The 461,373-nt window shown below is 70.8% G+C and carries 355 protein-coding genes, 1 tRNA gene, 6 pseudogenes and 1 riboswitch (1 of these 363 only partly in view); of the genes and pseudogenes, 217 read left to right on the top strand and 145 right to left on the bottom strand.

The window, feature by feature from the left end:
• From WME89_RS01810 to WME89_RS01795, 4 genes are all read left to right on the top strand, one after another.
• Nucleotides 1–7 carry the 3' portion of a YceI family protein gene (locus WME89_RS01810; protein WP_438007563.1) on the top strand. The gene continues 650 nt to the left of window position 1, outside the view, so 7 of the gene's 657 nt are visible here — the last part of the coding sequence; its start codon lies off the left edge, out of view; the stop codon is at nucleotides 5–7.
• A 289-nt stretch (nucleotides 8–296) separates the two neighbouring features.
• Nucleotides 297–1,004 (top strand): RNA polymerase sigma factor, encoded by a 708-nt coding sequence (locus tag WME89_RS01805; protein WP_438007562.1) that lies wholly within the window; start codon nucleotides 297–299, stop codon nucleotides 1,002–1,004.
• On the top strand, nucleotides 1,001–1,942 hold the full coding sequence (locus WME89_RS01800) for a hypothetical protein (RefSeq protein ID WP_438007561.1): 942 nt from the start codon (nucleotides 1,001–1,003) through the stop codon (nucleotides 1,940–1,942). Before WME89_RS01805 ends, WME89_RS01800 begins: the two co-directional genes overlap by 4 nt.
• Before the next feature lie 201 nt (nucleotides 1,943–2,143).
• Entirely contained in the window at nucleotides 2,144–2,641 is a 498-nt protein-coding gene (locus WME89_RS01795) for a hypothetical protein (protein WP_438007560.1), read from the top strand.
• An 81-nt stretch (nucleotides 2,642–2,722) separates the two neighbouring features.
• Here WME89_RS01795 and WME89_RS01790 read toward each other — a convergent pair whose 3' ends face one another.
• A complete protein-coding gene (locus WME89_RS01790) occupies nucleotides 2,723–3,097 on the bottom strand; it encodes a hypothetical protein (protein WP_438007559.1) in 375 nt (124 codons plus the stop codon).
• 655 nt (nucleotides 3,098–3,752) lie between these two features.
• On the opposite strand from WME89_RS01790, the gene WME89_RS01785 reads away from it, so the two are divergent.
• A complete protein-coding gene (locus WME89_RS01785; RefSeq protein ID WP_438007558.1) occupies nucleotides 3,753–6,275 on the top strand; it encodes a penicillin acylase family protein in 2,523 nt (840 codons plus the stop codon).
• Nucleotides 6,276–6,395: 120 nt separating this feature from the next.
• Here the strand turns inward: WME89_RS01785 and WME89_RS01780 are convergent, their stop codons facing one another.
• The gene (locus tag WME89_RS01780) at nucleotides 6,396–6,845 is read right to left on the bottom strand and encodes an SRPBCC domain-containing protein (protein ID WP_438007557.1); all 450 of its coding nucleotides are present in this window, start codon (nucleotides 6,843–6,845) and stop codon (nucleotides 6,396–6,398) included.
• A 442-nt stretch (nucleotides 6,846–7,287) separates the two neighbouring features.
• Between WME89_RS01780 and WME89_RS01775 the strand changes: the two genes are divergently transcribed.
• Nucleotides 7,288–9,171 (top strand): B12-binding domain-containing radical SAM protein, encoded by a 1,884-nt coding sequence (locus WME89_RS01775; protein WP_438007556.1) that lies wholly within the window; start codon nucleotides 7,288–7,290, stop codon nucleotides 9,169–9,171.
• A gap of 277 nt (nucleotides 9,172–9,448) precedes the next feature.
• Here the strand turns inward: WME89_RS01775 and WME89_RS01770 are convergent, their stop codons facing one another.
• Complete coding sequence (locus WME89_RS01770) at nucleotides 9,449–9,844, bottom strand: VOC family protein (protein ID WP_438007555.1); 396 nt, start codon at nucleotides 9,842–9,844, stop codon at nucleotides 9,449–9,451.
• A 460-nt stretch (nucleotides 9,845–10,304) separates the two neighbouring features.
• Between WME89_RS01770 and WME89_RS01765 the strand changes: the two genes are divergently transcribed.
• A complete protein-coding gene (locus WME89_RS01765; protein ID WP_438007554.1) occupies nucleotides 10,305–10,856 on the top strand; it encodes a DUF1993 domain-containing protein in 552 nt (183 codons plus the stop codon).
• 46 nt (nucleotides 10,857–10,902) lie between these two features.
• Here WME89_RS01765 and WME89_RS01760 read toward each other — a convergent pair whose 3' ends face one another.
• The 5 genes from WME89_RS01760 to WME89_RS01740 all read right to left on the bottom strand — a co-directional run bounded on the left by WME89_RS01760 (nucleotide 10,903) and on the right by WME89_RS01740 (nucleotide 17,744).
• Nucleotides 10,903–11,844 carry a DUF7277 domain-containing protein gene (locus tag WME89_RS01760; RefSeq protein WP_438007553.1) on the bottom strand — a complete coding sequence of 314 codons (942 nt, stop codon included), beginning with the start codon at nucleotides 11,842–11,844 and terminating at the stop codon, nucleotides 10,903–10,905.
• A 10-nt stretch (nucleotides 11,845–11,854) separates the two neighbouring features.
• Nucleotides 11,855–12,742 (bottom strand): hypothetical protein, encoded by an 888-nt coding sequence (locus WME89_RS01755; RefSeq protein ID WP_438007552.1) that lies wholly within the window; start codon nucleotides 12,740–12,742, stop codon nucleotides 11,855–11,857.
• A gap of 303 nt (nucleotides 12,743–13,045) precedes the next feature.
• Nucleotides 13,046–14,839: a hypothetical protein gene (locus WME89_RS01750; RefSeq protein ID WP_438007551.1), complete on the bottom strand. Its 1,794-nt coding sequence runs from the start codon at nucleotides 14,837–14,839 to the stop codon at nucleotides 13,046–13,048.
• A 384-nt stretch (nucleotides 14,840–15,223) separates the two neighbouring features.
• Nucleotides 15,224–16,066, bottom strand: a complete 843-nt coding sequence (locus WME89_RS01745; protein ID WP_438007550.1) for a dienelactone hydrolase family protein — start codon at nucleotides 16,064–16,066, stop codon at nucleotides 15,224–15,226.
• 109 nt (nucleotides 16,067–16,175) lie between these two features.
• A complete protein-coding gene (locus WME89_RS01740) occupies nucleotides 16,176–17,744 on the bottom strand; it encodes a glycosyl hydrolase family 18 protein (RefSeq protein WP_438007549.1) in 1,569 nt (522 codons plus the stop codon).
• Between the two features lie 429 nt (nucleotides 17,745–18,173).
• On the opposite strand from WME89_RS01740, the gene ptsP reads away from it, so the two are divergent.
• The 6 genes from ptsP to WME89_RS01710 all read left to right on the top strand — a co-directional run bounded on the left by ptsP (nucleotide 18,174) and on the right by WME89_RS01710 (nucleotide 28,603).
• Nucleotides 18,174–20,765 carry a phosphoenolpyruvate--protein phosphotransferase gene (gene ptsP, locus WME89_RS01735; protein ID WP_438007548.1) on the top strand — a complete coding sequence of 864 codons (2,592 nt, stop codon included), beginning with the start codon at nucleotides 18,174–18,176 and terminating at the stop codon, nucleotides 20,763–20,765.
• A 91-nt stretch (nucleotides 20,766–20,856) separates the two neighbouring features.
• Nucleotides 20,857–22,566 (top strand): N-acetylglucosamine-specific PTS transporter subunit IIBC, encoded by a 1,710-nt coding sequence (gene nagE, locus WME89_RS01730; RefSeq protein WP_438007547.1) that lies wholly within the window; start codon nucleotides 20,857–20,859, stop codon nucleotides 22,564–22,566.
• A 4-nt stretch (nucleotides 22,567–22,570) separates the two neighbouring features.
• Nucleotides 22,571–23,662, top strand: coding sequence for an N-acetylglucosamine-6-phosphate deacetylase (gene nagA / locus WME89_RS01725; RefSeq protein WP_438007546.1), 1,092 nt, complete (start codon nucleotides 22,571–22,573; stop codon nucleotides 23,660–23,662).
• A gap of 16 nt (nucleotides 23,663–23,678) precedes the next feature.
• Complete coding sequence (locus WME89_RS01720; protein ID WP_438011879.1) at nucleotides 23,679–24,689, top strand: SIS domain-containing protein; 1,011 nt, start codon at nucleotides 23,679–23,681, stop codon at nucleotides 24,687–24,689.
• A 9-nt stretch (nucleotides 24,690–24,698) separates the two neighbouring features.
• A complete protein-coding gene (locus tag WME89_RS01715) occupies nucleotides 24,699–27,503 on the top strand; it encodes a family 20 glycosylhydrolase (RefSeq protein ID WP_438007545.1) in 2,805 nt (934 codons plus the stop codon).
• Nucleotides 27,500–28,603, top strand: a complete 1,104-nt coding sequence (locus tag WME89_RS01710; protein WP_438007544.1) for a hypothetical protein — start codon at nucleotides 27,500–27,502, stop codon at nucleotides 28,601–28,603. The genes WME89_RS01715 and WME89_RS01710 overlap by 4 nt, the downstream gene beginning before the upstream one ends.
• Before the next feature lie 19 nt (nucleotides 28,604–28,622).
• Here WME89_RS01710 and WME89_RS01705 read toward each other — a convergent pair whose 3' ends face one another.
• The gene (locus WME89_RS01705) at nucleotides 28,623–29,393 is read right to left on the bottom strand and encodes an SDR family NAD(P)-dependent oxidoreductase (protein ID WP_438007543.1); all 771 of its coding nucleotides are present in this window, start codon (nucleotides 29,391–29,393) and stop codon (nucleotides 28,623–28,625) included.
• 118 nt (nucleotides 29,394–29,511) lie between these two features.
• Here WME89_RS01705 and WME89_RS01700 point away from each other — a divergent pair, with 118 nt between their 5' ends.
• The 4 genes and pseudogenes from WME89_RS01700 (at nucleotide 29,512) to WME89_RS01685 (ending at nucleotide 31,767) form a co-directional block, all read left to right on the top strand.
• Nucleotides 29,512–30,441: a LysR family transcriptional regulator gene (locus WME89_RS01700; RefSeq protein WP_438007542.1), complete on the top strand. Its 930-nt coding sequence runs from the start codon at nucleotides 29,512–29,514 to the stop codon at nucleotides 30,439–30,441.
• Nucleotides 30,442–30,486: 45 nt separating this feature from the next.
• Nucleotides 30,487–30,624, top strand: a pseudogene (locus WME89_RS01695) (L-histidine N(alpha)-methyltransferase); the annotation flags it as partial.
• Nucleotides 30,625–30,655: 31 nt separating this feature from the next.
• The gene (locus WME89_RS01690; RefSeq protein ID WP_438007541.1) at nucleotides 30,656–30,937 is read left to right on the top strand and encodes a DUF427 domain-containing protein; all 282 of its coding nucleotides are present in this window, start codon (nucleotides 30,656–30,658) and stop codon (nucleotides 30,935–30,937) included.
• A gap of 101 nt (nucleotides 30,938–31,038) precedes the next feature.
• On the top strand, nucleotides 31,039–31,767 hold the full coding sequence (locus tag WME89_RS01685; RefSeq protein WP_438007540.1) for a 2OG-Fe dioxygenase family protein: 729 nt from the start codon (nucleotides 31,039–31,041) through the stop codon (nucleotides 31,765–31,767).
• Between the two features lie 57 nt (nucleotides 31,768–31,824).
• Here WME89_RS01685 and WME89_RS01680 read toward each other — a convergent pair whose 3' ends face one another.
• Entirely contained in the window at nucleotides 31,825–35,013 is a 3,189-nt protein-coding gene (locus WME89_RS01680; protein WP_438007539.1) for a hypothetical protein, read from the bottom strand.
• Between the two features lie 770 nt (nucleotides 35,014–35,783).
• Between WME89_RS01680 and WME89_RS01675 the strand changes: the two genes are divergently transcribed.
• The 3 genes from WME89_RS01675 (at nucleotide 35,784) to WME89_RS01665 (ending at nucleotide 39,494) form a co-directional block, all read left to right on the top strand.
• Nucleotides 35,784–36,245, top strand: coding sequence for a hypothetical protein (locus tag WME89_RS01675; RefSeq protein WP_438007538.1), 462 nt, complete (start codon nucleotides 35,784–35,786; stop codon nucleotides 36,243–36,245).
• A gap of 734 nt (nucleotides 36,246–36,979) precedes the next feature.
• Nucleotides 36,980–38,284, top strand: coding sequence for an ABC transporter substrate-binding protein (locus WME89_RS01670; RefSeq protein ID WP_438007537.1), 1,305 nt, complete (start codon nucleotides 36,980–36,982; stop codon nucleotides 38,282–38,284).
• A 73-nt stretch (nucleotides 38,285–38,357) separates the two neighbouring features.
• Complete coding sequence (locus tag WME89_RS01665; protein ID WP_438007536.1) at nucleotides 38,358–39,494, top strand: substrate-binding domain-containing protein; 1,137 nt, start codon at nucleotides 38,358–38,360, stop codon at nucleotides 39,492–39,494.
• A gap of 149 nt (nucleotides 39,495–39,643) precedes the next feature.
• Here WME89_RS01665 and WME89_RS01660 read toward each other — a convergent pair whose 3' ends face one another.
• The 6 genes from WME89_RS01660 to WME89_RS01635 all read right to left on the bottom strand — a co-directional run bounded on the left by WME89_RS01660 (nucleotide 39,644) and on the right by WME89_RS01635 (nucleotide 48,214).
• Nucleotides 39,644–40,816, bottom strand: a complete 1,173-nt coding sequence (locus WME89_RS01660) for a cellulase family glycosylhydrolase (protein WP_438007535.1) — start codon at nucleotides 40,814–40,816, stop codon at nucleotides 39,644–39,646.
• Between the two features lie 442 nt (nucleotides 40,817–41,258).
• Nucleotides 41,259–42,983 (bottom strand): ABC transporter substrate-binding protein, encoded by a 1,725-nt coding sequence (locus WME89_RS01655; protein ID WP_438007534.1) that lies wholly within the window; start codon nucleotides 42,981–42,983, stop codon nucleotides 41,259–41,261.
• Nucleotides 42,984–43,277: 294 nt separating this feature from the next.
• Nucleotides 43,278–44,087, bottom strand: coding sequence for an AAC(3) family N-acetyltransferase (locus tag WME89_RS01650; RefSeq protein WP_438007533.1), 810 nt, complete (start codon nucleotides 44,085–44,087; stop codon nucleotides 43,278–43,280).
• Nucleotides 44,088–44,184: 97 nt separating this feature from the next.
• Entirely contained in the window at nucleotides 44,185–44,685 is a 501-nt protein-coding gene (locus WME89_RS01645; protein ID WP_438007532.1) for a VOC family protein, read from the bottom strand.
• A 73-nt stretch (nucleotides 44,686–44,758) separates the two neighbouring features.
• Nucleotides 44,759–46,465, bottom strand: coding sequence for a GH3 auxin-responsive promoter family protein (locus tag WME89_RS01640; protein WP_438007531.1), 1,707 nt, complete (start codon nucleotides 46,463–46,465; stop codon nucleotides 44,759–44,761).
• A gap of 291 nt (nucleotides 46,466–46,756) precedes the next feature.
• Nucleotides 46,757–48,214 (bottom strand): glycosyl hydrolase family 8, encoded by a 1,458-nt coding sequence (locus WME89_RS01635; protein WP_438007530.1) that lies wholly within the window; start codon nucleotides 48,212–48,214, stop codon nucleotides 46,757–46,759.
• A gap of 1,268 nt (nucleotides 48,215–49,482) precedes the next feature.
• On the opposite strand from WME89_RS01635, the gene WME89_RS01630 reads away from it, so the two are divergent.
• From WME89_RS01630 to WME89_RS01610, 5 genes are all read left to right on the top strand, one after another.
• Nucleotides 49,483–50,856 (top strand): serine hydrolase domain-containing protein, encoded by a 1,374-nt coding sequence (locus WME89_RS01630; RefSeq protein ID WP_438007529.1) that lies wholly within the window; start codon nucleotides 49,483–49,485, stop codon nucleotides 50,854–50,856.
• 507 nt (nucleotides 50,857–51,363) lie between these two features.
• A complete protein-coding gene (locus WME89_RS01625) occupies nucleotides 51,364–52,086 on the top strand; it encodes a hypothetical protein (protein ID WP_438007528.1) in 723 nt (240 codons plus the stop codon).
• 22 nt (nucleotides 52,087–52,108) lie between these two features.
• Nucleotides 52,109–52,624 carry a hypothetical protein gene (locus tag WME89_RS01620; RefSeq protein WP_438007527.1) on the top strand — a complete coding sequence of 172 codons (516 nt, stop codon included), beginning with the start codon at nucleotides 52,109–52,111 and terminating at the stop codon, nucleotides 52,622–52,624.
• Between the two features lie 4 nt (nucleotides 52,625–52,628).
• A complete protein-coding gene (locus WME89_RS01615) occupies nucleotides 52,629–53,126 on the top strand; it encodes a hypothetical protein (RefSeq protein ID WP_438007526.1) in 498 nt (165 codons plus the stop codon).
• A gap of 527 nt (nucleotides 53,127–53,653) precedes the next feature.
• Entirely contained in the window at nucleotides 53,654–56,284 is a 2,631-nt protein-coding gene (locus tag WME89_RS01610; RefSeq protein WP_438007525.1) for a transglutaminase-like domain-containing protein, read from the top strand.
• A gap of 89 nt (nucleotides 56,285–56,373) precedes the next feature.
• Here the strand turns inward: WME89_RS01610 and WME89_RS01605 are convergent, their stop codons facing one another.
• The 5 genes from WME89_RS01605 to WME89_RS01585 form a co-directional block, all read right to left on the bottom strand.
• A complete protein-coding gene (locus WME89_RS01605; RefSeq protein WP_438007524.1) occupies nucleotides 56,374–57,564 on the bottom strand; it encodes a kelch repeat-containing protein in 1,191 nt (396 codons plus the stop codon).
• A 163-nt stretch (nucleotides 57,565–57,727) separates the two neighbouring features.
• Nucleotides 57,728–57,853, bottom strand: a complete 126-nt coding sequence (locus WME89_RS01600; RefSeq protein ID WP_438007523.1) for a hypothetical protein — start codon at nucleotides 57,851–57,853, stop codon at nucleotides 57,728–57,730.
• A 55-nt stretch (nucleotides 57,854–57,908) separates the two neighbouring features.
• Nucleotides 57,909–58,574, bottom strand: coding sequence for a hypothetical protein (locus WME89_RS01595; protein WP_438007522.1), 666 nt, complete (start codon nucleotides 58,572–58,574; stop codon nucleotides 57,909–57,911).
• A gap of 341 nt (nucleotides 58,575–58,915) precedes the next feature.
• Complete coding sequence (locus WME89_RS01590; protein WP_438007521.1) at nucleotides 58,916–59,833, bottom strand: alpha/beta fold hydrolase; 918 nt, start codon at nucleotides 59,831–59,833, stop codon at nucleotides 58,916–58,918.
• Nucleotides 59,834–59,940: 107 nt separating this feature from the next.
• The gene (locus tag WME89_RS01585) at nucleotides 59,941–60,729 is read right to left on the bottom strand and encodes an SDR family oxidoreductase (protein ID WP_438007520.1); all 789 of its coding nucleotides are present in this window, start codon (nucleotides 60,727–60,729) and stop codon (nucleotides 59,941–59,943) included.
• A gap of 118 nt (nucleotides 60,730–60,847) precedes the next feature.
• Here WME89_RS01585 and WME89_RS01580 point away from each other — a divergent pair, with 118 nt between their 5' ends.
• Both WME89_RS01580 and WME89_RS01575 read left to right on the top strand, forming a co-directional pair.
• A complete protein-coding gene (locus WME89_RS01580) occupies nucleotides 60,848–61,834 on the top strand; it encodes a LysR family transcriptional regulator (RefSeq protein WP_438007519.1) in 987 nt (328 codons plus the stop codon).
• 244 nt (nucleotides 61,835–62,078) lie between these two features.
• Nucleotides 62,079–63,278 carry a glycosyltransferase gene (locus WME89_RS01575; protein WP_438007518.1) on the top strand — a complete coding sequence of 400 codons (1,200 nt, stop codon included), beginning with the start codon at nucleotides 62,079–62,081 and terminating at the stop codon, nucleotides 63,276–63,278.
• 29 nt (nucleotides 63,279–63,307) lie between these two features.
• On the opposite strand, the gene WME89_RS01570 is transcribed toward WME89_RS01575, so the two are convergent.
• Nucleotides 63,308–63,976, bottom strand: coding sequence for a hypothetical protein (locus tag WME89_RS01570; protein WP_438007517.1), 669 nt, complete (start codon nucleotides 63,974–63,976; stop codon nucleotides 63,308–63,310).
• A gap of 29 nt (nucleotides 63,977–64,005) precedes the next feature.
• Here WME89_RS01570 and WME89_RS01565 point away from each other — a divergent pair, with 29 nt between their 5' ends.
• Nucleotides 64,006–64,365: a hypothetical protein gene (locus tag WME89_RS01565; RefSeq protein WP_438007516.1), complete on the top strand. Its 360-nt coding sequence runs from the start codon at nucleotides 64,006–64,008 to the stop codon at nucleotides 64,363–64,365.
• A gap of 8 nt (nucleotides 64,366–64,373) precedes the next feature.
• Here WME89_RS01565 and WME89_RS01560 read toward each other — a convergent pair whose 3' ends face one another.
• Nucleotides 64,374–64,790 carry a peptidase inhibitor family I36 protein gene (locus tag WME89_RS01560; RefSeq protein ID WP_438007515.1) on the bottom strand — a complete coding sequence of 139 codons (417 nt, stop codon included), beginning with the start codon at nucleotides 64,788–64,790 and terminating at the stop codon, nucleotides 64,374–64,376.
• Nucleotides 64,791–65,222: 432 nt separating this feature from the next.
• Here WME89_RS01560 and WME89_RS01555 point away from each other — a divergent pair, with 432 nt between their 5' ends.
• The 3 genes from WME89_RS01555 (at nucleotide 65,223) to WME89_RS01545 (ending at nucleotide 66,565) form a co-directional block, all read left to right on the top strand.
• Nucleotides 65,223–65,357, top strand: a complete 135-nt coding sequence (locus WME89_RS01555; RefSeq protein WP_438007514.1) for a hypothetical protein — start codon at nucleotides 65,223–65,225, stop codon at nucleotides 65,355–65,357.
• Nucleotides 65,358–65,724: 367 nt separating this feature from the next.
• Nucleotides 65,725–65,883, top strand: a complete 159-nt coding sequence (locus tag WME89_RS01550; protein WP_438007513.1) for a hypothetical protein — start codon at nucleotides 65,725–65,727, stop codon at nucleotides 65,881–65,883.
• 448 nt (nucleotides 65,884–66,331) lie between these two features.
• Complete coding sequence (locus WME89_RS01545) at nucleotides 66,332–66,565, top strand: hypothetical protein (protein ID WP_438007512.1); 234 nt, start codon at nucleotides 66,332–66,334, stop codon at nucleotides 66,563–66,565.
• A gap of 451 nt (nucleotides 66,566–67,016) precedes the next feature.
• Here the strand turns inward: WME89_RS01545 and WME89_RS01540 are convergent, their stop codons facing one another.
• From WME89_RS01540 to WME89_RS01530, 3 genes are all read right to left on the bottom strand, one after another.
• Nucleotides 67,017–67,256, bottom strand: coding sequence for a hypothetical protein (locus WME89_RS01540; protein ID WP_438007511.1), 240 nt, complete (start codon nucleotides 67,254–67,256; stop codon nucleotides 67,017–67,019).
• A 19-nt stretch (nucleotides 67,257–67,275) separates the two neighbouring features.
• Nucleotides 67,276–67,911 carry an RNA polymerase sigma factor gene (locus WME89_RS01535; RefSeq protein ID WP_438007510.1) on the bottom strand — a complete coding sequence of 212 codons (636 nt, stop codon included), beginning with the start codon at nucleotides 67,909–67,911 and terminating at the stop codon, nucleotides 67,276–67,278.
• Between the two features lie 102 nt (nucleotides 67,912–68,013).
• Nucleotides 68,014–68,550: a DUF417 family protein gene (locus tag WME89_RS01530; RefSeq protein WP_438007509.1), complete on the bottom strand. Its 537-nt coding sequence runs from the start codon at nucleotides 68,548–68,550 to the stop codon at nucleotides 68,014–68,016.
• A 401-nt stretch (nucleotides 68,551–68,951) separates the two neighbouring features.
• Between WME89_RS01530 and WME89_RS01525 the strand changes: the two genes are divergently transcribed.
• The 5 genes and pseudogenes from WME89_RS01525 to WME89_RS01505 all read left to right on the top strand — a co-directional run bounded on the left by WME89_RS01525 (nucleotide 68,952) and on the right by WME89_RS01505 (nucleotide 75,564).
• Entirely contained in the window at nucleotides 68,952–69,530 is a 579-nt protein-coding gene (locus WME89_RS01525; protein WP_438007508.1) for a hypothetical protein, read from the top strand.
• A 122-nt stretch (nucleotides 69,531–69,652) separates the two neighbouring features.
• Nucleotides 69,653–70,045, top strand: a pseudogene (locus WME89_RS01520) (VOC family protein); the annotation flags it as partial.
• A 999-nt stretch (nucleotides 70,046–71,044) separates the two neighbouring features.
• Nucleotides 71,045–72,802 (top strand): DUF1592 domain-containing protein, encoded by a 1,758-nt coding sequence (locus tag WME89_RS01515; protein ID WP_438007507.1) that lies wholly within the window; start codon nucleotides 71,045–71,047, stop codon nucleotides 72,800–72,802.
• 71 nt (nucleotides 72,803–72,873) lie between these two features.
• Entirely contained in the window at nucleotides 72,874–74,163 is a 1,290-nt protein-coding gene (locus WME89_RS01510) for a DUF1552 domain-containing protein (protein ID WP_438007506.1), read from the top strand.
• Between the two features lie 204 nt (nucleotides 74,164–74,367).
• Complete coding sequence (locus WME89_RS01505; protein ID WP_438007505.1) at nucleotides 74,368–75,564, top strand: FAD-dependent monooxygenase; 1,197 nt, start codon at nucleotides 74,368–74,370, stop codon at nucleotides 75,562–75,564.
• Nucleotides 75,565–75,680: 116 nt separating this feature from the next.
• On the opposite strand, the gene WME89_RS01500 is transcribed toward WME89_RS01505, so the two are convergent.
• The 4 genes from WME89_RS01500 to WME89_RS01485 all read right to left on the bottom strand — a co-directional run bounded on the left by WME89_RS01500 (nucleotide 75,681) and on the right by WME89_RS01485 (nucleotide 81,130).
• Nucleotides 75,681–77,204: a hybrid sensor histidine kinase/response regulator gene (locus WME89_RS01500; protein ID WP_438007504.1), complete on the bottom strand. Its 1,524-nt coding sequence runs from the start codon at nucleotides 77,202–77,204 to the stop codon at nucleotides 75,681–75,683.
• Between the two features lie 22 nt (nucleotides 77,205–77,226).
• On the bottom strand, nucleotides 77,227–78,738 hold the full coding sequence (locus WME89_RS01495; protein ID WP_438007503.1) for an ATPase domain-containing protein: 1,512 nt from the start codon (nucleotides 78,736–78,738) through the stop codon (nucleotides 77,227–77,229).
• Between the two features lie 130 nt (nucleotides 78,739–78,868).
• Nucleotides 78,869–80,113, bottom strand: coding sequence for a CmlA/FloR family chloramphenicol efflux MFS transporter (gene cml / locus WME89_RS01490; RefSeq protein ID WP_438011878.1), 1,245 nt, complete (start codon nucleotides 80,111–80,113; stop codon nucleotides 78,869–78,871).
• A 456-nt stretch (nucleotides 80,114–80,569) separates the two neighbouring features.
• A complete protein-coding gene (locus WME89_RS01485) occupies nucleotides 80,570–81,130 on the bottom strand; it encodes a hypothetical protein (protein WP_438007502.1) in 561 nt (186 codons plus the stop codon).
• Between the two features lie 969 nt (nucleotides 81,131–82,099).
• On the opposite strand from WME89_RS01485, the gene WME89_RS01480 reads away from it, so the two are divergent.
• The 3 genes from WME89_RS01480 (at nucleotide 82,100) to rpsD (ending at nucleotide 84,369) form a co-directional block, all read left to right on the top strand.
• Entirely contained in the window at nucleotides 82,100–82,696 is a 597-nt protein-coding gene (locus tag WME89_RS01480) for a DUF4291 domain-containing protein (RefSeq protein ID WP_438007501.1), read from the top strand.
• A 148-nt stretch (nucleotides 82,697–82,844) separates the two neighbouring features.
• Nucleotides 82,845–83,627: a class I SAM-dependent methyltransferase gene (locus tag WME89_RS01475; protein ID WP_438007500.1), complete on the top strand. Its 783-nt coding sequence runs from the start codon at nucleotides 82,845–82,847 to the stop codon at nucleotides 83,625–83,627.
• A gap of 130 nt (nucleotides 83,628–83,757) precedes the next feature.
• Nucleotides 83,758–84,369 carry a 30S ribosomal protein S4 gene (gene rpsD / locus WME89_RS01470; RefSeq protein WP_438007499.1) on the top strand — a complete coding sequence of 204 codons (612 nt, stop codon included), beginning with the start codon at nucleotides 83,758–83,760 and terminating at the stop codon, nucleotides 84,367–84,369.
• Between the two features lie 30 nt (nucleotides 84,370–84,399).
• On the opposite strand, the gene WME89_RS01465 is transcribed toward rpsD, so the two are convergent.
• Complete coding sequence (locus WME89_RS01465) at nucleotides 84,400–85,050, bottom strand: pectate lyase (protein ID WP_438011877.1); 651 nt, start codon at nucleotides 85,048–85,050, stop codon at nucleotides 84,400–84,402.
• Nucleotides 85,051–86,014: 964 nt separating this feature from the next.
• Between WME89_RS01465 and WME89_RS01460 the strand changes: the two genes are divergently transcribed.
• The 4 genes from WME89_RS01460 to WME89_RS01445 all read left to right on the top strand — a co-directional run bounded on the left by WME89_RS01460 (nucleotide 86,015) and on the right by WME89_RS01445 (nucleotide 91,455).
• Nucleotides 86,015–86,668 (top strand): DUF4291 domain-containing protein, encoded by a 654-nt coding sequence (locus tag WME89_RS01460; protein ID WP_438007498.1) that lies wholly within the window; start codon nucleotides 86,015–86,017, stop codon nucleotides 86,666–86,668.
• Nucleotides 86,669–86,741: 73 nt separating this feature from the next.
• On the top strand, nucleotides 86,742–87,473 hold the full coding sequence (locus tag WME89_RS01455; protein ID WP_438007497.1) for an SDR family oxidoreductase: 732 nt from the start codon (nucleotides 86,742–86,744) through the stop codon (nucleotides 87,471–87,473).
• Between the two features lie 181 nt (nucleotides 87,474–87,654).
• A complete protein-coding gene (locus WME89_RS01450; protein ID WP_438007496.1) occupies nucleotides 87,655–88,911 on the top strand; it encodes a PAS domain-containing protein in 1,257 nt (418 codons plus the stop codon).
• 261 nt (nucleotides 88,912–89,172) lie between these two features.
• Nucleotides 89,173–91,455, top strand: coding sequence for a substrate-binding domain-containing protein (locus WME89_RS01445; protein WP_438011876.1), 2,283 nt, complete (start codon nucleotides 89,173–89,175; stop codon nucleotides 91,453–91,455).
• 114 nt (nucleotides 91,456–91,569) lie between these two features.
• Here the strand turns inward: WME89_RS01445 and WME89_RS01440 are convergent, their stop codons facing one another.
• Entirely contained in the window at nucleotides 91,570–92,262 is a 693-nt protein-coding gene (locus WME89_RS01440) for a TetR/AcrR family transcriptional regulator (protein WP_438007495.1), read from the bottom strand.
• Nucleotides 92,263–92,382: 120 nt separating this feature from the next.
• On the opposite strand from WME89_RS01440, the gene WME89_RS01435 reads away from it, so the two are divergent.
• Nucleotides 92,383–93,153 (top strand): SDR family NAD(P)-dependent oxidoreductase, encoded by a 771-nt coding sequence (locus WME89_RS01435; protein ID WP_438007494.1) that lies wholly within the window; start codon nucleotides 92,383–92,385, stop codon nucleotides 93,151–93,153.
• 62 nt (nucleotides 93,154–93,215) lie between these two features.
• Here WME89_RS01435 and WME89_RS01430 read toward each other — a convergent pair whose 3' ends face one another.
• From WME89_RS01430 to WME89_RS01410, 5 genes are all read right to left on the bottom strand, one after another.
• Nucleotides 93,216–94,019 (bottom strand): SDR family NAD(P)-dependent oxidoreductase, encoded by an 804-nt coding sequence (locus WME89_RS01430; protein WP_438007493.1) that lies wholly within the window; start codon nucleotides 94,017–94,019, stop codon nucleotides 93,216–93,218.
• A 248-nt stretch (nucleotides 94,020–94,267) separates the two neighbouring features.
• On the bottom strand, nucleotides 94,268–94,768 hold the full coding sequence (locus tag WME89_RS01425) for a hypothetical protein (RefSeq protein ID WP_438007492.1): 501 nt from the start codon (nucleotides 94,766–94,768) through the stop codon (nucleotides 94,268–94,270).
• Nucleotides 94,743–95,546, bottom strand: coding sequence for a hypothetical protein (locus WME89_RS01420; RefSeq protein WP_438007491.1), 804 nt, complete (start codon nucleotides 95,544–95,546; stop codon nucleotides 94,743–94,745). The genes WME89_RS01425 and WME89_RS01420 overlap by 26 nt, the downstream gene beginning before the upstream one ends.
• Nucleotides 95,547–95,557: 11 nt before the next feature.
• Entirely contained in the window at nucleotides 95,558–96,277 is a 720-nt protein-coding gene (locus WME89_RS01415) for a hypothetical protein (protein WP_438007490.1), read from the bottom strand.
• A 630-nt stretch (nucleotides 96,278–96,907) separates the two neighbouring features.
• The gene (locus WME89_RS01410) at nucleotides 96,908–97,468 is read right to left on the bottom strand and encodes a GNAT family N-acetyltransferase (RefSeq protein ID WP_438007489.1); all 561 of its coding nucleotides are present in this window, start codon (nucleotides 97,466–97,468) and stop codon (nucleotides 96,908–96,910) included.
• A 666-nt stretch (nucleotides 97,469–98,134) separates the two neighbouring features.
• Between WME89_RS01410 and WME89_RS01405 the strand changes: the two genes are divergently transcribed.
• From WME89_RS01405 to WME89_RS01385, 5 genes are all read left to right on the top strand, one after another.
• A complete protein-coding gene (locus tag WME89_RS01405; RefSeq protein ID WP_438007488.1) occupies nucleotides 98,135–98,335 on the top strand; it encodes a DUF6289 family protein in 201 nt (66 codons plus the stop codon).
• 179 nt (nucleotides 98,336–98,514) lie between these two features.
• Nucleotides 98,515–99,720, top strand: a complete 1,206-nt coding sequence (locus tag WME89_RS01400) for an endo-1,4-beta-xylanase (RefSeq protein WP_438007487.1) — start codon at nucleotides 98,515–98,517, stop codon at nucleotides 99,718–99,720.
• 9 nt (nucleotides 99,721–99,729) lie between these two features.
• Nucleotides 99,730–100,551, top strand: a complete 822-nt coding sequence (locus WME89_RS01395; protein WP_438007486.1) for an alpha/beta fold hydrolase — start codon at nucleotides 99,730–99,732, stop codon at nucleotides 100,549–100,551.
• Nucleotides 100,484–101,188, top strand: a complete 705-nt coding sequence (locus tag WME89_RS01390; protein ID WP_438011875.1) for a substrate binding domain-containing protein — start codon at nucleotides 100,484–100,486, stop codon at nucleotides 101,186–101,188. The genes WME89_RS01395 and WME89_RS01390 overlap by 68 nt, the downstream gene beginning before the upstream one ends.
• A 26-nt stretch (nucleotides 101,189–101,214) precedes the next feature.
• On the top strand, nucleotides 101,215–101,853 hold the full coding sequence (locus WME89_RS01385) for a YdeI/OmpD-associated family protein (RefSeq protein WP_438007485.1): 639 nt from the start codon (nucleotides 101,215–101,217) through the stop codon (nucleotides 101,851–101,853).
• Nucleotides 101,854–101,930: 77 nt separating this feature from the next.
• Here the strand turns inward: WME89_RS01385 and WME89_RS01380 are convergent, their stop codons facing one another.
• From WME89_RS01380 to WME89_RS01355, 6 genes are all read right to left on the bottom strand, one after another.
• Nucleotides 101,931–103,871 (bottom strand): protein kinase domain-containing protein, encoded by a 1,941-nt coding sequence (locus tag WME89_RS01380; protein WP_438007484.1) that lies wholly within the window; start codon nucleotides 103,869–103,871, stop codon nucleotides 101,931–101,933.
• A 210-nt stretch (nucleotides 103,872–104,081) separates the two neighbouring features.
• A complete protein-coding gene (locus tag WME89_RS01375) occupies nucleotides 104,082–109,439 on the bottom strand; it encodes a trifunctional serine/threonine-protein kinase/ATP-binding protein/sensor histidine kinase (protein ID WP_438007483.1) in 5,358 nt (1,785 codons plus the stop codon).
• A gap of 23 nt (nucleotides 109,440–109,462) precedes the next feature.
• Complete coding sequence (locus WME89_RS01370; protein WP_438007482.1) at nucleotides 109,463–110,644, bottom strand: hypothetical protein; 1,182 nt, start codon at nucleotides 110,642–110,644, stop codon at nucleotides 109,463–109,465.
• Nucleotides 110,645–110,822: 178 nt separating this feature from the next.
• Complete coding sequence (locus WME89_RS01365; RefSeq protein WP_438007481.1) at nucleotides 110,823–111,866, bottom strand: hypothetical protein; 1,044 nt, start codon at nucleotides 111,864–111,866, stop codon at nucleotides 110,823–110,825.
• Nucleotides 111,867–111,899: 33 nt separating this feature from the next.
• The gene (locus WME89_RS01360; RefSeq protein ID WP_438007480.1) at nucleotides 111,900–112,184 is read right to left on the bottom strand and encodes a hypothetical protein; all 285 of its coding nucleotides are present in this window, start codon (nucleotides 112,182–112,184) and stop codon (nucleotides 111,900–111,902) included.
• Nucleotides 112,185–112,604: 420 nt separating this feature from the next.
• Nucleotides 112,605–114,491, bottom strand: coding sequence for a sigma 54-interacting transcriptional regulator (locus tag WME89_RS01355; protein WP_438007479.1), 1,887 nt, complete (start codon nucleotides 114,489–114,491; stop codon nucleotides 112,605–112,607).
• Nucleotides 114,492–114,613: 122 nt separating this feature from the next.
• Here WME89_RS01355 and WME89_RS01350 point away from each other — a divergent pair, with 122 nt between their 5' ends.
• The gene (locus WME89_RS01350; RefSeq protein WP_438007478.1) at nucleotides 114,614–116,596 is read left to right on the top strand and encodes a protein kinase domain-containing protein; all 1,983 of its coding nucleotides are present in this window, start codon (nucleotides 114,614–114,616) and stop codon (nucleotides 116,594–116,596) included.
• Nucleotides 116,597–116,764: 168 nt separating this feature from the next.
• Here the strand turns inward: WME89_RS01350 and WME89_RS01345 are convergent, their stop codons facing one another.
• Genes WME89_RS01345 through WME89_RS01335 form a run of 3 tightly spaced genes read right to left on the bottom strand, consistent with a single transcriptional unit; the run spans nucleotide 116,765 to nucleotide 120,787 of the window.
• Complete coding sequence (locus WME89_RS01345) at nucleotides 116,765–117,679, bottom strand: hypothetical protein (protein WP_438007477.1); 915 nt, start codon at nucleotides 117,677–117,679, stop codon at nucleotides 116,765–116,767.
• Between the two features lie 10 nt (nucleotides 117,680–117,689).
• Nucleotides 117,690–119,195 (bottom strand): serine/threonine-protein kinase, encoded by a 1,506-nt coding sequence (locus WME89_RS01340; RefSeq protein ID WP_438007476.1) that lies wholly within the window; start codon nucleotides 119,193–119,195, stop codon nucleotides 117,690–117,692.
• A 44-nt stretch (nucleotides 119,196–119,239) separates the two neighbouring features.
• Nucleotides 119,240–120,787, bottom strand: coding sequence for a sigma 54-interacting transcriptional regulator (locus WME89_RS01335; RefSeq protein ID WP_438007475.1), 1,548 nt, complete (start codon nucleotides 120,785–120,787; stop codon nucleotides 119,240–119,242).
• Between the two features lie 121 nt (nucleotides 120,788–120,908).
• Here WME89_RS01335 and WME89_RS01330 point away from each other — a divergent pair, with 121 nt between their 5' ends.
• The 3 genes from WME89_RS01330 (at nucleotide 120,909) to WME89_RS01320 (ending at nucleotide 125,334) form a co-directional block, all read left to right on the top strand.
• Nucleotides 120,909–121,700 carry a TetR/AcrR family transcriptional regulator gene (locus WME89_RS01330; RefSeq protein ID WP_438007474.1) on the top strand — a complete coding sequence of 264 codons (792 nt, stop codon included), beginning with the start codon at nucleotides 120,909–120,911 and terminating at the stop codon, nucleotides 121,698–121,700.
• A 225-nt stretch (nucleotides 121,701–121,925) separates the two neighbouring features.
• A complete protein-coding gene (locus WME89_RS01325) occupies nucleotides 121,926–123,107 on the top strand; it encodes an FAD-dependent oxidoreductase (protein WP_438007473.1) in 1,182 nt (393 codons plus the stop codon).
• Between the two features lie 238 nt (nucleotides 123,108–123,345).
• Entirely contained in the window at nucleotides 123,346–125,334 is a 1,989-nt protein-coding gene (locus tag WME89_RS01320) for a hybrid sensor histidine kinase/response regulator (RefSeq protein ID WP_438007472.1), read from the top strand.
• A gap of 16 nt (nucleotides 125,335–125,350) precedes the next feature.
• On the opposite strand, the gene WME89_RS01315 is transcribed toward WME89_RS01320, so the two are convergent.
• Nucleotides 125,351–126,658 (bottom strand): sensor histidine kinase, encoded by a 1,308-nt coding sequence (locus WME89_RS01315; RefSeq protein ID WP_438007471.1) that lies wholly within the window; start codon nucleotides 126,656–126,658, stop codon nucleotides 125,351–125,353.
• A 662-nt stretch (nucleotides 126,659–127,320) separates the two neighbouring features.
• Between WME89_RS01315 and WME89_RS01310 the strand changes: the two genes are divergently transcribed.
• Entirely contained in the window at nucleotides 127,321–128,958 is a 1,638-nt protein-coding gene (locus WME89_RS01310) for a hypothetical protein (protein WP_438007470.1), read from the top strand.
• Here the strand turns inward: WME89_RS01310 and WME89_RS01305 are convergent.
• Complete coding sequence (locus WME89_RS01305; protein ID WP_438007469.1) at nucleotides 128,946–129,554, bottom strand: YybH family protein; 609 nt, start codon at nucleotides 129,552–129,554, stop codon at nucleotides 128,946–128,948. The two genes, WME89_RS01310 and WME89_RS01305, sit on opposite strands and share 13 nt — an antisense overlap.
• 149 nt (nucleotides 129,555–129,703) lie before the next feature.
• Here WME89_RS01305 and WME89_RS01300 point away from each other — a divergent pair, with 149 nt between their 5' ends.
• Nucleotides 129,704–131,938 (top strand): ATP-binding cassette domain-containing protein, encoded by a 2,235-nt coding sequence (locus tag WME89_RS01300; protein WP_438007468.1) that lies wholly within the window; start codon nucleotides 129,704–129,706, stop codon nucleotides 131,936–131,938.
• Between the two features lie 18 nt (nucleotides 131,939–131,956).
• Here WME89_RS01300 and WME89_RS01295 read toward each other — a convergent pair whose 3' ends face one another.
• Both WME89_RS01295 and WME89_RS01290 read right to left on the bottom strand, forming a co-directional pair.
• Complete coding sequence (locus WME89_RS01295; protein WP_438007467.1) at nucleotides 131,957–133,462, bottom strand: trypsin-like peptidase domain-containing protein; 1,506 nt, start codon at nucleotides 133,460–133,462, stop codon at nucleotides 131,957–131,959.
• Nucleotides 133,463–134,246: 784 nt separating this feature from the next.
• The gene (locus WME89_RS01290) at nucleotides 134,247–135,362 is read right to left on the bottom strand and encodes a hypothetical protein (RefSeq protein WP_438007466.1); all 1,116 of its coding nucleotides are present in this window, start codon (nucleotides 135,360–135,362) and stop codon (nucleotides 134,247–134,249) included.
• 220 nt (nucleotides 135,363–135,582) lie between these two features.
• Here WME89_RS01290 and WME89_RS01285 point away from each other — a divergent pair, with 220 nt between their 5' ends.
• The 3 genes from WME89_RS01285 to WME89_RS01275 all read left to right on the top strand — a co-directional run bounded on the left by WME89_RS01285 (nucleotide 135,583) and on the right by WME89_RS01275 (nucleotide 141,488).
• Complete coding sequence (locus tag WME89_RS01285) at nucleotides 135,583–136,605, top strand: hypothetical protein (protein WP_438007465.1); 1,023 nt, start codon at nucleotides 135,583–135,585, stop codon at nucleotides 136,603–136,605.
• Between the two features lie 210 nt (nucleotides 136,606–136,815).
• Nucleotides 136,816–139,434 carry a rifamycin-inactivating phosphotransferase gene (rph, locus tag WME89_RS01280; protein ID WP_438007464.1) on the top strand — a complete coding sequence of 873 codons (2,619 nt, stop codon included), beginning with the start codon at nucleotides 136,816–136,818 and terminating at the stop codon, nucleotides 139,432–139,434.
• Nucleotides 139,435–139,991: 557 nt separating this feature from the next.
• Nucleotides 139,992–141,488, top strand: a complete 1,497-nt coding sequence (locus tag WME89_RS01275; RefSeq protein WP_438007463.1) for a serine/threonine-protein kinase — start codon at nucleotides 139,992–139,994, stop codon at nucleotides 141,486–141,488.
• Nucleotides 141,489–141,555: 67 nt separating this feature from the next.
• Here WME89_RS01275 and WME89_RS01270 read toward each other — a convergent pair whose 3' ends face one another.
• Nucleotides 141,556–142,497 (bottom strand): PEGA domain-containing protein, encoded by a 942-nt coding sequence (locus WME89_RS01270; RefSeq protein ID WP_438007462.1) that lies wholly within the window; start codon nucleotides 142,495–142,497, stop codon nucleotides 141,556–141,558.
• A gap of 275 nt (nucleotides 142,498–142,772) precedes the next feature.
• Here WME89_RS01270 and WME89_RS01265 point away from each other — a divergent pair, with 275 nt between their 5' ends.
• Complete coding sequence (locus WME89_RS01265; RefSeq protein WP_438007461.1) at nucleotides 142,773–145,613, top strand: hypothetical protein; 2,841 nt, start codon at nucleotides 142,773–142,775, stop codon at nucleotides 145,611–145,613.
• A gap of 642 nt (nucleotides 145,614–146,255) precedes the next feature.
• On the top strand, nucleotides 146,256–147,770 hold the full coding sequence (ilvA, locus tag WME89_RS01260; protein ID WP_438011874.1) for a threonine ammonia-lyase, biosynthetic: 1,515 nt from the start codon (nucleotides 146,256–146,258) through the stop codon (nucleotides 147,768–147,770).
• Here the strand turns inward: ilvA and WME89_RS01255 are convergent.
• Nucleotides 147,756–148,739, bottom strand: a complete 984-nt coding sequence (locus tag WME89_RS01255; protein WP_438007460.1) for a helix-turn-helix transcriptional regulator — start codon at nucleotides 148,737–148,739, stop codon at nucleotides 147,756–147,758. The genes ilvA and WME89_RS01255 overlap by 15 nt on opposite strands.
• Nucleotides 148,740–148,867: 128 nt before the next feature.
• Between WME89_RS01255 and WME89_RS01250 the strand changes: the two genes are divergently transcribed.
• Nucleotides 148,868–149,323, top strand: coding sequence for a GFA family protein (locus WME89_RS01250; RefSeq protein ID WP_438007459.1), 456 nt, complete (start codon nucleotides 148,868–148,870; stop codon nucleotides 149,321–149,323).
• Between the two features lie 210 nt (nucleotides 149,324–149,533).
• On the opposite strand, the gene WME89_RS01245 is transcribed toward WME89_RS01250, so the two are convergent.
• Nucleotides 149,534–149,953 (bottom strand): hypothetical protein, encoded by a 420-nt coding sequence (locus tag WME89_RS01245; RefSeq protein ID WP_438007458.1) that lies wholly within the window; start codon nucleotides 149,951–149,953, stop codon nucleotides 149,534–149,536.
• Nucleotides 149,954–150,138: 185 nt separating this feature from the next.
• Here WME89_RS01245 and WME89_RS01240 point away from each other — a divergent pair, with 185 nt between their 5' ends.
• Complete coding sequence (locus tag WME89_RS01240) at nucleotides 150,139–151,155, top strand: aldo/keto reductase (protein ID WP_438007457.1); 1,017 nt, start codon at nucleotides 150,139–150,141, stop codon at nucleotides 151,153–151,155.
• 53 nt (nucleotides 151,156–151,208) lie between these two features.
• Nucleotides 151,209–152,018: a helix-turn-helix domain-containing protein gene (locus tag WME89_RS01235; protein ID WP_438007456.1), complete on the top strand. Its 810-nt coding sequence runs from the start codon at nucleotides 151,209–151,211 to the stop codon at nucleotides 152,016–152,018.
• On the opposite strand, the gene WME89_RS01230 is transcribed toward WME89_RS01235, so the two are convergent.
• A complete protein-coding gene (locus WME89_RS01230) occupies nucleotides 151,987–152,466 on the bottom strand; it encodes a LysR family substrate-binding domain-containing protein (RefSeq protein ID WP_438007455.1) in 480 nt (159 codons plus the stop codon). The genes WME89_RS01235 and WME89_RS01230 overlap by 32 nt on opposite strands.
• Here WME89_RS01230 and WME89_RS01225 point away from each other — a divergent pair.
• Entirely contained in the window at nucleotides 152,376–152,948 is a 573-nt protein-coding gene (locus WME89_RS01225; protein WP_438011873.1) for an O-methyltransferase, read from the top strand. The two genes, WME89_RS01230 and WME89_RS01225, sit on opposite strands and share 91 nt — an antisense overlap.
• 84 nt (nucleotides 152,949–153,032) lie before the next feature.
• On the opposite strand, the gene WME89_RS01220 is transcribed toward WME89_RS01225, so the two are convergent.
• From WME89_RS01220 to WME89_RS01205, 4 genes are all read right to left on the bottom strand, one after another.
• Nucleotides 153,033–154,043 carry a hypothetical protein gene (locus WME89_RS01220; protein ID WP_438007454.1) on the bottom strand — a complete coding sequence of 337 codons (1,011 nt, stop codon included), beginning with the start codon at nucleotides 154,041–154,043 and terminating at the stop codon, nucleotides 153,033–153,035.
• Nucleotides 154,044–154,062: 19 nt separating this feature from the next.
• The gene (locus tag WME89_RS01215) at nucleotides 154,063–155,472 is read right to left on the bottom strand and encodes a DUF4150 domain-containing protein (RefSeq protein WP_438007453.1); all 1,410 of its coding nucleotides are present in this window, start codon (nucleotides 155,470–155,472) and stop codon (nucleotides 154,063–154,065) included.
• On the bottom strand, nucleotides 155,469–156,542 hold the full coding sequence (locus WME89_RS01210) for a DUF2169 family type VI secretion system accessory protein (RefSeq protein ID WP_438007452.1): 1,074 nt from the start codon (nucleotides 156,540–156,542) through the stop codon (nucleotides 155,469–155,471). The genes WME89_RS01215 and WME89_RS01210 overlap by 4 nt, the downstream gene beginning before the upstream one ends.
• 138 nt (nucleotides 156,543–156,680) lie before the next feature.
• Nucleotides 156,681–158,573, bottom strand: a complete 1,893-nt coding sequence (locus WME89_RS01205; RefSeq protein WP_438007451.1) for a type VI secretion system Vgr family protein — start codon at nucleotides 158,571–158,573, stop codon at nucleotides 156,681–156,683.
• 77 nt (nucleotides 158,574–158,650) lie between these two features.
• Between WME89_RS01205 and WME89_RS01200 the strand changes: the two genes are divergently transcribed.
• The 3 genes from WME89_RS01200 to WME89_RS01190 all read left to right on the top strand — a co-directional run bounded on the left by WME89_RS01200 (nucleotide 158,651) and on the right by WME89_RS01190 (nucleotide 164,345).
• Nucleotides 158,651–160,939 carry a DUF2169 family type VI secretion system accessory protein gene (locus WME89_RS01200; RefSeq protein ID WP_438007450.1) on the top strand — a complete coding sequence of 763 codons (2,289 nt, stop codon included), beginning with the start codon at nucleotides 158,651–158,653 and terminating at the stop codon, nucleotides 160,937–160,939.
• A gap of 458 nt (nucleotides 160,940–161,397) precedes the next feature.
• On the top strand, nucleotides 161,398–162,666 hold the full coding sequence (locus WME89_RS01195) for an alpha/beta hydrolase family protein (RefSeq protein ID WP_438007449.1): 1,269 nt from the start codon (nucleotides 161,398–161,400) through the stop codon (nucleotides 162,664–162,666).
• 254 nt (nucleotides 162,667–162,920) lie between these two features.
• Nucleotides 162,921–164,345, top strand: a complete 1,425-nt coding sequence (locus WME89_RS01190) for a M20 family metallopeptidase (RefSeq protein ID WP_438007448.1) — start codon at nucleotides 162,921–162,923, stop codon at nucleotides 164,343–164,345.
• Nucleotides 164,346–164,424: 79 nt separating this feature from the next.
• Here the strand turns inward: WME89_RS01190 and WME89_RS01185 are convergent, their stop codons facing one another.
• Entirely contained in the window at nucleotides 164,425–167,058 is a 2,634-nt protein-coding gene (locus WME89_RS01185) for an ATP-binding protein (RefSeq protein ID WP_438007447.1), read from the bottom strand.
• Between the two features lie 236 nt (nucleotides 167,059–167,294).
• Here WME89_RS01185 and WME89_RS01180 point away from each other — a divergent pair.
• A pseudogene (locus tag WME89_RS01180) lies at nucleotides 167,295–167,630 on the top strand (ABC transporter substrate-binding protein); the annotation flags it as partial.
• Nucleotides 167,631–167,905: 275 nt separating this feature from the next.
• Here WME89_RS01180 and WME89_RS01175 read toward each other — a convergent pair.
• Nucleotides 167,906–169,762, bottom strand: coding sequence for a vanadium-dependent haloperoxidase (locus WME89_RS01175; RefSeq protein ID WP_438007446.1), 1,857 nt, complete (start codon nucleotides 169,760–169,762; stop codon nucleotides 167,906–167,908).
• 355 nt (nucleotides 169,763–170,117) lie between these two features.
• On the opposite strand from WME89_RS01175, the gene WME89_RS01170 reads away from it, so the two are divergent.
• Nucleotides 170,118–170,579 carry a GNAT family N-acetyltransferase gene (locus WME89_RS01170; protein WP_438007445.1) on the top strand — a complete coding sequence of 154 codons (462 nt, stop codon included), beginning with the start codon at nucleotides 170,118–170,120 and terminating at the stop codon, nucleotides 170,577–170,579.
• Between the two features lie 69 nt (nucleotides 170,580–170,648).
• Here WME89_RS01170 and WME89_RS01165 read toward each other — a convergent pair whose 3' ends face one another.
• Nucleotides 170,649–171,053: a serpin family protein gene (locus tag WME89_RS01165; protein WP_438007444.1), complete on the bottom strand. Its 405-nt coding sequence runs from the start codon at nucleotides 171,051–171,053 to the stop codon at nucleotides 170,649–170,651.
• A 108-nt stretch (nucleotides 171,054–171,161) separates the two neighbouring features.
• Between WME89_RS01165 and WME89_RS01160 the strand changes: the two genes are divergently transcribed.
• Both WME89_RS01160 and WME89_RS01155 read left to right on the top strand, forming a co-directional pair.
• Nucleotides 171,162–171,983, top strand: coding sequence for an alpha/beta fold hydrolase (locus WME89_RS01160; protein ID WP_438007443.1), 822 nt, complete (start codon nucleotides 171,162–171,164; stop codon nucleotides 171,981–171,983).
• Nucleotides 171,984–172,193: 210 nt separating this feature from the next.
• Nucleotides 172,194–172,538 carry a hypothetical protein gene (locus WME89_RS01155; protein WP_438007442.1) on the top strand — a complete coding sequence of 115 codons (345 nt, stop codon included), beginning with the start codon at nucleotides 172,194–172,196 and terminating at the stop codon, nucleotides 172,536–172,538.
• A 154-nt stretch (nucleotides 172,539–172,692) separates the two neighbouring features.
• On the opposite strand, the gene WME89_RS01150 is transcribed toward WME89_RS01155, so the two are convergent.
• Together WME89_RS01150 and WME89_RS01145 are read right to left on the bottom strand one after the other, a co-directional pair.
• Complete coding sequence (locus WME89_RS01150) at nucleotides 172,693–173,046, bottom strand: hypothetical protein (protein ID WP_438007441.1); 354 nt, start codon at nucleotides 173,044–173,046, stop codon at nucleotides 172,693–172,695.
• Nucleotides 173,047–173,062: 16 nt separating this feature from the next.
• Nucleotides 173,063–173,272, bottom strand: a complete 210-nt coding sequence (locus tag WME89_RS01145; RefSeq protein ID WP_438007440.1) for a hypothetical protein — start codon at nucleotides 173,270–173,272, stop codon at nucleotides 173,063–173,065.
• A gap of 143 nt (nucleotides 173,273–173,415) precedes the next feature.
• Here WME89_RS01145 and nhaR point away from each other — a divergent pair, with 143 nt between their 5' ends.
• The 10 genes and pseudogenes from nhaR (at nucleotide 173,416) to WME89_RS01095 (ending at nucleotide 184,459) form a co-directional block, all read left to right on the top strand.
• Nucleotides 173,416–174,324, top strand: coding sequence for a transcriptional activator NhaR (gene nhaR / locus WME89_RS01140; protein WP_438007439.1), 909 nt, complete (start codon nucleotides 173,416–173,418; stop codon nucleotides 174,322–174,324).
• 253 nt (nucleotides 174,325–174,577) lie between these two features.
• Nucleotides 174,578–174,850, top strand: coding sequence for a hypothetical protein (locus WME89_RS01135; RefSeq protein WP_438007438.1), 273 nt, complete (start codon nucleotides 174,578–174,580; stop codon nucleotides 174,848–174,850).
• Nucleotides 174,851–174,861: 11 nt separating this feature from the next.
• Entirely contained in the window at nucleotides 174,862–175,401 is a 540-nt protein-coding gene (locus WME89_RS01130; protein ID WP_438007437.1) for a hypothetical protein, read from the top strand.
• 271 nt (nucleotides 175,402–175,672) lie between these two features.
• Nucleotides 175,673–176,011: a hypothetical protein gene (locus tag WME89_RS01125; protein WP_438007436.1), complete on the top strand. Its 339-nt coding sequence runs from the start codon at nucleotides 175,673–175,675 to the stop codon at nucleotides 176,009–176,011.
• A gap of 416 nt (nucleotides 176,012–176,427) precedes the next feature.
• Nucleotides 176,428–177,810, top strand: a complete 1,383-nt coding sequence (locus WME89_RS01120; RefSeq protein ID WP_438007435.1) for a Kelch repeat-containing protein — start codon at nucleotides 176,428–176,430, stop codon at nucleotides 177,808–177,810.
• A gap of 23 nt (nucleotides 177,811–177,833) precedes the next feature.
• Nucleotides 177,834–178,145: a DNRLRE domain-containing protein gene (locus WME89_RS01115; protein WP_438007434.1), complete on the top strand. Its 312-nt coding sequence runs from the start codon at nucleotides 177,834–177,836 to the stop codon at nucleotides 178,143–178,145.
• 200 nt (nucleotides 178,146–178,345) lie between these two features.
• Nucleotides 178,346–181,627, top strand: a complete 3,282-nt coding sequence (locus tag WME89_RS01110; protein WP_438007433.1) for a hypothetical protein — start codon at nucleotides 178,346–178,348, stop codon at nucleotides 181,625–181,627.
• Nucleotides 181,628–181,774: 147 nt separating this feature from the next.
• Nucleotides 181,775–182,254, top strand: a pseudogene (locus WME89_RS01105) (Kelch repeat-containing protein); the annotation flags it as partial.
• Nucleotides 182,255–182,901: 647 nt separating this feature from the next.
• Nucleotides 182,902–183,030, top strand: a complete 129-nt coding sequence (locus WME89_RS01100; RefSeq protein WP_438012099.1) for a hypothetical protein — start codon at nucleotides 182,902–182,904, stop codon at nucleotides 183,028–183,030.
• Between the two features lie 280 nt (nucleotides 183,031–183,310).
• Complete coding sequence (locus tag WME89_RS01095; RefSeq protein WP_438007432.1) at nucleotides 183,311–184,459, top strand: ATP-binding protein; 1,149 nt, start codon at nucleotides 183,311–183,313, stop codon at nucleotides 184,457–184,459.
• Between the two features lie 50 nt (nucleotides 184,460–184,509).
• Here the strand turns inward: WME89_RS01095 and WME89_RS01090 are convergent, their stop codons facing one another.
• Nucleotides 184,510–184,803 (bottom strand): hypothetical protein, encoded by a 294-nt coding sequence (locus WME89_RS01090; protein ID WP_438007431.1) that lies wholly within the window; start codon nucleotides 184,801–184,803, stop codon nucleotides 184,510–184,512.
• 107 nt (nucleotides 184,804–184,910) lie between these two features.
• On the opposite strand from WME89_RS01090, the gene WME89_RS01085 reads away from it, so the two are divergent.
• From WME89_RS01085 to WME89_RS01035, 11 genes and pseudogenes are all read left to right on the top strand, one after another.
• Nucleotides 184,911–188,138 carry a kelch repeat-containing protein gene (locus WME89_RS01085; RefSeq protein WP_438007430.1) on the top strand — a complete coding sequence of 1,076 codons (3,228 nt, stop codon included), beginning with the start codon at nucleotides 184,911–184,913 and terminating at the stop codon, nucleotides 188,136–188,138.
• A gap of 127 nt (nucleotides 188,139–188,265) precedes the next feature.
• The gene (locus tag WME89_RS01080) at nucleotides 188,266–188,511 is read left to right on the top strand and encodes a hypothetical protein (RefSeq protein ID WP_438007429.1); all 246 of its coding nucleotides are present in this window, start codon (nucleotides 188,266–188,268) and stop codon (nucleotides 188,509–188,511) included.
• A 150-nt stretch (nucleotides 188,512–188,661) separates the two neighbouring features.
• On the top strand, nucleotides 188,662–189,570 hold the full coding sequence (locus WME89_RS01075; protein ID WP_438007428.1) for an alpha/beta fold hydrolase: 909 nt from the start codon (nucleotides 188,662–188,664) through the stop codon (nucleotides 189,568–189,570).
• A gap of 233 nt (nucleotides 189,571–189,803) precedes the next feature.
• On the top strand, nucleotides 189,804–190,262 hold the full coding sequence (locus WME89_RS01070; RefSeq protein WP_438007427.1) for a hypothetical protein: 459 nt from the start codon (nucleotides 189,804–189,806) through the stop codon (nucleotides 190,260–190,262).
• A gap of 230 nt (nucleotides 190,263–190,492) precedes the next feature.
• Nucleotides 190,493–192,619, top strand: coding sequence for a methionine--tRNA ligase (gene metG / locus WME89_RS01065; RefSeq protein ID WP_438007426.1), 2,127 nt, complete (start codon nucleotides 190,493–190,495; stop codon nucleotides 192,617–192,619).
• Between the two features lie 209 nt (nucleotides 192,620–192,828).
• The gene (locus tag WME89_RS01060; RefSeq protein ID WP_438007425.1) at nucleotides 192,829–194,190 is read left to right on the top strand and encodes an ABC transporter substrate-binding protein; all 1,362 of its coding nucleotides are present in this window, start codon (nucleotides 192,829–192,831) and stop codon (nucleotides 194,188–194,190) included.
• 85 nt (nucleotides 194,191–194,275) lie between these two features.
• Nucleotides 194,276–195,133 (top strand): branched-chain amino acid ABC transporter permease, encoded by an 858-nt coding sequence (locus WME89_RS01055; RefSeq protein ID WP_438007424.1) that lies wholly within the window; start codon nucleotides 194,276–194,278, stop codon nucleotides 195,131–195,133.
• Nucleotides 195,130–196,152 carry a branched-chain amino acid ABC transporter permease gene (locus WME89_RS01050; protein WP_438007423.1) on the top strand — a complete coding sequence of 341 codons (1,023 nt, stop codon included), beginning with the start codon at nucleotides 195,130–195,132 and terminating at the stop codon, nucleotides 196,150–196,152. Before WME89_RS01055 ends, WME89_RS01050 begins: the two co-directional genes overlap by 4 nt.
• An 83-nt stretch (nucleotides 196,153–196,235) precedes the next feature.
• Nucleotides 196,236–196,913, top strand: a pseudogene (locus WME89_RS01045) (ABC transporter ATP-binding protein); the annotation flags it as partial.
• Nucleotides 196,906–197,643 carry an ABC transporter ATP-binding protein gene (locus WME89_RS01040; protein WP_438007422.1) on the top strand — a complete coding sequence of 246 codons (738 nt, stop codon included), beginning with the start codon at nucleotides 196,906–196,908 and terminating at the stop codon, nucleotides 197,641–197,643. The pseudogene WME89_RS01045 and the gene WME89_RS01040, both read left to right, overlap by 8 nt.
• 208 nt (nucleotides 197,644–197,851) lie before the next feature.
• A complete protein-coding gene (locus tag WME89_RS01035; RefSeq protein ID WP_438007421.1) occupies nucleotides 197,852–199,228 on the top strand; it encodes a serpin family protein in 1,377 nt (458 codons plus the stop codon).
• A 165-nt stretch (nucleotides 199,229–199,393) separates the two neighbouring features.
• On the opposite strand, the gene WME89_RS01030 is transcribed toward WME89_RS01035, so the two are convergent.
• Nucleotides 199,394–199,735 (bottom strand): BP74-related protein, encoded by a 342-nt coding sequence (locus tag WME89_RS01030; RefSeq protein WP_438007420.1) that lies wholly within the window; start codon nucleotides 199,733–199,735, stop codon nucleotides 199,394–199,396.
• A gap of 131 nt (nucleotides 199,736–199,866) precedes the next feature.
• Here WME89_RS01030 and WME89_RS01025 point away from each other — a divergent pair, with 131 nt between their 5' ends.
• Together WME89_RS01025 and WME89_RS01020 are read left to right on the top strand one after the other, a co-directional pair.
• Complete coding sequence (locus WME89_RS01025) at nucleotides 199,867–200,046, top strand: hypothetical protein (protein WP_438007419.1); 180 nt, start codon at nucleotides 199,867–199,869, stop codon at nucleotides 200,044–200,046.
• A 452-nt stretch (nucleotides 200,047–200,498) separates the two neighbouring features.
• Nucleotides 200,499–201,626 carry a substrate-binding domain-containing protein gene (locus WME89_RS01020; protein WP_438007418.1) on the top strand — a complete coding sequence of 376 codons (1,128 nt, stop codon included), beginning with the start codon at nucleotides 200,499–200,501 and terminating at the stop codon, nucleotides 201,624–201,626.
• Between the two features lie 333 nt (nucleotides 201,627–201,959).
• Here the strand turns inward: WME89_RS01020 and WME89_RS01015 are convergent, their stop codons facing one another.
• Nucleotides 201,960–203,258: a ferritin-like domain-containing protein gene (locus WME89_RS01015; RefSeq protein ID WP_438007417.1), complete on the bottom strand. Its 1,299-nt coding sequence runs from the start codon at nucleotides 203,256–203,258 to the stop codon at nucleotides 201,960–201,962.
• 215 nt (nucleotides 203,259–203,473) lie between these two features.
• On the opposite strand from WME89_RS01015, the gene WME89_RS01010 reads away from it, so the two are divergent.
• The 7 genes from WME89_RS01010 to WME89_RS00980 all read left to right on the top strand — a co-directional run bounded on the left by WME89_RS01010 (nucleotide 203,474) and on the right by WME89_RS00980 (nucleotide 211,539).
• The gene (locus WME89_RS01010) at nucleotides 203,474–203,845 is read left to right on the top strand and encodes a VOC family protein (protein ID WP_438007416.1); all 372 of its coding nucleotides are present in this window, start codon (nucleotides 203,474–203,476) and stop codon (nucleotides 203,843–203,845) included.
• 205 nt (nucleotides 203,846–204,050) lie between these two features.
• A complete protein-coding gene (locus WME89_RS01005; RefSeq protein ID WP_438007415.1) occupies nucleotides 204,051–205,217 on the top strand; it encodes an efflux RND transporter periplasmic adaptor subunit in 1,167 nt (388 codons plus the stop codon).
• Nucleotides 205,218–205,234: 17 nt separating this feature from the next.
• Nucleotides 205,235–208,330 (top strand): multidrug efflux RND transporter permease subunit, encoded by a 3,096-nt coding sequence (locus tag WME89_RS01000; protein ID WP_438007414.1) that lies wholly within the window; start codon nucleotides 205,235–205,237, stop codon nucleotides 208,328–208,330.
• The gene (locus WME89_RS00995) at nucleotides 208,327–208,845 is read left to right on the top strand and encodes a hypothetical protein (RefSeq protein WP_438007413.1); all 519 of its coding nucleotides are present in this window, start codon (nucleotides 208,327–208,329) and stop codon (nucleotides 208,843–208,845) included. Before WME89_RS01000 ends, WME89_RS00995 begins: the two co-directional genes overlap by 4 nt.
• Nucleotides 208,846–209,050: 205 nt before the next feature.
• Nucleotides 209,051–209,428, top strand: a complete 378-nt coding sequence (locus tag WME89_RS00990; RefSeq protein ID WP_438007412.1) for a hypothetical protein — start codon at nucleotides 209,051–209,053, stop codon at nucleotides 209,426–209,428.
• A 325-nt stretch (nucleotides 209,429–209,753) separates the two neighbouring features.
• Nucleotides 209,754–210,314: a hypothetical protein gene (locus WME89_RS00985; RefSeq protein ID WP_438007411.1), complete on the top strand. Its 561-nt coding sequence runs from the start codon at nucleotides 209,754–209,756 to the stop codon at nucleotides 210,312–210,314.
• 1 nt (nucleotide 210,315) lies between these two features.
• Nucleotides 210,316–211,539, top strand: a complete 1,224-nt coding sequence (locus WME89_RS00980) for a matrixin family metalloprotease (protein ID WP_438007410.1) — start codon at nucleotides 210,316–210,318, stop codon at nucleotides 211,537–211,539.
• A gap of 64 nt (nucleotides 211,540–211,603) precedes the next feature.
• On the opposite strand, the gene WME89_RS00975 is transcribed toward WME89_RS00980, so the two are convergent.
• Nucleotides 211,604–211,753, bottom strand: coding sequence for a hypothetical protein (locus WME89_RS00975; protein WP_438007409.1), 150 nt, complete (start codon nucleotides 211,751–211,753; stop codon nucleotides 211,604–211,606).
• A 63-nt stretch (nucleotides 211,754–211,816) separates the two neighbouring features.
• Between WME89_RS00975 and WME89_RS00970 the strand changes: the two genes are divergently transcribed.
• Complete coding sequence (locus WME89_RS00970) at nucleotides 211,817–212,407, top strand: 50S ribosomal protein L11 methyltransferase (RefSeq protein WP_438007408.1); 591 nt, start codon at nucleotides 211,817–211,819, stop codon at nucleotides 212,405–212,407.
• 564 nt (nucleotides 212,408–212,971) lie between these two features.
• Here WME89_RS00970 and WME89_RS00965 read toward each other — a convergent pair.
• Genes WME89_RS00965 through WME89_RS00955 form a run of 3 tightly spaced genes read right to left on the bottom strand, consistent with a single transcriptional unit; the run spans nucleotide 212,972 to nucleotide 215,993 of the window.
• Nucleotides 212,972–214,978 carry a tetratricopeptide repeat protein gene (locus WME89_RS00965; RefSeq protein ID WP_438007407.1) on the bottom strand — a complete coding sequence of 669 codons (2,007 nt, stop codon included), beginning with the start codon at nucleotides 214,976–214,978 and terminating at the stop codon, nucleotides 212,972–212,974.
• Nucleotides 214,979–215,035: 57 nt separating this feature from the next.
• Entirely contained in the window at nucleotides 215,036–215,620 is a 585-nt protein-coding gene (locus WME89_RS00960) for a hypothetical protein (RefSeq protein ID WP_438007406.1), read from the bottom strand.
• The gene (locus WME89_RS00955) at nucleotides 215,541–215,993 is read right to left on the bottom strand and encodes a hypothetical protein (protein WP_438007405.1); all 453 of its coding nucleotides are present in this window, start codon (nucleotides 215,991–215,993) and stop codon (nucleotides 215,541–215,543) included. The genes WME89_RS00960 and WME89_RS00955 overlap by 80 nt, the downstream gene beginning before the upstream one ends.
• 252 nt (nucleotides 215,994–216,245) lie before the next feature.
• Between WME89_RS00955 and WME89_RS00950 the strand changes: the two genes are divergently transcribed.
• Nucleotides 216,246–216,857 carry a DUF2867 domain-containing protein gene (locus tag WME89_RS00950; protein ID WP_438007404.1) on the top strand — a complete coding sequence of 204 codons (612 nt, stop codon included), beginning with the start codon at nucleotides 216,246–216,248 and terminating at the stop codon, nucleotides 216,855–216,857.
• A 14-nt stretch (nucleotides 216,858–216,871) separates the two neighbouring features.
• Entirely contained in the window at nucleotides 216,872–217,789 is a 918-nt protein-coding gene (locus WME89_RS00945) for a LysR family transcriptional regulator (RefSeq protein WP_438007403.1), read from the top strand.
• A gap of 13 nt (nucleotides 217,790–217,802) precedes the next feature.
• Here the strand turns inward: WME89_RS00945 and WME89_RS00940 are convergent, their stop codons facing one another.
• On the bottom strand, nucleotides 217,803–218,870 hold the full coding sequence (locus WME89_RS00940) for a zinc-binding dehydrogenase (RefSeq protein ID WP_438007402.1): 1,068 nt from the start codon (nucleotides 218,868–218,870) through the stop codon (nucleotides 217,803–217,805).
• 184 nt (nucleotides 218,871–219,054) lie between these two features.
• Nucleotides 219,055–219,915, bottom strand: a complete 861-nt coding sequence (locus tag WME89_RS00935; RefSeq protein ID WP_438007401.1) for a polysaccharide deacetylase family protein — start codon at nucleotides 219,913–219,915, stop codon at nucleotides 219,055–219,057.
• 153 nt (nucleotides 219,916–220,068) lie between these two features.
• Here WME89_RS00935 and WME89_RS00930 point away from each other — a divergent pair, with 153 nt between their 5' ends.
• From WME89_RS00930 to WME89_RS00915, 4 genes are all read left to right on the top strand, one after another.
• A complete protein-coding gene (locus tag WME89_RS00930) occupies nucleotides 220,069–220,767 on the top strand; it encodes a helix-turn-helix transcriptional regulator (RefSeq protein ID WP_438007400.1) in 699 nt (232 codons plus the stop codon).
• 159 nt (nucleotides 220,768–220,926) lie between these two features.
• Nucleotides 220,927–221,295, top strand: coding sequence for a VOC family protein (locus WME89_RS00925; RefSeq protein ID WP_438011872.1), 369 nt, complete (start codon nucleotides 220,927–220,929; stop codon nucleotides 221,293–221,295).
• Nucleotides 221,292–221,735: an EVE domain-containing protein gene (locus WME89_RS00920; RefSeq protein WP_438007399.1), complete on the top strand. Its 444-nt coding sequence runs from the start codon at nucleotides 221,292–221,294 to the stop codon at nucleotides 221,733–221,735. Before WME89_RS00925 ends, WME89_RS00920 begins: the two co-directional genes overlap by 4 nt.
• 285 nt (nucleotides 221,736–222,020) lie before the next feature.
• A complete protein-coding gene (locus WME89_RS00915) occupies nucleotides 222,021–223,385 on the top strand; it encodes a hypothetical protein (RefSeq protein ID WP_438007398.1) in 1,365 nt (454 codons plus the stop codon).
• 438 nt (nucleotides 223,386–223,823) lie between these two features.
• Here the strand turns inward: WME89_RS00915 and WME89_RS00910 are convergent, their stop codons facing one another.
• Nucleotides 223,824–224,618, bottom strand: a complete 795-nt coding sequence (locus WME89_RS00910) for a DUF6585 family protein (RefSeq protein ID WP_438007397.1) — start codon at nucleotides 224,616–224,618, stop codon at nucleotides 223,824–223,826.
• A gap of 456 nt (nucleotides 224,619–225,074) precedes the next feature.
• Here WME89_RS00910 and WME89_RS00905 point away from each other — a divergent pair, with 456 nt between their 5' ends.
• The 3 genes from WME89_RS00905 (at nucleotide 225,075) to WME89_RS00895 (ending at nucleotide 231,714) form a co-directional block, all read left to right on the top strand.
• Nucleotides 225,075–226,931, top strand: a complete 1,857-nt coding sequence (locus WME89_RS00905) for an OmpA family protein (RefSeq protein ID WP_438007396.1) — start codon at nucleotides 225,075–225,077, stop codon at nucleotides 226,929–226,931.
• A gap of 86 nt (nucleotides 226,932–227,017) precedes the next feature.
• Nucleotides 227,018–231,049, top strand: a complete 4,032-nt coding sequence (locus tag WME89_RS00900; protein WP_438007395.1) for a hypothetical protein — start codon at nucleotides 227,018–227,020, stop codon at nucleotides 231,047–231,049.
• A 251-nt stretch (nucleotides 231,050–231,300) separates the two neighbouring features.
• Nucleotides 231,301–231,714: a PilZ domain-containing protein gene (locus WME89_RS00895; RefSeq protein WP_437307089.1), complete on the top strand. Its 414-nt coding sequence runs from the start codon at nucleotides 231,301–231,303 to the stop codon at nucleotides 231,712–231,714.
• A 165-nt stretch (nucleotides 231,715–231,879) separates the two neighbouring features.
• Here the strand turns inward: WME89_RS00895 and WME89_RS00890 are convergent, their stop codons facing one another.
• Nucleotides 231,880–233,127: a sigma-54 interaction domain-containing protein gene (locus WME89_RS00890; RefSeq protein ID WP_438007394.1), complete on the bottom strand. Its 1,248-nt coding sequence runs from the start codon at nucleotides 233,125–233,127 to the stop codon at nucleotides 231,880–231,882.
• Between the two features lie 338 nt (nucleotides 233,128–233,465).
• Between WME89_RS00890 and WME89_RS00885 the strand changes: the two genes are divergently transcribed.
• The 6 genes from WME89_RS00885 to WME89_RS00860 all read left to right on the top strand — a co-directional run bounded on the left by WME89_RS00885 (nucleotide 233,466) and on the right by WME89_RS00860 (nucleotide 240,957).
• Complete coding sequence (locus WME89_RS00885; RefSeq protein WP_438007393.1) at nucleotides 233,466–234,986, top strand: hypothetical protein; 1,521 nt, start codon at nucleotides 233,466–233,468, stop codon at nucleotides 234,984–234,986.
• Between the two features lie 13 nt (nucleotides 234,987–234,999).
• Entirely contained in the window at nucleotides 235,000–236,019 is a 1,020-nt protein-coding gene (locus tag WME89_RS00880) for a hypothetical protein (protein ID WP_438007392.1), read from the top strand.
• Between the two features lie 545 nt (nucleotides 236,020–236,564).
• Nucleotides 236,565–238,163, top strand: a complete 1,599-nt coding sequence (gene asnB, locus WME89_RS00875; RefSeq protein ID WP_438007391.1) for an asparagine synthase B — start codon at nucleotides 236,565–236,567, stop codon at nucleotides 238,161–238,163.
• 104 nt (nucleotides 238,164–238,267) lie between these two features.
• On the top strand, nucleotides 238,268–239,806 hold the full coding sequence (locus WME89_RS00870; RefSeq protein WP_438007390.1) for a PqqD family protein: 1,539 nt from the start codon (nucleotides 238,268–238,270) through the stop codon (nucleotides 239,804–239,806).
• Between the two features lie 67 nt (nucleotides 239,807–239,873).
• Nucleotides 239,874–240,032, top strand: a complete 159-nt coding sequence (locus tag WME89_RS00865) for a hypothetical protein (protein ID WP_438007389.1) — start codon at nucleotides 239,874–239,876, stop codon at nucleotides 240,030–240,032.
• Between the two features lies 1 nt (nucleotide 240,033).
• The gene (locus WME89_RS00860) at nucleotides 240,034–240,957 is read left to right on the top strand and encodes an EamA family transporter (protein WP_438007388.1); all 924 of its coding nucleotides are present in this window, start codon (nucleotides 240,034–240,036) and stop codon (nucleotides 240,955–240,957) included.
• 172 nt (nucleotides 240,958–241,129) lie between these two features.
• On the opposite strand, the gene WME89_RS00855 is transcribed toward WME89_RS00860, so the two are convergent.
• From WME89_RS00855 to WME89_RS00845, 3 genes are all read right to left on the bottom strand, one after another.
• Nucleotides 241,130–242,086: a ribonucleotide-diphosphate reductase subunit beta gene (locus WME89_RS00855; RefSeq protein ID WP_438011871.1), complete on the bottom strand. Its 957-nt coding sequence runs from the start codon at nucleotides 242,084–242,086 to the stop codon at nucleotides 241,130–241,132.
• Between the two features lie 59 nt (nucleotides 242,087–242,145).
• Complete coding sequence (locus WME89_RS00850; protein WP_438007387.1) at nucleotides 242,146–244,644, bottom strand: ribonucleoside-diphosphate reductase subunit alpha; 2,499 nt, start codon at nucleotides 244,642–244,644, stop codon at nucleotides 242,146–242,148.
• 256 nt (nucleotides 244,645–244,900) lie between these two features.
• Nucleotides 244,901–245,108: riboswitch (cobalamin riboswitch) on the bottom strand.
• A gap of 121 nt (nucleotides 245,109–245,229) precedes the next feature.
• On the bottom strand, nucleotides 245,230–245,763 hold the full coding sequence (locus WME89_RS00845; protein ID WP_438007386.1) for a cytochrome c-type biogenesis protein CcmH: 534 nt from the start codon (nucleotides 245,761–245,763) through the stop codon (nucleotides 245,230–245,232).
• A gap of 247 nt (nucleotides 245,764–246,010) precedes the next feature.
• On the opposite strand from WME89_RS00845, the gene WME89_RS00840 reads away from it, so the two are divergent.
• The 4 genes from WME89_RS00840 to WME89_RS00825 all read left to right on the top strand — a co-directional run bounded on the left by WME89_RS00840 (nucleotide 246,011) and on the right by WME89_RS00825 (nucleotide 249,414).
• The gene (locus tag WME89_RS00840) at nucleotides 246,011–246,718 is read left to right on the top strand and encodes an SCO family protein (protein ID WP_438007385.1); all 708 of its coding nucleotides are present in this window, start codon (nucleotides 246,011–246,013) and stop codon (nucleotides 246,716–246,718) included.
• On the top strand, nucleotides 246,715–247,071 hold the full coding sequence (locus WME89_RS00835) for a copper-binding protein (protein ID WP_438007384.1): 357 nt from the start codon (nucleotides 246,715–246,717) through the stop codon (nucleotides 247,069–247,071). The genes WME89_RS00840 and WME89_RS00835 overlap by 4 nt, the downstream gene beginning before the upstream one ends.
• A 25-nt stretch (nucleotides 247,072–247,096) precedes the next feature.
• Nucleotides 247,097–247,576, top strand: coding sequence for a hypothetical protein (locus WME89_RS00830; RefSeq protein WP_438007383.1), 480 nt, complete (start codon nucleotides 247,097–247,099; stop codon nucleotides 247,574–247,576).
• A gap of 434 nt (nucleotides 247,577–248,010) precedes the next feature.
• Entirely contained in the window at nucleotides 248,011–249,414 is a 1,404-nt protein-coding gene (locus WME89_RS00825; protein ID WP_438007382.1) for a formylglycine-generating enzyme family protein, read from the top strand.
• 115 nt (nucleotides 249,415–249,529) lie between these two features.
• Here WME89_RS00825 and WME89_RS00820 read toward each other — a convergent pair whose 3' ends face one another.
• The gene (locus WME89_RS00820) at nucleotides 249,530–250,681 is read right to left on the bottom strand and encodes a hypothetical protein (RefSeq protein WP_438007381.1); all 1,152 of its coding nucleotides are present in this window, start codon (nucleotides 250,679–250,681) and stop codon (nucleotides 249,530–249,532) included.
• A gap of 171 nt (nucleotides 250,682–250,852) precedes the next feature.
• Here WME89_RS00820 and WME89_RS00815 point away from each other — a divergent pair, with 171 nt between their 5' ends.
• The 8 genes from WME89_RS00815 to WME89_RS00780 all read left to right on the top strand — a co-directional run bounded on the left by WME89_RS00815 (nucleotide 250,853) and on the right by WME89_RS00780 (nucleotide 259,067).
• On the top strand, nucleotides 250,853–251,167 hold the full coding sequence (locus WME89_RS00815; protein WP_438007380.1) for an ATP-binding protein: 315 nt from the start codon (nucleotides 250,853–250,855) through the stop codon (nucleotides 251,165–251,167).
• Between the two features lie 366 nt (nucleotides 251,168–251,533).
• Nucleotides 251,534–252,142 carry a hypothetical protein gene (locus tag WME89_RS00810; RefSeq protein WP_438003644.1) on the top strand — a complete coding sequence of 203 codons (609 nt, stop codon included), beginning with the start codon at nucleotides 251,534–251,536 and terminating at the stop codon, nucleotides 252,140–252,142.
• 126 nt (nucleotides 252,143–252,268) lie between these two features.
• The gene (locus WME89_RS00805; RefSeq protein ID WP_438003645.1) at nucleotides 252,269–253,618 is read left to right on the top strand and encodes a helix-turn-helix domain-containing protein; all 1,350 of its coding nucleotides are present in this window, start codon (nucleotides 252,269–252,271) and stop codon (nucleotides 253,616–253,618) included.
• Entirely contained in the window at nucleotides 253,615–254,430 is an 816-nt protein-coding gene (locus tag WME89_RS00800; RefSeq protein WP_438003646.1) for an ExeA family protein, read from the top strand. Before WME89_RS00805 ends, WME89_RS00800 begins: the two co-directional genes overlap by 4 nt.
• Nucleotides 254,427–254,684 carry a hypothetical protein gene (locus tag WME89_RS00795; RefSeq protein ID WP_438003647.1) on the top strand — a complete coding sequence of 86 codons (258 nt, stop codon included), beginning with the start codon at nucleotides 254,427–254,429 and terminating at the stop codon, nucleotides 254,682–254,684. Before WME89_RS00800 ends, WME89_RS00795 begins: the two co-directional genes overlap by 4 nt.
• 1,042 nt (nucleotides 254,685–255,726) lie before the next feature.
• Complete coding sequence (locus tag WME89_RS00790; RefSeq protein WP_438007379.1) at nucleotides 255,727–256,593, top strand: hypothetical protein; 867 nt, start codon at nucleotides 255,727–255,729, stop codon at nucleotides 256,591–256,593.
• Entirely contained in the window at nucleotides 256,587–258,149 is a 1,563-nt protein-coding gene (locus WME89_RS00785; RefSeq protein ID WP_438007378.1) for a serine/threonine protein kinase, read from the top strand. The genes WME89_RS00790 and WME89_RS00785 overlap by 7 nt, the downstream gene beginning before the upstream one ends.
• Nucleotides 258,150–258,857: 708 nt before the next feature.
• A complete protein-coding gene (locus tag WME89_RS00780; RefSeq protein WP_438007377.1) occupies nucleotides 258,858–259,067 on the top strand; it encodes a hypothetical protein in 210 nt (69 codons plus the stop codon).
• A gap of 992 nt (nucleotides 259,068–260,059) precedes the next feature.
• Here the strand turns inward: WME89_RS00780 and WME89_RS00775 are convergent.
• From WME89_RS00775 to WME89_RS00765, 3 genes are read right to left on the bottom strand one after another with little or no spacing between them, the layout of a single operon-like run.
• Nucleotides 260,060–261,166: a hypothetical protein gene (locus WME89_RS00775; protein ID WP_438007376.1), complete on the bottom strand. Its 1,107-nt coding sequence runs from the start codon at nucleotides 261,164–261,166 to the stop codon at nucleotides 260,060–260,062.
• Nucleotides 261,163–261,864, bottom strand: a complete 702-nt coding sequence (locus WME89_RS00770; RefSeq protein ID WP_438007375.1) for a hypothetical protein — start codon at nucleotides 261,862–261,864, stop codon at nucleotides 261,163–261,165. The genes WME89_RS00775 and WME89_RS00770 overlap by 4 nt, the downstream gene beginning before the upstream one ends.
• Complete coding sequence (locus WME89_RS00765; RefSeq protein ID WP_438007374.1) at nucleotides 261,861–262,271, bottom strand: hypothetical protein; 411 nt, start codon at nucleotides 262,269–262,271, stop codon at nucleotides 261,861–261,863. Before WME89_RS00765 ends, WME89_RS00770 begins: the two co-directional genes overlap by 4 nt.
• Nucleotides 262,272–263,080: 809 nt before the next feature.
• Between WME89_RS00765 and WME89_RS00760 the strand changes: the two genes are divergently transcribed.
• Nucleotides 263,081–263,314: a hypothetical protein gene (locus WME89_RS00760; RefSeq protein ID WP_438007373.1), complete on the top strand. Its 234-nt coding sequence runs from the start codon at nucleotides 263,081–263,083 to the stop codon at nucleotides 263,312–263,314.
• Between the two features lie 560 nt (nucleotides 263,315–263,874).
• Here the strand turns inward: WME89_RS00760 and WME89_RS00755 are convergent.
• From WME89_RS00755 to WME89_RS00740, 4 genes are all read right to left on the bottom strand, one after another.
• Nucleotides 263,875–264,171 carry a hypothetical protein gene (locus tag WME89_RS00755; RefSeq protein WP_438005929.1) on the bottom strand — a complete coding sequence of 99 codons (297 nt, stop codon included), beginning with the start codon at nucleotides 264,169–264,171 and terminating at the stop codon, nucleotides 263,875–263,877.
• Between the two features lie 16 nt (nucleotides 264,172–264,187).
• Complete coding sequence (locus tag WME89_RS00750) at nucleotides 264,188–265,285, bottom strand: IS630 family transposase (protein WP_438005928.1); 1,098 nt, start codon at nucleotides 265,283–265,285, stop codon at nucleotides 264,188–264,190.
• A gap of 682 nt (nucleotides 265,286–265,967) precedes the next feature.
• Nucleotides 265,968–267,575: an RICIN domain-containing protein gene (locus WME89_RS00745; RefSeq protein WP_438007372.1), complete on the bottom strand. Its 1,608-nt coding sequence runs from the start codon at nucleotides 267,573–267,575 to the stop codon at nucleotides 265,968–265,970.
• A gap of 473 nt (nucleotides 267,576–268,048) precedes the next feature.
• Nucleotides 268,049–268,222, bottom strand: a complete 174-nt coding sequence (locus WME89_RS00740; RefSeq protein ID WP_438007371.1) for a hypothetical protein — start codon at nucleotides 268,220–268,222, stop codon at nucleotides 268,049–268,051.
• 360 nt (nucleotides 268,223–268,582) lie between these two features.
• Here WME89_RS00740 and WME89_RS00735 point away from each other — a divergent pair, with 360 nt between their 5' ends.
• The 5 genes from WME89_RS00735 (at nucleotide 268,583) to WME89_RS00715 (ending at nucleotide 275,430) form a co-directional block, all read left to right on the top strand.
• Nucleotides 268,583–269,443, top strand: coding sequence for a class I SAM-dependent methyltransferase (locus WME89_RS00735; RefSeq protein ID WP_438007370.1), 861 nt, complete (start codon nucleotides 268,583–268,585; stop codon nucleotides 269,441–269,443).
• A 265-nt stretch (nucleotides 269,444–269,708) separates the two neighbouring features.
• Nucleotides 269,709–270,506, top strand: a complete 798-nt coding sequence (locus WME89_RS00730; RefSeq protein WP_438007369.1) for a GNAT family N-acetyltransferase — start codon at nucleotides 269,709–269,711, stop codon at nucleotides 270,504–270,506.
• A gap of 33 nt (nucleotides 270,507–270,539) precedes the next feature.
• Nucleotides 270,540–271,313 carry an iron-containing redox enzyme family protein gene (locus WME89_RS00725; RefSeq protein WP_438007368.1) on the top strand — a complete coding sequence of 258 codons (774 nt, stop codon included), beginning with the start codon at nucleotides 270,540–270,542 and terminating at the stop codon, nucleotides 271,311–271,313.
• 53 nt (nucleotides 271,314–271,366) lie between these two features.
• A complete protein-coding gene (locus WME89_RS00720; RefSeq protein WP_438007367.1) occupies nucleotides 271,367–273,745 on the top strand; it encodes a protein kinase domain-containing protein in 2,379 nt (792 codons plus the stop codon).
• The gene (locus WME89_RS00715) at nucleotides 273,742–275,430 is read left to right on the top strand and encodes a protein kinase domain-containing protein (protein ID WP_438007366.1); all 1,689 of its coding nucleotides are present in this window, start codon (nucleotides 273,742–273,744) and stop codon (nucleotides 275,428–275,430) included. Before WME89_RS00720 ends, WME89_RS00715 begins: the two co-directional genes overlap by 4 nt.
• A gap of 8 nt (nucleotides 275,431–275,438) precedes the next feature.
• Here the strand turns inward: WME89_RS00715 and WME89_RS00710 are convergent, their stop codons facing one another.
• The 3 genes from WME89_RS00710 to WME89_RS00700 all read right to left on the bottom strand — a co-directional run bounded on the left by WME89_RS00710 (nucleotide 275,439) and on the right by WME89_RS00700 (nucleotide 279,154).
• Nucleotides 275,439–276,515, bottom strand: coding sequence for a helix-turn-helix transcriptional regulator (locus WME89_RS00710; RefSeq protein ID WP_438007365.1), 1,077 nt, complete (start codon nucleotides 276,513–276,515; stop codon nucleotides 275,439–275,441).
• 131 nt (nucleotides 276,516–276,646) lie between these two features.
• Nucleotides 276,647–277,513 (bottom strand): LamG-like jellyroll fold domain-containing protein, encoded by an 867-nt coding sequence (locus WME89_RS00705; RefSeq protein WP_438007364.1) that lies wholly within the window; start codon nucleotides 277,511–277,513, stop codon nucleotides 276,647–276,649.
• Nucleotides 277,514–277,795: 282 nt separating this feature from the next.
• Nucleotides 277,796–279,154 carry a sigma 54-interacting transcriptional regulator gene (locus WME89_RS00700; protein WP_438007363.1) on the bottom strand — a complete coding sequence of 453 codons (1,359 nt, stop codon included), beginning with the start codon at nucleotides 279,152–279,154 and terminating at the stop codon, nucleotides 277,796–277,798.
• A gap of 180 nt (nucleotides 279,155–279,334) precedes the next feature.
• Here WME89_RS00700 and WME89_RS00695 point away from each other — a divergent pair, with 180 nt between their 5' ends.
• The 3 genes from WME89_RS00695 to WME89_RS00685 all read left to right on the top strand — a co-directional run bounded on the left by WME89_RS00695 (nucleotide 279,335) and on the right by WME89_RS00685 (nucleotide 284,455).
• Entirely contained in the window at nucleotides 279,335–280,870 is a 1,536-nt protein-coding gene (locus WME89_RS00695; RefSeq protein WP_438007362.1) for a hypothetical protein, read from the top strand.
• A gap of 383 nt (nucleotides 280,871–281,253) precedes the next feature.
• Complete coding sequence (locus WME89_RS00690; RefSeq protein ID WP_438007361.1) at nucleotides 281,254–282,978, top strand: DUF1592 domain-containing protein; 1,725 nt, start codon at nucleotides 281,254–281,256, stop codon at nucleotides 282,976–282,978.
• 67 nt (nucleotides 282,979–283,045) lie between these two features.
• Complete coding sequence (locus WME89_RS00685; protein ID WP_438007360.1) at nucleotides 283,046–284,455, top strand: DUF1552 domain-containing protein; 1,410 nt, start codon at nucleotides 283,046–283,048, stop codon at nucleotides 284,453–284,455.
• A 666-nt stretch (nucleotides 284,456–285,121) separates the two neighbouring features.
• On the opposite strand, the gene WME89_RS00680 is transcribed toward WME89_RS00685, so the two are convergent.
• From WME89_RS00680 to WME89_RS00670, 3 genes are all read right to left on the bottom strand, one after another.
• On the bottom strand, nucleotides 285,122–285,814 hold the full coding sequence (locus WME89_RS00680) for a DUF899 family protein (RefSeq protein ID WP_438007359.1): 693 nt from the start codon (nucleotides 285,812–285,814) through the stop codon (nucleotides 285,122–285,124).
• A 575-nt stretch (nucleotides 285,815–286,389) separates the two neighbouring features.
• Nucleotides 286,390–286,725: a hypothetical protein gene (locus WME89_RS00675; RefSeq protein WP_438007358.1), complete on the bottom strand. Its 336-nt coding sequence runs from the start codon at nucleotides 286,723–286,725 to the stop codon at nucleotides 286,390–286,392.
• Between the two features lie 6 nt (nucleotides 286,726–286,731).
• Nucleotides 286,732–288,405 carry an alpha/beta fold hydrolase gene (locus WME89_RS00670; protein WP_438007357.1) on the bottom strand — a complete coding sequence of 558 codons (1,674 nt, stop codon included), beginning with the start codon at nucleotides 288,403–288,405 and terminating at the stop codon, nucleotides 286,732–286,734.
• 638 nt (nucleotides 288,406–289,043) lie between these two features.
• Here WME89_RS00670 and WME89_RS00665 point away from each other — a divergent pair.
• A complete protein-coding gene (locus WME89_RS00665) occupies nucleotides 289,044–289,802 on the top strand; it encodes a hypothetical protein (protein ID WP_438007356.1) in 759 nt (252 codons plus the stop codon).
• A 156-nt stretch (nucleotides 289,803–289,958) separates the two neighbouring features.
• Here the strand turns inward: WME89_RS00665 and WME89_RS00660 are convergent, their stop codons facing one another.
• The 5 genes from WME89_RS00660 to WME89_RS00640 form a co-directional block, all read right to left on the bottom strand.
• Nucleotides 289,959–290,837, bottom strand: coding sequence for a PAS domain-containing protein (locus WME89_RS00660; RefSeq protein ID WP_438007355.1), 879 nt, complete (start codon nucleotides 290,835–290,837; stop codon nucleotides 289,959–289,961).
• A gap of 324 nt (nucleotides 290,838–291,161) precedes the next feature.
• Nucleotides 291,162–292,046, bottom strand: coding sequence for an NAD(P)-dependent oxidoreductase (locus WME89_RS00655; RefSeq protein ID WP_438007354.1), 885 nt, complete (start codon nucleotides 292,044–292,046; stop codon nucleotides 291,162–291,164).
• A gap of 258 nt (nucleotides 292,047–292,304) precedes the next feature.
• Nucleotides 292,305–292,601, bottom strand: coding sequence for a hypothetical protein (locus WME89_RS00650; RefSeq protein WP_438005929.1), 297 nt, complete (start codon nucleotides 292,599–292,601; stop codon nucleotides 292,305–292,307).
• A gap of 16 nt (nucleotides 292,602–292,617) precedes the next feature.
• The gene (locus WME89_RS00645) at nucleotides 292,618–293,715 is read right to left on the bottom strand and encodes an IS630 family transposase (protein WP_438005928.1); all 1,098 of its coding nucleotides are present in this window, start codon (nucleotides 293,713–293,715) and stop codon (nucleotides 292,618–292,620) included.
• 185 nt (nucleotides 293,716–293,900) lie between these two features.
• Nucleotides 293,901–294,827, bottom strand: coding sequence for a LysR family transcriptional regulator (locus WME89_RS00640; protein WP_438007353.1), 927 nt, complete (start codon nucleotides 294,825–294,827; stop codon nucleotides 293,901–293,903).
• Nucleotides 294,828–294,964: 137 nt separating this feature from the next.
• Here WME89_RS00640 and WME89_RS00635 point away from each other — a divergent pair, with 137 nt between their 5' ends.
• The 3 genes from WME89_RS00635 to WME89_RS00625 are packed head-to-tail and all read left to right on the top strand — an operon-like array spanning nucleotide 294,965 to nucleotide 298,850.
• Nucleotides 294,965–295,654 (top strand): (2Fe-2S)-binding protein, encoded by a 690-nt coding sequence (locus WME89_RS00635; protein WP_438007352.1) that lies wholly within the window; start codon nucleotides 294,965–294,967, stop codon nucleotides 295,652–295,654.
• Nucleotides 295,655–295,656: 2 nt separating this feature from the next.
• On the top strand, nucleotides 295,657–296,661 hold the full coding sequence (locus WME89_RS00630; RefSeq protein WP_438007351.1) for an FAD binding domain-containing protein: 1,005 nt from the start codon (nucleotides 295,657–295,659) through the stop codon (nucleotides 296,659–296,661).
• On the top strand, nucleotides 296,658–298,850 hold the full coding sequence (locus WME89_RS00625) for a xanthine dehydrogenase family protein molybdopterin-binding subunit (protein ID WP_438007350.1): 2,193 nt from the start codon (nucleotides 296,658–296,660) through the stop codon (nucleotides 298,848–298,850). Before WME89_RS00630 ends, WME89_RS00625 begins: the two co-directional genes overlap by 4 nt.
• Before the next feature lie 166 nt (nucleotides 298,851–299,016).
• Here WME89_RS00625 and WME89_RS00620 read toward each other — a convergent pair whose 3' ends face one another.
• Nucleotides 299,017–299,409, bottom strand: coding sequence for a hypothetical protein (locus WME89_RS00620; RefSeq protein WP_438007349.1), 393 nt, complete (start codon nucleotides 299,407–299,409; stop codon nucleotides 299,017–299,019).
• A gap of 110 nt (nucleotides 299,410–299,519) precedes the next feature.
• Between WME89_RS00620 and WME89_RS00615 the strand changes: the two genes are divergently transcribed.
• The 7 genes from WME89_RS00615 (at nucleotide 299,520) to WME89_RS00585 (ending at nucleotide 310,881) form a co-directional block, all read left to right on the top strand.
• Complete coding sequence (locus WME89_RS00615; RefSeq protein WP_438007348.1) at nucleotides 299,520–299,663, top strand: hypothetical protein; 144 nt, start codon at nucleotides 299,520–299,522, stop codon at nucleotides 299,661–299,663.
• A gap of 229 nt (nucleotides 299,664–299,892) precedes the next feature.
• The gene (locus WME89_RS00610; RefSeq protein ID WP_438007347.1) at nucleotides 299,893–300,135 is read left to right on the top strand and encodes a hypothetical protein; all 243 of its coding nucleotides are present in this window, start codon (nucleotides 299,893–299,895) and stop codon (nucleotides 300,133–300,135) included.
• A 276-nt stretch (nucleotides 300,136–300,411) separates the two neighbouring features.
• Nucleotides 300,412–302,628, top strand: coding sequence for a hypothetical protein (locus WME89_RS00605; RefSeq protein ID WP_438007346.1), 2,217 nt, complete (start codon nucleotides 300,412–300,414; stop codon nucleotides 302,626–302,628).
• A 148-nt stretch (nucleotides 302,629–302,776) separates the two neighbouring features.
• Complete coding sequence (locus tag WME89_RS00600) at nucleotides 302,777–303,604, top strand: SDR family oxidoreductase (RefSeq protein WP_438007345.1); 828 nt, start codon at nucleotides 302,777–302,779, stop codon at nucleotides 303,602–303,604.
• A 739-nt stretch (nucleotides 303,605–304,343) separates the two neighbouring features.
• Nucleotides 304,344–307,289 (top strand): sugar-binding protein, encoded by a 2,946-nt coding sequence (locus WME89_RS00595; protein ID WP_438007344.1) that lies wholly within the window; start codon nucleotides 304,344–304,346, stop codon nucleotides 307,287–307,289.
• Nucleotides 307,290–307,369: 80 nt separating this feature from the next.
• Complete coding sequence (locus WME89_RS00590; RefSeq protein WP_438007343.1) at nucleotides 307,370–308,626, top strand: extracellular catalytic domain type 1 short-chain-length polyhydroxyalkanoate depolymerase; 1,257 nt, start codon at nucleotides 307,370–307,372, stop codon at nucleotides 308,624–308,626.
• 275 nt (nucleotides 308,627–308,901) lie between these two features.
• On the top strand, nucleotides 308,902–310,881 hold the full coding sequence (locus WME89_RS00585; protein ID WP_438007342.1) for a hypothetical protein: 1,980 nt from the start codon (nucleotides 308,902–308,904) through the stop codon (nucleotides 310,879–310,881).
• 200 nt (nucleotides 310,882–311,081) lie between these two features.
• Here WME89_RS00585 and WME89_RS00580 read toward each other — a convergent pair whose 3' ends face one another.
• Nucleotides 311,082–311,261 carry a hypothetical protein gene (locus WME89_RS00580; protein WP_438007341.1) on the bottom strand — a complete coding sequence of 60 codons (180 nt, stop codon included), beginning with the start codon at nucleotides 311,259–311,261 and terminating at the stop codon, nucleotides 311,082–311,084.
• 354 nt (nucleotides 311,262–311,615) lie between these two features.
• On the opposite strand from WME89_RS00580, the gene WME89_RS00575 reads away from it, so the two are divergent.
• From WME89_RS00575 to WME89_RS00550, 6 genes are all read left to right on the top strand, one after another.
• Nucleotides 311,616–313,799, top strand: a complete 2,184-nt coding sequence (locus tag WME89_RS00575) for a DUF2169 domain-containing protein (protein WP_438007340.1) — start codon at nucleotides 311,616–311,618, stop codon at nucleotides 313,797–313,799.
• 728 nt (nucleotides 313,800–314,527) lie between these two features.
• A complete protein-coding gene (locus tag WME89_RS00570; protein WP_438007339.1) occupies nucleotides 314,528–314,659 on the top strand; it encodes a hypothetical protein in 132 nt (43 codons plus the stop codon).
• 87 nt (nucleotides 314,660–314,746) lie between these two features.
• On the top strand, nucleotides 314,747–315,730 hold the full coding sequence (locus WME89_RS00565) for a TauD/TfdA dioxygenase family protein (RefSeq protein ID WP_438007338.1): 984 nt from the start codon (nucleotides 314,747–314,749) through the stop codon (nucleotides 315,728–315,730).
• Entirely contained in the window at nucleotides 315,727–316,578 is an 852-nt protein-coding gene (locus tag WME89_RS00560) for a dienelactone hydrolase family protein (protein ID WP_438007337.1), read from the top strand. Before WME89_RS00565 ends, WME89_RS00560 begins: the two co-directional genes overlap by 4 nt.
• A 208-nt stretch (nucleotides 316,579–316,786) precedes the next feature.
• Nucleotides 316,787–317,599 (top strand): dienelactone hydrolase family protein, encoded by an 813-nt coding sequence (locus WME89_RS00555; RefSeq protein ID WP_438007336.1) that lies wholly within the window; start codon nucleotides 316,787–316,789, stop codon nucleotides 317,597–317,599.
• Nucleotides 317,600–317,802: 203 nt separating this feature from the next.
• Nucleotides 317,803–318,663 carry an alpha/beta fold hydrolase gene (locus WME89_RS00550; protein ID WP_438007335.1) on the top strand — a complete coding sequence of 287 codons (861 nt, stop codon included), beginning with the start codon at nucleotides 317,803–317,805 and terminating at the stop codon, nucleotides 318,661–318,663.
• Nucleotides 318,664–318,705: 42 nt separating this feature from the next.
• On the opposite strand, the gene WME89_RS00545 is transcribed toward WME89_RS00550, so the two are convergent.
• The 3 genes from WME89_RS00545 to WME89_RS00535 all read right to left on the bottom strand — a co-directional run bounded on the left by WME89_RS00545 (nucleotide 318,706) and on the right by WME89_RS00535 (nucleotide 321,227).
• On the bottom strand, nucleotides 318,706–319,182 hold the full coding sequence (locus tag WME89_RS00545; RefSeq protein ID WP_438007334.1) for a DUF2059 domain-containing protein: 477 nt from the start codon (nucleotides 319,180–319,182) through the stop codon (nucleotides 318,706–318,708).
• Between the two features lie 136 nt (nucleotides 319,183–319,318).
• A complete protein-coding gene (locus WME89_RS00540) occupies nucleotides 319,319–320,137 on the bottom strand; it encodes an MOSC domain-containing protein (protein WP_438007333.1) in 819 nt (272 codons plus the stop codon).
• A gap of 106 nt (nucleotides 320,138–320,243) precedes the next feature.
• Nucleotides 320,244–321,227 carry a hypothetical protein gene (locus WME89_RS00535; protein ID WP_438007332.1) on the bottom strand — a complete coding sequence of 328 codons (984 nt, stop codon included), beginning with the start codon at nucleotides 321,225–321,227 and terminating at the stop codon, nucleotides 320,244–320,246.
• An 81-nt stretch (nucleotides 321,228–321,308) separates the two neighbouring features.
• On the opposite strand from WME89_RS00535, the gene WME89_RS00530 reads away from it, so the two are divergent.
• The 3 genes from WME89_RS00530 to WME89_RS00520 all read left to right on the top strand — a co-directional run bounded on the left by WME89_RS00530 (nucleotide 321,309) and on the right by WME89_RS00520 (nucleotide 324,162).
• Nucleotides 321,309–321,965 (top strand): ferritin-like domain-containing protein, encoded by a 657-nt coding sequence (locus tag WME89_RS00530; RefSeq protein WP_438007331.1) that lies wholly within the window; start codon nucleotides 321,309–321,311, stop codon nucleotides 321,963–321,965.
• Nucleotides 321,966–322,575: 610 nt separating this feature from the next.
• On the top strand, nucleotides 322,576–322,914 hold the full coding sequence (locus WME89_RS00525; RefSeq protein WP_438007330.1) for a four-helix bundle copper-binding protein: 339 nt from the start codon (nucleotides 322,576–322,578) through the stop codon (nucleotides 322,912–322,914).
• Nucleotides 322,915–323,037: 123 nt separating this feature from the next.
• On the top strand, nucleotides 323,038–324,162 hold the full coding sequence (locus WME89_RS00520; RefSeq protein WP_438007329.1) for a DUF4185 domain-containing protein: 1,125 nt from the start codon (nucleotides 323,038–323,040) through the stop codon (nucleotides 324,160–324,162).
• A 93-nt stretch (nucleotides 324,163–324,255) separates the two neighbouring features.
• Here the strand turns inward: WME89_RS00520 and WME89_RS00515 are convergent, their stop codons facing one another.
• The 6 genes from WME89_RS00515 to WME89_RS00490 all read right to left on the bottom strand — a co-directional run bounded on the left by WME89_RS00515 (nucleotide 324,256) and on the right by WME89_RS00490 (nucleotide 330,646).
• On the bottom strand, nucleotides 324,256–325,188 hold the full coding sequence (locus tag WME89_RS00515; protein WP_438007328.1) for a trypsin-like serine protease: 933 nt from the start codon (nucleotides 325,186–325,188) through the stop codon (nucleotides 324,256–324,258).
• A 401-nt stretch (nucleotides 325,189–325,589) separates the two neighbouring features.
• Complete coding sequence (locus WME89_RS00510) at nucleotides 325,590–326,921, bottom strand: hypothetical protein (RefSeq protein ID WP_438007327.1); 1,332 nt, start codon at nucleotides 326,919–326,921, stop codon at nucleotides 325,590–325,592.
• Between the two features lie 197 nt (nucleotides 326,922–327,118).
• Nucleotides 327,119–327,277 carry a hypothetical protein gene (locus tag WME89_RS00505; protein ID WP_438007326.1) on the bottom strand — a complete coding sequence of 53 codons (159 nt, stop codon included), beginning with the start codon at nucleotides 327,275–327,277 and terminating at the stop codon, nucleotides 327,119–327,121.
• 573 nt (nucleotides 327,278–327,850) lie between these two features.
• Nucleotides 327,851–328,477 carry a hypothetical protein gene (locus WME89_RS00500; RefSeq protein ID WP_438007325.1) on the bottom strand — a complete coding sequence of 209 codons (627 nt, stop codon included), beginning with the start codon at nucleotides 328,475–328,477 and terminating at the stop codon, nucleotides 327,851–327,853.
• A 145-nt stretch (nucleotides 328,478–328,622) separates the two neighbouring features.
• On the bottom strand, nucleotides 328,623–329,480 hold the full coding sequence (locus tag WME89_RS00495) for a fibro-slime domain-containing protein (RefSeq protein WP_438012086.1): 858 nt from the start codon (nucleotides 329,478–329,480) through the stop codon (nucleotides 328,623–328,625).
• A gap of 254 nt (nucleotides 329,481–329,734) precedes the next feature.
• Complete coding sequence (locus tag WME89_RS00490; RefSeq protein WP_437622877.1) at nucleotides 329,735–330,646, bottom strand: LysR family transcriptional regulator; 912 nt, start codon at nucleotides 330,644–330,646, stop codon at nucleotides 329,735–329,737.
• Between the two features lie 210 nt (nucleotides 330,647–330,856).
• Here WME89_RS00490 and leuC point away from each other — a divergent pair, with 210 nt between their 5' ends.
• From leuC to WME89_RS00470, 4 genes are all read left to right on the top strand, one after another.
• Nucleotides 330,857–332,266 carry a 3-isopropylmalate dehydratase large subunit gene (gene leuC, locus WME89_RS00485; protein ID WP_438007324.1) on the top strand — a complete coding sequence of 470 codons (1,410 nt, stop codon included), beginning with the start codon at nucleotides 330,857–330,859 and terminating at the stop codon, nucleotides 332,264–332,266.
• A gap of 27 nt (nucleotides 332,267–332,293) precedes the next feature.
• Nucleotides 332,294–332,911 (top strand): 3-isopropylmalate dehydratase small subunit, encoded by a 618-nt coding sequence (leuD, locus tag WME89_RS00480; protein ID WP_437622875.1) that lies wholly within the window; start codon nucleotides 332,294–332,296, stop codon nucleotides 332,909–332,911.
• A gap of 785 nt (nucleotides 332,912–333,696) precedes the next feature.
• Nucleotides 333,697–335,316 carry a hypothetical protein gene (locus WME89_RS00475; protein WP_438007323.1) on the top strand — a complete coding sequence of 540 codons (1,620 nt, stop codon included), beginning with the start codon at nucleotides 333,697–333,699 and terminating at the stop codon, nucleotides 335,314–335,316.
• 359 nt (nucleotides 335,317–335,675) lie between these two features.
• Nucleotides 335,676–336,599 carry a fibro-slime domain-containing protein gene (locus tag WME89_RS00470; RefSeq protein ID WP_438007322.1) on the top strand — a complete coding sequence of 308 codons (924 nt, stop codon included), beginning with the start codon at nucleotides 335,676–335,678 and terminating at the stop codon, nucleotides 336,597–336,599.
• 33 nt (nucleotides 336,600–336,632) lie between these two features.
• Here WME89_RS00470 and WME89_RS00465 read toward each other — a convergent pair whose 3' ends face one another.
• Genes WME89_RS00465 through WME89_RS00450 form a run of 4 tightly spaced genes read right to left on the bottom strand, consistent with a single transcriptional unit; the run spans nucleotide 336,633 to nucleotide 340,009 of the window.
• Nucleotides 336,633–337,391 carry a lycopene cyclase domain-containing protein gene (locus tag WME89_RS00465; protein WP_438007321.1) on the bottom strand — a complete coding sequence of 253 codons (759 nt, stop codon included), beginning with the start codon at nucleotides 337,389–337,391 and terminating at the stop codon, nucleotides 336,633–336,635.
• A 13-nt stretch (nucleotides 337,392–337,404) separates the two neighbouring features.
• Complete coding sequence (locus tag WME89_RS00460; RefSeq protein WP_438007320.1) at nucleotides 337,405–338,322, bottom strand: prenyltransferase; 918 nt, start codon at nucleotides 338,320–338,322, stop codon at nucleotides 337,405–337,407.
• A complete protein-coding gene (locus WME89_RS00455; RefSeq protein ID WP_437654913.1) occupies nucleotides 338,319–339,053 on the bottom strand; it encodes a ferrochelatase in 735 nt (244 codons plus the stop codon). Before WME89_RS00455 ends, WME89_RS00460 begins: the two co-directional genes overlap by 4 nt.
• Complete coding sequence (locus WME89_RS00450) at nucleotides 339,050–340,009, bottom strand: UbiA family prenyltransferase (RefSeq protein WP_438007319.1); 960 nt, start codon at nucleotides 340,007–340,009, stop codon at nucleotides 339,050–339,052. Before WME89_RS00450 ends, WME89_RS00455 begins: the two co-directional genes overlap by 4 nt.
• A 307-nt stretch (nucleotides 340,010–340,316) precedes the next feature.
• Here WME89_RS00450 and WME89_RS00445 point away from each other — a divergent pair, with 307 nt between their 5' ends.
• From WME89_RS00445 to WME89_RS00430, 4 genes are all read left to right on the top strand, one after another.
• Entirely contained in the window at nucleotides 340,317–344,066 is a 3,750-nt protein-coding gene (locus WME89_RS00445; RefSeq protein WP_438007318.1) for a UvrD-helicase domain-containing protein, read from the top strand.
• An 80-nt stretch (nucleotides 344,067–344,146) separates the two neighbouring features.
• Entirely contained in the window at nucleotides 344,147–344,770 is a 624-nt protein-coding gene (locus WME89_RS00440; protein ID WP_438007317.1) for a Uma2 family endonuclease, read from the top strand.
• Nucleotides 344,771–345,073: 303 nt separating this feature from the next.
• Nucleotides 345,074–345,715 (top strand): hypothetical protein, encoded by a 642-nt coding sequence (locus WME89_RS00435; protein ID WP_438007316.1) that lies wholly within the window; start codon nucleotides 345,074–345,076, stop codon nucleotides 345,713–345,715.
• 141 nt (nucleotides 345,716–345,856) lie between these two features.
• Complete coding sequence (locus WME89_RS00430) at nucleotides 345,857–346,690, top strand: GNAT family N-acetyltransferase (RefSeq protein ID WP_438007315.1); 834 nt, start codon at nucleotides 345,857–345,859, stop codon at nucleotides 346,688–346,690.
• Nucleotides 346,691–346,891: 201 nt separating this feature from the next.
• On the opposite strand, the gene WME89_RS00425 is transcribed toward WME89_RS00430, so the two are convergent.
• Entirely contained in the window at nucleotides 346,892–347,203 is a 312-nt protein-coding gene (locus WME89_RS00425; protein WP_438007314.1) for a hypothetical protein, read from the bottom strand.
• Nucleotides 347,204–347,728: 525 nt separating this feature from the next.
• Nucleotides 347,729–347,893: a hypothetical protein gene (locus WME89_RS00420; protein ID WP_438007313.1), complete on the bottom strand. Its 165-nt coding sequence runs from the start codon at nucleotides 347,891–347,893 to the stop codon at nucleotides 347,729–347,731.
• 63 nt (nucleotides 347,894–347,956) lie between these two features.
• Between WME89_RS00420 and WME89_RS00415 the strand changes: the two genes are divergently transcribed.
• Both WME89_RS00415 and WME89_RS00410 read left to right on the top strand, forming a co-directional pair.
• Nucleotides 347,957–348,958: an N-acetylornithine carbamoyltransferase gene (locus WME89_RS00415; RefSeq protein ID WP_438007312.1), complete on the top strand. Its 1,002-nt coding sequence runs from the start codon at nucleotides 347,957–347,959 to the stop codon at nucleotides 348,956–348,958.
• 5 nt (nucleotides 348,959–348,963) lie between these two features.
• Nucleotides 348,964–350,304, top strand: a complete 1,341-nt coding sequence (locus WME89_RS00410; protein ID WP_438007311.1) for an acetylglutamate kinase — start codon at nucleotides 348,964–348,966, stop codon at nucleotides 350,302–350,304.
• A gap of 76 nt (nucleotides 350,305–350,380) precedes the next feature.
• On the opposite strand, the gene WME89_RS00405 is transcribed toward WME89_RS00410, so the two are convergent.
• Complete coding sequence (locus WME89_RS00405; protein ID WP_438007310.1) at nucleotides 350,381–351,157, bottom strand: GNAT family N-acetyltransferase; 777 nt, start codon at nucleotides 351,155–351,157, stop codon at nucleotides 350,381–350,383.
• Between the two features lie 333 nt (nucleotides 351,158–351,490).
• Nucleotides 351,491–352,099 carry a superoxide dismutase gene (locus tag WME89_RS00400; RefSeq protein ID WP_438007309.1) on the bottom strand — a complete coding sequence of 203 codons (609 nt, stop codon included), beginning with the start codon at nucleotides 352,097–352,099 and terminating at the stop codon, nucleotides 351,491–351,493.
• Nucleotides 352,100–352,595: 496 nt separating this feature from the next.
• Here WME89_RS00400 and WME89_RS00395 point away from each other — a divergent pair, with 496 nt between their 5' ends.
• The 3 genes from WME89_RS00395 to WME89_RS00385 all read left to right on the top strand — a co-directional run bounded on the left by WME89_RS00395 (nucleotide 352,596) and on the right by WME89_RS00385 (nucleotide 359,901).
• Entirely contained in the window at nucleotides 352,596–354,422 is a 1,827-nt protein-coding gene (locus tag WME89_RS00395; RefSeq protein ID WP_438007308.1) for an OmpA family protein, read from the top strand.
• A 14-nt stretch (nucleotides 354,423–354,436) separates the two neighbouring features.
• Nucleotides 354,437–358,696, top strand: a complete 4,260-nt coding sequence (locus tag WME89_RS00390) for a hypothetical protein (protein WP_438007307.1) — start codon at nucleotides 354,437–354,439, stop codon at nucleotides 358,694–358,696.
• Nucleotides 358,697–359,034: 338 nt separating this feature from the next.
• The gene (locus WME89_RS00385; RefSeq protein WP_438007306.1) at nucleotides 359,035–359,901 is read left to right on the top strand and encodes an Hsp33 family molecular chaperone HslO; all 867 of its coding nucleotides are present in this window, start codon (nucleotides 359,035–359,037) and stop codon (nucleotides 359,899–359,901) included.
• A 73-nt stretch (nucleotides 359,902–359,974) separates the two neighbouring features.
• On the opposite strand, the gene WME89_RS00380 is transcribed toward WME89_RS00385, so the two are convergent.
• Together WME89_RS00380 and WME89_RS00375 are read right to left on the bottom strand one after the other, a co-directional pair.
• Nucleotides 359,975–360,613 (bottom strand): TetR/AcrR family transcriptional regulator, encoded by a 639-nt coding sequence (locus WME89_RS00380; protein WP_437654942.1) that lies wholly within the window; start codon nucleotides 360,611–360,613, stop codon nucleotides 359,975–359,977.
• A gap of 172 nt (nucleotides 360,614–360,785) precedes the next feature.
• Nucleotides 360,786–362,411: an FAD-dependent monooxygenase gene (locus tag WME89_RS00375; protein WP_438007305.1), complete on the bottom strand. Its 1,626-nt coding sequence runs from the start codon at nucleotides 362,409–362,411 to the stop codon at nucleotides 360,786–360,788.
• A 322-nt stretch (nucleotides 362,412–362,733) separates the two neighbouring features.
• On the opposite strand from WME89_RS00375, the gene WME89_RS00370 reads away from it, so the two are divergent.
• Nucleotides 362,734–363,198: an SRPBCC family protein gene (locus tag WME89_RS00370; protein ID WP_438007304.1), complete on the top strand. Its 465-nt coding sequence runs from the start codon at nucleotides 362,734–362,736 to the stop codon at nucleotides 363,196–363,198.
• Nucleotides 363,199–363,223: 25 nt separating this feature from the next.
• On the opposite strand, the gene WME89_RS00365 is transcribed toward WME89_RS00370, so the two are convergent.
• The 4 genes from WME89_RS00365 to WME89_RS00350 all read right to left on the bottom strand — a co-directional run bounded on the left by WME89_RS00365 (nucleotide 363,224) and on the right by WME89_RS00350 (nucleotide 367,615).
• Complete coding sequence (locus WME89_RS00365; protein WP_438007303.1) at nucleotides 363,224–364,444, bottom strand: sugar ABC transporter permease; 1,221 nt, start codon at nucleotides 364,442–364,444, stop codon at nucleotides 363,224–363,226.
• A complete protein-coding gene (locus WME89_RS00360) occupies nucleotides 364,441–365,211 on the bottom strand; it encodes an ATP-binding cassette domain-containing protein (RefSeq protein ID WP_438007302.1) in 771 nt (256 codons plus the stop codon). Before WME89_RS00360 ends, WME89_RS00365 begins: the two co-directional genes overlap by 4 nt.
• A gap of 23 nt (nucleotides 365,212–365,234) precedes the next feature.
• The gene (locus tag WME89_RS00355) at nucleotides 365,235–366,395 is read right to left on the bottom strand and encodes a sugar ABC transporter substrate-binding protein (RefSeq protein ID WP_438007301.1); all 1,161 of its coding nucleotides are present in this window, start codon (nucleotides 366,393–366,395) and stop codon (nucleotides 365,235–365,237) included.
• An 881-nt stretch (nucleotides 366,396–367,276) separates the two neighbouring features.
• Nucleotides 367,277–367,615 carry a hypothetical protein gene (locus WME89_RS00350; RefSeq protein WP_438007300.1) on the bottom strand — a complete coding sequence of 113 codons (339 nt, stop codon included), beginning with the start codon at nucleotides 367,613–367,615 and terminating at the stop codon, nucleotides 367,277–367,279.
• Here WME89_RS00350 and WME89_RS00345 point away from each other — a divergent pair.
• The 3 genes from WME89_RS00345 (at nucleotide 367,605) to WME89_RS00335 (ending at nucleotide 370,909) form a co-directional block, all read left to right on the top strand.
• On the top strand, nucleotides 367,605–368,147 hold the full coding sequence (locus WME89_RS00345; protein ID WP_438007299.1) for a cellulose binding domain-containing protein: 543 nt from the start codon (nucleotides 367,605–367,607) through the stop codon (nucleotides 368,145–368,147). The two genes, WME89_RS00350 and WME89_RS00345, sit on opposite strands and share 11 nt — an antisense overlap.
• A 669-nt stretch (nucleotides 368,148–368,816) precedes the next feature.
• Nucleotides 368,817–369,881, top strand: a complete 1,065-nt coding sequence (locus WME89_RS00340) for a PLP-dependent aminotransferase family protein (RefSeq protein WP_438007298.1) — start codon at nucleotides 368,817–368,819, stop codon at nucleotides 369,879–369,881.
• A 200-nt stretch (nucleotides 369,882–370,081) separates the two neighbouring features.
• Entirely contained in the window at nucleotides 370,082–370,909 is an 828-nt protein-coding gene (locus WME89_RS00335) for a hypothetical protein (RefSeq protein ID WP_438007297.1), read from the top strand.
• A gap of 37 nt (nucleotides 370,910–370,946) precedes the next feature.
• Here the strand turns inward: WME89_RS00335 and WME89_RS00330 are convergent, their stop codons facing one another.
• Nucleotides 370,947–371,732 (bottom strand): hypothetical protein, encoded by a 786-nt coding sequence (locus tag WME89_RS00330; RefSeq protein WP_438007296.1) that lies wholly within the window; start codon nucleotides 371,730–371,732, stop codon nucleotides 370,947–370,949.
• A 399-nt stretch (nucleotides 371,733–372,131) separates the two neighbouring features.
• Here WME89_RS00330 and WME89_RS00325 point away from each other — a divergent pair, with 399 nt between their 5' ends.
• From WME89_RS00325 to WME89_RS00300, 6 genes are all read left to right on the top strand, one after another.
• Nucleotides 372,132–372,806 (top strand): dienelactone hydrolase family protein, encoded by a 675-nt coding sequence (locus tag WME89_RS00325; RefSeq protein ID WP_438007295.1) that lies wholly within the window; start codon nucleotides 372,132–372,134, stop codon nucleotides 372,804–372,806.
• Nucleotides 372,807–372,884: 78 nt separating this feature from the next.
• Nucleotides 372,885–374,240 carry a cyclic nucleotide-binding domain-containing protein gene (locus WME89_RS00320; protein WP_438007294.1) on the top strand — a complete coding sequence of 452 codons (1,356 nt, stop codon included), beginning with the start codon at nucleotides 372,885–372,887 and terminating at the stop codon, nucleotides 374,238–374,240.
• 272 nt (nucleotides 374,241–374,512) lie between these two features.
• Complete coding sequence (locus tag WME89_RS00315) at nucleotides 374,513–376,081, top strand: protein kinase domain-containing protein (protein ID WP_438007293.1); 1,569 nt, start codon at nucleotides 374,513–374,515, stop codon at nucleotides 376,079–376,081.
• A gap of 8 nt (nucleotides 376,082–376,089) precedes the next feature.
• Nucleotides 376,090–377,073 (top strand): tetratricopeptide repeat protein, encoded by a 984-nt coding sequence (locus tag WME89_RS00310; RefSeq protein WP_438007292.1) that lies wholly within the window; start codon nucleotides 376,090–376,092, stop codon nucleotides 377,071–377,073.
• Nucleotides 377,073–378,749 (top strand): SBBP repeat-containing protein, encoded by a 1,677-nt coding sequence (locus WME89_RS00305; protein ID WP_438007291.1) that lies wholly within the window; start codon nucleotides 377,073–377,075, stop codon nucleotides 378,747–378,749. The genes WME89_RS00310 and WME89_RS00305 overlap by 1 nt, the downstream gene beginning before the upstream one ends.
• A gap of 543 nt (nucleotides 378,750–379,292) precedes the next feature.
• Nucleotides 379,293–379,961: a hypothetical protein gene (locus WME89_RS00300; protein ID WP_438007290.1), complete on the top strand. Its 669-nt coding sequence runs from the start codon at nucleotides 379,293–379,295 to the stop codon at nucleotides 379,959–379,961.
• A 214-nt stretch (nucleotides 379,962–380,175) separates the two neighbouring features.
• Here the strand turns inward: WME89_RS00300 and WME89_RS00295 are convergent, their stop codons facing one another.
• Nucleotides 380,176–384,066, bottom strand: coding sequence for a lamin tail domain-containing protein (locus WME89_RS00295; protein ID WP_438007289.1), 3,891 nt, complete (start codon nucleotides 384,064–384,066; stop codon nucleotides 380,176–380,178).
• 60 nt (nucleotides 384,067–384,126) lie between these two features.
• A complete protein-coding gene (locus WME89_RS00290; RefSeq protein WP_438007288.1) occupies nucleotides 384,127–385,458 on the bottom strand; it encodes a hypothetical protein in 1,332 nt (443 codons plus the stop codon).
• A gap of 80 nt (nucleotides 385,459–385,538) precedes the next feature.
• Here WME89_RS00290 and WME89_RS00285 point away from each other — a divergent pair, with 80 nt between their 5' ends.
• From WME89_RS00285 to WME89_RS00270, 4 genes are all read left to right on the top strand, one after another.
• Nucleotides 385,539–387,302: a hypothetical protein gene (locus WME89_RS00285; RefSeq protein WP_438007287.1), complete on the top strand. Its 1,764-nt coding sequence runs from the start codon at nucleotides 385,539–385,541 to the stop codon at nucleotides 387,300–387,302.
• Between the two features lie 197 nt (nucleotides 387,303–387,499).
• Nucleotides 387,500–388,363 (top strand): hypothetical protein, encoded by an 864-nt coding sequence (locus tag WME89_RS00280; protein ID WP_438007286.1) that lies wholly within the window; start codon nucleotides 387,500–387,502, stop codon nucleotides 388,361–388,363.
• Between the two features lie 231 nt (nucleotides 388,364–388,594).
• A complete protein-coding gene (locus WME89_RS00275) occupies nucleotides 388,595–389,491 on the top strand; it encodes a hypothetical protein (protein WP_438007285.1) in 897 nt (298 codons plus the stop codon).
• 178 nt (nucleotides 389,492–389,669) lie between these two features.
• A complete protein-coding gene (locus tag WME89_RS00270) occupies nucleotides 389,670–391,613 on the top strand; it encodes a CBS domain-containing protein (RefSeq protein ID WP_438007284.1) in 1,944 nt (647 codons plus the stop codon).
• Nucleotides 391,614–391,849: 236 nt separating this feature from the next.
• On the opposite strand, the gene WME89_RS00265 is transcribed toward WME89_RS00270, so the two are convergent.
• Both WME89_RS00265 and WME89_RS00260 read right to left on the bottom strand, forming a co-directional pair.
• A complete protein-coding gene (locus tag WME89_RS00265) occupies nucleotides 391,850–392,056 on the bottom strand; it encodes a hypothetical protein (protein ID WP_437507037.1) in 207 nt (68 codons plus the stop codon).
• Nucleotides 392,053–392,262 (bottom strand): hypothetical protein, encoded by a 210-nt coding sequence (locus WME89_RS00260; protein ID WP_438007283.1) that lies wholly within the window; start codon nucleotides 392,260–392,262, stop codon nucleotides 392,053–392,055. Before WME89_RS00260 ends, WME89_RS00265 begins: the two co-directional genes overlap by 4 nt.
• A 254-nt stretch (nucleotides 392,263–392,516) precedes the next feature.
• Between WME89_RS00260 and fadI the strand changes: the two genes are divergently transcribed.
• The 10 genes from fadI to WME89_RS00210 all read left to right on the top strand — a co-directional run bounded on the left by fadI (nucleotide 392,517) and on the right by WME89_RS00210 (nucleotide 404,436).
• Entirely contained in the window at nucleotides 392,517–393,830 is a 1,314-nt protein-coding gene (gene fadI, locus WME89_RS00255) for an acetyl-CoA C-acyltransferase FadI (RefSeq protein ID WP_438007282.1), read from the top strand.
• A complete protein-coding gene (gene fadJ, locus WME89_RS00250; RefSeq protein ID WP_438007281.1) occupies nucleotides 393,827–396,055 on the top strand; it encodes a fatty acid oxidation complex subunit alpha FadJ in 2,229 nt (742 codons plus the stop codon). Before fadI ends, fadJ begins: the two co-directional genes overlap by 4 nt.
• A gap of 286 nt (nucleotides 396,056–396,341) precedes the next feature.
• Entirely contained in the window at nucleotides 396,342–397,322 is a 981-nt protein-coding gene (locus WME89_RS00245; protein WP_438007280.1) for an SDR family oxidoreductase, read from the top strand.
• Between the two features lie 163 nt (nucleotides 397,323–397,485).
• The gene (locus WME89_RS00240) at nucleotides 397,486–398,046 is read left to right on the top strand and encodes a GNAT family N-acetyltransferase (protein ID WP_438007279.1); all 561 of its coding nucleotides are present in this window, start codon (nucleotides 397,486–397,488) and stop codon (nucleotides 398,044–398,046) included.
• 12 nt (nucleotides 398,047–398,058) lie between these two features.
• Nucleotides 398,059–398,838: a lysophospholipid acyltransferase family protein gene (locus tag WME89_RS00235; RefSeq protein WP_438007278.1), complete on the top strand. Its 780-nt coding sequence runs from the start codon at nucleotides 398,059–398,061 to the stop codon at nucleotides 398,836–398,838.
• An 8-nt stretch (nucleotides 398,839–398,846) separates the two neighbouring features.
• Nucleotides 398,847–399,821 (top strand): agmatinase, encoded by a 975-nt coding sequence (gene speB / locus WME89_RS00230; RefSeq protein ID WP_438007277.1) that lies wholly within the window; start codon nucleotides 398,847–398,849, stop codon nucleotides 399,819–399,821.
• A gap of 153 nt (nucleotides 399,822–399,974) precedes the next feature.
• A complete protein-coding gene (locus WME89_RS00225; protein WP_438007276.1) occupies nucleotides 399,975–400,970 on the top strand; it encodes a M14 family metallopeptidase in 996 nt (331 codons plus the stop codon).
• Nucleotides 400,971–401,118: 148 nt separating this feature from the next.
• Nucleotides 401,119–402,516, top strand: a complete 1,398-nt coding sequence (locus WME89_RS00220) for a serine/threonine-protein kinase (protein ID WP_438007275.1) — start codon at nucleotides 401,119–401,121, stop codon at nucleotides 402,514–402,516.
• Nucleotides 402,503–403,510: a tetratricopeptide repeat protein gene (locus WME89_RS00215; RefSeq protein ID WP_438007274.1), complete on the top strand. Its 1,008-nt coding sequence runs from the start codon at nucleotides 402,503–402,505 to the stop codon at nucleotides 403,508–403,510. Before WME89_RS00220 ends, WME89_RS00215 begins: the two co-directional genes overlap by 14 nt.
• Nucleotides 403,511–403,728: 218 nt before the next feature.
• Nucleotides 403,729–404,436 (top strand): hypothetical protein, encoded by a 708-nt coding sequence (locus WME89_RS00210; protein WP_438007273.1) that lies wholly within the window; start codon nucleotides 403,729–403,731, stop codon nucleotides 404,434–404,436.
• Between the two features lie 180 nt (nucleotides 404,437–404,616).
• Here WME89_RS00210 and WME89_RS00205 read toward each other — a convergent pair whose 3' ends face one another.
• Complete coding sequence (locus WME89_RS00205) at nucleotides 404,617–407,436, bottom strand: PBP1A family penicillin-binding protein (RefSeq protein WP_438007272.1); 2,820 nt, start codon at nucleotides 407,434–407,436, stop codon at nucleotides 404,617–404,619.
• A gap of 81 nt (nucleotides 407,437–407,517) precedes the next feature.
• A complete protein-coding gene (locus WME89_RS00200) occupies nucleotides 407,518–408,702 on the bottom strand; it encodes a serine/threonine-protein kinase (RefSeq protein WP_437622812.1) in 1,185 nt (394 codons plus the stop codon).
• Between the two features lie 87 nt (nucleotides 408,703–408,789).
• Between WME89_RS00200 and pgeF the strand changes: the two genes are divergently transcribed.
• Complete coding sequence (gene pgeF / locus WME89_RS00195) at nucleotides 408,790–409,602, top strand: peptidoglycan editing factor PgeF (RefSeq protein WP_438007271.1); 813 nt, start codon at nucleotides 408,790–408,792, stop codon at nucleotides 409,600–409,602.
• 9 nt (nucleotides 409,603–409,611) lie between these two features.
• Entirely contained in the window at nucleotides 409,612–410,874 is a 1,263-nt protein-coding gene (locus WME89_RS00190) for a bifunctional nucleoside/nucleotide kinase/histidine phosphatase family protein (RefSeq protein WP_437655010.1), read from the top strand.
• A 132-nt stretch (nucleotides 410,875–411,006) separates the two neighbouring features.
• Here WME89_RS00190 and WME89_RS00185 read toward each other — a convergent pair whose 3' ends face one another.
• From WME89_RS00185 to rpoN, 3 genes are all read right to left on the bottom strand, one after another.
• Nucleotides 411,007–412,005 carry a hypothetical protein gene (locus WME89_RS00185; protein WP_438007270.1) on the bottom strand — a complete coding sequence of 333 codons (999 nt, stop codon included), beginning with the start codon at nucleotides 412,003–412,005 and terminating at the stop codon, nucleotides 411,007–411,009.
• A gap of 69 nt (nucleotides 412,006–412,074) precedes the next feature.
• A complete protein-coding gene (locus WME89_RS00180; RefSeq protein WP_438007269.1) occupies nucleotides 412,075–413,085 on the bottom strand; it encodes a hypothetical protein in 1,011 nt (336 codons plus the stop codon).
• 37 nt (nucleotides 413,086–413,122) lie between these two features.
• Nucleotides 413,123–414,643: an RNA polymerase factor sigma-54 gene (gene rpoN / locus WME89_RS00175; RefSeq protein WP_437622807.1), complete on the bottom strand. Its 1,521-nt coding sequence runs from the start codon at nucleotides 414,641–414,643 to the stop codon at nucleotides 413,123–413,125.
• Nucleotides 414,644–414,988: 345 nt separating this feature from the next.
• On the opposite strand from rpoN, the gene WME89_RS00170 reads away from it, so the two are divergent.
• Nucleotides 414,989–415,726, top strand: a complete 738-nt coding sequence (locus tag WME89_RS00170; protein WP_438007268.1) for a Crp/Fnr family transcriptional regulator — start codon at nucleotides 414,989–414,991, stop codon at nucleotides 415,724–415,726.
• Here the strand turns inward: WME89_RS00170 and WME89_RS00165 are convergent.
• The gene (locus tag WME89_RS00165) at nucleotides 415,680–416,336 is read right to left on the bottom strand and encodes a response regulator (protein WP_438007267.1); all 657 of its coding nucleotides are present in this window, start codon (nucleotides 416,334–416,336) and stop codon (nucleotides 415,680–415,682) included. The genes WME89_RS00170 and WME89_RS00165 overlap by 47 nt on opposite strands.
• Before the next feature lie 547 nt (nucleotides 416,337–416,883).
• On the opposite strand from WME89_RS00165, the gene WME89_RS00160 reads away from it, so the two are divergent.
• From WME89_RS00160 to WME89_RS00140, 5 genes are all read left to right on the top strand, one after another.
• Nucleotides 416,884–416,968, top strand: a tRNA-Leu gene (locus WME89_RS00160).
• A gap of 338 nt (nucleotides 416,969–417,306) precedes the next feature.
• Nucleotides 417,307–420,345 (top strand): preprotein translocase subunit SecA, encoded by a 3,039-nt coding sequence (gene secA / locus WME89_RS00155; RefSeq protein ID WP_438007266.1) that lies wholly within the window; start codon nucleotides 417,307–417,309, stop codon nucleotides 420,343–420,345.
• A gap of 136 nt (nucleotides 420,346–420,481) precedes the next feature.
• A complete protein-coding gene (fsa, locus tag WME89_RS00150) occupies nucleotides 420,482–421,132 on the top strand; it encodes a fructose-6-phosphate aldolase (RefSeq protein WP_438007265.1) in 651 nt (216 codons plus the stop codon).
• 8 nt (nucleotides 421,133–421,140) lie between these two features.
• Nucleotides 421,141–421,749, top strand: a complete 609-nt coding sequence (ybeY, locus tag WME89_RS00145) for an rRNA maturation RNase YbeY (protein ID WP_438007264.1) — start codon at nucleotides 421,141–421,143, stop codon at nucleotides 421,747–421,749.
• Between the two features lie 64 nt (nucleotides 421,750–421,813).
• The gene (locus WME89_RS00140; RefSeq protein ID WP_061617084.1) at nucleotides 421,814–422,122 is read left to right on the top strand and encodes an HU family DNA-binding protein; all 309 of its coding nucleotides are present in this window, start codon (nucleotides 421,814–421,816) and stop codon (nucleotides 422,120–422,122) included.
• Here WME89_RS00140 and lnt read toward each other — a convergent pair.
• Together lnt and WME89_RS00130 are read right to left on the bottom strand one after the other, a co-directional pair.
• Nucleotides 422,109–423,881 carry an apolipoprotein N-acyltransferase gene (gene lnt / locus WME89_RS00135; RefSeq protein ID WP_438007263.1) on the bottom strand — a complete coding sequence of 591 codons (1,773 nt, stop codon included), beginning with the start codon at nucleotides 423,879–423,881 and terminating at the stop codon, nucleotides 422,109–422,111. The genes WME89_RS00140 and lnt overlap by 14 nt on opposite strands.
• A gap of 114 nt (nucleotides 423,882–423,995) precedes the next feature.
• Nucleotides 423,996–424,931: a hypothetical protein gene (locus tag WME89_RS00130; protein WP_438007262.1), complete on the bottom strand. Its 936-nt coding sequence runs from the start codon at nucleotides 424,929–424,931 to the stop codon at nucleotides 423,996–423,998.
• A gap of 236 nt (nucleotides 424,932–425,167) precedes the next feature.
• Here WME89_RS00130 and WME89_RS00125 point away from each other — a divergent pair, with 236 nt between their 5' ends.
• The 3 genes from WME89_RS00125 to WME89_RS00115 all read left to right on the top strand — a co-directional run bounded on the left by WME89_RS00125 (nucleotide 425,168) and on the right by WME89_RS00115 (nucleotide 429,300).
• A complete protein-coding gene (locus WME89_RS00125; protein WP_438007261.1) occupies nucleotides 425,168–426,367 on the top strand; it encodes a class I SAM-dependent rRNA methyltransferase in 1,200 nt (399 codons plus the stop codon).
• Between the two features lie 9 nt (nucleotides 426,368–426,376).
• Nucleotides 426,377–427,225, top strand: a complete 849-nt coding sequence (locus tag WME89_RS00120; protein WP_438007260.1) for an HAD hydrolase family protein — start codon at nucleotides 426,377–426,379, stop codon at nucleotides 427,223–427,225.
• A 182-nt stretch (nucleotides 427,226–427,407) separates the two neighbouring features.
• Nucleotides 427,408–429,300: a serine/threonine-protein kinase gene (locus WME89_RS00115; protein WP_438007259.1), complete on the top strand. Its 1,893-nt coding sequence runs from the start codon at nucleotides 427,408–427,410 to the stop codon at nucleotides 429,298–429,300.
• A gap of 106 nt (nucleotides 429,301–429,406) precedes the next feature.
• Here the strand turns inward: WME89_RS00115 and WME89_RS00110 are convergent, their stop codons facing one another.
• Nucleotides 429,407–429,754 carry a CxxC-x17-CxxC domain-containing protein gene (locus WME89_RS00110; protein WP_438012085.1) on the bottom strand — a complete coding sequence of 116 codons (348 nt, stop codon included), beginning with the start codon at nucleotides 429,752–429,754 and terminating at the stop codon, nucleotides 429,407–429,409.
• 123 nt (nucleotides 429,755–429,877) lie between these two features.
• Nucleotides 429,878–430,018, bottom strand: a pseudogene (locus WME89_RS00105) (zinc-ribbon domain containing protein); the annotation flags it as partial.
• Between the two features lie 369 nt (nucleotides 430,019–430,387).
• On the opposite strand from WME89_RS00105, the gene nusG reads away from it, so the two are divergent.
• Genes nusG through WME89_RS00090 form a run of 3 tightly spaced genes read left to right on the top strand, consistent with a single transcriptional unit; the run spans nucleotide 430,388 to nucleotide 435,569 of the window.
• Entirely contained in the window at nucleotides 430,388–431,800 is a 1,413-nt protein-coding gene (gene nusG, locus WME89_RS00100; protein WP_438007258.1) for a transcription termination/antitermination protein NusG, read from the top strand.
• A 26-nt stretch (nucleotides 431,801–431,826) separates the two neighbouring features.
• The gene (locus WME89_RS00095; RefSeq protein WP_438007257.1) at nucleotides 431,827–433,620 is read left to right on the top strand and encodes an ABC transporter ATP-binding protein; all 1,794 of its coding nucleotides are present in this window, start codon (nucleotides 431,827–431,829) and stop codon (nucleotides 433,618–433,620) included.
• Nucleotides 433,621–433,649: 29 nt separating this feature from the next.
• Nucleotides 433,650–435,569 carry an ABC transporter ATP-binding protein gene (locus WME89_RS00090; protein WP_438007256.1) on the top strand — a complete coding sequence of 640 codons (1,920 nt, stop codon included), beginning with the start codon at nucleotides 433,650–433,652 and terminating at the stop codon, nucleotides 435,567–435,569.
• Nucleotides 435,570–435,641: 72 nt separating this feature from the next.
• Here WME89_RS00090 and WME89_RS00085 read toward each other — a convergent pair whose 3' ends face one another.
• From WME89_RS00085 to WME89_RS00075, 3 genes are all read right to left on the bottom strand, one after another.
• Nucleotides 435,642–436,202, bottom strand: coding sequence for a hypothetical protein (locus WME89_RS00085; protein ID WP_438007255.1), 561 nt, complete (start codon nucleotides 436,200–436,202; stop codon nucleotides 435,642–435,644).
• A gap of 3 nt (nucleotides 436,203–436,205) precedes the next feature.
• Nucleotides 436,206–437,207 carry a porphobilinogen synthase gene (hemB, locus tag WME89_RS00080; RefSeq protein ID WP_437667672.1) on the bottom strand — a complete coding sequence of 334 codons (1,002 nt, stop codon included), beginning with the start codon at nucleotides 437,205–437,207 and terminating at the stop codon, nucleotides 436,206–436,208.
• A gap of 186 nt (nucleotides 437,208–437,393) precedes the next feature.
• Nucleotides 437,394–437,756: a DUF4339 domain-containing protein gene (locus tag WME89_RS00075; RefSeq protein ID WP_438007254.1), complete on the bottom strand. Its 363-nt coding sequence runs from the start codon at nucleotides 437,754–437,756 to the stop codon at nucleotides 437,394–437,396.
• A gap of 143 nt (nucleotides 437,757–437,899) precedes the next feature.
• On the opposite strand from WME89_RS00075, the gene cobA reads away from it, so the two are divergent.
• Nucleotides 437,900–439,558 carry a uroporphyrinogen-III C-methyltransferase gene (gene cobA / locus WME89_RS00070; RefSeq protein WP_438012084.1) on the top strand — a complete coding sequence of 553 codons (1,659 nt, stop codon included), beginning with the start codon at nucleotides 437,900–437,902 and terminating at the stop codon, nucleotides 439,556–439,558.
• A 332-nt stretch (nucleotides 439,559–439,890) separates the two neighbouring features.
• Here cobA and WME89_RS00065 read toward each other — a convergent pair whose 3' ends face one another.
• Both WME89_RS00065 and WME89_RS00060 read right to left on the bottom strand, forming a co-directional pair.
• Nucleotides 439,891–442,803: an ArnT family glycosyltransferase gene (locus WME89_RS00065; RefSeq protein WP_438007253.1), complete on the bottom strand. Its 2,913-nt coding sequence runs from the start codon at nucleotides 442,801–442,803 to the stop codon at nucleotides 439,891–439,893.
• 274 nt (nucleotides 442,804–443,077) lie between these two features.
• Nucleotides 443,078–443,950 (bottom strand): response regulator transcription factor, encoded by an 873-nt coding sequence (locus WME89_RS00060; protein ID WP_438007252.1) that lies wholly within the window; start codon nucleotides 443,948–443,950, stop codon nucleotides 443,078–443,080.
• A gap of 184 nt (nucleotides 443,951–444,134) precedes the next feature.
• Here WME89_RS00060 and WME89_RS00055 point away from each other — a divergent pair, with 184 nt between their 5' ends.
• Nucleotides 444,135–445,199: an RluA family pseudouridine synthase gene (locus WME89_RS00055; RefSeq protein WP_438007251.1), complete on the top strand. Its 1,065-nt coding sequence runs from the start codon at nucleotides 444,135–444,137 to the stop codon at nucleotides 445,197–445,199.
• Here WME89_RS00055 and hrcA read toward each other — a convergent pair.
• Nucleotides 445,192–446,235, bottom strand: a complete 1,044-nt coding sequence (gene hrcA / locus WME89_RS00050) for a heat-inducible transcriptional repressor HrcA (RefSeq protein ID WP_438007250.1) — start codon at nucleotides 446,233–446,235, stop codon at nucleotides 445,192–445,194. The two genes, WME89_RS00055 and hrcA, sit on opposite strands and share 8 nt — an antisense overlap.
• Before the next feature lie 324 nt (nucleotides 446,236–446,559).
• On the opposite strand from hrcA, the gene WME89_RS00045 reads away from it, so the two are divergent.
• From WME89_RS00045 to WME89_RS00035, 3 genes are all read left to right on the top strand, one after another.
• Complete coding sequence (locus WME89_RS00045) at nucleotides 446,560–447,351, top strand: extensin family protein (RefSeq protein WP_438007249.1); 792 nt, start codon at nucleotides 446,560–446,562, stop codon at nucleotides 447,349–447,351.
• A gap of 70 nt (nucleotides 447,352–447,421) precedes the next feature.
• Complete coding sequence (locus tag WME89_RS00040) at nucleotides 447,422–448,492, top strand: hypothetical protein (protein ID WP_438007248.1); 1,071 nt, start codon at nucleotides 447,422–447,424, stop codon at nucleotides 448,490–448,492.
• Nucleotides 448,493–448,598: 106 nt separating this feature from the next.
• Nucleotides 448,599–449,120 carry a Fur family transcriptional regulator gene (locus WME89_RS00035; protein WP_438007247.1) on the top strand — a complete coding sequence of 174 codons (522 nt, stop codon included), beginning with the start codon at nucleotides 448,599–448,601 and terminating at the stop codon, nucleotides 449,118–449,120.
• Between the two features lie 62 nt (nucleotides 449,121–449,182).
• Here WME89_RS00035 and WME89_RS00030 read toward each other — a convergent pair whose 3' ends face one another.
• Nucleotides 449,183–451,600: an HAD-IC family P-type ATPase gene (locus WME89_RS00030; protein ID WP_438007246.1), complete on the bottom strand. Its 2,418-nt coding sequence runs from the start codon at nucleotides 451,598–451,600 to the stop codon at nucleotides 449,183–449,185.
• 1 nt (nucleotide 451,601) lies between these two features.
• Nucleotides 451,602–452,864, bottom strand: coding sequence for an aspartate aminotransferase family protein (locus WME89_RS00025; protein ID WP_438007245.1), 1,263 nt, complete (start codon nucleotides 452,862–452,864; stop codon nucleotides 451,602–451,604).
• 230 nt (nucleotides 452,865–453,094) lie between these two features.
• Here WME89_RS00025 and grpE point away from each other — a divergent pair, with 230 nt between their 5' ends.
• From grpE to WME89_RS00010, 3 genes are all read left to right on the top strand, one after another.
• Entirely contained in the window at nucleotides 453,095–453,679 is a 585-nt protein-coding gene (grpE, locus tag WME89_RS00020; RefSeq protein ID WP_438007244.1) for a nucleotide exchange factor GrpE, read from the top strand.
• Between the two features lie 187 nt (nucleotides 453,680–453,866).
• Nucleotides 453,867–455,729 carry a molecular chaperone DnaK gene (gene dnaK, locus WME89_RS00015; RefSeq protein ID WP_438007243.1) on the top strand — a complete coding sequence of 621 codons (1,863 nt, stop codon included), beginning with the start codon at nucleotides 453,867–453,869 and terminating at the stop codon, nucleotides 455,727–455,729.
• A gap of 129 nt (nucleotides 455,730–455,858) precedes the next feature.
• Nucleotides 455,859–459,782: a protein kinase domain-containing protein gene (locus tag WME89_RS00010; protein ID WP_438007242.1), complete on the top strand. Its 3,924-nt coding sequence runs from the start codon at nucleotides 455,859–455,861 to the stop codon at nucleotides 459,780–459,782.
• Between the two features lie 175 nt (nucleotides 459,783–459,957).
• Here the strand turns inward: WME89_RS00010 and dnaA are convergent, their stop codons facing one another.
• Nucleotides 459,958–461,373, bottom strand: coding sequence for a chromosomal replication initiator protein DnaA (gene dnaA / locus WME89_RS00005; protein WP_438007241.1), 1,416 nt, complete (start codon nucleotides 461,371–461,373; stop codon nucleotides 459,958–459,960).

Here is a 461,373-nt window from a genome sequence, read left to right as displayed (position 1 = left end):
GGGTTGAGCGCCGGCCCGCGCGGAGGGCGCCCCAGGGTCGTCGCCGCGTCGATTTCTTGTCAGACCGCGCGGGGCCGCTGCGTAACGATCTACCGAGAGGGCCGCGCGCCCCCCGGAGTCGTATGCGCAGCCTACGCAGCGGATTGAGCCTGTCCTTGTTCGCGGCGGTCGCCGTCTCGTCCGTGCCGCGCACGGGCCTCGGCTTGACGGGTGGTTGGGGCGCGGCTACTTGTGCGCCGATGGCGACAGGGGCTCCTGGACCGGCGCACCCGTCGAGGGGCGCAAAGGCGGTCGCGGTGGAGCCCGAGGACGCGCTGGAGCCCGATGATGCACCGGAGCCCGCGCCAGAGGCCGCGCTCATCGCGCGGGCGATGGCCGGGGAGCGCTCGGCGCTCCGCGAGCTCGTGGACCTGCTCACGCCCACCATCCAGGAGCGGGCGGTGCGGGCGCTCTTCCGGCGGCGCCGGGCGGCGGGCGATCGCGACGTGCGCCAGGAGGTCGAGGACATGACCCAGACAGTGTTCATGTCCCTCTTCGCGGACGGGGGGCGGACGCTCCGGCAGTGGGACGGCGCCCGGGGCCTGTCGCTGCCGGGCTTCGTGGGGCTCGTCGCCGAGCGCGAGGTCGCGTCCATCCTGCGCAGCCGCCGCCGCAACCCGTGGACCGAGGCGCCGACCGAGGACGACACCCTCGACCTGGACGCCAGCGACGCCGCCGGGCCGGAGCCCGCGATGATCTCGCGCGACACGTTCGAGGCGATCGCGCGCCGGCTCCGCGAGCGGCTGAGCGAGCGCGGGCTCGAGCTGTTCTACCTGCTGCTCGTCGATGAGCGCTCCACGGAGGACGTCTGCGCGATCACCGGGATGACCGCGGACGCTGTCTATGCCTGGCGCAGCCGCCTCGCGCGGCAGGTCCGCGCGATCGCCGCCGAGCTCGCGACCGAGGCGGAGGCCGCGGCGCGCACGTCCCCGCCGGGGACATCGACCCCGAGGCGCGCCCGATGAACGACGACGAGCTGCTCAAGGCAGTGGCAGCGGCCGCGCGCGCCGAGGACCGCGCGAGCGATCCGCGCTGGTCGGCGCGGGTCCGGGGGACGCTCGACGAGCGCGAGCTGCCGGCGCTCGAGGAGCTCGCGCGGCGCGATCCGGAGGGCCGCGACGCATGGGAGGCGTCACGCCCTCTGGACGGCGAGGCGCGATCGCGGATCGTGGATGGAATCCTCGCCGGAATGCAGGCGCCGGAGGCCCCGGTGCAGGCGCCAGAGGCCCCGGTGCAGGCGCCGCAGGCCGCGGCCGCCCCGTCTCCGACCGCGCCAGGCGCGCAGGTCGCGGGCGAGGTGCGCCCCCTGCCGGTGAAGCGCCGCGCCCCCGCGGCAACGAAGCGCCGCGCCCCCGCGGTGCTCGCCGCGACGGGCGCCCTGGCCGCGGCGGCCGCGCTGCTGCTCCTCTTCCGGCTCGCGCCGCCCCGGAGCCAGGACCAGGGCAGCGGCCCGGCCGCGCCGCCGGGCGCGCAGTCCTTCCCGCCGGTGCCGGCCTACGCGGTCGCGGTCTCGGGCGGCGACCAGACGCTGCGCTCGGCGCCCGGCGCCGCGCCGGAGAACGGCCTGGCGACGAGCGTCGGCCCCGGATCGAGGCTCGAGATCTCGCTCCGGCCGGCGACGCGGGTCGAAGGCCCGCTCGAGGTGCGCGCCTTTCTGATCCGCGACGGGGAGGCGCACCCCTGGGACGTGAAGATCGAGCTGTCGCGCCAGGGCGCGGCGCGCATCGCAGGAGACAGGGAGGCGCTCTTTCAGGGAGTGCCCGCGGGCCGCTTCCAGATCGCGCTCGCGATCGGGCGGCCCGGGTCGCTGCCGACCGGCCCCGAGGACGTCCTGCGCGCGCTGAAGCTCCGAGAGACGCCGGGCGTCCGGCTGCTGCAGTGGGAGATACGGCTTTACGAGTAGAGCGAGCTTCTCGCATGTTGCTCCCGCGAAGGTCGCATTGAACACCTGTGCGCAGCGCGGGCTCGCGTGGCCTCGTTGCCTGTCCGCGGCGCTCGCGGCCCGCGTCCGGGCGCTGGTCCCCTGCAGCGCACGAAACCTGCGTCAGAAGCGCCGCGGCACCGGCGTAGAAGAGAGTGATCCCGCAGAACAACGGAGAAGCTGATGGTGCATCGCCTCGTGTCAGGTCTTGGTTCTCTCCTCCTCGTCGCGCTCGGTGTGTCGGCCGGCGCGAGCCACGCGGCGGCCGCGCTGGATGTGCCCGACGAGACGCTGCCGGCCGATACGCCGATCGTGCTCGCCGGGGACACCGGCGGGGACGACGACGAGGACCCGGACCCTTCCGACCCCCAGTGCGGCGCGTGCGGCTCGTACATCCTGAAAGAGCAGAGGCTCTACGCCCTCATCCAGAACCAGGGCGCGCCGGCTTACGTGCGCCTGGATCTTTACGCGCAGGACGGCGCGCTCGTCGGTACCTACGCGATCAAGCTGACCGCAGTCCAGGCCGGCGGGAGGGTGATCTACGCTGTCCCCGGGGGCCCCGTGCAACACGTGGCGGAGTGGGGTGTCATGCGCTGGAACGACCAGAACGGCGCGCAGCAACAGGCCTGGGTCGACATCCAGGGCACGTGGATGGGCTGGACCTCCGTCGGAATCCAGTAGACGCCGTCGCCCGCGGCGGTACGCGGGGCCCCGCCGCCCGACCGATCGCGCCTGAAGACCACCTGCCAGACGCGAGCGGCGTCAGCGCGTGCCGCGCCGCTGCCCGATGCGCTGCATCCACTCCTTCACGGCCTGCCGCTCCTCGTCCGAGAGGGTCGCCCACGCATTGCCAGTGCCCCCGTGGTCGTTGTACGGGAAGCAGAAGGCCCAGTTCTCGTACCGCGTCTCGACATTGTAATGCGGGCCCTTGACCGGATCGAAATCGAGCCGGATGCGTCCGCGCTTGCCCCACTCGACGCCGACCTCGGCCCCGGCGAGCGGCGAATCGCCGCCCATGTTCTTCGCGACCACGATCTTCACATGAGGACCGAGGTTCCCCCCGGTGAGCTCGTCGAGCTTGCTCACCGCGAGGTTTCGCGCGTCCTCCATGCTGTGGCAATCGATCTCGTACTCCAAGCTCTCCTCCTCCGGCGGATGGGAGCGCAAGCATCGACCATACCCCTGATCGTGTCAAGAACGCCGGCCATGCACCATCGAGCTGGCTCAATGGTACGTCGGCTCGCGCCCTCCTGAGAGCGCCGCCTGGTCCCCCGGCGTGCGGCACGTCGGCGAGGCTCGATGTCCACCGCGCTCGCGGAGGTGGACTCTCATGGTGCCTCGCGGCGCCAGCTCGATGAGGTGTCCCGGAAGGCCGTGTGGGCAAAGGTCTCTTCCAGAGTGACCTCATGGGCTGATGGCGCTGCCTTCAGGCGAGCGACGCTGCGCATGGGACCTTTCAGCGGTGGCGACGTCCTTGCAGCACACGCCCGACACGCGAGTACGGGAAGCGCTGTACGCGAGGTCCACGCGAGGTCAATGCGAGGTCAATGACCAGTGTGGCAGACTTCCTCGAAGAACCTGGCTCGTCATGGGTGCGGCGCGTGGCGCGCATGCAGGCGCAGTGCTAAGTTACGACTCTTAACAGCTGCCCGCACATCCGGGCGGCAGGACTGCAATGTCAGCCCGACTCCGCGCATGAGCGCTGGAGTGGGCTCGACAGCGCAGCGAGAGCACGGCGCAAGTAATTCGCGGGGCACGGCCCTCGCGAGCGTTTCAGGAGGAGATCCGCACGATGAGGCGAATGACCGGCGTGGCATTCCTGTTGTCGGCTGCTGCGTGCAGCGTCGTCCAGGATGGTGGGAAGGTGGATGAGCCGACGGGTGAAGGGCAGATCGCCCTGGAGCTCAGCGGGCACGGGGTGACCCTCCAGGTCGACGATCGGGGAATGTCGCACGTCACCTCAGGGGACGAGGTCTCCGGGTACGGCGGCCTTTGCTACGCGATGGCGCGCGACCGGCTCTTCCAGATGGACGTGGTGCGGCGGAGCGCTCAGGGGCGCCTCGCGGAGATCTACGGGCCCGGCGAGGGCGACAGCATCCTCGGCCAGGATCTCCTCGCCCGCGCGCAGAATTTGCCGGCGTTCGCGGCGGCGCGCTACGCGGCGGCGGCCTCGCGGACGAAGCGCATCCTGCAGGGCTGCGCCGCCGGCGTGAACCAGTACATCTCCGACGCGAAGGCGTCGACGAGCGGTCTGCCGCTCGAGTTCCAGACCCTCGGTTACCAGCCGGCCCCGTGGACGCCCGAGGACAGCGTCCTCGCCTACATCTACGTGGGCGTCACCTTCGACACCCTGACGTGGTTCACCAAGCTCGAGCGCGCGGCGGTCGCCTCCATCGCGGGGACCGATGTCGCGACGACGCTGATCAAGGAGGCCCCGGACGACGTGTCGATGTTCGACGCGCAGGGCAACCTGAACCCGATCTCGCAGTTCCTCGTGCCACCCGGCCCGACCGCGCCGTCGGCGACCATCGTCAACCCGCCGCCGCCGACCTGCCTGGATGGCGCGCGTCGGCTCACGGAGCAGGCCCGGCGCATGACGCCCGCGAGCGGGCGCGCGAGCAACGCCTGGGCGGTCGACGGCCACCTCACCTCCACCGGCAAGCCGCTCCTGGCGAGCGACCCGCACTTCCCTCACTCGACACCTTCCGCCGTCTACGTGGCGCACCTCAAGGTGAACGGGCTCTACGACGTGGCAGGCTGGATGGTGCCCGGCTTCCCCGGGTTCATCAGCGGGCATACCGATCGCATCGCCTGGGTGCCCACCTACTCGCTCTTCGACAGCGTCGACCTGTACGTGGAGACGCTCCGCGGCGCGAGCGGCGGTGGCCAGGAGGCGCTCGTCAACGGCCAGTGGAAGCCGGTCACCCGGCGCGTGGAGACGATCCGCGTGAAGGGGCAGGCGGACGTGCAGCGGACGTTCCGCGCGACGCCCCACGGGCCGATCCTCAACGACGGCCTCGATGGGCTGGAGTCGTTCGGCACCCTCGCGCTCAAGTCGACCGCGGGCCAGCCGGAGTGGAAGGTCGACGGCTACTTCGAGATGCCGGCGGCGCTGAACTGGACGCAGTTCAGGACGGCGGCGCAGAAGCAGAGCATCGGCTGGAACTTCATCTTCGCGGACTACGCGGGCGAGCACGGCCACATCGGCTATCAGAACTCGGGGCTCGCGCCGCAGCGCCAGAGCCCGCTCAACGCGCTCTATCCGGTGCCGGGCTCGGGAGGACACGAGTGGACCGGGTACGCGACCAGCGCCGAGCTGCCCTCGGTCTACGATCCGCCCTCGCACATCCTGATGACGGCGAACCACCGGATCGTCCCGCGGAGCTACGCGCCGCAGGGGCGGCCGGTCCACCTCGCCAACTACTGGGACATGCCGTGGCGCGCGCAGCGGATCGCGACCCGCCTCACCACGGCGACGGGGCCGATCACGCCGCAGGACATGGCGTCGATCCAGCTCGACACGCAGACCACCATCGGGCTGCCGCTGCGCGACAGCTACCTGGCCGCGCTCGGGCGCGCCGGGCTGCCGGCGGACGACCCGAGCGCCGCCGCGGCCGCAGCGGCCCTGGCGGCCTGGGACGGGAACGCGGCGGCGAGCAGCCAGGGCGCTGCGGTCTACGAGATGCTCACCCTGATCCTGCTGCGCAACACGGTGAGGGACGTGATCGGCCCCGACGAGTACGGGCTCTTCGCGCCCAACGTGTTCCTCACGAACCAGCTCAACGGCCTCATCGACGTGCTCGCGAACCCGCGCGCCCCGTACTTCGGTATCGTCCCCGGGGTCGACCCGGGGGCCGCGCGGGACCAGGCCGTGCGCGCCGCCCTCGCTCAGGCGGACGCGATGCTCCGCGACGCCCTCGGCGGGGACGTGAGCGCCTGGACCTGGGGCGGGATCCACGAGCTGAAGTACAACCACCCGCTCGCGGGCGAGGACGCGCGCTTCGATATCGGCACCTTCCCCGCGACAGGCGACGTCGAGACGGTGAACATCGGCGGGTGGTTCGCGAAGATCGGGATCCTGGACCTGCCGCCGGGCGACTTCGAGGCCGCAGGCGGGGTGCGCGGCGCGCTCGATCAGGACTCGCTCAGCGCGACGCGGCTGATCTGGAACCTCGCGCCGCTCGACGGCTCGCTCGGGGTGATGAGCACCGGCGTGAGCGGGGACCCGCGCACGTGCCACTACGCGGATCACGCGGAGGCGTGGAGGGCCGGGCAGACCTTCCCGATACCGTTCACGTCCGCGGCGATCCCGTGAGTCGCGACGCCCCCTGAGCGCGAGGCGCCGGCGCCGCCGCCCGGCATCACCGAGGCGGCGCGCCGGCCGGGGCTGCCGGCGGCCCGAGGTCAAGGCCCGGCATCCGCGGCCGAGGCGTCCTCAGGGGCCGCCACCTCGCTCGACGAGGCGGGCCAGATTGCTCAACGACGACTCGGAGCCACGCTCGTTGTCCTCGACCGAGATCGTCTCCGGGATGCCCTCGTGACGAAGCGTGATCCGCGTGCCATCCGCTTCATCCTGGAGCGTGAAGGTGAGCTGCATCTCGCTCCCCATCACGGGATCGTCGCTCACGAAGGAGCCTCTCCACACGACGGCCTCGTCGGGCCGCAGCTCCGCGAAAACAAGGTCGAATAGACGGGTGCCGTCAGGTCCGGGCGCGTGGGTGATCTCCATGCGCAGGTGCCCGCCGACCTCAGGGACGCACTCGTGCAACCTGGAGGTGGCGCCCTCGGGGCAAAGCCACGTGGCGATGGCCTCGGCGTCCACGAGCGCGGAGTACACCCTCGAGCGCGGCGCCTCGATCCATCGGGTTGTCGTCGATTCGGCCATTGGATTGCCCCGTGGGCAAGTCAATGAAATCCATACGGGGCTGTCAAGGGCGAACCGCCCTGCTCGCCGCAGGCGCCAGAGAGCTCCTCTGCGTCCGCGCGGCCGCCGGCCCCAGGCGCGCACGACGGCGGATAATTCAACCTCGGTCGGACCGCCGGCCTTGCGGGGACGACCTCTGCACCTCGGGTGCGCCTCTCGAGCCCACCCCGCAGCCGCCCAGGCGGGCCATCGCCCAGACGGCCATCCCCGGGCGCCGGGTGGTCGCGAGCGGGTACCGCCCGGGCGGTGAATGGTCTGCCGCCTCCATGCAACAGAGGGGGCTGGGAGACGCGCCAGGTGAGGCTCGCCGCGCCATGCGGCTGGCCCCATGGCGTCATCCATCCTCGAGGATCGGTGTCATGGGCGCATGAGCGTCGCGCGAAGAGCGCGTGAGGAGCCTGTCATGAACAGTGGACGAGCATCGAGCGGGCACGCGCCCGAGCAGGACAAGGACCATCACCATCCGCCGGAGGTCGCCCCGGACGCAACCCTGCTGACGCTGACGAACCGCCACCGGAAGCCGCGCAAGGTCGTCGACAATCCGCGCGTGATGCTGATGCGGCCACCTCAGCTGTTCTACTTCGGGGTGTGGCCGCGCGGCCCGCGGCTGAGCATGCCGATCGGCCTGCTCAGCATCGGCAGCTTCCTGAAGCGCAATGGCGTCGACGTCGTCGTGTACGACTGCTTCGTCGAAGGCGACACCTTCGCCGACGACAGGGAGCTGGCCCGCAGCTTCCGCAGCACGGGCTCCCTCGTGTCCCGCTGGATCCGGACCTTCGAGGACGGCGCGATCTCCGGCAAGGACGCCGAGCACCGAGAACTTCATCACTTCGGCGCCAGCTGGGACCAGCTCGAGCGCGACCTGCTCCGCATCAGGCCGGACGTCGTCGGCATCACCAACCTGTTCCGCGAGAACACGGAAGAGACGCTGACCGCCACGCGGCTCATACGCAAGGTCCTCCCCGACTGCGTGATCGTCGTCGGGGGCCCGAACGCCAACGCGCTCCCCGACTACATGCTCGAGAAGTCGGAGGCGATCGACCTGATCGGCTTCGGCGACGGCGAGAAGACGATGCTGGAGGTCGTCGAGTGGGTGCGCGGGCGCAGGAACCTGCTGGACATCGGCGGGCTCTTGTTCCGCTCCCCCACGGGCGCGCCGGTGCGCACGCCCGCCAGCGCGTACGTCAACGACCTCGATACGCTGGGGCAGCTCGACTACAGCTTGCTCAAGACCGAGCGCTATTTCACCTACGAGCGCAACGGCATCATGGCGAGGAACAAGTTCTCGTACGACGGGGCCGAGCGCTCGGTGTCGCTGGTCACCTCGCGCGGCTGCCCGTACAAGTGCAGCTTCTGCTCCATCCACATCCACGCGGGGCGCAGGTACCGGCGCTACTCGGTGGAGCACACGCTCGACCATATCGAGACCCTCGTCAACCGCCTCGGCGTGAGGCACATCCACTTCGAGGACGACAACCTCACGCTCGACAGGGATCGATTCCATCGCCTGATGGACGGCGTGCTCGAGCGCAAGCTCCGCTTCACCTGGGACACGCCGAACGGCGTCTTCGCCAACACCCTCGATCTCGAGATGATGCAGAAGATGAAGGCCACCGGCTGCACCTACCTGGTGGTGGGCGTCGAGTCGGGAGACCAGTGGGTCCTCGACAACGTCATCATGAAGCAGCCGCTCACCCTGGAGCACGTGCTGAACGCCTTCCGCCTCGGAAAGCAGGTCGGCATCGACATGCAGGCGTTCTACATCATCGGGTTCCCGCGCGAGTCGCTGGCGCAGATCCGGGAGACGTTGAAGTTCGCCCTCGACTGTCTTCGCGACCACGACGTCATCCCGCACATGGCGCTGGCCCGCGCCGACCCTGGCACCGCCCTCTTCCAGGAGGCGAGCGAGACGGGCACGCTGCGCACGGACTACGCGATCACCAACGCCGGCGGAGCGCACGCCGACGCGTTCCAGCGTCACACGATCAGCACCAAGGAGTTCACCCCCGAGCTGCTCGAGCAGCTGAACAGCGAGTTCCACCGCGAGGCCATGCGCATCATCGCCACGAAGACGGCCGCTTTCCTGGCGCGCCACCCGAGCGTCGCGCTGACCAACGGCGCCTATTTCGCGAGGTCCGTGGTCCACGACAACAACCCGCTCAAGGACAGCGTGGTCAAGCTCTTCTTCTGCCGGCTGTTTTACCGGAACTGCCTGCTGTCCGAGGCCCAGGGCCCGGCCGCTCCGGTGCCGTCGGCGCACCGGCGCGCCGGCGCGTCGGCCCACTGAGCGCCGCCGCGCGCTAGGGCGCCCGCTCCCGCGCGGGATGGCAAGCGCGCCAGAGGCGTGGCGAGCGGCCGTCCCGTGAGCTCGTGCGCTCGAGCGTATGCTGCCACACACCGGGTGATATCCGGAACCACGTCGGCGCCACCCGCGTTCCGCACACTCGCGCGGCTGCATCCCGGACACCCCGTTCCACTGGAGCGATGGGGAGCACCCGCTGGCGGCTCGGCTCGGAGCCGCGCAAGGGGTCGAATCCGTTCTCCTCCGCCGAGCTGCGTGCGGCTTACTGCGCGGCCTTTGGATCCATCCAGAGCACCTCCCAGTGGTGCCCGTCGAGGTCCTCGAAGCTCCGCCCGTACATGAACCCGTGGTCCTGCGGCGGCCCCGCCTCCTTGCCGCCGCCGGCGACCGCCTTCGCCACCATCGCGTCCACCTCGGCGCGGCTCTCGCACGAGAGCCCGAAGGCCCCCTCCACGTGCGTCGCGGTGTCGCAGAGCTCCTTCTTGGTGAACGTCCTGAAGAACGGCTCGACGAGCAGCATCGCGTAGGCGTGCTCGCCGATGAGCATGCAGGCGGCCTTCTCGTCCGTGAACTTGAACGTGAAGCCGAGGGCCGTGAAGAAGGCCATGGTGCGATCGAGGTTCTTGATGGGCAGGCTGACGAAGAGCTTGTGGGACATGAGGTTGTCCTCCTTTTGCTCCATGGACCCCACGCCCGCGGAGAAATCATCGGCCGCTCGAAAAAAATCTTCGCGCCCTGCTCCGGCAGCTCCATGGGCGCCTCGTCGCCATCGACGAGACAACGGCCCCGCTCACGGCCGCGGTGCCCCTCGCCGCCCACGGGAGCTACACGGCCGTCGACGTCTGGCAGCTCACGTCCGCGTCTGGCAGCTCACGTCCGCCAAGGCCGATCTCGTGGCAGCGGATCCGGTCACGCCGAGCGCCACGAACGCGTTCGCGTACGCGATGCCGGCCCACGGCGCCTCGGTGCTGGTGCCGCGCCAGTGGCCGCCGGCGGCGAGGCTGCCGCGCGCGAATCATCGCGCGACAGCCTCGCGGTCGGCGCGGTTCCGAGGTAGTCGTCGCCGCTCAGGGCGGCTCCGCGCTCGAGCGAAGACGCCCCCATCCCTGGAGGATCTCATGAGTGCTCCGATGCACGCGATGGCGGTCGATTCGTTCGTGATGATGCTGCGCAACCTGCTCGGCATCCTGGACAAAGGGGAGGCGCACGCGCGCGCGAAGGGCCTCGACCCTGCGGTGCTCGTGAGCGCGCGCCTCGCGCCGGACATGTTCCCGCTCTCGAAGCAGGTGCAGTTCGTCTGCCACCAAGCCGCGGAGTGCGCGGCGCGCCTGACGGGCAAGGAGGCGCCGTACTTCGACGCCGGCGAGGAGACGCTCGAGGCGCTGAGGGAGCGGATCAAGCGGACGATCGCGCTCGTCGAGGACGCGCCCGCGACCGCGTTCGAGGGCGCGGAGGACCGGGAGATCTCCGTCCCGCTGCGCGACGAGCTGGTGCTGGAGCTCAAGGGGCTCGCCTACCTGAAGGACTGGGCAATCCCGCAGTTCTATTTTCACCTGGTCACCGCGTACGCCATCCTTCGCCACAACGGGGTCGACATCGGCAAGCCGGACTACGTGGCAGGGCTCGCCAGCGCGATCCGCAAGAGGGGTGGCGGAGCGACGCAGGCGTAGCCCGTGGCCGGCGCGCGGGGCGGCTCCGTCGCGCCGGGGGACCGGGTCAGCGTGGGGCCTTCTCTGCGTCGCAGAGGCTGCCGCCGGCGCCGGGGCTCGCGCAGGCGGGACGCAGGTGTTCCAGGTCCTTGATCGCGGACATCCAGCCGCGCGGAATGCGCGCGGCGATCTCCCGGTAGTAGTTCACGCCGAAGTAACGGAGGTTCTCCGGCATCGAGCTCGTGATGAGCGCGCGCAGGGCCCAGCGCGTCAGCTCGGCCTCGGGGTGGAGATCCCCCTCGATCGCGGGCGAGAGGAGGCGCCGCTCGGCGGCGATCACCATCCCTTCCTCGGCGAACAGATCGATCATCCGCTCGCGGCGGGATGGCGCGGGTCGCTCCGGGAACCCATCCCACGCGCGGGGCTCGAGGGAAGCGGCGATATCTCCGAGCCGGAGGCGATCGTGCAGCTCCCGGTGGAGGCGTGGATCGCGGGGCCCCGGCGCCGCGGGGTGGCATGGCTCCGCGTCGCGGGCGCCGCGTCGGTGCCCCTCCGCGAACATCCGCCGCGAATCGTCCAGCGTGTGAGGGAGCAGCGCCGCCACATGCTCCGGGATGGATGGGATCCGATCGCGCAGGAAGTACAGATCTTCGAGGTTCTTGTGCCAGTGGACCACTCGGTAGATCAGGCCGCACTGCTTGGTGAGGAGGAGGAACCCGGGGGGAGGGATCCGCAGCGGACCCAGGACCGGCGCCTCGATCGTGGGCGCGTTCGCGAAGGCGGCGCACACCATGGCCCAGTAGGGAATGACGGATGCATTGGCGACCTCGACCGATACGCCATCGAGCCGATAGTGCGCCTTGTCGCGCCGCTGCGCGTGTCGCTCGCTCCTCGGCAGCGCTCGATCGAGCCGCGCTATGTCCTCATCGTCCCCGATGAGGTCCCAATCCCGGGGCTTCCGGAACTCCGGGAAGTGATACGCGATGGCCCGGCTGCCGATCAACAGCATGAGCGGCCGGTCACGCGAAGGAGATGCCCACGGCGAGGTCGAGCACGTCGCGCGTCGGGAGCCCCGGCGCTGCCGGTGTGCCTGGCACATCGCGGAGGAGCGGCGGCACGTTGAGCGGCACGTTAAAATCGATGTCTCGCGGGTGAAACATGCCGACGCAGGTGCCCGACTCCGCGTTGCAGGCCTGGTCGGAGCTGCACGAGGTCCAGCTAGACTCCCAGGAGCCGGTGTCGAGGCACTTGATGACGACCGGCGTTCCCTGCACGGAGCCGCACTTGAACGTGCCGGGGCGGCACTGCGTACAGGCGCCGTTGAAGCAGGCGGGGAGATCGCCACCGCACATGCTCTCGGTCGTCCACTGCCCGTCGGCGCACACCTGCAGCGTGTTGCCCGCGCACTGGCGAGGCGGCGGCTCCGGCGCAGCGCACCGGAGCGCGGAGTCGCCGAGGCACTGGAACACGCCGCAGGAGCCGCAGGGATCACCGACCTTGCCGCCCAGCGACTTGTTGCAGCCGCCGCACTCGTTCACGACGAAGGCGCCGTCTCCGTCGTCGCAGTCGCGCCCGGCAGCGGCCTCGCAGAGCCGCGTGCCTTCCCCGTCGTGGTCGACATCGCGGGCCACCACCTTGCCGCCGGCGCACTCGCAATCGGGGTCTCGGGTCTCGCACGACACCCCGCCGCCGCTCCCGGTCGCGCCGGAGCCGCCGCCGCCGCTTCCGGTCGCGCCGGAGCCGCCGCCGCCGCTCCCGGTCGCCTCGGAGCCGCCGCCGGTGGTGAACTGGCGCTCCTGCTGCCCGCAGGCGACGAGGACCAGCAGAGAGCAGACGCCCGGACCGACAAGGTGAACCGGGCTGTGGAAATGGAAGAGCTTCTCCTGGATGGCGGCTCGGCTCGGCATGCGCGGACCTTCCTCGAGACCTGTCTAGCACGAAACGCGTGTGCCGGGTTCGAGGACCCAATCGCACATCGGCCGCTGTCGCGCTGGCGGAGCAGCGCGATGACGCTGCTCGCGCGGTAGCTCCGGCGCGTGCCCCGGCAACGCGCGCGTCGTGACCCAGGTCACCACGCGCGCGTTTCACCTGAGGGAGCTCCACGATGCCGGCCTGTCACAGAGAAGCGGCTCAGCGGGAGACGCCATGAGGTCGTGTGTCAGCGCGCGCAGCGCCGCCGAGCACACGACCTGAAGGTGCCAGTGCCGATGTCAGATCCCTGAGCCACCGCCCGCGCTGGCGCCGCCCTCACCGCCAGCGCCCGGGCCTCCACCGCCGACACCGACTTCGCCCGCGCCGCCAGCGCCCGCGTCTCCGCCGCCCGCGCCGACTTCGCCCGCGCCGCCAGCGCCCGCGTCTCCGCCGCCCGCGCCGACCTCGCCCGCGCCGCCAGCGCCCGCGTCTCCGCCGCCGGCGCCGAACCCGCCCGCGCCGACCGCGCCCGCTCCCGCGCCCATCCAGCAGTCCTGGGGATACCCGCAGTAGCCACCGCAATCGATCTGGGGAGGAGCGCAGGGCTGCGGCTCATCACGGTTCCTCTCCAGCTCCACCGGCAGGACCTCGAGCTGCTGGGTGATCCAGGCGTCCAGGCTCTCGTAGCGCGCCTCGTCGCCCGCGCGGAGCATGCCATGGTCCGACAGCTCGTCGTAGATCCCCTTCAGCACCGCGTTGGGGTCCAGCGCCGCGAAGTCCTCGATCACGTCCTCGCACATCGCGATCGTGTCGGCCCAGCAGGCCGGGTCGCTCTGGCACCCGCGCGCCAGCGAGTTCGTGCCGGCCAGCGCGACCACCGGATACCACTCCTGCCCCAGGCTGATGTCGATCGAGTACGGCAAGTACTGGAACAGACCATCGTTCCGCTCGACCAGCACGACGTTGTTGCTGTTGTGAAGCGCGTCGTCTCCGGTGGCGAGCACCCACGAGAGGCACTGGAACCGATGGAAGGCAGGCCAGTCGATCCAGCTCGCGAGCGCGGCCTTGAAGCCCTCGCCCGCCGGCGTCTCGACGATCGCCTCCTCGAGCTCCTTCGCGCGGGTGTTTTCACACTTCTTGAGCTGGCAGCTCCCTGGATCGTCGAAGACGCTGGCGCCGATCGGCACCACGTCGATCGGGCGCGGGCCCCCGCCCCCCGGCATGTTGCCGGCGAAGTCTCCGACGAACTCCCACATGTTGGCGCACCCGCCGCCGAGCTTGCCCTCGACGCGCTCGCAGAACGCCTTCTTGTAGCGCTCGACCACGATGTAGGGGATGGACACCTCCGCACCCCAGACATTGCTCGATACCCAGGCGTAGTTGGCCAGGGGGGCCGGATAATCGAGGCGCGCGTAGAGCTCGAGCGTGAGGCGCTCGCGGAAGATGCTGCCGACCTGGCCGTTGTTGAAGCGCACATGCTCGAAGCCGCCGAGCCGTTGCTGGTCGACGAACTCGTCCGCGTCGATGTTGAGGTTGGGGATGGCGCGCTTCGTCCAGGGCCGCATCGTCGACTGTCCGACGACGCCGACCTGGACCTTGCCGTAGTCGGCCGTCTTGCCGTCGTCGCCGGCCGTCGTCACCCACAGATGATCCACGAAGGTCGCGTCTTCACCGGTCGGTGAGTAGATGTCCCCGAAGCCCACATCTCGGATGGGGATCCCGACGCCGCCCACCGACTCGTTCATGAGCTCGAGCTGCTCTTCCGAGACAGCGAACCAGTAGCGGTTGCCGACGGCGCCGAAGACGTCGAGCGCATGCTCGGTCACCTCGGTGTCCGCGACGGGCGCTCCCGGGTACTCGCCCGCGGGCGCGCCGCCGGTCCCGCCGACCCCGCCGGCGCCGCCGGCCTCACCGGCGCCCCCGGCCCCGCCCTGCCCGATCGTGTAATAGTAGTTGTAGTAGTTGTCCGGCTCATCGGCGCAGCCTGCCAGGAAGGCGGCAGACGGGATGGCGAGGAGGGCGAGCAGGGAGATCGCTCGCGTGCGGGACGACAGTGACCGAACAGAGGGAGATGACGGTAGCTGATGGGACATGCGCGCAACCTTTCGGCGACACGCCCATTGCAAAAGTTGTACCGTCCACAGAGAAAAATTTCGCGAGGGCCCCGACGTCGCTGCCGTGGGCCTGTCGGCCGCGCAGGCCCGGTGAGGCCGTTGAGGAGCGCATCCCTCTCGCCCGCAGGCGTGGACGCGCGGGCGGCGCCGCCTCATGACACGAGGATCAGATCCTGGCACACCGCCCCGGATCAGCGGCCGTCTGTGCCAACGTCGGGATGCGACACCGAGCCAGCTGGTCTCTGGTCTGCGCTCACGCTCACACCCTGGTCGGGCGCATCAAACTGCCTGGACAGCGATCACCAAGGCAAGTCTATGCGATAGCGTGTAACGGAAACGACCTCCAAGACTGCGCCGGCGACGCTACGCGGCCAGCAGCTTGTCGCGGAAGAGCTGGAGGACCCTGTCGAGCGCGGCGCGCGTCGGCTCGCCCGGCGCATCGATCAGCCCGCCCGTCAGCACCGAGTGGTGCTTCTTGAGCGGCTCCCTGGGGTGCCCGTCGGCTTGCTCCAGCTCCACGGCGACGAACCCGTCCCCGAGGCGCTCGCGGAGGAACTGGAACCGCTCCTCGGGCACCAGGGGATCGCCCTTGAAGCGGAGCCCCAGCACCCGGAGGCCCTCGCTGTCGCAGCGCTGCGCCACCGCGTCGAGGGTCGCAGCGTCGCAGTCGACGGCCCGCCGCCGGCTCTCCGTGAGGGGCATCGGGAGCGACGGCTGCGACAGGACGGGCGCCAGCACCCGGGCGTCCGCCGCCATCGCGAGCGCGAACCCTCCGGTGAAGCACATCCCCACGACACCCACGCCTGGCCCGCCGCAGCGCCGGTGCTCCGACGCGGCGAGGGCCCGCAGCCAGTCGACCACCGGCGAGGAGCGCCCCGTCGCGAGCACGGTGAACTCCTTGCTGATGCACGCCCTGGCCATCGACGAGACAGCGTAGAGGATGCCCGGGACCCTCGGTCGCAAGGGGTCGCGGCCGGCGGTCCCGAACAGGCTGGGCAACACGGCCGTGCAGCCGAGCGCCACCACCCGGTCGGCGAACCCGAGCACCTGGGGCGAGATGCCCGGCATCTCGGTGATCACGAGGACCGCGGGGCCCTTCCCTTTACGATAGACATCGTGGGCGGCCCCGCCGTGCGTGAAGCGCTCGCGCTCGAAGGTGGCGAGATCGCCCTCGGGCGCTTTGGGTCTGTGGTGTGCAGTCACCACGGCACTGCACCACAAGAGGTGCGCGCGGTAAAGCTCCCTCCGGCCGCGCCCGGGCGGCGCGCCGGTCCGTCCAGGGCAACGGCGCGGCCGCTCGGCCCGGCGACGGCCGTCACCGCAGGCCGTTCTTCACCGCGGCGACGAGCTCGCCGTTCGCCGTGTCGCCGCTCAGCTCCCAGAACATCGCGCCGCCGAGCCCCTTCGACTTGATGTAGCTCATCTTGACCCCGAGCGAGGCCGGGTTGTCGTAGCTCCAGAACTCCGTCCCGTTGAAGGTGAAGAAGGCCTTCGTGTCCGGGTGGGTGTAGCCGGGGTGGCCCTTGGCCTTCAGGACCTTGTAGTCCTCGATGCCCGCCTCGTACGTGCCCGGCGCGGCGCCGGCGGCCGACTGCCACACCCCCTGATTCGCGCCGGCGACGCCGGTCCACCCGCGACCGTAGAAGGGCACCCCGACGACGAGCTTGCTCGCCGGCGTCCCGCCGTTCAGCCAGGCAGTGACCGCCTCGTCGGTGCTGTACCTCAGCGCCTTCGCGGGGTTCGAGGCGGAGTTGTAGAGCGGAGCGTGGAAGTTCGTCGTGGCCTCCCAGGCGCCGTGCATGTCGTACGTCATCAGGTTGATGAAATCGAGGTGCCGGTGGATCTCGCCGACCTGGATCTTCTCGATCTTGTCGAGGCCGGCGGGCGCCGCGATGGTGAGCAGCAGCCCGGAGCGCGCCGCGTTGAGCTGGCGGCGGAACTCGGCGAGCAGCGCCGTGAAGTTCTGGGTGTCCTCGGGGCGCTGGTTGCAGGTGCTGCCGCAGGCGGCCGGGTACTCCCAGTCGATGTCGATGCCGTCGAACACGCCGGCCCAGCGGGGATCCTTGATGAAGAGATCCACACAGGAAGAGACGAACGACGCGCGGTTCGCGGGCAGCGCCGCCTCGGAGAAGCCGGCCGACCACGTCCAGCCGCCGAGCGAGATCAGCACCTTGAGGTGCGGGTGCTTGCGCTTCAGCTTGCGAAGCTGGTTGAAGCTGCCGCGGAGCGCGCCGGCGTCCCAGGTGTCGGCGACGCCGTCGACGCTGTCGGCGGCGCTGTAGGCCTTGTCGTAATCGGCGTAGGTGTCGCCGAGCTGGCATCGGTTGCCCGTCACGTTGCCAAAGGCGTAGTTGATGTGCGTGAGCTTGGCGGCCGACCCGCTCGTGTCGATGTTCTTGACGTGGTAATTGCGGCCGTAGACGCCCCACTCCGCGAAGTAGCCGATCACCTTCTTGCCGCCGCCGTCGCCGCCGCCCGAGCCGCCGCTGCCTCCCGAGCCGCCGCTGCCTCCGCTTCCGCCTGAGCCGCCGCTGCCGCCGCCTCCGCCCGAGCCGCCGCTGCCTCCCGCGCCAGCGCTGGTCGTGCTCGTCGTGCTGGTGCTCGTGCCACCACTGACCACCTTCCAGAGCGCCGGGACGATCGGCGGCTCCCACCCCGGAAGCGAGGTGTGCGCCTGGACGCAGCTATAGGTGACGCCGCCGTAGGTCACCTGGGAGTTGACCGCATACGCGGTGTACGGCGCCCAGGCGGCGACGGCGGCTTGCTCCGTCGCGTCGATCTCGGCTCCCTCGGGGCCGAGGCCATCTCCGCCATCGAGTCCGCCGCAGGCGGCCAGGGCCATGACAGCAAAGATCGGCAATGTCGTGAGTGCGGAAAGCTTCATGGCTGTTCTCCTTCGATGTGCCGGTGTCCCGGTCTCCGGTCGTTGCAGGACCGATGAGCAACCGCCGTACCGGTCGCGGCGACGACCTGGAGGGCCGGTGTCAGACAGCCCCGTCAGGGCCCGGTTTGAGCTCCAACAAGAGGGAGATGCCCCGCGATCGCGCCCGGCAACCCCGGCGAGCAAGGGGGGCGATCGGAGAGATCACCCCGGCGATCCCCCCGATCGCGGGAGAGCTCCCGGATCACCCCCGCGATCCGCGCGATCGCCCCGCGACGGCCCGGCGCAGCGCGCTTCTTCGCTCATTCCTCCAGCAGCACGCGATCGCGGTTCAGGGCACGACGCTTGCTCTTGTCTCGATTCGTGGATGGAACCATCGAGCACGTCACCCAGGAACCCGCCGGGGCACATCGGAGTAGGATCGCCGTCGAAATGCACCCCGGCGACACGCTGACGCTCCTCGCACCGCTGTCCGGTCCCATCGTGCCGATCGAGTCCGTCCCCGACCCTGTCTTCGCCGACAAGGTCGTTGGCGACGGCATCTCGATCGATCCGACGAGCCAGACGCTGCTCGCCCCCTGCGACGCGACGGTGACGCAGCTCCACGCGGCGCGGCACGCGATCACCCTGAGCGCCGCGGGCGGCGTCGAGATCCTGATCCACGTGGGGATCGACACGGTCGGCCTGAAGGGCGAGGGCTTCACGGCGCGGGTGAAGCAAGGAGACAGGGTCTCCGCGGGCCAGGCGCTCATCGAGTTCGACGCCGATCGCCTCCTGCGCAAGGCGCCCAGCCTGCTCACGCAGGTCATCCTCCTGAGCGGCGACACGAGCGCCATCGTCGAGCGCGCGAGCGGCGCGGCCAGCGCCGGCGTGAGCCGCCTCATGACGGTGAGCTCCAGGCGCAAGGCCGGGGATGACCCGGCGCAGGTGTCGGGCGCTGCGGAGGCCGGCGCGCCGAGGCCGCCGCGGGCCACGGTCGGGGTCACCTCCGCGCTCGTGACGGTGCCCAACCCGCACGGGCTGCACGCGCGGCCGGCCGCGGTGCTCGCCAGCGAGGCCAGGTCGTTCGCGGCCGACATCAGCGTGGAGCTCGCCGGCCGCAACGCGAACGCGAAGAGCGTCGTCGGGCTGCTGAACCTGGGCGCCGGCCCGGGCGCCGAGCTGCGCCTCGTCGCGAGCGGCAGCGAGGCGGCGCGCGCGGTGGCGCGCCTCGTCGAGCTCATCCGGAGCGGGCTCGGCGAGGACCTGTCCGCCGCGCCCGCCGCGCCCGGGCCCGCCGCGCCCTCCCCCACCCCGGCGCCGCGCGCGGCGACGGCCGACGACGCCCGGCGCCTCCACGGCGTGAGCGCCGCGCCGGGCCTCGCCATCGGCCCGGTCTGCAAGATCGATCCGCTCGCCGCCCCGGTGGAGGAGCGCGGGCTCGACACCGAGGTGGAGCTCGCGCGCCTGCACCGGGCGCTGACGCACACCCGGCACGAGCTGAAGCAGCTCGTCGCCGCGTCGGGCAAGCGCGTCGAGCAGGCCCAGATCTTCAGCGCGCACCTCTCGATGCTCGACGATCCGGAGGTGATCACCCGCACCGAGGTCGCCATCGTGGAGGGCAAGTCGGCCCCGTTCGCGTGGCGCGAGGCGGTGATGTCGTCGTACAGGGAGCTCGCGCGCCAGTCGAACCCCCTGCTCGCCGCGCGCGCCAACGACCTGCGGGACGTGGGCGGCCGCGCGCTGCGGCACCTCGTCGGCGCCGACGACGCGCAGGCCGTGCCGGCCGGCAGCATCGTCGTCGCGGAGACCCTGACGCCCTCCGAGGTCGTGCGGCTCGCCGACCAGGGGGCCGCGGGCTTCGTCAGCGTGCTCGGCGGCACCACCTCGCACGCGGCGATCCTGGCGCGCTCGCTCGGCGTGCCGTACCTCGTCGACGCCTCGGCGGCGCTGCTCGCCGCCGAGGCGGGCGGGACGGCCGTGCTCGACGCGCTCAACGCGCCCAACGTTGGAGAGGCCGTGCTGCTGCTCCGCCCGACCGAGGCCGAGCTCGACGGCTACCGCGCCCGGCTCGGGGCGCGCCAGGTGCTGCGCGAGCGGCAGGAAGCGGCGGCGGCGGAGCGCGCGGTGACCCGCGACGGGGTCCGCGTCGCGGTGCTGGCCAACATCGCGAGCGCCGACGACGCGCGCAAGGCCGTCCGGCTCGGGGCCGAGGGCGTGGGCCTCCTGCGCACCGAGCTGATGTTCTTCGATCGCGCCGCCGCGCCGACCGAGGCCGAGCAGACCGCCGCGTACCAGGAGATCGCCGACGCGCTGGGCGAGCGCCCCCTCGTCATCCGCACGCTCGACGTCGGCGGCGACAAGCCGCTCTCCTACATGCCCCTGCCCGCCGAGGACAACCCGCTCCTCGGCATCCGCGGCCTGCGCGTCGGCGCGCTCCACCCGACGATCCTGCGCAGCCAGCTCCGCGCGATCCTGTCGACCCGGGTCGCCGGCGGGCACCGCGTCCTCCTGCCGATGGTCGCGGGCATCGAGGAGCTCCGGGAGGCGAAGCAGGTGCTCGAGGAGGAGCGCCGGCGCGCCGGCTCGCCCCCGGTGGAGCTCGGGGTGATGGTCGAGGTGCCGTCGGTCGCGATCCAGGCCGATCGGTTCGCGGCCGAGGTCGATTTCTTCTCGATCGGCACGAACGACCTCACCCAGTACACGCTGGCCATGGACCGCACCCACCCGCGGCTCGCCGCCCGGCAGGACGCGCTGCACCCGGCGGTGCTCCGGCTCATCGCCGCGACCGTGCAGGCCGCGCGCAAGCACGAGCGCCACGTAGGGATCTGCGGCGCGGTGGCGAGCGATCCCGACGCCGTGGCCGTGCTGCTCGGCCTCGGCGTGACCGAGCTCAGCGTCAGCGTCCAGGCGATGCCGGAGGTGAAGGCAAGGATCCGCGAGCTCGACGCCGAGAAGTGCCGCGAGCTCGCCAGGGCCGCGGTCGATCTGGGGACCGCGGCCGAGGTGCGGGCGCTGCTCTCGCCGGGGCCGCGGCCCGGCTGACGCTCCGGCCGCGACACGCGCGACACGTAGACCCGGGGGCTGCCGCGAGAGCGACGCGAGCGACGCCCCGCCCACTGGAAAGGAGCTTCGCATGAGGGGATTCAACGAGCTGCAGCGGGTCGGCAAGGCGCTGATGCTGCCCATCGCGGTGCTGCCCGTCGCGGGCCTGCTGCTCCGGCTGGGGCAGCCCGACGTGTTCAACATCGCGTTCATCGCCCAGGCCGGCGGCGCCATCTTCGACAACCTGGCGCTCATCTTCGCGGTGGGCATCGCTGTCGGCCTCGCGCGCGAGACGAACGGCGTGGCCGGGCTCTCCGGGATGATCGCCTACCTGGTGATCACGAACGGGGTGAAGAGCATCGACGAGAAGATCAAGATGGGCGTCCTCGCCGGCATCCTCGCCGGCATCCTCGCGGGGGCGATGTACAACCGCTTCCGCGACACCAAGCTGCCCGCCTTCCTCGGCTTCTTCGGCGGCAGCCGCTTCGTGCCCATCGTCACCGGCGGCGTGAGCCTCGCCCTCGCGCTCGTCCTCGGCTTCGTCTGGCCGCCCCTCCAGGCCGGCATCGACGCGCTGGGCGGCTGGATCGTCGCCTCGGGGCCGATCGGCGCCTTCAGCTTCGGCCTGCTGAACCGCCTGCTCATCCCGACCGGGCTGCACCACATCCTGAACAACATCGCGTGGTTCGTGGTCGGCTCGTTCCAGGGCGCGAAGGGGGCGGTCACCGGCGATCTGAACCGCTACTTCGCCGGCGACCCCTCGGCGGGCGTGTTCATGGCCGGCTTCTACCCGGTGATGATGTTCGGCCTGCCCGCGGCGTGCCTCGCGATCTACCGCACCGCGCGCCCGGAGAACCGCAAGGCCATCGGCGGCGTGATGTTCTCGGCCGCGCTGACCGCCTTCCTGACGGGCATCACCGAGCCCATCGAGTTCGCCTTCATGTTCCTCGCGCCGGCGCTCTACGCGGTCCACGCCGTGCTGACCGGCGTCTCGCTGGCGCTGCTCGACGTGCTCGGCGTCAAGCACGGCTTCAGCTTCTCGGCCGGGTTCATCGACTACGCGCTGAACTACGGGCTCTCGACCAAGGGCTGGATGATCGTGCCGATCGGCCTCGCCTACGCGGTCGTCTATTACGGGCTCTTCGTCGTCTGCATCGAGCGGCTCAACCTGGCCACGCCGGGCCGCGAGCCCGCGGCGGCGGCGGCCGAGGGCGCGCCGCGCGCCGAGCCCGCCGCCGACGCCGGCGGGCTCGCCGGGCAGCTCCTGCGCGCGCTGGGGGGCCACGAGAACATCCGCGAGATCGACGCGTGCATCACCCGCCTGCGCCTGGTCATGGTCGACCGCGACCGCGTGAAGGACGCGGAGCTCAAGGCGCTCGGCGCTCAGGGCGTGGCGCGCCCGGGGACCGACAGCCTGCAGGTGATCCTCGGGCCGAGGGCCGAGTCGATCGCCAAGGAGATGAAGGAGCTCAAGGTCGACGCGCTGGCCACGCCGGAGGCCGCGCCGGCCAAGCGCAAGGAGGCGAGCGCCTCGCGGGGGAGCGCGTCCGCCGCGCTCTCGGCGCGGGTCGAGCGCTGGCTCGCCGCGCTCGGCGGCGCCGCCAACGTCCGGTCCGTGGAGGGGTTCTCGAGCGGGCGCGTGCGCGTCGAGCTCGCCGGCGACGCCCCGATCGACGAGGCGGCGCTCGAGGCCGCGAGCGTGAAGGGCGTGATGCTCCTGCCGGACCGGGTGGTCCACCTGCTCGTCGGCCCCGAGGCGCCGCGGTACGCCGCCGCGCTCGAGCAGAAGCTCAAGGGGTGAGGCCGTGGATCTGGAAGGCAACATCCTCACGCCGGAAGGCTGGCTCCGGGGGCGCCTGCGCTGCGGCGCGCGGGTCCAGGAGATCGAGGGTGCGCCGGCCCCCGGCCCCGCCGCCGGGCCGCGGATCCTGCCCGGCTTCATCGATCTGCACGTCCATGGCGGCGGCGGCCGGGACGTCATGGAGGGCGGCGACGCGCCCCGGGTGATGGCCCGCGCGCACGCGGCGACCGGGACCACGAGCCTGCTCGCCACCACGATGACCGCGCCCACGGCGGAGATCACCGCCGCGCTGCGCGCGATCCGGGCCGCCATGGATGCGCGTCGCCGCGGCGAGGCGCGCGTCCTCGGCGTCCACCTCGAGGGCCCGTTCCTCAACCCGGGTCGGCTGGGCGCGCAGCCGCCGTGCGTGGCGACAGGGGACCTCGACGCCGCGCTCGCGCTCCACGCCGTGGCCCCGATCCGCGTGCTCACGCTCGCGCCGGAGCTCGCCGGCCACCTGGAGCTCGTCCGCGGCCTGTCCGGCCTGGGGGTGCGGGTCCAGATCGGGCACACGCTGGCCAGCTACGAGGAGGTCGCGGCGGCGCTCGCGGCGGGGGCGAGCGGCTTCACCCACCTCTTCAACGCGATGAACGGGCTGCACCACCGCGAGCCCGGCGCGGTGGGCGCGGCGCTGGCCCACGGCGACTTCGCCGAGCTGATCCCGGATCTCGTCCACGTGCACCCGGGCGCCATCCGGGCCGCCCTGCGGTGCATCCCGCGGCTCTACGCCGTGACCGACGGCACCGCCGCCTCGGGGATGCCGGACGGCCCGTACCAGCTCGGCGCGCGCGCGGTCACGAAGTGCCAGAACAGCGTGCGGCTCCCCGACGGCACCCTGGCGGGCAGCTGCCTGACCATGCACCAGGCGTTCAAGAACCTCGTCGGCCTCGGGCTCTCCGTGGCGGAGGCGTCGCGCCGCTGCAGCCTGTTCCCGGCCGAGCACCTCGGCCTGGCGGATCGCGGGCGGGTCGCGCCGGGCTGCTTCGCCGACCTGCTGGTCCTGGACGAGGATCTCGCCCTGCAGCAGGTCCTCGTGGAAGGAGAGCCCCTTGAGTGACCGATCGCGCTCGCTGATGGCAGAAGAGGCCCGCTCCGCCGCGGAGGTCGTGGCGCAGCAGCTCACCCAGGACGAGCCCGCCTACCGCGAGCTCGGCGCTCGCCTGCGCGCGGCGCCGCCGCCGTCCGTCGTCACGATCGCCCGCGGCAGCTCGGATCACGCCGCGGGCTACCTCGCCTACCTCGTGATGACGCAGCTCGGCTGTCCTGTCGCGAGCCTGCCTCCCTCGGTGGTGACCCTCTACCGCGCGCCGCTGCGGCTCCCGGGCGGCCTGGCGGTCGCCGTGTCGCAGTCGGGGCAGAGCCCCGACGTGGTGAGCACGCTGGAGGCCTGCGGCGCCGCGGGCGCGGTGACGGCGGCCCTGGTGAACCAGCCCGGCTCACCGCTCGCCCGGGTGGCCGCGTCGACGCTCCCGCTGCGCGCCGGCCCCGAGCGGAGCGTCGCGGCCACGAAGAGCTTCATCGCGAGCCTGAGCGCCATGGCCAGGGTGGTCGGGAGCTGGCGCGAGGACGCCGCCCTGCTCGACGCGCTGGCCGCGCTGCCGGACGCCCTGACCGCCGCGAGCGGGGCCGACGTGGGCCCGCTCGTCGGCGCGCTGGCCGGCGAGGAGCGCCTGCTCGTGCTCGGGCGAGGCCCGGGCTTCTCCATCGCGCTGGAGGCGGCCCTCAAGTTCAAGGAGACGTGCGGCGTCCACGCCGAGGCGTTCACCGTCGCCGAGGTGCAGCACGGGCCCATGGCCCTGATCGACGAGCGGTTCCCTCTCCTGATCTTCGCCCCGCGCGGCCCGGCCCAGGCCGGCCTCGTCCGCGTGGCGGAGGAGTTCCGGAGCCAGGGAGCGAAGGTGATCCTGGTGGGCGCCGCCGGGCTGCCGGGGGTGCAGCTCGTTGTGCCGGAGTCCCCTCACGAGCTGCTCGACCCGCTCTGTCAGGTCCAGGCGTTCTATCTGGCGGCCGCTGCCCTGGCCGAGGCCCGGGGTCTCGACCCCGACGCGCCGAGGCGGCTCAAGAAGGTCACGAAAACACTGTAGGAGTGCGCCATGCGAAAGGCTGTTTTCCGAGGGGGGCTGCTCGTCGCGGCCCTGTTTGTGGCAGGGTGCGCCGACGACGAGACGTCCTCGTCCACCGGGAGCACCACGATGAGCACCAGCACGGGCGGTGATGGCGGCAACACCGGCGGCAGCGGCGGCAACACAGGCGGTGATGCGGGCGGCGGTGGCGCGGGCGGCGACTCGGCGCAGCAGCGCCCGTCAGGCGCTGATCTCGCCGTGAGCTGGGAGGTGCTGGACAACACGAAGAACCCCGCGGTGAGCTTCGGCTCGGCGCTGACGATCACCAACCATGGAACTGCCGCGCTCGGGAGCAGCGGCTGGACGCTCTATTTCAACTTCGTCCGCACGATCGTGCCCGAGAGCCTGCCGGCGGGGGTGACGGTCACCCAGATCAACGGCGACTTCTTCAAGATGGAGCCGACCGAGGCGTTCGAGCCGGTGCAGCCGGGGCAAAGCGTGGTCATCCCCTTCGACGCGGCGTACTGGGCGATCAAGGAGACGGACGCGCCCGCGGGCTATTACTTCGTGTTCACGGACGTCGAGGGCGTGGCCTCTGCGCCGGAGCCGGTCGGCTCGGAGAGCGTCGCGCCGTTCGTGGAGGAGAAGCAGACCGACCGGTTCCCCGGCGATATAACGCCCGTGCCGACGACGGCGTCTCGCCATGACGAGAACCAGGCTGTCCGCCTGCTCGCGCCGGGCGAGGTGGACAGGATCGTGCCCTCTCCGGTGCTCCTCGAAGCGGGCGCCGGAGAGCTCGTGTTGTCGGCTGCGGTGCCCATCTACCACGCCGCGGGGCTCCAGGGCGAGGCGGCCTTCCTGGCGGAGGCGCTGGAGGTGCTCCTCGGCGGCGCGCCGGAGGTCCGCGAGGGCGCGCCGCCTGCGGGGACGGCGGCGATCTCGCTGGCGACGGGCGCGCTCGACGTCGGCGGCCGGCCGCGGCAGGCGGGCGACGAGGCCTATCGGCTCACGGTCACCGCAGATGGCGTCGAGATCGTGGGCAGCGACGCGGCCGGGGTCTTCTACGGGATCCAGAGCCTTCGCGCCCTCGCGCCCGTGGAGGCGTACCGGAGCGCCCGGCCGGAGCTCGCGATCGGCGCGGTGACGGTGGAGGACGCCCCGCGCTTCGCCTACCGCGGCATGCACCTCGACGTCGCGCGCAACTTCCAGCGCAAGGAGGCCGTGCTGAAGCTGCTCGACGTCATGGCCTTTTACAAGCTGAACAAGTTCCATTTCCACCTCACCGACGACGAGGGGTTCCGCTTCGAGGTGAGCGGCCTGCCCGAGCTCACCGAGGTGGGCGCCCGGCGCGGCCATACCCTCGACGACGGGGACCATCTCGTCCCCTCGTTCGGCTCCGGTCCGGACCCGGACTCACCGGCTTCGAGCGGCAGCGGCCATTACACCCGCGCCGAGCTCGTGGAGATCCTCCGTCACGCGAAGGCGCGCCACATCGAGGTGATCCCCGAGATCGACATGCCGGGCCACGCCCGCGCCGCGGTCAAGGCGATGGAGGCGCGTCACGCGAGGCTCGCGGCCGAGGGCGACCTCCAGAAGGCCGAGGAGTTCCTGCTCAGCGACCTGGAGGACGCATCCCAGTACATGTCCGTGCAGATGTGGCACGACAACGTGCTGAACCCCTGCCGGGAGTCCACCTACAGGTTCGTGAAGGTGGTCGTGGACGACCTCGTGACGATGTACGCCGAGGCTGGCGCGACGCTCACCACCCTTCACACGGGCGGCGACGAGGTGCCGGAGGGCGTCTGGGAGCAGTCCCCCTCGTGCCAGGCGCTCCTCGACGAGGAGGCGGGCGACGGGCTCGACTCAGCGGCCGACGTGACGAGCTATTTCCTCAGCAAGATCAACGAGATCGTGGCGTCTCACGGCCTCGTGACAGGCGGCTGGGAGGAGATCGCCCTGAAGAAGGTGCCGGCGGGCGGCGGCTTCGACAAGGAGGCCAACCCCGCGTTCCTGAACAGCAACTTCAGGCCCTATGTCTGGAACAACGTCTGGGGCTGGGGGGACGAGGACAACGGCTACAAGCTCGCCAACGCGGGCTATCCGGTGGTCCTCTCCAACGCCACCAACCTGTATTTCGATCTCGCCTACGACAAGGACCCGTCGGAGCCCGGCTATTACTGGGCCGGGTTCGTGGACACGCGAAAGCCCTACGAGTTCGTGCCGCTCGACTTCTACAAGAGCGCGCATGCCGACCGCATGGGCAATCCGATCGATCAGGCCGAGATGTTCCGGGATCACGTGCGGCTGACCGACGCTGGCCGGGCGAACATCCTCGGCATCCAGGGGCAGCTCTGGGGCGAGAACGCCAAGGGGCAGCAGGCGATGGAGTACCTGATCTTCCCGAAGCTCGTCAGCCTCGCGGAGCGGGCCTGGGCGCCGGACCCGGCGTGGGCGGCGGAGGAGGACGCGGCGGCGCGCGCGAGCCTGCTCGCGGAGGCGTGGAACCGCTTCGCCAACAGCCTGGGGCAGCGCGAGCTGCCGCGGCTCGACCACCTGGGCGGCGGCGTGGGCTACCGGCTCCCGCTGCCGGGCGCGCGCGTCGACGATGGCCAGCTCGTCGCGAGCGTCGCCTTCCCGGGGCTCGAGATCCGCTACACGACCGACGGCACGGAGCCCGACGCCACCTCGGCCGTCTACAGCGGGCCGGTGGCGGTGAGCGGGGTGGTGAAGCTCCGGACGTTCGACACGCGCGGCCGCGGCAGCCGCACCTCGGTCGTCGATCCGAACGCGCCGGGGGCGTCGGATGCGCCGGAGGGAGGGCGGGCGGCGCGGTGAGGGTCCGGGCGACGATCGCCGCGCCGAGGGGGGCCGCGCTGGCCCTCCTCGCGCTGCTCCCTGGCTGTTACATCGACCTCGACGGCCTGACCGGCGGGGCCGAGGACACCCTCGACCCGGGCGATCCGGGCCGGTGCGCGCCTGGAGACTGCAGCGTCCAGTGCGTCGTCGCCGCGGCCGAGGCGGCCGGCGGTCCTGCAGCGATCGCCGCGGTCGGGCCCGATCTGGTGTGGACGAGCCGCGAGGGCGATCGCGTCCGCCGCCTCGATCCAGCGACGGATGCGGTGGAGGACCTCGTGTCGTTCACGCCGGCGCCGGGCCTGCTCGCGGCCGCCGAGGGGCTCGTCGTGTGGGTCGCCGGCGACGGGCTCTGGCATTGCCCGGCCGACGGCTGCGCGGCGGGCGCGACCTCGCTCATCGCCTTCGGTCCGGGCGAGGCCGAGGCGGTGCGCGGCCTGGCGACGGACGGGCGCGACGTGTACTGGACGCGCGACGAGCCGAGCGGCACCGCCGGAGAGCTGCTGCGCTGCCCCGTCGCCGAGGGCTGCGGGGCGGCGCCGGAGCTGCTCGCGCTGAGCCAGTCGCACCCGCGCGGGGTGGCGGTCACCCCGGGCGGCGCGGGCGACGTCGTCTGGGTCCAGCGCGGCACGGGCGCCGAGTTCGGCCGGGTGCTCCGCCTGGACAAGGGGGCGTCGCCGCCCGTCGCGCCCGCGCAGCTCGCGGTGCGGCTCGATTTTCCGGACCGGATCGCGCTCGGCGGCGCCGAGGTGCTCTGGACCTGGGCCGACCCGGGCGGGGCGGCGGGCGGCGTCTCCCGCTGCGACCTCGTGGAAGGGTGCGCCGAGGAGGCGCTCGCGCCGCAGACCGAGCCGGCGCGGCCGCTGCGCGAGCCCGCGGCGATCGCGATCGAGGGCGCGGATGCCTACTGGGTGAACCGCGGCGGGGGCACGGTGATGCGCTGCCCGACCGCGGGCTGCCCGGGCTACCCCGAGGTGCTCGCCGAGGGCCTGACGCGCCCCGCGGGCGTGGCGGTGCGGGGCGCCTGCGTCTATGCGATCGACGAGGCCGACGGCGGCCGGGTGGTGCGCGCGCCGCGGTGATGCGGTGATGGCGAGCGCCTCACAGCATCTGGCCGCCTGACGCCTCGATCCGCTGGCCGGTGATCCAGTGGCTCTCGGGCGAGAGGAGCATCGCGACCGCGCCGCCGATATCGTCCGGCAGGCCCACCCGGCCGAGGGCCGTCTGGGCGGCGATCATCTTGTTCAGCTCGGCGTTGTCGCGCACGGCGCCGCCCCCGAAGTCGGTCTCGATCGCGCCCGGCGCGAGCACGTTGACCGAGATCTTCCGCGGCCCGAGCTCCTTCGCCAGGTAGCGGGTGAGCACCTCCACGCCGCCCTTCATCGCGGCGTAAGCGGCATACCCGGGGAGGGTGAGCCGCGCGAGCCCCGACGAGATGTTGAGGATCCGCCCTCCGTCGGCGATCAGCGGCAGGAGCTTCTGCGTGAGGAAGAACGTCCCCTTCAGGTGGACGTTAACGAGCGCGTCGAACTGCTCCTCCGTCGTCTCGACGAAGCTCGCGTGGGCGCCGATACCGGCGTTGTTCACCAGGAAATCGAGGCGATCGCGCCCGAACTTGCCGCCGAGCTCCGCCCTCACCGCCTCGACGAACGCGTCGAAGCCGCGCGTACTGGCGACGTCGAGCGCGAGGGCCGCTGCCTTGCCCCCCTTGGCCTCGATCTCCTTCACCACCTCCGCCGCCTCGGCCGCGTTGCCGCGGTAAGTGATGATGACGCCCACGCCGCGCTCCGCGAGGTGGAGGGCCATGCTCTTCCCCAGCCCGCGGTTTCCGCCGGTGACGAGGGCGACGGTGCTGCGCTTCGATGTGCTCATGGTCGGGTCCTTTCGATGGCGACGCGGCCCCTCGCCGCTGTCTGCGATAGTGAATAGCCCTCCGATCCCGGTTGAGAAAGGCCCGGGGTTCGGACACACTGTTTCGACAATCGAAACAATGAGCATCGACCTGGAATCGCTCAAGATCTTCGTGAAGGTGGCCGAGCTCGGGAGCTTCACGAGGGCTGGCGAGCACCTCGGCATGCCCAAGGCGCGCGTCTCGCTGCGGCTGAAGGCGCTCGAGGCGGAGCTCGGCACCCGGCTCCTCCAGCGCTCCACCCGCGTCGTGCGCCTCACGCCGGACGGGGAGGAGCTCCTCCCGCGGGCGCGCCGCCTCGCGCTCGAGGCCGACGATATAGGCGCGATGTTCCAGGCGGCCAGGGCCCTGCGCGGGCGCGTGCGGATCGATCTGCCGGTGAACTTCGCGCGCGACGTCATCATCCCGCGCCTGCCCGAGCTGCTCGCGCGTTACCCCGCGCTCGAGGTGCTCCTCAGCACGACCGATCGGCGCGTCGAGCCGCTCCGCGAGGGCTTCGACTGCGTCCTGCGCATCGGCGCCCCCGGCGACCCGGGGCTCGTCGGGCGCAGGCTCGGCGCCCTGCGGATGATCAACTGCGCGAGCCCATCCTACCTGCGCGAGCACGGCACGCCGCGCCGGCTCGAGGATCTCGATCGGCACCTCCTCGTGCATTACTCGCTGACGCTCGGCGCCGACGCGCCGTCGTTCGAGTACCCCCACGAAGGCGGCTACCGCGAGCGGCCGATGCGCAGCGTGGTGACGGTCAACAGCGCCGACTCCTACCGCGCGGCGTGCCTGGCCGGCCTCGGCATCATCCAGGTGCCGCGGGCAGGGATGCTCGCCAGCATCACCGCGGGCGCGCTCGTCGAGGTCCTGCCCGGCCTCACCTGCGCGCCCATGCCGGTCTCGCTCCTCCACACGCACGGCAGGAGCGTCCCGCGCCGCGTCCGCGCGGTGATGACCTGGATCGCCGAGGTGCTCTCTCCGCACCTCGACGCGATCGACGCGATCGACGCGATAAACCGCTGACCCGCAGGCCGGCTCGTCCGGTCGCGCGCGGCCGCCGGCCGCGCCCTCGAGGTCGGCGAGGGCGAGCGCCTGCACACGGCAAATTCGACCCGGTTCACCGTCGAGGGGTTGCGGCGCCTCGCCCAGCGCGCCAGCTTCCAGGCGAGTCCCGTGTGGACCGACGCGGTAAAGACGTTCATCGTGCGCTGGCTGCGCGCGCCCGAGCGAGGAATCGATGAAAGCCATCTGGAAAGACAAGGTCATCGCCGAGAGCGACGACACCGTGCTGGTGGAAGGCAACCACTACTTCCCCGCGAGCTCGCTCAAGCGCGACTACGTGACCGCCAGCGACCACCACACCGTCTGCTCGTGGAAGGGCACGGCCAGCTACTACTCGCTGCTCGTGGACGGTGAGCTCAACCCCGAGGCGGTCTGGTACTACCCCGACCCCAAGCCCGACGCCGCGATGGTGCGCGACCGCGTCGCGTTCTGGAAGGGCGTGAAGGTCATCGACTGACGCGGCGGCTCGCGCGCTGATCGCGGTCAGACCGGCGGCGCATGGCGCAGGCGGGAAGCCGCTTGCTCGCAGCCGCCGGCTGCGGGTTAAGCTTGAGGCCGATGGAGCTCACGCCCGCCTTCACCTATCCCGCGCAGGTGCCCGTGCTGCTGCGCCAGCAGGGCTATGCGGTGCTCAGCCCGCAGGGCGTCGCCGAGCTCACGGGCTGCGCCCTGCGCGAGCTGCATGCGCTGCGGCCCTCCTGGGACGACCTGCCGCAGGACCGCTACCTCAAGGACGGCGGGCACTATCGCAGCCGGCGGCATTCGTGCTTCGTGGTCGAAGGCGGCGCGGTCCGCCAGGCGCCGCATCGCGCGCACTGGCAGCCCGTCGAGTACAACGCGCTCCACGGCGGCATGCAGCGGTGGTTCGAGCCGATCCAGCCGGAGGTGGTGAGCCAGCCCGCCTGGGCAGGCCTGCTGCGTGGGCTCGGGCAGGTCGCTTCCGGCCTCAAGGGCGAGCAGCCCTGGTTCGTCGAGGCGCACCAGTTCCGCATCGACACGGAAGGGGGCATTGGCCGCCCCACGCCGGAAGGCGCGCACCGCGACGGCGTGGATCTCGTGGCGGTGTTCCTCGTCGGGCGCGCGGGCATCAAGGGCGGTGAGACGCGTGTTTTCCAGGCGGACGGGCCCGCGGGCCAGCGATTCACGCTCACCGAGCCGTGGAGCCTGCTGCTGCTGGACGACGAGCGCGTGATCCACGAGACGACGCCGATCCAGCCCGCGGGCGAGCCCGGCCACCGCGACACGCTGGTGATGACGTGCCGCGCGGGCGGCTTCCAGGGCGCCTGAAGCGTCGGGGCTGGCCCCCGATCTGGACGGCGCGGCAGCGCGTCGCGCGGCGTCCGCTCAGCCGCCCGGCGTCTGCGCCTTGAGCAGGTACAGGCGCGTGAGGGTCCCCTTGACGAGCGCGCTGCCCTCGAGCTCCTCGGCCGCGCGGATCTCCGCGTTGATGTCGTTCACCGTGGTGAGCAGCCGATCGGAGCGCTCCCTCGACAGCGACACGATCGCCGGCAGGACGTTGTTCACCGGGAGCTCGTCGGACTGGCTCATGAAGAGATAGATGTTGCGGACGCTGTTCATGAAGCCGGGGTCGCCGCCGGCGCCGGTGAGCAGCGACTCGCCGCCGTAGAGGAGCGAGCGCAGGGTGTCGTTCTGCTCGAGCGAGAGCGGGAAGCCGAGGGCCACGTACGATTCCCAGAGCGCCTTCGAGCCGGTGAGCTGGCTCCCGGCGACCTGGATCGGATCGCCGAGCTGCGCGAGCTTGGTCGCCACGTGGCCGTAGAACCCGCGCTGCAGATCGTCCAGCTTCCGCTCCACCCCGGTGCGGGCCTGGTCGAGGAGGGCCGAGGTGGCCAGGAGGCGGCGCGAGGAGAGGGCGCGCTGGTTCCAGACCGCCTCGGTCATGTAGTACTCGGGCGACCAGGCGGCGTCGGGATCGAAGGGCGGATCGTAGCTCCTGATGAGCCGGGTCTGACGCGTGCTCGTCGTGAACCAGATCTCGTGGACCGCCGTCGCGCCGTAGCTCACCCGGACCGCGAAATCGAGCCGGAAGGTCCAGAGCCGGCCCCAGGGGACCTCCGCCGACTTCTCCCACGTCCAGCTGGCGTGGATGCACGGCTTCAGGTCGGAGAGCCCGCCCAGGTTGTCCGCGATGAGGAACGGCGCGAGCGGCGCGTAATCGGCGGCGAAGGGGGCGAGATCGAGCTCGAACGACTCCCGGCCGTCCTTGAAGGTCTTGTTCCGGCACGACCGGAGCGGCTTCTGCCCGGCGAGGTCGTGCGTGGTCGGGACCTGGTCGGCGCCGCTCCACAGGTCGACGCCGTGGAGCTTGCGGCTCGGGGCGGCCTCGAACGTCTCCTCGTAGCTCGAGATGGCGTCGCGCAGCGCGGTCACCTTGCCGCGGTAGTGGTCCGCCAGCCTCCGCATCAGCGCGGGTGAGGCGATCCGGTCGAGGCCCGCCGCCAGGTCCTCCCCCGCGTCGATGACGCGCTCCAGCCGATCCGAGTCGATCTGGCCCGCGTGCTCGGGCCACTCCTCGCCGAGCTGCGCATAGCTCTCCGCCGCCGTCATCCAGGTGAGCGGGTTGGCCAGCCGCTCCGACGACAGCCGCGAGAGGCCGAATTTGAGGGCGGAGAGCTCGCTCAGGTAATTGATGTTGGTCGCGAGCGGGTAATTGCCGAGCTCGGTCGCGATCTGCGCGTCGTCGAAGCTCCGGCTGGCCGGGCCCGCCTGGATGGCGTCCTTCGACGTGAAGTAGCTCCAGGTGTAGAAGCGGTTCTCGCCGTCGAGGTAGGTCGGGCTGTACGCCATCTCGAGCCCTGTACGCTGCTGGTAGTCGAGGAAGCCGGCGATGCCCTCCACGAGCGGCTGCCGCTCCGCCGCGTCGAGGAACGCGTAGATATTGCGATCCAGCCGGTTGAGGTCGGCCTGCAGGGTGAACAGGGCGAGCTGCACCTCCTCGAGGTCCACCTCGAGCTCGCCGAGCTCGAAGTTGATGTGCTCGAACTGCTCCATCACCGCGTCGTAGATGCCGTTGAGCTTCCGATCGAGGCGATCGAAGCGCGCGTGCATCTCGGTGCGGACGTCGACGACGAGCTCGCGGATATCGCGCAGGTTCTGGAGGATCTTCTGGTTGATCGACGGCTTGTCTTCCCTGTTGAACAGCGAGACGATCTGGAAGACAGCCCCGATCAGGTCGCCGGTGAGCACGGCGGCGCCGATGACCTTGAAGCCGGTCTCGCCCAGGTTCAGCAGGCCGACGAGCTTCGACGCCGTCTCGATCGCGCCCTTCGATTGCTTCGAGAAGGTGTCGAGGAGGATGGAGGTCGTCTTGCTCAGGAGCTCGATGTCGCTCGCGAAGTCGGGGTCGTTGGACATCGACGCAAGCTTCGCGGCGAGCCCCAGGGCGCCGGTGGCGCCCGACTTCACGCTGTCGAGCTTGTCGGCGAGCTGCTTCTGCTTCTTCGTGGCGTCCTCGATCGCCTTCTTCAGCTTGGCCTCGGCGTCGCCTGCGGCGGCCGGGTCGCCCGCGGCGAGCGCGGACGGGCCGGCGCTGGCCGCGCCCACCGCCGGCCTGGAGCTCAGGTACTGCTGCTCGGCGGCGTCGATGGCGAAGAGGTTGTCCGCGTAGGCCCGGGTCTGCGCGAGCGCCGCGCTGCCGGCCGCCTCGATGAGGGTCTCCACCGCGCTCTGGCTGGCGGTGAGGCTGCCGTCCGCCTGGACGTTGGCGAGCACGAAGCTCCGCAGCGGCTCGACCGGGTGGACGCCGAGGATGAGGCTCGCCGCGTCGCTGGTCCGCACGGCGAGGCGCTGCTGGACGACGCTGCCGTCGACGGCGGCGGCGAGGGCGGCGCTCGCCCGCGCCGCGGCGTGGAGCCGCGCCCAGCACCCCTCGCGGAACTGCTGGGCCGCCCCGTGCTGGTCGTGGAGCGAGTCGAGGGGCGACACCTTGCGGACCTCGTCGAGATCGCTGCGCAAGGCGGACATGTAGCTCCGCGCCGTCTCGCGCAGCGCGTCCGCGGGGGCGCCGCTGCCGAGCCGGGGCACCATGCGGGCGATCGTCCGGCTGATGAAGCGCATCTCCTGGCCGCTCAGGTCGTGCAGCGCGTTCGGCTGGCTCGCCGCGAGGATCGTCCACATCGCGGCGATGGCGCTCTGGTACTCGGCCGCCGAGAGCCCCGGGTGGCGCGCCGCGAGCCGGCTCGTGGCGTCGGCCAGGAGGTCGAGCCCTGGGTCGTTGACCTTCGCGGCGGCGGCCGCGTATGCGACCCGATCGAGCTCCGCCGCGGGGAGGGCCGCGGCGGTCGTCACGAGGGCCGACCGCGCCCGGCCCGTGTTGCCGAGGCTCTCGGCGTCGGTCGCCCGCGAGGCGACGGCATCGCCCGCCTCGGCGTCGAGGTCGCCGGTGTCGTGGGGCGGGGCGCACGAAACGCCGGCCGCGACGAGGAGCGCCGCGAGGGACGTCGAGCGGCGCGCCGGCAGGCGGCGGAGGGAAAACGTGGGGCTCTGGGGAATACGGTCGATACGAGGGCTCATGTCGATTCACCTCTTCCGGCGTGGGGCCGGAGAGAACGGAGGGTTGTCTCGGTCGTTTCGACCCGCGATCGCGGGCTTGTGCATGTCTGTGGGAGGATCTCGGCGTGAACGACGCAGCTTCCGTGCGTTGTTCACGCCGGGCTCCTCGCTCGGCGCGTCCGGCGCGCGCTGCCCGCTGCGGGGAGGGAGCAGCGGGCGCGAAGCGTCGGGAGCGCCGAGCGCTGACGAGCTCAGGTCGGTTGCGCGACGTCGTTGCGCGACGTCGTTGCGCGACGTCGTTGCGCAAGGTGATTGCACGCCCCGTTCCAGCTCGCTCGGGGCGGTGTCCACGGCGCCTTGACCCGCCCCGTCACGCGGACCGCCGCGTGTCGCGGCGCTGGCGTGCGTTCTCCGGGCCGATGGGGTCGAGCGGGGGTGTTGCGCAGCGCCGTGCGCGATGAGCGAGCGCTTGCTCAATCAGCGCAGCGGGACCGCCGTGCTCTGCTGCGACCGTGGACGCCGTCCCGCGCCTCGGAGGACTCGGCAAGTCGCTGAACGGCTGGACCGTTCCAGGGCTTCTTCGTCGGCGCGGACGGATGAGCGTCGAGGGCTTGCTCGCGCCTGCGTCCGGTGTGGAGCCCGCCGGCGCCTACGCTGGCCGAATCGACACCGCGCCGAGGATGACCGTTGCGCTGCGCGTCGGTGCCGAGCGACACTCCCCGTCGCCGGAGGCAGGCGATGTTGCTCGCCGAGCTCCAGGGCAAGCGCTTGGGCGCGAGGCACCGGAGGGTATGGACGTGCGAGTGGCTGTCATTCGAGTCTCGGGTCGGCGCTTCGAGGTCGACGCCTATCTGCGCCGTCACGGGTTTGCGCCTGACGCGGTCTGGCACGCCGGTGACCGCACCGGGAGGGGTCAAACTCTAGAAAAGTCCGGTTTCAGCCTCTGCATCGGTGACGCGGCTTCTGCGGATGCTCTGGTCCAGGAATTTCGTGCGTGGGTTCGGTCGAATCGATCTGCCCTGCTCGAGCTGAGACAGCACGGTGCCGCGGCCGAAGTGGACGTGGCAATGACGGTGGGCTCCTCCGCGCAGTTCACGGCGAGCATCGCTCTCGCGCCGGAGGATCTGGCGCTGTTGGCCGAGGTTGGCCTCTCCTACCGGATCAGCGCATATCCGTGCGACGACTCTGACGACGAGGACACGGACGAGGAGACCACGAAGGCGGGGACCTCCGAGGGAGGCCCGCTCGAGTGAGGATCGCGGCCTTCCGACGACCAGCTGGCATTGGCAACGAGCTCCTCGGGTGACGGCGCTCCGGTGACCGGCCTATGAGCCGTTGCTCTCGGCCTGGTTGACGTTGTCGGGGAGGGTGCCTTGATCTCTCATGCGTGCAACATGGGCTGCGCGCGCGCGGCCAAGCTGTACGCCGTCGGCGCCAACCCGATCGTCGTTCGACCCGAGCGGGCGCGCTCGGAGCACTGCGATGTTGCTGAACCGTGCTGGAGGTTGGCCGGGCTTGCTCCGGGGCTGACCCCGCAGGCTTCGACGGCTGGCGTGACGCGCATTGGCTCTCGGGCTCGGCAGCTCAGCAACCGTTGGAGACCGGGGTCCCTGTACGTGCTTCGCGGCTCATCAGCCGAGAGGTGAGCACGGTCGCGAGCGGACAGGCCCTCCTCTGCGCGGGGCGGCGTCACGCACGGGCGCTGGCACGAGCGCGCCGCCTCCGGCAGCTCGAGCGTCACCGGCGTGGCCACTACCGATCACGTGAGCCCGGACACGGCGACGACCTATGAGCGTTCTCCGTGTATCGACTGCATCGCGGCGTGAGCTTCCATTACAGATCTGCGTAGTTGTGTTGCAAGCCACCTTGACAGGCTGGTCGTCGATGTGATGGCGTATTACGAAGGTCGCGCATGTATCCGAGGCTTCCTGCCGCGTCGCGTCGCACCCGTGGAGTCGGCACGGGGTACGCCTGTCGCAGCGAACGCATGCGTTGCACCCGGATCGGTCTGCTCGTGGGGCTCGCCTCCCTGCTCTCGGGCTCATGCTCGCCGGCAGCGCCCGAGCACCCCGAGGGTGCGGTCGTCATCGGGGCCCTCCTGCCCTTCTCCGGTAGCGAGTCGGCCATCGGCCGCAACCTCGAGGAGGCCATGTTGCTCGCGGTCCACGACCTGAACGCGACGGGCGGGCTCGACGGGAAGCCGTTCGACCTCGTGCTCAGAGACAGCCACTCGAGCCCGGAGCGCGGGTCCGATCAGCTGCTCGAGCTGATCTACACCGACCGCGTCGCCTACCTGGTGGGGCCCGAAGAGAACCAGCTCGCCCTCGCGATCGCGCCGCACGTGAAGGCGCGCGATGTGTTCCACATGATGCCCGGTTATGCCGCGCCCTTCGGTGCGCGCAGCGACCCGAGGGGCGGCTCGATGCGGCTCGCCCCTTCCCCTTTCGCTGTCGGCTGCGTGCTGGCGAGATCCGCCGTTCGCGCGGGCGTCCAGACAGTGAATAGCCTCGCCGCGCAGGACGACTACAACTCCAGCGTCAGCAGCGAGTTCACGACCATCTTCTCGTCGCTCGGGCGCAGGGTCCTCCCCTCGGTCTCGTTCACGTCTGGCGAGCAGACCTATACGGACAAGATCGACTCCGCCTTCGCAGCGCACGCCGACCGCACGCTCCTGGCCGCCTATCCCGCCACCGCCTCGACCATCGTGACCGAATGGGCCGTCGCCGGTCGCCCGGGCACCTGGCTCCTCGGCCCTGCGCTGCGCACCGAGGTGCTCCTCGCCAACATCCCCACAGGCACCCTCGATGGACATCTGGGGGTCTCGCCTTCGCTCAGCCTGCGGAGCGAGTGCCGCGTCATCGACGAGGACCAGGAGACGGTCGACTGCACGACCGGGAACGCCGAGGCTTTCATCGGGCACTTCTCCCGCAGGTGGGGCGAAGCGCCGCTCCCTGCAGCCCACTTCTATTACGACGGCGTCGTCCTCATCGCGATGGGCCTCGCGTACGCCCAGGCGACCAGCGGGGCCCTCCCTTCATCCGCGTACGAGCTGAAGAACATCCTCCGCGAGCTGAGCAGCCCCGACCACGAAGCGGCCTCGTGGCGAGACCTGGGGGCGGCGATGGCCAAGCTCCGCGCGGGGAGCCCTGTCCGATACGTCGGGGCAGCCGCCGAATACGAGTTCGACGAGTACGGGGCGAACCAGCACGATTTCATGCAGACGTGGACAGTCGACGGCGACGCCTTCGTCGATCTCGCCCCCGTCCCCGTCCCATGCGAGCCCGGGCGATGATCTCGCCCCGAGATCGAACTGCACGCAGGGCTACCGCGCGCGACCGAACGAACAACATAGTAGGAGGGGTCTCATGACCGTGACTGGACGAACCTGGACGGCGGCCTTCGGCCTCACGCTGATGACCGCGGCCTGCGGCGCGAACGACACGACCGAGGTGGGGCCGGAAGCCAGGCCGATCGAGCGGGAGCCGGTTCCCCAGAACGAGTTCACTCCGGTGGAGGTCGAGGCGACCATCGACAATCTCGTCGCCGAGATCAACGAGAACTCGATCCAGCCGATGCAGATGACGGTGTTGATGAAGTCCCTCCGCGGCTTCTTCGCGCCGATCGCCACGGGCGCGAAGCGCGCCATGGGGGAGCTCGGGGCCGCAGGGAGGGTCACGGGGAACGTGCTCGGGCCCACCGAGTACTCGGGCGATCAGCAGAAGGACATGGAGCTCCAGACTCTACAGATAGAGCAGGTGGTGGCGGAGGGCGCCGAGGGGATCGCCATCTCGCCCTTCGGCGAAGGCAACGTGCCCTCTCTCGACGAGGCCGCCACGAACGGGATCCCCGTGGTGACGCTCGAGACCGACCTGGCGAGCTCGAAGCGCTCGATCTACGTCGGGATCGACAACGATTCTGCCGGGGCCACGGCAGGGAGGACGCTGCTCGCACTGCTGCCCGAGGCCCCGGGTACGGTGATGATCCACGGCACCGACGACCCGACCTGGATCGATGGCGTCGCTCGAACCCAGGCTGCCCAGCGCGTGTTCGAGGAAGCCGGCTACGACGTGCTCGTACACCCGATCAACTTCATGGACGAAGCCGAGGACATCGCGTCGATGGGCGCCGAGATCGAGGCCGCGGACCCGCCCGTCGTGGGCCTGATCGGCCTGTTCGCCGTCTCGTACCGGTGCCCGGCGGCCGCAGACGCCGCGGGCGCGACGGACCTCCCCATCGTCGGCTTCGACTTCGAGCCGCAGACCGTGGGCCACATGCGCGAGGGTCGCATCAAGGCCACGCACGTCCAGCGGCAGTACTACACGGGGTACCTCGGGCCCTATATCGTCTACGGCATCAAGAACATCGGACTCGACGCGACCAGGGCGGTCCTCGCGCCGCAGCTGGTCGGAGAGGGCCGGTTCGACCTCGGCGTCGACGTGGTCCCGGCGGAGAAGGTCAACGCCTTCAACGACTTCCTCGACTCGATCGGCGCGGAGCAGTAGCGGTGTCGTGGCTCGGGGGAGACTCGCGCGCCGCGCGGCGTCAGCGTCGCGCGAGCGCTAGCGCGGGCCCGCCGTGCGGTCGCGTCGGGCCGCACGGCGGGCAGATCGCGGTGCGCGCTGCCGGCGGCGGATGACCCGCCGGCGTCGCGCTACCTGCACGAGCCGGTCTCGATGGAGTGCGGGCGCACCGAGGTCTTCTGGATGCTGTTCGGGTCCGTCACCGCGACCTCGCGGCCCCAGCCGGTGAGCCCCGCGAAGGTCCCGTCGGTCGTCATGTCGAACGGCCCGTCTTCCTTGCAGTCGCCGTTCTCGACAGCGCCCCACGACCAGGCGAGCCACCCCACCTCGAGCTCGACGCTCTTGGCGAGGAGGGTCTTGTAATCGAACGGGTGCTGGCCGCACTCGTACACGGCGTGCTGCGCGAACTCGCCGACCATCAACGGCAGGTTCAGCGCCACGGACTCCTCGAGCTCCTTCGTGATCGTGGCCCCGCTCCCGTCGACCCACCACATGTGGACGCTGAGCAGGATGTTGGGGTCGTGCGCGACGAGCGCGGGGCCGACGGCCTGGAGCTGGTCGATGTTCTGCCCCCACTTGGAGGCGTCGATGATGAGCGGCACCGTGATGCCGGCCTCGCGCATCCGGGTGATGGCCTGTTTGTAGCCCGCCTCCCACGCCGCGTTGTCCACCTGGTCCCCGACCTCGTTGCCGATGTTCACGAGCAGGTTCTGCTCGTGCTTCTTGATCACAGCGACGACGTCCGAGCGCGTCCAGTAGTCGACCAGGGTCGGCAGGAGCTCCCATTTCCCCGTGGCGTCGTGCAGCTCGACGATGGGGATGAGCTTCTGCGAGAGCGCGTTCGTGATGGCCTGATCGAGCCCCGCCGAGGACTCCGTGGCGAGCCAGACGATCCGCACCGTGTTGGCGCCGGTCTTCGCGATCTCCTCGAACTCCGGCAGGCCGTCGGGCCCCGACGACAGCCACACGACCATCTCGTTGACGCCCCGGAGCAGCACCTTCTCGCCGCAGCGGTCGTGGAGGAAGCGGCCGCGCACCGAGAACCCTGTCGACTCCTCGACCTCCCCGCCCCCGGCGCCCGTGCCCGTCGTGGCGCCCGTGCCCGTCGTGGCGCCCGTGCCCGTCGTGGCGCCCGTGCCCGTCGTGGCGCCGCTGCCCGAGGTCTCGCCCCCGGAGCCGGACGTGGCGCCGGTGGCCCCGCCGCCGGTGCCCGACGCGTCCCCGCCCGCTCCGGTCGTCTCCTGCCCCGAGCCCTGCTGGTCGTCCGAGTCGTCTCCGCAGCCCACGGAGAGGCCCAACGCCAAGAGGGCTGCACCGGCCCAACCAGCTACCGATCCATGAAGAACGCGCATCGTGATCTCCTTTGCCTCTCTCCTGATTGCACCTGCCGACGTACGGACTCCATCGTGCGTGACCTCACGGCGACTCCTGCTGCTCCTGCAGGTGGACAGGAGCCCTCGTACGCCGCGCCGCGCCGCGTCGCGGCGCGCGCGCAGATCACCCTCGACAGGGCCAGGCCTGAGAGGGACGCACGGCGAGGAGAGAACCCATTCCCTCCGCGGGTCGACAAGAAACCAAGAACCGCGCACCCGGTCGCGCATCCGCGCGCGAGCTACCGCTACGACGTGATCCGAGGTGCGAGGGAAGTGCCCCAAGGAGAGCACTTAAACGGTTCAGAGTCCAGGGCTTTGAAGGGGGTACCCGCCATCAGAGTCACGGCAATTTTACCGCCGGACTCCACTCGAGTCATTTCGGCCTGAGCTCGGTCAGGACGAGCAGGTACTCCGGCGGGTTGTTCGGCGACAGCTTGGCGTACGGGTTCTCCCTGGTAGGGAAGCCGGTGAAGCGCTTCGTGTTGTACTCGCCCCAGGACGGGTTCTTGAAGAGCGGCAGCACCGGCGCGTTCTGCGCGTAGAGCATCTGCACCTCGTCGAGGATGCGCTTCTGCTCCGCGAACTCCGTCGCCGACTCGAACTGCTGGAGCAGCTTGTCGGCCTCCTTGTCGCCGTAGCGGTGCCAGTTGCGCGCGCTCGACTCGCCGACGGGCTTCACGAGCTCGGCGGACATGAGCTCGCGGTAGTAGTTGTACGGGGTGGGCTCGACGATCGTCCACCCCATCGACATGTCGAACGTGCCCTTCTGGAGCGCCTCGAAGAACGCGCTGAAGTCGTACGTCTTGAGCGAGGCGTCGATGCCGAGCTGCTTCAGGTTCTGCGTGATGATCTGGACCGCTCGCACCCAGTCGGACCAGCCGGTGACGACGTTGATCTCGAAGCGCATCGGCTTGCCGTCCTTCACCCGGATCCCGTCCGGGCCCGCGGCGTACCCGGCCTCGTCGAGGAGCTGCTTCGCCTTCGCCACGTCGAGCTTCACCCAGTCGCCCGCGGCCACGGCCTTCGGGTTGCGCCAGCGCTCGTAGGAGTCGTCGAGCCCGGTCGCGTCCGCCGGCTGGGTGTAGTTGTTGGCCGCGATCTTCACGATCTGCTCCCGATCGATGCCCATGCTGATCGCCTTGCGCACGCGCACGTCGTCGAACGGCTTCTTCGTGGTGTTCGCGTACAGCGTGGCCATGCCGCCGACGAGCGGGAACCAGTAATGATGGTTCGCCGGATCCTTGGCGACGTAGACCTTCTCGATCTCGGGGACGAACGCGCCTGCCCAGTCGACCTCGCCGTTGATGATCGCGAGGCTGATCTGGTCGTTGCCCGGGTACGCCGGGAAGCGGAGCCCGTCGACGGCCGGCTTCCCTGCCTGCCAGTAGTTCGGGTTCTTGCCGAGCTCGTACACCTGGTTCTGGAAGACCTTCACCTCGGTGAACGGCCCTGTCGCCACGGGATTCTCGTTCGAGAACGTGACCGGGTCGGCGACGTCCTTCCACTTGTGCTCCGGCACGATGGGCTGGTGGCCGATGTAGCTGAGCCCCGGGACGTAGGGCCGCTTCAGCGCGAACTCGACGGTCGCGTCGTCCGCCGCCTTCACCGACTCGACGAACTTCCATACGCCCGAGAGGTCGAGCGCGGGGTGCTTCTTCAGGAGCTCGAACGTGAACGCCACGTCCTTCGCCGAGAACGCCTGTCCATCCGACCACTTGACGCCGGGGCGGGTCGTGAAGGTGAGCTTCTTGTTCCCGTCGCTCCACGCATACTTCGTCGCGAGCCACGGCGTGTACTCGCCCTTCATCGTGTTGAAGATGAGCATCGGCTCGTAGATGCCGGCGAGCGTCGGGAAGCGCACGCTCCCCTCGGACAGCAGCGGGTTGAAGTTGCGCACCCAGGAGGCCTGCTGCTCCCTCGAGATGGTGACCATCGCGGGGCCCTTCGCCGGAGGCTGCGACGCGGGCGCCGCCGACCCCTCTGGAGCGCCACGGGCTGCCTCGGCTCCTTCCTTGGAAGAGCAGCCCGCTGCGGCGCTGGCGGAAAGCACCAGCGCCGACAGGAAGAAGATGCGACGCGGCATCAGTCCAGTCTTCATGACAAGCCTCTCCGCGCGGGCGACCTCCGGTCCCCGCGACGCTCCGTTTCCGTGACAGCACGCGGCGCCGTGGCCCCGCATACAAAGAACGAGGGACGACTGCGCGATGTCCCCCGCGCCATGCTCGACATTGCCATTTCGCTTTATCGGTTAAGCTGAGCGATGTCAACGCACAGGCCTGGCTGTCCCCGTCGTCCGGCCCGGGGCGCCTGGAGCGAGCCGACCGAGGTCGGCGTAGCCGGTGCGTGCCGGTGCCGGCGACAGGAAGGGCGGCAGCGGCGCGCGCTCTGCCCTTCATTCACGCGTCCCCGACCTCCGTCCACCGGCTCCTTCCGCCGGCACGCTGGCGCGCGCCATGTCGCACTCCTCGCAGCCCTCGCCGGGCGGACAGAGGAACACCAGCGGGCTCACCGCCAGGTGCTGGACCGCCACCGCCACGAGATCGCGCGCAGCGCACAGGCGAGCGTGGGCGTTGCCCACCCTCCCTTCCCGCTGTAGCCCCCGTTCGCGCAGCCAGCCCTCGGCGAGCGTGAAGCGCCGGCAGCAGTGATCCGTCTCGTGGATCATCTCGATCCGGGCCGCGCCGTCGACCTCGATCACGCACGGGTGCGCGACCGAGTAGGGGACCCGCGCGATGGCCTCGGCGACGTGGAGCGTCGTGCTCTCGGCGTGCGTGACGCCGAGCAGCAGCACCTGACCTCCGAGCTCGTGTACGCGGCCCGGCGGGCTGTCCGGCCCGTGCGGCGGAGAGAGCGGCTGCGGCGCGCAGATGCGCTCGGCGTGCTGGCCGATGGCGGCGAAGGAGCCGCCGGGATGGCCGCTGCGCACCACGCCGGGCTGACGCCAGAACGTCTCGGCGGTGATCCCCATGTCGCAGCTCGGCGTGGACCGGGGATCGAACACGCTCTGTCCGTCGGTCATCGTCGGCATCACGAGCGTGCCGTCGTCCCCGACCGCCGCGCGCAGGGCGCGGATCAGCCCCAGCGGCCCGCCCTCGATCGGCCGCACCGCCCTGAACGACGTGTGGACGAGGAGGACGCCGCCCGGCCTCACGCCGAGCGCGCGCAGCTCGGCGACCACCTGGCTGACGCTCGGCTCGTGCATGGTCCAGGCCTACCATCACGGGCTGCTCCGCGGCCAGGGTCGCCCTGCGGCCGCGGGGTCCTGTCGCAGCGTCGTCGTGGCGAGGCCGCGGGCCTTCTCACTCTTGCTCCGGCACGCCCCCCTGGAAGCGCGCGGGCAACGGGAGCTTGACGCCTTCGGACAGGTTGCCCTTGCCGGGGACGTGGTTGATCTCGAGCCGGATGCCGTCCGGATCCTCGAACAGGATCGAGTAGTAGCCGGCCGCCCACCCGCCATCCTGCGGCGCGTGCACGAGCTTGCCGCCGAGCGCGGCCAGCGTGCGCTCGAAGAACCCGTGGAACGCGTCGATGTCCTCGCGGCTGCGGGCGCGGAAGCACAGGTGGTGCAGGCCGGGCTTGTACTGGTGAAAGCGAGCGCCGGCGTGCTCCGGGTTCACGGGGCGGATCGACAGGCCGGTCTTGCCGCCAATATAGTAGAGCGAGGGCCGTTCGCCCTCGCTGCCCGGATCGTCGTACTGGCACTGCATCTCGAAGTGCTCGCACAGCGCGCGATAGAACGCGCGGCTGCGCGGGAAGTCGGTGACCGAGAGCTGGATATGGGCGATTCCGGCGAGGTTCATGGGATCACCGTGGCGTGGGTTCGACAGGTGGAGGGGCCTGGCCTGCGGGGTAAGGGTGCTTCTTCGCGCTGGTTCATTCCGGTAAACCGGGCCGGCCCGCGGGCTCCGACGCGACGTCGCGGCGCGCCATCAGGAGCTCTGCCAGCGGCCCCTCGGTCACCACGCGCGGCACCTTCGCCTGGCTGGGCGAGGCGCCGCGGCGGATCATGAGCGCGCGGAGCTCACGAAACGTCCCCGGCTGCACGAGGCGGAGCGAGAGCGGAGCGAGGCGCCCCCGGAGGGTGGCGTAATAGGGGTTGGCCTCGCCGAGCGCGTCGTCGAGCCGCGCGGCGAGCCGCTCGACGGACGCAGGCCGGCTGTCCTCGGTGAGCTCGACGAAGATCACGTAGCGCTTGGGCGCGGATTCGGCGTCTTCCATCGTCGAGAAGTCCACGAGCTCGAGGCCCTCCTTCGACAGCGCCTGGTCCAGGGCGTGATGGAGCGCATGCTCGGACGTCTTCTCTCCGGCGATGTTGAGCAGGCTCCCTCGCCGGTAGACGAACGCCACCACCGGCGCGCGACGGTGGTGGCGCGCGACCTCGATCACGTCGCCCATCCGGTAGCGGTACAGGCCGCCGTGGGTCGTGACGACGAGCTCGTACCGCTTCCCCTCGGCGAGCTCGTCGATGCGCCGGACCGATGGGCGCTCGGCGTCGAGCTCGTCGGCGGGGATGAACTCGTAGAAGGCGGAGCTCGGCAGGAGGGCATAGACGGGCTCGCCCGCGCCCGGGTTGACGCCGATCATCGCCTCCGAGGACACATAGATGGGCGAGTAGATGGGGAGCCCATCGACGTAGCGCGCGAGCTTCTCGGCGTAGAGCCGGAAGCTGCCGCCCGTGATGCCCGAGAGGTGGGAGAGGCCTGGCCAGAGCCGCGGCGCGATGCCGTCCAGACCACGCTCGAGCTCCCTCGCCACCGCCCTCGCCCGCTCGGGGTGAGGCCGCAGCCTGGCGCGGATCGACCGCTCGACCTCGGGCGGGATCGCGATGTCGCCGCGCAGCGAGCCGCGGCCGAGGTCCTCCACCAGCGCGGGCCCGCGCGCCCCAAGGATCTGGAAGAAATCGAGGAGGCCGGAGGCGAACGGCGCGGCTATCGCTCCGAGCGCGGGCTCGGCCAGCGCGAACAGGAGGTGCACGTAGAACGCGTCGGCCTGCGTCGGGACGAGGAAGGCCTCCGGCGGGGAGGTCCACGGTCCGGAGCGACGCTGGAGCAGGGAGCGCATCATGATCGTGGAGACCGAGGCGGTCGGAAACCCGCCCTCGGTCCGGCCCGTCAGGAGCGCGCTCATCAACGCCACCGCGGGCCTCGCCTCGCGGGCGGCGGGGATCGCCGCGAGCAGGGCGCCGCGGCTGACGAGGAGGTCTTGCAGGAGCCTGCGCTCCGTGAACGCGGTGAACGGGACGAGCTTCTGGGTGCCCGTCGTGCCCGAGGTCAGCGCGAACGCGGTGACCGGATCCGCGGTGAGCACGTTCCGCTCCCCGCGGGCGACGCGCTCGATATCGGCGCGGAAGGCGTCGTAGGTCCCGAGGGGCACCGCCCGCTGGAAGTCGCTCGCGCTCCGGATCGCGCTGAAGCGGTGCCGTCGTCCGAACTCGGTGTGCTGGTGACGCTCGAGGATGCGCTGGAGCAGGCGTTCGTTCACCGCGCCCGCCCGGCGGGCCTGCACCTCGAAGCGCATCCTGGCAAGCCGGCCGGCGCCGACGGAGGCCGAGTGGAGCAACCTGGACAGGATCGAGCGCATCCGGGGATCTCCTGCGAGCCACGCCGGGACAACGCGGCGAGAGGGCCGCACGGTGCCAGACCGAGTTGGAGAAATAAAGGGACAACATGCGGTCCAGCCAGCGGCCACGCCCCTGAGGGAGCGCAGGGCGTCGATCATGTCCCTGCGGCAGGACGAGATCGGGAAACCGAGCTGTCGCGGTCACAGGAGGCGGCGGCGTGAGGGCGATCCGGTCGAGCCGCTCGTCGCTGGGCGCCCGCGATCACAGGAGTGATCCGAGCGCCCACGCAGCGCCGCCCACACGCCTGCGAGCTAGCGCTTGCCTGCAGCAGCAGACGCCGCGGGCTGCGCCGGCGGCATGATGACGCGGAATTTCCCGCTCAAGTGCAGCAAGGACATCGTGTAGAGCATGCCGTCATAGTACCGCCATTTGCCGGTAGGCGCCTCGCGCTGATACACGTCCTCGACGAAGTTCCAGGCCCGCGGATGGGTAGCGGCCAGCGCCGCGACGCCGTTCATCGACACGAGCCCGAGCGAGTCGTGCTCGACGATGGGCTTACCCTCGAGGGTGAAGTTGGCCTTGTACTTGGGCCCCTGGGACTCGAAGAACGCGAGGATCCGGTCGCTCAGCTCGGTCTCCCGCGGGTCCTTCGCCCACCATGCCGCGTCCACCGACCAGTTCATCGCGGTGCGGAACGCGTCGTAACGGAAGTTGGCGGTCCCTGCGTCCCAGGAAGCAGCCTTGGGGGTGCCGTCGAAGTTGGCGTAATCCGGAGCAAGCCCGGTCTTCGGGTGGGTCGTCTTGACGAAGTAATCGCGGCTCACCTTGGCCGCTTCGGCCCAGAACGCACGATCCGCCTCGGGGCCCCACAGCGCCCAGAGCTCGTAGAACGCGGGCAGGTGATACGACGGATCGGTATGATCGCCGTTCTTCGCGAAGTTATCCGAATCCGGCGTGAACCGCACCATCTTGTGCTCGGCGTTGAAGAGCGAGAGCAACGTGGCCTTGCGCTTGCCTGCATTGACGGTCCCGGTGATCGACTTGCGGTTCTTCATCGCGCCGAGCAGGTTCGAGGCCTCCTTCCGGTAGTCGTAGATCCCCTTGCCGTTCCCCCAGCGGTGGGACGCGAACAGCAGCGCCGTGGCGAAGTACTCCTCCGCGTCGGGAGCAGGGTTCTCGTCGATGGCCGTGCCATCCGGGCGCATCTGCCAGGAGAAGTAGCCGAAGCCGGGGTGACGCGGCTCGGCGTGATACATGTGAGACTTGGCCCAGTTCCACAGAGCATCGAAGTCGTCTTTTCGATCGACCTGCACGGCGATCATCATGCCGTACGACATCCCTTCGGAGCGGACGTCGCCGTTCCCGATGTCCATGATGTACGCCTTGGGACCGTCCGCGTTCTTCCCCGCCGCAAACAGGACGGCTTGTTCCTTGGGGTCGCCGTGGAACAGCTGTTCGTAGGCCTTCGCGATCTTGGCGTCGATGTCGGCGGGCTTGTGTCCCAGCTCGGCGAACAGATTGCGGTACTCACCCGTGGAGTATGCGCCCTTCGCGGCAGGCCGGAGCGGTGGCCGCTGGGGCGCAGGCTCCGCCGCCGGGGGCGCCTGCGCCGTGCCGCTCTGGCTCGAGGTGTCGGGCTGAGCGACGCTGCTGGCTGGGCTGACAGCACTCGCCTGACCGGGAGAGCCGACCTGGTTGCCTTGGTTGCTGGGCGCGCAGGCGATCACCGTGAAAGCAAACCATGACGATACGACCGGAAACGTTAGCATTCGCAAGTTCATCACTGCCCTCGTTGGCGAGCTCGCATCCTGTCGGAGACGCGCTCGGCGTGAACATCGTTGACGAGTTCACGTCTGTTACGCTCGCAAATTTCGGTGACGCGCCGGATCACCAAGCTCGAGCTGATTCGAAAAATCCTGACACGCTGGCCCGGGCGCTGCTGGTCGTGAGCGTCCTATAAACCAGTGGCATTCTCGATTCGTGCAAAAAATGACGTCTCTCGTGGGTCTACCGGTCATTCTTGCTCGGGCTGACGGTCCCGAGCTGGGGCGCCGCAGAGCGCCGCGATCTGGGTGGCGCTGCCGGGGGAGGAGGAAATCCAGACGCTTCGGAGACGTCAAGCCCCAACTGCGGGACCGGCCCCGGGTCGACAGGACCTCCGTCCATGCGATCCGGCCCCCTGGAAAAGCTATACATTTCAACAGCTTATCCATGCATCCAGGGGAGGGGCCGCCTTCGCATCACGGCCTGCGGGAGCTCCGAGCGCAGCGCGCCGGCGCGGTACCGGGTATGGCTGCACCGGGGCTTGCGCGCGCCAACTCCAGGAGACGAACGTCCCCCCAGAGGCTCCCGGCGCATCCTCGGATCCCGGCGCGGCCAGCGCCGCGCCGCGCGGGCTCCCCGAGGTCCTCATGTGACCCGTATTACATCATCAAGGTCGCATGCTTTTGTCGGCGCGGTGGTTCCCAAGGCGGCCCCGGGTGCCTGAGCGAGTGCAGGGCGTCGGTCATGTCCCTGCGGGTGGGCGTCTCCGGCACGACCGGGATCGGGTCCTGGCTGTGACCGGCGTGTCGTGCGGCCGGAGGCTCATCCTTGAATCCGTGATCTCGTTAGCTCGGACCGACTGATTCCTTCGCATCGAAGGTGAGTCCGGCGCCAGCGCACGGTGACGCGCTCTTTCCCGCAGGATCGTCCCGTAGATACAGGATCTCGTCGCAGGTGCAGCCCGCTCACGGCGCGCGGGGCGAGCGTCGTCCGTGCTCTGCTCGCACAGCCGGCGTCGGACCTCGCCTGCCCAGGCGATTGCCGTCGGGCGCTGAGCTCTCTACATTTATCACGAGCAAAGTGCAGCGGTCGAAGGACCACGCCTCGCTGCGCTCGAGAGCTCGCGGGCGCCGGGTCTCGACCACGGGGCGGCGCGGCGCCAGGGTAAGCAGCGACAGGGGCACGATCGCGCCGGGGCCGTGCTCCTCGATGGAAGGATCTCACTCCGAACGATCACGGCAGGTGTGAGCCTGCAACCAGCTGAGGACCAAGTATGGATTCCATGAAGGCCTCGATTCGGAGCACCACCCGGCAGCGGCGCGGTGGTCAAACGCGCCTCGCGCTCGGCTGGCTACTCTCGACCAGCATCCTGCTCGGAGCGTGCGCCACGGCGCCGTCACGGGGCGGGATCGACCCTCCCTCTGCATCCGAGCTCGGGGTTTCGCGCGAGCGGCTCGAGCGCCTGCACTCGGTGATGCAAGGCTACGTGGACCGCGGCGAGATCGCCGGCGCTGTCACGCTCCTGGCGCGGGACGGGAAAATCGTCGATTTCGGTGCCTATGGTGCGCAGGATCGGGACCGACGCGCTCCGATGCGTACGAACAGCATCTTCCGGATCGCCTCGATGAGCAAGGCGATCACCAGCGTCGGGGTGATGATCCTCCACGAGGAGGGCCGTCTCCTGTTGACCGACCCTCTCTCGAAGCACCTGCCCTCGTTCAGGCATATGCAGGTTGTACCCAGCGCTCCGGGCGAAGAGGGCCAGACGCCACAGCCGGTCCCGGCTGCACGTGAAATCACGATCGCGGACCTCCTCACGCATCGCTCGGGTATCACCTATGGATTCATGGACGCCGGGCCGGTCGGGGACGCATACCGGAAGGCAGGCGTGTCGGACGGATTATCCTGGACCGAGGGGACGCTTGCCGAAAACGTAGAGAAGCTGTCGAAGATGCCGCTCGCGAGCCAGCCCGGGGCCGAGTTCCGCTACGGTCTCTCCGCGGACGTGCTGGGCCGCGTCATCGAGGTCGTCTCCGGGCAATCTCTCGATGTATTCTTCCAGGAGAGGATCTTCCGACCGCTCCAGATGAAGGACACGGGGTTCGCGGTCCCTGACGACGAGTGGCATCGCATGACGACGGCGTACGCATACGTCGAGGGAGCGGGGATCCGACCGATGAAGGACCCTGAAGCGTTCGGTCTTCTCGTCTTCTCGCCAGAGGCGTACTACCGCACGCCGAAGAGGTACTTCTCCGGTGGGGCCGGGCTGGTGTCCACAGCGGGGGACTACGGTCGCTTCCTTCAGATGCTGCTGAACCGCGGCGAGCTCGACGGCGTGCGGCTGCTGAGCCCGAAGACCGTGGAGATCATGACGATAAGCCATACGTCGGACTTGCCGCGCGACGCGACGGGAGAGGGACAGGGCATCGACTTCGGTCTCGGGTTCGCGATTGTCACCGACCTCGCTGCGTCGAAGATCCTCGGCTCTCGTGGGAGATACGCTTGGGGCAGCATTTACGGGAGCTCCTTCTGGGTCGACCCGGCCGAGAGGCTGGTCGCGGTCCTGCTCGTGCAGCGCTACCCGAACGTCGACATCACCCTGCGCGAGCAGTTCCAGGTCCTCGTGTATCAGTCGCTCGTTCGGTGAGGTATTGCCCACGAACAACGGGATGATCCGGGCGCTACGGTCGACGTGCGGCCCACGGCCCGCGGCCCGCCACCATCCCATCGCCCAGGTCCTGCGGTTCATGCTTGCCGCCGCGATCGCCTGGGCGCTTTGCGCCGTGCCGCTGAAGCGCTGGCCCGATCCGCTTCGGGGAAGCGCGGCGCACCGCGATCGCGCTGGCCGGGGCGATGCTTCTGCTGCCGCTGCTCCGCTGGGAGCTGGCCAGCCGCGGTGGCACAGCTCCAGGGTCATCGCTTTCGTCCTCGCGGGTCCGCGTCGGGTCCCCGCCGGGTGGTCACGGGCGAGGACGAAGGGAGGACGGCCATGTCCGTGCGCTGACGCGCCGCGCCCCTCCAGGATCCTGCGCGACGCCCCTCACTTCGCGTGTTCTCGTGGTTACGTTCCCCTGGGGGCGACCTCGGGCTCCCGGCGCCGGGCTCAGCGCCTGCTTGACAGAGCCCTCCCACGGCCCCAGACAAGAACATCCAGATGATGACGAAGACCACCCTGCCCGTCGTGCTCTTGACAGCCCTCGCCGTCGCGACCGTCGGCTGCGACAACACCGGCAACGGCGGACCGTCCAAGGACCGGTGGGCGACCACCGAGAACACCACCGTCGAGCTCGACTTCGACAAGGTCAACGAAGCCTACAAGACGGCCGAGGGGCCCGAGGACTTCGAGCGGCGTGTCAACGAGATCTACCAGGGGAGCGAGGTCATCAGCGTGGCCGTGCAGGACCTGGACGCCAAGACGCAGGTCGTCACCGGGTTCTTCGACAAGAACGGCGACGGCGGCGTGCAGGACCCCGAGAAGGTGTTCACGATCCGCCGTGACGTCTCGGGCGAAGGCGCCGCGCAGATGCAGACGGCCGGGTACGGCGCCTTCGGGTATTACCACTCGCCGGTGATGGGCCTGGCGTCGGGCATGCTCCTCGGCGCCATGGTGTCGTCGGCGCTGCGCCCGAACTACATGCCGGTGTACACGCAGCCGTACACCACGCCGCCCAACCGCGCGACGGATCTGCGATCCCACCGCGACTCGTACCGCGCGTCGAACCCGTCCAGCGTCAACAACAGCAAGTCGTCGCAGACCGGGCGGCGCTACAACAACGCCGGCGGCAGCCGCTTCGGGAGCGGCAGGTCCGGCGCCGGCTCGCGCTTCGGCGTCCACCGCGGCGAACGCGGCCGCAGGCCCGAGCGCCTCGTCGCGTAGCTGCGCGCCGCCGCCCGCCGCGATGCAGCCCCTGCGAAGCATCTCCGAGCTCCCGTTCCGCTGCCGTCCCCCGCTGGAGCTGCTCAACCTCGAGCAGCACCGCGACGAGCCGGACGTGGAGTCCACGCAGTTCGGCTGGTGCCGGGTGGCCGACCTGTTGCTGGACGGCCGCGCGGCTCGGGAGCCGCTCCGGGTGACCGACGCGCTCGTCGTGGCGGTGCACGCCGCGGAGGAGCCGGAGGTGCTGCCCGACGACGTGGAGCTCGAGTTCTTCGTCGAGGAGGTCGCCAAGGACTACTCGGTGACCGTGCTCCTGTCGGCGTTCCTCGAGCGCTGGCTGCCGGCCGCGTTCTCCGGCGAGCGCGCCATCGTGCTCGCCATGTGCAACCCCCACGCCGCGCGCATCCGGCGGCCGGAGGCGGCGGGGCGCACCCCCGTGTACTACGCCGACGGCGACGTCGACGCGTGGCTCGACACCGACGCAGACGGTCGCCGGCACATCCGCCTCGAGGCGGAGGCCTGGCGCATCGCGGAGTGAGACGATGTTCGACGGACGCAAGCAGCCGATCGTGTCGCGCGAGCAGAAGCTGGTCTATGCCGGCATCTACGTGCTGAAGAAGATGGACCTGAAGCCCGCCGACGGTGGCATGGAGATGCCCCTCGTGCTGCCGTCCGAGCTGAGCCCGCTGCAGGATGTCCTGCAGGAGCTCGTGAACGCGGATCTCGTCGAGGTCAACCGCCGCAAGGCGCGGTTCGAGCTCACCAAGAAGGGGCTGGCCTACCTCGGCGAGATCATCGACGAGGCAGAGGCGCTGGTCGACGAGTTCGACGACGAGTCGCTCGAGGAAGCGGTGGCCGAGCTCCGCCAGCGGAACGTGGACGTGCTGCGTGCCCGGTTCCTGTGGGGCTGGTACGACGGCGAGCTGGACGATCTGGTGCTCTTCCAGCAGCGCCGGGGCGCGACGCCGGTCGAGCCTTGGTGGGCAGATTACCTCCTGAGCGACGCGTTCTACGAGGCGCTGCGCAGCGACTACGAATGAGCGTCGGGGCGGCCGCCTCGCCGCGCGAGGCAGCGGCAGGTGACCGCAGCTGCTCTCGCGCCGGGACCCGCCGGACCAAGCACTCACAGGCCTGACGACCTGGGCTTCCGCAGCAGGAAGGTGCGTCGCGCGCCCCCTTCGTGCCGCCCCCCGCGCCTCGCGATGAGGTAGCGAATCCGACGCCCACCCCGTCGTGTCAAGGAGACCGAGGCAGGAGCGTGAGGGCTCCGCACCGGAGGACGGCGCGGGCGGTCTCGCACGTCTCCGAGCGCGCGAGAGCGCGGCGGACCGCACGCCAGCGCCGCGGCGCTCACGCCCGCGCGACGTCGAGGTGACGAGATGCACAGGGTGCATGACGGACATGCAGCATTCGATTTGGAAAATCTATTTACAATGATCCACATGTCCGTCGAATCCACGCTGGGCGCCGCGTGCCCGCGGGCGGGCTGGCTCGCGCGATGGGCCTCTCACGCCGTACGCCCGCCCTCCGCGCGCGCGTGGGGCCCAGCAACTCCGAGAAAGGCAGTATGTTGGACAACAGCATCTCGTCGACGCACGTCACGTCTCGTCGCGCCCGGCGCGCCGCCCGCCACGGCGACGCGCTGGCCCTCTTGCTCCTCGGGGCCCTCGGCCCGGTCGTCGGGTGCTCCGACGACGAGCTCGCGCTCGAGACCCCGGTCGAGACGTCTGCTCAGGAGCTCACGAGCATCCCCACCATCCCGGACGAAGCTCTCCAGAAGACCCTGGCGCCCCTCCGGGCCCTGGAGGTCCCTGGCAGGGTCTACATGAAATCTGTCGAGGAGACGTTCTCCGGCTCGGGGACCTTCTCGCAGGTCGTCCACGTCTATCAACCCGACGCGAACGGAGAGAGGATCCGGTTCGAGCTCGCCGCGAAGACATCGACGGGACAGGTGGACACGAGCCACAGGTTCGAGTCCGTCAAGGTCACCTCGCGCCCGGGAGAGCCGGACCAGACCCAGCAGACGCTGTGGAACAGCAGCGGCCAGCAGGTATACGAGCTCTCCACCTCACGCCAGGGCTGGTATCGCTTCGAGTTCAGCTACGTCGCCCCGAACGCGGGCCGCACTCAGAGCTTCAAGGCCACGGACGTCTCCGGGAACTCCCTGAAGATCGTGTGGGTCGACCCAGCGAGCGCCGCCGTGCAGGTCCGCGCCAAGGTCGCCGTGGACAGCTCGGCGTCCCAGGTGTTCCTCAAGGGAGGCGCCTACCGGAACACCGATCCCAGCCAGTTCGCCTATGCCGACAGCGTGAAGCTGAACGGCAACCTGCTCTACCGCCGCGGGTTCGATCAGGGCCGCTACAACTTCCCGCTCGGGCAGCTGAACGCGGCGGAGCACACGCTCGAGTTCTCGCTGGCCGCGAGCGCCTACAACCCTGCCAAGTTCTGGTTCGGCGTCAGCGAGAAGAGCTTCGCGCCGGCGGGCACCAAGACGAGCTGGGACCGGGTCCAGTTCCTCTACCAGGGCGCGATGCGCACGGGCGACTATGACGCCTGGAGCGAGGGTGTCGCGTTCGCGCAGGGCGCCACCGTCGTGAACGGGGTCCGCCCGCCGCCCGTCCGCCGCGGCACGACGTTCTCGGTGGCCGTCGAGGACTCGAGCCTGAACGGCACCACGCAGAACGCGACGCTGCGGGTCATCTCGAACGCCACGGGCGCCGAGGTGTCCTGGGGGAAGTCTCTGCCAGCCGAGGGCGACTACCAGGGAGGGATCTTCACGAGCGGCGCGTTCTCCAGCCGGAGCCGCGAGCACTGGCGGATCACCGTGCCGGGCGACGCGCCCATCGGACGCTACCTGGTGCGCGCCTTCGCCCCGTCGGGCGCCCGGATCGGTCAGGACGTCGTGTTCTACGTGATCCACAACCCCTATCCGCTCGTCGCCAGCGGCGCCATCTCCAAGGCAGAGCTCGAGACGTACGGCTACGACGAGGACGAGGACGGCGTCAACCTGAACGGCGGGTACGGCAGCGATCAGGACAACATCCGTGACCACTTCACGGTGCTCTACGAGTGGTCGCCGCCGTACTCCGTGTACCCGAAGCTCACCGCGGCGTTCCGCCGGACGACGGACGAGTCGAAGTTCTCGTTCCTGGATCACGCCGTGGCGGCAGCGCAGGGGACCACGAGCGAGCTCGAGACGATGCGCCGGCTGTATCGCCTGGTCACGCAGCGGTACCGGTACACTCAGCCGACCAACCTGGGCGATGTGTCGTCCATCTTCCTGAGCGATGGCCTGGATCCCGCTGAATCGCTCCAGTACGGGAAGCCGGGCACGCAGCTCGGCTGGGACGACGACGTGATGGGCGCCCAGTGCTACGACTACGCTCCGGTCCTGGCGGCCATCGCCCGCAGCGCGGGTGTCCTTTCCCGGGTCGTCTCCAGCGAGGGCTTCCTCGGCGGCTGGGGGAACCATTTCTTCACGGAGGCGTACACCCCGGGCGTGCCCCATCACGGCGGCAAGCAGCAGAACAGCAGCTCGAGCCCGAACAGCGACACGAGTCCCTGGTACGTGTTCGATGCGACCAATCCGGATGCCTCCGGCAGCACCCCGTATCAGTATCTCTGGGAGCGCTACTCGGAGGGGATCGCGCCGCAGGCGCAGTACGGCAAGGCGACGTTCGTGCTCTCGGGGTACAAGCCTCTCGGCACGACGACGAACACCGTCACCTGGGATCCGCTGGGCCCCACGGACGATATAGGCGCTGACGACGTCCTGTCCCTGCAGGCCCAGTACGAGTCTGGACCGGACTTCTGGCTGACGCAGAGCGGCGTCACGGGCTTCCTCGGGCGCGGCGAGAAGGACGTCTATCGCATCAGCAAGGCGACCACGGGGGCAAGGGCGGTCTCCGTCAGGACGGCGCCGGGCGGCGGGAACACGCTGCAGCCCGTGCTCTGCGTGGGGCCCTACGTCGATCCCAACGGCCCGCCCGTCGAGAGCGAGCCCGGCGTGGCGCCCAGGTGGGCCGCCTCCGTGCCGGTGCGTTGCGCGGATCGGGCGACGACCTATCCCCTTCCCGAGGGGGAGTCGTACGTGGTCGTCTTCCACGACCATGGCCAGCCGGATGACGCCTACCCCAACCCGGACGACAGGCTCAAGCTGGGAGACTCCGTCCAGTACATCCTGGATCTCCAGTACTGATCCTGCCGAGACCCCTCCCGCCATGGCGACGCGCCCTGGCGGGAGGGTGGCTTGCCCCCCTCGCTCGGGCGGGGCGAGGGCGCCAGCGCTCAGGGCGGGCCGAACAGGTGCGTGTCTGCGGTGGGGGTCTCGACGAAATTCTCGCCGCCAAACTGCACGATCCCGCCCGTGCCCGGGTCATGAGCGGCTGCCTGGTCGCTGCGGAAAGCGTCTTTCAAGAACCAGTCCGGCCGGTTTTGCCAGGCGTCACCGTCCCACGTCCAGACGGACAAGGCTTCCGGAGTGTTGAGCTGGCCCACCGTCTGCGTGGCGGGATAGCTGAATCCGCCGAACAGGACTGCCTTCTGGATCGCAGGATGCCAGGCGAAGATGGCCTGTCGTCGACCCCAGGGTAGCGTGTCACCTGGCGAGCCGCCCGCGTTCGCCTGATGCCACCCGCTGTCGTCGAGCATCCATACGTCGTTGGGATACCCGTCGAACCCGGCGGAATATTCGGACGAACCACCGAAGAGCCACATGACGTCACGAACGGGATCGTAGACGAGCTGCGAGCCCACGCGGCCGTCGGGGTGCTCGGCGCTGTCGATGTGGTGCCAGAAATCGTCGATCAGCTCGTAGGAATCGGCTCGCACGGAGATGGAGACGTCGTTGAGGGCGGTGCCGACCCCGGAGAAGGCAACGAGGTGGCCTCGGCCTTTGTGGAACGCGAGCGCGTGGTCTTTTCGGCCGGCGGGGCAACCGAAATTGCAGTATGCAATGATCTCCTCCCAGGTGGAGCCGTCCCAGCCCATCATGGCGCCTCCACCGTGGAGGATCACCTGTCCTCGCAGGGGATCGTACGCCATGGCGTGGCCGCTGCGGGGACCAGGCCATACGCCGGCCTCGGCTATTTGCGTCCACGTGGAGCCATCCCACTCCCACAGATCCTCGAGATCGTTTTCTATCGTGCAATCAGGGAAGTTTGCGCACTCGAGGCCTCCGAAGAGGACGACCACCTTGCGCTTCTCGTCGTACGCCATCGCGGAGGCGGTCCGGGCGGACGGGCCGGCCGCGTCTTGTTTCTTCCAGGCGAGATCCTCCGCCGGAGGGGCACCGCCGGTGCCGCCGGTGCCGCCGGTGCCGCCGGTCCCGCCGGTCTCGCCGGTCCCGCCGGTCCCGCCGGTCCCGCCGGTGCCGCCGACGCTCGAGCTCCCCCCGGCGCCGGCGGCGCCGCCGCTGGCCTCCGCCGAGGTATCCGCCGGGGAGCTGCCGCACGCGGCGAGGAGAACGGATAATGCCAACAAACGAGAACGGTCGTTACGCATGGACGCTCGACGGGGCGCGGCGCGCCAGCATGCATGAGAGCACCGTCGGAAACATGCTGGACGTGCCCGAACGGCACGCAGGCACTGCCGAAGAGGCAGCGCGATCGGCGCGCGGACGCACGTCGTCGTCGCAGCGGCGTCACGGGCAGCGCGGCGCGGTGTACTCTCCGCTCGGATTGCCGACCATGGACCGTTCGTCGACGGTCAGGCGGAACCGCACCTCGACGCTACGGGTCGCGAGGATCTCGAGCGTGCCCGATTGCATGAGCGTGCCGCCGCCGTTCGGGCAATCGCCCGGCGCTGGAGAGCAGGGCGCGATGTCAGGTCCAGCCGCAGAACGCGAGCGAATCCATGTCCGAGGTGGCCTGGACCTCCACTTCCGCGCAGTCGACCGGCTCGAAGGAGTCGAACCCGCCATCCGTCGCGGCGACGCACTTGCCGCAGCCGTACCCGTCCGGGAAGCTCCCGGACCAGCTCAGGCCCGGCTTGGAGGCGTCGCGCCAGATGATCGCGTGTTGCGGGCTCGCGGCGAGCACCGCTGTCTTGAACCGATCGGGGTCGAACTCGCCGTCGGGCACCTCGGTGCCCGGCTCAAGGAGCGCGACGAAGCCGACGCCAACGCCATGGCTGTTGATCGCAGCGCGCGGTGGCGTCGAACCGAAGCCGACGGTGAACGTCGCGCCCGAGACGCTCCCCTCGCCTAGATTGAAGAAGTAGTCGGGGTCACCTGAGCTCACCACCCAGATGACGATCACCCCGGCTTCCTCCGAAACCGCATCCCCGGAGATCGGTCCGGTGATCGAGAAGCCCTCTGACCCCTCCCCGCGGCCGCCTTCACCTGTGCCTCCGGACTTGTCGTTGGAGCATGCGGGCAAGGCCAGCATCATCCCAAGAAATCCCGTTACCAACCAGCGTGTACTTTGCATGACCATGCGTGAAGTATACCCCACCCGACCACGTAAGTCGGAATCTCGCACGATGATCATCTATTATTTTTCTGGCACCTGAGCCTGTATCCGGGTGTCCCAGGCATAAGGCCATGTTCACTCGGAGCTCCGAGTGAGGCGATGGCGCCACATGTCCTGACAGAAGGATGACTCCCGCCTTTTGCGCCAGAACACGCGCTATTCGACGCCGCCGGGGATGCCGGCGAGATGAGCGACCGCTCTGAAGGGCGACGGTCCTCCGCGCTCGTCAGCGGTTCCGAGGCCGGCGGCGGACGCGAGCGTGACCCGGAAGCGGGCAAGCCGAGCTGCCTCTGTCCCCCTGTACTCAGACAGGCGACGCCGCACATAGCTCGCGAGCGCGGTCTCTCGCGGACGCGCGCTCAGGCGCGATCTTCCCTGAAAAACCTGCGCAGCGAGTGCGCGACGACCTCGGGGCTCCCTCCCCGATCGGCGTTCCACGGAGCCTCGTGACCGACGCCTTCGAGCTCCGTCCGCTGGACCTTGGGGAGGATCGTCTCCAGGGCATCGAGGGCGTTCTTCAGGTACCTCGGGCTCTTCGTGCCTCCGAGCAGCAGGATCTCGGCGTCGACGGCCTTGAACGACGCGATACTTTCCCCCCTGTCGACGACCATCTTGAAATCGAAGCGCATCGCCGGGAGCAGCTCGCGCACCGGCGCGTACTGCCCTGAGCCCCTCCTCCCGTCCAGGCGGAGAAACCCGCTCGTCGCCAGCCGGAGCAGCGGGCGGGGTACCGCGGCGAGGAGCCCCGGGGCGAGGTGCACGATGTCGTTGACGGTGACGAGCGCCGACGCCAGGTCCCCGCGGCGGATCTCGTCGTTGAAGCGAGCGATCAGATCGAGCGGGACTCCCTCGAGGTAAAACGGGGGCTCGTAGACTGCCGCCTTGCGGATGGAAGGCAAGGCGCGCGTGGCCTCGAGCGTGATGATCGCTCCCGAGCTGAGCCCGAACACGAGCTCTGCGCCGCTTCGCGAGAGGAGGACCTCGAGATCCTCGACCTCTCTCTCGATGGAGTGCGCAGCGTCGTACGCTCGCGGGCTCATGCCTCGCCCCCGCCGGTCAGGGAGGTAGACCGTGAAGCCTCTGGCCAGGGCCCTCGCGAGCTGGTCGAAGTTGGCGGTGGTCCCCATCGCTCCTTGCACCAGGACGACGCCGGGGCCTCGTCCGATCTGGCGGTAGCCGATCGTGGTGCCGTCCCTGGAGGTCACGGCGCCCACCGCGTAGGGTTCTATCGAGGTCGAAGGGTGGCCCTCTCGACCGCTTCGTGCTTCCGTCATCATGGCGTGCTCCTTCCCGCCCCGCGCGGCACGACGTCCGACGGGCTTGCGCAGCGGGGGCAAGGGCTCCTCATCCCGCCTACCCCCGCGTGGCGTCTATCCATGGGTCTCTAGCTGCTCAGTTGCTTCATCTGCGCGAGCATCTGATCCACCGGCTTGCTGAGCTGCTTCAGGATGAAGCCCGGCGCGACGCGGCTCAGGAGCTTCGAGACGTTCGCGAAGCCGACGCGGATCTCCGGGCGGTCTCTCTCGAGCCCCTTCACGGCCTCATCGACGAGCTTCGTGACGCTCATGAGCGGCGCGCCCCGGAGCGCCTCGGCGAACGTGTGGTTCAGGGGCGTGTCCACCGCCGGAGGCGCCAGCTCGAAGACCTTGACGTTCGTCTGCTTGAGCTGGACGCGCAGCGACTGCGTGAACGAGTGGATCCCCGCCTTCGTGGCGCCGTAGATCGGGGCGATCGGGTAGGGGTTGAAGGCGAGCCCCGACGACACGTTGATGATCGCCGCGTGGGCCTGGGCCTTGAGGTGCGGGAGAAACTGCATCACCATCCGGATCGAGCCGCTCAGGTTGATCTCGATCTCCTCCGTGATGCCCTGGAGATCAGCGCCGAAGGTCTGCAGGTTGATCTTGCGCATGATCCCTGCGTTGTTGACGAGGACGTTCATCGCGGGGAAGTCCGTCATCACGCGCTCGTGGAGGGCCGCGATCGCCTGCGGGTCTCGCACGTCGCTCTGGATGGTCCGGAGCCCAGACAGCCTCCGCCGCGCGGCGTCGAGCGCGCCCTGATCACGGCCTGTGACGATGACCGTGTTGCCGAGAGAGAGGAGCCGCGACGCGAGCTCGAGGCCGATGCCGCCGCTTCCGCCGGTGATGAGGATGGTGTTGCCCTGGAGTTTCATCGTTGGACCCCTGTTTCGAGCTCCGAAGGAGCGTTCACTCGTTCGACGCCTCCGCCGGCGCCGCGATCCACGGAAAGGAGTACGGTGGCGCAGACAGAAATGCTAATGGATAGTCCTGATGGGGAACATAAACGAGGGTTATGGTCGCGATCTCGATCTGAACCTGCTCCGCGTGTTCGTGGTGGTCGCGGAGGAAGGGAGCCTCACGCGCGCTGCCTCGCGCCTCTACGTCACCCAGCCCGCCGTGAGCGCCTCGATGCGGAGGCTCGCGACCTTCGTCGGCGCCGAGCTCATCACCCGTCAAGGTCGCGGCGTCGCGCTGACGACGCGCGGCGCCGAGCTGCTCGCGGCGGCGCGCGCGCACCTTCAGCCGCTCATCGCCGCCGCGACGGAGGCGCCGCGCTTCGATCCGAGGCTCTCGACCGCCACGATCCGGTTCGGGCTCGCCGACGGGCTCGAGTCCGTGATCCTCCCGAAGCTGGTGGCCCAGCTCCGCGCCGAGGCCCCGCGCATGCAGTTCATCGTGCTGCCCGTGCAGTTCCGGACCGTCGAGGAGAGCCTGCTCTCGAGCAAGATCGACTTCGCCGTCACCGTGGCGGACGAGCTGCCGAAATCCATCCTCCGCCAGCCTCTCACCGCCCACCAGAGCGGGCCGAGGGCGTTTGTTTGCCTGTACGACGCGCGGTTCACCAGGCTCCCACGCCCGCTCACCGAGCGCGCGTACTTCGCCCGCGAGCATGTCGTCGTCTCGTACGCCGGCGACACGCGAGGCATCGTGGAAGACGCTCTCGGCAAAGCCAGGACAGTCCGCGTCTCCGTGCACTCGTTCGGCCACGTCGCCGACCTCGTCGAGGGCTCTTCCCTCGTGGCCACGGTGCCATCCTTGCTCGCTGGCCATCTCATCCGGGCGCGGTCGCATCTGCATGCGGTCCCCGTGCCGTTCTCCCTCGAGGGCGCGAGGCTCGAGCTCTTGTGGTCGCGCGCCGCCGACGACGATCCGGCGGGGCGGTTCGTCCGCGGCGTCGTGGCGAACGTCGTCGGATCGCTGGAGGGGAAGAGCGTAAAGCCGCTCACCCGCTCCGGCGCGGTGAGGCGCACGCGGTGAAAGAGCGTCGCTCGCCTGCAGGCTGGCTGTGCGTGGAGGTCCGGCCGTGGAGAGGCTGGTTCAGGATGCCGGCCCCCCGGCCGTCTCGGGCTGAACGGATGATGCGTGGTATGGGCGCCCTCGCCCCGCCTCCCGCTCCAGCATGTATATCGGAACTCGGGCGTTGATACGATGAAAAAACGCATCGGCGGTGCCATCGTCGCCTCCGTCATCCACGCGGCGCGCGTGGTGGAAGGGAGAGACGATGCGGGCATTGCTGACAGCAGTGGGGACGCGCGGTGACGTGCAACCTGTAGTGGCCCTGGCCGTCGAGATGCGGCGTCGGGGGCACGACGCGAGGTTGTGCGTTCCGCCGAACTTCATCGACTGGGTAGGCGGACTGGGCTTCACGGCGACCCCGATCGGAATCGCGATGCGTCAACCCAGCGGGGCCGCCGCTGCGCAGGCCTCCACGCCGACGCCGGAGCAGATCCGCGCGCTGGTCGCGCACCTCGCGAGAGACCAGTTCGACGCCACCGCGTCGGCCGCCGAGGGGTGCGACGTGATCGTGGCCGGCGGAGCACACCAGTACGCCGCACGGTCCATCGCGGAGCGGCTGCGCATCCCGTCCATGGTCGCCGTGTACGCGCCGGTGGCCCTGCCGTCGCCGGATCATGCGCCCAGCGGGGAGCCCGGGGGCGACCCGGAGTCCAACCTACGGCGCTGGCAGGGCGAATCGCAGAGCTGGAACGAGCGCCTCCTCGAGCGGCTCAACGACAATCGGGAGCGACTGGGCCTCGGTCCGGTGGGCGATGTCCTCCGCCACATCCTGGGCGAGGACGCGTGGCTCGCGGCGGATCCGGTCCTCGGGCCGCCGCCGGCGACGCCCGGCCTGCGGGTCACGCAGACGGGAGCCTGGCTCCTTCCCGACCAGACGCCGCTCGTACCCGAGCTGGAAGCCTTCCTCGCCGCCGGCGAGCCGCCCGTCTACGTCGGCTTTGGCAGCATGCCTGCGGACCAGCAGACCGGCCGCACCGTCATCGAGGCCGTGCGGGCGGCGGGGCGCCGCGTCGTCCTGTCGCAGGGGTGGGCCGAGCTCGGCAGGGTCGACGACGCGCCCGACTGCATCGCGATCGGCGACGTCAACCATCAGGCGCTGTTCCCGAGGGTCGCGGCCGTGGTGCACCACGGCGGGGCGGGGACGATCACGACCGCGGCGCGCGCGGGCATCCCGCAGGTGATCGTCCCGATGTTCTCCGATCAGCCCTACTGGGCCGCGCGCGTCCGGGCGCTCGGGATCGGGACGTCCGTGGCTCGTGGAGCGCTGAGCGCGGAGCCCCTCCTCGCCGCATTGAAGGGCGCCCTCGACCAGGGAGTCGCTGCTCGCGCGACAGCGATCGCCAGCACCGTGGCGGTGGACGGCCCGGCCGTCGCCGCCGACCTCATCGAGCAGGTCGCCGCGTAGCCTCGGGTGCGCCGGGCGCGCGGCAGCGGTCAGCGCTCGTGGCGCCTCTCCTCGACGTGGTGTCGCCGATGCTCCGCGCGACGCTTCTTCGCCGGCTTCGCCGGGGTCGCCGGCCTCGCCGCCGCCCCCGCCCTGACCGTCGCGCCCGCCTTCACCGTCGCCCCTGCCCTGACGGTGACCGCAGGCCGAGCCGGGGTCGCCGGCCGGGCCGCGGGCGCGCGGCGCACGTGGTCGCGCTGCACGTGGTCGCGGCGCACGTGGTCGTGGTGCACGTGACCGCGCTGCACGTGGTCGTGGTGCACGTGACCGCGCTGCACGTGGTGATGGGCTCGACGCTGGTCGAAGTCGACGCGGTAGTGGACCAGCGCACGCGGCTCGTCGCGGTAGTAGACCCAGCCGTGGCGCGATGGATAGTACCAGCGGCCGTCCACGTAGTAGACGTAGGTCCCGCGGTAGTACACGCGCGGGTAGGTCTCGACGTAGACCGGCGCCGCTGCGACGTGAACGACTGGCTCCTCGTAGACCGCGACCTCCTGGTACGTCACGGTCGCAGGGGCGGCGGCCCTGGTATGGACTTCCGCCGCGCACCCGGTCGCGCCGAAGAGCGCGAACGCGACGAGCGCGGCCAGAACGGCGAGCCTGCTGCGCTGCGGCGCATGCGCGGTGGCTCCGGGGGACAAGTTATCGAGGACCGGCACGTTCATCTCCATGGGGTTCACAGGAGCAATTGCGGTGCCACCCGGCGGCCCGGGGGCCGGCGCCTGCGCCTGGCAGCGCGCCTGCTCATGGTATAGCGCTTGCCGACCCTTCGCGCATCGACGCGACAGCGCTGGGCTTCCCGACAGCGCCGGGCCTGGAGCGCGGCCTCACCATCGACGATCTCTCCGGAGGGTGCCATGACGTCGAGGTCTGGCTCGAGGTCTTCGGCGGACAGGCGACGAGCCCTACCGCGCGCGTCAACGACGTCGGCGTGCTCGACGGTCTGGACACGCTCGTGGAGGTCAACTTCCTCTCGAGCGAGATCGATCCAAGACGTGCCGTCGGGCACGTCAGGCGATGGCCGAGATGCCCATCGCCTGACGCCTGATCATCGCGTCAGAAGACGTAGACGCTCTTGGGAACGAACGGCAGCGGGCTCAGGCCGCTCTCCCCGAAGACGGGGTACGGGTAGCCGATGCAGTTCTCGTTCTGGAAGATCGCGGCGCCGACGCCGTTGGTGTTGTAAGCAGAGTGTGCCCTTCCCTCCCAGCCGTGCTCCGGAAGGTTGACGCACGTGCCCACCTGCGGGTTCAGCGCCCGGACGTTGAAGATTTCCCCGCCGTAGCCCTCCTCCTCGAAGAGGCAGAGGACGTTGTCGAACGGGCAGGGAATGGGGTCCTCCTGCGCCGAGGCCACCTCGGGAAGCAGCAGGCCTGCCCCCGCGAGGAGGCCGACGCCCACCAGGGCACGCAGGCCCACGGAGCGGGACGGAGTGAAACGACGGAGCTTCTGAGCGTGCTGGAGCAAGTGCATGTGGTTTCCTCCTCCTGCCCACCCATGGGCAGGTACTGCGGAGGCACCTAGCACCGGAGGCTATTCACGCATCCCGGCCTTCGGCTGTTATTAACATGATTTAACATGAAACAGCACGCGGGCTCGCATGTCCCTGGAAAACTTTCATCCTCCCGGATGGCGGCTTCATCGACAGGAAGTTCCTGTGGCGCCTGCCTTGAGCTCGTTGCATGGGCGTCACGCCAGGCACACGCTCGCGAGCGAGGTCGGCACGCCCCGGCGCGCTCCTGGACGCGAGCGGCGTTCTGAGGCGTTCGCTCCTCGGCGAGACCCATCGAGGCGACCGCCACGCGACGCGGCGGTCCATGCAGCGTGGCGGGTGAAGGTCCGCGGTCCCGAGAGGTAATGAATGACATGCGCCAGCTCGCACTTGGCAAGTAGTATCATCAAGCGATGTTCCTCTGCGCGCTCGGCCTCGGTACGAGCGTGCTCGTCGCCTGGGGGCACCGGGCGCATCCGCTCCACGATCGCGCCGTCGTCTGGATCGACGCGGTGGCCGAGGGACGGGGAAGCAGCCTGGCCACCTGACACGCCCTCGGAGAGCGAAGCGGTGTCGGCACGCCTCCTGCAATCACGAGATTCAAGGTCGGCCTGTCCGGATTCAAACGACTCCGAGGAGCACCGACAAGGACCGCACCGCCTGCGCTTCACGCGCCACGCTCCTTGCTCGCGCAGCGTTTTCCACCGAGAGCGGCCGACCGGCTGCGCACGATTTCCCGAAGGATCACGGCGCGCTCCACATTCAGGTTGAAAAGGGTGATCTCCGATGAGCCGTGTCCTTCCTGCAGCGCGCAAACCCGGGTTGCCCACGAGCTCCGCCAGCAAGGTAAAATTCCAGCTGCCGATGCCGCCCGCGGGCTTCGGCCCGCGGACGGCAAGTCACCGAGGAGCGAGCGTGAAAGAATACGTCTTCCTGGGGATCTTCGCTCTCCTCCACTGCTGGGCGCTGGGTGCCTACTCCGAGGGCGGCTCGAAGGAGTCGCTCGACCCCGGGAAGCCTCGTGCCGCTGCCTCGCCGGCCAGCGCGGGCGAGGCCGTGGGCTCCTCTGGATGAGCCGCGCGCGGAGGCACGCCGACGCCGCGACGGGCACACCTGGAGGCAGTGGTCTCGACCTGGTCTCGACCTGACCCGGGTTGGCTCTCGGGGGGACCTGACCCGGCGCCGCACCGAGCGCGCCGCGCTTTGCGCTGGCCCGCGGCCGCTCTCGCGGCCTGGGCCGGCATCTGCATGGCAAGCGTTGCCCTCATGGCAAAGATTGCCAGCCGTGGGGGGCAAACGTTGCCATCGCGAGCTCTCAGGGCCCAGCCGCCGGGACCTGGGGCCTGGCCAGCTCGCGCTGACCAGGTGCCCTGCTGGATCGGACGAAAGCGTGCTCGCCGGTGGACGACCTGGATGGGGATGGCAACCATCGCTGGATCAACCCCGGGCCGGTGGCAACCCGGGTAGGCTCGACAGGCCGAGTAGGTCGGAGAGGCCTTCCCCTTGAGCGCAAGGAGTCCGTATGCCGGGAGATGGTCTATTTTCTGCGGGATGGTGGCTCAGGCTGTTCTTCCAGCTCGCGGCGGTCGGTCTGCTGCTCGTGCTCGCAGGCGCGCTGCTCAAGGTGAGCTTCATGATCTTGATCGGGATAGGGCTCTGTGTGCCGTTCCCTCCAGTGCTCTTCCTGGTGCTCGTCGCGCGCGGTACGGGCCTGCTGCTGGAGAAAATGAGAGACGACACGACCGGGAGAGAGTAGGTCGCGCCACGGCGCACGGGATCGAGGTGGCCGCGAGCATCCCTGCGGCGGCGTCGCCGCGGCGCGCTCTCCCGGAGCGGCTGCGCCCGCCCCCACCGACAGCTCCGCGAGGCGAGGTCCGGCGCTGCTCCAGCCGCGGAGAGGATCCGGTCGGATCCAGACGGGGTTGACACCTGTCCCCGCCCGGCGACACTCGAGTCGACCTACCACAACGACCTGAGCAGCCGCCTCGCACGACCGAACCGCCCGTGGGCATCCAGAACGTGGGAACCAGGAGCGTGGTGGGGGCTCCGTTCCAGACGATTACCTGGCAATGAGCACTGTCCATAGCTTCTCCGAGCCCCTCTCCGCGCTGGCCGAGCGCTCGCCCATTGGCCGCGCTCGCGAACGCCGCACGCTCGCGAAGCTCGCGCCGCCCGGCCGCCCGTCCCGCTGGACTGGTCATCCCCGCTCAGCGGGCGGCGCCCGCATCGAGCGCCGCGGCGAGGGCCGCGAACTCTTCCTGGCACTCGCCGCAGATCGCCAGGTGCTCCTCGACCAGGCGCAGCGCTTCGGGCGTGGGCAGCCCCGCCAGATGCACCTCGGCATAGGCGGCGACCCGTTCGAGACATGTGTCGCAGCCGATCTCCTGCTCGCGCGTGGCGAGCGTGGCCTGCACGAGCATTCTCAGATCTGACGGCTTCAAGACCATGAGACTCTCCCTCGACGGATCATTCGAAAGCCCAACGCACGGTCTCCGCGGAGTAGCCCGCCTGCTCGAGCGCTCGTTGCAGGCTACGGCGTGCGTCGTGGCACAGTTTGTAAATGGCATTGCGATTGCTCCCGAGCTGGGCCGCGATCTCTTCCTGCGGCATCCCCCGCAGCTCGGCCAGCACGACCTGACGCTGCCGCTCGGTGAGCGTCTCTGCCACGCAGCGCTGCAGCAGCGCCAAGATCTCACGCCTCGCGATCGCCTGCTCCGGCGTCGCGGAGCTGTCTTCGAAGGGCCCTGACGTGCCGGACGCGCCGGGAGCTTCGGTCGGGGACCCGGCGGTGAGCGCGTCGAGCGGCACGTCCCGCCAGCGCCGGCGCCGCAAGGCGCTGAAGGAGACCCGCAAGGCGATCGCGATGGCCCAGGTCGAAAAGCGGCTCTCCTCTCGGAAGGAATCGAGCTTGGCCAGGATGCGCAACATGCTCTCCTGCGCAAGGTCCTCGATGAGAGCGCTGGCCTCCGGCCGCCGCGCGAGCCCCCGATGCAGCGCCCGCACGATGAGCTCGCGCAGGTCGCGCTGGGCCAGCGCACCCTTCGGCCCTGGCTCCCGCAGCTCGAGCAGCCACGCGGCGTCAGTTCTTTCGATGGCGGTCATGCGCTCTCCGGGGTGAGTCTAGCCGATCGCGACCGAGCCTTTCGCCTTTTCGCCTGACGTGGCTCGTGCGCCCCGTCGGCTCGGGTGGCTCGCCGCCGGCATTCAGGATGCAACGCGTGCCGGCCGAGACGCGGCGAAGGCTTCGGCAGCGCTGAGCAGGGCTGCGCCGAGCAAGAACACATCCTTGAGCACGAAGGCGCCGAGCTCGTTCGGCACGCGCAGCGCAAAGCCCGGCACGGCCACCCAGATGCCCGGCGTGGTGAACAGAAAGCTCAACGTCACGACAAATGTCGGCACCGCCGCCAGACTGCCGATCGCGCAGGCCCTGGCCGACCATGGGCGCAGCGCGATCAACGCCGCGATCAGGAGTTCAGTCACACCTATCATGGTGGAGACCCCTCGCACACCCATGAACGCATAGGTCCAGCCGAGCAGCGGGCTCGGCGCGATCAAGGGTTCGATGGCGCGGGCCTCGGCCTCCGTGAACTTGAAGGCGCCGTAAAACAGCAGGATCAGGATGAGCCCGTACCGCAGCGTCACCAGCGCCGCGCGGTCGAGCCACGCGTCGATCGCCGTTCGTCGCCCGGAACCGAGAGCTCGCAGCAGCGGCGCTGCGGCCGTGGATTGTAGAACGTTCATGCTGACCTCCTCGACGGGTTGAAAGCGGCATCCACGCCGCGTCCATGAGACGCCGCCAGGTCCTCGGCTCTTACCCTCGAAGTGAAGCAGCGGGATTTTTCGGGGCCGGATCTGCCCTGCACGTACCTGCGCGTCGCCCGGGCGCGCAACGCCTACGTCGCGGCCGTCCGCTCGGTCTCGCGGCGCCCTTCGGCCATGTCCGGCCGGCGCCCGGGGACGCTGCGCCCCTCGACCGGCCCGCGCACGAAGCGCGCGGCGCGTGCAACAAACCGGCAGATTTATTCCAATACGTTGGCGTGCAGTCCAGCATGCAGGAGGCGCTGCTGCACGTTGACTGGCTCGAACGCCACGTGAAAGCGTTCCAGTAGAGCGCGGCGGCAGGTCGCGAGAGAGGAGACAGCATGGCATCGAGAGCGAAGAGGATCCTGGTCATCGGCAGGAGGGCCGATGTCCTCGAGCGGGGCGTGGCAGCGCTGAACGCGCAGGGACACTCGGCTGTCGGCACGCTGAGCGCGTCGCCGGACGCGGAGTTCCACGCCGGCGACTTCGATCTCATCACCCTCGGCGGCGGCGTGGACGCCGCCACCCGGGCGCGCCTCCACGCGCGCTTCAAGGAGCAGAACAAGGACGTGATGGTGCTCGACGTGTACGCCCCGATCGCCGGCCAGCAGATCGCCTGGGCGCTCAGGCGATCTTCCGTCGAGGGAGAGTTCGGGAGCGCCTTCTCGGTGACGGAGGGCGACGACGCGGCCGTCGCGCGCGCGACGATCGAGCGCGCCTGCGCGCTGCGCCTCGAGATCTACAGCTACCCCGGCTCCGCCCTGGAGCCGGAGGTCGCGCGCATCGTCGACACCTCCGTCACCCCGGGAACGCACGAGTTCAGGTTCGAGAAGGAGCTCGCGCGCGCCGGGTTCATGGCGGTGCTGACCTTGAACGGCGAAGAGCACCACCTGCGCCGCCTGCAGCAGCACCCGGGCTGAGCCGCGCGGCGCGCGCGTCCTCTCAGGGCAGCGGGGACCCGCTTCGGGCGTCGCGCCGTCCCCCCCGGGGCGTCCAGCCGGCCCCCCCGAACGAGCCCATCGTCGTCTATGCTGCCGGAGTCATGGCGATCGGCGGCATCAACCACGTGACCCTCGCGGTTCGAGACCTCGACCGCGCCGTGCATTTCTACGTCCAGGTGCTCGGCGGAAGGCGGCGAGCGCGGTGGGCCAGGGGCGCGTATCTGGAGCTGGGGACGCTCTGGCTCTGCCTGGAGCTGGACGCGCGCGCCGCCCGGCAGGTCGACGACTCGCACCTCGCCTTCTCGGTCGATGCACAGGGCTTCGCCTCCCTGGGAGAGGCCATTCGCCTGAGCGGAGCCCGGATCTGGAAAGAGAACCGCTCCGAGGGCGCGTCGCTCTACTTCGAGGACCCGGACGGACACAAGCTCGAGATCCACGTCGGCGACCTCCGGACGCGCCTCGCTTCCTGCCGCGAGGAGCCCTACGAAGGGATGGAGCTCTTCGCCGCTTGCGGGGCACGCAGCCTCGCCCCGGTCGGCAGCGTGCCCGCAGCTGGAGCCCTGATCGTCGGACAGGCAGGACCCGGGATGAATGATTGGATATTCGAGCAGAATCTTCGGCCATGGCTCGAGATCGTAGGTAGAATCATAGGGTATGATTTCGACGGCGCCGACTGGGACGCTGTGAGATCAGGAGTCGCCGCCACCGATTCCGAAGAGGGCCGCTGGTACGAGTACCCTCTCGGTGACGGCCCCATGACGATCCGCTTGGCGCTCGAGGTGGGGACGGAGGTCGTCACATTCTCGCTCGACGGCTTGACGGAGCAGCAACAGGAGCTTGTCAGGCTCGCCGTGTCCATTGCCACGAGCTATCGGCTCCTGGCGCGCAGGTGAGCGCCCGGCACGCGCCGCGAGCGCCGCTACCCCTCTCCGACGTCGCGGGCACCAGCTGCGCGCTCGCCGACCACCAGGGCTTCTTCGCGTGGTACGCGCTGACGACGGCGTACCTCGGCGGACGTACAGCCACGCTGGCCCTCCGCTCAGCCTTCGAGGCGCGGCGCTGTCGGCGCGGAATGACCCCTCGCCCTGTCGACCGCCCCTGGAAAACTCTGTCTTCTCTGTGCCCCCGCGAGGCTCCTCCTCACAACCCGAGCCCGAGCCGCCGCATTCAGGCCAAGTCCCGCGCGCGGCGAGACGTGAAACAGTGTTAGTTAAAACAGCTTACTAATGGGATGGTGTCCGGCGCCGCGCGCGATTGCCGTCGAGGTTCAAAAAGCGCAGCGATGGTAGATAAATTGGATGAGCGAGTGCGTCGTTGGAGCACAAAAGTGTTCGCGATCGGTCCGTGACGTGTGCCGGACTGGACAGGTTCTGATATGTTTCTCAGCTCGGCGCTGTCGAGTCGCGGCGTCGTGAACCCGTGTCGGCGCCGGCCCATGTGGTCGGCGCTCGCACCAGCTCGTGCCTTTCTTCGGGCGCGGCGTGGAGGAGACGGTGAACCCCGAGCAACACACGCATCGCTGGCCCTTCGGGCGCCCCGGCTCACAGCTCAGGTACGCTGCGCCGCTCTTGCTCGCGCTCGTCGCGGCTTGCAACGGCCAGATCGGCGGGCCTGGCCAGCAGTCCACGGAGCCCGGCGTGGGCCCCGGGAGCAGCGGCGGGGACGGGCATGAGAGCGCCGAGCCCCCCGAAGACGTGCTGGACTCCGCCTTCTGCCAGACGCCGCAGCCCGGCTCGGCGCCGCTCCGCCGTCTCAGCAACTACGAATACACCAACACGCTGAAGGATCTCTTCTCCGGCGTCGCGGGCGTGGCCTCCGCCATCGACACGGCGGTCGCCACGTTCCCGAACGAGCCCGAGTCGCTCGGCTTCCACAACAACGCGAGCTTCTTGACCGTCGGCCCGCTCGTCGCGCAGAAGTACCTCGACGCCGCGGAGCAGATCGCCGCCGTCGCGGCCCGCGCTCCGGGCCTTGTCTCCTGCGATCCGGCGGCGCTCGGTGAGCTCGAGTGCGCGCGCGACTTCATCCGCACCTTCGGCGCCAGGGCGTACCGGCGGCCGCTCACCGAGGCCGAGGTCCAGAGCTACGAGGAGCGCTTCACCGCGGGCTCGGACGGGTACACCTTCGAGGACGGCATCGAGTGGGTCGTCTTCAGCATGCTGCAGTCGCCGAACGTGCTCTACCGCGTCGAGCTCGGCCAGGAGAGCACGGGGGACGTCACCGAGCCCACGCCGTACGAGATGGCCTCGCGGCTCTCGTACCTGCTCTGGCAGTCGCAGCCGGACGAGGAGCTCACCCGCGCGGCGGCCGCGGACGAGCTCGGCACGCCGGAGCAGATCGAGGCCCAGGTGCGGCGCATGCTGGCCGATCCAAGGGCCGATCGCCTGTTCGAGTACTTCGACCAGTGGCTCGACACCGACCTGCTGAGCAACATGACCCGCGATCCGGCGGTGTATACGGACGTGGTGTCCGGCCTGCCCGCCCTGCTGCAGGAGGAGACGCACACGTTCGTGAAGAGCTTGTTCGCGAGCCCGAGCGGCTCGTTCGGCGAGCTCCTCTCCGCCGACTACAGCTTCGTGAACGGCGCGCTCGCGCGGCACTACGGCGTGGGCGGGGTGAGCGGCGACGACTTCGTGAGGGTCGACATGCCGGGCCGCTCGGGCGTGCTGACCCAGGGCATGCTGCTCACGCGCGACAAGGCGACGCGCACCTCGATCGTCCGGCGCGGCCTCAAGGTGCGCACCGATCTCCTCTGCGGGCTCGTCCCCGCTCCCCCCAACAACGTGCAGCTCGATCTCGAGGGCCTGGGAGATGGGCTCTCGCAGCGCGAGCGCCTCGAGCGCCACCGCACCGAGGCGAGCTGCGCGGGGTGCCACCAGCTGATGGATCCCATCGGCGTCGTGTTCGAGTCGTTCGACGCCGTGGGCCGCCTCCGCACCACGGACGAGGACGGCAGGCCGGTCGACACCTCCAGCAGCATCTCGCACACGCGCGACATCGACGGCCCCGTGGCGAACGCCGCCGAGCTGGGCCAGCGCCTCGCAGAGAGCGAGGAGGCGCGCGCCTGCTACGTGCTGCAGAACTTCCGCTTCTTCTACGGCCGAGACAGGACCGACGCCGATCGCTGCTCGATGGCGGCGCTCTCGGTCGCGTTCGAGGAGAGCGGCCACAGCCTGTCCGAGCTCGTGGTCGCGCTGACGCAGACCGACGCCTTCCGCTACCGCCCCGTGATCAACCCGGAGAGACAATGAAACCGCTGAGCCGCCGTACTTTCCTGCGTGGCGCGTCCGGAGTTGCGCTCGCGCTCCCGTTCCTCGATGCCATGCGGACGAGCCGCGCGCGAGCCCAGACGCCGCCCTCCCCGCGCCGGATCATGTTCGTCTTCCAGGCGAACGGCGACGAGACGGCGAAGCGCTTCAGCGCCGGCGGTGAGACGAGCTTTCAGCTCGGCGAGTTCCTCGCCCCGCTCGAGCCCTACCGCGAGGATCTCGTCTTCCTCAACAACCTGCACAAGCGCTTCTACGATCTGCCGGAGGACGCGCGGGCCGACAACCACCAGCAGGGCGGCAGCTCGCTCGCGCCGTGGACGTCAGGCACCGGGTCGTTCCCGATCGGCGGCGCCGAGAACACCATCGGTTACGTGGAGGGGCCGAGCGCCGACCACGCGATCGGCGGTCGCGTGCTGGAAGCCGACGAGAGCGTCGCGCACCGGCACCTCGTGTTCCGCGTCGGGGACAAGTGGAACGACATCTGGAACACGCACGCCCACGCGGGGCCAGCGGGCCAGCAGAACCCGATCCCGCCCGAGACCGACCCGTACGCGGCCTACGCCCGCATCTTCGCCTTCACGCCGGACAACGAGGCCGCGCAGCGAGAGGTGCTGAGGCGCCTGGCGAAGAAGCAGTCGGCGCTCGACCTCGTGCGCGAGGAGGGCAACTCCCTCGTCACCCGGCTCGGCGCCGAGGACCGCGCCAAGATCCAGCAGCACCTCGAGTCGATCCGCGACGTCGAGCGCGCGCTCCAGACCGGCAACGGCTCGGCCGCCTGCGTGCAGACCCCGCTCGGCGAGCGGCTCGACCCCTACGACGACGACAACCACGTGATCATGGGCGAGCTGTTCTTCAAGATCAGCGCCCTGGCGTTCGCCTGCGACCTGACGCGCGTGGTGAACTTCAACTGGAGCGGCAACACCAGCGGCCGCGTCTACTCGAACCTGGGCCTCAGCGAGGGGCACCACGACATCTCGCACAACAGCGACGAGGCCGCGTTCGCCGACATCCGCAAGATCAACAAGCACCTCTGGCAGCAGAACACCAAGCTCTACGAGATCTTGAAGAACACGAGCGACGGCGACGGCACGCTCTGGGATCACACGCTCGTCGTGCACTGGAACGAGCTCGGGCAGGGCGACACCCACAGCATCGAGGACGCCCTGGTCGTCTTCGCGGGCAAGGCGCACGACTACTTCCGGCGCGGGCGGCTGGTCGACTTCGATCACAGGCGCTCCTTCGCCGACATGCTCGTGAGCTGCTTCCACTACATGGGCTTCGACGACATGACGAGCTTCGGCGAGGACGTCCTGAACACCGGGGGCGCCCTGCCGCTCACCTGAGCAAGGGGGCTGGGCCGGTGTTTGCGCCCAGTAGCCCTCGCGACACGCCCCCCGCGAGGCCCGCGTCCGCCGGCGCCGCCCCGCTCGCCGGGATCTGGCCTCTCCGGCTGTCCTCGGTGCTATATTCGCCGTCCCGATGAAACCCGGGGACATCGTTGCCGACCGCGCGTCGCGCGGAGGGCAAGAGATGGGAGCGAATCGTCATTGGAACATCGGACTGTCTTGATCTCGGGCGCGAGCATCGCCGGTCCCGCCCTCGCCTTCTGGCTTGCGCGCCACGGGTTCCGACCCGTCGTCGTGGAGCGCGCCGACGCGCTCCGGCTCGGCGGGCAGAACATCGACGTCCAGGGCGCGGCGCGGGAGGTCGTGCGCCGCATGGGCATCGAAGGCGACATCCGGGCCGCCGCGACGGGGGAGCAGGGGCTCCGCTTCGTCGACGAGCACGACGTGACCAGGGCCGAGCTCCCCGCGGGGAGCTCGGACGCCGGCGCGTTTACCAAGGAGCTCGAGATCCTTCGCGGTGACCTCGCCAGGATCCTCTACGACCACACCCGGGGTGCGACGGAGTATATTTTTGGTGACCAGATCAAGGGCCTCCGGGACCACGGCGACCGGGTGACGGTCTCCTTCGAGCACGGCGCCGAGCGCGATGTCGACCTCGTGGTCGCTGCCGACGGCATCCGCTCACGAACCCGTACGCTCATCGTCGGCGACGAGCCCAGGATTCGCCCGCTCGACCTCTATGCCAGCTACTTCACGATCCCCCGCGGCGCATCCGACACCGCCTGGGCTCGCTGGTACAACGCCCCCGGCAGCCGCTCGATACTCCTGCGTCCAGACAATGTGGGCACCACCCGGGCGTCGCTGTGGTTCCTGTCGCCCACGCGCGGCCACGAGAGGTTGAGCTCCGCCGAGCAGAAGGCGCTCCTCGCGAGGGTCTATGCCGGCGCCGGCTGGGAGACGCCACGGGTGCTCGCGGGGCTGGCTGACGCCGAGGACGTCTATTTCGACGCGGTCAGCCAGGTCATGGCGCCTCGCTGGTCACACGGTCGCGCCGCGCTCGTGGGGGACGCTGCGTACTGTCCGTCACCGGTCAGCGGAATGGGCGCGAGCCTCTCTCTCGTCGGCGCTTACGTGCTCGCGGGAGAGCTGTCGCGACACGCCAACCATCGAGACGCCTTCGCCGCGTACGAGAAGCTCATGCGCCCCTATGTCGACCGGGCCCAGAAGCTCCCACCAGGCGTCCCCTGGATCGCGCACCCGAAGTCGAGGCTCGGCATTTCGATCCTCCACGGGGTCCTTCGGCTGGCGTTCAGCCCCCTGGTGCGGCCGCGCGAGGGCTGGCCCGGCTCTTCGGCGGCCGACAAGATCGAGCTCCCCGATTACTCGAGCGGGGGCTGAAAGCGGCATTCCCACAGGCAGCCGTCGCCGGAGGTTCTCCGTCCGCGCCGCCGCCGGCGCGCCTCGCCGATCGCGCCGCCGCGCCGCGGGTCGCCCGGCCCGTGGCGATGCAGAGCCTACGGCCCCTGCCTCGCCGCGGCGGCGAGGAGCCGCTCCACCGCCCCGAGCTCCACAGGCTTGGTGAGGTGAACGTCGAAGCCCGCCTCTCGGCTGCGCTGCTCGTCCTCGGGCTGGCCGTACCCGGTGAGCGCGGTGAGGAAGACGCGATCGCCCAGCGCGGCGCGGATCTGGCGGGCGACCTGGTAGCCGTCGAGGCCGGGCAAGCCGATGTCCACGAACACCATATCAGGCTCCTCGGCGAGCACGGTCGCCACGCCGGAGAGGCCGTCCGCGGCGCAGCGGACGTGGTGCCCGGAGAGCTCGATCAGGGTCTGCAGGCTCTCGCGCAGATCGGCGTTGTCCTCGATGACGACCACGCGACGCGCGGCGACGGCTGGCGCCTCGCGCCCGCCCGGCCGGGGCGCGCCCTGCGCGGGAGCTTCGGGGGAGAGCGGCAGCGCGACGGTGAACCGGCTGCCCATCCCGAGGCCGGGGCTCGCCGCCTCCACCGTACCGCCGTGTAGCTCCACCAGGCTGCGCACCACCGAGAGCCCGAGCCCCATGCCGCCGCGCGCGCGATCGAGCGAGCTCTCCACCTGGGTGAAGGGCTCGAAGATGTGCGAGAGCATCTCGGTCGCGATCCCGACGCCCGTGTCCTCGACCGCGATCACGGCCCGGCCTCCAGCGCGCGTGACCGCGACGCGGATGCGCCCGCCGGGGGGCGTGTACTTGGTCGCGTTGGCCAGGAGGTTGCTCACGATCTGCTCCAGCCGCAGGACGTCGCCCGTGACCAGGAGCGGCTCGAGCCCGGCCGCGACCTCGATCTCGAGCCCCTGCGCCTGGACGGACGCGCCGACGGCGTCCACGCAGCGCCAGACGAGCGCGGCGAGATCCACCGGCGCGCTGATGAGGCGCATCCGGCCGGAGGTCACCCGCGCGACGTCGAGCAGATCGTCCACGAGGCGGGTGAGGAGGCTGCTCTGGCGCTCCATCACCGCGCACCGGCGCCGCGCGCCCTCGTCCATGCCGGCGGTCCGCGAGAGGAGCTGGATGCCGAAGACGATGACCGAGAGCGGGTTGCGCAGCTCGTGGCCGAGCATGGCGAGGAAGCGGTCCCGATCGCGGACGCTGCGCTCGAGGCGCGCGAGGAGCTCGCGCACCTCGTACTGGCGCCGGCGGGCGCGCAGCGCCGACTGGAGCGCGCTCACCAGGGCGACGATGCGGACCGGCCGGTCAAGCAACGTGACGTTCCCGAGCGGCGCAATGGCGGCGAGGGTCCGCTGGATCGCCCCGGTCGACAGATCGCCGCTGCTGAAGATCACCAGCGGGAGCTCGGACCACGGGGGCTGCTCCCGGAGCGCCGCCTCCAGGCACCGCGCCGCCGGCTGCCCCAGCGCCTCCTCGGCGAGGAGCACGGCGCCGGCGCCCGCGTCGAGCTCCCGGCAGAGCGAGCCGATGTCCGGGCAGGCGACCGTTCGGATGCCATGCTCCGCCAGCACCCCGGCCGCCAGGGCGGCGTCGCGGCCCGTGGGAGCGACCACGAGGACGGCCTCCTCACGCGGCTCATTCGTCGCCGGGCTCATCGTCCTCCGGCTGGCTGCCCTCTCCGTCGAGGACCCTGGGGAGACCGGTGAGCACGCCGTGGAACGCGCGCAGCGCCTCGCCGACGCGCAGGCCGGTCGGGCCGATATGGAGCTCGTGGATGGTGTGCTCGTGCGGGCCGCGCCGCCGCTTGATGACGCTGAGCGCCTTGCGCACCTCGCCTCTGGACTCAAAGGGGCTGAGGAGCACGACGGTATCGCCGAGATAGCTGACGTCCACCGCGGGGGCCGCACGCTCGCCGAGGAAGCCGTGCCGTACCAGCGTGCCGACGGTCATCACGCCGAGCTGCGACAGGCAGCCGAAGAGCTCGTGGAGCGCGAGATCGAGATCGCGCTCCGCCGCCATGGCGCTGAGGTAGCCGTTGAGGCTGTCGATCACGATCAGGCGCGCCTGGTCGTGCTCGGCGGCCCGGAGGACTGCGCTCGCGAACTGCCAGGCCGTCATCTCGCCTGGATCGATCTGCCGGACCGCGATCCTGCCGCTCCGGAAGTGCTCTCGGAGGCCCATCTGGAGCCCGTCGCCCCGGGCGAAATAGGCGTCGAGCACCTCGTCGAACGCGAAGAAGGCCACGTGCTCGCCCCGCGCCGCGGCCGCGACCGCGAGCTGGGTGGCGAGCACCGATTTGCCGCTGCCGGTCGGGCCGATGACGAGCGTGGACGATCCCCGGTCGAGCCCGCCGCCGAGGAGGGAATCGAGCTCGGGTATGCCGCTCGACGCCTGCTCCTCGGCGAAGTCCTTGCGATGGTCCGTGACCCGGAGGCGCGGGTAGATCGCCAGCCCTCCCGTCTCGATGGTGAACTCGTGGTAACCGCCGCGGAAACAGACGCCGCGCATCTTGACGACGCGCAGGCGGTACCGCGTGTCGCTGAGCTCTGCCCAGAACCGATCGAGGCGGAGCACGCCATGCACCAGGGTCTCCATCGCGAAATCGCCGACGTCGACGGCGCTCTCGTCCAGGAGCAGCACCGTCGTCGGCCGCCCGGCGAAGAACCGCTTGAGCAGCAGGAGCTGGCGACGGTAGCGGAGCGGGTCGGCCGCCAGGAGCCGGAGCTCGGAGAGCGAGTCGAGGACCACGCGGACGGGGTTCGTCCGCTCCAATGCGTCGAGGATATCGCGGGTGAACCCGGCGAGCTCGACCTCGGCGGGATGGAAGAGGGTATATCGATCGTCTCGACCGTCCTCCGCGCCGTCGCGTTCGGCGCTGCACGCCTCGTGGATGCAGAGTCCGTCGAGCGACCAGCCGTGCGAGGCGGCAGTCGCGCGGAGCTCCTCCTCGGTCTCGGAGAGCGTGATGTACGCCCCGGGCTCGCCGAGCCGCGCCCCTTCGAGCATGAACGAGAGGGCGAGCGTGGTCTTACCCGTGCCGGGATCGCCCTGCACGAGGTACACCCGACCGCGGGGCAGGCCGCCGCCGAGGATATTGTCCAATTCCTGGATTCCTGTCGCGATCCGCGGCACCGCTGTGGGGTTCATGCGCTCTCTGGCGAAGCGTGGCGCCCCTGCCTGGTCGAACGAAGAAGGAAGGCCCCTATTGGGGCGAGGGGGCCACCCCGAGCTGGGAGCGCGCCGGCCTCGTCTTCGCACGCGCTCGCCAGCTCGCAGGTCAACGTCGCGCTCGCGTGTTTGCCGGCGCGAGCGCCTCGGAGTCGAAGCTGCGGGGAACCGTCCTCTCCACCCGCCTGACGAAGCCCAGCACAACGACGGCCATGAGCGTGCAATAGGCCGCCAGCGGCCATGCCGTATCTCCGGGCAGCAGAACGACGAGGGTCGTTCCGACGATCCCCACGACGAGGCTCTCGATGCAGTAGTAGAGCGCTGTCGCGGTGCCGGCGACGTGGCCGAAGCGCTGGAGCGCGCCGTTCGCCGTCACCGAGCTCGCGAAAACGATGCCGATAGCGATGATCCACATGGGCGGGATGAACGTCCAGAACGACGGAGCGGCCGTCACCTGCCCGACGACCAGCAGCGCGGCTCCCAGGAGCAGCATCCCCATCCCGCGGACGAGGCTCCCGGCCCTTCCCCACCGCGCCACGAACCGCCTCGCGAACCGGGTCGTCGCGATCATGACGAGGGCGACCGTGCCAAAGAGCAGGCTGAAGACGAGCTGCGAGAAGCCTGCCCGGTCGATCAGGATGCGCGACGCCGTCGAGAAGAAGACGAAGAACGCGCCCATCGCCGCGCTGAAGCCGAGCGTGTAGGTCCAGAACGAGGCGTCGGCGAGGATCCGACCGAACGCCGCGCGTGGCGTCGACGCGCGCACGGGCCGGGTCTCGTGCCACCTCGGCGCTGCGTTCAGCAGCGCCGCGGTGGCGGCGACGCCGAGCACAATGAAGATCGCGCGCCAGCCGAGATGGTCCGCGAGCAGCGCGCCGAGCACGGGCCCCAGCGCGGGCACGAACGCGAGCATCGAGCCGAACAGGCTGTAGATCAGCGCCCCCTCGGCGCGCTCCGCATAGACGTCCCGTACCGTCGCGAAGGTCGCGACGAGCGCCGCGGCCGCGCCCAGCGCCTGGATGACGCGAAGGACGACGAACACCGCGGCGGAGCCGGTGCCCGCGAGCAGATACGACGCGGCGGCAAACAAGGCCGCACCGCCGAGCAGGACCGGCCGTCGACCGATCGTGTCCGAGATGGGCCCGAACACGAGCTGCCCCGCGCCCAGGACGACCATGTAGAGGCTCAACGTCAGCTGAACGACCGCCGGCGACGTGCCGAGGATGCCTGGCATGAGCGGCACCACCGGCAGGTAGACATCCATGGCCAGCGAGGCCAAGAGGTCGAAGGGGGCCATCAGCAGCAGCGCTGCGGACAGCGAGAAGCTCCAGGTTGTTGAAATTGTTCGAGGCACGACGATACACCCGCGCAAATGGTGGACATTCGGCGGCGATCTGCCTCCAGGACGGCACTCGTCGAACGATCGAGAGCAGATAGCCGCAGCAACGAATTCAGGGGTTGCTGCGGCTCACTCGTCTGAAGCGGCGGTATCCATCCTTACACCCGGGGCGTGCCCTTGTTGCAGGCGGTGAGAGGATAACGGTCATCGAGCAGATCGTCGAGGAGTACGGAGCCTCGACGCGCGGTCGCTTCCCGTGCGCCCCTCACCGTGATCCACCGTGCCGCAGCGGGCGCCCGTCCTGCCCTGGGTCTGTCCTGGGCGGCGTTCGCTTGACTGTCAGGTGCCCCTGTCAGGTGACCCTGTGTGGCGGCGACCGATGCTCAGCCGCATCGACGAGCGTCGGGGATGTCGATGCGATCCAGGCTGCGCGGGGGCGGCGCAGCCGTCGGCGAGACCGCCTTCACCGTCTCACGGGCAGGCGGCCACGCAGTTGGCGAACGCGGTGCAGCCCTCGCTCGCGTTGCATCCCTCCTCGACCGTCGCGATGCAGGAGTCGTCGTCCGGGAGCCCGTCAAGGCAGTCCACGCACGCCTCGTTCCCCTGGACCGCCACCAGGATGTCGCCAGTCCCATCGTCGCCGCAGACGTCGGTTTCGGCATCCGTCGTGTCGCAGGAGCTGGCACACGTGGCGCCCTCCGCACAGCCGCACGTGTCGAGCGTCAGCTGGAAGAACTCCAGGGCCCCCTCCTGATTGTCGTCGAAGCACTGCGTGGGGCAGTCGACGCCGCCGCCCTCGCCGTTGCCGCCCTCGCCGCTGCCGCCCTCGCCGCTGCCGCCCTCGCCGTTGCCGCCCTCGCCGTTGCCGCCCGTGCCCGTCGTGCCGGTCGAGCTCGACACCGACGAGGTGCTGGAGCTGGACGCGCCACCCCCACCGCCCGCCCCGCCGTTACCCCCCGAGCCACCGTCATCCGAACAGGCCGCCACCGCGCACACCGTGACCAGAATCGCTGCAAAGCTGAGGATCTTCATCGAGATTGCTCCTGACATGAACGGTTACGCCGCTCCGACTCGAACGAGACGGCGAACGTCGCCGCTCCCGCGGAGCGTCTTCATCAAGCTCTGGCACCATCCCGAGGCGCCGAGCGTCTACCTACACCAGAACTTTGCAGGATGGTATCTGCCGCGTGCGCGCCTGCATCTCCTGTCGGTGGCATCGGCCACCTGGCCATCAGCGCATCGTGGTGGGCACCCACACAGCACGCCAGCAGGATCCGCCGGCAAGGTCTTTGTGCAGGAGAACTGGTCCTAGCACGTCGCAAACCTGTGCCATTCCGATTCGCCGCGTGGAGAACTTGCTTTCCATGGCGGCCTCGAGGTTTGGACGTTCCTGAGGTGACGCCGGCGGATGAGCTCGCGATGAGCTCCTTGGCGATGATGCCGGCTGCCTGGTCGCCGCTGCTGGTGCCGCCACGACAGCCGTGCTCGGTCGCATGGAGCCCGCCGCGGTGAGCCCCCGCCCGCCCGGCAAGACGCCGGCGCAGGGCGCGTCCGACCGGTGCCGCCTCGGCGCAGGCCGCGCCGCGCGCGCCGCGGGGCAGCGCAGCCGGAGGGCGCAGGGTCATCGCGGCGCCGGGTCATCGCGGGGCGGGTCGACGCCCCTGCCGACGAACCGATCACGGACGCGACGGTGTGCGCCAGCGACCCGCCGGGCGCGCTCTCCTTCGCCGGGGCGCGCAAGCCGGTGTGCGCCACGGCGGCGGCCCGGCGTCACGTCGACGCCGGGCGCTGGAGCTCAACCGGGATCAATCGAGGGCAGGAGTATCCCACTCTCGCCGCTCTGACAGGCTGCCATTGGCCTTGTTCGACGCCGAGATGACGCCGGGTTCACTCCCCGATTTCGTCAGGAGCCTGCGAATACTCTTCTTCAACGGATCTGCCGAGTCTTGCCTTCGGCAGCTCCATTCGGCCTTGGTGGAGATCCGCGCTAGAGTGTACCGCATGCCGAAGCTTCACGAGATCCGAGCGGACCACGACGCGGAGACCATCGTCATGTACCAGGCCTATGCGCCGGCGATCGCCGAGCCCGCGCTCGCTGCCCAGCGCTTAGTCGCCCCGTTCTCGTTCGGCCGCATGACCTGGATCAAGCCGTCGTTCCTCTGGCTCATGCACCGCAGCAACTGGGGACGAAAGGCCGGGCAGGAGCGGATCCTCGCCGTCCGCATCCGGCGAACAGGCTGGGAGAGGGCGCTCTCCCTCGCCGTCCTCACCTCACCGGAAGCGACGGTGTTTCGCTCGCCGGACGAGTGGAGCAAGGCGTTCGCCGGAGCCAAGGTGCACATTCAATGGGACACGGAGCGCAACCTCCGGGGCGGTCCGCTGCCTTATTACAGCATCCAGGTCGGCATCGGCCGCGACCTCATCCGCGAGTACGCAGAGAGCTGGGTCGTCGCCATCCAGGATCGAACCCCCCTGGTCCGGAAGATGTACCAGCAGGTGCAGGCCGGCCACGCGGACAGCGCGGCGAAGTTGCTGCCTCGCGAGAGGCCCTACGCCGTCGACGACACAGTCGCCAGGCGGCTACTCATCGACCCTTGACGGGACACGCCGCCCAGCGCGCGCCGGGCAAGCACGCGCGCCGGGCAAGCACGCGCGCCGGGCAAGCGCGCCGGGCGAGCGCGCGCGCCGCGGCCTGGTCACCGATTCGGCTTGACAGGGAGCGGATCGATCTGTCATGAAAATGAAAATGACTTTCAACATCGACACTGCCCCCTCGTTTGCCCGACGCGAGCTCGCGGGTGTCGCCGCGTGCGCCTACGCGTCCGACGCGCTTCCGGACCTCGGGTTCCACGACGATGAAGCGCGCCTCCTCGCCCGCTTGCTCGACCTCGGGCGCGCGGGCTTCACGGAGCAGGAGCTCCGCCCGCTCGCGGCCCGCACGCGGCTCGTGGACGACGTCGTGCGCGACTTCTTCCGCCGTCACCCGGACGGGCTGGCCATCGGGCTCTTCTCCGGGCCGTGCACTCGCTTCTCGCGCGTCGACAATGGCCTGCTCCACTGGATCGACATCGACGTCCCCCGCGTGATCGCGTGGAAGCGCCGGCGCGCCCCCCGGACGCCGCGGTACGCGCTGGCCGCCGCGTCCCCCGGCTGCGATCACTGGATCGATCAGCTCTCCGAGGCGCAGGGCTGGCCCACGTTGATCCTCGGCCTCGGCCTCTTCTCCCAGCTCGGCCCCGAGCGCATCTCCGCCTTCTTGACGGAGGCCTCGCTGCGCCTCGCGGCGGACGTGGAGCTCCTGCTCGACGCGACGCCGTCTCTCCCCCTCCGCGCCGCCACGGCGAGGGGCGCGCGCCACGTGGAGCTCCACCGGAATGGCGGCGGCGTCGAGTCGTTCCCGTGGCTGCGCGTCCTCGACGAGACCGACTACCCCGAGCCGCTCGGCGCCCGCGTCCGGGCCACGAACGGGCTCGCGCGCATCCTTCGCAGATCGCAGCTCCCGATCCTCCGCCACCTCCGGCGCGTGTGAGCCCTCGAGAACAGGACCAGGAAAGAAGACAAAGGACATCGATGAACCTTCACGAAACCGTCGACGCACCGGCGCCGGAGGGCGCCGCGCCCCAGGCTCGAGACGCGCGCACGCGCCGGGAGGCCTGGACATGAGCCGTTACACCGGACCTCGCGTCAAGGTCATGCGCGCGCTCGGGGTCGAGCTCCCCGGGCTGTCGGCGAAGAAGACCGAGCGCCGGCCCTACCCCCCGGGGCAGCACGGCCAGGCCCGCAAGAAGCTCAGCGAGTATGCCCTGCGGCTCCGCGAGAAGCAGAAGGTGCGGCTCAATTATGGCCTCACCGACACGCAGCTTCGAACGCTCATGCTCGAGGCGCGCCGGAGCAAGCTGGCCGCCGGGACGAAGCTCATCGAGCTGCTCGAGCGCCGGCTCGACAACGTCATCTTCCGCGCGGGGTTCGCGCGCACCATCCCGGGCGCGCGGCAGCTGGTGACGCACGGGCACGTGCTCATCGACGGAAAGCGCGTCGACATCGCCTCCTACCGCGTCAGCGCCGGAGAGACGGTGAGCGTGCGCGAGCAGCGCCGTGACCACCAGACCGTCGTGGCGGGCCTCGCGAGAGCGGACCTGGAGGCCCCCGCGTGGCTCGCCGTCGACAAGGACGCCCGGCAGGCGCGCGTGACCAGCCTGCCGGACGAGACGAGCATCCCGTTCCCGATCGAGGTTCAGCTCATCATCGAGTACTACTCGCAGCGGCTGTGACGGAGAGCGCGCCCCCCGCGCGGTCGCAGCTCAGTACTCGGTGTTGTTCGAGGTGGAGATGTTCGGCGACTGCAGGCCGATGAACGGCGATTTGCCGATCTGGCTGTAACGGGTGTTCGTCATCGTCACGGTGCTCGTGCTGCTGTCCGTCCTGAAGATGGACTCCTTCATCTTCGAGATGTCGCAGCGGTCGATGATGACGTCGACCTTGAAGGTGGTGCCGCCGTTCTGCCGGATGAACTTGCCGGCGTTGGTCGCCTTGAAGTTCGATACCTTGAACGTGCTGGCCGCGTTGATCTGGAACACCTTGTCGTCGCCGTCCTTCGCGGCGCCGCCGTCGATGACCACGGTGCCGGCCCCCTTGACCGTCAAGGCGTCCTCTCCGATGTCCTCCCAGACGACGTTCTCGAGCGTGACGTCGCCGTAGGTGTGGATGCCGTCGGCGGCCGGCGAGCCGAGGACGACGTTCTTCAGCTTCGCGCCGCTCTCCAGCTTGAACACCGGCAGCTGCCCTTCGTCCTGGCTGCCGTCCCCGAGCGTGCCGGCGTCCGCGATGAACCGCTTGCCGCCGCCGTCGAACGTCTCGCCGGCCTTGACGACGATGGTCGACTTCACGACCCCGCCGCTCCCTGTCGTCGTCGAGCCGCCCGAGTCGCCGCCGCCCACGTCGGCGCCCGACACCGGCACGAGCTCGATGTGGTCGACCTTCAGGTCGTAGCCCGAGGCGGAGGAGCTCTTGCCCGCGACCTGGAACGAGAACTCGACATTGCCGGAGAGCGTCTTCTCCCCGAGCGTCGCCGTCGTCCAGCTGTCGCCCGTGGACGAGCTGTAGGCGTCGATGCTCCCCACCGTCGAGCCGGCCACCTTGAGGTCGTACTTGCCGTACACGTTCCGCCTGGCGTAGCGAAGGACGAGCTTGTAAGTGCCCGACTGGACCGACGTCGAGAACTGGAAGAAGTCGCCGCTCTGACTGGCGCGGAGCTTCACGTTGCCCGAGCTGGTCTCGATCTTGTCCCCGGACGAGATCGACCACGACTGCCCCTCGGCCTCGATCCGGACAGCGCTGAGCGCGTCGCTCATGGAGTCCACATCCATCGAGTCCGTGTCCACGGAGCCGTCGTCCGCGGCGACGCAGCCGACGAGGCCGAGCGACATCAATGTACCGAAAGCGTAAGCAAACTTGAAGTTCATGGTTGCACCTTGTGTGATGGTCAAGGAGCGGCGAGGCCGATCTGCCCGCTGGCGTCGTCCGGCGCGTCAGGGTCGCTGCGCTCCGGCTCGACCAGCGCGCTGCCGCGCCGTTCACCGGAGACACAAAGCAATGCGCGGGCCACGACGCAGACGTGGTGTCGCGTCGGTCGAGCGTCGCGGCACCACAGCGATGTTGTTGCGAAAGGAGATCTTCTGGCCTCTCCGTGCCATGGCCTGCTCGCCGCCGTCACGTGGGAGTGTCGACCGTGTCAACCGGCAGTTGATCGATGAAGGTGCGGATCGTCATCCAGAGGGCAGAATGCGCACATCCCCATCGTTCTCGCCAGCTGCTCACACCTGCGGCGACACAGGGGACGGCCCTTCCTCCATGCTCGCGCGGCCGACGTTGCTCTACCTCGGGATGGATGCGAGGCTCACCCGCGGTGATGGACCCATGAAGATGCTCGAGCTCGCGCCGTACACGGAGCAAGCCGCGCGCTGGCCCGCCGCCGGGCGCCACATCCTGGCGCAGTTCGACCCCGAGACCGTGGTGGTCTACCAGGCATATCGCCCCTCCATCGCGCGCCACGCGGCCTTGCACCAGCGGCTCGGAGGCCCGGAGTTCAGCTTCGGCCGCATGAGCTGGATCAAGCCGAACTTCCTCTGGATGATGTACCGCTCCGGCTGGGGCACGAAGCCCGATCAGGAGGCGGTGCTCGCCGTCCGCATCCGGCGTTCGGGGTTCGACGCGATCCTGGCGGCCGCGGTGCCGTCCAGCTTCGTGGCGGAGCGGTACGGGAGCCCCGAGGAATGGAAGGCCGCTCTCCAGCGCTCGGACGTGCGCCTCCAGTGGGACCCTGACCACCATCCGTCCGGGGCCCCGCTCGCGCGCCGCGCCATCCAGCTCGGGCTGCGAGGCGCGACGCTGCGGCGCTTCGTCGAGGAGTGGACGGTGGGCGTGGAGGACATCTCCGCTTTCGTGGCCGAGCAGCGCGAGGTGATGCGCCGGGACCCTGGCGCCCTGAGGTCGCCTCTCGAGGACGTGTATCGACCGGAAGACGCCGAGGTCGCGAGCCGCGTCGGGATCGCGTCCCCGGGCGAGCCGTGAGCGGCTCGAGGTCGCGGGTCGCGAGCAGGGAAGAGCAGGACGAAGCGCGCGCAGGCGCAGAGGAGTCGAGACGATGCAGCTCTCTGGAAACACGGTCCTGATCACAGGAGGATCGTCGGGCATCGGGCTGGCGCTGACCGAGCGCTTCCTCGCGGCCGGCAACCAGGTGATCATCACCGGCCGGCGCGAGGGCGCCCTCGAGGAAGTCCGGCGCCGGTTCCCGGCCGTCGTCACGCAGGTGAGCGACAGCGGCAGCGCGGCGGACCGCGCTCGGCTCGTGGCCGAGCTCACGCAGCGTTTCCCCGACCTCAACGTCGTCATCAACAACGCCGGGATTCAGCGGAAGGTCGACCTCCTGCGCAGCGAGCCGTGGGACGACACCCGCCAGGAGATCGCCGTCAACCTCGAAGGGCCGATCCACATGGCGTCGCTGCTCTTGCCCCACCTGCTCAAGCAGGCGCGGCCTGTGCTCATCAACGTCAGCTCGGGCCTCGCGTTCGTCCCGCTGACGGCGGTGCCCGTGTACTCGGCGACGAAGGCAGCGCTGCATTCGTTCACGCTGTCCTTGCGCCATCAGCTCCGCAAGACGCCGGTGACCGTCGTCGAGATCATCCCGCCGGCCGTCCGCTCCAACCTGGGCGGGGCGCACGACTTCGGCGTGCCCACGGACGAGTACGCCGACTCGGTCATCCAGCAGCTGGGCGAAGGCCGCCTCGAGGTCACGTACCAGTTCTCGGCGAAGTCCAGCCAGGCGTCGCGGGCCGAAGCAGACGAGATGTTCAAGCGGCTCAACGGAGCGGACTGAAGGTCGGACCGGAGTCGTCGCGGAGCGTGCTCGTGATCGGCGTCGCGGGGAGCGCCGGCGCTGCGTCCGCCCGAGGGAGGCCCACGAGCTCCTTCGCCCGCCCCCCCGCCGTGCGGCACCGGATCCTCGCACCACAAGGGGGGAAAAATCGACTACATGTGAACGAGGAGGGCACGGGCACATGAAGGACACGCCTACCTCGAACGGCTCGATGGCCGCGCGGGCAACGGGGCCGGAGGGCGCGCTGGCCGAGCGGATATTTTACCTGGCGCCGACCATCCTTGGTGTCCTCGACGTCAGGGACAGGCGGGTGGTCGCCCGCAATCGCGCCTTCGTCCGCGCGCTCGGGATCGGCGACGAGGAGACCCCGGAGCGCGCCTGGGAGACCCTGATCTCTCACATCGCCCCCGAGGAGCTCGACGCGTCAGCGGCTCATGCGGAGCAGCTCAGGGCCTCACCGGACGGCGAGCCCCTCGAATGCGCGCTGCGCGTACGGTGCGCCGGAGGCGCCGAGCGCATCTTTGCCGTGCGCTGCCTCGTCCTCACGCGCGGCGACGACGGGGCGGTGCAGCAGATCCTCGTCTCGGCCGAGGATGTCACCGAGCAAAGACGCCGTGAGGTGGAGCCGCAGAAGAACGAGGCGCTGTTCCAGGCGTTCCTCGAGCACATGCCTGCCATGATGTTCGCCAAGGATCCCGAGAGCAGGTATGTCGTGGCCAACGCTCAGTTCGAGCGGTTCATGGGCGTCGTGCCAGGGAGCGTCGCTGGCAAGCGAGACCAGGACATGCTGCCGGAGGCCGTCGTCGCGGCGGTGAGGGCCGCGGACGACGCGGTGAGGAGCACCGGCGTTGCGACGGTGTTCGAGGAGAGCGTCCCTCACGCTACAGAAGGGATGAAGCTGTTCCACTCCGTCAAGTTTCCCGTCCGGGGTCCTGGCATCCCGGAGGGGACGGTCGGGGGCGCGGCCATCGATATCACGGCCATCAAGCGGGCTGAGGCCGAACGCCAGGAGGCGCAGCTGGCGGTCATCGAGGCGCAGCAGGCGACCATCCGGGAGCTCGCGACGCCGCTCCTGCCGATCGCCGAGGGGGTGATCGTCATGCCGCTCATCGGCACGCTCGATCCCGAGCGGGCGAGCCGGATCATCGAGGCGTTGCTCGCCGGGGTCGGCGCGCACCAGGCGACCATCGCCATCATCGACATCACGGGGGTGAGATCGGTCGACGCCCACGTGGCGGGGGTGCTCCTGCAAGCCGCTCGCGCGGTGAGGCTGCTCGGGGCGAGGGTCGTGCTCACGGGCGTTCAGCCGGCCATCGCGCGGACGCTCATCGACCTCGGCGTGGATTGGCAGGGCCTGGTGACAGAGGGCACGCTGCGCGGCGGCATCGAGCACGCGCTGCGGACCAGGGGGCGCAGAGGCGGCTCCATCCCGGGCTGAGAGCGGCCAATAGCGTACCTCGGAGAGTTCGGGAGCGCCTCCTCGGTGACAGGGCCATCGTCATGTGGCTGCAGCACGACGTCCGTCATTCTGTGCGATCCGAGCTGCTCGAGCCCGGACGCCAGGCGGTGCGCCCTCCGCCGTGGGCCACGTCTCCGGCGGGGTACACGCCCCATCGCGCCGAGGAGAGCACGTCCGGATCATGGTACATGTGGACAAGGTAGCGCAGCCGAGGGACGGGGGAGCAGGGAGAGCCGGGTGATGGTTCGCGGTAGCCGGGGCAGTGAAGTCGAGTCGCCGGAGCCGTGGGGTGGCAAGGCGAGCGGCTCGTTGCCGGGAGATGGCGCGGCCGGACAACAGGCCACGGGCGAGGGTGACGCCGGCTCGACGCGCGATGCGAGCCGCCTTGCAGAGCCACCTCTCCGCGGACCAGATCTCCACGGAACGCCCCGTGCATATACCGTGGGCGTCATCACCCCGTATCTCGACGGCTCGTTCTGGAACCCGGTCCTGAAGGGTATCCACGAGACAGCGCAGCAGCACGGTTGTCGGACGCTCGTGATGCGCGGCACCCCTGCGTCGCTCCAGGCCCCCTCGCTCGCCAGAGAGCAGGTGGATGGGTGGATCCTCGTGATCGCGGTGCAAGGCATCGAGCAGCTCGCTCGCGAGCGGGTCCCGCGCGTCGTCGTCGGCACCCATGTCCACGAGGGCAGCTGCCCGTCCGTGATCCCCGACAACCACGGCGGAATCCGGAGCGCGGTGCGCCACCTGATCGAGCACGGGCACCGGCGCATCGCGTTCGTCGGCTGCTTCCATGAGTCCGATGTGCGCGAGCGCTTCGAAGGCTACAGAGACACGCTCGCCGAGGCGGGGATACCGCTCGATCCCGGGCTGGTCATCCGGAGCGACGACAGCTGGTATACAGGCGGCGAGAAGGCCGCTCCGCAGCTCCTCGCGCAGCGGCACGCGTGCACGGCGGCGGTCTTCGGGACGGACAAGAACGTGATCGGGATGATGCCCTCGTTGAAGGCGGCGGGCGTCCGTATCCCCGAGGACATGGCGATCGTCGGGTTCGACGATGTGCCGGAGGCGCAAGCAGCCGACCCGCCGCTGACCACCGTACGCCAGCGGTTCGAGATGATGGGGAGCGCCGCGTGCGATCTCGTCCTCTCGATGCTCGCCGGCGAGACCGCCCCGCCCGAGCTCGTGCTCACGCAGAACACGTTGATCCGGCGGACCTCATGCGGGTGCGACGTGATCCAGAGCGTCATCGACCAGGACGCGGCGCCCGGCGAGGACGCGAGCGGCGACCTCGACCGGCGGATGGTCGAGCTGCTCCTCGCGCCCCAGCGCCTCGCGCCCGGCACGTCGCCAGCCGCTGTATGGCCAGGGGTCGCCGTGGTGCTCGAAGGGTGCTCGGCGGCGGTCGAGGGCACCGCGCTCCCTCCGGCGAAGGAGCTGGAGCGCGCTTACCAGCAGGCCGTCGGCATCGCGCCCGATATGGGCACCTTGATGGCGCTCGTCCGCCTGCTCCGCCGGTCCCACGAGCGGCCGGGTGGAGACGCGGCGTCCGCGCAGCGGGTGGAGGCGTTCCTGGACGGCGCGCGCCTCTCGATCGCTCGGGCCCGGCTCAACGTCGAGGCGGACGCGGTGGCGCAGCTCGGGATGCTCGTGAGGTCCAACTACGAGGTGGGCCTCGCGCTGCTCAGCGGCTCCCAGCAGGAGTCCCTCTCGCTCTCGTGGCTCGCGAAGACCACCGCGATCTGGGGCTGCTTTGCGCTCCGGGAGGGCGCGACGACGCTCGTCGTCGCCGGCGCCTACAGCCGCGACGGCAGCGCGACGCCCCCGATCGGCAGCCGCTATCGGCCGGAGGCGTTTCCGCCTGCGGAGCTGCTGCCGCCCTCGGCCGCCAGCGGCGCGCACATGATGCTCCTCCTGCCGATCCGCACCGCCCAGCGCGACTGGGGGGTCCTGGCGGTCGTCGGGCCGACCCTGCGCGAGCTGACCGGCGACGAGGGCACGGTCGGGGTCTGGGCGTCGCTGCTCGCCGTGGCCCTCGAGCGCAACGAGCTCGTCCAGTCGCTCTCGGCGAAGCACGCGGAGCTGCAGGACGCCTACGCCATCGAGCGCGCGCTCTCCGACACGGTGCGCGAGCTCGGCTGTCCGCTCATCCCGCTCCTCCCCGGCGTGCTGCTCGTGCCGCTGATCGGCGCGATCGACAGGGGCCGCGCCCTCCAGGTGCTCACGGCCGTGACCGAGGGGGTGGGCCGGCACGCGGCGCGCTTCGTGCTGCTCGACATCACCGGCGTGCCGGCCGTGGACGCCGAGGTCGCCAACGCGCTGGGCCAGACGAGCCGCGCTGTCGCGCTGCTGGGCGCGCGCGTCATCCTCGTGGGCGTGCGCCCCGAGATCGCCATGAGCCTCGTGGGCGTGGAGCTCGGCGAGCTGGCCACGTACTCGTCGTTGGCGGGAGTCCTTCACGAGCTGACGACAGGAGGCCTCCGCCGTTCAGGCCCGAAGCGCGGCTCGGCGCGCACCGCCTGACCGCAGGCGTCGATCCACGAACATCGATCCTGTCGCAAGGCAACACCGTGGCTCGGATGAAGTCCGCGGCCTGTGTCTTTGCTGCGGCAAGCTGCGCCGCGATTCACCCGTGTGTCATCCGCGAGCCGGCTTGATCTTCCTTCTCCCGCCTTCTCGCTGAACAGGCTCCACGGCGCCCGCGCCCTTGCCTGCCCGCGCCGCCGGGGCCGCAGGCTCGACCGCGGCCAGCGCTCCGCACGCGAGGTCGGGCAGGGTCGCCTTCATCCACGCGGGGTCCACGGCGCCGGGCGCGGACAGGTACAGACGGCAGGCCTGGTGCGCCGGGCCGAGCAGCACCACGTCGAGCACCACCTCGGACGAGCGCGCCCCGGAGAAGACGCCGAGCTCCGTCAGGTGCGCCGTCACCTCCGCCTTGAGCCGCGCCTTTTCGTCGCGGAGCGCGGCGCGGTGGTGCCCGTCCAGCTCCAGCGCGAGGGCCTGGTACATGAAGCGCGCCTCGGCCTCGTGCTCGAACACCCAGGTCAGGTGCGCCTCCACCAGCGCCCGCACCGCCGTGCGCCCCGTCCTGGCGGCGAGCACGCGCGCGGTCACGTACCCGATCAGCCGCGCGAAGGTCCGCCCGAGCAGCGCCGCCACCAGCGCCGGGAAATCCTCGAACAGGTGGTACACGCTCGATGGGCTCGCCCCCGCCTCCTTGCGGACGTCCTCGATGCCCGTGCGCAAGAGGCCCCGCTGCTCGAAGCAGCGGAGCGCCGCGTCCAGCAGCGCCTCCCGGCGCGCCACGCCGCTCTGTCGAGCCACGGCCATGGCCCCTCCCCTACCCCAGCCGCGCGCCGCTGACCAGCCGCCGCAATGGAAGAATCTTCCAATTTATTGTTGGAAGTTCCTTCCACTCCGGCTACCTTCGACTCGAAAGCGAGGTGTCGCATGAAGCTGGGACTGGAGAAGAGGGCCGCGCTGGTGACCGGCGGCTCGCAGGGGATCGGCAGGGAGGTGGCGTTGCAGCTCGCGGCCGAGGGGGCCCGCGTGGCGCTCACCTACCGGAGCGAGCGTGAGAAGGCCGCGGAGGTCGTCCGGGAGATCGAGCGGCAAGGCGGCGAGGCGCTCGCGCTGGAGCTCGACCTCGGGTCGGTCGAGTCGATCAAGGCGGCTGTCGCGGCCACCGTGGCGCGCTTCGGGCAGCTCGATGTCCTCGTCAACAACGCGGTCCGCTGGAGCGAGCGCCTGCCCTGGGAGGCGCCGCGCTTCGAGGACATCCCGCTCGCCGAGTGGCAGGGCACCCTCCACGACAACATCGACGGCGCCTTCGCCGCGATCCAGGCCGCGGTGCCCTCCATGCGCGCCCGGGGCTGGGGCCGGATCGTCAACGTCTCCTCGGGCGTGGCGCTCGACGGCGTGGTGGGCACCGGGCCGTACGCCGCCGCCAAGTCGGCGCTCCACGGGCTCACCGCGGTGCTCGCGCGCGAGCTCGGGCCGCACGGGATCCTGGCCAACGTGGTTGTCCCGGGCTTGACCGTGACCGACAAGATGAGCGCGGTGATATCGCCGGAGGTGATGGCGCAGCGCGGGAAGGCGTATCCCGTGGGGCGGCTACTGCGGCCCGAGGAGGTGGCGCCGACGATCGTCTTCCTGTGCTCGGCGGCGAACACCGCGGTCACCGGGGAGATCCTCCGCGCGAGCGGCGGCCGGCCGATGTGACGAGGGGACAGGCGCGCGTCGTTCGCGATCAGGAGAGCCGGGTTGACGGCTGAGCTTCGAGATCACGCCGCACGACCAGCAGCGCTGGGGATCCTGGGCGCCGCTGGCTTCCCGAAGCGCGCCATCATCTTCGCGGTGAACTCCCGGGGGAGGAACCGGGTGAGAAACGTGACGACGTTGTTCGCGGGGCCGTGGACGACCGAGGCGCGGCCGGCGGCGAAGGCCGCGAGCCCGAGGCGCACCACGTCTTCCGGCCGCGCCTTCCAGCTCGTCCCCGGGATGTCGCCCGAGCGCTGGAAGAACGGCGTCTCCGTCGCGCCGGGGCACAGGGCGAGGACGCGCACGCCGCGCGGGCGGTACTCGGCCCAGAGCGCCTCGCTGAAGGAGAGGACGAACGCCTTCGTCGCCGCGTAAACGGCGAAGTACGGGATCGGCGGGAAGGCCGCTGTCGAGGCCACCTGGATGACGCCCCCCTGGCGCCGCTCGAGCACGGGCAGGAAGAGGTGCGTCAGCTCGACCAGCGCGCCGACGTTGAGGTCGATCTGCTCGCGCTGCGTCGCCAGGGAGATGTCGCCGAAGGCGCCGTAGACGCCGAAGCCGGCGTTGTTGACGAGGACGTCGACCTCGAGCCCCCGCGCGGCGACGGCGTCGAAGAGGCGCTGCGCGGCGCCCGGGGCCGCGAGATCTGCGGCGATGACATGCGCCTTGCCGAGCTCGGAGGCGAGCGCGGCGAGCTTCGCCTCGCCGCGCGCGACGAGGACCAGGGTGGCCCCGCGCCGCGACAGCTCGCGGGCGAACGCCTCGCCGATGCCCATCGACGCGCCCGTGACCAGGACCGTCTTGCCCGTGAAATCGAAAGCCTTCATGGGTGCAAGGATGGGTTCCGGCGCGCTTGCCGACAACGGGCATCGGCGGTAAGCCGATTTCCAGGAATGCAAACCGGAGACATGTCCTGATCCGGCGGGGCTGCGTGCGAGGCGTGAGTCGCCGTGCCTGAGCCGCGAGGCGCCGTGGCAGGCTCAGGCTCCCCCGCCGAGCACGGTGAAGCCAGCGGGCGACCTGCGGGTGCTCCGGCGCCTCCAGGATCGCGCGCCGGGCGGCTCGGTCCGGGTCGCTAAGGGGCCTGCGTCGCCCCGGCGATGATCTCCTTGACCGCCAGCAGCATCTCGCTCGTCTCGGCGCGCTGCGTCCCCTCGGCGAAGTACGCCTGGAGCTTCTCCGATCCTGGCCGGATCTGGTCGCTCTCGTCGCGAACCACGACGCGGAAGATGGGCCGCTCGGCGGTGCCCTCGAGGTCGACGCTCCCGTCGGTGGGCAGCGCGTCGCTCCGGTAGATCGCGATCCGCTCGTCCCGGAACAGCTCACGAAGGCTCGAGAGCTGCTCGGCGCTGAGCTGGCCGCGGAGCGGCGTCTGCCCCTTGTGCCCCTCGTACGTGCCGCTCAGCTCGATCCAGAGGACGGTCTCCTCGCCCGCGCCGCGGTTCGCCTCGAGCTGCGCCCAGGGCGCCGGCGGGATATCGGAGCCGGGGTGCCCCGCGCACCCTGCGACCCACAGCGAGCCCCACAGGAGGCCGGCGAGCGCCGCGCGCCTAGCAGGTGATGATCTTGCTGCCATTGCTCGTGATGTTGAAGCAGGGGTCGACGTCGAACATGGTGTTCAGGATCCGGTTCGCTTCGTCCCTCGCGAAGGCCTTCATCGTCGACGAGCTGTGCTGCGCGTCGGCCTCGTAGGCGTACCACCACAGCCAGAGGACCTGGTAGCCGTTCGCGCCCCTCCCGCTGGGCGACCCGACCCCCGAGCACCCATCCGTGTACCTCTCGTCGCACGACTCGCTCATCGCCGGGCAGTTGTTGCTGCCATCGTTGCCGCTGTGGCCGCACCAGTCCGCGTGGCGCGCCTCGTGAAGCAGGGTCCCGGCGCGCTCCACGACGTTCTCGTTGTAGAAGAACGGGATGTACAGATCCGTGTAGTTGTCGATGATCACTCCCCAGGTCGTGTGCGCTCGCTTCGACCCGTCCCCGCATCGCGCGTCCAGCTCATCGAACTCACGGATTGTATAGTTGCCGCCCCAGCGCAGGATGTTACCGCTGAAATCGTTCGTCTGGAGCGCCTCGTTCGGGGACGCATAGTTGACGAGCTGGATCGCCTGGAACGTGCGCGCCAGCGGTCTCCTCCGGTCGCATGCGGCCTCCCAGCCGAAGCCGTCATCCCAGTCCCCTTTGTCGAAGTCGTACGCATCCCAGTAGAAGTCGATCCACGGCTGCGTGCACCAGAAGCTCTGCATGACCCCGGGGTCGGTCGCCCTGACCGTATCGCAGGTGTCCGCGCGGGCCTCCGAGGCGAGGCCGAGGAGCAAGCAAGACGCAAGAATGGCGCTGGTCGTGATTTTCATGGTCAATCCCTTCACCGCGTGGTGGCCGGCGTGTCGGTCCGAGGCGTCACCCTGAACTCCCGGGACCCGGGCTTCTCCGGCTGCGCCTCTCGACCGGCGTTCGGGTTGTGATCCTTGGCATCGGCGACGTCCTCCGCGAGCGCCCTCCGCGCGTCGATCAGCCGGATGCCCCCGACGTCGATCCCGAGCGCGTAGAGGCTCGCTGCCGCCGGGTTGCGCAGGAGGCCGCCGGCGGCGTGGATGGCGCGAAGCTCGGCCGCGGCGTGGAGCCCCTCGAGCCCGGCGATCGCGCGCAGGCGGACGCGGTACTCGTCCGCGAAGAGGTGCTCGTCCTTGCCGGGGTCGGGGAGCGGCATCCTGGCGATCTCGTTCAGCGGATCGATGGCCTCGCGGAAGCCGAGGAGGCCCAGGAGATGAGCGGCCCGCCAGCGCATCTCCCCAGGCCTCGCCGATTCGGCGCGGTCCGGCGGAGCCGACACCGACCACTCCTTGTAGACGTCCACCACCACGGGGACGACCGCCGGGCCGATGGCCACGAGCTCCCGGAGCGCACGCTCGAATTCGGCGTCATTTCCGAACTCCCCCATCAGCGAAAGCTGCCTGTTCACCATCGCCAGGATGCACTCCCTCGTGCATTCGAGGGCTTGCGAATCGACCGCCGTGTCCTCAGGCGCGTCCTTCTCGGCGGGCGCGGAGCAGCCCGCGGACAGGGCAATGCAGACGAGTATCATCGAATTTCGGATCGAGACCGACGACATGCTTCACCTCGGGATCAGTTTGTACGAGGGCGATCGTCGCCCCCTCGACGGCACGCGCGACAGCAGCGCCTCCGCGCCGGCTGGCCTGCTCGCTGGCTTCGCGCGAGTGAGAAATGATGCTGGGCAGGCGCTCTTCCCACCTCTCGACGTCGTCGATGACAACCGATCGACCGACCGCGCCTGCCCGCGCCGCGGCAACCTGCAACCCTCGGGCCGCGCCCTGCGAGCACGGCGGGCAGGCCGGGCGGGGCGGCGCCGGGGGCCGCGGTCGGGACGGCAATGTGCTGCAATTCCAGGGGATCGCTCGCGGAGCGACCGCCGCCATCGAACATGCCCGGACGTCTGCTGGAATACCAGGGCACAGGTGAGGAGGCCGTGGCCTGGAGGTCGCAACCTCCATGTGGAGGCTCGCCCCTCCGGGACACCGCGCCCCCCCGGCGCTGCCGCTCATGCACCAGCCGGGCGCTGCGTGGTCCTACGGCCCGCGCGCGGCCGCGCCGGCGGGCAGGGCAGGCCGCTCCCGCTCGACGCCTGGTCCAGTGAGCGCGCTACCCGCTGCCAGGCGGGGCGCGCCGACCTGGGCCGGGCCGCCGCCCGGAGCCCTCACCATGGCCACGGCACATGGAGCGGCTCCCCCGCGAAGGCCGTCCGGGCCTGGCGCCCCTTCTCGGAGAGGAAGAGCATCATCCTGAGCTCGCCGTAGGCCGTGGAGCGCTCCGGGGTGCCGACGCGGGTGACCGCGCCAGGCAGCGCCTCCCAGCCGCTCGCGGCGTAGAAGCGCTCGAGGCCCGGTGCGCAGAAAAGCCCCGCGACGTCGGCGTCGCTGTCCCGCAGGAAGCCTGTCGCCATGTCCACCACCTGTCGACCGAGGCCCTCGCCCCGGTAAGGCGGGAACGTGAAGACGTTGCCGAAGCCGTGAACCACATGGCGCTCACCGGCGTGCGGCAGGTCCATGCGCATCACGGATGCATAGCTGAGCAGCACGCCCTCCTCGCTGAGGGTGAAGTGCACCGTGCCCATGTCCGGCGGGTACGTGTGCTTGAGCAGCCGGAGCGGCCCCTTGAAGATCGAGGGCCACTGGACTCGCATGAACGACACGGCCTGCCACATCAAGGACTCGGGAAGCTCGTCTTGCCGGTAGATCCGCCGCTCGATCATGATCACGCTCCCATCGGCCCGCGCGCCGGTAGCAGAAATAGCACCGATCGCGCCGCCGCGCTCCGGCAGAGCGAGCGAGGGGTGCGCGTGGAGCCTGGCCCCATGAACCCACCGGCGCGGTGCCCGTGAATCCCGATGGACCTTTACAGGAGGACAGCATGAACCAGTTCGACCATCCGTCGGGACAGCCCGTCGAGATCGATGGGGCGCGCATCTATCGACGGCATCATGAAGAATTGCAATCTTGAGTAAGGTAGTGTGAAGAGCGCCGGACAGCCAGGCCGAGCCATGTCCCCGCGGGGCCGCGCTGCTGTGGCCGCGACCCTTTCCCCCGAAGCCGAAGCCGGTAACTCCAGCGCAGCGCACCGCGTTCGCCGCCACGCCAAAGCTCGCGCGCTGCTTCACACTCCGCCGCGCTCATCCGTGGCGCTCACGCCGTCACGCGAAGCTATCTGCGGATCTCCGCACACGGCACTCCGGCCGGAGCGCTTGCCCGAGCCGCACAATCGGTCTAGAGTATCTCGCATAGACCCGGGGGCCGGAACAGGTCTCCATCGCAACGTCCGTGGTAAAGTCCATGGCAAAGTCCCTGGCAAAGGAGCGTCCATGCGTCGGCTTGGCCCTGCTACCCGTTTGCGGTTCCTCGTCGCTGCCCTGACGGCAGGTGCGGCGATGGTGGGAACCACTGCCCTGTTGACCCCCTCGAGCGAGGCGGCTCCCGGGGAAAACTGCACCTACTTCAGCGACGAGAGCCACACGACGGTCGTCGGCCAGTACGGCCGCGACTGCTGTAACAACCGGATCGCGTGGGGCACCAAGACACCGCACCACGAGTGCGGCGGGTGCTTCACCTGCACCCCGCCCCCTCCCTGAGGGATACGACTCGCTCGACGGCCCGGATCGTGATCGATCCGGTGGCGACGGGAATCACAGCGGCCGAGCTGCCTGGCGCGCGGCTCGCCAGGCGCGTACCCTCCGGCTCGCGCTGCTGCCCATCGGATTTCCGCTCCAGGAGCGATCGGCCACGATCCTCCAGCTTGCGAGTGTACGACATGAACAAGAACCTTTCCTCTCGATCGCTTCGCGGCACGACCTGGATCGCGCTCGGAATCGCGGCCCTCTCTGGCTGCTCTGACAAGGCGGACGGGGCTGACGCTGGCCCGGGCGGCACGTCGAGCGCGAGCGGCTCGACGGGAGCCGGTGGTCATGGCGGCAGCGCCGGCACGACGGGCTCCGGCGGAGCTGGCACGGGCAGCACGGGCGCGGGTGGCGCTGGGACGGGCGGCGCCGGCGACGGCGGCTCGGGCGATGGCGGCTCTGGAGGCTCCGGGACGAGCAGCTCCGGGGCTGGCGGCTCAGGCGAAGGGGCGGGCGGCTCGAGCAGCGCGGGCACCGGCAAGTTCGTCGGTAACATCACGACGGACGGCGCCGTGCGCGACGGCTTCATCCAGCACTGGGACCAGATCACACCCGATATCGAGGGCAGGTGGAGCTCCATCGAGACGTCCCGCGGCGTTCGAGACTGGAGCCGGCTCGACGCGATCTACGCGTATGCGCAGGACCACGACATCCCCTTCACGCAGTACGCCTTCGTGTGGGGTACCCCGCAGCCGTCCTGGCTCGTGAGTCTGCCCGCGGAGGAGCAGCGGCAGGCGCTGAGGGACTGGATGCAGGCGTTCTGCGCGCGGTACCCCGACACGAGGAACATCATCGTCGTGAACGAGCCGCCGCCCCACACGACGCCTGCCTTCAAGAACGCCATCGGGGGCGACGGCGAGAGCGGCCATGACTGGATCGTCAACTCCTTCACGTGGGCGCGCGAGTTCTGCCCGGACGCGACGTTGATCCTCAACGACTACAACAACATCGAGTACGAGAGCGAGCACAACCGCTTCGTCGAGCTGGTGAAGGCGCTGCTGGACGCGGGCGCCCCGATCGACGCCCTCGGCGCGGAGGCCCACGACGCGTACAGGATGGATACGAGCGCCGTGGAGGGCTACATCGACAGGCTCGCCGAGACCGGCCTGCCCGTGTACATCACCGAGTACGACATCGACCTCGCGGACGACGAGGAGCAGCGCCGGGTGATGGAGGAGCAGTTCACGATGTTCTACAATCACACCTCCGTCATGGGCATCACCCTGTGGGGTTACGTCGTCGGCTCGACGTGGCGGACCAACACGGGCCTCCTGCACCCGGACGGCACCATGCGGCCGGCCATGGCCTGGCTGATGGACTTCCTCGGCCGCAGCGAGTAATCCCTGACCATGGCGACGATCACCACGAGGGACGGCACGAAGATCTTCTACAAGGACTGGGGCAAAGGCCAGCCCATCCTCTTCTCCCATGGCTGGCCGCTCAGCGCCGATGCGTGGGACGTCCAGATGGCCTATTTCGGCCAGCAGGGCTACCGCGTCATCGCCCATGATCGGCGCAGCCATGGTCGTTCGGACCAGACCTGGGACGGCAACAACATGGACCAGTACGCCGACGACCTGGCGGAGCTGATCGACGCGCTGGATCTTCGCGACCTCGTGCTCGTCGGCCACTCCACGGGCGGCGGCGAGGTCGCCCACTATGTCGGCCGTCACGGCACGAGCCGCGTCGCCAAGGTCGTCCTGCTCGGCGCCGTCCCGCCGCTGATGCTGAAGACCGCCAGCAACCCCGAGGGCACGCCGATCGAGGTGTTCGACGGCATCCGCAAGGGGACCTTCGAGAATCGCTCGCAGTTCTTCAAGGACCTGACGATCCCCTTCTATGGCTTCAACCGGCCGGGCGCGCAGATCTCCGAGGGGCTGCGCGAGTCCTTCTGGCTGCAGGGCATGATGGGCGGCATCAAGGGCCAGCTCGACTGCATCCGCGAGTTCTCCGAGGTCGACTACACAGAGGACCTGAAGAAGATCGACGTGCCGGCGCTCATCGTTCACGGCGACGACGACCAGATCGTGCCGATCCAGGCCTCTGCGCAGAAAGCGGCGAAGCTCGTGCCGAACGCGACGCTGAAGGTCTTTCAGGGAGCCGATCACGGCCTCGCGCAGACCCGCGCGGGCGAGCTCAACGCCGAGCTCCTGGCCTTCCTCAAGCGCTGAAGCGGGGCCGCCGGCGAGGCCCGGGCCGAACTCCGAGCGCGTCGAGCCGGTGCGCGACGGCTTCGACGTCGTGCTCGAGGTCGAGCCGTGCGACAGCGCGTCGCTCGTCGCGCGCAAGCTCGGCGCGCCGTCGCGGCGCCGCCTCGTCGCCAGCGCGGACTACCTCGCGCGTCACGGCGCCCCGGCGCACCCGCGGGAGCTGGCGCGGCACACGTGCCTGGTGATGGGCACCCGGCGCGAGGCGACGACATGGCGCTTCACCCGCGGCGGCACGAAGCTGTCGATCGTGCACCGCCACGCGACAGCGAACGGCTGGGCGTTGCTGCGCGACCTGGCCGTGGCCGGCGGCGGCATCTGCTGCCTGCCGGACTACCTCGCCGCGCCCGCGATCTCCGAGGGAAAGGTCGAGGAGGTGCTCGCGGCGTACGCGATGCCTGCGGAGCAGAGGTACGCTGTGTATCCCCGCGGCCGGCACGTCCCGGCGCGCCTGAGCAGCTTCGTCGCGGCGCTGCGGGACTTCCTCGAGGTGTGGCCCGGCTGCCTGCCCACGCCGTCTCCGCGGGCGCCCCGCCGCGACCCTGGCCCGCCGCCTCGCGCCCGGGTCCGGCGGCCTGGCGTCCGGGCGAGTTCTCCGTAGGATGGACGCGCTGCGAGGCAGACCGCATGGCGCCGATCATCCCCGACAAGAAGAAGATCAAGAGCTTTCCTACCGAGGCCGCGTTCGAGGCGTGGCTGGCCGCGAACCACGCGCAGGAGACGGAGCTGTGGCTGAGGATCTACAAGAAGGCCTCCGGCGTGCCGACGGTGACCTACGCGCAAGCGCTCGACGTGGCGCTCTGCTGGGGGTGGATCGACGGGATCAAAAAATCGCTGGATGAATCCTCGTTCTTGCAGCGGTTCACGCCGCGCAGGGCGAGGAGCGTCTGGAGCCAGATCAACCGCGACCACATCGCCCGCTTGACCGCCGCGGGGCGGATGACGCCCCACGGGCAGCGGCAGGTGGACGCGGCCAGGGCCGATGGGCGCTGGGACGCGGCGTACGCGCCGATCGGCAGCGCGACCGCGGACACCATCCCCGACGACCTTCGCGCCGCGATCGAGGCGAACCCACGCGCACGTGAGACGTTCAAGACGCTGGGGCGCCAGAACCTGTTCGCGCTGACGTTCCGCACGAACAACATGAAGACGCCCGCCGGTCGCGCAAAGAAGGTCGCTGACCTCGTGGCGATGCTGGCGCGCGGTGAGACCATCGTGCCGGAGCGGCCCAGGCAGCCGAAGGCGACCCGGCCCGCCGCGAAGTGAGTCGCTGTCACCCGAGCTGGCCGCGCGCGGCGCGGTGACCCGTCCGTCGATGCTCCCTGCCTGCCCGGAGCGCGGGACTACGCCTGCGTGGGCTCCCGGGTATACTGGACCGTCGGCTCGTCGCCGAGCAGGGGCCGCGTCGCCTCGAGCCCCGCCACCCGGTAAACCGTCGTCGACTCCGCCCTGGGCCAGATGCTCCGCGCGCCGGCGCTCTCGAACGTGAAGCCCCTCCGGGCGGCACGGCAGACCGCCTCATCGACGAGGATCTCTCCGGAGAGCGCCGCACGCGCGAGGTGCGAGGCGGCGTTCACGGCCTCGCCGAGCACCGTGTAGCCGAGCCGGGCGCACGCGTGCGAGCCGACCTCCGCGGCGAGGACGCTGCCCGTGGAGACTCCCGTGCACACGCCGTGAGCGTACGGCGAATCCTTGCCCGTACGCCGAGCCATCGTCTCGATCTGCTCGCGCACGGCCACACATGCCCTGAGCGCCCGCTCGAGGTGCTCCGGCCCGTGGAACACGCCCATCGCGGCGTCACCGACGAACTTGTCCACGACGCCGCCCTGCGCGAGGAGCTCCGGGACGATCACCTCGAAATTGGCGTTGAGCAGCCGCGTGGCCTCGGCGGGCGGCCTCTCCTTCGCGACCTGGGTGAACCGGAAGACATCGATGAATACGATGGTTGCTTCGAGCGCCTCGCTCGCGGCCGCGCCCGCGGGCCCGAGCGCCCGGAGCCGCTCGACCAGGGCCGCGTTCGTGAACTTCCGCAGGACGTCGTTCTCCTCGTTCGCCTGGGCCTTCTGCCGCTGCTGCTCCACGGAGCGGAGGGTCTTGTCCAGGGTGGTCTCCAGGTCATCGAAGTCGATCGGCTTGCAGAGGAAATCGAAGGCGCCCCGGTTCATGGCGCGACGGATACTGGTCATATCTCCGTACGCGGACACGATGATCGTCTTCGCGAGCGGGTTCACCTCGGGGATGTGCTCGAGCAGGGTGAGCCCGTCCATGACCGGCATGTTGAGGTCCGTGACGACGACGTCGATGTCCTGGTGTCGCCGGAGCTCGTCGAGCGCGAGCTGGCCGTTGTCGGCAAAGACGAGCTCGTAGGCGGCGCCGCTCTGGTTTCGCCGGAAATGCAGGTCCAAGAGGAGCTGGATGTCGGGCTCGTCATCGACAACGAGGATCTTGGCGAGCTTGCTGCCCGCGCCGCATACCGCGGCGAACGCCGCGCAGAGCTCGCGGGCCGACTGGAACCTCCGGGTCCGGTCCTTCGCCAGGGCGCGCTCGAAGAACCGATCGAAGCCGGGGAGCAGGGCGGCGTCGAGCGACGACGGGGGCGGGAACGGGTCCGTGCAGATACGGATGAAGAGCCCTGGCAGTTTCTCATGAGCGAACGGGCACCGACCCGTGAGCGCGCGGTACACGATGACGCCGAGCGACCAGAGATCGGTCAGGGGGTGGGGGACCGCGCCGCGGATCTGCTCCGGGCTCATGTACGCCGGGGTCCCGAGGCGGGCGCGCGGCCAGTCGTGCTCCTCGAACAGGCGCCATCCCACGCCGAAATCGAGGATCTTCGCGGTTTCACCGGACGCGCCCCGGGCGAGGAAGATGTTCTCCGGCTTGAGATCGCAGTGGACGATGCCTGCCAGGCTCGCGGCCTCGAGGCCCGAGCTGATCTGCCGGAGCAACGACAGCACGGACGTCGCCGGAAGCTGACGCGTGCGCTCAAGCCTGCTCTCGAGGTCCTCCCCCTCGAGCAACTCCATGACGAGGTACGGCGATCCCTCGTCGATGCCGTAATCGTAGACCTGGACGATGTGCTCGTTCCGGAGCCGGGCGACCGTCATCGCCTCCTGCTCAAAACCACGTCGCGCCTCGAAGGAGACGACGTTCTCGGGCATCATCAGCTTGATCGCCACCGGCCGGCGAAGCAGCTGATCGAAGGCCTCCCAGACGACCCCCATGCCGCCGCGGCCGATCTCGCGCCCCAGCGCGTACCTCCCGCCGATCGTTCGCTCTGTCACACGAGCATTGCCTAAGCCCGCGTTCATAGAGCGTCAACTGGCATGACACCGGCCGCGGCCGGACGATAGGGGACCCGAAGCAACTCGATGTAATCCGATGTAAGCACCACGCAGTGTGCCCACGCAGGAAAAACCCTGTGTCGATGGCCTGTCACCGACCTCGCGAAGCCTTTCCACGTGTCCTCGTGTTCCATCGTGATTGAATCGGCGCTAGCGAGGCTCGCGAGCCGCTCCGTCATGCGCGCCGGCGCGCGGGAGCAAGACGCAGAAGGTGGTGGAATGACCTTCCTCGCTCTCCACCGTCATCTGCCCGCGGTGGCCCTGAACGACGATGTCGTGCGAGAGCGACAGGCCGAGGCCGGTCCCCTGTCCGGCAGGCTTCGTCGTGAAGAACGGCTCAAAGAGCTTGTCGCGTATGCGGGGCGGGATTCCTGGCCCGTTGTCCTCCACGCAGATCTCCACGAGGTGGCCCCGTGAGCGCGTGCGTACGGTCACGATGGGCGAATAGGAGCGCCCCTCTGCGGCTCCCTTCTGGCGGACCGCGTACAGGGCATTGCTTAACAGGTTCAACATGACCTGTCCTATCTCCGGCGCGATCAGCTCGACCGCCCCGATCGACCGATCGTAATCGCGGAGCAGCTGGACTTCGGGCTCGTCGTCCTTGTCGGGAAGGCTGGGGAGCGCGAGCTTGACGTGTTCTTCGATCAGCGTATTGAGCTCGACCAGCTGCCGCTCGCCGGTGCGGACACGCGAGAGCGCGAGCATCGAACGCACGATGCCGTCGGCGCGCCTGCCGTGCTCGAGGACCTTCTGCGTGCTCGTGCGCAGGTCGCTCAGGGTATCGCATACCGCGGCGACGCGGAGATCGGGATCGGCGGCGCCGTCGATCAGCTCGTCGCACAGATCGTTGGCGATCAGGCTGAAGTTGTTGATGAAGTTGAGGGGGTTCCTGATCTCGTGCGCGATCCCGGCGGTGAGCTTCCCGAGGGCGGCGAGCTTCTCCTGATGGACGAGCTGCGCCTGCGCGGCGCGCAGGTGCTTCAGCGTATCTTCCAGATCGAGGTTCTTCTGCCGCAGCTCATCCGTCCGCCGCGCGACCTTCTGCTCCAGGTTGGCGTAGAGGCGGGCGTTCTCGATCGAGATGGCGATCTGCGACGAGAGCAGCCGCAGCACCTCGATCCGCTTCGGCGTGAAGGCGCCGGTCGTCAGGTTGTTCTCGATGTACAGCAGGCCGAGCGGGCCGTGCTGGCCCAGCGGGGTGCAAAGGATCGACTTCGACTGCTGTCGGAGCACGTAGGGATCGTGGGTGAACAGGCCCTCCTGCGACGCATTGTCGAGGACGACGTCCCGCCTGGTGCGGTAAACGTAGTGGACGACCGATTGCGCGATGTCCGTACAGCTCTCGACCGGCATGGACTGGAGCACGACGACGTGAGCCTGGTCCGTCGCGCCCGCTGCCTCGATGAAGAGCCGCTCGCCGTCGGCCAGGATGAGGTATCCGCGCTGCGCGCCGGCATTTTCGATCACGATCTGCATGACCTGCCGGAGCAGATCGCTCAGCACGAGCGCGCTGGACAGGACCTGGGAAGCCTTGACGACCGAGGTGAGATCCAGACGCACAGAATGCGGGATCTCGAGCCAATCGGGGGGTGGCTCTTGCGCGCCTCTGGCGGGCGGCCGGGTCAGCAGGTCGCCGTATCGTTCTTCCAGGAGCACGACCTTCTTCAACGCCCCCCAGGAGAGATAGAGATAGCGAGCCTCCGCCACGTAGACCTGGGCGACGCGAAGCTGCCCGCGGGCGCGGTGGAACCGGGCCGCGCATTCGTTGGCCAGCGCGCCGTACTGCACGAACCCGTGCTCCTGCGCTTGCGCGATGGCCTGGTCGTAGAGCAGCACGGCGCGCGCCTCGTTGCCCTCGAGGCGAGCCGCCTCCGCCTCGAGCAGCGCATGCTTGAACGACGACGTCTGGGGGCTGTTCGCGGCCCACCGCTTGAGCGTGCTGCGGCTCCGCCTCAGGACCTCGCCGTAACCTTTCTTCTTGCTCTCAGGGGCGGTGGGATGGACCGCCACCACCGCGAGCGCATGAAAGAACGCGTGGTATGCGGTGACATACATGCTCGGCTCGAGCCAATGCGGGTATTCCTTCTGGATCTTCTCAGCGATCTCGATCGCCAGCTCGGGGCGATCGAGCAGGTAGGCGGACTGCAAATGGAGCACGGTGAAGGTGTCCGGCCCCGGGATCTCGGGCGCCTGATCCCACATGAAATCCGCGTCGCTCACGGCGGCCGGCGAGGCATCTCGGAGGAGTGACGCCCAGCGCTGCACTGCCCTGCCGACCCGGATCACCGGCGGGGCACCGATGCGCGACGCGAAGTCGAGGTAGCGCCGCGTCTCCGCCGCCATCTCGGGCAGGGGCGTCCCGAGCAGGGCCACGAGGGGGAGCCGCGAGCTCGCGCAGAAGCCCGCCTGGATCAGATCCCCCGCCTCCAGGCTGTACTTGAGCCCCTGCTCGAAGTACTCGACGCCCGCCCGCGGGTGCGTCGTGAAATGGACCAGAAAGCAGGCGATGATGAACAGCGTCTTGCTCGTCACCGGTGGGTCGTCGAAGCGCCGGGTGAGCTCCAGGGCGAGCTCCCCGAACGCGGCGCCGGCGCGCGGTCGGCGGAACATCGAGCTCTGGAGCACGCCATAGAACGCGTAGCCGAAGGACGACGTCGAGGTGTTGCCGTAGAGCAGCGAGAGGTGGACGATCTTGAGCATCAAGAGGGTCACGAGCTTCTCGCGCTTCTGCAGGTACGTGGGAAACCAGAGGTTCATGAGCAGGCGCATCCCAGCCCGGATCTCGGCCGTCATACGATCCGGCAGCGCCGCGAGGCTCTCGACGCTTTTACCGACGAGGCCCCATTGCACCCTCGCGAGCTCCAGCCCCACCTGAGCCGCGCTCGGCTCGGCCGGGAGCGCGAGGCCGAGCAGCCGGAGCGCGGTGAGCCCGGCGTCGATGGCCTTGTCGAGCTGCCCGAGGTGCAGCAGGAGCGTCATGTGCGTCGTGTGCAGGATGACCCGATCCATGCGAGTCCGGGCGCGCTGCTGGAGCGTCACGAAGCGCTCTCCCGCCTCGGCGAGGCGCGCCGTCAGGTACTCGCACTCGCCGAGCTGGAGCTCCAGCGCGAACCTCTGATCATAATCGGTGTCCCAGGCACCCTCGCCGAGCAGCGCGGTCCCCGCGGCCAGAAACCGCAGCGCCGCTTCGTACGCGCTCGACGCCTTGGCCTTGCGTCCGGCCAGCAGATTCAGCGCCGCGAGCTCGCGCCGCTCCTCGGCGTCCACCACGTACGCTGTGCCCGCGTTCAGGTGGCTGACGATCTCGAAGAGGTTCTCCTCCCTGCGCTCGGGGTCGTAGCGCCGCAGCAGGAGCCGCCCGACGCGGGCGTGGATCTCCTCGCGCCTGCTCGCGTCGAGGAGGGAATAGGCGGCCTGCTGCACCCGGTCGTGGACGAAGGCGTAGGGCACCGGCACGCCCTCCAGCGCAGCGGTGTCTTCGGGCGCGGCGTCCTGGAGCAGCAGGTAGGCGTTGCCTTCCGGCGTGATGAGGCCCTCGCCGACCGCCTCCCAGAGCAGGGAGGCCGCCTCGCCGGGCGTCTTTTCACCCGCCAGGGCAACCAGGTTGAGGTCGAAGCGATCGCCGAGGCACGCGGCCAGCTTCAACATCTCCTGGGTCTCAGCGGGCAGTTTGTGGATCTTGCCGACCATGAGGTTGACGACGTTGTCCGCGATGCGCGCTGCGCGGATGTCCTCCAGCCGCCACGTCCACGGCCCCTCCTCCGGCCGCTCTGCCGAGGCGTCGGGGTCGAAGACCAGAAGTCCGCCGCTGTGGAGCTCCTGCAGCAACTCGCGCACGAAGAACGGGTTGCCCTCGGTCTTGCCGAAGAGGAGCGTCGCGAGCGGGGCGACGCGCGCCTCCGGGCACGCGAGCGTGTCGGCGAGGAGCTGGGTCAGCTCGGCCGGCGAGAGCGGGCGGAGCGACAGGCGCGTCAACGGCTTTGCAGCCTTCTGGAGCTTGTCCAAGAGCAGCGACAGGGGATGCTCCGCCGCGACCTCGTTGTCCCGGTAAGCGCCGATCAGCAGGATATGCCGGGTATCACGCTCCAGCATGAGACCCTGGAGCAGGTTCAGCGACGCCGAGTCGGCCCACTGGAGGTCGTCCAGAAAAACGGCGAGCGGGTGCTCCTGCTGCGCGAAGACCTCGATGAACTGGTGGAAGGCGAGCCTCAGCCGGTTCTGCGACTCCGCGGGCCCGAGCGCGGGCACCGGCGGTTGAGGGCCCATGACCAGCCCCACGTCGGGAATCAGCTCGATGATGACCTGGGCGACCCCGCCGAGCGCCTCACGGAGCCGCCCCCTCCACCGGGCGACCCGCGCCTCGTCCTCGGTCAGGATCTGGCGGGCGAGGCTCTGGAACGCCTGGACGAGCGAGGAATAGGGTAGCTCGCGCTCGAGCTGATCGAATTTTCCGGAGATGAAATAGCCGCGCCGCTGCACGACGGGTTTCTGGATCTCGTGGACCAGCGTGGACTTGCCGATCCCGGCGTACCCCTCGACGAGGATCATCTCCGAGCGGCCCTCGCTGGCGCGCTGGAAGGAGGCGAGGAGAGCTTCCCGCTCCGCCTCGCGCCCGTAGAGCTTCTGGGGGAGCTGGAGCGTCGACGCCGCGTCGTCGCGCCCGAGCTCGAACGGCGCGATCCGGCGCTCGCTCCTCCACTGCTCGAGGCAGCGCTCGAGGTCCCGGCGCAGCCCGCGCCCGCTCTGGTAACGCTCCTCCGCGGTCTTGGCGAGGAGCTTCATCACGAGCCGAGATAGCCCCGGGGGCGCGGCGCTCACCGCATGTGGCGGATCGGCCTTCTTCGCGATGTGGCAATGGACGACCTCCATCGGATCGGTCGAGGCGAAGGGGAGCCTGCCGACGAGCCGCTCGTAGAGGCAGACGCCCAGCGAATAGAAGTCGGTGCGATAGTCGATCGCGCGGTTCATCCGCCCCGTCTGCTCCGGCGACACGTAGACGAGCATCCCCTCGATGGCGGCGGGGCTGAGCACGTTCTGACTCTCGCGCGAGAGCTGCGAGGCGATCCCGAAGTTGGTCACCTTCGCGGCGCCGGTGGGCGGATCGAAGTAGATGCTGCCCGGGTGGATGTCCTTGTGGACGATCCTCCGCTCGTGGAGATCGCCGAGCGTGCCTGCCAGCTGGATCGCCAGAGAGAGGAGCGCGTCGATGTCGATGGCGTCCGGCGCGAACTCCGAGAGCGGCAGGCCGCCGAAATCCTCCTGCACGAGGACCAGGCGGCCCTGATGATTCTCGATCGCGCAGGGGGCGAGGACGCCCGGGAGGGAGAGGCCGCTGCACAGGCGATGCTCGTGCCGGAGCCGGGCGGTGTCCTCCATCGAGGGATACTCCGCCGCTGCCATCTTGAGGAGGACAGGGGCCCCGTCGCTTCTCCGGATGGCCCGGTACGTGACGAGCCGGGTTCCTTCGTGCAGGACGCTCTTCGTCTGATACCCAGGAATATCGCGCATGGTGCCTTGGTCGCTGTGGCGTATCACGGCTTGGTCTGGAGCCTTCGGGTGAGCATGTACATGAAGTCGCCCCGCCCCCCGTCATCGAAGAACGCGCCGCTCGCGTTTTTCGCCTTGAGCGGCGCGCGAAGGTGACACTGCACGCACCCGCGCCCATCCTCGCTCTCGGGATTTTGCTGGTATGTCTCGAGCAGCGTGTTCTGGGAGTAGGACGGGACGTACTGCCACTTGTCCCCTCGCCTGACGGCTGACTGCACGGCGACCAGCTTGTAATACTGCGCCGGCGATCCCGGCGCGTGGGTGTGGAGAAGCGCGCGTACCTTGCAGTTGAAATCCACTGTCTCGGGCCGGATAGGGACGTCCCGCACGACCTGGGTGGCCTTGTGGTGAGGGCCCAGGCGGGGGTTCTTGCTCTCAGGATCGTTCTTTGGACAGTCCTCCCGACTGCATTGTTTGTCATGGAAGAGCGGCTCCGCGAGCGGCGGCGGCGCCGGAGCCGGGCACGCGGGCTCTTCCATGTCGGCCACGCTGTCGATGTGCTCGAAGGTGATCCACACCCACTTGGAATCGAGGAAAGACAGCTTGTACCCGATGTGCATGCCCACCAGCCCGAACTCGCGCTGCTCCGGGGAGCCCGGCATCTCGGCCGCCCGCCGGAAGAACCGCTCCCGGTGGTCTTGCGCGCCCAGCGCCTTCCAGGCGAGCTTGATGACCGTGGAGCCCAGCCTCTTTTCGCCTGTGTCGGCCAGCCCCCACGGGAACAGGATGCGGCCGAGCGCCGTGCTCTGTCCCTCCGCCGTGTAGAGGTTGGCGCCCCTGATCGCGTCACGTGCGACCCGGTTCATCTGGGTCTCGAAGCCTACCCGCTGGCCTCGTTGGTCCCAGAGCTGACGCGTGTCCGCCTGCCTGTCCGAGAGGACGTGGCGCCCTTCCGGCACATCTCCGTCCACCTTGAAGACGTCGTCCGTCGTGGGCCACCCGTACCAGCGCGGAGCGCCCGGGCCCGCGAGGCGCTTCGCGAAGCGCAGGTGGTCGCCGTCCTGCTCGACCGGCCAATTCAGCGCGATGAACATCTGCCAGCCAAACGCGTCGAGCTGACGAACCGCCTGGTCCAGCTTGCCGTCAAGGATGTTCGCTTTCAGGCTCTTGTTGACGTCGAGAGGGAGACAAGGCGTGAGCTTGTCGGGCAGAACCGCGCCTTCCATCAGCGCGTCAACGAATTTCGGTGGATCATTGTCATACCCAGGACAATAGAGGTGAACCTCGCTCTCGGGGACAAGCACCACCGCCACGAGGAGCGGGACGACCACGCACCACACGACGGGTCCGATCAGGAGAATGAGAGGAGCGAAATAGATTTTCTTCAGTTTGTCAAACATATTGCTAGAGGAGCGAGAGGTGGAGCATGAAACCCAGGTAGGCCTTGGCTTCGAGTGGCTCCGGAGGGCGATGGACGATCTTCATGTCGATCCAGCGGCTGAGGCGCACCGCTCGGGCGTACCCGGGGATCACCTCGCGATTCGAGCCGGGCCATGAGATCAACGCGTCTCGTTTCTCCGGTGTGCAGATGCCATGCTCGACGCAGCGGTCGATCAGGGCGCGCCGTTCCGGGTCGGCGCCGCGCCTCGACGCGAACTCGAGCCCGATCCGTGGAAGCAAGCTCTCCCCGATCGTCAGGTCGACCCGGAACGTGTCGGGCCCCGCGCCGAGCGTGTCGATCAACGAAGCCGCCTCGGCGAGGGAGCCTGGCCAGCGGATCGCGCCGAGGTAATCGAGCACCTGCTCCCTGCGCATCGCCGCGAAGAGCTTCAACACCGTGGGGCGGCGCGTCACCATGAAGCCCACGTGGACGATCCGCCCGCCCGCCGGCAACGCCTCGAAGCAGCGGTGGAGGTCGGCGCGCGCCTCGGGCGCGAGAGGCTCGCTCGACAGCGCCGAGAGCGCCGCCTGCAGGGACGGCGCGCAGTCGGCGAGGCCGTGGCCGATCGCGCCCGGCGAGGCCGAGCCCTTCGGCAGCGAAGGATCGACGCACAGGAGCACCGAGGGCATGAGACGACCGCGGGTGATCTCGCCGCTGTCGAGCTCGAGCCACACCACGGGGACCCGGGCATGGAGCGGCGACGCCGGGTCCGTCCAGACGCGCGCGAGCTCCTGGACGCGGCCCCAGGTCGTGGCCTCCTCTCCCGAAGACGGCAGGCCTGTTGGCCTGGCCGCCAGGAGGATCGGGGCCTCGGCCGCCATCACGGAGGCGCCGAGATCGACCTCGGCTGCGCCCGGGCCGAGGCGGCACTCGAGGTACGCGCAGGAGACAGCCGGCGGGAGGCGCCGCGCCGCTCCGAGGACGCTCTCCCAGGCGCCCGGCGTGACGAGGGCGCCTGGGACATGAGAGCGAATCCGGTCGAAGGTCTGTTCAAGCGGCCAGCTCATAAAAAACCAAGCGCGAGGCCTCCCCGCGCCCCCTCACCAGGCAGGATCGTAGCTGTCAGCGAGCTTCTTGAGGACGGCCGCGTGCTCGTCTGGATCGAGGCCGACCTGCGTGAACATCTTTCGCAGCGCGCTCTCCTGTTCAGCGCGCGATGACCCCTTGAAGTACTCCGCGTCGGCTATCGCGGTCGCCTCGGTCTTGCTGAGATCATATTCCTTCAGCACTGCGTCCGGGTCGCCGTGAAACCGCTTCGTGAACTCTCGGTCATCGACGCGATTGAGAAACTCGATGAGTCGTGCGGACGGGATCGGCTTGGTCATGTTTCCTCCTCGAGCGACGCTGCGAGGCAAGGGTGCTCGCCTCGCGTCGTCCTCTGTTCAGCGAACGTGGGCCCTCACGCGCGCCACCCCCGGCTCCGTCGGGGGCCTCTGGCGTCGAAGTCGCCCGCCATGCGCGTCGTGAATCCTTCCGGACGCGCCGCAAGGGCGCGCCGCCTGTCGGAGCGGCCGATGCCGCTGGTTCACCCGGCAGGTCTTCGTTTACCCGACACGAAGCTGCCATTGCAGCGAGCATGCCAGTGGTTCACGGCCCACCGAGGTGTTGCAGAGCACCAGAAATCGTACGTGCCGAACGACGCGACAGCGACCATTTGCCGACCGGCAACTTCTTGCCGGCAAGACTTTGCCGGTGGCCACCGGCAGGCACCCTCGTCAAAGCAATGACGTACGTGCCGGCTGCCGCTACGTAGCGGGCTTCGTCACGCCAAGCACCTTCATGCGGTACGACAGGGTGCGCACCGGGATGCCCAGGCGCTTCGCTGCCTCGGTCCGGCTCCATCCCGCGGCCTCGAGCGTATCGCGGAGGATCTTCGCCTCGTATTGCTGCACCTTCCCCCGCACCGGCGTGTCCTCGAGCTCGGAGGGCTGCGTCGAGGGCGGGGGCGGCGGCGAGGGCGGAGGGGCGCTCACCACGCCTTCGGGATACGTGCGTTCAGGATCCGACGCTCGTGCAGGCTCAGCGGCGCCCTCGCCCTGGGCCCGCGCCGCCCGCACGGGCGCCGGCAAGTCCTCCGGCTGCACGAGCGCGGCCCGCGTCACCACCACCGCGCGCTCCATCGCGTTGCGCAGCTCACGCACGTTGCCGGGCCAGCTGTAGAGCTGCAAGAGCTCCATCGCTTCTCTGGCGATACCTTGCACGTGCCGGCCGTTGGCCTGGTTCGCCATGCGCAAGAAGCGCCACGCGAGCGGCTCTATCTCGTCCTTGCGCTCGCGCAGCGGGGGGATGTCGATCACCACGCCCCCGAGCCGGTAATAGAGGTCGGCCCGGAACGCGCCCGACTCGCTCATCGCCTCGAGGTCGCGGTGCGTCGCCGCCACGATGCGCACGTCGGTCTCGATCTCGCGCGGCGAGCCGACCCGGCTGAAGCTGCCCGTCTCCAGCACCCGCAACAAGGCTGCCTGCGCGGCCGGGGGCAGCTCCCCGATCTCGTCGAGAAAGACCGTCCCGCCGTCGGCGTCCTCGAAGACGCCCTTCTGCTGCTGCTGCGCGCCGGTGAACGCGCCGCGCTCGTGCCCGAAGAGGGTGCTCTCCACGAGATCCTTCGGGATGGCCCCGCAATTGACGCGCACCATGCGCCGCGCCTTGCGCGAGCCCCCATCGTGAATGAGGCGCGCGAGCACCTCCTTGCCCGTGCCCGTCTCGCCGTGCAGCACGACAGGAATCCGCGAGGCGGCCACGCGCTCGATCGTCGCAAGCAGCCCGCTCATCGCGGCCCCCGCGATGAGCGCCCCACCCCGGGTGCTCTCGACCGCCCAGGACGAACTCGCGACAAGCTCGACAGGCTGCGCGCGCGAGGCCCGGCGCGCAGCCTCTCGAGCGCGCTCGACGAGCTCGTCCACCGTGCTGCCCGCGTCCGGGTGGACAGCGCCGCCGACGAGGAGGCAGGCGCCGCCCTGGGCCGGGGCCGCGATGGCGCGGGCGATGCTGCCAGCCTCGTCGGCCCCCGTCTCCGGCAGGAGGACGTGCGCCGCGTCGGGTCCATAGAGCGCGATGCGGTCGACCGGGCGCAAACGCGCGCGCAGCACCTCGAGCCAGAGCCTGTGGTCCGGCCCCGCCGGTACCGCTTGCTCGGCGCGAACGAAGAGGAGCGCGAAGGGCCGGCGGAACTGCTCGGCCCGCGCGAGCTCCTCGTCGATGTGGCGCCGGAGCCTGTCCTCGCCCTCGATGCCGAGCGGCCCGCCCGTGGTTCCGAGCGCCTCGATGCGCACGAGGACGCCGCCGAGAGAAACCTCGTCGCCGATCTCGAGCTCGGCTTCCTTCACGCGGCTGCCCGCGATGCGCGTGCCGTTGCGGGATCCGAGGTCCTCGACACGCACCCGCCCGCCGGCGAGCGAGAAGCGCGCGTGCTCGCGCGATAGCGTCGGATCCTCGATACGCAGGCTCGCAGGTGCCGTGCGCCCGATTGTCACGGGCGCGTCGGGCGCGAGCAGCGCGCTCTGCACGCCTCGCGTGTGCTGCACGAGGAGCGCGACGCTGCGTCCGGCGTCGGTGAGCAGCGGGGACGCAAGACGCTCTGCGAGCGTCTGCGTCTCACGGAACCGCTGCGGTTTCGATTGCTCGTCGGACATGCTGTCTCGAGGCCACCTCTACCAGAGTGCAGGGCGCTCGACCACGACGGGCAGCGCTCAGCGGGCACGTGCGGGGCCGTGCCTCGTTGACGGAGAAGGTCGCCCTCCGGTAACATCCCACCATGGCTCCTCCCGAGCGCCTCATCGCCAGCAGGTACGAGCTCGAGGCGGCGATCGGAGAGGGCGCCATGGGCCACATCTGGAAGGCGCTCGACCGGCACCTGCGGCGTCCGGTGGCGCTGAAGCTCATGGCCCCCGAGCACGCCGCCTCCTCCACGGCGCGCACCCGCTTCGAGCTGGAGGCCAGGGCGGTCGCCAAGCTCTGCAATCAGCACGTGGTGCAGATCCACGACTATGGGTTCGATGAGGGCGCCCCCTACATCGTGATGGAGCTGCTCCAGGGCGAGGACCTCGAGGGCCGGCTCAATCGCGCCGAGCGCCTGCCGCTCTCAGCCGTCATCTCGATCGTGAGCCAGGCGAGCCGGGGCCTCGCGGCCGCGCACGGCGTCGGCATCGTACACCGCGATCTCAAGCCGGCGAACCTCTTTCTCGCCCGCACCGACGCCGGCGAGGTGCTCAAGATCCTCGATTTCGGCGTTGCATCGATGCTCGGGAATGACATCACCTCGCCCGAGGCGCTCGTGGGAACACCGCTCTACATGAGCCCGGAGCAGGTCCGCTGCTCACAGATCGACCACCGCAGCGACCTCTGGTCGCTCGCCGTCGTCGCCTACCACGCGCTCACGGGCGAACCGCCGTTTCAGGCGCAACAGCTGGTGTCGATGATCATGAACATTGCCATCGCTCCATTCCCGGCCCCATCGGCCCTCGTGCCGGAGCTCTCGCCCGAGGTCGACAGGTTCTTCGAGCGCGCTCTGGCGAAGAACCCGGCCCAGCGCTTCTCGTCCGCGCGCGAGATGGCCGCCGCCTTCGCCGCGCTGGCCGAGCCGAAGGACCGGGGCACCGCGAAGATCCTCGTCATCGACGACGAGCCGGACGTGCCGCTGCTCGTCCGGCAGCGCTTCCGCCAGCAGATCCGCAAATCAGTGTACGATTTCGTCTTCGCCACCGACGGCGAGACAGCCCTCGAGCAGCTCCGCAAGCACCCCGACATCGATGTAGTCCTGACCGATATCAGCATGCCCGGCATGGACGGGCTCACTTTCCTTTCACGCGTCGCCGAGCTCAACCCGATGGTGCAGACCGTGATGGTCTCCGCGTACGGCGACATGACGAACATCCGCACCGCCATGAACCGCGGCGCGTTCGATTTCCTCGTGAAGCCGATCGATTTCGATGACCTCGAGGTCACGATTCAAAAGTCTCTCCGGCGCGTGATCGAATTGCGTAAGACAGCCCGCTCGACCGAGGAGAACGACGCGCTGCGGATGTTCGTGAGCCCGAGCCTCGTCGAGCGGATCCGCAGCGCCGCGCCGGACGCAGGGCGAAGCGAAGAGTGGCAGGGGACAGTGGCGTTCCTCGATATCGTAGGTTTCCGCGCCGCCGCAGGCGAGGCGCCGCCCGAAGACGCCGTCCGGACGCTCAATGCCAATTTCGAGGTGATGGTCCCCGAGATCACCGTGCGGGGCGGCGTCGTGGAGAAGTTCCTCGGTGATGCGGTGATGGCCCTCTTCCGTGGCGAGCGGCACCTCGCGCGCGCGCTCGAGGCCTGCATCGCGGTGCGCGACCAGCTCCACGCCCTCGCGCTGCGCACCGGGGAAGGGTCGCCCTTCACTCACGGCGTCTCCATCGGGGTCGACACGGGCCCGATGATCTCGGGCGAGATCGGCTCAAGGGCCTTCGGGCGGCTCGATTACACGGTCCTCGGCGAGATCGTGGGGACCGCGGCCCATCTGGAGTCGCTCGCGCGAAAAAACCAGATCCTCGTCACCGGCCGTGTTGCAGAGAGCGCGAACGATCACTTCGAGTTCGAAGCTCAGGAGAGCCGGAGCTGGCCCCAGGGCGGCGCGCCCATCGCTGTCTTCGAGCTCGTACGACGGAGGCTCCCCCAGGTGGTCGCGCCGAGCACCTCGACCGCGCACATGACGACGGTCGCCTACGAGGAGCAGGACGCCGGCAGCGCTGGTCAACCTGCGCCAGCCTGACGGGGCTCGCTCCGGCCGGGCACGATCTTGCGGAGACGCAGGCCGGTCACGGAGGGGGCCCGCGAGCCCAGAGCACGCGTCCCGTCGACCGCGACACGCGCACCGTCGACCGCGACACGCGCACCGCGGGCGCCGGGAGCGTCGGTGGGAGATGGCGCGAGCGGAATCTCAGAACCTCGCGCCGAGCGCAGCGGCGGCGCCCCCGGGCAAGGGGACGACGTGCACCGCGGCGGCGGCGGCGGGCGCGGCCGGGTCGGCGCGGCCGAGGAGGAGCGCGGCCACGGCGCCGCCGAGCGCCGCCACGCCGACGCCGAAGGCGATGTTGGCGCCGACGATCTTGGTCCGCACGGCGTCGACGTCGGCCTCGGCGCAGCGCGGCGCGCAGGTCGTCCGCAGGCGGTCGGCGTCGGCGCGCGCGCTCAGGCCGAGGGCCGCGTAGGCGACGCCCCCCGCGGCGGCGACGCCGCCGAGCGCGATGGGCAGGAGGAGCGCGCTCGCGGGCGGCGACGTGGCCTGGTCCTCGTGGGGCGTGAGCGCGCCTCCTCCGGGCGCGCCCGCGCCTCCTCCCGGCGCGCCCGCGCCGCGGCCCGGCCCGGCGGACCGGACCAGGCGGGTCGAGACGCGACGCAGCTTCTCCCCCTCGCGCACCACGAGCCGCAGCGCGACGGGCGCGCTGCCCGCGCGCTCGAAGCGGAGCACGTGCTCGCCCGGGTCGACCTCGACGGCCTTGCCGTCCAGCCGCGCGGCGAGGGGCGCGCCGTCGGCGGTCACCTGCACGTCGGCGACGTCCTGGCCCTGCTCGTCCTCCGCGCTCAGGATCAGCGTCGGCAGGCGCGCCGCGACGTCGGAGAGCCAGCCCGCGCAGTCCGACCGGACGAGCGCGGGACAGGCGGCGCTGCCGCAGGAGATGAAGCGCGCGCGCGCCTCGCGCAGCCGGCCCTCGTCGCGCAGGCGCTGGCCCTCCTCGGAGGCCGTGAAGCACGCCTCGGCGTCGCCGGCGTGCGCGAGGGCGGGCAGGTGGTACGCGAGGGCCGAGGCGGCGAGGGCGGCGAAGAGGGAGCGGCGAGGGGTGCGCTGGTTCATCCGGCCTCCGTCAGAAGCATTCGCGCTTGTAGCGCTTGTGGCCCTGTCCATCGATGACGAAAGGCGGATTGCACCCGCCGCGCGCGGGCTGGCGGCGCGGCTGCCGGCGCGCGCCGGAGCCGGCGGCTGCCGCGGCCGGCGCGGTGGCCGTCGTCGATACCACCGGCGCGGCGCTGGCAGCGCCTGGCGCAGCCGACACGGCAAGCTCAGGCGCGACCGACCGCGCCACGGGCCGCGCGCGCGCCGCGGCGGCCACGCCGGCCCTCGCGCGGGCCAGGGTCGGCGCCTCGGCGCGCGCGAGGCCGACCGCAGCGGCCGCGATCGCGAGCAGCGCGCCCGTCGCCGCGACCGCCGCCCAGAGCTGCCGGCTCGCCGCCTGCCGCGGGCTCGCGGCAGCCTCCCCCGCCGGCCCCGTCCCGAGACCCAGCGCGGCGACCGGGATCGCCGCCCCCGCCTCGAGCGCCGTCCCCGCGAGCGCCGTCCCCGCGAGCGCCGTCCCCGCGAGCGCCGTCCCCGGGGTCGCCGCCCCCGCCTCGAGCGCCGCCCCCGGCTCGATCGCGGCGATCAGCGCCGCGCGCCGGGCCAGCGACTCGCCCGCGAACACGGCCACCCAGGCGCCCACCTCCGACGTCGACGCGGCCATGCCCGTCGCCTCCAGCGCGAGCGCCATCGCGCGCGCGGTCGGGTACCGGTCCTCGGGCTCGCGCGCGAGCGCCCGCAGCGTGATCGCCTCGAGCTCCGGCGGCACCCCGGGCCGGCGGGCGCTCGGCGGATCCACGCCCGCCTGCAGCAGCCGCAGGATGGAGAGCGCCTCGCCCCGCCCCTCGAAGAGGCGCTCGCCCGTCAACGTCTCCCACAGCACCACCCCGGCCGCGTACACGTCCGCCCGCCGGTCGAGCGGCTCGCCCGCGATCTGCTCGGGTGACATGTAGGCGATCTTCCCCTTCAGCTGCCCGTCGCGCGTGATCTGCGCGCGCCCCGCGGACTGGGCCACGCCGAAGTCGAGCACGCGCGCTACCCCGTCCTCGCCGACGAGCACGTTGTGCGGCGACACGTCGCGGTGCACGAGGTGGAGCGGGGCGCCGTCCTCGGCGGTGGCCTCGTGCGCCGCGTGCAGGCCGTGCAGCGCGCCGGCGAGCACCGCGCAGGCGACGCGCGGCGGGGGCGCGCCGCCCTCGCGCGTGGCAGCGCGGAGCAGGCGCGCCAGCGACTCGCCGTGCACGTACTCCATGACGAGCAGCACCTCGCCGCCGCTCGACACGACGTCGACGGTCGAGACGACGTTCGGGTGCCGGATGCGAGCCGCCACCCGCGCCTCGTCGAGGAGCATGGCGACGAGCTCGGGATCCCGGACGAACTGCGGGTAGAGCCGCTTGATCGCGACGGTCCGCCGGAACCCGGCCGAGCCGAGCTGGCGCCCGAGGTGCACCGTCGCCATGCCGCCAGCCCCGATCTCGTCGAAGAGCAGGTAGCGGACGACAGCCAACGCGCCGCCCTGGCTCCGGGCCTGCAACATCGGGGCGACGATACCATGGCCGAGGCGCGGGCCACGGCCGCATGTCAGGGCGATCGCCGGGCGCGCAGGATCTGGAAGTACCGCCGCGCGATGCCCGACGCGGCCGCCGCGCTCCGGACATTGCCGCCGTGCTGCGCGAGGACGCGCTGCACGTAGCGCCGCTCGAAGTGCTCGACGATTCGCTCTCTCGCGCGCGCGAGGGGCAGGTCGAGCGCGAGGATCTCCTCGATGATGTCGTCTGCTGTCGCAGGCTCGGCGCCCCCGCAGGCCGCCGCGGGCCCGGCGGACGACGGGGGCACGGGCGTGGACGGCTGCGCAGCGGGCGCGGCGTGCCCGGGTTGCGACGGCGCGGCGTGTCCGGGCTGCGGCGTCGACGCGGGCCCCGGCGCCGCCAGCGGCTGCGGCGTCGACGCGGGCCCGGGCGTCGAGAGCGGCGCGCCCGCCGAGGTCAGCCCGGCCCTCGTCGTCTCGATCGGCGCGGCCTCGCCGAGCGCCACGCGGCGCGCCACGGCGTTGTAGAGCTCGCGCACGTTGCCCGGCCAGTCGTAGTCCTCCAGCCGCTCGCTGAACCCCTGGGGGAAGGGCGCGCCGCGGCCCGCGAGCTGCCGCCAGAAATGGTGCGCGAGCACGGTGACGTCGCCGCGCCGCCTGCGCAGCGGCGGCAGCTCGATGCGCGCCACCGCGAGCCGGAAGAACAGGTCGTCGCGGAACCGGCCCGCCTGGATCTCGCGCTCCAGATCGCGCCGGGTCGCGGCGAGCACCCGGATGTCGACGCGGATCCACCGGTTCGAGCCGACGCGCTGCACCTCCGAGCGCTGGATGGCGCGGAGGAGCTTGGCCTGCAGGCCGAGATCGAGGTCGCCGATCTCGTCGAGCAGCAGCGTGCCGCCGTGCGCCTCCTCGAAGACGCCGCGGCGCGCCTCGCTCGCGCCGGTGAAGGCGCCGCGCTCGTGCCCGAAGAGCGCCGACTCCACGAGCGTCGGCGGCACCGCGGTGCAGTCGAAGACGACGAAGGGCCCGGCGGCCCGCGGCCCCTGCTCGTGGATCGCCTCCGCGAGCACCTCCTTGCCGGTCCCCGTCTCGCCCTCGATGACGACCGGCACGCTCGAGCTCGCGAGGCGCTCGCACAGCGGGTAGAGCCGCCGCATCTCCTCGCTGGCCCCGACGAGCTTGCCGAAGCGCACGGCGCGCGACAGCTCGACCGCCTGCGTGACGCCGAGCGCCTCGACGCGGAGCACTGTCTCGCCCATCCGGACGAGCTCGCTCCCCTGGAGGTACGCGTCGCCGACGCGGATCCCCTGCACGAAGGTGCCGTTGGTCGAGCCGAGGTCGGTGACGCGCAGGCGCGCGCCGGCGAGCTCGAAGGCGGCGTGGCGGCGCGACACGAGCCGGTCGGTCAGGGCGATGTCGCAGGCGGGGCTGGTGCCCGCGAGCACGCGCGAGGGCAGCCCTGGCGCCACGGTGAACCGGCGGCCCTCGTCCGGGCCCGCCATGACGGAGAGGGCGAAGCTCTCGGCGGCCGCCGCGGTCGGGCGCACCGGCCCGGGCACGAGCTCGGTGGAGGCGGCGTCGTCGTCGTTCCACGGGGGCATGCCCCTCCATCTCAGCAGGCATCCGCGCCGGCGTCACGCAGCGCCGCGGCGGGCGGCGCCGCGCCGGGCGCCGGCGGGGCCGGCGCCATCCGGCCAGCCTCGGGCTTGACGAACGCCATTCGTGACGAATACTGTTCTCACGATGGGTGCCCGGAATCCGTTTCAGGCGCGGGAGGTCACGAGCCGTCGCGGGGGCCCCGCGAAGCAGCCGCTGAGCCGCGACGCCATCGTGACCCAGGCGCTCGAGCTGCTCAGGCGCGAGGGGCTCGAGGGAATGAGCCTCCGCAAGGTCGCGGCGGCGCTCGACACCGGCCCCGCGTCCCTCTACGCCTACGTCGAGAACCTGCAAGAGCTGCGGGCCCTCGTCTGCGATCGCGCGCTCGCGGGCGTGGACACGTCCGGCGAGCGCGCTGTCGCGCGCGCGCCGGACGACGGCTGGCAACACCGCCTCATCGCGCTCCTGAGGTCGTATCTGCAGGTCCTGGCGCAGAGCCCGGGGCTGGCTCAGCTCGCGATGAGCACCATCGCGGCCGGCCCGAACGCGCTGCGCATCCTCGAGGCGCTCCTCTCGCTCCTCGAGGAAGCTGGCGTGGATCGGGCGACCGCGGCGTGGGCCGTCGACCTGCTCCTCCTGTACGTGACCGCCCTGGCCGCGGAGCAGAGCCAGCGCCGTGACGAGCCCGATCCCCTCGGGCCGATCGCGCGCGCCATCGGCGCTGTCTCTCCGCAGGAGCACCCGCACACCCACGCGGCGCGCGAGGACCTCCTTTCAGGGGGTCCAGAGCGCATGACATGGGCTCTCCAGGTCCTCCTGAAAGGGATCCTGCAGACTCCCCGCGACTCCATCGCCACCAGCGACGGCGGCGCGGCTCCCAGGCTGAGCAAGCCGAGAAGGCCTGCCCGTGGCCGCTGAGCCGTAGCCGCCAGGCCGCGGCCCCTCTCTGAACGGGCGCCGGGCGCCGGGCGCGAGCCCGTCGCCGGAACAGGCGCTCATCGGGCCTGCCACGGACGAACAGTGTTCGTCACGAACAGTGTATTACGCCGTGAGGCCGGCCGCTCCACGGAAGGGCGGATGGCCCGGCGGCGCCACGAGCTCCGGATTCCGCATCACCCAGCATCCACTGGAAGGGACACCCTCATGACAACCGCAACGAATCCTCGCATTGCCATCATCGGGAGCGGCCCGGGCGGCCTCACCGCCGCGCGCGTACTGCAACGCCACGGGGTCGCCGTCACCGTATACGAGCGCGACGCGGCCGCCGACGCACGCGCGCAGGGCGGCACGCTCGACATGCAGGCCCCCACCGGCCAGGTGGCCCTGGCCGCGGCCGGCCTGCTGGAGAAGTTCTTCGCGATCGCCCGGCCCGAGGGCCAGTCCATACGCCTCGTCGACAAGGCCGGCCAGATCCTCTTCGACAGGCCTGCAGCGCCGGGCGATACGTACAATCCGGAGCTCGATCGCGGGGACCTGCGCCAGCTGTTGCTCGATTCGCTCGAGCCCGGCACCGTCCAGTACGGCAAGGCATTCGAGAAGGCCGTCCCGCTCGGAGACGGGCAGCACGAGGTTCATTTCCGGGACGGCAGCAGCACCACCGTCGACCTGCTCATCGGCGCCGATGGCGCCCGCTCGAAGGTCCGTCCCCTCGTCTCGCCGGCAATGCCCGAATACGAGGGCGTGATGTTCGTCGAGCTCGACATCCGCGACGTCGACCGCGCCCACCCGGAGATCGCCGACCTCGTGGGCAGCGGGTCGTGCTTCGCGCTGTCCGACGACAAGGGTCTTCTCGCGCACCGCCTCGGCCGCAACAACGTCAACGTCTACGTCGCCTTCCGCGCCGAGCTCGACTGGGCCAGTCGCCTCGGCCTGAGCCTCGCGGACGCCGCCGGCGTGCGACGGACGCTCCTCGGCATGTTTGCCGGCTGGGCACCGGCGTGGCAGGCGCTGCTCGTCGCCTGCGAGGACTCCTTCCTCTGCCGCCCCATGTTCGCGCTGCCGGTGCCCCACACGTGGAAGACCGTCCCCGGCGTCACCCTGCTCGGCGACGCGGCGCACCTCATGTCGCCGTTCGCCGGACAGGGCGCGAACCTGGCCATGCTCGACGGCGCCGACCTCGCGCGGGCGATCGTCGCGTCGCGCGACCTCCTGGCCGCGGTCGAGGCCTACGAGGCCATCATGCTCCCCCGCGGCGCGAAGGCCGCCGCGGTAGCTCATGAGGGCTTGCACGTCGCCATCGCGCCAGGCGAGCCCAGCAGGGTGCTGGAGTACTGGGCCAGGCAGATGGAGCCAGAGGCGGCCCCGGCGCTCGCGCCGGCGAGCTGACGCTCGGGGGCAACCATGGCTCGAGCCCTGGGCCACGGTGCGCCACCGCGCGCCGTGCGACACGAGGCTTGCATTCGGAGCATGGCCAGAGAGGCCCGGATCTCGGGCATTGCGCTGCTCCTTCCCTACGAACGCGACGCGGGACCACGCGATCGCCGTGTCGAAGGGCCGCGCCTCGGCTCGCTCACGGCTCTCCCGAGGGTAGCCGCCGGACCAAGGATAGAGCATTCTCTGTCCAATGTCTGTCTCGTTGCAGCGGCACGCGCCGGGCGAGCCCGGGGTGAAGGAATCGCTTCGGGCGAGCGAGGAGCGCTTCCGGCTGCTCGTCGAGACCATCCAGGACTACGCCATCTTCATCCTCGACGCCGGAGGCCATGTGGCCACCTGGAACGTTGGGGCGGAGCGGATCAAGGGGTACAAGGCCGAGGAGATCATCGGGCGCCACTTCTCGACGTTCTACCCGCCGGAAGACGTGGCCGCGGGGAAGTGCGACCGCGAGATCGAGGAGGCGATCCGGTTCGGGCGGGTGGCGGACGAGGGGTGGCGCGTCCGCAAGGACGGCTCGCTGTTCTGGGCCAGCGTGGTCATCACGGCGCTGCGGGACCGCGAGGGGACCCTGCTCGGCTTCGCGAAGGTCACGCGGGACCTGACGGAGCGCCGGCACGCAGAGGAGGCGCTCCGGCGGAGCGAGGAGCGCTTCCGGCTGCTCGTCGCGAGCGTGAAGGACTATGCGATCTTCATGCTCGATCCGCGGGGCGTCATCACGACATGGAACCGCGGGGCGCAGGAGCTCAAGGGCTACAGCGCCGAGGAGATCCTCGGCCAGCACTTCTCGCGCTTCTACCCGGAGCACGACGTCCACGCCGGCAAGTGCGAGTGGGAGCTCGCGATCGCCGCCCGCGACGGGCGGGTGACCGACGAGGGGTGGCGCATCCGCAAGGACGGCACGCGGTTCTGGGCCTACGTCGTCATCACGGCGCTCCGCGGCCCCGGCGGGGAGCTCGTCGGCTTCGCGAAGGTCACGCGGGACCTCACCGAGCGGCGCCAGGCCGAGGAGGAGCGCATCCGCCTCGCGCAGGCGCAGGAGGCGAACCGCATGAAGGACGAGTTCCTCGCGACGATCTCGCACGAGCTCCGGACGCCGCTCAACGCGATCCTCGGGTGGTCGTCGGTCCTGTGCGACAGCGTCACCGACCCCGAGATCGCGAAGGCCTTCGAGACGATCCGGCGAAACGCGCAGGCGCAGGCCAGGATCGTGGAGGACGTGCTCGACGTCTCGCGCATCGTCACCGGCAAGATGCACATCGAGACCAGGCCGACGAACTTCGCGGCCATCGTGGACGATGCGCTCGAGGTCGTCCGTCCCGCCGCGGACGCGAAGGGCATCGAGCTCTCCGTGCAAGGCGCCGAGGGCCCCCTCTCGCTCGTGGGGGACCCGGCGCGGCTCCAGCAGGTGGTGTGGAACCTCCTGTCCAACGCGGTGAAGTTCACCGAGAGGGGGGGACACGTCCGCGTGAACCTCGAGCAGGCCGGGGCGAGCATCCACCTCGCGGTGCACGACGACGGGCGCGGCATCGATCCCGCGGTGATCTCGCACGTGTTCGAGCGGTTCTGGCAGGCCGACAGCTCGATCACCCGCAGGTTCGGCGGGCTGGGGCTCGGGCTGTCGATCGTCCGCCACATCGTCGAGCTCCACGGCGGCACCGTCTCGGCCCACAGCGCCGGGCTGGACCAGGGGACGAGCTTCTTCGTCACGCTGCCCGTGCGGTCGGTGATGCCCCTCCCCGAGCAGGAGCCGGACAGACGCCGCGCGGCGGCCCCCAGGGAGCGGACGAGGGCGCGGCTCGACGGCCTCCGCGTGCTCGTCGTCGACGACGAGCCGGACGCGCGCGAGCTCATCAGCGCCGTGCTGTCCGAGCGAGGGGCGGAGGTGCGCGTCGCGAGCTCCGCGCTGGAGGCGCGCGGCGCGCTCGCCGCGGTGAGGCCGCACGTGATCGTGAGCGACATCGGCATGGCCGACGAGGACGGCTACGCGTTCATCCGGGGTGTGCGGGCGATGGCGCGGGACGGCGGGGGCGCGACGCCCGCGGTCGCCTTGACGGCGTACACGAGCGACACGAACGAGCGGCTCGCCCTGGAGGCAGGGTACGACGAGCACCTCGCGAAGCCGGTCAACCCGGAGGACCTGGTGCGGGTCGTCCGGAAGCTCGGACATCGAGAGAGCTGACCCGGGGCGCGCCCCTTCACGCCGGGAGCAGCACGGAGAAGCAGCTCCCTCCGCCGTCGTTGTCCCTCACCTGGATCGTGCCGCCGTGCGCCTCGACGGCCAGCTTGCAGAACGTCAGCCCCAGGCCTCGGCCGGCGGACGGGGAGGCGCCCCCGTCGTCGAGCCGCGCGTACCTGTCGAAGACATGGTCGCGCAGGTGGACAGGGATGCCCGGGCCCTCGTCGCGCACGACCACCTCCACCCAGCGCGCGTCGGGCCGCCGCGCCTCGAGGTGCACGGCGCCGCGCGCCGGGCTGTGGCGAAGGGCGTTGTCGACGAGGTTCTGCAGCACCCGGCGCAGGAGATCGCCGTCGGCGCGGATACGGCAGCTGCGCGGCGCGCCGAAGCGGAGCTCGATGCGCTGCCCGCGCGCGGCGGCGAACGGCTCCAGGATCTCGGCCACGTCCTGGAGCAACGCCGCGAGGTCGAGCTCGTCGAGCCGGGGGACGAGCGTCCCCAGCTGGCGGCTCGAGGTGTCGAGCAGGTTCATCGCCGTGCGCTGGATGAGCTCGGCCGAGCAGAGCACCCTGCTCCAGCGGCGCCGGTCGCGCTCCGGGATGTCCTTGTCGCGCAGCCGGGCCGTGGCGGTCAGCAGGATGCCCGCGGCGGGGCTCCGGAGGTCGTGCGCGAGGAGTTCGTTCAACGCGTCGTTCCGCCGCTGGCTGTCCGCGAGGGCCCGATGCCGCTCCTCGAGCTCGCCGATCGCCGCCTCGAGCTCGCTCAGCCGCGCCTCGGCCGCGTCCGCACGCTCGCGGTGCGCGATGTTCTCGATCGCCAGCGCGGCGCCGTCGGCGAGCGCCTGGAGCAGCGTCAGCTCGCGCGCCGTGGGCGCGCGCGCAGAGCCCCAGTAGCTCCCGAGCGCCCCGAGGGGAGCGCGCGCGTGGACTGGCACCATCGCCATGCTCCGCACGAACGTCGGCCGGTACACATCGAGGGGGATCCGGGGATCGAGCGCGATGTCGTCGACGACCGCCGGCGCTCGATTCTGCATCACCCACCCGCTGACGCAGCTCGACATCGGAAATCGCCTGCCCTGCCAGAGCGAGGAAATCGCGTCTTCCTGGGCGTAATAACAGAGCTCCCCCTCGCGGAGGACGAAGGAAGCGCCCTCGGCGCCGGTGAGGTCCCGGGCGGCCCGGGCCGTGATTCGCAGGACGCTCTGGAGATCGCGCGCGCGCCATAGCTCCTGCACGGCGCAGATCAGGCGCACCGCGGCGTGATCTTCCCGGGTGCTCGGATCCTGACCGCCCGAACCGGGGGGAGCATCCGGGCCATTCGGGTTCATCTCTCGATCCCTTAGCGCCTGGTCCCGCCCCCTACAAGGCATGACGCCCCGCGATGCGCTCAGTACTTTCCTGGCTCGCGTGGCGCGCCGGCCAGCGCCGTCGCGGCCGCCCGCGCCCCACGGCGGCCTGGGGCCACGCCCGAGCGTCCCGGCGGACGCTGCGGACCCTCACGAGCGTGGCGCGGCGCGCGATGTCCGTATCTGTCGTCGCGCCTCTCCCCCACGGCGCGCACGGCGAGGCGCGGCACGCCTCTCTCGGCCCCGGCGTTCGCGCGCCGAGGTCGCGAGAGAAGGATGCTGTGAAGAGGAGAGCACGGAAACGGCGGCCTCGCTCGCACGGAGCGACGAAGCGACGAAGCGACGGAGCGACGGAGCGACGAAGCGACGGAGCGACGGAGCGACGGAGCGACGGAGCGACGGAGCGACGGAGCGACGGAGCGACGGAGCGCTGGAGAGCCGATGAGCCGCGGCGTCGCACGCGGCGCGCTCCATTGAACGGGCTTTATCCTTGGAGGCCCCCAGAGGCCGTGTTATCGTGCGAGTCAATCCCGCGTGACCCGGAAGTCCGCGCGGAGATTTGCGCCGTCGCGCCGGTATCGCGCCTGACGTCATCGTGGCCCTGGGGGCGTGCGCGCCACGCGCGGCGGAGAAAGGAACGCTCTATGCACAGGTCCTTTGCATTCGTGCTCGCTGGCACAGCGCTTCTCGGGATCTCGTCGCCGGCTCTCGCGAAGCGGTCGGTCCTCGTCGAGGGGGCGCGGCTGCACGGCTCCAACGGCGTCAATGTGGGGCCGGATGGCCGGCTGTACGTCGCCAGCTTTCTCGGAAATGAGATCGCCGTCGTGAACCGCAAGAGCGGAGCCATCGTGCGCCGGATCGACATGCCGGAAGGGCGCGATGGCCCGGATGACCTCACGTTCGGTCCGGATGGCTCGCTCTACTACACCTCGCTCATCCCCGGGAACGTCGTGCGGCGCTCGCCATCGGGCCAGATCACCCAGCAGCACGTCGCGCCAGGGGTCAACCCCATCACCTTCTCGGACACGGGGCGGCTCTTCGTGGCCCTCGATTTCTTCGGTGACGCGCTGTACGAGCTCGATCCGGAGCTGTCGGCTCCGCCGCGCCTCATCGCGAGCGACCTCGGCTTCCTGAACGGCATGGACTGGGGCCCCGACGGCAGGTTGTACGGGCCGATCTGGACGCAAGGCAGGGTGGTCAGCATCGATGTGGACTCCTGCACCGGCGCTGTCGATCCGGAGGCGGAGTGCGACATCCAGACGGTCGCGGACGGCTTCTTCATCCCCGCGGCCGTCAAGTTCGACAGCTGCGGGCGGCTCCACGCCGTCGATCAGAACGGCGAGGTGGTGCGGATCGACGTCGCCACCGGCGACCGGGAGGTGATCGCGGAGCTCCCTGTCGGCCTCGACAACCTCGCCTTCGACGCGCAGGACAACCTCTATGTGACGAGCGCAGCGGACGGCTTCGTCGTCCGGATCGCGCCGCGGGGGCGGGCGCGCACGCTCCTCCCGGGCGGCCTGATCCTGCCCGGCGGCGTGGCCGTGCTGAGCGAAGGAGGCGTCGAGTCGGTCTATGTCGCCGACACGGCCTCGCTGCGGAGCTTCGACGGAGACACGGGCGACGTGCTCGACGTCGTGCCTTCGTTCCTGGGCATCACCGATCTGCACGGGCCCGCCACGGTGTCGGCGGACGGCTCGTCCCTGATCCTCAGCTCGTGGTTCGCCAGCGTGGTCCAGGTCTACGATCCGGCGGCGGACGTGGTCCTCGAGAGCTACAGCGACTTCGTCTCGCCGCTCAACGCGGTCCGGTTCCAGGGAGATCTCGTGGTGTCCGAGCTCGGCGCGGGGCCAGGCGACGCGCGCGTCGTCCGCCAGACCAGCGGCGGAAACGTGACGCTCGCGCCGATGACCGTGCCCTCGGGCCTCGCCGTGTCGGGCGGCGATCTCTGGGCCGCCGACTGGGCCACGGGCGCGGTCCTTCAGGTGGTGTCGGGCGGCGCGACGCTCTCTCCGCCGCTCGAGGTGGTCGCCGGGCTGGACCAGCCGGAGGGGATGGCCGTCGATCTGGACGGCACCCTGCTCGTCGTGGAGAGCGGGAGGCGCCGCCTCCTGCGCGTCGATCCGTCGACGGGACACACATCGGTCGTGGCGAGGCACCTCGAGGTGGGGCTCGACGCGGTCACCGGGACGGTGCCGACCTTCGCGATGAGCAGCGTCGCCGTGGGCCCGTCGGGCGCAATCTACGTCACGGGCGACGAGGGCAACGTCCTCTATCGGTTCTGAGGACCGGCGGCGGACGGGCCTGCTGGCGACACCTGCGCTGGCTTGCCGGATGAATCCATGCTGCGCACCGCGCGGAAGGCGTCGGCGGTGGCCGACGTGTTCTGGGTCGTCACGAGTTGGAGCCGGCTCCCCTCGCGCCGCGCCACGTGCACCAGGATGCCCTGCATGTCGGGCACCGGCTGGCCGTCGGGGGTGAGGACGCCCGTCAGCTCCCACGCCCAGCGGACCACCGCGATCTCCGGCGTCACGAAGCGCGTCTCGACACGCACGCTGGTGAGGCGGCTCTGCCGGAAGACGGTCTCGTGGATGCCGACATGGTTCTTCCGGATCTCCGCCCGCCCATGCCACCACATCCCGAAGATGTTCACGAAATCGGCGTCCTCGGCTTGCAGGGCAGCGAACGCATCCATGTCGTGCCGGTTCCAGGCATCGCAGAAGGCGGCGGCGAGCTGCTCTCCTTGCGCCTGCTGCTCGCGCGCGTCGGGCACCGCCGTCAGCGCCGCCGGGGGCGCCGCTGGCGCGGCGGGCGGCGGCGACGCGGGGGCGCACGCGAGGACAAGGAGCGGCAGAGCAGCGGTGGCGAGGGCTCGAAGCATGGGCGCCATTACATCGAGTCGGCGCGGGGCGTCAACTGCGCGGGCGGCGGTTCGTCCTTGACAGCCTCGGATCGTTTTGTTCTCTGGAGGCCGATGCTCGAGCAGAGCAGTGGCATGGCGCCGGCCCGCGAGCACCGACGGAGGCAATCGTGACGGATCGCGCGTTCATCCAGGTCCGCGGCGCACGCGAGAACAACCTCAAGGACGTCTCGCTGGACATCCCCAAGCAGCGGATCACGGTGTTCACCGGCGTGTCCGGCTCCGGGAAGTCGTCGCTGGTCTTCGACACCATCGCTGCCGAGGCGCAGCGGCAGCTGAACGAGACCTTCACCGCGTTCGTGCAGGGCTTCCTGCCGCACTACGGCCAGCCCGACGTCGACAGCATCGAGCACCTGAACGCGCCGATCATCATCGATCAGAAGCGGGTCGGGGGCGGCTCGCGCTCGACGGCGGGCACGTACACGGACATCGCTGCCCTGCTGCGGCTCCTCTTCTCGCGGGTCGGGCAACCCCAGGCGGGGCCGGCCTATGCCTTCTCGTTCAACACCCCGCAGGGGATGTGCCCGGAGTGCGAGGGCATCGGCAAGACCGTTCAGCTCGACCTCGACAAGCTCCTCGACCGCAGCAAGTCCCTGAACGGCGGGGCGATCCTGCACCCGGACTTCAAGGTCGGCAAGTGGATGTGGAAGATGTACCCGCTCTCGGGCCTCTTCGACAGCGACAAGCCGATCAAGGACTACACCGAAGCGGAGCTCCGCGCCTTCCTGCACGGCGCGGACGTGAAGGTCTCCTTCGGCGAGTTCGGCTCGAAGTACGAGGGCCTCGTCGAGCGCTTCACCCGCATGTACATGAAGAAGGACGCGGCGGCGATGTCCGATCGCAACCGGGCGGTCTTCGAGCAGTTCACGACCTCGCAGACGTGCCCGGCGTGCCGCGGCGCGAGGCTCAACCAGGCCGCCCTGGACTGCAGGATCGACGGCCGGAACATCGCCGAGCTCTCCGACCTCGAGGCGACGGAGCTGATCAAGTTCCTGCAAGGCCTCACCGACCCGGTCGCCGTGAGGCTGGCTGCGCGGCTCGTCGAGCGCTTGCAGCACCTCGTGGACATCGGCCTCGGGTACCTGAGCCTCGGCCGGGAGACATCCACCCTGTCCGGCGGCGAGTCGCAGCGCGTGAAGATGATCCGGCACCTCGGCAACAGCCTGACCGAGATGCTCTACATCCTCGACGAGCCCAGCGTGGGGCTGCACGCGCGCGACGTCGCCCGCCTGAACGGCCTGCTCCGGAAGCTGCGCGACAAGGGCAACACCGTGCTGGTGGTCGAGCACGACCCGGATGTCATCGCCATCGCGGATCACGTGGTGGACATCGGCCCGAAGGCCGGGGTGCACGGCGGTGAGGTGGTGTTCGAGGGGAGCTTCGCGGCCCTCCGGGACGCCGACACCCTCACCGGGAAGTCCCTGAAGCAGCACCTGCCGATCAAGCAGAAGGTGCGGGAGCCGACGGGGCACCTGAGCATCAAGAACGCCACCTTGCACAACCTGAAGGACGTCACGGTGAACGTCCCCACCGGGGTGCTGACCGTGGTGACGGGCGTCGCCGGCTCCGGCAAGAGCACGTTGATCAACGAGGTCTTCCTGGAGCAGCACCCGGACGCGATCGTGATCGACCAGTCCCGCGTGACGGCCAACAGCCGGTCGGCGCCCGCGACCTATACCGGGATCATGGACGACATCCGGCAGGCGTTCGCGAAGGCGAACAAGGTCAGCGCCTCGCTCTTCAGCTTCAACTCCGAGGGCAGCTGCCCGAGCTGCAACGGCCTGGGCGTCGTGTACACCGATCTGGCGTTCATGGAGGGCATCGTCTCCACCTGCGAGATCTGCGAGGGCAAGCGCTTCAAGTCCGAGGTGCTGGCGTACAGCCTGCGCGGCAAGACCATCAGCGACGTGCTGGACATGACCGCGGAGGAGGCGCTGGCCTTCTTCAGCGAGAAGAAGATCAAGGCCGTGCTGCAGGCGATGAACGACGTGGGGCTGAGCTACCTGAAGCTGGGCCAGCCGCTCAGCACGATGTCGGGCGGAGAGGGGCAGCGCCTGAAGCTCGCCACCGAGCTCCACAAGCAGGGCAGCATCTATGTGATGGACGAGCCCACCACCGGGCTGCACCTCTCCGACATAGGGCTCTTGATGGGCATCATCGACCGGCTGGTGGACGCCAGGAACACGGTCCTCCTGATCGAGCACCACCTCGACGTGATCCGCCAGGCCGACTGGCTCATCGACCTCGGCCCGGAGGGGGGCCGGGCCGGCGGCGAGGTGCTGTTCGAGGGGCCGCCGCAGGAGCTGAAGCGCTGCGAGCGGAGCATCACGGCGCGGTTCCTCTGAGGCGCGGGCGCCCCGGGCTCAGTTGGGCGGCGGGATGAAGAGCCCCGGGCAGGGCTCGTCGCCGAAGACCCTGAGCCCGTTCTGGTACATGGTGATCTTCGGGTTGGGCGCCCAGTTCCAGTTGATCCCGCCGTAGGAGTAGTCGTTCGACTCGGTGAAATCGAGCCAGCTCGAGGCGTGGAACGCGAGGCGGAACTGGTCAGTGGTGGCCCCGGACGACACGATGATGAACGGGAACGTCACATCCATGTAGTGGGTCGCGTTCGCGCACCCGCCGCCGGGCACCTCACCGAAGCTCACCTGGAACGTGCTCGAGCAACCCCAGCACTCTGCCGCGAGCGTACCGGGCGGCTCCTTGGTGAAGTAGTACCGCACGACCGAGCCCGAGATGAACTCGGTGTTCGGACCGTTGTTGCGCACCTGGATGCCTGGCGTCACCCAGTTCGATTGCGTCGTGTGCTCGTCGTACAGCACCTCGAACCGGCAGTCCGCCGGGCAGGAAGCGACGCTCTCGCCGCTGCTGCAGATGCCGTCGCCGCAGGAGCAGTCGCTCGGGCACGAGGCCGGGCTCTCGAGCGGGCCGCAGGCGCTGTCCCCGCAGGAGCACATGTCGGACTCGAGGTACTTGCACATGCCCTGAAGGGCGCGGAAGGCGTAGGTCACGTCCTCGCCGCGGCAATTGTCTTCCTCGTCGCACACGAGGGGGCGCTGGCAGTCGCCGTCCTGCACGAAGTCGTCCTCGCCGCGCACGAGGATGCCCACGAGCTCCTTCGTGTCGAGGTCGAACACGCCCGAGCCGGAGTTGCCGACGAACGTGTCGAGGTCGGCGACGAAGAAGTCGTTGTCCACGTCGTTGCTGAGGATCTCGGCCCCGTCGGCCAGCTTGAGCGGCAGCCCGCGGGGGAAGCCGTGCACCACGAGGTCAGTCCCGGGGGGCAGCGGCGTGCTCGCGACGCGCACCGTGGCGGGCGTGCGGCCGACGACCGGCCTGTCGAGGCGCACGACCGAGTAGTCCGCGCCGTTGACGTCGCGGTACCAGGTCACGACGTCCGCGCAGCTGTAGACGTCGTCGCTCGTGATCTGGCCGAGCTGGCCGGAGGGCGTCATCATGTAGTCGAAGACGTAGCGGTTGTCGCCGCAGGCGCCGACGCAGTGCCCGGCCGTCAGCACGAGGTCGGGGGCGATCAGCGTGCCGCTGCAGTCGGCGCGCGCGGGCTGCGTGGCGAAGCGCTCGTCGGGGCACACGTCGTCGCGGTCGATCCACGACCCCCCGGCGATCTGGATGTCGTTGGGGTCGGAGTCGTCGATCGCCGAGGCGGCGATCAGCGCCACGGTGAAGTCCACCGCGCGCTGGGCCCAGACGGGATCCGAGTAGGTGAAGGGCTCCTCCCGGTCGTCATCGCCATAGATGACCTCGGAGCGAGCCTGGCCGGCGTCCTCGCGCTCGACGGCGGTCGTCGAGCACGCGGCCGCGGCTCCCACGAATGCAAGGCCTGTACATGCGAGAAGTCGGAATAGCTTCATGTGAGCTCCCAAGTTGAAAAGATACAAGGATATCCGGGCACGGCGCGGGGCCTCCCCCGCGGGACGTGCGCCGATCAGAGTCTCTTTCCCGAGCGCCTCGCCGCCGGAGCGCGCGGCGCCCGCGTCAGCAGAGGCGCGAGACGCGTGGACCACGGCCCCGCCGCAGAGGCGGCGCCGCGGCTGCTGGGGCGCGCCTCATCGCTCCGGGACGCAGCCAGGTCCTCTAGAGCGCTCCGGAGCCCCACGCGGCGGGCGAGCCCTCACCGCAGCTGACCGTGCGTCGCTCGCGGGCGCCGGGGCGGCCGGACGCCGCCCGGCGGGATCGCGCCCGGGGCGACGCAGCGCGGTGATCCAATGGGGAAGCCGAGCGGGTACATCAATGGTTGAGCCGAGCGTGAGCACGAAATCGACAACTGATGAATACTGATGGCTCCAGTCTCCAAGCGACACGTTCAAGGTGTTCAGGGAGGGTCTTTGGTTCACTGGACAGCGCACGTCCAATTCTTACGCAGCATGGAGTCCATGAATCCCGTGCATCGCAGTCGCCGCCTGGCGGCGGCGCCGCGCGAGGGGCGCGCATCGCAGGACCAGGCGTCCGATCGCGCCCCGTGCGTGCCTGCCCAGAGCCCTCCGAGATCTTCCCGGCTTCATGTGAGAAGAAGAGGTGGCGCCTCTGGCAGCGTGCTCCATGCAGACGATCCGCAGGATCTCAGGAAGGCGTTACGTCCTGGTCACACGCTTCCCCAGCGGCCCGCGCGCCGTCGCCTCACGCGCTGCTAGGCGCTCACCAGCCGGGATCGAGCGCCGGCTCGACCGGCACGAACGGGCCCATCTCACTCAAGTACCGGATATCGTGACGGAAACAGGCGCCCGAGCCGTCGGTGCGCACGCCGCAAAGGACATCGTGACCGCCTTCGATGAACGTGAAGCGCCCGGCGTCGATCGGCATCGGCATGTCGGCGCCGTCGTAGCGCCTGCAAGCGAGGGCCCCCTCGGCGTCGATCGCGCACACCGCGCCGTCAGTGGCGGTGACGGAGCGGTACGGCCCGCCCGAGAACTCGGGATACTCGGGCCCGGCGCAGGCCGTGACGCCGGTGTTGCCGCAAGCGTACTCCGGCGCGAAGCACTCGACGCCGCCGGCTGTCGTGAGCGCGCAGAAGATGCGTAAGCTGAACGCCACTTCGGTGAACTCACCGGGGAACGTCTCATTGCGGAACAGTTGCCACAGGCTCCCGTCCGGGCGCACGCCGGCGCCGAGCCCCTCGAAGACGCAGAAGGCTTGCTTGAACGAGCCCTCCACCTGCCTGACCATCGTGGGCCCCGTGCCGTCGTCCGGCACGTTCGGCGTGCGATCGAGCAGCACCGCGAACGACCCGTCCACGAACAGCGGGCACACGCCCTTGTAGCCCCACATGTTCGTCGCTCGAAAAGAGGCCGCCGGCGGCAGCCCGTCAGGCAGGAGCGTCCCCGCGGCGAGCAGCCGACCATCCTCGGTGAGCCCGATCAGCCCCTGTCGCGTGAGCTGGACCCGCTGGTAGCGCTCGGCCGGCAGCGCGCCGCCCGGATCGTCGCCCCAGCAACGATAGCTGCCGTCGGCCTTCGTCACGCAGTAGCTGCCGACGTCGTCGTCGACAGCGACGCTTCGCGCGCACACGAAATCCGAGGCGCTCCAGCCGCCGTCGCTCGTGCAGGTCTCGCGCAGGCCGCTCGCATTGCAGCGCGCCTCCCCCGCCGTGCAGGCCGTGGCCGCGTCGCCGCCCTGCCCCGTGACGGCGCTCCCCCCCGCGCCGTCGGCCATTTCTGCGCCGCGGTCCGGCGTCGTCCATTTCCCGCCGCAGCTCACGGCGAGCATCGAAGCGCCGGCCGCCACGAGCCGCGCCGCCCTCCACCCAAGCGCCATGACACAAAGGATACCCAGTCGCTCCGTGCTCCACACGCGAAATCGGTCGTCGACCGCTGCCGCTGGCCGCCATTCAAGGAGTGAGGATCTCCGCATCTGCGCAAGCGGACAGCCCGCGGGCCACGCTTCGTCCCTTCGCGCTCGAACTTTGCCTTGCAGCGCGATCGGCCCACGCAGGAGCAGCGCCGCGCCTCCCCCGTTCGCGTATCCTGCGGCGACCATGTGCTGCACCTTCTCCCCCGCGCGGCTCTCCAGCACCCTCCTGTACGCCGGCGATGCGCAGTGGAACGGCCTGTACGTCCACGTCCTCGCCTATCAGAACACGGCGTCGACCTCCGGCCCGAACGCGATGATCCTGCCGATCCCCGCCACGCGGCTCGGCCCGGAGAACGCGGTCGACACGCGCCCGTTCCGCACCTTCCTCGAGGACATCCGCGAGGCGACGCGCCTGCCGGTCGCGCGGAGCTATGGCGCGGCCTTCGGGGCCCCCCAGGGCTCCCGCCCCGTGGTCTTCGACGTGGGCAGCTACACGGTGGTGCTCGCCGAGTCCCCGCGCGCGGTGCTCGCCGCGCTCGGTGCCGTCCCGGAGAACAAGCGGCCGGCGATCAACGACCGCATGCTGCAAGCGTTCGAGGTCTACTATCCCGGCTGGCCGGTGGCGGTGTGTTGCTGGAACGGCGATCTCCAGCCCGAGCCGCTCCTCTGGTGGTACGAGCCCAGGTTCCCGGAGTGGCTGTTCGCGCCCGCGCTCGACGCACACGACGGCAACCCGCCCGACCTCCGGGCGGCCGTCCAGGTCGATCACCACCTCGCCTTCGGCTCGGCCCTCCGGCCCGAGGGCCAGCCGGTGCGGTACCGTGACGACGCGGGCTCGCACCGGCCTCTCCTGCCCTCGAGCGTCCGCGGCGCGGAGCTGCACGTCCGGATGAGCAACGGCGATTTCTGGGCACGCCGCGACCAGACCGGCGGGCCGGCGCTCCGTCACACGCCGGGCCACACGGCGGGCGCCCCGCTCGCGCTGAACGGCTGGGAAGGCGAAGCGCCGGCCTGGCGGCTGCCGGAGCCGATCGCGCACGCGTACAATCCGCCGCCGCCCCGCTGGCCGGTGCCGGCGCCTCCCGTCCAGCCGCCTCCCGAAGGGAAGACGTACTGCGCGAGCTGTCACTCCCTGCTCGACGCATCGGCAAAGCTCTGCTCCGTGTGTGGAGCCTGGACCCCTGCCAAAACAGCGGCCCCTGGCTGAGCGCGAGCCGGGCAGCCCCTCCGCCTGAGCCCGCCATTGCAAGAGGTTCTGACCCTATTTTCGGAACGGCCGTCATCGACGGCCTCGAATCCAGTCGTGACGCCGGTTTGAACGGCGCGGAGGTTCGCGTTACAGTGGCGCCCTTCGACGAGGGGGCGCGATGATCCGTCGAAGCCAACGAGCTGCCGACGCCCTGATGGAGGTGAACGGATGCGGACCTATGTGCTTGATCTCCAGGAGATCGATCGAACGAAGGCCAGGCTGGTCGGGGGGAAGGGCGCGAACCTGGGGGAGCTGTCCAGGCTCGAGGGGATCCGCGTTCCCGCCGGCTTCTGCGTCACGACCGAAGCCTTCCAGCGGATCATGGGAGGAGCGCCGTCGATCGGCGGGTTGCTCGATCGGTTGTCGTCGCTCGGGGTGGGAGACCGTGACGGGATCCGGGAGCTCAGCGGCGAGCTGCGCCGGATCATCGAAGGGACGACCATCCCCGAGGACCTGCAAGAGGCGCTCACCCGGGCTCTTTCCAGGCTGGGCGCGGGCGACGCCTACGCCGTCCGGTCCAGCGCGACGGCGGAGGATTTGCCGGGGGCTTCCTTCGCGGGCCAGCAGGATACGTATCTGAACGTCATCGGGACGCAGGCGATCCTGCAGCACGTCCGCCGGTGCTGGGCATCGCTCTTCACCGACCGGGCGGTGACCTACCGGATCCAGCACGGCTTCGACCACCGCAAGGTCTACATGGCGGTGGTGGTGCAGAAGATGGTCTTCCCGCAGGCGTCCGGGATCCTCTTCACGGCCGATCCCATCACGTCGAACCGGAAGGTGTCGTCCATCGAGGCTGGCTTCGGCCTCGGCGAGGCCCTGGTCTCCGGCCTGACGAACGCCGATGGCTACAAGGTGCGGAAGGGCCAGATCATCGAGAAGACGGTCGCCACCAAGAAGCTGGCGACTCGTGCCCTGGAGGAGGGCGGTACGGAGGAACGGGCGATCGAGCCCGAGCGGCAGGACCGGCCCGCGCTGACGGACGAGCAGATCTTGCGGCTCGAGCGCCTGGGCCGGCGGATCGAAGGGCATTTCGGCCACCCCCAGGACATCGAGTGGTGCCTTGTCGAGGGTGAGCTCCACATCGTCCAGAGCCGGCCCATCACGACCCTGTATCCCATCCCTGACGCGGGTGATCAGGGCAATCACGTCTTCCTGTCCGTCGGCCATCAACAGATGATGACCGACCCCATGAAGCCCCTGGGGCTGTCCTTTTTCCAGTCGGCCGCCTCTGGAGGCATGATCGCAGCGGGCGGGAGGTTGTTCGTCGATGCCACGAAGCAGCTGGCCTCACCGGCCAGCCGGGACGCCCTCCTGGATCTCATGGAGCGCTCCGCTCCGCTCGTCAAGGACGCCCTCTCGACCATCATCGAGCGCGGAGACTTCATCGAGCCCTTGCCCGACGCCCCGACGGCCTCGCGTCCCAACCAGGGCAAGCAAGGTGTGGCGCTCCCGGGCTTCGACGCGCAGGTCGACGATGACCCGGCGCTCGTCACGGAGCTGATCGAGCGCAGCCAGGCCGCGCTCGAGGAGCTGAAGCGCGACATCCGGACCAGGACCGGAGCGGCGTTGCTCGACTTCATCCGGGAGGACATCCAGCGATCGAAGAAGACCTTGTTCGATCCACGGAGCATGGGCGTGATCATGGCGGGCATGAACGCTTACTGGTGGATCAACGAGAAGATGACGGCGTGGCTCGGCGAGAAGAACGTCGCGGATACGCTCTCCCAGTCCGTGTCGAACAACGTCACGTCGGAGATGGGCCTGGAGCTGCTGGATGTCGCCGACGCGATCCGTCCTTATCCGGACGTGGTCGCTTACTTGCAGGACGTGAAGCACGACGGCTTCCTGGATGAGCTGGTAAAGCTCGAGGGCGGGCAGGAAGCCCGGGACGCCATCCGGGCTTACCTCCACAAATACGGCATGCGGTGTGCCGGGGAGATCGACATCACGAGAGCCCGCTGGAGCGAGAAGCCGACGACCCTGGTCCCCTCGATCCTGAGCAACATCAAGAACTTCGAGCCGCATGCAGGCAAGCGGAGGTTCGAGCAGGGGCGGCAGGAGGCCTTGCAGCGAGCGCGAGAGTTGCTCGACCGGTTGAGGCAGCTGCCGGAGGGGGAGCAGAAGGCCAGCGAAGCCCGGCGGATGATCGACCGGCTCCGGAACTTCATCGGTTATCGCGAGTATCCGAAGTACAGCATCGTCAGTCGCTACTTCGTCTACAAGCAGGCCTTGCTGCAAGAAGCCGAGCGGCTCGTGCAGGCCAGCGTGATCCGCGACGTCGAAGACATCTACTACCTCACGTTCGACGAGCTCCACGAGGTCGTGCGCACGCAGCAGCTGGACGATCAGGTCGTCAGCCAGCGGAGAGCCGAGCACGAGCTCAACAAGAAGCTCGCGCCACCGAGCGTCATCACGTCCGATGGGGAGATCGTGACAGGCGCGTACAACCGAGCCGATCTCCCCGCCGGAGCCATCGTCGGCCTACCGGTCTCCTCCGGCGTCGTCGAGGGGCGAGCCCGCGTGCTCTCGGACATGGCCGATGCAGTGCTGGAGCCGGGGGACATCCTGGTCACCGCCTTCACCGACCCCAGCTGGACGCCCTTGTTCGTGTCCATCAAGGGCCTGGTGACCGAGGTGGGGGGCCTGATGACCCATGGCGCGGTGATCGCCCGGGAATACGGCTTGCCGGCCGTCGTCGGCGTGGACAACGCGACCAGGTTGATCCGGGATGGGCAGCGCATCCGCGTGAATGGGACAGACGGGTATGTCGAGCTCCTGACCTGAGGAAGGCGCGGCCTTCCGCTTCTTGACGGCCTCGACGATCGCCTGGATGAGCTGCCGCATGACGCAGAGGCGAGACAGGGCGGGCGCCGGGGGTTGGACATCCACACGCGCTCCGAAAGTCAAGCCCCTCGTGGCGGCCGTCCCACCCACCATACAGCCACGCTGCATGCGCTGGTGGACATAGAGCACCTCACGCGATCTACCTCCCTCCTGGAAAAGTGGCGCTGTATCAACATCTCCCATGCGATTCAGCCCTCCTGGAAAGCGACGCTCTCTCTACAATTCATCCATGCATCAGACCGGCCGCCTTCACGCCACGGCCTGTGGGAGCGGCAGCCGCCCACCTGCGAAGCGCCGCCGCCCGGCTTTCGAGGGATGTAAGGGGGTGAGGGTACTGGTGCGACAATCTCAGCTTGTCTCCGCCGTGTTGCTAATCGCTCGGCTCGTGCTTGGTTTCGCCACACACTCGTGCAGCGAACGTAGTAAACCTTGCGAGTAGCGTGAACACTGCGCCGAATGTCTTACCCAACACCCCGGCCGAGCTCGGTCCCGGGTCCGTGTTGGGTCGTTACGAGCTGCTGCTGCCGATCGCGGCAGGCGGCATGGCCATGGTGTGGGCGGCGCGGCTGAAGGGGACGCGCGGCTTCCAGAAGATCGTCGCCGTCAAGACGATGCTGCCGCAGCTCTCCGAGGACGACCAGTTCGAGGCCATGTTCCTCCTGGAGGCGTCGCTCGCGTCCCAGATCCGCCACCCGAACGCCGTCGAGATCCTCGATCTCGGCGAGCAGGACGGCGTGCTGTTCCTGGCGATGGAGTGGATCAACGGCGTTCCGCTCAGCCAGGTGATGAAGGTCTCGAAGAGGTGGACCGGCGTCCCGATCCCGATCGCCGTGCGCATCGTGGTGCAGGCCTGCGCCGGCCTGCACGCCGCGCACGAGCTCAAGGACAACAGCGGCCGGCTCGTCGGCCTGGTGCACCGCGACATCTCCCCGCAGAACATCCTGGTCACGTACGACGGCACGACCAAGGTGGTGGACTTCGGCGTGGCCAAGGCCACCGCGTTCAACGACAGCACGACGCGGGCCGGCCAGCTCAAGGGCAAGGTGAGCTACACGGCGCCGGAGGCGGTGCGCGGCGACGCGATCGACCGGCGCGTCGACGTGTTCGCGATGGGCATCGTGCTCTACGTGCTCACGACCGGCCAGCACCCGTTCCGCAGGGAAAACGAGGGCGCGACGCTGTTCGCCATCTCGTCACCGGACCCGGTGGTGGCGCCGCGCACGTTCCAGCCCGACTACCCGCCGTTGCTCGAGGCCGTGCTGATGCGCGCGCTCGAAAAAGAGCGCGACCAGCGCTACGCCACGGCCAACGAGCTGATGCGAGCGCTCGACAAGGCGCTGCCGCCCAACCAGCGAGCCTCCGACGAGGACGTCGCCAACTTCATCCGCGAGCTGTTCGAGGAGCAGCACCAGCAAACGCGCGCGGCCCTCGCCGAAGCGATGGAGCGCGCCGACCGCAATCCGCCGAGCAACAAACTCGGCATCTCCGAAGTGACCGGCACGAGTCACTCGACGGTGAGCGCCTTCCGCACCGTCGACATCCACCGCGGGACCCTGGGCGAGGCCGGGACTGGCGCGCCCGACAGCGAGCTCCCTCCGTTCGCGCGCTCCGGGAGCCGCGTGCTGCCCGCCGTCGCGCTCCTCGCTCTCCTCGCCGCCGGCGTGCTCGCCGTGCTGCTGCTCCGAGGCGCCGACGCACCAGGCCCTCTCCCTTCCCTCGCCGCGCCCGCCTCCCCGTCGCCCGCGCTTCCCAACCCGGAGGCGCCCGCGCCCCCCAGGGCGGAGGCGCCCCCTGCGACCGAGCTCGGCGCGCCCCCGGGCCAGCCCGCTGCCTCCGCCTCGGCCAGCGCAGCGCCGGCGCCGGCTCCGAGCCCGGTGTCACCCGCGCGCGCAGCGCCCCGCCGTCAGGGCAAGCCCGCCGAGCAGATCAAGCCGCCGAGCCCGACGCCGGATCCCACGCCGCCCAGGTCGTGGAAGCACGATCCGGGGTTCTAGAGCGCTCTGACTCGGCTCCCTCGTGGAAGCACGATCCGGGGTTCCAGAGCGCTCTGACTCGGCTCCCTCAGAACGCTCCCGAGAGACTCGCGCCGATGTCGGCTCCGCCCGCGACGGGCACGAGCTCGAGCGACGTCTTCGCCGGCTCTTTTGGCTTCTTCTGAAGGAGCAAGATCGCTGTCGCCGTGCCGACCGCGGCGACGCCGACGCCGAGCGCCACCTGCGCGCCGTAGTGAAAGAACTTGAGGTCGTCGTAGCGCGACTCCATGGAGGCCGGGCACGACTTGCCGGCCGGACCGCAGGCGTCTTCCAGATCCTTGAGCGCTCCCTGGCGGAGCACGAACAGCACCCCGGAGCCGATCAGGCTCGCGGCGCCGACACCCCCGACGACGTACGGCACCACCTTGGACGGCGGCTTCTCCGACGAGGCGCCCGCCCGGATCAGCAGCTCTTGCGGGAGCGCTTCGAGCGTCACCTCGACGCGCGTCACCCCCTCCTCCTTCAGCTCCACCGTCCTTTGAAACGGCTTGTAATTGGGAGCCTTGGCGGTGAGCGCGTGAGGCCCGGGATCGAGCGGCACCTCGACGCCGACGGACGCACCGCCGAGGGCGATGCCGTCGAGCTCCATGGCCGCGGAGGCCGCCCCTTTGCCGCGCACGATGACGAGCCTCGGGATCCGGGCGCGCAGCCGGCCGATCGCCTGCTCGACCTCGGCCCGAAAATCGGGCCCCACGGCGTCGGCCTCCGCGAGCGCCAGCTCGTAACCACCGAGCGCGGCCACGAGCCGCCCCAGCTTCTCCTCGCACACGGCGATGTGGAAGCGAACCTGCGGCGTCATCCGCACCTGGCCGACCTCGCGGAACCGCTGCAGGGCCGCGGCCCAGTTACCGGCCTGCTCGAGCTCGGTCGCCTGCTGGAACTGCGCGCGAGCGCTCTTGAGCTCATCGGCGTCCTGGGCGAGCGCGGGCGCCTCGAGCAGCAGCAGCAGCACCGCCGCGACGCGGAACATTCGTGGAAAATTCCTCATCGCTGCGACGCGGAACATTCGTAGAAAATTCCTCACCGCTGCGACGCGGAGCATTCGCAGAAAATTCCTCATGCCAGGCCTACCATAGTGGCTTGCCGTCTCCGCTCCTGTCAACGAGGCGGCGCGGCCTTCGCGGGGCGCGACGCCGCGCCGCGTCGTCGGAGGTGCGAGCGTGCCGGCAGAGCTCGGCGCGGCCCCTGACGCTGGCTCGATTTCTGGCCGCGAAATCCGCCAGGGGATGATACTTTTGTCGTTGGATGTCGACCCCGAGCTTTCTACGTTGCTTCGCGCTGCTCCGCGCGTTCTCGGCCGCCGCGCTGACGGCGGGGATCTCCGCCGTTTCGTGCAGCGTGCCGGACTTCGAGTTCGCCGACCCCGGCCTGCCGCCGCACTGTATCGACGACACGCAGTCCGACGGCGAGACGGGCCTGGACTGCGGCGGCGAGTGCGATCCATGCCCGCTCGGCTCCGGCTGCGCCGCGAGCCGCGACTGCGCCGAGGGCGAGTGCATCGACGGCGTCTGCCAGGAAGCGGGCTGCATGAACGACGCCCGCGACGGCTCGGAGTCGGACGTCGATTGCGGCGGCAGCTGCGACAAGAAGTGTGCGACCGGCAAAACCTGCAACCGGGCCGGCGACTGTGAGAGCAGCGTGTGCCTGGAGGGCCTGTGCGTCGGGGCGACCTGCACCGACGGCGTGCGCAACGGCACCGAGAGCGACGTGGACTGCGGCGCCGACTGCGAGGGCTGCGAGGACGGCAAGGACTGCCGCTCGAGCAGGGACTGCCTCAGCGACGATTGCATCGACGGGGTGTGCGGCCCCACCTGCTCGGATGGCTACGCCAACTGCGATCGCCAGACCGGGGGTGAGTGCGAGGTGAACGTGCGCACCGACACGGACAACTGCGGCAGCTGCGGCCAGAAGTGCACGCTGCCGCACGCGACGGTCGAGTGCCAGGGAGGCGCCTGCAAGGTCAAGGCGTGCGAAGCGCCTTATGCCGACTGCGACGGCGACCCCGAAAACGGCTGCGAGGTGAACACCTCGACCGACTCGAGCCACTGTGGCAGGTGCGACCAGCTGTGCCCGTCCGTGAACGGCGACGCGTATTGCGAGGCGTCGGAGTGCAAGGTCGAGTGCGACGAGGGCTTCACCGACTGCAACGGCCAGAGCGACGACGGCTGCGAGAGGGCGACCACCCGCGACGTATTGAACTGCGGCGGGTGCGGCACGGAGTGCATGCCCACGGCGGGCGGCAGGCCCTGGTGCCGCGACGGCATGTGCGGCGAGACGGTTTGCCCGGCCGGCAGGGGCGACTGCAACGGCGACCCCGACGACAGCTGTGAGGTGAATCTGGCCGCCGATCCGCAGAACTGCGGCACGTGCGGCGGCCTGTGCACGGTCGCCAACGGCACCGGCAAGTGCACCGCCAGCGGCTGCGCCATCGGCACCTGCGAGCGAGGCTTCGCCGACTGCGACGGCGATTACGACAACGGCTGCGAGACCAGCACGGAGACGAGCCTGAGCCACTGCGGCGGCTGCGGCGAGGCCTGCACCGTCGCCGGCGGCACCCCCAAGTGCGAGGGCGGCGAATGCCAGGTGAGGACCTGCAACAGCGGGATGGGCGACTGCGACGGCGATCCGGACAATGGCTGCGAGACGAACATCAACTCCAACCAGACCAACTGCGGCGCCTGCGCGGCCGCCGGCGGCGTCAACTGCAGCACGATCTACGCGAACGCCACCGCGACCTGCCAGAGCGGCGCGTGCTCCTTCGTCGGCTGCAGGGCGGACTACGGCAACTGCAACAGCTCGCTGACCGACGGCTGCGAGGCCAACCTCAAGACCGACGAGGGGCACTGCGGCGCCTGCGGCACCCAGTGCAACACCATCCACACCACCAGCAACCAGTGCCTCGACGGCACCTGCAACCCGGTGTGCACGACAGCGCAGTACGACGACTGCGGGGTACCGAGGAACGGCTGCAACATCGACCTGTGGAACGACGAGAGCAACTGCCTCGGCTGCAACCTCGTGTGCCAGAGCGGGGCGAGCGCCCACGTCACCAGCAATCAATGCAGCTCGTCGGGCTGCACCCCGGTGTGCAGCGGCCTGTGGCGCGACTGCGACGGCAATGAAATGAACGGCTGCGAGAAGGACACCTCCGGCGACATCAACGCCTGCGGCGCTTGCAACACCCGGTGCCTCCAGGCGAACGCGAGCGCCACCGCCTGCACGGCCGGCACCTGCGTGCCCACCTGCAACCCGGGCTGGAAGGCTTGCGGCGCCCCCCGCGACGGCTGCACGACCCAGCTCGGCACCGCCAGCAACTGCGGCGACTGCGGCGACGTGTGCTCGGGGACGAGGTTGATCTGCTCGGCCGGCAACTGCGTCGTCACGCCGGACATCGTCGTCGTCAACTCGGGCTCGATCGGCACCTTGGGCACCATCGGGGACTCGGCGCCCAACATCAGCGTGAACCACGCCCTGCAGAGGCCGCGGGACCACGATCGCATGGTCCTTGTCGGGGTCGTCGCCTCCGAGAACTCGCTCGTGCCGGTGAGCGTCACCTACGACGGCACGCCGATGATGCTCTTCAACACGCAGCAGGTGCCGGGCGAGAGAAACGGCGCGGCGCACATCTATTACCTCCTGGACAGCCAGCTTCCGGCCGCCACCGGCACCAAGCCCGTGGTGGTGCAGATGGCGAACTCGAACACCTGGGGCGTGTACTTCGCCAACGTGGTGGAGCTGGAGGGCGTGCACCAGGCGAACCCGTTCGCGAGCACCACCTCGACCGGCATCCACACCAACGCGACGGACTGCAGCGGCACGGCGGCCCGAGGGGTCAGCACCAACTTCAGCGCGAACGGCTCGTTCGTGTACACGGTGATGGCGGCGCGCAACGCCAATACCGGCGCCACGATCGGCCCCACCGCGGCGACCTCCACCATGAACCGGCGCCTGACCGATCCGACGATCATGGTCGCGCTGGCCGGCTACCTCGTGGCCAACTCCAACACCACGATCTCCTGGACGATGGGCGGCTGCTGGAGCACCGCCGGCGTCGGCGTCGCCGTGCGGCGCGCCGGCGGCGGCTGAGCACCTCGAGGCGCCACGCTCCGCGCGAGACGCTCTTCAGCGCGGAGGACATGTGGGAGAACACGGCCTCGCTCGCCCTCGAACCACCGAAGGCGGCGCCGATCGACAGGGCGGCTGTCGCGCGCCTCGCGGCTCGGCCGCGGGACGCGCGACGTGGCTCAAGGGCCGACGTCCACGACCTCGAGGCCGGCGCGCCCGGATGAGCAGAGCGCGCGGTCGCCGGAGAGCGTCGCGTGGTACACGTACGCGAAGAGGTCGCTCTTCTTCTCGAACGAAAGCGCGGTGAGGTCGGTCGCGTCGAGGACGGAGAGCGCGGGATCGCGGTGAGCACGGAGGACAGTAGCCCGAGGGGGCGCTCTCGATGAGCCTTCGCCGATCGATGAGCGCGATGTCCGCCGGGTCGCCGACGGCGAGGGAGGTGACGGTGATGGGATGCCTCAGGTCCCGCGGAGCAGCTCTTGACAGGTCCTAATAAGCCTGCGCGGGCTATCCTCTGCGCGCTCGCAGGCGTGGGTCCGCATGCTTGATCTCGCTCGAGGTGCGGATAGGCGACACGCGCGAGCGCGGCTGGCCTGATGCCCTGAGGGGTGTTCCATGAACGAGTTGACGACGCGGGCCGAGGACCGTAGCTTTCGGGGCCCGATGGCCCAGAGCGGTTATCTCGAACGAATCCTGCGCGCCCGCGTCTACGACGTGGCCCAGGAGAGCCCCCTGGAAGATGCGCCGCGGCTCTCCGCGCGCCTGGGCAACCGCGTGCTGATCAAGCGCGAGGACCTGCAGCCCGTCTTCTCCTTCAAGCTGCGCGGCGCCTACAACAAGATCTCCTCGCTGAGCGCGGCCGAGAAGGCGCGCGGCGTGATCGCCGCCTCGGCGGGCAACCACGCGCAGGGGGTGGCCCTCGCCGCTCATAGGCTCGGCATCCGCGCCTGCATCGTGATGCCGACCACGACTCCCCGGATCAAGGTCGACGCCGTGCGCGCGCTCGGCGCGGAGATCGAGCTGATCGGGGATTCCTACGACGAAGCCTACGCCCACGCCAAGACGCTCGAAGAGAGCGAGGGGCTGACCTTCGTGCACCCGTACGACGACCCGGACGTGATTGCGGGTCAGGGCACCATCGCCCTGGAGATCATGCGCCAGCATCGCGGATCGCTGGACGCCATCTTCGTGCCCGTGGGCGGCGGCGGGCTGATCGCCGGCATCGGCGCGTATATCAAGCACCTGTACCCGGAGATCAAGGTCATCGGCGTGGAGCCGGACGACGCCGCGTGTCTGCGCGCGGCGCTCGACGCGGGCGAGCGCGTACGGCTGACGCAGGTCGGGCTGTTCGCCGACGGCGTGGCGGTCCGTCAGGTGGGCGAGGAGCCGTTTCGCATCGCCCGGCGGTGCGTGGATGACGTGATCGTGGTGGACACCGACGCCATCTGCGCCGCCATCAAGGACATCTTCGACGACACGCGGTCGATCGCCGAGCCGTCGGGCGCGCTGGCGGTCGCGGGCCTCAAAGCGTACGTCGAGCGCGAGGGCCTGAGCGGAAAGACGCTGGCGGCGATCCTCAGCGGCGCGAACATGAACTTCGACCGCCTGCGGCACGTGGTCGAACGGGCAGAGCTCGGCGAGCAGCGCGAGGCGCTGTTCGCGGTCACCATCCCGGAGCGACCGGGCGCGTTCCGCGAGTTCTGCCAGCTGCTCGGGCGCGCGACCATCACGGAGTTCAATTATCGTTTTGGACGCGCGGACGAGGCGCAGATCTTCGTCGGCGTGGGCCTGTCCCACGGCCGCAAGCAGCGCGACGAAGTGCTGGAGCGCCTCCACGACGCCAGGCTGCCGGTCATCGATCTCAGCATGGACGAGATGGCCAAGCTGCACGTGCGCTACATGGTCGGCGGGCGCGCCCCGACGGCGGACGAGCGGCTCCTGCGTTTCGAGTTCCCGGAGCGCCCCGGGGCGCTGATGCAGTTCCTCACGCACATCGGCGGGCGCTGGAACATCAGCCTGTTCCACTACCGCAACCACGGCGCCGCGTTCGGGCGAGTCCTCGCCGCCTTGCAGGTCCCGGAGCCCGAATACGACGAGTTCGACCGTTTTCTCACCGATCTCGGTTATCCGTGCATCGAGGAGACCAGGAACGCTGCCTATCAGCTATTCTTGAGGTGATGAAGCGCTGAAAGCCCGCCCCGCGGCCCGGCCGAGGCGCTCGGCGAGGCGGCGGAGGACCTCGATCAGCTCCTCCGGCTCGTGCACCTCGAAGTCGAACCCCATGAACCCGAGGTGGAACGCGAGCGCCTCGAGGGTCCCGCCGCCGGTGTGGACCACGCAGCGGTGCGGCTCCAGCGGCTCGACGCGCGCCGCCACGCCGGAGAGCTGCGCCGAGACGGCGTCCGCGGGGGCGTGCACCGTCACGCGCGCGCGGAACTGGTACGCGTCCGTCGAGACCGACTGCGACACGTAGGCGGCCACGTCCTCGGCGGGCAGCGGGCGCGGCTTGAAGCGACCCGCCGTCCTCGGCCTGCCCTGGATCCGATCGACGCGGAACGTCCGCCATTCCTTGCGATGGAGGTCGTACGCGAGCAGGTACCAGCGGTGGCTCGTGTGCACGAGCCGGTAGGGCTCGACGACGCGCGCGCTCGCCGCGCCGCTGTAGCTGCTGTAGTCGAAGTGCAGGACCTCGGCGTCGCGGCAGGCGTTCGCCATCATGGCGAGCGCGTCCGCGTCGAAGGTGGGCCCGCCCTCGCCCAGCCGCACGCTCACGGCCTCGAGCGCGCTCACCTTGCGCCGGAGCCGCTTCGGGAGCACCTGATCGAGCTTCGCGAGCGCGCGCACCGACGCCTCCTCCAGCCCCTTCACGGGCCCGGTCGCCGCGGCGCGCAGCCCGACGGCGACGGCGACCGCCTCGTCGTCCTCGAGCGGCAGCGGCGGCAGCTCCTTGCCGGCGCCGAGCTGGTACCCGCCGCCGACGCCCGTGGCCGCGTGCACCGGGTACCCGAGGCTCCGGAGCCGGTCCACGTCGCGCCGGACGCTGCGCTCGGTGATCTCGAGCTCGCGGGCGAGCTCCCCGCCCGTCCAGAAGCGCCGGGACTGCAGCAGCGACAGCAGCTTCAGCAGGCGCGCGGAGGTCTGGATCACGTGCCGCTCCTCTTCCTTACCGGGATCTTTGCGGACCGAATCTGTCCGCAAGCCAGTGTAGCCTCCTCTCATCACGCGGGCGAGCCGCCCGAAGGCGCCGCGCCCCCCGATCCCTGGAGCTTTCGCCCATGAGCAACGCCGCTTCCGCGCAAACCACGACGACCCCCGGCGCCCGGACCTACCGGGGGAGCTGCGCCTGCCGCGCCGTCCGCTTCGAGGCCGACTTCGACCCGAGCGCCGGGACGACGCAGTGCAACTGCACGATCTGCGCGAAGACGAGGTGGTGGGGCACCATCGTGAAGCCGAGCGACTTCCGTCTCGTCGCCGGCGAGGAGGTCCTCGGCGACTTCTCGCGGTCCGAGGCCGGCCATGCCCGCTTCTGCAAGACGTGCGGTATCCGCGTCTTCGGGCACGGAGACCTCCCGGAGCTCGGCGGGGAGTACTGCTCGGTGAACCTGAACTGCCTCGACGACGCGGATCTCTCCGGGGTCCCGGTCATGTACCTCGACGGGCTCCACGACACGTGGGAGCAGCTCGCCGTCGCGCCGTACGTGGATCCGGTCACGGCCGCGAAGAGGGCCTGAAGCGAGGGACCCCGGCCGCGCCGGCGAGGGGTGGGGAGGCGGCGCGGCCGCGCTCAGCTGCTATCAGTGTTTTCATTCGTGCAAAGTCCTTCCGGCTGACGCAGTCGAAGTACGCCAGCATCACTGCTTTCAGCTCTTCGGGGCTATCAGCTTTACTTTGCTGGCAAGCGGACAGCGCTCCGGCAAGGACCAAGGGGACGAATGCTACTCTCACTCGCAGCGCTTCACGAAGGCGCCGGAGCCGATGTAATCCGAGCAGTGCGCAAGCTCGTGCATCGGGAAGCCGTCGGACGTGTAGCTGCCGTCGTCGCCGCGCACGAGCACTGACCAGGCGTCGGGCGCCTGGAGCTCGGCGCGGTCGCCGAGGCTCACGGCGTACATCGTGCCTTCGGCGTCGATCACGCAGGTCTGGACCTGCTGCGCCGACGGCTGGTCGACGTCGAGCTCGCGCGTACAGACCTCGGCGAGCTGGGTCTCCGCCGTCCAGCAGTCGTGCGGCAGGTCGTACGGCACTGCCGCCGCACCGCACTCCCATTCCCCTCGCTTCACGTCGCCCTCGCTCTGCGCCAGATCCCCTTCACCGCCGCAAGCGGCCAGCAGCAGCGCGGCGCCGCTCAGAATGCACCCCACCCGTATCATGCTCACCTCCGAGGAAAGAGGGTGCTCCCCGCCCGGGGCTTGCGCAAGCCTCATCCGTGGTCGTCTTCACCACGGATCGCCACGGAAGGCGGCGTGCTGCTGGTTGTCGTCTGCCCGCATCGTCCCATGTCCGGTTTTTCCAATCGGAGGCCGCGGGCGGGTCGCATGAACACCCCATGACCCACCTCGACACCACGATGAGCCGCTCCCCCCTCCGATCGACGCCGCTGGGCAAGACCGGGCCCAGCGTCTTTCCCGTCGGCCTCGGCTGCATGGCGATGTCCGGCGCCTACGGCCCGGCCGAAGACGCCGAGAGCGTGGCGACGATCCGCCACGCCATCGAGCGCGGGATCACCCTGATCGACACAGGAGACTTCTACGGCAACGGGCACAACGAGCTCCTCATCCGGCGCGCGATCGAGGGGGCGCGCGACAGGGTCCAGCTCTCGGTGAAGTTCGGCGCGATGCGCGGCCCGGACGGCGCCCCGCTGGGCATCGACACCCGCCCGGCGGCCGTGAAGAACTTCGCGACGTACAGCCTGCAACGGCTGGGCGTGGAGGTCATCGACGTGTACCGCCCCGCGCGCCTCGACCCGCAGGTGCCCATCGAGGACACCGTCGGGGCCATCGCCGACCTCGTCAAGGCCGGCTTCGTCCGGCATATCGGGCTGTCCGAGGTGGGGGTCGAGACGATCCGGCGTGCGAGCAAGGTGCACCCGATCGTGGACCTGCAGATCGAGTACGCGATCGCGACGCGCGGGCCCGAGGCGTCCATCTTCCCTGCCCTCGCAGAGCTCGGGATGAGCGCGACCCTCTACGGTGTCTTTGCGCGGGGGCTGCTCACGGGCAGCAAGCCCTCGGGAAAGGGGGACTTCCGACAGTACATGCCGCGCTTCGCAGGCGAGCAAGGGGCAAAGAACGCGAGCGTCGTCGAGAAGCTCCACGCCTTCGCCGGCGAGCGAGGGATGACGCCGGCTCAGGTCGCGCTCGCGTGGGTGCTGGCGAAGCAGCCCACGCTGGTGCCGATCGTCGGGGCGCGCACGCGAGCCCAGCTCGACGATGCCCTCGTGGCCCTCGACAAGCCGCTGTCGGCGAGCGACGTCGCGGCGCTCGAGAGCATCGTGCCAGCGGACGCGATCGGCGGCACGCGCTACGCCGCCCAGCAGATGAAGGCCCTCGACAGCGAGCGGTAGCCGATCGACGCGGAAACGCGCGTCGGCTTGAACGGCCGCGCGAGGGGCGTAGAGTGACGAACGTGACCGCAGCGATGGATCTCCCCACCCTCGCGCTCCCGCGCTTCATCGAGGACATCCGCGCGGTCGCGCCACCCCCCGGCCAGGCGTTCGACCTCGAGTGGCTCCCCGACGGCAGAACGACCCTCTTTTTTCGAGCGCTCGAGGGCGGGCGCGAGGGGGACGTGTGGGTCGCGGGCCCCCGGATGCGCGCGATCATCAAGAGCAAGACCGGCCTCGCGCGGACTGTGATTCTTCGGTTCAAGCCAGGTTGGTCGATTCCGCTGCTCGGCGTGGCAGCGAGCGAGCTCACGGACCGGATCGTCCCGCTGGAGGACGTGTGGGGCCGCGCGGGGCGCGAGCTCTGCGCGGAGCTGCTCGCCGCGAGGAGCCGCGCGGACGTGATGGACCGCGTCGCCCGGGCGCTCGCCCTTCATGTCGGCCAACCCATCGAGACGGCGTCAGGGCAGCTCGCTCGTCGCGCGGTTCGCTTGCTCGAAGGGGGCGAGGTCCGGGTGGAGAGCGTCGCCGACCGGCTCGGCGTCACGGCGCGGCACCTTCGCCGCGCCTTCACCGAGAACGTCGGCATCGGCCCGAAGGAGTTCGCGCGGACCGTCCGCCTGCAACGCGCGGTGCGCATGGCAGCGACCTCGTGCGACTGGGCGCGCATCGCCGCAGACGCGGGCTATTATGATCAGGCCCACCTCATCGCCGACTTCCGTCAGCTCCTCGGGCTCACACCGGGCGCGTTCTTCAAACGCGCGGGCGGCCGGATGGCCCGACCGAGGCTGATCACGTCGGATCTTTCTTTGCCTGTCCGGTAGCTCGGGCACGACGACCTTCCTCGCGTAACAGGTCGAGGAGCGGTCGGAGCAGGAGAGACTGCGCGTCGGGCCGCCACATCGCGATGTTGCGCATCTCCAGACCGAGATCGCTGACCGGCCTCCAGACCGCGGTGCCGACCGCGAGGAAGGGCGCCGCGGGTTCCGCGCCGAAGGTCAATCCGAAGCCGCTCGCCACGAGCGTCAACAGGGCTTCTCCGTCGAGGATCTCCGCAGTCACGTTCAGGGTCACGCCGCGCGCGCGAATGGCGGCGATGATGTCGTCATACAGACGAGGGTTGCTCTTCCGCGGATCCATCAGCATGGGCTCGGTCGCCAGGTCCTTGACCTTGATCACGGATCTGGTCGCCAGAGGGTGCTGCTTCGGCACGACGATCCCCAGGCGATGCCGGGCAAGCACGACGCTCTGGAGCGAGGAGTCATCCGGCACGTGGGCGTTTCCTCTACATGTGTGCCCGCGCATGCAAGGCCAGGTGCATCGTGGAGTTCGGCTCCTCGATGGGGATCTCCACGATCTATCTGGCCACCGCGCTGCGCGATATGGGCGGCGGCCGCTTGATCGGGACCGACCTCGTGCCCAGCAAGGTCGAGCGGGCGCGGGCGAACGTCGCCGCCGCCGGGCTGTCCGGCATCGTCGAGCTCCGGGTCGGTGATGCTCGAGAGACCCTCACGTCTGGCATCGTCGGTGATATCGACATGGTGTTGCTCGACGGCGCCTTCACCCTTTATCTCGACGTCCTCAAGCTGCTCGAGCCCCACCTGAAGCCAGGCGCGATCGTCCTCGGCGAGAACGCGCTCGAGCAGGCCTCGGGCTATATCGACTACGTGCGCAACCCGCAGAACGGCTACCTCTCCCGGTCCCTCCCGTTCGAGGCGGGACGCGGCAACGAGCTCACGGTCAAGACGGGTTGAGGACCCTGGCTCGAGGCACGCTGACCCCGGCAGGACCGCCGCACGCTCCCCTCGCACCACGCGAAGGCAACCCGGTACGAAGCGTCAACGGATGGGAGCGTTGTCGACGTGGTCGATCCGCTCCCAGCGGCTGCCCTCGAGGCGCGCGATGTCCTTCGAGCCGACGACCCAGAGCGCGCCGCCGACGCTGTCGACCGTGTGCGCGTCCTCGATCTCGGGCACCAGCCCGGTCGAGACGCGCCGGATGCTGCCGCGCTCGTAGGTGAAGAGGCCGCGCGGATTGGCGCCGCTCGCCAGGTAGATCCGGCCGTCGTGCCTGGCGATCGACGTGAACATCTGGCGCCGGCCCGAGACCGCGACCACGCGGAAGCCGTCGCGCCGGTTGCCGCGGAGGAGCGTGCCTTCGCGCCCGCAGATCCAGATGCGCTTCTCGTCCTCGACGAGGATGCTCACCAGCGCCGCGGCCGTGACGGGCGGGAGAGCGGTGAACGTGGCGCCGTCCCAGACGAGGATCGTGCCGCGCGTCCCGGTGACGTAGATCTCGTCCTCGCGTGGACCGTCGACGCAGTAAAAGACCTTGTGCTCCGCGGCCGGCGAGCTCGGCGCGTGCAGGAGCGCCCGGGCCCGCTCCTCGGGATCTTGCAAGAGCGAGCGATCGAGGTGCTCCCAGCGGCCGGCGCCGAAGTCTCCGCCGACACGGCGATAGACCTGCCCCCCGTCGCCGCAGGCGTAGAGGTGGTCGCCGACGGGGCGGAGGCGCGCGAGGCGCCCCCAGCGCTCGGCGTCGGGCGAGGCGATGCCGGCGCCGGGGATCTTCTCGCGCGGGAACGGCGGCCGCACGAGCACGACGTCTCCCTCGGCGGAGAGCACACAGAACGAGGTCGGCGCGCCGGGCGCGGGGGTGAAGCGGGTGATCGAGGTGACCGCGACCTGGAGGTCGTCGTAGAACCACTTCACCGGCCCGGGATCGCCGGCATCGTAACGGCAGAGCCGGGTGAACGGCGTGAAGGGCTCCTGGCCGTCCGGCACCCCGGCGACACAGAGCAAGTCGGCGGCGGCGGCCTTGGCGCGGGTGAAGGTGAGCGGCGTCGTCATGGTGATGTCTCCCTCGACCTCAGTAGCGGCCGCCCGGGCGCATGCCGGTGCTGAGCGCCTCGAACTGCGGGCTCCCGGCCACGGTCGGCATGATGGTGGTGCGGCCGAGCTGCGCGCGGTCGACCCCGGCGAAGCCCGCCTGCACCGCGGCGCGGATCTGCGCCTCGCACTCCCGGCGGAGGTTGACGACCTGATTCTCCGAGAGGCCGATGATGCTGCCGATGGCGGTCGTCCCCGGCGGCGTGCCGTTCACGCCCAGCTGGGCGATGCTCGCGTCCACGCCGTGCGCCTCCCAGTGCTCCGAGCCGTCGTCGGTGGCGTTGCCCTGGAGGCAGATGGCGGGCCCGTCGCCGAATGACGGGAAGTTGGGGATGCGCTTCAATCCCGCCTCGCCCTCGGCCCTCGTGCCATAACGAAGGGTGTAGTCGGGCACGATGTGGTGCGCCTGGTAGCCGGGCTCGCAGGTGCCGCGGATGGTCCTGTAGGGGCCGACGTTGCAGGGCCGGTCTCGCTCGCGCGTCACGCGCACGTTGCCCGCTTGGGCGGCGAGCCGCGCATTCTCCTCCTGTCGCGCGCGCTGCGCCCGCAGGCGCTCGGCGTTCTGCCGGATCTTGTCGGCCGAGGGCCACGGCTGCGTCACGAGCTGCTCGAGCTGCTCGGGCGTCATCTGGCGGAAGTCGACGAGGTTGCCCGCCTTGAGCGAGAGCTGATTGTTGGTGCTGTCTACCTGGTTCCAGTACCAGCCGCTCGATCCGTAGGCGGCGCTCCGCTGGTCGGCGCTCATCTGGCCATAAAGGTGCTGATCGATGCTCCGGGCGAACATGCCCTCATTGCCGATGTAATACTGACCGGCCATCTCCCCGAGGCCTGCTCCCAGCGCGCCGAGGCCGAGCAGCCCGTTGAGCCTGGCGGCCGCCCCCAGGGGACGCGCGACGGGCGCGCTCCCGGGCGTCGTGGCCGTGCCCGTGCCCGTGTAGGTGCCCTTCGTGTCGAGGAAGGCGACCTGGACCGGGCGGTCGCCGGCGCTCAGCACCCGCGTGTCCCGCACGAAGATGAGCTTCCCCTCGGTGTTGCGGTTGTTCATCCACCAGGTGTCGTCGTGGCGGACCGCGTTCTTGCCCTCGATGCGCACCTCGGGCGCGTAAGTCTTGGGCTCGCAGACGCTGCCCACCGTGCCCGATTTGACCCCGAGCCCGGTGCCCGGCCCGTCACCCTGGCACGTCGTCACCTTCGATCCCGTGTTGTGCGACCGATCGCCGGTCTGCAGCACGGTGGTCGCGGTGTCCACGGCCGCCTGGTTCTGCCTTGCGTAGATCGAATAAGGGATGGGGACGAGCGCCGGGCCGACCGGCGTCTTGCAGACATCCGGGCAGGTCGAGACGATGTAGCCTTCGCCGATGTCGCGGCTGCCCTCGCGCGGGATGCTCATGTGTTGCTCCCCGGGCTCACGAGCCCTCGCTCGTCACACCACGGCAGCGCCGCGGCCTCTTCGAGGCTCGCGGCGGCGAGATCGAGTTGATCGAAGCCCTGCGACATGGCCACCCAGGCGCGCCAGGTGAGCTGGACAGACCAGGGCGGCTCGCCGCGGACGTCGATGTGCATGCCGTCGAGGTGGAGGCGCACCGGGACGCGGCGCCCCCGCTCCCCCTTGAACCATGCCCAGAGCGAGCGGCCGGGCAGCGTGAACGCGAGCGCGCCGCCCCCCGGCGTGAGGCCCTGGAGCTCGACGCGCTCGTCGCCGCGGAGATGGCCGGGCAAGACCAGGCCGGGGTGCGCGGTCTGGTAGAAGCGATAGTCGAAATCGGCGGGGAGCTGAGGGTGGCGAGTCGCCAGCCAGGCGTCGTCGTAGGTGCCGGCGAAGCGGCTGCGAAACTGCCACCAGGGAGGCACGGGCCCGAAGCCCTGCGGCTCTGGCCGCGCCGCCGGATCGCCCACAGGCTCGGCCTCGCTGTCGATGGTGGGCGCGGGGTAGGCGCGATCGGCCGGCGTGTGGCGGCGATCGAGGACGCCCCGGCCGATGGGGTTGCGCGCATCGACGTTGCCCTCGGGATCGCCGATGACGACGCCGCCGGCGGCCGATCGGTAGTCGATGGACGCGCGGGCCGCCGGCTCTCCCCTGGAGAGCCGGAACCCGCCGGCGTCCGGCTCGAACGCGCGCGGCGCGTGCGCCCTCAGGAAGCGCGTGGTTTCGCCGACGCGCGCGCCCACCTGCCAGACGTGCGCGGGCTCGCCCCCGGGGGCGTGGCCATCGGCGAGGAGGGTGACGTCGGCCGCGGGCTTGAAAGGGATGAGCAGCCCGACGCGGAGCATCGGTGTCGCATGCGGATCACCCTCGTGCTCGTCGGTGAGGATCAAGGGTTGATCGGGGGCGATCGACAGCCGGCCTTCGGGCGAGAGGAGAAGCGTGCCCCTCGCCGCGACGACGGCCATGGCGGCGCCGTCACGGTGCTTCTGCTCGAAGCCGATCGCGGCGAAGGGGGTGGTATTGGAGGTGAGCATCGAGGGGCCTCACGCGGTGAGATTGGCCGGCGCGGCGGCTCATGCTACCGGCGCGCGCCGGACGTCACAAGCCGCGACCGACGACGGACCCGCCCGGGTCGGGCCCGTCGGGGTCCACGAGGTCAGCGCGGCCGCAGGCTAGTTGAGATCGATCGGATGGCCGAAGACCTGAACATGCTCGCTCCCATCGACCAGGATCCTGACGCCCTTGAGCGTGATGTTGCCGTCCTTGTCCATCACGAACTGCGATTTGCCGCACGTGATTTCGATCTTCTCTCCGACGTCGATGGTCTGATTCCGGCCGATCTGCACTGTCTCGTCGATCCCCACGGCGCGGGCGCGGATCATCCCCACCGCTTCGCGCAGGCTATTCAGCACGTTCTTCGTGGCGTTGTTGCCGACCGTGACATCCTCGTTGTTGCCGATCCCGGTCGTCCGGTCGCGGCCGATCGTCGTCTCCTGGTCGTTCTTGACCAGCTTGTGGAGGTCCTTCTCGGCTTGCATCCTGACGAGCTCGCTGCCGGCCTTGTCCTCGAACATGATCTCGTTGTAGCCGTCCGTGGACGGGCTCGAGCTGCTCTTCAAGCCGCTCTGCGTCTTGTTCATGGGCAGCGAGTAGGGCGTCTTCTGGAGGTTGGTGTACACGCGGCCGACGATGATGGGCCGGTCGGGATCGCCCCCGAGGAAGTCCACGATGACCTCCTGCCCGATGCGCGGCAGGTTGGTGCCGCCGAAGCCGGCGCCGCCCCAGGGCTGGCTGACGTGGATCCAGCACGACGAGTCGTTGTTCATCTTGCTCTCGCGATCCCAGTGGAAGTGGACGCGCACGCGGCCGAACTCGTCGACGTGGATCTCCTCGCCGGGCGGACCGACCACCGTGGCGCTCTCGACGCCTTGCGTTCGGGGCTTGCGCGTGCGCAGCGACGGCCGGTAGGGCGCGTCGGCGCTCACGGCGACGCAGGAGTGCTCCCACACGGCCGGTACCTCGCCGGAGAGCCGGGACTCGAGGACGAGCAGCTTCTTGTCGGGGCCGAGCTCGCTCTTCGGGTGCTCGAGGAACGAGAGGACGGCGCCGGGCGCGGGATCGATGACGTTGGTCTTGAAGCCGATCTCCCGTGCCGAGGCGCGCTTCGCCTCGAGCCGACGCTGAGCGAGCGCCTCGCCCTCGGACTCGTCCGCGCGATACTTGCCTTGCTCGTCGGCTGTCGGCGAGCTCTCGCCCTTCTGGCTTTCGAACAGGAACGCGCCAGGCACGTAATGGAAGCGCTCCAGCTGATCTTCCACGGGGCCCGCGCCGGCGGCGGTGGCCAGGAGCTTGTAGTTCGCGGGCCTCCGGTAGTCGTGGTCGCGCACCGTGTACTTGCCGGGGCGCAGGCGGCGGCCGACGACGACCTTGGTGACGTGCTCGCGGTCGGCGTCGGTCGGGTGATCGCGGTAGGCGATGGGCACGCGGGCGGCGTTCGCCTGGGGGCGGTCGTCGAGGACGAGCTGGCTCTCTCCGCCGCTGTCGAAGTAGAAGCTCACCCCGGCGTCCTCCAGCATGCGGCTGATGAAGGTGTAGTCGCTCTCGCCGTACTGGACGCGGTACTTGCGCTTCTTGTACTCGCTGGCGAGCCGCCGCGTGGGGGAGATGCCCCACTCGCCGAGGAGCTGCAGCGCGATGTCGACCTCGGACTTGTGCTGGAACATGCGGTGGTTGCGGCGCTGGGTGGCGAGCCAGAGCCGAGGGACCAGGGTCAGCTCGTAGGTGGAGAGGTGGCGCTCCTCGACGGCCACCTGCTGGAGGTGGCTGCACAGCCCGGACCAGACGCGGGTCCGATTCGCGTGCGCGGTGAAGGCCATGGGCTGGCCGATGACGGCTTCGAAGTCGATATCGGGGTTGTCCGATACGGCGACAATCTGGACCTCGAAGAGCGAGGACATCCGCTCGGTGACCTGGAAGCGACGCACATCGAGCATGTCGCCCGACGCGATCTGCGCCTCGGCTCGGTAGAGCCCCGAGCTCGTCATGTCAGAGAGTCTGGTTCCCATATCTCGCATGATCCGGTGCGAATCGGCCACGGGCATTCCTGACCCGGTCTACCCTGCGCTGGTAGAGCGGACAGCCGATGCTATCCGGCAGCCATCCCCGTCCGCAAGAGGGCCCGCGCGCATCGTACGCTCAGGGCTCTGCCGGTGCGACCGTCCAGACCGTCGAACGTGCACACATTGACGCCTCGTGTTGCTGCGTGCAGTATCGCCGGCGATTGAAGGTCGTCTCCCTCTCGCCGCTCCCCGTTGGCCTGGTCGTGTGGCAACCCCATCCAGGCGCCTGGATACAGACGGTTGTCTGTAAAAGCACGTTCAAGCTGTACCCCGGGGTGTGTGCCCTCGCGGCCGAGCAGGAGCCGATCCACGTAACTGAGCGCCACTGGCGCGACGACGTGTACTGGAGCCTCTACGCGGCCTCCGACCTCGTCCCTCACCGTGCCCGGGCGGACGTCGTCCTCGTCGGCCACGCCTTCTCGCCCGACGGCACGGCGGTCCGATCCCTCACCGCCCGCGTGATCGTGAATGGCATCGACAAGGCCATCGAGGTCCACGGCGCTCGCAGCTTCACGCAGCACGGCGTCCTGGAGCAAAGCTCGGGCGTCACCAAGATGCCGCTGCTCTGGGAGTACGCGGGCGGCGGCCCCGGCACCTCCAACCCCGTCGGCATGCCCCCCCATGCGCGCGACATCCACGGGCGACGCAGCCTCCCCAACCTCCAGCGTCCGGGCGTTGTCGTCATGGGGCCGGACGACGTCATCGAGCCCGTGGGATTTGGACCCGTCGCCTCCGGATGGCCCACCCGCCGGCAGAAGCTGGGGCGCCACGCGGCCACGTTTCCTGTCAACGACTGGCACCGCCAGCCCCTGCCCCCAGACCTCGACGTCAGCTACTTCAATGCCGCGCCGTTGGACCAGCAGACCACCGCGCTCCGCAATGACGAGCGGCTCATCCTCGAGCATCTCCACCCCGAGCACCCGCACCTGATGACGAGCCTCCCGGGGCTCCACCCCCGCGCCTACGTCGCTCGCCCCGGCGAGCCCCCGCAGGGCGTCCCCATGTGGCCCGATCTGCTCTGGATCAACACCGACCGCTGCATCTGCACCGTGACGTGGCGCGGCCAGGTCCCACTCCGAGAGCCGCAAGAGGGCGGACACATTCTGGTCGCGCTGGAGGGGCCCCACCAGACCCTCGCCTGGGACGACATCGAGGGCCTGGCCAGCAGTCATGGCGTCAGGCTCGCGAGCGGCCGGGCCGCCGGCGGCGCGATGCGTGAGAGCGAGATCGGCCTCCAGGCGCCCCACGACCAGGCGCACGATGGCGATAGCGCCGCGCGCGACGAGGATGATCCTGAGGCCTGCACCCTGCCGTTGAGCGTGAATCAGGATCTCGCCGTCTCCCGCGCGGACCTACCGTTCGCCACAGCGCCCGCGAGCCAGCGTGCTCCCCCGTCGAGCCAGGCGCAGCGCCTCGCAGACCTTCCATTCGTGCAGTCGGCGCCACAAGCAGCCGCGGTACCCACTCCGGCAGCCGCGGCGCAGCCGCCCGCCGACGCGCTCGCTGCCACCAGCGCGGCTTCACTGGTCGCCGCGAACCCCGCGTTGCCATTCGTGCAGGGTGAGCGAGCTGAACCTGCGCTACGTCACCAAGCAGAGTCTTCGCCGCGAGGTGCGGTGTCAGAAGAGGCTCTTGGCGAGGTGGTGCGTCCGCCGCTCGTCGCGATCCCTCCAGCGCTGTCGCCTGCGCTGCACGCGCCGCCTGCGCCTGAGCGCGATGCGGGATCTCCGCCGCTAACGGCAGAGGAGCCCGCCCCTCCTCCCATGCTCGGCCCACTGGCGAGGCCAGACTGGGGGGCGACGGAGCCCTCGGCAGAGGAGGCGCCCGAGCCTGACACCCAGGCGAACGAGCCCAGTCCGCTCCCCGCGGCGGAGGAGCCCGCGCCGCCTCTCGCGGCCTTCCCCATCGAGCGCTGCGCAGCCATTGCGGCGAAGCTCGCGCGGCGGCCGGCGGACTGCGATGGCATCCTCAAAGCGGAGGGGCTCACGCCGAAGACCTGGGAGTGGCTGCACGTACGGTGGCTTGACGAGATCCAGGACGAGATCGCGCGCCGGAAGAAGAAGCTCCTGTCAGCGTACGACGCGGCCTACGTGGCGTCGCTTGAGAAGGAGCGCGGGCCGATCACAGCTGGAGAGTACGCACGGCTCGTGCTCGCGGCCGAGCAGGGGCGGGGCCAGGCGGCGCTCGCCGAGCTGGGCCTGCCGGATGAGTCGATGATGCGGATCCGGCGGGTGTGGCTGGAGCGGATCGTGAAAGACAAGAAGGCGGCGGCAGAGGTGCGGGCTGCCATGCGGAAGGCGGACGAAGCTTGAAGGCGGGCGCGCTGAGCGGCAGGAGATGCTGACATCGACAAACAGCCCGGGGCCAGCGCTTTTCGCGGAGCTTCGGGGACGGTTGACGACGGACCGCGCCTCTGATCAACGCGCCAAGCGGGTCGAAGGACCTCGTCTGGCCCAACGAGCCCACGGCGCTGCTCGTGAGGCGCTCTGGGCGAAGCCCCGGCCAAGGATGGACGTCGGAGGTCGTCGGGCTCGAAGGGATGGCGCGTCGCGCGGGGTACACCAGGCAGCTCCACGCGCACCTGCGGTGCTCTATGCGCCTCCCCTGCGCCATGAGCTCGGTCGCTTGCGACGATGGCGCCGGCGCTACACGCGGCACCACATCCGCATGGGCCTGGGCCCCCCGGCTCGACCGCATCCGGTGATGGCCCACCCCGCCGCGATCGTGCTCGCCGCGCCGGTCTCGATCAGGCCGTGAGCACGATCCGCGCATGATCCATCGCAGCCTTTCTCGACAGGCCTCCAACCTGCTTCTCGCCTCCCTCTCCGCCTGCGCGCTCCTCGCCGGCTGCGGCGACGACGACGCCGTGCCGCCGAACGGCGGCGATCCGGTCTGCACCGCGTGGGGCGACGCTCCGCCCGGCGACGGCTTCCTCGAGCTCCCCCGCCCGACCGGCCCGCACCCGGTCGGCACGCAGGTCCGCGCGCTGACCGACAGCGCCCGTGGCGAGGAGGCGACCGAGGACCCCGAAGACCGCCGGGAGCTCCTCGTGCAGCTCTGGTATCCGGCCGATCCCTGCGGCGCCGGCGAGCTCGCGCCCTACCTCACGCCGGAGGAGGGCGACAGCCGCCGCACGGGCCAGGGCCTCCCGGTCGACGACGGCTTCGAAGCGAGCATCGTCACGCACGCGCGCGCCGGCGTCCCGCTCGCCGACGAGGGCGCGCCCTACCCGGTGCTCCTCTTCTCGCACGGGTTCGGGATGCTCCGCGCCGACTATACGAGCCTCGTCGAGGACCTGGCGAGCCACGGCTTCGTGGTCGCCTCCATCAGCCACACCTACGACACCGAGCTGGCGGTGTTCCCCGACGGCCGCGCGGTGCCCTTCGGCTCGGTCGTCGGCGCGCAGCCGACGATGGAGTCGACGCCGGAGGAGCTCGACGCCTTCTTCGAGGTGATGGACGAGCACGTCGCGGTCTGGGTCGACGACGCGCGCTTCGTGCTCGATGAGCTCACGGCCGCCGCCCAGAGCGACCCGGGGGGCCTGCTCACCGGACGGCTCGACCTCGATCGGGTCGGCGTCCTCGGCCACTCCTACGGCGGCGCGATGGCGGCCGAGGCGTGCGCCGTCGACGACCGCTTCGACGCCGGGCTCGACCTCGACGGCAGCCTCTTCGGGCCCGAGAGCGGCGCCGGTGGCCGGAGCCTCGCGCAGCCGTTCCTGATCATGCTCGCGGAGAGCCACGTCGACGACCCGAGGGTCGACGAGACCTACGGCGCGCTGAAGGGCCAGGGCTACATGGCGCGGGTCGAGGGCGCCGCGCACCTCACGTTCTCGGACCTGCCGGTCCTCCTCGAGCACCTCCTCGGCGCGGGCGCCCTCCCCGAGCTGCTCGGCACGCTCGCTCCCGCCCGCGCGGTCGAGATCACGAACGCGTACACGCGCGCCTTCGTCGAGACGCACGTGCGCGGCGACGCGTCTCCGCTGCTCGACGGCCCCTCGCCGGAGTACCCCGAAGTGTCCTTCGACAAGAAGCGCTGAAGCCACCGCGTCCGCCTCCCCTCCCCGCCCACTCCCGCCCCGCCCGGCCGCGCGCCGCGCCCGCCTGCCCTCCCCGCTGCGCTCCTGCCCCCGCCCGCCCGGGCGCCGCGTCCGCCTGCCGCCCTCGCGTCGCCCGCCGCGCGCCGTCACGCCGGAGGTGTCAAACCTCCCCTGTCGGGGGTACGCCCACGTGGCCGGCGCTGTAGAGTCCTTTCCCGGAGCTCACCGCCGTCCTCGAGCACCTGGAGAGGTTCATGCTGACGAAGCTCAACGAAAGCGAAGCCGTCGCGTCCTGCGAGCGCTGCTGGGAGCAGGAGATCGTCCCCGCGCTGCACGACTACATCCGCATCCCCAACAAGTCGCCCGCCTTCGACCCTGCCTGGCGCGAGAACGGCCACATGGACAAGGCGGCGTCGCTCATCGAGGCCTGGTGCAAGGCGCAGCCGATCCCCGGGCTCAAGGTCGAGGTGGTGCGCCTCGGGAACCGCACGCCGTTGATCCTGATGGAGGTGCCCGGCAAGACCGACGACACGGTGCTGCTCTACGGCCACCTCGACAAGCAGCCCGAGATGGTGGGCTGGCGCCAGGGGCTCGGCCCCTGGGAGCCGGTGCGCGAGGGCGACCGGCTCTACGGCCGCGGCGGCGCCGACGACGGCTACTCCGGCTTCGCCTCGCTCGCCGCCCTGCGCCTCCTGCACGAGCAGGGCGTCCCGCACGCGCGCTGCGTGGTGCTCATCGAGGGCTGCGAGGAGAGCGGCAGCCCGGACCTGCCGGCCTACATCGACGCGCTCGAGGGCCGCATCGGCAAGCCGAGCCTCGTCGTGTGCCTCGACTCGGGCTGCGGCAACTACGACCAGCTCTGGACCACGACGTCGCTCCGCGGCCTCCTCCAGGGCACGCTCGAGGTGAGCATCCTGCGCGAGGGCGTGCACTCGGGCGTCGGCAGCGGCGTCGTGCCCTCGAGCTTCCGGATCCTGCGGCAGCTCCTGTCGCGCATCGAGGACGAGCGGACCGGGCGCATCCTCGTGGACGCGCTGCACGTCGACATCCCGCAGGAGCGCGTCTCGCAGGCGCGCGCCGCGGCCGAGGTGCTGGGCACGACGGTCGTGAGCGAGCTGCCGTGGGTGCAGGGCGCCGGCCCGGTGACCGGCGACGTGGCCGAGCTGCTCCTGAACCGCACCTGGCGGCCCGCGCTCTCGGTGACCGGCGCCGAGGGACTCCCGCCCCTCGCCAGCGCCGGCAACGTGCTGCGCCCGACGACGAAGGCGAAGCTGTCGATGCGCATCCCGCCGCGCGTGGACCCGAAGGCCGCCGCGGCGGCGCTGAAGGAGACGCTGGAGAAGGACCCGCCCTACGGCGCCCAGGTGCGCTTCCACGTGAGCGAGCCGTCGCCCGGGTGGGACGCCCCGGCGACGGCGCCCTGGCTGCAGGAGGCGGTGAGCAAGGCGTCGAAGGCGTTCTTCGGCCGGCCGGCGATGGGGATGGGCGAGGGGGGGACGATCCCCTTCATGGCGATGCTCGGGGAGAAGTTCCCGCAGGCGCAGTTCCTGATCACCGGCGTGCTCGGCCCGCAGTCGAACGCGCACGGGCCGAACGAGTTCCTGCACCTCGGCATGGGGAAGAAGCTGACCTGCTGCGTGGCGAGCGTGATCGCGGACCACGCCGTGCGCGCGCGCTGAGGGGCGGCGGGGCCGTCGCGGCGCGCTCACGGGGCTGTCGCGGCGCGCTCAGGGGGTGCGCAGCGGCGTCGCGGTGCCCTCAGGGGGTGGGCGCCGCATCCGGCGCCGCAGCATCCGGCTCCGCCGGGAAGGCGAGGACGACCCGAGCCCCGCGCTCGCGCCCGTCCTCGACGCGGATGGAGCCGCCGAAGTTCTTCATCCGGTTCGCGGAGAAGTGCAGCCCGATGCCGCTCGCGCCCTCCTTGGTCGTGAACCCGTACTGGAACACCTGCACCCGCGAGCCCTCGGGGATCCCTGGCCCGCTGTCCTCCACGGCACAGCACACGTCGGCCCCGTCTTGCCATGTCTCGATCGCGATCCAGGGCTCGCGCCTGCCCCCCTCGCCGACGGCCGCCCGCGCGTTGTCGAGGAGGTTGTACAGGATCGTCAGGACATCATGGCGATTGGCCACGATGTCGCCGATCGGCCGCAGCTCGATCCGGACGGCGACGCGCGCGTTCACGAGGGCCGAGCCGTGCACGCGCAGCGACTCCTGGACGACCTCGTTCAACGAGAGCCGCTCCGTCCGGTACGCGTTCCTGTACGCGTACCTCTCCTGCGCGCGGATCGCGTCCCGGATGACGTCGAGGTGCTCGCGCAGGCGCGCGACGTCCGCCGCCGTCTCCTGCTGCTCCTGCTCCACCGCGACGAGCGCCAGCTCGATGTAGCGGCGCAAGCTCTCGCCGCGCGACGCGTCGGCCGGCACGGCGAGGTCCGGCTCGCCCCCCGCGAGCTCGGAGAACGCCCTCGCCAGGCGCGGGAGGCGCGATCGCGCGAGGCGATCCTGCACCAGATCCGCCGAGATCCCGGCGCTGTTCAGCGTGTTGCCGACGCTGTGGAGGATGTCCATCGCGACCTGCGCCATCCCCGAGTGGCGCGCGATCTCCGCCTGCTCCGCGCCGAGCTTCCGGTACGACTCGTAGAGCCGCACCATCGACCGCACGCGCGCGAGGAGCTCCCTCGGGGAGAACGGCTTCACCAGGTACTCGTCGGCCCCGCCGTCGAGCCCCGACGCGACCGCCTCGTCGTCCGCGCGGGCCGTGACCAGGATGATCGGGATGTGGCGCAGCACGGGGTGGGCCTTCAGCCACGCGGTGAGCTCGATGCCGGACATCACCGGCATCATCACGTCGGAGACGACGACGTGCGGAGGCGACCGCTCGATCAGCCGCTGCGCCTCCAGGCCGTCCGCCGCCTCCAGGAGGCGGTAGCTCGGGGACAGCAGCGCTCGCATGAACTGCCGCATGTCCGGGTTGTCGTCGACGAGGAGCAAGAGCGGCCTGCCCGCCTCGGCGCCCCCCGACCCCGGCGGACTGCGCGACGGGGGCTCGGCGTCCGGCGCGCCTGCGCCAGGCGCGAGCGGAGACCCGTCGGAAGCGGCCCCCGCCGGGGGCAGCGCGCTCAGCCAGCGCCGCGTCTGCGCGGTGCTGCGCACGCTGCTCGGGCTCCGCTCGACGTGGCGCCGCGCGTCGCCGTCCGCCGCGCCCGCTGCGCCTGCCGCGTGGCGCTGCGCGGCGCCGGCGGCCGACCGCGGCAGGCGCACGCGGACCGCCGTCCCCCGGCCCAGCTCGCTCTCGACCGAGACCGAGCCGTGCATGAGCTCCGCGAACTGCTTCACCAGCGAGAGGCCGAGCCCCGTGCCCTCGTACCTCCGCTTCACCGAGCCGTCGATCTGGGTGAACTTCGAGAACAGCGCGCCGAGGTCGTCCCCGGAGATGCCGATCCCCTCGTCGCGCACGCAGAGCTCGAACGACGCGTCGTCGAGCGCGCGCAGGGCGACCTCGATGCGCCCCCCGGCATGGGAGAACTTCAGCGCGTTGCTGAGGAGGTTGAGCAGGATGCGCTCGTATTTATGGCGATCCAGGAGCACGACGCCGGGCGCGTCGCCGGCGATGGCCAGGGTGCGGCCCCGGGCCATCGCGCTCGGCCGGATGTCGTTCAGCAGCAGCGCGGTGGAGCGGTGCACGTCGACCGGCTCCCAGTCGACCTCCATCCGCGCCGCCTCCGCCTTGGAGAAGTCGAGGAGGTCGTTCACGACGTTGAGGAGCCGCGCCGTGTTGCGGCGGATGAGCCTCAGCTCCTCGCGCACCTCGCCCGGCAGCGCGCCGTGCTGGGCCTCGATGAGGCGCTCCAGCGGCGACAGGATCAGGGTGAGGGGCGTGCGCAGCTCGTGGCTCACCGCGGCCAGGAAGTCGCCCTTGGCGCGGTTGGCGCGCTCCGCCTCGTCCTTGGCGCGGGCGAGCGCGAGCTCGGTGTGCTTGCGCTCGGTGATGTCCGTCCAGGCGCCCAGGATGCCGAACACCTCGCCGTCCTCGTCCTTGAGCGGCACCTTGCACGTGAGCAGGTACCGCTGGCTGCCGTCGGCCTGACGCTGCGTCTCCTCCATGTTCAGCAGCGGCTCGCCCGAGGCCATGACGGCCTTGTCGACGCGGATGTAATGCTCTGCCTCCTCCGTGGTCCAGGGCAGATCATGATCGGTGAGGCCGATGATGTCATCCGGGCAAGAGAGCCCTGCTCCGCGGGCGTTGAACTCGTTCGTCCCGAGATAGACGCAGTCGCGGTCCTTCCACCAGATGCTGTATGGAAACGTCGATACGATGTGCCGTAAGAGCTGCTCTTTCTGGGACTCTCGCAGGTTCGGCGCAGTGCGCTTTGGCTCTTTCGGGTCCGACATAAGCAAGCCATGACGACGAGCGGATCCTGGCGCGACTGCCAGAACAGCGCTCCTGGCCAGCAGCCCCCGCACGACACCCGTTGCAGCCCGGCTCCCGGGCAGCCGGGGACGGACCAGGGATCCATCATCCATCTTATCACCCGGAGCGGCCCGCGCGCAACCCGTCGGGGCTGCGGCGCGGGCGGCGTGGCGATACGCAGGCCTCCACGCCGGGGGCGGGCGCGGGCGGCGCGGCGATGCGCAGGCCTCCACGCCGAGGGCGGCGTTGCTGCTCGCCGGCGCAGGGCTCTCGTGGGGCTGCGAGGGGGGGCGGTCAGAAGGCGGCGGAGCCCGCGCCGGCCGGCGCGCAGACCACGAGAGGAGCGGCCGGCGCCGCGCCGATCGAGATCGGCGTGATCGCCACGCTGAGCGGGCCGCTCTCCGCGCTGGGCGAGGAGGCGATGCGCGGAGTCGACCTCGAGGTGGCCGAGGTCGGCGCGCAGGCCGCCGGCAAGAAGGTCGTCGTCGTGAAGCAGAGCTCCGACGCGACCCCGAACGTCGCGCTGGAGGCCGCCCGCAAGCTCCTCGATCAGGAGAAGGTCGATTTCGTCGTGGGCCCGCTGTCGGGCGACGAGGGCTCCGTGATCTCGCGAAGAGCCACCCCGAGCGGGTCTTCATCAACGGGAGCGCGGCCGCGCAGGACGCCCCCCTGCGCGACGCGGCGCCGAGCTTCTACCGTTTCTCGACGGACGGCGCGCAATGGATGGCGGGGCTCGGCTCCTATGTTCACAAGGAGAAGGGATACGAGCGGGTGGCGACCCCTGAGCCTCCCCGGGGTCGAGCCCCGGGGAGGTGTCGAGTCATCGACTCACACCGTGATCCGCGTGCCGTCGAACCTGGTGAACGTGAAGCCATCGAACGGCTCGCGGAAGGTGCGGCGCTCGTCGCGGAGCAGGCTGATGGCCACCTGCTCGCCCAGCGCCAGCGACGCCGCGGCGTCGGTGCGCCAGTGGATGCCCGCCCAGTTGCGCCCGAAGGCGGCGTTGGTCGCCAGCTTGTTCAGCTCACCGCCCACGGTCAGGGGCGGTCCGCTGTAGGGGATGAGCCGGGTCGGATCGGCCGGATCGGGGACGAACGGATCCTCGATCACGTGGTCCTCGTCGAAGAACGCCTTGATGAGCGTCACGTTGACCCCGGCGATGGCGGCGGCGCCGCCCGGGTACGACCCGTGGAGCGGAGCGCCCTCCGGGTAAGCCTGCGGCAAGAGGTAGCTGCCGAACGTGTCGTACGTCAGCTCGACCACCTGCGATTCAAGGATATCGCGGTGCAGCGGGTAATCGCGCGCGTCGTTCGCGAGGCGGTGGTGCACCAGCCCGCCGTACGCCTCGGGGCGGAGGTTGTTGTGCACGAACCACTTCTGCCAGTAGGTGGCGCGGATCTCGCGCGACGTCCCGAAGGGGAGCAGGCTCTGCAGGTAGCCGAGCGAGAAGGTCGCGGCGGCGGAGGCCTGCGTCCGCGACGTGAGGTAGGGGTTGGTCGGGCTCAGGGGGGCCGCGACGCCCCCCGGCACGCCCGGGTTCGTGCTGCGCGCCGCGGCGAGGAGCAGCGCCGCGCCCCAGTAGAGGGGCGCGCCGCCGTGAACGAGCTCCGCCAGATCGCGCCCTGTCGAGGGGTAGCGGGGGACCGGGTCGTACGCGATCGACCGGGTGGGGTTGAGCCCGTTTTGCACCGCGAGCCACTCGTCATACTCGGTCTGGAAGTCGTTGCCCGGCAGCGCCGTGCGGATCGTGCCCCTGATCACCTGCGGGCCATAGGGGATGTCGCGCAGGAGGAACTGCGAGATGTAAGGGCCGTCGAGCACGCCGGGAGGAATCACGTGCCGGGGCGTCCTGCCCGAGCGATCCCGGGGATCGGCGTAGGTGACGCTGCCGCGGAACAGCGTCCCCAGCGTCACGCGGCCGCGAGCGCGCGGGCCCGTGTAGCCGGAGAGCCGGTTGATCTCGTCGATGGCGTCCGCCACATCGCCGCTGTCCGCGTAACTCTCGAAAGGCACGTCCCGCAGCAGCGCCTGCCAGTAGACCTCGACCGCCTCGGCGGCCTTCTCGGCGCTCGCCAGGGCGGGGGGCGGGGGCAAGCCGATCTGGGCCGGGGTCGTGCCGATGTGGCTGACCGCGAGCGTGCCGATCGGGCCGACGAGCTTGCGGTCGCCGCCGAGCGGGATGGCCTCGAAATCGTCCCATTCGCGCGACGCGAAGGCCCTCGACGCGACGCGGTACGCCGCCGGATCCACCTCGCCTCGCTCGTCGTGCGGCAGGCCGCGCGTGTTCGTCCCGATCTTGTTGGGATAGCGCTCCTCGTCGCCGTTGGTCGGGTGCGGCGCGATCGGCACCTCGAACTGGTCGACCGCGGCCTCCACGCGCACGCGCAGGGCGCGCAGGCGGAGCTCGTGATCGAGCGGCGAGACGTGCGGATCGCGGCGCAGCGACCCGATGCCGTCGAGCAGATCGTCGACGCCCCCCCGGCCGCGCGCCGCATTGGCGACGCCGGGATCCGCGGCGAGGACACCTCCGACGGCGAGCGAGCCCGCCACGCCGATGAAGGCGCGCCGGCCTGTCGCCTTTTCGGCCCCCGATCGCTTCGCTGTGGCCTCGGAGCTCGCGGGCCCCGGGGCGTCAGGCGAGGAAGCGGCGCGCCGGCTATCGCTGTCGTGAGAATCGATGGTCATGGCGTTCAACTCCGTCGTTGCGTGGACCTTGGCGTCCGCCCTGCCGCGGCGTTCGCGGCCGAGCACCCATGAGACTCGGCCCGTGAGCTCGGGCGGCGGCGTCCCGTCCTGGAAGCGGAGACGGTGACAGCCTGCTTCCGACGGCGCGCGCGGCTCGAGCGCTGACGAGGCCGAGATGGAGAGGCAGCGGGCTCTCTCCGTCTCATCCGTTTTATAGGATGAAATGTCTACTATAACGGACGGACACGAGCAAGGACTTTGTTTCGCAGCGCACCCGCAACACTTCTGTCGTCCGGGGCCCGGTGGTATCGGGGGACGGGTGCGGCCGGGAGACGATGCGCAGGCGGGCTCCGTGATGGCGGACGGGATCGTCCGCGCGGCGCAGCTCGGGGACCTCCAGGCGGTCCTGGAGCTCTACCGCGACCTCCACCCCGAGGACGAGTCGTTCCCTCCCGAGCCCGGGCTGTCGGCGCTCTGGGCGCGCATGCTCGAGCAGCCCGGGCTCCGCGTCTTCGTGCTGGAGCGCGGGGCGGCCCTCGTGGCCAGCTGCACGCTCGTCGTCGTTCCGAACCTCACGCGCGGGGGCCGGCCATATGCGCTGGTCGAGAACGTGGTGACCCATCGCGAGCACCGGCGGAGGGGGCTCGGGTCGCGCGTGGTGCGCCATGCGCTGGCGGAGGCGTGGGAGGCCGGGTGTTACAAGGCCATGCTGCTGACGGGCTCGCGGCGGCCCGAGGTGCACCGCTTCTACGAGACGTGCGGCTTCCGCGCGGGCGACAAGACCGGCTTCGTGGCGCGCCCCGGAGCGGCCGGCTAGCGCGGCGTCCCCGTCGGGCCGGATGAAGGAGCGGTGGGCGTCGAGCTCACCGCGGGCAGCGGCGCGCGCTCACTGCGCTTGCGCTGTCGGGTCGTTGACGCGGCCCGCGAAGAGGATCGCCCCCGTCGTCTCGTCGTTGAAGAAGAAGAAGAACGGACGGTCCAGGACGATCGCCTCGAGTTCGAGGGATTCGCTGCCGCCTGCTGAGCTCGTGGTGCCGACGAGGACCGCCGTCGCCGCCGCCGCCTTCGTGCCCTCCTCGTCCACGTCGATGACCACCTTGTGAATGACGTCTTCGATGTCGAGGCTTCCGTTCTCGGGACTGAGGATGCCCGAGAAGTCGGCGTCTGGTGTGAAGGCGACCCCCATGCCGAGAGCCTCGAGCGCTCGCGTGAGCGAGGCGGACGAGCCGAACGAGAACTTCGAAGCGCATCGCCTCGTGCGCGCGCGCCGGTCGCAACCCGACCAGGTCACCTCTCCTCCGCGTCGACGACGAGCAACATCACGACGAATAGGTCTCTACGATTTGCCCTCCCGAGTCGTCGTTGGTTGATATCCTCCGGCGCTGCCTGGAGGAGAAAGATGATCGTTTCCGTCAAGGGTGCCGAGCTGTTCACCACGAAACGCGGCAGCGGGCCGGCGTGCCTGGTCCCGTGCAGCATTGGAACGAAGCCCTACGAGCGCCAGACGCCCGCGCAGCTGAGCGACCGCCTCGAGCTCGTCTACGTCGACCTGCGAGGAAGCGGGCGCTCGACCGGCGACCCTGCCGACCTCACCTTCGACGTGCTCGCCGAGGACCTGGAGGCCATCCGGGTCAATCTCGGGGTCGACCGGATCGCGGTCCTCGGGCACTCGATCCTCGGCGCGCTCGCCGCGGAGTACGGCCGGCGCTGTCCCGCGAGCGTGTCGCACGTGATCATCGCGGGGACCCCACCCCGCGGCGACATGGCCCAGCTGTCGGCGAGCTCCGCGTCGTTCTTCGAGCAGGACGCGTCGGAGGAGCGAAAGCGGATCCTGAGAGACAACCTGGCCAGGCTGCCCCCGGGCGCCTCCCCGGGCGAGGCCATGCTGGCGCAGACGCCGCTGCGCTTCTTCGACCCGCGCTTCGACGCCGCTCCGCTGTTCGCGGAGGCGGACCTCAAGCCGCGGTTCTTCGCGCACCTGCTGGGGACGCTCGCGCCGGCCTGGGACATCACCGCCGACCCGAGCTCGTTGCGCGTCCCGCTCTTCATCGCGCACGGGCGCCACGACTACACAGTTCCTTACGCGCTGTGGGAGGGGGTCGTGCCGACGTTGCCCGACGCCACGCTGCACCTCTTCGAGCAGAGCGGACATCAGCCGTTCTTCGAGGAGCCGGAGAGGTTCGCCGCGGCTGTGACCGACTGGATGAGCCGCCAGCGCTGAGGCCGCCAGAGGCGCTGTCACCGGTGGCCCGGCAGCCTCGCGACGAGCACCTCGAGGTGCGGTCGCTCCGGCTTCACCTCCGCCGCCTGCGCCCGCTCCTTTCGTGCTGGCGAGGCTCGGGACGAGGTGGATGAACTATACCCGAACAGAGCGCCGCGGCGAACGCTCCCTGAAGGCGCGGGGCTCGCGGTCCATTGCCGGAGGCGAACCATGGCGAAGCGCGCGAAAACGATGGTGCTCTTGCTCGTTGGCCTCGTCGGCCTCGTCGGCGCGAGCTGTGCCAAGAGCGAGGAAGAGATCCAGGAGGAGTTCGACGCGATCGTTGCCGAGTCGAACACGTGTAACGACGTCTCTGAATGCGTCTATGTGGAGCCCGGCTGCCCGCTGCAGTGTTCCGTGGCCGTGAACAGCGCCAAGAAAGCGTATGTGGAAAAGGAGGCGCGCGCGCTCATCGAGGAGACCGATGGCTCGGAGCGTGCTTGCCTGGACGGATGTGCCGATCCCGGCCCGCTCGCGTGCACCGCGGGCCGCTGTCAGGAGGGCGCCTCGCCCTGATTCAAGCCGCGGTGCTTCGCGCACCTGCTGGGGACGCTCGCGCCGGCCTGGGACACCACCGCAGACCCGAGCTCGTTGCGCGTCCCGCTCTTCATTGCGCACGGGCGCCACGACCACACGGTTCCCTGCGCGCTGTGGGAGGGGGAAGCGCTCGCTACGAGCGAGATCCCGGATCCCGCCCGGCGCGCCTGCCGCGGAGCCAAGCGGCTGCCTGGCTCCACGCGGAGACGACCTCGGTCGGCGCGCGCTCATCTGCCCCGATCGCCCTGCGCTCGCGCGCCACGTACACCGCGCTGCGCGCCACGTTCTGCGCGTGCCACGCTTCCACGAGCACGCCGTAGCGCCGTAGCGTCCGCGCGACGCGCTGCGACCCCTCCGCGCCCTCTCCGAGCTCATCTTGCACCTGGCGTGCGCGCGCTCGCGCTTCGAGGTAATCGCCCGTCCGCACGAACTCCTCCGCTTTTTCGAGCAGCTGGTCGACGTCGAGCGCCGGATCGTGATGGTTCATCGTAGCCCTCCTCTGGTCAGAGCGGCGAGAACACCGTCGTGAGGCTCGACACGCGAGACCTCGACGGTGGAGCCGACGCCCGCCGCATACGTCGCACTACGTGCATCACCGCCTGCGTGGCCAGCCGCGAGACCTCGGACGGGTCCGTGCTGTAGCGCGCTGCCTGATCGAATGCGGCCGCGACCAGGTCACCGAACTGAGCAGTAGTATGAGTGTTCGTCGTCATGGATTTCTCCTCGGCAGAAGGCGATGCGACCTCTCGGAAAATGAGGATCGTGGGCGGAACGCTAGAATTTAGCACCTGGTCGGCGGTTGATTATCAGGAAGTTTGAGCGTGATACGTCGAAAAAAGCGACGTATCTTCAGGGGATGGAATGGCTCAACTACCACCACCTCCTCTATTTCTGGGTCGTCGCGAAGGAGGGGAGCATCGTCCGAGCCAGCGCGGAGCTCCACCTGGCGCACCCCACGATCAGCGGCCAGATCCATCGGCTCGAGGAGGTCCTCGGCGAAAAGCTGTTCACCCGAAGGGGACGGAACCTGGTGCTCACGGAGGCCGGCCACATCGCGTTCCGTTACGCCGACGAGATCTTCTCGCTGGGGCGCGAGTTCGTCGACACGCTCAAGGGGCGCGCGAGCGGGAGGCCGCTGCGGCTGGTCGTGGGCGTCGCAGACGTCCTCCCCCCGTCGCTCGTGCGGCGGTTCCTCGAACCCGCGTTTCAGCTCGACCAGCCCGTTCAAGTCATCTGCCGCGCGGACAAGTCAGTTCAGGAGTTTGTCGCCGAGCTGGCGCTCCACAGGGTGGACGTCGTCATCGCCGACGGCCCCGCTGGGTCCGGCATCCCGGTCCGGGCGTTCAGCCGCCTGCTCGGCGAGTGCGGAACGACGTTCTTTGCCGCCCCGAAGCTCGCCGCCTCGCTCCGTCGCAAGTTCCCTCATTCCATCGACAAAGCACCGTTTCTGCTCCCCGGCGCGCCTTCAATGGTGCGCCGGGCGCTGGAGCAATGGTTCGACTCCCAGGAGATCCGGCCGACGATCGTCGCCGAGTTCGATGATAGCGCGCTGGCGAAGGATTTCGGGAAAGAGGGGATGGGGGTCTTCGCGGCCCCCACGGTCATCGAAGCCGAGGTTCTACACCAGTATCGGGTACGCGTGGTCGGGCGGTCGGAGGCCGTTCGCCAGCAGTTCTATGCCATCTCGGTCGAGCGCAAGATCAAGCACCCCGCGGTGGTCGCCATCTGTGAGGCCGCAAAGCAGAACATCTTTGCTGGACGCTGAGCACGCGCGCCCCGCCTCACCCGCCTCATCTGAGATGACACCGGGCGCTGCGTGGTCTCACATGTCGGTTTTTACGACGGATGAGGATGAAACTTCCGAATAGCCGAACGACCGGGCCGGGGGTAGAAGGAACATCGAAGCACTGCGCATGACGGTCCGGTGCTGGTTGCCTCGTGCTCGTGGGCGCGGCAGGCGGCGCTGCGGGCACAGGGCGCATGCGGACATGAAGGACCGACAGATAAAGGAGAGACGCATGGGAACGATGGCACCGAGCGCAGAAACGACGAAAGCGAAGCTCGAGGGAGCCGCGAAGCTCGACGACCGCAAGCGCATCAACGATGTGAAGGGCGCCCCCGAGGTGGCGCGTTCGAAGCTCGACAGCTTCAGAGCGGTGGGGAGCGCGAAGTGGGAAGGCATCAAGGCAGGCTTTGAGAGCTTCCGGATCCGTCTCTACTTCGCCTTCACAGACCTGAACCGCAAAACCGCCACCACGTACAGCCGCTGGATGAACCCACCAGGCAAATAGAAGGAGATGCCATGGAAAAAGCTAGCATGGACCGCATGTGGCTCACACGCACGGACCGCATCGACACGGTGACCCGTGGCGCGATCGCGGGATCGATCGCTGGCGCTCTGTTCGCTGCCTTCCAGATGGTTGCGGCCGTGGAGGCGGGAAGCGGGGCGCTCTGGCCCTGGCGCATGGCCGCGTCGGTCGTGATCGGCGGCGAAGCCTTCGTGGCGTCCGCAGGAGTGGCGCTCCTCGCCGGCGGGCTCGTGCATCTGTTGCTGTCGGTGGCGAGCGGCGTCACCGCCGCGATGCTGTACGAATGGTCCCAGTGGTCACGCACCCACCGCGCGAACCCAGCCCTGGCCTGCTTCGCCGGCGCGGGGTTCGGGGGGCTGATCTGGCTCGTGAACTTTGCCGTGATCGCGCAGGCCTTCATTCCGTGGATGTGGAGGCCCGACCAGAGCCTTCAGCTCGCGTTGCACCTCGGCTATGGGGTCGCACTGGGCCTCGCGCTGCGAGAGCTGGGGCGCCACGCCATGAACCCGCCCGACTCGGCGCAGCCGGCGTGACGCGGAGCCGGGGAGGCATCATGAGGACGTGGCGCCGGTACGGCCCTGGCGACCCCGCCGCGGTCTGGCGCCGCCGCGGGCCGTCGTCGAGCGACCATCCTCTTCACCGCGGGCAGCGGCGCGCCCTCATCGAGGGCTCGGGGCTCCCGGGGTCGCTTTCGTGCTGGCGAGGCTCGGGCCAAGCAGGGTGAACTATACCCGAGCAGAGCGCCGCGGCGAACGCTCCCTGAGGCGCGGAGCTCGCGGTGACTGCCGGAGGTGAAGCATGTCGATGCGCGCGAAATGGATGGTGCTCTTGCTCGTCGGCCTCGTCGGCCTCGTCGGCGCGAGCTGTGCCAAGAGCGAGGAAGAGGCCCGGGAGGAGTTCGACGCGATCGTCGCCGAGTCGAACGCGTGCAACGACGTCTCTGAATGCGTCTATGCGTCGCCCGGCTGCCCGCTCGGGTGCTGGGTGGCCGTGAACAGCGCCAAGAAAGCGTATGTGGAAGAGGAGGCGCGCGCGCTCATCGAGGACGTCGAGCGAGGGGGGCAGTATTGCCAGTACGAATGCGCCGTGCAGGGCCCGCTCGAGTGCACCGAGGGCCGCTGTCAGGAGGGCGCCTCGCCCTGACGCGCGGCTCGCCGCGAGCTCGTGCCGAGCGCGGTTCGTCGGGCACCAGGCCAGAACGGCCTGCGCGCCGGAGGCGCCGCTCTCTCCATCTCGGGTGCGATCCCGCCCAGGTCGGGCCGCGCCCCGGGCCGGTCATGGCACCGCGTGGCCGTCGACCCGGAGCTGGAACAGGAAGTACGGCGGGATGCAGGCGCCCTCGCCCGAGCTCGTCCTGGCGCACACGTAGGAGGCACGATGCCGAGGCTACGCCCACCCTGCCTGCCCGGCGCAAGGGGGCGCTCGGCCCGCTGTCGTGAATGTGCGGCGCGGGGGTGGCATCAGAGGCGGAGACATGCGCGGCGCGGGCGCCGCGGGAGGACCGGGCGGCGTGGCTGCCTGGCGGAGGCACGGGTCTATCCGAGATTCGAGGGCTGAGCATGGACTGCGTTTCACAGCAGGCCCAGGCGCCGCCACCACGGCGCCACAGGCATGATCTCGTCTGCGTGGAGCGCGCCGCGCTCCTCATGCTCTTCTTGATGGGCCTCGCGCTCGTCGCCGGCTGCGCGCGCGCAGCTCCGGGGAGCGACGAGCGCGAGGGCACGCAGGAGGCGCAGCTTCCATCGCCGACGGGCGCCATGAGCGTCGCGCGCGCGAACCACACGGCGACGCGGCTCCTGGACGGCCGGGTCCTCGTCGCCGGCGGGCGGGACGACACCCGGTACGGCGTCGACGCCCACTCGAGCGCAGAGATCTACGACCCTCGAGCGCGCCAGTGGACGCCCGCGGCGTCGATGGGCTCGGCGCGCAGCGGCCACACCGCCACGCTGCTCACCGACGGCCGGGTGCTCGTCCTCGGCGGCAACAGGAGGATGAGCGAGGACAGCGTGCTCGCCGCCGCGGAGATCTACGATCCCGCGCTGAACGCCTGGACGGCCGTCGCGCCGATGGGGCTCCCGCGCGGAGGGCATACCGCCACGCTGCTCGCCGACGGCCGGGTGCTCGTCGCCGGGGGCTTCAGCGTGCTCGGGCGGTGGCAGGAGCTCGCCATCTGCGAGATCTACGACCCCGCGGCCGGCGCCTTCAGCCCCGCAGCCTCCCTGCTGTACCCGCGTCGCGGCCACGCCGCGGTGCGGCTCCTGGACGGCAAGATCCTCGTCGCCGGCGGTGAAGGCAACCTCGCCGAGCTCTACGACCCGGCGAGCGACACCTGGTCGCTCACCGGGCCGATGGTGGAAAACCGCGCCGACAACGCGGCCACGCTCCTCCCCGGCGGCCAGGTCCTCGTGATCGGCGGAACGGGCGCGCCCTGGGGGGGCGACACCGAAGCGGTGCAGGCGGAGGTCTACGACCCGGCGACGAGCTCCTGGACGGCAGCGCCCGGGCTGGGCGCTCCGTCCTTGCAAGGCGAGGAGATCGCGGTCTCCGGCATCTCCGGGCAACGCGCGGTGGCGCTCGCGAATGGCCGGGTCCTGCTCTCCGGAGGGGAGCGGTCCACCCGCTCGCCCTGTCCCTGGTACACCATGGATTCCTGCGCGGACTGGCGGGATTCGCCGTCGATCGCCATCTTCTCGGGCACTGCGCTCTACGACCCGGCGGGCGGCGGGTGGACGGCGGGAGCGTCGATGATCTCCGGGCGCTCCGAGCACACCGCGACGCTGCTGCTCGACGGCAAGGTCCTCCTCGCGGGCGGCTACGCGGGCGTCGCGCGAAATGACAGCAGCTTCTGGCCTGATCGGGTCGCGACCACCGGCGCCGAGCTGCTCACCACGGCGACGAGGACTGCCTCGGCGACCTGGCGGACATTGCTGCTGGCGCGCTAACCCCGGCCTGGAGAACGCCCACGATGATGACGTCGGCGACGGCAGTGATCCCTGCGTGGGTCCCGGGCTCGCGCGCGCACGCGTTCAGCTCGGGCGAGCAGACCGCGCGGGCGCACCGGCTCACCGCGCCGTGGGACGAGCAGACCGTGATCTGGAATGGCTTCGCCGCGAGCTTCGATAAGCAGGTCGAGGCGATGCTGGTCGGCGGCGCTCACGGCCCCATCTCGATGGACGCGACCGGGCTCGTGCAGGCCTGGATCGAGGGCGCCCACGAGAGCCACGGATTGCTCCTGGAGGAGAATTCTACCGGCACGACGATGTACCGCTCGCGTTAGCACCCCAGGACCGGCGACCGCCCGTGGATCGAGGTTTGCCGCTTCGCGCCGTGACGCCGCCGTTGCTGCGGAGATGTGCGCTGGGCGCCGCCCAGGGCCAGGTTCCACGCGATCCTCACCGCAGCGGTCGTGATGTGCTGGCGCGTTTGCCGATCTGTCTCGCGCTGAATGTCGAGTCTGTTCCGAGCATCGTAGGTTGCATGACCAGAACCTCCGAAGAGATCGGTTCAACATCCAGGCGTCGCCTGCGCGGGCCCACCGCCCTGTGTCTCGCGACGCTCGTCACGATGGCCGCGTGCAAGCCAATCGCACGCGACGGCGGCGGCGGCGGCTCCTCGGGCGACGGCGGCAGCGGCGGCTCCTCGGGCGACGGCGGCAGCGGCGGCTCCTCGGGCGACGGCGGCAGTGGCGGCTCCTCTGGCGACGGCGGCAGCGGCGGCTCCTCTGGCGACGGCGGCAGCGGCGGTGCGAGCACCTCCACCGGCAGCGGCGGCTCCTCTGGTGACGGCGGCAGTGGCGGCTCCTCTGGCGACGGCGGCAGTGGCGGCTCCTCTGGCGACGGCGGCAGTGGCGGCTCCTCTGGCGACGGCGGCAGTGGCGGCTCCTCTGGCGACGGCGGCAGCGGCGGCTCCTCTGGCGACGGCGGCAGCGGCGGTGCGAGCACCTCCACCGGCAGCGGCGGCTCGCCAGGGACATGCGTGCCGGGATCCGTCGTCGCGTGCTACTCCGGCCCTGCGGGCACCCGCGACGTGGGGACCTGCACTTCCGGAACGCAGACCTGTCGCCCTGACGGCTTCGGCTACGGCCCCTGCGCGGGTGAGATCACCCCCGCAGCGGAGGCCTGCGCCACGCCGGAGGACGAGAGCTGCGACGGCGATCCCTCTTGCCCGCAGCCGGCGGCGTGGGCGCGCGGGTTCGGCGGTTCCAGCGCCGACAACGGGCTATCCATCGCCAGCGACGCCGCGGGCAACTACTACGTCACCGGCTCCTTCCAGGGAACGGTCGACTTCGGCGCCGGCCCTCTGACCAGCGCAGGTGCACAGGACGTCTTCCTCCTCAAGCTCGATCCCTCGGGCGCGCTCATCTGGAGCAAGCGATTCGGCACACTCTTCACAGAGATCGGCGGCGCCGTGACCGTCGACGGGAACGGTGACGTCTTGATCGCCGGCCGCTACGACGGCGACGGGCTGGGCTATACGACGGGCCTCGACTTCGGCGGATGCTCCCTGCCGGGCCCTTACGATAGATTCGCGATGTTCGCCGCCAAGCTCGATCCCGACGGCAATCACGTCTGGAGCAAGGGATTCGGCCCTGCTTCGGGCACCCCCAGTCAGTTCACCGTTTATCAGATCGCCGCCGATGCCATGGGCAATGCACACATCGCCTTCGTCGATAGCGAGTCTGCGCAGGTGATGAAGCTGGACGCGGCAGGCAACACCCTCTGGCGTAAGGGTATGATAGGGTATCCCAGCGATAACATAAGCCTCGCGCTCGACAGCGCGGGCAACGTGCTGACGGTGCACTCAGGCTACTACCCTGACGAATCCCAGAACGGCCTGTTCATCTCCAAATTCTCTCCGTCGGGAGGTTTGCTGTGGCGATACCAGAGCCCCGGAGACACCTGGAACTGGTTCGCCAGATCGGTGGCGGTCACGTCGGCGAACGAGATCTTCGCGACGGTCATAAACTATGACACGTTCTCATACATCCTCATCAAGCTGAATGCGGCCGGCGAGCATGTCTTCAACCGCCCGGCACCGGGCGCGAAGATTGTCGTCGATCCCGCCGACAACCTCCTCGTCGCCGGGCCCGGGTTCACCATGCTCGACACCGACGGCACGCAGCTCTGGACGGCCAGCTTCGCGGGCGGCGTGTCGGACATCACCATCGCTCCGAGCGGCGCGATCGCCGTCACCGGCAGCGTGCGGAGCGCGGTGGACTTCGGGACCGGCCCGATCGCGTATGCAGGAGACTGGGATATCTATGTTGCCACGTTCAATCCGCCGTCGAGCGGCGGCAGCGGCGGCAGCGGCGGCAGCGGCGGTGCGGGCGGCGGCGGCGCGGCGGGCAGCGGCGGCGCGGGCGGCGGCGGCGCGGGCGGCGGCGACCCGGCGGAGACCTGCGTGCCGGGCTCGGTCATCGCGTGCTACTCCGGCCCTGCCGGGACGAGGGGCGTCGGCACCTGCGCTGCCGGGACGCAGACCTGCCGGCCCGACGGCTTCGGCTACGGCCCCTGCACGGGCGAGGTGACGCCCACCGACGAGGCTTGCTTCACGCCGGAGGACGAGAGCTGCGACGGCGCGCCCGATTGCCCCGTGCTCCCGCCGTGGGCGCGCGGATACGGCAGCACCGGCGCCGACGAGGGCCTGGAGATCGCGAACGACGCCGCGGGCAACTACTATGTCGCAGGCACCTTCGAGGGAACAGTCGACTTCGGCGCCGGCCCTCTGACCAGCACCCCGCCTTGGAAGGACGGCTTCCTGCTCAAACTCGATCCATCGGGCGCGCCGCTCTGGAGCAAGCGCTTCGAGGACCGTCCGTACGCCATGACCGTCGGCGGCGACGGCGACGTCTGGCTGGCCGGCGCCTACGGGTGGGGCCTCCCCGCCAGCGGGTTCGACCAGTGCCTGCCCCCGTTCGACTTCAGCGCAGCCCAGCAAGCAGCCTTCGTCGTCAAGTTCGACCGCGATGGCAATCCCCTCTGGAGGCAGGGACCCATCCTCTCGCCGGCCACGTCAGGCCTCGACTCCTTCGCCCCGGAGCAGATCGCGGTCGATGGGCTCGGCAACGCGTACATGGCCTACGTCAACAGCGAGGATCGGCCGAATGTCTTCCTGGCGAAGCTGAGCCCCGCGGGCAACGTCCTCTGGAATCAACAGATCACGGACTCGACCTCATGGTTGGTATACAACGCTGATATCGCGATCGACAGCGCCGGCAACGTGCTGGCGGTGACCGCGCCGGAGTCCGCCGTCGCGCAGCTCACCGTCACCAAGCTCGCCCCGACCGGCGCCGTGACCTGGAGCCAGGCGTTCGCGCCGGAGCCGTCGATCCCCCCCGGCGGCGACCCCGGAGACGCGGCGTGGTCGGTGGCCGTCAACGCGGCCGACGAGATCCTCGTGGCGGGCATCACGGACGGGACCGTCGATCTCGGCGGCGGCGTGCTGCCCGCCGGCCCCGCGCTCCTCAAGCTGGACGCCGCGGGCGCGTACGTCTTCAGCGACTCGGTTCCCTTCGGCGACAGCCTCGCGCTGGATCCCGCCGGCAACATCGTCGTCGCCGGGAGCGGGCTCGCGAAGCTCGACCCGACCGGCGCGGAGCTCTGGACGCTCGGCTTCGCGGCCGGCGCGAAGGACGTGACGGTCGCTCCGACAGGCACGATCGCCCTCACCGGCGCCGCGAGCTCGGCGGTAGACTTCGGGACTGGCCCGATCCCCTACGCCGCGGGCTCCGACGCCTTCGTCGCCACGTTCGCCCCCTGAACCACCGCTCCTGGAGCGGCCGCGCGCGAGCCGATCTTCGCCGCGGCCGCTGCCGGTGCTCGCGGCTCCCGCGGCCGCGCTCGCGCACCGGAGAGGCGGTGTCCGCGCCCGGCGCCGCCGTTCCATGGTGAGTTTCACCTCGGTTGAATGTCCCCCCGACCGCGCGCATCAGAGGGCGGCGGGAGGAAGCCTGAGATCATGCGATCGATAGGGAGGCTCGGGCGCGCCGCCTTGTGCGGGCTCGTCATGCTGCGCGCGGGCGCCGTCTGGGCGGCCAGCGCGCCATCGTGGGAGACCGTGCCGCCGATGATCACCCCGCGGAGCGAGCATTCGGCCACGGTGCTCCAGGACGGCCGGGTGCTCGTCGTGGGTGGGTATCCGGAGCTGGACGCGTTTCCGTACACGGACACCGAGGCGCTGAGCCTCAGGGAGGTCGAGATCTACGACCCGGCGACGAGGACCTGGTCGCCCGCGGCGCCGCTCGGGCAACGCCGCCGGGGACACGCGGCCGTCCTCCTGCCGAACGGCCATGTCCTCGTGGCGGGCGGCAGGGCGACCAACGAGCAGGGCGTCAGGCCAGAGATACGTTCGACGGAGACCTATGACCCGGCGAGCAACACCTGGACGACCGCGGGGCGGCTGCCCCTACCCCAGCCCGATCCGTGGATGATGCTCGTTGGCGGCAAGCCGATGCTGGTCGGCATGGCCTGGAACGAGGCCGCGGTGAGCACCCAGTTCCAGACGGCCGTCTACGACCTGGAGTCGCGCGCCTGGACGACCTTGCCCACCTGTGGCCCTGTGAGCAGGGTCGACCCCGTGAGCGCGACGCTGCTCCACGAGGGCCGGGTGATGGCGATCGGGATCGACTGTAGCCTCTATGACCCGGAGACGCGGCTCTGGACCTGGGAGCACGGGGCCCTGATGCCAACGTACAGATACCGGTACCCTGACGCCACGACGCTGCCGGGCGGCGGTGTCCTCGTCGTCGGAGGCACCCCCTCCGGTCCGGACCCCGAGGTCCACGCGTTCGCGCAGGTCTACCTCCCTGAAGACGAGCGCTGGGAACCGACGTCCGGCCCGTATGCTCCGGCCTCGACGCCGTGCCGGCCGTCGGGCGACTCGAGCATCCGAGGGATGCGCACCTCGCTGCTCCCGAGCGGAAGGGTGCTGTTGACCGGTCGTGCTCGATCGCGGGGAGTACGACCTCGTCGACCTGCGCGCTCGCGCGGTCGCGCGGTCGCGCGGTCGCCAACGACTGGATCTCCTCGATCCAGGTGCCCCCCGGCTACACGGTCACGGCGTACGACGACGCGGGGTACACCGGCACGTCGGTGCAGTACACCTCCGACGCGCCGACCCTGGGCGCCACGAACGACAAGATCTCCTCCATCGTCATCGAGTGACGGTCCCGGGCCTCATCGCTGAAGCGCTCGCCCCCCTGCGGCCGCGCCGGCGGCGCCAGAGGAGCAGCCGATCGACGTGAGCAGAGGACAGACGGTCAGACCCGGGTCCGGACGACAGACGATCGGGCCCGGGTTTGCGCCGCCGTGCGAGCGTACGCCTGCACGCTTGTTTCATGATTCTCCCCGGGCGCGCATAGGGATTCACAGCAATGGCGAACCGCGCTCCGCCGCACGACAGAGCGCATCTCGGCCAAGCCGAGATAGAGCGAGAAGGCGCCATATGAGCCAGCCATTGCCGCGCGTCCTGTCACTGCTCCGTGAGCGAAAGGATGAGCTCATGCAGCAGTGGACATCACGCATCCGGGACGATCCGAAGATCCCCCAGGCGCACGCGCTCAACGAAGAGGATCTGAGAAACTACACCCCGAAGCTCCTCGAAGACCTCATCGACTCCCTCGCGCAGAGCGCGCGGCCAGGCATGCCGGGCGGAGCCAGCAGCCAGGAGATCGGCAGCTCGGAGGCCGCCAAGGTGCACGCCTCTCACCGCCTCGCCCAGCGCTACTGCCTCGCCGCGGAGCTGCGCGAGCTCGGCGCTCTTCGCTCGGTGATCATCGACATGTTCGCGCGGGAGAGGGTGAACCTCGGCGACGGGGAGGCCCAGCTCGTGCACTCGACGCTCGACGAGGTGATGGTCACCGCGGCCGTCGAGGTGGAGCGGACGACCTCCGCCGAGCTCCGTCGTGACGTCGTGCTCCGCGAGATGTTCATCGCGGTCCTCGGGCATGACCTGCGCACCCCGCTCGCCGCCGTCCGGCTCGCCGCCGCCGCGCTGCTCAAGCGCGAGGACGTCACCGCCGCCGTGGCGCGGCTCGTCCAGCGGATCGCCGCGAGCAACGACAGGGCGGTTCGGATGGTCGAGGACATGCTCGACCTTACGCGCGTCCGCTGCCACGGCGGCCTTCCGGTCGAACCGAAGCCGATCGACCTCTGCTCGATCTGCCGGCAAGTGGTCGTGGAGCTCGAGCTCTCCCGCCCAGAGCACACCATCCGCCTCAAGGTCCAAGGCGACGGACACGGCACGTGGGATCCGGGCCGGATGGAGCAGCTCATGTCGAACCTGATCGGCAACGCCGTGGACTACAGCCCGCCGGAGGAGCCGGTGCAGGTGGAGCTGCGCGGGCAGGATCAGGCCGTCGTGCTCGAAGTGAGCAATCGCGGGAGCCCGATCCCGCCCGAGCTGTTGCCCGTGATCTTCGATCCGTTCCGTCGGGGCGATCAGCAGCACGAGGACCTGCGACGATCAAAAGGGCTCGGGCTGGGGCTCTTCATCGCAAAGGCGATCGTCGACGCTCACGGAGGCTCCATCGAGGTCACGAGCACGCAGGAGCAAGGCACCACGTTCCGTGTCATGCTCCCTCGTCCGTCGTAGCTCGTTCATCTCGCCGGCGTACACCTCTCCTCTGGTCTTCTTCACCTTCTTCACCTTTGCGCGCTTTCCGCGGCGAGGATCTCTTCGAGGTGCTCGCGCGCCTCGGCGTCGCGCCGGCTGACGGTGACGGCGGGCTCGCCGAGGCCGCCTCGGCGCGGGGCGGTGCCGTCGCCCAGCTCCCGTCGCCGGCGGGCCGGGAGCGCGCGCTTGCGGCCCAGGGGCGAGACCGCGTCGCGCTCCGGCGACGAGCGCGGCAGGACGTCGGCCGATCCTTGCTGCGGCGCGGCCGGCATCGGCGAGGGATGGGCTGGCACGGGAGCCCCCGTGCCGTGATGGAAGTTCACCTGGGGTGAATGCCCGACCGACAGCGCGCAACAGAAGGCGGCGGGAGGGGACAGGGACCACGCGATCGATAGGGAGGCTCGGGAGCGCCATCTTCTGCGGGCTCGTCATGCTGCGCGCGGGCACCGCCTGGGCGGCCAGCGCGCCGTCCTGGGAGAGCGTGCCGTCGATGATCACGCCGCGGGGCGAGCACACGGCCACGGTGCTCGAGGACGGCCGGGTGCTCGTCACGGGTGGGTATCCGCTGGTGGACGCGCCGCCGTACACGAACCTCGCGGCGATGAGCCTCCGGGAGGTCGAGATCTACGACCCGGCGACGAGGACGTGGTCCCCCGCGGCGCCGCTCGCCCAGCCTCGCAGCGGGCACGCGGCCATCCTCCTGCCGAACGGCCGTGTCCTCGTGGCGGGCGGCAGGTCGAGGAGCGTGCTGCCAGACGGCTCAGCGCTCGCTTCGGCGGAGCTCTACGACCCGACGAGCAACACCTGGACGGCCGCGGCGCCGCTGAGCATGCCCCACCCCGCGCCCTCGATGATGCTCGTCGACCGCAGGCCGGTGCTCGTCGGCTCGGGCCTGAACAACGCCTTCGACAGCGATCGATTCAACAGCGCCACCTACGACCCGGAGTCGGACGGCTGGACGGAGCTCCCGCACTGCATCAGCGTGGAGAGGATCGAGTTCACCGGGGGCGGGCTCATCCCCATGCCCGTGAGCGCGACGTTGCTCCACGACGGCCGGCTGATGGCGGTCGGGAGCGGCTGTAGCCTCCATGATCCGGAGACCGAGCTCTGGACCTGGGAGCGGGGGGCCGTGATGAGCACGAGCGAGTACCTGTCTCCTCACGCGACGACGCTGCCGGGCGGCGATGTCCTGGTCGTGGGAGGTACCCTGTCCGGTCCGGATCCGCAGGTCCACGCCTTCGCGCAGGTCTACCTCCCGCGCGACGATCGCTGGGAGCCGACCTTCGGGTCGTATGCGCCGGCCTCGACGCCATGCGGGCGGGGCAGCCTGGGGATCCGGGGGGTGCGCACCTCGCTGCTCCCGAGCGGCAAGGTGCTGCTGACCGGAGGCATGGAGCCCTGCAGGGACAAGGTCTCGACAGCCAACATCGTCCCCTTCTTCTCGACGATGGCGCTCTTCGACGAGGCGACCCGCGCCTGGTCTCCCCTCGACATGGAGCCGCCGGTCACCATGGCGCGCGCATACCATTCCTCGACGACGCTCAGGGACGGCAGCGTGCTGATCGCCGGCGGGTACGTCGCTGCCGCTTCCGCGACGGCGTCTGCCGTGCTCTTCCGCGAGCGCTCGCCGCTCGGCGAGGGCTGCGCGGCGGACAGCGACTGCGGCAGCGGCTTCTGCGCGGATTCGGTCTGCTGCGACGCGGCCTGCGCCGGGCCGTGCGACGCCTGCGCGGTCGCCGCCGGAGCGCCGCAGGACGGCGTCTGCGCGCCGCTCACGGGCGTCGCGTGCGACGACGCCGACGCGTGCGTCGCGGGGGGCGTCTGCGAGGCGGGCGCGTGCGTCGGCGGCGAGGCGGCGCCGGACGGCACGCCGTGCAGCGACGGCGACGTGTGCTCGGCGGCGAGCGCCTGCGTGGGGGGCGCCTGCGTCGGGGCGAGCCTCGAAGCGTGCCTGCCCGCCGATGCGTGCCGCGAGGCGCCCGCGTGCGACCCCGCGGCGGGCTGCGCGCTGCCCGGGCCCGCGAAGCCTGACGGCACGCCCTGCGGCTTCCCGGGCGCGGAGGAGGGTTGGCAACAGACCGGGCGGCTCGATGCGTTCTTCTACGATGTGGAGCCCACGTTGCTCCCGGACGGGACGGTCCTCGCCGTCGGCTTCGGCCTGGCCGTCCGCGGGACCCCGCAAGGACGAGGTTGGACCCGCTACGATCCGCGCACGGGCGCGTGGGAGCCCTTCAAGGTGTTCGGCGAGGGACTGTATTCTCCGCAGACCCCCACGCTGCTTCCGGACGGGACGGTCCTGGTGATCGATACAGGCAGCCTGAGGACCACCTCGCGGGCGCTGCGTTTCGACCCGGCGACCGGCGTGTGGTCGCGGGTTGCGCCCCTGCTCTTGCGGCGCAGGACACAGACCGCCACGGCGCTTGCGGACGGCCGGGTGCTCGTCGTCGGCGGCGACCGGACCAGCGACGGGGGCGGCGACCGGGTCGAGATCTACGATCCGGTCGCTGACACGTGGACCGCGGCAGCGCCGATGAGCACCCGGCGAGAGCGCCACACGGCGACGTTGCTGCCGGACGGCCGGGTCCTCGTCGCCGGCGGGCTCGGCGCTGACTCGATGGTACCGGCGACCACGGAGCTGTACAGCCCGGCGAGCGACACGTGGACGCCCGCCGCCTCGATGAGCAGGAAGCGCGCATACCACAAGGCGACCCTGCTCCTGGACGGCCGGGTCCTCGTCATCGGCGGAGACAGAGAAGGGCCCGCCACTACGACCGAGATCTACGATCCTGCGAGCGACACGTGGACCCCGACGGGGGAGATGGTCGAGCAAAGGTCGCCCGCGGGAGCGGCGCTCCTCCCCGACGGCAGGGTCCTGGTGACGGGCACCGTGGGGAGCACCGACGGTGCCCTGGCCGCTGAGATCTACGATCCGGCGAGCGGCACCTGGGCGCTCGCGCCGGCGCTGGACGTGATGATCAGCCGCCACGGGACGGTGCGGCTGAGCGACGGTCGTGTCCTGATCGTCGGCGGCCGCGCCGGTGGGCGGATGTCGCCGAGGCCGGAGGTCAATGGATACCAGGGGCTCAACCACGCGTGGCTCTATGTCCCGGCGCAGCCCGGGTCACCGGGAGCGTGCCAGAGCGGTGCCTGCGTACCGGGAGAAGGAGGCGGCGGCACGGGGGGAGACGCCAGCGGCGGTGGCGGCGCGGGCGGCACAGGCGGCACGGGGGGAGACGCCAGCGGCGGTGGCGGCGCGGGCGGCACAAGCAGCGGTGGCGGCGGCGGCGATGCCAGCGGCGGTGGCGGCGATGCCAGCGGCGGCGGAGCGCCCAGCGGCGGTGGCGGGAACGCAGGTAGCGAAGGCGGTGCAGGCGGCACGGCCACAGGCGGCCTCGGCGGTGACGCTGGCGATGGCGGTGAGGCCCCGTCCACCACGGCCAGCACGACGGGCGCCGGGAACGAGGACACCACGAGCACCAGCGCCAGCACGACCGGCGCGCAGAGCAGCGGCGGCGGCGCCCTCCCGACTGCTGGAGGGGGCGGCGGCTGCCGCATGACTCCAGGCGACCAGCAGACGCCGGCCTGGCTGCTCGCCCTCGGCGCGCTCGCCACCTTGCGGCTGCGCCGGCGACTCCCGAGGACGAGCCGCCAGGCGTGAGCAGAGGACAGGCGTGACCGCCCAGCCATCGTCATGGGCGGTCACGCTGTGCAGCCTTCTCCGCTTGTTCCCCCGCCCAGCCGGGCCAGACGCTCTTGCGAGAACATCGGAGTACCTGGTCCGCGCGATGGCGCTCATCGCCATGGCGCTCATGGCCGACCTGATCCTAGTTCCGTTCAGGAACATCAAAGGCCGGACCATGTTCACCTGGATGAGCTTCGGTCCGGGCGGTGAGGTCGTGGAAGATCGGCTGTTCCTCGATCTGGACGGCGCGCCCCAGGTGGTCGGGCTGGACGCGGATCTCGCGCTTCGGGTAGACGCGTGCTTGCGAAACAGACCTCCCCTGTCGGAGACGGCGCCCCCGCGCGGCTAGTCGCCGCAGGGGTCGGAATAAGAGCAAGTCTTTATCTGGGACGGATCGCGGCCGCGCCGCGGCAACCTGGTCGGGTCTCCTCCCCTGATCTGCTCGAACGCTGGCCGAGCGCTTGCCGAGAGAATCCGTGTGTTATCCTTGGTCACGATCATGCAAGGCGCGACTCTTCGCTACGTCGTCGCCGGCGACGGGACGCGCATCGCGTGGCACACCCACCGCGGTGCAGGCGATGAAGAGCGGCTGCTCGATCGCGCGCCTGTCATCCTCACGAACGGCCTCAGCACGACGGAGAATTTCTGGCAGCACCTCGTCAGCGCGCTCGCGACGACGACCCGCCTCGTCCACTGGAGCTACAGGGGCCACGGGCAGAGCGAGACGGCGCGGTCGGGGGACTACACCGTTCAGACCCACGCGGACGACCTCCTCCGGGTGACGGAGGCGGTCCGTGACCACGGCGCGTACGCCGGCGCGCCGGTGCACGTCGCCTTCTCGATGGGGGTCACGGTGCTGCTCGAGCTCTACCGCCGCCGCCCCGACCTCGTGCGCGCGATGGTGCTCATCGCCGGCGGCGCCGATCACCCCTATGCCTCGAGCCTCGCCCTGCGCCTCCCCGGAGCCCGCGCGGCCCTCCGTCGGGCGATGCGCACGGCGGCGCCCATCCTCCCTCGCATCTCGCCGGTCGTGCGCCGCGTCACCGCCTCCAGAGCCCTCTTCTCCCTGGGCCAGGCCGCGGGCGTCCTGGCGCCCGAAGCGCCACGGGAGGAGCTGGAGCACTTCTTCCGGGCCGTCGGGACCATGGATATGCGCGCCTACTGGGAGTCCATGCGCTCCTTGATGGAGGCGCGCGCGTCGGATGTCCTCCCCGGCGTGCGGGTGCCGGTCCTGGTGCTCGCGCCCGAGCGCGACGTGATGGCCCTGCGGGCTGACCTCGAAGCGCTCCGCCGGCAGATCCCCGGCGCCGAGTGGATGCTCGTCCCCCGCACAGGCCACGCGATGCTCCTCGAGGCAGGGAGCGTCGTCTCGGAGCGCATCCGGGTGTTCTTGCTGGGGCTGCCGTAGCGCCGTCACGGACGGGGCGCCGGGCGCGCCCCACGGGCGGCTCGACCGATCGCGTCTCCGCTCCGGGTCGCGACCCAACCACCGGCCCCCGACCACCCGACCCAGGTTGAGCCATCACGACCGCGACCCCCGGTTGACCCGTCGATGGGGGTCCGCCGACCGAGCCGATCAAGCGATGGGTCCTGGGGCGCGCTTGACACGGGCCGAAGCTCTGGCCTTTCCTGGGCTCTGCCATGGCTGGCCTGGACCACGATTTCTTTCTGCTGGATCGCGCGGAGCACCCATTCACGGCATACGGAGACTTCGCTGGCAGCTCAGGCACGATCCAGATCCACGACGATCTCGTCCGCTACATGTTCGACGCTCTCCGGTGGATTCCGTCGCTGAACCCCGCGCGGAAGCGGCGCGGCTTCGGGCTGAACCTCCATGGCCCGACGATCGTCACGGACGCTGGCGCGCCGATCGCGCGACGGATCTTCGAATCCTGGGAGCGACTCTTCTCCAGCTCGCCGCCGATGCTCCGCCTGACGGGCGGGTGGTGCGAGATTGCCGGGAGCCCCGGGACTGGTCGTTATCTGAAGCTCAGAGTTCGCCGAGATGACGCCATCACGCGGCTGCGCGGCCTGGCTTCGCTCTGTCGGCGGGTCGAGCGCGGCGGCGGCCAGCGCTACCTCCTGCACATGGGCATTTGAGCTGACCCCGCGACCTCGACCTGGGTCGGGTCGGCCGCGACCTCGACCTGGGTCGGGTCGGGAACCTGGGTCGCCGGTCGCCGCGCGAGCGCCGCCGAGCTCGCCGTCCCTCGCGCAATCGCGCGCCCCGGTCGTCCGCGCCCGAGCTCGCGGCTGCGCCGCGCCGCCCCGCGACAGCGCCCTGCTGCGGCGTCTCGCGCGCGAGCGCCCCATGCTATGAGGTCGTCCCCATGGCGAGCCGCTTCTACGTCACGACGCCCATCTACTACATCAACGACGTCCCGCACCTCGGCACCGCCTACACGACGATCGCCGCCGACGTGCTCTGCCGCTACCACCGCCTGCGCGGCCACGAGAGCCGCATGCTCACCGGCACGGACGAGCACGGCCTCAAGATCCAGCGCGCCGCCGAGGCGCGCGGCGTCGCGCCGGGCCCCCACGCCGACGAGATCGCCGCCGCCTTCCGCGCCACGTGGCCGAAGCTCGGCTGCGCTCCGGACGACTTCATCCGCACGAGCGAGCCCCGCCACAAGCAGGGCGTGCAGGAGCTCTGGCGCCGCATCCAGGAGCGCGGGGACATCTACCTCGGCCACTACGAGGGGCTCTACTGCGTCGGATGCGAGGCCTATTATACCGAGAAGGACCTCCAGCAGCCCGGCAACATCTGCCCGCTGCACAACAGGCCCGCCGAGAGCGTCAAGGAAGAGAGCTACTTCTTCCGCCTGTCCAGGTACGGAGACGCGCTGCTCGACTACTACCGGCGCAACCCCAGCTTCGTCCAGCCCGCGAGCCGCCTGAACGAGGTGACGAGCTTCGTGCGCGAGGGGCTCCAGGATCTCTCCGTCTCCCGCACCACGTTCCAGTGGGGGATCCCCGTCCCCGGCGACCCGAAGCACGTCATGTACGTCTGGTTCGACGCGCTCGCCAACTACATGACCGCCCTCCGGGAGCCCGAGGACAACACCCGCTTCTGGCCCGCGGACGTGCACCTCGTGGGCAAGGACATCCTGCGCTTCCACGCCGTCTACTGGCCTGCGTTCCTGCTCTCGGCCGGCTACGGCGAGGCGGAGCTGCCGCGGCAGGTCTTCGCGCACGGGTTCCTCACCTACAGCGGCCAGAAGATGTCGAAGACGCTCCGCAACACGATCAGCCCCGTCGAGGTGGCGGAGGCCATCTCCGAGGCGGCGGCGGGGGCGCTGCCCGGCGGCCAGGGCGCCGCGGCGGGCGCGCCGCCCATCGGCGTCGACGTCGTGCGCTACTGCCTCATGCGCGCGATCTCCTTCGGTCACGACGGCGACTTCAGCGTCCAGGACCTCCTCGCGCGGTACGCCTCGGAGCTCGGCAACGCGCTCGGCAACCTGCTGAACCGGGTGCTGCCGTTCGCCGAGGAGGTCCCCGAGAAGGGGGCACCCGGCCCGCTCGAGGAGGAGCTCGCCAGCGCGCAGCGGCAGGCCTCGACGGCCGCGTCCGCGGCGTTCGACGCGCACCACCCGACGCGCGCGCTCGACGCGATCTGGACGGCGATCGCCGCGGCGAACCTCTACGTCGACAAGGCCGCTCCCTGGGTGGCCAAGAAGACGGACCCGGCGCGCCTCGCGACGATCATCGCGACCCTGATCGAGCAGCTCGAGGCGATCAGCGTGATGATCTCCCCCGTGATGCCGGTCGTGGCGGACAGGATGCGCGATCAGCTCGGGCTGCCGCCGATCGCGCCCGAGGTCGGGGTCGATCAGTGGCCGCTCAACCCTCCTGTCCGGAAGCCCGGCGCGAAGCTCCGCAGGGGCTCGCCCATCTTCCCGCGCCTCGAGAAGGACAAGGAGGCCGAGCTGCTCGCCCGGTTCGCACCGCCGCAGCCGGACGCCGCCCCGCCGCCAGGAGCGGGCGCGAAGCCCGAGGCCACGGCCGCCCCCGGGGCAAAGCCCGCCGCCGCCCCCGCGGCGAAGCCCGCTCCCGCCACCGCCGCACCCGCGGCAAAGCCCGCTCCCGAGGCGGAAGCCGGCGCGCCCGCCCCGACGGCGCGCCAGGCCAAGGCCCCCGTGGCGTTCGACGACTTCGCCAGGCTGGACCTCCGGATCGGCGTCGTCACCAGCGCCGAGCGCGTGAAGAAGAAGGACCGGCTGCTCGACCTGCGCGTCGACACAGGCGACGGCGCGCCCCGGCGCATCATCTCGGGCATCGCGGCGAGCTACGCCCCGGAAGAGCTGGTCGGCCAGCGGGTCGTCGTCATCTGCAACCTGCTGCCGCGCGACTTCGGCAAAGGCCTCGTGTCCGAGGGCATGCTGCTGACCGCCGAGGTCGAAGGGCGCGTCCGCACCGTCACCGTCGATGCCGCCGCGCCAGGCACCCCGGTGCTCTGACGCCACGCACCGCCCGTGTGATATCCATCACACTTAACAAATACACCGACAGCAGAGCTCCACCCCCGCGGCATTCCAGTGAGCCCGCGACCATCCGTTCCAAACATATATCCACCGCGTGCGGGACCTGTTATGGGTCGTCCGGATGCGTCCCAGTCGGCTCAGCGAGGTCGGCTCGCCGACCGCGTTGGGGGGAGACGGAGGGTGCCATGCGATTCCCGGATGACCTGAGGACGTCGCGCGGGCTGATGTCCGCCGCGACTGCGCTGCTCGCCTGCACAGGGCTCCTGCTGGGCTGCGAGGAGGGCAGTCAGCCGAAGGCCGATGTCGCGTCACCGGCGGAGCAGGCCAAGAGCGGCCAGGCCAGGGCCGAGCAGGGCAAGGCCGCCCCGGCGGGCGCCGAGCAGATCAAGATCGGCGTCATCGCCACCATGACCGGGCCGCTCGCGTCGCTCGGCGAGGAGGGGATGCGCGGGGTCGACCTGGCCTTCGACGAGTTCGGCGGCGCCATCGCCGGCAAGAAGCTCGTCCTCGTCAAGGAGAGCTCGGACGCGACGCCGAACGTCGCGCGCGACGCCGCCCGCAAGCTCCTCGAGCAGGAGAAGGTCGACTTCATCGTCGGCCCCCTGTCGGGCGACGAGGGCCTCGCGATCCGCGATCTCGCGAAGAGCCACCCGGAGCGGGTCTTCGTCAACGGCAGCGCCGCGGCGCAGGACATCACGCTGCGCGACCAGGCGCCGAACTTCTACCGGTTCTCGCCGGACGGCGCGCAGTGGATGACCGGCGTCGGGAGCTACGCCTTCAAGGAAAAGGGCTACAAGCGGGTCGCGACCCTCGCCGAGGACTACTCGTACCCGTACACCCTCGTGGGCGGGTTCATGGCCGAGTTCTGCCACGTGGGCGGGCGCGTGCCGAAGAAGCTCTGGGTGCCGCTCGGGACGAAGGACTACAGCTCCGTGATCTCGTCGCTGCCCAGGGACATCGACGCGATCTACGTGGCGCTCGGCGGCTCCGACGCCCTGACCTTCCTCAAGCAGTACAAGCAGTTCGGCGGCAAGGCGCCGCTCATCGGCGGCTCGAGCACGGTCGATCAGATGGTCCTCGACTCGAAGGGGTCAGTCGCGGACCACCTCGTCGGGACCGTCTCGGGGGTGCCGATCGCGGACGACAACCCCAGCGAGACCTGGCAGTCCTTCGTCAAGGCATACCGGGCCAAGTTCCCGGACGGCTACAAGTTCCCGTCGGGCACCCTCTACTCGTATTACACCAACATGAAGGCGGCGCTCCTCGCCCTGAAGCAGGTGAACGGCGACCTCTCGAACAACCAGGAGAAGCTCAAGGACGCCCTGAGCAAGCTCGAGTTCGAGTCGCCGAACGGCAAGGTGAAGCTCGACAAGAACCGCAACGCCATCTCCGACTCTTACCTCACCGTGGTCGAAAAGAAGGAAGACGGGACGCTCTTCAAGCGCCTGCTCAAGGTCATCCCCGAGGTGAACCAGACCATGAAGCTCCCCGAGGACGAGTTCCTCAAGCTGGGCTCCTTCAACCGCGACAACCCCAGCTGCCCGTGACGCGGGAGCCGCCGTGCCGGCGGGGGGCCGCGGCGCGGGCTGCGGCGCGGGCGCCGCGGCGGGGGGCTGACCGGACGCCAGGGACATGACCCAGTTCATCGCGATCACGTTGAATGGGCTGACCCGCGGCGCGCTCATCTTCCTCGTGGCGAGCGGGTTCACGCTCGTCTTCGGCGTGATGCGGCTCGTCAACCTCGCGCACGGCGCCCTCTGCCTCATCGGCGCCTACGCGGCCTATTCGATCCGCGAGGCGACCGGGAGCTTCGCGCTCGCGCTGCTCCTCTCGCCGCTCGCCACGGTGCTCGCCGGCCTCGTCCTCGAGCGGACCCTCCTCCGGCCAACGAAGGGGTCCGACATGCGCCAGGCGCTCGTGACCATCGGCGCCGGCATCGTCATCGCCGACCAGCTCCTCGCCCAGTACGGCGGCCACAGCTACGAGGTCACCCCGCCGCCCGAGATCGACGGCAGCACGAGCCTCTTCGGCGTCGTCTACCCGACCATCCGGCTCTTCACGATGGGCGCCGCCGTCGTCGTCGGGGTGACCCTCTGGTTCGTGATCAAGCGGACGCGGCTCGGGCGCCTGGTCCGCGCGGGGATCGACGACAGGGACATGGTCGCCGCGCTCGGCATCAACGTCGACGCGGTCCTCCTCGTCGTCTTCGCGCTCGGGGCCCTCCTGGCGGGGTTCGCCGGGGCGATCGGCGGCACCAACCTCTCTGTCTCTCCCGGCGACGACGGGACATACCTCCTTTCCTCGCTCGTGGTCGTGATCGTCGGCGGGCTCGGCAGCATCGGCGGCGCGGCGCTGGGCGCGCTCCTCGTGGGGCTCATCGAGCAGTACGGCCTCGCGTACTTCCCGACGTACTCCGTGCTCGTCACCTACCTGCTGATGATCGGCGTCCTCGCCTTCCGCCCGCAGGGGCTGCTCGGGAGGGCCGGATGACGGCCCCCGGTCCCGCGAGGCCGGACGGCCCGGGCGGCCTCGCCGCGCTCGGGGCGCTCGCGCTGCTCGCGGCGTGCCCGCTGTTCCTCTCCGACTTCTTCGTCGTGCAGATCGGCGCGCAATCGCTGTTCCTCGGGACTGTCGCGCTCAGCGTGATCTTCCTGTCGAGGTACGCGGGGATGTTCTCCCTGGCGCAGATCGCGATCTACGGCGCGAGCGGGTACACCGTCGCCATCCTCACGGCGACGCACCGCCTGCCGTGGATCACCGGCGTCCTCGCGGCCCTGCTCGTCTCGAGCGCGGTGGCGTTCGTGTTCGGGCTCGTCGCCTGCCGGACGCAGGGCATCTATTTCTTCATGATCACGCTCGCCCAGGCGATGCTGCTCTACCGGTTCGTCGACCAGGATCACGTCCTCGCCAACGGCCACACGGGCATCAACGGCGTGCGGGCGCCTTCGTTCGGCGCTGTGTCGCTCTCGAGCCCGGACGCTTTCTATTACGTGTGCCTCGCCGCGGCGGCGGCGATGTACTGGCTCGTTCGCCGCGTCGCGCGGACGCCGTTCGGCCTGACGCTCCAGGGGATCCGCGACAACCCGCGCCGCATGCGGACGCTCGGCTTCAACGTCGCTGCCTACCGGGTGGCCGCGTTCACCCTGGCCGGCTTCGTCGCGGCGGTCGCGGGGGTCCTCGGGGTCTGGTACAACGGCTCCATCTCGCCCGGGGCGATCGACATGTCCCGGACCGAGGCGATCGTCGTGATCGCCGTCTCCGGGGGCCTCGCCCACCTGGAGGGCGCGTTCCTCGGAGCGCTCTTGTTCACGCTCGTCACGAACTTCGCCAGCTCGACCACGAGCCGCTTCAACACCATCATCGGGCTGACCTTCCTCCTGGTCACGCTGTTCCTCCCCGAAGGGCTGGCGGGCGTCCTGCGCCGCGCCGCGCGCGCTCTCCCCACGTCACGACGCGCGGCGGCCCCGCCCCCTTCGAGCCCGACCTCTCGAGCGGGGGAGCCGCCGTGATCGCGGGGAGCGACGGCGCGCCGGCGCTGGAGCTGGTCGGGCTGGGGCGCCGCTTCGGCGGGTTCCACGCGCTGCGGGGCGTCTCGCTGCGCGTCGAGCGCGGCGAGCGCCGCGCGATCCTGGGGCCGAACGGGGCCGGGAAGACGACGCTGTTCAACCTCCTCTCCGGGGAGCTCGAGCCGACCGAGGGCTCGGTCCTCCTCTTCGGCGAGGACGTCACGCGGCTCCCGCCGCACCAGCGCGCGCGCCGGGGGCTCGGCCGGACGTACCAGACAGCCCACCTCTTCGCCGAGCTCACGGTGCGGGAGCACCTCTTCCTGGCCGCGCGCGGGCGCGGGCAGCGCCGGATGAGCCTCTTCGCGGCGCTGGCCGAGCGGCCCGACTGGGCGCGCGCGGACGCGATGGCCGAGCGGGTCGGCCTGGGCGCGGAGCGCGGCGCGCCCGCGGCGGCGCTCTCGCACGGGCAGCAGCGGCAGCTCGAGATAGGGATGGCGCTCGCGGGCGGCCCGTCGCAGCTGCTCCTCGACGAGCCGGCGGCCGGCCTGTCCCAGGGGGAGCGCGGCCGGCTCCTCACGCTGCTGTCGGAGCTCGACCGGGACATGACCGTCCTGCTGATCGAGCACGACATGGATATAGCGCTCGAGTTCGCGCGCGTGGTGACCATCCTGCACCAGGGGCGAACCGTGATGACGGGGAGCCCGGAAGAGGTCCAGTCGAGCGCGACGGTCCACGAGCTCTACCTCGGGGCTGTCCATGGGTGAAGCGCTCCTGTCGATAGCGGACCTGCACGCCTACCACGGGCAGGCGCACGTGCTCCAGGGGGTGGAGCTCGCCATCGGCCGCGAGCCGCTGTCGCTCGTGGGCCGCAACGGGATGGGGAAGTCGACGCTCTGCAACGCGCTGATGGGGCTCGTCGCGCGCGCGGAGGGGCGAGCCCGGTTCGACGGGGTGGAGCTCCTCGGGAGGAGGCCTGACCGGATCGCGAATCTGGGGATCGGGTATGTGCCCCAGGGGCGGCGGATCTTCCCCTCGCTCACGGTGGAGGAGCACCTCCAGATGGTGGCCGAGCGCCGCGGCAGGCCGGGCGCGGGCTGGACGCGCGAGCGCGTCCACGCGCTGTTTCCGGGGCTGCTCGACCGGCGGCGCGTCCTCGCCGGCGCGCTCTCCGGCGGAGAGCAGCAGTCGCTGGCCATCGCCCGGGCGCTGATGCTCGGGCCGCGCTTCCTCATCCTGGACGAGATCTCCGAGGGGCTCGCGCCGCGCGTGGTGGACCAGCTCGTCGAGGCGCTGAGGTCGCTGTCGCAGGGCGGCATCGGGATGCTGATCGTGGAGCAGCGGCTCGCCGTGGCGGCGGCGCTCGCGCGGCGCCTCGCGGTCATGGTCAACGGGCGGATCGCGCTCGAGACGACCTCGGCAGAGATGATGGCCGACGCCGAGGCGCAGCAGCGGTACCTCGGCGTGAGGGGGGATCGAGGGAAGAGCGCGCGCTGAGCCCGTCCGCATTGAAGCCCAATCATCGCCGGATCGTCTCGATGCCAGATCGGGCCAAGTTGACCGGCTCATCGTGGCACAATCCGCTCCGATTTGCTGGCTGCGCCTTGCATGCCCCACTGCGACGACGTGATTTCCGCGCCGAGGCGCTCTGGCATGCGGCCTGCTCAGCCCCGGCGTCATGCGAACAACGCCATTCTTGATCACCATGTTCATGTCAGCCCTGGTGGGGTGCAACTCGGGCCAGGGCGGCGGCACAGGAGGCGGCGACTCGGGCCAGGGCGGCGGCACAGGAGGCGGCGACTCGGGCGAGGGCGGCGGCACAGGAGGCGGCGGCTCGACCGTGGCCCCGGTCGTCGAATGCTTCGAGGCGAAGCCCGGCTGCGTGCTGCCCTCGGACGCGACGCGAATCGAGGACCCGGACGTCTCGGCGGAGGATCAGGCGTCGCTCGCGCGAAACAACGCGAGCTTCGCGCTGGACCTCGGCCGCGCGCTCCACAGCGCGACGGAGAACGTCATCTACTCTCCTTATAGCATCTCGACGGCGCTCGCGATGACCTACGCCGGCGCGCGGACAGCGACGGAGCAGGAGATGGCGGCGACGATGCGATTCGAGCTCCCCCAGGAGCGGTTGCATCCGGCGTTCAACGACGTGGACCTCCGGCTCCAGAAGGGCGCCGAGATCGCCGGCCAGTCCACGGGAGGCGGCTTCCGGCTCCACACGGCCAACGCGATCTGGTCGCAGATCGGTGCCTCGTTCGAGAAGCCGTTCTTGAACGTGCTCAGCGAGAACTATGGCGCGCACGTGCGGCTCGCGGATTTCGCCGCCGCCCCGCAGGAGGCTGAGGGGCTCATCAACAAATGGGTGAGCGACCATACGGAGGGCAAGATCCCGCAGCTCCTCGATGGCAACGTGACGCCGGAGACGCTGGCCGTGCTCGTCAACGCCATCTACTTCCACGCCGAGTGGGGCACGGCGTTCAAGAAGGACGGGACGCAGCCGGGGACGTTCCAGCGCGGCGACGGCTCCAGCGTCACCGCCCAGATGATGAACGGCAGGCATGAGGCGGGTTACGGCGCCGGCGACGGCTGGGAAACGGTGAGAGTGCCCTATGCGGGGAGCAACGCCGCGATGCACATCGTGCTGCCCGCCGAGGGGACCACGGACGCCTTCGAGGAGTCGCTCGACGGCGCAGCGCTCGAGGCGATCATCGCCTCGACAGAAGACCGGCCGGTCGACATCACGATGCCGAAGTTCTCGTTCGGCACGTCCACCTCGCTCAAGAAAGCGCTCACGGAGCTCGGCATGGCGGCCGCCTTCGGCCCCGGCGCCGACTTCACGGGCATCATCGCGGCGGGAGAGTTCTGGATCGATGACGTCATTCACGAGGCGGTCATCGACGTGGACGAGGCCGGGACCGAGGCAGCGGGGTCGACCGGGGTCATCGGCAATTCCACGGGCTCGGGTATCGAGCCCGAGCCTGCGGCGATCGTCCTGGATCGCCCGTTCTTCTTCTTCATCCGCGACCCGGGGACGCAGGCGATCCTCTTCGCGGGGCGCGTCAACGACCCGACAGCGCGCTGAGCATCGGCGAGGAGCATGGCGCCTTCTCCGAGGCGCCATGGGGATCCCGCCGACCCTCGAGGAGCGAGGCCGCCGGAGCTGAGGGCTGGTGCCCGTCGCTGGCCCGCGGCGGCCGGCGGCGCTGGCTCGCACCATCTACGCTTCCTGCTGCGACAGGTCTATCGTCTATCCCACTTGCACTTCTCGAACCAGCTTGGAGTCCCATGGACACCAGTGGCAGCCAGGAAGGAACGCGCCGCATGCTTCGTCGAGGTGGTCCTCGACGTATTGCATGTTGGCATCGCACACCTCTATCGCCATCGCGAAGAACCTGATCGTCGAAGGATCGAGGTGAAACGACCACTTCGGGTTGTATTGCGCCGTTCTCTTGATGATCCTCCCGTGGACATGCACCTCCGCTTGCTCTTCGCCAGAGAGGATCCGGCGCGCATGGGCGATCTGTGCGGGGTCGGTGAGCTCGAAGACGAACTCCTGGTCTGGCCGCTGCATGAAGGCGAAGTAGGGCATGGCGTATCCTTTCGTGGATGGGCTGCTGTGCAGGAGATGTTCACCTGGGACAGATCCCCGGCGAACGATGTCGAACGGTATAACCGCCGGCCCGGTGCCCGCCATGGGACCTTGGTCCTACAGACGGCGGCATGCGGAAGGCGGCTCTCGGGCGACGCGGTGCGAGCGACGTGCGCGGGTTCCACCTCGGCGACGCGTACCTGGAGCGCGGCCCGGCCCACGACATGGTCGAGCTGCTCTACCTGAGCGGCGAGCTCGCCGAGGCGCGGCCGCTCGCGGTCCGCGCCTCCGGGCTCCAGCAGCGGTCATGAGGACGCAGCCCGGGTCGTCGAGGGTTTGCCTGGCGGAGGCGGCGGTGGGTGCCTGTGCGGCGCGATGTTGAATCCGCAGTCCTGACCACAAAGTAACCCTATTTCCAGCCCACATCTGACTGATAGCCGTCCATGTCGCTTGACAGATCCGCCCTCTTCGCGGTTCTCTCATGAGATCTGCACGTGCCCTGGGATCGGTGCCGTTCGCGTTGCCTTCATCGAACCGGCATGTGGCCCGCTCATCGCCATCGCAGACGGGGCGCGCGCGGCCTGCAGCCCGGGCTGCTCGTGGGGCTTGCGTCCTCCGCTCGGCGCCCTGCTCGCCGACAGCGCCAGGCACCCCCCGCGGACGCGGTCGTCATCGGCGCCGTCCTGCCCTTCTTCGCGCCGAGCTCGATGTTCGCTCAGGGGCGCGACGCACAACCAGACAAGCCACGGACGAGGAGGATCTCATGACGAGGAGTGGACGGTGGGGGACGGTCCTTGGGCTCACGCTGACGACGGCGGCGTGCGGCTCGGGTGAGACCCCCGGCGCGTCGGAGCACGTCACGCCGATCGTGCGCGTTCCGGCGCCGGAGAATGAGTTCACTCCCGTGGAGCTCGAGGCGACGGTCGACAGGCTCATCACCGAGATCAACGCGAGCTCGAGCCGGACGATGCAAATGGCGGTGCTCCTGAGGAACGCCACCGGCTTCTGGGCGCCGGTCGTCACGGCCGCGAACCGAGCCATGGGTGAGCTCGATGCAACGGGCAGCGTGGTCGGGCCCGTCGCACCGTCGGAAGATGGGACTGAATCGGAGGACCTTCAGAACCTGCAGATCCAGCAAGCGGTAGCGGACGGAGCCGAAGGGATCGGCCTCGCGCCCATCAGCGACGTCCAGACAGCCGCTGTCGACGAGGCGGTCGCGAGCGGCGTCCCCGTCGTGACGCTCGACGCCGACGTTCCGGCCTCCAAGCGCTCGATCTACGTCGGGACCCTCGACAGGTCCGCCGGAGCCACGGCAGCGAACACCCTGCTGACGATGCTGCCCCGGTCGCGGGGGACGGTGATCATCCACGGCAGCGTCAACACGGCCGGGAGCAGCGGCCTGGAGCGGACGCAGGGTGCCCAGGATGTGTTCGAGGCAGCCGGCTACGAGGTGCTCGTGCGTCAATCCACCTGGGCGGCCCAGGGCGAGATCGAGGACGTCGCGTGGATGAAGACCCAGGTCGAGACGGCGGACCCGCCCGTCGTGGGGTTGATCGGCCTGTTCAACATCTCGTATCGCTGCGCGATGGCCGCAGAGGCCGCGGGCAAGCCGGAGCTCCCCGTCGTGACCTTCGACTTCGATCCGAAGACCGTCGACTACCTGCGCGAGGGGCGCATCAAGGCCACGCACATCCAGCGGCAGTACTACCAGGGCTATCTCGTGCCCTATATCCTCTACGCCATCAAGACCATCGGCCTCGACGCGACGAGGAAGATCCTCGCCCCCCAGCTGGTCGACGAGAGCCGGGTCGACACGGGCCTCGACGTGGTCCCGGGGGACAAGATCGACGCCTACAACGACTTCCTCGGCTCGATCGACGCGAACCAGTAGCGGCGCCGCGGCCCGATGAGCCCCTGGCGCGGCCTCGCGGCCACCGCGGCTGCGCGTACCGCCCTGCCATCACAAGATCTACCCAATGGGGACGATTCCGTGAGCTGTCAGTGTAGTCCACCGACCCTGACGAGAGAGTCTCCATACCTCTTCAGCTGTACAGATGAGCGCTAGAGCGACAAACGGGCTGAAACCCCGAAAAAAGCAGGAATTTCACAGGGAGGCGAGGAGGCGGGGAGCGAGAGACGGCGAGAGGGAGAGATTCTTTTTCTCCTTCCTCCCCGCCTCCCCGCCTCCCTGTGAAAATTCTCCGGGTTTCAACATGATTGGCGTCTAGGCGGACAGCAGCGCCCGCATGGCAGGGGTGATGACGTCCGCGATCGCGCAGCGAAGCGACGCGGCCAGGACGGCGCCGTCGGGGCGCCCGTGGGCGGCGAGATCGCTGGCGGGGTCGTCCGCCGCGGGGGCGGCTGGCGGCGGCGCGGCGAGGCTCTCCTCGAAGGCCGCCGAGACCGAGAGGCGCACCGCGTCGCCGCCCGTCTGGAGCGCCCAGGCCACGAAGCGCCACGCGAGCTCCGCGTGCCGGGCCTCGTCGTCGGCGATCGCGGCGAGGGCGCTCCGGACCGCTGCGTCGGTGGCGTGCGCGAGCTGCTCGCTCGCCTGCACGGCCGCGAGCGTCTCGCCGACGCAGCCCTCGCGGACGGCGCGCGCCGCGAGCTCGGCGAGGTCCGAGGTGACCTCGACGCGGCCGCCGAACGCGAACGGCGAGGGCGCGAGCGCCGCGCCGGCGTACGCGCTCGCCAGCCCGAAGCAGAGCGCGGCGTGGCGCACCTCATCCCGCGCGGCCTCGTGCGCGGCGTCGAGCATCTCGGCGGGGGCCCCGACCGCCATCATCTCCAGCGCGAACCGCGAGAACGAGGCGACCGAGGCGTGCTCGAGCAAGGCGTCGCGGAGCCACGACTCGGCCAGCGCGGCGCGGGTCGCCGGCGAGAGCAGCGCGACGTCCGGGAGCGCCGCGGCGGCCCCCCATGCGCCCGCCGCGCGCCGCTGCGCCCGCGCGGTCCGGGCGCGCTCGCCCACGAGGAACGGGCGGCCAGCGCCGCCGCAGTCCGCGGTGAACTCGTAGCAGCACTGGCCGCCGCGCGGGACGCCGTCGCCGATGGTGCTGTACCAGCACCCGGCGGGCGGGAGAGGGGTGTCCGGTCCGAAGGGGTCGAGAGGAGCGCACGCGCCGGCGGGCGAGCCGCCCACGCCGCCGAGGCCACCCGCGCCGCCCGCGCCACCAGCGCCCCCCGCGCCGCCCTGCCCTCCCTCGCCCTGGAGCTCCGGCGGGACACACACCGTCCCTTCCTCCGTCCACGAGACGCCGCCCGCCTGGATCGAGGTGACGACCTCGGGATCCAGGCCGCCCTGCCCTCCCTCACCGCCCATCCCACCGCGCCCTCCCGAGCCCTCGTGGCCCGAGGCGAGGCCGCCGCCGCCCTCGCCGGACGACTGCCCCTCGACGACGGTGCTGCTGCAGGCGGCGCCTCCAAGAGCCCCGCCGAGCGTCGCGGTGGCGACGATCGCGTGTGTCAGATGACGAGCGAGCGCGCTTCGGAATTGAGCCGGCGAGAGGGGCGTGAGGGTCATGGACTGCGTCGAAGCAGCAGGCGTACCAGCGCGAGCTCCGCGGGATTCAACGCCCCGGCGACGAGAGCGTCGGCACAGCCTGGCCCAGGGTCGTGCTATCTGGCACGCGGCCGCAGCGCTGCCGCGCCGCGCAGCGCCGCGCTGCCGGCGACGCGATGGCTTATGATTCACAGCAGCCGCGGCCTCCTCGACCATTCACCCGAACGGAGAGATCGATGATCGGATATGTCACGCTGGGCACGAGCGATATGGAGCGCGCCGCCCGCTTCTACGACGCCTTGCTGGGCGAGATCGGCGCCACGCGGCTCATGACGTTCGAGAAGATGATCCTCTGGACGGTGAGCCCGAACAGGCCCGCGCTCGGGGTCGTGCTGCCCTTCGACGGCCAGCCGGCCACGGTCGGCAACGGCGTGATGGTCGCGCTCGTCGTCGATAGCCCGGCCAAGGTGGACGCGCTCCACAAGAAGGCCCTGGAGCTGGGCGGCAAGGACGAGGGCGCGCCGGGGCCGCGCGGACAGGGCTTCTACGGGGGGTACTTCCGCGACCTGGACGGCAACAAGCTCAACTTCTTCACCATGGCGCGCTGAGGCCACAGGGCCCTTCTCCTTCGCTCCAATGAACGCTCGTTCCTCTTCGAGGCGCGCGAAAGACGCAGCTCGGGCGCGGTCCCGCGTGCCGCGGGGTCGAACCCTGCTACGGGATTGAAGGCGCGCGTCTGTCGCAGTAGGGCAGCCGGCGACAGCCAGACCACCCCGCGAGCGGCCTCCGCTCAGCCCCGGACCGAAGCGACCCATGTCTCAACACCCCAAGCTCGGCGGGGGCCTCGCAGCCGTCCTCCTGCTCCTCAGCGCCTGCCGGTCGACGCCGGACGCCCCGCCGCCGCCGCCGCCGACCGAGGTCGCCGTCATCGAGGTCAAGCCCGAGCCCGTCACCCTCCGCGACGACCTCCCCGGCCGCGTCGAGCCCTTCCGCATGGCGCAGGTGCGCGCCCGCGTGCCCGGCGTCGTGCTCAAGCGCAGCTTCCAGCAGGGCAGCGAGGTCAAGGAAGGCCAGACGCTCTTCCAGATCGACCCGGGGCCGTTCAGGGCCGCCGCCGAGAGCGCCCGCGCCGCGATCGCGAAGGGGCAGGCGAGCCTCGCCCAGGCGGAGGCCCAGGCCAAGCGCGCGGGCGCGCTCGTCGAGGAGGGGCTCATGTCGCGCGAGCAGTACGACAACGCCATCGCGGCGCAGGCCGTGGCGCGCGCCGACCTCGCGCAGGCGCGCGCGGCGCAGGCGCAGGCGCTGCTCAACCTCGGCTACGCCACCGTGACCGCGCCGATCAGCGGCCGGATCGGCGGCGAGCTCGTCACCGAGGGCGCGCTCGTCGGCCAGAACGAGGCCACGCCGCTCGCCGTGATCCAGCAGATCGACACCGTCTACGTCGACATCAAGCAGCCCGTCTCGCAGCTCACGCGCCTGCGACGCGCGGCCACGGGCGGCGCCGGAAAGGAGGGCGGCCCCGGTGAGGCGCCGGTGACGCTCGTGCTCGACGACGGGACCGAGTACCCCGAGAAGGGCGCGCTCCTCTTCTCCGACATCAGCGTGGACCCAGGCACCGGCGAGGTCACGCTCCGCGCCGCCTTCCCCAACCCCGACCGCCTGCTCCTGCCCGGCATGTTCGCGCGCGTGAAGCTCGCGCGGCGCGTCGATCCGGCGGCGCTCATGGTGCCGCAGCAAGCGGTCGGGCGCGACACGGGCGGCAAGGCGACGGTCGTCGTCGTCCAGGCGGACGGCAAGGCGGCCGTGCGGTCGATCCAGACGGGCGGCGTCGACCGCGACCGCTACATCGTCACCGAGGGGCTCGCGCCCGGCGACCGGGTCGTCGTCGAAGGCCAGCAGAAGATCGCGCCCGGCGCCGAGGTCCGCGCCGTCTCCTGGACGACCCCCGGGGCCGCGGCCGCGGCCTCGGCCACGCCCTGACCCGAGCCGAGGCGAGCATGTCGCGCTTCTTCATCGACAGGCCCATCTTCGCGATCGTCATCGCGATGTTCATCGCGATCGTCGGCGCGATGGCGCTCCCGCGCCTGCCCGTCGCGCAGTACCCCTCGGTGGCGCCGCCCACCGTCTCGATCTACGCGAGCTACCCCGGCGCGACGCCGCAGACGCTCGACCAGAGCGTCGTCAGCCTGATCGAGCGCGAGCTGAGCAGCGTGAAGCGGCTGCTCTACTTCCAGTCGTCGAGCGACGCCTCCGGGGGCGCCCAGATCACCGCGACCTTCCAGCCCGGCACCGACCCCGACCTGGCGCAGGTCGACGTGCAGAACCGCCTCAAGGCGGTCGAGCCGCGCCTGCCGCCGGCCGTCCGGCAGTACGGGCTCTTCGTCGAGGCCTCGACGTCGAGCTTCCTGATGATCGTGAGCCTCTCGTCGCGCGACGGCAGCGTGGACCCGACCGCGCTCGGCGACCTCCTCGCCCGCAGCGTCATCGACGAGATCAAGCGCGTCCCCGGCGTCGGCCGCGTGCAGCTCTGGGCCAGCGAGCGCGCGATGCGGATCTGGATCGACCCGGCGAAGCTCGCGGCCGTCTCGCTCTCGCCCGCCGACGTGTCCCGCGCCATCGCCGCGCAGAACATCCAGTTCGCCTCGGGCCGCGTGGGGGACGTGCCGAGCCCGCCCACGCAGCAGATCAGCGCGACGCTCATCGCCGAGGGCCAGCTCACGACGCCCGAGGAGTTCGGGGAGATCGTCCTGCGCGCGCGGCCCGACGGCTCGCGCGTGCTGCTCCGCGACGTCGCGCGGGTCGAGATCGCCGCGCAGAACATGGCGTCGACGTCGCGGAGCAACGGCAAGCCCGACGCGGCCATCGGCATCCAGCTCGCGAACGGCGCCAACGCGATGAAGACCTCCGACCTCGTGCGCGCCCGCATGGAGGAGCTCTCGCGCGGCCTGCCGCCCAACGTGACCTACAGCGTCCCGTTCGACACGGCGCCGTTCGTCCGGGTGTCGGTCCACAAGGTGATCGAGACGCTGGCCGAGGCGATGGTGCTCGTGTTCGTGGTGATGTTCCTGTTCCTGCAGAACATCCGCTACACGCTCATCCCCGCGATCGTCGTGCCGATCGCGCTGCTCGGCACGTGCGCGGTGATGCTCCTCACCGGCTCCTCGATCAACATGCTGAGCCTGTTCGGGATGGTGCTCGCGATCGGCATCATCGTCGACGACGCGATCGTCGTCGTCGAGAACGTGGAGCGGCTCATGGCCGAGGAGGGCCTGTCCCCGCGCGACGCGACGCTCAAGGCGATGCGCGAGATCTCCGGCGCGGTCGTCGGCATCACGCTCGTGCTCTCGGCGGTGTTCCTCCCGATGGCGTTCGCGTCGGGCTCCACGGGCGCGATTTACCGGCAGTTCTCGCTCTCGATGGCGGTCTCGATCCTGTTCTCGGCCTTCCTGGCGCTGACGCTGACGCCGGCGCTCTGCGTGAAGCTCCTCAGGCCGATCCCGGCGGGCCACGGCGCGCGCCGCGGGGTCTTCGGGTGGTTCAACGCGGGCTTCGAGCGGCTCACCGGCGGGTACAAGCGGTGGGTCGCGGGCTCGCTCGACAGGCGCTTCCGGATGCTCCTCGCGTTCGCGGTCATCACGGCGACGCTCGGCCTGCTCTACGTGCGGATGCCGACCGCCTTCTTGCCCGAGGAGGATCAGGGCGTCGTCATGGTCGACGTCCAGCTCCCGCCCGAGGCCACCATCCACCGCACGCTCAGGGCCGTGAAGGCGATCGAGGAGCACTTCCAGGACCGCCCCGCCGTTCGCTTCGTCTCCGCCTACCCGGGGTTCGGGTTCTCGGGGTCGGGGCAGAACGTGGCGCTCATCTTCATGATGATGAAGGACTGGGACGAGCGCCCCGCCGGCGCGACGGCGCAGGGGGAGGCGGCGGCGGCGAACGAGAAGCTCGGCGCGGTGCGCGACGGGGCGGTCTTCGCCCTCGTGCCGCCGCCGATCATGGAGCTCAGCATGACCTCGGGCTTCAGCCTGAAGCTGCAGGACCGCGGCGGCCGCGGCAACGCCGCGCTCGTGGCCGCGCAGCAGCGGCTCATCGAGCTCACGTCGGGCAACCCGCTCTTCGAGCAGGTGCGCGCCGAGGCGCAGAGCGACGCCGCGCAGATCCGCCTCCGGGTCGACCGCCAGAAGGCGAACGCGCTCGGCGTGCAGTTCGAGAGCGTCGCCGCCGTGCTGTCGACGACGCTGGGCGCATCGTACGTGAACGACTTCTCGAACCAGGGCCGGCTCCAGCAGGTCATCGTCCAGGCCGAGGCCGCGAGCCGGATGCAGGTGGAGGATCTGCTCTCGCTCTTCGTCCCCAACGCCGCCGGGCAGATGGTGCCGCTCGCCGCGTTCGCCACGGCGCAGTGGGAGCGCGGCCCGCTCCAGCTCGGGCGCTTCAACGGCTACCCCGCCGCCGGGCTCAGCGGGCAGCCGGCGCCGGGGCGCAGCACCGGCGAGGCGATGGCCGAGATCGAGCGCCTCTCGGCGCAGCTCCCGCCCGGCTTCGGGGTGGAGTGGACAGGCCAGTCGTACCAGGAGCGGCTGTCGGGCGCCGAGGCGCCGGTGCTGCTCGCGCTGTCGCTGGTGGTCGTCTTGCTGGTGCTCGCGGCGCTCTACGAGAGCTGGTCCATCCCGCTCGCGGTGATCCTCGTCGTGCCGCTCGGCGTGGTGGGCGCGGTGCTGGCGATGACGGTGCGCGGGCTGCCGAACGACGTGTTCTTCAAGGTCGGCCTGATCACCATCATGGGGCTGTCGGCGAAGAACGCGATCTTGATCATCGAGTTCGCGAAGAGCCTCCGCGAGCAGGGCAAGAGCGCGCGGGAGGCGGCGATCGAGGCGGCGCGCCTGCGCTTCCGGCCGATCTTGATGACGTCGCTCGCGTTCATCCTGGGCGTGGTGCCCCTCGTCTTCGCGAGGAGCGCCGGCTCGGCCACGCAGCACGCGATCGGCACCGGGGTGTTCGGCGGCATGATCACGGCGACGATCTTCAGCATCTTCTTCGCGCCGCTGTTCTTCGTGCTCATCAGCCGCTTCTGGCGGGCGCCGCCCGGGTGAGCCCGGCCGCGGCGCTCGCCATCGGGTACGAATGCGGCGAGGACGAGGACGATCACCCTGTGTGCGTCGCCCCCGCCTGGCTCAACACCTGCGGCAACGGTGCTGTGGAGACCGGCGAAGATTGCGACGACGGCAACCGGGACGGGGGCGACGGCTGTGGTAGCGATTGCGTACATTGCGGCGACGGAGAGGTGACAGGGGACGAGGTCTGCGACCCTGATGTGCCAGTCACGACATCCTGCGTCGCCCTGCGCTACGATTTCGGACGCCCGGGGTGCGGTACGTCCTGCGATGACCTGTCCGCCGCTCCGTGCGGAAGCTGGAACTGGCGCGAAGAGGAGCCCATCACATCGCAAGCATTGGCGGGCGTATGGCAAAGCGGGCCCCAGGATGTCTTTGTCGTGGGTGCTCAAGGCACGATTCTGCATCACAACGGCCAGGACTGGCAGGTCATGACCTCGCCCACATCGGTAAGGCTGTCTGGCGTGTGGGGGAGCATGATGTCTTTGCTGTAGGTGAGTTCGGAACGCTGCTGCGCTACGACGGGATCTCCTGGCTCAGGCTCAACTCGACGACAGACACCACTCTCTCCGCGGTGTGGGGCGCTGGGCGCTCGTCCTTTGTTGTCGGCGCTGGCGCCCGCTACCGTCACACCCGAACGGCGCTACCGCTGTAGCCGCGCAGCCTCGAGCTGCCACGCGCGCGGAGGTGCAGCCCGCGGTGGTCCATGACGGCCATGGCTTCCTCGTGATCTGGCAGGGCGTCAGCGGTGACCTGCTCGGAGCGCGCCTCGACGGCGCGCTCCCCGAGCTCCGGGAGGGCGCCGACCTGCTCCGGCTCGCCCCCGGCATCAGGCCAGGCGACGCCCCCTTGAGCCTGGCCTCGGATGGGCGCGGGACCTCGCTCGCCGTGTGGCAGGATGGCAGCGAGATCCGCGCGACGCGCATCAACGAGGCCGGAGCATCGCCGGCGAGCGCATCCCGGACCCGCCGAGCGCCGGCGCCGCGCCTGGCGGCGGCGGCGGCGAGTCGACCGGCAGCGCCGGCCGCCCGCCGCGTCCGCCCCCTCCGGCGGCTGCGGCCGAGCCCCCGGCCGTGACAGGTTGCATGTGCGTCGTGAAGGCGGATGTCCGGCCTCGAATCCGTGATCTCGAATACCCCGGATCGACGGACCCCAGCGCGCCGACGGCGCTCTCTCACGCGCTCACGGCATAAATCCTGGTGGGCTGCCGCGCGAGCGGCAGCTGGCGTATCCCCAGATCACGGCGTCACGTCGCGCCACAGTGTGATGATCCGCCGTCACGATAGACACGCTGCATCGCGGCGCTGTGAGCACGAGGTCAGCACCGCTTCCTGGATGGTCGCCGCGCGCGCTTCGGTATAGAAAAGATGGTCCTCGAGGAGCCACCGATATGAAGCGAAGCGTGAACGCAGTAATCTCCTTGTTGTTTTCCGTCGCTCTGCTCTGCCTCGTCACGACCGCCGACGCGACGACGGCCGTCCTGCTCTCGCGTGAGGAGCTCGTGCTCCGGTCGGCGACGATCGCGCGCGTGATCGTCGGCCGGTCCTTCACGGCGGAGTCCGACGACGGAAGATCGATCGTGACCCGCACCGAGCTCACGCTCACCCAGCCGCTCAAGGGAGGCGAGGCGGGAAAGGGGGGCGCGAAGGTGCTCCTGCTCGAGCAGATCGGCGGGACGTACAACGGCAAGACGCAGCGGGTGCTCGGCGACGCCAAGCTCTCGCCGGGCGAGGACGCCGTCGTCTTCCTGCGGCCGGGCGACAAGGGGCGCTGGCACCTCACGGCGCTCGCGCTGTCGGTCTATCACGTCGACGCGAAGGGCCTGGCGCGGCGCAGCCTCGAGGGGCTTCAGCTCGTCCGGCGGAGCGGGGGGGCGCTCGTGCCCGTCCCGGTGCCCGCCGAGGAGATCGAGCCCGTCGAGAGCCTCATGACGGACGTGGTCCGCATCGCGGGAGGGAAGTGAGATGAGGCGCCACGTCGCCATCGCCGTCTCGCTCGGCGCCGCCTCGCTCCTCGCCGCGGCTCCCGAGGCCGCCGCGTGGACGCCGCTCGACGCCAGCGTCCCCCGCTGGGACGAGCTGCCCGTCGGCTACTACATCAACCGCTCGACGATCCCGGGCCCGATCGCCGGCTTCGCCGTCTCCCATATCGAGTCCGGGTTCGCGGCGTGGTCAAACACCGGGTGTACGGAGTGGCGGGTCAACCTCCTCGGCGACACCACCGATCGTTACAACTACAACGACGGCAAGAACGTGTTCCACTGGATCAGCGACTCCTGGCCGGGCGCGCTCGGCGACCCCAACTCGGTCATCGGTGTCACGATGCCGGCCTGGGGGTTCAACAACGCCATCGCGGACGCCGACATGGTCTTCAACAACGTCGGGTTCTGCTGGAACGACACCGGCAACAACGGCTGTGTCGACACGCAGTCGATCGCCACGCACGAGGAGGGACACTTCCTGGGCCTCGGCCACTCCAGCGAGGGGGGCGCGACGATGACCGCGTACTACGTTGCGGGCTCGTCGACGCGCAGCCTCGAGGACGACGACGTCGAGGGCGTGTGCGCCCTGTATCCCATCGGCGGGACCACGGCCGCGAGCGCCGCGAGCGGCGGCGGCGACGGCGGCGGCAGCTGCGACAGCTGCACCAACGGCTCGCTGTCGGGCGCCTGCAGGCCGCCGTATGACGCCTGCGGTGCGTCGACGGCGTGCCGGGTATTCGCCGGCTGCATCAACGAGTGCCCGGACAACGCTTGCGTGGATCGCTGCGCGAGCGAGCATGCGGAGGGCGCGAGCATCTATGTCCGTCTCATCGAATGCGTCTGCGGCGCCTGCTCGACGGCGTGCTCCGCCGAGTGCGGCGGCGGCGGCGCCGGCGCCGGCGGCAGCGGAGCCGGCGGCGCCGGCGGCAGCGGCGGCGCGGACGCGAGCAGCACGTCGACCTCGTCGACCACGTCGGGCAGCGGATCGACCGTGAGCGCGACAGCGAGCTCGTCCGCCGCGTCGAGCAGCGGCGCGGGCGGCGCGGGCGGCGCGGGCGGCGGCGGTGAGACGCCCAAGGACGGCGATGGGGAGTCCGGCGGCGATTCGGGGTGCTCCTGCTCGACGAGCGGTCGATCGGCCGATCTCGGAGGGCTCGCGCTCCTCGGCGCGCTCGGCGCGCTGGCAACGCGACGGCGCCGGCGCTAGGTACCGCGTCGCCTGAGCTCCCCCCCTCGGCCAAGACATCCTGCGGCCCATCCTCGTCGGGGCTTCAGCCGGCGTCGCCCGCACGCTCGTCGCGCAGGGGATCGATATGGGCAACCTCCTGACGCAGCGCGATCTCCAGGCCGGCGTTCGCCATGCCCTCGCGGGCCAGGGCAAGGCGATCGTCGAGCGGCGGCGCGAGCCGGGCTGATCTCACGCCGCGCCTCCGTGCTATCCAGATCCCATCCTCCGGCTGCGCGGTGGCAAGCTTCCACGACGCATGAGCAACCCTTCGACCATCATCGAAGTTCCACCTCGCTTTCGCGTGGTCACCGGCCCGTGGGACGCGGAGGCCGACGAGCGCACCATCGTCCTCGGACCCGGCCGCGCGTTCGGTGACGGCCGGCACCAGAGCACGCGGATGTGCCTTCAAGCGCTCGCGTCGTTCGCGCCGCGAGGCGGCTTTCGCCTCCTCGACGTCGGGAGCGGGACGGGGATCCTCTCGATCGGCGCCGCGAAGCTCGGCGGCGAGGCGATCGGGGTCGACATCGACGCCGCCGCGATCGCGATCGCGCAGGACAACGCGCGGCGGAGCGCGGTCGAGGCGCGCGTGCGCTTCACGACGGCGTGGCCGGACGGGACGTTCGACATCGTCGTGGCCAACATCCTTCGCGAGGTGCTCACCGCGCTCGCCCCGGACATCGTGGCTCGCCTGGCCCCCTCGGGGTCGTTGATCCTCTCCGGGCTCGTGTCCACCGACGTTCCGGAGATCGTCGCGCGCTATGCGCCGCTCCTCGCCGGGCGTCGACCGGAGATCTTCGAGCGCGACGCGTGGCGTACGCTCGTGTGGCGCCTGACCGCCGCCCCTTGACCTGGAGCACCGGGCCGGCAGCGGGGTTGACGCTCCACCTCCCCGGCGCGCCCCTGGATTCGCGTGCACCCCGCCCCTGAGCGCTGCTGCGTCGCCGCCGCAGCGCTGCCGGGGGGCGCCGCCGGCCGATGACCGGCGGCGTGAGGCGCCGCTCAACGGAGGCTTCCATGCGTGTGTCGCCGCAGGAGTTCACCGAGCTCGACCTCGAGGTGCACCAGCCCCTCCACCGCTGCGCCGGACCTGGCTGAGATACGACGCTTGCGTGTCCGTGGCAGTCGGTCTCGATCCCACCGAGCTCCGGCGCTTCATCGCGGCGGCTGAGGGACAGAGCTTCCGTCGGGCCGCCGAGCGCCTGGACATGCCTGGCTTGCCAGCGTGGAGAGGTTGAAGATACCACGGCGCGGCTCCTGGCGAGCCCACAGAACGTGGAGTGAAGGTGCCCGAGCGCGACGCGTGACGTACAACCGTCTGGTGGCGGGCTTCTCGAGCTTGATGCTCCACCGAGGTCTTCGCGTGGTGTTCGAGTGAGCGCGTATCGAGAGCCGTGAAGGCCCTAGTATCGAGTCAAGGCGTCAACCCTGCTTTCCTCTGGATCCGGCGGATCATCTCCTCCTCGGGAATCTGGAGGTGAGCGGCGTCGCGGTGGGCGATACGGAGGAGCTCGGCAGCAGCTTCGCGACCGCCGGGGGCAGCACGCTCGAGGTGGATCAGCGCCATGTTGGCCTGACAGACCAGTCGGCTGCGTACATCGCCGAGGCGCTCGTACACGGGCAGCTCTTCCTGCTGACGAATACGCAGCGCTTCGTCCAGCTCGCCGCGAGCCTGATGGATGTCAGCCACCTTGCCCAGCGTGACCGCACGACACCGGACGTCGCCCAGGCGCTCGTACACAGGCAGCTCTTCCTGCTGACGAATACGCAGCGCTTCGTCCAGCTCGCCGCGAGCCTGAAGGACGTCGGCCACCTTGCCCAGCGTGACCGCACGAGACCGGACGTCGCCCAGGCGCTCATACACAGGCAGCTCTTCCTGCCGACAAATACGCAGCGCTTCGTCCAGCTCGCCGCGAGCCTGATGGATGTCGGCCACCTTGCCCAGCGTGACCGCACGAGACCGGACGTCGCCCAGGCGCTCATACACAGGCAGCTCTTCCTGCCGACAAATACGCAGCGCTTCGTCCAGCTCGCCGCGAGCCTGAAGGACGTCGGCCACCTTGCCCAGCGTGAGGGCACGGGAGCGGACATCTCCCAGGCGCTCATACACAGGCAGCTCTTCCTGCCGACGGATACGCAGCGCCTCATCCAGCTCACCGCGCGCCTCAAGGATGTCGGCCACCTTGCCCAGCGCGATGGCGCGTTCCCGGACATTGCCCAGGCGCTCATACACAGGCAGCTCTTCCTGCCGACGAATACGCAGCGCCTCATCCAGCTCACCGCGCGCCTCAAGGATGTCGGCCACCTTGCCCAGCACTACGGCACGGGAATGGACATCGCCCAGGCGCTCGTACACAGGCAGCTCTTCCTGCCGACGGATACGCAGCGCTTCGTCCAGCTCGCCACCGGCCTGTAGGACGTCGGCGAGCTGGCCCAGAGCGGCAGCGCGCCCACGGATGTTCCCCAGCTGCTCACACAGATGAATGGACTCGCGCAAGAGCTGCTCGGCCTCATCCGGGCGCCCCAGACGCGCCGCAGCGCGCGCCAGTTCGAGCAGACCGCTCGAGATCTTCGCGACATCCCCTGTCTCGCGATGCATCGCGAGCGCCCGTCGAAGGGCCCCCTCCCATGCCTCGGCAGGGCCGGTCATCTCGAGCACGCGCGCTTCGAACGCCAGCGCATCGCCGATCCCGCTCGTGTAGCCGGCGCGCTCGGCGAGCCGGAACGCATCCTCCGCGGCTGCCCTGGCTTCGCCCAGCTCTGCTTCCTCGAGGAATGAATATGCGAGCCGTATCCAGGCGTCGGCGAGCGCGCCGGCAGGTATCTCGCCGTCAGCAAGCCCCCGCAGCCGCGCTGCCTCGGCTTGAAGCTCCGCCCGAGAAGGCGGTGACAGTTCCTGGGCCTCATGCTCCAGAGCCACGAGCGGAGCAGGCTCCCTCACCATCAATTCGACTTCCAGCGTCGCCGCCCGGACGTCGAAAAGATCCGGCGCCATCCTCGATAGCTCCGCCACGCGCCCCGCTGCGATCACCAGCACAAACGGCCCACGGATGAGCTTGCCGAGGACGTCGCGCGCCATGTTGAGCGACGCGACCGCGGTGCCACCGTTGGTGTCCATCAGCGCGACGCCGTCCGGGATCACCGCCCCCGCGAACGGGCGGTCCCGAGCCGAGACCGCGAGAAATCGCTCTATCTCCTCCACCCCGGCCGCCCCGGCCGCGAAGAAATGCAATGCCGGAACGCCGCCTGCGCCGCTCCAGGCGCGCAGACGCCGCACCACCTCGGCCCGCGCCGCATCCGCCGCGAGGACGACATACAGAGCGAAGCTCGCCGACCGCCGCAGGCCGCGCCGGAGCACATCGAGGTTGTGCTCCGATTCGGCATTGAGCAGCGCGATCGGCCTGTGCCCTTCCGGGATCACGTGCTCTCGCGGTACTTGCGGCACCGCTCCACGAGCGGGTGGACAGCCCACCAGGGATCAGGATCGCCGTTCTGATACTCCAGGACGTAGAGATGCCGGAGCAGCTCCCGCTTGACCTGATCGTCGCCTGTCGGGAAAACGATTGTCTCGCGCCACCTGCTTGAGGATCGACACATAGGCCTCGGGGAGCGCCCGCTCGAAGTCGGCCTGGATGCCGCCGGCGGCCCGCTCGATGGAGGCGGCCGTCACCCTGGGCGTGTCGTGCTCGTTCACGGCATCGAGCACCAGGCGCAACGCGTGACGGATGCACCCGCCGCTGTACCGCGCGATCCGCTGCGCCGCGGCCCGCCCCTCCTCGAAGAGAAGGTCGAACCGGACGCGCTTCTCGAGCAGGTGAACCAGGGCAGCGAGCGCGTCGGGATTGTCGCCGTCGCCCTCTGCGGCGCGCCGGCGCACCTCGATCATCGGCAACACCACGACGTTTCCCCCGTACAGGCCGATCAGGCTGGCGCCAGCCGCCGCATAGCAGAGATATAGCGGCACCGTGATCACCAGATGCGCTTCAAGGCGCTTCAGAGCCACCATCCGGTCCAGGTAGAGGCGCTCGACGTTGGCGCGCTGGCCCTCGCTCAGCTTCTCCATCTTCGAGATCGACGTCGGTCCGGTCGAGCACCGCGTCCGCGTCGAGAAACAGCGTCGTAATCGGAGCTGCCCCACCCTCGGCGGACTCGAGGCGCTTCTTCATGAGAAGGAGCTCCGTCGTCTTGCCGCCCCCGATGTGGCCGCTCAGGAGGTGCAGCGTGGGCGTTCCACCCGCGCGGCGGATGTTCCGCGCGATCTTGGCGAGGCGATCTCCGCCGCGGATCTGGCTCAGATCTTCGTGCAGGATCGCGTCATCGCGCGGATCCAGCGGACTGAACGGGTCGCAGAGGCGAACCGCATCGTCGAGCGAGCTCGCAGGGACGGAGAACGCCCGCTTCGACACGGCGAGCTCCCGGACCGCCTTGGTTTCCATGGTGCTCATCAGGACAGCGCGCAGGGTATCACACCGCGCCCCCCCGGTCGGCGTCGGCCTTCAGCCGGTTTCAGCCCAGAAACCCGCCCTCCGCCTCGCCCGCGCGGCGGCGCCGGGCGGCGCGGCCCTGGATTCGCGTGCACCCCGACCCTAGGCTCCGCTCCGTCGCCACCGCGGCGCCGCCGCGGCGCTGCCGGGCGGCGCCGCCGGCCGCTGACCGGCGGCGTGAGGCGCCGCTCAACGGAGGCTTCCATGCGTATCTCGCCACAGGAGTTCACCGAGCTCGACCTCGAGGTTCACCAGGTCCTTCGCGGCGTTCCGCTGAACGACGTGTCCGCGGTCGACCTGCCGGGCGGCGGCGCGGCGCGGACGATCGACGACGTCCGCGCGCTCTTGCGTCCCCCGGGGAGCGGCTCCTCGAGCGCGCTGGTGCGCGCGCTGTTCGGGCTCCGCGGCGCGCTCGGCAAGCGCTTTGGCTGGGACCCCGTCGAGCAGGGCCTGCCCCCCGAGTCCCACGTGCACCAGCTTCCGTCCGAGCTCGCGAGTCGGTCGTCCGTGCAGCCCGGCACGCGCGAGGGGCCCTTCCACGTGCTGTACGTGCTCCCGGGCGAGGCCGTGAGCGAGATCCGCAACGCGACCGTCCACGCGTTCTCCTGCATGGCGATCAGGCCGACGGCCGAGGGGCAGCGCCTCTACTGGGCTGTCTACGTGAAGCCCGTATCGCGGTGGACGTCCGCGTACATGGCGCTGATCGAGCCGTTCCGCCGCTTCATCGTGTACCCGAGCATGCTCCGGCAGCTGCGGGAGGCGTGGCGGGCCGCCTACGCCGAGAGCCCCTCCACCGTTGCAGCAGGACGCGGCTGAGATACGATGCCGTTGTGCCCGTGGACGTCGATCTCGAGCCCACCGAGCTTCGACGCTTCATCGCGGTGGCCGAGGAACGGAGCTTCCGTCGCGCCGCCGCGCGCCTGGGGATGGCCCAGCCGCCGCTCTCGCGGTCGATCGCTCAGCTGGAAGCCAAGCTGCGGACGCGCCTCTTGTACCGGACGACGCGCCATGTGTCGCTCACTCCAGCAGGGGTGGTCCTGCTCGAGCAAGCACGCCACGTCCTCGATGCGTTGGCGGCCGCGGCTCGCCGCACGGCGCGCGCGGGGCTCCCTCGCGCGCACCTGGCGGTCGCGCTCAAGCCAGGGAACGGCGGGCGCCTCCTGCGCCGGCTCGTCGAACACCACGAGCGCTCGGGATCGCAGGTACGCGTCGAGGTGCTCGTCAGCGGCTGGGGAGAGCAGACCGCCATGCTCGCCGACGGCCGCGCCGATGTGGCGTTCTTGCGAGGGCCCATCACCACGCCAGGCATAGACGCCGAGCCCTTGTTCACGGAGCCCCGCTGCGTCGCGCTCGCCGCGGCTCACCCGCTCGCGGGGCGGCGCGTGCTGCGCCGCGAGGACCTGGCGCGAGATCCCGTACCGGTGTGGCCCGCGGCCAGCCCGGAGCTCGCCGCGTACCGCGCCGCCGTCGACAGGAACGAGGACGCGACGCGCGGCCCGGTCGTCCACGACGCGAGCCAGCTCCTCGAGGCGGTAGCGCTGGGCCAGGGTATCGCGTTCGTCCCCGCCTCCAGCGCCACGCTCTATGCGCGTCACGACGTGAAGTACGTGAGGATGGCGGGGATCTCGGCGAGCACGCTGTACGTCGCGTGGGCGGACACATGTCGCTCGAGGGACGTCGCGCGTTTCGTGCGGCTCGCCGTGGAGGTCGCGTCGAGCCTCGGAGGGGACGCCGCGAAGCTCGCGTGAGCCCGGCTCCTGGTCACGGCCGGATCACGGTCATCCTGAAGGGGCCGGCGTTCGCGGCGGCGTGCGCGACGGCCTCGTTCGCGCGATCCAGACCGAGCTCCGTGACGTCGAAATGGTCCAGGCTCAGGAGACCGGAGCGGATGAGCCGCACCATGCGGACGACGGCCTCCCGTGGACACAACCACTGGCCCCGAACCGTGATGCAGCTGCGCATGAGGTGCCGATAAGGCAACTCCAGTCCTGCCGCGACGCCTCCCATCAGCACGACCGTCCCGTGCGGTCGCACCGTCATCGCGGCGGCTCGCACCGCGGCCGCGGGGGCCGAGGGCGGCAGCAGGTCCAGCACGCGGTCGATCGGGCCCGGCGCCGCCCTCAGCATCCGCGTCCGGTCGTCCTCCTCGCTGCCGAGGAGCTTCACGGTGCGAACGCGGTGACCAAAACGACGGGCCAGACCCTCCAGCGCCTCTTCGTTCCGGCCCGGCGCGATGACGCAGCCCGCCCCCATCGCCAGGGCGACCGCGACGCCGGCGCCGCCGAAGCTCCCGGTGGCGCCGCTGATCAGCACCGTCTCTCCTGCCTGCAGGTCCGCCGCGAGGAGCCCGCCATACGGCACGAGCAGCGTCATCAGCGCGCACCACCGCGCCGCGTCCGCCGCCTCTATCGCGCCGATCCGGACGGCGTTCTCGGTCGGAACCATGATCCGTTCGGCGAACGATCCATGGCGAAAATGCGCTTGCAGGCGCAGGCCCCCCTCGCCCGCCGCGGTCCACCCTTGCAGCAAGATGTCGGGAGACACCGCGTCGTCGCGCGACCGCACGGTGGGGTCGCAGCAGACCCAGTCGCCGGCAGCGAGGCGTGTCGCGTCCGGTCCGACGGCGCGCACACGGCCGATCGCGCCGGCTCCCGGCGCCAGCGGCAGATCGAGCAAGAAGCCCCGCGCGCCGCTGAAGGCCTCGTTCGCATAGGAGACCACAGGGGCAGCGACGACATCGACGATGACCTCCCCAGTCCCCAGGATCGGGTCTGGCAAGGCCTCGATGGCGAGGGGGGAACCAAACGCCTTCAGAACGGCAGCTTTCATGACCGCCGTATGGACCGTCCGGCGCGGGCGCACCAATACTCGAGGCGCGCCGATTGATACCGCCAGCGCATCAATGGGGGCTGCGGGTCGCCTTCGCGCCCGCCGCCTCCCCCCTGGAGGCGACCGAGGATCCCTTGCGCGATCCGGCCCCTTCCCGGAGAAGCGACGCCCGGAGGGGCCGCTTTCAGTCCACACCCAGCCCGCGGGGCGGTGGCCTCGCGCCGTGGATCACCTGCCGCACCGTCAGGACGACGACGCGGCCCGCGTCGCGCTCTTCCGCGAGCCAGTCGAGGAGCGTGGAGAAGTCCTCTCTGGAGATGCTGTACTTGCCGCAGGCGTCGCAGATATGGTGGAAGGTGAGCTGCATCCATCCGTCATCCTGCTGCGCGCGGCGGACGAGCGCCTGAGTCCTGGGGAGGCGGTCGCTGCGGCGGAGGGAGCCGGGCGTGCGGGTGGCAGCGGGGTCGTGCGGAGGGATGGACTCCGCCCGTGCGCAGAAGGTGCATGCGTGGAGGCCAAGCCCGCCCGAGCCCCTGGCGCTGTCGTAACCGCAGGAGCGCACCAGCTCGGCGCTGACGCTGTCGTAGGCGCCCCAGGGGTACGCGAAGTCGCTCACGGCGAAGCCCAGCGCCAGGAGAGCGCGGCGGTCATCGCAGATCTGCCGGCGCTGCTCTCCGGCCGGGAGCCCGGGAAGCCGCACGTGATCGACGGTGTGGCCGCCGATCTCGTGGCCGTCGGACGCGAGCGCGCGGAGCTCGGCGACCGTCAGGTAGCCGGGACGGTCGAGTCGACCGCTGTTCACGAAGAACGTGGCATGCATCCGGTGCTCGGCGAGGATGGAGCGCGCGGAGAGCTGATCGGCCAGCGTGTCGTCGAACTCGATGGACACGACAGCGACGCCCGGGGGACGCTCGGCCAGGAGGACCGAGGCGATGAGGAGTGCGGCGAGGCACGCTCCGATGCACACCAGCACCACCTGGTCTTCGCGCGTCGCGAGGCGCCGCGCGCCGTCCCTCTCCGTGCGCAGGATCTCCACAGCAGACACCGCCGTATCATCGGCCGTGCCGGTGGCTCCGCCGTCTTTCCACGAGAACAGGGCGCTCTGCGCCTTCCGGGAACGTCTGGAGCTCCTTCGGGGACAGCGCGACGAGCACCGGCGACCCTTGGTCATGCTGCCAGTTCATGGCAGCATCCCCTGGTGTCCCGCGCCAACCGCCTGCTCCGCCTGGTGCAGCTCCTCCGCCGCCACCGCCGGCCCGTGAGCGCGGCGTCCCTCGCCGACGAGCTCGGCGTCTCCGTCCGCTCCGTCTACCGCGACATCGACGCCCTCCGCGAGCAGGGCGCCAGCATCGAGGGGGCGGCGGGCGCGGGGTACCAGCTCCGGCCGGGCTTCCTCTTGCCGCCGCTCATGTTCACGGACGAGGAGCTCGAGGCCATCGTCCTCGGCCTGCGCCTCACCGCGGAGCACGGCGACGAGGCGCTCGGGCGCGCGGCCGCCGAGGTCGTCGCGAAGCTCCGGGCCGTGCTGCCGCGCGATCTGAAGACCCTGGTCGACGAGACGGCGCTCCTGGCAGGCCCGTCGCTGCGGCGCGAGCCGGAGCAGATCGACCTCGCCGAGGTGCGGCGCTGCATCCGCGAGCAGCGCAAGGCGCGGATCGCCTACGCAGACCGCCGCGGCGCGGCGAGCGAGCGCGTGGTGTGGCCCATCGCCGTCGGTTTCTTCGAGCGGGCGCGCGTGGTGGTGGCGTGGTGCGAGGAGCGCGCCGATTTTCGCTCGTTCCGGGCCGACCGGATCGCGCGCTGGACGACGTCCGCCGATCGCTTCGGCCGGCCGCGCGCCACGCTCCTCGCGGAGTGGCGGGCGCGCGAGGCCATCCCGGCGCAGCTCCCCGGCTGAGCAGCTCGGCTCGGCTTGGCGGCGGCGGGACGTCGGCTGGACGTCGGCTGGACGTCGGCTGGACGTCGGCTTGCCGCCTGCTGACAGAATCTGTCACTGGCCGGTCGCATGCTCTCCGTCGTCCCGGGGCACCTCTCCCCCGGGCGCCCGGAGAACATCATGTCCGATCTCAATTTCGTGCTGCTCTACGTCGATGATCCCGCGGCGAGCGCCGCGTTCTACGCGAGCGTCCTCGGGCGGCCCCCGGTCGAGGCGTCGCCGACCTTCGCGATGTTCGCGCTCGAGTCGGGCGTCATGCTGGGGCTGTGGTCGCGCCACACCGTGGAGCCCGCGGCGACGGCGCCTGGCGGCGGCGAGCTCGCGTTCACCGTCGCCGACGCGGCGGCGGTGAGGGCCACGCACGCGGCCTGGACCGAGCGCGGCCTCGCGATCGCGCAGGCGCCGACGCAGCTCGACTTCGGCTACACGTTCGTCGCCCTCGATCGCGACGGCCACCGCCTGCGCGTCTTCGCGCCGGGGGCCGCGTGAGCCGCGCCTTTCTGGCCGTCGCGTCGGCCGAGCACGTGGAGCGCGGCCGGGCCGGCGGCTTCATGCAGGTCTGCCACGGCAAGCGCGCGCCGCTCCGGCGCGTGCGGCCGGGCGATCGGGTCGTGTACTACTCGCCGACCGTGTCGTTCCAGGGCCGCGATCGGCTGCAGGCGTTCACGGCCATCGGCGTCGTGAAGGACGGCGAGCCGTACCCGTTCGACATGGGCGGGGGCTTCTGCCCGTTTCGCCGTGACGTGGCGTGGGTCGCCGCGCGGGCGGCGCCCATCGCGCCGCTGCTCGCGCGGCTCGACCTCTCGTCGGGGTCATCCAGCTGGGGAGTCCGGCTGCGGGCGGGGCTCCTGACGATCAGCGAGCGGGACCTGGAGACGATCGCGCGCGCGATGGGCGCGGCGCTCCCGGCGGCCGTCCGGGCCGCGTGACGGCGTGCCTCGCGGAGGCGGGCCCCCGGGCGGGCCTCAACCTGGCGGGCCTCAACCTGGGTCGGGCGGCGAGGGCCCCCAACCTGCGAGGGCCCCCAACCTGGGTCGGGCGGCGCGCAACCTGGGCCGGGTGGCGAAGGCCTCGATTCGGACTGAACGGCTGGGAGCGCGCCGCAATCGTGCTCCTCGCGGGGCGGACGAGCCCCAACCTGGGTCGGGCGGCGCGCGCCCGGGGTGGGCGTGCTAGAAATCTTCGATGCGTAGTCGCCTTGGCTTGAGGAGGCGGTGAGCATCCCCCTGCGAGGGCGCGATGCCATGGCCCTGGCCATGGCGGTCGCGGCGCACCTCGCGCTCCTCGCCGCACCGATACGCGAGCGCCCTCCCGAGCCGCCCGCCGATCCGTCCGCGCTCGTGGACGCCATCGACCTCGAGCTCGAGGAGCCGGCTCCCCGCACCGCAGCCCCGGCGCCGCCGGCCGCAAGCGAACCCGAGCAGGCCAGCGAGGTCGGCAAGACCGCTCCGGCCGACAAGACGCAGGCGTCCCCGCCGGGCGCCGCCGCCGCCAAGGTCGCCTCCGCCGACCGCGCCAGGCCCGCGCCGGCCGCCCCCGCGGAGCCCGCCTCCGAGCCGAGGGATGCGCCCGAGCCCCCCGCCCCCGCCGCCGAGCCCCCCGCCCCCGCCGCCGAGCCCCCCGCCCCCGTCGCCGAGGCGCCAGGCTCCGCGGCGGCCGCCCCGCCCGCCGACGAGTACGGCGGTCCCCCCGCGGGGCCGCCCCCCGCGGCCGGCGGGGGTGTCGCGCTCGCGCCCGGGCTCGGCACGCCCCTCTGGACCGTGCCCGGCGCGCTCCCCGGCCCCGGCGTGCCGCAGGCCGCCCCGACGGCCGCCCCCCTCCCCCGCCCCGTCGACCCCGCCATCGCGGGCAAGGTCCTGAACGACACGATCCGCGGCAAGGACAGGAGCGTGGGCATCAGCGTCCCGGCCGCGGGCGTCGTGGCGAGCACCCTGGCGGACACCGTGCGCTCCTCGGCCGCGCCCCTCGATGCGCGCGCGACCTTCGAGGTCAAGCTCGGCGCCGACGGCCAGGTCCTGGGCGTCCGGCTGGTGAGCGCGACCGCCGGCGACGGCCCCACCTGGGAGCGCATCGTGGGCGCGGCCAAGGGCGCCCTCGCCGGGACCGCGCTCCAGATGGGGCCCGACAAGGCGCCGGTCACCGTCACCGTCAAGGTCGAGTCCAAGGTGCAGTATCCCTCCGGCAGCAAGAAGAAGCCCAAGGCGGAGCTCGTGTGCGCCGAGGAGGTGCTCGCGCAGCTCCAGCAGGCCATGGAGGACCCGGGTCGGCTCGCCCAGCTGGGCGGCGCCGGCCGCGACGGGGCGCCGCCGGCGGCCAACATGGATGACGAGGAGCGAAAGCGGCTCTTCTGCATCCCCGTCGGGCTCCGCGCCAAGGGCGATCTCTCCGACATCGGGGCGCACAGGGTCAACGTCGTCTCGGCGTCGTTCGCGGTGAAGCGCGAGGGCGAGCGCGCCCTGCCGCACGAGGACATCCTGCCGATCGACACGCGCGTGCCGTGGGCGCCCAAGGACCCGAAGAAGATGAAGCTGCCGCCGCGCCCCAAGAAGAAGTGGAAGAAGAAGCAGCAGCAGCCATGAAGCCTCGCCAGCCCTGACGGGCGCCCCCGCGGCGAGCCAGCGTCAGCCCGCCGCGGCCAGGCGCATGCTCGGCTCGAAGCAGATCGACAGGCGCGCGGCCCGTGGTCGTGCCCGAACGCGACGTGCGGGCTGGGATCGCGCCCCATGTCGAAAATTCCCACGCTGAAGATGGGAAGTGAGGAAGGTCCGAACCTCGGTGTTCTCTCCTCCCTGACTCCCCGCCTTCAGCGTCCGCTGTGACCACCGCTCAGCGCCGGAGCGCGGCTGGCGTAAGGAGGCGCGCGTCTGAAGAATCCCCTCATTCTGCAGCCATTTTCATCGGGGAAATTGAACAGGGAGGCGGGGAGACAGGGAGTATTTCGAAGATTTCCCTCCCCGTCTCCCCGCCTCCCTGTGAATTTTCCGAAGCATCTGAGGGGATGCCTCAGGGCGCGCGACTCACCCCGTCCACGCCGCCCAGACCTCGTCGTGCTCCACGCGCGGGGCGCGCTCGGTCACCAGCCGCGCGAACACCGTCGGGTGCGGGACGCTGTCGAGGGCCACCGTCCGCCAGGGAAACACGGTCTGCCCGCGGAAGAAGGCGACTCGGCCCGATTGCAAGCGCACGAGAGAGAGCTCGGCCCAGGCGACGCGGAGCTCGCGGATCGCGATCCCCTCCGCGTCGAGGCGCACCGGGCCGAAGGTCAGGACCCCACCTTCCTTGACCGCGCGCCGCGCTTCATCGAGCAGGGGACGGGAGCAGCGCTGGAGCACCCAGCGGGCCACCTCCTGGCCGTCCGCCACCTCGACAGGCACTGTGCGCCGCTGACCCGAGTGCTCCACGAGGCGAATGGCGCGGAGGAAAACGAAGCGGCCGAACGGGGTCGAGCTCCGGTCGAGGTCGAACCACACCTCGTCGACATCGTCGAAAACAACGGCCTCGCACCCCTCCTGGCGAGCCACGACGAGGCCGTGCTCGTACAGCTCGATCCGCAGACCGCGATGGCGCAGCGCGGCGGCCGCGAGCACCGCGAAGCCCGCGATCCCGAACGGCAGCGACAGGGAGAAGCCCCTCCATCCAGCGATGACGGCGCCGATGATGCTCGTGAACATCAGGAGCAGCGCGCCCCGCGCCACATGGAACAGCACGGCATGCCGGCGCTGGCCGTGGACAGAGCGGAGCTCGCCGAGGCGCTGCTCCTCGGGAGGCGCCGCCGGGCGCTCCGCCGGCTGGCGGAATGGGTGCGGCTGCACAGAAACGCCCTAGCACAGGCGCGGCCGCGACCGCGAGCGAAGCGCGGCTGAGAGGCGCCCGCGTCGCAGCAGGGCGCCTCCCGATGCTCCTGGGCCGCAGCGCTGATGTCTGTAGACCTCTATCGACCCGCCGCGGGGCCGCCACGAAGAGCGCATTCGCCGGCAGACGCCGGCGCCGGCGCGCAGAGCGCGCGTGCACACGGCTTGCATGGCTGCAAGGGCGGGCTGCGAAGCCCGGGTTGCAGGGGCAGTCGCACTGTTGAGGCCGATCCACTTTCGGTCGACCATCGTTCGAAAAGTCCACCGACGACGTCGGGCGACGCCTATAAGACGGCCTGGGATTCGCGGCAGCTTGCCGTTCCTCTGCCCGAGGAACCGGCGTTTCCCCACAACGCGCCTGCGCGCCGGAGCAGTGGACGGCCGCTCGCCCCAATGCACCCAAAGGTGATCCTGCGAATGAGAGCCCATTTCCCCCCCCGTTGGATATGCGGCGCCGCCGCGCTAGCCGCGGCGGCTTGGGCCGCGCCAGCGTCTGCCCAGGAGGCGGACGCGGAGCGCGGCCTCGCCCTGGACCGGTTCAACCCGGCGCCCGCCGGCGATCGGATGTTCGGCGTGCCGTCGCCCTACGCCGCCTCGCCCAGGCAGGACGGCAGCCCGACCCTCCACCTGATGCTGCTCGGCGACTACGCGCACAACCCGCTCGTGCTCTCGCGCGAGGGGCAGGACGAGCCGATCGACTCCATCGTGGAGCACCAGCTGTTCCTGCACCTGAACGGCTCGCTCACGCTGTGGGACCGGCTCCACGTCAACGTCGACGTGCCGCTCGCGGTGCTGCAGGAGGGCGGGAGCCCGGCGGCGGAAGGGCTCTCGTTCCCCTCGCCGAGCGGCGCGGAGATCGGTGACCTCCGGCTCGGGCTGCGGCTGCGGCTCCTGGGCGAGTACTTCGACCCGTTCCAGCTCGCCATCGGCGGCTACCTGTGGCTGCCGACAGGCAACGGCGATCGCGGCTCGTACGTGGGCGAGGACTCGGTGCGCGGCCTGCCCCAGCTCATCGCCGGCGGACGGGTCCCGAACCTCACCTGGTCGCTCGCGGCCGGCGTCGACCTGCGCCCCGCGCAGACGTTCGCGCAGGTGCGGCAGGGGCTGATGTTCAACGGCGGCGCGGGCGTCGGCCTGCTGCTGCTGCCCGAGGAGCAGCTCCAGATCGGGCCCGAGGTGACCGTCTCGACGGTGCTGGAGGAGCCCGAGGCGCGCAACACGAACGTCGAGGCGCTGCTCGGCGTGCGCTACCGCTTCGTGCCCGCGCTCCGCGACTTCGAGCTCGGCGTCGCCGCCGGCCCCGGCTTCACCTCGGGCATCGGCACCCCGGACTTCCGCGCCGTCGCGAGCCTCGCGTACTCGCCCGAGGTCCGGCGCACCGACCCGGACCGCGACAAGGACGGCATCCCCAACGACCAGGACGCCTGCCCGGAGGTGCCCGGCGTGGGCGACGCCGACCCGAAGAAGAACGGCTGCCCGCCCTCCGATCGCGACGAGGACGGCATCCTCGACCGCGTCGACGCCTGCCCGGACGTGGCCGGCATCGCGAACGACGACCCGAAGAAGCACGGCTGCCCGCCGCCCGGGGACCGCGACAAGGACACCATCCTCGACGACGTCGACGCCTGCCCGGACGAGGCCGGCCCGGCGAACGAGGACCCGAAGAAGCACGGCTGCCCGCCGCCGCCCGACAGGGACGGCGACGGCGTGATCGACGCGGAGGACGCCTGCCCCGACATCCCCGGTCTCCGCACCACGGATCCGGCGACGAACGGCTGCCCCGGCGATCGCGACGGCGACACGGTGCGCGACGACAAGGACGCCTGCCCCGACGAGAAGGGCAAGCCCAACGAGGATCCGGCGAAGAACGGCTGCCCCGTCGCGGTGCGCGTGACCGAGCAGGAGATCGTCATCCTCCAGCAGGTGCAGTTCGACACCGGCAAGGCGACCATCAAGAAGGAGAGCGACGAGCTCCTCGATGAGGTGGCCGGTGTGCTGAAGGAGCACCCGGAGATCACCAAGATCGAGGTGCAAGGGCACACCGACCCGCGCGGCGGACGCGCGTACAATATCAAGCTCAGCCAGGCGAGGTCCGAGTCGGTCACGAAGGCGCTGGTCAAGCGCGGCCTCGAAGCCGAGCGGCTCACGTCGAAGGGCTACGGGCCCGACGTCCCGATCGCGGACAACGACACCGACGAGGGACGCCAGAAGAACCGCCGCGTGCAGTTCAAGATCCTCGAGAAGAAGCCGAAGCAGCAGCAGGAGGCGCCGTGAAGAGAAGTTGGTACATAGGTGGTCTAGTCGGGCTCGCCTGGGTAGGCGGGCAGGGCGGCACCGCGCACGCCGCGCCCACGCTGCGCGTGCAGGTCGACCAGCGGGGAGACTTCCTCCTGGTCGGCAACACGCTCGGCTACGAGTGCGCCCCCGCGGACATCGACAGGCCCGTGCTGGGCACCGCCGCCTGCGCAGGCAGCACCTTGGACGACGACAGCGCGCCCGACATCTACTGGCGCGCCGACTCGCCCGCGGAGGGCCAGGCGGAGGCGCGCACCACCGTCACCGCCGAGCAGGCGCGCACCTCCGCGGTGCTCACCGTGCCGGCCGGCGCGACGGTCACGCACGCCTATCTCTACTGGGCCGCGCACAAGCCGACCGACCAGCCCGCGGACGCGGCGGTCACCCTGGATCGGCCCGGCGCGGGCGGCTTCGTCGAGAACGTGGCCGCCCTCGGCTCGGTCGTCACGACCAGCTCGGCTCGGACCTACTACCAGTCGGTCGCGGACATCACCTCGGTCGTGCAGGCGCAAGGCTCCGGCGCGTACCGGGTGAGCGGCGTCCAGAGCGCGAACTTCTTGAACAACGACTTCAACAACCACTTCGCCGGGTGGTGGCTGGTCGTGTTCTATCAGGACGCCTCGGAGCCGCCGCGCAATCTGGCGCTCTTCGACGGGCTCGACACGGTGCCCAGCGGAGGGAGGCAGGAGGCGACCCTCTCGGGGTTCCTGGTGCCGCGCGCGGGCTACGACGCGAAGATCGGCATGGTCACGTTCGAGGGCGACTCCTCCATCTCGGGGGACCAGTTCTTCTTCAACGGAGGGGCCGCCCTCGGCAACGACCTGAACCCGGACAACAACTTCTTCAACGGCACGCGCTCGTTCCTGGGCGCGCCGGTGTCGACCGCGGGGGACCTGCCGCAGCTCGCGGGCACTCCCGGGACCATGGCCGGCATGGACATCGACGTCCTCGACATCACGTCCAAGGTGACTCCAGGGCTGACCTCGGCGCCGATCGTGGCGTCGAGCACCAACGATCTGTACTTCCTCGCCGGGTTCGTCACGTCGATCTCGACCTTCAAGCCGGACTTCACGACCTCCGTGAAGTCGGCCGTCGACGTGAACCGCGGGCTGCTGCTCCCGGGCGACGTGATCCAGTACACGATCCAGGTCACCAACACAGGCAACGACGCGTCGATCAACACGGTGCTCACCGATCCGCTGCCCGCGGGCGTGAGCTACGTGCCGGGCTCGCTGTCGATCACGGCGGGCGCGAACATGGGGCCCAAGACGGACCTCCCCGTCGACGATCAGGGCGAGTACAACGCGCTCAACCGCACGATCACCGTGCGGCTCGGCGCCGGCGCGAACGGGCTCACCGGGGGCACGATCCCCGCCGCCGGGGCGACGACCGTGACCTTCCAGGTGACGGTCGACGCCGGCGCTTCGGGCCTCATCGCCAACCAGGCGGTCATCACCGCCGCCGGGCAGCAGGGCGCGCAGTCCGAGGACACGCCGACCGACGGCGACGACGAGACCGGCGGCCCCCAGCCGACGGACGTCGTCATCGACGAGTGCGAGACCGACGCGCAGTGCGACGCGCCGACGCCGCACTGCAACACCGAGGCGACCCCCAACACGTGCGTCGAGTGCGTCACCGACGCGCAGTGCGGGCCGCTGACCCCGACGTGTGATCCGGACGACAACACCTGCTCCTGCGTGCCCACGGGCGCGGAGGTCTGCGGCGACGCGTTCGACAACGACTGCGACGGCGTCATCGGCAACGGCTGCGACTCGGACGAGGACGGGATCGACGATCCCACCGAGCTCGAGGCCGGCACCGACCCGAACGACGCGGATACCGACGACGACGGCGTGACCGACGGCGAGGAGCCGAGCTGGGACGAGGACTCCGACGGCGACAGCCTCATCAACGCGCTCGACCCCGACAGCGACAACGACGGGCTCTACGACGGCACCGAGCTCGGCTCGGTCTGCGATGACCCGGCGACCGACATCGGCGCGGGCCACTGCCGGGTCGACGGGGACGCCGGGGCGACGAAGACCAACCCGCTCGACGCGGACACCGACGACGGCGGCGTGTCCGATGGGCAGGAGGACTTCGATCTCGACGGCATCATCGACGAGGGCGAGACCGATCCGAACGACGGCGACGACGACGTCCCGCCGACGGACACGGACGGCGACGGGCTGAGCGACGACTTCGAGGAGACGATCGGGAGCAACCCGACCGACGCCGACACCGACGACGACGGGGCGCTCGACGGCCAGGAGCCGAACCCCGCCGACGACACCGACGGCGACGGGCTCATCAACGTGCTCGACGTCGACAGCGACGACGACGGGCTCTTCGACGGCACCGAGCTCGGCCTCGACTGCGAGAACGCGGCCACCAACGCCGAGCTGGGCCACTGCCGCGCCGACGCGGACGGCGGGGCGACGAAGACCTCGCCGGTGGACGTGGACACCGACGACGGCGGCGTGCGCGACGGCCAGGAGGACATCAACCTCGACGGCGCGGTCGACGCGGGCGAGACCGATCCGAACGACGGCGACGACGACCTGCCGATCGACGACACCGACGGCGACGGGCTGGTCGACGAGCTCGAGGAGCTGATCGGCAGCGATCCGAACGACGCGGACAGCGACGACGACGGCGTGCTCGACGGCCAGGAGCCGAACTTCAGCGACGACCACGACGGCGACGGCCTCATCAACGTGCTCGACCCCGACAGCGACGGCGACCAGCTGTTCGACGGCACCGAGCTCGGCCTGCCCTGCGACAACCCGGCCACCGACCCGGAGGCCGGCAACTGCACCCCGGACGCCGATCCCGACACGCTCACCTACCCGCTCGATACGGACACGGACAACGGCGGCGTCAGCGACGGCGTGGAGGACGCGAACCACAACGGCGCCATCGACGACGGCGAGACGGATCCCAGGGATCCCGCCGACGACGTGGTGGCGGACGATAGCGACGGCGACGGGCTGAGCGACTCGCTCGAGGAGATGATCGGGAGCGATCCGAACGACGCCGACACCGACGACGACGGCGCGATCGACGGGCAGGAGCAGAGGCCCGGCGAGGACACCGACGGCGACGGGCTCATCAACGCGCGCGACGTCGACAGCGACAACGACGGGCTCTTCGACGGCACCGAGCTCGGCTTCGACTGCGAGAACGAGGCCACCGACACCGAGGCGGGCCACTGCCGCGCCGACGCGGACGAGGGGGCGACGAAGACCAACCCGCTCGACGCGGACACCGATGACGGCGGCGTCACCGACGGCGACGAGGACATCAACCTCGACGGCGCCATCGACGCCGGCGAGACCGACCCGAACAACGGCGACGACGATGTCCCGCCGGCGGACACCGACGGCGACGGGCTGAGCGACGCGGTCGAGGACAACATCGGCACCGATCCGAACGACGGCGACAGCGACGACGACGGCGTGCTCGACGGCCAGGAGCCGAACTTCAGCGACGACCACGACGGCGACGGCCTCATCAACGCGCTCGACCCCGACAGCGACGACGACGGGCTCTTCGACGGGACCGAGCTCGGGCGAGACTGCAACGACGCGGCGACCGACCAGGCAGCTGGGACCTGCATCCCGGATGCAGACCCCCAGACGACCACGAACCCGCTCGATCCGGACACGGACCGCGGCGGCATCACCGACGGCGTGGAGGACGCGAACCACAACGGCGCCATCGACGACGGCGAGACCGATCCGAACGACGGCGACGACGACCAGCCCTCCACGGCGTGCACGCAGGACAGCGACTGCGGCGACGCCACGAGCGGCCAGATCTGCGTCGAGGGGGCCTGCATCGACGGCTGCCGCGGCGCGAACGGCAACGGCTGCTCGTCGGACGAGGTGTGCAGCTCGACCGACAGCACGCCGGGCACCTGCGGGCCTGAGCAGCCCGTGGACAACGACCCGACCGGCATCTTCGCCGAGGGCAACGGCCTCTGCGCGGCGCGGCCGCTGCCCGCGAACAGCGGCCGGGGCGCGGCTGCGCTCCTGCCCCTGCTCGCCACCCTCGCTGGCCTCGTCCTGCGCCGGCGGCGCCGGGCGGGCAGCTAGCCGAGCGGAACGAGCGAGCCGAAGAACGAGGGCCCACGGCCGCGCGTCCCCCGCCTGAGATGGCGGGGCGACGCCCCCACCGGCGGCCGTGGGCGCCCTCGACGACGCCGATCCCCCCCGACACCCCGCCTCCCCCGCTCCCCCGCTCCCCCGCGGCCCCTCGACGGCCTCCACGGGGCGGAGCTCTCCGTGTAGGTTTCTTGCCCACCTGTAGTGGTCCTCCGTAGCGTACCGCTCCGAGGAGAACCACCATGGATATGCTGATCGCCAGCGAGCGTCGCGCCACGCGCCGCGCCGCGATCGTGGAGTGCCAGGCCGTGTGCGAGAGGGGCTTCCGGCTGCTCGGGACTCGCGCGATCGACCTGTCCATCGAGGGGATGCTCGTGCTGACGAGCGCCCGCCCGCTCACGGGCGAGCCGGTGATCGTCTCGTTCCGGATCCCGGACACGGACGTGTGGATCGACGCGACGGCGACCATCGCGCGCACGGTGCACGGCCGGCGCGAGGGCGACCCGGGCCGGGCGGTGGGCCTGCGCTTCGATCCGCTCGACAGCGCGACGATCAGGCGCATGCGCGCGGCGCTCGAGCGCTTCCCGCCGACCTATCCGTACCGCGCGCCGCGCGTCGATTACGCGGCGACGGCCGCGATGATCGCGCTCAGCTGATCTCGCCCCCCCTGGGACGGCGACAGCCACGCTCGGGAGACCGCCGGCGCCCCTGCCGGCACCTGCGACGACGCCGGCTGGATCACCTTCGATGAGCCGCTCCCGGACCTAGGCCACCCCGGTCAATGACGCCGGCGCGCCTCGCCGCCGCGGCGCCGCGACGGCTTACGAGACCGGTCGAGACACGAGCGAGGCGCCATCGCGTCTATGGAGCATCTCGTCCTTGGACGCATACGCGAGCCTCGTGACCCTCAGCTCCCGGAGCTTGTACACGAGGGCGCGAAGCGATATGCCCAGCGCCGACGCCGCCTTCGTCTGGTTCCAGCCCGCCTTGCGGAGCTCCTCGACGATGATCTCGGCCTCGCAGCGCTTCAGCCGCTGCTTCAGCCGCTTCTCCCCGGCCGGTGGAAGCGGGATCTCCCCTCCCTTGAGCTGAGCTCGGCAGTGCGCCGGCGCCGCGTGCTCAGCTGCCGCGCGGACGCGCTCAGGCAGATCCAATGGAGTGATGGTGTCCCCTTCGGCGACGACGACGGCGCGCACCACGGCGTTGCGCAGCTCGCGCGCGTTTCCCGGCCACGCATAGCCCCGGATCGCCGCGAGCGCGCCGGGGTCGATGAATCGAACCAAGCGCCCTTCAGACTCGTTCGCCTGGCGCAGGAAATGCATTGCGAGCGCCTCGATGTCCTCAGGTCGGTCGCGCAAAGGCGGTAGCACCACGGTCATGGCGTTGATCCTGTAGAGCAGATCGGATCGGAAACCGCCGGTGTTGCACATCGCCTCGAGGTCCCGGTGCGTGGCCGCGATCAGGCGCACGTTGACGTCGATCTCTCGATTCGAGCCCACGCGGCTGAGGCGCATCGACTCCAGCACGCGCAGCAGCGCGGCCTGCGCTGCGGCGGGGAGCTCGCCGATCTCGTCGAGGAACACGGTCCCCCCGTCGGCCGCCTCGAAGACGCCCTTCTGCTGCTGGCTCGCCCCCGTGAACGCGCCTCGTTCGTGGCCGAACAGCGCGCTCTCCACGAGCTGCTGCGGGATGGCGGCGCAGTTGATGCTCACCATGGGCCTCGCGCGCCGCGCGCTGCGCTGGTGAAGCTCCCGCGCCACGACCTCCTTGCCGGTCCCGGTCTCGCCGAGGAGCAACACCGGCAAATGCGAGCGCGCGAGCTTGGTGAGCGTACCAAAGAGGCGGACCATCGCGGGGCTCGCCGCGATCGGCTCGTCGCTCCACCCGGTTGCCCCTGAAGGGCAACCGCCCGGCGCCGCCCTGAGGCCCTCCGCGAGCGCAGGGCTCGCAGGCGGCCTGTCCGTCGAGTCATGACCACGGCCGAGCTGGCGTCCAGCCGTGGCGCTCTGGTCGGCGCCACCGCCGCCCATCGACGGTCGCCCTTGGTCGCTCGAGCTGCGTTCGATCATCGCGTCCTCCCTGGAGCACGAACACAGGAGTGCTCCATCGCCGGCGACCCTCGAGCCCGCTCGGTCGTATCCTCTCCTGACCGCTGCGAGCACGGCGAGCCCGAGGCGACACCGCGTGACCACTACCTACGCTGCGTATCGCGAGAGCCCCATCGCATGCGACCAGCAGCCTGCCGTCGGCGTCCTTTCCGGGCTTGGCCGCCGACGGCTGGCGGACGGCCCCGTGCCCGATCGGCCTGGGTCGCGCGGGATGCGCCCGCGGGACGCTCCGTGTGCCCCCTGCTCTCGCAGAGCAGGGTGCCCTATATGGCGCCTCGCTACCTGGGGGAGAACGGGGCGTGCCTTCTGCGGAGTCGTATCCGAGCGAGGGGCCGCTGCGCGCCTTGATCGAGGCCGCGGCGACCGAGCTCGGCATCGCGGTCGATTCGACCGTGCTCGTCGGCGCAGCCCTGACGCTCCGCACACCTCACATCGATCGCCTCCTGGGACGGCAGCAGGAGAGCTCGCTCTGGAGTCTCGTCAAATACGAGCGAAATCACCGCAAGCGGGGCATGGCCATCGCCCAGTCCAAGGCCATCCTCTACACGGTAGCGGTGCTCGACGCGATCGGGGTCTTCCAGGAGGTCGACGAGCAGTTCTTCGAGAAGCTGGAGATTCCGTTCGTCGTGCAGCGAGCCTCTGGCCCCGGGACGGCGGCCGAGGACATCGCGCGGCTGGGCGCCCTCGATCTGGACCGACGCGCGCACCCCTGGATCGCGGCGACGCTCCTCGCCTGGGACGAGCTGCTCGAGACGCTCGAAGCGCTTCGCGGCGCGGGGTTCGTGTCCCTGTCCGTCGGCGTCGATCGGCTGGCCTCGGCGGCGCTCCGGGTCGCGCTGGCGAGCTTCGTCGAGGCGCTCGTGACGCACCAGTGCCGAGCGGCCCAGGCAGCGGCGCGGAGCCGACCTTGCGCGCCAAAGCCCCCGGACGGGCTCGTCAGGGAGATCCGGCGCCACCACCGCATCCATGATGCGGACGACGTCCGCTGGATGGCCGAGCACTGGAGCCAGATCCGGGAGCTCGTCGCGGGCGCGGCGCGCCGTGGGTGCGTCGAGATCATCGGCCAGGTAGCACCGGTGCTCACGCACTTCTCACACGTGTTCGAGGGCGCCCTGTCAGAAGGCGAGCGCCTGCGCGTCCGTCTGGCGGCGATCATCCAGGATCAGCCTGCCGGCGTGGGCGCGGATGTCGCGTGGTTCGAGAGGATCGAGGGCCGCGGCTTCCTGCTCCTGAAGGAGCGCGAGTTCGCGCAGCTCGAGGCGCTGGTCGCCGACGAGACGTTCGCGGAGCACAGCGCCAGGATCCGTGAAACCATCCGAGCGATGGTGACCCGGAACGACAACGCTCGGGTTGCGCGGGACGCGCTCGCGACGCTCCACCGGCTCCGCGCGCACCAGCTGTCACACAGGGAGAGGTTCCCCGAGGCTGATGCGGAGTTCGCGATGGCCGCGACGGAGGCCAGCCGCTCTGGCAACGAGTCGATCGAGATCGCCATCCTGCTCGACCACGTACGCATGCTGTGGCGATCACCGGTCCATCCTGTCAGCCGGCGCGCCATCGTCGATCACCTCTCTCGCGCCGATGCCCTCGCGTGGTCCAGGTCGAGCCCGAACCGGCGACGGCTCGTCAACATCCACCTGCTGCGAGCGGAGCTCCTGCGCGACACAGATCGGCAGCGCGAGGCCTTGGCGGAGGTCAACAAGGCCGAGTACTTCTGGCGCGACGCGCAGACCGGGTGCCGGTCCCTCGTGTACCAGCAGGATCTGCTCGTCAGGATCCAGGGCCTTCGCGCCGAGCTGCTCGACCAGGAGACTGTCTGAAGAAGGTCATGACATGGCACCCATCAGTCCGGTATCGCGACAACACTGGAGGACATGGCGCTGGGTCGCAGGGTACGGCCTGGCGTATGTACCCTATGTCGTCCTGACGACGGCGTTGAAACAGGGGACGCTTCCCTCACAGGAGGCGCCAGTCTCCGGGCTCGCCCAGCTCCCCGTCACGGCGGTCGCATGGGCTGCCTTCGCCTTCATCTGGGTGACTGCGCTCGGGTGGCTCAGGTGGCTCCCGCAGCGCCAGATCGGCGGCCTCACGCTGCGTCTTCCCAGCGCGGCGAGCATCCTGGGCGGCGTCGCGACGAGCGTCATCATGATCAGCACGCTCCTCATCTACACGGCCCAGGGCAGCTCGCCGATGATCGCGGGCGTCGTGACGCGCGCCTCGGTCCTCGTGATGGCGCCCCTCCTCGACATGTACCTGCGCAAGCACATCGGCTGGCACGCCTGGACGGCGTTCGCGCTGGCGCTCGCGTCGATCCCGCTCACCACCCGTTCGAACGCCGCGTCCGCGCTGTCGCTCTCGTTCACGATCCCGCTCGCGCTCTACGTCACCGCCTATGCGGTACGGCTGCTCACGCTGTCGAGGTCGGCGAAGGTCGCGGATTCCGCGAAGAACTGGAGCTTCTTCGTGGGTGAGCACGTGTCGGCGGCGGCGTCGTTGCTGGTCTTCCTGGGGCTGTCGCTCGCGCTGGGCCCGCGGCTCTCCGGCGTCGATCTCCGGCCTGCCTTCTCCCTCGAGCTCGCCGTGACGGGGTGGCTCGTGGCCGCAGCCCTGGCCTCGGAGCTGGTGGGCATCTTCGGAGGGCTCACCTTCGTGTCACCTCAGGAGAACACCTTCTGCGTGCCCGCGAACCGGTGCGCGAGCGTCGTCGCCTCCACGCTCGCGATGACCCTGCTCGCGTGGTGGTCTCCGGCGGCGCGCTGGCCTCGCTTCGAGGAGGTCATGGCCGCCGCATTGACGCTCCTCGCGATCGCGGTGCTCGCCATCCGCGACCGCCTGTCGCGACCGGCGGCGTGACGAGGAGCATCGGCTGCCCGGCGTCGAGCCGGACTGCCCGCCTGAAGAGGTGGCAACTCCCCTGACGTACAGGGAGCTTTTCTCGAAGCTCCCTCGCACACGGTTATTCCAAGCGAGCTCCCCGACCTCGCCCTGGTCACGATCTCCTCAACGCCTCGGTCCGGACTGCCGGCCTGAAGAGGCGACAACGCCCTGACATATCGGGTCGGCGCCGCCGGGGCGGGGTGCCGTCCTTTGCGCGCAGCGCATGGCGTGTCCGCGCAAGCTCTGGAAGGAAACGCGTCGAGCGCGAGGCGCGCCTTCGCTTCGGAGCGGGTTTTCCCGGCGGCATGGTGGTTGCTGAAGGACAGGACAGGACAGGACAGGGCAGGACACGACACGACACGGCGCGACGCGAACCGTGCCGACGCCGTATCGGGATGCGAACCGCCGAGCGGCTCCCTGCGTGCGTCCCGGAAGGGGCGGGCGCGCGGGGACGCGAATGGGGACGCGTACCTTGAGGGGTCTCCCCGCGGCGTCGGCGGAAACGTTTTGGGAGTAGAATCATGTGCGGAATCCTCGCCTATCATGGCGATCACGTAGCCGAAGCAGCGGTCGAGCTCTTGCGCCCTTTCGGGCGCATGAGGCACCGCGGTCCCGACCATTCGCTATGGGAGACGGTCGGACCGAAGGCGCTCTTCGGCTTTCACCGGCTCGCCATCCGGGGGCTCGGCCCCGAGGGCAATCAACCCCTCTGGTCGAGCGACGGGAGGGCGGCCGTCGTGTGCAACGGCGAGGTATACAACGACGCCGCGCTGCGCGCGGAGATCGGGCCTTACCCCTGGCGCTCGCGCTCGGACTGCGAGGTCATCCTGCCGCTCGTCCGCATGTACGGCCTGCGCGGCGCCTGCGAGCGGCTGGACGCGGAGTTCGCGTTCGCCTACTTCGACGGTCCCTCGGGCAAAGTGTTCGCGGCGCGCGACCCGATCGGGATCCGGCCGCTGTTCTATGGTCACCCCCGGCGCGGCGGCGGCATCGTCTTCGCCTCCGAGGCGAAGGCGCTCCACGACTTTTGCGGCCAGGTCCGCGTCTTTCCGCCCGGGCATTACTACGACGGAGAGACGTTCATCCAGTACCGCGACCCGAGCGCGGTCGCCCGGGTCATCACCGATGACGAGACAACGATCGCCGAGACGCTGGAGCACCACCTCGTCGAGGGGGTGCGAAAGCGCCTCGCTTCCGACGCGAAGATCGGCTTTCTGCTGAGCGGCGGCCTCGACTCCAGCCTGGTCTGTGCCATCGCCTCGCGCCTCCAGGCCGAGCCGATCGAGACCTTCGCCATCGGCATGACCAAGGACGCGATCGACGTGAAATACGCGCGGCTCGCGGCCAGGCACATCGGCGCCCGGCACCACGACGTCTACGTGACCGAGCAGCAGGCGCTCGATGCGATCCGGGACGTCATCTACCACCTGGAGACGTGGGACATCACCACGATCCGCGCCTCGGTGGGCATGTACCTCGTCTGCAAGTACATCCGCGAGCACACGGACATCAAGGTGCTGCTCACGGGCGAGGTCAGCGACGAGCTGTTCGGCTACAAATATACCGATTACGCTCCGTCGGCCGCGGCCTTCCAGGACGAGGCCGCCAAGCGCGTCCGGGAGCTGCACTGCTATGACGTGCTGCGCGCGGACCGGTGCATCAGCGCCCACGCAATGGAGGCGCGGGTGCCGTTCGGGGACATCGATTTCGCGAGCTACGTCATGGCCCTCGAGCCGTCGGGGAAGCTGAACAGGAACGGAATGGGCAAGCGCCTCCTGCGACAGGCGTTCGCGGGAAAGGGCTACCTGCCCGACGAGCTCCTCTACCGCGAGAAGGCGGCCTTCTCGGACGCGGTAGGGCACAGCATGGTCGACGCGATCAAGGCGTTCTCCGAGCTTCGCTACACGGAGGTGGAGCTCGCGGTGGCCCAGGCCGAATACCGCTACGCGGCGCCGTTCACCAAGGAATCACTCCTCTACCGGGAGATCTTCGAGGGTTTCTACCCGGGGCGCGCCGAGCTCGTCCCTGCTTACTGGATGCCGAACAGGGACTGGGAGAACTGCGCCGTGTCCGATCCGAGCGCGCGCGCTCTCCCGAACTACGGCGCGAGCGGCGAGTGACGCGGGCGCGCCGCGATCGGCGCCGCCGGGCCAGGAGGCCCGCGCGGGTGGGCGCGGTCTGCCCGCAGCGACGGGCCAGCGCCCAGAGAAAAGGATTCACCACGATGTTCGTTCAATCGTACGATGCTACCGTCACGAGCAATGAAGGGCCCTCGCTGAGGGGCCGGGAGGGAGCGCTCAACGGCCTCCTCGCGTACCTGTCCTCGGAGCAAATCGAGGGCGCCGCGCGGTGCGCGGCCAGGCTGCACACGCGCCTGCCGGACAAGCAAACGCTTCACCGAAACCAGGTGCTGGTCGCCTATGGCGGGGGCAAGGACAGCACGTACACCATCGCCTTCGTCCGGCTGATGCAGCTCCTCCTGCACCGTACCTACGGCGATACGTTCCGGCTCCGGGTCGCGACCAACCGCCACGCGGGGATGCCCCGGGCCGTCATGGAAAACATCGGGCGCACCTATCGCGCCCTGGGGATCCTGGACGATCCGCTCTGCGAGCCATTGCTCGTCGACGGAAACGAGGTCAAGCCCTTCCGAGAGGGCGAGCCGCTGCCACGTCGCCTGGTCCAGCGGAACCGGGACGATATCCTGATGACGGGCCATCGCACCTCCGCGAACGGGCGGCCGACCTTCTGCAACGCGTGCAATTTCGGCATGGTGAATGCTTTCGGCCTCGCCGCCGCCCACGGAGGAGGGGTCGACGTCATCGTGACGGGCGACGCGCGGCGGGAGCAGCGCGCCTACTACGTCTGGGTCCGGCGCCTCGCGCAAAAGCTCGGGATCGACGGCATGGAGGGCAAGGGGGACTTCGGCGGGTTCCTCGAGACGATGCGGAACATCTCGGCGACGTACTTCCGCGACATCCACGGCGAGCAGGCCACGAGCGCGGTCGAGCAGCGCCTCGTCGCGTCGGAGGTCCGGAAGGAGCTGCACTTCTTCTCCATCTACGGAGACACCGACTACGAGTCGGGGGCTCACTGGGACCTGCTCACCGAGCACCTCGGCTTCACGTTCGACGACATCGCGTTCAGCTTCAGCGAGTCGGACTGCGCCAACCCAGGGCTCATGGCCCACCTGCGGGGTCTCAGGTGCGAGCGGGACCACGGGCGGAGCTATGCGGAGGGCATCGACGAGTACGTCCGGTTCGCCGTGGGGCTGATGCGCCAGAAGGACTTCCCCGAGGCGCTGGTGGACATGGTGCTTGCCCGGTACGAAGGGAGGGACGGGGTCATGCGCATGCGGTCCCGCATGAACGAGGTGGCGCGCGAGCTGTATGGGCTCGAGGAGGAGCAGCTCGTCTGCATGGTGTGCTCGCCCTTCGCGGGGCGAGGCGAGCGACTGCAGCCTTATCTGGAGCGCGAGCACCCGTGCCTCGCGCACCTCGGCGACGCCATCCACGCGCTCCTGCGGGGCGACCCGCGCGTGGAGGGACGGGAAGCGACGCGCGCTTTCCTCGAGAGGACGAGCGGGCTCACCGTGCCTCAGCTCCAGGTCGTCTACGGCGCCCCGCGGCATGATCTCGCGCCGGGGAGCGCTGACGGGCACCTGATCACCCAGATCCTCGCGCGGGATCCGCACAAGCAGGTCATCCAGACGCGGCACGCCCGAGGCGGCCCCGTCGTGGAAGAGATCATCTCGGGCAGGTGAACGACGAGGCGCGCGCGCATCTACGGGTTTGCTTCGCCGCGCGCCTCGGAGCCCGACCACGTGCCGGTTGCTGCTCGCCCACGGTCGCTTCTCCACTGTCGCCCTCCTCGACAAACCCACCAGCCACCACGAGCTCGAGCAGGTACGTGGCCGCGACCGCATCACCACGGGCTTCTTCCTGGGATTCCTGGGGGACGGCCTCTTGAACGCCATCGTCTGGAGCTGACATGAAGCCGCGCGACGTCGTGCTCGGTGTGCTCACCGCCCTCCTCTGGGGTTTCAACTTCATCGTGATCAAGCTGGGTCTCGCGTCGTTCCCGCCGCTCCTGTTCCTGGCGCTCCGGTTCCTCGTGGCGGCCCTTCCGGCGGCGTTCTTCGTCGGGCGGAAGGACATCCCGTGGCGCGTCATCCTCCAGGTGGGGCTCGTGCTGGGCGTCGTCAAATTCTCGCTGCTCTACCTCGGCGTGAACGTCGGGATGCCGGCCGGGCTGTCCTCGCTGGCCATTCAGTCGCAGGTGCCGTTCACCATCCTGCTTTCGTCCATCGTGCTCCACGATTCGCCCTCGCGCATGCAAAAGCGCGGCATGGCCATCGCGCTGGGCGGGATCGTCCTTCTGGCCTTCACGCGTCAGGGAAACGTCGACCCCCTGGGTGTCGCGCTCATTCTTGCAGCGGCGGTCGCCTGGGCCGTCACCAACATCTTCTTGAAGCGCACCAGCGGGGTCGACCCGTTCCGACTCATGATATGGATGAGCCTGGTTCCGCCGCTGCCGCTGCTCGTGCTCTCGTATCTCTTCGAGGACGGGCAGGTGAACGCCGTGTCCCACATGGGCGCGGCAGGGCTCGGCGCGGTGCTCTACACGGGGCTCGTCGCCACCGTCCTGGCCTTCGGCATCTGGGGACGCTTGCTCCGGCGATATTCGGCGAACCTCATCGCGCCCTTCGGGTTGCTCGTGCCCGTGTTCGGCATGGCCTTCTCGGCCCTCTTGCTGCACGAGCGCTTGAGCAGTGACGGAATCTTCGCGGCGACCCTGATCTTCCTGGGGCTCCTCACCGTCGTCCTCGGCCCTCGTCTCGAGCGCAAGCTCGCACAGGCGGCCATCCATCCGACCAGGGTGCGCGCATCCTCGGAGACGTCCACGAGCGACTGATTGCCCTGTTCCAACGGCGCCCCCGCGAGCTCCGCAGGGGCCGGAGACGCAATGGTGAGCTCACCTCGCGCGGGCCGGGTTTCCCCCTTCGCTCGGGCGGTCCCCCATCACCGCCAGGCCCCGCGTCGATGGTCGTGATCAGGGTATGAATTCTGCTCTGTGCCGTTCGACATCAGAACACCCCATCGAGGACGACCTCCCCGGAGACGCCGACCTGATAAGCCGAGACGCGGCGCTCGAAGAAATTCGTGACCTCCTGGACGTCCTGCAGGTCCATGAAGGAGAACGGGTTCTTCGCCCCGTAGCGCTTCGGCATGCCGAGCGTGACGAGCCGCTGGTCGGCGCAGAACTCGAGGTAGCGGCGCACGTCGGGCGCCGACATGCCCGCGACGCCGGCGCCGAGGAGATCCTCCGCGAACCGTGCCTCGCAGTCGATCGCCTCATCCATCATGTCGAGGATCGACCGAGAGAGGCCGGCGTCGAAGAGCTCGGGCTCCTCGCGCCGCGCCGTGCTCACGACCTCGAAGGCGAAGCGCATGTGCGCGCTCTCGTCGCGGAAGACCCAGCTCGTCCCCGCCGCGAGCCCGTGGAGCAGGCCGCGCGAGCGCAGGAAGTACACGTACGCGAACGCGCCGAAGAAGAAGAGCCCCTCGACGCAGGCGGCGAAGCAGATGAGGTTCAGGAGGAACCGCCGCCGCTCGGCGCGCGACTCGAGCCGCCCGAGCGACTCGACGGAATCGAGCCACCGCATGCAGAAATCGGCCTTCTGCCGGATCGAGGGGATGTTCTCGACGGCCGCGAAGGCGCGGTGGCGGTCCTCCGGATCGGGGATGTACGTGTCGAGGAGCGTCAGATAGAACTGGACGTGCAGCGCCTCTTCATAGAGCTGCCGCGACAGGTACATCCGCGCCTCCGGTGCGTTGATGTGCCTGTACAGGTTGAGCACGAGGTTGTTCGCCACGATGGAGTCTCCCGTGGCGAAGAACGCGACGAGGCGCTGCACGAGGTGCCGCTCCGCGCCGGTCATCTTCCGCAGATCGCCCGCGTCCGTCGAGAAGTCGACCTCCTCCACGGTCCACGTGTTCTTGATGGCGGCGCGGTACATCTCGAAGAAGGCCGGATAGGCCATCGGGCGCAGCGTGAGGCACTGGCCCGGATCCAGGAGGCGCGCGGGGCGGCTGACGCGGCTCACTGGCACGCCTCGCAGGCCTCGGGGTTCTCGAGCGCGCACGCCACGTCCGCGGCCGCCTTCGCCGGCGGCGCGGGCGCCCGGCCGCCCTCGCGGCGCGGCTCGGCCTCCTCCCCGGGCGCTCGGTCCGGCGCCGCGTCCACCGTGGCCTTGGCGATGCGCGTCGCGGGGCGCGATCGCAGGTAGTAGGTCGTCTTCAGCCCCTTCTTCCATGCGTGGAAGTACATGCTCGAGAGCTGACCGATGGTGGGGTTCTCGATGAAGAGGTTCAGCGACTGGCTCTGATCGATGAAGGCGCCGCGATCCGCGGCCATGTCGATGAGCGAGCGCATCGGGATCTCCCACGCGGTCCGGTACACGGCGCGGAGCTCCTCCGGCAGCTCGCCCATGCCCTGGACCGAGCCCTCCGCGAGCTTGAGCCGGACGCGCGCCGCATCGTTCCAGGCGCCGAGCCGCTTGAGCTCCGCGACAAGGTAGCGGTTCATCTGCAGGAAGTCGCCGGAGAGCGTCTCGCGCTTGAAGAGGTTCGACACCTGCGGCTCGATGCACTCGCAGCAGCCCGCGATCGACGCGATGGTCGCCGTGGGCGCGACGGCGACGAGCAGCGAGTTCCTGAGCCCCTCGGCCCGGACGCGCGCGCGGAGCGCCTCCCAGCGCGCCGTGTCCTCGGGGACGACGTCCCACGCGTCGAACTGGAGCTCTCCGCGCGCGGCGCGCGTCTCGTCGAACGCCGGATGTCGCCCCTTCTCCGCCGCGAGATCCGCGGACGTCGAGAGCGCGTGGTAATACACCTCTTCCGAGATCCGCCTGGAGAGGTCCCGCGCGGCCGGGGCGTCGAAGGGCAGGCGCAGCTGGAAGAACACGTCTTGCAGGCCCATGAGCCCGAGCCCGACCGGCCGCCAGCGGAGGTTGGATCGCCGCGTCGAGGCGATGGGGTAGTAGTTGAGGTCGATGACGCGGTCGAGCTGGCGGACCGCCGTCCGCACCGTGCGCGCGAGCTTCTCGAAGTCGAACGCGGCCGCGCCGTCTCCCCGCGCGAGCGTGTGGCGCGCGAGGTTGATCGAGCCCAGGTTGCAGACGGCCGACTCCTCCTTCGAGGTCACCTCCAGGATCTCGGTGCAGAGGTTCGACAGGTGGACGACCCGGCCTGGCAGCGCCGTCTGGTTGCAGGCGCGGTTCGACCTGTCCTTGAACGTCATCCAGCCGTTGCCCGTCTGCGCGAGCGTGCGCATCATCCGCGCGTAGAGGTCGCGCGCCTTCATCGTCTTCCTGGCGAGGCCCGCCGCCTCGGCCTCGGCATAGCGGCGCTCGAACTCGTCTCCGTAGAGATCGGGCAGATCGCGCACGTCCTTGGGATCGAACAGGCTCCATTCGCCGTCGGCCTCGACCCGCTTCATGAAGAGGTCCGGCACCCAGTTTGCGAGGTTCAGGTTGTGCGTGCGCGCGGCCTCGTCGCCCGTGTTGTCGCGCAGCGCGAGGAACTCCTCGACGTCGGCGTGCCACGGCTCGAGGTAGACGCAGCAGGCGCCCTTGCGCTTGCCGCCCTGGTTCACGGCCGCCACCGACGCGTCGAGCGTCTTGAGCCACGGCACGATGCCGCTGGAGTGCCCGTTGGTGCTCTCGATGAGCGACCCGCGCGACCGCACGCGGTGGTAGGCGAGCCCGATGCCTCCCGAGAACTTCGAGAGCATCGCTACATCGGTGTAGCGCTGGTAGATGGTCTCGAGGTGGTCCTCCGGCGAGTCGAGCAAAAAGCAGCTCGAGAGCTGCTCGTGGCTCGTGCCCGCGTTGAACATCGTGGGCGAGCTCGGGAGGTAGTCGAGCGACGAGAAGAGCCGGTAGAGCTCGATGGCCTGCGCCGCCGTCTCGGACAGCGCGCACGCGATGCGCAGGAAGAACTGCTGCGGTGTCTCGACGACGAGGCGCGTCTCGGGGTGCTTGAGCAGGTAGCGATCGTAGAGGGTCCGCAGGCCGAAGTACTCGAGCTCGTGGTCCCGCCCCGGCTCGATCGCGTCGTTCAGCTTGCGGGCGTTCTGCGCCACGAAGCCGTGGAGCCGCTCGTTGATGAGGCCGAGCCGCCGCCCGACGGCGATGGACTGCGAGAAGGCGTGGATCTCCTGGTTGCGGACCTCCTTGTCGATAACGGTGGCGAGCAGGCGCGCCGCGAGCTTCGCGTACTGGGGCTCATCGGCGATGAGCGAGGCCGCCGTCTGGATGGAGAGCTGATCGAGCTCGCGCGTCGTCGCGCCGTCGTAGAGGCCGCTGATGGTCTTTGTCGCGACGCGGAGCGCGTCCACGTCGGACAGGCCGGCGCAAGAGCGGCTCACGGCCCGGACGATCTTGTTGACGTCGACAGGCTCGCTCGATCCGTTCCTCTTCGTCACCCGCATCGTCGTGTGCGGGAGCGTGTCCTCGGCGCCGCGGGCGCTCGTGTGGGGCGCGTGGAGCGCGCGCAACGGCGCCGCGCCGTTGCTCCTCATCAACGTATCGCTCAGCATGGAATCCTCCTCGTCGTGCTTCGTTCGGAGCGGTCCCGGACCGCTCGCGTCGATGCCGCGAGAGCGAAGAAGCCAGCCGATGCGCACGGGGCGCGCGCTCTTCAGGAGAGCGCCTTCGGACCGACCGCTCGCCCCCGCGGGCGAAAGGAAGACAACGCGGGAGGGGGTCGGAACCGGGACAAGCGCGAGAGTCGGCGCCAGCTCGGACCTACCGCCCTCCCACGAGGCTTCCAGGTCAAACCGGCGCGGGATGTCTCCCCGACGCTGGATGTTGGCAGGTCTTCGGGCTTGCGAGCGCTCCGGCTTTCGCCGGCTTCCTACGGTCCACCGCTTCCCAGCCCGAGGGCCAGTGCTCGTCGTGGAGATCGTTCTCGCTTACCGCTGCGGGGCAGCCCCGGAGTCACACCGGGTTCCCTTTTGAGCCCCGGGCCGAAGCCCGAGGCACCAACATGAGCCACTACATATTGTGGCGCGCGGGGAAGGTCAAGCGAGATGTTGGGGTCGGGGCTGGCGGAGCGGAGCGGCGACCGGCCATGGATGCCCAGCGCGCAACGACCGCGCCATGGGTGCCCAGCGCGGGTGTGCTCACCCGTCACGCATCCGGAGCTCGTCGTCGAGGCGCTCGTCATACTCGTCGCGTACAGGCGCTGCGATGGCCACATGGGACGGAGCTGGCTGCGCGGCGCTGCGCCTCCACGAGCGCAGCAGGGCGAAGACCCCGAGGAAGCTCACCGCGATGCCGAGCATCATGCTCAGGGCGACCTTGCCGAGGACGCCCGACGAAGGCGCCGCGCGGATGCGGTCCCCATAACGCGCGATGAGGTCCTGCTCGAGGGCGTCGACGGCCTCTCCCCGACGGAGGCGCACGCGGATCTCGCGACGGAGCTCCTGCGCCACCTCCGATTCGTGAACGTCGAGCGTCTGATCCCAGCAACAAGGCGCGAGCAGGCGCCCTTCGAGCGCCCTCTCGCCGGGCGCCGGGGTCGAGTCGACGAGCTCGGCCGCGGCAGGGCTGGGCGCCGCCGACTCGGCCCTGCCGCCGAGGTCCACGACCGTGACGGCGACGACCAGCGCCGCCGCGCGGCGCCCGCGCGAGCTCCGCAGGGGCCGGAGATGCAATGGCGAGCGCACCTCCCGCGCGCCGTGAGGGGAACGGGCCGGGTCATTCGCAGACGCGCCGCGCGCTCGCTGGATCATGGCGAGACAGGCTAGCGCCGCCGGCCGCCAGGGCCCTGCGACACGATGTCGCGCTGGTCGCCGCGCGGCCCTGTGCGCGCCCGAGGCCGGGATAACGCTGCACCCTTCGACGGGATGCGACACCGTGACGCATTGCCCGCCACGCCTCGCGACACGTAATGTCGCGCGCATGCCACACGAGGTTCTCTGCTCCACGCCTCCAGGGCCATCCTCGGCCGGTGACGAAGCGCCGGTCCGCCGCCGGCGCCTCCGCCCGGTGCAGATCTGGCTCTGCGTGTCTGCGCTCGCGGGGCTCGCCATTTTCGGTGGGCTGTCGCGGTTGCGCGAGGCGCCCGCCTCGCCGCCCGTGCTCGGCGAGATGCCGGCGTTCTCCATGAAGGATCAGGACGGTGGCCCCGTCACGCGGGAGTCGCTCCGCGGGCAGACGCTGATCGTCGACTTCTTCTATGCGAGCTGCCCCGTGTCGTGCCCGAGGCTGTCGGCGCAGATGGCGGCGTTCCAGGAGAGGCTCGCGCAGCGCAGCGAGGCGCGCGGACAGCCCCTCCCCGTCCACCTGATCTCGATCACGCTGGACCCGGAGAACGATACACCCGACGTGCTGCGCTCCTATGCCGCGCGTTACAGCAGCGGCCGTGGTGCCTGGTCGTTCCTCTCCGGCCGGAGCGAGGAGCTGAACCGCGTCGTGGTGAAGGGGTTCAAGCTCCGCTTCGAGCGAGCCGACCCGTCGGCCGGGCTCGGCTCGATCATGCACGGGGAATGGTTCGTCCTGGTCGACGGGCTCGGTCGCATTCGTGGCTATTATCAGATCGGCGATGAAGAACGGATGAACGAGCTGGTCCGCGACGCGGAGCGGCTGGCCGCGAAGGAGCTGACATGAGTCGCGTGAATCGATCGATGCGCTCGCGCCTCCGCGTCGTCCATCTCGCGCGGTCCCTGCTGCTCGGGACGGCGATCGCGGCGAGCCTCACGGGCTCTTGCTCGACGGCGTCCACCGCCGCTCCGCGGGTCTACCACGCGACGGGCGCCGTCCGCTCGCTCGGCCCGGGGCGCGCCTACGCCAACATCGCGCACGACGACATCCCGGGCTACATGAGCGCGATGACGATGTCGTTCGAGCCCCAGAGCCCCGCGCTGCTCGACGGTATCGAGGTAGGCGATCGTATCGCCTTCGACTTCGTCGAAACGGAGGACGCGCGCCGTGTCCTCACGCGTGTCGAGAAGCACCGGTGAGCAGACCGTAAGGCAGGGCGCGTCCATGGCGGCTCCTTCGATCGGCCCAGCGCTCATCGCCGCGGGGCTGGGGATCGTCACCCTCGCGGCGCTCTCCTTCACTCCGCCGGCGAGCGGCGCCTTCGCCATTCACGGCGTCGAGCTCGGGATGACGGCGAGCGAGGTCGTCCAGCGCTTCGATGCTGGGTCGACCGGCCGCTGGAGCGAGGCCTCGGGCTGCGCCGGGCGTTCGCTCGAATGGTCGCGGGGCGACGCGGCGCCCGCCAAGGCGCCTTTCTTCGCGCGCTTCGAGTTCCAGGATGGCTTGCTCATGGCCGCGCGGGTGCGCGTGACACCCGAGGACCCGAGCGCGCGCGGGGCGCCGCTCGAGACCTCCGCCCAGGTCGTGCTGTCGCGTGAGCCGCGGGACGACGGCTCCTCGGCGATCGTGCTCCTCGCCCGCGGTTGCCCCGAGCACGAGGCGGAGGTCGAGCAGCTGCTCAGCGGCGGGCCTGTACGGCGCTGAGCCGCGCAGGCCGCGCCCCCTTCAATCCACCCGGAAGAGCTCCTGCGCGTCCCGTCGGGGAGGGCCTGCCACGCGGCCTTGGACAGGAACGCGTCGTACGCCGCCTGGGAGTCCAGCTCGTGACTGTCATGCATACAGGGAACCTCACCCGGATGAGATCGTCGCGCCACGCCTCGTAAGCGACGTTGTGATCGCGCTCCAGCGTCACGGTGAGCGGCCTCCCGCCGCGCGCGGCGCGCGCGGCCGCCATGATCTCGAGGGTGTCCCCTGCGACCGCCGTGCCGTGCAGGTCGAGCGCGATCGCCGGGCTCCCGTCGAAGAAGTGGTAGCGCGCGGTGTGGAAATGGTCCGCGGCGCCGGCGAGCCACGATGGCTTTGCGCGGGTTATCTCCGCCGCGGTGGACAGTTCCCGCACGGAAGATGTAGGAGAAGCGATGAAGACGATCAGGCGCAGTGCCGGGACCTGGGCGGCGTGGGTTTTCGCGGCCTGCGGGTGTGGGGCGCTGGTGGGGCTGGGCAATGGCTGTTCCGGGCGGGATGGAGGGGGCGGCGGCGGCACCGGAGGGGCTGCCAGCGCCGGTGGGGAGGCGGGCGGCACCGGCACCGCCGGCGGCACCGGAGGGGCTGCAGGCGCGGGTGGGGAGGCGGGCGGCACCGGCACCGCCGGCGGCACCGGAGGGGCTGCAGGCGCGGGTGGGGAGGCGGGCGGCACCGGCACCGCCGGCGGCACCGGAGGGGCTGCGGGCGGCACCGGTGCCGGGGGTGGCGGCGGCGGCGGCGGTGAAGGGTGCACGCCGGGCGGGACGGAGTGCGCCGGGCAGACCTGTGTCGACGGGGTGTGCCTCGGCGAATGCGGCCCTGAAGAGGCGCGCTGCCTGGACAACCGGGCGCAGCGGTGCGATGCGCGCGGGCAGTGGGTGGACGCGGAGCCGTGTCCTGCGGAGGCGCCGCTGTGCAGCGGAGGGGCGTGCGTGACGGCTCCGAGCTGTGACGGGCTGGCTGAGACGTGCGGGCCAGCAGGCGATGAGAGCTGCTGCGCAACCGCGGCGGTCCCCGGGGGCAGCTTCAACCGTGACAACGATGCGTCGTATCCGGCGACGGTCAGCGGGTTCCGGCTGGATCGGTTCGAGGTGACGGTGGGGCGTTTCCGGGCATTCATGGAGGCGTATCCCGGGAGCCGGCCCGCGGCTGGAGCGGGTGGGCACCCGCTCATCGCGGGGAGCGGGTGGGATCCCGACTGGGACAGCAGCTTGCCTGCAGATCCGGCCGCGCTGACGGCAGCGGTGAAGTGCCATGCGACCTACGAGACGTGGACGGACGATGCTGGCGACCACGAGCATCTGCCGATGAACTGCCTGAGCTGGTACGTGGCGTTCGCGTTCTGCTCGTGGGATGGAGGCCGGCTGCCGACGGAAGCGGAGTGGAACTACGCGGCGGCAGGTGGAGACGAGCAGCGGGTGTATCCGTGGTCGACCCCGGCGGACTCGACCACGGTCGACTTCAGCTATGCGGTGTACGAGTGCATGGGGGATGAAGTCACGCCGCCGTCGTGTGCGTCCAGCGATGTCCGGCCCGTCGGGTCCAGGTCGCCGAAGGGCGACGGGAGGTGGACGCAGGCGGACCTGGGCGGGAGCATGTGGGAGTGGGCCCTGGACTGGTACGCGGACTATCCTGCGGCATGCATTGATTGCGCCGACACAACCAGCGACGATGCGCGGGTGATGCGGGGCGGGAGCCATGCCAATGGCGCAACGAGCATGGGCTCGTCTGCTCGCGACCACCACGCCCCGTCGAGCCTCAACGGCCTCATCGGGGTCCGGTGCGCGCGGGCACTGTAGCGGAGAAGGCCGTATCGCCCGGACAGGGGCGCGCGTCGTCTGCCCGTTCGTTGTCCTTCTCGATCAAGACCGACCGATGGTGGCTCGAGCCGCACCGCCGTTCTTCAGGCAGAACCTAGTTCACCACCGAGACATCCACGCTTGCATTGATCACATAGGACGTGCCGCCATTACCCGAGATCCTCAGGGGGAACTGGCCCGGGCCGACGAGCTGCACCGACGGCGAACGCCCGGGAGCGATCTTACCATGTCCGATCGCATCCGCGTAGGATCCCTCGGCCGTGCACTCGAGCGCTCCTCCCGGTGCATCGATGAGATCGATCGTTCTGTTGAGGCTGTAGGTCTGTCCGCTGTCTACACTATCCCCCGCCAGCAGGGAGACCGGTCCACTGCCGTAAGCATTGGTCATACGACACCTCGCCGACAGGTTCCACGGCGTTGAAAACCAGGTGCCGTCCTCGATAACGCGTACGTTCTCAAAGCGCACCGCGATACGCAGCGCGGCATCGAACGGGATGGGCGATGTCGTCCGAGACCACCTGCCGGGAATCGCGCGATACTCCACGAAGATGGGGCTAGGCGCCGTTGCGGTATCGTAAGCGCTCAGGATGGCTTCCGGTCCACGTGCGAAAATAGCTGTCGGTGTCCTTGGACGGAGCCCTGTTCCGACGAAGTGCAGCCTCAGCCCGCTCGAGGCGGCAAAGGCGTCCACGTCGCCCTCGAAGGTCGCCATACGAGCGCTCACCCCTGTGTTGAACTGCCGCCGATCGCCCTCGAAGACCGCCTCGTAGGAATAGCCCCAGTAGACCTTCGCGATGTAGAACGCTGCCTCGATCGGTGGGTCCTCCATCTCAGACGTATCATCGATCGCGGAGACGTGAACGACCTGGAAGGCCCGGTAGGTACCGTAGCGATTCTCGGAGGCGTACCCGAGGGATGTATCGACGATCGCCCACGCGGCGAGATTGGCCTCTAGCTGGGCCGTGTCCCGCATGGTGACGATGTCGTGCGATACGTAGCTCTGCGGCAGCCGCGCTATCGCAGCACTCTCGAAGAGGCTTCGCCCAATGGTGCCTTGTAGCGGACGGAAATGTGCATCGACGGGCGCGCCGAGGACACGATCATCGATCCCGCGAGGCGCCGTCGCGGTGATCGGCGCAACTGGCATCGTGCGTGGAACGCGTGCGCGGCCCGCGCACGCGGTGAGGAACAAGGACGTAGCCACCAGCAGCAGCGTGACGAGATGTCGCAGCACAAGAAGCCGCATGCTGAGAGCGTACCAAACGCTCGGGCGGAGCTGCCAGTACCATCTCGGAAGTGACGGCGCTCCGCTCGCGTCCCGGAAGTCCAGGTAGGACACGCACCTGAGAGGCAGGCGGCGGACGTGTCGTCTGGACTCCGACGAGGTCCCCGGACGGCAGCAGCTAGAGCGCGCTCGATGGTCGTCTCTGCCTCACCGACCCCCCACGGACCGGACGAGCTCGAACATCGCCACGACAGCCGCTACGCCGACCTGCTCTTCGAGGTCGTCACCCGGCGCTACGACGCGCAGAAGCCGCTCTTGCTCAGCACGAACAAGGCCTTCGCCGACTGGGGCCAGGTCTTCCCGCACGCCGCGTGCGTCGTCACGCTCGTCGACCGGCTCGTGCACCGCGCCGAGGTGATCGAGATCGAGGCCGAGAGCTACCGGCTCAAGGTGTTACTGAGCACCGTTCTTGATGCCGATGGTTCGCTTGTCGATCTAGCTCTTTGATGGCGGGGTGGCCGGCCGACCGCAGCGGGCCATCGGCGAGGCGGATCATGCTCGATGGCGGCGTCGTCCGGGGGGCGGCAAGGTGCCAGGGCGTTCTCGGTCATGCGTTACGCCGGGTCCGAGAAAATTCTCAACGTAGCTCCTGCTGAAACGACAGCGGCGGCGAGCGGCGGCTCCCACGCCAGAGAGGGCGTGGTGCATTCCGTTCACGCATCGAAAATTACCAACACGACTCCTCACCCGTCCGCATAAGGACCGGGGTAGGTCAGCGGCTGGAGCGGAGCATCGGCGCGGCGCCGGCCACAAAATAGGCGACGGGAGGAGCTCGTTTGGCCGCGTGCCCCCTCCCGTCGTGCTCCGAATCGCTTGAAAGAGCGGAGCCCCCAACAAATCGTTCATCTGGACCTCGATGTCAAAGGCTGGCTCGCTTCACCGCCCACCGTAAACCGCGCGCGGCCAGCCCGCTGCCCGCGTTGCGGCGCGGCGGGCTGCCCGCTGGGGGGCGCGTTGGGGCTGTGGGGTCACGGAACGCGGTCGCGGCAGGTGCGCGGGCCGCTGGCTGCCGGCGAGCGCGGCGGGCTCGTCACGATCGAGGCGCGCCGCTATCGATGCCAGCGCTGCGGCGCCGCGATCACGGTCGTGCCGCGGGGCGTCGCACCGCGACGGCACTTCGCCGCGACGGCCATCGGTCTGGCTCTGCTGCTCGTCGGCACCACCGGTGCAGCGCTTATCGAGGTGCGGCGGCGTGTCAGCCCCTGGTCTGCCAGCTTCGATGCCGACAGCTGGGCGACCGTGCGGCGCTGGTTGCTCGCCATCGACCAAAAGCGCCTCTTTCCGTCGGTCCGCCCCAGTCCTCCCGCTTCTTCCCTGCGGCAGCGGGCCGAGCGGGCCGCGATGACGCTCGTCGCGATGGCGCCTTGTGCGGCCGAGGTCCCCGAGGCCGCCGTCATGGCCGGCGCCGCGCGGGCTGCGTGATGGCGAGCGGCGCGCTGGCCGGGCTCATGTCGGGCCCCACCCAGTTGGATCCTCGGTCGGCGGAGCGCCTTGCGCTTGGATGGGTGTGCGGCCGGTGCGGTGTCATCGGCGCGGAAAGGACACGACGTGCAAGACCCCCTCCAGCCGAAGGACCACGCCGAAGCGGTGGCGCTCTACCGCAGTGAGATCATCGGCTCGCTCATGCACCGCGAGCTCGACCGCGGAGAGCTCGCCGAAGCGCTCGCCGACCTGAGCCAGCAGCGGTTTCGCCCCCCGCGCGCCCATTCTCCGCGCTCCTACTCGGTCCCCACGCTCGAGCGCTGGTACTACGCGTACAAGACCGAAGGTCTCGAAGGCCTTCGCCCCAAGCCCCGCAAGGACAAGGGGCGGGCGCGAGAGCTGACGGCCGAGCAACGGCAGATGCTGCTCGACATTCGAGAAGAGCACCCGAGCGCCTCGGTCTCGCTCATCCTCGACACCTTGATCGCGGCAGGCCGGATCGACAAGGAGGCCATCTCCGCCACCACGGTGCGACGCCTGTACGCCGAGCACCACCTCGATCGCGTCGCGCTGCGCGATCGCACGGGCGGCAAGGTGCGGCTGCGCTGGCAGGCCGAGCACCCCGGCGCTCTGTGGCACGGCGACGTGTGTCACGCGTCACCGATCTTCGTTGGCGGCAGCCCGGCGCCGGTGCGGATCCACGCGCTGCTCGACGACGCCTCCCGTTACATCCTCGCGATCGAGGCGATGAGCGCCGAGCGGGAGGTCGACATGCTGGCGCTCTTCATCCGGGCGCTGCGCAAGCACGGCGCTCCCGACGCCCTCTACCTGGACAACGGCTCGACCTACCGCGGGCACACCTTGCACCTTGCGTGCGAGCGACTCGGCACCACCCTGATCCACGCTCGTCCGTACGACGCCCCCGCACGCGGCAAGATGGAGCGCTTCTGGAGGACATTGCGAGAGAGGTGTGTGGACTTCACCGGCGCGCTCGGCTCGCTGCACGACCTCAACGTCCGGCTCTACGCGTGGGTCGACGAGCACTACCACCGCACGCCGCACGCGGCGCTCTTCGGCAAATCCCCCGCGCAGGTCTACGAGGAATATCCCCACGTCACCGACGACCTCGACGAGCGAAAGCTGCGCGACGCGCTCACGACCCAGGCCCGCCGGCGCGTCCGGCGTGACAGCACGCTCTCGATGGATGGAGAGGACTGGGAGACCGACCTCGGCTTCCTCGCCGGCCAGCTCGTCACGGTGTCGCGGTGCCTCGTCGCGCCGAACGAGCCGCCCTGGATCGAACACGAGGGCAAACGCTTCGCCCTGCACCGGGTCGATCCGGTGAAGAACGCCCGTCGCCCGCGGTCCGCCTGCAACCTCGATGTCGCTCACGAGGCGCGCGTGCCCTTCGACCCGCCGAAGACGCTCCTGGACAAGGCGCTCGGCCGAACGCCCCGCGATGACGAGGAAGGATGACCATGGACTTCTGTAGCTATTTCAGCTTCACCGCAGAGCCGTTTTCCAAGGAGGTCGAAGACGGCGAGCTCTGGCTACCCCCGTCCAAGCAGATGGTACTCGAGACACTCATCGAGGCGGTGCACGCCAGAAAGAGCGTGCTCCTCGCCGGTGACCCAGGCGTCGGCAAGACGTGCCTCCTCCGCGCGCTCCGTCATGCCCTTTCGCCGCAGACGTTTCGCTTGACCTACTGCGCCAACGTGACGCTTGGACGTCGGGACTTCTATCGCCAGCTCTGTCTGGCGCTCGGCCTCGCTCGCTGCAGCACCGCTGGAGACGTCTTCTACGCGGTCAGCACGCACGTCGAGGAACTCGCGAAGGAGCGCGTATTCCCGGTCTTCGTCCTTGATGAGGCCCATCTACTTCATCAGGACACGCTCGATCATCTTCACATACTCCTTAATTACGCGTGGGATAGCCGCGCACTGCTTTCGCTCGTGTTGCTTGGCTTGCCCGAGCTCGGCGAGCGGCTCCGCGTGCGCCGCAATCGCTCCCTGTATTCGCGCCTCCACTACCGATTGACCATCGACCCGCTCACGCCGGACGATACGGCCGACTATCTGCGTGTACGTCTCAACCGAGTCGGCTGCACGAAAGAGCTCTTCACCTCGGACGCGATCGCGATGTTGCACGAGGCGGCCGCCGGCAGCCTGCGCGACACCGACCGACTCGCCACGGCCGCGCTCCGCGCCGCTGCGCGTAAAAAACGCAAGCTCGTCGAGCGCGATGTCCTGAGCCGCATCCTGCAACTGGACGCAGAGGAAGCCGGATGAACCCCATCCCCCTGGCCGAGGAGGACACGCGGCGGGCTGACGACGAGGGCAGCGCAGCCGCCGCCCTCGTCGTTGCCCTCGCGCTCGCCCGCGACGCGCTCACCGCGAACTACCCGGACGACCCCGACCCGCTGTGCCCTCGCCTCTACGCCGTCGACGTCGTGCTCCACCACATCGACGGGCTGAGCGACGCCCTCGCTCGCCACCGCGCCGCCCTCGACGGCGACGATCGCCTGCCCACTCACATCGACTGAGAACGTCGGCGCCCCGCGACCGCTGAAGTGCCCCGGCGCCTCGCCTCGCTGCCATCGCGGCAAGCGGAGATCCAGGTCGACGATGGCCATCACGGAGCCGGATCTTCCGGCCATCAAGCAGCCCGCTCGGTAACACTCAAGGAAGCCAAGGAGCTGAGCGCCACCCGCAGCAAGCAGCGCCGCACCAAGAAGCACTGAGCGGCTTCTTCACCGGTGAACTTCACCGACATCGGGCGCGGAATTCACCGGTGAACTTCACCGGCACCCGGCGTGCTCTTCACCGGCATCGGCTGCGGATTTCACCGGTGAACTTCACCGAAATCCCGCGGGTTTCCGAGATCATCTACACCACGGATCCGAGCGGCGCACCGCGGCGCGGAACGCGGGCGCCACGTTGGGGCTCTGCACACCTCGATCGCGCACGGTACCTTGGAGCCGCTGGCCGCCGTCGCAGGCTTGCCGATCTCCTCGCGTCCGCTCGGCTGTAACCGCGAACGGCGGACGCAATTTCTTGCGACAGCGGAATTCAGCCCGACCCCTCGCAGGGACGTGTAGGTCGTACAAGTTGCCGGTCCGTCGCGCTCGGCTCGCGCGTCGCGTCTCCTGAGCCCTCCCGTGGACGGCCAACCGGCCGCTGGCACATCGACCCCGGGCGGCGCGCTGTGGTTCCACCATGAACACACGCACTTCTTGGGTCGTGGCTGTCTGTCCCGCTCACCGCATGCACTTTTTTTGACACCTGCCGGGAATTTCACAGCCGAAGACGCAATGCGGCTGCCTCGCCGCGCGAGACAGCGACGCCTGGAACGCTCCCCGCCGGCCCTCTGGATGATGTAGATAGCAACGCCGCGCCGGATAGGATCCCATCGAGTCTGGCGAGGCAATTCAAGGAAGCGTGCGTCAGCCCCCAACGAGGTGAACCGTGCGCCATGCTGCTCTCCTTACACGCGCATCACGCGCCGCGACCTTCGCCGCGGTCCTCTTGCTCCCTTCCGTTGGCGCCGCTGAGCCATCCGAGCGGGACCGAAAAGTAGAAGAGTTGATGCAAGAGGCGGAGAAGGCCGCGAAGCGGCTTGATATCGCTCGCGCTCGCGACTACTGGGCGCAGATCTACGCGCTCGATCCCACCCCGATGGCCATCTGCCAGCTCGGGCAATTCGATCTGCGCCTCGACCGCCTCGAGCAGGCCGAGGAGGAGCTCACCAAGTGCGTCGAGCAGATGCCCGCACCGACCAACGACCTGGAGCGCCGCCGCTACGAGGTGAGACACGCCGACCTCGCGGCGGTCCGGGGGCGCATGGCGGAGCTCCAGGTGAGCGCCCCGCCGGGCACGGCGCGGATCCTCGTGGACGGTCGCGAGGTGAGCGCGGGCGGTCGTGTCTTCGTCGCGCCTGGACAGCACGAGGTCACCGCGACCGGAAAGCAGGGGCAGGTGGCCCGTGCGCTCGTGAAGGTGGCGGCGGGGGACTCGCGGCACGTCTCCCTCACCTTCGAGGTTCCGAAGGCCTCCTCTGCGAGATCCGGTGTGCCGGCTCGGGTCGCTCCAGCGTCGGCGCTCTCCCGGCGGAACCCCTGGATCATCGGCACCGGCGCGGCGGGCTCGGTCGCCCTGCTCGGTGCAGGCGTCGGCCTTCGCCTGGCCAGCGACGCCGCGGAGCGCGAAACGGCCGCCAAGGTGTCTCGCTTGTATGATGGCTCGATGCTCCCGAGCAGTGCGCGATTCAGCGAGGTCTACGACGAAGCGAACGCAGCCAACACACGAGCCAGCGTGTTCCATGGCTTGGGCACGGCTGCCCTCATCACAGGCGCAGCGCTCGGCGTCGCGACCCTCGTCTATGTGGTCTTTCCCCGGGGCAAGGCGGAGATCCGGACGCGAGCCGGAGGGGCGGAGGTCAAGCTCGTATGGTAGGCATCGGCGATGTCTGGGAAGGCCACGAGATCCTGAACGAGGAGCGCGGCATGGTCCGTCACTTCCTCGCGAGGCAGATCGGCGACAAGAGGGATCTGGTCTGGTTGCACATCCGCGACGGCTCGTCCCTCGATGAGGCCGTGTTCGCTGAAGACATGGAGCGCCTTCAGCGCCTCTCGGACGAAGTCCCGGAGATCGTCCGCGTGCTCTACGGCGGGGTGAGCGGCTCCGTGGCGTGGGCAGCGACCCCCGTGCTCAGCGATGCGATCCCGCTGGTCGACGCGACGCGCGAGAACGACCTCGGACCGGCGGATCTCAAGGTGCTGATCGACATCGGCCGCTGTCTCGTGCGTGCGCATGCGCTCTCCATCATCCATGGCGCGCTCAGTCCCGATCGGGTCTTCATCGTGGGCGATGGCGGCTACGCGATAACGCATTTCGGGTTCGCGCGTCTCTTTCAGCTCGGTGCGGAGGAAGCTCGCCAAGATCCGTACGGGTATGCACCGCCGGAGCTCATCTCGGGTGGTCGGCTGGGACCTCGCGCGGACGTCTACGGCTTCGGCACCCTCATGTACGAGCTCTTGTGCAAACGCGCGCTCTCGCCGTGGGCCCCTCACCTGAGTTTCCCCGCGGGAATTCCTCCAGTGCTTCAGGTGATGATAAAAACCGCCCTTGCCGAGGATCCCAAGCGACGGCAGCCGAGCATCGCGAAGATGCTCTCTGTCCTGACTCCCTTTGCCCGCGAGTGGGAGGAGCTTGGCGGACCGCCGGAGCTTCCCCACGCGCACATCTTCGCGGAACCATCCGGCTCTCAGCGCGCGCCGGACGACGAAGCGCCGATCTTTTCCGAGGACGAGGCGGAGCGGTCGGTCTCGGGTGAACAGGGGAGAGGAGCCAGCGAGTTCCCCACGCCGCGCGCTTCCGATGCGCCCGATACGGTCAAGAGCGTGATGCCCGCGTGGGATGACATCGCCCATGCGCCTCCGCTCGCCGCACCGCGGCCTTGCGGAGCGCCCGACACGCTCAAGAGCGAGATGCCGCCACGGAATGCGCGGGACAACGTCTCCCACGCGCCTCCGGTCGTATCCCGGTTGCCTTCACTCAAGCTGCCGGACCTCGATCCGATGCTGCCGGCACTGCCGGCCCCCTCGACCCCCCCGCGTTCTCCGGTGTTGCCCGTGCCACCGGCTCTCTCGACCCCTCCGCGTTCGAGCGGCAACACGCGGCGCAGCTCCCAGGCGCGCCTGTTCGGCGCCGTGCTCGCGCTCGCCTTCTTGCTCGCGAGCTCAGGAGCGGTCCTCCTCTGGTGGGGGCAGTCCCCCCGCAGAACCGCGCCGCGCCTCGCGCGGGTCGTCCAGGCTGTCCAGGTAGCAGCCCTCCGAGCTAGCGCACAGCCTCCTCCGTCGCCGTCCGATGTGCCCCAAGCCCCGCCGCCCGTCGCACCTCGCCCCGTCACGAACCGCCAGGCCGCTTTCACACAGCAAGCCGTGAAGACGCCGTCGAAGGACAGCGACATCTGTTACGAGCTAGTCGCTTGCGGACAGCACAAGTATTGAACCAGGGGGGAAGGGATCACAATGCGAACGGTACCTTGTCTTGCTCTCAGCTTGGCTTCGCTGTTCGGCTGTGGGGATGAGCTCGATATCTACGGCCCGCGAACCGATGATGATCCGGTGTTGCTCTGGTCTGGATCAACACCGAACGCTCCACCCTGTCCGGAGGGCCGGCTGAACTATTGGGATGGATGGGCAGATGTGTCCGCGAACCCGCAAGAAGAGTGCGGAACATGCAGATGCGGCCCTGCTGCCTGCATGCTGCCGTCCACCCTGTCAGCGCACACGTCGATTTGTCCTGGTGGAGGTGAAGTAACCCCGGTCAAATTCGCCACTGCGAACAATCCGCCAGGGCACTGCATTGCCACCGATCCGCCTGTCCCGGATGATGAGCTCGCTTCGATTACGCTTGATCCGCCAACGATGGCATCGCGGTGCGAGCCCTTGGAGCAGTTCACCCCGCCGCCCATCACCGGACGGTTTGCGCGAGCTTGCCCGTGGCTCCCGGGGAATTTTGCCGACTTCAACGGATTAACGTGCATCGCTCCCGAGCACGATGGAACATGCCGACCGGGTTTTCTTGGTCGCTTCGAGTTCCAGAAGAGGACCAAAGACACGCGTACATGCACTCCGTGCGCGTGCGGCGAGCCGGTCGGTGGGAAGTGCGTGGCGGATGTACTCCTCTTTCGCGATACAGGTTGCTCGGATCTGATGACGTTGATCAATGGAATTGAAACGCATGCGCTATGCACCGATACCCCACCAAGCTCGCCGCTGGGATCGGTGCGCCTGATCCCCGCGCAGGATGAGCCGGGCGCCTGCTCACCCATCGCGAGAACATCTCACGTTGACGGAGCCATCGAGGGCGGTGAAACCCGCGTGTTCTGCTGCACTCAGGCGCGATTCATGGATGGTAACTGATCTGGAACAAGGGGTTGGCATCGATGCGCACGGTTGCGTTGTTCACATGGGCGATATTTGGAATCATCGGCTGCTCTTCGCCGGTCTCCGACGACGATCGACCTGAACCGGACCCGAGCAAGCTCATCCTGGTCTTTGGCGGCCGGCAAGAAAACGCCCCCATATGCGATCCGGATGCCGAGCTCCTGTGGGAAGGGTGGACAGCGTACTCCGAGGCTCCCGAGCCGGACAAATGCGAGCCATGTGAATGCACCCCCGCGGCCTGTGTGTTGCCGTCGCGGATGAGTGCAAGCCCGACTGCCTGCCCCGGCAGTTCTGTGATTGGAGCGATAGACGACGGCCCCTCCTGGGACGGAACATGCGCGCGAGGCAGTTTTCCTATCCGGAGCGGTTCCTATGCTTCCGTCACCTTCGAGCCGCCGACGCTCGCTGACTGTTCACCTGTCTCGCCAGCGCCCGCACCGTCGCGGAAGAATCTGACCTTTGTCCGGGCCTGTTCTCCAGGCACAAGCATGATCATCCCGACGGATTTCCGCCAGTGTTACCTCCCGCAGCCGAACGGAGAATGCTGGCGAGGAAACCAGGCGCGCTTCGAGTTCCCGGTCTACTCGGACACTCGCACGTGCACCCCGTGCTCATGCGGCGCACCGACCGGCGGCAGGTGCAGCGCACTGACAACACTGTACGGCGAGGAAGACTGCTCCAGCGAAGTTGGCTCTGTTGTTGTCTCCGACAAAGATCCTACGATTTGCACGAATGAGATCGAGGGAACGATCGGTGCGATGCGGTCCGGCTTCACACAGAACGAGCCTGGCACGTGCACGCCTTCGACGGATTCCCGGATCGCGAGCGGCAAGCTAGAGCGCGGCGAAACGCGGGTGTACTGCTGCGATCGCTAAACGGGGCTCCTCGACGGGAACGGGCGGCCCAACTGGGCCACCTGCACCCGCCCCCCCTCTCCCATCCCACGGCGGCACGGATCTCCACGACGGCTACGAGGGAGCTTCGGAATCCGAGTCCACGAGCCAGCTATCCAGGAAGCTGGAGGCCCAAGCCACCATGGAGGCCGGCGGATCGCCTTCACCGTCCCACGAAGCGACCAGCGCTTCGAACTCACGCTTGGCAGCCATGGCGCGGAGAGTCTCCGGCGATTCGTCGTGCGGGCGCATGCGCGCAAGCTCCTCCAGCATCTTGTCCTTGTGCAGAAAGCCATCCGTCGACGCTGACAAAAAAACCGCTGCCGACTGTCGTTCTGACTCCGGCAATCTTCGAACCATCGCAGGCCACCTGAGAGTCCATCCAATCTGGTGATGCGCCCGGAGCACAGTAAGCACCGCAACGAACCGTTCCGTGAGGCTGCTCTCAACGACTTTTGCACGGGGTGCCGGCTCTTCGGACGGCGACGGTTTTACCCATGTGTGCTGGTCCGAAAACAAGCAGTCGTAGAGTCTGACCTCACCGGGAAGGCGCACGCCTGGTGCCACATCCGGCACGAGCACGGTTCCGACTTCCGGCGGCATGCGCTCGCAACCGAAGGTTGCTTCGATCTCATGGGCGATCCAGTCCGCGCACGGCTGCTCGTCGGGCGACAGATCGAAGGCGACGTATCGCCGGGTTACGGTGACGGTCCTTGGGCTGTCATGGTCCGGGTTCGAGATGAGCCACGGATCGAGCGGGCTTCGAGACACGATGAATAGCATACCCCGAAAAGAGACCGTGAATGAGTCCCTTAGCTCCTTCGCTATTTCGATCGTGCACGATCTGTGGACAATGTAGTAAGGAGCCAGGAAGCTTATTTGAAACCACAGCGGCTCACCGGTGGAATTTCGAAGATCAATCGTGAAGGAATAGCAGCCGTCGCAGCCACCGGCAGTGAGATGCAGCGAGTGGTTTCTGAGCATACGAGGGAAGCGGTCTCCGATGCGACGCAGCATGGAATGCCATCGCTCGTCCTTTGATGCTTGAATCCGCGCGGCCACAAGCCGGGCGTGCTCTTCGGTCTGACGGATGAGCTCTTCGTTGACATCATCGGTGATCCCAACGCCACGTGGGTAGTATCGGTACACAATGTCTAGTAGTTCGTCGAGACTGTGTTTCATGGATTCTGGACCCTGGCGCCGAGAGGTTTGTAAAAGTCGCTCGCAAATTGCTGTATCATCCTAGATTTGAACGTCCTGCAGAATATACCAGGAGGGAGATCCTCGCCTCCGTCCTCTTTGTACACTTCATTCGCTGACCAGTTCGCCACATCGGCGCTGATACTGGCTGCCCTCTTCGCCGAGATCTTCCCCCAAACCTCGCTTTGCAATGGCATCCCGATGTGAACCATGCACGCATCGTCGCCCTCTTGATTGTGGGAAAAGACCAGATATGCCTTTGCCTCCTGCCAACCACCCGCGACTGTCCCATCGCGGGCAACGATGGTAACAAATTCGAAAGCCCGCGGGTCAATCGGCTTGATACCTGTGCACCCCATCTGCGGAGCGCCGCTCTGCTGGCAGGGATCTGCCGGCTTCTCCGGGCTCGGTGTCGGGCGCGCTTCTTCCTCTTCTTCTTCTTCTTCGTCCTCCGTCTTGTTGCACTGGATCTTGCGCTCGCCGCCTTCCGGCGGCTCCGCCCCGAAGTCGCCCGACGCGACGGAGGTGTAGACAGGAACGGGCGGCCCGACTGGTCCACCTGCGCCTTCACCCTTAACCCACTCCTCGCGGGGATAGCAGTCTCCTACCGTCCAGTTGCAGGCCGCCAGCATGTAGATGGCGATAGCCAGAATCGGAAGCAGAATTCCTTTTGCGTTCATTTTGCACTCCATCGAAGCACGGGGCCGACAACAACAAGCACCGATACGTAACCTGGGAGAACAACGCTGCTCCCGCCGATCCAATCGACATTGGCGCTCACGGCCACGCCGAGCGGTCCTACGATGTACGCATTGGTTTGCGCATGTGCCCCTGCCGCCATCCCGGCAACGTGCCCACACAATGTGCTTCCACAAGCCGGCATGAAGTAGATCGCGACGGATGGGCCAGCGCTGAAATTGCCATGCTTCCAACCATATCCGAGAGCGAAGATGGTGCTATTGTAGACACCGGCCCCACCTATCTGGATTGGAGTCACGACGCTGAGCAGATCGTGAACATCTAATAGGATGTTGCTGTTGATGCGCCACGATATTCCCGCGTGCGGACTCACCGCCAGGTGCGTCACGGTGCCAGCCTGGAGCCCCCCGAAGCCAATTCCGGCACTCAGCTCGGATGCGTCTGCCTGCGTCGGAACGACACTGAGCAGGAGAGCGAACACTGCCGACGATGAGATCTGCCGGTCTGTCGTCCTCATCGTCTCCCTCCCGGTCGTCCGAAACACGCGAGCAACGTGGCGACGCGGCCCATTCTTCTGATCACGGGATCGGCGTCAAACGGAATCTAGACGAGAAGACTACACCGGCCAGGGCTCGTACCGTCCGGAGCGTGCGCCAGCGCGCAGCGACCTGCGCGGCTGCGGCGCGTGTCGGCCTGCTGGGGCCAGCTGTCTGTCCAGGCCGCCGCGAGAGCGCGCTACCGGCCACACGCCCCGGGCTGCACGATATCGGCTGCAAACCCGACCCGGCGCGGCGCCGTGCACGGGCAGCGGTGACGGCGCGCTGTGACGGCCGCGCGCGGGGCGCCGCACGCCGTCGCTCGCGCGGCCACGCCGCCCGCGAGCGCGGCGCCTGGCGGCGGCCTGCGCGATCAGCGACGACGACGCGCTAGCGCTCACGCGCCTGGAGCCGCACGACGTCGCGCTCGCGTTCGCGCCGGCCGCGAGCACCGCACGTCGCAGCGCCATCGGCGGGCAGCCACGAGACCGGCTACGGGTCGTCCGATAGGGCTCCGCAGGCCCCGCAGCCCCGACCATCCCGCGGCCCCCGCCACTGCTCGAGGGCTTCGCCGCGGTGGTGTTGCGCAGGTGCGCAGGCGGCTACGCGGTGGTAGTGTTCGCCAACCAACTGGTGAACGAACACTGTCAGTCAGCAGCGCTTGACGTGCCCCTCGACGTTCGTCGGCCGCTCCGCGCCGGCCAGGACATCGACGGGCCCCGAGTTCGGTGGCGTCCACCTCGACTCCGCGGCCGCTCCGCGCTCGACCAGGACGCGGCACCGGCCCGCAGTCGGTCACCTCGCCGGCGGGGTGACCAAGCCCGATCAGGTGGAAGGCGACGGCCCCGCGCTCACCGGCACTACCTCGCGGCAGCTCCGCGCCCCGCCAGGTTGACGGGCCCGCGCTCGAGAACCTCGCCGGCGACGTGGACGAGTTCGATCACGGCGCCGAACTCGCGGACAGGGTGCCTCAGACGCGCATCCCACGGCCACCTCGACGCCAGATGCGGCCGCGCCGAGCTCGGCGCAGCGGCCGCCTGCGCTTCCAGCGGCAGCGTGGACGCCTTCAAGGGGTCCTGGCCCCTGCCGTGCAAAAACCTACGGTAGCCGCCCCCGGGAGCTCTCGGAGTGCGAGCTTGGCGCCGGCGCTGCGGGGTCGCGGGGGCGGGGGGCGTGCGGCACGATGAGCACGCCCGAAGCGCTCCCGTCGGTTTTCGCACGACGGGGGCCAGAACCCCGTCACGCGCCCGAGGCCGCGAGCCCCGATCGGCCGGCTCTCGGCCGACGAGATCCCGGAGCCATTCCGCGAGCTAGTACAGCGTTCCCCAAGTTCGTCCCTGGATCGGCGATGTGCCAGCCCCGCTACGGGCTGAGCCGGCCGGGCCTATGAACAAAGCGAACTCGTCGCTGAACGTCGACGCAATGTCCGGCGGCGTAATGCCCCCGCCGGGCCAGCTACTCGATGGCCGCGAGCGTCCAGGGGAAGTCGGTCATCATCAGCTTGAGCAGGTCCTGCCATTGGCCACGGAAGCCGGTCTTCTCCCACTTGCCGGTGTGGGTCGCGATCTCGAGCGTCCAGAGGTGGACGGTGTCACGGCGCAGCCTGGCGTGCGCGGTCGGGTCGGCTTCAGGACCCGACTCGATGATCACCATCTGGCCGTACTTCCGGGCCCTCAGGTGTTGCAGTCCGTGCGCTTGGAGGTAGGAGCGGACCGCGTCGGCGTGCTCAGGGGCGGCGTGCGGCTTCGACATCGGTCCGCACGGAAGCTCACGCTGCGTACGATGGCAAGGTCGCCCGCCACTGGCCGCGGAACTTCCAGCGGAAGGGCCGGGCTTCGTGCTCGTTCCACTGGCGTACGAAGCCGAGCACGCCCCGGCTCAGCTCCTCGGCGGAGGCGAAGGAGGCGTGCTTGAGCACCCGACGGCTCAGGACGCTGAACCACAGCTCGATCTGGTTGACCCACGACGCGTGGATGGGCGTGTAGACGAAGTGGAAGCGCCCGCCGTGCCGCGCGTTGAACTCGTTCCACCTGGCGCCGTGGTGAATGTTTAGATTGTCCCAGATGATGTAGACGTCGCCCGTGGGGTAGCGCTCCGCCACCTCGTCCATGAACGCGAGCAGATCGGCGGCGGTGCGTGTCGGTCCACAGCGCGACACCACCTCGCCCGTCTTGACGTTGAAGGCGCCAAGCAGCGTGAGCGTGCCGTGGCGCTGGTACTCGAACTCCCGGCGCGCGGCTCTTCGGCTGCGGCACGGCTGCATGGGGAACCGATGCTGCAGCGCCTGCATGCCGGTCTTCTCGTCGACGCAGAGCACGGTCGCGCCTGCGGGAGGCTCCAGGTACAGCTTGCAGATCGCCTCGACCTTGGCGCGGAAGTCCGGGTCCGGGCTGTGCAACCACAGTCGGACGCGATGCGGTCGGAGGCTGGCTCCCTGCAGCACGCGCCAGACCTCGGTGCGGCTCAGCTCCACCTCGGTCTCCAACTTCAGTGCCTTGGCCAGCTGGTCCAGGGTCCAGACCTGCTCGAATGGGACCTTGTGCTCATCGGGGCGGCTGCAAGCCAACTTGATGAGCTCGTAGTGCACCGCGGTCGCCACGCGCGGGGGTCGCCCCGTGCGCGTCCTGTCCTGCAGCACCGCCTCGTCGGCAAGCTCTGCGATCCGGTTGCGCCACTTGCGCACGGTCTTGATGTCGCAGGCTACAGCGCGTTGGATCTGCTCGTTGCTCCATCCCTCGTCGGCCAAGAGCGCGATCCGGGCACGCTGCGCATCGCGCTGCGAGGTCTTGGGCGAGCGCGCCGTCTGCTCCAGCTTCTGGCGCAGCGGCGCGGGCAGCAGGACGGGTTTTGCGCGAGCTCGGGGCACCTACGCGCGTGGGACCTGGCCCGAGCCGATGGCTTCAAAAGTGCGCACCATCGTAGATGACCAGGCAATCTCGCCTCGCAGACCGTAACCGCTGCGCAGGTGCTCGCCACGCTCAGGCTGCGGACCCTCGCGAGGGCCTCGGCTGGGTCACTCCGGATCCAGGGACGAACTTGGGGAACGCTGTACTAGTCCAGGGGGCGCAGGACGCGCCCGAGACGTTGCCCTGGGCCATGTCGCGCTCGACGGCCGATGGCTGCACGCCGCGCGCAGCTTCCGGCGCGGCGGCTGCATCCGGTGCCACGTTTTGTATATTTAGTTACGTGGAGAGGGCCTCCAGGCAATCATCCACCTCCTTGACGAGTTCGTCGAGGCTCGCGCACCGATGCGGCAGATCCGCAGAATTGCCCTGCGCGGATTGCCCTCCCGGTGACGCTAGCGGGACTTTCGCAAAAAAGCAGGCTTTGCCACCGGATCCATCGGCGATTCGGCACGGTTCTGCACGAGGTCATTCGCATAAACGAACCCCGATTTTCACTGTCATTGAAACGCCGTCGGATGGCCGTTCTCTCGACGCAGCACGCTCATCCAGCCTCTGTTCCAAGCCGGCGCAGCGGTCGTGCTCGGGGTGGGTATTTGGTTGATGCGAGGGCCTGGCGATGGTGCGCGGGGAGGCGCCGGTCCGTCAGACTGTCAGGATCGTCCACCTCTGGTTGTTACCACCGAGCCAATGATGTTGCTGGATCACGGCCCCATTTTCTATGGACCCCCCATAAACGTCCAGCACCTTATCGCTGTGCTTCGCGAGGATCCGAACGCAACCCCCACCCACCGGATCCAGACGGAACCACTGGTTGTATCCTCCGGTCGATTGGTACTGGATGATCGGGACCTCAGAGTTTTTAGAGTTACCCGGGACGTCCAGAACCTTCCCGCTATGCACCGCAACGAGCTGGAAATACCTCCAACCTTTCCACTCCAGGCGGAACTGCTGGTGCGGGGGCGGGGTGCTGTCGCAAAACGATTGAATGACCCGAGCGCCGTTCGCGGTTCCCGCGTTCTCGATGGAGATGCCCTTTTGGCCATTCCGTGATAGGATCCTCACGGGCCTCCCCGTGGGGATCGTCTTGAACCTGAGGTAGAGATCCTGGATCCCCCCGCCGTGATCGGTCTCGCCGTCGAAGCGGAAGCAGAGCTCTCGGTCGTCGAGCGCCAGGAGGGCGGCCCTGTCCCAGCCCATGCGGACACCTGCTACGAAATCGTCCTCGTTCTCGATGAGGTCGAGCACCGTTGCCACGAGGTCGAAGGTGGCGGCGATGAGAGCAGCCCATTTCGCGGCGTTTCTTTCCGGATCGCCCTGGAGCTCCACGCAAGCCCGCCAGCAATGGTCGGCCGCCACGCGCAGGTACTCCGGCGCTTTGCCGAAGATCGCCCCGGAGTCTTTTTCCCAGCAATCGATGGAGAGGGCGAGCGAGTCGCTCACCCGTCCGACGAAGGCATAATCGCCGGGGTCGAATCTACTATCCCAGTCCCCGTCGTCGCAGCTATCGAACACCCTGGACGTGAACGTCCATGAGTCTTCATCGCTCCCGCCGCTGCAGCACCAGAAGATTTCGTCGGATGGGTCGAAAATGGTGTCGCCCGACCTCTTGATGGTCCGCATATTGAACGGCTGGACGATGAAGACCTCGCCCGCGCCGAGCGCCTCGCCCGAGCCCTCGGCGGACGTCGGAGCGGGCGCGGGCTCCGGCTGCGGCGCGCTGCTCGTGAAATAGACGAAGCTCGAGCCGTACTCTCTCGCGGCGGCGAGGAACGCCTCGTCCCTCTGATCGAGCTCCTGGCCCGGCGCCAGGTTGGCGATGTCCACGACGCGCACGTTCCCCTGGGCCATGACCGCTTCGACGTGCGCAGGCAGAGCGTCGGCGAGGTCCTTCATGGTGAAGGGTTGGTCGATCGGTCGATCGGCGATCACGTCGGGCACGATCTCCCTCGTGTGGGCGCCCTTGGTCTCGCGGTACGCCTTGCCCCACGCCTTGATCTCCTGCTGGCCGAACCCTTTTCCGAGGGCGTCGACGAGGGTATGCTCGAGATCGCTGAGCTCGTGGCCCGCCTCGAGGCGCGCCGCGGCGTGAAGGGCCGCTCCGAAGAGGGGGTTCGCCGCGCGGTTCTTCTGCATCCTCCGGGCCCCGAGGGACCCGGCGGTCGCGCCCGACAGCTTCTCGCGAAGCTTGTTCACGCGCTCAGTGGTTTTCTTGGACAAAGGCCGCTCTTTCGTCGTCGTCGTCTCGGTCATGAGGTACCTCCGGTGCAGCTGCGAGAAGTGTTCAGGGAGCCCTCTCTGGCTCGGCGCGGCACTTCCTAGCCCGAGGCTGGCGCGTCCTGTATGAGACTTTGGTCCTATGCTGCGAGGTGGGGGCGTGAAAGCAGCCGCCCCGATCCGTGGAAATTTGGACGCGAACTGGCCCCCGGAGATGGCGCGCGAGGGTTCCCCTCCCCTCGCGTGTCGCCCTTGGTCCAGTGCCAATGCCGAGGGATCCGCCGCACCATCGGCACCGCCCCGCGCCAAGTTGCCGCGCTGCTCGTTGAGCAGCTCCGTCAGCTCGTCGCCATCCTCGGCAAGGGCACTGCGGACCGGCGCGACCGCGCGCTCCTCCTCGTCGGCTTCGCGGCCGCCCTGCGCAGGAGCGAGCTTGTTGCGCTCGACGTGTGCGACGTTCGAGACCTGGCCGACAGCATCGAGATCAACATCCGCCGATCGAAAGGTGATCAGGAGGGGCGCTCCGACGCCATGTGCTCGATGGCGGCCGTGCCGAGTTCCTCCTCGTCGAGCTGCTGGATGGTGAACGACCACAGCCCCGAGCGCGTGCCCCAGGCGCAGCGATCCGAAGCCGCGCCCGTGACGACCCGCGCCCGCCAGCACCGGCACGGGCGCGCGTCCATGCTCCCGTACAGCTCCCCCCGGCCTCCCCGCGCTTGCCGCGCAGCCGCCGGGCACAGCAGCCAACCATTCGGAACCACTCAGAATTATTTTTGCGTCTACAAATTGTTTCGCCCTTGCAGAAGACCTCCCCGAACACGCTCGCGGCGCGCAGGACGGCTCGTGCCCCGGGCGGCAGCCTCCCGAGCCGGGCCTGCACCATCGCCAGCACCGTCTCCGGGAGCGCCTCGCACCGCTCCCCGGCGACCGCGCGGAGCACCTCCTCCAGGCAAAACGGATGGATGGAGCCGGGCACCGAGGAGAGATACATCTCGAGGGCCGACGGAACACTCACCGTGCGCTTGTCGAAAGGAGATCGAGCCATGATCGAGGTTGCTGGACCGAACGCCGATCAGATCCGTTACTGGAACGAGGTCGCCGGACCGAAGTGGGTGGCCCTCGACGACGTCATCTCCGCGCAGATCCGCCCGCTGGGCCTCCTCGCGATGGATCGCGCCGGGATCGCCGCGGGGGAGCGCGTCCTCGACGTCGGCTGTGGCCTCGGCGAGACCTCGCTCGAGCTCGGCCGGCGCGTCGGCCCGGGCGGCGCCGTCGTCGGCATCGACATCTCCGCCCCCATGCTGGAGAAGGCGCGCGCGGCAGCGCAGGCCGCGGGCGCCGCGAACGTGACCTTCGAGAACGCGGACGCGCAGAGCGCGGCGCTGCCCGGGCCGTTCGACGTCCTCTACTCGCGCTTCGGCGTCATGTTCTTCGCCGACCCCGAGGCGGCCTTCGCGAACCTCCGGCGGGCGCTGCGGCCCGGGGCGCGCCTCGCTTTCGTCTGCTGGCGGCCGCTCCAGGAGAACCCGTGGCTGCTCGTGCCGGCCATGACGGCGGCCAGGCACGTCTCCATGCCTCAGCCCGATCCGCACGCGCCCGGCCCGTTCGCGTTCGCCGACGCCGCCCGCGTGCGGGGCCTCCTGTCGCGCGCGGGCTTCGTCCAGGTCCATCACGAGCCGGTCGACCAGGAGCTCTCGGTGGCGGGCGGGCGTCCGCTCGACGAGGCCGTGGAGCTCCTCCTCCAGCTGGGTCCTGCGAGCGCGGCGCTGCGCGAGGCGAAGGCCACGCCAGAGCTCATCGACCGCGTGCGCGCCGACCTGCGCGAGGCCATCGCGCCCCACGACGGTCCCGGGGGCGTGCGCCTGGGCGGCGCCGTGTGGCTCGTGACCGCGTCCGCTGGCTGATCGCGGCGGCGCGCTCGGCGGGATCGCCGGGTGTCTCCGGCCGGAGCCACCGGCGGCCCTGGCGCGCTCCTCCCTGTTTCCAGCTGACGCCACTCCCCGGCGCTCGCCCCCCGGAATACGCCCCGTTCACCACAGCCCCCTACGGCACGACCGTTGCACTTCACGTGATGCACACGCTGCGAGCTCCCGTCGGCGTGAGCCGGTGATGTCGCCGCGAGCCGGAACCCTCTCAGCAGGCCTGCGCCCCAGGCCGGAGGAGTCGAAGATGACCTCGATTCAATGCCGTATCGTGCATACACGCAAGGATCTCGACGACGCGCTCCGCGTCCGCTGGGAGGTCTTCGGTCAGGAGATGAACCTCCTCGCGACAGCGCCCGCTGCGCCGCGCGAGGTCGATCCGTTCGATACCCTCGATACGACGCTCCATGTCGTCGCCTACGCGGACGGGCAGCCCATCGCCACCACCCGGCTGCTCCTGCCCAGCCCCGAGGTGGCGTTCGCGCGGCGCGGCCGCCTCGGCCTGGACCTCGAGTCCAGGTTCGACCTCGGTGTCCTCCACGTCCCCGGGCTCTCGCTCGCGGAGGTCACCCGCTTCTGCGTCCTCGAGCGGCACCGGAGCAGCGGCGCCCTGGATGCGCTCCACGCGGCCTTGATCGACGAGAGCCGCCGCCGCGGCGTCACGCACTGGATCGCCGCGGTGAACGCGGAGACCGATGACGCGGAGGACGCCGCGATCGTCCTCCAGGTGGCCGCCGCGCTCGGGCTCGTGAGCGCCCGGGTCCAGGTCTCTCCGCTCGGCGGCGATCTCCCGCCTACCTCACCGGGCTTTCCGTTCTATGGCGACGAGGAGCGCGCGCGCGCCCGCGCCGGCGCGCTCGGCGGGCTGCAGCTCCCAAGGCCGCTCCGGGTGTTCACCCGCCGGATGGCCGCGCGCTTCGTCGGCCCGGCGCGGTACGACAGCCGCTTCCGTCGGTTCGCCATTCCGCTGTTCGCCTCCGTGGAGGAGCAGGCGATGGCGCCGCACCCCGTGAGGACCGCGCCCGTGACCCGCAGGGCCGCCTGATCGAACAACCCTCTTGACTGGAGAAATGATGCCATGACGACGGACACACTCGAATGGATCACCACCCTCGATCAGGAGGTCGCGGCCCTGCTCACCCGCCTCGACGTGGATCCCGCGGCCCATCGGCTATATGACGGCACCGCGACGGCCGCCGAATACGCGGCCTTCCTCGAGCAGATCTATCATTACGTGCGCTGGACGCGCCCGCTGTGCGCCAAGGCCGGCGCGCGGCTCGGGGCCAGGTGCACCGGGGACCCGGGCGAGACAGGCGCGGCGGACGGACGCGGCATTCTCGCGGACCTCCTGCTCCGCAAGGCGGAAGAGGAGTCCGGGCACGAGCAATGGGCCCTCGACGACCTCGCCGCCCTCGGGCGCGACCCGGAGGCGGTGGTGCGCGCGGAGCCCGCGCCGGCGACGCAGGCCTATATCGCCTGGAGCCGGTACACCGCCGAGGCCGGCGCGCCCGAGGCCTTCCTGGGCACGGCGTACGTGCTGGAGGCGCTCTCGGTCCACCGCGCCGGCGACGTCGCGGCGCGCCTCATGGCCCGGGCCCGCATCCCCGGCATTGCAGGCGCGGTGCGGTTCCTTCAGGGGCACGCCGACGCCGACCAGGGGCACGTGCGCGAGCTCGCGGAGCTGCTCGCGACGATCCCCTGCCCCGCGGCGCGGGAGGCCATCCTCCTGTCGGCGCGGGTCACTCGCACGCTCTATCCGGACATGGTCGCTGGCGCGGTGGGCGGCGCTGCCGCTCGCGCGCCGGCCACCCGGGGCGGCGCTGCCTCTCGCGCGCCGGCCATCCGCGGTTAGACCACGAGGTTGCGCCGTGATACCTCACACGGTGGAGCGCCCTCGCGCACACCGTGGAAACGACGCACACCACCCCGGTCTCTCCCGCCATCGAAGCCGCCTCCTGCCCGATCGGGCCAGGCGACGTGCTGGCCGGTCGCTATGCGGTCGAGCACCTGATCGGCGAAGGAACGTTTGCCTGGGTGTTTGCCGCCCTGGACGTCCAGACCGCCCCACCGCGCCGCGTCGCGCTCAAGGTACTCCGCCCCGAGCGCACGGGTGAGGATTGCGCGCTGCGCCGGGTCGAAGCGCGGGAGATCGCTCTCCTCGTTCGCGTCCACGCCGCGCGCTCCGCGGCCAACGTCGTTCGCCCCCTCTCGCCCGAGGTGATTGCGCACCGGGGCGTTCACGTCCTTGTCCTGGAGCTCATCGAAGGGCCCTCGCTCGCCGAGATGCTCGCCGGCCCAAAGACGCTCGGCCCGGCGCAGGCGCGGCGCATCGGCGCGGGGATCGCGCGCGGCCTCTCTGCCATTCACGCGGCCGGTGAGGTCCACCGCGACCTCAAGCCCACCAACATCCGCCTCCGCGCGGGGGGCGAGCCAGTGATCCTCGATCTCGGCATCGCCCGGGCGACGCAGGAGAGCGAGCCGCCCAGGAGCACCCGGCGAGCGTGGATGACCCCGCGCTATGCCGCGCCCGAGCAGCTCGCCGGTGACGACGCCTGTCCGGCGAGCGACGTATATGCCCTGGGCGTGATTCTTCACGAGATGTTCACTGGCCGCCTGCCGGCGGAACCACCGGCGCCGCGCCGCGCCCTCCCGGACAATATCGGCTCTATCGTGCGCCGCTGCCTCGCGCCGAGACCCGCGCTGCGGCCCACGGCGGCCGAGGTCGAAGCGGCGCTCTCCGCGGTGCCGAGCGCCCCCGCGCCCGGGAGCGCCCGCCGCTGGCGCCCGGCGTGGAGCGGCGTCGCGCTCCTCGTGCTTGCAGGCTGGGTGAGCGGGCACCTGGCGCTCTCCGATCCAGGGTGGGCGAGCGCGCCGCCGGCGCTCTCCGGCGCGCGCTCCCCCGCGCGCGACACGTTCTCCGGGGCGAATCTCGTGGATGGCGGCGCCCGCCGGCCAGGCCCGCCGTGGGAAGGCGCGCCCGTCCTCGCCATGCGCCTTGGCGACGACGAACGGCAAGCCATCACCGCCATCGCGGCGGACGCAGGAGGGGACCTCTGGATCACCGGGCATTTCCGGGGCACCATCGATCTCGGGGCCGTACGGCTCCAGGGCGACGGCTACGCCGATGTCTTCGTCGCCAGGCTGGACCCGGCCGGCGAGGTCCTCTGGGCCAGGCGCTTCGGCGATGCGGAATGGCAGGCGAGCGTTGACATCGCGCTGGATCGCGCCGGCAATGCCTTCGTCACCGGGACCTTCCGCGGGGCCATCGACTTCGGACAGGGGCCGCTCAGGAACCCGGCGGGCGAAGATATCTTCGTGGCCAAGCTCGACGCCGCCGGCAATGCGCTCTGGGGCAAGCGCTTCGGGGATGGGAGCGAGCAGGGAGGCAGCCGGGTCGCCGTGGACGAGGCCGGCAATGTCGTCGTCGCCGGGCAGTACACCGGATCCCTGGATCTCGGAGACGGAGCGCTCCGGGGCGCCGGGCGATACGATATCTTCCTGGCCAAGCTCGACGCCAGCGGGAACGCGCGCTGGAGCAGGCGCCTCGGCGACGCTGCCGAGCAGCTCGCGTATGGCCTCGGGCTCGACGCGAAGGGGAACATCTTCCTGATGGGCGGCTTCGAGGGCGCCCTCGATCTCGGCGGCGAGCGGCTCACCAGCGCGGGAGGCATGGATATCTTCGTGGCACGGTTCGACGCGGACGGCCGCCCCCGGTGGGGCCGTCGCTTCGGCGGCCCGGAGCACAACAATGCCTTCAGCGTCGTCGTCGACGCCGCGGGCGACGTCACGATCACGGGCTCCTTCCAAGGCACCATGGTCGTCGAGGGCCGCAGGCTCACCAGCGCAGGCGGTAACGACATCTTCGTGGCCCGGCTGGACGCCGGCGGCCATCTCCTGTGGATCCGGCGCATGGGCGGCCCAGGCGACGATCTCGGCGCCCTCGCCGCGGGCGTGGACGGCGCGCCCATCGTCATCGGGCGTCTCGAAGATCCCATGGATCGGCGCAGCGGCGTGGTTCGCCGCCGGCTCGTCGCGGCGCGGTTCGACGCCGCCGGGGAGCCCACCTGGATCCAGGGCATCGGCGGCCACGGGGGCCTTGGCAACCTCCTGGCCACGGTCGCGGGCGGGAAGGACCTGATCCTCGCCGGCTCCTTCGAGGGCACCTTGAGCCTCGGCGCCCCCGGCGGCGCGATGAAGAGCGCCGGGGACGCCGACATCTTCCTCGCCCGGTTCCCCCTCGACGCCGAGCGCTCCACCCCGGGCGCGGCCGGGGCGCGCCGGTGATTCCTCTCCGCGCGCCGGGAGCGCCCTGCCCGCCCGCGCCCGGCGAGGTGCTCGCCGGGCGCTTCGCGATCGATCGCCCGATCGGCGAAGGCTCGTTCGGCTGGGTCTTCGCCGCGACGGACCTGGCCGAGCGCGCTCCGCGTCGCGTCGCGATCAAGGTGCTCCGGCACGAGCACGCGGCCCAGCTCCGGATGCTGCGCCGGTTCGAGCAGCGGGAGCTCGCCCTGCTGCGGCGCGTGCACGCGGCGGCCCCCGCGCCGAACGTCGTCCGCGCGCTCTCGCCCGAGCTCTTCTCCCACCGCGGCCTGCCCTTCCTGGTGCTCGAGCTCATCGAGGGGCCCTCGCTGCGCGAGGTGCTCGAGGCGCGGGGCCCGCTCCCGCCCGGCGAGGCGCTGCGGATCGGCGCCGGGCTCGCCCGCGGCCTCGCGTCGATCCACGCGGCGCCGGGCGTCCACCGCGACCTCAAGCCGAGCAACATCCGCCTGCGCGCGGGGGGCGAGCCCGTCATCCTCGATCTCGGCATCGCCATGGCGCTCTGGCTCACGCAGGAGACCACGGCCAGCGCCCCCGCGTGGATGACCCCGCGCTACGCCGCGCCCGAGCAGCTCGCCGGCGGGCCGTCCTCCCCGGCGAGCGACGTGTACGCGCTCGGCCTCGTGCTCCACGAGATGCTCGAGGGCGAGGTCCCGCTCGCCGGCCCGACGCTCGCGGAGACGCGCGAGGCCCGCGCGTCGCGCGAGGCGCCCGAGCTGCGGGCCCCAGGCTTCGTCCTCCCGGACGACGTCGCTGCCCTGATCCGCCGCTGCCTCGCGCGCGACCCGGCGCGCCGTCCTGCGGCCGCCGAGGTCGCCGAGGTCCTCGCGGCGCCGGCGCACCCGAGGTCCGCCGCGCGTCGCGCGCCGCTCGGCATGGCCGCGCTGCTCCTGACCGCGGGGGGCGCCTCCGCCGCGATCTCGCTGCTCCCGGCCGCCCGCGCCGTGACCGGCCCCGCGCCGGTCGCCCTGTATCCGCTGGACGTGCTCGCCGGGGCGCGCGCGGAAGACCTCGCCGGCGGGAACGACGCCGCCCTCGTCCGTGGCCCCACGCCCGTGGACGGCAGGATCGGCGGCGCGCTGCGCTTCGACGGCATCGACGACCACGTCGAAGCGCCCCACGCCCGGAGCCTCGATGTCGGTGAGGGCGATCTCTCCATCACCGCGTGGCTACAGACGACCTCCGCCGAGGGCATCGTGGTGATCGTCGATCAGCGAGACGAGAGCCCGCGCGGCGTGCACGGCTACTGCGTCTTCCTGTCCTGGGGCCGCCTGAGCGCGCAGCTGGCCGACCGCGACGCTTCCCCGAAATGCTCGATGGGCGCCAGCACCGCGTGCACCAACTACCTCTCTGGCGCCTTCGTCGCCGACGGGAGCTGGCACCACCTCGCCGTGACCGTCGACCGGCGCGCCGTCGACGGCGGCACGTTCTATGTCGACGGCGCGGTCGCCGGGCGCTTCGACCCGACGTCGCGGCCCCTGTCGCTCGACAACCGCGCCCCGCTCCGCATCGGCAGCCGCTCGTCGAGCGAGAGCGGCTTCTTCCGGGGTGTCCTCGACGAGGTCGCCCTGTACCGGCGCGCGCTCTCGCCCGAGGAGGTCGCCGCCGCCGCCGCCCGCGAGGGCGTCGCGCCCGGCGCCGCGCCGCGATGAAGCCTGGCTCAGCTCCGCTCCGTCGCGCGGACCATGAGCGCTGCCCGGCTCGGCACCCCCAGGGCGTCGTAGACCCGCTGCAGGTGCTTCTTGATGGTCGCCGGCGTGCACCCGAGATCCTCGGCGATCAGCGCGTTGTCCCAGCCGCGGAGCACGCGCTCCGCCACCTCGACCTGCCGGTCGGTGAGGCGCCCTCTCCACGCCGCCGGCGCCGCCGCAGCCGCCCCCTCGCGCAGCTCCACCACCCACAGCACCCGCCCCTGCTCGACGAACGGGACCAAGTCGACGCGCAGGTGTCCGTCGCGCGTGCGCCGCATCCAGGGCGCGGCCTCGGCGCCGGAGCCGGGCGCCGCCGCGGCCGCGCCGAGCGCGCCGGCCAGCGGCGACGGGAGGGCGCCGGCGCTCCGCTCCACGGGCGCGAACCAGCGCTCGAGCAGCGCCTCGGCGCCCGCGCTGCGCGCGAGCACGGACGCAGGCGGGGCGACCACCAGGACCTCCACCCCCTCGCGGCGGAGCGCCGCCTCCAGCGCGTCGGCGCGCCGCGCCGAGTCTCCAAGGCGCCGGCAGGCCCGCGTCGCGGCCGCGATCGAGGGCGCGAGGAGCTGCAAGAGGGCCCGCTCGCGGTCCGAGAACGGGCGCCGCCTGTCGCGGTAGAGGGTGATCCCGCCGTGCCAGTCCGGCTCGACCGCGAGCAGGACCGCCATGGCCTGCTCCAGCCGCATCCCGAGCTCCCGGCTGCGCCTGTACATCACGCTCCGCTCGATGGCCTCGCGGGGCAGCATCTCGCTGTCGCGCAGCACCACGTTCGGCCGCGCGATGACCGCGCTCCGGACGAAGTCGTGGGGCGCCAGATCGACGTACCCCGCGAACAGCTCCGGCGGCAGATCGGCGACGGCCCAGTCGTACGCCGTGGGCTGCCCGGGGAGCGAGACGCAGAGCGCGCCGTGGTCCGCCGGCACCAGCTGGCAGAGCGCGCCGTACGCCCCGCGCAGGACCTCGTGGAGATCGAGGGAGCCGTGCAGGAGCTCGATGAGCTCCCAGGTGATCCGCTGCTCCCGCGCCGTCAGGTGGATGGGGGATGGCATCGGTAGCCGAGAATACCGGATGCGCCGCTCGCCGCGCTCCCGCATACCACCAAAGGGGTACGCGGCGCGGCCGACCCGGCGGCGTGGATGCAAGCGCCGCCGCGCCTGGAGGGGAGCGCTGAGCGCTCAGCTCACGGGAGGGCGTACTTGCGCCGGAGATAGCTGTTGACCGTGCCGCGGTCGCCCTCCGAGAGCGCGCTCTCGTAGACGACGATCTCCGCGAGATCCCCCTCCATGTAAAAGCTCGAGAACCAGGCGCCGATCTGCAGCAGGACCCACGGCCCCGTCGTGGTGAAGTCGTGGCTCGAGGCGCGGTTTCCGTCCCTGTAGACGGTCATCGTCGATCCGTCGTAGCGCGCCGACAGGGCGTGATAGACCCGTGTGTTCCCGATGGTCGATGTGACGATCGGCATGTCGTTGCCGAGCCCCACGAACAGCGCCTGGCTGCCGTTCTCCCACCGGAGCTGGTTGTTCGGCGAGGAGTTCCCCGGCCCCAGGATCATGCTGAAGGTCTCCGACGCCTTGCCGTTTTTGCCGACGACGAAGACCGTGAAGTGGGTCGGCTCGAGCTGCTCGGCGAGGAAGAGTGACTGCGCGCCGTGGAACCGGATGACCGGCTTGCCGTTCAGCGCGCTGGAGACCAGCGTGGGCTGCCCCGCCGCGACGTCCGAGTCGGCCCTGTTCCCGTTGCCGCTCTGATCCCGCCATGACGAGACCTTGCCGGAGCTCGCGGTGACCCCGGCGTCGGTGCGCAGCCAGAGCTTGAGCCCACTTCTGGGGATCCGTCCCGCGACGCTCCCGTCGTGGCCGCCGCAGGTGCTGCCCGCGCTCACGAGGGCTCCCGTGGCGGAGCCGAGGTCGCCGGCGAGCTCCTGGCTCGTGCAGTCGGTCGTATCGGCTTCTCCCTGGTCGGCCCCCTCCGCGTCCTCGCCGCCGAGGCATGCGAGCACGGAGGCGGAGAGGGCGAGGAGCGAGCAGAGGGCGATTGACCGCTTCATGGTGTCCTCCTTGGGGGTGTGTTCGCGGGCAGCGCCACGCCGGCGCGGCGTCAGGCGCGGCGGGCGGCCGGACGGCTGGACGACCGGCGCTGGCGCCACTGCGTGGCTGACGACGCGCCCGTCTCGAGCACTCTGGTAGGAGCGGCCGCTCCGCGGAATACCACCTTGGAGGTACTGCCGCGTCGGGTCACGTTCCGCGGAGGACGGCGCTCAGCCCGTGCCCCGTCGTCTCTGCCGGTGCGACCGCTCGACGTGGGACGGCGATGCCGTTCTCGTTGACCGTCACTCGGGCTCCGACGGCCCTTCATCGCTCCCGCGCAGCCCGAAGCGGTGGATCAGCGTGTAGGCGAACTTCCTGCCGATCCCCGCCAGCTCCGCGGCCTGCGAGACATTGCCCCCGGTCTGCTGGAGCGCGAGCTCCATGTAGGCCTTCTCGTAGTCCCTCGCGACGCGGCTCCGGCCGGCGAGCAGCGGCTCGTCGAGCCGCACCTCGAGCCCGCCGGCGCCGGAGGGCGAGCGCGGCCCCTGGCCGGCGGGCTCCGGCGCGCCGAGGGCGAGCGCGCGCGCCACCGCATTGCGCAGCTCCCGCACGTTCCCGGGCCAGGACTGCTCGGCGAAGAGGTTGACGACGTGCTCGGGGAGCGGCGCGGCGCCCCGGATGCGGCTGGCCAGCTGCTGCTCCAGGTGCCGCACCAAAAGCGGGATGTCCTCGGGCCGCTCGCGGAGCGGGGGGAGGCGGATCGGCACCACGGCGAGGCGGTAATAGAGATCTTCCCGGAACGCCCCCAGCTCGACCGCGCGGGCCAGCGAGCGGTTCGTGGCGGCGACCACCCGGACGTCCACGCGGCGCGGCTTGTTGAGGCCGACGCGCCGCACCTCCCCGCTCTCCAGCACGCGGAGCAGCTTGGGCTGCAGCTCCGGAGGGAGCTCGCCGAGCTCGTCCAGGAAGAGCGTGCCGCCGTCGGCTTCCTCGAACATCCCCACGCGGTCCTCGAGGGCTCCGGTGAACGCGCCCTTCTTGTGCCCGAAGAGCTCGCTCTCGAGCAGCGCCGACGAGGCCGTCGAGCAATCGAAGACGACGAAGGGACCGCCCGCCCGCCCGCTCGCCTCGTGGACGCCGCGCGCGGCGAGCTCCTTGCCGGTGCCGCTCTCCCCCTCGATGAGCAGCGTCGTGTCCGTGGGCGCGACGCGCTCCAGGACCGCGAAGATCCGGCGCATGGCCACGCTCCTGCCGAGCAGGCCGCCGAAGTGATCCCGCGTGGAGAGGGGCAGCTCCACGATCGTGCTCAGCATCCGCAGCCGCAGGGCCGAGCTCCCGATCAGGATCGACGCGTCGGGCCGCGCATAGGCGTCGCGGACCTGGACGCCGTCCACCGTCGTCCCGTTGCGGCTCCCTGGGTCGATGACCCGGATCCGGTCCCGCTCGATGCGCAGGACGAGGTGCAGCCGGCTGACCATGCGGTCCTTGAGCTGGAGATCGCAGCCGGGATCGCTCCCGACCCTCGCCTCGGGGCCGGGGAGCTCGACGACGGCCCCGGCGTCGGGGCCCTGGACGATCTCCACGCGGATCTTGTTCGAGCGCAGCGTCAGCCGGTCTGCGGGGGCCTGCGCGGTGAGGGTGCCGTCGTCGGAGCGGGGCATGGAGGGCACGAGCGTACCACCAAGGTGGTATTCCCGCCGCGCGCCGCTCATGGCCCGATGGCGCCTGGAGTCTCCCCGGCACGAGCTCGAGGATCCTGACCTCCCGCGTCCGGCGCCTGCCGGAGCGAGGGCGAATGATGCGTCGTGCGGTGTGAACTTCTTCACGGAGAGCGGATATCTATGAACCAGCAAGCTCGATGCGTCCTATCGGCGTTGTTCGCGGCGGTGTCGGTGAGCGCGGCGGGGCCAGCGCGCGCGGACGTGACCCTCTCCGGCGATGTGTCGCCCGCGAGCCCGACCGACCCGTGGTACCTCGGGGCGAGCCCCCTGCTGGTCGGCGGCACGGTCGAGGGCCCGCCCCGCACGGGGAGCGTGCTCGTTTACAATCGCGGGACGGTGATCAGCGCCGGCGCCGTCCTCGGGGGACCGTACGAGGAGGGCAGCGGCACGGTCGAGGTCACCGGGTACCGATCGACGTGGATCAACAATGGCTCCCTCGAGCTCGGCGGACACGAGTCCTCCACCGGCGCGCTCATCGTGCGCAGGGGCGCGCAGGTGATCACGGACGATCTCGTGGTCAGCGGGCCGTACCCCAACGCCTACGGCTCGGTGCTCGTCGAGGGATACGACGCGAGCCTGACGAGCCGGACGATCGCCTACATCGGCCATATGTGGGGTGGCAAGGTCGATATAAGGCAGGGCGCGAGCTTCTTCTCGCACGACGTGTTGTTCGGGTACACCGGCTCCAAGACCCCGTACGGCCCGATCCAGGCGAGCATCACGGGCTCCGGGTCGAGGTGGGTGAACACCGGGGTTTTCGCCGTCGGAACGAGCAGAGCCGCGCGGGTCTCCGTCTACCGCGGCGAGCTCAGCACGGTGAACGCGGGGGTGTTCGGCAACCCCGTCGAGAACAGCGTCGTCACCGTGAGCGGCTGGGGCGGCACCTGGACGAACGAGGGGCTCCTGGAGGTGGGGAGCGGCGCTGGATTCGGCGGGGTCGTCCTCGGAGCTCACGGAAAACTGGTGACCGGCGAGACCGTGATCCGCTCGCAGACCGGCGCGGGCTACCTCTACCTGGATGACGTCTACGCGTCGTGGATCAACCACGGTGACGTCACGGTCCTCTCGTCCGCGTCCACGGTATGGGCAGATCCGGTGCTGCATATCGACTATGGAGGCTCCGTGACCATCGGCGGCCTCCTCCGGGTCGCGCAGCTGCCCGGCGGCCCCGGCAGGCCGTCGTGGGGGGTGTACATCAAGGACGGCAACCTCACCGCGGGCGCGATCGAGCTCGAGGAGGACGCCGGCTTCTACTTCCTCGAAGGGCGTCTCGAGACAGGCAGCTTCGTGGGCGATCTCGACAACAATCTCTATGGAACGCTCGTCGTGGGAGAGGCCTACCCCTCGATCAGCATTACCGGGAGCTACGCGCAGCGGTGGCTCGCCAGCACGAGCTTCACCGTCGCGGGGCCGAGCGCCGCGCCGCTCCTCTACGCCGATGGGGACGTGGTCCTGGACGGGGGGGCGCTGGAGGTCCGCGCGGCGGACGGCGCCCTGCCCTTCCAGGCCGGAGACACAGTCACCCTGCTCGGCTGGGGCGGCGCCCTCGTGGGGGCGTTCGAGTCGGTGGACATCGACTTGCCGCTCGCGCCCGGGCTCGCCTGGGACACCTCCGCGCTGTACTTGACCGGCCAGATCGTCGCCGTGCCCGAGTGAGCACGACCTGAGCCCGCGGCCCGCCGCGCCCGCCCTCGCGGCTCACCACACCCGCCCCTCCCCGTGATCGCGCTGGCCCGACGAGCACCCGGGGAGGGCGCGCCCGGCCGCCGCAGATCGCCTCATTCGCGCCGACGACGATCTCGGCATGCACGGCGTGCATGAGCCCCATGCCTCCTGCGAGCTTGGTATCGCGCCCATGACTGGCTAGTATCCAACAATGAGACGCTCCTCGGCTCAGCGCTCGCTCGACATCGCACCTCGTAGGTCCAACGGGCGTGTCACACAGCGTGACTCGATAACTTCCGGGAGAATGGACCCGAGGACGACACCCGCCTGACGGCGCCGGGAGGGAAGCCATGGAGTGGACGAGGCGGAACGTCGTGAAATCGCTCGAAGATCTCGATAGCTGCGCGGCGCCGAGGCGACGGCGGGCGGCGCTGCTCGGCGCGATCGCCCTCGCGGCGCCCGGCCTGACCCCGGGCTGCGTCGGCGATGTAGGCGGCGACCGGAGCGGGTCGCCGAGCGGGGGCGAGGTGGTCGATGTGGCGCCCGCGGGGATGCGCCGGATGACCCCGGAGCAGTTCACGAGCTCGATGCGCGATCTGTTCGGCGATCCGGCGCTCGAGCTCGACCTGGACCCGGACGCCGGCGAGGTCACCTCGTTGCTCGCCGTGGACAAGCTCAACGCCGCGGCGGAGGCGATCGTCGCGCGACGCGCGTCGTGGGGGACATCGGTGTTCCCGTGCGACACGCGCGGCGCGGATGACGAGACGTGCGTGGACCGCTTCGTGCGGACGTTCGGGCGTCGCGCCTTCCGGCACACGCTCGACGAGGCCGAGGTCGCGATGCTGAAGCGACAGTACGCCGAGGCGCGGAAGGAGCAGTCGTTCGAGGACGCCCTCCTCGTCGTGCTCAGGACCATGATCCAGTCGCCCAGCGTCTACTACTTCGTCGAGCTAGGCCGCGAAGGGGACGGGGGCGAGGCGCTCGCCTCCGGCGTCCGCCCGCTGACGGGCTGGGAGCGCGCGGCGCGCCTCTCGTATTTCCTCTGGAACACGACGCCGGACGACGCGCTGCTCGACGCCGCGGAGTCCGGCGCGCTCGACTCGGCGGAGGGCGTGCGCGCGCAAGCGGAGCGGCTCCTTTCGGACGACCGCGCCCGGGCCACGGCGCGGCGCTTCTTCGCCGACTGGCTCGAGCTCGACGGGACGAACAAGCACGCTTCCCTCGAGAGCGCGCCGAAGAGCCCCGACGTCTATCCCGAGGATTCACCCGCGCTGCGCGCCGCCATGCGCACGGAGATCGAGGCCCTGGCGGAGCGCGTGCTCTTCGAGGGGGACGGCCGCTTCGAGACGTTGCTCACGACCACGGAAGCGTACGTGAACGGGCCCCTCGCCGCGCTCTACGGGGTGGAGGGCCCCGCGGACGACAGCACCTTCTCCTGGGTCTCGCTCCCCGGCGACCAGCGCGCTGGGATCTTCACGCGGGCGGCCTTCCTGAGCGTGTTTGGCAGCATCGAGGTCAAGTCGCCGATCCGCCGCGGCGCGTACATCCTGGAGCAGGTGCTCTGTCGCCCCCTCGGCCCGCCGCCTCCCAACGCGAGCGACGTGCCGGTCAAGGGCGGGGCCGTCGAGGAGAACGGCGCGCTGGTGCGCAGGACGGTCCGGGAGGACGTGCTGGCCAAGACGTCGAGCGGCAACTGCGCGAGCTGCCATGTGGCCATCAACCCCATCGGCTTCGCGTTCGAGCACTACGACGCGCTCGGGCGCTGGCAGGCGCAGGAGCGGGGCGAGGACGCGACAGGCCCGTACGCGCTCGACATCGACGCGCGCGGCAGCCTCCCCGCTGTCGGTCCGGACCGGGAGGCCGCGGAGGTCGACGGCGGCGTCGCGATGTCGGCGGCCCTCGCGGCGAGCGCCGCGGCGCGCGGCTGCCTCACGAAGCGCTTCTTCCAGACGGCGCTCCGGCGCGTGCCGATCGACCAGGATCTCGCGTCGGTGGAGGCGGCCACGCCGGCGCCCGAGAGCGGCGGCAGCCTGCGCGACCTCCTCCTCGACCTGACGACGAGCAACGCCTTCTTGCACCTGCGCCGAGCCGGGGAGTGAGCTTATGAAACGCGCCGCTTTCAGCCGAAGGAATTTTCTGAGGACCGCTACCGGCCTTTGCGTCGCGTTGCCGTTCCTCGAGGCGACGCACGGGGATGTCTGGGCGGCCGACGGCAGGGCCCGGCGGTTCATCGTGTTCTTCAGCCATGGCGGCACGATCACGTCCCGCCATTCGTCCGGCGAGAAGGGGGATCCCTGGAAGCCGGGCGCCTGGAGCATGCTCGACCTCTGGGCGCCGGGCGGCGAGGGACAGGCGCTCGAGGTCCTCGGCGAGGAGATGGCCCCGCTCGAGGCGTACAAGGGTGACCTCACCCTGCTCCGCGGCGTCGACGACGCCGCCGGCGTGGTCCAGGGGGACTACGGCGGGCACCACGGCTGCTCCAACGCGACAGTGCTCACCTGCGCCGATACGACCTCGGGGGGTGACGACGCCAGGGCGCTCGGCCCGTCGATCGATCAGGTGATCGCCCAGCGGCTCGCGGGCCAGAGCCCGACGCCTTTCTCGTCCATCGATCTCATGGTCGACGGCCACAACTATGGAGAGCCGCTCTACAGCGCCGCGGGAGAGCAGGTGTCCACCGAGAAGGACCCGACGAGCGCCTTCGACAGGCTGTTCAAGGACGTCGCGGAGTCCTCGTCGGGCCCGACGCCCGAGCAGCTCCGGATCCGCGCCCAGCGCAAGAGCGTGCTCGACGGCGTGAGCGAGCACCTCGCGGCCTTGAAGGGGCGCGTGAGCGCGGCCGACAGGCACCTGCTCGACGCGCACGCCGAGCACATCCGGAGCCTGGAGAAGAAGCTCGAAGGCGTCGCCAACCTGGCGGCCTGCACGAGGCCGGACGTCGGCGGTGCGCCCGTGTACCAGGGATACGGCTCGTACACGGGGGGAGGGATCGAGGAGGCCGCTCCCCTGATGGTCGATATCCTCCTGCACGCGCTCCGCTGCGGCCTCACGCATGTAGCCACGTTCCAGATCGCCGACGTCCTGACGAGCTGGTTGCCTCAGCCCTACAGCACCGATCTCGGCCACAGCCTCGGCCACGCTGGCCTCGACGTAGGGCCGAGCGGCGCGGAGCCCGACAAGCTCGCGGACTGGCGTGAGACGATCCTCGCGAACCGCAACTGGCGGATGGAGATCTTCGCGCGCCTGCTCGACGGGCTGAGGAGCACCCCCGAGGGCGACGGCACGATGCTCGACAACAGCGTCGTGCTCTTCACGAGCGAGTTCGGGTGCGGGGGCGGGCACTCGCCGCGCGACATCCCCGTCCTGCTCGCCGGCAAGGCAGGCGGCAGGTGGCCGGGCGGCCGGCACGTGAACTACAACAAGCGCGCGAGCGCGGACCCAACGCAGTCGGAGTACGAGACCGACGTCTCGACGCACAACGTCTACACGTCCATCCTGCGCGCCTTCGGCCACGAGGACGCCCACTTCGGGAACGACACAGCGTACAGGAAGGGCCCCCTGGCGGAGCTGCCGTAGGGCTGGTGTCGCGCGTCAGAAGTCCCGCCAGAGAAACCGGTCGATAACGAGCGATCGCCGGAAACAGTAGCAATTTTCGTGGCTTCCGCCTGTTTCGCCGCCGAGGGCGGCTCCGGTGTGGCCGAGCGGGGCGCCCTCCGCCGCGGCGTCGCCCGCGGTGAAGGGCCGCGGCATCACCGATCGGGGTCGGCGCCTGACCTGGCGTCGCAGCGCCGAGGGGTTCTCCTTCGCGCGCCGCCCTGTCGCCGGGCCCTTCGATGCGCTGCCGCCTGTCTCGGGATCGTGCCTGCGTCCCGCACTCTGCCGGCCCAACGCCTGAATCAAGCCGAGCCGCGAAGCGGCTTCGGCTTGATTGAATTGCTAGGCCGCGACATGTGCGAACGATTCAAGGCGGCCGCAACTCCTACAGCGGTAAGTGACTACAGGTAGCGTCTTGTTGCCGGATTGAACGGCAGAGAACCGCCAGGGTGAGGTGTTGGGAGCACCGCTTGCCCAGCTGGCTTGGCTGCCGATGCCACTGTCACCACTGTCGATCATGAAGCCCTTCTCGAGCTCTCCGTCACATCTAATGCATTTTTCCATGACAACCTCGATATGTCCAGAGCGACTCAACGCCAGCGTTCAGCCGCGGTCCCGCGAAGCGGGGACGCCGGCTGAACCGCTTTGTCATGCGTCATTGGTGTCGTGTGGATGAGGAAGATCCTGGACCCACCAGGTCGGATGCTGAGGGTAACCGGGCGGTGAGTCCTCCCACTCCTCCTGACGCCCGTAAGGCAAGAGGTCTCGCATGCTGTTGGCGAAGACCAGCCGGTCCACCCCACGTCGCGTGGTGGTATAGGTGCGGTAGACGCTGTCGGCGTTCCGGAGGAACACGCTGAGCAGAAAGTTGCCTCCTGCCCCACAGTCAGCGGAGAAGGTCGTGCCTCGCGACGATGCGAACGGAATGTGCATCCAGTGCTGATGCTCCCACACTCTCTGCATCTGCTCCAGCGGCATGTCCGATACAGTCGCCCAACTCGCGCCGGCTTGCGCGAGCCGCGCGAGGCCATTGGCCGGGATGCCGTCGGTAAACCATGTGCAACCCGGGCAAATGTGCTTCGGACCCGTGTCCATGAACTGGTAAAGGAGCAATTGGCTATTCTCACCGAACAGGTCGAGCAACGAGACCGTTCCGCGTGGAGTTACGAACGCATAGTCGGATCGAAACCTCACCATCGGCAAACGGCGACGCTGTGCTGCGACTGCGTCCTGGGCACGGGTGGCCGCCTTCTCGGCGGCGAGCAGCTCCGCGCGGGCATGAGCCCACGCCTCGGGATCGACGACATTGGGCTCTTTGCCCGTGGCAGTCGGCTTCTTCATGGTCCTTCCTCCATCAATGAGAGTGCGCGACGACGCCTGACGCCTGAGTCAAGCCGACCTGCGAAGCAGTGTCGGTTTGAATGAACTGTTAGGCCGGGATGGTAGCACGAGCCGCGGGCAACACAACCGCGGGCCTGGGGTGACGGATGCGGACGATAGCTTGGGCGAGCCAGGAGCTTGGCGAAGCCAGAGCAGGTGATGGCGCCGGCCGGACCGCATCGCGCGCCGCCTCCGCGCGCGCAGGGGGGTCGGCCAAGGTCGCGCTGATCGTCGTCTGCTGCAGCTATGTTCGGAGGCGGGCGCCGGGATCACGGAATCGTGAGCCCCAACCCGAGCGCATAGACGCCCTCGAGGCTGGCTCGCGGGGTCACCGGCCGGCGGGGCGCTGGCCGGCCGATGGGCCGATCTCCACGGTGCTTCGGGCTGCCTTCGCAGGCCCCGCCGCGCGAACGCGTCGAGCAGAGGCTCGGGTCGGTGCGGTCAGCATCATGGGTCCAGGCGCCGCGTGGGCTGCCTCATCCCATCCAAGGGGCCGCCTGAACGAAGCAGTCTGCGGGAGGAGCCGAAGCGTCACCTCACCTCGCCCCGGCGAGCTTGATGGTGATGGCGCGGGTGGGCTCGTCGCAGCCCGAGTCGATCGGGTTCTCGGGGTCCACGCCGAGCGGCTCGTCCGGGTCCGGCCAGCCGTCGCCGTCCAGATCGACGAAGGCGAAATAGTACGTGGGATACGGGACTACGCCGATGGTCACGGTGTAGCTTCGCTCGTTCGGAACGATGTCCATGGTACGACCGAACCCCCCGGCGTTCCGGTCCATGGCACGCAGCTCGGTGCCGTCTTCGTGATAAGCCCCGTCGAGGAAGACCACATGCAGACGCGGATTGAGCCGCATGTCGCCGGACGTGCGTTGCACGACGGGTCAGCGCCCGACGCGGAGGCTCCTTTCACGCGCGAGGCGCGCGACGGCCGCCCAGTCGACCGGCGCCACCTGCCTCGGCGCGGGGGCGCGCGAAGCCGTGTTCTCCCACATGTCCTTCGTGCCGAAGAGCATCTCGACGACCGCCGGATCCTCGTCCCACGTGACGGGCACGAGGTCCTCGAGGCACGACGTATCGACAGGGGCCTCGGGGGCCGCGATGAACTTCGCCATCATCTGCGTGCCGCAGGGCGCCGCATCGGCGGTCTTCACGGGGGACTCCATCGCGACCACGTGCGGGCTCCAGGGCACCGCCACGAACGTCTGGTGGGGCGCGGTCAGCCTGTCGGCCGCCAGCTTCGCCGGGCCGATGGGCGTCTGCGGGTCGAGCAGGCCGTTCATCGCCAGGATGGGCACGGAGGAGCGGGGCCATTCGCCCCAGAACTGGTCGTGCGGATACCGCGGCCAGGCATCGTAGAGCTGGCCGATCTCCAGCGCTGCCCCCGGGCAGGCGTGCTGCGCATCGCAGCGCGCCTGGAGCTCGGCCGGGGTCGGGGCCGGTTCCTCCCACAGCTCGGAGAGGGCCACGTGCCTCGCCAGGACGTCCGAGCCCCGCGGCTCGCCGCCGTCGTCCTGCGAGGAGGAGCCGCCCAGAACCTGCATGTAGCGGCCGACCACCTGCACGTCGCCCGCCTCGCAGCGGTCCATGCGGTAAGCGAGCGGGAAGAGGTGCGTCCGCAGGGTGCGCATCTGCGCGAAGGCCGGGGCGATCGACGCGAACAGCGCGACGCCGGTGCCGAGCTCCGAGCAGTGCCCCTTCGTGAGCTTGCCGAAGAGCGCGTCGACCTTCGCCCAGGGGTCGGGCCCGAGCTTCGCCCCGCAGACCGGATCGGCGGCGCAGATCGCGGACATGTCCTTTAGCACGGGATCGAACTGCGTATCGTACGAGGACAGGTACTGCGCGCCCGGCGATACGATCGAGTCGAGGATCACGGCGTCGACCGCCTCGGGGTACTTCTGCAAGAAACGCAGCGCGCGCGCCGTCCCGTACGAGGCGCCGTAAAGGATCACCTTCTTGCCGTCCTCGCGCGTCCGCTCGATGAGGCGCGCGAGATCGTCGGCGTCGGCTGACGTCGTGAAGTGCGCGAGATCGTCGCCCCACTGCGCCTTCAACGCCTGGATGCAGGCGGGCCACTCGCTCGCGCTGATCTCCGCCCCGTCCTCCGAGCTCGGGTCCTCCTGGACCGGGCATTCGAAGCGGCTCGAGAGCCCGACGCCGCGGTGCTCGAGCACGTACCAGTCCACATCGGGCATCACGCGCTCCCATAGCTGCTCGATGAAGCCCGTGAACATGTTGCCGGAGTCGCCGGGGCCACCTTGCAGGAGCCAGACCTGCGCCTTCGCCGCTCCGCCCGGCGCGAGGTGGCGCGACACGAAGACGGGCAGCGTCTCGCCGTCAGGCTTCGATGGATCGAGCGGCAGGGCGACCGTGGCGCACTCGGAGATGAAGTCGTCCGGGCAGCTTCCCCATTCGACCGCCGAGCTGCCGTCCGAGCCTCCATCGCCGTTCGTGCCAGGGCTGGCCTGGTCATCGCCGCCGGGGCAGCCCGCAGCGAACGCCGTGAGCCCGAGCACCACGGGGAGGAGCCCCCCCCGAAGGACAGTCTGTGTGATCATCGTCGTTAACCTCGCAATCATCGGAACGGCCAAAGGCTGAACGGCGCGAGGTCTGCGGTGGCAATGACCACGGCGCCGGCGGCGTCGACGAGTGTGCGGATGTCGAGCGCCGTATTGTGTGTTCCCGCTCGGTCTGGCTCTGTTCAACGCCGGCCTCACTTTCCGTGGTCGCAGGTGAGCCCCCGGCAGCTCAGCGCTCCGGGGCTGTGGCCCGACGGTCGCGGACGCCATGACAAAATAATCTGAAGGACCGCTTCCGGTGCTGGCATCAAGTCCCGTGAGCTGCCCGGATCCGGGCGGCGAACGGCGCCTCGCTGACCTCCTCCGTGGCCGCGCGGGATCGCGTCGCGCCCGCTCGTCCGGGCGAGGCGGCGCTGCGCGCGTCTGCCATCGACACGCGAGCTGCTCGGAGCGCCGCGACGACGCCTCCGGGGCGGCCGATGTGCAGCGGGAGCCCCGCATCGATACCTTCAAGTTCATCGATCAGCTCATGTGCGCCGATTGAGCGTGGGCCCGGCGCGGGAGGCGCGGCCGCCCCGGGGAGGCCCGTAGCAGCGCGCCGAGGTTCGAGCGGTTGAAGAGGTAGATGAGCTGCGCGGCGAAGAAGGCCAACAAGACGCAACACAAACAGGATTCTCATGAAGCACGGCCACGCGCGACTCATGTTATCAAGCGCTACGCTCAAGGAGCTCGGCGCCCGGGCGATGCTGACCTCCGGACGCCTCCTGCCGGCGTTCGTGCTCCCCATGCTTGTCGATTGTCAGTCCGGCGACCTCGACGAAGACGCCGCCCTTCCTGAGAGCGGGGCGAGCGAGTCCAGCCTCGACGGCATCGGAGACAGCATCCCGATCGGAATCGCAAACGTCAACGACTCGCCGCTCAAACAATCAAACTATCGAGCGCTGCTCCGCTTCGTCCCGCGTTCCACGGTGACCATCGACCGCTTCTACTTTGGCTTCAAGTTGAAGGGGGCGAGCTGTGACCAGCCCGGCGCAGGCGGCTATGGCGGCGGGAACGGCGGCACTCTCGTGGGATCTCTCGTCAACATCGATGCCAGCACTGGCCTGCCGACGACGACGATTGCGAGCGAATCCGTGAGCGCGTGCGCTCGATTCACCGAGGCAAAGAGCGCGGTGGGCGGGAGCACGCCCGTGATGCTGTGGGTGTCCACGGGGCTGGTCACGCTCCAGGCCGACACCATGTACGGGCTCATCGTTCGCAACAGCGACGGCAATCCAGCGAGTAACTTTTTCTCGTTCAATATGCCGTACGCCGACACCGCTCATGCTGGGCCACATGATCTGGGCTGGTCCGCATTCAGCCTATCATGCATCTTCTCTGTCGGGTCGCCCCGTGAGATAAGCCTGCGGGGCTCTTCGCCGCGCGGCGGGGCATGAGGGCGGCGATCGCGCCGGCGGCGAGCACGGTGATCGCGACGTGGCGGCGGCGGTGGCGGACGACCTTGGACAGGGCGGGGATGGCCATGCGCCTGGGTACGTACGCCCGAGCAGCTGGACCCTGCCCGCCGGCGGGGCGCGGACTGGCCCGCAATGTCACCGCTCCCCGGAGGTGGCCACCTGTCTCGCTGCAACGATCCGGTAGGACAGGCGGCCGAGCGCATACTCGAGCCCGCGCTCGAGGCTGCCGCGCGTCGTGATGCGGCCGAGGTCGACGTCGAGCCCGACTAGGGTCTGCGCCGCGGCGGGGCCCATGCCGACGAGCACGCTCTCGCAGCCGAGCAACGCCGCGGCTTGCACGGTGCGCAGCAGGGCCTCGGCGGCCATGGTGTCGACGAGCGGGACGCCCGTCACGTCGATGATCACGAAGCGCGCGGAAGCGTCGCCTATCGCGGCGAGGACGCTCTCGGTGACCTGCGCGGCCCGCTCCTGGTTCAGCGTGCCGACGAGCGGCAGGAGCAAGACGCCCTGCCAGATGCGCACGACCGGCACCGCGAGCTTTTCGAGCAGCGTACGCTGCGCCTCGATGATCCCGAGCTGCGCGCGATTTTCAGCCTCGAGCCGCTCGGCCGCGACGAGCTTGCCCTTCATGTTCGTGATGTCCGTGATGATGCCGCAGAGCCCGGCCACCTGCCCGGCGTCGTCGCGCATGGGGTACTTGCGCGTCCACATCGTCCGCTCGACGCGGTCGGCGCCGGTGACCACCTCCTGGTTCTCGTCGGGCTCGCCCGTGCTCACGACGAGATCGTCGTGCTCCCAGAAGACTTCGACCTGCTCGGCGGGCCAGAACCCCCTGTCGTCCTTGCCGATGAGCTCCTCCCGCGGGTACCCGACGAGCTTACAATACCCCTCGTTGACGGCGACCCAGCGATGCGCCCGGTCCTTGATGAAAATGGGATCGGGCAGGGTGTCGAGGATGCGCTGGAGCAGCTCGACGCGGCGCCAGGTGAAGGGTTCGACGGGCAGGCTGGTCATTGCAACTCTGCGCACCCCCGCCGAAAACACACGCTGCGCACTCCCGTCGAAAACATATGCTTCGATCATACCAAGGAATGCCCTCCGGCTCAAGAGGTGCTCCGGCCGCCCGGCAGCCTCGGCTTCGCGCTCGCCGGGCTCGAGGGGGCGCTCACGCCGAGCGGGCTCGGGCCCGTAGCCCGAGCTCGCGTGGGGCCATACCTCGATACGCACCGGCTTCTTGAGGAAGCCAGTCCTGGGCATTCTGGCATGACGGGAAGGGCCCCCTCCGCGCCCCCGCGCACCCTTCCCGCTCCCCGACGGCCGCCGCCGCTGTCGTTGCCGTCAGCCGCGGGGCTGATCTTGAATGGCGTTGAACACGGCGGCCATCTCATCGGCGCCGTGGCCGAGCTGCAATGCCCGTTTGAAGTAGGACAGGATGAGCTCCGGGACGCGCCGGTCGATGCTGTTCTCCTGGCTGAGACGCGCGATGTGCTCGATGGCGCCGGTGTGAGTGTCCAGCGTGCAGTCGGTCCCCTTGAAATCGCCGGTCGACAGCATCTTCTTGCACATGTCGGCGGTGATCGAGATGAGCGGCGTGATCGCCTGGAACTTGGCGAAGTACGCGTCGAGGGGAAACTTCTCCGACGCGCAGATGGCCGCCCCGTGCAGGAACGACAGCGTGGCGCCGTAATAGCTCTCCAGGAGAGCGCAGTCGAGCGCCGCCGCGGCCCCGATCGGCTCGCCGACGTGGGAGGTGGCCCCGCCGAGGACGCGCAGCGTCGGCTCGTGGCGGTCATAGAGCTCCCGGGGACCCGAGTAGAACACCGCCGTCTGTTCACCACCGATGTAGCTGGGGTAAGCCAAGATGCAGCCGTCCAGGTAGTTGATCCCGACGCCCGACGCCCATGCCGCCCCGCTGCGAGCGTCATTGGGCGTGCCGCTGGTCAGCTGTACCAGCGTCCGGCCCTTCGCGGCCTCGGCCACGAGGGGAGTGCGGAGGACCTGGTCGCTCGCTTCGTAGTTGGACAGCGAGATGATCGTCACGTCGCTCTCGCTGCACGCCTGCTCGGGCGTCGCCGCCACCTTCGCCTGGCCCTGAAACGGCTCTGCCTTGCTGTGGGTCCGGTTCCACACGGTCACCCGATGACCGGCGTTGATGTAGGCGCGCGCCAGCGCGGCGCCCATCTGACCCAACCCAACAATCGACACGGTCTCTTTGTGCGACATGATCTATCTCCTCTTCCTGGGATCGCCTGAGGGCATCCAAGCCCGGCCGGCCAGCCACGATCGTAGCCGGATGGCGCCCCGCCGATCCAGGGACGGACTCGGGGAACGCTGTACTAGTACAGCGTTCCCCAAGTTCGTCCCTGGATCGGCGATGTGCCAGCCCCGCTACGGGCTGAGCCGGCCGGGCCTATGAACAAAGCGAACTCGTCGCTGAACGTCGACGCAATGTCCGGCGGCGTAATGCCCCCGCCGGGCCAGCTACTCGATGGCCGCGAGCGTCCAGGGGAAGTCGGTCATCATCAGCTTGAGCAGGTCCTGCCATTGGCCACGGAAGCCGGTCTTCTCCCACTTGCCGGTGTGGGTCGCGATCTCGAGCGTCCAGAGGTGGACGGTGTCACGGCGCAGCCTGGCGTGCGCGGTCGGGTCGGCTTCAGGACCCGACTCGATGATCACCATCTGGCCGTACTTCCGGGCCCTCAGGTGTTGCAGTCCGTGCGCTTGGAGGTAGGAGCGGACCGCGTCGGCGTGCTCAGGGGCGGCGTGCGGCTTCGACATCGGTCCGCACGGAAGCTCACGCTGCGTACGATGGCAAGGTCGCCCGCCACTGGCCGCGGAACTTCCAGCGGAAGGGCCGGGCTTCGTGCTCGTTCCACTGGCGTACGAAGCCGAGCACGCCCCGGCTCAGCTCCTCGGCGGAGGCGAAGGAGGCGTGCTTGAGCACCCGACGGCTCAGGACGCTGAACCACAGCTCGATCTGGTTGACCCACGACGCGTGGATGGGCGTGTAGACGAAGTGGAAGCGCCCGCCGTGCCGCGCGTTGAACTCGTTCCACCTGGCGCCGTGGTGAATGTTTAGATTGTCCCAGATGATGTAGACGTCGCCCGTGGGGTAGCGCTCCGCCACCTCGTCCATGAACGCGAGCAGATCGGCGGCGGTGCGTGTCGGTCCACAGCGCGACACCACCTCGCCCGTCTTGACGTTGAAGGCGCCAAGCAGCGTGAGCGTGCCGTGGCGCTGGTACTCGAACTCCCGGCGCGCGGCTCTTCGGCTGCGGCACGGCTGCATGGGGAACCGATGCTGCAGCGCCTGCATGCCGGTCTTCTCGTCGACGCAGAGCACGGTCGCGCCTGCGGGAGGCTCCAGGTACAGCTTGCAGATCGCCTCGACCTTGGCGCGGAAGTCCGGGTCCGGGCTGTGCAACCACAGTCGGACGCGATGCGGTCGGAGGCTGGCTCCCTGCAGCACGCGCCAGACCTCGGTGCGGCTCAGCTCCACCTCGGTCTCCAACTTCAGTGCCTTGGCCAGCTGGTCCAGGGTCCAGACCTGCTCGAATGGGACCTTGTGCTCATCGGGGCGGCTGCAAGCCAACTTGATGAGCTCGTAGTGCACCGCGGTCGCCACGCGCGGGGGTCGCCCCGTGCGCGTCCTGTCCTGCAGCACCGCCTCGTCGGCAAGCTCTGCGATCCGGTTGCGCCACTTGCGCACGGTCTTGATGTCGCAGGCTACAGCGCGTTGGATCTGCTCGTTGCTCCATCCCTCGTCGGCCAAGAGCGCGATCCGGGCACGCTGCGCATCGCGCTGCGAGGTCTTGGGCGAGCGCGCCGTCTGCTCCAGCTTCTGGCGCAGCGGCGCGGGCAGCAGGACGGGTTTTGCGCGAGCTCGGGGCACCTACGCGCGTGGGACCTGGCCCGAGCCGATGGCTTCAAAAGTGCGCACCATCGTAGATGACCAGGCAATCTCGCCTCGCAGACCGTAACCGCTGCGCAGGTGCTCGCCACGCTCAGGCTGCGGACCCTCGCGAGGGCCTCGGCTGGGTCACTCCGGATCCAGGGACGAACTTGGGGAACGCTGTACTAGGCTCGCTTCGGCTTCGGCGACGAGGAGCGCGCGAGCTCGACGATCTTGCCGCGGAGGAACCGGCACGCGTCGTCGTCGTCGGTGCTCGACGGCCACAGGAGCTCCGTCGGCGAGCCCTTGATCACGAAGGGCAGCGGGCGCGTGGCGAGGTGCGGGCGGGTCTCGCGGATCTGCGCGGCGATCGTGGTCGGCACGGTCGCGATGAGGGCGCTGCCGTCGAGCAAGGCGCCGAGGTTCGCGAACGTCGAGACGGAGCAGCGAATCTTGCGCTGGCGCTGTACCACGTCCTCGACGATGCCGCGGAGGTCGCCGTTGTAGCTGACGATCACGTGATCGAGCGCGAAGTAGTCCTCCGCTGTCGGCGCGCGGCGCAGGCGGGTGTGGCGCGGGTCGAAGAGGCACACGAAGCCGCCACAGAACAGCGGCTGGCGGCGCACTGTCGCGGGCAGCTCGTCGGCGACGGTGATCGCGGCGTCGAGGCCGCTCGCGAGCGCCGCCGCGACCGTGCGGAACTGCACCGGGATGGAGACGACGCGCATCCGCGGCGCCTCGCGCGCGAGGACGCGGATCAGCGCGGGCAGCAGCCATACCTCCGTTGTATCGGACAGGCCGAGGCGCAGCGTGCGCTCGCTGGTCGCCGCGTTCCAGTGCGGCTCGCTGAGCGCGGCGTCGACGATCGCCTGGAGGTGAGGCACCAGCGTCGCGTGCAGCCGCTCGCCCCGGCTGGTGAGGGCGAGGCCGCGCCCGCGCCGCACGAACAGCGGAGCGCCGACCGCGGTGGTCAGCCTGCGCAGCGCCGCGCTGACCGCCGGCTGGGTCAGGTACAGGCGGCGCGCCGCCGCGGTGACGCTGCCCGTGTCCACCACCACCGCGAACACGCGCAGGAGGTTGAGGTCGAGGTCTCTCCCATAACCGGCGTTCATATGACGCATATATCCTATTCGTTGGCCTGGTGGGATGCACGGGGGCATGGTGACGACGAGACGAGTCGTCCCCAGCTCGGCAGCGCCGGCTCGTCGTGTTTCCGCTCGCCACCGAGGGCCGCTGCGGGGAGATGATCATGCACGACAAGACAGATCCGTCATCGCCTGTTCCTGGAGCGCAATCGAAGCAGGAGACCGCCGGTGAATCGAGCTCCGACGCCGATCCGGCGGCCGGCCTGATCACCCGGCGTCAGTTCACGGCGGGCTCGATCGCCGTGGCGACCGCCGCGGCCAGCGGGCTGTCGCTGCACGAGACCGCCTGCTCGGGCGCCGACCTCCCTGCGAGCAACGCGGACTCCACCGTCCGGTTCACCGTCAATGGCGCGAGGGCCGAGCTCGACATCGACGGACGCTCCTCTCTGCTGGATGTGCTCCGCGAGCAGCTCCAGCTGACCGGCGCCAAGAAGGGCTGCGACCACGGCCAGTGCGGAGCGTGCACCGTGCACCTCGATGGCCGCCGCGTCGCTTCCTGCCTCACCCTCGCCGTGCAGGCCGAAGGCCGGGAGATCACGACGATCGAGGGGCTATCGCCGGCGGATGGGCCGCTGCACCCCTTGCAGCAGGCCTTCATCGATCAGGACGCCCTCCAGTGCGGATATTGCACGCCCGGCCAGATCATGGCGGCGGTGGCCTGTGTCCGCGAGGGCAACGCCGGGTCCGCGGAGCAGATCCGGGAGTACATGAGCGGCAACCTGTGCCGGTGCGGCGCCTATCCCGCGATCCTCGCCGCGATCCAGCAAGCGGCTCCGGAGATCGAGGGGACCTGATCATGCGAAGCTTCACGTACATACGGCCCTCGACGCCGGCTGAAGCGGTCGATGCGATGGCCGACGGCGGCCCCGGAGCCCGGTTCCTGGCGGGAGGGACCACGCTCTACGATCTCATGAAGCTCGGCGTCGAGGCCCCTCTCAGGGTCATCGACATCACCCACCTCGACGCGCTTGCCCATTTCGACACCTCCGGTCCGGACGAGCTCGTCTTCGGGGCGCTGGCCCGGATGACCGATGTGGCCGCCGATCGCCGGCTGAAGGAGGACTATCCCGCGCTGTCGGAGTCGCTGTGGAAGGCCGCCTCGCAGCAGCTGCGCAACATGGCGCGGGTGGGCGCAAACCTCTTGCAGCGAACCCGCTGCCCCTATTTCCGCGGCGGCGAGGTGTTTCCCTGCAACAAGCGGGCGCCCGGCAGCGGGTGCGCGGCGCGCGACGGCGTGGACCGCGGCAGCGCGCTCCTCGGCGCGAGCGACGCCTGCGCCGCGGTCTATCCGGGGGACTGGGGCGTGGCCCTGGCAGCGTTCGACGCGGTGGTGGACACGCTGAGCCCGCGAGGCGAGCGCTCGATCCCCCTCCTCGGCCTGCACCGGGAGCCGGGCTCCACGCCGGAGGTCGAGACGGTGCTGGCCCCTGACGAGCTGATCGTGCGCATTCGCGTGCCGGCGTCGCAGGCGGGCCGCGCGTCGACCTACCACAAGATCCGCGACCGCGAGTCCTACGCGTTCGCGCTCGCGTCGGCGGCCGTCGCCGTCCGGGTCGACGCCGGCGTCGTCGCCGAAGCGCGGGTCGCGCTGGGCGGCGTCGCGACCCGGCCCTGGCGGTCGCCGGAGGCCGAGGACGCTTTGCTCGGTCAGCCGCTCACCGAGGACGTCGCGCAGCGCGCCGGCCAGGCGGCGTTCGCGGCCGCGAGGCCGGGTGTTCACAACGCCTTCAAGATCGAGCTCGGGATCCGGACGGTCACGGACGCCTTGATGATCGCGCGACAGAGGGGAGAGCAGCCATGAGCAATCCGGATATCCCGAGGGTCGACGCGCGCGAGAAGGTGCGCGGCGCGGCCCAGTATGCCGCCGACCATGTCGTCCCCGGGCTCGCCCACGCGATGCTCGCGGTGGCGACGATCGGCCGCGGTCGCGTCGTGAGCATCGATAGTGGGGCGGCCCGCGCCGTCCCCGGCGTGCGGCTGGTCCTGACCCACCTCGACACGGCGGGCCTGAAGTCACCCGGGTACGTGATGGGCGGCGGCTACGGTTTTCAAAGCCTGCTGCCCATGCTCGGCGCCGCGATCGCCTATCGCGGCCAGCCGATCGCGCTGGTGGTGGCCGACACGCTCGAAGCGGCGAGAGAGGGCGCGGCGCTCGTTCGCGCCACGTACGAGCAAGACGCCATCAGCGTGACGCTGGACGCGCCCGGCGCGGAGATCCTCGCGCAGGCGGACTCCCCGTTGCCGAAGCCGGCCTTCGCCGATCGGGTCGTCGGCGATGCGGAGGGCGCGCTGTCGACGGCCGCGGTGCGTGTGGACACGACATTTCAAGGCCCTCCCCAGCACCAGAACCCGATGGAGCTTCTGGCCGCCGTGGCGGAGTGGTCCGAGGGGACGCTCACGATCCGCGAATCGACGCAGAACGCCGAGGCGATCAGGAACGGGTTGGCGCAGATCTTCGGTTTGCCTCCGGGCAGGGTCAGGGTGATCTCGCCGACGGCCGGCGGAGGCTTCGGTCAGAAGAACTCGCTGCAGGCGCACACGGCGCTCGTCGCGCTGGCGGCGCGCGAGCTCGGGCGGCCGGTCAAGCTGGTGGTGCCCAGGGCGCAGATCTTCAACACGGCCAGCTTCCGCCCCGCCAGCCGCCATACGGTGCGGCTCGGGGCCGATGCGTCGGGGCTCATGGTGGCCGCCGTGCACGAGGTCGATCACCAGACCTCGCGCCATGACCTCTTCCCGCTGATTTACGCGGATCTGACCGCGCGCCTGTACGGCATCCCGAACTTCCGCGGCCGCGAGCGCCTGGTCCGCAACGACATCCAGACGCCGGGCTTCGCGCGCGCCCCCTTCGAGCACATCGCCGCGTGTGCCTTCGAGACCGCCGTGGACGAGCTGGCGTACGCGCTCGGGCGTGACCCTGTCGCGCTCCGCGTCGCCAACGATGCGCCGACGGACCCGCTGACCGGCCTACCTTTCTCTTCCCGGCACGTCGTGGCATGCCTGGAGCGGGGCGCCGAGCGGTTCGGCTGGGAGCGGCGAACGCCGGAGCCGGGCTCGATGCGCCTGGCCGACGGCACGCTCATCGGGTGGGGTGTCGCGCTCGGGGCGTACAAGGCGGCGACCGCGCCGGCCATCGCGATGCTGCGCTTGACCGACGCGGGCGAGATCTTCGTGAGCGTCGGCGGGCACGAGATGGGCCAGGGCATGCGTACGGCCATCGCGGCCACGGTCGCGATGGAGCTCGGCGTCCCGGCCGGCGCGGTGAACATCCTTGTCGGAAATACCGGCGTCGTGCCCCAGCACCTCACCGCCGGCTCATGGGGGTCCGCCACGACCCTGCCTGCGGTGCGCCAGGCGGCCTTGAACATGGTGCAAGAGCTGCAGCGGCTCGCGGGCGACGGCCCGGCGGACCGCGCTTTCCAGCAGATCCTGCGCGACGCCGGCAGGTCGCATGTCGATGTCGAGGCGCGTCACCGCGCGCCTGGCCAGCCGGACTCGATCTTCGGCCGTGTCGCAGAAGGGCACGTCTCGGCCGTCGGCCCGGCCTATCCCGAGTTCGTCTCGCTGAGCTATTGCGCCCAGTTCGTCGAGGTGCACATCGAGCCGCGCACCCGGCGGATCCGCGTCCCGCGCGTGGTGAGCGTGGTGGACTGCGGCCGGGTCATCAGCCCCCGCACGGCGCGCAGCCAGGTCATCGGCGGCGTGGTCTGGGGGATCGGCGCGGCGCTGCGCGAGGTGAGCGAGGTGGATGCCCGATACGGCGGGTTCCTCAACGCCGATCTCGAGGAGTACGTGATCCCGGTCAACGCGGACATCGGGTCGATCGAGGCCGAGTTCATCGACGAGCCGGACCCGGTCCTCAACAGCCTGGGCCTCAAGGGTCTTGGCGAGGTGGTGATGGTCGGCGTGGCGCCCGCGATCGTCAATGCCATCCATCACGCCACCGGGCGCCGCATCCGCCATTTGCCGGTCCGGATCGAGGACGTGCTGTGATGGGGGTAGATTGAACAGGGAGGCGGGGAGACAGGGAGTATTTTGACGATTTCCCTCCCCGTCTCCCTGCCTCCCTGTGAATATTCCGAAGAGTTTGAGGGGAGTGCCTCAGCCGCGACAGAGGACACGGCGTTTCTTTGGTCTCTCCTCTACCCTAGGGATCTGGCTAGGGAATGCAGCTCCGGCTGACGTAATCCTTGAGCACGTAGCCATACATACCGGCACAGCCGCTGCTGCTGCCGACGTACACGTACGCCCACGAGTCATGGACGGAGTAAACCCAGAGCAGGGTCCCGTAGTAGATGGGGTACCCGCAGGCGTAGCCGCCGTTCGGCGCGGTGCGCAGGCTCAGCGTCTCGGCGCAGCTCCCGTTCCATGCGTCACGCATGATCGCGTCGGCCGCCTCGCCGACATTCTCGTCGCCGGCGCTCTCGTTCAGCGTGCTCTCCTCACCGGCCACCTGGCCCCCCTCCACCTCGCCGTCGTCCACCCCGGACATGCAGCCCGCGACCACCATCGATACGAATGACAACGCCAGCGACGCGAAGAGCTTCTTCATGAATTGACCTCCTGTCCAACTCACGACGATACGCGGGGCCGGATCATTGAATCAAGCAAAAAGCGCGTACAGCAGCGACACAAAAGTACATCCACTGGAGGACCGAGCGCGTGAACATCAATCTCGACGCGCCGGCGGCTTTTGGGGAACCGCCGCGGCGGATCCATCAAAAAGAGGAGGCGCGCTGGCCGCAGGCGCCCTACGTGTCACATGCGCGTTCGGATCTGCGCCCATCTGATCATGGCCGCCGTTGACGGCAATATGCACGCTCGCGGTGCAAGGTGTGAGAGCGCGCCGCCGCGGACGCCAAGCACGAACGCGGCCAAGACGGTGGCGAGGCGAGCACCCAAACGCGGTGCGCCGCAGCCTCGATCCGTCCCTCCGTGCGAGGAGCACGAAATCGGCGGGAAGAGGAGCCAATCAACGAAGGCCCAGGGCTTTCCTTCCTCCATCGAGGTGTTCGAATGGGCCTTGCCAGATGCCTTGTCCGCCCGGAAACGCGGCTCGCTGCCGTCGTCCTGGCGTCGCTCGCGGTCGCATGCGCGGGCCCTGAGCCAGCAGCTGCGCACGGCGTCGACGACGCCGCTCGATGGCTGGGTGGTGTGCGTCGCCTTCGCGCTGACGCAGGGCGACGCCGCGGCGTGGAGCGAGTTCGTCGGGGGCCTCGAGGGCGTGGAGCTCTCCGCCGAAGCCGCCGAGATGCTCGCGGACCTCTCCCGCTGCTGAGGAGGACTCCGCGCCTCGGCAACTTCGCGAAGCTTGCACATTGAACCCGTCGAACTCCGCCGTGAGCGGTCCTCGCCGCTTCGCCTCGAACCTGGCCTCGCCGGTGTCGGTGTCATGCGGCAAATTCGTCCTCGGGCGACGCGGTGCTAGTACAGGGCTCCCCAGGTTCCTCCCGGGTTGGCGTGGCCCAAAGGCGATGTGATTTCGCGTCGACACGTCCTTGCCGGGCCCGGGACGAACCCGGGAAACGAAGCACCACTCTGCAGCCGCTGTACAATGCGCCCTCGCTCCCGCCCCGGCCCGGCGCACCCGCTCCTCGCCGCGATCGCGCTGTCGTCATCGCTCCTCGCCTGCTCCGCGTCGCCGGCCGGCAGCGCCGCGGCCGGCGCGCCCCGCGCCTCGCCGCTCGACCCCCTCGCGCCGTACACGCCGGAGGACGCGCTCCCGGGCGCCTCGCGCGTCGACTTCCGGCTGCCCCGCCGCGGCCCGCCCGCCTTCTACACCCTTCCCTGGCCGAGCGAGCTCTGGCGCCGAGACGACGGCTCCATCGCCTGGAGCACCTTCCCGGGCGCCGGGAAGGCGCTGCTCTCCTCGTACATCGCGGCGGCCGAGGCCGACCGCGCGGGCTTCTCTGTCGCGCCGGCCATCTACTTTCACCTCTCGTCCGCGCCGGACGCGCGCCGGCTCCCGACCCGGCCGGCGGACACGATGTCGCTCGCGTCGCCCGTGTTCCTCATCGACGTCGACCCGCGGAGCCCCGAGCGCGGCGCGCTCATCCCGCTCGAGCTCCGTCACGTGGCAGCGCCGCTCCGCTTCATCCCCGCGGGCACGCTCGCCGCGAAGCCGGTGCCCGGGGTCGTGCTCCGGCCAGACACGCTCCATCTCGCCGTCGTCCGGCGCGATCTCGGCGACCCGGAGGGGCGATTGCTCGGCACCACGCGCGATCTCGAGAGGTTGAAATGGACTGGCCCCCTCCCCGACCCGGTCGAGGAGCGCGCCCGCGCGCTGCACGCCGCGCCCCTCGATTACCTCGCCTCGCGCGGCGTGGGGCGGGGCGACATCGCCGCGGTGGCGCTCTTCCGCACGGGCGCGCCGCACGCCGTCTCCGAGCGCCTCTTCGAGGCGGCCACGCGCCTCCCGCCGCCGCTCGCGCCGCGCCTCGTGAGCGCCGCCTGGCAGCCCGACCCGCGGCCGTCCTCAGAAAAGCGGTCCTACTTCACGATCACCGGCACCTACTGCACGCCGAACTTCCAGTCGCGGATCGCCGAAGCCCCGTTCCTCTCGGGCGGCGGCACCCTCGCGCCGGACGAGGCGGGCGCGCCGCGCGTCGTCGAGCTCCCGCCCGGGTCGCGCTACCGGACGGACGCTTGCGGAGGCCTCCTCAGCGCCCGCTACGTGCTGACCGTGCCGAGGGTGCGCCCGCCGCCCGGCGGCTTTCCGCTGCTCGTCGCGGCGCACGGCACCGGCGGCGACGCGACGGATTTCCTCGGCGAGGGCAACTTCGCCGGCTGGGCTGCCCGCCAGGGGATCGCCGCCGTCTCCACCGACCAGCCCCTGCACGGCGGCGCCGGCGCGCCCGGCGCGCGCCCCGGCAGCCGGGACGCCGCGGCCTTCTCGATCGCGGGCATCCCGGTGGGCCGGTTCCGCGGCCAGCGGCTCGGGGCGGCGCTCGCCTTCTACAACCCCGTGAACCCCGCGGCGACGCGCGACAACCTGCGCCAGGCCGGCGTCGACGCGAGCCTGCTCGCGCGGCTGATCGCCGGCACCGACTTCTCGAAGGCGGCGCGGCCGCGAGGCAGCGGCCGGCTCCTCGGCGCGGTGCCCGGCCGGGCCGCGCCCCGCTTCGACGGCGGCCGCGTCCTGCTCGCGGGCCACTCGCAGGGGAGCCAGTCGGCGGCGGCGCAGGCGGCGCTCGACCCGCTCTTCCGCGGCGTGATCCTCTCCGGGTGCGGCGGCGACGCGCGCCTCGGCATCCTCCGCCGCGGAGATCTCCCGTTCATGCCGCTCATCGAGGCCGCGCTGGGGCTCCGGGAGGGCGAGCTCACCGAGTTCCACCCCTTCATGACGCTCGTGCAGAGCCTCGTCGATCCCGTGGATCCGCAGAGCTACGCGCGCCTCTACCGCGAGCCCCTGCCCGGCCGGAGGCCCCAGAACGTGCTCCATTTCGGCGGCCTCGCCGACACGTACACGCCGCCCGAGACAGCCGTCGCGCTGGCGACCGCGCTCGCGGCGACGCCGCTCCGCCCTGTCCGCGCGGCCGCGGGGGTGCTCCCGTTCCTGCGCGCCGCGCCGCCGGAGTGGCCCGTCCGCGGCAACATCGCCGGTGGACAGGCCACGGCGGCGTTCGTGCAGGTGCCCGCCACGCGCGGGGAGGACGGCCATTTCGTCCTGTTCCACGAGCGCGACGCCGCGGAGCTCGCGATGCAGTTCATGCGCAGCGCGGTCGCGAGCGCCGCCGGCCCGGCCGAGGTGGGGCGCGCGCCGGGCCGCTGAGCCAGGCGTCCCCTCGCGGCTTGCGCTTTCCGGACGACGCTGTTCGAATGGCGCCGCGGGGGGCGCGGGGGTGTCTTGTCTCTCTCGCCGGAGAGGGGCGAGGCAGGCCGCTCGCGACCATCCCCTGCGAGGGAGCGAGAGAGAGCGCATGAACGGGAAGGTCTGCGTCGTCACGGGCGGCAACACGGGCATTGGCAAGGAGACGGCGCGCGGGCTCGCGCAGCGCGGCGCCAGGGTGGTGCTGGCGTGCCGCGACACAGGCAGGGCCGAGGCCGCGCGCGACGACATCGCGCGCACCACCGGCAGCAAGGACGTGGAGGTGATGGCGCTGGATCTCGCGAGCAAGGCGAGCATCCGCGCCTTCGCGGAGGAGCTCCGCGCGAAGCGCGATCGCCTCGACGTCCTGGTGAACAACGCCGGGGTGTGGCAGCGCTCGCGCGCCGCGACCAGGGACGGGATCGAGGCGACGTTCGGGGTGAACCACGTCGGGACGTGGCTGCTCACGCAGGAGCTCCTCCCGCTGCTGAAGCAGAGCGCGCCGTCGCGGATCGTGGTCCTGTCGTCGAAGCTGCACTATCGCGGCCAGATGGGCTGGGACGATCTGCAGTTCGAGCGGCGGAAGTACGGCGCGGGCACGGCGTACAGCCAGTCGAAGCTCGCCAACGTGCTCTTCACGAAGGCGCTGGCGCGGCGGCTCGAGGGCACCGGCGTCACGGTCAACGCGGTCCACCCGGGCGTCGTCGCGACGGAGCTCATGCGCGAGTTCCCGAAGATCGTCGTGAAGCTCTTCAATCTGTTCCTGCTCACGGCCGAGCAGGGCGCCGCGTGCTCGCTCCACGTCGCCACGGCGCCGGAGCTCGCCGGGGTGACGGGGGAGTACTTCGAGAAGAGCCGCATCCTGCCGGCGGTGACGGCGGCGCTCGACGAGGCCGCGCAGGAGCGGCTCTGGAAGCTGACCGAGGCGCTGGCGGCGTAGCGCCGCCCGCCAGGGGTCCCGGCCAGTCCGGGATGTCGTCGAGGCGACGAGGCTTACGTCCCGCGGCGCCTCGCGCCCGCACCTCGTGACGCCGCGCTCCAGAGGCGCCCCGCCAGCCTTGTTCTCCCTCGGACTGGAGCCCACCGCGGGCCCGTCGATTGGAATTGACGCTGGTCATGTGAGCGTTCACAATACGCCCCATCGGCATCCTTTTGCTTCGCCACTCGCCATGGATGGGTCCGTCGTGAGCACCGACACCTTCATCATCCGATCGATCTGGGCACCGACTCCGTTCGCATGGTCTACCAGCTTCGCCATCGTCTGCTCGAAGGCGGAGCTTCGCGCTGGCGTGACGTAACCAGAGGGGGCCTCATGCACGAGACACAGCCGTCGGCGCTTCGATGTCCTCTGCATGCTCGATCGCGACGCGGCACGAGCTGCCTCCTGCAACCTGTGGAGTGAACGCGGTCGATTCGATGCGTCGATGAGTTGCTGACGCGGCGCCACTTTCCCGGGAGGGAGGCGCCTGGCACGAGGAAACTTTCGTCACCTGAGGTGAGCGTGGCGATCCGCCATCGAGATCCTCGAATCGTCCTTCCTTTTGCCTCCCCCTTCCCCTGACCGGGCGCGGCGGGCTGGACTCGATTCAATTCGCCCAGCGATGCGCCATCGGATGATGGGCGCACCGCTATTCCGCTATTTTCGCGCACTCGCAGAATGTCGAAGAGAGAAGAAAACGATGGCCAAGCAGAATGTATCCTCGCTGGTTCTTTGCTTCATGGCGCTCTCGCTGGCCTGCGGTGAGAGCTCATCGCCGGGCGCTGGCACGGACGGTGGAGCAGGCGGGTCGGTCGGCGGCGATCCAGGCGGCGCAGGTGGTTCGACCCCCTCGCCCGGCGGCGCCACCGCCGGTCCAGGCGGGACCTCGACCGGCGGCAGCGGCGCCTCCGACGGCAGCGGCGGCTCCGGCGGCGAGGGTCAAGCCGGTTCGGGTGAGACGATCTCTCCAGTCGCGTGCGAAGAGCTCACAGACGTCGGGTCGGCGACCAGTATTTCACTGGACGGCAACGATATTCAGAGCGGCAACATCAACGGCCTCACATTCAAAGGCTTCGGCGTCCTCAGCGCCAACGGCACCAGCGAGCTCTTGATGGATTACAAGGCCGAGCACCCCGAGCGATATGCGGAGCTGCTCAAGATCCTGTTCGGCGGGGCAAGGCCCATCATCACGCACGTCAAGGTCGAGATGGGCAACGACCGAAACAACTCCACCGGCCCGGACGCCGCCACGATGCGGCTGGCAAATGAAGCGGCCAATGTCAGGCGGAGCCCCGGCTTCCAGCTCGCTGCCGACGCCAGGAAGGTCAACCCCGATCTCAAGGTGAGCATCCTGCGCTGGAACGCTCCCGGCTGGGCAAACAACAACGACAAGGTGTATACCTGGTATAAAAATACCATTCTGGCCGCGTACCGCGCTTACGGTTACATGGTCGATTACGTCAACCCCGGCCTCAACGAACGCACGCCGGATTTGACGTGGACCAAGCAATATGCCGCTCGGGTGAAGGCGGACACCGCTGGCTTCGATGACGCGACAGAGCAAGCGCTGTACAACAGCATCAAGGTCGTGATCTCCGACGAGGTCGGGGTCGGCTCGTTCGGCGGCACTATCATGAGCGACGCCGCCCTGCGGAGCGCCGTGGCGGTCGCCGGATACCATTACAACACGGATGACGACGGCGCGGGCAACTTCAAGAAGGTCGCGGAGCAGCTCGACAAGGAGGTCTGGAACAGCGAGGCCCAGGCCACATTTGGCAACACGGCCTTCCGACCCGGCAACAACATGAAGGATCCCACGGTGGCAGGCACCGGCATCGGCGGCATCAACGGCCCGCTGGAGATGGGCAACACCATCATCAAGGGGTTCGTCAACTCCCGCCGGACTCACTTCATCTACCAGCCGGCCATCGGCTCCTTCTACGAAGGTGGGCAATTTTCCTTCAAAGAACTGCTCAGCGCACGCGACCCATGGTCGGGCTGGATCCACTATGACGCAGGCCTGGACATCCTGAGGCATTTCAGCTGGTTTGCGAAGACCGGCTGGGAGAACCAGGACAACACCGCGGGGATCTGGAGGGTGGTGCCTCAATCCAGCGACACCGGCGCGACGGGCACGAACCCTGTCAATGGACGCAACGGCACCCCCAGCTACATGACGCTCGCCGCTCCCGACAAGCGCAATTTCTCGACCATCTTCATCAACGACAGCGAGCGCGCGCAGACCTACGAGCTCCAGGCGGTCAACATGGACTATGCGGGCAACCCCGCCCTGGAGCTCTGGGAGACACGCGCGGCAGACCCGGGAGCAGCCTTCAACAGCAACTACATGAAGTACCGCTGCAACATGTCCGCCGACGCCAGCGGCATTTACACCATCATTGTCGACCCCTACTCGATCTTGACCGCCACCACGTTGGCGAACACTGGAGACGCGGCACACAATCAACCGTTGCCGGTAGAGGGTGCGCGCACCGTGCTCGACACAGATGCGAACGGCTCGACTCAGAACACGTCCGACAAGGTTCTGTACGCCGACAAGTTCGACTATTCCACCAGGACCGTCCCGGTGTTCGGGTCAGGCGGCAAGATCACGGGGACCGAGAGCTATATAGCGTCCCGCGGCGGACCCCAGAGCGTGATCCCCCGCTACGCCAGCGATCGCAACGGCGCGTTCGAAGCGTATCTCCCCGACGGCTCCAGCAACTTCGTCCTGCGCCAGCAGGTAGATCGGCCGACGATGGGGCTCGGAGGCACGTGGAACGAAGGCAACCCGATCACAGCCATCGGAGACAACCGGTGGCTCGACTACAAGGCCAGCGTCGACGTCTCATTTGAAAATAACAGCACCCAGGGCGGCAACAACTACGCTGCCATCGGAGCCCGGCAACAGGGCGGCGGCAACTCCCACTACATCAACGGCACCCCCTATTTTCTGAAGTTCTGGTTCGACGGCGGCTGGCAGCTGCTGGTCGACGGCACGTCCGTGGCCAGCGGGAATGTGGTCAGCGGCTCTGGCGGCGCGAAGATCAACGGCTTCGACGCCGCTCACGACGCATGGCACAACATCGCCATTCAGGCCGTGGAGAACAAGGTCACTGCCTTTCTGGACGGCGTGACGCTCGCCACCTACACCGATCCTAATCCCAGGCTTTCCGGTCGCGTCGACCTGGCCAGCGGTTATTACTTCACCCGTTTTGACAACCTGAAGGTGGAGACAGTCGACGGCCATGCCCCGTACTATTCTGAGCTGCTCGACGATCTCGAGATGAACGATCTGGCTCCCTCGCCTTCGCCCAAGCTGGTTTACGGCGGCGCGTGGGCTCATGAGAACGGCAAGAGCATGTACAATTATCAGCGTTCCCTCTCCACGAGCCGAGGGACGGGCTCCACGCTGGAATACACATTCACGGGCACTGGGCTGGACATTCTGGGTCCGAACAACGGCTCGGCGAAGCTGGAGGTCACGGTGGACGGACAGGTCGTCGATTCTTCGGCCAGCACGCTGGCCTCCAAGGAGCTCTACCAGACGTTTTCACTCCGTGGGCTTGGTCGTGGTGCACACACCGTTCAGGTCAAAGTGCTGGGCGGGACCTTGGTCGTGGACGCCGTGGCGGTTGTTCTGTAGCCGCAAAGCAAACTTCATTCGTTGGAGATAGATCCATCATGATCCGAAATTGGACTACGTGGGGCGCCTTGCTGGCAGCCATGCTGGGGTCGGTACCCTCCGCGGGAGCGGCGACGTTGCAGATGGTCGACGACTGGGGAGTGGACGGTTTACCTGGTGACGTGAGCATGCACGTCTATGTGCCGGACCACGTGGCGCCGAACCCTCCGATCCTGACCCTGGTGCACTACTGCGGCGGGACCGCCGGTGCGGTGTTTGGTCAGGCGCGGGGCGGGGGCATCGTCGACGCGGCGGACGAGCATGGCTTCATCATGGTCGTCCCCAGCAGCGGAAGGTGCTGGGACGTCGTGTCGGACAAGACCCGCACGCGCGAAGGCGGCGGCGACAGCCACGCCATCAGGCAGATGGTGAAATTCGCGCTCGAGACGTACGGGGGCAACGCGGATCGCGTCTATGCGACGGGTGATTCGTCCGGCGGCATGATGACCGAGCTCCTGCTCGCCCTCTACCCGGACGTCTTCAAAGCAGGCGCCGCGTTCGCGGGCATGCCGGCCGGGTGCCGCGCAGCTGGCGAGTCAGGCAATAACGGAGGATACAGCGGGGCGTGCGCGGGCGGCTCGGTGACCCACACGGCGCAAGAATGGGGGGACATCGCTCGTGCGCTGGCCCCGGGGTACACGGGACATCGCCCGCGGCTGCAGATCTTCCACGGCGATGCGGACAGCATCATCAGGTACCCGAACCACACGGAGGCCATCAAGCAATGGACCAATGTTCTGGGCGTGAGCGCGAGCCCGACGTCGACCGACATGGGAGTCCGGCTCGGCAACCACGATGCGACGCGGCAGCGCTGGGAGAATGAGTGTGGCTACGTGGTCCTCGACGCGTTCACCTCGATCGGCGGCGATCACGGCCCATCCGACGCATTGTTTCCCGCCGAGCACGTCATCCCCTTTCTGGGTCTCGACAAGACCGGGCCGGTCGATCCCGAGATAGAGCAGTGCAGCGGTGGGGCGGGGGGGAGCGGTGGCGCAGGCGGAGCCGGTGGCGAGGGTGGGGGCGGCGGACCGGGTCAGGGCGGCACGGGTGGCGGGAGCGCTGGGAGCACGGGGTCGGGCGGCGCCGCGGTCGGGAGCGGCGGCGCGCCCGGCGTCGGCGGCAGCGGTGGAACGGGCGGCGGCGTCACGGAGGGTGGCCCGACGGGTAGCGCTGATTCTGGATCCTGCGCAATCGGCGGGGCCGATTCGGGGGAGTCCTTCGGGACTTCCCTGGTTGCTCTGGCAGCCGCGCTTTCGGCGTTGATCCGTCGCCGGAGGACGGCGGTGAGGTCGACCTGATCCGCGACCACGCGCGCGGCTCTTCCGCTCCAGCACGGCTGCAGGGGGAAACGACGCTCCAGCGCCTGCATGCCGGTCTTCTCGTCGACGCAGAGCACAACGGGTTCAGCAACGGGCGTGCCAGGCGTAGCGAAGCCCCCCTCGGACGAACGGCCCGCAGCCGGACGGCGAGCGCGTAAGTAAGCCAAGTCCGGCCCCGCGCGCTCGGTCGGTGCGAAATGGATGAATGATGGCGACCGCGGGTGCACCGGAGCCTCCTGAAATACGGAGGGTCCATGCAAGCTTACCGCCGTCACGTTGGCACCGCGATTGCTGTTGTCCTGTCCCTCTCGGCCGGGGCCGCTGACGCGGCCGTCACGGTCGAGATCGTCGAGCCGAGCAACAAATTCATCGAGAGCGAGACGATCGCGGTGCGTGTCGCGGCGTCGTCGTCGCCCGATGAGCTCTACTATGTGGAAGCGGAGTTCGAAGGGCTCATCATCGAGCTCACCCCGGCGGAGGACGGCTACTTCGAGGGGTCGTTCGATCTCGGCGAGCTCGGGGGCGAGCTTCCCTATGGCCCTCACGTCGTGACGGTCGACGCGTTCAGCACGTTCGGCGACTGGGCGAGCGCGCAGCGCACCCTGCACCGGTACTCGGCGCCGCCGACCCTCGGATGGAACGTGCTACCGAACGACACCCTCACGGCGGGCTGGCGCTTCGACGCCAAGTGCATCCCGACGCCGCCGTACGAGTGCCAGAGCCTCGCGGCATTCTTCACCAGCGCCGACGGGGACGTCTCGCTGGTCAACGAGGCGCCGTGGTCCGAGCCATCGTCTGTGCCGGGGCGGCTCTACGTCAAGGAGTGGCGATACGGCGACTACTACCAGATCCCGTCGGGCAGGACGTACACGCTCACGATCGGGGCCTGGGACGGCGTGGGACCGAGGGTCTCGAGGACGATCGGTCCGATCCACGTCGACCGGAGCCCGCAGCTCACCGTCGTCCAGCGCGCTCCCGGCGCCATCCTCGATTTCGATGCGACGCGTCTCCTCGTCCTGGATCACCGCGGGCGCATCGGGATCGTCGAGCGCGCTACACAGGCCGTGACGTGGCTCGGGACGATACCGCAAGAAGAGGCCCCGCTCAGCGAGGTCTATGGAGCGCTCACGCCAACCGGGGCCGTGTACCAGGCGACGAACGGCTACATCCTGGCCTGGGTGAATGGCACCCGGAGAACCATCGCGCGCGCGGCGCGCCTCGACGCGGTGAACGGCGACACGGCGGTGTTCACCACGACCGGCGACGACCGGGCCATCGCGCACTCGCTGTCCACGGGGACCAACACCCTCCTCTGGTCGAGCCTGGGCAGCCGCTCGCCGTTCCAGTCCGACATCACGGATTCCGGCGAGATCTATTTCGGGACCTACGAGAGCGGCTCGATCGTGGGGCCCGGGGGGTCGCTCCTCGCGGATCACGGGGGCAACCTGCAGCGGCCGATCACCGACGGGACGAACGTCGCCGGCCGGTGGTGGGACGGGCGCAGGAGCTCGAGTTACCTGTACACGGCGGATGGAGAAGAGGTGTTCCTGGGCGACTCGATCACCAGCAGCTCGGCCGGGCTGCTGCTGCACGCGGGCCACGCGGGCTTCCTGCGGACCGACGGCGCCGTCAACCAGGTATGGCTGCGGACCGCTGACGGCGAGGAGCACCAGATCAGCAACTTCACGAAGTCGAGCCAGTTCGATCAGGCGAAGCTCCGGGTCGGCCACGACGGCCTCAGCGACGCCGGGGGCGTCATCTTCCTGAACGACGGCAAGCGCTACATCGGCCGGCCAGGGGGGGCGCCCGAGCGCATCAGCACGGACCTCGGGCACGGGCGCTGGCTCGACGGGAGCTGGTACGTGGCCATCGGCAACACGCTATTTCAGGGCGCGAGCGCGGGCGGCTCCCCCGCGCGCCTCGCGGCGAACGCGGCGTTCGCGCCGGAGGACGGCGGCGCGCGCGAGGTGCTGTCCACCTCGTTCACGAGCGATGAGCTGCGCGACGCGCCGGTGTCGGCGCGCGACCTGCACGAGCCCGACGCGCTGCCGGTGTCGTCCGACGGCTCCGAGCTGATCGGCGACGGCGATGCGGACACGGGCGGCGACCTCGCGCCGGCCGCGGCGGGGTGCAGCGCCTCTGGCCCGGCCCGCTCTCCGAGCGGCGCCGCCGCGCTCGCCGCGGCGCTCTCAGGCCTCCTCGCGCTCGCGCGGCGGAGCCGCCCGCGCTCGTAGCGCGCCCCGCGACGCACCTGAGCCGACCGCAGAGGCACAGCGCTCTTCTGCCCTCTGTGCCCTCCGAGCCTCTGCGGCTCGACTCTCTCTCTTGTACCCGCACGCGCGCCGTCGAACGAAGAGCTGCCGCGGCGCCAGGAACCCCCGGAGACTCACGCGCCTGTCCCGGCGTCCCCGGCGTCGCTGGCGTCCTTCACGGTTCATCTCCTTCGCGTGTGCTCGCCGCTCCCGAGCGGCGGTCGGCCGCAGCTCTCGGGGCGAGCCGGCTCGAACAGGAGCGCCAAAGCGCCGAGCACGCCGAGCGCTCCCAGAAAGCTGCTCTTCTTGGTGCTCTTCGCGCACCTCGCGTCCCTCACGTCCCTGGTCTCTTGACGGTTCATGTTCTCCTCGACTGAAGAACGGTCTAGTTCACCGGGTGGTGTGCATCCAATTCATATGTGGCATGGTTCGCATGCACAGTGTGCATTGGTATCCTCCGCTGGAGCCCACGGTGGCGACTCGATGCTTCCGGGCCGTTTCCCCCCGGAACGCGCTGGAAAAATCCAGATCGACGCCCGGTGTGGGCGCGCGTACCTCTCCCGGACCGGGGGCCGGTTCCCGCGCAGAGAAAAATGCGACGGCGATGCCGCGCCGGCGCATTGCCGACGGCCGGTCCGGGCGCTCGGATCCTGACGTGGTTGTCGCGGAGGCGTAACGAACCTCGGCGCCTTCCTCATGATAACAAGCGTACTGGCATGCTCGAGTACGCCCTCCCCCGCGACGCCGTGATAGCGCTCCCCGGAACGACAGCGACCGCCGTTGCGTGGCGCACGGCCCAGGGACAGCTCCACCTCACCGCGATCGTCAAGGCGACCTTCGCCTTCGCTCCGGACGCGGAGATGCCGCTCGCCGAGCCGCAGCCGATCAACCGCGCCGAGGTACACCACGGCAACAATCCGATCCGGGGTATCCGCTTCTCGAGCGACCTCGCCCCCTACCTCGGCCGCGCCGACGTGACGTTCACGGGGCACGCGCACGCGCCGCGCGGGACGAGGGTGCAATCGATGCCCGTGCGGCTCGCGATCGCCGAGGGCAGCCGTCTCCTCCTCGACCGGCAGCTCCTCGTCCGCGATCCCTGCGGCTTCGAGCGGATGCCCTTGACCTGCGACCGCGCCACGAGCGGGGCGGGCGGGCAGGAGAACCCGTTCGGGCGGGGCCCGGACCCCGCCGCGGCGAACCTCCTCGATCCGAGGGATCCGAGCCGCCCGGCGTGCTTCGGCCCGGTCGCGCGCGCGCTGCCGGCGCGCCGGCGGCGGCTCGGCTCGACGCCGCGGAAGGTGCTGGAAGCGCCCATTGCCGAGATCCCCGAGGGCTTCGACTGGGGCTATTTCCAGGCGGCGCCCGAGGGCCAGCAGATCGATCACCTGCGCGGCGACGAGTGGATCGTGCTCGAGGGCCTCCACCCGGGCTTGCCGCGGGTCGCGATGCGGCTGCCCAGCGCGCGCGGCGCGGCGCGGATCCACGGGCTCGGCGGCTTCGGGGTGGCGGAGGGGCTTCGCCTCGATCTCGTCGCCGACACGCTGCACATCGACGGCGATGAGGAGCGGTGCACCTTGGTCTGGCGTCGGAGCTTGCCGCTCCCCCACGCGGGCGCGCTGGCGGCGGTGCGCATCGTCGCGGGCGTCGAGGTCGCCGGGGCGCCCATCGCGTGGGAGCCTCCGCCCAGCGCGAGGCGGGCGGAGGCGGCGGGGCCGCCCGTCTCGCAGCGCGGGCTGGCCGGCACCATCGTCATGGCCGAGGAGCCCGTGAGCCGGCCGCGCCCGGCGGAGACGATGTTCCTGGACCTGGACGAGGCGCCGGCGACCACGGTGCGTCCGGTGACCCCGTTCAAGGCAGCGCGCGCTCCGCATGCGGCGACGGTGGCGCTTGGACCGGACGAGGACGCGGCGGCGAGCGTGAGGCACGCGCTGCCCTTCGATCGCTCCTCGGGCCCGTGCGCCGCGGGCGCGAGGCTGCCGACCTCGGCGGCGGCGCCGGCCTCGGCGGCGGCGCTGCTCCACGCGGTCATGCCGCTCGACGCGGCAGCGCCGCTCTCGACGCTCGCGCTGTCCCCGGACGACGACGCCCGCGCGTCCGCGTCGGCGGCGCTGCCGTTTCCTGCGACCCCGAGACCTGCCGCGGAGTGGCGCCTGGTGAGGCCTGCTCCCATCCCCGGCGCGCCGTGGTCGACCGAGGGCGCGTCCGCCGAGAGCGCGCCGTCCGCGATGCTCACGCCGAGCGCACTGCCCGCGCCGAGCGCGCCACCCACGTCGAGCGTTCCGCCTGCGCCGAGCGCGCCGTCCGCGATGCTCACGCCGAGCGCGCCCAGCGCCCCACCCCCACCGAGCGTGCCGCCCGCGCCATCGGCCCTCAGCGCCCCTCAGGCGAAGGCGCCGTCCGCCCCGCCGGCCGACCCGGTGGAGCCGGTGGACCTCGGCGTCGAGCGCTATGCGACCGTCGCGGCGCAGCTCCTGGAGCGGCGCGCGCCCCGGGCCGACGTGCTGGGCGCGCACGGGCTCTCCGAGGCGCGCTTCGCCGAGATCGAGCGGCGCTGGAGCGTCGCCATGGATGACGAGGACCGGCGCGGCGGGCACGCGCTCCGCGACGCGTACGACGCCGCGTACATCAAGGAATGGGAGGCGCATCGCGGGCCCTTCGAGCTCGGCGATTACGCGCGGCTCACCGTGGCGGCCGAGCGCGGCCACCTCGCCGCCGCGCTCGACGCGATCGGCATCCGTCGTACCCTGTGGATACGGCTGAAGCGGGTCTGGGCAAAGCGCCTCGCCGAGAGCCGCAGCCTCGCCGGCGCGCTCCAGCGCGAGCTCGCGCGGCAACGCGATCTGCGGAGCGCAGACGCTCACGGCATGACGAGGCATCGCCTGCGCGCCCCCGGCTCGTGAGGCGCTCGCTCGACATCACCGTCTCGATTCTGTGTCAGAACAAGCGGGCTCGAGCGCTGCATGTCATGCAATGCGCCCACGATCGAGCCTGGCATCTGCGCTGATCTCTCGATCATGTGCGCCGCGCCCCGAGCGCGGCGACCCGACGGTCGGGGTCCGCCTCGGCGGACGACCTACCTCGCGAGGAGCGCGCGCGCCCTTTCCTCGGCCTGGGGGGTGAAGCACTTAACCGGGCCCGCTCGTCCTGCTGACAGGGCTTGCGGCGCCGGTACCGGCGATATGAGCGGAGCGCCGTCACAGCACCAGATGCATTGGACCGTTCTTGCAAGGTGTCAGGCTCGGCAGGACGACGGCCACGACAAGGACGGGCCGGGTAGGCCCCGGTGAGCTGACGCGGTGTTCAAACCCGCTGCTCCGTCCCTCAAGCCCCCGGCTCAGCCGCCGCCTCGTAGAGCTCGCGCACGTCGACAGCTTCTGGTTCAACAGCTCGCTGAGCTCTCCGATGAGGACGTCCATGCGCTGCTCCCCATCGTCGAACGCCTCCGGGCCAAGCACATCGCCCCCGCAAACGCACCCACGACGGAGGGCGCACCTTCGCTCGCCCCGTCCCTCCGGCGTCACCCTGAGCGGTTTGGACGACTTGCCGGCTCCGCTCGGTTTGTCGACGAGGTCGAATCTCCTGTCGCGAGCGCCGACGCGTGGACATGCGATGAGGAGAACCTGAAGCCGTGATCGTGCTGGAGACGCACGCCTGGTTCTGGCTCGTCGCGTCCCCAGATCGTCTTTCCGAGCAGGCGGCCGACGCCATCGATCGTGCGGACAGGCTCGGGGTATCCGCGTGCCCCTCGTGGACCGTCTGACGGCCAGCGCCGCCGTCCCCTCCCTGGCACGGCATCCGCATAGCCGACCGACACGACCGTGACGGGGGGACGACGCGGAGGACAGCCATGAGCCAGAGACCATCCGATCAAGCCATCCAGGTGAAGCCGCTCGCAGGGCACATCGGCGCCGAGATCCACGGCGCCGACATCTCGAAGCCGCTGCCCGACGAGTCCGTGGCGGCCATCCGCGCGGCGCTGCTGAAGTGGAAGGTCGTGTTCTTCCGGGACCAGCCGCTCGGCCACGCCGAGCAGATCGCCTTTGCCGCGCGCTTCGGCGAGGTGACGTACGCGCACCCGCACGAGGACGAGCCGTTCGACGAGCACCCGGAGATCCTCGCCATCGACAGCCGCCGCTACGACAAGCGCTACGGCAGGCGGTTCAGCTACGAGAACCGCTGGCACACCGACGTCACCGCGGCCGTGAACCCGCCGGCGGCGTCGATCCTGCGGGCGCACATCCTGCCGCCCTACGGCGGCGACACCACCTGGACCAACCTCGTGGCCGCCTACGAGGGGCTCTCCGCGCCGCTGCGCGCGCTCGTCGACGGGCTGCGGGCCGAGCACCGCTTCGGGCTGCGGTTCGCCCCGCAGGACCAGGACAGCCCGTACCTGCGCAAGGTGCGCGAGAACCCGCTGATCTCGGTCCACCCCGTGGTGCGCGTCCACCCCGAGACCGGCGAGCGCGCGCTGTTCGTCAGCCCCGGCTTCACGAGCCACATCGTGGGGCTGTCGCCGCGCGAGAGCAGCGCGATCCTCGACCTGCTCTTCGAGCAGATCAGCCGGCCGTCGTACACCGTACGGTTCAGGTGGGAGCCGGGCAGCGTCGCCTTCTGGGACAACCGGGCGACGGCGCACCTCGGGCCGCAGGACCTCGGGCACCTCGACGTCGAGCGCGTCCTTTACCGCGTGACGCTTACCGGGGACATCCCGGTCGGGGTCGACGGCGTCCGCTCCGAGATCGTGGCCGGCGAGCCGTTCGGCAAGCGGCCCCCGAGCAAGCTGAAGGCCGCGCGCAAGGACGCGGCGCCCGCGGCGGAGGTGCAGGCGTGACCGCGGCGGGCGCCGGCTTCGAGAGGACGTCGTTCCAGGGTCCGCGCGGGCCGGTGGAGGCGGTGCAGGTGCGCCCCTCGTCGGCGGGGCGCTCGCCGGCGCCGGCGGTGCTGATCCTGCACGAGGGGCTGGGGTTGACCGCGCACACCATCGAGCTGGCCAGGCGCTTCGCGCAGGAGGGGTACCTCGCGTTCGCGCCGAACCTTTACTCGCACGACGCGGCCCACCGGAGCTTCACGGAGGCGGAGGTGGCCCGGGGCGTGGGGCTGCTGCGCGCGCCCGACCGCGATGAGGTGATCGCCCGGCTGCCGGCGGAGGAGCAGGAGCGCCTGAAGAAGGTGTTCGCCTGGTTCGGCGGCCGCGATACGTCGACGTACCTGCCCGACGCGAGGGCCGCGGTCGCGCACCTGGCCGGCCGGTCCGACGTGCGTCCGGGGGGCATCGCCGCGGTCGGCTTCTCGCTGGGCGGGGGGCTCGTCGGGCAGCTCGCGGTTGCGGGCGTGGAGCTCGCGGCGGGGGCGGTGTTCTACGGGCAGGCGCCGGCCCTGGAGCAGGTGAAGAGCGTGCGCTTTCCGCTGCAGGTGCACTACGCGGAGGAGGACCCGGCGATCACGCCCAGGGCGCCCGAGGTGGAGGCGGCCTTCCGGGGCGCTGGGCGGGAGCTGATCGCGTTCGTGTACCCGGGGACGCGCCACGGGTTCTTCAACGAGACGCGGCCGGCGTACCACGCCGAGGCGGCGCAGCTCTCGTGGCGGCGCACGCGGGACTTCTTCGCCGAGCGCACCGGGAGCGCCGCGCAGCCGCGGCCGCAGGCGGGCGCCGCCGAGGGCGCGCGCGCGGCGGGGTAGCTGCGGCGCCGCTGCGGCGGCGGTCGCCTCAACCTGGGTCGGTCGCCTCAACCTGGGTCGGCCGCCTCAACCTGGGTCGGCCGCCTCAACCCGGGTCGGCCGCCTCAACCCGGGTCGGCCGCCTCAACCCGGGTCGGCCGCCTCAACCTGGGTCGGGTCGCGCCGTCCGGGTCGTCTCCGTGGCACAAAGGCTGCTCCGGGCCGGACCATGACCGCCTCCACCCCGATCGCCGAGAGCAATGCTCCGGAGCCCATCCACACCGATGACACCGGCCTCATCGCCGGCCCGATCACCATCCCCGCGCCGGCCGGCGATCTCCCCGGCTACCGCGCCCACCCCGCCTCGGGCGGCCCCTTTCCCGTGGTGCTGGTGATCCAGGAGATCTTCGGCGTCCACGAGCACATCCGCGACGTCGTCCGTCGCCTCGCGAAGCGCGGCTACTACGCCCTCGCCCCCGACCTGTTCGTTCGCCAGGGCGACCCGAGCCGCCTCGGCACCGTCGACGAGTTCCGGGCGCTCGCGGGCCGCGTGCCCGATCGCCAGGTCCTCTCGGACCTCGACGCCAGCGTGGCCTTCGCGGGCGCCTCCGGGAAGGCCGACGTCGGCAAGGCGGCCGCGGTGGGCTTCTGCTGGGGCGGGCGCATCACGTGGCTCTACGCCGCGCACAACCCCGCGCTCAAGGCCGCTGTGGCCTGGTACGGTCGCCTCACCGGCGATCGCACCGAGGTGCACCCGAAGCACCCGATCGACGTGGCGAGCGCGCTGCAAGCGCCCGTGCTGGGCCTCTACGCCGGGCAGGACCAGGGCATCCCGCTGTCGACCGTCACCGAGCTCCAGGACGCGCTCCGGGCGGCCTCCGCGGCGGGCAGCGCGCCCGGCGCCGCGCGCTCGGAGATCCGGGTCTACCCCGAGGTCCCGCACGCCTTCTATGCCGACTATCGGCCGAGCTACCGGCCCGAGGCTGCCGCCGACGCCTGGCAGCGCCAGCTCGACTGGCTGGCCCAGCACGGCGTCGCCTGACGGCGGCCACCAGCCCGCGCTCGCGCCTCGCCGGCCGCTCGGCGGCCGCTGCTGCCCCTGCAACACGCTGCGCTTCCGCTGCTCCCCCGCGCGCACCGCGCACGCGCGCTGCTCCGCCCGCGCCGCACCTCCCCGCCCGCCTGCGCCGCGCGCCTCCTGCCGCCCGGGCCTCCCGTGCGCCGCCGATCGGGTACCCTCGAGCGATGCGCGCGAGGATCCGAGACACCGAGATCTACTTCGACATCGAGGGCATGGGCCTCGTCCCCGACGGGCCGCAGATGCGCGAGAAGCCGGTGATGTTCGTCGTGCACGGCGGCCCTGGAGCGGACCACTCCTCGCACAAGGGTGGATTGAGCCCGCTCGCCGACCGCGCGCAGCTCGTCTATTTCGATCATCGCGGACAGGGCCGCTCGGCGCGCGGACCGAAGGACACGTATACCCTCGAGAACAACGTCGAGGACATGGAGGCGCTGCGCCAGCACCTCGGCCTCGATCGCATCGTGGTCATGGGGACCTCCTATGGCGGCATGGTGGCGATGGCCTATGCGCTCCGGTATCAGCAGCACATCTCTCATCTCATCCTGGTGGCCACGGCGGCCAGCCATCGCCTCATCGACCGGGCGAAGCAGATCGTGGCGGAGCGCGGCACGGAGCGGCAGAAGGAGGCCTGCGAGCGCCTCTGGGCCGGCAAGCTCGCGAGCAACGAGCAGTTCGTCGAGATCCTCGACACCCTGGGGCCGCTCTATTCCACCACCTTCGATCCGGAGAAGGCGGCCGAGCCCAGCGAGCGCACCATCTACAACGTCGAGGCGTGGAACGTCGCCCTGGAGACGTTCATGCGGACATTCGACTTCACGCCGCGCCTGCCCGAGATCAAGGTGCCCGCCCTCGTCATCGCCGGCCGGCACGACTGGATCTGCCCGCCCGATCTCTCGGAGGAGATCGCGCGCCTCATCCCGGGCGCGGATCTACGGATCTTCGAGCGCAGCAGCCACTCGGTGCGCGCAGACGAGCCGCGGGCGCTGCTCGACGCCATCGCCGGCTTCCTGGTCTACCGGCGGTAGCGCCGGCAGCGGGCGACGGCGGAGCGGAGCGCGGCGCGCGCGCTACTGGATCCCGGCCTTCCGCATCGCGGCAGGCATCCGCTGGACGATGACCGCGCCGACCTTCTTCCCCACCTCCCCGCTGATCTCGGGGAGGAGCTTCGCGGTCTTCTTGCCCACCGGCGTGCCGTAGAACTTGATGAGCTCCTTCAGCTCATCGGCCGTGAACTTCCCCGCGTAGATCTCGACGTTCCACTGGACGAGCTCGTCGTAAGGCAGCACCTCGGCCACGACGGCCTTCAGCTTCCCGGCGTCGCTCGCGGAGATCTTCGCGCCCGCCTGCTGCATCGATGCCCCCATGTTGGTCATCAGCTGCTCGATGAGCGCATTGTAGACCTCCCTGGGCATGACGAGGTGCGTGAGCTCACGGGCGAGCTTCTTCTCCGCCTCTCCCGCGTGGGCGCTGCCGAGCGACGCCAGGGAGATCAGGGTCACGACCGCGATCGAGACGATCCAGGAACGAAGCGCATGCTTTCTCATGCTCCACCTGTATCACGGACGCGCCTCGGTCCGCGCCGCTCCGGCGCGCTCCGGCGGCCCGCCGCGCTCGAGCCGCCACGCTGCCGGCGTGCTGGCAGGCGCGCACCGCAGGCGTCCTCGCCCCCACCGCGCGCGGTCACGCGAGCGTCACCTCGTCCCCCACGCGCACCGTGCCCGATTTCGTCTCGTGAATGTAGTTCTGACCGAAGTTGATGTCGCTCGGCTTCTGCGGATCGCGGCGGTACGCGGCGAGCGTGCGGAGCGGCTCGAGGCTGCGCTCCGCGGTCAGCTGATCGGTCGTGGTGACGACGCAGCGGGCGCACGGGCCGCCGGCGCGGAGCACGAGATCTCCGGCGCGGACGCGGCCCCACCGGTCCTCGTCGAAGGCGGCGCAGCCGCTCACGACGAGGTTGGGCCGGAACCGATCCATCGGCACCGGCGCCGCGCCCTTGCCCGCGAGGTGAGCGTTGAGATCGGCGAGCGAGGCCTCGGACACCACGAGCAGCGGGAACTCGTCGGCGAACGACACGACGTCTCCCGGGCGCGCCACCGAGGACTTGAGGACGGGCCGGTGGAACGCCTCGCCCGCGCGGACGAGCCGCGCCGGGTGCTCCAGGAAGTCGCTCAGCCACGCGGCGGCCTCGTCGCCGCAGTCCTCGGCCTGGAGGCCGATGCTGCGCCAGACCTCGACCGTGAGCAGGCGCGCGCCCTGCGCCGCGCGCGGCACGGAGATCGGCGGGCGGCCGTCGGCGCGCAGCGTGAGCGCGCCCGGGGAGAGCTGCGCCTCGATGAGCGCCATGCGCGGCAGCGGGCGCTGCGTGAGCGGCTTGCCGTCGGGCTCGACGATCATGAACCGCCGGTCGCCGGCGAGGCCGAGCTCGTCGACGGCCGCCGCGTCGAGCGCGACGCCCCGGCAGCCTTTGACGGGATAGATGTGGATCGCGGAGACGCGCATCCCGGAGCTTATATCACCTGTGTGCCACGCGCAGACAGCTCTGTCCGCCGCGAGCGGCGCTCGCGCGTCGAGCCGCGAGCCGCGAGCCGCCGCTCCCGCTGCTCGCTCACGCCACGTCCTGCCCCCCCTCGATCCCGAGCACCTTCCGCAGGTCCATTCCCTCGATGACCTGGGCGTTCTGCTGCACCCAGTCGACGAGCACGGGGCGCAGCGCGCGCGCGATCTCCTCCTTGACCAGCCCCTCGACGGCGCTCGGCCCGAGGTGCTTCGGGTCGAGCGCGACGCCGCCGCCCGCGGTCAGGGCGCCGAACAGGCGCACGAGCGACTCGACGCCCGCCGCCTGGCCGGCCGCGCCGAGCGGCTCCACCCGCTCGACGGCGATGTCCCCGCCGCGCTTCAGGACGAAGCGGCGCAGATCCGCCTGGTCGGCGCCGTTCTTGCGCAGCACCGCCGACGAGCAGTCGACCTCGATGCGCTGCACGCGCGGCGCCGTCTCGAGCTCCTCGCGGGTGCCCTCGACGTCGACGCTGGCGGCGATGGTCGCGCCGGCCGGGATGCGGAACCCGTCCCGGCCCACCGCGCCCGCGAGCTCCTCGCGCAGCGTCACCCGCGCCGAGAGGCGCGCGCCGCGGGGGGCCGTGCCTCCGCTGCCGGACTCGAGGTTCGAGAGCACCTGACGCACCGTCAGCACGAGATCGGGATCGCTCGTCGGGTCGTACGGCGGGATGGCCATGGGCGTCGAGGTGACGAGTCCGCGCATGAAGGCGCGGGCCTCGTCCTCGGCCGACTCCTTCCCGACCCGGACGATCCCCTTCGTGTAGAAGACGTTGGGGCTCATCGCGCCTGAGCGGAAGTCGTACTCGACCTGCTGCAGCCCCATGTCGCCGAGCGGCGGCGGCAGGTCGATGACGAGGTACGGCTCGAAGGCGACGCGCAGGAGCGACGGCGCGAGCGTCAGGCGGAGCGCCGTGGCGCTCGACGTCGCGAGGGAGGCCACCCCGGCGCGCTTCAGGACGGTGCGCGCGGGCAGGTCGAACGAGATCGAGATCGACTCGAGATCGAGCCACGAGGGCAGGAAGCGCCAGGCCATTCCAGGAGAGTACACCCTCCTCGCCCCCGCGAGGGACCGCCTATTGACCCGGCGCCCGGGGCGTACCCATCATGTCTCACCATGAACGCAGATGAATTCCTCGACGAGCTCGACCAGAAGGTCGGCGAGCGCCTCACCCGCATCGGGACCGCGGCCGGCGCGGCGGAGCCCCGGAGCGGCATCGGCATCCCGGAGCTGCTCGCGACCGCGCTCAAGAAGGAGCTCGAGGCCACCGAGGAGGCTGCGCTCTGGCTGACCACCGAGACCGACGTCGAGGTGAAGCTCGCCCTCGCCCGCCAGTGCGGCGACGAGGCGCGGCACTACCGGCTCATCGCCGAGCGCCTCCGTGCGCTCGGCGTCGACCCGTCGGCCCTGCCGGCCAGGTTCGGGCCTCCCACGCCGATGTTCGGGTACCTGAAGGGGCTCGGCTCCACGGTCGAGCGCGTCGCAGCGGGCCAGTTCACGCGGGAGGCGCTCGCGAAGGTGCACAACCAGGCCTTCATCGACTACTGCGAGGCGCAGGGCGACGCCGAGACCGCGCGCCTCTACCGCGACGTGATCCAGCCCGACGAGGGCCATCACCACGAGATGGGCCGGCGCATCCTCGCGCGCCTCGCGACCACCGAGGAGGCCCAGGCGCTCGCGCGCGCCGCCGCGATGCGCACGCTGGAGATCGCCGAGGAGCTCCAGGAGATCGCGCGCATCAAGATGGGTATCTGCCGCGCGCCCGGGTGCTAGAACACCGATCACGTTGAAACCCGGAGAATTTTCACAGGGAGGCGGGGAGGCGGGGAGGAAGAAAAAATGAAGTTCTTTCTCTTGCCGTCTCTCGCTCCCCGCCTCCCCGCCTCCCTGTGAAATTCCTGCTCTTTCTCGTGGTTTCAACCCGTTTGTCGCTCTAGCGACCCGCGCCCGCGAGACCGCCGCTCCGGGCCGTGAGGGACGCGACGCAGCGAGCATCCGAACGCCTGGACTGGACGTCCACGGGCGACTGCGCCGCGGGCGGCGCCGGTCCGCCGGCGCCTCGAGGGGGCGGCGTGGTCCATCGAGCTCCCGGCCAACCTCCGGGAAGCCTTCATCCGGGAGAGGCGCGCCGCTGAGCTGAGCGACCAGGGCGTCAGCGGCCGTTCCGACCGGGTGCTCGCGCGCGTCCGGCCGCCCAGGCGCTCGCGCGGCGCGTTCAGGACACGAGATCTCGTCGCGTCAATCGCTGTTCCGAGGCCCATATGCGGGATGGCCCGACGTGCGAAAGCCGCTCAATCCATTCAACCTCTGGATACCAAGGTTGCCTCTTTGTCGCGAGATGCCTCGCGGCGAGGAGCGGCCCAGTTGACCAAGGGGGGTTCTCATGAGCAAATTTCCGGGGGACAGATCGTTCCGCGAGGTGGCCCGGTTCACCCAGGATTGCGGCTCGATCTGCACCCATGCCAGCCAGTACTGCCTCGAGATGGGCGGCGCGCACGCCGACGCCACGCACATGCGCTTGCTCCAGGACTGCGCCGACATCTGCGAGGCGGCCTCCAAGCTCCTCCTGCGCAGCTCGCCGCAGCGCTCCCAGATCACCAGCGTTTGCGCGTCCCTCTGCGACCTGTGCGCGGCGAGCTGCGACAAGCTCACCGGCGACGCCCAGATGAAGACGTGCGCTGACGAGTGCCGCCGCTGCGCCGCGGCGTGCCGGCAGATCTGACGGCGGCGGAGCGTCGCTCGCTCTTGCCTTGCCCGTCCGGCCCTCGGACGGGCTCACGCGACGCCGCGGTTCGAGCAGGAACCGCGTGCAGCGGCTTTGCACCTCCATGATACCCTCGCGCGCATGCGCTATCGAAGGACGATCGGTGCCGCCGGGGTCGCTCTCCTCTGCGCCGGGTGCGGCGGCGCGGACGCGCCCGAGGCCGCGGTGCGCGCGGCGCGCGATCTCGGCCCGCTCGCGTTCGAGCCCGTGATCCGGGGCCGGGACGGCGGGTACAGCGCGCGGTGGGGCGACCGCTCGGTGTGGGTGTTCGGCGACACGACCCTGGAGACGCCGGGAGAAGACCGCTCGATCTGGAGGTCGAGCACCTTCTGCGCGACCTTCGATCTCGACGCTTCCGACGGGCTCTCGCCGCTCACCGAGCCGCTCGACGCGGCCGGCGCGCCGGGGGAGCTCCTGCCATTCACCGAGGAGGAGCTCGCGTTCAACCTCGCGCACTTCGGCCCCCTGGCGGAGCAGGAGTGCACGGAGGACTGCGGGGCGCGCTACGCGCTGTGGCCGGGGCCCATCGTCGCCGACGACGCGACCGGCCGCGCGCTCGTCCTCTACAGCAAGCTGATGGCGCGGCCCGGCGCGTTCAACTTCGAGCTGCTCGGCTCGTCCGTCGCGGTCTGGGAGCGCCTCGACGCGCCGCTCGCGCGCCCCGAGGTGCGCCCGGGCGCCGCGGATCCGACGCTGCTCTTCGGCGCGGCCGAGCCCGCGCTCACGGCGGCGGCGCTCGTCCACGAGGGGATGCTCTATGCTTACGCATGCGCGTGCGCGGGGCTCACGTGCCCCTGCCTCGTCGCGCGCGCGCCGGCCGCGGAGGCGACCGAGCGCGGAGCGTGGCGGTTCTACTCGGACGGCGACTGGGTGGACGGCCACGACGAGGCCGAGCCCGTCATGGCGGGAGCGCCGATGATGTCGGTGCACTGGAACGAGCGCGCCGGGAGGTACATCGCGCTGTACAGCGAGCCTGTGTCGTCGCACATCTCGCTGCGGACGGCGCCCGCGCCGGAGGGCCCGTGGTCGGACAGCGTGGTGGTGTTCACCGCCGAGGCGCCGCCGAACCCGGAGGCGTGGCCGTATGCCGGCCTCGGTCACGCCGAGCTCGCGCGGGAAGGAGGGCGGTTCGAGTACATGACGTACTTCAGGGAGACGGGCTTCCTCGAGGGGGAGATCCGGCTCGTCGAGCTGGAGCTGGAGTGACGGCGAGGCGGCCCCGTGAGGGGCACCTGCGCGCGGTCCAGCGGGTCAGCGGTGACCGCCAGGTCCAGACGACCCCGGGCGGGCGAGGGAGCGCTACAGATTGCCCCCGCGAGGCCTCACGAGCGTGTACTGCTCCGGCGGGATGACGCTCTTCACCCAGTTGATGAAGGTGTCCGAGATCGTTGCGTACTCGACGTGCGTGGAGGAGCGGGGAATCGTGAGCTCCGCGCTGTCAAAGCTGTTCACGCTGACCAGCTGACCACGGATCGCGCTGCTGCCCGATGGCTCCCAGAAGCACCCACCGCCTTCGTCGGTCTGGATCAGGGTCTGACCGGCAGCGTTGGTCCGGTACGTGTACCACGGTGTACCAGCGACGAGGTTGGCATCATCTTCGATGAAGTTGACGGCGTCTGCGGCCCCGACGCCGCGGTAGCTGCCCCCTGCCGTCCGCGGGCCATTGCTGACGCAGTGGATGTTCCTGTCGGCCGGCGGCCACCCTCGCGGGAAGAAGGAGGAGATCGACGTCACCACGCAGCCGTGCGTGGCGTCGACCAAGGGGCATGGCAGGTTCAGATCGTTCACCTGGTTGAGCACCGGGGAGGCGAGGTGCAAGAGCGCAACGTCCGCGGCGCTCGACGAGACCCAGATGGGCTTGCCGGTCCAGCCTGGCATCACGTGTACCCCGGAGACGGCGCCGGCGCCTGACACGAAGACGCGACTCGGGGCGAGCGGGACGCCATTGGCGTCCGAGACGCAGTGCGCCGCGGTGAGGACCCAGGCGCTCGCGATCAGCGTCCCGGTGCAGAGCGTCGGGATGATGTACGGCTCGGAGCCAGGAGTGATGCTGATGAGCATGCTCACGGCGCGATACGCGGCGTTCGGGTCGGTGCTGCCATTGATGATGGCGTCCTCCGACTCGCCCGTGAACTCCATCGCCTCTTCATCATCCGTGTTCACTGCGCAGCCCAGGGCGCTGGACGAGACCAGCAGGGCACCGAGAGAGAGCATCAGCTTCATCGTATCCATTGGTTTTTCTCCTTGGTTCATCCACGAACGTCGCCGCGCCATCGGGCGACCGACGTGCCGATCCCCGACGGAGGGGCGATGGGATTGGACGTTCGTCGATGGCCAGTTCGGTCGGTTGCTGCCCTGACCTACGCGCGGGGGAGGCTCTGGTTTCACGAAACCTCGCGGGCTCTGTCGCGAGCCCGCAGAGTGTGGCGTGGAGGCGGCTCTACGCGCCCAGGGGCGATCTCGTGCTGGACGGCGGGATCATGTCGACGTCCCCTACCAGCCGGAGGGCCGGCCCGCGGTCGAGGCCATCGCGGCGCGAGCGCGCGCAGGCGCATGGAGTCGGCGACGACCTCGATGAGGTAGCCATTGCCGGTCCCCCCGTCGTATCGGCGGCCTTCGGCCCTCCGCCGCGATCACATCCACATCCGCGCCACCACGCCGTAGGTCCCTGGCCCCGGGGACATGCCCACGTCGGCGCCGCCGAGGAGGACCTGATCGCCGGAGATCACCCGCACCGTGTGCAGCACCCCGAACTCGCCGAAATCGACCGGCAGCACGCCTCCATCGCCGAACCCCGCGTCGAGCGCGCCGTCGCACGCGTACCGCGCGAGCAGCGGCATCGCCGCGCCGCCCTCGCCGCCGTTGCCCGCCACGAGGACGGCGCCGCCCGGCAGCAGCACCATGTCCTCGGCCCGATCGTCGCCCCCGGTGGTCGGCCACGCGGCCACGCCTGCTTCGCCGAACGCCGGGTCGGGCGAGCCGTCCGCGAGGAAGCGGCGGACCTGGAAGTCGCGCGCCCCCTCCGGGCCCGCGTCGCCGGCCACCACGACGCCGCCGTCGGGCGACAGCGCGACGGCGACAGCGCGCTCGTCGATCCCCGGATCTCCGGCGACGATGACGCCCCGGTCGCCGAAGGAGCCGTCGAGCGCGCCGCTCGGCAGGAGCCGGATCACCACCATGTCGCGCTGGCCGTCCCGCTCCGCGGAGCCGACCACGACGAGCCGGCGGCGCCGATCGATCGCGACCGCCTCGGCGACCGACGCGGGCCCCAGCGCCACGGTCCGGTAGCCGCGCGGGATGGCGAACGAGGTGTCGAGGGCGCCGTCCCCGGTGGCGCGCGCGATCAGCAGGCGTCCGTCGCGCTGGCCCACGGCCACGATCCCGTCGTCGTGCGCGACGAGCCCGCCCCGGATCACCTCGTCCCCGCCGAGGTCGAGCAGGCGCTTGCCGCCGTCGCCGAAGCTCGGATCGAGCGAGCCGTCGTCAGCGTACCGCGCCAGCGCCACGTCCGCCGAGGCGCCCCCGAACCGATCGCGCCAGCCGATGGCGACGGTCCCGCCGGCGCGCCGGCGGCTGACGGCCGCCAGATAGACGTAGTCGCCGGTCGAGGCGGCCCAGGAGGTCGTCACCATGCCGCCACCGCCGAAGCCGGGATCGACCGAGCCGGCCCCGGTCAGGCGGGCGACGCGGAACCTCACCCCGCCGAGGCCGCCCTGGCCCCACCCGCCCGCGATGATCTCATCGCCGGCGGCGTCGAGATCGAAGAAGCCACCGTCGTCGTCGGCGCCGAAGCGCACCCGCGCCATCCCGGTCCCCGCCCCGCCGAACGAGGGGTCGAGCTGGCCAGCCATCGCGCCGGCGTCCGGGCCGGCGCAGCGGAGGGCCACGCCGGCGCTCCCGGCTGGCTCCTCGGCGAGGAGGTGACCCGGGACGAGCAACACGACCAGTGCAAAAAGAGCTCTCATGAAGCGATCTGTTGGACGCGCGCGGGGCGGTGTCAAACGCGGCGACCCCTGCCGACCTCGCGTCGCGGCCGTCGGGCGCCGGAGATCGCGCGACGCCCGCACAGGAGCGCTCCGCCGCCTCGGACGTACCCCCGCCGCCCGAAGGGTCCGCGATCTCGGCAGGACCGTCGACATGGCGGAGTCGGCGACTCGGAAGCTCACGAGTCCGCGACATGGCCATGGATATGGAGCGACTGCAGCGCTCCTGCCGGCGTCGATGGCGCCTCGAACGCGGCCACGGCGTTCGCCGCCGGCCGGACGACGGCGACGAGCCGGCGCGCCGCCTCGGTGCGCGGGGACGGCGTCCGGCCGCGCACGGCGGGAACCGGGGCGCGGCGCGTGGCATCTTCCGTGGAGGTGGTCCGTTGACGGTCAAAGGAAGGAGGCCACGATGCGCGCCATCACGGTCGAGCCCGGCAAGCCCAGATCCGGGCTCCTGGAGGACATCCCCGAGCCGCCCGCCGAGCACGGGCCGGTGCTGGTCAGGACGCTCGCCGTCGGCGTGTCTGCTCGCGGCGCTGCTCGGCGTGCAGCGGGGGCTCGAGGTGCGCGTGCTCGACCGGGTGACATCGAGACACCGCCGCCGATTCCGACGATGTGACGTGGTTCACCTGTTCTGACATGGTTTTCGAGCATGCGTCAGCTGCGTTTCGTGCGCCGGACGCGCTGTGTTGCCGTGGAAGACGCCGAGCGCGCCGGGTTGTGGACCAAAGCAGACTCTTCAGTTTGCGGACGCGCTGTTCTGTGCGCCCGCTCGTGATTTCCGCCGCGATGTTGGACAGTCATCCGCTCGGGGCGCAGGCGCCTCCAACGCTGTGGAGGCGCCTCCGCTAGGGTGGAGCAAAATGATGGACCCTTGATCGAGGTCGTTGTGGACGCGCGCGAACAGGTTACAACAGACCTTGAAAGCCACGAGCGCTGACGACAGGAGAGCCCACCATGACCACCGCGACGCCGATGACGACCTCCACCACGATGCCGACGACCTCCACGATGCCGACGACGGAGAAGACGTCCGGCGGATCAATGATGCCCGGCATGGGCATGGGCATGATGCCGGGCATGGGCATGATGCCGGACATGATGGGCATGATGCGCAACATGATGGGCATGATGCCGGACATGATGGGCATGATGCGCAACATGATGGGCATGGGCATGATGCCGGACATGATGGGGATGGGCATGCCGATGATGCCCAACATGATGGGAATGGGCATGCCGATGATGTCCAACATGATGGGAATGATGCCCAACATGATGGGAATGATGCCCAACATGATGGGCATGGGCATGCCGATGATGTCCAGCATGATGAGCACGATGGGCGGGAACATGCCCATGATGTGCAAGATGACCTGTGAGATGACCAAGGACGGGATGACCTGCAAGATGATGCCGGCCGAGGGCATGTCGATGGACATGCTCAAGAGCTGCTGCGAGTCGATGATGAAGATGATGTCGACCGGCATGCCCATGATGATGATGTGCGGCAGCATGCCCATGATGATGTGCATGCCCACCATGACCAAGTAGCCCGCCCAGAGGCCTTCCTGGAGCGACAGAACGCCGGCTGACGCCGGCGTTCTTGCATTTCTCCTCCCCCTCTTCCCTGCGCGGGAGCGCGCCCTTGCTCAGGGCGCCGACCGCGAGGTGGATGCGCTACCGGATGATCGGCTCGCAGTTCGTGTACGCGAGCGTCGTGAACATGAGCTCTGATCCGCCGCTGCGGCGCTCCGCGAAGAAGATGTCGATCGGGTATTCCCGCCCTACCTCGAGGTCGATCTCCCCGGCCAGCTCGTCGAGATCGAGGGTCCACGAGGCAGGGGAATGGACCCCGCCCATGTCGATCGCCAGCTTCCTGTCGATGAACACCCAGATGTCGTCGTCGCCGGCGAAGATGAAGACGTCCCCGCGCCTGTACTTGAACGTCATGTGGAGCTCGAACGTGAAGCTGTAGTTGTGATCTCGCCCCTCATTGCCCCAGCTCCGGTCGTCGTCGTCGATGGGGAAGAAGTCCTTGTCGAAGAAGATACGAAGCTGCTGATCGCTCACGTCGAGGGGGATGGTGTACCGGATCGACCGGTTGACCTCCGGGACGTCCCGGAACCACTGGTCGAACGCCTCGCGCCCCTCGGTGTGGGACTCCTCCGGAGGGCCGGGAAAGGCATAGACAGGCTTGCCGTCCGCGCCGAGCTCGACCTCGACGATGCCCTGCACGATGTCGCCGCCCCAGCGCTCGAAGTCCGGATGTCCGCCGGGGCTGCCGTACGCCTTGAAGTCGCGCACGATCCCCTCGAGCCGCGGCCTGCACGGGTCCTCCCCGCCGCCGCCCCCTGCGGAGGAGCTGCCGCCCGGGCCGCTGCCGACCCCGGCGAAACCGCCGCCGGCCCCGGCGAAACCGCCGCCGGCGCCCGTCCCGGCGTCGGAAGAAGAGGAAAGCTCGCTCCGCCTGGCGATGTTCTCGGGGCTGGCCGCACACCCGGCGAGCGGGAGCACCAGAGTGGTCGACAGCAACACAGCGAGCATCGGCGAAGGGCGCTGGCAAGACGGCGCCAGCGGCCGCGTGGTGCGCATCGAGGGCGCCTCCTCCTCCGTGAATGCCGTGACGCCCGCCGGTCCTTCGCTCGATCGTCCGCGTCCGCAAGAATCCGTCAACCCAAGGTCTAGCATCTGCACGCGCGTGGCATCGTGTCGCGCGCGCGCTCCCCTGACAAGCGGCGACGGCGGCGCGCCGGCGGGGGCGAGCTCTCTCCCGCGAGGCGCTCCCCGCGCTACCCACCGAGGAGCGCGCGCGTCCGCTGCTCGGCGCGGCGCCCCTCGGCGGCCAGCCGGTCGATGAAGCGCTCGATGATCGGGTTGCGCCGGAAGTTCTCGCGCGTCATCAGCTCCACCGGCAGCGGCTCCACCTCGGCGACCTCCACGTCGAGCCGCGAGCGCGCCACCTCGGTGAGCGCGAGCGCCGGCGCGAGGCCGATGCCCAGCCCGCCGGACACGTACGACACGAGGAGCGACACGCTCGAGACATCGATCGTCGAGATCGGCCGGATCCGCTCGCGGTCCAGGTACGCGTCGAGCATGCGCCGCCCCACGCTGCCGGGCGCCAGCCGGAGCAGCGGCTCGTGCCGGAGCCGCTCGCGCAGCGCCGGCGCCTCGCCCTTCTGCCGCGGCCCCACCCAGAGGAACGGCTGCACGAACAGCGGCTGCCGCACGAGGTCGCCCCCCGCCGACGACGCCGACGCGAGGCCCAGGTCCACCTCCCCGCGCTCCACCCACCGCGCCGCGTCCACCGAGTTCGCCGTCGTGATCGCGAACCGCACCGGCGCGCGCTTCTCGAGCAGCTGGCGGATGACCGGCACGAGCAGCCCCTTGCCGAGGTAGTCGCTCGCCGCCACGCGCAGCGTCGTCGACGGCTCCCCCGCCAGCTCCGAGAGCAGCTCGAACACGCCCTCCGCCTGGTCGAACAGCCGCGTGATCGCGCCGAGCGCCGCCTCGCCGGCCGAGCTCAGCCGCACCCCGCGCCCGTCGCGCTCGAACAGCGCCACCCCGAAGTGCTCCTCCACCCGGCGCACCTGCTGGCTGATCGCCGACGGCGTCTTGTGGAGCCGCCGCGCCGCCTCGGCGACCGAGCCCGACCGGGCCACCATCAGGACATCCTCGAGCGCGGGGAGGAGCGACGCATCCATGTAGCAATACTTAACTCATCGTGAAAAAAGTTTCATTAGACTTAATTCTACGGCTCCCGCATAGTCCTGCCACCTGCCCGACGCCGGATCCGTCGAGCTCCGGTTGCCTCCCCAGGAGGCCGCCGGCGCGCCCCGGCTCCGGCGCTCGGGCCGGTCCGCTTCGCACGCCGTCATCTTCAGCCGCGTTCAGCCGCGCCCCGAGAGGCCATCATGGGTAAGAGTCTCTATGACAAGGTTTGGGACCTCCACAAAGTCCGCACGTTGCCGAACGGCGAGGACCAGCTCTTCATCGGCCTTCACCTGATCCACGAGGTGACGAGCCCCCAGGCGTTCGGGATGCTCCGCGACCTGAACCTGCGCGTGCGCATGCCCGAGCGGACGTTCGCGACGCTCGACCACATCGTCCCGACCGACAACCGCAAGCGGCCGTTCAAGGACTCGCTCGCCGAGGGGATGGTCGACGCCCTCAAGAAAGCGTGTACGGAGCAGGGCGTCACCTTCTTCGATCTCGAGTCCGGGCGGCAGGGCATCGTGCACATCATCGGCCCCGAGCTCGGCCTGACCCAGCCCGGCATGACGATCGCGTGCGGCGACTCGCACACGTCGACGCACGGCGCGTTCGGCGCGATCGCGTTCGGGATCGGGACGACGCAGGTGCGCGACGTCCTCGCCACGCAGACCTTGAGCCTCCAGCGGCTCAAGGTCCGGCGCATCCAGGTGGAGGGCAAGCTCGGCCCGGGCGTCTACGCGAAGGACATCATCCTCGAGATCATCCGCCGGCTCGGCGTGTCCGGCGGCACGGGCTACGCGTACGAGTACGGCGGCTCGACCATCGAGGCGTTCTCGATGGAGGAGCGGATGACCCTGTGCAACATGTCGATCGAGGGCGGCGCCCGGGTCGGCTACGTGAACCCGGATCAGACGACGTTCGATTATATCAAGGGCCGCCCGTACGCCCCGCAGGGCGAGGCGTGGGACAGGGCGCTCGAGTACTGGCGCTCGATCGCGTCGGACGCCGACGCGCGCTACGACGACGTGGTCCGGATCGACGCGAGCGAGATCGCGCCGACGGTCACCTGGGGCATCACGCCCGGCCAGGCGATCTCGGTGAAGGAGAAGGTCCCGGCGGCCGAGGACGTGGCGAACGAGTCCGAGCGGGCGCTCATCCGCGAGGCGCTCGAGTACATGCGCCTCGAGGGCGGCAAGCCGATCGAGGGGACGAAGATCAACGTCGCGTTCATCGGCAGCTGCACGAACGGCCGGATCTCGGACTTCCGGGAGGTCGCGCGGCGCATCAAGGGGCACAAGGTCGCGCCGAACGTGCGCGCGCTGGCGGTGCCCGGGTCGATGGACGTGGCGCGCGCGGCCGAGGCCGAGGGGCTGGACAAGGTCTTCCGCGAGGCCGGCTTCGAGTGGCGCGAGCCGGGCTGCTCGATGTGCCTGGCGATGAACCCGGACAAGCTGATCGGCGACGAGCTGTGCGCGTCGTCCTCCAACCGCAACTTCAAGGGCAGGCAGGGGAGCCCCACCGGCCGCACCGTGCTCATGAGCCCGGTGATGGTGGCCGCCGCCGCCGTGCGCGGCGAGATCGCCGACGCTCGTGACGTGTTCGGAATCTGACGACGCTCGCACCCGAGGGAGATCCCAATGGCACTCGACTTGATTCAATCCGTCACCGGTCGCGCCGTTCACGTTCCGGGGGACGACATCGACACGGACCGCATCATCCCGGCGCGCTACCTCAAGTGCGTCACCTTCGATGGCATCGGCGAGCACCTCTTCAAGGACGTGCGCTTCGACGAGCAGGGCGCGAAGCGGGAGCACCCGCTGAACGACCCGCGCTTCGCGGGCGCCACGATCCTGATCGCGGACCGCAACTTCGGCTGCGGCTCGTCGCGCGAGCACGCGCCGCAGTCGATCGCCAAGGCCGGCTTCAAGGCCGTGATCGCCGAGAGCTTCGCCGAGATCTTCTTCGGCAACTCGACGACGCTCGGCATCCCCTGCGTCTCGGTGGGCCGCGAGGACCGCGCCGCGCTCGTGGCCCGCGTCAACGCCGACCCGTCGACGACCGTCACGGTCGACCTGCAGGAGCAGGTCGTCCGGGCCGGCGACCTCAAGGTGCCCTTCACCATCAAGCCGGGCGCGCGCGAGTCGCTGATCAAGGGCACGTGGGACCCGATCGCCCAGCTGCTCGAGGGGGCGGACGAGGTCCAGAAGGTGGCGGCGCGGCTGCCCTACGTGCAGCAGCGCGCCGCCGCGCAGTAGGCCACCCCGGACCGGCGCCGCCGCGCAGGCAAGCCGGCGGCGCGCGGCGAGCCCATGGCGCGCGGCGAGCCCGTGGCGCGCGGCGAGCCCCGCCTGGCGGTTGGCTCAACCTGGCACGTATCCAGCGCTCCCGCCTTACCCTGCCCCTCTCCCGCGCCGCTGTGGCTCGCGCGCCGTGGCGCGCATCCCTGGGGGAAACAAGCTGATCGCGCGGCGCGAGGCCCCTGCCGGACCGCGCTCGCTCCTGCGGCTCGCCATGGCCTGATCGTTCTGGACCGGTCGTTCCAGAATGATCAGCCCAGCGCGACGGCAGCTGGGTCCTCGCCTGGGGCCAGCCGCCGCCGAGCGACCGACAGCGGCTCCTCCGGTCCAGCAGCTCGGCAGACCTCCCCGCGACCTCCTCGCTTCGCGCGCGGCCTTCCCGCTTCGCGCGCGACCTCTCCGCTTTACAGCTAGCGCTGAGCCGGCATGCCCAGGTGGCGCAGCTGGCCCAACGTGGCACGAAACCAACGCTCTCCGTCACACGTTGGCCCTGCCGCGCTCCGCGGAGTCCCGCGGCGGAGGCCATGCACCGCCGGAAACCCGCCGAAATACGCGGAAAGCGCTGCGGAGAGCGCGCGGGCGGGCGAGCGGGCGAGGGTGGCATGTCCAGTGCTTTATCTCCGGACGAGCTCTCCGAGCCGGCGCAGAGCAGCCGCGGAGCAGCCGCGCTCCGCACGCCGCGGCGCAGAGCCCTCGTTCCTTCATCGCGTGTCTGCCACAGGCACGCAGGACGGAGTACCCCCATGCGTTCCTCGATCTTCTCCTCTCTTATCTCGCGTTCATCGACAGCGCGCTCCTGTCTCCAGGGGCTCATCGCGCTCTCCGCGCTCGTGGTGCTCACCGGCGCCAAGGGGCAAGGCTGCGGGGGCTCCGACGAGCCGCCCGTGCCGCCCGATCCCGACTGCGGACCTGGCTTCCACTGGGACACCGTCTGTTCGCCGTGTGAGATCGGCGAGATGTGCGAGGAGCGGTGTGTGCCCGACAGCGACTGTCCGCCTGGATGGCTGGAGCAGACCGTCTGCGGGGGCAGCACCACCGCCACCACCACCGCGGGTGTCGGCGGCTCGGCCGGGGGCGTCGGCATGCCGATGCCGGTCGACCCGGGGTGCTGGAGCGAGTGCGTGCCGCCGCGGCCGTTCTGCCCGCCGGGCACCATCGAGCAGACCGTGTGCAGCGGCTCCTCCACGTCCTCCACCACCGGCGGCGGCGGCTGGGGCAGCGCCAGCGCCACCGGCGTCGGCGGCGGCTTTGACGCGATGCCGGCTCCCCCCGGGGACTGCTGGACCGAGTGCGTGCCCCAGGAGCCCTACTGTCCGCCGGGCACCAGGCCGCAGACCACCTGCGACGACGTCAACACCGCCGTGAGCAGCAGCGTCAGCGTCGGCACCGGCGGCGTCGGCGGCGCTGGCGGCTGGGCTTCGACCGGCGGCGCCGGCGCGTGGGACGGCTCCGACAGCGCCGGCGAGGGCATGGCCGCGCCGCCCGTGCCGGGCAACTGCTGGACCGACTGCGTGCCCGAGCAGTACTACTGCCCGGTGGGCACGGAGGCGCAGTGGATCTGCAACGAGGGCTCCACCGTCGCCAGCTCCGGCGTCGGCGGCGCTGGCGGCGACAGCGGTTGGGGCAGCTGCTACGTCGAGTGCGTGCCCCAGGAGCCCTACTGCCCGCCGGACACCATGCCGCAGACCGTCTGCGGCGGCAGCGCCGTCTCGGTCGGCAGCTCGGGCAGCACCGGCACCGGCACCGGCTACGGCGGCAGCGGCGGCAGCGGCGGCAGCAGCCCGTACCCCGGCGAGGAGTACTGCTGGACCGAGTGCGTGCCCGTGGGGCCCTATTGCCCGCCGGGCTCCAGGCCGCAGGAGGTCTGTTACGACGGCATGCCCGAGACGACCAGCAGCACCGGCACCGGCATGGGCGGCAGCGGCGGCAGCGGCAGCGGCAGCAGCTCCGGCGGCGGATGGGGCGGCTGCTTCATCGAGTGCGTGCCCGACCAGCCCTACTGCCCGCCGGACACCATCCCGCAGACCGTCTGCGCGGACCCGATGCCCGGCACGAGCGGCAGCTCCGGCACCGGCATGGGCGGCAGCCCGTACCCCGGCGGCGGTTGCTGGACCGAGTGCATCCCGGTGGAGCCCTACTGCCCGCCGGGCACGATCGAACAGACGGTCTGCTCCGGCACGAGCGGCAGCACCGGCACCGGCATGGGCGGTAACGACTCGTACCCCGGCGAGTGCTGGAGCGAGTGCGTGGAAGGGCCGACCTGCCCCCCCGGCGCGACCGTGCGGACCATCTGCGAGGAGCCGGTCGGCGGCGGCGCCGGCGGCCCGACCTGCCGGACCGAGTGCGTCCTGATGCTGCCGTGACGCGGCAGGCGCGGTCGACCCCTCCCGCCCACGAGAGGGGTCGACGACGCGAGCGCGCCGCTCGCGCCCTGGAGCGCCACCGCTCCGAGTGAAGCGAAGAAGAGAGGACGCGCGAGGAGCGCCAGGGGGAATTCCAATCCTCTGGCGCTTTTCGCGCTTCAGCGGCTCCCCCGATGGCATTGCGGCGCGCCTCGCGCGCCAGGGGAGATTCCAGTCCTCTGGCGCTTTTCGCGTACCAGCGGCCCTGATGGCATTGCGGCGCCCCTCGCGCGGCCGGTTCCTCCTGGAATGACGCGGCATGTACGATTTCCCGAAGGGTGGCCCGGTCCATCTGCATCCAGGGAACAGGAGGCGGTCCGATGAACCTGGCCCACCCCGAAGCGTCCCTCTGCCGGGCCTCCAGGAGGCCCCTCGCCCTGCTGCTCCTCGCGTGCGCGGCACTCCCCCTCGCGGGGTGCCCGCTCCAGACCGCCAACATCGCCCGTGCAAACGGCGAATCCTCGTCCTCCACGACGATCGCCCCCTCCGAACAAGGGCCCATCGACAGCGCGGGGAACACCGACGAAGGTCCGCCTGGCGCGGGCGGCAGCTCCGACGACGGCGGCGGTGAGGGCGGCAGCAGCGACGGCGGCGGAGGTCCCGGGAACGCCAACGCGATCCTCTGCACGGCGACCTTCCCCATGATCGTGCGCGACTTCCCGGAGAAGCACCAGGACTTCGGGCCCTCGCAGACGACCAACGGGGAGGACATCGAGCCCCAGAGCGAGCTCAAGAACGGGAAGCCGGTCGCCGCGAGCTCGACCTCGGACGGCATCGAGGACGGCAGCAATAGCTTCGACCAGTGGTTCCAGGACAAGCCGGGCGTCAACATCACGTACGAGCAGGACATCTACCTCGACCTGTGGAGCACCGGCGGCCACCTGGGCGGCAGGGACTTCTACGTCGTCGACAACCTCGGCTTCGGCAACGAGGGCGAGGCGCACAACTACGGCTTCACCGTGGAGTTCGAGCTGCCGTTCACCTACCGGGTGGGGGGCTTCTTCTCGTTCGACTCGAGCGACGATGTCTGGATATCGATCGATGAGACCATCGTGGCCAGCCACTCCGTGCACGACGGGGTGAACGGGGCGACCATCCGCCTCGACGACGAAGCGGACAGGCTCCGCATCAAGCCCGGATCGAGCCACAAGCTCAAGGTGTTCTACGCCGAGCGAGACGGCCGCTCCTCGGTGTTCCGGATGAACACGTCGCTCGACATCCCCTGCGAGACGATCGCGGAGTGAGCCGCCGGCCGGGCGGCGATCGCGCCCCCGGCGTCACCCAGCGCGCCGCGCGGGAGGGACGCGCGCCGCCTTCGCGTACCTGAACTCGAAGGCCCACGCCGGGAACACGGTGGCCGCGAAGCCCGCGCCGAGCCCGTAGAGGATCTCGTCGAGCGGGACGCCGAGGAGCGCCCTGCCCGGGAGCAGCACGCTGGGCCGCCAGGTGCGCGCGAAAACGCCGGGGAGGAGCGCCGCGAAGACGAGGCAGAGGCCGAGGTAGACCGCGGCCGACAGGAGCGCGCCGAGCACGGTCGGCACGAGCAGGTCGCCGCGCGCCGCGAGCAGCGCCGCGGAGACGGCCATCATCGCCGCCACCGCGGCGTAGAGGACGGGCACCCCGGCCGCGAGCAGCACCCCGGCCGCCGCGAGCACGCTCGCGATCGCCGCCGCCGCCCGCAACCACGGTCGGGCTGCCCGCAACCACGGCCGGTCCAACCTCGACCACGGTCGGGCCGCCGGCGGGGAGCAGGGCACCGGCGCCCGGCGGAACACAACGGCATAGGCGGTGGAGGAGAAGGCGCTGAGCCCGGCGAGGAACAGCATGTCCTCGACGCCGAACCCGATGCGGTCGGCCAGGTCGAAGAGGAACTTCGGCGTCCAGTACTCCGGATAGAACAGCCGCTCCGTCGCCGCGAACGGCAGCGCGGCGAGCGCCATCCGCTTCATCAGGGCGCGAAGGTCCGGGCGAGCGAGCCAGATGACGCCCCCCGGCAGGAGAAAGAGCAGCGAGAGCAGCAAGAACTCGTGCTCCATCGCGCCGCCTCCCTCAGCCCGCGGCGAGGGCGATCGCTGTCGAGGCGACCAGCGACAGCGTCGCCGTGGCCGCGGCCGCGACCCGGACCAGCAGCAGGCGCGAGCCCGGCGGCGCGGGGCGGGCCAGCAGCACGACCAGCGCCGCCGCCGCCGCCACGAGCAGGCCCGCGCCCGGACGCAGGCCCGCCGCGCCGAGGCCGACCGGCGCGAGCAGGAGCGAGAGCCCGTTCAGGACGACCACGCCCCGCGCGGCCCGCTCTCCGCCCACGCGCACGGGCAGCGTCCGCTTGGCGCTCTCGCGATCCGACGGCTCGTCGGGCAGCGCGGTGGCGATCGCGCAGCCGAGGTGGCTCGGCAGCAGGAACGCGAGCAACGCGAAGGGGAAGCGCGCGATGGCGCCCCCCTGCGCGATGTAGCCGTAGAGCGGCAGGACCGCGCCGACGCCGACCATCTGGAGCAGCTCCCCGCCGCCGCGGTACGAGAGGCGGAGCGGCGGGTAGCTGTAGGCCCAGAGCAGCAGCAGCGCCGCGACCGCGAGCGGCACGAGGAGCGGCGCCGACGCCGTCGGCAGCGCCGCGGCGAGCGCCGCCGACACCGCCACGAGCCCCGCGGCGCAGGCGATGGCCGCGGCGCCGAGCGCGCGCGGCGAGAGGCGCCCCTCGACCAGCACGCGCGAGCCGCCGGAGAACGGGGTGGCGGTGCGGTTCTGGCGGTCGGTCTCCTGGTCGGCGACGTCGTTGGCGTAGACGATGAACAGCTGGTCGAGGAGGCCGAAGAGGTGGACCGCCGCGAGCGTCCCGAGGTCGAGCGGGCGGCCGGCGGCGCGCGCGCCGAGCAGCTGCCCGAGCAGCAGCGGCAGCGCGATGCTCGGCTGCGAGGCGAGCCGCGACGCCCTGAGCCAGGCCCCGAGCGACCCCGGCCCGCCGCTCATCGCCCGTCGCCCCGCGACAGGCCGAGCCGGTCGGCCAGCTTGGCGCGCAGCTCCGTGAAGGGCAGGTCCCAGCGGCGCTCGCCGTCGATGCGCCAGGCCTTGAGCGGGATGAGATCGACCTGGGCGAGCAGGTGGTGGAGCTGCGACTCCTCGCGCGGCTCGCGGATGAACGAGAAGGGGTTGCGGAACTCCCGGCCGTTCAGCTGCGAGTACTTGCGGTCGTTGCTCGCCACGAGCTCGACGAGCGCCTTCTGCCGGCCGTCGAGGTAGTCGAAGAACACGAGGTCGAACGGCCCGACGCCCGCGCGCTCGTCCGGCTTGCGCATCACCCAGCGGGCCCAGTCGTAGCCGTAGAGGAAGTCGTGCGCGTAGCGGAAGCGCAGCTTCGACTTGTTGCCGAAGCCCAGGCAGAGCGACACGACGCGCCGGGCGAACTCGCCGATCGCGGGCGCGCTCCCGGCCCGCCACAGGCAGCAGGCCAGGTAGTCGAGGTCCCAGAAGATGTTGTCGGGGAAGTTGTCGGCGACGGCGCAGATCACCTCGCCGAGCGCGCGGGCGAAGGCGCGCGCGCGCTCGGCGTCCTCGCTGCCGTCGAGGATCTGCTCGACGAGCGCGACGGGCGTGGGCGCGCACGGGCGGCCCGGGGCGACCGAGGCCCGCGCGCCGAGGAGCGGCGTGAGGCGCGCGAGCTCGTCGCGCGCTTCGTCGAGGAGGGCCGGGCTCCCGGTCACCCCGGCCCCCCGCCGGCGCGGAGCCCCGCGGCGAGCACGGCCGCCGACAGCGCGGCCGTGCCCCACCAGATCGCGCGGTGGAGCTCGCGCTTGTACGCCCCCTGCGCGGCGAAGGCGTTCGTCACCGCCTCGGGGCTCTTCCGGACGAGCCGCGCCCCGAAGTGGAGCGCGACGGCCGTCGCGGGCGCCACCGACCAGAGCGGCGGGGCGCCCTCGGCGAGGAGCGACGCCGCCGGCCAGAGGAGCGCGCCGAGACCGAGCAGGGCCTCGCTGGCCCGGCGCGTGGCCGCGTTGCCGAGCAGCGTGGCCACGGTGCGCTTGCCGCCGGCGCGGTCGCTCTGCTCGTCGGACAGCCCGCTGGCCAGGGCGCTCGACAGCGCGAGCAGGAGCAGGCCCGGCAGCAGCGACGCGAGCCACGCCGGCGCCCACGCGCCGCACTGCGCGTACGCGTGCAGCACGGGGAGGACGCCGCCGACCCCGGCCATCTCGAGGAGCTCGCCGCCGCCGCGGTAGTTGAGCCGGAGCGGCGGCAGCGTGTAGGCGCCGAAGACGAGCAGGCCGAGCGCGCCCAGGGGAAGCAGGAGCGGGCGAGCGAGCGTGACGGCGGCCACCCAGGCGACGAGCAGCGCGGCGGCGCCGGCCCCGAGGCCGGCGAGGAGGAGGGCGTGGGCCGGGAGGATGCCGTCCGGGATGGTCTTCGGCGAGCAGCCGTCCGGGAACATGCGCCGCTTGAGGGCGTCGACCTCGCGGTCGCCCCAGTCGTTGAGCAGCACGACGAAGGCGACGTCGGCGATCATCCACAGCGCGCCGAAGGCGAGCGCGCCCGCGCCGACGCGGCCCGCGGCGGCTGCGCCCACGGCTTGTCCGCACAGGGCGGGGACGAGCACCTTGGGCCAGCTGGCGGGCTTGAGCGCGTACCACCACCGCGCTCCAGGGCTCATCGAGTCGACGCGCATGGATCAGGTCCCCTGCTGCTAGCACAAGAACCTCCGCGCCTTGCGGGCCACATGAGGTCGCTCCGCGCGGGGGCGCGCTTCGCCGGGGCGCCCTCCGGCCAGCGCGGCCCGGCGGGAGCGCGGCGCGGCGCGGAAGGCGCGACGCCGCAGTGCGGCGTTTCCTTCGACGCCGATCTGGGCCACCTTATCGCCCGACAGCCTCGACACGCGACGTCGTGCGGTACGCCCTCCTCCCCTCCCCGAGCCCGGCCGGCGCGCCCCTGCGCCTCGACCCAGGGCATCGCCTTCCTCCCGCGCGGAGGCGCCCGTGAGCGCCGGCGCGGCCCGGGCGCGCGGCGCGCGGGAGCTCGTGGACGAGCCTGCTCGCCGCCGCATCCGCGAGGACCTCCGGACGACGCTCGTCGTCGAGGCCGCCGCGGGCACCGGCAAGACGACGGCGCTCGTGTCGCGCGTCGTCGCCGTGCTGCGGAGGGCGCCGGAGGAGGGCGGCGGGACGCTCGATCGCATCGTCGCGGTGACCTTCACGGAGAAGGCGGCGGGCGAGATGAAGCTGCGCCTCCGGGCCGAGATCGAGCGGGCGCGCGGCGACGCGAGGTCCGGCCCGGCGGAGCGCGCGCGGCTCGACGAGGCGCTCGCGCACCTGGAGGCGGCGCGCATCGGGACGATCCACTCGTTCTGCGCCGACCTGCTGCGCGAGTGGCCGGTCGAGGCGCGCGTCGACCCGCTCTTCCAGGTCGCGGCCGCGGACCAGGCCGAGTCGCTCTTCGACCAGGCCTTCGACGCCTGGTTCCAGCGCACCCTGAACGACCCGCCCGAGGGCGTGCGCCGCATCCTGCGCCGCCGCCCGCGCGACGGCGCGCAGGGCCCGCGCGACCTGCTCCGGGGCGCGGCGTTCAAGCTGGCCGAGCACCGCGACTTCACGCGCCCCTGGCGCCGCGACCCGTTCGATCGCGAGCGCGCCATCGACGAGCTGCTCGATCGCCTCGCCGCGCTCGCGGATCTCGGCGCCGAGGCGGACCGGGAGGGCGACTACCTCGCGCAGAGCCTCCGCACCCTGGACCGTTACCTCGCGGAGCTCCGCCGCCGCGAGGAGGTGACGGGCGGGCGCGATCACGACGGGCTCGAGGCCGAGCTCGGCGAGGTCGCGCGCTGGAAGGAATGGCGCTGGAAGGGCGCAGGCAAGGCGTTCGGCGGGGATCTCTCGCGCGCCGAGGTGCTCGCGCAGCGCGACCGCGCGAAGGCCGAGCTCGACGCCGTGCTCACGGCCGCGAGCGCCGACCTCGCCGCGTGCCTCTCGCGCGAGCTGAGGCCGCCGATCGAGGCGTACGACGCGCTCAAGGCGCGCGCCGGCAAGCTCGACTTCCTCGACCTGCTCCTCTGCGCCAGGAACCTCCTCCGCTCGAGCCGCAGCGTCCGCGAGGAGCTGAACCTCCGCTTCTCGCACCTCTTCGTCGACGAGTTCCAGGACACCGACCCGCTGCAGGCGGAGATCCTGCTCCTGCTCGCGGCCGACGACCCGGCCGAGACCGACTGGACGCGGGCGCGCCCGGTGCCTGGCAAGCTCTTCGTCGTCGGCGACCCGAAGCAGTCGATCTACCGCTTCCGCCGCGCCGAGGTCGCGCTCTACGAGGCGACCAAGGCGCGGCTCGTCGCGTGCGGCGCGAGCGTGCTGTACCTGTCGACGAGCTTCCGCAGCGCCCCGTCGATCCAGGAGGCCGTCAACGCGGCGTTCGCGCCGCTGATGCAGGGCGGCGCGGCCGAGGGCGAGCGCGTGGCGAGCCAGGCGCGGTACGTCGCGCTGGAGCGGTTCCGGGAGGACCCGGTGGAGCAGCCGACGGTGATCGCGCTCCCGGTGCCGCGGCCTTATGGAGACTACGGGAAGATCTCGGATTTCCGGGTGCGGCAGTCGATCCCGGACGCGGTGGGCGCCTTCGTCCACCACCTCATCCATGCGGGCCGGGGCGCGGCCCCGGGCGAGCGGCGCTGGACGGTGACCGAGCGCGAGCGGCCGGGCCAGCGGGTGCCGCTCGAGGCGCGGCACATCTGCCTCCTGTTCAAGCGGTTCCAGACGTTCGGCGAGGACGCGACGCGCGCGTACGTGCGGGCGCTCGAGGCGCGGCGGATCCCGCACGTGCTCGTGGGCGGGCGGTCGTTCCACGATCGCGAGGAGGTGATGGCGGTGCGGAGCGCGCTGCTCGCGATCGAGTGGCCGGACGACGAGCTCAGCGTGTACGCGACGCTGCGCGGGCCGCTGTTCGCGCTGACGGACGACGTGCTGCTCCTGTACCGCGACCGGTTCCAGCGGTTGCACCCGCTGTTCCAGCCGGACGAGGGGGCGCTCGACGTCGCGGTGGAGGGCGGGGCGCGGCCGCTGCGGGAGGTCGCGGAGGCGCTCGCGGTGCTCGGGCGGCTGCACCGCGAGCGCAACCGGCGGCCGATCGCGGACACGCTCGGCGGGCTGCTCGACGAGACGCGGGCGCACGCGGGCATCGCGATCTGGCCGACGGGGGAGCAGGCGCTCGCGAACGTGCTGCGGGTGATGGATCTCGGGCGGCGGTTCGAGGCGGGCGGGGCGACGTCGTTCCGGGCGTTCGTGGAGCGGCTCGAGGTGGACGCCGAGCGGGGCGAGGTGGCGGAGGCGCCGGTCGTCGAGGAAGGGACGGAGGGCGTGCGGATCATGACGGTGCACCGGGCCAAGGGGCTCGAGTTCCCGGTGGTGATCCTGGCGGATCCAGCGTCGCCGGCGGTGCATCAGAACCCGTCGCGGCACGTGGATCCGGCGCTCGGCCTGTGGGCGGAGCCGATCGCGGGCTGCGTGCCCGCGGAGCTGGTCGAGCGCCGCGACGAGGTGCTGCGCCGCGATCGCGAGGAGGCGGTGCGGCTCGCGTACGTGGCGGCGACGCGGGCGCGCGAGCTGCTCGTGGTGCCCGCGGTGGGCGACGCGCGCCCTGGCGACGGCTCGAGCGACGGCTGGCTCGATGTGCTGCACCCGGTGCTCTACCCGCCGCCGCGCGAGCGGCGGAACGCGCGCCCGGCGCCCGGCTGCCCTCCGTTCGGGACCGACACGGTGCTGGAGCGCCCGGCGCGCTGCGAGGCCGACGAGCGGGACGCGGTGGCGCCCGGGGAGCACGCGCCGATGGCGGGGTCGCACCGGGTGGTGTGGTGGGATCCGAGCACGCTCGACCTGGATCGCGAGCCGGAGGCGGGGCTCCGGCAGCAGCGGATCCTGCAGGCGGACGCGAGCGGCGCCGGCGTGACGGGCGCCGGGATGGCGGTGGGCGCCGGCGTGACGGGCGCCGGCGTGACGGGCGCCGGGGGGGCGGGAGAGCTCGGGCAGCGCGGCCACGAGGTGTGGCAGGAGGCGCGGCAGCGCGCGATCCGGGACGGCTCGGTGGCGGCGGTCCGCGTGAAGACGGCGACGGAGATCAGCCACGAGGCGGCGGCGGCCGCCGCAGCGGAAGCGGCGGCAGCAGAGGCGGCGAGGGCGTCCGGAGTGACAGGGGCGCCCGCGCAGCGGGGCGGCGGGGCGGCGGAGCGGGGCAAGCGGGCGGACGCGTTGCCGGTGATCTCGTTCGAGCAGACGGTGGTCGCGCGCGAGGGCCGGCCTTACGGCAAGCGGTTCGGGACGCTGGTGCACGCGGTGCTGGCCGAGGTGGACCTGCGTGCGGGCGAGGACGCGGTGCGGGTCGTGGCCACGGCGCAGGCGCGGCTGCTCGGGGCGCCGGCCGAGGAGGTCGACGCGGCGGTCGCGGCGGCCCTGGCGGCGCTCGAGCACCCGCTGCTCCGGCGCGCGGCCGAGAGCGCGGCGCGCGGCGCGTGCGAGCGGGAGACGCCGCTGCTCCTGCGGCTCGAGGACGGGACGATCGCCGAGGGCGTCGTCGACCTCTCGTTCCGGGAGAGCGTCGGCGACGTGGGGATCTGGACCGTGGTCGATTTCAAGACCGGCTCGGACGCCGGCACCGCGCACGCGGCGCAGGAGGCGCAGGTGCGGCTCTACGTGCAGGCCATCGCCGAAGCGACGGGCGAGAGGGCGAGAGGCGTGGTGCTCCGGGTGTGAGGGGCGCCGCAGGGCGTAACGGAAGCCCGTGGCGTGGGTGGTGCGTCGCGGGAAGCCCGTCGGGTGGTACGATGGGCGGCATGGGTTCGAGAGCGACAGCGGAGATCCTCCGAACTGAGCCGATGACGCTGGAGCAGTGGGCCGACCTGGATGAGGACCAGCCGGGTGAGCTCCTCGATGGTCATCTCGTGGAGGAAGAGGTGCCGACGACGCTGCACGAGGCGGTGGTCAGCTGGCTGATCGAGGTGCTCCGCGGCTGGGCTCGACCGCAGGGCGGCTGGGTGTTTGGCTCGGAGTACAAGCTCGGCGTGTCGGCGCGACGCGGGCGCAAGGCCGACGTGTGCATGTATGCCCCGGGCGCGCCCCTTCGCGGCCGCGACGTGCTCTCCCGGATCCCCCCGACCGTGGTGGTCGAGGTGCTCTCGCGGCGACCGCGCGACGTGCGGCGCGACCGGATGGAGAAGGCCATCGAGTACGCCCGCTTCGGGGTGCGCTGGTACTGGCTCGTGGATCCCGACGCGCAGCTCTTCGAGCTGTGCGAGCTCGGCCCCGATGGTTCTTACGTGCAGCGGTTGCCCGCCTCGGAAGGAAAGGTGCGCGTACCGGGGCTGGACGGGCTCGAGCTCGATCTGGATGCGCTGTGGGCCGACGTAGAGCCGCTCCTGGATGACGAGCCGGAGCGGGACGAGAGCGGCGACAGGTGAGCCGGGGGCGTCAGGCCGGCGCGGCCGCGGGCCGCAGGTCCGGCCGCCGAGCCCCGGGCCTGGAGAGCTCGCGTGGAAGCGTGGAAGCGCTGATGGGCAAGTGAGGACTCCCGGGATGACAGACTGCCGTGCTGAGCGCTCGATCCAGGACGCGCCTTCGCCTCGCTTTCATCGCCACGGTCCAGCGTAATTCCAGATCACTCCTCGCCCGTGCGACGGCCCGTCCCTGCGCACCGCCGACCCGGCGCAGCTCAGCGACGGCGAGGCGCCGTAAGATCCCGCGGCCTCCCGTGTTCCATGCCCATGAACGCGCCTGCCCTGCTCCTCTGCCCCCTGCTGCTCCTCACGATGGCCTGCGCCGCCAGCGAGCCCGACCCCGTGGCTCCCCCTCGCCCGGAGTCCGACAACCCCTGCGCGCCGGGTGGTACCCCGCGGCCGCCTCGCGGCAACATCGTGGCCACCACGGTCACGCCGGACGGGCAGGTCATCGACTGGATCCCGATCGCCTCCCAGACGCCCGACGGCAAGATCTCCTCCCCTCCGACGGCGAGCCCGACCAGCGCCGCGGCGGCGGGCTCCCCGACCGAGGCCCAGCTCGGTCCGGGAGGGCCGGCCGGCACGGTGCCGGTGCTGCGCCCTCGCCGACCGCAGTGCGATTGCCTGCCCGGCTACGTCCAGCAAGCCGATGGCTCGTGCGCGGAGCTCGCCTCTCACTGCGCGGGGGAGGGGGCGATGGCGTCCAGCAAATCGTTCACCACCTGCTGCCCGGACCTCACGCGCATTCCAGCGATGGAGCGCGTCGATGGCCAGTGCGTGCCCACGGCGCCCGACGCCCACCGCTGCGCGAAGTGCGGCGACGGCAGCTGCGGCGCGGGCGAGAACGACTGCAGCTGTCCGAGCGACTGCCACGCAGCCAGTCCGGGCCCTGACGGCGCGCGCGACTGACGTATCGACCGACGTACCGAGCGCGCGCCTCCGACCGCGACGGAGGCTCCGCGACCGCGACGGAAGCTCCGCGAGGCGCCATGTCTCCCCTCGACAACCTCGTGGAACTCCACTACCAGCATCGCTTCGACCTCAGGTGTCATGGAAGAGCCGCGCCTGTCCTCCTCGGAGCTCGACGCCATCGAGCGGTTCTACGACGCCGTCCCTCGCCGGCGCGCTGACGCCGAGGACCACGGGCCGCTGACCCTCTTCGTTCGCCGCGGGGACGGCTGGCCGTACTACGCCCGTCCGACCTTCGGTCACCCCGGCCCCGTGTCGGCCGAGGACGTGGCCGCGGTGCGCGCCCGCCAGCGGGAGCTCTCGGTCCCGGAGGCCTTCGAGTGGGTGCTCGAGATCACCCCCGGGCTCGACGCCGCCACCGAGGCGACCGGCCTGCCCGTCCGGCGCTGCCCGCTGCTCGTGCTCTCCGGTGAGCCCGTCCAGGTGGCTTTGCCCGCGGACATCTCCCTCGCGATCATCACGCCGCGAGACCCGGATCTCGCCGCCGTGCAGGCCGTCGCGCACGTCGCCTTCGGCGCGCTGAGCACCGCGGCGGGCCCCGCGGGGCCGGCCGAGCGGGACGCCACCGCGGCCGCGCTCCCGGCCGGGCACATGGCCGCGTGGCACGCGTCGCTGGTCGAGGGGACGATGGTGCACGCGGCCGCCCGGGGCCGCCACGGCGCGCTGGCCGGTCCGCTCTGCGCCGGCAGCTACCAGCACGCAGAGGGCGTCGCCGAGATCGTCGGCGTGGGCACGCTGCCGGCGGCCCGGCGACAAGGCCTCGCCGCCGCGGTCACCGCGGCCCTGGCCCGCCACGCCCGGGACGCCGGGGCTCACACGGTATTCCTGTCCGCGCAGAACGACGATGTCGCGCGCGTCTACGAGCGGGTCGGGTTCCGGCGCATCGCCACCGCGTGCATCGCCGAGCACGAGTAGAGCGGCGCTCGGCCGACTCGCGTGTACAGCGCCCCCACCGAGAAGACCACCAGACCGCCGCGAACGTCAGGAAAGCCCCGGAGACCTCGATCGCCTGGCGCCTCCGGACGGCGCCGATCGTCTGCCGCCCTCGGGGCGGTACCCACGACGAGGCGAGGGACACGACGGGAGACGATCGGCGCAGCGCGCACGCGGCGACCGTCAGCCGGGCGCGGTGTGGTAGTCCGGCCCCTCTTCCCCGCGCAGGATCTCGGTCTGGACGACCGACGCGTCCCGCAGGTGCGCCACCGCCCCGAGCTCGCCATCCCGGCGATACGCCGAGAAGGCTTGTTCGTCCGGGAAGGTGACGATGTGAATCTCCTTCAGGCTGAGCCCAGCGCTGTCGGGCGCGGTCACCACGGTCCGCTCGATCGCGCCCCCATACCGGGCCATCACGGCCGCAGCCTTCCTCTCGTAAGCACGGAACGCGTCGAGCGCCTCGCACCGCACCGTGAGGATCACGACCAGCGTCATCGGAGCGCCCCCATGCTCTTCACGCCATGCCGCTACATGAGCACAAAAAAAAGAGCGCCCATTCGACGGTGGGGGGGGGAAACCGTCACGGGCGCTCTGCTGTACGTACTTAGCAGGATGCGGGCCAGGGGGTGTTCCCTCAAATCCCGCCCGTTTTTCCCTACGGGTCAGCGTACACCTTTCGTTCCTGAAATCGGCAATGCAATCCTGAGCTACCCGACCTGCCGAGAAGTCCCCTCGGGCTGGCGGGCGCGGGCGGTCGACTTCCGGCGGGTGAGGGAGGAACGAGGGCAGCAGGGCCCGACGCTCGAGGAGCCGGCGATGCGCACCTCCCCTGGGCTCTGCGCGATCCTCGATCGGCGCGACGCCGATCACGCGTTCGGGTCCACCCGGTCGCCCCCGGGAAGCGGCTGCCGCGCCCCTTCAGCGCCTCGCGCGCCTCGCGCGAGGCCCGGTATCAGAGCACCTGTTCTTCCCCACCCTGCATGTGCACGGCGGCCACGCGCCCGGAGCGGCCAGCCTCGCTCACGCCTCCATGCGCAGGGAGCGCAGGTGGATCAGCGGCTCGTACCGACGCACCAGAGGTGGTATCACCAGGCGCCCCCGCGCGGAGCGCCGCCGGACCTGCCGCCGGTGCCCGAGCTCGTCGGCCGGGGCCAGCAGCTCGACCGCCGCGTGCGTCGTTGACATCGCCGCCAGGCTTGCTCCAATGCGGGCGCTCGCTCCGCGCTTGTCTGAACGAGGAGGCATTCGATGCGGCACTTTCTGACCACGATGGACTATACCCGCGCCGAGATCGAGGGCCTCCTCGAGCGCGCGCAGCGCTTCAAGCGGCACCCGATCGAGCCGCGCCTCAAGGATCGCACCATCGCGCTCGTCTTCTTCAACCCCTCGCTGCGGACGCGCACCTCCTTCGACGTCGGCATCCGGCAGCTCGGCGGCCACGCCGTCGTGCTGGAGCCTGGCCGGGGCGCCTGGCCCATCGAGTTCGAGGACGGCGCGGTGATGGACGGCGAGCCGGAGGAGCACGTCCAGGAGGCCGCTCGCGTGCTCTCGCGCTATGCCGACCTCATCGGCGTGCGCGCGTTCCCCAAGTTCCAGCGCTGGGAGGAGGATCGCCAGGACAAGGTGCTCCAGGCGTTCGCCCGCCACGCGACCGTGCCGGTCGTGAACCTCGAGACGATCACCCACCCCTGCCAGGAGCTCGCGCTCGCGCTCACCATGAAGGAGCGACTCGGCCGCCTCGACGGCAAGAAGTTCGTCCTCACCTGGACGTACCACCCGCGCCCGCTCAACACCGCGGTCGCCAACTCGGCCGTTCTCATCGCCTCCAAGCTCGGCATGGACGTCACCCTGCTCTGCCCCAGCGAGGAGTACCACCTCGACGAGCGCTACCTCGACGCCGCCAGGAAGAGCGCGGCCGACAACGGGCGGAAGCTCTCGATCACCTACGACATCGAGTCCGCCTACCGCGACGCCCACGTCGTGTACGCGAAGAGCTGGGGCGCGATTCCCTACTTCGGGCGCTGGGAGCAGGAGAAGCCCATCCGCGACAAGCACAAGCACTTCATCGTCGATGAGCAGAAGATGGCGCTCACCGGGGGCGGGCTCTTCTCCCATTGCCTGCCGGTCCGGCGCAACGTCAAGGTCACGGACGCGGTGATCGACTCGCCTGCTTCCATGGTCATCGATGAGGCCGAGAATCGGCTGCACGTCCAGAAGGCCGTGATGGACATGCTGGCCAACGGGTGGTGACCGCGATGGGCTCGACGCAAGATGTCATCGTCCGCTTGCTCAGGAACCTCGGCAGCCGCAAGGAGGTCGAGCAGTACCTGAAGCAGTACGCGGCCGTCGATCAGCAGAAGTTCGCCGTCATCAAGGTGGGCGGCGCCATCCTCGACGAGGACCTCGATGCGCTCGCGACCTCGCTCGTGTTCCTCAACCAGGTCGGCCTGTATCCCATCGTCATCCACGGCGCCGGGCCGCAGCTCGACCGGGCGCTCGCCGAGGCGGGCATCCCGACCGAGCGCGTGAACGGCCTGCGCGTCACGACGCCGCGCATCCTGGAGGTCGCCCGCCGCGTCTTCCTCCGCGAGAACCTGCGGCTCGTCGAGGCGCTCGAGGAGATGGGGACGCGCACGCGGCCGATCACGGCGGGCGTCTTCGAGGCGTCGCTGATGGACGAGGGGCGGCTCGGGCTGGTCGGCAGGGTGGAGCGCGTCCACGTCGACGCGGTGAGGTCGAGCCTGCGCGCGGGGCACCTGCCGATCCTCGCCTGCCTCGGCGAGACCACGGGCGGGCAGATCGTCAACATCAACGCGGACGTGGCCGCGCGCGAGCTCGCGCTCGCGACGCAGCCGTTCAAGATGATCTTCCTCACGAGCACGGGCGGGCTGCTCGACGAGCACGGGCGCATCATCTCGGCCATCAACCTCGAGGAGGACTACGCGGGCCTCGTCGCGCAGCCCTGGTTGGACGGCGGCATGCGGCTCAAGCTGCAGGAGATCAAGCTCCTGCTCGACGGGCTCCCGGCGACCTCGTCGGTCTCGATCACGGCGCCGGATCACCTGGCGAAGGAGCTCTTCACGCACACGGGCTCTGGCACGCTGGTCCGCCGCGGCGAGCGGATCCTGCGGCACGACACGCTCGACGGCATCGACCGCGGCCGGCTGCGCGACCTGCTCGAGGCGTGCTTCCAGAGGAAGCTCGACGAGCACTACTTCGACAAGAAGCCGTTCTACCGCATCTACCTGTCCGACTCGTACCGCGCGACGGCGATCTTGACGCTCGACGCGAAGGGGAAGGCGCCCTCGACCCCGTACCTCGACAAGTTCGCGGTGACCAACGAGGCGCAGGGCGTGGGGATCGGCGGCTCGCTCTGGACGCGGATGAAGAGCGAGAACCCGCAGCTGTTCTGGCGCGCGCGGAACGGCAACGAGATCAACCCTTGGTATTTCCAGCAGGCCGAGGGCAGCTACCGCAACGAGAGCTGGACGGTGTTCTGGTACGGGCTATCGAACTTCGACGACATCCGGGCCTGCATCGATCACGCGCTGTCCTTGCCGGCGACCCTGCGCCAGCACGGCACGGTCGAGCTCTGACGGCGCGGCGTCCTCGCCCGGCGCGGCCCGGTCGTCGGGTCGCGTCCTGCGCGGAGCGATTCGCCTGCGCTCGGGCTCAGGACGGCTCGCCTTCATCGCCGGCGTCCGCATCGACGCGGGGGTCGCGCGCCTCGCCGGCCGCTTCGTCCGGCAGGGGTGATCCCGGCGGCGGTGGGGCGCTCGACCGCTTCTCGGCCACGCGCGCCTTCGCGGGCCGCCGCGACGCGCGCTTCGCCTTCGCGGACGCGCCTGGCTCCTCCTGGGGGCGCGGCTTCTTGAGGGCCCGGGGCGGCAGAAGCTCGGAGTCGACGGCGACCTTCTTCGCCATGAAGATGGCGGCGTCGAGCCGGTAGAAGCTGCGCTTCCGGTAGAACTTGAGGGCGCCGATGTTGTTCTCGGCGACCTCCAGCACGAGGTGGGTACAGCCGTGGATGCGGGCGAGGTGCTCGAGCTGCTCGAGCATGAAGGCGCCGACGCCGCGTCCCTGGTAATCGGGGTGGACGGCGAGCTCCTCGACGAAGAGGGGGCGCATGTCGTGTTTCGTGAAGTACCGCTCGTTCATCCAGTTGTCGGTCCCGGTGATCTCGAACGCGCACTCGGCGTAACCGACGATATCCTGGCCATCTCCCTGGCGGACCTCGAACAGGAGCTGCTCGACGCCTTCTTCCTCGTAGACCTCCAGGAACCGCTTCTTCGATCGTGGTCGCTGGTATTCGACCGTCTCGCGGTTCACGTCCCGGAACACCTTCTTGAGGAATTCCCAGACGCGGTTGAGGTCGCGCCGGTGGATCCGGCGGACATGGATGAGGCTCTCTTCCTGAACGTCGGGGGAGCTCGACGAGGCCTTGCTCATTGTCGCGAGCAGTCTACAGGACGGAGCCGGAAAGGGCACATCGCGACGAGCGCCGGGCTTCGAGCCCGGCATCACGCCACGGCGCCGCACATCTGTCCGGCATCACGCCACCGCGCCGCACATCTGACAGGCATCACGCCACCGCGCCGCACATCTGTCCGGCATCACGCCATGTACAGCGTGCATCTCCCCGGCAGCACGCCACGGAGGGCAGTCGTATCAGGCCAAGACGGGTGTCCGGCCCGAAGCGGCATCACGCCCCGGGAAGCTCAGGTGGATCGCGGGTGGTGGGGCGGCGGGGGCGCGTGCCCCCGCCGTGAGACCAACGTTAGACTACACCCCAGCCTGCGGCCCGATCTGCTGGAAGCGCGCGTTGAGCACGTCCCAGTTCAGGCCGGAGAGCACGTTCGCCACGTAGTCCGCCTTCTTGGTCTGGTAATCCGCGAAGTACGCGTGCTCCCAGGCGTCGATGGCGACGATGATATGCGTGTTCGCGAACAGACCTACGTCGTGCTCGGTCCGGATGAGGTTGTTGAAGAGCTTCTTCTCCTGATAGTCGTACACGAGCACCGTCCAGCCGTGGGCGCTCAGGAGGGCTGCCTTCGCGTCGGCGAGCCAGTTGTCGAAGCTGCCGAACGACGCCTCGATGAGCTGCTTCGACTGGGCGCTCGGCTGCGTCGAGCCGTTGCCGATGTTCTCGAAGTACAGCTCGTGCAGCACCGTACCGTTGAACGCGACAGGCTCGCGGCGCTTGAGCTCGCTGTACGCGTTGAACGAGTAGTTCGGCGCGCTGCGGTCAGCCTTGCCGAGCTGCTCCCAGATCTCGTTGAGCTTCTTCACGTAGCCCTGGTACAGCGTGAAATGCGCCTTGAGCTGCAGGTCACTCAAGCCCTTGGCGTTACCGCCGAGGAGGTGGTCGAAGTTCTTGGGTTCGCGGGCCATTGGTGCCTCCTAACGAGTACCGCGAGCAACGCGTGCCGCGGGGTTAGGGGGCCGCTCTACCGCTGCTGCTGTCCGGTAGCAACCCTGGCGTGCGAGATGACACCACCGCAGCCTCAGGGCGCCAGCGGCCCTGACCTCCATGAGGGAAACCCGTACGCCGGCGCAAGCCGCGCCCGTGATCCTGCGCTGGCGCAAACCGCAGCGCGGCCGTGCATCGGAGCAAACCGCGCCGCGCGTGGCCGTGCGCGGCCGTACCAGATCTCGCGCAGGAGCCGTTCCGACCTGGCGCGCACCCGCGCCACCCGCGCCACATGGTGCGCTGAGCCCCTCCGGAACGGGCGCGCACCTGCGTCAGCTGGCGCGCAGCGCCCTCGCTCCGGCTGACCCGATCGCCCGGCAGGCGCCTGAAAACCTCGCGAAACGTTGAACGTCGCGCCCGTTTCGGTCGATACTTCCGCGGCTTGCTGTTCCTTCGCTAGGGAGGCGACCTCGTTCCATGCCGGCTCGTACACAGGGGACCCATCCGACGGCCGCGCTCGCGGCGGCGCTGTGCCTGCTCGGCGCAGCGGCTCGCGCCGAGGCGCAGGAACCCGCGAGGCCCGAGGGCTTCGCGCTCGACAGGTTCCGGCCTGCGCCCGCCGGCGACAGGATGTTCGGAGTCCAATCCGCTTACACCGCAGGGGACACCTCGCCGCACATCATGATCCTCGGCGACTACGCCCAGGATCCGCTGGTGTTGCGGAGAGAGTCGGGGAACGCGGATATCGGCGACGGCAAGGTCGTCGGCAGCCAGCTCCTGCTCCACCTGAACGCCTCGCTCTCGCTCTGGAAGCACCTCACGGTGAACGTCGATCTGCCGCTCGCGCTCCAGTCCGGCGACGGCGGGGCCGCCTCCGGCGCGGTGCTCCCGCCGCCGGCCAGCAGCGCGCTCGGGGATCTCCGGCTCGGCGCGCGCGCCACGCTCTACGGCGACTACTTCGATCCGTTCCAGATCGCCGTCGCCGGTCACGTGTGGCTGCCGACCGGCGATCCCGAGGCGTACTCCGGCGACGGCACCGTGCGCGGCGGGCCCGAGCTCGTCCTCGGCGGCCACCTGGATCGCGCGGTGTGGTCGCTCTCCGCAGGGCCGGAGTTCCGGTCGACCAGGCAGTTCGCCAACGTCGAGCAAGGGCTGATGGTGCACTGGGGCGCCGGCGTCGGGCTGCTCCTCGACGACGAGCGGCGGCTGCAGATCGGGCCGGAGATCACCGGCGCCGTCACGGTCTCCGACCTCCAGCAGCGCACCACCAACCTGGAGGCCCTGCTCGGCGGGCGCTACCGCTTCGCCGACGACTTCGAGGCCGGGCTCGGCGTGGGCCCCGGCCTCACCGCCGGCGTCGGCACGCCGGCGTTCCGCGCCGTCGCCCTGATCGCCTACTCGCCCGAGGTGAAGCCGCCGGTGAAGGACCGGGACGGCGACGGCATCCTCGACCCGGTCGACGCGTGCCCGGACGTGCCGGGCGTCGGCAGCGCGGACCGCGCGAAGAACGGCTGCCCGCCGCCCAGGGACCGCGACAAGGACGGCGTCCTCGACGACGTCGACGCGTGCCCCGACGTGGCCGGCGTCGCCGCCCCGGACCCGAAGAAGAACGGCTGCCCGCCGCCCGGGGACCGCGACAAGGACGGCGTCCTCGACGACATCGACGCGTGCCCGGACGTGGCCGGCCCGACCAGCGACGACCCGAAGAAGAACGGCTGCCCGCCGCCGCCCGATCGCGACAGCGACAAGATCCCCGACCCCTCGGACGCGTGCCCGGAGATCCCCGGCATCGCCACGACCGACCCGGCCACGAACGGCTGCCCGGGCGACACCGACGGCGACGGCATCCGCGACGACAAGGACGCCTGCCCGAACGAGAAGGGCAAGGCCGACGAGGACCCGAAGCAGAACGGGTGCCCGGTCGCGGTCCGGGTGACCGAGACCGAGATCGTCATCCTCCAGCAGGTGCAGTTCGACACAGGCAAGGCGACGATCCGGCCGGTGAGCAACGAGCTGCTCGACGAGGTCGCCGGCGTGGTGAAGGACCACCCGGAGATCCTCAAGATCGAGGTCCAGGGCCACACCGACGACCGCGGCACGCGCCAGTTCAACACGAAGCTGAGCCAGGCCCGCGCGGAGTCGGTGCTGCGGGCGCTCGTCGAGCGGGGCATCGCGGTCGAGCGCATGCAGGCGAAGGGCTACGGGCCTGACGTCCCGATCGCGGAGAACAAGACCGAGGCGGGGCGCCAGAAGAACCGGCGCGTCCAGTTCAACATCATCGAGAAGGCAAAGAAGCAGCCATAGGGCTGGAGGCTTCGATGGCAAAGCGATTGGCATACACGGGGCTCACCAGCGCCGCGCTGCTCGGGGCGCTCACCGGGACCGCGAGCGCGGAGCCGTTCAACCGGGTCCAGGTGGCGCAGCGCGGCGACTTCGTCCTCATCGGCAACACGCTCGCGCACGACTGCGCTGCGTCGACGCCGGCGCCGCTGGTGGGCGACGTCGGCCCGTGCGGCGCGGAGATGACGCTCGCCGACGCGGCGCCCGACATCTACTGGCGGGCCGACAGCCCCCTCGCCGGGCAAGCCGAGGCGAGCAACACGATAGCTCCCTCGGCGGCCCGCAGCACCGCGGTCCTCACCCTGCCGACGGGCGCGCGGGTGACCCACGCGTACCTCTACTGGGCGGTGAGCCGCTCCTCGGGCTCGGTCGACCTCTCCGTGACCCTGGACCGGCCCGGCACCACGTTCACCTCCGCGGTGTCGGGCACCCTCTCGGGCGAGGCGCTCTCGGGGCTCACGCACTCCCAGGTGGTCGCCGACGTCACCTCGCTCGTGCAGGCGCGCGGCGCGGGCGCCTATCGCCTGAGCGGCATCAACAACCCGGCCCCGCTCAACGGCGTGAACCAGGCGTTCACGTTCGCCGGCTGGTGGATGGTCGTGCTCTACGAGCTCACGACCGCGCCCGCGCGGAACCTCGCGATCTTCGACGGGCTGGATCCGGTCATCGACGGCCAGACGGTGGACTGGACGATCTCGGGGTTCATCGTCCCCTCGAGCGCGGGCCAGGCGAAGCTCGGCGTCGTCGGCTTCGACGGGGACAGCTCAGCCGGCGACGCGCTCGAGTGGAACGGCACCGCGCTGTTCGACGCGCAGAACCCGGCGAACAACTTCTTCAACAGCTCCCGCTCGTTCCTCGGCGCGCCGTCGTCCTCGGCGGGCGATCTGCCGAGGCTCACCGGGGGGCCGCTGAGCATGAGCGGCATCGACGTCGACGTGGTCCAGGTCCCGTCGGGTCTGCTCATGGCCGGCGACACGGAGGCGGAGATCGGCGCGGTGGTGTCGGGGTCCGACAGCTACCTGCTCGGCGGCATCGTCACGTCGGTGCCGACGCTGCTGCCGGATCTCTCCACGTCGAGCAAGTCGGTCCTGGACCTCGACGGCGGCGGCGTCACGCCGGGCGACACGCTCGAATACACGATCATCGTCACCAACACGGGCGACGACGACGCCGCGGAGGTCGCGCTGAACGACCCGCTGCCCGCCGGGGTCACCTACGTCGCGGGCTCGCTCGAGGTCGCCACCGGCCCGAACGCGGGCGGCGTGACCGACGCCGCCGGCGACGACGAGGGCGAGTACATCGCCGGCTCCAGGACGATCCGCGTCCGGCTCGGCAATGGCGCCAATGCGGCCAGCGGCGGGTCGCTCGGCGTCGGCGAGACCACGACGGTGCGGTTCCGCGTGACCATCGACGCGGACACCGACGGCGAGATCGTGAACCAGGCGGTCGTCACCGGGGAGAGCCCGGAGGGCGGCGCCGCCCAGGAGTACCCGACGGACGGCAACGGCACCGAGCCGGGCGCGCAGCCCACGGAGATCCTCGTCGACAGCGACGGCGACGGGCTGAGCGACGGGGACGAGAGCGGCGCCGGCACGGACCCGAACGACGCCGACACCGACGACGACGGCATCGGCGACGGCGCCGAGGAGCTCTGGGATCGCGACACAGACGGCGACGGCCTCGTCAACGCGCGGGACGTCGACAGCGACAACGACGGCCTCTTCGACGCGACGGAGCTCGGCCTCACGGACTGCAACGGCACGGGCACGGACACGCTGGCGGGGCACTGCGTGCCCGACGGCGACGGCGGCTCGACGACCACCGATCCGCTCGACGCCGACACGGACAACGGCGGCGCGATCGACGGCTCGGAGGACGCGAACCTGAACGGCGTGCGCGACGACGGCGAGACGGATCCGACGACCGGGAACGGCGCCGACGACAACCAGAGCCCGGACACGGACGGCGACGGGCTCGGCGACGCCCTCGAGGGGCACCTCGGCACGGACCCGGAAGACGCCGACACCGACGACGACGGCGTGCGCGACGGGGCCGAGCCGAACCCGACGGACGACAACGACGGCGACGGGCTCATCAACGCCCTCGACGTCGACAGCGACAACGACGGCCTCTTCGACGGCACCGAGCTCGGCCTCGGCTGCACAGGTCCGGGCACCGACGCGACGGCGGGCAGCTGCACCCCTGACGGCGACGCTGGCGCCACCAGGACGTCGCCGCTCGAGGCCGACACCGACCACGGCGGCGTGACCGACGGCTCGGAGGACACGAACCTGAACGGCGCGCTCGACGCGGGCGAGACCGACCCCCGGGCCGGCCAGGCCGCCGACGACCGGCTGAACACCGACAGCGACGACGACGGGCTGAGCGACGGCCTCGAGGCCGCGCTCGGCACGGACCCGGACGACGCCGACACCGACGGCGACGGGGTGCGCGACGGGCTCGAGCCGAACCCGGCGAACGACACGGACGGCGACGGGCTCATCAACCCGCTCGACGTCGACAGCGACGACGACGGCCTCTACGACGGCACCGAGCTCGGCCTCGGCTGCGACGGCCCCGGCGCGCCGGCGCGCCACTGCACCGCGGACGCGGACGCCGGCGCCACGAAGACGTCGCCGCTCGACGCGGACACGGACGACGGCGGCGCGACCGACGGCTCGGAGGACGCGAACCTGAACGGCGTCGCCGACAACGGCGAGAGCAACCCGACCCGCGGGCACGGCGACGACGACAGCGGGAACGACGACGGGGACGACGACGGGCTGAGCGACGATCTCGAGGAGACGCTGGGCACGGATCCGGGCGACGCGGACTCGGACGACGACGGCGTGCAGGACGGGCAGGAGCCGAACCCGGCGGACGACACCGACGGCGACGGGCTCGTCAACGCGCGCGACGTGGACAGCGACGACGACGCCCTTTACGACGGCACGGAGATCGGCCTCGGCTGCGACGGCCCGGGCACCGACGCGGCGGCTGGGCACTGCCGGGCGGACGCCGACAGCGCGGTCACGACGTCGGCGGTGAGCCGCGACAGCGACCGGGGCGGCGCGACCGACGGCTCCGAGGACACCAACCTGAACGGCGCGGTCGAGGCGGGCGAGGCCGATCCGAGCGCCGGCCACGGCGACGACGACAGCCAGAACGTCGACGGCGACGGCGACGGCGACGGGCTGAGCGACGACCTCGAGGTGTTCCTCGAGTCGGATCCGGGAGATCGCGACAGCGACGACGACGGCCTCGTCGACGGCGAGGAGCCGAACCCGAGCGACGACGGCGACGGCGACGGGCTCCTGGACATCCTGGACGCGGACAGCGACGGCGACGGGCTCTTCGACGGCACCGAGGCGGGGAAGGACTGCGCGGAGGCGGACACCGCGGCCGAGGCGGCGAGCTGCACGCCGGACGCCGACGGCGGGGTCTCGACGACGAGCGTGGTGGACCCCGACACGGATCGCGGCGGGGTCAGCGACGGCGACGAGGATCAGAACCACAACGGCACGGTCGACGAGGGCAGCTCCGAGACGGATCCGAACGACTCCGGGGACGATCGCGGCGATCGCGACGGCGACGGCCTCTCGAACAGCGAGGAGACGGAGCTCGGCACCGATCCGGACGACGCCGACAGCGACGACGACGGGGTGATCGACGGCGAGGAGGTCGAGCCTGGCGCCGACACGGACGACGACGGGAAGATCAACGCGCTCGATCCCGACAGCGACGGCGACGGGCTCCTCGACGGGACGGAGCTGGGCAAGGGCTGCTCGCACGAGGACACCGACGCCGACGCGGAGACCTGCGTGCCCGACGGCGACGAGGGGGCCACGACGACCGATCCGACGGTGGCCGACACGGACGGCGGCGGCGCGATCGACGGCGAGGAGGACGCGGATCACGACGGCGTCGTGGACGAGGGCGAGCGCGATCCGAACGATCCTGCGGACGACCAGCCCGCGGCGTGCGAGCAGGACAGCGATTGCGGCGCCGGGATGGTGTGCGACGAGGCGACGAAGGAGTGCGTCGCGGGGTGCCGCAATCCGGACGGCTCCATCGGTCCGTGCGTCACGGCGCCGCCCGGCGAGGGCGTCGTGGTGCAAGGCGGCGGCTGCGCTTGCACGGTGGGCGCGGACGGCGACGGCAGCCGCTCGGCGCCGTGGGCCCTGCTGGCGGCCGGCGCCTGCGCCGCCGCGCTGCACCGGCGGCGCAGGCGGAGCTGAGCGCTCCTGCCAGATGGCGCCCCCCGGCGCGGAGCGACGGGGGCGCCGTGTAAACTACCGAAATTAATAAATTTTACGGTTCCGGCGCTCTCGCCCGGCCTCACCCGGGTTGCGCTCGGCCTCAACCTGGTTGCGCCTGCCCTGCCCGCCCGGCCTCCCAGGTTGCGTTCCGCGCCCCGCCCGCACCCAGGTTGCGCCGCCCGCCCGCACCCAGGTTGCGCCCGCCCCGGCTCTGGCCCACGGGTCCGGCTCGTCCCCACCGGTCCCGGGTCCGACGCGCCGCGGGTTGCCATCTGCCGTCCGTGGCTTAACGATATTTTTTCACGGGAGAGTGCATCTTGCTCCGACCTTCTGATTCCGTCGTTCGCGCCATCACGCTCGATGGCGCCTTTCGCGTCATCACCGCGCTGACCACCGAAACCGTGCGAGGGGCCATCGCGGTCCAATCGGCCGCCGGCCCGACCGCGCAGCGCCTGGGAGAGCTGATCACCGGCGCCATCCTCGTGCGCGAGGCCATGGCGCCCAACCTGCGGGTGCAGGCGATCATCAAGGGCGCGACCGGCCACGGGACCCTGGTCGCCGACTCGCACCCCGACGGCACGAGCCGCGGCCTCGTCAACCTCGGCAAGGGCGCCGCCGAGGGGAGCACCGTGGAGGTCGGCGGGGGCTCGCTGCTGCAGGTCATGCGCACGCTGCCGAGCGGCATGCTCCACCAGGGGGTCGTCGAGGTCCCGGCCGAGGGCGGCATCTCCGGCGGCCTGATGACGTACATGCAGGAGTCGGAGCAGGTCGTCTCGATGATCGCCGTGGCGACGCTGCTCGGCGACGACGGCGTCGGCTCCTCCGGCGGGTACCTCGTGCAGCTGCTCCCGGAGGTCGAGCGCGGTCCGCTCATGGTGATGACCGAGCGGCTGAAGGACTTCGAGCGCCTCGACGACGTGCTCGCGCACGAGGGCGCGTCGGCGGACATGCTGCTCGAGGAGCTGCTCCACGGCATGCCGTTCTCGCGGCTCGACGACTCGCCGCTCAGCTTCAGCTGCCGCTGCAGCGAGCTCCGGGTCATGGCCACGCTCGCGAGCCTGCCGAGGAGCGACGTCGAGGAGATGGTCGAGGACGGCAAGGTCCTCGACATCCGCTGCGATTACTGCGGGAAGGACTACCAGGTGTCGCCGTCGCAGCTCCGCTCGCTGCTGACGACGAGCTGACCCGCCGGCCGCCTGCGTCGCGCCGGCCGCCTGCGTCGCGTCGGCGCGCTCGCCCGCGCCGGGCCGGCGCTCGTCACGCGGGCTGCTGGCCGGGCGAGAGGCCGCGGCTCACGAAGGTGATGACCCGCTCGTTCTCGACCTCGTCGTCCCACGCCGCGTCGGGAGCGATGAAGACGCGGTGGAGGATGTACCCCGCGAACGTCGAGGCGACGCAGCGGAGGACGACCGCGGGCGGCCACCCCACGATCTGCCCCTCCCGCTGGAAGTGCTCGATCATGGTGATCCCCTTCGCGAGGAACGGCGCGAACACGCGGCTGAAGACGCCGTCGCGCAGCTCTGCGTCGAACGGCAGCTCCTGCGCGAGGATGCGCAAGAGCCGCGGGTGCGCGCGCACGAAGGCGATGCGCTCGGCGAGGAGCGCCCGCAAGAACGCCTCGAAGCTCGGGTACGCCACGCTGAAGAGCGGGTCCATGGAGCGCGCCAGCGCGGGCCCGACCAGCTGCTCGATGGCGGGGCCGAGCACGCCGAGGAGGAGGTCCCTCTTGCTGGGGAAGTACTTGAAGATCGTCGCCTCCGCGACGCCCGCGCGCCGCGCGATGTCCCTCGTCGCGGTCCCGTGGAAGCCCTGCTCCGCGAAGGCGGCCACCGCGGCCTCGACGATCTTCTTCTGCGCCTCGGTCAATGTGTCGTTCGAGCGCGGGCGTCGGCTCATCGGCGTCCTCTCTGCTCACCTCTAGTACCGCGCGCCAGAGGTCCTGCCGGATTTCTGGCCCTTCGACGCGGCGGACCTCGCGCAGCGCTCGCCGTGTCTCGCCGCGCTCGTCGCGCGCCGCGAGCTCCGGCGCGCCCGCAGCGCGCCGCGCTGGCGCCGGGTGCGCCGAGCGCTAGGCGCTCCTGGCCCTGGCCGTGAAGAGCCGGTCGAGCGCCCGCCCGAGCTCGCCCTCGTCGAGGGGGTCGCTGCGCACGCCGATGTAGCCGTCCGGCCGGACGAGCACGGCGGCTGTGCTCTGGACACCGTACACCGCGTGCGCGTGCCCGTCGGGGTCGGCGTACCCTCCCGCCTCGGGGGCACCGACGACCACGACCCTGAGGTCCGGCCCGCCGAGCTGCGCTGCGAGCCGTCGGACGCGATCGCGCGCCGCGCCGTCCGCCTGCGGGCCGGCGAAGAGCAGCAGCGTGAACTCGGCGCCGCGCATCCGCTCGAAGAGGTGCACCTGCTCACCGGCCGCGCTGCGCAGCGCGGCGTCCGGCGCGCGGTCGCCGGCGCGGGGTCCGCGCTCCGGCGGGGCCCCGATCTGCACGGAGAGCGGGCTCTTCCGGTAGCGGACCTTGAGCTGCGAGACGAACCCCAGGACGCGGCGCTGCACGGCGGAGAAGCCCAGGGCGCGGGACAGGAGGCGCGGCGCGACGATGCGCAGCGTCCTGGCCACCGGGCCGTGCGCGGCCATGAGCCCGAACAGGCGGTCCGTGAAGCCGACCAGCCGACGGGCGACGGGCAGCCGCTCGGTTTCGTAGGTGTCCAGCAGCCATGCCGGCATCTGGCCCTGCTCGACGGCCGCGAGCTTCCACGCGAGGTTGTAGGCGTCCTGGATCCCGGTGTTCATGCCCTGCCCGCCGGCCGGGCTGTGGATGTGCGCTGCGTCCCCGGCGAGGAACACCCGCCCTTTGCGAAGCTGCGCGGCCACGCGATGGTGCAGCCGGTAGCGCGAGAGGACGATCGCTCTCTGTACCTTGAAGGGCACCGGGATCGTCTCGCGCATCCTGCTCTCGAACTCCTCGAGCGAGGGCGGCGCGCCGTGCGCCGGCGGGGCTTCGGGCAGGATGAGGATGACCCGGAAACGGTGGCTGCCGGGCACCGGAAAGGCTGCTGCGACACCGCGGCGCGAGGGGCTGAGGTAGATCTCGCCGTCGGGCAGCGGCCAGTCGACGACGATGTCGCCGAGCATGCAGTGATCGTCGTAGGTGTCGCCCTCGAAGGCGATGTCCGCGCCCTTGCGGACGGGGCTGCGCGCGCCGTCGCAGCCGAGGAGCCACTTCGCGCGCACCTGCTCGACGCTCCCGTCGGCGCGGCGGAGCGCGCACGTGACGCCGGCGCTGTCCTGCGCGTAGGAGGCGAGCTCGACGCCGCGCTCGAGCGTCACGCCGAGCGCGGCGAGCCGCGAGGCGAGGACGCGCTCGGTGTCGAACTGCTGGATGACGAATATCCCTGGATTGGGCGTGGACAGCTCCGGGAAATTGAAGATGGGCAGGCGCGCGCGCCGGCCCTGTGCGAGCAGGACGTTGATCCCGCCGACGCGCACGGCGTGCTCCATGGCTGTGTCGGCGATCCCCATGCTGCCGAAGATCTCCATGGTCCGCGTCTGCACCGCGAGCGCGCGCGAGTGATCCGGCGGCGGCTCCGTTGCCTTGTCCACGATCCGCACCGTGAGCCCTCGCCGGGCGAGCTCTCCGGCCATCGTCAGCCCGGTCGGCCCTCCGCCGATCACGAGCGCATCCACCGCTTTTGTCATGCGCGCCTCCCTTATGGTGAGTGATTACTCACTCACCATAAGACACCTGTCCGGTCTGGCAAGGACCGACCTGGCGGCGATCGCACCCCGACGACCGCACCCAGGTTGGGGTGGCGACCGCACCCAGGTTGGGCGGCGCGACCTCACCCAGGTTGGGCGGCGCGACCTGCGCGACCTCACCCAGGTTGGGCGGCGCGACCTCACCCAGGTTGGGTGGCGCGACCTCACCCAGGTTGAGCCCAGCCCGGCCCGCCCACAGCTACCCACACCCACCCCCCAAGCAGCGCATCCCGCTGGGCAAGATCCATGCGATGGTCCCCACATGGAAGAGGTCCACGTGAACGTCTACATCCACGCCCCGGTCGAGCGCGTCTTCGAGGCCGTGGCCGACCACGAGAGCTTCCTGCGCGCGGGCGACGGCACCCGCACCAAGGTCATCCGGCCAGGTCTCACCGAGCGCAACGGCCTCGGCGCCCTGCGCGAGGTTCGCGTCGGGAAGCGGATCCGCTACGTCGAGGAGATCACCGCCTTCGAGCGCCCGTCCTCCTTCGAGTACCGGATCCTCGAGAGCACGCAGCCGCTCCGCCACCACGGCTCGCGCCTCCGCTTGACCCCGCGCGGCGACGGCACGGAGGTCGACTGGACGTCGCGCTTCGAGGTCCCGGTCCCGCTCGCCGGCCGCCTGCTCGGCCCGCTCGCCCGCCGCATGTTCATCGCCGCGTTCACCGAGCTCCTGCTCGCCGAGAAGGCCCGCCTCGAGGCCTCGCAGCCCGCGCGCGTCGCCTGACGCCCCGCTCCCGCCGCGATCCGCTTCAGGTCCGGCCGGCCGGCTGCCGTCCGGACCTCGCGATCGCGTCGATGGTCACGGCCGCGAGCAGCGCGGCGCCGGTCACCATGAACTTCACCGACGACGGGAGCGCCAGCAGGTCCATCCCGTTCGAGATCGAGCCGATCAGCAGCGCGCCGGTCAGCGCCGACCACACCGTGCCCCGGCCCCCGAACAGGCTCGTCCCCCCGATCACGGCGGCCGCGATCGCGTTGAGGAGCACGTCGCCGCCGCCGGACGACTGATTCACCGCGAGTAGGCGCGAGGTGGCCAGGATGCCCCCGGAGGCCGCGAGCGCCCCGCACAGCGTGAAGACCGCCACGCGGATCGCGTCCACGCGGATGCCCGCTCGCCGCGCGGCCTCCGCGTTCCCGCCCACCGCGAAGATGTACCGCCCGAACCGGGTCCGCCGGAGCAGCAGGTCGAAGCCGATCACGAAGCCGAGCAGCAGCAGCAGCGCGAGCGGCACCCCGCGATCCGCGTTGAGCAGCCCGACGACGGCCGCCACCAGGACGAGCACCCCCGCGATGCGCGCCGCCATGGCCCCCCTGGAGGCGGGCGGGAGCCCGGCCTTCACCCGGCGCCGCCGGGTCACGACCTGCCCGGAGACCGCCATGCCGACGCAGAGCGCGCCGAGCGCCCACCCGAGCGCGGGCGAGAGGAACGTCCCCGCCAGCCCCGAGATGAGCGGGTCATAGACGTTCACGGTGCCCGTCGTGCCGAGCACCCACAGGAGGGCTCCCTGCCAGGCGAGCAGCCCCGCCAGCGTGACGACGAACGACGGGACCCGGAACCGCGTGAACCAGAGCCCCTGCGCGAGCCCGATCAGCGAGCCGGTCGCCACCCCGGCGAGCAGCGACAGCGCCGGGCTCACCTGGTGCTGCACGTTCAGGATCGCCATCACCGCGGCGCTCATCCCGCTCACCGCGCCGACAGAGAGGTCGATCTCGCCGAGCAGCAGGACCAGCACGATGCCCACGGAGATGGTCCCCATGGCCGCGATCTGGAGGACCAGGTTCGTGAGGTTGCGCGCCGAGAGGAAGTTCTCGTTCTGCGAGGCGAAGACGCCCCAGATGAGGATGAGCCCGAGGAGCACCGGCAGCGAGCTCGCGTCCCCCTGGCGCAGGCGCCGCGCGAGCGCCGCGAGGCCCGCCCCCGGCGCGTGGGTAGCCGCGATCCCGCCGGTCTGTCCGGAAGCCCCCGTCATCCTGCCCTCCTCGACTCCGCGACGTCTGCGCCGGTGATCCTGCCGACGACCTGCTCGCGCGAGGCCGCGCTCGTGTCGAACGTGCCGGCGAGCTGCCCGAGCCGGAGCACGACGATGCGGTCCGAGACCTGGAAGACGTCGGCGAGGTTGTGGCTGATGACGAGCACGCCCAGCCCTTGCTGCTTGAGGCGCGTGATGAGCTCGAGGACCTGCCTGGTCTGCGCGACGCCGAGGGCCGCGGTGGGCTCGTCCAGCATGACGAGCTTCGCCTCGCCCATGACGGCGCGGGCCACGGCCACGGACTGCCGCTGTCCGCCCGAGAGCGCGGCGACCGGCGTGCGGACGACAGGGATGTTCACGTTGAGCGTCCTCAGCACCTCGAGGGCGCGCCGCTCCATGTGCTCCTCGTCCATGGCGCGCGAGAGGGGGTCGACCTCCTCCCTGCCGAGGAACAGGTTCGCCACGACATCGAGGTTGTCGCACAGCGCGAGATCTTGATACACGGTCGCGATCCCGAGCCTCGACGCGTCCTTGGGCCCCCGCAGCGCGACCGGCTGCCCCGCGAACCGCAGCTCCCCGCTGTCGGGCGGGAAGATGCCCGCGATGGTCTTGATCAGCGTCGACTTGCCGGCCCCGTTGTCTCCCACGAGGGCGACGACCTCGCCCGGGAAGACCTCGAGATCGACCCCGGAGAGCGCCTGCACCGCGCCGAACCGCTTCTTGATGCCGCGCAATTCGAGGATCGGAGTTCGCTGCGCAGTGCTCATGGGCGCCCCGGGGAGCTCCGGACCTAGAGGATGCCCGCCGCCTTGCAGGCCTCGGCGTACTGGGCCGTGCAGACCTGCTCCTTGGACCAGAAGGCGTCCGCGATGACCGTATCCTTCAGGTTCTCCTTCGTGACCGAGAGGGGGACCAGGAGCACCGAGGGGACGTCCTTCTTCCCGTTGTTGACCGTCTTGCCCCCGGTGAGGTCGGTGGGCACGGGCTTGCCCATGGCGAGGTGATACGCGATCACCGCCGCGGCCTCCGCCTGCGGCTTGATGGCCTTGTAGACCGTCATGTACTGCTCGCCGAGGAGGATCCGCTGCACCGCGGCGAGCTCGGCGTCCTGGCCTGTCACGGGGGGCAGGGGCTTGATGCCTGCAGCCTTCATCGCCGCGATCGCCCCGCCGGCGGTCCCGTCGTTGGCCGCGTACACGCCGTCGAGCTGGTTGTTCAGCGCGGTGAGCGCCTGGGTCATCTCGTCCTGCGCCTTGTCGGGGCTCCAGTCCGGCGTGTCGTACTCCTTGACCACCTGGACCTTGCCGTCGAGCGCGCTGTGCGCCCCCTTCTTGAAGAGCATCCCGTTGTTGTCGGTCGCCGCGCCGTTGATCATCACCACCCGCGCGGTCGCCTTGTTGCCGAGCGCCTGGAGCAGGGACTCGCCCTGGAGCCTGCCCACGGACTCGTTGTCGAACGAGACGTAGTAATCGATGCCTTCGGTCCCCGGCACGAGCCGGTCGTAGGCGATGACAGGCACCTTCTGCGCCTTGGCCTTGTTCGCGATGACAGCCGCAGAGGCGCTGTCCACGGCGTCGAGGACGAGCACGCTCGCGCCGTTCGTCAGCGCCGCCTCGGCCTGGGCCTGCTGCTGCGAGGCGTCCTGGTTCGCGTTGCTCGCGAGGACCTGGCAGTCCGGACAGAGGGACTTCACCTTGGCCTCGAAGAAGGGGCGGTCCTTGGACTCGTAGCGCGCCGTCTTCGACTCCGGCAGGAGGAGGGCGATCTTGGCCGGCTTTGCCGCCCTGTCGCCGGCGGCTGCTCCCTTGTCTCCGGCGCCTGCTCCCTTGTCGCCCGCGGCTGCTCCCTTGTCGCCCTCGGCCGCCCCCCCTTGCTTCTGAGAGCACGAGGTCAAGACGAGGGCAGTCAGGGCCCACGCTCCCAGTCGACCGCTGATCGCTTTGGTCTTCATGAACTTTTCCCCTGGACGTGAACTGGCGCTCGGCGGACCTATACCCTCGCTGAAGCTTGCCGTCCATAGCCGGCTGCCCCGGGGAGCGGCGGCGCGGCCGGCACGGCGTTGGCTGCCGTCGGTTGCGCCGGGCGCCCGGAAGACCTCTCGGCAGCCGCGCCGCAGTGCGACCAGCTGCCGGGCGGCGAGCCTCCTCCGCCAGTGATCCGTCAGGAATAGAGAGTCGATGGCCTCCATGCGAGAGCCGGGCTATCCAACGCACCACATCGTCCCGGCAGAGCAGCACGAGCAGCACGACGATCGATATCTCCTGACCTCGGCCGCGTGGCGCGCGTCGCTCTTCGGATACCGGCTGTTCCTGGCTCACGACCGCATCCTGTATCCATACCGCGAGTGGGCGAGGGCCCCGCGGCGGACGCGCCCGACAAGACCACAGATCTCCTGCGGCTCACCGACGAGCTCATCCAGCCGCCTTGCGCACGGCGACGCGGTGCTCTCGTTCCGCCCGTGGGCCATCGATGTCCACGTCAACGTGGCTCAGTGTTTCGGCACCAGCAGAAAGTTATTACAGAGAACCTCTTGCTGATACCAAGCGGTGCTGTATAGACTACTGAACTCAACTTCGTTCCGTTCGACCTTGGTCGGGCGCGCCAAGGGGTATTCAAGATGCGACCGATGCCAAGGTGTGCGTCTCTGCTCAGCCCTACCACGTCCGGAGCAGCTGGCCTGCGAGGTTCTCGGATGAAGGTATCGACACGGTCAGGCTCACCGTTGCAGTCCGGCAGATGCCGGGGTCGGGTCCGCACGTCGAGCGCCTGGTCAAAGGGCACCACGGCGCTCTCTGCCGTCTCCCTTCTGGTGCTCGCGGCGTGTGCCGAGGGCTACAGTCTGGACGAGAACACGGGTGGCGGCGGCGGGAGCAGCGCCAGCTCCAGTTCGGGCGGCGCGACCTCCTCCAGCGCGATCACCACGGGCTCTGCGGTGTCCACGACGAGCAGCTCGACCAGCGTCTCGGCGAGCAGCTCGTCCGGCGCTGGCGGTGCCCCCACGGGCACCACGGTGAGCAGCTCGGCAGGAACCGGCGGCGCGGGCGGCGAGGGCGGTGCCGACGTGACGAGCGCCACGTCGAGCACCTCGGTGAGCTCCACATCGAGCACCTCGGTGAGCTCCACATCGAGCACGTCCGTGAGCTCCACGTCGAGCACCTCGGTGAGCTCCACGTCGAGCACCTCGACTGGCGGCGGCGGAAGTCCCACGAGCACCACCACCGCCACCACCGGCGGCGGCCCCACGGGGGAGCTCGAGCTGCACTATGCCGCCCGGGATGGCGCCGCCAGGGTCCAGGGTCTATCGTTCAGCGTCCGAGTCAGGAACACCGGAGACGAGACCATCACGCTCAGCGACGTGACGATCCGCTACTGGTTCACGGATGACGACGCCGCATCGCGGTTCGTGAGCGTATGTGATTTCGCGTCGGTCCCCGGCGGGCGCACCAGCGTCACCTGGACGTTCGGCGAGGCGTCCGCCGCCGAGGCCGACCGCTACCTCGAGCTCGGCTTCACCTCGGCCGCCGGCACCCTCGCCCCGGGCGCCACGTCGGGAGAGGCGCAGATCCGCGTCTACAGCGAGACGTACGAAACCATGATGCAGACCAACGACTACTCGTTCGACGCCACGCTGACCGCCTTGACGCCCTGGGAGCAGGTGACCGCCTACCGAGACGGCGTGCTCGCCTGGGGCACAGAGCCGTAGCCACCGCAACCCGGCCGCACCGCGCCGCTGCGCTGCGGGCGGCCGCGCGCGCCGCCGAGCTCCGCCTCCGGCCGCGAGCGCCGCGGCATGCCCCCGAGCCTCGCCTCGCTCGGTCTGACGTTCTCCTCCCCCCGTCGCTCCAGACACCGGCCGTCCGCGCCTACCCACGGAGCACTGGACGTTCGTCCTCGGGTTCGCCGCATGGCCCACATCTCGCACGTCTCGTTGCAGGCTCCCCAGCACGGTGAGCCCCGGAAAGGGATCTGCGGGCACACCCATCGCCTTCATCACGATGACGCCCTTATTTCCAGGGAGTGTCACGCCTGCTGAGCACCCCCGCGCCGGGTGATGCCCCGTGGCAGGCTGACACGGCGCGCGTTTGCGCCACACCCTGCACACGCCCTCGCCCGTCCGAGTTGATGGCGATGTAACCAAGTTTCCATGCAAATCCGTCCTGCCGCCGCCTGAGGGGTCTTCCGCTCCGTCTGGAGACGGACAGCGTAGACGGCACCATCCTTGAATGGGCTCCGCTCGGACCCTGAAATTATGAACGCCACCGCGCTCGCAACACCTCCTCCCTCGTCCTCCTACGCCCGCTCATCACAGGCCCCGACGTCCAGCACCGCGCCGCGGAGCGGGACGCGGCTCGGCGGCCTCGACGGGTTCGAGATGCTGAAGCGACGGGCCGCGGAGACGCCTGGGCTCATCAGCTTCGCGGGGGGGCTGCCCGCGCCCGGGGAGTTCCCGCGCACCAAGCTCGCGGCCTCGTTCGTCCGCGCCCTCCAGAGCCCGAGCTGCCCCGCGCTCCAGTACGGCTGGCCCGAGGGCGACGAGGACCTGCGCTCCTGGATCGCCGGGCAGCTGCGCCGGCGCGGCGCCAGCGTGGCTCGCGACGACATCATCGTGACGAGCGGCGCGCAGCAGGCCGTGTCCCTCGCGGCGCAGATGGTCCGCGGGGCCGGCGCCCGGATCGGCGTCGAGGCCGAGAGCTACCCCGGCGCGCTCGAGCTGTTCCAGGCGCTCGGCATGACCGCCGTCGACGACAGAAGCAACGTGGACGCGTACTACATCATGCCCGCGCTCTCCAATCCGCGCGGACGCAAGCTGTCGGCTCATGAGCGGGCGAGGGTCCTCTCGACCCTCCGGCCCATCATCGAGGACGACGCCTACGCCGATCTCTGCTTCGACGGCGCCGCCCCGCGGCCGCTCCTGGCCGAGGCGCCCGATCGCGTGTTCCACGTGGGGACCTTCTCGAAGACGCTGTGCCCCGGGCTGCGCGTCGGCTGGCTGGTGCCGCCGCGGGCGCTCCGGGCCGACGTCCTCAAGCTGAAGCAAGCCGAAGACCTGCAAGCCGCCAGCCTGCCGCAGGCGATCCTCGAGGACTATCTCCGCAACGAGGACTTCGATCAGCGGCTCGTGCGCCTGCGCGAGTTCTACGCCCGCCGCGCCGCCCGCATGGAGCAAGCGCTCCGCCGGCACCTGCCCGGCTGGCGGTTCGAGCCGCCGGCGGGCGGCTTCGCGATCTGGGCCGAGCCCGACGCCCAGCCCAACGAGGCGTTCTTCCTGGCCGCCGCGATCGAGCACGGCGTCGCCTTCGACCCGGGGTCGCTGTTCCGGGCGAACGGCGCCGTGAGCCCGTTCGCCTTGCGGCTGTGCTTCTCGTCCGTGTCGCGCGACGAGGAGCTCGACGAGGGCGTGCGCCGCCTGGCGCGGTGCTGGGCCGAGGTCGCGTGAGCTCCCCGGCGCCCCCCGCGGGCGCCGCGCGCGCGAGCCCGCCCCGCGGCGACTCTGGCGCCTCGATGTAGCCTGGCGCCGTCGGCGCCGCGCCTCGTCCTCTTGCCTTCTTCCCGGCAGCTGGCGATTTGCCGGCTCGGGCGCGTTCCGGACGGCGTCGACAACGCGCGATCTTGCCCCAGAGATCGTCGGGGGGAGACATGATCACTGCAACCCGCCGCTCGACGCTGCGCGCGCGATCCGCGCGGCTCACCGCACTTGCCGCGACGCTGGCGGCCGTCCTCGCGTCCGCGTCCCCGGCGCGCGCGCGCCAGACCTTCTTCGATTACGGCGATCACGCGAGCGCCGAGGATGCGCTCGAGTTCTCCGAACTCTTTCTTTCTCGTATCGTGTATTCCGAGCTCGGGTGTCCGAGCCGCCCGGTGTGGCTGAAGCTCGAGGCCGCGAAGGGCGAGACGCTGCACGTGCGGCTCGGCATGCCCGCGCTCCCCGCGCTCCGCCGCGAGCGCCCCTCCCTCGCGCTGCTCGGCCCCGGCCTGCCGCGGCCGGCGGGGCTGCCCTTCGAGGCGCCCGCGGGCGTCGGCGCGCAGGTCTTCTCGACCAGCACCGTGCGCGCGGTGGCGGCGGTCCGCGAGCCCGTCACCGACAGCCGCTCCTGGCTCCTGCTCGATCGGCGGATCGAGCTGCCCGAGGACGGGAGCTATTCCCTTGTCGCGTGGAGCCCGGAGGGGCACCGCGTGCGGCTCTGGATCGCGGTCGGCGACGAGCCGACCGAGGAGCGCAGCAACGTGGACGACCCCGTGGAGCGCGCGAAGGCGTTCCACCAGCCCTGGACGGCGCCGGACCTCAGCGCGCCCTGCTCGCCCGTGGGCCCCCCGGCGCGCGCGAGGCCCGCGGGCGACCCCGCGACGGCGTCCTGCGCGCACGCCGCGGGGCCTGCACGGGGCCCGCTGCCCGCGCTCGCGGTGGTCGCGCTCGCCGGCGTCGCGACGCGGCGCGCGCGGCGCCGCGGCCCGCCGCGGGGGTGAGCGGCGACGGGGCTGCTCGGGAGCGCCGCCGGGGCGCTCACTGCTCGAGCGCCCCGCCCGGCTTGTGCGGGACGGGCGGGCGGCGCTCGAGCAGCTCCCGCGCCGCGGCGCGGACGACGGCGGGAACGTCCGGCGCCGCCACGAGCTGCAGGAGCTCGGGCCGCAGGAGGAGGCGCACCATGGGCACCGCGATCTCCGGCGGCGCGCCCGGGTTCTGCACGATGGCCATGCGCACGCGCGCGCGCTGGGGCCACTCCGGGTGCCGCGCGATCTCGGTCATGACCTCCGGGTTCGCCGGGCGCCGCGCCGCGAGGCGGACGACGTCGTCCTCGGTGAGGCGCGGGTTCGCGAGCAGGTTGCGGATCACGAGCGGGTGCGGGTCCCGGAGCAGGGCGTCGAAGGCGGCGCGCGTCGGCCGCCGCGCCAGCGCGCGCCGCTCGCCGAGCGTCAGCGCGCGGCCGGCGCTCGACGTGGCGAGGTGGCGCTCGTCGGGCGGCGGCGGCGACGTCGGCTGCGCCTCGTGGCGCCGCGGCTTGCGGCGCAGGAGCCGCGAGAGCGACAGCAGGGCGCCCGAGGCGGCGAGCTCGCGGAGCCGCTCGACCCGCTCGGAGAGCGCCGGATCCGCGAGGACCGGCACGGCGGCGCCGAGCACGTCGCGCGCGACCGGACTGGCCTGCTCGGCGTCGCGGCAGAGGTCGTCGAGCGCGCGGGCGACGGAGAGGAGGTCGTCGCGCAGCAGCTCGCTCCGCAGGTACGCGACCCGCAGCCGGAGCTCTTTCAGGGAAGAGACGGCTCGCCTCCATCGCTCCGCCAGCGGATCCACGCGGTCAACTTAGCTCGCCGGCGCGCCGGCGCGTAGCGCGCCGGGCAGATCGCGGTGCGCCGCGCGCGCTGGACGGTTATCCTGCGCCGCGCCAGAGGGGACGGCGGAGCCGATCCCCGTTCGTTCGCAGGGGACGGCGGAGCCGATCCCCGTTCGTTCGCAGGGGACGGCGGAGCCGATCCCCGTTCGTTCGCAGGGGACGGCGGAGCTGATCCCTGTTCGTTCACAGGGACGGCCCACGCCGGTCCCCATCTGCTCACAGGGACCGCGCACGCCGGTCCCCATCTGCTCACAGGGACCGCGCACGCCGGTCCCATCTGCTCACAGGGACCGCGCACGCCGGTCCCATCTGCTCACAGGGACCGCGCACGCCGGTCCCGTCTCGAAGGGAGGAGTCGCATGTCCGAGAAGGTTTCATTCGCCGCGAAAGATGGATCCTCGGCGACCGGCGAGATCGTCTGGCCGAAGCAGGGCGGCAGATCGCCCGCCGTCGTCCTGATCCAGGAGTGGTGGGGCCTGAACGACCACATCCGCTCGCTGCTCGACCGGCTCGGGGCCGCCGGGTTCATCGCCCTCGCGCCCGACCTCTACCACGGCAAGGTCACCGGGGACGCGACCGAGGCCAACCGGCTCATGACCGAGCTCGACAAGCCGCGCGCCCTCGACGAGATCGCCGGCGCGGTGCGCTTCCTGTCGGCGCACGAGCGGTCGAACGGCAAGGTCGGCGTCATGGGGTTCTGCATGGGCGGCGCGCTCAGCTTCGCCGCCGCGGCGACCATCCCGGAGCTCGCGGCCGTGGTGCCCTTCTACGGCGTCCCGAGCCCCGCCCCCGATTACTCGCGCGTCAAGGCGCCCATCCTCGCCCATTTCGCCGCGCGCGACGGGTGGGCGACGCCGGCCGCCGCCGAGGCGATCCGGAAGGAGCTCGCCGCGCGCGGCCAGTCCATGGAGCTCCACATCTACGACGCCGATCACGCGTTCGCGAACGACACGCGCCCCGAGGTCCACAACCCCGACGCGGCCAGGATCGCGTGGGAACGGAGCATCGAGTTCCTGAAGCAGCACCTCGGCTGAGCGCAGCGCCGCGGCCCTGCCGGCGTGCGCGCGGCGCTTCTTTGCCGCCGCGTAACGAACCCTGATATAGACGCTCACATGGCCCTCCCCCCGGTCCTCCCGGGCTCGACGCAACAGGCGGAGTCGCCTATCGACCGAGCGCTCTCGCTTGCGCTCGCGGGAGAGCGCGACGCCGCGCTCCGCTGGGCCGCGGCGCTGGTCCGGCACGACCCGACCATGCCGTCGGCGCTCTGCCTCTGCGGGCGCCTCCTCGGCGAGCTGAACCGGCACGAGGCCGCGCGCGAGGCGTGCTCCACCGCCATCGTCCGCGCGGTCGACCTCGAAAACCTGCCGCTCGCCGTGGCGGCCGCGCGCGAGAGCGAGCGCTTCGGCGGCGATCCAGGGCCCGGGCTCGACCTGATCGCCGAGGCGTTCTGCAAGGACTCGCCGCGGCTCGGCGAGGGCGCGCCGCCGCCGCCGCCCCTGCCGACCGCGGACGCGTTCCAGCCGCTCGCCTCCGTGCTCACCGGGGCGCTCCTGCTCAACAAGGCGACCGAGATCATCCACGACGCGACCCGCAGGCTGGCCGCCCAGGCCGACCACCCCGGCATCGCGCCCCAGCCGGTCTTCTCGGCCATCCGGCGCGACGCGCTCCGCGCGCTCTGCGCGGCGTTCACGCCGATCTGGGTGGCGGCGGGGACGACCGTCATCGAGCAGGGCGCGGCGCGCAGCGAGGCCTACTTCGTGGCGCGCGGGGAGCTCGAGGCGCGGCGCCGGCGCGGGAGCGAGGAGATCGTCCTCGCGCGGCTCACGAACGGCACGATGTTCGGCGAGATGGCGCTCCTCTCCCGGTCGCCCCGCACCGGGAGCGTCGTCGCCACGCGGCCCTCCATCGTGCTCGAGGTGCAGCGCGACGCGGTCGACGACATCGCGCAGCGCGAGCCCGAGGTGGCCGCGGAGCTCGCCGCCTACTGCCGGGATCGCATGGTGCAGAACCTCGTCCGCATGAGCGACGTGCTCCGCGTCCTCCCCGAGGGCGACAGGCCCGCGCTCGTGAAGCGGTTTCGCACGCGGACGTTCGAGAAAAACGAGCGGCTGCTCGTGCAGGATGAGCGGCCCCCCGGCCTGTTCCTCATCGCCTCCGGCGAGGTCGCCGTGGTCCGCCGCGACGCCGCGGACGACTCCCGCGGCGAGCCGCTCGTGCTCTCGACGCTCGGCCCCGGCGAAGTCGCCGGCGAGGTCGCGATGGTCCTGCGCCGCGCGGCGAACGCCGACGTGATCGCCGTCCACCCCACGGTGGCGCTGTACCTGCCGGACACCGAGTTCATGGGTCTGGTCGAGGATCACCCGGCCGTGCTGGCGCAACTCTACAAGCTCGCCGTCCAGCGCGACGCCGAGACCACGAGCATCATGGCCGAGGAGGTCTCCGTGGCCGAGGACTTCGTGTTGATCTAGAGTACCGTTCGGCTCGAAAACCAGGAAATGGACCACGGTTGCACAGAGTTTTTGTTGTTGTTCCCTCTGTGCCTCTGTGGTTCAAACTCTCTCCTGTACGGCTTTTCAACCTGTTCGGTGCTCTAGCAGCGTCCTGCGAGCACGAGGCGCGCGCAGATTGACGCCTCGCGCCATGCCCCGTAGACTTTCAGTCTATCTGTTGTTCTTGTTGACCAGCACTGAACAATCACCAGCGTAGGGTAGGCCACGCGCGCACCACAGGTCCTGCGACAATGACGACGAACGCGTTCGGGCTGGAAGGGCAGGTGCTGGTCGGCCGGTATCGGCTGATCCGCCCTCTCCGCTCGGGCAGCATGGGGACCGTCTGGCGCGCGGATGACCTCACGCTCGGCTCGCCTGTCGCGATCAAGCGGCTCGGCCCTCTGTACGCGAAGGACGAGGCGGTCCGCGCGCGCTTCTACCAGGAGGCGCAGGCGGCGGCGGCGCTCCGCAGCCCGAACGTCGTGCAGATCCTCGATCACGGCGTCGACGACGACGTCCCCTTCATCGCGATGGAGCTCCTCGAGGGCGAGGATCTCGCGCACCGGCTCGAGCGCACCGGCCCGCTCTCCGCGGCCGACACGGTGCGCATCTTCGCCGACGTCGCGCGCGCCGTCCGCAAGGCCCACGACGCCGGCATCGTCCACCGCGACCTCAAGCCCGACAACATCTTCCTCGCCCGCGACGACGACCGCGAGGTGGCCAAGGTGCTCGATTTCGGCGTCGCGAAGACGCGTATGTCCGGCGCCGAGGGCATGGGCACGCAGGCCGGCGTGCTGATCGGGACGCTGCCGTACATGAGCCCTGAGCAGGCGCAGGGCGCGGCCGTCGATTGCCGGTCGGACCTGTGGGCGCTCGGGGTCATCGCCTTCGAGTGCGTCTGCGGCCGCCCGGCGATCACCGCCGAGGCGCCCGGCGCGATGATCCTCGAGATCTGCAGCGAGCCGCTGCCCGTCCCCTCGCAGGTCGCGCCCGTGCCCGTGCCGCCGGCGTTCGACGAGTGGTTCGTGCAGGCGTGCAGCCGCGATCCGAACGAGCGCTTCCCCTCGGCGACGGCGATGGTCGACGCGCTGCGCGCCGCGCTCCTGCCGGCGGGCGAGGCGGTGGAGACCGGCAGGGCGTCGCGCGTGTCCGGCGCGCCGAGCTCGATCCCGCCGGCCTCGGCGCCTCCTGTCTCGGCGCCCCCGCTGTCCGCGTCTCCGGTCTCGGCCTCTCCGGCGTCGGCCTCTCCGGCGTCGGCCCCGCCGGTCTCGACCCCGCCGAGCGGGAACACGGCCCCGCCGCCGAGCCTCGATGACGCGGATATCGACGACTGGAAACCTCGCCGCGCCGTTCCGGTGACCGTCATCGTGCTTGGCCTGGCTGCGTCCCTCCTCGGCGCATGGCTCCTCACGAGCGGGAGCAAGCCTGACGGCGGCCCGCCCCCGCCCGCGCAGCAGTCCCGCGCGGAGCCGCCGTCGGTGGCGCTCGACACGCCGCCCGCCGCGCCGGCGAACGGCCCTGTGGCGGCCACGGCGCCCGAGAGGGCGACGCCCGAGCCGAGCGTCGCGCCCTCCCCGGACTCGAACCGCGCGGCGGCCACGACGCCCGCGAGCGAGGAGAGCCCCGCGCCGGCTCGCCGAGTCGCCCCCGCCGCCGCCCCCACCTGGACGGCGCGCGCGCTGTCCAGCACGGCGCCGCCGCCCGCGCGCTCGGGCAAGGCCGGCTCCTCCGCGCTGCGGAACAAGCCCCAGTCCACGCCAGCTGGCGCGACCGCGCCCTCCGGCACGGCGGGCTCCACGGACCGGCGCCTCGGCTTCTGAGAAGGCGAATGAACGCTCGAACGAGGGCCCTCGGGACCGCAACCATCGCGCTCGCGCTCCTGCTCGCGGCGCCGGCGCGGGCCGCCGACGTCGACCCCGCCACCGTGAACGCTGCCCGAGCGCTCGCGGAGGAGGGCCTGGCCCACTTCGACAAGGGCGAATACGCGGCGGCGCTCGACAAGCTGGGACGCGCTGACGAGCTGATCCACGCGCCCACCATCGGCCTTTATGCGGCGCGCGCCCTCGAGCAGCTCGGGCGCCTCATCGAGGCCTCCGAGCGCTACCTGCAGGTGAGCCGCATGCCGCTCGACGCCGCGGCCAGCGACGTCTTCAAGGCGGCGGTCGCCGACGCCGGGAACGCGTACAACGATCTCAAGCCGCGGATCCCCAAGCTCGCTGTCGGGGTCCGCGGCGCCCCGGAGCGCGAGGTGCAGATCACCATCGACGGCAAGCCGGTGCCGCCCGCGCTCGTGGGCGTCAGCCGCCCTGTCGATCCTGGCAAGCACGTGGTCGAGGGCACGTGGGCAGGCCGTGTCGTCCGGCAGGAGGTCACCATGTCCGAGCGCCAGGAAACGGCCGTCGCGCTCGAGTTTCCCGGCGTCGCCCGCCGGCCCGTCCTCCCCCCGGCGCCCGCCGGCTCCGCGCCGGGCACCCCGCAGCGCGTGCTCGGATGGACCGCGGTCGGCACAGGCGCCGCAGCGCTCGTCGTCGGGGGCATCACGTTCGGCGTCGCGAGCGCGCTGCGCAGCGACCTGATCGGCCTCGGATGCACCGAGAGGGTCGTATGCCCGGACACGCCGGACACGCGCGACAAGCTGGACTCGTACAACACGGTGCGCCTCGTGCCTGCGCCGGCGCTCATCGTGGGTGGAGCGCTCGCCGCGGGGGGCGTCGCGCTGCTCCTCACGCTGCCATCTGCGTCGAAGCCCAGGGGCGCGACGGCTCGTCTGTGGATATCGCCGTCGGGTGCGGGGATCGCGGGGGTCTTCTGATGGAACGCAGCGGCTTCGTCATCGTTTGCTGCGCGCTCGGCGTGGCCGGCGCGCTGGGCGGGTGCTTCGACAAGGGCGTGATCGCGGCGGACGCCGGCGGCGGCGACGCCGCGCAGGGCGGCCTGGGCGGCCTGGGCGGCGGCACGGGCGGGGCGGGCGGCCTGGGCGGCGCCGACGACGCGACATCGACATCATCCACCGGCGGCGGCGGGGGGGAATGTCAGCCATGTTATGAAGGCCCCCCCGAGACCCGGGACGTCGGCGCGTGCAAGAGCGGCTGTCTACAGGGCGGCGTGTGCGATGACGACGTGCTCCCCAGGGCCGAGCGCTGCGCGACGGCGGACGACGAGAACTGCGATGAAGAGCCCTCGTGCACCGGAGAGCACGAGTGGAGCATCAGGATCGGAGAGAACGGCGAGAACGGCGACAAGGAAGGTCTCGGCGTCGCCTTCGACGGCGAGGGGAACATCCTGGTCGCGGGGAGCTTCACCGGAACGCTGGGCTCCACCCCGAGCCTGGGCTCGAACGACGGCTTCATCACCAAGCTCAAGCCCAGCGGAGACACGTACGCGAACTGGCCAAGGACGTTCGGTGGACCGGGCACGGATCACTGCAGCGTCGTGGCGCGCGACGCGGACAACAACGTGATCATGGCGGGGACGTTCGATGGCGACGCCAACATCGGCGGGACGTCGTTCCACAGCCAGGGAAGCACGGACGTGTTCGTGGCGAAGCTCGACCCGCAGGGCAACGTGCTCTGGGTCGCCAGCATCAACGGTGGGAACCCAGAGCTCGTCTACGGGCTCGCGGTGGATTCGGAGAACAACATCGTCGTCGCGGGCGAGATCGGCACCACGGCCACCTTGGTGGACTCGATGGCGAGGACAAGGAGGATGAACGGCCTCGGCGGGGGCGACATCTTCGTCGTGAAGCTCGACGGTGCGGGGGGCCTCCTCTGGGACAGCCACTTCGGCAACTCGAGCCATCAGGCGGCGCTGGACGTCGCGATCACGCCCGACAACGAGGTGGTCGTGGTCGGCCGCAGCTCGGGCAACCTGGACTTCGGGAGGTTCGTCCTCTCCGCGACGGACCAGGACGCCTTCGTGGCGAAGCTCGACGCGACGACGGGGGAGCCGTCGTGGGCCAAGATCTTCGGCGGATCCATGGACCAGGAGTTCGCGGGCGTCGCGGCGGACCGCGAGGGAAACATCGTCGTCGCGGGGAGCACCAGGGGAGTGATCAACTTCGATGGATTGTTCTCGGCCTACGCCGGAGGGCTCGACGCTGTCGTCGCGGCCTTCGGTCCCGACGGCAGGCATCTCTGGAACCACAGCTATGGGGATGGGGAAGATCAGAAGGTGCTGGGGGTAGCGGCCGACCAGGCGGGCAACTTCCTCCTGGTCGGAGAGTTCGAGGGCTCCCTCAATGTCCTCGCCCCTCCCCTCGCGTCCCGCGGCAGCCACGACGCTTTCCTGGTGAAGCTCGATCCGGCCGGGGAGACGGTCTGGGCAAAGCCGTTCGGCAGAGACATGGACCAGCGCGCTACGGCCGTCGCCGTGGATGCGCTGGGGACCATCGTGTTCACGGGCAGGTTCAGCGGCAGCATCGATCTCGGGGGAGATGTCATGACCAGCCAGGTGGGTCACGACGCGTTCGTCGCCAGGCTGCAGCCCTGACGTCCACCTCGCGGCGCGCGCGCTCCGCCGCTCTCGGCCGGCCCCGCGCGGCGTCCTCCTCGCCCCACCAGATCAGCCTGCCGCCGCAAAGCATGCACGGCCAAGGCTGGATAGAGGGTGCCGCGAGGAAAACACCATCGGGTGGATCCCGAAGGCACGTATGCCGCCCTCCGGTGAGGAGGCTGCGGCGTGACGCGATTGACCTGCTCGCCCCGTGCAAGGTCAAGAGAGGGATGCGGATCGCGCGCTGAGCGGTGGCGAATTTTCCTTCGCTGCCACACGAGCCCTCTCCGGAGAGACAGCGCGCAGCGCAGGACATCCGATAGACCAGGGGAACACGCCACGGTCCGGTGAGCGCTCCGTGTACCAGAGCGATCGATCCACCCGGATCGGCCATGGCTCGCCCGTGAAGCGCCACAGCGCTCCCGCTTCGCTCGTCAATCTCGCTCTCCGCAAGCTCCGCGCCATGCGATGGGGAGGTCCTCACACCTGGCACCACACTTGCCTGGCATGGAGTCGTTCTCGGCGGAGGAGGTCTGCGCGATGATCAACAATCAAGAGAGCCGGGGGGCGCTCTCCTATCAACCTGTCACGCACGTTCAGGGGACGATGACGGGCGTGCACGCGGCGGTCCAGGTTCCTCCCAGCATTGCGCCGGTGGCGGCGAGCGTGCCGCCGCCCATGTCGGCCGCGGAGGACCTGGATCGCGAGCTCGAAGCGCTCGCCCAGGGCGTGCGGCAGAAGCGGCGGAATCGCCTCGTTGTCGGGATGGGGCTGATCCTGGCGGCCGCGGCGGCGTTCACGGTCAACACCTTTGACGGCAAGGTGAAGGCGGCCGAGGCGGCGCAGGCCGAGGCGGTGGCCGCGCGCATCGCCGAGCAGGACCGGATCGCGCAGCTCAACCTCGAGCTCGAAGCGCGCAACAGGAAGATCTCCGAGCTGAGCACCGCGCTCGACTCCGCCAGGAGCGACGCCGAGAAGGCGCAGAAGGAGTTCGCCGCGTACAAGGCCGCGGAGGAGGCGAAGGCGGCTGCGGCCGAGGACGAGGAGGAAGCCGACGAGAAGACGTCGAAGGCCCCGTCGAAGGCGGCCGCGGTCAAGCGCGGCCGGGCGGCGCCGGCCAAGGCCGCGCGGGGCGCCCGCGTGGCGGCGTCGAAGAAGAGCGGGAAGTGCGTGTGCAAGCAGGGCGACCCGCTCTGCGGCTGCCTGTGAGCTGCGGCTCACGGCTCATCCTCTTTTCCTGACACAGCTGACAGGGCCGGGGCGCCGGCGAGCCTGGCCGGACTGCTGGCGGGCGGAAGTAGCCGACCGATCCAGGCGCCCGGCGAGGCCCGCGCGGCGAGGGCGGCGCGGCGGGACCGGTGGAACGGCGCCGCGGCCGAGGCGCGCTGCGCGGAGGAGCGCAGCGGCGCGCCTCGGCCGCGGCTCACGGCACGTTCGCCGCGCCGGGCGTCATCGTCGCGGAGAACGCCCAGTCGGCCGCGGCCTGGTTCGTGTCCGTCCCGTCAGGCAGGCGACAGAGCGATCCGGGCGCCGTGGCCAGGTTGCTGTCCGCCACGGAAAGGGGCAGCACCTCGCCCTCGACGAGGCTGATGCTGGCCCCCTCGATCGTGGCGGCGGTGATGGGCCCCTCGTAGGAGAGCGCGTCAATCAAGTCTCCTGTCGCGGTGTTCATGAGCGCGATCCCGTCGGGAGCCCCGTTCTGCACCCGGTCGGTCTGCGTGCCCTCGAAGTCGATCTTCAGCGCTCCCTCCGGCACCGCGACCGCCGTGCTGCCGACCACGAGGTACTGGCCGTCGGCGAGGGTCCCGGCCGAGCCGAGATCGACTGTCTCGTAGGCGGACAGGGAGCTGGAAGAGCCATTGACCAGCACGAGCGCATGCCCCGCGAGGTCCACGGGCGCGCCGGTGCCGTTGTAGATCTCGATGAACTCGGCCCCATCCGTGCCCGCCTGGTCGTAGTCGACCTCGTTGATCACGAGCCCTCCGGTCGACGTCACGGCCTCCACGGTCGCGGTGACCGAGCTCGCTCCGAGCGTCGCGGTCACCGTGACGCCGGCCGCCGAGCCGCCGTCCACGTAGTCGAACGTGGCGCTCAGCTGCCAGCCCGGGACCGTCACCGACGCGGGGAGGGTGCCAGCGCCCGGCGGGTCGAGCGCGAGGGCGACGACGGCGCCGTCCGGCGGCGCGGGGATGTCGAGCGTCACGGTGAACGACACCATGCCGCCCGGCGCCACCGCGGCCTCGGCCGGGTCGAGCGAGGCGAGCGCCGGCGCCTCGGCCGGGTCGAGGACGCGCACCGCCGCGGTGAGGCTCACGTCGTCGAGCGTCGCGGTGAGGGTCACCGCCTCCGCCGCGGCGAGGGCGTCGAGCAGCACGACGGCGCTCGTCGCGCCGGCGGGCACCGTCGCGCCGCCGCCCACCACCGCGACGGCGGCAGGATCCCCGGAGGTCACGGCCACGAACGTGTCGGCCGGCGCCGGGCCGGAGAGCGTCACCTGCAGCGGCACCGGGACGGTCAGCGCGGCCGTCTGCCCCACGTAGGCGAACGACACCGGCGGCCCGAGCGCCACGAGCCGCGGCCGGCCCGCCACGAGGTCCTCCGCGCCGCGCGGCTCGATCTTCGAGTTGTCGTTCCGGTGGTCGAGGATGCCCCGGATCGCCGCGAAATTGTCGCCCACCGCCGGGAAGGGAGCGGCCAGGTACAGCAGATCGTTCACGCGCACACCGCCCGTGACGATGAACTCGTTGTACATGGCGTCGAGCCCGATCACCTTGACGTCCTCCACCTCGACGAGGACGCCCTCGAGCTCGGCGGCGCGCGGCCCGCCGGTGGCGATGTCGGCCGGCGCGACGCGCTCCGGCGGGGGCGCCGCCTCGCCGAGCGACGCGATCACCTCGACGACCGCGGAGCCGAGCTGGGTCTGGCCGAAGAAGCCCGCGACCACCGCGCTCGTGATCCGCACGCGATCGCCGGCGACCACGGTGTTCTCCGGGCTGAAGACGTAGACGCCGGAGTACGCGGGCCCCGCGTAGCCCGGGTCCCCGGGCTTCACCTGCACGAAGAAGCCGCTCGCGAACCTCCCCGTCACGAGCGCGTTCTCCAGGGCCACCGTCGCGCCCTCCGCGACCGTGCCTTGCTTGATGTCGTAGATGCTCACCGTGCAGCCCAGGGTCCCCGGGTTCGCCTGCGCCGGGCAGAGGTCGCACGGGTCGCCCTTGCCGTCGCGGTCCATGTCGGCCTGGTCGCGATTCTGGACGCTCGGGCAGTTGTCCGCGCCGTTCAGCACGCCGTCGTTGTCGCTGTCGTTCGGGTTCGGCGCCGAGCAGAGGGTGCTGCCGGCGTCGAGCGGGCACGCGTCGCAGGCGTCGCCGTCGCCGTCGCCGTCGAAGTCGGCCTGAGCCCCGTTGTCGAGCGGCCGGACGGGGTTGAAGACGCTGGGGCAGTCGTCCGCGCCGTTGGCGATGCCGTCGCCGTCGAGATCGGCGTCCGTCGGCTCCCCGGTGTAGACGGTCGAGCCGTTCACCGAGGCGTTCACGGGCGCGGTCGCCGCCCGCGACGGCGTGCAGAGCGGCTCGCGCTCGGGCTCGCCGCAGAAGAAGGCCGGGTAGATCTCCCCGGCCTCCCGCTCGAGCGCCTCCAGGCGCACCCCGATCTCGTCCTCGAGACAGACCTGCTTGGCGACGCCGCACACGTCGAGCTCGTCGCACACCTCCGCGCCCCGGACCGCCGACACCACGGCCGCATCGCCGTAGAGGACCTTCCCGCCGCGCATCACCAGCACGACGTCCTGCGGCTCGGCGGCGACGATCGCGCGGTGCGGGGCGCGCTGCGCGCCGTCGAAGATCGCGATGTCCGCGATCTTCCCCGTGGAGAGCGCCCCGATCACGTCGTCCGTGGCCGTGACCGCGGCGGCGTTCCCGGTCACCATCATCCACAGCTCCTCGTCGGTGAAGAAGCCGTCGTAGTACGTCTCGTTGAGCGACGCCGCGCACTGGAGCTCGCGCAGGAGGTTCATCGAGCCGGTCGCGATCCAGTCCGTGCCGAGCGCGATCTGCACCCCGAGCCGGGCGGCGGCGGTGACCACGGCGGTGTCGCCATAAAGGGTGATGTTGGAGCGGGGAGACCAGATGAGCCCCGTGCCCTTCGCCGCCATCGCGGCGTAATCGGGCGCGGTCAGGCCGATGCCGTGGATGTACGCGCTCTGCGGCTGCAGCACGTCGTTCGGCTCGGCCTGCAGGCAGACGAACTCGTTGCGCGCCGACGCCTCGATCCCCTCGGCGACGTGCGGGCAATAGGCGTCCTCGCCCTCGATGTCCTCCCGCGTCACCATGTCGTTCGAGTAGCCGCAGCCGCTCACGAGCTCGCGGCCGCTCGAGTCGCGGAGCGGGAAGGTGTCGAAGGCGACGGGGGTCTGGCCCAGGCCCTCCTGGTCGGCCCGGTCGAGGTTGCGGAGGAGCCCTGTCGCGCTCCCCGCGCCGACGATCGAGGTCGCGCCGCCCATCAGGAAGCGGAGCTCGCCCCAGCGGACCTGCGCCTGGCTGGCCGAGCCGGGGGTGTCGATCTCCGTGTGATCGCCGTTGCCGGTGCGCCAGTCGTGCCGGTGCTCATAGCGCTCCTCGGTCGGGGTATACGGGCTGTTCTGCGTGAACGTGATGTGGTCGTGCGGGTTGATCAGCGCCGGGGAGATGACGCCGGTCGGACACGTGATCTCCGTCGCGCCCGCCGCCTCGCAGTCGCAGCCCACGCACGCGATGGCCCCGCGCTCGTCCACGAGCACCCGCCCGCCGCGGTACACGGCGCCCGGGGCGAGCACGTCGCCGCGGATCAGCGTGGCGCCCGCGCCGGGCACGACCTCGCACGTCCCCCGCGGGAGCGGCGCCAGCTCCTCGCAGACGGTCTCCTGGGCCGGCGTCTTCGTGCAGTCGACCTCGCACCCGTCGCCGTCCGCCACGTTCCCGTCGTCGCACTGCTCGCCCGGATCGACGGCGCCGTCGCCGCAGCGCGGGGGCACCTCGAGCTCGCACTCCGCCGAGCAGCCGTCGCCGTCCTCCGTATTGCTGTCGTCGCACGCCTCGCCCGCGTCGAGCGCGCCGTCGCCGCAGCGCGGCCCGGGCTGCTCCTCGCGTTGGCACGTCGGCGAACAGCCGTCGCCGTCCGCTGTATTGCCGTCGTCGCACACCTCGCCCTCGTCGACCGTGCCGTCGCCGCACACGCCGGAGAGCCCGTCTCTCCCGCTGTCTCCGCAGCCACTGAAGAGCAAGAGACCGAGGAGCACGGCCAAGAGCCGCGCAGCGCGCATCGACTTGTGAGGCATGACGCTACTGTAGGCGATGCCGGCGCTCGCCGCTGTTTCGTTCAGATGACGCGCCGCTGGTCAGAGAGCAGATCGCGTCTGTCGAGATCGCCTGAAGGCGAGCGCGCCGACTCCAAATAACGCGAGCCAGCCCACATGGCACAGCGCGCCGCCTTCGCGGGGCGCGCCAGCGGCGAGGCTGCAGGCGCTCTCCCGCCGCTTCCCATCGATCGGCCGTCCTCCCTGGACGCCGCCGCCGGGCGGCGGGGCGCTCACCCCCCCGCCGCTCGACCCGCCGCTGGAACCGCTGCCGCTCCCTGTCCCGTCGTCCTCGTCCGGCTCGCAGCCCGCGGCCGAGTCGCTCAGCGCCTCGAGCGCGAGCCTGGCAACGCCTGTGTCGTCGATGAGCCCGTAGGACTGATCGACGCTCGTCGCGTCCTGGAAGCTGGCCCAGACAACGCCGGCGACGTCCTGTCTGTCCGAGAGCAGCTCGAAGGACGTGGTCAGGTTCGCCGCCTGCAGCTCCTCGCCGACGAACGCCGTCCCCCACGCCATCCCGGTCACGACGAGCGCGCTCTCGTCGTCCGCCGCCTCGGCCACGTCGCGCACCTCGTCCAGATAACCGGTGAGCGCCACCGGGTCGACCTCGCTGAACTGATTCACGAACAGCTGATGGCCGAGGTAGGACCACGGGTACCGCTCGCCGTAGCGATCCTCGAGCTCGTCCCACACGGGCTGGTCGTAGAGCTCGCGCAGGTAGTCGACCCCGGAGAGCGGCACGGCGGCGTCGTCCGAGGCGAGCAGGCCGCCCGTGATCAGCGAGAGCTTGTCCACGTTGAAGAGCGCCTCGTTGCGGGCGCGGATCTGCGCGAGGATCTGCGCCAGCACGCGGGGCAGGACGTAGGTGCAGCCGGCGTTCTCGGGATCGACCGCGTAATCGGGGTTCTCGACGCAGTTCGGCTGACTCCAGATCTCCCAGCGACCGACGCGCCCGGCGAACCTCGTCATGAGCGCCTGTGCGGTGTCGGCGAACTCCTCCACAAAGCGGTTGTTGCCGTCCCCATCCGGGTCGTCATTCCAGAGGGACTGTCCTCCTTCGACCGTGCGGTGAGAGAGGAGCCCGAGCGGCTCGAGGCCCGCGGCGCGCAGGGCGTCGATGACCGCGTCGTACTCCGCGAGCCTGTCCTCGTACCACCCGTCGTCGCCGTCGAGCTGGAACTCGACGCGCACGGCGCCGGCGCCCGCGCGCGCCAGCTTCTCCGCGAGGCCGTCGTCGAGGATCACCTTCCCTCCCTGGACGGGCGCGCCGGGGTCGACGCCATAAAAGCTGCAGGGCACGCCCTGCGCCGCGAGGGCGGGCGGCGCGAGGGAAAGCACGGAGCAGGCGGCAAGAGCGACAATGGATGCACGCATGTTTCAAGGATAGCTGGGAGGAGCGCCTCGACCAAGAAACGACCCCGGCAAAGACCATCCATGCTAGGGAGACACCTCACATGGCTTTCCTGGAAGAACAGCTGGAAAAAGAGCACGGACGCGTCGGGGTCGCTCCTCCGGGCGGCGAGGCCGATCCGGGCGACGAGGCCGACGGCGAGGTGGACGCGGCGGACGACGCCGAGCACGACGCGCCGCCTGCCCGGGGCTTACGCGACTGGCTGCGCGGCGCGCCGCTCTCCGGCCGCCTGCACCTCGCGCTCGGCCTCGCGCTGCCGGCCGTCCTCCTCGTCGTGAACATGGTGCGGGTGCGCTCGTTCACGATCGACGACGCGTACATCTCGTACCGCTACGCGCGCAATTTCGCCCGGGGCCTCGGGCTCGTCTACAACGCCGGCGAGCGCATCGAGGGGTACACGAACTTCCTCTGGACCGTGCTGCTCGCGGCCGGCATCAAGGTCGGCCTCGACCCCGACGTCCTCGCCAAGGTGCTCGGCGGGCTCGCCGCCTGCGGGTCGCTCGGCGCGCTCTATCTCCTCTCGGACCGGCTGCGCCCGCGCGGCGCGATCCCGTGCATCGCCACGTGGCTGTTCGCGAGCTCGATCGTGCAGAGCGGATATGCTGTCTTCGGCCTGGAGACGCCGCTCTTCGTCCTGCTCGTCCTCGCGGGCACAGAGATGATGTTCCGCGAGCGCGACCGGGGGACCGGCTTCCCGTACTCGGGCCTCGTCTTCGGGCTGGCGGGCCTGACCCGCCCCGAGGCGCCGATGTTCCTCGGCATCCCGATGCTGTTCCTCGGCCTGCGCTTCTTCGGGCGGCAGAACCTGCTCCGCGGCGTCGTCTTCGTCGCGCCCATCGCGCTCCACATGCTCTGGCGGCACAGCTACTACGGCACGTGGCTGCCGAACACGCTGAGCGCCAAGACCGGGAGCCTCGCCGAGCAGCTGGCCGGCGGGCAGCACTACCTCAAGGAGTACGCGGAGCACACGGGGCCGGTTCTCCTGCTCGCGCTCTTCGGCCTCTGCGTGGCGATCGTCGCGCGGCACCGCGACGCGCTGTGCGTCGCGGCCCTCGCGCTCGCGGTGGCCGGCTATGTGCTCCTCGTGGGCGGGGACTGGATGCCGTTCTACCGCTTCATGAGCCCGTTCGAGCCGTTCTGCTTCCTCCTCGCGGGCCTCGGCGCGCGCTCGCTGCTCGAGCCGCTGCTCCCCGCGGTCTCGGCCCGCGCCGCGGCGGCGCGCCCGGGCGGGATCGCCCTCGCCGCGGGCGCCGGCGTGCTCGCGGCCGGCTGCCTCGTCGCGCTGGGCGCCTTCCGGGCGCAGCGGATCGACCGCGCGCAGCACCGGATCCTCGACGACGACAAGCGGTTCTGGGACAGCGCCGCCGGCGGGACGGCCGCGTGGTTCCAGCAGCACGGGCAGCCCGGCGAGGTCGCCGTGGGCGACATCGGGTACATCGGGTATGCGACCGACTATCCGGTGCTCGACCTGCTCGGCCTCGTCGACCCGGTGATCTCCAAGCTGCCGGGCGGCTACACGCGCAAGACCGGCCCCGGCTACGTGCAGCGCGTGTTCGACAAGTCGCCGCGCTACTTCGTGTTCATCGGCGGCGCCGACACGTGCGACAAGCTCCCGTTCCCGGCGCAGGAGAAGCTCCGCAGGGACCGGCGCTTCCGGGGCGTGTACGAGGTCGCCGGGATGGTCCGCCACAGCAAGAACGGCTACTGGTGCATCTTCGAGCGGCGGGGCGACGCGCCGCCGTCCCGCGCCGGCGACGCGCAGGGAGCGCCGGTGCCCGCGCCGGAGACGCCGGCGCAGCCGGAATAGCTGAACGAGCGCGACCGCCCCTGCGCGCGACCCCACCGCCCCTGCGCGCGACCCCACCGCCCCTGCGCGCGACCCCACCGCCCCTGCGCGCGACCCCACCGCCCCTGCGCGCGACCCCACCGCCCCTGCGCGCGACCCCACCGCCCCTGCGCGCGACCCCACCGCACGCGCGCGAGGTTTGCTAGCATCGCCGCCCCATGCCCTGGCTCTGGTACGTAGGTCCCATCGCGTTGCTCGTCGTCTGGTTCCTGACCGGCTTGCGCACGCGCCACGAGGCGCGGCGCGACGGCGAGCTCGTCCGGTGGCGCGCGCTGATGACCCCGAAGGCGACCGCGCGCCGGCCCGGGGGGTATCGCGACAGCCGGAAGACCAGCGCCGAGATCATCGGGCCGCGCCCTGTCCGCTCGGCGCCGAGCAGCCTCGAGCGGATGCTGCACGAGACGGGCGGCGGCGCGGTCATCGCCCGCTACGAGCTCGTCCCGAAGCTCGCCTACGTCGCCGTCGTCGGGCCGGACGCGAAGAACGGCAGCGAGTACCAGGTGGTCCTGGCCAAGCTCGCCAAGGCCGCGCCCCGGCTCACCGTGTGCCCGCTGCCGATCCTCGACGGCAGGCGCGCCCCGAACACCGGCGTCCAGTTCAAGAAGGACCCGGAGTTCATGGAGCACTTCCTTGTCGAGGGGCCGGAGGCGAAGGCGATCGGCCGGTGGCTCTCGACCCGCGTCCGCGATGCGCTGCGCGAGTTTCCCGACGCGTGGCTCTTCGTGCAGGACCGCGTCATGGCGCTCGCTGTGTACGGCCCCGTCGACGCGGAGCGCCTGGAGGAGCTCGTGATCGCCGCCGACGCGATCTTCGCGGAGCACGGCAGCGACGGCGCTCCCTCGCTGCTGTTCGAGGGCGACAGCCACGACGACGACGACGAGGACGACAGCGACGACGAGGACGACAGCGACGACGAGGACGACAGCGACGACGACGAGGCGCCGGCGTCGGCCCCCGCCGGCTCCGCCGAGCAGGGGGCGCCCGCGTCCGACTCGACCCGACCTGCCTCGCGCCGGCCGTAGAGCGCCTCCTCTCACACCACATCGTGCGTCATGCGGGCGCGCGCCGTCTGGCGGCGCGTCGCGACATCTTTTCCGCATCGCGCCCGCATCGCGCCCGCATCGCGCCCGCATCGCGCCCGCATCGCGCCCGCATCGCGACGCGCGACCAAGAGGCCGGGCGGCGCGCTCCGAGGGCGCCATTCGACGACCACAGACGGGCCGAGCCATGTTAGTCATCGCAGCTGGGCCTGATTGAACGCCAAGCTGCTGCTCTCCTCCGCTGTCCTGCTCTCGCTCTGGCTCACGGCGCCGCTCGCCGCCCCGGCAGAGAAGAAGAGCAGCTGGGTCAAGTCCCAGGGCTCCCGCGCGGAGCTCCAGCTCGACGTCCTGAGCAAGTCGGCCGACTGGTCGATGGACGACGTCGACGCCGAGGTGAGCACGTTCGGCCTGACCTTCGCCCTCGTCGGCCAGCTCCAGTGGCGCGACCGGCTCCTCCTCGACGCGGAGCTGCCGCTCGCCTACGGCAACGTCTCGGCCTCGTTCCGGTCCGACCGGCTCGGCGTGGACGAGAGCAGCAGCGCCGGCAGCCTCCTCTTCGGCAACCCCACGATCGGCGCCCACTACGCGCGCGCCCTGTCGCGCAAGCTCGCCGTCTTCGGCGGCGGCGCGCTCTCGATCCCCGTCCTCACCGACCCCAACGCGGACGCCCGCGCCGCGCTTCAAGCGACGGCCTCGACGCGCGCCTACTACGACCTCCACCGGCTCATCCCCAAGCACTTCCCCCTGAAGGTCCGCGGCGGCGTGGAGGCCGAGGTCGCCACGCGGCTCGTGTACCGCGCCGATACGGCGGTGATGCTCGCGCTCCCGCTCAGCGGGGGCAGCGCCGATCTCGTGCTCGAGCAGGGCAGCGAGCTCGAGATGCGCGGCAAGGGAGCCCTCGGCGGCGGGCTCCGCCTGCAGGCGGTGCTGACGCTCACGCGCGAGGACATGGCGCAGCTCGCGCTCGAGCCGTTCGTCAGCTACACGCCGGAGAAGCCCGGCTTCTACGGCCGGGCGGGGCTGCTCGTCGCGCTCGATTCGCCGCTCGGGTTCGGCCTCGCCGAGGACAAGGTCGCCACGCTGCGGCTCGCGGTCGGCCACCGGTTCTGAGCCCGCGCCGGACCGCCGCCGCGGCGCTCGCCTGCTTCTTCCCGCCTGCTCCCGTCCGCTTCCGCCCGTCTGTTCCCGTCTGTTCCCGCCGCTCGGCGAGGGAGCTCCCGCGCCCGCCGCCTCCCGTCGTAGGCTGCGGCGGACCGCGAGCGGCGCGGGCGAAAGGCGGTGGGCCGGCATGGGTGAGCAGCACGTCTCCGAGCAGGCGAACGATGAGCAGCTTCAGGCCTTCATGCGGGCGTTGCTCGACGACGTGGACGCGCTCGAGCGCCTCCTCGAGGAAGACCGCATCGAGTCGGGCGTGCGCCGGATCGGCGCGGAGCAGGAGATGTTCCTCGTGGACCGCGCGCTCCGGCCGGCGCCGCTCGCGCTGGAGGTGCTCGAGCGGGCGGCCGACGGCCGGCTCACGACCGAGCTCGCGCGCTTCAACCTGGAGGCGAACCTCTCCCCGCTGCCGTTCGGCGGCGACTGCCTGCGGCGCCTCGAGGCCGAGCTCTCCGACGTCGTCGGGCGGGCGGCCGAGGCCGCGCGCGCCGTCGGCGCCGACGTGCTGCTCGCGGGCATCCTCCCGACGCTGCGCGCCGCCGATCTCCGCCTGGAGAACCTCACCCCCTCGCCCCGCTACCACGAGCTCAACCGCGCGCTCTTGCAGCTGCGCCAGGGCGACTTCCGCGTGTCGATCCACGGGCTCGACGAGCTCGAGATGACCCACGACAACATCCTGCTCGAGGCGTGCAACACGAGCTTCCAGGTCCACCTCCAGGTCGGGGCGCGCGAGTTCGCGCCGCTCTACAACCTGGCGCAGGCGGTGACCGCGCCCGTGCTCGCCGCCGCGGTCAACTCGCCGCTGCTCCTCGGGCAGAGGCTCTGGCAAGAGACGCGGATCGCCCTCTTCGAGAGCTCGATCGACACCCGCCCGAGCGCCCGCGAGAGCCGGCAGCACCGGCCCCGCGTGCACTTCGGCGACGGCTGGGTCCAGGGCGGCGCGCTCGAGCTCTTCCGCGAGGACATCGCGCGGTTCCGCGTGATCATGACCGCCGAGACGGGCGAGCCCCCGGCCGCCGTGCTCGCGCGCGGCGAGGTCCCGGACCTCAAGGCCCTGCGCGTCCACAACGGCACCATCTACCGCTGGAACCGCCCCTGCTACGGCGTCGTGGACGGGGTCGCGCACCTGCGCATCGAGAGCCGCGCGCTGCCCGCGGGGCCCACGGTCCTCGACGAGGTCGCGAACGCCGCGTTCTTCTTCGGCCTCATGTCGGGGCTCGCCGCCGAGCACCCGCGCGTCGACCTCGAGATGCCGTTCGAGGACGCCAAGGCGAACTTCTTCGCGGCGGCGCGCCACGGCCTCAAGGCGCAGCTCACGTGGTTCGGCGGCCAGAGCCTCCCCGCCCCGGAGCTCCTCCTCTCGCGCCTCCTCCCGGCCGCCCGGGCGGGCCTGTCGGCCGCGGGCATCGACGCCGCCGACATCGACCGCTACCTCGGCGTCGTCGAGGAGCGCGTGCGCCGCGGCCAGACCGGCGCGCAGTGGGCGCTCGGCTCGCTCGCGGCCATGGCCGGGCAGGGCACCCCGGAGGTGCAGCACCGCGCGCTCTGCGCCGCGATGCTCGCCCGCCAGCAGGAGGAGGCCCGCGGCGGCGGGTCAGGGTGCCCGGTGCACACCTGGGAGCCCGCCGCGCTCGAGGTCGACCGGGACCTCCTGCGCGACAGCTACCGGACCGTGGGCCAGTTCATGTCGACCGATCTCTTCACGGTGCGGCCCACGGACATCGTCGACTTCGCCGCGAGCGTCATGGACTGGCGGCACGTGCGCCACGTGCCGGTCGAGGACGACCAGGGCCGGCTCGTCGGCGTCGTCTCACACCGCGCGCTGCTCCGGCTCATCGCCCGCGGCGCCGCGGCGGCGAACGGCTCCGCGCCGCCCACGGTCGCGTCGATCATGCGGCCCGATCCGGTGACGATCACCCCCGAGACGCCGACCCTGGAGGCGATGCGGATCATGCGCGAGCAGCGCGTCGGCTGCCTGCCCGTCGTGGCCGGCGAGCGGCTCGTCGGCATCGTGACGGAGCGCGACCTCCTCGACGTCTCGGCGCGGCTGCTCGAGGCCTTCCTGCGCGAGGCGTGAGCGGGCGCGGCGGCCGCCGGGGCGACCAAGGAAGAGGGAACCGCCAGGGCGCCAGAAGAGAAGAAACAAAGAAAGAGTAAACCGCCAAGACGCCAAGACGCCAAGAGCGAAAAAGGGCCAGGATGCCCCGAGACGCCAGTAACAATCTACCTGGCGTCTCTTGGCGTTCTTGGCGGTTTTATTCTTCAGCCGATCTGCGAGCTAGAGCCCTGCGCGGAGCAGCGCTCCCGCATGGCTCACAGATCGCTGATCTCGGTGCACGTCATCGCGTCGCCCTTTGCCTGGCAGTCGAACACGGTGCCTTTCGCGCTGAAGAAGCCCTGCCTCGCGCGCGTGACGTGGTACCGAGTCCCGTCGATCTGCCGGATGCTCGTGTAGCTGCCCTGACAGCCGATCGCGCCAAGGCTCGCGAGCAGCAACCCGAAAATCAAGGAACGCTTCATTCGCTCACCTCCGTCACTTCGACCTCGGTGCACTCCGCCTTGCCCGGCTGATCAGGGCACATCCACATCGCAGGCTGGTTGTTCTTGTGCCCGGCCACATACACATAACCCGGCGCCGCCGGCGCCGAGTCGCTGGCAAACGTCGCACACCCCGCCAGCGCCGAAGCGCTACAGAGCAACGCGCTGAATTGAATGATTTTCCGCATGGCCGACAACGCTATCGGGAAGTTCCCGTGTGGGCCAAATTGGAGTCCAGGGCCGCTCGACCGACTTTCCACCTTCTCGCCCCTCGGAGCGCGCCTCCACCTCGCCTCCCCCGACCGAGGTTGACACGTCGCGTTAGCCCACCTAAGGGATTTCACCCGACCGGCGTGGTCCGGCGAGCCGGGATCCGGGGGGGAGCTGCGCGGGGCGCGCGGGGTGGGCCCGCGGTGGGCTCTCCGGCAGCAGAGGAGTCGACATGGCTTCAGGCAAGAATGGGAAGAGCGGCAAGGACCGGGTGGCGGTCGTCGCCGGGCTGCGCACGCCGTTCACGAAGGCGGGGACGGCGCTGAAGGCGCTGCGCACCGTCGATCTCGCCGCCACGGTGGTCAAGGAGCTCATCCAGCGCAGCGAGGTGAGCCCGCGCGACGTCACGCTGGTCGTCTACGGCCAGGTGGTGCCGACGCTCGACTGGCTCAACATCGCGCGCGAGGTCGTGCTGCGCACGGGCTTGCCCAAGGACATCGACGCCTACAGCGTCTCGCGCGCCTGCGCGACGTCGCTCCAGGCCATGACGAGCGCCGCCGAGGCGATGCTCGCCGGCCAGCACGACGTCGCCCTCGTCGGCGGCGCCGACAGCATGAGCGACGTCCCGCTCGGCGTCTCCCGGAAGCTCGCCGGCGCGCTGACCGAGCTCCAGAAGGCGAGGACGCTCGGCGCCCGGCTGGAGATCCTCTCCCGCCTCTCGCTGAAGGACATCGTGCCGCCGATCCCCGGCTTCTCGCGCGAGCCGACCACGGGCGAGCAGATGGGCGAGGCGGCCGAGAAGATGGCGAAGCAGAACGGGATCTCGCGCGCCGAGCAGGACGCGATCGCCCACCGCTCGCACACGAACGCCGCGCGCGCGTGGCGCGACGGAACGTACGCGGCCGAGGTCATGCACGTGATCCCACCGCCGTACGACAAGCCGGTCGAGCGCGACAACGTGGTCCGGGACGACTCGACCCTCGAGGCCTACGCGAAGCTGTCGCCGGCCTTCGATCGCCGCCACGGCACCATCACCGCGGGCAACGCGTCGCCGCTCACCGACGGGGCGAGCGCGCTGCTCCTGATGCGCGAGGCCAAGGCCAAGGCGCTCGGCTACCAGCCGCTCGGGTACGTGAAGTCGTGGTCCTACGCCGCGGTCGACCCCGGCTGGCAGCTCCTGATGGCCCCGGTGCTCGCCGCGCCGCGCGCGCTCGACCGCGCCGGCCTCTCCCTCGCCGACATGGACCTCGTCGACATGCACGAGGCCTTCGCCGCCCAGGTCGCGTCCAACCTGAAGGCGCTCGCGTCGCCGTCGTTCGCCGCGGACAAGCTCGGCCGCTCCGAGGCCGTCGGCGAGATCGACCCGGAGAAGCTCAACGTGAACGGCGGCTCGATCGCGCTCGGCCACCCCTTCGCGGCCACGGGGGGGCGCATGGTGCTCTCCACGCTCCGCGAGCTCAAGAAGCGCGGCGGCCAGCACGCGCTCCTCACCGTGTGCGCAGCGGGCGGGCTCGGCGCCGCCGTGGTCCTGGAGGCAGCATCATGACGACGACGTTCGACCAGGCGGCGCAGGCCTCCGCGGAGCGGGGCCCCATCTCCCTCGAGGTCCGCCCCGACGGCGTGGCCGTCGTGACCTACGATGTCCCCGGCGAGGCGGTCAACACGCTGAAGCCCACGTTCGCCGGCGATCTCGAGCGCATCATGGCCCGGATCGCCAGCGACCCGCTCATCAAGGCGGCCATCCTCGTGTCCGGCAAGCCCGACACATGGATCGCGGGCGCCGACATCGACATGCTGAAGAGCGTCACCACGGCGGCCCAGGCCGAGGCGATCTGCCGGGCCGGTCACGAGGCGGTCCTGCGGATCGTGCGCTCGCCCAAGCCGGTCGTCGCCGCGGTCCACGGCGCCGCGCTCGGCGGCGGCTTCGAGGTGGCGCTCGCCTGCCACGCGCGCGTGCTGAGCGACGACCGGAAGACGGTGCTCGGCCTGCCCGAGGTGCAGCTCGGCCTGCTCCCCGGGATCAACGGGCTGCAGCGGCTGGCGGAGCGCGCTGGCCTGCAGGCGGCGCTCGACCACGGCCTCACCGGCAAGAACATGCGCCCGTCCAGGGCGCGGCAGCTCGGCGTCGCCGACGACGTGGTCCCCGCGCCCATCCTGCAGGAGACGGCCGCGGCGCTCGCGCTGAAGCTCGCGGCCGCCGGCCCGCCGTTCCGCCCCGGCCCCGCCGCGAAGAAGGCGCCGAAGCTCGACGCCGCCGCGCTCACCCGCGCCGCCCTCGAGCAGAACCCGATCGGTCGCGCGGTGCTCTTCCAGCAAGCGCAGAAGAAGACGCGCGAGAAGACCGGCGGGCACTACCCGGCGCCCGAGCGGATCATCGAGGTGCTGCGGGCCTACGCCGACCGGGGCTTCGAGGCGTCGCGAGACGTCGAGGCCCGGGCCTTCGGCGAGCTCGTCGTCTCGAGCACGGCGCACCGGCTGATGGAGCTCTTCTTCGCGACGACCGCGATGAAGAAGGACACCGGCGTGGACGACCCCTCGGTGCAGCCGAGGAAGGTCGAGAAGATCGCGATGCTCGGCGCCGGCCTGATGGGCGCTGGCATCGCCTACGTGAGCCTGAACGCCGGCATCGCGGTGCGCCTCAAGGACCGCGACGACGCGTCGCTCGGCCGCGGGCTCAAGTACGTGACCGACATCCTCGGCGACCGGGTGAAGAAGAAGCAGCTCACGCCGCTCGAGCGCGACCAGAAGCTCGCGCTGCTCACGGCGACGACCGACACCTCGGGCCTCAGGGGCGCCGATCTCGTGATCGAGGCGGTGTTCGAGGATCTCGCGGTGAAGCACGCGGTCCTGCGCGAGGTCGAGGCGAGCGGCAAGGACGGCGTCATCTTCGCATCGAACACCTCGTCGATCCCGATCGCCCGGATCGCGGCCGCGTCGAGGCGGCCGGAGAACGTGGTCGGGATGCACTACTTCAGCCCGGTGCACAAGATGCCGCTGCTCGAGGTCATCCGGACGGAGCGGACGTCTCCCGAGGTGGTGGCCACGGCCGTGGCGGTCGGCAAGCGGCAGGGCAAGACGGTCATCGTCGTGAACGACGGCGTCGGCTTCTACACGAGCCGCATCCTCGGGCCGTACATGAACGAGGCGAGCTGGCTCCTCGCCGAGGGGGTGGCCATCGAGCAGGTCGACAGGGCGCTCGTCGCGTGGGGCTGGCCGGTCGGCCCGCTGGCGTTGCTCGACGAGGTGGGCATCGACGTGGCCGCGCACGTCGGTCCGATCATGATCGAGGCGTTCGGCGAGCGGCTCGCCCCGCCGCCCACGATGGCAAAGCTCGTCGCCGACGACCGCAAGGGCCGCAAGAACGAGCGCGGGATGTACCTGTACGGCGCGGCGGCGAAGAAGAAGGGCAAGGGGAAGCACGCCGACGAGAGCGTCTATGCCGTGCTCGGCCTGCCGGTGCCGACGGCGAAGGACAGGCCGCCGGTGCCTGTCGAGGAGATCCAGATGCGGTGCTCGCTCCAGCTCGTGAACGAGGCGCTGCATTGCCTCGGCGAGGGCATCCTGAGGAGCCCGCGCGACGGCGACATCGGCGCGATCTTCGGCCTCGGCTTTCCGCCGTTCCGCGGCGGCCCGTTCCGCTACGTCGACACCCTCGGCGCCGCGGAGGTGCTCCGCCGCATCGAGGTCTACGAGCGCCGCTTCGGCAAGCGCTGGACGCCCGCCCCGGCGCTCGTCGAGGCGGCGAGGGCCGGCAAGCACTTCCACGACTGACGCGGCGCCCTGAACCTCGAGGCGGCTCGAAGCAGAGAATTTGAACCACAGAGGCACAGAGGCACAGAGGAGAGAAATACGTCTTCGTCCCTCCGTGCCGCTGTGGTCCAGGTTTCTCGATCTTCATCCATTCTCTCCTCTCTGTGCCTCTGTGCCTCTGTGGTTCAAATTCTCTGTTCTCTCACCGTCCACCGTTCACCGATCGCAAACCGTCTGCCCGGCCTGAGATGGCCCGCGCATTGCTCATTTCCCGAGCGAGGCCAGACCGCGCGGGAGGTTGTCAGTCATGCGGAAGTGCGTTCGCGATTCGGTGGTCGTCATCACCGGGGCGTCCTCGGGGATCGGCAGGGCGGCGGCGATCGAGTTCGCGCGGCGCGGCGCGAGGGTCGTCATCGCCGCGCGGAACGCGGCGGCCCTCGAGGAGGTCGCCGCGGAGTGCGCCAGCGTCGGCGCGCGGGCGGTCGCCGTGCCCACGGACGTGCGGGAGGAGTGCGCCGTCAGGGACCTCGCCCGCATTGCGTGCGAGGCGTTCGGCAGGATCGACGTCTGGGTGAACAACGCCGCGGTGTTCCTCTACGCCCGCGCGGACGAGGCGCCCTACGAGACGTACCGCCAGGTCATCGAGACGAACCTGCTCGGCTACGTGCACGGCGCGCGGGCCGTGCTGCCCTATTTCCGCAGGCAGGGTGCCGGTGTGCTCATCAACAACATCTCCGCCCTGGGCAAGTTCGGCGCGCCCACGATGAGCGCCTACGTCATCTCCAAGTTCGGGGCCATGGGCCTCGCGTCCTGCCTGCGGCAGGAGCTCCTGAGCACCCCGGACATCCACGTCTGCACGCTCCTCCCCTCGGCCGTCGACACCCCGATCTACCAGCACGCCGGCAATTACACAGGCCGCGCCGTCCAGCCGATCCCGCCGGTGGCCCGCCCGGAGCAGGTCGCGAGGGCGATGGTCTCGCTCGCCGAGCGGCCGAGGCGCGAGGTGTACGTCGGCGCCGCCGGCCGCATCACCGCCGCGGCGCTCGCCCTCCTCCCGGGCCTCACGGAGCCGGTGATCGCCGCGTATGTGACGAGGACGACCTTCCTCGACCGGGCGGCGCCGCACACCGACGGGAACATCTTCGTCCCCATGAAGCACTGGACCTCCGTGACCGGCGGCTGGCGCGCCACGTCGGGGCTCGCCGCGCTGCGCGACGCCGTCCGCGCGGCCGTCCGCGTCGCGCTCGCGATCCCGGCCGCGGCGGTGGAGCGCCTCAGGCCACGATGACATCGCCGCTCTGGCACCTTCCGTACGCGATCCGCCAGCCATCCTGACGCGCCGCCGTCCCCGGGGTGTCTCCCAACCTCGGGGGTCCTGTGACGTGTTCTCCACGGTTGCCCGGCATGCTGCGCCCCGACCAACGATTTGATGAGAAAAAGGAGGCGCAACGATGAGCCGTTATGTGGCGCGCACGCTCCGGAGCGATGACTTTTCGACGCTGATGGAACTCGAGGCGGCGCTCTTCGGAAGCGCGGGAGAGGGCGAGCTCGGGCGGTATTACATCCGTCTCTGCTGCGACTTCTTCAAGGACTCCTGCTTCCTTGTCGAGGCCGCGGGCAAGCCGGCGGGCTACCTGCTCTCCTTCACGCGCGGCAAGGAGGTCTATTGCACGACCCTCGCCGTCCTTCCCGAATACCAGGGCTCCCGCGCGACGCACACGCTCCTCCGGGCGTTCGTCGGCTCGATCCTCGGGTGGGCGGAGTCGTGCTGGTTCACCGTCGAGGAGGACAACCACGCCGCGCGGGCGCTCCACGCCATGCTCGGCGCGAGGGAGATCGAGGTGCGCCCCGACTTCTATGGCACCGGGCACCCGCGCATCATCTCGCGCATCGATCGCGACGCGTTCCTCGCCCTCCGGGCCCGCTTCGAGCGGGTGGGGCTCGTCGAGCGCCCGGCCGAGGCGAAGGAGCCGCGCCCGGCGGAGAGCGGCGGGATCGCCGCGGTGGCCTGAGGCGGACAGACCATGACGACCACCGCTCCGCTGGACCACGGCCGCCGCCTCGGGGCGCCGGGGGACCGGCCGTGGACCGAGGCGTTCTCCATTGCCAGCCGGGTCTCCGGCGTGATGGGCCTCGCGCTCGACACCGCGGTCCGGAGCAGCCTGCTGCCCGAGCTGCCCGCCCTGCGCGACCGGGAGAGGGCGCGCCTCCTGCATGGGACCGCCAGGGGGCTCTGCGCGCTGCACGCCCTGCGCCTCCGCGTGACGGGCGCCCTCCCTGCGCCGCCGTTCGTGATCGTGGCGAACCACGTCAGCTATCTGGATCCGATCCTCCTCGCCTCGCTCACCCCCTGCACCGCCATCGCGAAGCAGGAGATCGGCGGCTGGCCGATCATCGGCGAGCGCGCGCGCGATCTCGGCGTGCTGCTCGTCGACCGGCGGCGCCCGGAGAGCGGGGCGCGCGTGCTCCGCTGCGCGCTCCGCGCCCTGCGCCACGGCGTCCCGGTCCTGAACTTCCCGGAGGGCACCACCACGCGCGGGCAGGAGGTCCTCCCCTTTCGCAAAGGCATCTTCGGCGTCGCCCGTATCGCGGGCGTCCCCATCGTGCCTGCGGCCATCACCTACGATGCGCCGGAGCTCTGCTGGGCGGGCGACGACACCTTCCTTCCTCATTACCTCCGCTTCTCGAGCCGCCGCGAGGCGAGCGCCTGCGTCACGTTCGGCCCGCCGCTCGGCGAGCACGGCGGCGCGGCCGAGCTCGCGGCGCGCGCCCGCGCGGTGATCCTGGACCTCTTGAGCCTTTAGGAGATCTCATGTCTCAACAGCGAGCCGCCGCGTACCTGCGGCACGGGCAGACTCCCTTCTTTCGCCTCCCGACCGCGAGCTTCGACGAGCCCGGCGCCTCGGCCTATACCGGCGCCGACGCCGTGCTCCTCGGCGTCCCGTGGGACGGCAGCGTCACCTACCGCCCGGGCACGCGCTTCGCGCCCTACGAGCTGCGCCGCGTGAGCGCGCTCGTGCAGTCGTATCACCCCGGCCACGGCGTCGACGTGTTCCGCGCGCTCGACGTGCGCGACGGCGGCAATGTGCCTTTTCCCCCCTTCCACGCCGACTCCGTGCGCGAGCTGATCCAGGCCTCGGTCGACGAGGTGCTCGCGGCCGGCGCGGTCCCGTTCGTCGTCGGCGGCGACCACTCCATCGCGCTCCCCGTGCTCCGCGCGCTCTCGCGGCGCCACGGCCCGGTCGCGGTCGTGCACGTGGACGCCCACCTCGACACGAGCACCTCGGAGGTGTGGGGCGAGCCGTTCCACCACGGCACGCCGTTCCGCAATGCGATCGACGAGGGGCTGATCGGGCGGGGCGAGCTCCACCAGATCGGCGTCCGCGCGACATGGGGTCACCCGGAGGAGGGCGCCTTCGCGGCGCACGCCGGGGCGACCCTGTACGGCATGGAGCGGCTCGACAGCGATGGCGCCCCGGCGATCGCGGCCGCCATCAAGGCCGCCGTCGGCGAGGCGCCCGTCTACGTGTCGTTCGACATCGACGGGATCGACCCGGCCTATGCCCCGGGCACCGGCACGCCCGTGCCCGGCGGGCTCACCTCGCGCGAGGCGATCCAGCTCCTCCGCGGCCTCGCGGGCATCAACCTGGTGGGCATGGATCTCGTCGAGGTATGCCCCGCGCTCGATCACGCCGACATCACCCTTCATCTCGGCGCGCACCTCCTGTTCGAGGGCCTCGCCCTCGCCGCGGTGAACAAGGGCCGCCGGAGCGCTCGCCTGACCTGAGTCTCACGAGGACGACGACGGCGAGCACGACGAGGAGGACGAAGGCGGCGAACGCCAGGAACAGGAAAACGAGAGCGAAAACGGGAGCAGGACCGCCCCGCCGCGCCGCGCGGCGGCCCAATCCGCTGGCGCGCATCGCCATTCCGGTGTCACATGAGAGACACTGGAATGACACGCTCGCCCGCCCTCTCTGGCCGCTATGCCGAGCTCTCGCAGCTGGATGACGCCTGGGCTCGCCTCGCGCGCGCCCACGGCGGACGGGAGATGACAGTCGGGACGTCCGCCAATGGACAACCGTTGCGTCGAATCGACTTCGGCAATCCGCAGGGCCCGACGTTCCTGCTGACGTCGCTCATGCACGGGGTCGAGGTGATCGGCGGGCTCGCGCTGCTCGACGCGGTCCGGTCGATCCTGGCGAGCGGGCGCGCGGGGGCCGCGGCGCGGGCGCGGCTCGTGGTGGTGCCGGTGGTCAACCCCGACGCGCTCGCCGAGAACCTGGAGCGCCTCCGCGGCGAGCGGCCGGCGTCGCAGCGGTGCAATGCGCGCGGCGTGGATCTGAACCGGAACTTCGCGCCGCTCTGCTCGTCGCGGCCGCTGCACCCGTTCGCGGGCTCGCGGCTCCGGTGGTCGCCGCATTACACGGGTCCTCACGCGTTCTCGGAGCCGGAGTCGCGCGCTCTGCGCGACGTCGCGCTGGAGACGAGGCCCGCGCTCGCGCTCGGCTTTCACAGCTGCGGCAACCTCCTGCTCTACCCCTGGGCGCACACCGGCGCGCCCAACCCGCGCGCCCCGCTGTACCGGGCCCTCGGCGACAGCTTCTGCCGCGCGCTGCCGCGCGACCGGTACGAGGTGCGGCAGGCGGCGCACTGGTACCCGACGGTCGGCGACATGGACGACTGGCTGGACGCCAACCTGGGGACCCTCGCCTTCACGGTCGAGGTCAGCCGTCCTGCCCGCTCCTTCCGCGATCTCCCCCGGCTGCTCAATCCCTTCTGGTGGCTGAACCCGCGAGAGGCCGACGAGGCGATCGACAATGTGGTCCCCGGCGTGGGCGCGCTCCTCGGCGACGCGCTCGCTCGCGGCGTGGGCAGGTCGGCCCCGCAGCCCGTCGCCCTCCCGCCGGAGCTCCTGGCCGACGCCGCGGAGTGAGGCGCCCGGCGCGGGCTCCAGCGTCAGGCTGACGTCAGGTTGACCGCCGCCCCGCCCCGCATGCCCGGATGGCGGGCGCGGTCGAATAGTGCCAGTCCCGCGCGCGGCATCCACTATCCTTCCGGGTGTGAGCGCCGCCTCGTCCCGCATGCCGACGACCCTCCGGGTCAGCCCGAGCGCGTCGGGCAGGCCGGCGCCCAGCGTGGACGAGTCGGACATCTGGCAGCACGCCGCCGACGAGGTCGTCGACGGCAAGTACCGGCTGGTCCAGCCGCTCGGGCGCGGCGGCATGGCGGAGGTCTGGCTCGCCGTCCACGTCACGCTCAAGACCGAGCTCGCCATCAAGTTCCTCAGCGTCGCGCTGACCGGCGACCCGGAGCGGTGCCGGACCGTCCTGGAGCGGTTCCGCTTCGAGGCGCAGATCTCGGCTCGCCTGGGCGCGCGCACCCGGCACATCGTCGCCGTTCACGACGCGGGCGTTCACGACGACGTCCCGTATCTGGTGATGGAGTACATCCGGGGTCGAACGCTGTTCGCCGAGGTGAACGAGAGGGGGCCGATCGATCCGCGGCGCTTCGCGGACATGCTCGATGAGATCGCGGACGCGCTCACCGTCGCGCACGACATGGGCATCATTCACCGCGATCTGAAGCCATCGAACGTGATGCTCCTCGACGAGCCCGGCGCGGCGCTCACGGTGAAGGTCGCGGATTTCGGCATCGCCAAGGCGCTGCACGGCAATCTCGGCCTCGATCGGCCGCGCGAGACGGACGCCGACGTCATGCTGGGCTCACCGAACTACATGAGCCCGGAGCAGCTCGCCTCGCCGCTCTCGGTCGACGCGCGGGCCGACGTCTGGGCGCTCGGCGTGCTCGCCTACGAGGTGCTGACGGACTGGGCGCCTTTTCAGGGCAACACCATCGCCGAGCTCATCGTGGCGGTCAGCACCCGCGATTTCGAGCCTCCCACGCAGATCCGGCGCTCGCTTCCCCGCGGGCTCGACGGCTGGTTCGCGCGCGCGCTCGCGAAGGACCCGGCGCAGCGGTTCGCCTCGATCCGCGAGATGGTCCAGGCGTACCACGCCGCGCTGACGGCGCCGCCGCCCGAGCTGCCCGAGCCGTCCGGGCCGCCCTCGGCGCCCTCGCTGGCGCGGCGGCCGGCGGCGATGGCCGCCGTGGCGCTGGCCTGCCTGAGCACGCTCGCCGGGGCCGCCACGCTCGCGTGGCGCCTGCTCGATCGGCCGCGCCCGGAGCAGGCGGCGCGGCTCCTGTCCCCCGGCGTGCGCGGCGCGCTGCAGGACGTTCAAGACGTCGCGCAGCGCTCGCCGCCCCCGCCGCAGCCCGAAGCGGCGGAGCAGCCCCCGGCGGTGCCGGCGGACGCTTCCGCGCTGCCTGCTCCGTCGGCGGCGCCCGCGCAGCCGCGCTCGACACAGCCCCGTCCCGGAAGCGACAGGGCAGCCCCTCGCGCGACGGCGGCCCCCGCCTCGCCGCCTCAGCCCGCCGTGCCCCGGCGCCGCAAGGAGATCGACAAGAGTGAGATCCTTTGAGCGACAGCTCCTCACGCTCTGCAGCGCCGCCCTGCTCGCGGCGGCGGCGCCTCCGGCGGTCGCCGCCGGGGCAGAGGAGGACGCGAAGACGCTGTTCGCCCGGGGCCGCGAGCTGCGGAGCGCCGGGCAGTGCGAGCAGGCGATCATCGCCTTCCGGAGCGCGCTGGAGATCTACCCCGAGGGGCTTGGCGCCCTGCGGAACATCGCCGAGTGCGAGGAGGCGCTCGGCCTCTTTGCCTCGGCGCGGCGAGACTGGTGGGATCTCCGGCGCGCCGCGCTCCAGTCCAACGAAGCGAAGTACGCGGGGTGGAGCGAGGACGCCGAGCTTCACTACCGGGCGCTCGGCAACAAGGTCGGGACGTTGACGCTCCAGGTGCAGGGCGCCGAGGGCAGGCCGCGGGTCCAGGTGGCGCTGGACGGCAAGCCGCTCGATCCGAGGCTCCTCGGCGTCGAGCTCGAGCGCGATCTCGGCGCGCACACGGTCGAGCTGTTCTACGGCGGCGCCGCGCCGATCACCGAGCGCGTCGAGCTCACGCCTGGCGTCCGTCGGACCGTGACGCTCACCGTGCCCGCGGCGCTCCCGGCCCGCGGCGCGCCCGCCGCCCCGAGCGCCCCGCCGCCGTCCACCAGCGGCGTCCGCGTGGGCGGCTACATCGCGCTCGGCGTCGGCGGCGCGAGCGCGATCGCGACCGTCGTGGCGCTGGCGGTGCGCGCCGGCGCGGTGTCCGCGGTCGAGGACGGGTGCTCCCCTGCCGGCGGCGACGCCTACGTGTGCCCGCCGTCGCTCCAGGGGGACTACGACACAGGCAAGACCGCGACGACGCTCGCCGGTGTCTTCGCCGGCGTCGGGGTGGCCGGCCTCGGCGCCGGCATCACGCTGCTCCTGCTGAGCCCCTCGGAGCCCGCGTCGCCGGCGTCCGGCAAGCCGCAGGCGGCGCTGTCGGTCGCGCCGTGGCCGGGCGGCCTCGGCTCGCGCCTGCGCGTGACGTTCTGATCTCGTGACCCACACGCGATGCGCCTCGTCGAGGGCGGCGCGCGGTGCTTGAGGGATCGGACGAGCTCATCGTTCTCATGTCCGGGTGCGCGGAGGCCGATCCCTCCGGCGTTCACCCGTGCGCGGCGCGTCAGGGCGCGCGGCGCTGAGCTTGTCTTTCCGCCCCGGGGCGCTACCCCTTTTCAAGGCAAGGGCGCGCGAAGAGAGCAGAGGTCGAGATGAGCTCACGACGGAACAAGATCCTCGGTTCGATTGCGGGGAGCGGCGCGGTCGCCGTGCGCGGTGCGGCGGAGGCGCTGTTCTCGACGGCGGGCAAGGGGCTGCTCGACGAGGGCGCGCGTGAGGGCCTGCGGCGCGCGATGGTCGAGAACACCACGGCGGTCGTGGACGCGCTCGCGCCGGGGCTCTCGATGGGCGCGCAGGCGACGGCGAAGGTCATCGTGGATCAGGGCGGAAAGCAGGCCGGCGCGCTCGTCCTCCACGAGGCGGCGCGGCAGGCGGGCCAGGCGGCGCTCACCGAGGGCGCCTCGGCGGTGGCCGCCAAGGCGCTGGCCCGCGAGGCGATGAAGACCGCGGGCCGCGAGGTCCTGAAGGGCGCGGGCAAGGCGGCGGGGATCGGGTTCGTCGTCGACGGTGCGTTCGGCGCGTACGAGGGCGTCACGGCCTACCAGCGAGGCCGGATGACGAAGAAGGAAGCGCTCGCGCACGCCGCCCAGGAGGCCTCGACGGGCGCGGTGGCGACCGGCGCCGGCGTGCTGCTCGCGGCGGGCCTCGTCGCGGTGACGGGCGGCGCCGCGGCGCCCCTCGTCTTCGCGGTGGGCGCGGGCGGGGCGATCGGCGCGAAGCAGATCTTGCGTCGGCTCATCGACCGCGCGTCCTCGAAGGTCCTCGTCCCTGCCGTTCCCGACGGAGGCCAACCGGGGTGAGGAGAACTTCCCCCGGGGTCGACGCCGCCCCCGGCAGCTCGCTCCAGCCAGCGATGGCCGGGGCGGGCGCCATGTAGCGACCGGCGGTCCGGCCCGCCGGGCGTCGCCGGGAGATCCCTCGTTCTCCCGGCGACTCCACCGCTCCAGGCCGCGCGGGTCGCCTCGCGCGCCGCGCGCCGCTCAGAACGGCGGCGGCGCCGTGTCGCCCGCCGGCAGCGGCCCTGGCTCCGGCGCGTGCTCCGACTCGGAAGGCGCCTTCCCCGGCGGTGCCGGCTGCGGCCCCTCGCCTGGCGCCGGCACGGTGCCCTCCAGCGCTTCCGGAGCGCCGCCGTCCGCGGCCTCCGCGCCCGCGTCCGGCTCCGGGACCGGCGCCTCGTCGGCCGGCTCCGTGCCGGCGACGAACACCTCCTCGATCGCGTCTTCCTGCCCCTCGCGCGCGAGGAGACCCGTCGCGGGATCGATCTTCACGCGCACCACGCCGCTCGGCACCGGGAAGTCGGCCACGGGGCGCTTCGCGTGCGCCTGCTTCATGAAATCCACGAACGCCGGCAGCGCCGACGTGGCGCCCGCCTCGCCCTTGCCGAGCGGCGCCGCGTCGTCGTAGCCGGTCCACACCGCGCAGGCGATGTCGGTCGAGAAGCCCACGAACCAGGTGTCCTTCGACTGGTTCGTCGTCCCCGTCTTGCCGGCGATCGGCCGCCCGAGCGAGCGCGCCTGCTTGGCGGTCCCGCTCTGCACGACCGACGTCAGCAGGCTCGTGAGCACGTACGCCTCCGCCTCCTCCATCACGCGGTGCGCCGGCGGGCGCGTCGGCAGCGGGATCTCCGCCCCGCCGGGCCCGACGATCTTCGTGATCAGGACCGGCTGCTCGTGGACGCCGCCCGCGGCGATGCTCGCGTACGCGGCGGCCATCTCCCGCGGCGTGACCTCGTAGGCGCCGAGCGCGAGCGACAGGTCCGCGCCGAGCTTCGACTGGACGCCGAGCGCGCCCGCGAAGGCGGCCACGTTCGAGGCCCCGACGCGCGACAGCGCCGACACGGCGGCCACGTTCACGCTGTGCGCGAGCGCCTCGCGCAGCCGCGCGGGCGACTGCCCCTCGCTCTCGTCGTGGTTCTGCGGGTTGTACCCGGAGATGGCGAGCGGGTTCGTCTCCAGGATCGTCGCCGGCGTCAGCGTGCGCGCGTGGATCCCGTAGCCGTAGACGAACGCCTTGAACGTCGACCCGGGCTGCCGACGCGCGTACGACGCCCGGTCGAGCCCGCCGCGCACCGCCTCGTAGCTACCGACGAGGGCGACGATCTCGCGCGTCCGCACGTCGATCGCGACGAGCGCGCCCTCGGGTCCGAGCTCGAGCCGCAGCGGCGCCGGCGCCGCGGGCTTCGCCGGGGTGGCCGCGGGCGCGGCGCCCTTCGCCTCTCCGGCGGCGTCCTCGTCTTCTTCCTGCCCCGGCGCGGCCGCCGCGGCGGCCGGCTCCGGCGCGGGGCCGATCAGGCTGACGCGCACCACCTTGTCGACGTCGGCGAACTTGCTCGGCGCGAGCCCGTTCGGGTTGTACCGCTGCGCGCCGCGGAGCGAGACGGTGCCTTCCAGCGTGCCGACCCGCACCGAAAGCGTCCCTCGGGCGTCGTCGGCGCCCGTGACGACCCCCCGGAAGACCTTGTGCCCTGCGGGCGTCCCCTCGAACGGCGGCGGCTCCTTCTTGGCGCGCGCGAGCGGCCCGAACAGCTTGTGCCGCTTCGCGTATGCGTCGAGGTTCTTGCGGACGGCCGCGCGCGCGGCCGCCTGCATCGCCGGGTCGATCGTGGTCGTGATCGTGTAGCCGCCCTGCTGGGCGGCGGGCCCTGCGACCTCGCGCAGCACGCGCTGCGCCTCGGAGACCACCTCGGGCGCGAGCTCCGCGAGCGATTCGGTCTCGATGGCGAGCACCACCGGCTCCCGCTTGGCTTGCTCGACCAGGAGCTCGTCGGCGAAGCCCTTGCGCTGCATCTGATCGAGCACGAAGTCCCGCCGGGCCACGGCGCGCTCGAGGTTCACGCGGGGCGAGTACACCGACGGCCCCTTCACGACGGCGACGAGCAGCGCGGCCTCGGCGAGCGTCACGTCGCGCACGCTCTTGCCGAAGTAGTAGCGGCTCGCCTCCTCGACCCCGTAGCGGCCGTGGCCGAAGTAGATCTTGTTGAGGTAAAGCTCCAGGATCTCGTCCTTGGTGAGCTCCTGCTCGATCCTGCGGGCCAGGATGATCTCGCGCGCCTTGCGGTGGTAGGTCCGGTCCGGCGTGAGCAGGACGTTCTTCACGACCTGCTGGGTGATCGTGCTCGCGCCCTGTCTGGTCTGGGTCGAGCGGAGGTTCACCGCGAGCGCGCGGAGCATGCCGAGGTAGTTCAGCCCTGCGTGCTCGTAGAAGCCCGCGTCCTCGGCGGCGAGCGCGGCGAGCTTCACCTGGTTCGGGATCTCGCCGATGCGCACCACGGTGCGTCGCTCGGTGAAGAGCTCGCCGAGGCGCGTCCCGTCGCGCGCGAGGATGCGCGTCACCTGCGGGGGCCGGTAGTCCTTGAGCTCACGGGTCGAGGGGAGATCCGCCTCGTAGTGGCGGACGACGAGCACGACCGCGGTGGCGGCGAGGGCGAGCAGCGCCGCGAGCGCGATCCCGATGCGCTTCGCCCAGGTCGCGATCCGCGCGTTCCGGTCCGTGGCGGGCGCGCCGTCCGGCGGGGTCGGCGCGCTCTCGAGGCGCGGCGCGCTCTCGAGGCGCGGCGAGCTCTCGAGGCGCGGCGCGCTCGTCGGCCGCGCCGCCGCGCTGATCCGCTGCGGCGGCTCGCTCCCTCGCCCGGGCGGCCCGGACCTCCGCGCCGGCGGCTCCGACGCGCGCCGCGGCGGCTCCGACGCGCGCCGCGGCGCGTCGGCCTTCCCGGCCGGATCGTTCTCGTTTCCCCCAGGGTTCCCTGATTGCTCCGAGGCCATGACGCCGTCCCCGTGAACGCTGGCGAACGCGATGCGCATCCAGAGCGCCCGGCGCGCCGGAGCGCCGACGCTAGCACGCCCGCGCGGGCTCGCCTCGATCCTGGCCGCTGTCGCGGAGGATCAGCCCTGGAACAGCCGCATGGCCACGATGGTGATCAGGATGCCGGCGATCAGGCACCCCGCCGCGATGCCGACGAGGAGCAGCGGCTTCGCCTCGGCCCTGGCCGGCGCCTTGACCGGGGGCGCCGGCACGGGCGCCGGCCTGGCGAGCGCCGCCTGCGGCTGCTGGACCATCTTCACCGTCTTCGCCGGCGACTTGAACGTGGACGCGGGCCCCTTGCTCGCCTGGAGCGCGGCGGCGTGCTGCTTCGACGCCTGCTCGAGCGCCGCGTTCTTCGGCATCATCGCCGTGTAGCCCTTGCCCGCGCCGCCCGCGAACGGCTTGAGCGCGTCCGCGAACTCCGCGGCCGACTCGAACCGGTCCTCGGGCCGCTTCTCGAGCGCCTTGGCGAGCACGACAGCGAGCCCCTGCGGGAAGTGCTTCCCCGGCACGCGCTCGTCGAGCGGGATCGGCGACTTGGTCACGTGGTGCTGGATGTACTCCATCGGCGTGCGCGCCTCGAACGGCAGCTTGCCGGTGAGCACCTCGTAGAGGATGGTCGCGAGCGAGTAGATGTCGCTGCGCGCGTCGAGCACCTTGCCCTGCGCCTGCTCGGGCGACATGAACTCCGGCGTCCCGAAGACCATGCCCTCCTGCGTGAGCATCACCGACCCCGGCCTGAGCTCGCGCTCCGTCACCTTCGCGAGCCCGAAGTCGAGCACCTTCGGGTAGTCCTTCAGCCCGCCGTTGGTCGACAGGAAGATGTTCTCGGGCTTGAGATCGCGGTGCACGATCCCCTGGATGTGCGCCTCCTGGAGCGCGCCGCAGACCTGGATGAGGATCGGGATCGCGCGCTCGACGGGCAGCGGCCCTTCCTTCCGGACCACCTGGTTCAGGTTCTTGCCCTCCAGGTACTCCATCACGATGTACAGCGAGCCGTCCTCGAGCTCGCCGTAGAGCAGCACCTTCACGGTGTTCGGGTGCGTGAGATGGCTCATCGCCCGCGCCTCGCGGCGGAAGCGTGAGACGAGGTCTTTTCGGTTCGCGAGCTTGGGGTGGAGAATCTTCACCGCCACCATCCGGTTCATCGCCGGTTGTGCGGCCTTGTAGACCGACCCCATGCCGCCGGAGCCGATCTTCTGAAGAATCTGGAACTGCCCCCCGAGCAGATCTCGACCGATGTTCGGGTCCGGACCGGCGGCCATGCGTGGAGCGGGAAAATACCACGCAACCCACCCGTATCGTCTATGACCGAAGCAGCCGACGCATTCGATCGCGTCGTGACAGGCCAAATGACCGCAAAACTGGACGACCCCGGGGCGGCCGAGGCGCTCGAGAGCCCGCTCCTCGCCGCCGCCGGCTTCTCGCACGCCTTCTTCACCCGGCGCGGCGGCGTCAGCGCCCCCCCGTGGGATACCCTGAGCTTCGCCGTCGCGCTCGGGGACGACCCCGCCGCCGTCCGTGAGAACCTGGAGCGCGCGGCGCGCCGCCTCGGGGTCCCGGCGGCGCGGCTCTACTACCTCAGCCAGGTCCACGGCGTCGCGGCGCGGGTCCTCACCGGCGACGAGGATCGCGACGCGGTGGTCCGTGAGGTGGGCGACGTCACCCTCTCGCGCGTGGCCGGGGTCGCCTGCGGCGTGCGCAGCGCCGACTGCGCTCCGGTCCTCCTCGCCGATCGCCGGAGCGGCGCCGTCGCCGCGGTCCACAGCGGCTGGCGCGGCACCGTGCTCCGGGTCGTCGTCGAGGCGGCCCGCGCGCTCAGGTCGCTCGCCGGCCCCGGCGCGGAGCTCGTCGCCGCGATCGGCCCTCACATCGAGGCGTGCTGCTTCGAGGTCGGCGAGGACGTCGCCGCCGATCTCGCCGCCTGCTCCAGCGCCGGCGGCTCCGCGGTCGTCCGGGTCGCCTCTGGCGCCCGCCCGCACGTCGACGTCCGGCGCGTCCTCAGGGCCCAGCTCGCCGAGGTCGGGCTCGAGGCGGCCGCGGTCGATGACGTCAGCGGCTGCACGGCCTGCGACCCCGCGCGCTTCTTCTCCTACCGGCGCGACGGACAGCGCAGCGGCCGGCTGCTGTCCGCGATCGTCGCCGGCCGCGCCGTCATCAGCTAGAACGCCCTCATGGTCTCGCTCGCGCGCGACTCGTCGCCGATCGTCCTCGCCATGGTGGGCCTGCCCGCCCGGGGCAAGACATCCATCGCCCGCAAGATCGCGCGGTACCTCTCGTGGCTCGGCCACCCCACGCGGCTCTTCAACGTCGGCAACTACCGCCGCGCGCACCTCGGCACTGCGCAGCCGCACCAGTTCTTCGACCCGGACAACTCCGAGGGCCGCCAGGCGCTGCTCGGCATGGCGATGACGGCGCTCGACGACCTCATCGGCTGGCTCAGCTCCGGCGGCGAGGTGGCGATCTACGACGCCACGAACAGCACCCGCGCCCGCCGGAACCTCGTCACCGAGCGCTGCCAGGCGCACGGCTTCCCGGTCGTCTTCATCGAGTCGATCTGCAACGACGAGTCGACCATCGAGACCAACGTCCGCGAGACGAAGCTCCGCTCCCCGGACTACCAGGGCGTCGATCCGGAGGCAGCGCTGCGCGACTTCCGCGCGCGCATCGCGCACTACGCGCGCGCCTACGAGCCGCTCGGCGAGCCCGAGAAGAGCTACATCAAGATCATCGACGTGGGCCGCCAGGTCGTGCTGAACCGCATCCACGGCTACCTGCCGGCGCGCCTCGTCCCGCTCTTGATGAACATGCACCTCACGCCGCACCCGATCTGGCTCACCCGCCACGGCGAGAGCGTGTTCAACGAGAAGGGCTTGCTCGGCGGCGACTCGGACCTCAGCGCGCGCGGCGAGGAGTACGCGAAGAACCTCTCCGTCTTCATCCGCGAGCGGGCCGGCGACGAGCACGTCAACGTCTGGACGAGCACCCTGCGCCGCACCATCCAGACCGCGCGCCCGATGACGCAGAACCACGTCGCGTGGCGCGCCCTCGACGAGATCGACGCGGGCGTCTGCGAGGGCATGACCTACGAGGAGATCCGCCAGCAGATGCCCGAGGTCTTCCAGGCGCGCGCGGCCGACAAGTTCCGTTACCGCTACCCGCGCGGCGAGTCGTACGAGGACGTCATCCAGCGCCTCGACCCGCTGATCATCCAGCTCGAGCGCCAGCGCTCGCCCGTGCTCGTGATCGGCCACCAGGCGGTGCTGCGCGCCCTCTACGCCTACCTCGTCGATCGTCCGGCCCCGTCGTGCCCGACGCTGCCGATCCCGCTGCATACCGTCATCGAGCTGACCCCGACCGCATACGCTTGCGAGGAGCGCCGCTTCCAGCTCGCGCCCGCGGTCCAGGGCGGCGACTCGAGCACCGCCCACCCCTGACCGCCGCGGCGCCGCCCGCGCGCGCCTCCGGAGCGCCGCAGCGCGCGCCTCCGCGGAGCGCCGCAGCGCGCGCCTCCGCGGAGCGCCGCAGCGCGCGCCTCCGCGGAGCGCCGCGGCGCGCGGCCGCCCTGGTCAGCGCTCCCGGCTGATCAGCTTGCGGAGGAGCTCCAGCGGGTGGAACGGCAGCATCGCGGCCATCTCGCTGTCGGTGCCGGCGCGCTCGAGCACCGCGCGAACCGCGGGCCCCACGATCCCCATCGGGTCGATCCGCTCCGCGATCGCGCGCAGGGCGCCGAGCGCCGCGCGCCCCGCGTCGATCCCGAGCGGGATGGCCAGGGCCGCGGGCACCGGCGCGAGGATCACGTCCCGCACCGCCACCGCTCGCGCCCACGCGCCCGGGCTCGGGTCGACCTCGAGCTTCCGGATGGTCTCCGCCTCGGCGAAGCAGCCGAGCGACAGCTCCCCTGCCCGCTCCTCGATGGCGCGCGAGAGGTGGCGGTAGTCGCGCCGCCAGTCGCCGGCGAGCAGCCCCATGTCCTTCCGCACCTCGTCCGGCCCGAGGATCAGGTTGATCCCCCGCGCGTCGCGGCGCATCGCGACGCTCGTCCAGAGCTCCCCGCCCTCGAACAGGCCGATCACCATCGTCTTGCCGACCCCTGCGAGCGACTCGAGCGTGCCCCGCACGACGACCGGCGAGGGCATCGGCACGCCGCGCAGCCGCGCCGGCCAGAGGTCGATCTTGCCGGCGAGGAGCTCTTCCCGCGCGAGCTGCAGCAGGAGGAGCGTCTGCGCGATGAGGTCGTCGCCGCGCCGCACGCGCGCCCCGAACCGCTCGACGATCGCCTCGAGGGCGCCCGCCTCGATCACGGCGGCCCAGCTCGCGTGGTGGCGCGCGGCGAGCTCTTCCGCGGAGCGCGGGGCGGCGCGCTGCGCGTCGTCGATCCGGAGCCGGCCGGCGTCCGTGTGCATCAGCTTCCTGAGCTTGCCGCCCGCGTGGACCGCGACGACGCCGCCGCGCGACCGGCCGGCCTCGCGCTCGTCGATGCCCGCGCGCCGGGGCCGGAACAACGACAGCACGCGGACCCAGTCGGTCGCGGTGAACCCCTCGAAGCGGACGTCGGCTGCCAGCACGGGGGCGAGCCTACCCCCGGCGCGCGCCGTGCGCGAGGGCCGGCCCGGAGCGCGCCGCGTCGCGCCCGGCTACGCCCCCCACCAGAGCATCTCGTGCGCCTGGGTCTCGCCGCGGACGGGCACGATCACCCGGATCTTCTCGCCCTCGACCTGGACGACGTGCGCGGGGAAGCTGTCGGCCGGGTAGTACGCGGATTTCACGAACCCGCTCGCGTCGAGCCAGAACAGGTGCACGCCCTCCGCGGTCGCCCCGTGCATGAGGAGCATCCGCCCGCCGCCGAGCAGCGCGAACTCCATGCCCTTGAACGCCATCTCCTCGAAGCGCTCCGGAGACGGGAAATCCTCGCCCACGGACCTGAGCTCCGGCAAGTGCGCGCGGAGGTGCTTGTACAGCGTGTCGTAGCGCACCTTCGCGAGCCTCGGGATCCGCCGGTCGCCCGGGGCGATGATCGGCAGCTGCTCGGCGTCGAAGGTCGGCACCTCCACGTGGGTGCGGTAGCGATCCGCGAGCCTCCCGCGGCCGATCTCCTCGTCGCTGAGCGCCTTGAGCCACCACTGGAAGATCGCGAGATCGCCCGTCCCCGCCCGCGACTCGAGCCGGACCAGCGACTCCCACAGCGGCCGCCGGACCTGCCACTTCCCCCCGTGGCGCTTCACGACGCACGCCCCGACGTAGAGCGCCCCGTGCGTCACGAGGGTGACCAGCATGGGCGGCTCCCCTGCCCCGCTCGCCGTCGTGGCGCTGTCCGCGCCCCGCGCGTCGCGGGCGTCGCGGGCGTCGCGGGCGTCAACTGCCGGCGCGAGCCAGGCGTCGCGCCGCTCGCGCGTCAGCGCCGCGCCCAGGCGGTGGACCGAGGCGTCGGAGAAATCGAGCCCGAGGTCGGGCACGCCGAGCGCCCCGGGCGCGAGCCGGGCGAACACCTCCGCCGCGTGCTCGATCTGGGCGAGGATCGAGGGGTTCCCGGCCGGGTTCGCGTCCGTCGAGCGCGCGCTCGCCAGGTCGGCGAGCGCGTCGGGCGGGTAGTGCGGCGCGAAGAAGCGCTCGAAGAGCGCTGCGGCCGTGATCGGATCGGCGGGCATGGCTGGGATGGGCATGGGGCCGGGCGGGCGGCCCGGCTCAGAACATCTTCTTGCGCTTCGACGAGCTCAGGATGCCGAGCATCTCGCGGTACTTGGCCACGGTGCGGCGGGCGATCTTGATGCCGTCCGTCTCCTCGAGGATCTTGACGATCGCCTGGTCGCTGTACGGATTCGACTTGTCCTCGGCCAGGATGATCTTCTTGATCGCCTGCTTGACGCTCTCGGAGGCGATGTCCTCGTCAGCCACCCTGTGGATGGATGAGTTGAAGAAGTACTTGAGCTCGAAGAGCCCCTGGGGCGTGTGCACGTACTTGTTCGACGTCACGCGGGAGATGGTCGACTCGTGCATGCCGACCGACTCGGCGACGTCCCTCAGGATCATGGGCTTCAGGTAGCCCACGCCGCGCTCCAGGAACTCGCGCTGCTTCTCGACGATGCACTCGGTCACCTTGATGATCGTGCGCCGCCGCTGCTCGATGGCCCGGATCAGCCACTGCGCGCTCCGGAGCTTCTCGCTGATGAACTCCTTCGCCTTCGGGTCCTTGAGCATCCGCTGGGCGAGGTTCTCGTTGATGTAGAGCCGCTGGAGCCCCTTGTCGTTGTCGGTCACGACGAACTGAGTGCCGTCCTTGATGACGTACACGTCGGGGGTGATGGCGATGGTCTTCTCGTCGACCTCGGCGAAGTTGCGCGCCGGCACGCTCTCCAGCTTCTGGATCTCCTGGACCGCATCGTAGACCTCCTCCAGCGGGATCTTCAGCGCCTTCGCGATCGCGGGGAAGTTGCGCCGCTCCACGTTGTGGAGGTGGTCCTTGATGATGGTCATCTCGATGGCGTCGAAGCCGAGCACCTCCGCCTGGACCCGCAGGCACTCCGACAGGTCGCGCGCCGCGACCCCGACCGGGTCGAAGCGCTGGATCATCGACAGCACCTCCTCGGCGTCCTCGGGGTGCAGCTCCGCCTCCCGCGCCAGGTCCGCCAGGCAGAGGTCGGGCCCCTTGGTGCCGTCCGGACGTTCGCCCCCCTTGAGGTCGAGGTAGCCCTTCTCGTCGAGGTTGCCGATGACGAGCAGCGCGAACTGCCGCTCGTTCTCGACGAAATCGCTCATCTGAAGCTGCCAGAGCAGGTGATCGCGCAGGTTCGACGGCTTGGTCAGGTTCTGGTCGATCGGCGGCAGCTCCTCGAAGCCGCCCCGGTGCGCCGGCATTGCCTGCTGGAGCTGGCGGTTTTCCAGGAATTGCTCCCAGTCCACCTCCTTGACCCGCTTCTCCGTCTCGCGCGCCGCGATGTCGGTGTCGCGGTCGAACCGTTCGCCGTTCTCGAGCCGCTGCTCCGTCGGCAGGTCCGCGTTCCTCCCCCGCTGATCCCCCTTCTCCCCGTCCCGCAGCTTCGGGTCGGTCATGTCGTCCGCGAGGACCGGGTTACCGTCCAGCTCCTTCCTGATCTCGTCGACCAGCTCGAGCCGCGACAGCTGCAGCAGCCGGATGGCCTGCACCAGCTGCGGGGTCATCACAAGCTGCTGGGACAGCTTGAACTGGAGCTTCATCTCCATGCCCATGAGGAGCTCCTTCTCTCAGTTCGCCGCCTGAGCCACCCGCCGAAGGGGGGCCGGGGCATTGCGCGAGGTTCGTGCCATCGAGTGTTTCATTGGTGGCCTCACCCCCAACGTAGCATCGAACGGGGCAGCGGCCCGGGTCTTGCTTTCACGTCTGCACCAAAAAATAGCGAGGGCCTGCGTCCTGCACCGCTGAACGCGCTGTCAGACCTCGGCCACCACAGGATTTTTTCGTCCTGTCTGGGAGCCGTGTCTGCATCCCGTTTCGATTGGCCCCATGAGGGGATCGTTGCACCATCGGTGGCCGATCGGGAGGCTTGAAATCCCGAAAGGTTGGGCGAAGGCGCGATGGAACGGCCGAAGGTGCGCGGACCTACGCTGGGGACCGAGGCAGCGCGCGGCGAGGCTGCGCACGAGACCGAGAAGGAGCGGATCCTTTCGTGCTCACCCCTCGCCCCGCTGGCGTCGCCGAGCCGGCAGGCGCTGCTCGAGCTCGGCACGCTCGAGCGGCTCGCGCGCAGGCAGCGCCTCGTCCAGCAGGGCGCGCCGCCGCGGCACCTGATCCTGCTCGGGGCGGGCCGCGTGAGGGTCGAGCGCACGTCCGAAGGGCGGGTCTTCCCGCTCGGGCATCGCGGGCCCGGCGACCTCGTGGGCGAGAGCGCGCTCGCGGGCGCGACGGTCGCCACCGAGAGCGCGACCGTGCTCGACGAAGGGGACGCGCTCCTCGTGCCGCTCGCCGGGCTGGAGCGGCTCGCCGCTGCCGATGCCGTGCTCCGCGCCGCGCTCGCGGCGCGTCAGCTCGAGACCGAGGCGCGCCTCGGCTCGCTGCTCCTCTGCACGGTCGAGGCGCGCTTGCTCGAGTTCCTCGGCGCCGCTGCCCGGCGGTGGGGGCAGCCGCACGCCGCTGGCCAGCTGGTGTCGGCGCCCTTCACCCACGCCGACATCGCGCTGCTCATCGGCTCGACGCGCGAGACGGTCACCTTGCTGCTGGGCAAGCTGAAGCGCGCGGGCCTGATCTCGTTCGACCGGCGGCGGATCGTCATCCGGGATGGCGCGCACCTCGCGGCGCGCGCCGCGTCGGCCTGACCGTCCGCCCCGAGGGGCCGCTGCGCGTCCGGCGCTGGAGCCGGATCACCGCGGCGCCGCGCGGGCCGGCGGCGGCGCTCCGCGCATCGACGACGTCGTCGCCGCGCGGCGCGGCCGGACGGACCGCCGCATCGAGGTCGGCCTCGCCCGCCGCGCGGGCGCCGCGCTCGCCCGGTCCGCTGCGCTCCGGCTCGTCGAGCGCGCCGCGGACCAGCCGGAGCCGAGGGAAGACCCCGGACTTCGTGGAGGGCTGGGGGCCGAGCTCGACGAAGATCGTGCTGAGCAGCCGGCCGAAGGCGTACGGCTTGAGCAGGACCTCGCTCGTGTCGTCGGCGCCGTCGCACGAGACCGGCTCGTCGGCGCAGAAGACGACCCGCCGGGGCATGGTGCCCTCGCGTCGCAGGCGGCCCAGGATCTCGCGGGCGCCGCTCGTCCCCGGGGCGAGATCGATGAGCGCGACGTCGTAGACGCGCTCGCGCGAGAGCGAGATCGCTTCCTCCAGCGTCGCGGCCGAGCTGACGAGGGCGCCGCGGTTGCAGAGGAGGAGCGCCGTGGCCCTCCGGAGGACGTGGTCCTGATCGAGGAGGAGAACGTTCGGTTGGTACGTCATCGGTATCCCTGCGGCTTGCAGTCGAATTGCGCCGCATCGACGGGGACGGCCACCAGCGCGCTCCCCATCGTTCAGCGGCAGCATCCGCGTCCGCGGACGGTGCCCCCTCTTCGCAACGCACGTGCCGACCGCGTGGCGTCGCCGTCGCCCGGCCCCCGGCGCCCCCGGTTCTCGGCGCCAACGCGGCCCTTCGAGCGACGCCGCCGGCGACGCTGCCCCGCGGCCCCCTCGATCGTCGCTGTGCCCATTTCGCGCTCCCGGCGCGGCGCCCCTCCGCCCCGGCGACGACCGAACCCCCATGCTGTCGGCTCGCCCACCGCGCCCTTCATCGCCGGTGCGCGGTTCGTGCGCACGGGCCAGCCCAGGTTTGCGGCCCCTCCACGGCGTCGCGGTCCGCCGATCTGCCGGGTGCTCCGGGTTCGCTCCCCGGGCGCCGACGCACGTCCGGACCGCTCGCGCCCCCCTCGCCCTGACGCGATCGGCGCGCTGCGGCAAACTCATTTTCCCGCTTGATGAGGCTGGCGTGGGGTGCCACAAGCGTCCGCGCGCACGAGTGGCGGAATTGGTAGACGCACCGGGTTTAGGTTCCGGCGCCGCGAGGCTTGGGGGTTCGAGTCCCCCCTCGTGCACCACGGCATGAACTCGATCGCCTGGCGACGCGACGCGCCGTCGCTCTTCTTCTTCCAGGGGCGATACTAAAGAAGGGGCGGCTCCCCGGGGCGGTGCGAGCCAGGCGTGGGACGATCTGGGCGTGAGGGCGCGGACGTGCGCCCGCGCTCCGGGCGCATCGCAAGCCCGGCGGCGTCCGGGCCGCGGAGCCTCTGGCGGCCTCCGACGAATCGCCCGGGCGGCGTTGTCGACGGCGCGCGCGGTCCCGGAATTGCGCGGCGCCCGCGGCGCGACTACGTTCGCGTTCCTCGGCCGAACCCTTTCCTCCCACCTGACCGCCGCGGAGCCAAGGCACGTAAAGATGTTCACCTGGGCGATGAAGAAGATTTTCGGCACCTCGCACGAGCGTGCCATCCGCCGCATGCGACCCCGGGTCGAGGCGATCGGCAGGATGGAGCCCGAGCTGCAGAAGCTCTCCGACGCCGAGCTTCGGGCGAAGACCGCGGAGTTCAAGGAGAAGCTCTCCAACGGCGCGACGCTGGACGACATCCTGGTCCCGGCGTTCGCGGTCTGCCGCGAGGCGTCGAAGCGCGCGCTCAAGATGCGTCATTACGACGTGCAGCTCATCGGCGGCATGGTGCTCCACAACGGCAGCATCGCCGAGATGCGCACCGGCGAGGGCAAGACCCTGGTCGCGACGCTCCCCTGCTATCTGAACGCCCTCGAGGGCAAGGGCGTCCACGTCGTCACGGTCAACGATTACCTGGCTCGGCGCGACGCCGAGTGGATGGGCAAGCTCTACGGCTTCCTCGGCCTGTCGACGGGCGTGGTCGTCAACCAGCAGGGCGACGCGGAGAAGCGCCACGCGTACCGCTGCGACATCACGTACGGCCAGAACAACGAGTTCGGCTTCGATTACCTGCGCGACAACATGAAGTTCTCGGCGCTCGAGTACGCGCAGCGCCCGCTCCATTACGCGATCGTCGACGAGGTCGACTCCATTCTCATCGACGAGGCGCGGACTCCGCTCATCATCAGCGGCCAGGGGGAGCGCTCGAGCGACAAGTACCGCCAGATCAACGAGGTCATCCCCCAGCTCCGGAACGAGGAGCATTACGCGGTCGACGAGAAGGCGCACTCGGTGACGCTGACCGACGAAGGGGTGGAGACGGCGGAGCGGCTGCTCTCGTCGCTCAAGGTGCTCAAGGGCACGAACCTCTATGATCCGGTCAACCTCGAGACGCTGCACATCCTGAACCAGTGCCTGCGCTCACACACGCTCTACAAGCGCGACGTCAACTACATGGTGCGCGACGGCAAGGTGCTCATCATCGATGAGTTCACCGGCCGCGTCCTCGCGGGCCGCCGGTGGTCGGACGGCCTGCACCAGGCCGTCGAGGCGAAGGAGAACGTCCGGATCCAGGAGGAGAGCCGGACGATGGCGACGATCACCTTCCAGAACCTCTTCCGGCTATACAAGAAGCTCTCCGGGATGACCGGCACCGCGGACACGGAAGCCGCGGAGTTCCACAGCACGTACAAGCTCGACGTCGTCATCATCCCCACCAACAGGCCGGTGGTCCGCGTCGACTACGAGGATCTCGTCTACAAGACCGAGAAGGAGAAGTTCACCGCGGTCATCAACGAGATCCTCGAGAAGCACGAGCTCGGCCAGCCGATCCTGGTGGGCACGACGAGCGTCGAGAAGAGCACGGCCATCAGCCGGATCCTGACGAAGCGGGGCGTGAAGCACAACGTGCTGAACGCGAAGCACCACGAGAACGAGGCCTACGTGGTCGCGCAGGCGGGCCGCAAGGGGGCCATCACGGTGTCGACCAACATGGCGGGCCGCGGGACGGACATCATCCTGGGCGGCAACCCGGAGATGCTCGCGAAGCTCAAGTTCAAGGAGCAGAACCGCCAGCCCGAGGCGGAGCCGGAGGCGTTCGAGGCCCTGGTCGAGGAGATCAAGAAGGAGTGCACCGCCGAGGGCAATGAGATCCGCGAGCTCGGCGGGCTGTACATCCTGGGCACCGAGCGGCACGAGTCGCGCCGCATCGACAACCAGCTGCGCGGCCGCGCCGGCCGCCAGGGCGACCCCGGGACGTCGAAGTTCTACCTGTCCCTCGAGGACGACCTCATGCGCATCTTCGCCGGCGATCGGGTGAAGAACCTGATGGAGCGGATGGGCATGCCCGACGACGAGCCCATCGAGCACCCGTGGGTGACGAAGAGCGTCGAGAACGCGCAGAAGAAGGTCGAGGAGCGCAACTTCGACATCCGCAAGAACCTGCTCGAGTACGACGACGTGATGAGCGCGCAGCGCAAGACGATCTACGACATGCGCCAGTCGCTGCTCGTCGGCCGCTACTACCCCGAGATCCTCGACGAGGAGGGCAAGCCGACGGGCGAGAAGCGCGCGATCAAGCCGCTCGCTTCCATCACGGAGCTGGTCCGGCCGGACGTCGGCTACCTGCTCGGGATGTTCGCGAACGATCCGGTGATGCCGCTCGACGCGGACGGCAACCGCCGCGAGATCGAGCGGAAGGACTTCGAGAAGACGGAGCGGTTCGTCGAGCTCGAGAACCTGCAGCGCGAGATCTACACGCGCTGGGGCGTGAAGATCGAGCTCGAGGCGCGCCCCGACAAGGTCCTCGAGATCTACGACGAGTGCGCCGAGCTCGTCCCACGGGCGCTCACGGAGCAGCGGGAGCGGCTGCTCGATCTGATGGACCGGATCATCGGCGCGATGGTCGAGGAGTCGTGCCCGCCCCGCAAGCCGCCCGAGGACTGGGACTGGGGCGGCATCTTCCAGGGCTTCCGCGAGCACTTCGGGGTCGAGCTGCCGGACGAGGTCTCGCACATCGGCGACCAGGAGACGCTGGCGCGGGAGCTCTACGAGCGCGCCGAGAAGGCCTACGAGAAGCGCGAGGAGGAGATCGGGATCGAGCTGTCGCTCCGCATCTTCCGCCACCTTTACCTGGAGGAGCTCGACAAGGCCTGGGTCGACCACCTGACGGACATGGACCACCTCCGCGACGGCATCGGCCTGCGCGGCTACGGGCAGAAGGACCCGAAGCAGGAGTACAAGAAGGAGGGCTACAACATGTTCGTCAACATGGTGGCCCGTGTCTCCTCGAACGTGGTCACGAAGCTCTTCAGCGTGAACGTCAGGCGCGCCGAGCAGGAAGAGGCGCAGATCGAGGCGGCCGACCGGCAGCGGCACGCGGCCGCGCTGCTCGACGCCGTCGCGCAGCACGACGAGTCGCTCCCGATCGGCGCGAACCCCGCGCCGGCGCTGCCGCAGGCGCCCGTCGTCACGCAGGAGCAGGAGTGCCCCTGCGGCAGCGGGAAGCCCTTCAACAAGTGCCACGGCGTCGAGGACGAGGCGACGGCCTGAGCCGGCGGCCCCTCTGCCTGCTCGTCCGGCAAGCGACGATGTGACAGCAAGGGCCGTCGGCAGGCCCTTGCTCCTCCGCCTGACCCCCGCATGAACACTGTCGGAGGGCCGGTTCATCGGCCCGGGGAGGCAGGCCATGAAGATCTTCATCGACTCAGGGGACATCGCGGAAATCAAGGAAGCGCAGTCGATGGGGGTCATCGACGGCGTGACCACGAACCCGTCGCTCCTCGCCAAGGGCGGCAGGCCGACGCGGCAGGTGATCGCGGAGATCTGCGAGGTCGTCGACGGACCCATCTCGGCCGAGGTGGTGGCGGTCGAGAAGGACGCGATCCTCCGCGAGGGCCGCGAGCTCGCGAGGCTTCACCGGAACGTGGTGGTCAAGGTCCCGCTCATCGATGACGGGCTCAAGGCGGTCCGGCTCTTCGCCGCCGAGGGCATCAAGACGAACGTCACGCTTTGCTTCTCGGCTGCCCAGGCGCTGCTCGCGGCCAAGGCTGGGGCCACGTACATCTCGCCGTTCGTCGGGCGGATCGATGACGCGGCGGGCGACGGGATGGACCTCGTCTTGCAAATCGTGACCATCTACAGGAACTACGGCTTGCCGACGCAGGTGCTCACCGCGAGCGTGCGGCACCCCGTCCACTTCGTGCAGGCCGCCATGATCGGCTCGCACGCCGCGACGATGCCGCTCAAGGTCATCAAGCAGCTGACCAAGCACCCGCTGACGGACGTGGGGCTCGCGCAGTTCCTGGCGGATGCGAAGAAGATCCCGGAGCTGGTATAGCGAGTCCTGTGACCGAGAAGCGCAAGGAGAGCTCGGGGGCAAAGCGACGCGGGGGCAGCCCGCCAGCCCCCGCGGTCGTGTCCATCACGATCCAGGGCGGGCCGTTCAAGGGGGTGTCGACGGCGGTCGTCCGCCGGCGAGCGAGCAAGATGCTCGCCCATCTGGCGCTGCAGGGCGTGGAGCTCTCCGTGGCCCTGGTGAACGACCAGGCCATCCACGAGCTGAACCGCACGTACCGGCGCAAGGACAAACCGACCGACGTGCTCGCCTTCCCCCTGCTCGAGCAGAACGGCGCCAGCTCACGCAGGCGCGGCCGGCGAGGGCCCGTGGATCCCTCGGTGTGGCACGGCATGCTCGGGGACGTGATCGTCTCGATCGATACGGCCGCACGGCAGGCGGCCGAGCGCGATCGTCCGCTGCTCGACGAGATCACGATGCTCCTCGGGCACGGCCTGCTCCACCTGCTCGGCTACGACCACAAAACCGACGCGGAGGAACGGGAGATGACGACCTTGACCCAGGAGCTCGAGGTCGCCGCGGCATCCCGGGGCAGCAGTACTACTGGAATCCGGGCTCGCAGCGGCGTCGCGAGTCCGAATAAGACGCGGGCGCAATGACTTATTCCTTGCGATGGGAAACCTCGCTTGTTAAACGGACGCCCCCTTTCGACTTGGAGGAAACATGCCCGGTTCGAACAAGCTGACCAAGGCGCAGATGATCGTCGGTCTTGCTGAGGCCACCAACCTCGACAAGAAGTCCGTGGCCAGCGTGCTCGATGCGCTCAGCGAGCTGGTAAAGAAGGAGCTTGGTCCGGACGGGCCGGGCGAGGTCACGGTTCCGGGCCTCGTGAAGATCAAGGCGAAGGAGACCCCGGCCACGCAGGACCGGGAAGGCATCAATCCGTTCACGAAGCAGCCGATGACCATCAAGGGCAAGCCGGCGAGCCGCAAGCTCCGCGCGGCGCCCGTCAAGGCGCTCAAGGACGGCTGAGCGGCACGTCGGCGGCAGCTTGCGTGGCCGCATCCGGCGACGCGAGCTCCGGCGCATCCGTGAGCGGGTGCGCTTCCGAGGAGACGCCCTGGGCTTCTGGCGAGACCTTCGCCGGGGAGCGGCGTGCCCTGAGCGCGCACGCGAGGATCGCGAGGGCGAGCAGCGACGCGAGCGGCACGTCGCCCAGGCGGGTGTAGGGCGTCAGCGGCGTGTCCCTGACCGCCGGGGTCGCGAAGGTGATCTCCGGCGCAGCGCTCTCGCTGCGGGTGCGCACCACGCCGCGGGCGTCGATCCATGAGGCGACGCCCAGGTTGACGGCGCGCACGAGATCGCGCCGCAGCTCGATCGCGCGCATGGCCGCGAGCCGCGCGTGCAGCTCGGGCTCGGCGCTCCCGGTGAACCAGGCGTCGTTCGTGATGTTCACGAGCAGGTTCGGGGTGAGCGTGCTCGTGATCTGCCGCCCCACCCCCGTGAGCGTATCCTCGTAGCAGTTGAGCACCCCGATCCGGAGCGCGGGCCCCTGCTCTCGGGCGAGCGTGAGGGCGCGCGGCTCGACCCCCGGGATGAGCCCGCCGCTCTTCTGGAAGGTGCGCCGCAGCCACGGCAGGTAGGCGCCGCCCGGGACCATCTCGCCGAACCAGAGCAGCTGCAGCTTGTCCTGCGTCGGCTGCATGCTCCCGTCGGGGAGCACGAGGGTGGCGGAGTTGTAGCTGTTCCGCTCCTCGACACCGTCAGCAGCCTTCACGGGCGGGGCCTGGGTGATGAGCCCGGCCAGGACCGGACCGCGGACGCCGGGACCCAGGATCGCTCGACCGCCGCGCGGCGCCTGCCGGGCGCTGTGCGCGAGGGAGTAGGGATACGCCGCCTCGGGCCAGAGGGTGAGCTCGGCGCCGCCGGCCTCGGCCTTCCGGGTGAGCTCGTGCAGCGTTCGCAGGATCCGCGGGTGGTTCTTCGCCTGCCAGCGCTCGTGGGGCCCGACCGCCTGGTTGACGAGCGCGACCCGCGTCGTGGGCAGGCCGGCGCTCGCCCGCTCCACCGCGGCCATCCGCAGCGCGCCGTGGATCGCGAGCAGCCCGAACAGCGCCGCGCTCGCGAGCGCCGGGTAGACGAGCGCGCGGGACAGGTGAGGTCGCGCGGGCCGCGGCCCTTGCGCAGACGCACGCGCGAGCGGACGCCCGCCCGGCGCCTTCCCGAAGGCCGCGAGCCCCGCGCGGGTGAGCAGGGCCGCCCCCACGGCGAACAGCGCGGAGACGCCCCGCTCACCGACGAGGTCAGCGAGCTGAACGAGCGCTGGCCAGGGGCTCATGAGGCCGGCCGGCGTCCAGCCGAAGACGGTCGGGATGGCGACGGCGACGAGCACGCCGGCCGCGAACGCGAGCTCGAGCGGAGCGCGCAGACGCCGGAGGAGCGCGCTCGTGATGCCCCCGCAGGCGGCCCAGACCAGCGACTGAGCGGCCGCGAGCAGGACCAGCGCGAGGTACGAGGCAGCCGAGCCGAGCGGCGTGAAGCGCTGGATGACCTCCGGCACGAAGCGCAGGCCCACGATGCCCGCCGCCGTTCCCCAGGCGGCGCCGCGCCCGAAGGCGCGCCAGAACGTCGGCGCGTCGTGGACGGCGGCCGCCAGCAGGGCGAGGCCAGCGATGACGGCAGGGTAGAGATCCGTGGGCGGCGCCGTGAGGGCGAACGTCGCACCGCCGGTGACGGAGAGGAGCAGCGGGGCGCGGCTGCGAAGCGCGCGCAGGGTCGAGGCCGTGGGCACGAGGCGGCGTTATACCGCGTGAAGGCAGCCCGGACCGCGACGGCGGCCTGGAGGAGAGAGAAACCGACGCGAGCCCCGCCCGGTCAGGGCGGACCGGACGCTATGACGAGCCGCTCACCAGTAGACGCTGAGCCCGCCACGGAAGAGCCCCCCGCCCGACGTATCGGTCGTGCGGCCGGTGTCAGGATCCCTGAACTCCGGAACGGCACCATCGTCCGTGCGGCTGCGCACGAAGCCGAGCGCGTCGATGTTCAGGGCGAGGCGGCGGGAGAGCCGGAACTCGAGGCCGATGCCGCCGTGCGCGCCGAAGTAGTCGTACTCCGTGTTCGGAACGAACTCCTCACCGCTGGCCGCCACCTCGCTCCAGGGCCGCTCGACGTCGGCGTGCGAGATGTTCAGGCCACCCGTGAAGTAGAACTGCGTGCGGCTGCGCGGGTTGACGAACAGCATCCCGCTCAGCGAGATCGGCGTCTCGCTCCGCTGGTAGCCGTTGTAGTCGGTGCCCGCCAGGAAGTCGGCGCCGAGATCGAGCGCGAACGCGGGGACCGGCCGGTAACGCAGGCTGATCCCGACGCCGCCCATGCCGGCTTCCTCGGCCCCGCCGTGCTCGCGCCCCATCATGAGGCCCTCCAAGCGGAAGTTGACGCCCCACTGCCGCCGCCAGCGCCGCTTCGGCGGCGGCGGCGGAGCGGGCGGGACCACGCGACGCACGACGACGCGCGGCGGAGGAGCCGACCCAGGCGTCACGACGATGACCTGCGGCGGCTGGCCCGACGGCGAGGTCTGGTAGACGACGACCGGCGGCGGGGCCGGGCGGGTTGCCCGCCTGCCAGGCGGCGGGGGCGGGGCGGGGGGAGGCGGCGGCAGCGCCTCGGCGGGCGGGGCCTCGTCGGAAGCGGCGGGCGGCGGCTCCGCGGCGGGATCGCGGGGGGGCTCGACTTCCTCGCAGAACCACGCGCCGGGAGGACAGTTGTTGTTCTCCTGCGCGAGCGCGCTCATCGGCGCGGTCATCGCCACCGCAACAAGGGCATGGGTCAAGCAACGGCGCATCGGGCGACTCCTCTTCGGTGCAGGGAAGTTAGCAACCGGGATGCCATCGACCATCTCGCGGGATTGTCGTCACCATGGCCACGAAGCACTCCGGCGTGCATCGGCCGCCACGGCGCGCTGTGGCGGAAGGTTCACACGCGCGCCGTCCCGCAGGGTACTAGCTCCAGCGTCAAACGTCACGGCGCGGTCGCCTCGGCCGGCAGCCCTGCCAACATCGAGAGCAATCGGATTCCACCATGCCTACGGTTACGTTGAAGCAGGGTCATGTTCGGCCCGTGTGGTCGGGGCATCCCTGGGTGTTCGCTCAGGCGATCGCGCGCATCGAGGGCGGCGCCGTGGCCGGCGATGAGGTCGTGGTCACCGACCCCTATGGCAGCGTGCTCGGCCGCGGGCTCTACACCCCGCGCTCGGCCATCCCGGTGCGCATGTACACGCGCGAGGACCGGCCGATCGACGCGGCCCTCTTCCGGCACCGGATCGAGCGCGCCATCGCGCACCGCCGCGAGCTCGGCCTGCCGGCGCGGTCGCCTGGCCACGAGACCGACGCCTTCCGGCTGGTCCACGCGGAGGGGGACGGCCTGCCTGGCCTGATCGTCGACCTGTTCGGCGACGTGGCGGTGGTGCAGCTCGGCACGATCGGGGTCAAGCGCCGCGAAGGCGTGATCTTCGACGCCCTCCAGGCGGCGCTCTCGCCGCGCGCGATCGTGGACAGGACCCCGGAATCGCTCGCGAAGCTCGAGGGGTTCACCGCCGACGCCGGCGTGGTGCGCGGCGACGTCGGCCTCGATCAGCTCCGGTTCGTCGAGCGAGGGCTGCGCTACGCGATCCCGCTCGCGCTCGGCCACAAGACCGGCTTCTACCTGGACCAGCGGACGCTGCGGACCCGCGTCGAGCAGCTCGCCCACAACCGGCGCGTGCTCGACGCGTTCTGCTTCGTCGGCACGTTCGCCATGGCGGCCGCCCGCGGCGGCGCGAGCGAGGTCCTCGCGATCGACGAGAGCGCGACGGCGCTCGAGGTCGGGGCGGAGTGCGCGCGGGAGAACGGCCTGCTCGACCGGATCGCCTTCACGCGCGACGACGCCCGCAAGGCGCTGCAAAATGCGTCGCGGCAGGGCGGCTTCGACCTGGTCATCTGCGACCCGCCGAAGCTCGCGGGCACGCGCGCGTCCAAGGACGTCGCGCTCACGGCGTACCGGCGCCTCGCGGCCGGCGCGTGCCGCGCCACGCGCCCTGGGGGCATCCTCGTGCTCTGCTCCTGCTCGAGCGCCGTGAGCCTCGACGACCTGACCCGCGTGCTCGCGCTCGGCGCGCGCGACGCGCGCATGCAGGCCGCCGTGTTCGACCGGCACTTCCAGGGAGGGGACCACCCCGTCCCCTCCGCGTTCCCCGAAGGGCTCTACCTGAAGAGCCTCATCGCGCGCGTCGACGCGCTCTGACCAGCCCCGATGAAGCCGCTCTCCCTGCTGACAGCCGACGCCGTGAGCGCCCTCGCCGGGGTGATCTTCGACCTCGACGACACCGTGCTGGACCACGGCGCCCTCACCGAAGCCGCCTACGGCGCGCTCTTCCGTCTGCGCGAGACCGGGCTCGCGCTGATCGCCTGCACCGGCAGGCCCGCCGGCTGGGGCGAGGTGCTCCAGCGGCAATGGCCGATCGACGCGACCATCGCCGAGAACGGGGCCGTCGCCCTGGTCCGCGAGCAGGCTGAGCCGCTGGCCGACCCTCGAGGCGGGGTGGCCCCGAGCGCCGGCCGCATCGCCGCGCTCGACGGCCTGGACCGTGGCGCGCGGCAGGCGCGTCGGGCCGAGCTCATCGCGCTCGCCGATGACATGGTGCGTCGTTTTCCTGCGGCAGCGCTCGCTGACGACAACGACCAGAGGGTGACCGACGTTACCATCGATATCGGAGAGCACCGGCGTGTGCCGCCGGAGGACGTGCAGAGGATGCGCGCCGAGCTGCGTGAGCGGGGGGTGAGGACGCTGCTCTCGAGCGTCCACCTCCACCTCACCCGGGACCCTTCCGACAAGGCCACGGGCGTCGTGCGCCTGCTCTCGACGCGGTTCGGCGAGGATCCAACCCGGGCGCGGTACCGTTACGCCTTCGTCGGCGACAGCGGCAACGACGGCGTCGCTTTTGCCGCATTTACGTTGACCTTCGGGGTTGCCAACGTGCGCGCCCACCTCGGCAAGCTCTCGGTTCCGCCGCGGTTCGTGGCCTCCCTTCCCATGGGCCGCGGATTCGCGGAAATTGCACACCGCGTCGCCGAACTGCGGAAGAATGCACCCGCGCCGTGATCGCGGCTCGCGCGATGTCCCTCGCGCTGCAATCCGCCCCACACATGGAGCACGTACCCTAGCCGCGACACGCAACGAAGGAATAGGATCGAGCTTTCGGGAGGCGCGTGCCTCCCAACCCTTTACAGGGGCGCGTGTTCTCGGGGACCATGACGTTGGTCCCTCCCCGCCAGCGGCAGCAGATGGCGTTTCGACCCCCGACCCCCGGCCTCCTCGTCGACAACAAGTACCGCCTCGCGGAGCGCATCGGCGGGGGCGGCATGGGCGACGTGTTCCGGGCGGAGCACGTGCTCGCAGGTCGCGCCGTTGCGATCAAATTCCTTCACCCTGAGCTGGCGGACAACTCGGAGCTCTCCCACCGGTTCTTCCAGGAAGCGCAGGCGGTCAACCGGATCCGCCACCCCAACATCGTCGATGTGATCGACGCCGGCGTCGGCGATCTCGGTCCGTACATCGTGATGGAGCACCTCGACGGCGAGTCGCTCGGCATGGCGCTCGCGCGCTTCGGCCGCCTCGACATGGAGGCCGCCGTGGGGGTCGCGATCCCGGTGCTGGAGGCGCTCGACGCCGCGCACCGGGCGGGGATCATCCACCGCGATCTCAAGCCCGAGAACATCTTCATCGCGTTCGATCCGAGCCGCGGCTCGGCGGTGGTCCGGCTGCTCGACTTCGGCATCGCCAAGGTGCTCGACTCCGACGGCCCGTCGCCGCGGACGCGCACGGGCGTCGTGTTCGGCACGCCGGACTACCTGTCGCCGGAGCAGGCCACGGGGGAGTCGCCGCTCGACGGGCGGAGCGATCTCTTCTCGGTGGGCGTCCTCCTCTACGAGGTGCTCACGGGCACGCGGCCGTTCCGCGCGCCGACCGCCGTGGCGACCGCGTTCCGCGTCGTGCACGCGGAGGTGCCCACGCTCGCCTCCGCGGGCGTGACCATCGACCCGCGGCTCGAGGCGATCGTGCAGCGGCTCTTGCAGAAGGATCCCGCGAAGCGCTTCCAGACGGCCGGCGACGTCGTCCGCGAGCTGGAGCGCGTCGCGCCGGACGCCCACCGACGGACCGCGGCGCTCGGCAGGCTGATCAACGTGCAGCGGCGGATGGCCCTGAGCCTGGGGAACGCCACCGAGAACGAGCGCGATCGCCTCTCGTCCTCACGCGATCGCTCGCGCGTGGGCACGTCGTTCGACATGAACCCCGCGCCGCCGATGCGCATCTCGCCGCCGCTCGTGTCGGGCGGGCGCGTCACCGAGGCGCCGCCGGGCATGCGGCCGTCGTCGGAGCCAGCGAGGCCCGCCCCCGGCGTGACGCTCTCGAACGCGCTGCGGAACCGGGGCTCCGAGCCCACGCTGCTCTCGCAGCGCGGCGAGTCGTTGCCCACGGTGCGCAGCGCCGACCTCGGCCTCCGCGCCGAGCCGACCGTGCGCAGCGCCGACTTCGGCAACCTGATCAACCGGCAGCGCGATACGCGGCGGCCCAACGTCACGCCGGTCCGTCCGCTGCCGGCGCGCTTCGCGGGGCAGTACCATGTGCGCGGCCCCGTCCTGCGGAGCGTCGACCGCACCATCGTGGACGAGTACGGGAGGAGCGCGCGCGACGAGGTCGTCGCGCAGATGCCGCTCCGGTACGCGGACGACTTCCGGCACGACTCGATCAACGCGCTCGTCGGATACGACCTCGAGGCGCTCGACGCTTACATGGAGCTCGCGACGTCGCTGGTCCTGCGCGACCTCGAGCGCTGGCGCGACATCGGCAGGCTCGGCGTCGGCGGCGAGCTGCACAGCCTCGTGCGCACGCTGTTCGCCCGCCCGCTGACCGACATCGCGTCGCTCATGCGCCGCGGGACCTCGATCTGGTCGCGGCTCTTCACGTTCGGCTCGTGGCGCGTCGCGACCGGCCCGACCGGGCGGGTCACGCTCCACATCGGCGACTTCGATCCGGCCTCGCTGCCGCTCCGGCTGTGGGTCGTGGGGATGGTCGAGGAGACGGCGCGGCGCGCGTCCGGCGGCGGCGTGAAGGTCACGATCACGCTCGGCGAGCTCGGCTTCACCTCCGAGCTCGCCTGCGAGATCAGCCTCTAGTTCCGCCTGCCAGAAGTCCGGCCAGGGATGGCCGGACCTCTGCGCCGCTTCGCGGCCGCCGCTGCTCAGCGGACGCGCGCGGCGCCGACCTCGTCTCGGGGGATCTTCAGGAAGGCTTGCGCGCGCGGTAGCACGCCTGGCAGAACACGTCGCGCCCCTCGACCGGCTTGAACGGGACCTCGCCCTCGGAGCCGCACGACTTGCAGGTGATCGAGAACGTCGGACGGGTGCGCGGCGCGCGGGGCTGCTGCGCGGCGGCGCGGGCGGGCGGTGCCGCGCGGCGCTCGCCGCCGAAGGACGGCGCGCGGTAGTTGCCGTCGTCGCGGACGGGCGCACCGCCGCGCGGGCGCTGCTGGTAGTGGCTCGGCACCGTCCAGGCGGGCGTCATCCCCGAGTACGCGTCCTGCATCGGGCTCCGGTACTCGTTCACGTCACCCGTATAGCGAGGCTTCAAAGGCTGCCCGCCGCCGCGGCCCGGAGCGCCGCGGTACCCCCCGGCGCTCCGGGCTGCTCCCGGGCGCTGGTGCTGTGCCGCGCGAGACGTCGACGCGCGCTCGTGCTCCCCTTGACTGTCCTTTCGTGCACGGCGGCAGGTCCGGCACCGCTTCGGCGGGGCCGCGAGCTTCCGTTCGGCGTAGACGGCGGCTTCTGCAGCCGAGAACAGGAACGACGTGCCGCAGCTCGCGCAGACAATGTGCTCGTCTCGATGCTGTTCCATGATTCCTCTTTCGTCAGGCCGACGGGCCTCGCAGGCTCACGGGCTCGGGTGCTCGGGTGACTCGGGTGACTGGAGCGCCCGGGAGCTGCCCCCGCTGCGCCGGAGAAGCGCGTTTTACGCGGGGATCTAGATGATACTGGTGGGATCGCCCTCTTGATGGGGCACAGGAGTGCCTACGGTGACATGGTTGTCAGGGCGGTCAAGCGTGCCGCCTCCACGCTTCCCCGGGATCGATCGCGCGGTGTGGAGGCTTTGATTTCGAAGCTCCTCACGATACCATCCGCGCGACTTTCACCGAGAGCACAGCTCCTCACGTGATGAACCACGGGCAGCATCCGCCCACGCCGCGCCTCGCAACCAGTCGAAGCAATGAGCCACCCTTCCCTGCACCTCACCGCTCGTGACTTCGACGCCTACGCCGCCGAAAAAGCGACCTCGAAGGCCTACTCGCGCCCCCGCCTCGAGGTGAAGCAGCGCGCGCTCGCCTGGGCGCGCGGCGTCGTCGCCCGGCTGGCCGAGCTCGGCATCTCCGTCGACGTCCACGGCTCGGACGAGCACCCCTCGATCCGCAACAAGCACCGGGCCGACTGCCAGTGGGTCTTCTTCTGGCGCGACCAGGCCGCGCGCGACGAGCTCGATCGCCTGCTCGATCGCGGCCGCTCGATCTCCGAAGCGATCGACGACCCGAGCCCCTTCACACGGCACGCGTTCCTCGCGCTGCGCATCTCGGAGAGCGAGGTGCAGGTGTGCTTCGCGGTCCACCCGGACGCGAAGGTCGATGTCGACAACCTCCGGGCCCGCGTCTCGGCGTCCGAGGAGGCGACCGGCGAGCCGACCTCACCGCTCGCTGCCGAGCTCACGAGCGCGCTCCACGCGCTCCCGGAGCAGTTCTCGCTCGGCGCCGGCGGGGGCGAGCGCGTGGACTGCAGCGCGGCGACGCCCGACGCGATCACGGAGATGCTCCGCCGCGCCGCGGACGGGCAAGTCCCGCTCTGGATCGGATGGGCGATCCCGCGGGAGACCGCGGTCGAGCACGCCGACATCCTCGACGAGCAGCTCGAGGACGCGATCGTCGCGCTCGCCCCCATCTACCGGCTGGTCGCGTGGTCGCGCGAGAACGATCGCATCGCGCTCGATCGCAAGCTCGAGGGCATCGAGCAGGAGCGGGCGCGCGCCCACGCGGAGCTCGAGGCCGAGAACGAGCGGTGGCGCTCCGAGCAGGCCCGGGCGCGCGAGCGCTCGATGGAGCAGGCCCGGGCGCGCGGCGACGAGCGCGTGGAGGCCGCCCTCCCCGCTCGCCGGCCGACGCTCGCGACGCTGTTCAAGTCCACGAGCAACGCCGGCGCCGGTCGCGGAGAGCCGCGCCCCTCGCCGAAGCACGGCGGAGAGGGCGGCGCTCCGGTACGGCGGACGCAGCACGCGGACGCGGAGCAGCAGCCGCGAGCCGAGGCGCCCCAGAGGCCGTCGGCCGAGCACGCGCCGCGCGCGCAGCGCGCCCCGGCCGTCGAGCCGGTCGCTGCGGCGAGGGTCACGCCGGAGCCCGCGAAGGGCGGCGTGATCGAGAAGGGCAGCCGGGTCCGCGTGCAACGAGGGCCGTTCGGCGACAAGATCGGCGTGGTAAGCGAGCTCGACGGACGCGGAGGGGCACGCGTGCTGCTCGGCCTGCTCTCGACGAGGCTCGAGATCGACGACCTCGAGCTCGTCGTTGATGGAAGAGAGCGCCCCGCCCTCTCGACTTCGCACCGCAAGCCGCTCGCCCCGACGCCGCGCAAGGCGCGCTGAGCGTCGCCCGCGCGGCTCTCCCCGCAATGGTCAAACGCGATCCTTCAACCTATCCCGTCGGTCTCGGCGCCCAGTTCCGCCACAAGCTCCCGCTCTACCTGGCCGGCGCGGCGCTGCTCGCGACGCAGCAGCTCCTCATGGCCAAGCGGGATTTCCTGGTCAAGGACGCCGTCGACGCGGCCGTGAACCTCCAGTCGACGGAGGCGTCGCGGGCGGCGCTCATCATGCTCGGGGTGAGCGTGGGCGCCGCCGTCATGCGCGTGTTCTCACGGGTCACCATCTTCACCGCGGGTCGAAACGTCGAGTACGAGCTCCGAGCGGTGCTGCTCGCGCGCCTGCACAAGCTCGGGCCGGCCTTCTTCCGCAAGATGCCGACCGGCGAGATCATGAGCCGGGCGACGAACGACCTGACGCAGGTCCGGCTGCTCCTCGGCTTCGGCCTGCTGAACGTCGTGGGCTCCCTCTTCGCCTTCGCGAGCGCGCTGTACGTGATGCTCCACATCTCGCAGCGGCTCACGCTGGCGGCGCTCGTGACGATGCCCGCGCTGATGCTCGTCACCCGGTCGTTCTCGACCAAGCTCTTCATCCGCACCCGGGACAACCAGGAGGCGATCGGCGCCATGAGCGACCGCGTCCTCGCGAGCCTCGCGGGCGTCAGGGTCGTCCGCTCGTTCGCGCTCGAGGCGTCCGAGATGGCCGCGTTCGCCAACACGAACCAAGGCTACCTCGAGAAGAGCCTCGCCCTCGCCAGGCTGCGCGGGTCCATGGGGCCGCTCATGGGGGCCATCAGCTCGGTCGGCGTGCTCATCGTCTTCTGGTACGGCGGGCAGCTCGTGCTGGACGGGCAGATGACAAGGGGCGACTTCGTCTCGTTCTGGCTGGCGCTGCTGCGCCTCACCTGGCCGGTGCTCGCCCTCGGCTTCGTCGCCGCGATCGTCCAGCGCGGCCGCGCCGGCTACGCGCGGCTCAAGGCCATCTTCGAGGCCATCCCCGAGGTCGTGAGCGGGCCGATGCCCGCCCCCGACGTCGTCCGCGGCGCCATCGCCGTCAAGGATCTGACGTTCTCCCACGGCGCCAGGAAGGTGGTCGACGGGGTGAGCTTCGAGATCGAGGCCGGCAAGTCGCTCGCCATCGTGGGCCGCACGGGCTCTGGCAAGAGCACCATCGCCACGCTGCTCGCCCGGCTCATGCCCACGCCGCGCGGCTCGGTGTTCCTGGACGGCGTCGACATCTGCGATCTGCCCCTGGAGACCGTGCGCGCCGGCATCGGCTATGCGCAGCAGGACGCCTTCCTCTTCTCGACCACGGTGGCCCGCAACATCGGCTACTCGCTCGACGATCCGGACTCGCCTGCCTCGTTCGAGGTGATCCGCGCGGCCGCGGCCGAGGCCGAGGTGCTGGGCGAGGTGCTCTCGCTGCCGGATGGCTTCGACACGGTGGTCGGGGAGCGGGGCGTCCAGCTGTCCGGCGGCCAGCGCCAGCGCGTCGCGCTCGCGCGCGCGCTCGTGCGCGAGCCGACCGTCCTCGTCCTGGACGACCCGCTCTCCGCCGTCGACGCAAAGACCGAGCAGGCCATCCTCGCCGCGATCGAGCGGCAGGCCGCGCGACGGACCGTCATCTTGATCACGCACCGGGTGGCGGCCGCGCGGCGGTGCGACGCGGTCGTCGTGCTCGAGCAGGGTAAGGTCCTCGAGCGCGGCACGCACGACGAGCTCGTGCGCGCGGGCGGGCTGTACGCGTCGTTCGCCGAGGAGCAGCAGCTCGAGGAGGATCTCGCGACCTTCGAGGCGCCGCCCTCGCAGCCGGTGGGGCTCGCGTGACGCAACCGGGACCTGGAGAAGGCGCGACGATGCAGGCCAAATCGAGCGGCGGCGCGGGAGAGGTGAGCGCGAGCGCACGACGGCCGGCGCAGGCGGCGAGCACGCCCCGGGGGGCGAAGAGGGCGAGCCGCACCGAGGACGTGCTGAGCCGCTTTCACGAGGAGACGCAGCTCGGTGAGGCGTACGACGCGCGCATGCTGGTGCGGCTGTGGCCGTTCGTGCGTCCGCAGGGCAAGCACCTCGCGCTCTCGCTCGGGCTGCTCATCGTGACGGCGTCGCTGGCGCTGCTGCGTCCGCTCATCATGCGCGACGCGCTCGACGCGTTCGACACGCCCGGCGGGCTCGATCACCTCACGCGCGCCGGCATCCTGCTCACGGGCGTCATGCTCCTGGAGCAGTCGCTCGCCTTCCCGCAGCTCTACCTGATGCAGCTCGCCGGCGCGCGCGCGATGGCCGATCTGCGCGTGCGCGTCTTCGGCTTCTTGCACACCCGCCGCCTCGGGTTCTTCGATCGCACGCCGGTCGGCCGGCTCGTCACGCGCGTGACGAACGACGTGGACGCGATCGGCGAGATGTTCGCGTCCGGCGCGCTCAACGCGTTCGGCGATCTCATCCGGCTCGTCGTCATCATCGCCGTGATGCTGTCGCTCGACTGGCGCATGTCGCTGCTCGCCTTCGCGGCGGTGCCCCCCGTCGCCCTCGGCGTCAACTGGACGCGGCGGCGCATCCGCGACGCCTTCCGCGAGGTGCGGTCGAAGACGGCCAGGATGAACGCGTACCTCAACGAGCAGGTCTCCGGGATGGCCGTCGTGCAGGCCTACGCCAGGGAGGAGCGCTCGGCCGAGGAGTTCGACGAGATCAACGAGGCTTACCGCAACGCCAACAACCGCTCCATCGTGCTCGACGCGACGCTCGACGCCGCCATCGAGATGGTCTCGAGCGTCTGTATCGCCGCGGTGCTCTGGTACGCCGGCGTGAAGAGCCTGAAGCAGCAGATCTCGTTCGGGACCCTGTTCGCCTTCGTCGCGTACATCGACATGTTCTTCGTCCCGATCCGCGATCTCTCGGCTCGGTACACGCTGCTGCAGTCGGCGATGTCCGGCGCGGAGCGCATCTTCGAGCTGCTCGACAACAAGGACGAGGACGCGACGGCGATGGCGGCCGCGCCAGGCGGCGCCGACGCGGCGAGGGTCGCGGACGAGCGCGTCGCGTTCGAGCTCGACGGCGTCGTGTTCAGCTACAAGCCGGGCGTGCCCGTGCTGCGGCACGTCTCGATCGCGGCGAGGAGCGGCGAGAAGATCGCGCTGGTCGGCGCGACCGGCGCCGGCAAGAGCACCGTCGCGTCGCTGCTGCTCCGCCTCTACGACGTCGAGGAGGGCGCGGTGCGGGTCTTCGGCCGCGATGCCAGCGCGTACCCTCGCGACGAGCTGCGCCGCAACTTCGCCGTCGTCCCTCAGGACGTGTTCCTGTTCCCTGGCACGGTGCTCACCAACATCGCGGCCGGCGACGCGATCCCGGATCGCGCGAAGGTGGTGAACGCGCTGAACCGCATCGGCGCCCTCGATCTGTTCGAGCGCCGCGAAGGTGGCCTCGATGGGCCGGTGCTCGAGCGCGGCAGCAACTTCAGCGCTGGCGAGCGCCAGCTGATCGCCTTCGCCCGCGCCCTCTACCGCGACCCGCCGATCCTCATCCTGGACGAGGCCACGGCGAACGTCGATAGCGACACCGAGGCGCGCCTCCAGCGCGCGCTCGAGGGCGCCATGGCGGGTCGCACCGCGCTGATCATCGCGCACCGCCTCTCCACGATCCGCGCCGTCGACCGGATCGTCGTCTTCCACAAGGGCAGCGTCGTCGAGCAGGGCACGCACGAGGCTCTGCTCGCCGCCGGCGGCGTGTACAGCAAGCTGTACCGGCTCCAGTTCGCCCGGCAGGCTGTGGCGCAGGCCTAGAGCTCGCCGCGCGAGGCGCGGCGAGCAGCCCGGTGTGACGAGCGCCGCGAGCGCCCGGGGCTGCTCGCTCCCTCAGCCGGGATCGTCGCCGTAGCACCTTCTGCCAGCAGCGCCCCCGCCCGCACCGCCGGCGGCTCCGGCCTCACCGCCGCCGGCCTCGTTCGCACCGCCGGCGGTCCCCGTCTCGCCTTCGCCGCTCGCGACGTCCGCGCCTCCGGCGACCACCCGCAGCCAGTACTCGGAGCAGCTGCCGTTCATGAGGACCAGGTGCTGGTCGTCGACGCAGACCACCTCCGCCTGGTTGCCCGCCGCGTGCGCCAGCGTCCCGCCGCTCTTCGTGCCGTCCGGCTCGAACGACAGGTCCACCTGCCACCACCGCGGCTGCGCGCCGAGGTGGTGCCTGAGCGCGTACCGCATGCCGCCCGGGAAGTAGAGGAGATCGCCGTCCGGCGCCGAGGTCTCGTAAACGCCGCCCTCGGGCATGGCCTCGGTGAACTCGACCGGCGGGTTCGCGCTCTCGGAGCGGTCGCACCGCTCCGGACCACACCCCGCCGCGAGCGCGGCCGACGCACCCACCGCGCACGCGGCGACCCACCTGGAGCGCTGCGCCGCGCTCGCGACCCGGATCCGCATGGCTCAGCCGAGCCAGCGCGCGGCGTCGAGCGCGTGGTAGGTCAGGATGAAGTCCGCCCCGGCGCGCCGGATCGACGTGAGCACCTCGAGCACCGCCCGCTTCTCGTCGATCATCCCGCGCTCCGCGGCCGCCTTGATCATCGCGTACTCGCCGCTGACGTTGTAGGCGCCGAGCGGGAGCGTCGTCGCCTCGCGCACGCGGGCGATGACGTCGAGGTACGCGAGCGCGGGCTTGACCATGAGCATGTCGGCCCCCTCCTCCTCGTCGAGCGCCGCCTCACGCAGGCCCTCGCGGGCGTTCCCGGGGTCCATCTGGTAGCCCGCCCTGTCGCCGAACTGGGGGGCGCAGTCGGCCGCCTCACGGAACGGACCGTAGAAGCCGGACGCATACTTCACGGCGTAGGAGAGGATCGCCGTCCCCGTGAGCGACTCGGCGTCGAGCGCGCGCCGGATCGCGGCGACGCGGCCGTCCATCATGTCGCTCGGCGCGACGACGTCCGCCCCCGCCTTCGCGTGGACCACCGCCGCCCGCGCGAGCACCTCCAGCGTCGCGTCGTTGTCGACGTCCACCGCTCCGGACGCGTCCTGCCGGAGCAGGCCGCAGTGACCGTGGTCGGTGTACTCATCGACGCACACGTCGGTCATCACGAGGAGCTCCGGCACCGCCTCCTTCATCGCCTTCACGGCGCGCGGGACGGGGCCGTCGGCGTCATACGCGCTCGAGCCCGACGCGTCCTTCGTGCGCGGGAGCCCGAACAGGATCGTCCCGCCGATACCCAGCTCCTTGCAGAGCCGCGCCTGAGCGGCCGCGGCGCTCACGGGCAGCTGCGAGACACCCGGCATCGTCCCGACCGGGCGAGGCGCGTCGAGCACCTCGTTGAAGAAGAGGGGGAGGATGAAATCCCCCGGGTTGAGGGACGTCTCCCGCACCAGGGCGCGGAGGGCGGGAGAGCGACGAAGCCGGCGCGGTCTCTTCGTGGGGAACACGGCGGCGGAGCATAGCAGCCCTTCGCCCGCGGGGACCGCCCCGGTCGCGGCGCCCGATCCGCAGTTCGCGGAAGCCGGGCGAATCGGCTAGTGTTCGCCCGAAACCGCCCGCATGAGACAGGCCTCCCACTTCCCCTCATCGGGCCGCGCTCGCCTTGTCGCGCGGCTCGTGCGCCCGGCACCGGCCGGCCGCGCGGGGACCGCTCACCGATGCGCCGCACCACGGCGAGCGGCCGGGTGCGCCGCCGGTCCAGGGCGCGGCGATGCCCTCTCTCCAGACAGCGGGACCGTGTCGTCGTCGTCCCCCGCAAACTCCTCGTCCGGCTGCTCCGCAGGCGTCGCCGAGGCGGCGACCGTGACCATTGCGATGTCGGACAGCGGGCACCAGACGGTCCACGCCTCATTGCGGACAAAGCTATCGAGCGGGACCATTCCGCGTTCGATGCCCCGCGCGAGCTGGTCGAGATTGACCGGCCCGACCGATTGCTCCCCGTTGCTGACGTACCACCGGTCCGTAAAGCCGCGCTCTGAGCCCCGCAGCTCCTCGAACAGTTTCACAGATCTCATCGAATGGACTCCAGAAACCGCCGGACGTTGAGTCGAACGGGTGCGATTCTATACCCTTAACGCACCGAGTCAACATCACTACAGAATCGTTATGACAATCAACGTCTGCCATGAGTGAACGAGAAAACGACGGGAGTTTGACAGTGCTTCCCGGGCGTCACGATCCCTCCGACGAGGGGCGGGGCACGGCGGCCGCGCGGCCCGCGGCGGGGGCGCCGGGCGCGGCGAGGCCGGGCGTCGTGTACCTCGTCGGCGCCGGCCCGGGCGATCCGGGGCTCTTCACGCAGCGCGGCGCAGAGCTCCTGGCCACGGCGGACGTCGTCCTGCACGACGAGCTCGTGCACCTCGCGCTGCTGGACGGCGTACGGGAGGGCGCCGAGGTGCGGTCGGTCGGCAAGCGCGGCGGCGACCGCGTCGTGAAGGACGCGAAGCAGGCGGAGATCGACGCGGAGCTCGTCGCGCTGGGGCTCGCGGGCCGCAGCGTCGTTCGGCTGAAGGGCGGCGACCCGTTCCTCTTCGGGCGCGGCTCGGAGGAGGCGGAGGCGCTCGCGCGGGCCGGGGTGCCGTTCGAGGTGGTGCCGGGCGTCTGTTCCCCGCTCGGCGCGACCGCCTATGCCGGCATCTCGCTGACCCACCGGAACATCGCCTCGAGCGTGATGATCGTCAGCGGCGTCACCCGGGCGGGCAAGGGGTTCGACTGGAGCGAGCTCGCCTCGGTCCGCGGGACCATCTGCGTGCTGATGGGCATGCAGGCCCTCGACGCGGTGGTCGCGGGGCTGACGGGGCCGGGGCGCCGCGACCCCGCCACGCCGGCGGCGGCGATCCAGTGGGGCACGCGGGCCGACCAGCGCGTGGTCACGAGCCGGCTCGACGAGCTGCCCCGGCGCGCCATGGAAGCGGGGCTCCAGAGCCCGGCGGTGATCGTCGTCGGCGCCGTCACCCGCCTGCGCGACGCGCTGCGCTGGTTCGACCGGAAGCCGCTGTTCGGCAAGCGGGTGCTGGTGACCCGGCCGCGTCACCAGGCGCGCTCGACGTCGAGGCTCATCCGCCTCCGCGGCGGCGAGGCGGTGGAGCTCGCGACCATCGAGATCCACCCGCCGCCCGACCCCGCGCGCGTCACCGAGGCCGTCCGCGGGCTCTCTGGCTACGACGCCGTCGTCTTCACGAGCGAGAACGGGGTGGCCTGCTTCTTCCGGGAGATGGAGCGGCTCGGCCTGGATGCGCGCGCCTTCGGCTCGGCGCGGCTCGCCGCGATCGGCGTCGGGACGGCCGCCGCGCTCGCCGCGCGGGGCGTCCGCGCCGACATCGTTCCAGGGGAGTTCCGGGGCGAGGAGCTCGCGCAGGCGCTCCTCGCGGACCCCGCGCTCGCGGAGCGCCTGGCGGCGCGTCCAGACGTCCGCGTCCTCCTTCCGCGCGCGCTCGTCGCCCGCGAGGTGCTCCCCGAGCGCCTCCGCGCCGCGGGCTGCGAGGTCGACGTCGTGCCTGTCTACGAGACCCGCCCTGCTTCCACCGAGCGCCGTGAAGAGCTCCTCCGGGCGCTCTCGGCGGGAACGATCGACATCGTGCTGCTGACCTCGAGCAGCACGGTCGACAGCCTCTGCGATCTCCTCGGCGAGGGCGCTGCGGCGCGGCTCGACCGTGTGCTCCTGGCGAGCATCGGACCGATCACGACCGCGACGGCCGCGAAACGGGGGCTCCGGATCGGCGTGACCGCCGAGGTGAGCACGACAGCAGGTCTCCTCGACGCGCTGGATCGGTATTTCGCTGCACAGCAAGCTGCCCCTGCAAGCGCCGGTGATTGAGGCGCTGGTCGCGCGATGTGCGACCAGCGCCACGGCGCAAAAGATAAAGAGCGTCGCAGCGGACCTGGGGGGGGGAAGGTCTCCGCCGCGACGCTCGGGCTCCTGAAGAGCAGGAGGCGTGCCGGCGCCTTCCTTCAGTCAATTCAAACACTTAGAATATCTGCACCGGGGCTCCCTTGCGCTCCTGCGCGTCCAGGACGACAGACCTGCAAGGGATTTCCTTAGCCAGCACTACCGACGAGCACCTACAACAGCACGCCTCAGGATAGAGCAGGCGTACAGCGCCATAGCCGGAGAGCGATGGTGAGCTGAGCTCCTCCAGGCGCAGCTCGTCACTCGAATGTTGCGCGAACGACGAGAAACTTGTTGTTGAGCTCGATGGGAGTGAGCTTCTCGAAGACGCGCGGATTGCCGAGCTCGTTCGAGAGCGAGCTGGTGCGCGCGTGCTCGGTGACGAAGTAGAAGGTCTTCACGCCCTTCTTCTTCTGCTCATTGATGTAGTCCTGGAACTTCTTTCCGCTCGACACGAACGCCGCCAGCTTGTTGCCGGCATAGAAGTTCTCGCCCTTCCAGTTCAGCTGGTAGGCGACGAGAGGCCCCGGGGTTTGCTGGCTCGCGCGCATGTAGGCGAGCAAGGTCTCGCGCTGGCCCCAGTGCGGCGAGGTCCGCACGAAGTACACGTCGAGCCCCCACGCCGTGAACACGACGGCGAGCGAGAGGAGCGCGTAGAGCACGAGGCGGCGCCAGCGCGCGACCACCAGCAGGGCGCACAGGACCGCCGCCGCGGCGGTGAACGCCCAGAGGGTCGCGGAGAAGTCGAGCGACTGCGGCCAGGGACGCTTGTAGTTGTACGTGAACAGGTGCAGCAGCCTGGCCTGGCTCGGCTGCCCGTCGCGGGCCATCGCGAGGTCGCGCCCGACGAAGAAGACCAGGACCGCAGCGCCGATCGCGATCGCGCCGAGCATCGCGCGCTCGTAGAGGACCACCGCGCTCGAGCGCGCGGGCACCGCCGGCGAGGAGGCGCCGCTCCAGCCGCGCGCGAGCCCTCGCGCGCCGCCCCCGAGGCGCAGCATGTCGTCGAGCAGGATCCCCGTGAGCATCGCCGCCGGCGGGACGGCCGGCAGGATGTAGTGGTGGAACTTCGTCAGCATCAGCGCGAAGAGCGCGAAGCCGAAGATGAACCACATCGCCAGGAACACCGAGGCGTCGCTCTGGCGGACGTCGGCCGAGCCGGCCTCCCCTGACGCTCCCCCCTCCCCTGGAGCTCCGCCCTCGCGGCGCCGGAGCCACCACACGAGCGAGGCGGGCACGAGACCCGTCCACGGGAACATCGCGTAGCCGAGCTGCCACACGTAGTAGCGGAAGCTCACGTCGTCGCCCTCGTTGGTGTCGTGGACGTGGGTGAAGGCGCGCTTGAACATGTCGTGGAACAGGAGCCTGTCGGTGAACGGCTGGCCGTGCCGCCCGTACATCGCGACGAACCAGGGCAGCGCGACGCACGCGAGGACGAGCAGCCCGACGGGGATCTCCATCTTGAGCAGGTCGCGGTACCGGCGGGAGACGACGACGTAGCCGAGCGCGCAGAGCACCGGGAGGCCGAAGCCCGCCGGCCCCTTGGCCATCGTGGACAGGGCGGCGAAGAACCACGCCGCGAGGAAGAGGAGCCGCTGGACGCGCCGCTCGCCCCAGCTGGCGTAGAGGACGATGCCGAGCGTCTGCGCCCAGATGAGCGCCTGGAGCACGGGCTGCAGCCCGGGGAGCACGGGCAGCACCGACCGGCAGGCCTCGTTGCCGGGCAGCCCGCAGTTGCCCGGAGAGCCCGAGCTGAAGACGTCCCCGTGGAGGCGCACGCCGAAGGGCGCCGGGTGGATCTCGACGTGACGCGAGAGCAGGTAGAGGATCTGCGGCAGGGCGCAGGCGATGATCGCCCCGAGCACGAGGTGATAGGCGGAGAGCCCCACCTTGAGCGCGCCGAGGTCGACCTCGTAGACGCGCGCCTCGCGCGCCTCGTCGGTGTGGATGCCGAGCAGGAGGAGCGCCATCGCGGCGGCCATCGTCGCGACGAACGGCATGTCCGTCATGGTCTGGTGCGAGACCAGAAACCACTGCGGCATCGTGGCGAGGACGACCCCCGCGAGCAGCCCCGCGCGGCGGCTGAAGATCTGCGAGATGGCCTTGTAGAGGAGGTAAACGGCGATGAGCGTCAGCGCGAAGATGGGCAGCCGGACCGCCCACTCGGGCCACGGCGTGCGCCCCTCGGCGACCGCCGAGAGCATCTCGCCCGACCGGTAGCGGACGCCGAAGGCCGCCATGGCGAGCGCCTGCATCCAGAAGTCGAGCACCGGCTTCGACCAGAACCAGCCGTCCTGCGCCCACCAGAGCGAGATCCAGTCGTTCCTCGCGAGGATCTCGCGCGCGACCTCGCCGTAATGCGTCTCCCACGGGTCGGTGAGCGAGTGGCTCCCGAGCATGGGCAGGTAGAGCAGCGTGACGAGGGCGACGAGCCAGAAGCCATGCCGCCGCAGCAGGGGGCGTGGGGCGCCCGCCTCGTCGACGCGGCCGGGGCCGAGGCGCTCGCCGACCCGGAACGCGCCGGCCACCGCCGTGAGGAACGCGGCGGGGATCGCGACGGCGGGGATCGCCAGCGAGAGCAGCGCGGGCGCGCCGTCCCGTGACGCGGAGATCGGAGAGAAGTAGCCCGCCACACCGAGCGTGATGAGGACGAAGAACGCGACGAGCCCGCCGCCGAGCAGCGCGAGCGGACCGAGCAGGTCGCGGATGCCGACGCGCGCGGCGACGCGCTCGGGTGGGTCGTCGAACGTGCCGAGCAGATCGAGCAGGCCGAGCGTGGCGGCCGCGACCCCGAGCGCGCCGAGGGGGACGCCCCAGCGAAACTGAGGCGCGAGCGCCATGACGACGAACGCGACGAGGGCGCCTGCGGCGAGCACGACAGCGCCGCGCCAGCGGAGCGGGTTGCCCTGCGGAACGAGGCGCGGCTCGTCGTCGTCGGGCTCGGCCTCGTCGGCGCCGGTCACGCCGTCGCTCTCTGCCGCTTCGTCCTCCGGAGAAGGGGCGCGCGGCTCGGCGGCGTCGGAGCCCTCCATGTCGCCAACGGCCGGCTCATCGCCCGCGGCCGTCACGTCACCGGCGGACGCCTCGTCACCGGCGGCCATCTCACCGTCCACGGCCGGCTCATCGCGGGCGTCTGCGGGCGCACCGCTGCTCTTGTCGTGCGTGTCGTTCATGGCTGCGCCGGACGCGGAACGCGGCGGGGCCCTGGCGTAGCAACTCTACGTCGCCGGGCAAAGCAGCGGTCGCATGCTCTCGCGCAGCGACGGACCTGCCGCGCCCCGTGCGAGCGAAGCCCCGACCCGGGCAGGCCTTCGTGCGCAGCTTGCGCAGACCTGCCCCGTGAGCTGCGGCGTCGCGGCGCACGCTTCCCCGCTTGCGCTTCTCGCCGGGAGTCCCGGCGAGAAGCGCGTCCACGACGCCAGCGGTCGCGCGGCAGCCGGGGTGCGGCTACTTCGTCAGACGCGCGATCTCTTCCTTGATGATCGTCTCGGCGAGGACCGGGACGACCTCCCAGACGACGCGCTCCACGACGTCGCGGGACAGCGCCATCACGGCCTCCACCTGCTCGCTCGTGAGGCCGAGGCCCTCGAGCTTGCTCGCCATCTGGCCGTTGACCTGCGCGGACGCGGTGGCCGCGACCGCGGCAGACCCCGTCGCCGTCTTCGGCACGCCGGACACCGGCGTCGGCGAGAAGGCCATCGTCGTCTGCGGCAGACCCGACGACGCGCCGGTCGGCGCCGTCTTGACCGAGGCCTGGGCCGGCGCGGCGCTGGTAGCTGGCGCGTTGGGCGTGTAGATGAGCGTCTTCGCGCGCTGGAGCGGGCTCGTCGCCGCTGCAGCGGCGGGCTGCGCCGCTGCCGCCGGCTGCGCCGCTGCCGCGGGCTGCGCCGCGGCGGCGGGAGCGCGCGCGGGCGTCGCCGCAGCAGGAGCCGCAGCCGCGGCCGGCTTCGCCTCGCCGCGCGACGCCAGCAGCTTCTTGACCTTGTCGATCATCTGCTGCGTGTCGAACGGCTTGTCCATGTGGTCGTCCGCTTGCGCGCTCGAGCCCTTCGCAGGGTCGAACGGGTTCTGCTTGGACGACAGGATCAGGACGGGCGTCGCCGGTGAGGCCTGCTTGATCGCCTTGCACAGCTCGTAGCCGTTCTTCGGCTCGAGCGTGATGTCGGCGATCACCAGGTCGGGTTTATCGCTCTTGAGCTTCTGCAGCGCAGCGTCGGCGCTGCTCGCCGTCACGACGCGGAAATCCTGACCCGCAAAGGTGATTTCGAGCACTTTGCGCATGGTCACGCTGTCGTCTACGGCGAGAAGGGTGCTGGCCACGAACGGGTCTCCTCTCAGATGGCGAGAAAGCGATGACGGCTCGGATATCTTCGGCTCCGGTCGCGCGATGTGTCAACATTCGCGGAGTATTTCGCCCCGCGAGCCCCGCGGATGCGCGTTTTTCGCGCCGGTAGAGCCCGGCCCCACGCTGGTCGGGCCGAGCAAGGCGCCCCTGTGAGCTCTCATGCGCCCGCTCCGCCCCGCCGCTCTCACGACCCAGGACGACGCTGAACCGACCGGCGTCGGCCCGCCCGCTCCCGTACGACCTCCGCAGGATGGCCACTGGATAGTTCCGGCAGAGCTGGACCGGCGGCCGCTCGACGGCGCGATCCGCGCGCTCGCCTCCGTCTCGTGGTCCGACGCGCGCCGGCTGATCGAGACCGGCAAGGTGCTGGTCGGCAATGCGGTGGCGACGAGCGCCCGGCGCCGGGTGCTCAACGGCGAGCGCGTCGAGATCCGCCTGCACGCGCCGCGGCCAGAGACCGTGCGGCGGCGCAAGCTCGAGGGCGAGCTCGTGGTCTACGCGGACGCGAGCGTCGTCGTGGTGAACAAGCCCGCCGGGGTGAGCACCATCCCGTACGGCGACGAGGACCCGGCGGAGCAGGCCGCGACGCTCGACGCGCTGGTGCGGGAGGTGCTCGCCCGGCGCGACCGCCTGCGCGGGCGGGCGCCGCTCGGCGTCGTGCAGCGCCTCGACAAGGGGACGAGCGGGCTGCTCGTCTTCGCGCGGACGCTCGCCGCGAAGAAGCACCTCGCGCAGCAGCTCCGCGTGCGCTCGATGCACCGGCAGTACCTCGCGCTCGCGCACGGCGCGGTCCCGCGCGGCACCCACCGCAGCTACCTCGTCGACGACCGGGGCGACGGGCTGCGCGGCTCGGCGAGGGAGGGGCGGCGCGAGGGGCAGCTCGCGGTGACGCACGTCGAGCCGATCGAGACGCTCCGAGGGCCGCAGGACGAGCCCGGGGCTCCGGGCGTGACGCTGGTCGCCTGCCGCCTCGAGACAGGCCGCACGCACCAGATCCGCATCCACCTCGCGGAGTCCGGCCACCCGCTCGTCGGCGAGGCGGTCTACGTGCGCGGCTACCGCGGGGTGAAGATCCCGGCCTCGCGGCTGATGCTCCACGCGGCCGAGCTCGGCTTCAACCACCCCGCCGACGACCGGCCGATGCGGTTCCAGGCGCCGCCGCCCCCCGACTTCGACGAGGTGCTCGAGCGCCTCCGCGAGGCGCGGCGCAAGGGCGCTACTTGACCTTGCCGCGGGCCTCGCTCATCGCCGCGGCGGTGGCGTCGACGAGCGGCATCACCTTCGCGTAGTCCATCCGCGTCGGGCCGAGCACGCCCACGGTCCCGGCGACGCGCCCGTTCTCCATGTACGGCGCAGCGACCAGGCTGAGCTGGCCTCCCCCCAGATCGCCCGCCTCGCTGCCGACGAAGACGGTGACCTCGCCTGCGCCCGCGGCGAGGGTGCGGTCGAGCAGATCGACGAGCTCCTCGCGCTCCTCGAGCGCCCTCATCAGCTTCCTGAGCCGGTCGACGTCGGCGTACTCCGGCAGGTCGATGAGGCGGTTCTGCCCCTCGATGACGACCTGGCTCCGCCGCGTCACGTCGGCCGTCGCCTTGCTGCCGAGCTCGAAGGCGCGGCGCCTCAGCGCGTCGATCTGGAGGCGCTCGTCCGCGAGGCGACGGGCGAAGAGGTCCCGGATCTCGCCCAGCGTGCGCCCCTCGATCACGTCGGCGAGCAGGTTGTGGATCCGGGTGAGCTCCCCCTCGTGGATCGACTCGTCGATCGAGATGAAGCGGTTCTCGACCGAGCCGTCGGCGAAGACGAGCACGGCGAGCAGCTGCCCTGGCTTCGTCGGGATGAAGCGCAGCTGGGCGAGCGCGCGGATCTCCGCCCGCGGCGCCGCGACGACCGCCGCGGCGCCCGACAGCTCCGACAGGTAACGCCCCGTCTCGCGGAGCGGGTCGCTCGCCACCGTGTAGATCTCGGCGAACCGCGCGCTGAGCTCCGCCTGCTGCTCGGGGGAGAGCGACCGGAGCTCGACGAGCGCGTCGATGAACAGCCGGAGCGCGCGATCGGTCGGGATCCGCCCCGCGGAGGTGTGCGGCTGATGGAGGTAGCCGGCCTCCTCGAGGTCAGCGAGCACGTTGCGGATCGAGGCCGCCGAGAGATCGAGCCCGTACTTCCGCGCGAGCGTCCTGCTGCCTACGGGGTCGCCCGTCGCGATGAACTCGGTGACCGCGGCGAAAAGGATCTTTCGAGCGCGATTGGAAACATCTCCCATGTCAGCTGCATGCAGCGCGTGAGCGCGCCGCGGTGGCTACCTGGACCAGGGACTGCCCGGACCGGGAAGCCATGCGGACCGGGCCTTCGTTCCCATACGTCAAGACGCGCGAGCGGGCTCCGGGCCCACGGATGCGCATGCCTCCTATTTTGAGACGATCGCGCGGTCCGGTCAAATGGCGCGCTAGGATGGGCGCGGCCGCCGCCCCGGAGGCCGCGGTTCCGCGGCCCTCGCGCTGCCGTGGTCCTCGCGCCCTTCCCCGGATTCCCCCGGATTCCCGGGTGGGCCCGGGCCTCGGCGCGCGGCGACGCCCGCCCCGCAACGATGCCGCCCGCACGCCACGCCGCCACCGCCTGCGCGCTCGCCCTCGCGCTCGGCCCGCTCGCGACCGCGCCGAGCGCGCAGGGCAAGCCGAAGGTGAAGTTCCATCAGGACTGGGCCAGGCACCCGTCGGCGCGCTACGCGGCCCTGAGCGCGGAGCGGTGCCGGGAGGCGCTCGTGCGGCGGAAGATCACGTTCGAGCCGGTGCGGCGCGCGCCGGGCGTGCTCGCGCCGGTGCGGCTGACGCAAGGGGTCGGCGGGGTCCTCTACCGGACCGCGGAGCCGGCCCACCGGCGCGCCGACAACCCGAACGACGTCTTCGACTGCCGCCTCGCGCTCGCGCTCTCGGACTTCAGCCGGATCCTGCGCGTGCACGACGTCGGCGAGGTGCTGATGTTCTCGGCGTGGCGGCCCCCTTCGCCGATGTGGCCCGAGGGCAAGCTCGCGACGAGGCACCCCGGCGGGCTCGCCATCGACATCTTCAGGTTCGTGAAGAAGCGCGTCGGTGACGGGTTCGCCGAGGAGTGGCTCGACGTCGAGCGAGACTTCGTCGGCAGGCGCGGCGCGCCGGTGTGCGGGGAGGGCGCCGGGAAGCCCGCGAGCCGCGGCCCGGCGCGCAGCGGGGCGAGCAGCCCGCCGGCGGACGCGGCAGCGCGAGAGCTGCGCTCCATCGTGTGCGAGGCCGCGGATCAGCACATCTTCACGTCGATCCTCACGCCCAACTACGACCGGGCGCACAGAAATCACCTGCATCTCGAGGTGACCCCCGACGTCCAATGGCAGCTCGTGCGCTGATCCGGGGAGGGCAGGCCTCCCCGGCGCAAACCCGCTCTCGCTCCGAGGTCGACCCGCTATGTTAGCCCGCGTGCCCGCACGAAGACCCCCGCCCCCCCGCGCCTCTGCCGCATCCGCCGCGCTGGCGCTCGCCGCCATCGTGCTGTCGTTCACGTTCGTCGGCTGCCCGTGCATCAGCGGTCCCGTGAACGCGAGCCCAGGCCTCCGCTGGTTTCTCTTCTCGAACTTCGGCGCCAGCAAGATCTGCCCCGAGATGCTGAAGAGCGGGGTCTCGCTGCGCCTGCAGGACAGGTCGTCGTCCATCGGGCGGTTCTTCCCGATGCAGTGCTCGTACGACGTCAACGACGCGGCCCAGACGATCACCGTGCACATCGCCGGCACCGGGTACGGCTACATGCAGCCAGCGAAGCGGGTGGGCTTCTCGCTCACGACGTCGGTCGAGTACCGGCCCGACTTCCAGATCGCGGGCGATGATGTCTACGTGTGGGGCCGGCTGAACCGGATCGTGCAGGGCCCGAGCTTCCAGCTCGGCTACGTCGAGAACCCCGTCATCGACGTGATGGCCAACGTGCCGCCGTTCGGCGGGCTCGCCAACCTGCTCGGCAACCAGATCGTCGCGGGCGAAATGACCCGCGGGTTCACCGTCCTCTACAACGAGGAGACCGGGAAGGACTTCACGCTGGGGATCCTCATGCCGCCCCAGCGCCCGCACCACCCGTTCGAGGCGGAAGACGACGAGCGGTACACGTTCGCGAACGAGGTCATCGATGTGCAGGCGCACCAGCGGGACTACCTCGGGCCGTTCGAGGTCGCCGACGCGGACCAGGCGCTCTACCTGAAGCTGAGCGTGCAGGGCGCGCCCGTGGACATCATGATCGTCGACAAGCTGACGGGCGACGCCTGGCGCGAGGCCTACCAGACCGGCAAGCCGCTCGGCCCCCCGCCCGGCCCGGTGCAGGCCGGCGGCCCCCTCCAGCCCGGCATCATCGAGACGCGCCGCTACGCGCTGCGCCCGGGCCTCTACTACGTCGTGATCGACAACACGGCGGCGGCTGGGCTCGTCTCGCCCCCCATCACGCTGCTCAGCCCTCTCGGAGGGTCGGCCGCGCAGGTGAGCTACATGGCGCAGGTCGGCGAGTGATGCCGGGGGAGAGCGTGACCGCGTGAACGCAGATGCGGGCAGGTCGCGCCGAGCGGGCGTGGTCGCCGGCCTTGACGCGGTTCGCCGCGAACGGGATAAACTCAGCATGGCCGTCATCGCGAGAGAGGGGGACAGCGTCACCCACGTCGACCAAGTTGCCCTCGACCGGCTGCGCGCCCGCCTCCAGGCGTACATGGCCAAGAAGGGGCTGAGATCGACGGCGCAGCGCCGGCTGATCGTCGACACGTTCTTCTCGGGCGCCCCGCACATGACCATCGAGGACCTGCTCACGGAGGTGCGCGCGCGCGACCGGGGCATCGGGTACGCGACGGTATACCGGACGCTCAAGCTGCTCGCGGAGTGCGGCGTGGCCTCCGAGCGCCGGTTCGGAGATGGCCTCAGCCGCTACGAGCTGGCCGACGATGCCAGCACGCACCACGACCACCTGATCTGCGTGAGCTGCGGGAAGATCATCGAGTTCGAGGAGCCGCGGATCGAGGCGCTTCAGGAAGAGATCGCCGCGAAGTACGGCTTCGAGGTGAACTGGCACAAGCACGAGATGTACGGCGTCTGCCTCGAGTGCCGCGACGGCGACGCCAAGGAAGACGCGGTCTCCGACGTCTCGTAGCCGCCTCCCGCGGGAGGCGAGGAGCGCGGGGCCGGCCGCGCGCGACGTGGGCGGCGCAGCGCTCAGCTCTTCGCGTCGAGAGCGCGGGCGTGGACGACGGCCATGACGCCGCCGAGCAGCGAGGCGATGGGGGCGTAGGCCGGCGGCAGCACGAACGCGGAGATGACCGCGGCGCCGACGAGCGCCGGGGCGACGCTCAGCGCGAGCCCGACGCGCGCCTCAATGCGCGTGCGGTGCGCGAGCGCGAGGGAGAGCGCGGCGTCGCGGACGTCGTCCGAGGCGAGCACCACCGCGAAGTCGGCAGGCGCGGAGCCGGCGGCGCCGAGGGCCACCGAGACGTCCGCGGCGCCGAGCGCGGCGTCGTCGACGCCCGCGTGGCCGAGGACGGCGACGCTCGTGCCCGCGTCGATCAGGCGGCGCACCTCGGCGCCGCGATCCGCGGGGAGGACCTCGGGGCGGATGTGATCGATGTCGAGCGAGCGGCCGATCGCCTCGCACGTCTCGCGCGCGTCGCCCGACATCAGCACGGGCTCGATCTGCGCGTCGAGCAGGTGCTGGATGGCGGCCCGCGCCCCGGGGCGGAGCCCGTCCTGCAGGCCGATGAGCCCGACGAGGCGGGCGCCCACCGCGACGAGCAGCACCGTGCGGCCCAGCGCCTCGAGCTCGGCGACGCGGCTCTCGGCCGCGGCGATCGAGATCCGCTGCTCGAGCATGAGCGCGCGGTTGCCGACGCAGAGCTCCTCGCCGGACGAGGTGACGGCCGTCACGCCGAGGCCAGGGTGGAAGTTCGGGTTGCGCACGCCGTCGGGCCGCAAGCCGCGGACGCGGGCGGCCCGGACGATCGCCGTCGCGACGGGGTGCTCCTCGGTGCGCTCCGCCCCGGCCGCGAGCGCGAGCACGTCGCTCGGCGTGAGCTTCTGGGCGGTCGCCTCCAGCTCCGCGAGCTCGGGCTCGCCGAGCAGCAGCGTGCCGCGGGCGCAGAACACGGCGACCGAGACCCGACCGGCGCGATCCCACGCGTCGGCGCTCTTGTAGACGATGCCCCGGCGCAGCCCGAGCAAGATGCCGCGCGCGACGTGGACCGAGGCGATCGAGGCGGTGATCGCCGTGGACAGCGCGGCGAGCACCGACGCCGCCGTCATCGCGACCTCGACCGGCGCGCGTCCGGCGACGAAGGCGGAGAGCGCGCCGATCGCCGCGGCGCCGATCGCCCAGCGCTCGGTCAGGGCGCGCGAGGCCTGCGCGATGGGCGCGAGCGCGTCCGCGCGCCGGCGGGCGTCGAGCAGCACGCGCGCGACCGCGCGATCGCCGCCGGAGAAGGTGCAGGCGCCGACGAGGCGGCCCCGGACCACAGTGGCCCCTGCGACGACCGGGTCGCCATCGCGCCGGCGAGCCGGCGTGGTGGCGCCCATCCAGGGAAGCACCTCGACGTCGCCCCCCGTGACCACGAGATCGACCGGGACGACCTCCCCTGTGTCGACCTGGACGCTCTCTCCCGGTCGCAGCTCGTAGAGCTCGTCCCCGACGCCCTCGGCGGAGCCGTCGTCGCCGCGCGGAGGGGCGCGGTCGACCGGCGCCGGGCCGTGCGCCCACGCGCCCGGCGGCCGGCGCGCCGGCGTGGAGAGCACGGACGCGATCCAGGCCCGCTCCGCGAACACGCGATGGCGCGCGCTCTCGATGAGCCAGGCGCTGATCGCGCTGGCGGTGGCGATCACGCCCGCGAGCGACGCCGCCTCGGCCGCGAGCGCGCGATCCTGGCCGAACAGGGCCCAGACGGCGGCCACGAGCCCTCCCAGGACAGGGGCGAGCATCGGCGCCGGGTGCGGATCCGTGGCGTCGCGCGCGGTCGTGGCGGCGCGGCCGAGGAGCATCCCGGCGCTCACCGTGGCGAGCACGATGCGGGCGCCGATGACGAGCTTCGCGTCCCCGGCGAGGGTGAGCGCGACGGCGAGCGTCCCGGCGATGATCGCGAGCACGAGCAGGAGCGCGCCGATGTCCCGCGCCTCGGCCGCCTCGTAGCGCTGCGGCTCCTCGCTCAGGATGGTGTTCCCGATGGGCTCGAGCAGCGCGCGATCGTCGTCGAGGACCGGCAGCTCCGGGAGCCGCTCGTCGAGCGGCACGGGCGGGAACGCGTCGACGATCGGCGCGTCGAGATCGGCGAGGCGCGGGGCGCCCTCGTCGGCGCCCGCCCGCGCGGGCTCGGCGCGCGGCGCGGCGGCGTGGGATCCGGCGGCGGGCGGCGCGCCCGGCGAGAACCCCCGGGCGGCCGCGCCCGATCCCGCGAGGCCGGCGGGCCGGACGTCGCCCGGCGCAGGCGGCGCCTCGCCGAGGAACGCGTGACGGCACCGGGCGTTGCAGAAGTAGTGGAAGCGCTGGTCGAAGATCGCGACGTGCCCCGCGCGCAGCGGATCGATCAGCTTGGTGCAGCCCGAGCACGGGAGGGGTGCGACGGCGGGCCCGGCTGCGCGCGAGGCGACCACCTCAACCTGCAGCCGGCATCTCGGCGAGCGCGGCCTCGACCTCGGCCAGGGCCTCGTCGATCTGGGCCTCGCTCACGATGAGGGGCGGCGTGAACCGGAGCACGTTGCTGCCCGCGACCGTGAGGAGCACGCCCCGGTCGCGCGCGCGCCCGAGCGCGGCGCGCGTGTCGACGCCCGGCGCGAGGACGAGCCCGCGGAGCAGGCCGCGCCCGCGCTCGCCGGCGCACACGTTCGGCAGCCGCGCGGCGATCGCGGCGAGGCCGCGGCCGAGCTGCTCGCCGCGCTTCACGGCGGCCTCGCAGAGCTTCTCTTCCTCGATCACCGCGAGCACCGTGCGCGCCGTCGCCGAGGCGAGCGCGTTGCCGCCGTACGTCGAGCCGTGCGAGCCCGGGGGCAGCGCGCCGTTGAGCCGCTCCCGCAGCACCAGCGCGCCGATCGGGAACCCGCCGCCGAGCCCCTTCGCGAGCGCCGCCGCGTCGCCCTGGACGCCGTCGTACATGGCGCCGAGCCAGTGCCCCGTGCGCGCGATGCCGGTCTGCACCTCGTCGAGGAGCAGCAGCGCGCCGTGCTCATCCGCGATGCGCCGCAGCTCCGCGAGGAACCCGGGCGGGGCCGGCAGGACACCGCCCTCCCCCTGCACCGGCTCCACCAGGATCCCCGCGACGTCCGGACCCATGGCGGCGCGCACCGCGGCGGCGTCTCCGTAGGGCACGTGGGTGACGCCCTCGAGCGAAGGGCCGAAGCCCTCGCGGTACTTCGGCGTCCCGGTCAGGGCGACAGCGCCGAGCGTGCGGCCGTGGAACGCGTTCTCGAACGCGATGATCCGGTAGCGCTCGGACTCGCCGCTGTTGAAGAAGTAGCGGCGCGCGAGCTTGAGCATCGCCTCGTTCGCCTCCGCGCCCGAGTTGCAGAAGAAGGCGCGGTCGAAGCCGGTCTTCTCGCAGAGCTCCTCGGCGAGGCGGAGGTTCTCCGCGTTGAAAAAGTAGTTGGAGGTGTGCATGAGGCGGCCCGCCTGCTCGGCGATCGTCGCCACGAGCCGCGGATGAGCATGGCCGAGCGACGCCACCGCCACCCCGGCGTACATGTCGAGATACCGGCGCCCCTCCGTATCGAAGAGCTCGCACCCCTTGCCTCGATCGAGGACGAACGGGGGCTGGCGGTAGTTGCCGAGGAGGTGCTTCTGCGCCGCGAGGAGCGGCGAGCTGGCGGGCGTCGAGGCGTTCGCCGGAGGGGGGTCGGCGGCGGGGCTGGTGGCGATGCTCATGGGGCCCGATCTAACGCCGGGCAGGGGGTCGGAGCAAACGGTCGATGCACCGCGGGCCCAGGATCGTGGAGACCCGGGCAAAACGCGGGTCCGGAGCGCCCGCGGCGGGGGTGTCCGCGGCCGCCCCCGCGGCGCGCGCCGCCGTCGGAGCGCGCCGGCGTGCGCCGCGGGACCGTCGCTGGGCCTGGAGATTGCCACCCGATCGCGGCTGGTTATAGTGCCGCCGTCCTATGAGCGATTCGGAACAAAATGGGTCGAACCAGAACACCGGGGAGCCGGCGGAGGCTCAGGCGGAGCGCGCAGAGCCCGCGGAGCAGCGAGCCGCCACCCCCGAAGACAAACTCGGCGAGGTGCAGGCCGAGGCCGCACGGATGCGCGAGCAGCTGCTGCGCACCGCCGCCGATTTCGACAACTTCCGTAAGCGCTCCCGGCGCGAGGTCGAAGAGGCGCAGCGCCGCGGCCGCGAGTCGATCCTGAAGGATCTGCTCCCGGTCTTCGACAACCTCGAGCGCGCCGCCAGCCACGCCGAGAGCGCGCCCGACGCGAAGTCGGTCGCCGAGGGCGTGCGGATCGTGGCGAAGCAATTCGTCGATACGCTCGAGCGCATGGGTATCAAGCGCATCGCCGCGGTCGGAAAGCCCTTCGATCCCAGCGTGCACGAGGCCATCCAGCAGATCGACTCGACCGAGCACCCGGCCGGCGTCGTGATCGCGGAGGTCCAGCCGGGGTACATGCTGGGCGACTACCTGATCCGCGCGGCGATGGTCGTCGTCTCGAAGGGCTCGCCCGGCGAGTCGACGCCCGCAGCGAACTGAGCCTCGGCGCGGCGCGCGCCGTCTCCTCGGCGCACACCTCTCCTGCCTCGCGCGCATCATGGCGGTGGTCCTCTCCGGGATCTGCTGTGCCCCGCCACCTCACCGCACGATCTCCCCAAATATCGCGGACGCCAAGGTCGTCTCCCCACCCGGCGAGCAGCGAGGCCTGTAGTATCTTTCGCGGCATATGGGGAAGGTGATCGGCATCGATCTCGGGACGACGAACTCGTGCGTGGCTGTCGTCGAAGCGGCGGGGGTCGCCTCGGCGAACGATGTGCGGGTCATCCCGAACGCCGAGGGCGCGCGCACGACCCCCTCGGTGGTCGGCTTCCCCGCGAGCGGCGAGCGCCTGGTCGGACAGGTCGCGCGGCGCCAGGCGGTCACGAACCCGCAGAACACCATCTCCGCGGTGAAGCGCCTGATGGGCCGCAAATTCAGCGCGCCCGAGGTCAGCAAGCAGATCTCGCTCGCCCCCTACAAGATCGTCGAGGCGCCGAACAGCGACGCGTGGGTCGAGGTCAAGGGGCGCAGCTACTCGCCCCCCGAGATCTCCGCGATGATCCTCGGCCAGATGAAGCAGGTCGCCGAGCGGTTCCTCGGTGAGCCGGTGACCGAGGCGGTGGTCACCGTCCCGGCCTACTTCGACGACGCGCAGCGACAGGCCACGAAGGACGCCGGGCGGATCGCCGGGCTCGAGGTGCGCCGGATCATCAACGAGCCGACCGCCGCGGCGCTCGCCTACGGCCTCGACAAGGTCAAGGCCGAGACGATCGCGGTCTACGACCTCGGCGGAGGGACGTTCGACATCTCGATCCTCGAGATCGCGAACGGGGTCTTCAGCGTCAAGGCGACCGGCGGCGACACCCACCTCGGCGGGGAGGACTTCGACCAGCGGCTCATCGATCTGCTCGCCGACGAGTTCGAGGGCAAGAGCCGCATCGACCTGCGCCGCGATCGCATGGCGCTCCAGCGGCTCAAGGAGGCGGCGGAGAAGGCGAAGCACGAGCTCTCGTCGTCGCTCGAGACCGAGATCAACATCCCGTTCATCGCCGTCGGTCCGGGCGGCGGGCCGCTCCACCTCGAGCGCACGATGCGGCGCAACGAGCTCGAGATGCTCTGCGAGAGCCTCATCCAGCGGACCGTCGACGTCTGCCGCGCGACGCTCGCGGACGCGAAGCTCCCCGTCTCCGCCGTCAACACGGTGGTCCTCGTCGGGGGCATGACGCGCATGCCCGCCGTGCAGGCGGCGGTGCGCGAGTTCTTCGGCCGCGAGCCGAACAAGGGGGTGAACCCGGACGAGGTCGTCGCGGTCGGGGCGGCGCTGCAGGGCGCCGCGCTCTCGGGGCACGTCGACGAGGTGCTGCTCCTCGACGTGACGCCGCTGTCGCTCGGCGTCGAGACCGGCGGCGGCGTGAGCTTCAAGCTCATCCCGCGGAACACCACGATCCCGACCGAGCGGAGCGAGATCTTCACGACCAGCGTCGACAACCAGAGCTTCGTCCCCGTCCACGTGCTCCAGGGCGAGCGCGAGATGGCCGCCGACTGCCGGAGCCTCGCGCGCTTCGAGCTCACCGGCATCCCGCCCGCGCCGCGCGGGCTGCCCAAGATCCAGGTGACCTTCCGCATCGACGAGAACGGGATCGTCCGCGTCGAGGCGCGGGACCTCGGGACAGGGCGCGTGCAGGAGGTCCGGGTCACCCCGACGAGCGGCCTCACTCCCGACGAGGTCGACAGGCTCGTCTCGGAGGGCGAGCGGTTCAAGGAGACCGACGCGCTCCGCCGCGATCTCGCCGAGCTCCGCAACCAGGCGGAGACCCTCGTCTACACGACCGAGCAGGCCCTCGAGGGCTACGGCGATCTGCTCGACGCCGAGCTCCTCGGGGAGGTCCACGCCGAGTGCGCCGCGCTGCGGAAGCTGCTCGACGGCGGCGGCGACCTCGACGCGCTCCGGGCCGCGTACGCGCGCCTGGAGGGGGCGGCGTTCCGGATCGCGGAGTCGATGTATGGAGGGGACGATGACGCCGCCGCGAGCAAGGCCGTTGAGACGTGACGCGCGGCCTGGCGACGCGGCGCGATCCCCGGGCGAGCGCACGCCCGGCCGCGCGAAGGCCGCTGGCCGCCTCTTCCGGAGCGCCGCGCGCGCTCTAGACGCGAGGCTGCGCGGGGCTTCGACGAGACGATGCTGAACGAGACCTTCGGACGCTACCGCTTGCTCGAGCGCCTCGGCGAAGGCGGCATGGCCGAGGTCTTCAAGGCCAAGAGCTTCGGCGTCGAGGGGTTCGAGAAGGTCCTCGTCATCAAGCGCATCCTCCCGAAGCTCGCCGAGCAGGGGCGCTTCGTGGACATGTTCGTGCACGAGGCCAAGCTCGCCGTGCGCCTCTCGCACGCGAACATCGTGCAGGTGTTCGACCTCGGCCGCGTCGACCACCCGAACGGCGATCCGACCAGCTACTTCATCGCGATGGAATACGTCCCCGGGCTCGACCTGGCGACGCTGCTCGCCCGCTGCCGCCGCGCGAAGCGACCCATCCCCCTCGGCATGGCCGTGTTCATGACGGCCGAGATCGCGAAGGCGCTCGACCACGCCCACCGGCGGCGCGACGAGCAGTCGCGCCCCCTCGGCATCGTCCACCGCGACATCTCGCCCCAGAACATCCTGCTCTCCTGGGAGGGCGAGGTGAAGGTCACCGACTTCGGCATCGCGAAGGCGACGCAGTCGATGACCGAGGAGGAGGTCGGCGAGAAGCGCGCGGGGAGGATCCGCGGGAAGCTCGCCTACATGAGCCCCGAGCAGTCGCGCGCCGACGCGATCGACGGCAGGAGCGACCTCTTCTCGCTCGGGACGGTGCTCTACGAGATGCTCGCCGGCTCGAACCCGTTCGCGGCGCCCACCGCGTTCGAGGTCATGCGGCGGCTGCAGGCGAGCGAGTACCCGCCGCTCGCGCTCGTGCGCCCCGACGTGCCCAGCCCGCTCGTCGACGTCGTGAGCACGATGCTCGCGAGGAACGCCGAGGCTCGCTTCCCCGACGCCGGGCGGCTGCACGAGGCGCTCCTCGGCTTCTTCTACGCGACGGGCGAGCGGTTCGGGGCGAACGATCTCGCCGAGTTCCTGGAGCCGTTCCACGAAGAGAAGGCGGGCGCCGTGCTCGAGGCGAGCGCCGTGCTCGAGGAGGAGCCGCTCGGGGCCAACGAGCGCACGCCCGTGGAGGTGCCGCACACGACGAGCACGCGCACGCGCACGACGGCCTCGGGGCTCCTCCAGCTGCTCGAGAAGGCCGACAGCAGCCCGGCCGCGCGCGGGCTCGGCGAGCGGCGCGAGGTGACGGCGCTCGTGCTCATCTTCACGGGGTCCGAGGAGGACGCGGCGAAGAGCATCGCGCGGGCCCGCGAGGTGCTGGCGCGCTACGGCGCGCTGCTGCTCGAGCAGGAGGCGTCCCAGCTCGTCGCCATCTTCGGGCTCGGCGACGCCGACGGCCGCGACACCGAGGCCGCGGTGCGCGCCGCCCTCGTGATCCTGCGCTCGCGCGGCGGCGGCGCGTCGGTCTCCGCGGGCATCCACCTCGCCCGCATCCTCGTCGACGGCGCCGGCGCGCCGATCCGCGACGAGCGGCTCGCCTCGCTCATCGCCTCCGCCCAGGCGCTCGCCCGCGCGACCGAGTCCCAGGTCGCCGTGTCACACCTCACCGGGCGCGTCCTCCGCAACGCGTTCACGACCGAGGAGCTGCCCGGCGCGGGCCGGACCGCGCCCGAGGGGGGGCGCGTGGTCACCTCCGCGCACCCCCCGGACGGCGCCTACGGCCGCTTCGTCGGCCGCCGCGACGAGCTGAAGCAGCTCGGCGACATCCTGGCCGCCGCCACGAGGAAGCGCGCGCAGATCGCCGTCATCCAGGGCGAGCGCGGCATCGGCAAGACGCGGCTGCTCGCCGAGATGGAGCGGCGGCTCTCGAAGGGCGACTACAACGTCGGGGTCTACGTCGCGTCGTGCCCGCACAACGGCGCCGACGTCCCGTGGAGCGGCCTCACCGCGATGCTGCAGGTGCTCTGCGGCATCCAGGAGGGCGACGACGAGGAGCGCATCCGCGCGGTGCTGCCGCGGCTGCGGGCGCTCGGCCTGCGCGAGGAGGAGTCCGCGGCCGTGCTCGGCCAGCTCGGCGCGGCGCTCGTCGATCAGCGCGCGCCGCAGGGGACGAGCGCGATCCTGCGCACGGCCTTCCCGCGCATGGTGCAGAGCCTCTGCGAGGACCGGCTCCACTGCTTCGCCTGGGACGACGCGCAGGCGATGGACCAGCTCACCGCCGAGACCCTCCTCGCCACGGCCGGCCGTGCCGGCGGGCTCCGCGCCGTGCTGATCCTGGCGACGCGCACCGACCCGCCGCCGCTGCTCGAGGCGCACCCCCAGTTCTACCGGCTCAAGGTCGGGGAGCTGTCCGACAGCGACAGCGCGCGGCTCATGTCCGCGCGCATCGGCGCGACGCTCCTGCCGCCCGAGGTGCTCGCGTTCTGCCGCGAGCGCGCCGGGGGCCACCCGCTGTTCCTCGAGGAGCTCATCAAGGAGCTGAGCGACTCCGGCGCGCTCAGCGTCGCCGGCGGCGTCGTGAAGGCCCGGCTCGACGGCGCGTCGGCCGTGCCGCGCTCGCTGCGCACCCTCATCGCCACGCGGGTGCGGCGGCTCGACCCGAGCGACCGCGCCGTGCTCCAGGCCGCGGCGATCCTCGGCGATCCGGTGCCGACCGAGGTCCTCGCGGCGCTCCTCCAGCAGAAGCTCTCGGCCGTGAACCGGGCGATCTCCGGGCTCGCGACCCGCGACCTCCTGCGGCTCAAGGGCCCCGCGCAGGCGAGCTTCGCGTCGCCCATGCACGGGGAGATCGTCCTCGACGCGATCCCGCCGGAGCTCCGCCGGGAGCTGCACGCCACCGCCGCGGCCGCCTACGTCGCGGTCGTCGGCGAGGACAGCGCCGAGCACGCCGAGCGCATCGGGCAGCACTTCTACCAGGCCGGCGACCGCGACCGCGCCGCCACGTTCTATGCGCGGGCGGCGCTCCACAAGATCCGGGCGAACCAGCTCGATCCGGCGCTCCGGCTCATCTTCCAGGCGCTCGATCTCGGCGACCACGCCCAGCGCTCGCCGGCGGAGCTCTCCGCGTGGCTCGGCGCGCTCGCGGACGTCGTCGTGCGCGTGCGCTCCGCGCCCGAGCTCGGCGACGTCGTGGCCCGCGCGCTCAGGCGCATCGACGAGGCCGGCACCCCGGAGCAGAAGCTCTCGGCGCGCATCGACGTGGCCCGCGCCCTCGGCGCGGTGGACCTGTTCGCGGACGCCTACGCGCGGCTCGAGGAGGCGTACGCCCTCGCCGGCGATCGGGAGGAGCTCCGCCGGAAGGCGCTCGCGTGCGAGACGGAGATCGGCGTGAGGACGGGCGACTTCGCGCGCGCGGTGCGCGCCGTCGAGCAGCTCGAGGCGATGGGCGAGATCGACGACGCCCGGCTGCTGCTCGCGATCTCGCAGACGCGCGCGGCGACGGGCGACATCCAGGCGGCGCTGCGCGCGCTCGATCGGGCGGAGGGGCTCGGCGACCCGGACGATCTCGCGGCGGCGAGCGAGCGCGAGAAGCAGCGCGTCCTCGTGCACGTCTTCCTCCGCGACTTCGAGGCGGCGGTGAAGACCTCCGCTCGCGCGGTCGACCTCGCCCGGTCCGCGGGCCTGCGCTTCGAGACCGCCGCCGCGCTGCACAACCTCGGCGACGCGAGCCGGCGGCTCGGCGACCTGCCGCGCGCCTACGCGTCGCTCACCGAGTCGAAGGAGCTCGCCGAGGAGAGCGGCCACGAGCGCCTCGTCTCGATCAACCGCGCGCACCTCGCCTACGTCGACGGCCTGAACGGCGCCGCCGGCGCCGGCGATCTGCTGCGCGAGCTCGCCCGCTACGCCGACGCGCGCGCCTACAGGACCGACGCCCTGGAGAGCCGGTACCTGCTCGGCGCGCTCCTCAAGCATCAGGGCCTGGCCAAGGAGGCGCGGCGCGAGCTCGCGGAGGTGCTCGAGCTCGCCTCCGCGTACGGCAACAACCTCATCGCCGACGACGCCCGCGCCGCGCTGTCCGAGCTCTGACCCCCGCCGCCAGCTGCGCGACGTGCGGCCAGCGCGCGGCCGTTGGCCAGGGGGCGGCGCGGCGGACGCGGGGCGGCGCTCGGCGGGGGCGCCGGCCTCGTGTGCGTGCGCGCGCGCCCCGCGGCGGCGTGGCCGTCCAGCGCCGAGCGCGCGGGCAGATCTCGCTCGTTACTCGTTACTCGTCGGCGAGCTTCTTCTCGAGCGCCTCGAGGTGGGCGCGGACCTGCGGATCGGAGTCCCGCTGCGCCTCGATCTTGCGGACCGCGCTCATCACGGTCGTGTGATCGCGGTTGCCGAAGGCCCGACCGATCTCCGGGAAGCTGCACTTCAGCCGCTGCTTGCAGAGGTACATCGCCACGTGGCGCGCGAAGGCCACGCTCTTGTGGCGGTCCTTCGAGGTGAGGTCGATCGAGCGCAGGTGGAAGTGGTGGCACACCGCGCGCTGGATGTCCTCGACGCTCATCATCTGCGCCCGCGGCGGCGACGTGGCCGTGATCTCGGCGCGCGCGAACGGGAGATCCACGGGGCGGCCGGTGAGCGAGCTCTTGGCCGCCAGCCGGATCAGCGTCCCCTCGAGCTCGCGGACGTTCGAGCGGACCATCTGCGCGAGGTAGAGCGCCACGTCGTCCGTGAGCGCGATGCCCTCGAGCGCCGCCTTGTTCCGGACGATCGCGACGCGCGTCTCCAGCTCCGGCACCTGGATGTCGGCGACGAGCCCCCACGAGAACCGCGAGACGAGGCGCTCTTCCATGCGCTCGAGGTTCTGGGGGTACTTGTCGCTCGTCACCACGATCTGTCGATCGAGCGTGTGGAGCGCGTTGAAGGTGTGGAAGAACTCCTCCTGCGTCTGCTCGCGCCCGGCCAGGAACTGGATGTCGTCGACGAGCAGCACGTCGCAGCTCGACCTGTACCTCGTGCGGAAGTCGTCCATCCGGTGGTGCTGGATGGCCGTGATGAAGTCGTTCGTGAACTTCTCCGCCGAGACGTAGATGATCCGCGCGTCCGGCCTGCCCTCGAAGACGCGGTGCGCGATCGCGTGCATGAGGTGGGTCTTGCCGAGCCCCGTTCCGCCGCAGATGAAGAGCGGGTTGTACCGGCGGCCCCCGCCGCCCGCGGCCGCGATCGCGGCCGCGTGCGCCAGCTGGTTCGAGGGGCCCACGACGAAGCTCGCGAAGGTGTGCTTCGGGTTGAGGTCGTCGGGCATCGGCGAGACGCGCCGCAGCGGCGGCTCGGGGCGGGACGCAGGCGTCGGCGCCACGCTCGTCGGACGCACCACGAGCGCCCGCGGGCGCACCGGGGTGAGCTCGACACGCCGCGCGATCGGCGACTCGAGGTGCTGATCCACCGTCCACGCCACCTGGACCGACCAGCCCGTGATCTCGCGGATCTTGTCGGTCAGCGCGGGCAGGAAATTGTCCCTGACCCACTCGAGGACGAACTCGTTCTGGACGCGCAGCGTGAGCACGCCGTCGGTCAGGTCATCGAACTGAACTCCCCCAAACCACTGATCAAAAGTTGCGGGAGAAAGGGTCCGCGTATGCTCGATCGCCCGATCGAAGACTTCGCGCGGCTCGTGTTTCGGAATCGTCAT

Origin of the sequence: Sorangium sp. So ce321 (genome assembly GCF_051530195.1) — a bacterium.
In the GTDB taxonomy this organism is placed as follows: Bacteria; Myxococcota_A; Polyangia; order Polyangiales; family Polyangiaceae; genus Sorangium.
This window is presented reverse-complemented; position numbering and strand designations above follow the sequence as displayed.

Bases quoted from the DNA above. Each gene is read 5' to 3' on its own strand.
- WME89_RS01800 (WP_438007561.1), top strand. From the start codon at position 1,001: ATGAACGACGACGAGCTGCTCAAGGCAGTGGCAGCGGCCGCGCGCGCC.
- WME89_RS01795 (WP_438007560.1), top strand. From the start codon at position 2,144: ATGGTGCATCGCCTCGTGTCAGGTCTTGGTTCTCTCCTCCTCGTCGCG.
- WME89_RS01785 (WP_438007558.1), top strand. From the start codon at position 3,753: ATGAGGCGAATGACCGGCGTGGCATTCCTGTTGTCGGCTGCTGCGTGC.
- WME89_RS01780 (WP_438007557.1), bottom strand. From the start codon at position 6,845: ATGGCCGAATCGACGACAACCCGATGGATCGAGGCGCCGCGCTCGAGG.
- WME89_RS01775 (WP_438007556.1), top strand. From the start codon at position 7,288: ATGAACAGTGGACGAGCATCGAGCGGGCACGCGCCCGAGCAGGACAAG.
- WME89_RS01770 (WP_438007555.1), bottom strand. From the start codon at position 9,844: ATGTCCCACAAGCTCTTCGTCAGCCTGCCCATCAAGAACCTCGATCGC.
- WME89_RS01765 (WP_438007554.1), top strand. From the start codon at position 10,305: ATGAGTGCTCCGATGCACGCGATGGCGGTCGATTCGTTCGTGATGATG.
- WME89_RS01760 (WP_438007553.1), bottom strand. From the start codon at position 11,844: ATGCTGTTGATCGGCAGCCGGGCCATCGCGTATCACTTCCCGGAGTTC.
- WME89_RS01755 (WP_438007552.1), bottom strand. From the start codon at position 12,742: ATGCCGAGCCGAGCCGCCATCCAGGAGAAGCTCTTCCATTTCCACAGC.
- WME89_RS01750 (WP_438007551.1), bottom strand. From the start codon at position 14,839: ATGTCCCATCAGCTACCGTCATCTCCCTCTGTTCGGTCACTGTCGTCC.
- WME89_RS01740 (WP_438007549.1), bottom strand. From the start codon at position 17,744: ATGAAGCTTTCCGCACTCACGACATTGCCGATCTTTGCTGTCATGGCC.
- ptsP (WP_438007548.1), top strand. From the start codon at position 18,174: ATGCACCCCGGCGACACGCTGACGCTCCTCGCACCGCTGTCCGGTCCC.
- nagE (WP_438007547.1), top strand. From the start codon at position 20,857: ATGAGGGGATTCAACGAGCTGCAGCGGGTCGGCAAGGCGCTGATGCTG.
- WME89_RS01720 (WP_438011879.1), top strand. From the start codon at position 23,679: ATGGCAGAAGAGGCCCGCTCCGCCGCGGAGGTCGTGGCGCAGCAGCTC.
- WME89_RS01715 (WP_438007545.1), top strand. From the start codon at position 24,699: ATGCGAAAGGCTGTTTTCCGAGGGGGGCTGCTCGTCGCGGCCCTGTTT.
- WME89_RS01705 (WP_438007543.1), bottom strand. From the start codon at position 29,393: ATGAGCACATCGAAGCGCAGCACCGTCGCCCTCGTCACCGGCGGAAAC.
- WME89_RS01700 (WP_438007542.1), top strand. From the start codon at position 29,512: ATGAGCATCGACCTGGAATCGCTCAAGATCTTCGTGAAGGTGGCCGAG.
- WME89_RS01690 (WP_438007541.1), top strand. From the start codon at position 30,656: ATGAAAGCCATCTGGAAAGACAAGGTCATCGCCGAGAGCGACGACACC.
- WME89_RS01685 (WP_438007540.1), top strand. From the start codon at position 31,039: ATGGAGCTCACGCCCGCCTTCACCTATCCCGCGCAGGTGCCCGTGCTG.
- WME89_RS01680 (WP_438007539.1), bottom strand. From the start codon at position 35,013: ATGAGCCCTCGTATCGACCGTATTCCCCAGAGCCCCACGTTTTCCCTC.
- WME89_RS01675 (WP_438007538.1), top strand. From the start codon at position 35,784: ATGGACGTGCGAGTGGCTGTCATTCGAGTCTCGGGTCGGCGCTTCGAG.
- WME89_RS01670 (WP_438007537.1), top strand. From the start codon at position 36,980: ATGCGTTGCACCCGGATCGGTCTGCTCGTGGGGCTCGCCTCCCTGCTC.
- WME89_RS01665 (WP_438007536.1), top strand. From the start codon at position 38,358: ATGACCGTGACTGGACGAACCTGGACGGCGGCCTTCGGCCTCACGCTG.
- WME89_RS01655 (WP_438007534.1), bottom strand. From the start codon at position 42,983: ATGAAGACTGGACTGATGCCGCGTCGCATCTTCTTCCTGTCGGCGCTG.
- WME89_RS01650 (WP_438007533.1), bottom strand. From the start codon at position 44,087: ATGCACGAGCCGAGCGTCAGCCAGGTGGTCGCCGAGCTGCGCGCGCTC.
- WME89_RS01645 (WP_438007532.1), bottom strand. From the start codon at position 44,685: ATGAACCTCGCCGGAATCGCCCATATCCAGCTCTCGGTCACCGACTTC.
- WME89_RS01640 (WP_438007531.1), bottom strand. From the start codon at position 46,465: ATGCGCTCGATCCTGTCCAGGTTGCTCCACTCGGCCTCCGTCGGCGCC.
- WME89_RS01635 (WP_438007530.1), bottom strand. From the start codon at position 48,214: ATGCTAACGTTTCCGGTCGTATCGTCATGGTTTGCTTTCACGGTGATC.
- WME89_RS01630 (WP_438007529.1), top strand. From the start codon at position 49,483: ATGGATTCCATGAAGGCCTCGATTCGGAGCACCACCCGGCAGCGGCGC.
- WME89_RS01625 (WP_438007528.1), top strand. From the start codon at position 51,364: ATGATGACGAAGACCACCCTGCCCGTCGTGCTCTTGACAGCCCTCGCC.
- WME89_RS01620 (WP_438007527.1), top strand. From the start codon at position 52,109: ATGCAGCCCCTGCGAAGCATCTCCGAGCTCCCGTTCCGCTGCCGTCCC.
- WME89_RS01615 (WP_438007526.1), top strand. From the start codon at position 52,629: ATGTTCGACGGACGCAAGCAGCCGATCGTGTCGCGCGAGCAGAAGCTG.
- WME89_RS01610 (WP_438007525.1), top strand. From the start codon at position 53,654: ATGTTGGACAACAGCATCTCGTCGACGCACGTCACGTCTCGTCGCGCC.
- WME89_RS01600 (WP_438007523.1), bottom strand. From the start codon at position 57,853: ATGCAATCGGGCACGCTCGAGATCCTCGCGACCCGTAGCGTCGAGGTG.
- WME89_RS01595 (WP_438007522.1), bottom strand. From the start codon at position 58,574: ATGATCATCGTGCGAGATTCCGACTTACGTGGTCGGGTGGGGTATACT.
- WME89_RS01590 (WP_438007521.1), bottom strand. From the start codon at position 59,833: ATGATGACGGAAGCACGAAGCGGTCGAGAGGGCCACCCTTCGACCTCG.
- WME89_RS01585 (WP_438007520.1), bottom strand. From the start codon at position 60,729: ATGAAACTCCAGGGCAACACCATCCTCATCACCGGCGGAAGCGGCGGC.
- WME89_RS01580 (WP_438007519.1), top strand. From the start codon at position 60,848: ATGGGGAACATAAACGAGGGTTATGGTCGCGATCTCGATCTGAACCTG.
- WME89_RS01575 (WP_438007518.1), top strand. From the start codon at position 62,079: ATGCGGGCATTGCTGACAGCAGTGGGGACGCGCGGTGACGTGCAACCT.
- WME89_RS01560 (WP_438007515.1), bottom strand. From the start codon at position 64,790: ATGCACTTGCTCCAGCACGCTCAGAAGCTCCGTCGTTTCACTCCGTCC.
- WME89_RS01555 (WP_438007514.1), top strand. From the start codon at position 65,223: ATGTTCCTCTGCGCGCTCGGCCTCGGTACGAGCGTGCTCGTCGCCTGG.
- WME89_RS01545 (WP_438007512.1), top strand. From the start codon at position 66,332: ATGCCGGGAGATGGTCTATTTTCTGCGGGATGGTGGCTCAGGCTGTTC.
- WME89_RS01540 (WP_438007511.1), bottom strand. From the start codon at position 67,256: ATGGTCTTGAAGCCGTCAGATCTGAGAATGCTCGTGCAGGCCACGCTC.
- WME89_RS01535 (WP_438007510.1), bottom strand. From the start codon at position 67,911: ATGACCGCCATCGAAAGAACTGACGCCGCGTGGCTGCTCGAGCTGCGG.
- WME89_RS01530 (WP_438007509.1), bottom strand. From the start codon at position 68,550: ATGAACGTTCTACAATCCACGGCCGCAGCGCCGCTGCTGCGAGCTCTC.
- WME89_RS01525 (WP_438007508.1), top strand. From the start codon at position 68,952: ATGGCATCGAGAGCGAAGAGGATCCTGGTCATCGGCAGGAGGGCCGAT.
- WME89_RS01510 (WP_438007506.1), top strand. From the start codon at position 72,874: ATGCGGACGAGCCGCGCGCGAGCCCAGACGCCGCCCTCCCCGCGCCGG.
- WME89_RS01495 (WP_438007503.1), bottom strand. From the start codon at position 78,738: ATGAACCCCACAGCGGTGCCGCGGATCGCGACAGGAATCCAGGAATTG.
- WME89_RS01485 (WP_438007502.1), bottom strand. From the start codon at position 81,130: ATGAAGATCCTCAGCTTTGCAGCGATTCTGGTCACGGTGTGCGCGGTG.
- WME89_RS01480 (WP_438007501.1), top strand. From the start codon at position 82,100: ATGCCGAAGCTTCACGAGATCCGAGCGGACCACGACGCGGAGACCATC.
- WME89_RS01475 (WP_438007500.1), top strand. From the start codon at position 82,845: ATGACTTTCAACATCGACACTGCCCCCTCGTTTGCCCGACGCGAGCTC.
- rpsD (WP_438007499.1), top strand. From the start codon at position 83,758: ATGAGCCGTTACACCGGACCTCGCGTCAAGGTCATGCGCGCGCTCGGG.
- WME89_RS01460 (WP_438007498.1), top strand. From the start codon at position 86,015: ATGAAGATGCTCGAGCTCGCGCCGTACACGGAGCAAGCCGCGCGCTGG.
- WME89_RS01455 (WP_438007497.1), top strand. From the start codon at position 86,742: ATGCAGCTCTCTGGAAACACGGTCCTGATCACAGGAGGATCGTCGGGC.
- WME89_RS01450 (WP_438007496.1), top strand. From the start codon at position 87,655: ATGAAGGACACGCCTACCTCGAACGGCTCGATGGCCGCGCGGGCAACG.
- WME89_RS01445 (WP_438011876.1), top strand. From the start codon at position 89,173: ATGGTTCGCGGTAGCCGGGGCAGTGAAGTCGAGTCGCCGGAGCCGTGG.
- WME89_RS01440 (WP_438007495.1), bottom strand. From the start codon at position 92,262: ATGGCCGTGGCTCGACAGAGCGGCGTGGCGCGCCGGGAGGCGCTGCTG.
- WME89_RS01435 (WP_438007494.1), top strand. From the start codon at position 92,383: ATGAAGCTGGGACTGGAGAAGAGGGCCGCGCTGGTGACCGGCGGCTCG.
- WME89_RS01430 (WP_438007493.1), bottom strand. From the start codon at position 94,019: ATGAAGGCTTTCGATTTCACGGGCAAGACGGTCCTGGTCACGGGCGCG.
- WME89_RS01425 (WP_438007492.1), bottom strand. From the start codon at position 94,768: ATGGCAGCAAGATCATCACCTGCTAGGCGCGCGGCGCTCGCCGGCCTC.
- WME89_RS01420 (WP_438007491.1), bottom strand. From the start codon at position 95,546: ATGAAAATCACGACCAGCGCCATTCTTGCGTCTTGCTTGCTCCTCGGC.
- WME89_RS01415 (WP_438007490.1), bottom strand. From the start codon at position 96,277: ATGATACTCGTCTGCATTGCCCTGTCCGCGGGCTGCTCCGCGCCCGCC.
- WME89_RS01405 (WP_438007488.1), top strand. From the start codon at position 98,135: ATGGTGGGAACCACTGCCCTGTTGACCCCCTCGAGCGAGGCGGCTCCC.
- WME89_RS01400 (WP_438007487.1), top strand. From the start codon at position 98,515: ATGAACAAGAACCTTTCCTCTCGATCGCTTCGCGGCACGACCTGGATC.
- WME89_RS01395 (WP_438007486.1), top strand. From the start codon at position 99,730: ATGGCGACGATCACCACGAGGGACGGCACGAAGATCTTCTACAAGGAC.
- WME89_RS01385 (WP_438007485.1), top strand. From the start codon at position 101,215: ATGGCGCCGATCATCCCCGACAAGAAGAAGATCAAGAGCTTTCCTACC.
- WME89_RS01375 (WP_438007483.1), bottom strand. From the start codon at position 109,439: ATGCGCGATATTCCTGGGTATCAGACGAAGAGCGTCCTGCACGAAGGA.
- WME89_RS01370 (WP_438007482.1), bottom strand. From the start codon at position 110,644: ATGGAAGGCGCGGTTCTGCCCGACAAGCTCACGCCTTGTCTCCCTCTC.
- WME89_RS01365 (WP_438007481.1), bottom strand. From the start codon at position 111,866: ATGAGCTGGCCGCTTGAACAGACCTTCGACCGGATTCGCTCTCATGTC.
- WME89_RS01360 (WP_438007480.1), bottom strand. From the start codon at position 112,184: ATGACCAAGCCGATCCCGTCCGCACGACTCATCGAGTTTCTCAATCGC.
- WME89_RS01355 (WP_438007479.1), bottom strand. From the start codon at position 114,491: ATGTCCGACGAGCAATCGAAACCGCAGCGGTTCCGTGAGACGCAGACG.
- WME89_RS01350 (WP_438007478.1), top strand. From the start codon at position 114,614: ATGGCTCCTCCCGAGCGCCTCATCGCCAGCAGGTACGAGCTCGAGGCG.
- WME89_RS01345 (WP_438007477.1), bottom strand. From the start codon at position 117,679: ATGAACCAGCGCACCCCTCGCCGCTCCCTCTTCGCCGCCCTCGCCGCC.
- WME89_RS01340 (WP_438007476.1), bottom strand. From the start codon at position 119,195: ATGTTGCAGGCCCGGAGCCAGGGCGGCGCGTTGGCTGTCGTCCGCTAC.
- WME89_RS01335 (WP_438007475.1), bottom strand. From the start codon at position 120,787: ATGCCCCCGTGGAACGACGACGACGCCGCCTCCACCGAGCTCGTGCCC.
- WME89_RS01325 (WP_438007473.1), top strand. From the start codon at position 121,926: ATGACAACCGCAACGAATCCTCGCATTGCCATCATCGGGAGCGGCCCG.
- WME89_RS01320 (WP_438007472.1), top strand. From the start codon at position 123,346: ATGTCTGTCTCGTTGCAGCGGCACGCGCCGGGCGAGCCCGGGGTGAAG.
- WME89_RS01315 (WP_438007471.1), bottom strand. From the start codon at position 126,658: ATGAACCCGAATGGCCCGGATGCTCCCCCCGGTTCGGGCGGTCAGGAT.
- WME89_RS01310 (WP_438007470.1), top strand. From the start codon at position 127,321: ATGCACAGGTCCTTTGCATTCGTGCTCGCTGGCACAGCGCTTCTCGGG.
- WME89_RS01305 (WP_438007469.1), bottom strand. From the start codon at position 129,554: ATGCTTCGAGCCCTCGCCACCGCTGCTCTGCCGCTCCTTGTCCTCGCG.
- WME89_RS01295 (WP_438007467.1), bottom strand. From the start codon at position 133,462: ATGAAGCTATTCCGACTTCTCGCATGTACAGGCCTTGCATTCGTGGGA.
- WME89_RS01290 (WP_438007466.1), bottom strand. From the start codon at position 135,362: ATGGCGCTTGGGTGGAGGGCGGCGCGGCTCGTGGCGGCCGGCGCTTCG.
- WME89_RS01285 (WP_438007465.1), top strand. From the start codon at position 135,583: ATGTGCTGCACCTTCTCCCCCGCGCGGCTCTCCAGCACCCTCCTGTAC.
- rph (WP_438007464.1), top strand. From the start codon at position 136,816: ATGCGGACCTATGTGCTTGATCTCCAGGAGATCGATCGAACGAAGGCC.
- WME89_RS01270 (WP_438007462.1), bottom strand. From the start codon at position 142,497: ATGTTCCGCGTCGCGGCGGTGCTGCTGCTGCTGCTCGAGGCGCCCGCG.
- WME89_RS01265 (WP_438007461.1), top strand. From the start codon at position 142,773: ATGTCGACCCCGAGCTTTCTACGTTGCTTCGCGCTGCTCCGCGCGTTC.
- ilvA (WP_438011874.1), top strand. From the start codon at position 146,256: ATGGCCCAGAGCGGTTATCTCGAACGAATCCTGCGCGCCCGCGTCTAC.
- WME89_RS01250 (WP_438007459.1), top strand. From the start codon at position 148,868: ATGAGCAACGCCGCTTCCGCGCAAACCACGACGACCCCCGGCGCCCGG.
- WME89_RS01240 (WP_438007457.1), top strand. From the start codon at position 150,139: ATGACCCACCTCGACACCACGATGAGCCGCTCCCCCCTCCGATCGACG.
- WME89_RS01220 (WP_438007454.1), bottom strand. From the start codon at position 154,043: ATGACGACGCCGCTCACCTTCACCCGCGCCAAGGCCGCCGCCGCCGAC.
- WME89_RS01215 (WP_438007453.1), bottom strand. From the start codon at position 155,472: ATGAGCATCCCGCGCGAGGGCAGCCGCGACATCGGCGAAGGCTACATC.
- WME89_RS01210 (WP_438007452.1), bottom strand. From the start codon at position 156,542: ATGCTCACCTCCAATACCACCCCCTTCGCCGCGATCGGCTTCGAGCAG.
- WME89_RS01205 (WP_438007451.1), bottom strand. From the start codon at position 158,573: ATGGGAACCAGACTCTCTGACATGACGAGCTCGGGGCTCTACCGAGCC.
- WME89_RS01200 (WP_438007450.1), top strand. From the start codon at position 158,651: ATGCTATCCGGCAGCCATCCCCGTCCGCAAGAGGGCCCGCGCGCATCG.
- WME89_RS01195 (WP_438007449.1), top strand. From the start codon at position 161,398: ATGATCCATCGCAGCCTTTCTCGACAGGCCTCCAACCTGCTTCTCGCC.
- WME89_RS01190 (WP_438007448.1), top strand. From the start codon at position 162,921: ATGCTGACGAAGCTCAACGAAAGCGAAGCCGTCGCGTCCTGCGAGCGC.
- WME89_RS01185 (WP_438007447.1), bottom strand. From the start codon at position 167,058: ATGTCGGACCCGAAAGAGCCAAAGCGCACTGCGCCGAACCTGCGAGAG.
- WME89_RS01175 (WP_438007446.1), bottom strand. From the start codon at position 169,762: ATGACCATCGATTCTCACGACAGCGATAGCCGGCGCGCCGCTTCCTCG.
- WME89_RS01170 (WP_438007445.1), top strand. From the start codon at position 170,118: ATGGCGGACGGGATCGTCCGCGCGGCGCAGCTCGGGGACCTCCAGGCG.
- WME89_RS01160 (WP_438007443.1), top strand. From the start codon at position 171,162: ATGATCGTTTCCGTCAAGGGTGCCGAGCTGTTCACCACGAAACGCGGC.
- WME89_RS01155 (WP_438007442.1), top strand. From the start codon at position 172,194: ATGGCGAAGCGCGCGAAAACGATGGTGCTCTTGCTCGTTGGCCTCGTC.
- WME89_RS01150 (WP_438007441.1), bottom strand. From the start codon at position 173,046: ATGAACCATCACGATCCGGCGCTCGACGTCGACCAGCTGCTCGAAAAA.
- WME89_RS01145 (WP_438007440.1), bottom strand. From the start codon at position 173,272: ATGACGACGAACACTCATACTACTGCTCAGTTCGGTGACCTGGTCGCG.
- nhaR (WP_438007439.1), top strand. From the start codon at position 173,416: ATGGAATGGCTCAACTACCACCACCTCCTCTATTTCTGGGTCGTCGCG.
- WME89_RS01135 (WP_438007438.1), top strand. From the start codon at position 174,578: ATGGGAACGATGGCACCGAGCGCAGAAACGACGAAAGCGAAGCTCGAG.
- WME89_RS01130 (WP_438007437.1), top strand. From the start codon at position 174,862: ATGGAAAAAGCTAGCATGGACCGCATGTGGCTCACACGCACGGACCGC.
- WME89_RS01125 (WP_438007436.1), top strand. From the start codon at position 175,673: ATGCGCGCGAAATGGATGGTGCTCTTGCTCGTCGGCCTCGTCGGCCTC.
- WME89_RS01120 (WP_438007435.1), top strand. From the start codon at position 176,428: ATGGACTGCGTTTCACAGCAGGCCCAGGCGCCGCCACCACGGCGCCAC.
- WME89_RS01115 (WP_438007434.1), top strand. From the start codon at position 177,834: ATGATGACGTCGGCGACGGCAGTGATCCCTGCGTGGGTCCCGGGCTCG.
- WME89_RS01110 (WP_438007433.1), top strand. From the start codon at position 178,346: ATGACCAGAACCTCCGAAGAGATCGGTTCAACATCCAGGCGTCGCCTG.
- WME89_RS01095 (WP_438007432.1), top strand. From the start codon at position 183,311: ATGAGCCAGCCATTGCCGCGCGTCCTGTCACTGCTCCGTGAGCGAAAG.
- WME89_RS01085 (WP_438007430.1), top strand. From the start codon at position 184,911: ATGCTGCGCGCGGGCACCGCCTGGGCGGCCAGCGCGCCGTCCTGGGAG.
- WME89_RS01080 (WP_438007429.1), top strand. From the start codon at position 188,266: ATGGCGCTCATCGCCATGGCGCTCATGGCCGACCTGATCCTAGTTCCG.
- WME89_RS01075 (WP_438007428.1), top strand. From the start codon at position 188,662: ATGCAAGGCGCGACTCTTCGCTACGTCGTCGCCGGCGACGGGACGCGC.
- WME89_RS01070 (WP_438007427.1), top strand. From the start codon at position 189,804: ATGGCTGGCCTGGACCACGATTTCTTTCTGCTGGATCGCGCGGAGCAC.
- metG (WP_438007426.1), top strand. From the start codon at position 190,493: ATGGCGAGCCGCTTCTACGTCACGACGCCCATCTACTACATCAACGAC.
- WME89_RS01060 (WP_438007425.1), top strand. From the start codon at position 192,829: ATGCGATTCCCGGATGACCTGAGGACGTCGCGCGGGCTGATGTCCGCC.
- WME89_RS01055 (WP_438007424.1), top strand. From the start codon at position 194,276: ATGACCCAGTTCATCGCGATCACGTTGAATGGGCTGACCCGCGGCGCG.
- WME89_RS01050 (WP_438007423.1), top strand. From the start codon at position 195,130: ATGACGGCCCCCGGTCCCGCGAGGCCGGACGGCCCGGGCGGCCTCGCC.
- WME89_RS01040 (WP_438007422.1), top strand. From the start codon at position 196,906: ATGGGTGAAGCGCTCCTGTCGATAGCGGACCTGCACGCCTACCACGGG.
- WME89_RS01035 (WP_438007421.1), top strand. From the start codon at position 197,852: ATGTTCATGTCAGCCCTGGTGGGGTGCAACTCGGGCCAGGGCGGCGGC.
- WME89_RS01030 (WP_438007420.1), bottom strand. From the start codon at position 199,735: ATGCCCTACTTCGCCTTCATGCAGCGGCCAGACCAGGAGTTCGTCTTC.
- WME89_RS01025 (WP_438007419.1), top strand. From the start codon at position 199,867: ATGCGGAAGGCGGCTCTCGGGCGACGCGGTGCGAGCGACGTGCGCGGG.
- WME89_RS01020 (WP_438007418.1), top strand. From the start codon at position 200,499: ATGACGAGGAGTGGACGGTGGGGGACGGTCCTTGGGCTCACGCTGACG.
- WME89_RS01015 (WP_438007417.1), bottom strand. From the start codon at position 203,258: ATGACCCTCACGCCCCTCTCGCCGGCTCAATTCCGAAGCGCGCTCGCT.
- WME89_RS01010 (WP_438007416.1), top strand. From the start codon at position 203,474: ATGATCGGATATGTCACGCTGGGCACGAGCGATATGGAGCGCGCCGCC.
- WME89_RS01005 (WP_438007415.1), top strand. From the start codon at position 204,051: ATGTCTCAACACCCCAAGCTCGGCGGGGGCCTCGCAGCCGTCCTCCTG.
- WME89_RS01000 (WP_438007414.1), top strand. From the start codon at position 205,235: ATGTCGCGCTTCTTCATCGACAGGCCCATCTTCGCGATCGTCATCGCG.
- WME89_RS00980 (WP_438007410.1), top strand. From the start codon at position 210,316: ATGAGGCGCCACGTCGCCATCGCCGTCTCGCTCGGCGCCGCCTCGCTC.
- WME89_RS00970 (WP_438007408.1), top strand. From the start codon at position 211,817: ATGAGCAACCCTTCGACCATCATCGAAGTTCCACCTCGCTTTCGCGTG.
- WME89_RS00960 (WP_438007406.1), bottom strand. From the start codon at position 215,620: ATGGAGAAGCTGAGCGAGGGCCAGCGCGCCAACGTCGAGCGCCTCTAC.
- WME89_RS00955 (WP_438007405.1), bottom strand. From the start codon at position 215,993: ATGGAAACCAAGGCGGTCCGGGAGCTCGCCGTGTCGAAGCGGGCGTTC.
- WME89_RS00950 (WP_438007404.1), top strand. From the start codon at position 216,246: ATGCGTATCTCGCCACAGGAGTTCACCGAGCTCGACCTCGAGGTTCAC.
- WME89_RS00940 (WP_438007402.1), bottom strand. From the start codon at position 218,870: ATGAAAGCTGCCGTTCTGAAGGCGTTTGGTTCCCCCCTCGCCATCGAG.
- WME89_RS00925 (WP_438011872.1), top strand. From the start codon at position 220,927: ATGTCCGATCTCAATTTCGTGCTGCTCTACGTCGATGATCCCGCGGCG.
- WME89_RS00905 (WP_438007396.1), top strand. From the start codon at position 225,075: ATGAGAGCCCATTTCCCCCCCCGTTGGATATGCGGCGCCGCCGCGCTA.
- WME89_RS00895 (WP_437307089.1), top strand. From the start codon at position 231,301: ATGGATATGCTGATCGCCAGCGAGCGTCGCGCCACGCGCCGCGCCGCG.
- WME89_RS00890 (WP_438007394.1), bottom strand. From the start codon at position 233,127: ATGATCGAACGCAGCTCGAGCGACCAAGGGCGACCGTCGATGGGCGGC.
- WME89_RS00880 (WP_438007392.1), top strand. From the start codon at position 235,000: ATGGCACCCATCAGTCCGGTATCGCGACAACACTGGAGGACATGGCGC.
- asnB (WP_438007391.1), top strand. From the start codon at position 236,565: ATGTGCGGAATCCTCGCCTATCATGGCGATCACGTAGCCGAAGCAGCG.
- WME89_RS00870 (WP_438007390.1), top strand. From the start codon at position 238,268: ATGTTCGTTCAATCGTACGATGCTACCGTCACGAGCAATGAAGGGCCC.
- WME89_RS00860 (WP_438007388.1), top strand. From the start codon at position 240,034: ATGAAGCCGCGCGACGTCGTGCTCGGTGTGCTCACCGCCCTCCTCTGG.
- WME89_RS00855 (WP_438011871.1), bottom strand. From the start codon at position 242,086: ATGGCCTATCCGGCCTTCTTCGAGATGTACCGCGCCGCCATCAAGAAC.
- WME89_RS00850 (WP_438007387.1), bottom strand. From the start codon at position 244,644: ATGCTGAGCGATACGTTGATGAGGAGCAACGGCGCGGCGCCGTTGCGC.
- WME89_RS00840 (WP_438007385.1), top strand. From the start codon at position 246,011: ATGCCACACGAGGTTCTCTGCTCCACGCCTCCAGGGCCATCCTCGGCC.
- WME89_RS00835 (WP_438007384.1), top strand. From the start codon at position 246,715: ATGAGTCGCGTGAATCGATCGATGCGCTCGCGCCTCCGCGTCGTCCAT.
- WME89_RS00830 (WP_438007383.1), top strand. From the start codon at position 247,097: ATGGCGGCTCCTTCGATCGGCCCAGCGCTCATCGCCGCGGGGCTGGGG.
- WME89_RS00825 (WP_438007382.1), top strand. From the start codon at position 248,011: ATGAAGACGATCAGGCGCAGTGCCGGGACCTGGGCGGCGTGGGTTTTC.
- WME89_RS00820 (WP_438007381.1), bottom strand. From the start codon at position 250,681: ATGCGGCTTCTTGTGCTGCGACATCTCGTCACGCTGCTGCTGGTGGCT.
- WME89_RS00815 (WP_438007380.1), top strand. From the start codon at position 250,853: ATGGTCGTCTCTGCCTCACCGACCCCCCACGGACCGGACGAGCTCGAA.
- WME89_RS00800 (WP_438003646.1), top strand. From the start codon at position 253,615: ATGACCATGGACTTCTGTAGCTATTTCAGCTTCACCGCAGAGCCGTTT.
- WME89_RS00795 (WP_438003647.1), top strand. From the start codon at position 254,427: ATGAACCCCATCCCCCTGGCCGAGGAGGACACGCGGCGGGCTGACGAC.
- WME89_RS00790 (WP_438007379.1), top strand. From the start codon at position 255,727: ATGCAAGAGGCGGAGAAGGCCGCGAAGCGGCTTGATATCGCTCGCGCT.
- WME89_RS00785 (WP_438007378.1), top strand. From the start codon at position 256,587: ATGGTAGGCATCGGCGATGTCTGGGAAGGCCACGAGATCCTGAACGAG.
- WME89_RS00780 (WP_438007377.1), top strand. From the start codon at position 258,858: ATGACGTTGATCAATGGAATTGAAACGCATGCGCTATGCACCGATACC.
- WME89_RS00775 (WP_438007376.1), bottom strand. From the start codon at position 261,166: ATGAAACACAGTCTCGACGAACTACTAGACATTGTGTACCGATACTAC.
- WME89_RS00770 (WP_438007375.1), bottom strand. From the start codon at position 261,864: ATGAACGCAAAAGGAATTCTGCTTCCGATTCTGGCTATCGCCATCTAC.
- WME89_RS00755 (WP_438005929.1), bottom strand. From the start codon at position 264,171: ATGTCGAAGCCGCACGCCGCCCCTGAGCACGCCGACGCGGTCCGCTCC.
- WME89_RS00745 (WP_438007372.1), bottom strand. From the start codon at position 267,575: ATGACCGAGACGACGACGACGAAAGAGCGGCCTTTGTCCAAGAAAACC.
- WME89_RS00740 (WP_438007371.1), bottom strand. From the start codon at position 268,222: ATGGACGCGCGCCCGTGCCGGTGCTGGCGGGCGCGGGTCGTCACGGGC.
- WME89_RS00735 (WP_438007370.1), top strand. From the start codon at position 268,583: ATGATCGAGGTTGCTGGACCGAACGCCGATCAGATCCGTTACTGGAAC.
- WME89_RS00730 (WP_438007369.1), top strand. From the start codon at position 269,709: ATGACCTCGATTCAATGCCGTATCGTGCATACACGCAAGGATCTCGAC.
- WME89_RS00725 (WP_438007368.1), top strand. From the start codon at position 270,540: ATGACGACGGACACACTCGAATGGATCACCACCCTCGATCAGGAGGTC.
- WME89_RS00710 (WP_438007365.1), bottom strand. From the start codon at position 276,515: ATGCCATCCCCCATCCACCTGACGGCGCGGGAGCAGCGGATCACCTGG.
- WME89_RS00705 (WP_438007364.1), bottom strand. From the start codon at position 277,513: ATGAAGCGGTCAATCGCCCTCTGCTCGCTCCTCGCCCTCTCCGCCTCC.
- WME89_RS00700 (WP_438007363.1), bottom strand. From the start codon at position 279,154: ATGCCCCGCTCCGACGACGGCACCCTCACCGCGCAGGCCCCCGCAGAC.
- WME89_RS00695 (WP_438007362.1), top strand. From the start codon at position 279,335: ATGAACCAGCAAGCTCGATGCGTCCTATCGGCGTTGTTCGCGGCGGTG.
- WME89_RS00680 (WP_438007359.1), bottom strand. From the start codon at position 285,814: ATGAAGAAGCCGACTGCCACGGGCAAAGAGCCCAATGTCGTCGATCCC.
- WME89_RS00670 (WP_438007357.1), bottom strand. From the start codon at position 288,405: ATGATCACACAGACTGTCCTTCGGGGGGGGCTCCTCCCCGTGGTGCTC.
- WME89_RS00665 (WP_438007356.1), top strand. From the start codon at position 289,044: ATGAAGCACGGCCACGCGCGACTCATGTTATCAAGCGCTACGCTCAAG.
- WME89_RS00660 (WP_438007355.1), bottom strand. From the start codon at position 290,837: ATGACCAGCCTGCCCGTCGAACCCTTCACCTGGCGCCGCGTCGAGCTG.
- WME89_RS00655 (WP_438007354.1), bottom strand. From the start codon at position 292,046: ATGTCGCACAAAGAGACCGTGTCGATTGTTGGGTTGGGTCAGATGGGC.
- WME89_RS00650 (WP_438005929.1), bottom strand. From the start codon at position 292,601: ATGTCGAAGCCGCACGCCGCCCCTGAGCACGCCGACGCGGTCCGCTCC.
- WME89_RS00640 (WP_438007353.1), bottom strand. From the start codon at position 294,827: ATGAACGCCGGTTATGGGAGAGACCTCGACCTCAACCTCCTGCGCGTG.
- WME89_RS00635 (WP_438007352.1), top strand. From the start codon at position 294,965: ATGCACGACAAGACAGATCCGTCATCGCCTGTTCCTGGAGCGCAATCG.
- WME89_RS00630 (WP_438007351.1), top strand. From the start codon at position 295,657: ATGCGAAGCTTCACGTACATACGGCCCTCGACGCCGGCTGAAGCGGTC.
- WME89_RS00625 (WP_438007350.1), top strand. From the start codon at position 296,658: ATGAGCAATCCGGATATCCCGAGGGTCGACGCGCGCGAGAAGGTGCGC.
- WME89_RS00620 (WP_438007349.1), bottom strand. From the start codon at position 299,409: ATGAAGAAGCTCTTCGCGTCGCTGGCGTTGTCATTCGTATCGATGGTG.
- WME89_RS00605 (WP_438007346.1), top strand. From the start codon at position 300,412: ATGCGCCCTCGCTCCCGCCCCGGCCCGGCGCACCCGCTCCTCGCCGCG.
- WME89_RS00600 (WP_438007345.1), top strand. From the start codon at position 302,777: ATGAACGGGAAGGTCTGCGTCGTCACGGGCGGCAACACGGGCATTGGC.
- WME89_RS00595 (WP_438007344.1), top strand. From the start codon at position 304,344: ATGGCCAAGCAGAATGTATCCTCGCTGGTTCTTTGCTTCATGGCGCTC.
- WME89_RS00590 (WP_438007343.1), top strand. From the start codon at position 307,370: ATGCTGGGGTCGGTACCCTCCGCGGGAGCGGCGACGTTGCAGATGGTC.
- WME89_RS00585 (WP_438007342.1), top strand. From the start codon at position 308,902: ATGCAAGCTTACCGCCGTCACGTTGGCACCGCGATTGCTGTTGTCCTG.
- WME89_RS00580 (WP_438007341.1), bottom strand. From the start codon at position 311,261: ATGAACCGTCAAGAGACCAGGGACGTGAGGGACGCGAGGTGCGCGAAG.
- WME89_RS00575 (WP_438007340.1), top strand. From the start codon at position 311,616: ATGCTCGAGTACGCCCTCCCCCGCGACGCCGTGATAGCGCTCCCCGGA.
- WME89_RS00565 (WP_438007338.1), top strand. From the start codon at position 314,747: ATGAGCCAGAGACCATCCGATCAAGCCATCCAGGTGAAGCCGCTCGCA.
- WME89_RS00555 (WP_438007336.1), top strand. From the start codon at position 316,787: ATGACCGCCTCCACCCCGATCGCCGAGAGCAATGCTCCGGAGCCCATC.
- WME89_RS00550 (WP_438007335.1), top strand. From the start codon at position 317,803: ATGCGCGCGAGGATCCGAGACACCGAGATCTACTTCGACATCGAGGGC.
- WME89_RS00545 (WP_438007334.1), bottom strand. From the start codon at position 319,182: ATGAGAAAGCATGCGCTTCGTTCCTGGATCGTCTCGATCGCGGTCGTG.
- WME89_RS00540 (WP_438007333.1), bottom strand. From the start codon at position 320,137: ATGCGCGTCTCCGCGATCCACATCTATCCCGTCAAAGGCTGCCGGGGC.
- WME89_RS00535 (WP_438007332.1), bottom strand. From the start codon at position 321,227: ATGGCCTGGCGCTTCCTGCCCTCGTGGCTCGATCTCGAGTCGATCTCG.
- WME89_RS00530 (WP_438007331.1), top strand. From the start codon at position 321,309: ATGAACGCAGATGAATTCCTCGACGAGCTCGACCAGAAGGTCGGCGAG.
- WME89_RS00525 (WP_438007330.1), top strand. From the start codon at position 322,576: ATGAGCAAATTTCCGGGGGACAGATCGTTCCGCGAGGTGGCCCGGTTC.
- WME89_RS00520 (WP_438007329.1), top strand. From the start codon at position 323,038: ATGCGCTATCGAAGGACGATCGGTGCCGCCGGGGTCGCTCTCCTCTGC.
- WME89_RS00515 (WP_438007328.1), bottom strand. From the start codon at position 325,188: ATGGATACGATGAAGCTGATGCTCTCTCTCGGTGCCCTGCTGGTCTCG.
- WME89_RS00510 (WP_438007327.1), bottom strand. From the start codon at position 326,921: ATGAGAGCTCTTTTTGCACTGGTCGTGTTGCTCGTCCCGGGTCACCTC.
- WME89_RS00500 (WP_438007325.1), bottom strand. From the start codon at position 328,477: ATGCACATCATCATGGGCATGCTGCCGCACATCATCATCATGGGCATG.
- WME89_RS00490 (WP_437622877.1), bottom strand. From the start codon at position 330,646: ATGGATGCGTCGCTCCTCCCCGCGCTCGAGGATGTCCTGATGGTGGCC.
- leuC (WP_438007324.1), top strand. From the start codon at position 330,857: ATGGGTAAGAGTCTCTATGACAAGGTTTGGGACCTCCACAAAGTCCGC.
- leuD (WP_437622875.1), top strand. From the start codon at position 332,294: ATGGCACTCGACTTGATTCAATCCGTCACCGGTCGCGCCGTTCACGTT.
- WME89_RS00475 (WP_438007323.1), top strand. From the start codon at position 333,697: ATGCGTTCCTCGATCTTCTCCTCTCTTATCTCGCGTTCATCGACAGCG.
- WME89_RS00470 (WP_438007322.1), top strand. From the start codon at position 335,676: ATGAACCTGGCCCACCCCGAAGCGTCCCTCTGCCGGGCCTCCAGGAGG.
- WME89_RS00465 (WP_438007321.1), bottom strand. From the start codon at position 337,391: ATGGAGCACGAGTTCTTGCTGCTCTCGCTGCTCTTTCTCCTGCCGGGG.
- WME89_RS00460 (WP_438007320.1), bottom strand. From the start codon at position 338,322: ATGAGCGGCGGGCCGGGGTCGCTCGGGGCCTGGCTCAGGGCGTCGCGG.
- WME89_RS00450 (WP_438007319.1), bottom strand. From the start codon at position 340,009: ATGCGCGTCGACTCGATGAGCCCTGGAGCGCGGTGGTGGTACGCGCTC.
- WME89_RS00440 (WP_438007317.1), top strand. From the start codon at position 344,147: ATGGGTTCGAGAGCGACAGCGGAGATCCTCCGAACTGAGCCGATGACG.
- WME89_RS00435 (WP_438007316.1), top strand. From the start codon at position 345,074: ATGAACGCGCCTGCCCTGCTCCTCTGCCCCCTGCTGCTCCTCACGATG.
- WME89_RS00430 (WP_438007315.1), top strand. From the start codon at position 345,857: ATGGAAGAGCCGCGCCTGTCCTCCTCGGAGCTCGACGCCATCGAGCGG.
- WME89_RS00425 (WP_438007314.1), bottom strand. From the start codon at position 347,203: ATGACGCTGGTCGTGATCCTCACGGTGCGGTGCGAGGCGCTCGACGCG.
- WME89_RS00420 (WP_438007313.1), bottom strand. From the start codon at position 347,893: ATGTCAACGACGCACGCGGCGGTCGAGCTGCTGGCCCCGGCCGACGAG.
- WME89_RS00415 (WP_438007312.1), top strand. From the start codon at position 347,957: ATGCGGCACTTTCTGACCACGATGGACTATACCCGCGCCGAGATCGAG.
- WME89_RS00410 (WP_438007311.1), top strand. From the start codon at position 348,964: ATGGGCTCGACGCAAGATGTCATCGTCCGCTTGCTCAGGAACCTCGGC.
- WME89_RS00405 (WP_438007310.1), bottom strand. From the start codon at position 351,157: ATGAGCAAGGCCTCGTCGAGCTCCCCCGACGTTCAGGAAGAGAGCCTC.
- WME89_RS00400 (WP_438007309.1), bottom strand. From the start codon at position 352,099: ATGGCCCGCGAACCCAAGAACTTCGACCACCTCCTCGGCGGTAACGCC.
- WME89_RS00395 (WP_438007308.1), top strand. From the start codon at position 352,596: ATGCCGGCTCGTACACAGGGGACCCATCCGACGGCCGCGCTCGCGGCG.
- WME89_RS00390 (WP_438007307.1), top strand. From the start codon at position 354,437: ATGGCAAAGCGATTGGCATACACGGGGCTCACCAGCGCCGCGCTGCTC.
- WME89_RS00380 (WP_437654942.1), bottom strand. From the start codon at position 360,613: ATGAGCCGACGCCCGCGCTCGAACGACACATTGACCGAGGCGCAGAAG.
- WME89_RS00375 (WP_438007305.1), bottom strand. From the start codon at position 362,411: ATGACAAAAGCGGTGGATGCGCTCGTGATCGGCGGAGGGCCGACCGGG.
- WME89_RS00370 (WP_438007304.1), top strand. From the start codon at position 362,734: ATGGAAGAGGTCCACGTGAACGTCTACATCCACGCCCCGGTCGAGCGC.
- WME89_RS00365 (WP_438007303.1), bottom strand. From the start codon at position 364,444: ATGACGGGGGCTTCCGGACAGACCGGCGGGATCGCGGCTACCCACGCG.
- WME89_RS00360 (WP_438007302.1), bottom strand. From the start codon at position 365,211: ATGAGCACTGCGCAGCGAACTCCGATCCTCGAATTGCGCGGCATCAAG.
- WME89_RS00355 (WP_438007301.1), bottom strand. From the start codon at position 366,395: ATGAAGACCAAAGCGATCAGCGGTCGACTGGGAGCGTGGGCCCTGACT.
- WME89_RS00340 (WP_438007298.1), top strand. From the start codon at position 368,817: ATGCTGAAGCGACGGGCCGCGGAGACGCCTGGGCTCATCAGCTTCGCG.
- WME89_RS00335 (WP_438007297.1), top strand. From the start codon at position 370,082: ATGATCACTGCAACCCGCCGCTCGACGCTGCGCGCGCGATCCGCGCGG.
- WME89_RS00325 (WP_438007295.1), top strand. From the start codon at position 372,132: ATGTCCGAGAAGGTTTCATTCGCCGCGAAAGATGGATCCTCGGCGACC.
- WME89_RS00320 (WP_438007294.1), top strand. From the start codon at position 372,885: ATGGCCCTCCCCCCGGTCCTCCCGGGCTCGACGCAACAGGCGGAGTCG.
- WME89_RS00315 (WP_438007293.1), top strand. From the start codon at position 374,513: ATGACGACGAACGCGTTCGGGCTGGAAGGGCAGGTGCTGGTCGGCCGG.
- WME89_RS00310 (WP_438007292.1), top strand. From the start codon at position 376,090: ATGAACGCTCGAACGAGGGCCCTCGGGACCGCAACCATCGCGCTCGCG.
- WME89_RS00305 (WP_438007291.1), top strand. From the start codon at position 377,073: ATGGAACGCAGCGGCTTCGTCATCGTTTGCTGCGCGCTCGGCGTGGCC.
- WME89_RS00300 (WP_438007290.1), top strand. From the start codon at position 379,293: ATGATCAACAATCAAGAGAGCCGGGGGGCGCTCTCCTATCAACCTGTC.
- WME89_RS00295 (WP_438007289.1), bottom strand. From the start codon at position 384,066: ATGCCTCACAAGTCGATGCGCGCTGCGCGGCTCTTGGCCGTGCTCCTC.
- WME89_RS00290 (WP_438007288.1), bottom strand. From the start codon at position 385,458: ATGCGTGCATCCATTGTCGCTCTTGCCGCCTGCTCCGTGCTTTCCCTC.
- WME89_RS00285 (WP_438007287.1), top strand. From the start codon at position 385,539: ATGGCTTTCCTGGAAGAACAGCTGGAAAAAGAGCACGGACGCGTCGGG.
- WME89_RS00280 (WP_438007286.1), top strand. From the start codon at position 387,500: ATGCCCTGGCTCTGGTACGTAGGTCCCATCGCGTTGCTCGTCGTCTGG.
- WME89_RS00270 (WP_438007284.1), top strand. From the start codon at position 389,670: ATGGGTGAGCAGCACGTCTCCGAGCAGGCGAACGATGAGCAGCTTCAG.
- WME89_RS00265 (WP_437507037.1), bottom strand. From the start codon at position 392,056: ATGAAGCGTTCCTTGATTTTCGGGTTGCTGCTCGCGAGCCTTGGCGCG.
- WME89_RS00260 (WP_438007283.1), bottom strand. From the start codon at position 392,262: ATGCGGAAAATCATTCAATTCAGCGCGTTGCTCTGTAGCGCTTCGGCG.
- fadI (WP_438007282.1), top strand. From the start codon at position 392,517: ATGGCTTCAGGCAAGAATGGGAAGAGCGGCAAGGACCGGGTGGCGGTC.
- fadJ (WP_438007281.1), top strand. From the start codon at position 393,827: ATGACGACGACGTTCGACCAGGCGGCGCAGGCCTCCGCGGAGCGGGGC.
- WME89_RS00245 (WP_438007280.1), top strand. From the start codon at position 396,342: ATGCGGAAGTGCGTTCGCGATTCGGTGGTCGTCATCACCGGGGCGTCC.
- WME89_RS00240 (WP_438007279.1), top strand. From the start codon at position 397,486: ATGAGCCGTTATGTGGCGCGCACGCTCCGGAGCGATGACTTTTCGACG.
- WME89_RS00235 (WP_438007278.1), top strand. From the start codon at position 398,059: ATGACGACCACCGCTCCGCTGGACCACGGCCGCCGCCTCGGGGCGCCG.
- speB (WP_438007277.1), top strand. From the start codon at position 398,847: ATGTCTCAACAGCGAGCCGCCGCGTACCTGCGGCACGGGCAGACTCCC.
- WME89_RS00225 (WP_438007276.1), top strand. From the start codon at position 399,975: ATGAGAGACACTGGAATGACACGCTCGCCCGCCCTCTCTGGCCGCTAT.
- WME89_RS00220 (WP_438007275.1), top strand. From the start codon at position 401,119: ATGCCGACGACCCTCCGGGTCAGCCCGAGCGCGTCGGGCAGGCCGGCG.
- WME89_RS00210 (WP_438007273.1), top strand. From the start codon at position 403,729: ATGAGCTCACGACGGAACAAGATCCTCGGTTCGATTGCGGGGAGCGGC.
- WME89_RS00205 (WP_438007272.1), bottom strand. From the start codon at position 407,436: ATGCGCATCGCGTTCGCCAGCGTTCACGGGGACGGCGTCATGGCCTCG.
- WME89_RS00200 (WP_437622812.1), bottom strand. From the start codon at position 408,702: ATGGCCGCCGGTCCGGACCCGAACATCGGTCGAGATCTGCTCGGGGGG.
- pgeF (WP_438007271.1), top strand. From the start codon at position 408,790: ATGACCGCAAAACTGGACGACCCCGGGGCGGCCGAGGCGCTCGAGAGC.
- WME89_RS00190 (WP_437655010.1), top strand. From the start codon at position 409,612: ATGGTCTCGCTCGCGCGCGACTCGTCGCCGATCGTCCTCGCCATGGTG.
- WME89_RS00180 (WP_438007269.1), bottom strand. From the start codon at position 413,085: ATGCCCGCCGATCCGATCACGGCCGCAGCGCTCTTCGAGCGCTTCTTC.
- rpoN (WP_437622807.1), bottom strand. From the start codon at position 414,643: ATGGGCATGGAGATGAAGCTCCAGTTCAAGCTGTCCCAGCAGCTTGTG.
- WME89_RS00170 (WP_438007268.1), top strand. From the start codon at position 414,989: ATGGAACGGCCGAAGGTGCGCGGACCTACGCTGGGGACCGAGGCAGCG.
- WME89_RS00165 (WP_438007267.1), bottom strand. From the start codon at position 416,336: ATGACGTACCAACCGAACGTTCTCCTCCTCGATCAGGACCACGTCCTC.
- secA (WP_438007266.1), top strand. From the start codon at position 417,307: ATGTTCACCTGGGCGATGAAGAAGATTTTCGGCACCTCGCACGAGCGT.
- fsa (WP_438007265.1), top strand. From the start codon at position 420,482: ATGAAGATCTTCATCGACTCAGGGGACATCGCGGAAATCAAGGAAGCG.
- WME89_RS00140 (WP_061617084.1), top strand. From the start codon at position 421,814: ATGCCCGGTTCGAACAAGCTGACCAAGGCGCAGATGATCGTCGGTCTT.
- WME89_RS00130 (WP_438007262.1), bottom strand. From the start codon at position 424,931: ATGCGCCGTTGCTTGACCCATGCCCTTGTTGCGGTGGCGATGACCGCG.
- WME89_RS00125 (WP_438007261.1), top strand. From the start codon at position 425,168: ATGCCTACGGTTACGTTGAAGCAGGGTCATGTTCGGCCCGTGTGGTCG.
- WME89_RS00120 (WP_438007260.1), top strand. From the start codon at position 426,377: ATGAAGCCGCTCTCCCTGCTGACAGCCGACGCCGTGAGCGCCCTCGCC.
- WME89_RS00115 (WP_438007259.1), top strand. From the start codon at position 427,408: ATGGCGTTTCGACCCCCGACCCCCGGCCTCCTCGTCGACAACAAGTAC.
- nusG (WP_438007258.1), top strand. From the start codon at position 430,388: ATGAGCCACCCTTCCCTGCACCTCACCGCTCGTGACTTCGACGCCTAC.
- WME89_RS00095 (WP_438007257.1), top strand. From the start codon at position 431,827: ATGGTCAAACGCGATCCTTCAACCTATCCCGTCGGTCTCGGCGCCCAG.
- WME89_RS00090 (WP_438007256.1), top strand. From the start codon at position 433,650: ATGCAGGCCAAATCGAGCGGCGGCGCGGGAGAGGTGAGCGCGAGCGCA.
- WME89_RS00085 (WP_438007255.1), bottom strand. From the start codon at position 436,202: ATGCGGATCCGGGTCGCGAGCGCGGCGCAGCGCTCCAGGTGGGTCGCC.
- WME89_RS00075 (WP_438007254.1), bottom strand. From the start codon at position 437,756: ATGAGATCTGTGAAACTGTTCGAGGAGCTGCGGGGCTCAGAGCGCGGC.
- WME89_RS00065 (WP_438007253.1), bottom strand. From the start codon at position 442,803: ATGAACGACACGCACGACAAGAGCAGCGGTGCGCCCGCAGACGCCCGC.
- WME89_RS00055 (WP_438007251.1), top strand. From the start codon at position 444,135: ATGCGCCCGCTCCGCCCCGCCGCTCTCACGACCCAGGACGACGCTGAA.
- hrcA (WP_438007250.1), bottom strand. From the start codon at position 446,235: ATGGGAGATGTTTCCAATCGCGCTCGAAAGATCCTTTTCGCCGCGGTC.
- WME89_RS00045 (WP_438007249.1), top strand. From the start codon at position 446,560: ATGCCGCCCGCACGCCACGCCGCCACCGCCTGCGCGCTCGCCCTCGCG.
- WME89_RS00035 (WP_438007247.1), top strand. From the start codon at position 448,599: ATGGCCGTCATCGCGAGAGAGGGGGACAGCGTCACCCACGTCGACCAA.
- WME89_RS00025 (WP_438007245.1), bottom strand. From the start codon at position 452,864: ATGAGCATCGCCACCAGCCCCGCCGCCGACCCCCCTCCGGCGAACGCC.
- grpE (WP_438007244.1), top strand. From the start codon at position 453,095: ATGAGCGATTCGGAACAAAATGGGTCGAACCAGAACACCGGGGAGCCG.
- dnaK (WP_438007243.1), top strand. From the start codon at position 453,867: ATGGGGAAGGTGATCGGCATCGATCTCGGGACGACGAACTCGTGCGTG.
- WME89_RS00010 (WP_438007242.1), top strand. From the start codon at position 455,859: ATGCTGAACGAGACCTTCGGACGCTACCGCTTGCTCGAGCGCCTCGGC.
- dnaA (WP_438007241.1), bottom strand. From the start codon at position 461,373: ATGACGATTCCGAAACACGAGCCGCGCGAAGTCTTCGATCGGGCGATC.